The following is a 423,349-nucleotide window of genomic DNA, read 5'->3' on the forward strand; positions in this document are numbered from 1 at the left end:
AAGATGTGATGTTGAAGGAATAACACTTAATGGATAAGTTTTTTTTGAAGTAACTGTTGTCTTGATCTGAAAAGGATTAAGGCACCTATTTATTGAATTTCTTATTAAGCTAACGGGGCAGGTTTGTAGAAAAGGATAGCTGGAATTTACTTGGGGCAAAATACACCTAAATTTAATTTAAGGTGATGGTATTGTGAATATATTGCGTTGCTTTATACTTTTATTTTCATTGATTCTATTTAATGGCAATCCCGCAATAGCAGCCCCAAAACAACTCAATCTTTTAGAAAGCCAATTACTGTCTTTTATGAACGGTTTGCACGTAGGCGAACCGAACCAAGCCGTTGAATTATGGATATTAGGGGTAAATAATCGAAGCGGTGCTGTTCAATATGCGATGTTGTCCCCTTCGCTTCAAAAACAATCAAGGAGAAAATTTGAGGAAACTCGCTGGGTGACAGGTCAGTCAAGCCCTTCGGTTAGTAACTTTCGTTTTACCAAAGTAGAAAAGCTTAGCGAATCCAAAATTCGGTATACCGTTAAATACGATTTATGGGCATCATATGGAGATTTTGGTGGTGGGCAGAAGATAATAATCGTGGAAAAGAATTTGGAACCATTTAGAGAATATTGGTTTATTTCATCAATAACAACGAAATATAATCAATGGGAGGCATTTACTCCAGCCGAGACAGTTTTAAAATAGAGCATTGCAGTTAACAATCAAATAAAGGGCAAAGTTTTTGAATAAATACACTTAAACTATCGGGTGCGAATGTTTAATAAGAAATGCAAATAAAGCTTGGGGGCCATATCGGTCTCCAAGCTTCCTTATTTGGGTTAATTCACTAAACCAAACTGATTTCAAATCTAAAACCTTATAAATTACGTTTTTGCGCATCAAAACGAAACCGTATAATAAAAGCTCATTTTTACACGGATTCAATTTTGAAATTCACATGTTTTGTGAATTTGCCAGGTATAATGTCCTTATTCAATTCGTCAATTATTAATTGAATATCTTCTCGTATTCGGATTTTATAAATCCCATCTGGAGCTATGAATTGAACACCAATATCACAAATCTTGCTAACTGATTTTGTTTCAGATAATTCATCGAACATCGAACATATTTTTTTTAAAATGGCTATTATATCGCCATCAAACTCATGATAAAAAGAATATCTTCCTTCAAACTCATTTGCCCTTTCTGGATTCTCTAGATATTCCCATGGATACAAAACAAACAATTGATTAAAGGGTAGTAATTTAATTACCTCGCCAAAAAGCTCTTTGTTAAGTAGGCCAATCCTACAAAAAACCTTATCCCTTTCCTCCGACAGACCAATCCAGGACGCTGCTAACGCACTTTTATTAATTTCCTCTTCGAAACCAGGTCTGGACTCCATCGTCTCCATTATTGCTTGGGAATAAATCTCCTCGATTTGAGCAGGATTAGATATTTCTTCGGCCGCAAGGTTCTCCTTAAACGTATCAAGGAACCACCCCAACCCTACTCCTGAAGTCCAACCCATTTGGGGTAGATCCACTAGTTTTTCATTATCGTCATCATAGCCATATTCTGCATTTTTACCCCAGGAAATCCTCGTATCAGTAGCAATGATTGAAATGAATTCAGATACATAATTTATTACCACGCTCATTCCTTCACCATCCCAAGTTCATATATGTAATTATAAACTAACTATCTCTGGTTTTATTGTATGGTTGAATAAAATCCACCGAATTACCATGGTTATCCAGACAGCCAGATTAGGAAAATCAATACTCCCACTGTTTTCAATACTAAAATCCTTTATTTATCTGAAAATATGTATTTTGGTAGTATTTTAATAGGCTCATTAAGACGAGGAGGAAAATCCTTGGCTAAATATAATACAAATGAAGGGAATCCGTTAAATCCCAAAAATATACTAGAGGAAAGGGCAAGGGCCGTCTTCACAGAAGAGCAAATGTTTGTACGACGTAATGATGGTCGAACCCTTACCTTATCTGGTAGAGGGGTGAATGTCTTGAAAAGAAAAAAAACTTATGAAGAAATTGAAAGAGAAGTTCTTGAACACCAAAGAAGATTAATTGAAAAAGGCGTTTTGATGGATCCCAAATCAATTGATGTCGGCGGTTTCGTGAAATACTGCGAACACGAATATGGGATGGAAACAAATGAGTTTCATAGTTGGTATGAACAAAACGATTTTGAAGGAAATTCTGATATGAAATTTTGGTACGCTTTTACGAAAGACACTGAAGATGGAAAAATATAAATTTGAACAATTGAAAACCCTGATACCAAACGAAGTAGATTATTCCGAACTTATGTTCATTTCTGACTGTGATATTGATAATTATTTTGAAAAGTTGAAGGCAAAAGTGAACCAACAACTTGCGACATTGAATAGAAAAAAAGATATACAAATTGACAAGCACTTATGGATTTTTGAAAAAAGCTGCAATCGGAAAAGCGGTCATTTCAAAAGAAAAACACTTTGTACCCTACATTGTCTTTAATGTATTGCCGTTTGAAAGAAAGGAAGCTAGGGGTGCTTGTGTAGTGTATGTCTCGACCATTCTGAAGCTCAGTGTTGATAAGTCGACGGTTTTAATCGACCTTCTGTCTCAAAGATAGCGAACGGTAAAATAATATAAAAGTAATAGAAATTAAAAAAATATATAAATAAATATTTTACGTTTTTACAATAGTAAAGTCAATACCTTTCCAATAATTACCTGATGATAACTGCCCGAAACCCTTTTATACTGGGATATGCAAGAACAGTAAAAAAGGGGGGATGGATAATTATGAGGTTATTAAAACAAACCTACCCAAAAGATGGTGAAAGCCTATATTCCTTTCTACATCGCCTCGCGCTTACAAATTATTATCATCATTTGGGTTCCATTTTTCGAGATATTGGGTACAGCGCATACGAAAGCAGTTATTCCTATATCAAAAATAATTCGCCCTGGGGAAATTATTTAATCGAGTTTTTAAATAGTAACGGTCACAATATTGATGAATTGATTCTTAACCAATTCGATTCCCTTCTTGTTGCCAATGGTGTCGGTGGAACTGAAGAAGGCTTGCAGAGTCATCGTGTTTATAATAGGCTCTATACCAAATACTGCCCTCATTGCTTTAAGGATGACTTTTACCATAGGCTTCATTGGGAAATTACATTGCTTCCCGTATGTTCCAAGCATACCTGTTATCTTATCGAAAGATGCCCTAACTGCAAGAACAAAATCACAATGGGCCGCTTAATGACCGATAAGTGTTCTTGTGGAGAAGTGTTTTCTGAAGCAAATACGGAACAAGCACACAAAAAAGTTATGACGGTTCAAAATAAACTCCACAGTTTGATTACAGGAAAATCCCATTACATCAAAAGAAGCCTTGGAGATAAGTTGGACGTCGAAGAATTTTTTCAGTTGTTTTTCTTGTTCTGCCATTTAATCGATGGTTTGGATGCAAAACAGTTTTCACACTCGTCCGCATTCAAAGATGTTTCGAAATTTAATTTCAGCTTTAAATATAAGATAAAACGGTCAGTGAAAATGATGGCTTTCCAAACTTTTGTCGCTTACCAATTGGTGGTAAATCCTGAAAAGGAACTGGGAAAGGTATTTGAAACAATTAAGAATGTTTATGTTGAACGAACAGAACCTTACCACACCAAATATGGGTACATCAAGAAAATATTCAACCATTTAAAAGGGAAACCTTATCTTGAAATTTTCTCTAACGTAATGAATGATTCAAAAGATGTATATGTAAATCGTATAACAAGGGTTAAATTCAATAAGGAGAATAAAAGGTATATAACCATGGGTGAAGCGATTCACTTGATAAATAGCGAACACGCTACATTGTTGAACCTATGTAATAAAGGGATGATAAAATTCTCTCAAACCGAAAGACATGGCAAGCATTATACCCTAATCGAACGAAAATCAGTTATAGAATACTTGGAAATGAAGAAGAGATGTTTAACCCATTTCCAGGCAACTAAAATTCTTGGGTTAACATTTCACGCTTTAAACGCATTCATCAAAAAAGGCTCGCTGGTTCCAAAACACGGACCTGGATTTGATGGGTACGATTTGTGGTATTTTGAGAAGGATGATCTGAATCTTTTCCTGGAATCCATCACCTCTAAAGCGAGCCGTATCCCATCAAGAACAAATGAATGGATAACTCTTAAAGATGCCGTATATAAAGTTCGGTATCTGGAATTAGGCGTTACCGATTTGTTATTGAAAGTAAAAGAAGGGAACCTATCAGCAGCAATTCTCTCCAGCATAACCTCCCCAACATGCAGGGACTTGCTTATTTCCTTTAAAGATTTAAATAAACTAAGGGAAGATAATCTGAACGAACGGATCAACACACGAGGGTATAAACCCAAAGAGCTGCGAAAAGTTTTTAAAGTGGGGCAATACACAATTGAAGATTGGATCCATGATGAGATTTTAACCATTTCCCACTATGAAAAAAATGATAACGACTCCGTGACCCGCTATGTTGATAAAAACCAAATCATTCATTTGCTAAGAAAATCAAAAGGAATTTCCAAGCGTGATGCCATTAAATACTTGGAAGGATTACAGCTTTTACCTAAATAAAACAAAGAGGCTCTTACCCTAAAAAGCGGTTAAGAGTCTTTTTGTTAGTGTACTTATGCACCGTCAAGGCACAGGGTGTATCCTTCTCGCCATAGTTGCCATGCATGAGAAAAGTTTGCCATGGTATTAATTTACAAGCTAGCAAAAAAAACACGACAAAAGAAATTTTTGTCGTGTTTTTATCTAGACCGAGAACTATGTTGAAATAAGAAAATTTGATAAAAATGATGCAAATGAATTAAAACAAACAGATTATTTGAAGAATGGAATTTTTACATTAGAGTTATTGACTTAGCAGTTCGTTTATCTTATATAACAACATAGCATAGCGCTCAAAAAAACTTTCATAATAATAAAATATTCTCCATCGTTTTTCAATTACACAACTTCCTTTTTCTTGATAGGAAACATGCATATATTTTTCATCGACTAAGATAAAGATGTTCCCTGCTTCTCCATGTAATTCAATTTTAAAACCGTCACTTGATTTTTGAAAACCCTCTGATATTAGCATGTTCTCAATTGTATATCCTCCATGGCTGTCAAAATTATTAATTAGACTCATTGTGATCACCTCATTTAAGAATTTCCATTCTCAATAAAGTAAACCTTTAAAATCACGCCTAATATGTTCATATACACTTGGATTGGCACTCTTGCTGTCAGTCCATTTTGTTTTCAAGGCTCCCATTTACATGAGAGAAATTTGAATTTTAAAGCGATGAACTAATGAATAACAGCATTTTGTTTAATTTTATCTCAAAGTTCATGAACCGTGAGATAGCAAGAATTACACTTATCTCAACGACTTTGAACAAACTTCTTCCTGTCTCAAACTTGTGGAATTCTTGTCTCAACCATTCTGAAACCCGATGTTGATATATCAAGGGTTTCAACAACTATCCGTCTCAAAGATGGTGAATGATTACATCACGAGTTTGGGGTGAACTGGCTTGAGGTTGAGCAAACGCTTGTCGCCGTTACTGCCCAGCGGATTGTAGAATTAAATTGTCCTTATTGCAGTGGGGAATGTTCCCCTTTCTGCCATTCGAGCGGGGTAAGGAAAAGGGCGAGCGTCTTTGAGCTTCTTTCCGGAAAAGCCCTTGAAGCGGCCATTCTTTCCTCGAGGGGAGAAGCGGTAAAAGTGGAATACGAATACTTGGGCAAGGCGATCCGGAAGGGGATTGCACTCGGTTATATTAAAGAATCCGAATATGAAAGGCTGGTATTTTCCCATGAGGAATCGTAAATGGCCTTTAAAGGAACAGGCGGAATTCCTGAAAAAGGCGGGGGAGCTGCTCCAAAGGGGATACCACCTATCGGAAGCAATTGAATCACTGTCCTATCAGCTTCCGGGAACACGGAAGCGGGACCTGGAAGCCTGTTTAAGCCTTCTTAAAAATGGGGTCCCTTTCCACAAGGCTCTTGAAGATATGGGGTTTAACAGAGAGTTATCAGGATACGTCTTTTTCGCGGAGCAGCATGGCAACTTTGCGGACGCCGTGCTAGAAGGGAGCAAAGCCCTGCTCAATCGGGACCGGGATGCCAGGAAACTGATAAAACTAATGTATTATCCACTGCTGCTACTTGCCTTTACAAGTATTCTTCTTATTTTTGTCCAAAAGTCCCTCCTGCCCCGCTTTTCACTTTTATTTGTCTCCATGGGCCTGAAGGCCAACTTTTTCACTGTCTTTATTTCTACGATTGGACAAGCGCTCCCTATTCTCGGAGGAATTGTCTTAACGACGATATTCATTGGCGCTGGACTTTATCAATTTCGATTCAAAACCCTTCCAGTCCTAGTCCAAAGAAAGCTTCTCTTACGACTTCCATTCGCAGGAAGCGTCCTCAGAATCCTTCATACCCATTACTTTTCAATTCAATTGTGCTATTTGCTTTCAGGGGGACTTTCCGTTTTCGAAGCACTTTCTTTTTTCGTGGAAAATAAGAAACAGGAATTTTACAGTGAAGCGGCGGGGCTCATTAAAGAACAGCTTGCTAGTGGAGAAAGGCTCGAAGCGATCCTTGGTTCCATGCCTTTCTTTGAGGATGAATTACCAATGGTCGTCCGCCACGGGCAGGAAAACGGCAGGCTCGAGGAAGAATTGCGATTTTACAGCAAACATTGCCTCTCAAAACTTGAGGGGAAAGTAGAAAAAATGACCAGGACAATCCAGCCGGTTGTCTTCCTGGTAATTGCTTTGCTTGTCATTAGCATGTACATGGCAATCTTACTGCCCATGTTCCATATGCTTGACGGTATTTAAAGGAGGAGAAAAAATGAAGCGCATACTAAAAAACACTCAAGGTTTTACATTGGTTGAAATGATGGTCGTCATGCTTGTGATTACAGTTCTGCTCGTAATCACTATCCCGAATATTGCAAAGCATAATGAGAATATCAATACAAAGGGGTGCGAGGCGTATAAAAAAATGGTCGAAGCCCAAGTACAGGCTTTTGTGTTGGAAAAAGGGATGTATCCATCCTCGATCGGCGACCTGATTGCTGGCAATTACTTGCCTGAAAATGCGGGCGGCTGCCCAGGCGGTAAAACAAAGCTGACAATCGGCCCGAATGGGCAGATAATTGAAACAACGGAAGTTGCAGCAGCCAAATGATGGCGTCTGAAAAGGGTTTCAGCATGGCTGAAGCCCTAATTGTATTGGCGGGATTTCTGGCCATTTCAACAGCTAGCCTTGCTTTCACAATACCTCTTTATGAAACAGCCAAGAAGGAGGCATTCTTCAATGTTTTAAAGGCGGATCTTTACTATTCCCACCTCTATGCGATTTCACATCAGCGGGAAGTGACATTCAACATCGTACGGGATTCAAATTATTATTATTCACACGAAAGATTCGATATGCCGCTCGTCACAAATCGTAGGTACCCGAAGGAAATCAATATTACAAAAGGTTCCATGCCATTATCTTTTAAATTCCTTTTAGATGGGAATGTCAATATGTTCGGATCGTTCTTTATCTATGTTAATGAAGAGAAATACAAAATGACGATCCAAATTGGCAAGGGACGATTTTATGTTGCGGCGGAATAGTGGTTTTTTCCTTGCTGAGATGCTTTTATCTTTAACTGCCCTTGGAATAGCCGCCTTGTTCCTAATACCCTCGCTAGGTTTTCTTTGGGAAAAAGGTGAACGTATAAGCCTTGAAAAGAACGCCAGGCAGCTAATGTATTCCGAGCTGATCCGAACAGTCTCCGAAGGGTCGGGGCCGTTTTCCCGTATCGAGAAAATTGGTGTAACCAATTATACAATTTACATTAAGCAGTCTGGCAATGGGAGCAGGGAGGTTTGCGTAACTTATGAACATCCAGCCACATGGACAGGAACGGTTTGCGGATTTGTTGAATGAAAGAGGATTCAGCCTTGCAGAAATGCTCATCGCATTAGGAACTTTTTGCCTCATTGCCTATCTGCTCCTTCCTGCCGTATTGGTTATAGCAAGCAATAATAGCCATGCAGGCCATAGGCTGCAGGAAATGGAATGGGATGTTTTTTTAAATCAGGCGAAAAAGGAAGTAAGGATTTCGAGCTCTGCAGAAGTGGTTTCCGGGAGGCTGATATTGAAAAACGGGAATGATACAATTATTTATGAAAAGTATGGAAACCTGCTTAGGAGAAGGGTTAATTTTAGCGGACATGAGGTCCTAATCCAGAAGATTGCATCAGCCTCGTTTTCAAGGAATGGGCAAACCATCACCATTTTCATCAAAGATTTAAATGGTAAGGAATACAGAGGCAGAATCCAATCTTTCGTAAATTGGGAGGGTGGGTAATGCCTAAAGGCAATGGAGGATTCACCTATCCACTGACGTTGGCGGTCCTTTTGGCAATCTCTGTTACGCTCACAGCGGCATCGGAACTTTTGCTCATTCAAACAAGGATGGCAAAGGAGATTGAAACAATCCAAATCCAGGAATATTACATGATAAGCTCCTTGAAGAAAATTGAAAAATCCTTTCAGGAAGGAAGCGGAACTGCCGCAGGCGGGAGTTTTGCGTATCGAAGGGGCCTTGTTACATACACCGTTTCCACAGCATCGCCGGGTACCCTTAGGATCACAATTTCCGTTAAAGTAGACGGCGCAGTTCCTGTTGAGGGATATGGATATTATGACATTGCGCTTAAAAAGATGGTAAAATGGATGGAAAAATACTAACGGAGATGGATATGGAAACTATCATATTAATCGGATTCATGGGTTCGGGCAAAACAACAATCGGCAGGCTATTGGGGGAAAAGCTTGGCCAGAGGGTCATCGATACGGATGAGGAAATTGTCAGGCAGGAAGGGAAAAGCATAAGCGAAATATTTGCCGAATTTGGTGAAGATCGCTTCAGGGAACTGGAAACATCTGTGCTAAAAGCGCTTCCGGAACACGAGACAATAGTGGCGACAGGCGGGGGAGCCCCGCTTAAAGAAATGAATCGGCTCGTGATGAAAGAAAAAGGAATTGTCATCTTCCTCGACACCCCCTCTGAAGAAGTCCTTTTAAGGCTCAGGGACGACCACTCACGCCCTCTCCTTCAAGGCAATAAGGAAAAGGAAATCCGCGAGCGTCTAATCAGTAGGATGCCAATCTATCTGGAAACAGCGGATATCCGGATAGATACGAGCGGGAAAACGCCCGAAAAAATTACGGAAGAGCTAATCGCCAGTTTGAAAAAATGGGGGCAGGGGCATACTTGCTAACAGGGAACTGAAGGCAGGTGTGCTGATTGAAAACCAATGACTTTGTCCACTATATAGCCCAGTCGTTTGTAAAATATGCTGACCAGCCGAAAGATGAGCGGAAGAGGCTCCGCACAGCCAAAAAAGAGGCAAGGGCCTCCTTTTGGTACCGGTGGTTTGGCATTCTTCCTTATATCGTCTATCTAGGTGTGAAAAGAAAAAAACAATGAGAAACGGTAGATGCCGTTTCTCTTTGCTTTTTTGTAACTCCAGCCCCAGCGCCTAGTGCAATTCAGCCCTTGTACGATACATCAACTTCGATTCACGATTGCTCCTGCGCCTAAACTTATACGGGGAAGTCTATTGTTCAGCTAGTCGAAAACGCGCGCGCCATTAAGATATGGCATCGTCTTTTAGATAAAAAAGCCCCCCGTTGATGAGCGAAATAATCACCCTTGGTTCATACTGCTCCTGCAGGGCTTTTTTCTCAATTTGATAGCTTTCCGAATGTTCGTCTGATGAATCTTCATAAAAATGATTAAGGAGGCGCTCGTCCTTTTCCCATCTTTCTATCGCCGCTTCCGCCCAGGTGTGGTCTTCAAGCTCAATACCAGACCTTAAATAATTCTCCACCCTGATAAAGCCGCTCTTTGGCATGATTAGCGGGGAGATGGTATACGAATAATCAGGGATTTTCGGTGTTAAAGGGATGGAAAGCAGCCTATCATGAAAACCTTCAACAACTCTCCCGTTAATCAAATGGAGTCCAACAGACCTTAAAACATCCCTCTTTCGGTCGCATTTATAAGAGACTTTCACGTTCAGCACAAGCCATGGAAGAAGGGGAGTCTGCCTTCCCTCTTGATGGAGGTGGTATTGCCGGGTGAACCGCGAAAGCTTCTTTGCCGATTGAAAGATTTGGTGCAGGCGTGGAGAACCAAGATGAATATGCTCACCCTTCAAGTCGGGAGGGCATTTTTCCTGATCCGTAATAAACGTAACTGACATCGGGTTTGGGACGCCGCCTGTCTTTTCCAGGTAGTGCCAATAAAAGGGGCGGTTCATGAGTTCCTTATCAATTTCTTCTGTAAGCTGGACTGTTAGATGGCCATGGGAATGTTCGGTTACTTCACAGTCATTCGCCTGGAAATAATCCGCGAGAAACTTATGGATTTCCTGCAGCAGCATGCTGTGTTCCCTCCCTGTAACGATTCGCAAATTCAACCATCGATGCCAGGTTTTCCATTTTAATCCTCATTTCTCCCTCCGTTAAGGAATGGCCGAAAATATCGGCTAAGTGGTCCTCCATATTGCCCAGCTCCAGCTTTGCGAGAATATCGTCCAGCTCGCCAATCACCTTTTCGAACAAATGGATTTTTTCATACAAAAGCTTGAGGACGTGTTCTTCCATCGTATCCTTTACTGCAAAATTATAGATTATGACATCTTTCTCCTGCCCAAGCCGATGGACACGGCCAATTCTTTGCTCAAGCCTCATCGGATTCCATGGGAGGTCGAAATTGATAATATGGCTGCAAAACTGCAGGTTTATACCTTCGCCGCCTGCCTCGGTGGCAATTAACACTTGGGCGTGTTTTTGGAACAACTCCTTCATCCAGTCCTTTTTTCCCCTTTTAAAGCCCCCGCGGAAGGGAACCGAGCTGATGCCATGCTGCTTCAAGTACCATTGCAAGTAGAGCTGTGTAGCGCGGTATTCCGTAAATATAATTACCTTATCCCCAATCGTTTTGATTAATTCAAGGGCCTTTTCGGCTTTCGAGTTCCGGTCCACCCGGTTGACGAGACCAATCAGCTCATTTATTTTACTTTCGAATATGGCAGAAGGACCTTCTTTGCGGAGGAGCATATTTTTCAATGTGTAGTAAACCGCTTCCCTGCTGCTGCAAGCCTCGCGCTGCAAGGTAATAAAGGAGAATGCGCTTGTATGGACCCAATCCCCGGTTGAACGCAAATCCGTAATGGCATTATAAAGGCTTCGCTCCGACTCGGAAAATTCAATCGGAATGGTTTGGACATGCCGCTTTGTCCACTCGATGCCGGTATCGCCTCGCCGGTTCCGGATCATCACTTTATTAACAAGTTCCTTTAAATTCGCATCATCGGCAAGGGTACGTGAATCTTTCCTGTATTTGTCATAAAAGGATGACTCGTTTCCAAGATGCCCCGGTTTCAGAAGCGACACTAAATTGAAAATTTCCTCGATTTTGTTTTGAATCGGCGTTGCAGTCAGAAGGAGGCAGAATTTCTTTTTCAGGTTTTGGACAAATTCATAATTTTTCGTTTTGTTATTTTTCAATTTATGGGCTTCATCAATGATAACCATGTCATAGTCCTGTTTATAAACAAGATCCCGGTGAGGGGCCCTTTTGGCAGTATCGATCGATGAAACTACCACTTCGCATTGGTCCCACACGTATGCTTTTTTTTGGGTAACCGCCGGAATGTGAAATTTGGAATTTAACTCCACTGCCCATTGGGTAACGAGCGATGCCGGGACTAAAATCAGCACTTTTCTTACCAGCCCCCTAATCATATATTCTTTCAAAATTAAACCAGCCTCAATAGTTTTGCCAAGGCCGACTTCATCAGCAAGGATCGCTTTGCCATTCATATTTTCAACCACTTGCTTCGCGGCTTCGAGCTGGTGCGGGAGAGGGGTAAGCCCGGGAAGGTATTTTGGCGCCTGCAGCCCTTCAAATTCAGGAATCGCCAAATGCTGTTCAGCCGCATTAGCAAGCTTGAAAAGTTCCCAGTTCCCCCATGGGCCGTCCTGGCCGATCCTTTGCAGGAAATCGTCGTGCCAGGAAGTATCGATGTCAATTTGAACAGGCATGACGTTATGCTCCTTTCCAAAAGGTTGAGAGAATGCGCCAGAAACTGTAAACGCTTTCTTTTTTAGGGCCATCCCCGGCAAGAACCTATAAAACCGTTGCCCTTGCGACTGGTTTAATGGTAGGATGGAGGTAGTTTTAAAAGTTTCAATTATTGCAACAATCTCCGCTCTCACTTGTTTTCCGCACTGCGGGAAGGCTTTCGCCAGACCGGTACAGTAAAGGGAATGCGGTGGACCAGGCTCCGCATATTCATGCACAGCCGGGAAATCCCAATCTTGAAGTTTCGCTGAATGTTAGTATAGCCCGTTTTAAAAATATTATAATAGCGGATGATAACAAGGGGAGAGACTACGCCAGTAGCGCCGAAGGAGCAAGCAATTATGCGAATCTCTCAGGCAAAAGAACTCTTGTTGGACGCAGCTCTGGAGAGCGCTTTACATAGGATGAAGCCACCAAAGGGGAAAACCTGCCAACAGGTAAACTTTCAGGTGAAAGGACAGAGACCTCTCTAACATTTAGGGGAGGGCTCTGTCCTTTTTTGCAGGGAAAAGATTTTTCCGTCAAATATGAGGAAGTAATTGGACAAACTGGGCCAGTGGATGAGGGATTGTTTGTGGGAAAATTGAAACTTGTTGAGAAATCATCAAAGAAGGGGGATTAAAGTATGGCAGAACTCAAGCGGACGCCGCTATTCGAGGTGTACAAGGAATACGGCGGAAAAACGATTGATTTTGGCGGCTGGGAATTGCCCGTCCAATTTTCAGGTATTAAGGAAGAACATGAGGCTGTAAGGACGAAGGCTGGATTATTCGATGTTTCCCACATGGGTGAAATCGAAGTGAAAGGGCCAGACAGCCTGAAGTTTTTACAAAAAATGATGACAAATGATGTTTCTAAGGTACGGGAAGGGGCAGCTCAATATACAGCGATGTGCTACGAAAACGGTGGCACGGTTGATGATTTGCTCATTTACAAAATGGGGCAGGACCATTTCCTGCTTGTAGTCAATGCTTCCAACACGGATAAAGATTATGAATGGCTAAAGGAACATCTAGAAGGCGATGCCACAGTGGAAAACCTTTCTGATAAATACGCCCAGCTTGCCATCCAAGGCCCTCTTGCAGAGAGTGTCCTTCAAAAGCTTGCCAAGGAAGACAACCTCTCCGATATTGGTTTCTTCAAGTTTAAGGATGGAGTCGACCTGAATGGCGCGAAAGCCCTTGTCTCCAGGACAGGATACACAGGGGAGGATGGTTTCGAAATTTATTGCGACCCTGCCGATGTAGTAAACCTGTGGAATGCCATCCTCGAAGCAGGTAAGGCAGAAGGAGTGCTTCCATGCGGCCTTGGCGCCCGTGATACTCTTCGTTTTGAAGCGAACCTTGTTCTATACGGCCAGGAATTATCACCGGAAATTTCTCCTCTTGAAGCAGGAGTAGGCTTTGCCGTAAAGCTGAATAAAGAAGATAACTTTATCGGCAAGGAAGCGCTTAAGCAACAAAAAGAAAATGGCCTTCAAAGGAAGATTGCCGGAATCGAGATGATCGACAGAGGCATACCGCGCCATGGGTATCCGGTTTACTCAGGCGATGAACGGGTCGGCGAGGTTACGACCGGGACCCAATCCCCGACTTTGAAGAAGAATGTCGGCCTAGTCCTGATCAACACTGAATTTGCCGGATTGGATAACGAAGTCGAAGTTGAAATCCGCGGCAAAAAGCTGAAAGCGAAAATAGTGCCAGTACCTTTTTACAAAAGAGAAAAGAAATAATTAGGGGGGGAATCCTTATGAAACACCGCTATTTACCTATGACGGAACAAGACAAAGCGGCCATGCTTGAAGCGATTGGCGTCGATTCCGTTGATGAGCTTTTTAAAGATATACCAGAAAAGGTTCGTTTCCAGGGTGAATACAAGATTAAACCCGCAAAATCCGAAACGGAGCTAATGAAAGAGCTTGCCGAGCTTGCAGGCAAAAACGCGGACTTCAAAAGCCATGCTTCCTTCCTTGGCGCGGGGGTCTATGACCATTACATGCCTGTCATTGTCGACCATGTCATTTCCCGCTCTGAGTTTTATACGGCTTATACTCCTTACCAGCCGGAAATTTCCCAGGGGGAACTCCAGGCAATTTTTGAGTTCCAGACAATGATTTGCGAGCTAACAGGCATGGATGTAGCGAACTCGTCTATGTATGACGGAGGGACCGCCCTCGCAGAAGCGGCGATGCTTAGCGCCGGGCAGACACGCAGGAAGAAAATCCTCATATCGGAAGCTGTCCACCCGGAATCCCGCGAGGTTGTAAAAACCTACGCGAAGGGGCAATACATTGAAGTGGTGGAAATTCCGGCAAAGGACGGACTGACCGACCTGGATGCCTTGAAGGAGCTAGTGGGAGGGGATATTGCCGCTGTTATCGTCCAGTATCCAAACTTCTTCGGCAGAATTGAACAGTTGAAGGAAATTGAAGAAATCGCGCATGAGCATAAGTCAATGTTTGTTGTTTCAAGCAATCCGTTGGCATTGGGCGTGCTTACTCCTCCGGGCAAGTTCGGGGCTGATATCGTTGTGGGTGACGCGCAGCCGTTTGGGATTCCTGCCGCTTTTGGAGGCCCGCATTGTGGGTATTTTGCCGTAACTGAAAAATTGATGAGGAAGGTTCCTGGAAGGCTTGTCGGCCAGACCCATGACGAGCAAGGGCGCCGCGGCTTTGTACTGACACTCCAAGCCCGTGAGCAGCATATCCGCCGCGACAAGGCGACATCCAATATTTGCTCGAATCAGGCTTTGAACGCTCTGGCCGCTTCCGTCGCAATGACAGCCCTTGGCAAAAAAGGCGTTAGGGAAATGGCGGCTGCCAATATCCAGAAAGCGCACTATGCGAAAAAAGCATTGAAGGAAAATGGCCTTGAAATCGTCATGGATGGCCCGTCCTTCAATGAATTCGTCATTAAGCTCAATAAACCAGTTAAGGAAATCAACCAGGCCCTTCTCCAAAAAGGGATTATAGGCGGCTATGACCTTGGCCGTGATTATAAGGATTTATCAGGCCACATGCTTGTCGCTGTGACAGAGCTGAGGACCAAGGAAGAAATTGATACATTTGCTAAGGAATTGGGGGATCTGCATGCATAACCAGGACCAGCAGCTAATTTTCGAGGTAAGCAAACCAGGCCGTATCGGCTACAGCCTGCCGGAAATGGATGTTCCCGAGCTTGATTTGAACGGACTTCTCCCGGTTGGCTATGTACGCGAGGAGGAACCGAATCTTCCGGAAGTATCCGAACTCGATATTATGCGCCACTATACTGCGCTTTCGAAGCGCAACCACGGTGTGGATTCAGGCTTTTATCCGCTTGGATCATGTACAATGAAATACAATCCGAAAATTAACGAAAATGTTGCCAGGTACAGCGGTTTCGCCCATATCCATCCGCTCCAGGACGAAAGCTCCGTACAGGGCGCGCTTGGCTTGATGTATGACCTGCAGCAGCATTTAATCGAAATTACCGGAATGGACGAAGTAACACTCCAGCCGGCTGCCGGGGCTCATGGGGAGTGGACCGGATTAATGATGATCCGCGCATTCCATGAAGCCAACAATGATGTGAAGAGGACAAAGGTTATTGTCCCTGACTCCGCTCATGGCACGAATCCAGCATCGGCGACTGTGGCCGGTTTTGAAACAGTTACCGTTAAATCTGATGAAAACGGCCTCGTGGATTTGGATGATCTTCGCAGGGTTGTCGGTGAGGACACGGCCGCACTAATGCTAACCAATCCGAATACGCTTGGTCTTTTTGAGGAAAACATCCTTGAAATGGCGGAAATTGTCCATGGTGCCGGAGGAAAGCTCTATTACGATGGCGCGAACTTGAACGCCGTCATGTCAAAGGCACGTCCTGGAGATATGGGCTTTGACGTTGTCCACCTGAATCTCCATAAGACATTCACTGGCCCACACGGAGGCGGCGGCCCTGGTTCAGGCCCTGTCGGTGTCAAGGCTGATCTAATTCCGTACTTGCCAAAGCCGGTATTAACCAAACGCGACGACAAGTACGTATTCGATTATGACAGGCCGCAGTCAATCGGCCGCGTCAAGCCGTTCTATGGGAACTTTGGCATCAATGTCCGTGCGTACACATACATCCGCTCCATGGGACCGGATGGACTGAAGGCCGTAACCGAGTATGCCGTGTTGAATGCAAACTATATGATGAGAAGGCTGCAGCCGCATTTTGACCTTCCATTCGACCGCCACTGCAAGCACGAATTCGTATTGAGCGGCCGCAGGCAAAAGAAGCTGGGCGTCCGTACGCTGGATATCGCAAAGAGGCTCCTGGATTTTGGCTACCACCCGCCAACCATTTACTTCCCGCTTAATGTCGAGGAGTGCATTATGATTGAACCGACTGAAACGGAGTCGAAGGAAACCCTCGACGGATTCATTGATACAATGATCCAGATTGCAAAGGAAGCAGAGGAGAACCCTGAGATCGTCCAGGAGGCACCGCACACGACTGTAGTTGGAAGGCTGGATGAAACAACAGCTGCAAGGAAGCCGGTACTCCGCTACCGCCCTGAATAAAAGAAAAGCGGCAGGCACTAGACAAAAATCAAACAATTATTACCTTTAAAAAAGCCCGCACAGACAATTGTGCGGGCTTTTCCTATCGCATCAAGTATAAGATAGTCGTACTGTTTATTACAGTCTTTCGCCATATTACGATGTTTTCCAAGAACAAAGGGCCTCCTGCATTTCTGCAAGGGCCCCGGTCTTATTTCTTCGCTTTAATTTTTCCGGACCATTTCTTGAATCCGCCTTCAAGCTGGCTTAAATCCTTATAGCCTTTCCTATAGAGGAATTGCGCCGCACGGCCGCTGCGCATTCCGCTTTGACAATATAAATAAACAGGCAGGTCAGGACGAATTTCCTTTATGCGTGTTTTCAATTGGGATAGCGGGATATTCCTTGCGCCAAGGATATGGCCTGCATTGAATTCATTCGGCTCGCGCACATCGATTAGCTGCGCTTTCCGGTAACCAGCGCGGAACTCGTCCTCCGATAGCGTTTTGACGATTTTGCGCTGATAAAGCCACATGATGACCGAGTAAACAATGAAACCGGCAATCAATACTAGCGTAAAATAGAGTGGACTCACGTTTAAGTACCCCTTTCAAGCTTTGCTGCAACAACAAGTACTATTATATAAGCCAAAGCTTGCTACAGTAAAGGGTAATCCCCAAATTCTTTTCCCGCTGCTTTTTTTGGCAATTCATCCTGCTATGATTTTCAATATCATTCTGATAGACTAAAAATCGCGGCATTAACTAGTTAACCAGTAAAGAAGGGCTGTTATGAAGGAAAAATGGTATTTCATTGATTCAGGGGCTTGTTCTCCTTCCTTTAACATGGCACTCGATGAAGCGCTGCTGGAGTGGCATAGCAAGGGGGAATTGCCGCCTGTGATCCGTTTTTACGGTTGGAATCCTCCAACCCTCTCAATCGGCTATTTTCAAAAAGCTGAAAAGGAAATTAATTTGGATGCTGTCCGTGAACATGGACTTGGTTTTGTCAGGAGGCCAACAGGGGGCAGGGGCGTACTGCACGAAAATGAGCTTACATACAGTGTGATTGTATCGGAAGGCCATCCGAAAATGCCTGCGTCGGTTACAGAGGCGTACCGTGTCATTTCGGAAGGTATCCTGCATGGGTTCAGGAATTTGGACCTCGACGCCAATTTTTCCATCCCGAAAACGGAAGAAGAGAAGGATTCGCTCAAACAACCTAGGTCGTCCAATTGCTTCGATGCCCCAAGCTGGTATGAGCTTGTGGTAGAAGGGCGCAAGGTTGCAGGTAGCGCGCAGACAAGGCAGAAGGGGGTTATCCTCCAGCACGGTTCCATTCTGTTGGATCTTGATGAAGAGAAGCTTTTTTCACTATTCCACTACCCAAGCGAAAGGGTGAAGGACAGGATGATGGCTTCCTTCAAAAATAAAGCTGTAACGATTAATGAAGTTAGCAAAAAGCCAGTCAGCTTGGAAGAAGCGAAAGCTGCGTTCAAAAATGGATTTGAAACCGGCCTTGGGATTGAATTAGTTCCTTATCGCCTAACCGAGGCGCAGCGTTTGGAAGTAGAAAAACTTGCTTTGGACGTTTATGAGAACGATGAATGGAATTATAAAAGATAAGGAGCGGACTGCCGCTCTTTTCTTGTTATTTTGGTAAAAACTCCCTGTTCTTTATTGGGTTATTCCTGTGAAGAGCAACCTTCGAAATATGTCAAAATTAATTATCTCATGTAGAAATTCCTATTAAATCTCTCATTATCTCCGTTTTTTAATGAATTTTGATTTTGACAAAATTTTATTATTTTGCCTAATCCCCAATATATAGTAGTGATAAAAATATTTTAGGTACTATATATTGATTTTAGGGGTTTCGTTGTGATAGGTTTAGGGTATTCCAAATGAACAACTGGACATAACATAACAGCCAAGATTTCGACAAAAAGAAAAGATACTATTTGTACAAGGAGATGTGATCATGTCTGTTGCGTTGAGAAAAAAACTAAATATTGATTTTGAAAGGCTGAATGAGGATATCCGCCTATTTCCACAGGTTCACCCTGTTACGCCGGATATGCACCTTACCCATAAGGGTGTGTCCCGCCTGGTCATGCTCGACAGGTACACATTCAAGGACACCGAAAAGATTACCCTGACAAAAGGTGACTTCGTTGTTTTGACCGTGAAAGAGGACCCAAAATTCCCGGCAAGGGGACTAGGCTATATCCTGGAGATCGACTGGGAAAAGAAAACCGCCCAAGTGATGGTGGAAGAGGAGTATCGCGGGGTTCTTGACACACCTGAGGAAGTCACCACCGGCGTCATTACAAGGTCGCTCGACGTGATTGAAAAGCCTCTTGAAATCTTTTATGAGCAGATTGCTCTAAGAAACGCTACAGGCCTGGCATCAGTTGAAAAAACAGAAGAAAAAAGGCTTGAGTGGTTCAACAAGTTCTACGAAGAACTCGTGAACATGAACTTCATTCCTGCGGGTCGCGTACTTTACGGTGCAGGCGCCGGAACGGATGTAACATTCTTCAATTGTTACGTCATGCCTTTTGTCCAGGATTCGCGTGAAGGGATATCCGACCACAGGAAGCAAGTCATGGAAATCATGAGCCGCGGAGGCGGAGTCGGAACGAACGGTTCCACCCTAAGGCCACGCGCGACACTAGCCAGAGGGGTAAACGGAAAATCTTCCGGTTCTGTCTCCTGGCTCGATGACATCGCCAAGCTGACACATCTTGTTGAGCAAGGTGGGTCAAGACGTGGAGCGCAAATGATAATGTTGGCGGATTAAAAAGATGCACTAGTCCGCGTCGTTCAGAAAATGAACGGCTAGAAAACCGGGTGAATTGCGGGGAAATCCTTAGAGGCTGGCAAGCTACAACGTGACTGGAAACGGTGAGCGTGAATGCTTTAAAAATTGCCATGCATTGGACAATCCGCAGCCAAGCGCCATTGGGCATAGGTAATGGCGAAGGTCCAACGACTAGAAAGTGAGTCCCAACAATAAACTTTCATAAGCGCCCGGCCCCTAACAGGTAAAGCTGAGGGTGATGATATAGTCTAGTCCGGCTGCGAAATGCAGCGAAATATTCCGAAAGGAACGGTATGTACGTGGCATCCTGATATTATCGAATTCATCATTTCAAAGATGCAAAATCCTAGGATCCTAAGGTTCCTCATTGAAAACACAACCGATGAATGGATTCAGAAGCAGGCGAAAAACAAGCTTAAGTTCACCCCGCTCACAGAGCAGGAAAAGGCTATGTACCAAGGAATCATTAATTATAAACATATTCCAGGCTATGGTGGGTTCAGTGAAAGAATCATAGCTGAGGCGGAAGAAAAGCTTGCGGAAGGCGGCAATTACACCGTCCACAACCCTGAATTTTTAACAGGAGCAAACATTTCCGTAACCTTGACAAAGGACTTCATGGAAGCAGTCGAAAACGACGCTGAATATGAATTGCGTTTCCCAGCAGTTGAAAGTTACGACGAGGAAACGATGAAAATTTACAACGAAGAATGGCATAAAGTCGGCGATGTCCGCGAGTGGGAAAAAATGGGCTATAAAGTCCGTACTTATAAAAAGATTAAGGCAAAAGAACTTTGGAATCTGATTAACATATGTGCCACTTATTCGGCTGAGCCGGGAATCTTCTTTATCGACAATGCCAATGACATGACAAACGCCCAGGCGTATGGACAAAAGGTGGTTGCAACCAACCCGTGTGGTGAAGTAGCATAATTGCCTCACGTTAAAAACCGCGGAATTAAGCGGGAACCCTGAGATGGGAATCCGAACCGAAGGCTGTACTTAAAAGTTCAGTCAGGGGCAACGCATAGATGGTGAAACTCCAAGGAGAATATAATCCGTCCACGAGGCCGCGGCATTACACCCTCAATTAACATGATTTGGTATTGGATTTGTTGTAAAATGGTATTGGGGCGATAAGGGTGAATAGAGGGTATGCTGGTTTTTATAAGGGTCATTATTTAAGAAGTTCGTATGAATACGCATACGCAAAATACCTTGATTATCATTCAATACCATGGAGCCATGAAGACAGTACCTTTGATTTAGGGTATAAACTTTATAAGCCTGATTTCTTTATCTATGATCAGTACGGCAATCTAATTAAAATAATTGAAATAAAGTCCAGAAACAAAGAGGCGAAAATTGAAGCTAAAAGGGCATTGGATATTATCATTGAACGATACAACGTTGAATGTGAACTTATCTCTTATGAGGAATTGCTGAAACTTTATGAATCCTTACCATTTTCTTTGACTTCAACAATTACAGAATGGATAGTATCAAATAATACGACTATCCATAAGGCTGCTAATGGGAAGTTGAATGGACATTTTAATCTAAAGCATGGTAAAAATACCAAAAAGATAATAGGTGAACATACAAGAAAATTATGGGCTTCTGATAGTCCTGCGAGACGAAAAATGCTTGAAGGACTAAAGAAAAGTGGAATGAAAAAAGGATATATTAAAGTTCCTAGAGAGATAAGAATATGCACAGAATGCGTAAAAGAATTCAAAGTGTTGGTTACTTCTCCACAAAAGTTTTGTAGTCAATCATGTGCGGGAAAGGTTGCTATCAGAAATGCAACAGCCCGCTATATGGACAAGAGAAAATCCATACGTAATAGCTTAAAAGACTATATTGTAAAATGGTCCATTGACAACAAAGAAATCGTATTGGAAACCCCTTTGAATAAGATTAAACCTACGATGGAGCCTCTTGTAATTAATATCCAAAAGCAATTTGGAGTAAAGGACTTTAGAGTTATTTCAGGTGCCGTATTTGGTGAAGATCGTGGAAGAAAAGAATTAATTAGGTTTATGAAAGAGTGTGTAATGAAAAGCTATGCTGAGCTAACGGAAAATGAACCGTTAGAACCAGAGGATAAAAAGCCTCTGGGATAACAACAACTGGAACAGCCTCTCGCACCATATTCCGTCTGCAACTTGGCTGCGGTAAACCTTGCTGCGATGGCGGACAAAGAAACAAAGACAGTGAATTTTGAAAAACTGAAGAAGACTGTGGCAACCGGCGTAAGGATGCAGGACAACGTTATCGATTCGACTCCTTACTTCCTCGAAGCGAACAAGAAACAGGCTCTGGGCGAACGTCGCGTCGGGCTTGGAGTAATGGGCCTTCACGATCTATTAATATACTGTGAAACAGAGTATGGATCTGAGGAAGGAAACAAATTGGTTGATAAAGTGTTTGAAACCATCGCGGTAACCGCCTATAAGACTTCCGTCGAATTGGCGAAGGAAAAAGGAAGCTTCCCATTCCTCACAGGTGAAACAGAGGAAGAAACGAACCGCCTGAGGAAGGCGTTCACTGAAACAGGCTTTATGCAAAAAATGCCTGAAGAAGTCAGAGAAGCCATTATAGAAAATGGAATTCGAAATTCGCATTTATTGACCGTTGCACCGACGGGTAAACATATTGCCCCCTGCGATCGTAAGGCCGCAGCGTAAACTTGGCTATATGCGGGAAACTCTGGAGAATCTCTTGCTACCTAGGACTTGCCATCCTGCATTAAAGGTAAAAATGCAAGAGTGTAGGCAACTGCCTGCCAGACAATCCGCAGGGAAGTCGTGGCTGACCCCTCAACGACTACATGCCGAGCACCCAAATAATTGGTTGATGATATAGTCTGACCCATATGGCGACATATGGAGCGGGTACTAATAATCCTGCCCTCTACCAGGTAGAGAGTAACAAACGTGAGTACCGGTACAATGGTCGGAGTTTCAACTGGACTGGAGCCATACTTCTCCTTCTCATACTTCCGAAGCGGAAGGCTCGGAAAGTTCATTGAAGTAAAAGCGGATATCGTAAGCGAGTATTTGGAAAAGAATCCGGAAGCGGATCCGGAAAACCTTCCGCACTGGTTTGTAACCGCCATGGAGCTTGCACCTCAAGCCCATGCCGATGTGCAGTGCGTCATCCAGCGCTGGATTGACAGCTCCATCAGTAAAACGGTAAACGCGCCTAAGGGCTACAGCGTTGAACAGGTGGAAAAAGTGTACGAGCGCCTTTACAAAGGCGGAGCCAAGGGCGGCACGGTCTATGTTGATGGATCGCGTGATTCCCAAGTGCTTACCCTGAAGGCGGAAGAAAACACAGTTGATGATTCAGTTGAACTGAAACAAAAAAAGAAGCAGCATGTTGTCCTTGTCGACACAATTAGCGACCTTCGTTCCACTGATGTAACAATCGGCTCGGAAGTCGGCAACACATGCCCGGTTTGCCGCAAAGGGAAAGTAAAGGAAATCGGCGGCTGCAATACATGCACAAACTGCAATGCGCAGCTGAAATGCGGACTATAAATTAATAAAGAAGAGGATGGAAAAATTTTTCCGTCCTCTTTTTTTGTTTCCGCCCTTTCTTTTGCCAATACTATTTTAAATGCATTTTGCAAAAGAAAGGGGCCGTAAGATGAAGCCATTTATGCCACAATTGGTTTATATCGAGCCGCAAGCATTGGAATATCCGCTAGGCAGGGAACTAAAGGAAAAGTTTGAAAACCTGGGGGTCGAAATCCGTGAAACCACTTCCCATAACCAGGTCCGGAACATTCCGGGTGAAAATGACCTGCAAAAATACAGGAACGCAAAGTCAACATTGGTTGTCGGCGTCAGGAGAACGCTGAAATTCGACACCTCGAAACCGTCGGCCGAATACGCCATCCCCCTTGCGACCGGGTGCATGGGCCATTGCCATTACTGCTATTTGCAGACGACTCTTGGTTCAAAGCCATATATACGGACGTACGTGAACCTTGATGAAATTTTTGAGCAGGCCCAAAAATATATGGATGAGCGCGCCCCGGAAATTACCCGGTTTGAAGCGGCCTGTACATCAGATATTGTTGGGATCGACCATTTAACGCATTCTCTCAAGAAAGCAATCGAGTTTATCGGAAAGTCGGAATTTGGGCAATTGAGGTTTGTGACAAAATACCAGCATGTTGACCATTTGCTTGATGCGGAGCATAATGGCAAAACCCGCTTCCGGTTCAGCGTTAACTCCCGTTTTGTCATCAAAAATTTTGAACCGGGCACCTCCTCTTTCGATGAGAGGCTGGAAGCAGCACGGAAGGTCGCCAACGCTGGTTATCCGCTAGGATTTATCGTCGCACCGATTTACAGGCATGAAGGCTGGGAGGAAGGCTACCATGAGCTATTCGAACGGCTCAGGGCGTCGCTTGATGGGGTTTTCATTAACAAGCTTTCGTTTGAAATGATCCAACACCGGTTCACAAAGCCCGCTAAAAATGTCATCCTGAAGCGCTATCCGAAAACAAAGCTTGAGATGGATGAAGAAAAACGGAAATACAAGTGGGGACGGTACGGGATTGGCAAATACGTTTACCCTACAGAGCAAGCCGCTGAACTTGAAAGGACGATTCGCGGATATATTAATGAATATTTTCCGGAAGCGGAAGTGCAGTATTTTACCTAATTCATCGTTCTGATAAGCAAAAATGAAAATTTTCAATTTGTCCACGGTACTATATTGGAAGGAAGCCGCTTAAAGATGTAGGAGGAATACATCGACAGGAGTGGCTTCCATGCTGATTGACGGCGTTTTTTCCGGTGGCGGAATAAAGGGTTTTGCTCTGGTTGGTGCCTATGAAGCAATTGAGAGGCGAGGATTCAGGTTTTGCAGGGTGGCAGGTACGAGCGCAGGGTCAATTGTGGCGAGCCTGATTTCCGCGGGGTACACAAGCGGGGAAATGCGTGGCCTGCTTGACGAACTTGACCTTTCCGATTTATTGGATTCCAGGAAGCTGCTTATCCCGGGCCCGGTGACAAAATGGATTCTCCTTTATTGGAAATTAGGCTTATATAAGGGGGAAGCACTCGAACAGTGGTTAGCTGAGAAACTTGCGATAAAGGGGTTGCGGACATTTGCCGACCTTCCCCATCAAGCGCTGCGCGTCGTCGCTTCCGATTTAACTAACGGTAAGATGATCATCCTTCCCGATGACCTGCCGAAATACGGAATTGCTCCCGAAGCTTTTCCGGTTGCGAAAGCGGTCAGGATGAGCTGCAGCATCCCCTATTTTTTTGAACCGGTCAAGCTGGCAGGATTGGGAGGAAAAAACATTGTTGTTGACGGTGGGGTATTGAGCAATTTTCCAATGTGGCTGTTTGATACGGAAAACGTAAAAAAGGTAAGGCCGGTTCTCGGGATCCAGCTAAGCCATGAGCCTGAGAACCATCCGAAACACAAAATTAAAAATGCCATTCATCTCTTTGAGGCGCTGTTTGAAACGATGAAGGATGCCCACGATGCAAGATATATCTCAAGGAAACACGCAAAAAACATTATTTTCATTCCGACGGCTGGGGTGGCCTCCACGGAGTTTGGGCTAACAGCAGAGAAAAAAGAGAAGCTGATCAGCCATGGCCGGCTATGCGCCGAGAACTTTTTTAAAAAATGGAGCTATTAATCTCGAAAAAGAAAAACCGGATTTCCTAAAAGGAAGCCCGGTTTTTCTTTTTGCCTTTTTTTCCTTCTATTACGGTCAGGTGTGCCGCTGTTTTCTTTTTCGGCTTCCTTAATGATGCGAGTGAACCATGGACCACATTACGCCCGGCAGAGTCATTTTTATGTCCGTTCCGTTTTCTTGATTCCCTGGCAGCTTTGAGGAATTGCCGTTGCTCTTTTCTTGCGGGACCGGGGCCGGCTCCCATAAATCGGCGGAAAACTAAATATAGAATAAAGCTGATCAAAACAATGAGTGCGATTTGCCTGATAAAGCCTGCAGGGTTATCGACAAGCATACCGATCATGCCAATTGCCGCCAGAAGTATAAGCGCGCCCGCAAAAAGAACGGATTTCCGTTTTTTCAAAATAGCCACCTCCCTAAGAGCATCTTAAGCATATTCCCCCGATTTTAAACACACGCCAAAAGGAATTTAGACAATTTCTTCCGTCTCTTTTGTAACCTCACTATCCTTTTCCATTTTTAGAAGTTCGTTAAACGAGAGGATGGCAATTTCCACTTGGCTATCATCCGGTTCTTTTGTTGTCAAAAGTTGAAGCCACAGCCCTGGAAGCCCGAGCCACCTCAGTACAGGCACATCGCGAAGTTTATTCGTCAGCTGAAGGACTTCAAAAGAGATTCCTAGCACGACAGGGATGAGCGCGAGACGGTTTAAAAGGCGTACCCACAAGGGGTCAGCCGGCACCAGCAGGTAGACGAATACACCGACGATGACCGTGAATAAAATAAAGCTTGAACCACACCTGTAATGAAGGCGGGAGCTTGACTGGACGTTTTTTACCGTCAGCTCCAAGCCGCTTTCAAAGCAGTTGATTACTTTATGCTCCGCACCGTGGTATTGGAATACCCTTTTTACAAGAGGAGTAAGCGATACAGTATATATATATGCAAGAAGCAGAATCAGCTTGATAAGGCCTTCGATAAGGACCTGGGCAGGACGGTCAGGAAAAATCGGCGAAGCCAGGTGGGCCAGAAATGCAGGTATCATCGTGAATAGGAACTTCCCGAATAGGAAGGAGATTACCCCCACCGCCGCGACGCCAAGGTACATGGAAAGCTTGGAGGTTTCCTGCTTTTCAATCAATTCATCATCCTTCGGGTCTATATCATACCGTTCAGTGGAAAAATTCAAGTGCTTGGAGCCGTTTGCACTGGCCTCCACGATTGCGGCAATTCCTCGCAGAAAAGGAATTCTCTTAATAGAAGCGACAAACGGGTGTGTTTTGCGGGGCAGCCGGAAATAATCGACTGATCCATCTTTCCGCCTGACTGCCGTAACGTAGTGGTACTTTCCGCCAAACATGACCCCTTCAACGACTGCCTGGCCTCCGTATATTGGTTTATTTCCATTTGCCATTCTTACACCAACCTAATCATGAAGTTGCACACACAGCTCAGGCTGGATGTACTTCCTTTTATTTTACTAGAAAAACGCTAAAACAACTAGGTATGAGTTCCTAATCCTAATTAAAAAATGCTTATTATGAAGGAAAAGAGCATAAACGTACATACTAAGCCTGTCTGGTTAAATTTTTTAAAAAGGATTGATTTACGTGGAAAATAACAATCAAAAAGAAAATAAGGATCTTGCGGGTGATAGCGGGTTTGCCAAGCTTGTTTTGCTTACTGGATTCTGGGGAGGTTTATTCTGGAGTTTCATAGGCCAGATAGGATATTATTTCCATTTTACAAAAATTACCCCTAGGGAAATTCTCGGGCCTTGGGCGCTCGGATCCTGGAAAAACGGCTGGATTGGGACACTTATTGCAATTTTACTTATTGGGATTGTATCGATTGGCGTGGCATTTATTTATTCAGCATTGTTTAAAAAAATGGACGGGCTTGTTTCCGGTATCCTATATGGGGCAGGATTGTTCCTCCTTGTCTTTATTCTGCTGAATCCTATGTTTCCGGGCATACTGCCATTTGGGGTACTTGATAAAAATACTTTGGCGTCCTCTATTTGCCTGTTCATCCTATATGGCGTTTTTATCGGTTACTCAATTTCCTGGGATTATCACAATCGGGGGGAATCGTAATGCGCATCCCAGTAGGAGAATGGAAGGGAATATGGTAGAATGGGTTAGGAAAAATAACGCCCCCTTTTTAGGGGAAATATTGGATTTGGGGAAATTGGGATATGAAAATCTTGTTGTTGAATGGTCCGAATTTGAATATGCTTGGAAAGCGGGAACCCGGCGTATATGGCCAGGGAACTTTACGGGATGTCGAAGCCGCCGTTGCCAATCTTGCGGCCGCCCATGGTGCGGAGGTTGAGTGCAGGCAATCGAATCATGAAGGAACCCTTGTCGACTGGCTTCAGGAAGCGGATGAAGCAGGTTTTGCAGGGGTTATTTTTAATCCGGGGGCGTATACGCATTATAGCTACGCGCTTCGGGATGCGATTGCAGGAATTCGGGTACCTGTTATCGAAGTACATATATCGAATATCCATGCACGGGAAAATTTCAGGCATACTTCTGTTACGGCCGCCGTTTGCCGTGGGCAAATCAGCGGCCTTGGAACAAAGGGATATGAACTTGCATTTTTTGCCCTCATGGAAATGGAGAAGGAGAGGGAACTGTAATGTCAAAACTAGAGAAACTGAGAAATGAATTTGGCAAATTGGGAATTGACGGGATGCTGATCACGAGTGGGTTTAACCGCCGTTATATCTCCAATTTTACGGGGTCGGCCGGAGCTGTGCTGATCAGCGGTGAAAAAGCGCTCTTCATTACTGACTTTAGATATGTTGAGCAGGCAACCGAACAATGCCAGGGATATGAGGTTGTAAAGCATGGCGGCACCATGCAGGAAGAGGTAGCCGCGCAAGCAAAGCGATTGGGAATAACAAAACTTGGCTTTGAGCAAAATCATGTTACATATGCGATGTACAAGTCGTATGAGAAGGTATATGAAGGGGAACTCGTCCCAGTAGATGGTGCGATTGAAAAGTTGCGCTTGATTAAGACCGATGCAGAGATTAAGATATTAAAGGAAGCAGCGGGCATTGCAGATGCTGCGTTTACACATATTCTGGAGTTTATCCGGCCGGGCAAAACAGAACTTGAAGTTTCAAATGAGCTTGAATTCTTTATGAGGAAAGCGGGTGCCTCTTCCTCTTCATTTGATATCATTGTCGCTTCAGGCCACCGTTCGGCATTGCCGCATGGCGTCGCCAGCGATAAAGTGATTGAGGCGGGGGATTTTGTAACTCTTGATTATGGTGCCTATTATAAAGGGTATGTATCTGATATAACCAGGACGGTTTCGGTTGGTACCGCTGACCAGAAATTAAGGGATATCTATGACATCGTGCTTGAAGCCCAGCTTCGCGGCATGGCCGGCATTAAGCCTGGAATGACTGGGAAGGAAGCAGATGCGCTTACCCGAAATCTGATTTCCGAAAGGGGATACGGTGAGTATTTCGGGCATTCCACGGGCCATGGCATTGGGCTTGAAGTCCATGAAGGGCCGTCGCTGTCAAGAATTTCCGAGACTATCCTTGAACCTGGCATGGTTGTCACTGTTGAACCAGGCATTTATATTCCAGGGCTGGGCGGCGTCCGTATCGAGGATGATACTGTGATAACGCTTGACCACAATGAATCCCTTACACATTCAACGAAGGAACTGATCATTCTTTAAGGAACTAGGAGGAACACACATGATTTCAGTTAACGATTTCCGCACAGGGCTTACGATTGAAGTAGACGGCGGCATTTGGCGGGTTATGGATTTCCAACATGTTAAACCGGGAAAAGGTGCGGCTTTTGTCCGTTCCAAGCTTCGCAATCTTCGCACAGGCAACGTGAATGAAAAAACATTCCGTGCTGGAGAGAAAGTTGCGAAGGCGCAAATTGACAACCGCAAGATGCAATATCTTTATGCAAGCGGCGACCAGCACATTTTTATGGACAATGAATCCTATGAGCAAATCGAGCTGCCAGCAAACGCGATTGAATACGAATTAAAATTCCTTAGGGAAAACATGGAAGTTTTCATTATGATGTACCACGGGGAAACACTGGGTATCGAACTTCCAAATACGGTTGAACTTGAAGTAACGGAAACAGAACCAGGAATCAAAGGAGATACAGCTTCCGGTGGTTCCAAACCGGCTACATTGGAAACTGGCCTAGTAGTCCATGTGCCATTCTTCGTTAACCAAGGCGACCGACTAATCATCAATACATCTGACGGAAGCTATGTATCACGTGCTTAATTGACGTTAAATATGTTTTAAAAAGCCCGGCCCTGCATTCAAGCAGGAGCCGGGTTCTTTGTTTTCCTTCAGCGGCCTTCGGAAGCACAAACTTATGAAGATATTGTGAAGATTTCCCTTTGCAAATATGAACAATTTTCAAAAAGCGATCAAGGTAACTAGTAAGTAGTGGCAAGGGGGACTACAATGAAAGCAATTGAAGGTAATTAAGTGGGAAATACGATATTGGATTAGCTATCGGCATCCTGATCCAGTAGTACCGTGACACCTAGAATAAGGGAGGCTCCTGCCTGATGGAAAAAATGAAAGTATTAATCGTTGACGTTAATTTTATGTTCTTAAAAGGGCTTGAAACGGTTTTAAATGAGGAGCCCTCGATTGAACTGGTAGGAGAAGCGCGGACTGGATCAGAGGCTGCATCCATGGCAGGTGCCTTGAAGCCGGATATTATTTTAATGGATGTGAATATGCCCTCCGAGGACGGAATTGGGATAATGAAAAAGATTATCGAGGAAGTGCCCGAGACCAACATCCTTGTGCTTGCGGTAGACGTTCATAAAGAAGGAATGATAGAAGCACTACGTAACGGGGCAAAAGGATATTTGCTGAAAAGCCTCCTGCCAAATGAACTTCTGGCTTTCATCCAAATGGCAAGCCGGGGAGAATATGTTATTTCCGGGCCGATTGCCAAGGAGATCATCAATAATCTTGCAAAACTCGAGGACCATTTTGCTTCTCGAAATGCATTACCGAAAAGCAATTTGCTAACGAGAAGGGAAAAGGAAATCCTTTCTGAGGTTGTAAAAGGGATGACAAACCGCCAAATTGCCTGTTCCCTCTTTATTTCTGAAAACACGGTAAAGAATCATATCCGAAATATTATGGAGAAGCTCCATATGAATAGCCGCGGGCAGGTGGCAGCCTTCGCATTGCAGGAGGGCTGGCTGCAGAAGACTGTGTAGCCCGATAAGAAGTCCCGCCTAATTTAAACAACCAAAAATTGACCGAATGCAAAGAAGGGCTTTGGCCATACCTTTTACACATTAGGCCAAAGATAGGGTGCTGCCATGAAAAAGAAATTGTTAATCGGCTTCTATATATTAATCGTTATGATTGGGGTCACAGTTGTCATTGCTGCGAATGGCTTCAAAGGAAAAAATGCTGAAGCTGTCCAGGCCGGCGAAAAAGTTTATAAACTGAATTGTGCCATCTGCCATGGAGAAACAGGGAAAGGTGAAGGAGCCAAAGTGGGTACAGCAATCAACAGCCAAGTATTTTTAAGCTCCTCGAGCGATGAAGACCTTACCAATTATATCGAATATGGCAGGCCGGAAGCTGCAATGCCTGCGTATGGGCCAAGGCTGAGCAAAGAAGAGCTGAAAAATGTTGTTGCGTTTATACGGAATTGGCAAAAAGGCGAGAAGAAATTTGATGTACCTGATCCGGTCGCTGGAAATCCCGCCAATGGGGAGAAGGTTTACAGAATGTCCTGTATCCAATGCCATGGGGAAGAGGGAGCGGGAAAACAAAAAATGGGTACGGCCCTTGCAAACCCTGAATACCTAAAATACAACACCGACAAACAAATATGGATCAACACCGCCTATGGAAGGGAAAATACAAGGATGGCACCATCCCTGAAAGGGCTTGAAGGAGTACGCCAGTTAAGCAAAAAGGATATTTCCGATGTCGTTTCTTACATCCGCTCCCTTGAAAAGCAATAATTAAAAGGAACCCCCGCAGTCTGACTGCGGGGGTTCCTTTACTTTTCTATCTCTCCGGTCCAAGCATTCATTCCGCCATCCATATTTAGAACACTGAACCCCTTGGCGGCCAGCAGCTCGCTCGCCTGCTGGGAACGATTCCCGCTTCTGCAAACAATAAGATAGTCTGCATCCTTATCAAGATTTTCGGCCATACCGTCAAGAACTTGAAGGGGAATAAGCTCCGAGCCTGGAATATGGCCTCCATTGTATTCTTCCGGAGTCCGTACATCCAGGATTTTAACCTCATTTTTTTTGATCAACTCCATCGCTTCTTCAACAGAAACTGTTTCATACGTAGCCGTGCCGCATCCCGCAAGCAGCAAACAAATCAGAAGGCTAAAAATTTTCCTCATTATAAACCACCTCTTGATTAGATTATAAGTCACGAATGGAAGCGGGTACATTGGATAAACGTGAAGAAACAAGCTAGAACGCGAAGATTACCAAAATAGTCAAAAACATGATTACATGCTAAAAACAATAAGCCTTATAGTTATCATAGGAAGAAAAAAATGGAAATGTTTTAAGCGTTGATCATTGGCTGACAAGCCTCTAGGCAGACAGGGATATGTGATTGTTAAATCATTCACAAGGCTGTTCTTTTATCTATCAAAAAAGATTGTTTTCTTGCAATCATTTAACCCGTTTTTGTTGGCAAGAGAGGCATTTGTGAACAATTTATGTTGTTTTTTTGTCCAAACCGCAACGTTTTACACCCTTTAACAAAATGTTCAAGAGTGTCTCAACAATTGGGTTCTGTGGTCGATTATATTTATTCCAAAGAGGACTATAGTGAAAAATAGTACGTTCTAGTCATGTGTTTTTCACTAGCCAAGGAGGACTACCATGCTGAAAAAAATAATGGCGTTTTTACTGATTGCTTCGTCCGGTTTGTATTCGGATGCTATCGCGGCGAAGGCGGAAGGGAACTTTTTACCTGAGCAATTTCCATACAAGGAAATGCAGATCCAGGTAATGCCTGAGTTCGATTACCCGGAAAATTGGCCAAAGGAAGAAGCATCGCTTCTGGTTGGACAGTACGGAACGCTAATAAACAAAACCGGCCAGGATTTCAGCGGGAAAATTGAAGTTTCCGTTCCAGCAAACGAGAAAAACTTCGAGGTTTACCTCGTGGCCGAATTTCCAAGTGACGATAAGCCGGAAGTTCAGCGGCCATTTGAAGTGGATAAAGAAAGAGGCGTCATTTCGTTTACCCCGCAGAATCCAATAAAGAAAGATTCTCTGTATAAGTTTGTTATCGAATATTATTCCAATCCAATTGAAGTGAAGGAAAAGAAAAGCTTTACCTATGAATATACCGCGCCGGCAACTATTGAAACCCTAGATGTCATTGTATACGCCCCCTTGAAATCAACCGATATCACCCTTGAACCAAAACCTGCAAGTACGCAAAAAAGTGATTATGGAGAACAAATTGCTTTTTATCAAGTGAAGGCGGCCGGAAAAGGAAGTAAACATAAATACACTGTTTCCTACAAAAAAGACGGAAACGATTCAACCCTTTCAATGATTAATAAAAACAAAGCCCCGAATGACGAAAACCATAACGGCACCTCAGCAACAGACCAGCTCGCTGCGAACGATGGCGGAAGCGGCGGGGACAATAGCCGGCCAATCATTGGTGCTGCTGGCGGAGTCATCATCGGCGCATCCATTATCATTGCCGGGATGTTTGTCTTCTTTGGCTTAAGAAACAAACAGGAAAACAGAAAAAACCCCTCCTCGTTTAAAAAGGATAAGGGAAGAAAGGCGCCGCTGAAGCAAAAGATGAAACCGTCTAACGATGAAGAAATCAAGGAGCTTCGTAAAAAGCTATTGAATGGGAAGATTGACCAAGAATCCTACGATGAACAAGTAAAGAAATTAATTTAAGGGGGAGAAGGTAATGAAAAAAAATACAATCGTTATGCTAGGCGGATTTATCATCGCGGGGGCAATCGTCTTTCTCTTAATGGCAGCGACTCCCGGTTCGAGCGGCGTTGAGCTGACTATGAAAGATTTACTCGCAAACCAGGAAAAACATAAAGATGACTTTGTCACAGTAGAAGGATTGCTCATTGAAGAGTCAATTAAGTGGGATGCAGATAAAATCGAACTTAAATTCGATGTAAAAGATAACGATGGAAATGTCATGCATGTGGAACACAACGGTGTAAGGCCGGACAATTTTTCTGAAGGCGTCATTACAATCCTCCAGGGGGCGCCAACAGGCAACAATACGTTTGTTGCCGAAACGGTCAAAACGAGATGCCCGTCCAAGTATGAAGGCGAAGACATGGAGAACTATGACCCTGATAAGCACAAGGATAAGTTAAACAAAAAGCCTTCCAGCGATGAATAGAGGCCAAAACTAAAGAAGGTGGAGACATATGTATTTATTCGCAAATGCAACAATTTATGTTGGCCTTGCACTGGCTGTGTATGCTTTGCTTGTGACAACCTACGGAATTGCCGTTAAAAATCAAAAGCTCGTCAATAGTGGAAAAGGGGCGGTCATCGGACTATTTATCAGCACCGCCCTGGCAATGGCTTCATTATTCTATTTGCTTGCAACATCACAGTTCCAATTTGAATATGTCAACGATTATACGAGCAGCGAGCTTCCTCTAATCTATAAGCTTACAGCCCTTTGGGCGGGAAATTCCGGGTCGCTCCTATTATGGACTTTCTTCCTTACGCTTTATATTGTGATGGTTGTATTCTCGCGGAAAATGAAGGGAAACCCGATGATTCCCTATATCATGTCAATCCTGCTCGGGAACGCTGTTTTCTTCTTCCTGATTCTCGGCTTTGTCGCAAAACCTTTTGCAATTTTGCCTGATGTCCCAATTGAAGGAAAAGGCTTGAATCCGATGCTGCAAAACCCAGGGATGATCATCCATCCTGTTACGCTTTATTTGGGATATGTAGGCCTGGCGGTACCATTCGCATTCGCTATGGCAGCATTGATTCTGAAAAATATGGATGATTTCTGGATTAAGATGACAAGAAGATGGACCATTATCGCATGGCTGTTTTTGAGCCTTGGAAATATCTTCGGTGGGCAGTGGGCTTATGTAGAGTTGGGATGGGGCGGTTACTGGGCGTGGGACCCGGTTGAGAACGCATCCTTCATGCCATGGCTGACAGCAACGGCGTTCCTGCACTCCGTCATGATCCAGGAACGCAAGAACATGCTGAAGGTATGGAATATCAGCTTAATCATAATCTCTTATGCTCTTACTCTCTTTGGAACCTTCCTTGTACGAAGTGGCGTCCTTACATCCGTCCATGCGTTCGCCAATTCCAATCTCGGATTGTATTTCCTGATCTTTATGGGTGTGGCCGTCATTGGTGCGATGTATGTCCTGATGAGCCGCTACAATTTGATAAAGAGGAGCGCAGGCGAATTCAATTCATTCGTTTCAAAGGAAAGCTCATTCCTAATCAATAACCTGCTGCTTGTTGGATCCGCATTCGCAGTATTCTGGGGAACCATTTTCCCGCTCGTTTCCGAAGCGGTACGGGGAACAAAAGTAACGGTCGGAATCCCATTCTTCAATGCGGTCCAGGCACCAATCCTGTTGTCAATGATGTTTGTGATGGCTGTCTGTCCGCTCCTTGCCTGGCAGAGGTCGTCTTTGAAAAACTTGAAGAAAAACTTTTTGATTCCGGCGATTCTTGCGGTAGCCGCCATGATCCTTATGGTTGTACTCGGCATCCAAAAAGCCTGGGCCGTCATCGGATATGGGGTCATCATTCTTCTCTTGATTACACATTATCTTGAATTCTATAGAGGCGTAAAAGCGAGAAGGAAAATGACCCGCGAAAACGTGCCTGTTGCGCTTTACAGGCTTATGACCAAAAACCGGCGCCGCTATGGCGGGTACATTGTCCATCTTGGGATAGCGTTTATTGCACTGGGAATCATCGGCTCGCAAAACTATGACCATGAAACGATGAAAACAATTCCGATTGGCGGTTCAATGGAAATAGACGATTACAGGATCAATTACGACAAGCTTGATCAAAAATCAGAGGGAATCAATGATATCGTTTATGCCGACCTGACCATTTTTAAAAACGGGAAACGCCTAGGAAGCTATGAAGTAGAGAAAGTATTCTACGGAAATTGGGATCAGCCTTCTTCGGAAGTTGCCCTGATTTCTAGCGTGAAGGAAGACCTATATATCATTCTCAGCGCGTGGGAGAACGACGGAAGGGCAACCTTCATTGTAAAAGTCATCCCAATGATGACCTGGATGTGGTTTGGTTCATTCCTAATCGTAATTGGGTCGATATTCGCAGTCTGGAATGGCAGGTTCCAAGGCGTAACACCAAGGTACACCGGCACTTCCAGGGAGGTGGCTTAAATGCCAAGGAAAGTTTATACGGCAATCCTGTTGGCGTTGATTTTGGTTCAGGCAGCAGCGTTCCCTGTATTTGCGAAGGAATTTGATTACAAATCGAAAGAATTCAAGGCTGTCGCCTCGCAATTTTCCTGTACGTGCGGCTGCGGGCAGGATCATTATGAATGCGACCCGAATACGTGCAACCTGACTGTTGAATTTAAGAAAGACCTAGTTGATATGATGAACAAGGGCATGGATAAAGATGAAATCCGAGCATATTATATCGGAATTTACGGTGAGGAAATCCTGACAGCCCCAGAAAAAGAGGGGTTCAGCCTGACAGCGTGGGTCCTTCCATTTGTCGCACTTGGAGGAGCAGGGACTGCCTTGTTCTTTGTTATCCGAAAGTGGGTCAAAAGAAAAGGGCAAGCCTCCGGACAAATTGAAGAAACAACCGGGCAGGACGAAGTGGAAAGTGAAATTCTTTCTTCGATCATTGACGAGGAACGAAAAAAGTATCTTTAGGATGTGAACAGAATGGAAGACATTTCAATCATCTCAATGCTCCTGACCGCGGTGTTTGTGCTCGGCTGCCTCTATCTGGTGATCATACCGTTTTTCAAGGATGAGACATTCCTTGACCATACGAGGAAAAGCCACACCAACGGGGCAACGAAAGAAGCATTGCTTACAACATTGAATGAAATAGAGTTCGAATACAAAATGGAAAAACTGTCTGAAAGCGATTATAGACAATTAAAGAAACAGTATGAGAGCCAGGTTGCAAAGCTCATGAGGGATGAAGAAACATCCACTGAGAAGGCGATTGACAGGGATTTACTAGCTGAAGTGGAGCGGGAAATTGAAGCTTCCATTCAGCAGAAAAGTAAAAAGGGGGGAGGAAAGTGATTAAGAAAATCACGGTTTTCCTCCTCGGCCTTCTAATGCTGGCGCCAGCTGGAGCTGGCGCGGCAGCCGAACCGAAAATCACGATAGATATGCATTATCTTGTTGTGAGCCCAGCGGAAGATGGATCTACGAATATGATGAACATGGTGAATTATACCAATTTAGATTCCTCGGAATATAAGGGTGACGGCAAAAGTGAAGCTGTCCTGACGGTGACATTGCCTGAAGGAAGTACCGGCCTGAATTTTCTTGACGGAAAAATTGCCATGAAGCAGACCGGTAATGGGTTCATTACAACCGATTCAATCCCGGGAAGCCAGACGGTTGTGCTTCCCTATAGCTACCGAATGCCAGCGGGACGGGATATTAATCTCGCATTTGATTACCCGGTCCAGATGATGCAAGTGCTAGTGCCAGAAGGAATGGGGAGCATAGAATTCAAAGGCGCGGAAGCCACGAACCAGGGATTATTCAATTTTGAAGACCAGAAGTATGTAGGATACAGCGTGGAAGCAATACCTGCCAACAAGCCATTCACCATGATTTACAACAAGGACATTCAGCCAAAAGCCGGGGAAGCAAAGCAGGCGGGAGCGGAGGCAGAAAGCGGAACCGTTGTAGCAAAGCAATCGCCAGCGTTCCATAATCCGGGCCATTTGCGGATGTGGTATCAATCGCCATTAAAAAGCTTCAATCCCCATGTTTTAATGATTGTGCTCGCTGCTATCGTTATAGCGGGAATCGCCTATTTTTCCTATTTTAGCCTAAGGAATAGGGCTGAAGCGGAAAAATTGGAAAATGACGCGGATGAAAAAGCCTTTAAACTTCTTATGGCCAAGCAAAATACAATAATGGATAAAATCCTTGAGCTTGAGGAGACCTATGGGAACGGGTTGCTCACCGAAGAAGAATACAATGCCAAAATTGATGCCTATAAGCAGCATCTTGTAAAAGTGAAGCTGGGACTTAGAAGGTTCGTAGAGTAACGGCGGAGCGGGAGGGTCTCTGTATGATAGAAATAAAAAAACTGACAAAGCAGGCAGACAATAAGATGATCCTGAAAGGGATCGACCTCTCCATAAGTAAAGGGGAAACAGTCGGCATACTCGGTCCAAACGGTGCTGGAAAGAGCACACTTTTAAAAGTGCTGGCCACCCTTGTTAAACCGTCATCAGGGGAAGTGAAGGTCGGCGGACTCGACCTGATAAAGAACCAGGGGGAAATTAAGAAGCTGTTTGGGTATCTCCCCCACTCCAGTCTGCTCTATGAACACTATTCTCCCCTTGAAAACCTTGTTTTTTTCGGGAAAATCTATGGGGTGAAAAATGTGGAAGAAAAGGCTATCCAGCTCGTCAAGGAAGTTGGATTATCATTCTTCCTGAACGATCCGGTCAAGAATTTTTCTAGGGGAATGATTCAAAGAATTGCGATTGCACGCGCGATTATCCATGAACCAGACATCCTTTTGCTTGATGAGCCGCATACCGGGCTTGACCAGGGGGCGATTGGCATTCTGAACAATGTTATTGTCGAGATGAGAGAAAAAGGTGCCACCACCCTAATGGTCACCCACGATTTCAAGCAGGCGGCAGAACTTTGCGACAGGATTATCATCGTCAAAAATGGAAAAATAGCCGAGGACTTTAAGCTGCTTGATCGAAATCTCGATACGCTGAGTGAGAAATATTTGTACCAAGTGGAGGGAGTTTCATGAATATTTTCAGGCCTGCCCTCTTAATAGCAGCAAAAGAATTGAAATCGGAACTGAAAACAAAGCAAGTGCTTGCAACGATGCTTATTTTTGCAGGTCTTGTCATCCTGATATTCAGCATAGCCTTCGACCCACAAAACAATTTTACAAAAGCGGTCGTACCCGGGACCATTTGGGTCATCATCGTTTTTTCCGGAATACTTGGGTTGAACAGATCGTTCATCTCCGAACAAAGAAACGATACGATGCAGGGGCTTCTCATCGCACCGATTGAAGCATCTGGCATTTATCTTGGGAAAATGCTTGCCAATCTGACAATGATCCTGATTGTCGAACTCGTTTCACTGCCGTTTTTATTTCTTCTCTTTGATTTTAAATATATGGGAAGTTTCCCGTATTTCATTCTAGTCTTGTTTTTAGGCAGTTTTGGCTTTATCGCGATAGGGACATTTCTTGCGGCGTTGGCTGCGAATTCAAAGAGCAGCGAAATGCTTTTGCCGCTCCTCTTGTTTCCGATCACAAGCCCGATCCTGATCGGCGCGGTCCAGTCGACAAAGATTATCCTTACCAATATCGAAAAGCTGCCGACCGCCATTGCGTGGATTCAATTGATCGCAGCCTATGATGTTATATTCTTTGTCCTTTGCTTTTTGTTAATAGACTATGTGTTGGAGGTATAGGAGATGAGCGTAAATCTCGAAAAGCAGCACCCGCCGCTCACCCAATCAGGGGTGGCCCCGATTGCAAAACCGGTGATGCCAAAAATCCTGTTCGGTGCAACTGTCGTAACGGTTCTCGCTGCAATCTATCTAATATTTATGTACGCCAAAATTGAAGTCACGATGGGAGCTGTCCAAAAGATATTCTATTTCCATGTCGCATCTGCATGGACTGGGTTCCTCGCTTTTTTCGTAACGTTTATTTTCAGCATTTTATACTTGTTTAAAAGGAAACGAATTTTTGATACGTATGCATTCGTCTCAGCGGAAATCGGGGTTGTTTTTACAACAATCGTCCTGACAACTGGTCCAATCTGGGCTAAATCATCCTGGAATACTTGGTGGGCCTGGGAGCCGCGGCTAACTACGACGCTCGTTCTTTGGTTCATTTACATGGCTTACATTATGATTCATCAAATGGATGGTGTATGGGAGAAAAAAGCCCGCCTGGCTGCTGTATTCGGAATTATCGGTTTTGCGGATGTTCCGATTGTCTGGTTTGCCATCCGCTGGTGGAATTCGAAATTCCACCCAATTGTTTTCGGTGAAGGGCCTTCCCAAAAGGGCGGAGGCATTGATGATACGATGCTCGTTGCTTTGCTTGCGACCATTACTGCCCTGACCTTCTTTTACGCGTTTTTGTTGAATAAAGGTGTAACCCTCGAAAATATGAAAATAAAAGTTTCACAGTATAAAGAAAAATTAAGGGAATCTATTGAAAATTAGGAGGAAACCAAAATGGGATACATGTATGCGGCCTATTCGGTAGCTTGGATTGTGATTTTTTCGTACCTGTTGGTTTTAGGAAGACGCCAAAGCAAGCTTAAGAAGGAAATTGAGTTTTTGAAAATTCACGATAAATAGATTCTAGACCGGTGATGAAAAAGGACGGAAACCGCCGATGATTCCACCGTGGTTCTAGGGATAACAGGCAATTTGGATTTGGAGGAAATACCATGATGCAAGAAGAAATCAAGGGAAATACAGAAGAGGCCCAGCCTGTCGAGGTGAGCAGCCCGAAAAACAAAAGGATAATCAAGCTTACGGTTCTCTTGCTGGCGGTAGGGATGTTCGGCTATTTTTCCTTTACAATGGCTAATAAAGCGGACATTCCGCGCCAAGGCGATCCGGCTCCTGATTTCGAAATTGAAAACCTTGATGGGGAAATGGAAAGCCTATCCGACTATAAGGGAAAGGTTGTCGTCCTGAATTATTTTGCAACCTGGTGTGTTCCCTGCGTGGATGAAGCGCCCGAACTCGAAGCCTTTTCAAGGGAATACGGAGATCAATATAAATTGCTTATCATCGACAGGGGCGAAACCCGCGACCGTGTGAAAAAGTTTATTGAAAAGCACGATGCAAGATCATCAACCTATTTATTCGATTATAATTCAAAGGTTTCAAAAATGTATGGCGTGCTTAAGCAGCCTGAATCGTTCGTAATTGATAAAGAAGGCGTTATTCGCGAATACATTCAGGGTCCCATAAACAAAATGGAACTATATAATCTTGTCAGTAAATATGATTAAAGGATTAAGCTCTTCGGGGCTTAATCCTTTTTCTTTGTCTATGAAAGTTTAAAAAGTGGATAACTCGAAATAAGTTATTGTAATCCAGCTCCACAAGAGTAATGTTCGGAAGCATAATCTTCGCACGAAGAAAAAGCGTTAGCTTTTTCGAGGAGCGTCCTAGCCCCTCGAGGTCATAAGCCGGCTCCCTCCGGAGGGCAGGCCCGTCCTCGGAAATGCCCGCATTTCCTTCGTGCGTGGGCCAATTCAGGGATGTCATTCAGTGTCCTGCGGGCACCGTCTTATGCTTGTCGGGGCTTACCACTAAGGAAAGCTCCTGAGAATAATCATCGCAGGGACAGGCGGTTTTTGCCTGTCACGAAGGCGCTTGCGCATTTTAGGTATCAATATGATATTCGGAGATAACGGCTGCTTCAATTGTAAGTTTCCCAGGCTGGATTTGGGTGGTCGAAATGCCTTTGACCATAGGCGTATGGTATTCGGTAACGGGGCGAGGGAAGTCGTTTCCTTCTATGACCGAAACGGGAACCGGGTTTAATTTTACGCCCAGCGCCATGCCTATGGTTTTTGCCTTCTCGTAAGCGTTTTGGACCGCGAGTGTAAGAGCTTCCTTGTAATAGGCCTCCTGTTTGCTAGCTGTAAAATGGATGTCCGAAACATAATTGGCCCCATTCCTCACAGCCGTATCGATAACCGTCCCCGCCTTTTCCAAATCGGTTACCTTCACTTGAAGGAGATGGGTGATTTTATATCCGCGAAAAATTTGCATTCCCTCTTTGAAATCATACATGGATTCTATCCTGTAATCGAACGTCCGGATATTCCCTGTTGGAATTCCGAGGCCCAACAAGGCGTTCACAACCCGTGATGAGTCACGCGCATTTTGCTGTTGGCCAGCCGCTACGTCCTTTTGCTCAGTTGAAACACCGATAACAACTGTCGCGAGATCGGGCCTCGTGGTTACCATTCCCTCCCCCTTGACCCTAATTATTTTCCCGGTGGCTGCCCTTTCGGTATCAAGTGACATTTTGATTCCTCCCCTCCTTTAAAAGCTTACGGAATTTTTTGTGAAAAAATGACTTTCCAATGTACCACCATTGTATCTGAAATCAGCGAAACAAGTCATATCGGGTCTGTACAGGCATACATTTTAACAATGGTGCAAGCTTTGGGGAGGTGTATGCCAGTGGATATGATTAAGCCTTTTTTGCCGCAAGCAGTCGCGAATGCAATCGAAGGCATCCCTTCGGCGGATAAAGGGAAGGTGGAGGAAATCAGGATTAGGGTCAATAGGCCAATTGAAGTGACGGTCAGGGGTGCTCCACTGTTCCTTCCGTATAGAACCAATCAGGGGGATGCAGATCTGCTTTTACAAAAAATCAGCCAGCACTCCATTTATGCAATGGATGAAGAGCTGATGAGAGGCTACATCACAATTGCCGGCGGCCACAGGGTCGGATTGGCGGGAAAAGTTGTGCTTGAAGGAGGAAAAGTAAGGGCCATCAGGGATGTCTCGTCGTTCAATATTCGGATCGCAAGGGAAAAAGTTGGGATTGCTGATGTGTTGGTTCCCTTTTTATACAGAAACGGAAGCTGGGCCCACACGCTTATTATTGGCCCTCCCCAAACAGGAAAGACCACTCTATTGAGGGATATCGCAAGGCTCGTCTCAAGCGGAAATAGCGGTGTTGGAGTGCCTCCGCGAAAGGTTGGCATCGTTGATGAACGGTCCGAAATTGCCGGATGTGTCAACGGAGTTCCACAGCTTACTTTCGGCAACAGGGTGGATATCCTTGACGCTTGCCCGAAAGCGGAAGGGATCATGATGCTAATCAGGTCAATGAGCCCCGAGGTCATCATTGCGGATGAAATCGGCCGGAGGGAAGACTCGGAAGCAATCCAGGAGGCTGTCCACGCAGGGATAAAAATAATTACGACAGTCCACGGCCGATCGCTCGAGGAAATAAAAAACAGGCCGACACTGGATGGAATAATCGGGCCTAGCGTTTTTGAGAGATATATTGTTCTTGGCCGGATGGATGGACCGGGTACAATAAGCAAAATTCTTGATGGTTCGGGCATGCCGCTTGCCGGAAAAGTGAAGGTGATGTAAATGGTGAAACTGTTGGGAGCCCTTTTTATTTTGGCTGCAACAACTTGGACGGGCTTTGAATTCTCCCGCCACCTTAGCGAACGGCCAAAACAGCTCCGCCAGCTTAAAGCGGCGCTGCAATCGCTTGAAGCCGAAATCATGTATGGCCATACCCCTTTGCATGAGGCAGCGAGGCGGCTTTCCGCTCAGCTTCCAAAGCCTTTGTCATTTTTGTTCGAGTCATTTGGCTCAAAGCTGACACGAACGGAAACCACAGTCAAGGATGCCTGGGAATCAAGCCTTCGGGAAGTTTGGAAGATGACGGCTCTAAGGGATGGAGAGCTTGAAATCATGTTCCAATTCGGGGAAACGCTTGGAAGGCATGACCGCTTTTCCCAGCAAAAACAAATCCAGCTCACGCTTACCCATTTGGAAAGGGAAGAAACGGAAGCCCGGGATCGGCAGTCGAAGTATGAAAAAATGCTAAAAAGCCTCGGTTTCCTTTCCGGACTGCTGCTCATCATCGTATTGATTTAGGGGGGATTGGAATGGGATTGGAAGTGGATATCATTTTTAAAATCGCCGGGGTGGGCATTGTTGTTGCCTTTTTGCATACTGTCCTTGACCAGGTGGGGAAAAAGGAATATGCCCAATGGGTCACATTGTTCGGTTTCATTTATATCCTGTTCCAGGTAGCCGTCATTGTCGATGGCCTGTTTCAAAAAATCAAATCAGTCTTTTTGTTCCAATAGAGGGGAGGGGCTTTCCAATCGAAATCCTAAAAATCATCGGCATTTCGCTTACCGCCACCTTCCTGGCAATGATCCTAAAGGAGCAAAAACCGAATTTCGCGTTTCTCCTCGTCCTGTTTTCCGGATGCATGATTTTTCTTTTCCTTGTTGATAAAATCTATGAAATTATCGCAATGATTGAAAGGATAGCCTCAAACGCAAAGGTAAATCTTGTGTATGTCGAGACGATCCTGAAAATTATCGGAATTGCCTATATAGCTGAATTTGCCGCCCAGGTTACGAAGGATGCCGGGCAGGGGGCAATCGCCTCAAAAATTGAACTGGGAGGGAAGATCATCATCCTTGCGATGGCGATTCCCATTTTGACTGTCCTGATCGAAACAATTATAAAGCTAATACCAAATTAGACGAATACCCTGTATTGCCGAGGTGGAAACATGAAGCAAGTTACTTGCCAGGTTACAGTAGCGCTCCTACTCATTTTTATCTTCCTTTTGCCTGAAGCACACGCATCTCCAAATACACAATCGCCGCTTCCCGATGAGCTGACCGAGGCCCAGCTTAAATCGTTGGACATGTCGGAATTGATGTCATTTTGGGACAGCCTGTCACAAAAATATGGAGGTTTCCTGCCTGAAAGCCAGAAAGGGAGCCTTTATGATTTTTTGAAAGGGGACAAACAGTTTTCACTAAAAGAGTGGGGAAAGGGTTTTTTGAAATTTGCGTTCCATGAATTCATCGCAAATGGGAAACTCCTTGGCTCCCTTATTCTGCTGACCGTTTTCAGCATGTTTTTGCAATCCCTACAAAACTCATTCGAAAAAAGCACCATCAGCAAGGTGGCATATTCCATTGTTTTTATGGTTCTTGTCATTCTCGCCTTGAACAGTTTCCATATTGTCATTCAATTTGCCAATGAAACAATCAGGACGATGACATCTTTCATTCTGGCCCTGATTCCCCTTCTGCTTGGCCTGATTGCTTCGTCCGGGGGGGTTGTCTCGGCAGCCTTCTTCCATCCGGTCGTTCTTTTTCTAATGAATACGAGCGGGGTGCTTATTGAGCATATCGTCCTGCCGCTGTTGTTTCTATCGGTATTGCTCAGCATCGTTAGTACCATGTCCGAACAGTATAAAGTCAGCCAGCTTGCAAGTTTGTTAAGGAATTGGAGTATCGGGCTTCTCGGCATTTTTCTTACTGTCTTTCTCGGAGTGCTGTCTGTCCAGGGAGTATCGACCGCGGTTTCAGACGGTATTGCGATCAGGACCGCTAAATTTGTAACCGGAAACTTTGTGCCGGTCATTGGCAGGGCGTTTACCGATGCAGCCGACACTGTCATTGGAGCTTCCGTTCTTTTAAAAAACACAGTCGGGCTTGCCGGGGTTGCGGTCTTGCTCATTATCGCGGCATTCCCCGCGATAAAAATCCTGATGATTGCGTTCATCTATAAATTTGCCGCCGCAATCTTGCAGCCTCTCGGTGGAGGGCCGATCATTTCCTGCCTCGATACGGTCGGCAAAAGCATCATCTATGTATTTGCTTCTCTGGGGATTGTATCCCTCATGTTCTTCCTTTGCATCACCGTAATAGTGGCGGCCGGAAATATAACGATGATGATGAGATAAAGGAGGAAGAGGCGTGGGATTTTTAATAGAGTGGGTTACGAATATCATAGTATTCATTCTGCTGGCGACGGTCATTGATATGCTTTTGCCAAATTCGTCCATGCAACGATACACAAAAATGGTGACCGGCCTCCTATTAATAGCTGTCATTCTCGGACCGGTGCTGAAGGTGGTTTCAGGTGATTTTAAAGATGCAATGCTCTCGCTGCCGGGGCTGCAGGCGGCAGGTGAAGTGAAAAATAGCAAAAATTTAATAGAAATGAAGAAAAAAGAAATACAAGCGTCCCAGAGAGCATATATTTTAGAACAAATGGCTGTCCGATTAAAAAAGGACACAGAGGAGGAGTTGATGGAACGCTTTGGTTTCAGGTTTGCGGGAGTAGAGATTGATGCCATAAATAAGGACGGGCAGGAACTGACGGGGTCCATTGAAAAGGTGGCGGTAAAGCTGTCCGACTCGGAAGAAGATAGCGGTAATATCAGGGTTGTGGAGGCCGTCGTCATCAACGCATCTTCCCCGGCCAGGGATTACGGGGAAGAAGAACTGGAAAAATCGGTAGCCTCATTTTTAGCAGAGAAATGGGAAGTCCCTGAAAGTGCCATAGAGGTTGCCATTGAAGGGGGATGACGAGGGTGGTGAAAAATAAACAAAGCCCGATTGATTGGCTGAAAAGCAGGCTGTTTGACGGACAGCCTCCAGGAAAAAAAACGAAGTACCAGTATATGGCCCTGGTCCTCTGTATCGGCGCAGCCTTCATGCTGATTGGAAACTTGTTTATGCCGGGCGGCAAAGAAGATGAAGCAGTTTTGGAAGCGGCCATTGGACAAGGCGGTGGGGATGTTGCCGCTTTCGGGCAAAAAAAACAAGCAAGGAAAACATCAAACGATTACGAGCAAGCTTATGAAAGGCAGCTGAAGGAAGCCCTCGAAGACATGCTAGGGGTGGGAGAAGCCACCGTAATGGTCAACCTGGATTCCACGGAGTCGAAGGTTCTTGAAAAAAATACCGTTACAAAAAGGCAAATGACGAATGAGCGTGACCGTGATGGCGGTACAAGAGAAGTGGAGGATGCATCAGTTGACGAACAACTTGTCATCATTCGCAATGGCGATAAAGAAGAACCTATCGTCATTGAAACAAAAAAACCGGAAATACGGGGAGTGCTTGTCGTTGCCAGGGGTGCGGATAACATAGAAGTAAAAAAGCAGATCATTGAAGCGGTCACCAGGGCTCTCGGGGTACCAAGCCACAGGGTTGCGGTGATGGCAAAAAAAAATTAAGGGGGAAAAATAAGAATGCTTTTAAAAAAACAGACCGTTTGGCTTTTGACGATGCTGAGCCTCGTTATCGTTTTATCGGTTTATTATATTACTTCAGAACCGCAGGGGGAAAATAACCTCGCTGCTGTCGGTGAAAAATCAGAAGAAAGCAAGACTGCGAAAAAGCAAGAGGCATCCAAAGTAACGGATGGGAAAACAATAATAACTGAAGCTTCCGCGGATGATGGTTTTGAATCATTGCGCCTGAAGCTGACGGATCAGCGGAATGAAATGAAGGAAGAACTCGAAACGCTCGTCGGGACAACTAACCTGCCTGAAAGCAAGCGAAACGAGTATTTTGAAAAGATTGAAGAATTAAAGGAAGTAGGCATTAAGGAAGAAGTTCTTGAAACGCTCCTAAAATCAACAATGGGCTACGAGGATGCTCTCGTCATGGCGGACGGAGGAAATGTCCGGGTCACAGTGAAATCGAAAAATGGCCATACCGCAGAGGCGGCAAATGAAATCATCCAGCTAGTACGGAAAGAAATCGGTTCAATGGCTGTCCCATCCGTGGAATTCAAGCCAGCGAAATAGCATCGCCTAAAAGCCCAGTAAAATTTAGACTGAAAAATTTTAATAAAAGATATCGAGGAAAAGCCGGCTCAAAGCACGGCTTTTTCTTTATGCCTGCGTAAAAGAAGGGGGGTACGCTATGCTTTAAAAAGCACTCTGCTTTCCAAGAAAGAGGCGTAATTTTATTTTTGATGTAAAAAGGATTAAAATAAAGTGTGGGCATTGAAGCTTGATTCATTATTGAATTTTTACAAGGTGTTATCGTATAGTATTAATATCTAGTCATAATTACTAAGGAGTGCTGAAAACTGTGTTAAAAGTACAGGAAATTCGTGAAATAATTAAACTAATAGACCAATCAAGCATTGATGAATTCGTTTATGAAACAGAAGGTTCCAAAATCAAAATGAAAAAGCATGCCCAGGAAGTTTCTGTACAGCAGCAGCCTGTACAGCTAGTCCAGGCAGCTGCTCCTCTTCAGGCGGCTCCAGCCCTTCAGGCTCAAGCCCAAGCAGCCGCCCCAGCTCCACAGGCGCCTGCCCAGCCAGCTGAAACGCCGGCCGAGCGCAACGAGGAGGACCTGCACAAAATTGTCTCACCGATGGTGGGAACGTTTTATCAATCCCCATCGCCTGATGCCGATCCATACGTAAAGCCCGGTTCAAAGGTAAGCCCCGACTCAATTGTATGCATTGTCGAAGCCATGAAGCTCTTTAATGAAATTGAAGCGGAAGTGAGCGGCGAGATTGTTGAAATCCTCGTAAAAGACGGGCAGCTAGTCGAGTACGGCCAGCCGTTATTCCTAGTAAAAACGGCCGGGGAGCGATAAGCGGAATGATTAAGAAAGTATTGATAGCCAACAGGGGGGAAATCGCGGTCAGGATCGTCCGCGCATGCCGGGATATGGGCATCGAATCAGTTGCCGTATATTCCGAGGCGGACCGCGAATCCCTGCATGTACAACTTGCAGACGAAGCGTACTGCATTGGGCCTACTTCATCAAAGGAAAGTTACTTGAATTTTACGAACATCATCTCAGTCGCAAAGCTTACAGGCTGCGACGCCATCCACCCAGGCTACGGTTTTCTAGCCGAAAATGCCGCTTTCGCGGAATTGTGCCGTGAATGCAATATCATTTTTATCGGCCCGAGCCCGGAGGCAATCCACAAGATGGGTACCAAGGATGTTGCCCGCGAAACGATGCGTGAAGCCGGAGTCCCAATTGTCCCAGGTTCTGCCGGAATCATTAAGGATATAGATGATGCGATTAAAATTGCCGGGCAAATCGGTTATCCGGTCATCATCAAGGCAACAGCCGGTGGCGGCGGTAAAGGTATCCGGATCGCCCGTGATGAACAGGATCTCATTAAAGGGATCAATATCACCCAGCAGGAAGCAATGACCGCGTTTGGCAACCCAGGGGTCTATCTTGAAAAGTTTATAGAAGACTTCCGCCATGTAGAAATTCAGGTCCTCGGAGATTCACACGGGAACACAATTCACCTTGGCGAAAGGGACTGCTCTATCCAACGGCGCCTTCAAAAGCTGCTTGAAGAGACGCCTTCTCCAGCGCTTGACTCGGAAATGCGTGAGGAGATGGGAAGTGCGGCTGTTAAAGCTGCAAAAGCGGTTGATTATACAGGCGCTGGTACGGTAGAATTTATTTATGACTACCGGGATCGGAAATTTTACTTCATGGAAATGAATACGAGGATCCAAGTTGAACATCCGGTCACTGAAATGGTAACTGGAGTCGATCTCATAAAAGAGCAAATCAAGGTTGCTTCCGGTGAAAAACTGGGCATAAGCCAGGAAGATGTCACTTTTACGGGCTGGTCCATCGAATGCCGGATCAATGCCGAAAATCCTGAAAAGAATTTTATGCCTTCCGCTGGAAAAATAAAAATGTATCTTCCGCCGGGCGGTATTGGAGTAAGGGTTGATTCCGCTGCGTATCCGGGGTATACAATTCCCCCTTATTATGATTCAATGATAGCAAAAGTCATCACGTATGGAAGCACCCGCGAAGAGGCGATTGCCAGAATGAAAAGGGCTTTGTCCGAATTCGTCATCGAGGGAATCCATACTACGATTCCTTTCCATCTAAGGCTTCTTGATCACGAGAAATTCGTTGGCGGGGAATTCAATACAAAGTTCCTTGAGTTGTATGATGTGATGAAATCCTAGATCTACCTGGAGGTGTCTGGAATGTACGAAAACGGTGTTTTGGAAATGAATGAAGGAATGGGCGGCCATGGCAAGGTGGAAATCGCGCCCGAGGTAATTGAAGTAATCGCCGGAATTGCAGCATCCGAGGTTGAAGGTGTGGCCTCAATGAGAGGCAATTTTGCCACTGGGGTCGTAGAGCGCCTTGGCAAAAAGAACCATGGTAAAGGAATCAAAGTTGAATTGACGGATTCCGGAATCAAGGTTGACGTATTCTGTATGATGAAATTTGGTGTTTCAATCCCTTCAGTGGCACAAAAAGTGCAGGACAATATCCGCCAGACGCTGCTGAATATGACCGCGCTTGAAGCGGAAGAAGTCAATATCCATATAGTTGGAATCCAGTTTGAGAACCAAAAGCAGGAAATGCCGGAAATCGAACAGGAAATGTAAAAAGGCGAAAGCAGCGATATGGTTGAATGAAGCTGATTTTTACAGAGAACATATAAACGGGGGAACCGGGGCATCCTTGCCTCTGGTTCCTTTTTTTGCCCGTCCGCACTGCATACAGGATAGGATTATGCTATTATTTTCTTTGGGGGTATCCTAGTAAATTCATACGTGGGAAATGTGCGAAAATTGTCCAAAAAGACTTATTTTTCAAAAAGGAGCTAATTGTATAATGAAAAGAAGGACAGCAAGAGAAAAGGCACTGCAGGCGCTTTTTCAAATTGATGTAAGCGAAGCTGACCCGGCGTCGGCAATCGAGCATGTGCTTGAAGGGGAAGCCCCTGATCCATATCTATCCAGGCTAGTGAACGGAGCGGTGGAGCAAAGGCCGGACATCGATGAATTAATCAGCAAGAATCTCGAAAAATGGTCGATGGAAAGGCTTGCGGCGGTTGACAGAAACCTGCTTAGGCTGGGTGTGTATGAATTGAAATATTGCCATGATGAAGTGCCTGCCAATGTAGTATTGGATGAAGCTATCGAAATAGCCAAGCTTTATGGAGACGATCAATCAAGCAAATTCATTAACGGCGTCCTATCAAAGGTAAAACAGGAATTGGTTTAATTTGATGCTTGATAATCTTATCCAACACTAAGGAGGAATCGGGATGGTAGCAAAGGTCATTGACGGGAAAGTAATCGCAAAGAAAAAAAGGGAAGAAATCGCCCGCGAAGTCAAGGCTCTGAGAGAAGATAATATTATGCCTGGGCTTGCCGTAATACTTGTAGGAAACAACCATGCTTCCAGGACGTATGTCAACAATAAGGAGAAGGCGTGCAGGGAAGTTGGAATCGAATCCTTCCTGATTGCATTGCCAGAAGAAACGAGCCAGGATGAGCTGTTAAGGAAAATTGATGAGCTAAATAACCGTGAGGATGTTCATGGTATTCTCGTCCAGCTGCCTTTGCCTGCGCATATTGAAGAAAAGAAAGTCATCGAAGCCATTACTCCGGAAAAGGACGTTGACGGTTTTCATCCTTTGAATATTGGCAGGATGATGACTGGCCAGGATTCTTTTCTCCCTTGCACTCCATACGGGGTTATGGTTATGCTCGAGGAAACGGGAATAGAAATTTCCGGCAAACATGTGGTTATTGTCGGAAGGAGCAATATTGTCGGCAAGCCGGCGGGCCAGCTTTTCCTGAATGAAAATGCGACTGTTACATATTGCCATTCGAGAACAAAAGATCTTGAATACCATACGAAGCAGGCGGATATCCTTGTCGCGGCACTCGGCAAACCAAACTTTATCAGGTTAAACCACATTAAAGAAGGCGCGACCGTCATTGATGTAGGAATCAATAGGGATGAACACGAAAAGCTTTGCGGCGATGTCCATCCGGAAGTTTCCGAAAAAGCAGCCTATTTGACCCCTGTTCCGGGCGGCGTAGGCCCTATGACAATCACGATGCTTCTTTTTAATACGCTCAAGGCTGCAAGGCAGTCCAAAGCCTTTAGCAAAGCATAAATCCGTAATTTTTGACAGCCAGTTTCCAAGATGTACACCTATTCATGCATTAAATTGCCCTAGTCCATTGTAGTTGGATTTCTTACCCGTGACGGATGGGGAATCTAAACTTATAATGGAATAGGGCAGTTTTGTGTTTTATGAAAGTTTAGCTTTATTTTGCCGAGGTTGAAATAAGTTGCTAAATTTTCATAGCCTAAAGAAAGTATGGCAGGGAGTTTTATTCATGCAGGAAACCAACCGTTTTGTAACTGTTACTGCACTGACAAAATACATAAAACGTAAATTTGATGCTGACCCGCATCTTCAGGATATTTTCATCAAAGGAGAAATTTCAAACCTGAAGCAGCATTCGAGCGGACATATTTATCTCACCTTGAAGGATGAGCGTTCCCGAATTCTTGCTGTCATGTTTGCCGGAAACGCCCGGGCAATGAAATTTGTCCCTGAAAACGGAATGAAAGTCATTGTCAGGGGCGAGATTTCTGTTTATGAAGCAAGCGGGCAATACCAGGTGTATATAAAAGAAATGAAACCGGATGGCATAGGAGAGCTATTTCTTGCTTATGAGCAGCTAAAGAAGAAGCTTGAAGCCGAGGGCCTTTTCCGCCGCGACAGAAAAAAACCGCTTCCTCCATTCCCGAGGACAATCGGAATCGTTACATCGCCAACGGGCGCAGCGATCAGGGACATTATTACGACGATTAAACGGCGCTACCCGATTGGCAATATGATTGTATATCCGGCGCTCGTTCAAGGTGAAAATGCTGGGAAATCAATAGCTGGGGCAATCCGGAAGGCGAATATGGCCGGAGATATCGATGTGCTGATTGTCGGGCGTGGCGGGGGTTCGATCGAAGAACTATGGGCCTTCAATGAAGAGCAAGTAGCTAGGGCTATTTTCGATTCAGCGATTCCCGTTATTTCCGCGGTGGGCCATGAAACGGATTTTACGATTGCCGATTATGTCGCGGATATGCGCGCGCCGACTCCAACCGGGGCTGCCGAGCTAGCCGTTCCGCATATCGAGGAACTAATGGAGCGTGTCCTGCAGCGGCAGACTAGGCTGATGAGGGCTATGAAGGAGAAGTTCAGCTTCCAAAAGGGCCGGTTTGAGCGGATTCAGCGGTCTTACGCATTTCGCTATCCCCGCCGTCTCTACGAACAGAAGCTTGAACAGCTGGACAGGCTCACTGAAAACCTGTATCGTGGGGCAGGGCGGCTGGCGCTAGTTAAAAAAGAGCAATTTGGCAATATGGAAAGAAGGCTCGAAAGGAACAGTCCGGTGCAGCTCCTTGGCCAGGCGTCTGAAAGGCATGGCCGTGCAGAAAAGGAACTTATTAGAGCCATGAATCGAATTCTTCTCGGAAAAAAAGCGGTGTTCGGCCGGGCCCTCGCATCATTCGAGGCGCTAAATCCGTTAAAAATCATGGAACGGGGCTACAGCCTTGCCTATACGGAGGATAACCGGTTAATTAAAAAGGTTGGACAGGTTGACGTAAATGACAAGGTGACCATTCAGGTGACGGATGGGAGCCTTTTATGCACGATAGAGGAAAAACGGGAGGTTGAAAAAGATGGCTGAGGAAAGACAGCTGACATTTGAACAGGCGATGGACCAGCTTGAACAGATAGTGGAACGGCTTGAGGAAGGGGATGTTCCCTTGGAGGAGGCAATATCCTTTTATAAGAAAGGAATGGAGCTTTCGAAATTATGCCATGATAAGCTGAAAAACGTCGAAGAACAATTGGCCCAAATTATTACTGAAGATGGACGAAAAGAAAATTTCTCCATTGATGGGGAGGAATAAAAGTGGGAAAAGGACTTTTGGACGACGCAATATTTAAATACAGGCAGCTATTGGAAGAAGAACTCCGTTCATCAGTCCAAAGGCTGGAAGCGCCCGAATCGCTAAAGAATGCAATGCTGTATTCACTTGAAGCAGGCGGTAAAAGAATCCGGCCAATGCTTGTTTTCGCGGCAATGGATGCCTTCGGGCGTAACCCAGAGGAAGGTGTCCCAGCGGCTGCGGCAATTGAAATGGTCCATACATACTCGCTGATTCACGATGATCTCCCAAGCATGGATGATGACGACCTGAGAAGGGGAAAACCGACCAACCACAAAGTGTTTGGAGAAGCGATGGCCATCCTTGCTGGTGATGCCCTGTTGACTTACAGTTTTGAACTGCTTGGAGATATGAATGCAAGCCCTGCTACAAAACTCAGGCTTGTGTTAGGACTGGCAAAGGCAGCCGGAGCCTCTGGAATGGTTGGAGGGCAGGCCGCAGACATGGAGGGCGAGGATAAGGAACTGACCCTAGAACAACTCGAAGCCATCCATATTAATAAAACAGGCAGACTCCTAACCTTTAGTGTCCTTGCGGGGGCTATTTTGTCAGACGCGGATGAGGAAAGGCTTGAAATGCTTTCCAAGTTTGCGTTCCACCTTGGCCTGGCGTTTCAGATACGTGATGATATCCTTGACCTTGAAGGGGATGTAGGCACCATTGGAAAGCCTGTCGGAAGTGACACTGCCAACCACAAAAGCACCTATCCGAAACTCTTGACACTTGAAGGGGCAAAAAATGCTTTGGAATCCCATATCACGAAGGCAAGGGAAGAGCTGGATAAAACCGGGCTAGACACAAGGCTGCTGCTCGAAATCACGGAACTTATTGCCACACGGAACCATTAAGCCCCCCATTTGAGCACCGGACCTAAATATGGTACAATCGAGCCTAAATAGTGAACCTTCCATCAGTGGGTTGTCTTCCCCGCTAATGGTTAGGCACGTGTTCAAGTTTTAGTAAATAAACACTGACTATGTTGCCGTTATCACGACTGTGCTAGCGGCATATTTTTTACCCAGGGAGGAAATACGGCGAATTAGGGAAATAATAGGTGAAATTTCGATATTTCCTTGAGGATTCCGCCCATTCCTTTATAATAAAAGGGGTTAATGTTAGTTTGGTGAATATGCAATGAAAGCGAGTGGTCCTAATTGGATCTTACATCAATAAAAGATCCATCCTTTCTTAAAAGGATGTCGAACAAGGAACTTGAAAAGCTAAGCAAGGATATCCGCCGGTTCCTTATTGAAAAATTATCGGTTACAGGCGGCCATATCGGCCCAAATCTTGGGGTTGTGGAATTGACACTTGCCCTTCATAAAGCATTCAACAGCCCAAAGGATAAAATTATTTGGGATGTCGGGCATCAGTCCTATGTGCATAAAATTCTTACTGGAAGAGCGTGCGAATTCGATACTTTAAGGCAATTCAAAGGGCTTTGCGGCTTTCCAAAACGTTCGGAAAGCGAGCATGATGTATGGGAAACCGGGCATAGCTCGACTTCGCTGTCCGCCGCGATGGGAATGGCTATTGCAAGGGATCTGAAAAAAGAAAATAGCTTTATCCTTCCGGTCATTGGCGATGGTGCTTTGACAGGGGGAATGGCTCTTGAAGCGCTCAATCATATCGGGCATGAAAAGAAAAATATGATTGTTATTTTGAATGATAATGAAATGTCCATTGCCCCCAATGTAGGTGCCCTTCACAACGTACTTGGAAGATTGAGGACTTCCGGAAAATACAATGGGGTTAAAGACGAACTCGAGCTTCTTATCAAGAAAATCCCTGCTGTAGGCGGAGTCCTAGCCGCTACTGCGGAACGAGTAAAAGACAGCCTGAAGTACATGCTTGTTTCAGGTATGTTTTTCGAAGAAATGGGCTTTACCTACCTCGGACCGGTAGATGGCCACGATTTTGAAGACTTATTCGAAAATATTGCCTATGCGAAGAAAACGGAAGGGCCGGTTATCATCCACGTTATTACGAAAAAAGGGAAAGGCTACCACCCAGCGGAGTCGGATAAAATCGGCACATGGCACGGAACAGGGCCTTATAAAATGGATACAGGCGCTTTCGTCAAGCCGTCTTTTTCCCCTCCTTCATGGAGCGGCCTCGTCAGTGAAACGGTCCGAAAGATTGCCAGGACCGATGACCGGGTTGTCGCAATCACGCCGGCCATGCCTGTTGGATCGAAGTTAGAAGGGTTCGCAAAGGAATTTCCGGACAGGATGTTTGACGTCGGCATTGCCGAACAGCACGCGGCTACTGTCGCTGCAGGATTGGCAACGCAGAACATGAAGCCTTTCCTGGCTATCTATTCCACCTTCCTACAGAGAGCCTATGACCAAGTCGTACACGATATTTGCAGGCAAAACCTGAATGTATTCATCGGAATAGACAGAGCCGGGCTTGTCGGCGCCGATGGGGAAACACATCAGGGCGTATTCGATATCGCTTTCCTTCGCCATGTTCCGAACCTGGTGCTGATGATGCCGAAGGATGAAAATGAAGGCCAGCATATGGTTTATACGGCGTTGTCCTATGATGACGGGCCGATCGCTATGAGATTCCCGCGCGGCAATGGAATTGGGGTCCCGTTGGATGATACTTTCAAAGCTATTCCGATTGGAACGTGGGAAGTTCTCAAGGACGGCCGAGATGCCGCGATTCTTACATTTGGAACCACAATTCAAATGGCCTTGGATGCCGCGGCGGAAATGGAAAGAAGGGGTGTTTCCGTAAAGGTTGTGAATGCGAGATTCATCAAACCGCTGGATGAAGAAATGCTTGCCGGTATTCTAGAGGACGGAATGCCAATCTTAACGATTGAGGAAGCTGTCCTTCAAGGTGGTTTTGGCAGCAGCGTAATAGAATTTGCACATGACCACGGCTATTTTAAAAATGTTATTGACCGAATGGGAATTCCGGATAAGTTCATTGAGCATGGCAGCGTTGATGAGCTCCTAGACGAAATCGACTTCACCGTTGATTCGGCCATCAGCCGCTTGTCAATTCTCACCGCTAAGAAGCAGCAGAGGGCGTAAAGAATGAAAGTGAAAAAAGAACGTCTTGATGTCCTCCTAGTTGAAAGAGGGCTGGCGGAAACACGTGAAAAAGCGAAGCGGGCCATTATGGCCGGCCTCGTCTATACAAATGAGCAGAGGCTCGATAAGCCAGGTGAAAAAATCAGCACCGATTTGCCCCTGGCGGTTAAGGGCAATGTCCTTCCTTATGTCAGCAGGGGAGGGCTGAAGCTCGAAAAAGCGCTTCGTGCATTCAATGTTGATGTTTCTGGGAAAACAATGCTCGATATTGGTTCTTCTACCGGAGGCTTCACCGATTGCGCGCTCCAAAATGGCGCTAAAATGTCTTATGCGCTTGATGTGGGATATAACCAGCTCGCCTGGAAACTCCGCCAGGATGAACGGGTTGTTGTAATGGAACGGACGAATTTCCGTTATGTCACACCCGCTGACCTGCAAAAAGGAATGCCTGATTTTGCAACTATCGATGTTTCATTCATTTCCCTTTCGCTTATCCTTCCGGTATTGGCAACTTTGCTGGTGCCCAACAGCGACGTGATTGCCCTGGTTAAACCACAATTCGAGGCCGGGCGTGAACAAGTTGGGAAGAAGGGGATAGTAAGAGATGAAAAGGTGCATATCGCTGTCCTGGATAAAACAATCCGGTTCGCCCTTGATTCGGGTTTCAACGCTATTGGCCTGTCTTGGTCACCAATTACAGGCGGGGACGGAAATATCGAATTCCTTCTCCATTTAAGATGGGAAGGAGAAGGGATTGGAGGCAAAAACCTTCTGGATGTGAACCCGGAGGAAATTGTCAAGGCCGCCCACCACGACTTGAAAACAAAACACACGGAAGAAGAAGGATAGGCATATGCTTATCCTTTTCTTTTGGCTAAGGGGAAAAAATAATTAAGAACATTATTGATAACTCAAAATAAAGTTAGTGGAATACAGTATGGCAAGTTTGTGTTTTCGGTAAAGAATCATTGTACAAGAATGCGTAAATCGGCTAACATATGTGTAGAACCGACAAATTTTGATAGGCTACGAAATGTTTTAATCACCTAATGGAGTGATAATGAATGAACAAAGGCCAACGCCATATTAAAATCAGGGAAATCATTGCAAACAACGATATTGAAACGCAGGACGATCTTGTAGATGAACTAAAAAGACAGGGTTTCAACATTACCCAGGCGACAGTTTCCCGGGATATTAAGGAACTCCATCTTGTGAAGGTCCCGCTTTTGGATGGAAGGTATAAATACAGCCTTCCCGCCGACCAACGCTTCAATCCTCTGCAAAAATTGAAACGAGCCCTCATGGATGCGTTCGTAAGGATTGATGCGGCCGGCCATTTGCTCGTCATGAAAACACTTCCTGGAAATGCGATGGCAATTGGGGCTCTAATTGATAATCTCGATTGGGAAGAAATTCTCGGGACCATCTGCGGGGACGATACACTCTTGATTATCTGCAGGACTCCCGAGGATACCGGGGTTATTACCGACAGGTTCCTTGAAATGCTGTAGGTGGGGGAATGCTACTTGTTAACGGAACTATCCATAAAGAATTTCGCAATCATCGAGGCCCTTTCCGTATCTTTTTCAAAGGGCCTAACTGTTTTGACCGGGGAAACCGGTGCTGGTAAATCAATTATCATTGATGCCATTCACCTCCTTGTCGGCGGAAGGGGTTCATCCGAATTTGTACGCCACGGAGAGGAAAAGGCGGAGATTGAAGGCCTTTTCATTCTTGACGATAAAAAACATCCATGTGTCGAGAAAGCCTTGGAATATGGCATTGAAATTGAAGATTCAATGGTCGTACTGCGACGGGATATTTCCCAAAATGGGAAAAGTGTTTGCAGGGTAAACGGGAAGCTTGTAACGTTAACAGTTTTAAGGGAAATTGGCGGAACGCTCGTCGACATCCATGGACAGCACGAACATCAGGAATTGATGAATGAAACTCTCCATCTGTCACTCCTCGATCAATTCGGAAACCAAGGCATCTTTCCGGTCCTTGAGTCGTACCAGCGGGTTTATGGAAAATATGAAGAAACGCTTGGAAAGCTTCGCAAGCTAAGTGAAAATGAACAGCAAATGGCCCATAGGCTCGACCTGATTCAATTCCAGTACGAGGAAATCACCAATGCGAACCTTAAGCCGAATGAAGACGAAGAACTCGCCGAAGAAAAGCAGCGGCTCGTTAATTTCGAAAAAATATTTGACTCCGTCCAATCAGGCTATAATGCACTGAAAGGGGATTCCCGCGCACTTGACTGGGCCGGGGAAGCAATGGGGCTTCTTGAAGGAGCCGCCGCCCTTGACCCTGCCTACCAGGACACGTTTGAGGCGATCTCAAATAGCTATTATATGCTCGAAGACGCAGCTTCCACGCTTAGGAACAAGCTTGAGCTACTCGAATATGACCCGGGAAGGCTGAATGAAATCGAGGCAAGGCTGACCGAAATCAATCAATTGAAACGGAAATATGGGAAAACCATTTCGGAAATCCTTTCATATGCCGAAAAAATCAGCTCCGAAATCGATGCACTACAGAATAAAGAAACCCATATCGGGAATCTTGAAAAAGAACTTACCCAATTGAAAAAACACTTATCAAGTGAAGGCTCAAACCTGACTTCCATTAGGAAAAAATGGGCTGAAAAGCTTGAAAAGCTTATTCATAAAGAGCTGAAGGACCTTTACATGGCGAAAACCTTATTTGAAATCCGTTTTTTAAATGAACGTTCCCAATATACACGGATGGGTGCTGACAAGGTTGAATTTTTCATTTCCACAAATCCGGGCGAACCTTTAAAGCCGCTTTCCAAAGTGGCGTCTGGAGGGGAATTGTCGCGTATTATGCTCGCTTTAAAGAGCATTTTCTCCAAACACCAAGGGGTAACATCCATTATATTTGATGAAGTTGATACCGGTGTAAGCGGAAGAGTGGCCCAGTCAATTGCCGAAAAGATTTTCAGGGTTGCAACAGGTTCGCAAGTTCTCTGTATTTCACACCTTCCACAAGTAGCTGCGATGGCGGATACCCATCTTCTTATTTCAAAAGTAACAAAAGGCGGCAGGACAAAAACATCCGTCGTCCCATTAAATGAAGAGGAGAAAGTAGCGGAAATCGTCCGGATGATATCCGGGGCAGAGATAACCGACCTTACAAAGGAACATGCAAAGGAATTGCTGCTCCTCGCCTCCAAAATTAAAAACACATGAAAAGCTATCCAGTATGGGTAGCTTTTTTATTTGCCTGAGGGTTATAAATGCTACTTATCCCGGCAAAATTATAACTGTAGCCATTTTTTAAGGACAGCACCTGAAGCGAGGAGAGTGAGGTATTTGAGTAAAAGAATGCTGAGAAAAATAATCGGTGGAATTCTCCTTGTTTCAATCATCATTTTTGTTAGCTGGAAGCCATTTCAGATGTATCTTGACATTCCAAAGCAAATTACCGTATTTCAGGGCGATCAAGTTTCTTTTGGTAAGGCCTCAGCTGTTAGCGCGGCTGTAGCGGCGAACCCCGAGACAATCGTCATTAACCAATCCGAGCACCTTGTCTCCGTGTCGGCAAAGGAATCGGGAAAAAGCGAAGTAATCCTCGACCTGGCGGGAATTCCAATCAAAAAGGTCGATGTAAATGTATTGAAAGGCTTCAGGGTCTATCCCGGGGGCCAATCGATTGGGGTAAAATTAAATACCGTTGGCGTCCTAGTGGTCGGCCATCATCAGGTTGACACAGGAAATGGAAAAAAGTCCCCTGGTGAGATGTCAGGAATAAAAGTAGGGGATATCATTACAGAGATAAATGGCCAAAAAATAGAAAAAATGTCCGATGTCGCACCATTTGTCCAGGAGGCAGGCAAAACGGGCAAGCCCCTAAACGTCCTCATCTCAAGGGAAAAAGGAAGGTTCAAAGCGGAGCTCATGCCTCTTAAAGAAAAGGGGGCCTCCAACTATAAGCTTGGCCTATATATCCGGGACTCGGCCGCAGGAATTGGCACGATGACATTTTATCAGCCAGGTTCCAAAAAATACGGGGCGCTTGGGCATGTCATTTCAGATATGGATACAAAAAAGCCCATTGTCGTTGAGGATGGACAGATTGTCAGGTCGACTGTAACAAGCATTGAAAAAGGAAGTAATGGGAATCCAGGCGAAAAACTCGCCAGGTTTTCAGATGATAGGGAAATAATAGGAAATATCAACAGGAATAGCCCATTTGGGATATTCGGTAAATTAAACAGGGATATTGAAAACGGCATTTTAGATAAACCGATGCCTATCGCTTTATCCCATCAGGTAAAAGAAGGGCCGGCAAAAATCTTGACGGTCGTTGATAACGATAAAGTGGAAATGTTCAACATTGAAATTGTCAGCACAATCCCGCAGAAGTTTCCGGCGACAAAGGGAATGGTTATTAAGGTAACGGATCCAAAGCTTTTGGCAAAAACAGGAGGGATTGTCCAGGGAATGAGCGGAAGCCCTATCATTCAGTCGGGGAAGATAGTCGGAGCTGTGACTCATGTCTTTGTTAACGATCCTACATCGGGATATGGCGTCCATATTGAATGGATGCTGACGGAAGCGGGAATTGATATATATGAAAAACCTGAATTAAAAGCAAGCTGAAATATCGGCCCCCTATCGGAGGGCCTTTTTGTTTATCCAGGTATAGAACTGGATATACAAAAAAATAAAGAATTTTCGACAAAAACGAAAAGAATAACGAAAATGGTCGAAAAACGGAGAAAAATAGAGGAATTACCTTTTTTCGTGGGTTTTTTGAGAAAAATTTAATTGTTCGCAGGATTTCCTGTTGCATTGTCGAATATGTCATTTAGAATAGAAAATAGGTTATACAAAAATGAATCTTTTATGGAATCCAAGGAGGTAACTGGGAGTGAAAAAAATTAAAGTTTGTGTGGTGGATGATAATAGGGAGCTGGTAGGGCTGCTGGAGGAATACATATCTTCACAGGAAGACATGGAGGTAGCCGGCATTGCCCATAATGGCCAGGAATGCCTAGAAATGCTTGAGGAAGTGAACCCGGATGTCCTGGTTCTTGATATCATTATGCCTCATCTGGACGGTCTTGCAGTTTTAGAAAGGATGCGCGAATCGAAGAACGGCCCATTGCCGAACGTTATTATGCTGACCGCGTTTGGCCAGGAAGATGTTACGAAAAAAGCGGTTGAATTGGGAGCGTCCTATTTTATCCTTAAACCATTCGATATGGAAATGCTCGGAAACCATATTCGTACAGTCAATGGAAAAACAAGTATAACCCGAAAAGGCCACTCTACTGGATTCCGTTCCAATTCCGAGCAAAAACCGAAAAACCTTGATGCCAGCATAACATCTATCATCCATGAAATCGGGGTCCCAGCCCATATTAAAGGATATCTCTATCTTCGAGAGGCAATTTCCATGGTATACAACGATATTGAACTCCTTGGTTCCATCACGAAAGTCCTGTATCCGGATATTGCGAAAAAGTACAACACGACTGCCAGCAGAGTGGAGCGCGCCATACGCCATGCGATCGAGGTAGCATGGAGCAGGGGTAATATCGATTCTATATCATCCCTTTTCGGCTATACGGTCAGTATGTCAAAAGCAAAACCTACAAATTCCGAATTTATTGCGATGGTCGCTGACAAATTGCGCCTTGAGCATAAGGCATCCTAAGAGGCAGCCTTTTAATTAGGAATACTTTTTCATCCCCCTTCATGAAATGTGCAGGGGGATTTTTCAGCTACAAAACAGAAAGGGAGCAGCTAGCTCCCTTTCCTACTTCCTTTTGAACCTGTCCTGTACCTTGTTCCGCTTCCTGTCCCGGTAAAGGATAAACCCCGCCACGAAACCAAGGCCAAGAATAAACAAAATAAACCCGATAAGAAATTGGAGCCAAAGATACGTAAACGGTTGCTGCAACTTCCCAAATACCATATCTCTCATTAATTTTATTCCGTAGGCTGCCAAAAACCCCGGAATTAGCATTACAACGAGGGCTGCTATACGCTTCATGCCAACATTCCTTCCCCGCACTTCTATAGGATTAGTGCCTCAGCAAAATCATAGTCCAAGAACCAAATTTGTCAAGAACCATAATAAAAGCTACAATTAGTGTGAAAAAGGTTGCAGGCGTTTGTAAAAAAAGCATGAAATTATTTGCCAGGAAAGCGGAAAACCATTCATGAAGGGGTGCATGGGGTTGCCAAATGCAATGATCATCGGTGCTGGAAAGGGCGGTACCGCAATCCTGAGAATGCTGAAGGAAACAGAAGTGCTTGATGTTAAGGCTATCATCGATAGAAATGAAGACGCCCCGGGCATTGTGCTTGCGCAAGAGGCGGGGATTCCAACTGGAACGGATTGGAAGGCGTTCCTGGATGGAAATATTGATATCATTTTCGAGGTTACGGGGAACCCGGAAGTTTTTTCGGAGCTAAGGGAAGCCGCTGGGCAAAAATCGATCCTTATTCCTGGCAGTGTTGCATTTTTAATTTCAACCTTGATGGAAGAAAAAGAAGACTTGATTGAACGCCTTAAAAATGAATCGTATAAGTATGATTTGATTTTTAATTCCACGGATGATGGAATGGTCGTCATTAATAAGGACGGGATTGTAACACTTCTGAACCGGCGAGCGTCGGAAATGGTCAAATACGACCGGAAAAAAGCATTAGGGAACCATATTTGGGAAGTCATTCCTTCGAGCAGGCTCCCCATTGTGATGGAAACCCGGAGGATTGAAGCAAACCAGGAAATGGTCCTCGAAAATGGCGTGAAAATCATTACAACGAGAATTCCGATTATTGACGAAAACGGCGGGTTAATCGGCGCTTTCGCCGTGTTCAAGGATATTTCGGAAGTTGTCCGCCTGGCGGAGGAAATCACCAATTTGAAAGAAATCCAGACGATGCTTGAAGCAATCATCCAATCAAGCGATGATGCCATATCGGTTGTCGATGAAGCAGGGCGCGGAATTTTAGTTAACCCCGCATATAACCGGATCACCGGGCTTAGCAGGGAACAGGTAATTGGCCAGCCAGCAACAGCAGACATTTCCGAAGGGGAAAGCATGCACATGAAGGTTTTAAAAACCCGCAGGCCAGTTCGCGGTGTCCCTATGCGCGTCGGCCCAAACAAAAAAGAAGTCATTGTAAATGTTGCACCCATTATTGTGGAGGGAAAGCTAAAGGGAAGTGTTGGCGTTATCCATGATATGTCCGAAATTAAATCATTGAACAGGGAATTGACCAGGGCAAGGCAAATCATCCGGACACTCGAGGCCAAGTATTCCTTTGAGGATATTATCGGGCAATCCGAAGAAATGCAACTCGCTATCGAACAGGCAAAGCTTGCGGCGAAAACTCCAGCGACCGTCCTGCTAAGGGGAGAGTCTGGTACAGGCAAGGAATTATTTGCCCATGCCATCCATAATGCGAGCGACCGGCGCTTCAATAAGTTTGTACGGGTCAATTGCGCAGCATTGTCGGAGACACTTTTGGAAAGTGAACTTTTTGGCTATGAAGAAGGTGCTTTTTCCGGCGCGAAAAGAGGCGGTAAGCCGGGACTATTTGAAGAGGCAAACAACGGAAGCATTTTCCTGGATGAAATCGGGGAGCTTTCGGCGAATACACAGGCAAAGCTGTTAAGGGTCCTACAGGAAAGGGAAATCATCCGGGTCGGGGGTACTAAACCACTACCAATCAATGTGAGGATTATAGCCGCCACGAATGTAAATCTCGAGAAAGGGATTGCATCCGGGACATTCAGGGAGGACCTTTATTACAGGATTAACCGGCTGCCAATCCATATTCCGCCTTTAAGGAACCGAAAAGAAGAAATACCGATTTTGTGTGAAAGGCTAATTCAAAAAATCAACCAGGATTACGGCAGGAACGTTGAAGGGATAACTGATGCCGCCATTCTCCAGCTTCAGGAATACAGCTGGCCGGGAAATGTCCGGGAACTAGAAAATATCCTTGGCAGGGCGATTATTTTCATGGCATACAATGAAACAATCATTGACGGAAAACATCTGCCCGAACTAAAGAACAAGGAAACCGGCCGGAAGGGCCACATCGAGATGTCTGAGGAGGGCCGAGGAGAATCCTTGTCACTTGCGGAGATGCTCGATCGTTATGAAGCAGAAATTATTAGCCGGACGATGCAACGGGCAAATGGAAATAAAACAAAAGCCGCAAAAATGCTCGGGCTCTCGATTAGGAATTTGTATTATAAACTTGAGAAATATGAGCTTGAAAATAAAAGCATGCAATAATTTGCAAGATATGCACTTTTTTGCAAATGAACTTGGCTTATGAGAATTGTTTTGCGTACCGGCACTTTATTACCCGCGCTTGATTTTGAGCAAATTTAAACTGTATCCCAAGGTTTTTGTGATTCTTATATATGGAATGCTATTTTGGCACGGAACTTGCATCAAAGGATTACGGGGATGGAGTTACCCATCAAAGGGGATGATTGCACATAATGTTTCTTGAATCGTTAATCGGTAAAGCAGCGAAGAACGGCAAAAAAACAGTGGCTGTAGCAGCCGCTGGAGAATACGAAGTACTTGAAGCGATTGGCCTCGCGGTACAAAAGAATTTGGCAAATTTTCTTTTGTACGGTGACCGGGAACAGATTGAATCCATGTACGGCTCTTCACCTGATGGTTCAATGAGCATCATTCACTGCCCATACCCGAAAACAGCGGCAGAAGATGCCGTAAAGGCGGTAAGCAGCGGGCGGGCGGATGTTTTAATGAAAGGGAATGTCCAGACTTCTGTTATTCTTAAAGCAGTATTGAACAAGGATTTCGGCCTCCGGACAGGAAAGATTCTTTCGCATACGGCAGCCTTTGAAATTGAAGGATACGACAGGCTAATCTTTGTTACCGACTCGGCAATGAATATTGCACCGGATCTGGAACAAAAAGCCGACATCATAAGGAATGCCGTAGCGTTGGCGAATTCAATCGGGGTGGATAACCCGAAGGTGGCGCCCTTGTGTGCTGTTGAAACTATAAATCCTGCCATGCAGGCTACTTTGGATGCAGCCTCTTTGTCAGCAATGAATAAACGCGGGCAAATCAGCGGCTGTATCGTTGATGGGCCGCTTGCGCTTGATAACGCTGTATCAGTGCCGGCCGCGGAACACAAAGGCATTTCCGGTGCTGTAGCGGGGAAAGCGGACATCCTGCTCGTCCCATCAATCGAAACAGGAAATGTTCTATATAAGTCGCTCGTTTATTTCGCTAAGGCAAAAGTCGGTGCAGTCATCTGTGGTGCGAAGGCACCCATTATCCTGACTTCCAGGTCTGATTCTTCTGAAAGCAAGCTTTACTCACTCGCTCTCGCACTATGCTCTGTGAATGGACAAAAATGAAGATTAGGGAGGAAAAGAAAATGGAAATCTTTAAATATTTGGAGCAGTATGATTATGAACAGGTAGTTTTCTGCCAGGACAAGCAATCAGGGCTTAAGGCAATTATCGCGATCCATGATACCACTCTAGGGCCTGCACTTGGTGGAACGCGGATGTGGACATATGACTCTGAGGAAGCCGCGATTGAGGATGCACTCCGCCTTTCCCGAGGCATGACATATAAAAATGCAGCGGCCGGATTGAACCTTGGCGGCGGGAAGACCGTCATCATAGGCGATCCGCGCAAAGACAAAAATGAAGAAATGTTCCGTGCTTTCGGTAGATACATCCAAGGCTTAAATGGCCGTTACATAACCGCGGAAGATGTCGGCACGACTGTTGCCGATATGGATATAATCCATGAAGAAACTGACTATGTCACAGGAATTTCCCCGGCGTTCGGATCTTCGGGTAATCCGTCCCCGGCTACTGCTTACGGTGTATTCAGGGGAATGAAGGCTGCCGCCAAGGAAGCTTACGGCTCGGATTCTCTTGAAGGAAAAACAGTTGCCATTCAGGGAGTGGGGAACGTAGCCTACAATCTTTGCCGCCACCTACACGAAGAAGGTGCCAGGCTAATCGTAACAGATATTAATAAAGAGGCTGTTCAAAGGGCTGTAGAGGAGTTTGGGGCAAAGGCAGTGGATCCGGATGAAATATACGGCGTTGACTGTGATATCTATGCTCCATGTGCGCTTGGGGCTGTTATAAATGATGAAACAATTCCGCAATTAAAGGCAAAGGTCATTGCGGGATCAGCGAATAACCAGCTGAAGGATACACGGCATGGGGACATGATCCATGAACTTGGCATTGTTTATGCTCCGGATTATGTCATCAATGCAGGCGGCGTAATAAATGTAGCGGACGAACTGTATGGCTACAACCATGAGCGGGCTATGAAAAAAATTGAAACGATTTATTCCAACATTGAAAAAGTCATTGAAATCGCAAAGCGTGATGGCATTCCTACTTATAAGGCCGCAGACCGTATGGCGGAGGAGCGTATCGAAAGGATGCGAAATTCCAGAAGCCAATTCCTGCAAAACGGCCATCATATCCTAAGCAGGCGTTAAGCATCGGAAACTCCGGCCTTCCCACTTTGTACGGGAGGATATCCATTTCAATATGGGAGGCCGGTTCCGAATGGAAAAGTCGTGAAACGGTTTAGTGGATTAGCTGAACCGATCGGTTTCGTTCTGCCGTTATAACTCCGCGCGGGCGGAGAATGCGGCCACAGTAGAACAAGGCTTTTATCAGTGGGTAATCACCACTTATCAGCTTTCTGGAGGTCTTGAATGGTGCAAAGCAAAGACTATCGGATCCTGGTAATCAATCCGGGCTCTACATCCACGAAAATTGGCATCTTTGACAATGAGCGATCGGTATTGGAAAAGTCGATTCGCCATGATTCTGAAAAAATTACTTCCTTTGAGAGCATCATCGATCAATACGCATTCCGTAAAGAAACGATCCTGGAAACGCTTGATAATGAAGGAATCAACTTATCGAAATTAAGCGCCGTTTGCGGGCGCGGCGGATTGCTTCGCCCGATAGAAGGCGGTACATATTCGGTTAACAGCGCAATGCTGGAAGACCTGAAAAACGGCTATTCCGGCCAGCATGCCTCGAATCTTGGCGGAATCATTGCCTACGAGATAGCGGAGGGGCTGAATATACCGGCCTATATCGTCGATCCCGTCGTCGTTGATGAGCTCGAAGATATCGCCAGAGTTTCCGGGTTCTCATTAATAGAGCGAAAAAGTATTTTCCATGCTTTGAACCAAAAAGCCGTTGGCAGGAGAGTGTCTAGGGAATTGGGGAAAAGCTATTATGACCTTAATCTGATCGTTGTCCACATGGGGGGCGGCATTACGGTTGGCGTACATAAGTGCGGAAGGGTCATCGATGTGAATAACGGACTGCACGGAGATGGGCCATTCAGCCCGGAACGCGCCGGAACTGTTCCTGCCGGTGACCTTGTCAGCCTCTGTTATTCAGGGGAATACTATCGTGATGAAATTATGAAAAAACTCGTCGGCCAGGGGGGGCTCGTCGGTTACCTGGGAACCAGCGACGCCGTGCAGGTTGAGAAAATGATTGAAAAGGGAAACAGGAAAGCCAAGCTTGTCTATGAAGCGATGGCTTACCAGGTTGCCAAGGAAATTGGCTCCGCCAGTGCAGTGCTTGCAGGCAAGGTTGATGCCATCATCCTGACCGGCGGGCTCGCATATGGAAAATCATTCGTTAAATTAATAACCGAGCGTATCAACTGGATTTCGGATGTAATCGTCCATCCCGGAGAAAATGAGCTCCAGGCCCTCGCCGAAGGCGCGCTGCGCGTCCTAAAAGGAGAAGAGGAAGCCAAAATCTACCCGAACCAGGCAAAAATTCATACATCAATTATTTAACAGGGGGCAAACCAATGGCACAGGAATACGATTTGGTCATTTTAGGCGGGGGCACCGGCGGCTATGTGGCAGCTATCCGCGCATCTCAATTAGGGCTAAAAACTGCAATTGTTGAAAAAGGAAAACTTGGGGGGACGTGCCTCCATAACGGCTGCATTCCGTCCAAAGCCCTGCTCAGGAGCGCTGAGGTATATGCTACGGCTAAAAAAAGCGAGCAATTTGGCGTGTTCGCATCGGACGTGACATTTGATTTCGGCAAAGTACAGGAACGGAAGGAATCGATTGTAGCCCAGCTGCATAAAGGCGTCCAGCACCTTATGAAGCAAGGCAAAATCGATGTTTACGAAGGAATGGGCAGAATCCTCGGCCCATCCATCTTCTCGCCGATGCCGGGAACGATTTCAGTGGAAATGAACGATGGTTCGGATAATGAAATGCTCATCCCCAAAAATGTCCTGCTTGCGACAGGTTCAAGGCCCCGTTCGTTGCCTGGCCTCGATATCGACGGGCAATTCGTTCTCTCATCGGACGAAGCGCTTAAGATGGAATCCCTTCCATCTTCGATTATTATTGTTGGCGGCGGGGTTATCGGAATCGAGTGGGCTTCAATGCTTTCCGATTTCGGAGTAGAGGTGACCGTACTTGAATACGCGCCTCGCATCATTCCGACCGAAGACCATGAGGTATCAAAGGAAATGCAGCGCCTGATGAAAAAACGGGGGGTTAAAATCGTTACCGGCGCGAAGGTGCTCCCAGAAACACTATCCAAAGGCGAAGGTGTTTCGATTTCCGCGGAAGTCAAGGATACTCTAAAGGAGTACAAGGCGGATAAACTTCTTGTCTCCGTAGGACGGCAGGCGAATATCGAAGGAATCGGCCTGGAAAACACCGAGATTGAAATTGAAAAAGGCTTTATTAAGACCAATGAATTCTTCCAAACGAAGGAATCCCATATTTATGCTGTAGGGGATGTCATTGGGGGGCTTCAGCTCGCGCATGTTGCATCGCACGAAGGAATCGTCGCGGTTGAGCATATTGCGGGAAAGGATCCGCAGCCAATTGACTACACATTGGTTTCAAAATGTATATACAGCCATCCTGAAGCAGCCAGCGTCGGCTTGACCGAGGCGGAAGCGAAGGAACTCGGCCACAAAGTAAAGACTGGAAAATTTTCGTTCAGGGCGATTGGTAAGGCGCTTGTATTCGGGGAGTCGGACGGGTTCGTCAAAATCGTGGCCGATGAAGAAACAAATGACCTGCTTGGCGTCCATATGATCGGCCCGCATGTAACGGATATGATATCCGAAGCCGGGCTTGCAAAGGTACTGGATGCGACACCGTGGGAAATTGCCCATACAATCCATCCGCACCCAACATTGTCGGAGGCCATTGGGGAAGCTGCTCTGGCAGTCGATGGAAGGGCGCTCCATTCCTAAATCTCCTTATTGGAGGATGGGATCGCGTATGTCCTTCACTTACTACGAATTTTTAGGAGGTTTGAGTTAATGGCAGAAAATCGCCACCAAAAATTGGGTCTAAGCGATGAAACCATATTGGAAATGTACGAAACAATGCTTATGTCCAGGCGCCTTGACGAACGGATGTGGCTCTTAAACCGTTCGGGGAAAATACCATTTGTCATTTCGTGCCAAGGGCAGGAGGCCGCGCAGGTTGGCGCAGCCTTTGCGCTGGACAGGGATAAGGATTATGTCCTTCCTTATTACAGGGACATGGGAGTAGTCCTGACGTTTGGAATGACGCCGACGGAATTGATGCTGTCGGGATTTGCAAAAGCTGAAGACCCGAATTCCGGCGGACGCCAGATGCCGGGCCATTTCGGCCAAAAGAAAAACCGTATCGTGACCGGTTCATCCCCGGTTACCACCCAGGTACCCCATGCCGTTGGAATCGCTCTCGCCGGGAAGATGGAAAAAAAGGATTTTATCACCTTTGTCACCTTTGGAGAAGGTTCATCCAACCAGGGGGATTTCCACGAAGGGGCGAATTTCGCGGGCGTCCATAAGCTACCGGTCATTTTTATGTGTGAAAACAATAAATATGCCATCTCGGTTCCGATTGAAAAGCAGCTTGCCTGTGAAAATGTCTCCGACAGGGCGATTGGCTACGGCATGCCGGGGATTACCGTCGACGGAAACGACCCGCTCGAGGTATACAAGGTTGTAAAAGAAGCTGCCGACCGTGCCCGCCGCGGCGAAGGGCCAACCCTAGTTGAAACCATTACATACAGGCTCACGGCCCACTCATCGGATGATGATGACAGGGTTTACCGGGCTCCAGATGAAGTGGCGGAAGCGAAATCAAAGGATCCGATTATTACTTTCGGGGCCTATTTAAAAGAAACCGGCGTAATGGATGATGAACTCGAAAAGAAAATCAACGACCGGATTATGAAGCAAGTGAACGAAGCGACCGATTATGCCGAGAATGCGCCATATGCCAATCCGGAGGATGCGCTTAAATATGTCTATGCGGAAAGTCAGGGGGATGCATAAATGGCGGTAATTTCTTATATTGATGCAGTCACAATGGCGATACGTGAAGAAATGGAAAGGGATTCGAGGGTTTTCGTCCTTGGCGAGGATGTCGGACGCAAAGGCGGCGTCTTTAAGGCGACCCACGGATTGTATGAAAAGTTCGGCGAGGAGCGCGTCATTGATACTCCTTTAGCTGAATCTGCAATTGCAGGCGTAGGTATTGGCGCAGCGATGTACGGGATGCGCCCGATTGCCGAAATGCAATTCGCGGATTTCATCATGCCTGCTGTCAACCAAATTATTTCGGAGGCCGCACGAATCCGGTACCGTTCCAATAATGATTGGAGCTGCCCGATTGTAATCAGGGCGCCTTACGGGGGCGGGGTACACGGAGCATTGTATCACTCGCAGTCGGTTGAAGCTGTGTTTGCAAACCAGCCCGGACTGAAAATCGTCATGCCTTCAACTCCATATGATGTAAAAGGTTTGTTGAAGGCAGCAATCCGCGATGAGGATCCTGTTTTGTTCTTTGAACATAAACGGGCATACCGCCTCATAAAAGGCGAGGTACCAGAAGACGATTACACACTTCCAATCGGCAAAGCCGATGTAAAAAGGGAAGGGGAGGACATTACGGTCATCACATATGGCCTATGCGTCCATTTTGCACTACAGGCAGCCGAAAAGCTTGCAAAAGATGGCATCTCAGCCCATATCCTCGATTTGAGGACGGTTTATCCGCTTGATAAGGAGGCAATCATCGAAGCGGCCTCTAAAACAGGTAAAGTTCTGCTTGTAACCGAGGATAACAAGGAGGGCAGTATCATGAGTGAAGTATCGGCGATTATTGCCGAGCATTGCCTGTTCGAGCTTGATGCCCCAATCAAAAGGCTTGCCGGCCCGGATGTCCCTGCGATGCCTTATGCACCGACAATGGAGAAGTTTTTCATGATGAATCCCGAAAAAGTTGAAAAAGCCATGCGGGAGCTCGCCGAATTCTAAGGCAAGCGCCTGAATATGTTTGAAGGAGTGACCTCACTTGGCAGTTGAACAAATTAAAATGCCGCAGCTGGGAGAAAGCGTGACGGAAGGCACGATCAGCAAATGGCTAGTATCCCCTGGCGACAAAGTCAATAAATATGATCCGCTTGCAGAGGTCATGACAGATAAAGTGAATGCCGAAATCCCGTCTTCTTTTGAAGGGACAATCAAGGAACTGATTGCCGGGGAAGGTGACACCCTCGCTGTAGGGGAAGTAATCTGTACAATTGAAGTTGGGGGCGAAGATGTCGCTTCAACTAGTACGGGACCCGCTTCTGCACCGAAGGAAACCGTTGAACAAGCCGATACATCATCGGAGGCAGGAACGGGAGAACAAACCGGCAGCAAATTGCGTTATTCCCCCGCGGTCCTAAAGCTTTCGCAGGAACACGGGATTGACCTTGGCCAGGTGAAGGGATCAGGAGCCGGCGGGCGGATTACCCGAAAAGATTTGTTAAAACTGATTGAATCGGGTAACATTCCAGCTGCAGCTGAACAAAAAGCGGAACCGGTTAGCAGCCAGACGCTTGCAGCACAGGTTTCCGGGCAGGCCGTCCAGGAATCTAAGCCAGCGGCAACAGCGCCTGTAAACGTTCCTTCCATGCCTGGAGATATCGAAATACCGGTTACAGGTGTAAGGAAGGCCATTGCGGCCAATATGCTGAGAAGCAAGCATGAAGCTCCGCACGCCTGGACAATGATCGAAGTCGATGCGACCGGACTTGTTGAATATCGTAACTCCATCAAGGATGATTTTAAAAAGAAGGAAGGCTTCAACCTGACATTCTTTGCATTTTTCGTAAAAGCAGTCGCTCAGGCGCTAAAGGAATTCCCGCAAATCAATTCCATGTGGGCCGGAGATAAGATTATCCAAAAGAAGGATATCAATATTTCCATCGCGGTAGCTACGGAGGATGCTCTCTTCGTCCCTGTTATCAAGCACGCCGATGAAAAGACAATCAAAGGCATTGCCCGTGAAATTACCGAACTGGCAGCAAAAGCGCGCGCCGGAAAGCTGACAATGGATGAAATGCAGGGTGGCACTTTCACGGTCAACAACACAGGATCTTTCGGTTCCGTTCAGTCGATGGGCATCATCAATTATCCGCAGGCGGCAATCCTTCAGGTCGAATCGATTGTCAAGCGTCCTGTCGTCATGAATAACGGCATGATTGCCGTAAGGGATATGGTGAACCTGTGCATGTCGCTCGACCACCGGGTGCTGGATGGCCTTATTTGCGGCCGATTCCTGCAGCGGGTCAAGGAGATAATCGAAAACACCTCGAAATCGAATACGTCCGTGTATTAATAAAAGTTGAAAGCCCGCTTCCGGTTGGAGGCGGGCTTTCAACTCGGATCCACTGTTGGCCGACCTTTTCCATAAGCAACTTTTCATTAATGGCGGTATCGAATTTTACCAAAAAGGCAGTGCCGGTTCTGCGTTGCCTCAACTGAGCCGCTATACTACAATAAAAGCAGCGACTATTTAGAATTTTTGGAACGGCAGAGAAAGGGGGGACCGTCTCCGCGCCTGGGGACGACCGAGTATGGGGATGGACAAAATCATGGCTTATCGTTTTCCCGAAACAACAATGGATGATTGGAAAAATAAAGCCGAACAAGCTCTAAAAGGGAAATCAATTGATGCATTGAATAGCCATACATATGAATCGCTTATTTTGAAACCGCTTTACACCCGGGAGGATGGAAAAATAGCGGGTTATCCCGGCAGCCCTGATTATAGGAGGGGAATCAACCCGCTCGGATATAGGGACACGAAATGGCATATCGCCCAGCAAATTTCCTGGCAATCAGCGGATGAGTTAACAAGCAAGCTAACGGATGCTTTTGCAAAAGGGCAAACCGCGATTTCTTTTAAAATGAAGAGAGGTAACGAACGGGAATCGGCCCTTGCGGCAGCCCGTTTTTCAGCATCCTATCCGTTTGCGGTTGATGCGGGCAGTAGTCAGGCGGACTTTATCGCCGCATTGGAAGAAGCAATTGAAGACGGCGGAATAACCGGGTACATCGGTTTTGATCCACTTGCTGAAATCTCAACTAGCAACAGAGACAAACCTAAGGACCTGGGCGGCTGGGAGAAAACGATTGCCGAAACAGAAATGAAGCACCCAAATTTGAGAACGGTTCTGGTGAATGTGGGGGTCTACCATAATGCAGGTGCGAATGCGGTTCAGGAACTGGCCGCGAGTGCCGCATCAGGTGTGTTTTATATTGAACAGCTCTTGAAGGCGGGCATGGACATTGATGCCGTTTTTTCAAAGATTGTTTTTACCTTCGCAGTCGGCGCCAATTTTTTTATGGAAATTGCCAAGCTTCGGGCTGCACGAATGATATGGGATAGGATTGGGGAACTATATGGCGCTGCGGAATCCGTCCGCGCGATGGTCATTGCCGCGGAAACGTCAAGGTTTACTAAAACGCTTTACGACCCGCATGTCAACCTGCTTCGCTCTGGTAATGAGGCGTTTGCCGCGGTACTTGGAGGCGTACAGTTTGTGCACGTCGAGCCATTTGATTCGCTTGAAGGCACCACTCCTCTTTCTGAACGAGTTGCGAGGAATATCCAGCTCATTCTTCAGGAGGAAGCCCATTTGGATAAAGTGGCCGACCCGGCAGGCGGTTCCTGGTACATCGAAGAACTGACCGAGCAATTGGCTGAAAAGGCGTGGGAGCTTTTTGGAAAAATAGATGCCCTCGGAGGCATGCCTGCAGTGTTTGAATCGGGATGGCTCAAAAATGAAATTGCCGCAACGCTTGCTCAAAGGGTGGCCGATGTGAAAGCAAGAAAGCAAAGCATCGTCGGTACGAATGTTTATGCCAATCTTGCCGAAACCGCGAAGGCGATACCGGAGAATCGTGATGATCGGGACCACGGAATCCGGGGAACGCGGCTTTCAATTCCTTTTGAGGAACTGCGGCTGAAAGTGGCTGCGCTTGAAACATGTGGGGGCAAGGTTTCGATGGGCCTCATTTGCCTGGGCAGCCTGAAAGAAAGCAAAGCGCGCGCGGACTTTATGGAAGGCTTTCTGGCTCCTGGCGGCATAAGTGCGATTCGGAGCGGAATGGTCCTTTCTGTGGCGGATGCAGAAGCGTTCATAGCCGAAACAGGGCTTGCCCGTTATTGCTTCTGCTCCACGGATGAGCGGTACACGGAAATGGGGTTAGAGATTTTATCCGAATTGAAACGGCGCCATCCGGGGGTTGTGTTTTACCTGGCTGGGCAGCCAAGGCCTGAGGAAAAAAATGACTGGCTCGAAGCCGGCCTGAAGGATTTTATTCATATAAGAAGCAATTGCCATGACTTTTTGGCCAATGTAATTGCTGAAATGGAGGCGGCAGGGAATGACTAAAAAGCCTAATTTTCAAACGGTGGACCTAATCGGTGCCAGCCGCGTTTCCAGAAAAGAAGAATGGAAGGCCAAATATGAAAAGCTTGCAGGGGAACAAATCGACCGCCTTCTTTTTGAGACGAATGAAGGAATCGGCCTGAAGCCTGTTTATTCAGAAGATGATCTTGCCGGCCTTGAACACCTGGATGGGAAGCCGGGGCTGCCGCCATTCACCCGCGGGCCCTATCCGACGATGTATGTGAACAGGCCGTGGACCGTGCGCCAGTATGCTGGCTTTTCAACGGCGGAAGAAAGCAATGCCTTTTACAGAAGGAATTTGGCGATGGGGCAAAAAGGACTTTCGGTTGCCTTTGACCTCGCGACCCACCGTGGCTACGATTCCGATCATCCAAGGGTTGTCGGCGATGTCGGCAAGGCCGGGGTTGCGATTGATTCCGTGCTCGATATGAAAATCCTTTTCGATGGCATTCCGCTTGACCAAATGTCCGTCTCGATGACAATGAACGGAGCCGTGCTGCCTGTTCTAGCATTCTACATTGTAACGGCCGAGGAACAAGGGGTAAGCAGGGAGCAGCTTTCAGGCACGATCCAGAATGATATTTTAAAAGAATACATGGTCCGGAACACTTATATATATCCACCTGAGATGTCGATGAAGATTATCGCCGATATCTTTGCCTACACATCAAAGTATATGCCGAAGTTCAATTCGATTTCGATTTCCGGCTACCATATGCAGGAAGCCGGCGCTCCAGCGGATATCGAACTCGCTTATACGCTCGCCGATGGCCTGGAATACGTCAGGACCGGTTTGAAGGCCGGAATTGATATTGACTCGTTCGCTCCAAGGCTCAGCTTCTTCTGGGGAATTGGGATGAATTATTTCATGGAAGTCGCGAAGATGAGGGCAGCCCGCTTTATCTGGGCGAAAATGATGAAGGAATTCAATCCAAAGAATGAAAAATCACTGGCGCTCAGGACGCATTCGCAAACGTCCGGCTGGAGCCTGACCGAGCAGGATCCGTTCAATAATGTTATGCGAACGCTCCTAGAGGCGCATGCCGCTGCAATGGGCCATACTCAGTCGCTGCACACGAACGCCCTTGATGAAGCGATTGCTTTGCCGACAGACTTTTCGGCGCGTATTGCCCGTAATACTCAGCTTTTCCTCCAGGAGGAAACCGGGATTACAAAAGTCATTGATCCTTGGGGAGGCTCCTACTATGTCGAGGCGCTGACAGCTGAGTTAATTAAACGGGCAACCGCCCATATTGATGAGGTTGAAGCGCTCGGAGGCATGGCAAAGGCCATTGAGACCGGATTGCCGAAAATGAAAATCGAAGAGGCGGCGGCCAGAAGGCAGGCACAAATCGATTCTGGAAAAGAAATAATCGTCGGAGTCAATAAGTACAGGCTCGAGCAGGAAGAGCCGTTGGAAATACTCGACATCGACAATACTGCTGTCCGGAACAAACAGATTGAGAGATTGAATCAATTAAAGGCAGACCGGGATGCAGGGGCTGTTGAAGCCGCGCTTTCCACCCTTGAGGAAGCTGCTCGCTCTGGCGAAGGCAACCTGCTTGAATTCGCGGTTGAAGCAGCAAGGGCGAGAGCCACACTCGGCGAGATTTCTGGCGCGATTGAAAAAGCCGCTGGCCGCCATCGCGCTGTCATCCGTTCCGTAAGCGGAATTTACAGCTCGGCGTTTTCCAATGACGAGGAGATTGCCAAAGTCAAGGCAATGGCCGATGAATTTCTTGAAAACGAGGGAAGAAGGCCCAGGATTCTGATTGCAAAAATGGGCCAGGACGGCCACGACCGCGGTGCGAAAGTCATTTCGACCGCTTTCGCCGACCTTGGCTTTGACGTCGACATCGGCCCGCTGTTTCAAACCCCTGCCGAAACGGCGATACAGGCTGTTGAAAACGATGTCCATGTTGTCGGCTTCAGTTCCCTTGCTGCCGGCCATAAAACCCTTTTGCCGCAGCTAGTCGAGGAGCTCAGGAAACTCGGCCGTCCGGATATTCTCGTCGTTGTCGGAGGGGTCATCCCTGCCCAGGACTATGCGTATTTATATGACCACGGCGCAGCTGCGATTTTCGGGCCGGGCACGGTCATTCCAGTCGCCGCGCAGAAAGTGATCAAGTCGATATACGAAGCACTCGGATACGAGGAAGTAGAGCTTTGATGGTGAATGATTTTGGTAAAAAGGGCAGCGGGAAAGGCTTCCGTAAAAAAGCGGGTTCCGAGATTTCAATCGAAAGGCTGGCTGAGGGCATCCTGGCCGGGGAAAGAAGCTCCCTGGCCCGCGGCATCACGCTAGTGGAAAGCAATGCGGGACATCATTTCAATGAAGCTCAAGCGCTATTGCAAAAATTGCTCCCGCATAGCGGCAAGTCAATCAGGATTGGGATAACGGGAGTTCCCGGCGCGGGTAAAAGCACATTTATTGAAGCATTTGGTTCATTCCTTTGCGAAAAAGGCCACAAGGTTGCCGTCCTTGCCGTCGACCCAAGCTCAACGGTGAGCGGAGGCAGCATCCTTGGCGATAAAACGAGGATGGAGAACCTTTCCCGAGAGCCAAACGCATTTATTCGTCCTTCTCCCTCCGGTGGTAAGCTTGGCGGGGTGCACCGGAAAACGAGGGAATCGATGCTTTTGTGCGAGGCGGCCGGGTTTGATGTCATCCTTGTAGAAACGGTCGGGGTTGGCCAAAGTGAAACGGCGGTCAGGGGGATGGTCGACTTTTTCATCCTCCTTGTCCTGACCGGAGCGGGAGATGAGCTGCAGGGAATGAAAAAGGGAATCATGGAGCTTGCTGATGCAATTGTGGTGAACAAGGCGGACGGATTAAACGAGCCTCTCGCGGAGCAGACCCGTATCGAATACAAGCGGATTCTCCATTTCTTGCAGCAGGCAACTCCAGGCTGGGACACCCGGGCGCTTTCCTGCTCAGCCTTGACCCATAAAGGGATACCGGAAATCTGGACGGTGATCGGGGAGTTCAGGGAGGCAGCCGAACGGTCCGGCGTGTTTTTTGAAAGGCGGAGGTCGCAAATGCGCGACTGGTTCCACACCGTTATTTCTGACCAGCTCCATTATAGCTTTTATCAAAATGAAGGTGTTAGGCAGCTGTTGCCGGGGCTTGAGAACGACATCCTGGATGGGAGAAAAACCGCGGCAAGCGCCGCCGCACAGCTTTTTGAAGTGTTTTATCGGCGGGAGTAGTGGAACCTGAAAGTTTTTGTATGTATTAACTGAATTGGGAAGCGGCGCATTGTGCCCGCTTCTTTTTGTTCGGTTTTAAGAGAAATTTCTTATGTGAATGGGTTTTTGGTTAGTAGGGAAACTTTATCATTGTGCATGGATGTTTGTTGGCAGGAAAGTGTTAACAAAACGTTCACCGCAATTGGATGTTATTTTTAATAAAATTGGCTTAAGACAAAGAAAGGAAGTGGCATATGTTTTTAAAAAACAGAACGGAACCAGAAGAATTATTGATTTTGAAGCATCTAAATAAGCGGATGGAACTTACCCCAAATGACAGGAAGCGCCTTACCAATTTGCAACGGGGATTTGAAGGGGAAGTGCAGTTTGACAACCTTGCAAAAAATATCATCGAAGAACGGTATATCCTCAATGATTTGCGGCTGGAAGTAAACAATTCGGAACTACAAATTGATTCGTTTATCATTTCACAGGGCATTACGTACCTTTTGGATGTGAAAAATTTCTATGGCGACTTTTACATTGAAGGTGATCAATTATTCTCCATTAAAACCGGGGAGGAATACAAAAACCCTCTTGACCAGCTAAAAAGAAGTGCGCTGCTCCTCCGCCAACTTTTCAATTACTACAACTTCAATTTCCTCATCGAACCCTACGTCATCTTCGTTAATCCTGAATTCACCTTATACCAAGCCCCTATGGATCATCCTTTCATTCTCCCAACCCAGAATAACCGTTTTATCCGGGAACTGAACGAAACGCCATCCCGGCTCAATGAAGGCCATAAGAAACTCGCGCAAACCCTGCTATCCCTGCACCAGCCAAAAAACCGATTTCAAAAGCTGCCAGAATATAGGTATGAGCAGCTAAAGAAAGGGATGCTATGTAAAAAGTGCGGGTGCTTCTTTTCAAAAATTGACCATCGAAATTTAGTATGCGAAAATTGCGGCGAACTTGAAAAAATTGAGTCCGCAATACTGCGGAATACAGAAGAATTTAAGTTGTTGTTTCCTGAAAGGAAGGTCACGACTAGTGGTATAGAGGAGTGGTGTAGGATAGATTTATCTAATCGGACTTTTCGGAGAGTATTAAAGAAGCATTATCCTTGGATAGGGAATACCAAAGACACTTATTTTAAGCCAGGATATAATTAATCGGATAAAATCATAGAAATCATGACTTTCTCTAAGCGAACAAAGAATGGATTCGGACAAAGAAAATGAAAAAGAGCCAGTTGGTGTCCGAATTAGGAGTGGATTCGGACAGAGAAAATGAAAAAAGCCAGTTGGTGTCCGAATCAGGAGAGGATTCGGACAGAGAAGATGAAAAAGAGCCAGTTGGTGTCCGAATCAGGAGAGGATTCGGACAGAGAAAATGAAAAAAAGCCAGTTGGTGTCCGAATGAGGAAAGATTCGGATAGGTATAGTTTTTAGCAAGGTAAGTTTTGAAAGTATTTGACTAAGTCAAGTTTTTTTGTTAGCACGCCACCCCAAAAAAAAGCGGATAGCACAAACGCGCTATCCAAAAAATTAGGGAGTTTAGGGGTATGGATCTAGCTGTAGTTCTACCTTTCCCCGTGCTGGACAGAAATAAACCTGTCTGCTGCAAATTTCTATTTATTGAAAACAATTTGTTAGCCCTGTATGATAGAAATAGACAGTTATAGTAAACAGGGAGTGATTCCATTGAATATGAATTTTAATTTGTTTATGAATGATGTGGTTCGCCAGGCGCGCCAGGAAATCTCGGCTGCTGGCTATACGGAGCTGCAAACCCCGGAAGAGGTCGATGAGGCGCTTAACCGGAAAGGCACGACTCTTGTCATGATCAATTCGGTTTGCGGATGTGCGGGAGGCATCGCGAGGCCAGCTGCAGCCCATGCCATTCATTATGATAAACGCCCTGACCACCTTGTGACGGTGTTCGCCGGACAGGATAAGGAAGCGACTGAAAGGGCGAGGAACTATTTTACCGGCTATCCGCCATCCTCTCCTTCATTTGCATTGCTGAAGGACGGAAAAATTTGCTCAATGATTGAGCGCCATGATATTGAAGGGTTTGACCCAATGAATGTTGTCCATAAGCTGCAGCAAAACTTTGACAAGTATTGCGAAGAGCTGTAAGGCCGCCAGGATAGACAGTTTGCTATATTAAAAAACAAAAAAACGTCCTACTGTGCTTCGGTACAGCAGGACGTTTTATCTATAACACAACCGATTCCTCGAAACGGCCCTTATTATCCCCGACTAGAGGCGCCAAATGAACACACACCCACATGTTCGTGTGTCGTTATAATTATCATCATATGTTTATTCACCCATTCATTATACAACAAGTGCTTTCCTCGGCACTGTTTCTCGCACCCGGCCAATCACTATCCACACACCGGCCAACGCCCATAATCCACAAGATGCCACCCAATTATTCACCCCCCGAGCCTCAAAAAGCCGCTAATCCTGCCTTTTCAAAAAATGGTAATGTTATTTTTAAAAATACTATTGCATAATTATTTAAACGTGTTAAAATTCATTAATGTGAATAATTATTACTCTTTGTTTTTACTTGTAAAGAGGGATTTCTCCCGTATAAAATGGGTAGTAATAATGAAGATAAAAAATTTTCAGTAAATTAGGGAGGGCAATTTCAATGAAAAAAAGCATTCTTTTATTTTTAACAACAATCCTGTTTGCGGGCATTCTTGCAGCCTGTGGAACGAAGGAGGACGACGCGAAAACCGGGGATGGAGGAGAAGATAAGAAAACCCTTATCATGGCAACATCCGCCGACTACCCGCCGTTTGAATACATTGAAACTGACAAGAGTGATGAAATCATTGGTTTTGACGTTGACCTGGCAAAAGCTCTTGCCGGTAAACTAGGCTACGATGTTCAAGTTAAAGACATGGACTTCAACGGACTTGTGCAGGCGTTAAAATCCGGCCAGGCAGACTTTGTTCTTGCAGGTATGACCCCGACGAAAGACCGCAAGAAGAATGTTGATTTTACCGACATCTATTACACCTCTTCCCATATGATTGTTACAAAAAAGGGCAGCGGCATTAAATCGCTTGAGGACCTTGAGGGTAAGACAGTCGGTGTCCAGCTTGGATCGATACAGCAAGGAAAAGCTGAAGAAATCCAAAAAGAAGTGGACATTAAAATTGAAGACCGGAACAGGATTCCTGACCTAATCCAGGAAATCAAGTCTGGCAGGTTCGATGCTGCCATCATTGAAGACACAGTTGCGAAGGGCTTCTTCGAAAATGAAACAGACCTGGAAGGCTTCACCATTTCCGATGATCCGGAAGAAGCCGGCTCCGCAATCGCGTTCCCTAAGGACAGTGAGCTGACTGAGAAATTCAACAAAGAGCTTCAAAAAATGAAAGAAAATGGTGAACTCGATAAACTGATTGTTAAATGGTTTGGCGGGGAAGAATAAAGGGAAAGCATGTGAACGTTCAGGAGGCATGTCCTCTCTGAACGTTTTTCCAGTTAAAGCAGAGAGGAATGGTTTTTAGGATGGAATTGGATTTTGGGCAAATTGTCCCCTCTATTCCGTATATATTGGAAGGAATTCTGGTAACGCTGCGCATTGTTTTGATTGCAGGAATACTCGGATTCGCATTCGGCATTGTTTTATCACTTTTTAAAATCAGTTCAATAAAGCCGCTTGGCTGGCTGGCGGATGCCTATACTAGTGTTTTCAGGGGTACGCCGCTCGTCCTCCAGCTGATGATCATTTATTTTGGCTCCCCTCAAATCCTCGGATTTCAGATTGAGCCTTATACAGCAGCCATTGTTTCATTCGCTCTTAACTCCGCCGCGTATATTTCAGAAATCATCAGGGCCGGGATCCTTGCGGTCGACAAAGGACAGAGGGAAGCGGCACTGGCGCTTGGCGTTCCATACAGGCAAATGATGTGGGATATCATCCTGCCGCAAGCGCTGAAAAATATTCTGCCTGCCCTTATGAATGAATTCATTACCCTAACCAAGGAATCAGCGATTGTTACAACAATCGGAGTTATGGATATTATGCGCCGATCGTACCAGGTTGGGGCCCAGCATTATTCCTACTTTGAACCTCTTATCGTTGCCGGTTTAATCTATTATCTCATGGTCATCATTTTGACCTTCCTAGGCAAGCTGGTTGAAAGGAGGATGAGGCGCGGTGATTAAAGTTGAGGATTTGCGCAAAAATTTTGGAAAGCTTGAGGTTTTAAAAGGCATTACGACTTCCATTAAAGAAGGCGAGGTTGTCGCGATTATCGGGCCATCGGGTTCCGGGAAGTCGACGTTCCTGCGCTGCATGAATATGCTCGAGGTGCCTACAAGCGGACGCATCTGGATTGGTTCGAGCGAGATTACAGACAAGAAGACAAATATCAATAAAGTCCGTGAAAATGTCGGCATGGTGTTCCAGCATTTTCATTTGTTCCCACATAAGACGGTCCTGCAAAATTTAACATACGGGCCGATGAAGGTAAAAGGACTATCGAAAGCGGAAGCGGAAAAAATCGGCTATGAACTTCTTGAGCGGGTCGGCCTGTTTGAAAAAGCCGGTGAGTACCCTGGCCGCCTTTCCGGCGGGCAAAAGCAGCGGGTCGCGATTGCAAGGGCGCTTGCGATGAAACCGAATGTCATGCTGTTCGACGAACCAACATCTGCACTTGACCCTGAAATGGTTAAGGAAGTTCTTGATGTCATGAAGTCGTTGGCGCACACCGGGATGACCATGGCGATCGTCACTCACGAAATGGGCTTTGCACGTGAGGTTGCCGACCGGGTTCTGTTCCTCGATGGCGGAGTCTTGGTCGAGGATGCAGCACCAGAGCAATTCTTTTCAAACCCAAATAGTAAAAGGGCTCAGGAATTCTTGCAAAAAATGCTTTAATGAGGATATGCTAGGAAAAGATGGTCGCGATGATCATCTTTTTCATTTGCTTTTGTGGCAGGGAGGGATAAGCCTATGAACTACAGGATTGGCTACAGGACGGCCAAAACCGCTATCGGGACCGCAGCATCCATCATTATCGCACAGCAGCTGGGGGTTCAAAACTTTGCTTCCGCTGCAATCCTGACAATCCTCTGTATCAAACCTACGAAAAGAAAATCGCTTAGGGCCGCTTGGGACAGATTTCTCGCCTGTATTGTAGCAATGCCATTTTCCGCGCTTTTTTTCGAGGCGATTGCCTACCATCCACTCGTCATAGGTTTAATGCTATTTTTCTTTATTCCCACTATTGTGATGCTAAAGGCCAAGGATGGGGTTGTGACAAGTTCAGTCATCATCCTTCATATTTATTCGGCGGAGCATATTTCAAAGGATATCATTTTAAATGAGCTCATCGTGATAATGGTCGGGATAGGGGTGGCGCTCCTGATGAATTTGTATATGCCAAGCCTTGAAAAAAAGTTGTATGAATACGCTAATCAAATAGAAGACAACTTCAGGAAAATTTTTATCGAAATGGCTGAATACCTACGGACGAATGAAAGCACATGGGATGGAAAGGAAATTTCCGAAACCACGAGGCTTTTGAATGAAGCAAAGTCACTTGCTTTCCGCGATGTCGAAAACCATCTGCTCCGTGAAGAAAACCACTATTATCATTATTTTACGATGAGGGAAAAACAATTTGAAATCATCGAAAGGATATTGCCTATCTCTGCTTCGCTTACGCATTCGGTTAAACAAGGCAGGATGATGGCCGATTTTATTGAAGAGCTGTGTACGAATATCAATCCTGGCAATACGGCGTACATTTATCTTGATAAATTGAGAAAATTGAAGAAAGAGTACGAAGTGATGAAGCTTCCGGATACGAGGGAGGAATTTGTGGCTAGGGCCGCGGTTGTCCAAATGGTCAATGAGCTTGAGGATTACCTTCTTATAAAAAGCTCCTTTAGAGGGATAAAGGGGACGGAAAAGGGGAATAGAAGCGGGACGGTTGGCGCAAACTAGGGAAAAATGGCAAGGGTGGTTTGGATGGCAAATTTTCTTGCTGTGCTTTTATCTGTCCTATTTGTTTCGCCAATTTGGCCGCTTGGACCGAATCCGCTCCCGGGGGATACCTTTATTATCGTCAATAAAAAGACAAACGAAATGGCGTTTATTGACGACAACAGGGTTCAGACTGTCCTTTCGGTCGGTACAGGGAAAAGTGCCGGCCTGACTCCGGAAGGGCTGTTTACCATTACGGTCAAGGCGGAAAACCCGTATTACCGTAAGAAGGATATCCCCGGTTCAAGCCCGGCAAATCCGCTCGGTACGCGATGGATAGGCTTTGACGCGAAAGGCACGGATGGCAGGATATATGGGCTCCATGGGACAAACGATCCCTCATCAATCGGAAAGTATGTATCAGAGGGTTGCATACGGCTGCAAAATGAAGGAATTGAATCACTCTATCCCTTCATTCCGGTCGGCACAAAAATTTTAATCACAACCTCCAACCAGCCTTTTGAGGAGTTAGGAATTGAATATGGGGCCATCGAATAGGCAAAAGGGACCGTCCAATAATGGGTGGTCCCTTTCGCTTTTCAGAATAAAAAAATTTTTGCCTAGCTCCAAGCTGCCGCAGCATGCCAGCATCTGCTAATGACGGGCATTACCGCTTTTTTTATAAGAATGAAGATAATCCGATCAGGAGTGTAGATGCGAGCATCGCGAACAGCATCAGGTAGACGATTGCCTTTCTGGCCTTGCGGTTATTCATATGATTTCTCCTCCCTTAATGAGTTATGGGATACTATTATTGTAACGGGAAAAAGCGCGATGGACAACCTTGCAAATTGGGAAGGATTTATGACACTTTTAGGAGAATACAATAATTGTCGAATTTTTAGGGGAAACCGTTGGCTGTTGTAAAAGCGGACTGCCAGGTTATACAAAGGGGATGAACATATGATTAAGAAAGTGGACCACATAGGGATAGCGGTAAAATCACTTAAGGAAGCGCTTCCTTTCTATACGGATGTCCTGAAGCTCCCGCTTTTGGCGATTGAAGAAGTAGAGAGCGAGAAAGTCATTGTCGCCTTCCTAGATGCAGGAGGGACAAAGCTCGAGCTACTAGAACCTTCCTCTTCGGAAAGTGCCATTGCAAAGCATATTGAAAAAAGGGGAGAGGGCATCCACCATGTCGCTTTCGGTGTTTCCTCTATCAAAGACAGGATTAACGAAATGAAAGAAAGCGGGATCCGGATGCTCCAGGATGAACCAAAGCCGGGTGCAGGTGGGGCTCAGGTTGCTTTTATGCATCCAAAATCAACCGGCGGAGTTTTATATGAGTTTTGCGAGAAGAAAGGAATGGGGAAATAGATGGCTGATATTTTTGAAAAAATTAATGAACTTTATGATAAACGCCGTGAGATTGAAATGGGCGGCGGCGATGAAAAAATTGCCCGGCAGCATGCAAAAGGGAAGCTGACGGCGAGGGAAAGGATTGACATTCTCGTTGATGAAGGAACATTCGTTGAACTCAATCCATTCATCGAGCACAGGACGACCGATTTTGGGATGGACAGGCAGAAAGGCCCGGGTGACGGGGTTGTGACCGGCTATGGTAAAATCAACGGAAGGCCTGTTTATGTATTTTCCCAAGACTTCACTGTGTTTGGCGGCGCACTCGGCGAAATGCACGCGAAGAAAATCGCGCATGTGATGGACCTGGCAGCCAATACGGGGGCCCCGGTGATTGGGCTTAACGACTCGGGCGGAGCGAGGATTCAGGAGGGGGTTGTTTCACTCGACGGCTATGGGCATATTTTTTACCGGAATGCGATTTATTCCGGAGTAGTCCCGCAAATCTCCGTCATTATGGGCCCATGCGCGGGCGGAGCGGTCTATTCACCGGCGATTACGGACTTCGTTTTCATGGTGGAAGGAACAAGCCAAATGTTCATTACTGGCCCAAAGGTAATCGAAACCGTTACAGGCGAAAAGATTTCCCCAGAGGATTTAGGTGGGGCGAATGTACATAACTCGATATCGGGAAACGCCCATTTCATGGGGAAAACAGAAGAAGAGGTTCTCGAATCTGTAAGGAAACTATTAAGCTATCTGCCCCAGAATTCCCGGGAGAAACCTCCCCACACAGAAACAGGAGATTCAGGTGACGATTACCGACCAGACCTCGTTGACTCCATCCCGTTCGACCCGATCAGGCCGTATGATGTGCGGGTTGTTATCAATCATGTTGTTGATGAGGGCAGCTTTATGGAAATCCACCGTGATTTCGCGAAAAACATTGTCGTCGGCCTGGCTAGAATCAAAGGGGATACGGTCGGCCTTGTCTGCAATCAGCCAAAGGTTATGGCCGGCGGGCTGGATATCGACTCATCGGATAAAGCTTCCCGGTTTATACGATTCTGTGATTCCTTTAATATCCCAATTATCACGTTTGAAGACGTCACAGGCTTTTTCCCGGGAGTTAAGCAGGAGCACGGGGGAATCATCCGCCACGGGGCAAAAATTTTGTACGCCTATTCTGAAGCGACAGTTCCTAAGCTGACGGTTATTTTAAGGAAGGCATATGGGGGCGCGTATGTGGCGCTGAACAGCAAATCAATCGGCGCAGATCTCGTTTTCGCATGGCCGAATGCGGAAATCGCCGTTATGGGGCCACAGGGTGCCGCGAACATTATTTTTGCAAAAGAAATCGAAAACAGCCCGGACCCGGAAAAGGTCCGCCGGCAAAAAATTGAAGAATACCGCGATAAATTCGCAAATCCATATGTGGCGGCCGCAAGGGGAATGGTAGACGATGTCATCGACCCCAGGGAAACGAGGATCAAGCTCGTCCAGGCCCTTGAAATGCTCAAAAACAAGCAAGAAACCCGCCCTGCGAAAAAACATGGAAACATCCCGCTGTAAATCGGAATGTTGATGATGGAACACCAGGAAAGGTATACTAATATAGCGAGTACATATTTAGTTGACGGAGGTTTTATGAATGATTAACAACGAACGGTTGTTGAATGAATTTCTTGAGCTAGTCCAAATCGATTCTGAAACTAAATTCGAGGCGGATATCGCAAAGGTGCTAAAAGAGAAGTTCACCACTCTTGGATTGGATGTTTTTGAAGATGACACTACCTCCATTACCGGGCACGGGGCAGGGAACCTGATTTGCACCTTGCCGGCCACAAAAGATGGGGTGGACCCGATTTATTTTACGAGCCATATGGACACGGTTACTCCTGGAAATGGAGTAAAGCCTTCAATCAAGGATGGCTATGTTGTGACCGACGGGTCGACAATCCTTGGCGCGGATGACAAAGCAGGGCTTGCAGCCATGTTCGAATTAATTCGCGTACTTAAGGAACAATCCATTCCCCATGGCGAAATCCAGTTTATTATCACTGTTGGGGAAGAGTCAGGGCTATTGGGAGCAAAGGCGCTGGATCCTTCGAAAATAACCGCCAAATATGGCTATGCGCTTGATAGTGACGGGAAGGTTGGCAACGTGGTCGTTGCTGCCCCTACGCAGGCAAAAATCAGTGCGGTCATTTACGGTAAAACCGCGCACGCAGGGGTCGCACCTGAAAAAGGCGTATCTGCGATTACTATTGCAGCGAAGGCTATTGCAAAAATGCCGCTTGGCAGGATTGACAGTGAAACGACTGCGAATATTGGCCGGTTTGCCGGCGGCCAGGCGACGAATATTGTCGCTGACCGTGTAGATATCCTGGCGGAAGCACGATCGCTCGTAACTGAAAAAATGGAAGCCCAGGCCGCAAAAATGAAAGAAGCATTTGAAACGGTTGCTAAACAAATGGGTGGCAGGGCAGAAGTTGAAGTAAACGTCATGTATCCCGGTTTCAAGTTTGGCGCGGGGGACCATGTTGTCGAGGTAGCAAGGAAGGCGGCTGCAAAGATTGGCCGAAGCTGTGAACTCCAGCAAAGTGGAGGAGGCAGTGACGCGAACGTTATTGCCGGATTTGGAATCCCGACTGTCAACCTTGCAGTGGGCTATGAGGAAATCCATACAACAAATGAGCGGATGCCGATTGAAGAACTAGGCAAGCTTGCTGAAATGACGGTTGCAATTGTCGAAGAAGTGGCAAATCAATAATTCCCATGCAAAAAGGGGGGCCTGGCTTATATGCCGGGCTCCCCATTGTTTTATTTAGGATTTGTTTAATTGAATGTTCATTTTCGCATCCTTAAACTTTATGACGTACCTATAGCGCGCGGAGCTTACCAATTTCCCGGTTCAATGCTTTCGAGTTCCGTCGTTACACTCGTTTCGTTGCCAGAAGCGTCTTTTATATAAAAGGATTTTTTAACAATCCCCAGTCCCGGAGCCCAGCTGTTTTGGACGATGCTCCCATCCTCGCCGATTTTTTCAAGGACGATGGCCTTGGAAACTTTTCCGTATGGCACTGTGACGGTTGCATTCAATTCCTTGACGGTCCATCCATCAAATTGTTGATTGAGCCTAAGCTGCCCTGGCAAAATGAGCCTCGATTTAAAAGCCGGTTTGAACATTGCGATATCGGGTGGATTTTCGGAATAGTATTCAGGCTCTTCATATACAATCGATATTCCCTCTTTATTAACCTGATAAATCCTGAGGACACTTGTTCCTCCGTTTTCAGTTACCGATGCAATGAACACTCCTTCCTTGGAAAATACCCTTTCAACTTCTGACGCGAATTCATTTCCGGTACCTCTAAATGTTTTTATTTGATCGGGGGTGGGTAGGTAGGCGGCAGTTTGAATCGAATTTCCCGTTCCATCATCGTTTCCTTCTTTGCCGGTTCCCGAACCGGATTTGCCTCCATCTCCGGATTCCGCCCCATCCTTAATCGGAGTTTCCCCTGAACCAGGACGATCTTGTTCCTTATCGCCATCAACTGATTGATTTGTATCTTTGTCCTTTTTTGTATTGTCGCCAATCGCGCAGCCTCCCAAAAGGAAAAGCGCGGCAATTACAGCGATCCACTTTCTCATAACGATCACTTCCTTGCTGGAATATACAGCTATATTCATTTGACGTATTCTATGTTCATACGTTTCGTTTATAGTACAAAATAGGCGGCCAAAAAACAACTTCATCAGAAAATTGAGTTGGTGTCCGATGGGATGCGGCAAAGCCTTGTTTTTGTTAAACTAAAATAAGGAGGGATGGGGGTGATGGCCGTGAAGGAGATGTATCCGAAAAAAGGCAGGGTTATTTTACATGTGGATATGAACAGCTTCTATGCATCGGTGGAAGCAGCCCATGATGCATCCCTGAAGGGGAAACCCCTGGCCATCGCCGGCAATCCAGAGGAACGGCGCGGAATCATCGTAACATGCAGTTATGAAGCAAGAAAAATGGGTGTCAGGACGACGATGCCCCTATGGGAGGCGAAAAAGCTTTGCCCGCAGCTGATTGTCATGCGGCCGAACTTTGACCGTTACCGGGCAGCCTCAAAGGCGATGTTTGAGATACTTGCCCAATTTACCCAGCTAGTCGAACCGGTATCGATTGACGAAGGATATATGGATATTACAGAAAGCTATGAACTAGGGAGCCCGCTTGATATCGCGACGACAATCCAGAAGCGAATTATGGCGCAGCTCGACCTGCCTTGCAGCATTGGAATCGCCCCGAACAAATTCCTCGCTAAAACGGCTTCGGATATGAAAAAGCCGATGGGAATCACTGTGCTCCGGAAACGTGATGTCCCAACAATTCTTTGGCCAAGGCCAGTAAGCGATATGCACGGGGTGGGAGCGAAAACAGCCGAAAAGCTGAAGGGAATCGGTATCGAAACAATCGGGGCGCTCGCTTCCGCCAATGAAATTCAGCTGAAGATGCTCCTTGGGATTAACGGACAAAGGCTGAAAGACCGTGCGAATGGAATTGATTCGCGGCATGTGGACCCTGATTCCGTATCCGATTTCAAAAGCATCGGCAATTCCACGACGCTGCCGAGGGATATCGCAAACCAGCATGAGCTGTTTTCGGTGCTTGACGGGCTGGCGGATAAAGTGGCCTCGAGGCTAAAAAGAAAACAGGTTGTTGCTAACTCACTTTCCATCACAATCCGCTACAAGGACAGGAAAACCGTTAACCGAGGGAGGAAGCTTGCGAACCCAGTAGCCACAAAGGAAGAAATACTGGATTTAGCCAAACAGCTCCTTGTAACGAACTGGAACGGCGATCCCGTTAGGCTGCTGGGCATTACGGGGGCGGATTTGGCAGGAGCGGAAGAGGCTGTCAAACAGCTCGATTTATTTTCCTATGAAAAGGAAGCAAAGAAGGAACCGCTTTTTAAAACCCTTTCCGTGTTAAAAGAGAAATATGGGAAAAACATCATTTCCAATGCGGGCTCTTTGAAGGAACCTGACCCGAATAAAGGAACGGAAACAAGCTTCAACAAGGACTTTCTGCGCGGGTTTAAACCCGGAATCCAGGAAGATGAGAATAAAGTGGAATAGAAACCGTGAGCTGGTAAATCAACCATGAAAAATGCCGCCCACACCCGGGCGGCATTTATTTAAACAATGTGGGCTGGTCAATTAATGCCCTCTAATAGCAATATCCTTGCCGGTGCGGCATCGGTTCCTTGCAGCTTGAGCGGCGCGGCCACCATGAAATATTCCCCTTGGTCGACATCCTTCAGGCGGAGCCCTTCAATAATGATGATATCTTTTCCCATCAACGCTTTATGGGTTGGATGGCCTTCCTGTGCGCGTTCTATTCCAAGCGCGTCAACTCCCACGCCGGCAACCCCGATTTCTGCAAGCCGTTCGGCAGCGTCACTGGCTACAAAGATAAAGTCAAAATTGAATTCTTCATCAAAGGAGTTTTTTGTTTTGAACAGGACGAAATCTCCTTTTTCTATATTGAGCCCTTCCAGGTCCCCAGCAGTAATTCTGTCCTCCACCTGGGTCATGTCGAATACCTTGCAGCTTCTCACAAGCTCCTCAATCGAAATAGTTTCAAAGGTTTTCCCATTATTGATCATATGGAGCGGAGCATCAACATGTGTACCTGTATGCAAGTCAAGGCTAAGCCTTGATTCGGTTACATGGCCATTCGTGACTGTTTCAAGCTTCGGTTGTTTTTCAGGCTTGTTTTTATAAACCGGCATTCCTTCGAATATTGGTGCGGTAATATCATGAATTTTCATATGTTCCCCTCCGGTCCTAGCATCTTTCCACTTTTAAATCCCGTACGCGCCACCAGAAAAAGCCGTCCTTTGCTAGAAGCTCCTCTGCCGCGGCAGGTCCCCTTGTACCCGGCTCATAGTTCGGGAAGGTTTCGTCTTTCGTACTTTCCCACCTATCGGAAATCTTGTCCACAAACCTCCACGAGAGGGCAACCTCATCCCAATGCGCAAAATTTGTCGCGTCGCCACGCATGCAGTCGTACAGAAGCAATTCATATGCTTCCGGTGTGTTCATTTCATTAACCGAGTTATTGGCGTAGCTTAATTTCACTTCTGTCGCATCCATACCTTGGCCCGCCTTTTTGGCGTTCAAGTGAAGCGTGATTCCTTCTTCAGGCTGAATGTGGATGACGAGCAGGTTGGGATTCAGTGGTTTATCAGGCTGGTAATACAAGTTCATTGGAATATCTTTGAACTGAACGACGATTTTCGTCGATTTGGCACCAAGCCGTTTTCCTGTCCTGATATAGAATGGAACTCCGGCCCAGCGCTGGTTGTCGATCATAACTTTCCCCGCCACATAGGTTTCCGTATTGGAGTTCTTATCAACATTCGGTTCGTCCCTGTAGGCGGGAACTTCTTTGCCGTCAAAGATACCAGCACTGTACTGTCCGCGCACGAAATACTTGGATACTTCATCGCCTTCGATTGGACGGAGGGAGCGGAAGACCCTGATTTTTTCAGAGCGGATTTCATCTGTGGTCAGCTTGATCGGTGGCTCCATTGCCAACAGCGCCACCATCTGCAGCATATGGTTTTGGACCATATCCCTTAGCGCTCCGCTTGTTTCATAATAGCGTCCGCGCTCCTCGACACCAAGTGTCTCGCTTGATGTAATCTGAATGTTTGAGATATACCGATTGTTCCAGAGCGGCTCAAAAAGCGCGTTTGCAAAACGGATGACTTCTATATTCTGGACCATCTGCTTGCCGAGGTAATGGTCAATCCGGTAAATTTCATCCTCATTGAAGGCCGTGCGTATTTGCTCATTGAGCTCCATTGCCGACTCAAGGTCATGGCCGAATGGCTTTTCAATAACAAGCCGTTTGAAACCGGATACGTCGGTCAGGCCATCACTTTTAAGATGAAGGGCGATTGGGCCAAAAAATTCGGGCGCCATTGCCAGGTAAAAAATTCTGTTGCCGCCTAGCCCATAATGATGATCCAAATCTTCCGCCATCTGTTTCAATGTCACGTATGAAGCATGGTCTGTGACATCGTGTGAATGATAGTAGAAGTGGGAAGCGAATTGGCTGATACTTTGGCCGTTTTCACCGGCTTCAAGGACGGAATTTTTCACATTTTCCTGAAATTGCTCGATTGTAAGCGGTCTTCTGGCGACCCCAATCACTGCAAACTGTTCCGATAAATGGCCTTTTCGGAAAAGCCTGTACAAGGAAGGATACAGCTTTCGGTTGGCGAGGTCGCCCGTTCCTCCGAATATGATAATCAATGATTTTTGTTCTCCATTTTGTGACAAGGAAGATAACTCCTTTACGAAAGATGCTTAATGTCTATTCAAATACAAAAGTGTAGACGTTTTTTCAATATTTAGCAAATGATTCGCAATCCTTGTGCCTTTTGCCAGAGCGATGGAAGCCACATCGTATAAGGGGGGCATCATCTGTGAAGTATGGTATAGTAATAAAAAAACAGTCTGTAAGCCTTCACTGCGCCAACCATAGCGGTCAGGGGAAAGATTTTTTTGAAAAGAGAGAGGTTTTTACGTTGGAATTATTATTCCTTGGAACAGGGGCCGGCATTCCCGCGAAGCTTCGGAACGTGACGTCCATGGCTCTGAAACTACTTGACGAGCGGGGGAGCGTCTGGCTATTTGACTGCGGGGAGGCGACCCAGCACCAAATTCTCCATACGTCCCTAAAGCCGCGCCGAATCGAAAAGATATTCATTACCCACCTGCACGGCGACCATATTTATGGCCTTCCCGGGCTTCTATCAAGCCGCTCTTTCCAGGGAGGGGATTCAGAGGTTGAGGTGTTCGGCCCCAAAGGGATTGAACTTTATCTTAAAACAAGCCTGTCAATCAGCGGTTCGTATTTAAAATATCCCATCAAGGTCACCGAGATTGAAGAAGGGGTTGTTTTTGATGATGGACAATTCAAGGTCGAAGCTCTTCTTCTTGACCACGGCATTACCTCATACGGCTATCGGGTTACAGAAGCCGACCGGCCGGGCACATTGCTCGCGGGCAAGCTTGAAGAGGCGGGGATTCCCCCCGGCCCGATTTATAAAAAGATTAAAAGCGGTGAAAAGGTAACGTTTGAAGACGGCTCAATCCTCGATCCTTCCGATTACCTTGGCCCTCGCCAAAAAGGACGGGTTGTGGCCATCCTTGGCGATACACGCTATTGTGAAAATGCAATCCGGCTTGCAAAGGATGCCGATCTACTCGTCCATGAAGCGACTTTCGCTGCGGGCGAAGAAGCCATGGCACATGAATATTTCCATTCAACGACCGCCCAGGCTGCCGGAGTGGCAATAAAAGCCGGTGCTAAAAAGCTTTGTCTGACCCATATAAGCTCCCGCTATGACCGCCATGCCTCTAGGGAGCTTCTTGAGGAGGCGCGTGGGTTCTTCGGAGATACAGAATTGGCGGAAGACTTTAAAGAAATTGAAATCCCTTTGCATCAGCCGTAAAGTGCCTGGCCCCATTATTGGGCCGGGTTCTTTTTATAAAACCGGGCCCTATCAATCCCAGCAAAGGGTTTTATTGAAAATTGGCTATTTTTCCCTGTACGACTTCCAGGCTGTTTTCATTGCAGCATAGTTGCCTATCGCGGCATAACCGTAAAACCAGCCCATGAACAATCCGGCAAGCAGGCTGGAAGGGTGGCTGATGAGGATGGAAAACAGAATGCCGGCAATGACCGCCACTGCTGGAACGTATTCTTTTGGAATCCTAAAATACAGTTTAAGGATTTGGGTAATTATCATAATCGCCGGGACTGCGATAACCGTATCCCAAACGTTTGTATGTATGACAGGAAATTCCACGGACATTCTCCTTCCGGCAAGTTGCTCACGCTTAGTTTGCTCCTCTGGGGGACTAAACAACCAAATCCGTTTGAATTATGGATATACCTGCTTGTTTTTACGGAAAGCCATAAAAATTTACAAATGCTGCTTAACTTTTGAAAGAAAGGGGTAGAAGATAGGGAAATTACTTCTGGGAGGGACTATCGTGGAAGCGTTTATTCTCATTGGCACACTTATTTTTATTATGGGCTCACTAGTTTTACTAGTTAGCGGCATCGTCAGTTTCTTTTTTCCAAGAGTCCATTTTTTATACATATTAGGCATGAGCGGACTGGCCGGACTTATTTTTGGATTTTTCCTCGAATTGGGTGGGCTGGCGTTTCTTGTAGCGGCCTTCAATGTTTTCCTGTCAGCGATTGCCATCGGGCTGGCGAAATACGGTCTCTATTTAAAATCGAAAACCGACCTTGAAGCTGAAAGATTATTTAATTAAAGAATGGGCGCCTATCCATCACGGAAGGGCGCCCTATTTGTGCAATCTTGTTATTTCCAGCCACGTTCATACTGTTTAGGCGCTTCAATTTCGGCTCCAAGCTCTTTTGCAGCTGTTCGTGGCCAGTATGGGTCACGAAGGAACTCACGCCCGATGAGGATTAGGTCCGCGCGCTCATTTTGGAGGATTTCCTCGGCCTGTATGCCCGATGTAATCAGGCCGACCGCTCCGGTTGCAATTTCCGCCCCTTCCCGGATTGTCTCCGAGTATTTAACCTGGTACCCCGGGTAGACATTGATTCGGGCTGGAACAACAGCGCCAGAACTTACGTCAATCAAATCGACGCCCTGCTCTTTCATCCATTTCGCAAACTGGACATAATCTTCCGGAGTCAGGCCATCCTCGTGATAATCGTGGGCGGAGACCCTTACAAACAGCGGGCCGTCCCAAACCGTATTGACTGCTTCAATAATTTCACGGAGGAAGCGATAGCGGTTTTCCTTAGTGCCGCCATACTTATCTGTTCGCCTGTTCGAAAGAGGAGAAAGGAATTCATTAATCAAGTAGCCATGGGCTCCATGGAGTTCAATCACATCCAAGCCGGCTTTTTTGGAACGCTCCGCCGCTTTCCTGAAGGCCTCGATTGTTTCATCAATCTCCTGTTTGGTCATTTCTTTTGGAGTTTTCGATTTTTCATTAAATGCAAGCGCGGATGGCGCAATGATTTCACCTTCAAGGACAGCTTTCCTCCCCGCATGGGCAAGCTGGATCCCAATGGCCGAGCCGTGTTCCTTAACGAGGCCAGCGAGCTCCTTCAGGCCATCGATATGGTCATCGCTCCAAATGCCAAGGTCGTTCGGGGAAATCCTGCCCTGTGGCGTCACCGCGGTTGCTTCGACGATGATCAGGCTTGCCTGTCCGACAGCCCTGCTCGCATAGTGAGTCCGGTGCCAATTCTCGACCATGCCATCCTCATTTGGGCATGAATACATGCACATCGGCGACATCACTATCCTGTTCTTCAACGTAACCCCTTTAACGGTAAAAGGAGTAAACAACTTTGCTCCCATCAAATCCAGCCTCCTTAGTAAGACGAGTGAAGCAGGGGGACGCATCTAGTGCTTCACTTGAAATGAAGTATCCTTTAGTTGCCACATTTAGTATAGCAAAGCGTTTCCCTCTTTTTAAAATTTACGGCTTGCGCAATTCTTTCAAACTGTACTTTGTTCCTCGCCAAATAATTCCGCCGCGCCGGAAAGTCAGGTAGCTTGCCCGGATGATGCTGTAAATGAAGATGGACGCCGTCAGCGGAAAGGCAATGAACAGTACGGGAGAGAAATGGGTCATTTTTTTCAAAACAAGCAAATAAAGTGCGAAAATTGCAATGATATTTCCAATGCTTAATATAAAAATTTGCCTATCAGGGACAAATAACGTGAAAAACGGCAGCACCTGTGAGGCAAACGTTCCGAGTACCGCGAAGGCGACCATCGACAGGCGGTAATGGAGGCCTGCGAATGTGTTCTTCTCAAGGCCGGCCAGTGCCTCTCCGAGCGTTCCGTACCATTCGACCTCCATCAGGTCCAGGGCGCTGACAATCCGCTGTTTCCTTCCGGCCCGCTTCATTTTCATGCCGAGCTGAAGGTCATCGTCTGGCCTCATTTTAATCGCTTCATGGGTTCCGAACGATTCGTAACCTTCTTTCGAAACGAGATTGAAAGCGCCGATGCCGATTCCGGTTTTTGACTTCGGGTTGTTTGCCGCCCAGGGCCGTTTGTAATAGGAAAAGCCGAACAGGAAAAAGGCGACGAATGATTTCAGCCAGAAACCTTTTGCTTTCATATTCGGCGCCGCGGTCATGTGATCAAGCTTGTTCCTCTCGAAATAACCGAGTGCCTTGGCGAAAGCTTCTTCCTTGTACTCAACATCGGCGTCGGTGAATAAAATCCGGTCACCTTTAGCGGCAAGATATCCTTTATAAAGCGCATGGTTTTTTCCGAGCCAGCCTTCGGGCAAATTGGTTATATGAAGGACCCGGACCCTGGAGTCAACCGTTTTTAACTCTTCCATTGCCCCGCCGGTCCCGTCGGTCGAACGGTCATTGACAAGAATCCATTCAACATTTCTGTAAGTTTGGCGCAATTGGCTGAGGACGCTCTTCCTTATATGCGCTTCTTCATTCTTCGCTGCTACAACGACAGACAGAAGGGGACCGTCCTGAAAAGGAGGTTCTTCCTCAAGCCGGTCAAGCGTTTTAAATCCTATCACCGCATCGATTAAGAAAACAATCCAAATGAACAAACTAAGGAATAATAAAAACATCAGCATCGCATAATCTCCGTTGGGCTTTTCCTCCATTGTACCATTTTAAGGAGCGCTAGGCGGGGAGCGAATAAGGCAATGAAGCTGGGAGTATCCCACGCTTTATTGCCTTGCCTAGTACTTCATGCCATTTTCAGCTTCTCTTGCTATTCCCGTGTTTTTGCGGAAATAATGACAATATGTGCCTTAATCGGTAAACTTGAAGGAAGGGCGTCCGCCGAATTTGCGGGTCTCTATTTGAAAATAATGTTGCGAGGGAATAGACATGGCTGAATGGAATGGAACAATCGCGAAAATCACTCTGCCAACCCCGTTTGCGGTTGGGGATGTTAATGTATACGCAATAAAAGGTGACAGGCTCGCACTTGTCGACGTGGGGCCGAAAACGGATGAGGCTTGGGATTCATTGAAATTCCAGCTTTCCGAGCTCGGCCTCGCCCTGGAGGATATTGAAATGGTTGTCCTGACCCACGACCACCCCGACCATGCCGGGGTTCTTGATTATTTTCCGAAATCACTCGAGGTGTATGGGCATCCTTTAAATGAAAGATGGATTAACCGGACCGATGAATTCATGGCAATGCATGACCGCTTTTACCTAGGGCTGTTCAATGAGTTCGGAATCCCCGAAAGGTATCACAGGCTTGCTGGCCAGCTGAAGAAATCACTTAAATATTCCTGCAATCGGTCTCTTACCGGAGAACTGTTCGAAGGGGATAATCCTTCTGGATTGCCGGACTGGCAGGTTATCGAGACGCCGGGCCATGCGCAAAGCCATATCGCTCTCTACAGGGAAAAGGATGGGGTGCTTCTTGCAGGCGACCATATAATCGCCCATATTTCACCGAACCCTTTGCTTGAACCTCCGATTGCCAAAGGAATCGAGCGGCCTCGTCCGCAGCTTCAATACAACCGGTCACTCGCAAAGCTACGTGATTACCCGGTTGGGCTTGTGTATACGGGACATGGAACTAATGTTTCGAGGCTGCCTGAACTAATTGAAAGAAGGCTTACGCGCCAGCATGAAAGAGCAATGAATGTGAAGAAAATGCTTGAGGACGGGCCGAAAACGGTGTTTGATTTATGTCGGCAGCTGTTCCCTGCCGCCTTTGAGCGCGAACTGGGCCTTACCTTGTCCGAAACGGCCGGCCAGATCGATTATTTGCTATCCCTTGGTGAAATCGAGCCGGTTCAAAATGGGGAAATTAAGTATTTTAAAATCAGGTGAGGTGAACTGCCGTGGGGAGTTTGACTGGAAAGAATATCGTCATTACCGGGGCTTCGGGAGGAATTGGGGCCGAAATTGCCAGACAGGCAGCTGCCAAGGGAGCAAACCTTGCACTGCTTGCGAGAAGCGCCGACAAGCTTGAGAAGCTCAAAAGGGAACTTGAGTCCGATTATAACAGCAAAGTGCTCGTCCATAAACTTGATGTATCAAATACAGACGAAATTGAAGCGGCATTCGCTCATATTTATGAAGAAATGGGCGATGTCGATATCCTTGTCAACAATGCCGGATTTGGCATTTTCCGTATGGCACATGAAGCGGATATTGCGGAAATCAAGGCAATGTTCGATGTCAATGTCATTGGTCTTATGGCTTGCACCGGCGCCGTTCTGCCAAAGATGAGGGCTCGCCGTTCGGGTCATATCATTAATATCGCTTCGCAGGCAGGGAAAATTGCCACCCCTAAATCGAGTGTGTATTCGGCAACGAAACACGCAGTCCTTGGCTATACAAACAGCTTGAGGATGGAGCTGTCCGATTTCAATGTTTATGTCACCTCGGTCAACCCAGGGCCGATTGAAACGAATTTCTTCACTATCGCCGATGAGAGCGGATCGTATGTGAAAAATGTAAAGCGCTGGATGCTGAAACCGGAATATGTTGCCCAAAAAGTCGTTGGCAGCATGACCAAGCCTATCCGCGAAATTAATTTGCCTGGCTGGATGAACGCCGGCAGCGTCTTCTACGCGCTGTTTCCGAAGCTATTCGAACGGCTTGGAAAAAAGGCATTTAACCAAAAATAATCCATTAAAAAAGACGCTCATTCCACTCATCGGAAATGGGCGTCTTTACAATTTGTGCACAGGAGAAAAAGGCAGGCAAGGCTTACCTTTTTCTGGCTTCCACCGCTGATTCAAGCTTCCACTCAAACCATCTGCCGTGGCCGTCGGTTATGGCTGCAAGCTGATGGCGTTTTTTCCCTCCTACAAAGGAATCCAAATGAAGATTGGCATCATTCATATTGTTATAGAGATGGAAAACATCGCGGCTTTTTGCGATCTGTTCAATATTTTCAAGGAGCTGCAACTTTGTTTCAGGGGGCATTTGATTGGCCACATGCGTATGGAACACCACGATAGCGGAGTTTTCGGGAATCCTTTCAATTAGTCTTGGAAGGAGTTCTACGCCATCCCCTTCGATAAAGGTGATTTTCCCGCGATTTCTTTTCATACATCGTACCGCGCCTTCGAATAATTCCCTCCTGTCACGATGCTCCGGCCAGATGAGCGCCTTCATCCAAAGGGAATCCTCGGCCTTTGTCACATCATTTACATGCAAATCCAGCCCGTAGCGTGCGGATACAGGGGCTAGTGGCTTAGTGAAAACCGGCTGCGCTTCCCCTTTTACCGCGGCTTGGATTTTCACTTCGGAGTCTTCGCTGCCATACACAATGCCATCACCGTACGTATAGCAGTAATGATCCCAAAGCAGCTGGAATCCGGCGCTGGTACCAATTTCAATAAGAGCCAGCGGCCGGGCAGCTTGTTCGTGGATGTGATTGAATAGGGGGAAGAGGTAGGCGCAGCGCCTTACTTCGTTAGTCTGGACCAGCCTTGTTTCGAGGAGTTCGATTATTTGCCTCCGATTCTCAAGGCAAAAGTCTTTAAAATACGGAAATGACGCTTCGGCCGGCTGCGGTGTCTGTTCAATGCTCGTATAGAAGCGTCTTAACGGATGGTCCGCGCCCTTCAGCAGCAAATAATGGACGGCACCAAACATAAGATTTGGAACCGGCTGGCTTTTTTGGGCATGCGAACTTAGTTCAAGGAGTTCGGGATCGCCGGCAATTTTCTTCGAAAGATGTTCGTAAAGCGCGCTCGAGCCTTTGCATTCCTTCTCGGCAAACGCCATAAAACGGTTCGATACAAACTTAAGGTCCATTTTTTCTCCTCACTTGTCATTTTTGGAAAAATCTCCTTTAAGAGAGACAGGGATTTTCTTACTTTTTGCGAATCAATGTTATAGCTATAAATGAATTCTTTTTTTGGCCAAGGGGTTCTACGTTGGAGGTTGAGGTCCAATGATTCAGCGCTGTTCCAATTCCTTTTCGATCTCCTCATTTGAAATCTTCGGTGGTTTTTCGGGCTCAATCTTTAAATGTTTCATAATTAGATTCAGTTTGTATTTGATGGTTGATAGGCTGAATGCTACGTAAAACCATCCAAAGTCCAAGAAGGACGAACCATATCATATCCAATTCCCCTTGCCTTTTTGATTTAAGTATAGCGCTTTCAGCAGATTTATGCAGGGGAATGTTGCAAGGAGGGTTTTATATTCGCGTTTCCGAATTCCACCCAATTTTATACAATCTTAGGATTAAGCAAAAGCAAATCTTTCGCCATCTCGAGGATTTAGGCGCTGGAAATAGGTTTGCTGTCCGCATTTCAAATGAAACCTTGCCCTTTACCTGTAAAAAACACCAATCCCTCCTGAAGAGGAAACTCGGTGACAGCGATCCGAGGCTTCAGGACAACAAAATCGTCAATATTTCGATTGCCTCAAAAGCAATCGACGGGATTGTGATCGGTCCCGGAGAGACGTTCTCCTTCTGGAAGCTCGTTGGCCCCCCTTCGGCGGAAAGAGGATATATTGAGGGAATGCTTCTGTCGATGGGGGAAGTAAAGACAGGAATTGGCGGAGGCATATGCCAGCTCGCCAATCTTCTTTATTGGATGGCGCTCCACACTCCGCTTCAGGTCGTGGAAAGGCATCACCACAGCTTTGACCCGTTTCCGGATGAAGGAAGGGTCCTGCCATTCGGGAGCGGGGCGGGGGTCTTTTACAATTATGTTGATTTGCGGTTTTACAATCCTACAAGCCAGCCTTTTCAAATCAAAGTGTGGCTGACTGACAAACATCTGAAAGGTTCGATCCATACTGACCGCCAGTGGCCATTAGCTTATCACATCGAGGAGCGGGACCATAAATTTTTGCAAAGGGACGGCAGGAATTACCGGCAAAATGAAATTTGGAGAAAGACAGTCGACAAGGCGACAGGCAGTTATGTTGGAGAGGAATTGCTCATTAGAAATTTTTCCGAAGTAAAATACGAGGTGGATTCCGCACTGATTGAGATGGCGTAGCAGGTCTTCAAGGCGAGATGGTTTCGGGATTTCTGGCAACAAAGCCGAAAAATCAAAAGAGTATCGGGGGCCCGATACTCTTTTGGTTTAGCTGGACGCAAACTCGGCCTGATCAAGGAACTCGGCAACAGTTTCCCTATACTCTTCGGGCTGTTCCCGATAAGGCGAATGCGCGCTATTTTCAAAAATATGCAGCTTTGCACCCGGAACAAGGCTGCTGAAATAACTCGTGGACTCCGGAGTAGCTTCGTCAAAACGTCCGCACAGGAAAAGTGACGGAACCCTCAGTTCATGCAGCCTTGGCGTGCAGTCGAATTCTTTCAGGTTTCCTGTTACGCAAAATTCGGATGGCCCCCACATGGTGTTGTAGACTTCCAGGTTGGCAAGCTTCTTTGTGATTTCTCGTTCCTCCGGGCTGATTTCAATCCGGCAGACGAAATTTTTGGCAAACACCCGCATCGCCTGCTGGTATTCCTCTGAATCGGTTGTGCCCTCTGCCTCACAGCGGGCGATGACTGCCTGTGTTTCTTCCGGAAGCTCTTTTAAAAGGCGTTCCTGGTCTTTTGCCCAGCGGGGCGCGTCAAGGCAGGGGCTTGAGAAAATGGCGCTTTTCACACCATCCGGCTTTGTCAGCAAGTAAGCCGCGAGCAATGTCGTTCCCCATGAATGACCGAGAATATGGACTTCATCCAGCCCCAATTGTTCGCGCACCTGCCCAAGCTCTTCTACATAGCGGTCGAGGGTCCACAATGCTTTATCCGTCGGGCCCTTTGAACGCCCGGCGCCAAGCTGATCATAGTATATGACAGTCCGGCCTGTATCTTCGGCAAGCTGGTCCAGCCGCTGCAAGGCATAGCAGGAAGAACCCGGCCCTCCGTGCAAAACCAATAATGGAACGCTATTGGCAGCGCCGGTTATCCGCCGGTACCATACCTTCCCGCCCGTTACGTCTACAAAACCTTCTTTAATCTTCACAACCGTTCTCCCCCTCATTAAAACTAACTTTTGATACGCAATCCCTCAACCAGTTAAAAATTCATAGACGACATCGTTTACAATATCGCGCATATGTGCCTCCGGTTCTGCTTCTTTGAGCCTATACACCCGTTCGCAAATGTCATTTACATCTCGTTCGCCGAGCGGCTGGCTGTCATCGCCGTAATATTGCTTCAGGCAGTTTTTTATCATTTTTTTCACCAGTTTTTCGTCCATGGAAAGCACCTCAAGCCTTATTATAGCTCTTTTCCAACGCATCCTGAAATGGTAATAGACCCTTTTTTTATAAAAGCTGTCGTAAAATTTCCATTGAATGCGAACGCATATTCGCTTAAGATATGGGTATAATGATATGGAACAGATGTTCCCGTTTTGGGAAAAGAAGGAGGGAAATCCAATGGTCGATTACAGCACATTGCCTCGGCACAAAGTTCTTTGCGTCGATATGAAGAGCTTTTACGCCAGCTGCGCGGCAGTCATGGAAGGGCTTGATCCGCTTGGCTGCTATCTTGCTGTAGTCGGCGACAAAGGGCGGGAAGGAAGCGTTGTCCTCGCCGCCTCGCCGCTTTTAAAAAAAGAATTTGGCATCAAAACCGGATCGCGCAAATTTGAAATTCCACAAGATCCGAAAATCAAAATTGTCGAGCCGAAGATGGGCATGTTCCTGAGGATATCGACCGAAATCAGCCGCGTCTTCCACCGCTACGTCCCGAAGGAAGCCATCCATACATACAGTGTCGATGAAAGCTTCATCAAAGTGGATGGAGCCGAAAACCTTTGGGGAGATGCGAAAACAATCGCGAAAAAAATAAAAGATGACATTGAACGGGAATTCCAGCTTCCATGCGCAATCGGTATTGGGCCGAATATGCTTCTGTCAAAGCTGTGCCTTGACCTTGAGGCGAAGAAGCACGGAATCGCCGAATGGACGTACGAGGATGTCCAAATAAAGCTTTGGAACGTCTCGCCGCTCAGGGAAATGTGGGGAATTGGCCGGCGGGTTGAAAAAACACTGAATGGAATGGGCATTTTCACGGTCGGGCAGCTTGCCCGCTATGACCTTGAGACGCTTGAGAAGAAATTCGGCATCATGGGCAATCAGCTCTATTACCATGCGTGGGGCGTCGATTTGTCGGAAATGGGCGCGCCGATTATCGAAGGGCAGATCAGTTTTGGAAAAAGCCAAATCCTTCTTAGGGATTATAAGGACGAGGTAGAAATTAAACACGTTATCCTCGAAATGTGCGAGGAGGTGGCACGCCGGGCACGGACGCACCGGAAGGCAGGCAGGACAGTCACGCTCGGCATCGGCTACAGCCAGGATGAATTCGGGGGCGGTTTCCACCGCGCAAAGACGATTGCCGAGCCGACAAATGTGACGATGGATATTTACCAGGTCTGCCTGGAGCTGTTTCGCCGGCATTATTCGGGCAAAACCGTCCGCCAGATTTCCATTTCGCTTGGAAATATCGTCGATGACGTTGAACTGCAGATGAGCCTTTTTGACATGGGCGCGGGAAAAAGAAGGGACCTCGGCTATGTGGTCGACCGCATCCGCAGCCGCTTTGGGTCGGGGGCGCTGCTCCGGGCGGTTTCGTATACAGCGGCCGGCACCGCCAAACACCGCGCATCGCTGCTCGGCGGCCATAAAAAGTAACCGGGAAAGAGGGGAAGAAGATGATTCGCGACCGCGGCAGAATAAAATGGACATCCATGATGCTTCCCGAGCACGTGAAAATGCTCCGAGACTGGGTGAAGGAGGATTCGTACGAACAAAAAACGGAACTCGACGAGCAGCAGCTCGAATTGATGAACGAAACGCTTGCTGAAGCGATGGAATTCAACCAGGCGGTGGCGATTACCCACTACCGCCGCCACAACTATGAAATTTGCATCGGCAACATCCACTATTGGGACGAACTCGCCCACAAGCTCCACATTGTCGACTCCTCGGGCACAGCCCATATCATCCCCATCGAAAACATCGCCGACATACGGCTCGCTGACAAATAGCACAGTCGCAGGCAAAGACAAGCAGGTTCGCAATAAGAGCCTGCCTGGCTGTTGGAAATCAACCCTCATCTTCACTAACTGTTAACCAGCACATCTCTTATTATTGTAAAACCGCGGAACTCATTCTCCCACCTTTAAAAAATCTACTTGAATTCCACCAAAACTCTGTTAGGATAATTTTAACAAAAGGCAAAGGGTGGGTACTTTATGGAGATTGAAACGATTTACGGGGACTTGCCGAAACTGGAAACAGAAAGGCTCATTTTGCGGAAAGTGACGATGAATGATGCAGAGGACATGTTCGCCTACGGCTCCGATGAAGAGGTCGCAAGATACGTGACTTGGGATAAGCATAACACGATTGAAGATACCCGAACCTTCATTGATTTTGTCCTGAACAAATATGAAAGCAACCAGCTTGCCCCATGGGCGATTGAGTCCAAGGAAACGGGAAGGATGATTGGAACAATCGATTTTGTATCATGGCAGCCAAGGCACAACAGAGCGGAAATCGGGTATGTCCTTGCCAGGGGCCAGTGGGGAAAAGGAATCACAACGGAGGCCGCCACGGTGCTCATTAAATTCGGTTTTGAACATATGGACCTTGTCCGTATCCAGGCGCGATGCTTCACCGAAAACATTGGCTCAGCAAGGGTAATGGAAAAAGTGGGCATGTCATTTGAAGGGGTTAACAGGAAAGCCGCGTTCATCAAAGGAAAGCATCGAGACCTGAAGATGTATGCCATCCTAAAGGAAGACTTTGCGCATTTGCAAAAGAAGGAAATGGAAGAGGCTGTTTAGAAAGGGAAAAGACATGATCAGACCAATCGATATCACAAGTGAAAAAGAAGCGCTCGACGTATTGAAAATCCAGCTTCCGTCCTATCAGGTAGAGGCGGAACTGATTGATTTTCACGGCATCCCTGCTTTGTACGACACGGCGGAGACGCTTATGATGTCCGGTGAAACATTCTACGGTTATTATGAAAATGGCAGCCTGTGCGGGGCTATTTCGTTTAAAAGAGATAATGAAACCATTGATATCCATCGGCTGATGGTCCACCCGGCTCATTTCCGGAAAGGGATTGCCCGGCAGCTTTTGCACTGGCTGGAACAAAACAATCTGCAGGAAAAACGATTAATTGTATCAACTGGCGCCAGGAATATCCCGGCCGTTCGTTTTTATGAGAAAAGTGGGTTTCGGAAAACAGGGATAGAGTTAATCGTGGGAACCCTTGCGATTGCGCGTTTTGAAAAACTGCGAACGAAATAGATGAAAGCGGGGGATGAAGATCGGAACGGTTAACTGGATTGTTTTCCTGTTGCAGCTGTCGATGGGAGTGGCGATAGTAACCCTCTTTTACGGCATTTTAGCCAAATCAAGAATCCATCTTTTAATAAGTTTTTTCACCTCCCTGCCAATCGCCTATTACTTTTTCGGGGCGAATAACGGATGGAAATTGGTTGCGCTCGCACCTGCTGCAATCATCGTGGCAATCTTTGTTTTAGGAAGGAAGCTGAGCGGAACCGGAAGGGAAGGTTGATGGGATTAACCTATTAGGCAACCGTAATCTTCAGGAAAAAATAGCCGGAGCCCCGCTTGGAATAGTGGCGCTGCCGGCCTTTTTTGTATTAGAGGTCCAATCATGTCCAGTAGTAACCCTCAGTCAATTTCCTTTATTGTTTCCCCGTATTTAAGGACTGTGTACAGCGCTTTGCCATCACTGGGGTTGTCCTTCCCGTAATCAATAGGCAGTATAGCAAAAAAAATAAAATAGACCGAAAAGTAGACAAATTGGTAAAAGAATAAATGTTTTGGCCATATACCGAGATGAATGAGCGAATTTACAATCAAAATGGAGGTGGCATTAAAGAGGATGCCTCCCGCATAAATAAGTGCGTATTTCCAACGTGATTCATTTTTTATTTTAGTATATTGGCACGAAGCATCGACAAAGTACAGGCTGTGAACATGAAAAGTGCCGAATGAAAAGAGTTTCCGCCCCCTGCCCATAGTTAATACAGGCTTGCCCCCAAAAAGGACGACAAAAAAAGTATGTCCGGCGGCATGTACGAACGATGTTAAAGGCAAAACGATAAAGAAGGCCCAAACAAACGTAATCATATCATTCCAGGAAAACATGCAGTCACCTCAATATATAAGCTCCATTGGGCTTTTACCTCGAGGGGAATAACTCAAACTTGTCAAAAACTGCTACCGCCAAGCAAAAAACAAGGCACCCGCCGATTTATGGCAGGTGCCTTGAAGTTTTAATGGAATTAATTATTGTCCGGCTGTTTCTTCCGGTACACGCACCTGGGATTCGAACTGACCCTTATGCGTGCCATCGCAGAACGGCTTATTTGAGGACAGGCCGCAGCGGCAAAGCGAGAAGGCGGGCTTTGACGGATAGACGTTCCCCTGGCCGTCAAGAAGTTCAACATCCCCTGAAATTCTGAGCGAACCATTGTCATTTACTTTAATTTGGACTTTTGACATTAATAATCCCCCTTTGTATGTATTCACTTTGATGGTAGTTGGTAAGAAAGAAAAACGCAAATTTCAATGTGAAAAATTTCCCTTTAAAACGATTGGCCCATCAATCCCGTTTTCGGCAGTCTGACAAAGGTTTCGAGAAATTCATCGATTGCTTTTTCATATTGTTCCCGATTTTCATTGAATGACTGGGCGTGAAGCCCGCTTTCAGCCATAAACAGCATTTTTGGCCCGTTTTTTTTGTCGTACAGTGCTTCCGTCATCGACGGGAGAATGAAATCGTCTTTGGCGCTATGGATGAACAGGATTGGGTTCCTAATATTATCAATCACTGAAATCGGAGAGACCTCGCGAATTGAATAATGGTCCCGGAAACGAAGGATTAAATCCGCAAGAGGCAAAATTATTCCACCCGGCAAATTCATCTCTTCTTTCAACCGGTAGGCAAGCTGCTCCTTAAAATCCGAAAAGGGGCAATCGGCAATATAAAAATCTGCGCCATCTTCAAGCATCCCGGCATAAAGAAGCATCGTGGCGGCGCCCATCGATTCCCCGTGGATCCCAAGCAATAGCCCCGGACCAATTTCCTTTTTCAGCCAATCCACGACCGCTTTTAGGTCGAATTTTTCATAGTGGCCGTAACTGGTCGTCTTCCCGCCGGATTCCCCGTGGCGGCGATGGTCGAAAATCAGCACATTGAAGCCTCGGGATAAAAACAAATTCATATATTTAATCGAATTGAATTTGTTTTCGGTCACCCCGTGGCTGATGATTACATAACGGTTTGTCTCGTGTGGCTCGGCAAGGACGCCCTTGAGCTCGTATCCAAAGGGGGATGGAATGAGGACGTCCCTTTTTTTCAGCGCCTCATAATCCGTGTCGATGATCCTGCCGGCTTCACGTTCGCGGTTCAAGATGAATTCGTCCTCTTTTTTCTTCATATACATAAGCCGATTAGTAAAATAAATCCCGACTGCGGCAACAATCGTAAGCAGCGAGAAAAATAAGCGAAATGCTTTGCGCAAAAAAATCCCTCCGGAGAAAATTTGCTTCCTTTCATTATTTTACCATCCGAGCACCTTTAAAACATGCTGCACGAAAAAAAAGCCGCCCCGAAGGACGGATTCCGGCTATTGTTTTGAATTTTGCCTGTTGGTTGGGTGAATTTCCTTTTCCAAATCCTCGCGGGCAATCATCTGCCTTCCATCCTTTGCGGAAGGCTGGCCTTTCTGGCTGTATCCTTTGTCGCGCTTCTGGCTCATTGTGCATAACTCCCTTCAATCTCATTAGTAATAAGATGAACCCGGGGAGGATGGCTTATGCACCAGCATGCATTTTGTAGAATGTGCTCTCAATCGGCCTGCTTACGTGCGGGCGGACGATTTCAACCGCGCCCATTAGGCGATCAAGCGAAATGCCGGTTTTGATGCCCATCCGTTCAAGCATGTACACCACATCCTCAGTGGCAACGTTTCCTGTCGCCTCTGGTGCGAAAGGACAGCCGCCAAGACCGCCTGCTGAAGCATCAAAACGGTCGATCCCGGCCTGCATTGAAGCAAGGATATTGGCGAGCGCGAGTTTCCTTGTATCGTGGAAATGGGCGGTCAAAAGGACTCCGGGAAGAGCCGCTTTCAATTGTGAAAATAGGGAATAGGCCTCTGTGGGAACGGCCATTCCGATTGTATCAGCGACACTCAGTTCGTTAACGCCCGCCTCGACAAAATCGGTGCAAAGCCTTAGTGTATCCGCCTCGGAAACTCTTCCTTCATAAGGGCAATGCCAGGCTGTCGAAATGCACGCCCTTACAAAATAGCCATTTGCCTTTAAATCGGCGATAAGCGGCCGAAGTTCCTCCATGCTTTCGGCCGTTGTCTTATTGATATTCTTTTTGTTGAATGTATTGCTGACACCAACGAAGACAGCTACCGCTTTGCAGCTTGTTTCCTGGACGCGTTCAATTCCTTTTTTGTTTGGTGCGAGGACGATGGAACGCCCAGGTGCATTCGCGCAAACGCTTACAATTTCCGCCGCGTCCGCCATTTGCGGGACCCATTTTGGTGAAACGAACGAGGTTAATTCAATTTCCCTAATTCCCGCATCCCGAAGCGCGTGGATGAATTGAACCTTGGCATCCGTCGGGACAAAGCCTTTTTCGTTCTGCAGCCCGTCCCTCGGGCCAACTTCAATAATTGTTACGTTTTTAGGCAATTTAATTGCCATAAAACTCCCCCCCATTCATACTTATTGTAAGAGGAATTTTTAAAAAAATGCAAGTAGCGGATTAATTTTGACAATTTTAAAGGAATTTCGCACCTCCAACGAGAAACTATGTAAGGATAACAAAATGGAAGGGGTTATGAAATGGAACGAACGGAAGTAGTTATCGTTGCAGCCGCGAGGACGGCAATTGGAAGCTTTAATGGAACCCTAAAAGGGATTCCGGCTCCAGAGCTTGGGGCGATTGCCATTAAAGGCGCGCTCGAGCAGGCAGGGCTGAAGCCGGAGCAAGTGGATGAAGTCATCCTAGGCAATGTCCTGCAGGCGGGGCTTGGGCAAAACCCGGCGCGCCAGGCGGCCATTAAGGCTGGGATTCCTGAAAGCGCTTCCTCTATGACGATTAACAAAGTATGCGGGTCTGGGTTAAAGGCGGTCCATCTTGCCGCGCAGGCAATTATCGCTGGAGATGCTGAAATCGTCGTGGCGGGCGGAATGGAAAACATGAGCCAGGCGCCATACATTTTGAAAAATGCCAGGGACGGCTTCAAAATGGGCGACCAAAAGCTTGTTGACAGCATGATAAGCGATGGCCTCTGGTGCGCATTCAATGATTATCATATGGGGATCACAGCTGAAAACCTTTGCGACCGGTACGGCTTGAACAGGGAGGAACAGGATGCCTTTGCAGCGGCGAGCCAGGAAAAAGCGGCGCGCGCGATTGAAGAAGGAAAGTTCAAGGATGAAATTGTTCCGGTACATATTCCGCAGCGCAAAGGCGAACCGATTGTTTTTGATACGGATGAATACCCAAAAAAGGGAACGACCGCAGAAAAACTGGCCGGACTCAGGGCGGCGTTTAAGAAAGACGGCAGCGTGACAGCGGGAAATGCGTCGGGAATCAATGACGGAGCCGCGGTCGTAATCGTGATGAGCAAAGCGAAAGCGGAGGAGCTTGGCATGAAGCCTCTCGTTACGGTCAGAGGAAACGGCAGCGCCGGCGTCGATCCAAGCGTGATGGGAATCGGTCCGGTCGAGGCGGTCAGAAAGGCGCTGCGAAAAGCGGGAACTTCGATGGAAGAAATCGACCTGATTGAGGCAAATGAAGCGTTCGCGGCCCAGTCGCTCGCCGTTAGCCGGGATTTGGAATTCGATTCCGCAAAGGTCAATGTGAACGGCGGGGCGATTGCGCTAGGCCATCCGATTGGAGCGAGCGGGGCGCGGATACTGGTAACACTAATCCACGAAATGAAACGCCGAGGCGCGAAACAAGGCTTGGCGACGCTTTGTATTGGCGGCGGCCAAGGCGTTGCGACGGTTGTTGAACTCGTTTAATATTTGCCGGATGAAAGGAGAATTTTTATGAAAAGAATTTGTAATTCATTTCAGGAAGCTGTTAATGATATCCATGACGGAGCCACGCTGATGGTTGGCGGCTTTGGCCTGTGCGGGATACCCGAAAACCTGATTCTCGCACTCGTAGACAAGGGTGTAAAAGATTTAACGGTTATCTCCAACAACTGCGGAATTGACGATTGGGGCCTTGGCCTTCTTTTACAAAACAGGCAAATCAAAAAAATGGTCGGTTCCTATGTTGGTGAAAACAAGGAATTTGAGCGGCAGGTGCTGGCAGGCGAGCTGGAAGTGGAATTGCTCCCGCAGGGGTCACTTGCGGAAAAAATCCGAGCAGGGGGAGCCGGTATCCCCGCGTTTTATACGCCAGCGGGGGTCGGAACCCCGATTGCGGATGGAAAGGAAGTACGGGTTTTCAACGGCAAGGAGTATTTGCTTGAAGAAGCGCTTGTAGCCGACTTCAGCCTTGTCCGGGCATGGAAAGGCGATAAGATGGGGAACCTCGTGTACCGGAAAACAGCGCGGAACTTCAACCCAATGATTGCCGCGGCTGGAAAGGTGACAATCGCTGAAGTGGAAAACCTCGTTGAAATCGGGGAACTTGACGCAAATTCCATTCATACGCCGAGCATTTATGTCCAGGCCATTATCCAGGGTGACCAGGAAAAACGGATTGAGCGCCTGACAGTCAGGAAATAGGGGAAAGGAGAGACAGGTATGTCCAACGATAAAGCAAATGTACGTGAAAAGATTGCAATTAGGGCAGAGCGCGAGATTCAGGATGGCTACTATGTAAATCTTGGAATTGGAATGCCGACGCTTGTGGCAAACTATATTTCCGATAATAAGCAGGTCGTCCTGCAATCGGAAAACGGCTTGCTTGGGATAGGGCCGTATCCGCTTGAAGGGGAAGCGGACGCCGACTTGATTAACGCGGGTAAGGAAACGGTAACAGCAATTCCTGGCGCAGCTTATTTTGACAGCGCCGAGTCATTCGCGATGATCCGAGGTGGCCATGTCGATATCGCAATCCTTGGCGGGATGGAGGTTTCCGAGAATGGAGACCTTGCCAACTGGATGATTCCCGGTAAAATGATCAAGGGAATGGGCGGCGCGATGGACTTGGTCCACGGAGCTAGGAAAATTATCGTCATCATGGAACACACGAATAAAAAGGGCGAATCCAAAGTTCTGAAGGAATGTACTCTCCCGCTGACCGGCAAAGGAGTCGTTACTAGAATCATTACGGAACGGGCTGTCATGGACGTGACCGATTCAGGCCTGAAGCTTGTTGAAGTGGCCGAGGGCTACAGCATTGAAGATGTGGTCAATTCCACGGAAGCAAGCCTCGATACAAGCGGAGATGTCGCACTTAACGCATACTAATCATGAAAGGCGGAGGCCAAGGTGCTTCCGCCTTTTTGCGTGGAAAAAATGTTGTATAATGGGAGTATCTGCTTAGAGGAGAGATGACCAATGGCAAAGAAAAGACAGCCGCAAAAGGCGCAGCCGAAAAAAGAAGACAAACCGCTTACCCTCGGGGATATGCTCAACAAGGATTTGGTTAACCAGTTGAAAAACCGCCAGCAGGAACTGAAAGCCGAAGAGGCCCGTAAGGCGGAGGAAGAAGAAAAACGCAAGCGTGAGGAGCGCAGGCTGAAGGAGAAAAATAAAAGCTTCGAGGAGCTTTTAAATGAGAGCGGTATGAACTGGAAGGAATTCAAATAATGAAACCGCCCCGTAAAGTCCAAGTTGTACCGTACCAGGAAGACTGGCCGGAAAGATTTACAAAGGAAGAAGCTATTTTAATAGAAGCAATGGAGCCGGATCATGTGGTTTTTCATCATATCGGAAGCACCTCTGTACCAGGCTTGAGCGCGAAGCCAATTATTGATATTTTGGCGGAGGCTGATTCACTCTATCTATTCGACGAGGCTGCGGAAAAGCTTCGTTTGGCCGATTATGAATCCCGAGGGGAAAACGGCATTCCCGGCCGCCGGTATTTCATTAAGTATGATTCAAATGGTGAAAGGCTTGTCCACCTCCACGCCTTTGAAAAGAACAACCCGCACATTAAGAGGCATCTCGCTTTCCGTGATTACTTACGGGTACATCCTGTACGGGCGGCCCATTATGGGAATGTGAAGGAAACCGGAGCCAGGCTGTTCCCAAGTGACATTAGTTCTTACATCGCATATAAAGAAAAGACAGTGCTTGAACTGGAAAAGGAAGCATTGGATTGGGCCGGCATCCGGGAATAGGTGCCGGCTTTTAATTATGCTGACAGGCAATGTAACTGTTCAATGTAGCAACTTCGCAAAATGAAACTATGGAATGTTCATACAGGACATGGATTTTGTACACAAAGAAAGAGGCCTCCCTATTAAAGAAGGCCTCCCAATATTACCTATGCTCAGCATAAACATTCGCTTTTGTCAGTTCCCTAATCAGGCTGACTTCTGCACCCGAGAGCGATTCCCCGCGGACTGCACTGGCGTTTTTCCTGACCTGTTCGACGTTGCTCGCGCCGGCGACGACTGCGGCCACCGCTGGGTGCGCCAAATTATAGTGCAGTGCGGCCTCCTCAAGCGGACGGGAGGCAAGTTTTTCTTTTAACAAAGGCAAAAGCCTTTCAAGCTCATCATGGCTGTAATCAAGATAGCCTTTTCCTGAAGCCTTTTGGAGCATTCTTTCGGATAATATCCCCTTTGCAACCGGCCCTCTTGTGACTGCGCTGATTCCTTCCCTTTCAAGGACAGGCAGGATTTCTTCTTCCGGGCGCCTGTCGAGCATGCTGTATTGGACCATCACCGACACAATTCCCGACTTTGCCGCATACTCCCTGACGACATTCGGCCGAATGGAAGAGATGCCATAATAACGGATCAGGCCATCCGCTTTTAATTCCTCGAAAGCTTCAATGGTTTCATCGATTGGATCGTCAATCGTTCCACCGTGAAGCTGGTACAAATCAATATAATCGGTCCCGAGCCGCTTCAGGCTTCCTTTGACAGCTTCTTTAATATGTTTTTTGGACGGGTCCCAGCTCCAGCCGGATTTATCTTCGTTCCAGCGATTGCCCGCTTTTGTCGCGATAATTACTTTGTCCCGGCGCCCTTTCAGGCATTCACCGACGATCTTTTCGTTTTCTCCAAAGTCATACAGGTCCGCGGTATCAAAATAATTAATGCCTTCGTCCATTGCCGCATCGATAATTGAACGGGCCTTGTCCAAATCAGTGCCAAGCGACATGCAGCCGAGCCCCAGAACACTCACATTCAAATCCGAATTGCCAAGCTTTTTTTTCTTCACTGCTATCCACTCCTTGGCTCCTATTCTACCCAAAGTGCGGGACGGGCGGCAAACCGTTTGATTACCTATTCCACAACGGTCCTGGGCAGTGCCGTAAAGACCGTTTCGAGGTAAGGAGCCAATCAAAACGGTGTTTAGAAGTGCCGTCAAGACCGTTTCGAAGTAAGGAGCCAATCAAAACGGTCTTTAGTAGTGCCGTAAAGCCCGTTTCGAGGTAAGAAGCCAATCAAAACGGTCTTTAGAAGTGCCGTACAGACCGTTTCGAGGTAAGAAGCCCATCAAAACGGTCTTGAGAAGTGCCGTAAAGACCGTTTCGCGGTAAGAAGCCAATCAAAACGGTCTGTAGAAGTGCCGTAAAGACCGTTTCGCGGTAAGAAGCCAATCAAAACGGTCTGTAGAAGTGCCGTAAAGACCGTTTCGCGGTAAGAAGCCAATCAAAACGGTCTGTAGAAGTGCCGTAAAGACCGTTTCGCGGTAAGAAGCCAATCAAAACGGTCTGTAGAAGTGCCGTAAAGACCGTTTCGAGGTAAGAAGCCAATCAAAACGGTCTTTAGAAGTACGGTAAAGACCGTTTCGAGGTAAGAAGCCAATCAAAACGGTCTTTAGAAGTGCCGTAAAGACCGTTTCGAGGTAAGAAGCCAATCAAAACGGTCTTTAAAAGTACCGTCAAGACCGTTTCGAAGTAAGGTGCTAATCAAAACGGTCTTTAGAAGTGCCGCCAGGACCGCTTCCAAGTAAGATGCCCTTCAAAACGGTCCTGAGAGGTTTCGTACTCATTTCAAAAATCCCTAAAGCATCTTAATCAGCGGCGTGGCGCCTTACGCTTTTCAGCTTCCGATTTAACCAACTCCGCCACAGTCATGTACAATGTGCTGCACTCCCTTAGAATATAGCGGATTTCCGCCGCCTTTCCCGCCAGAACAAACCCTTTATCATGTATGTAAGCCTTCATGAGTGAACTCCCCCAATTAAAGTATGATAAAATGTATGAACACTAAAATTGGATTAGAACAGGAGTGGAACAGATGGACAGACTTGAGGAAAAGACAATCGGAAGCAAGGAAATTTTCAGCGGGAAGATTATTTCTTTAAGAGTCGAAGAAGTTGAGCTTCCGAACGGGAAAACGTCCAAGCGGGAAATCGTAAAGCACCCAGGCGCGGTTGCGGTTATTGCCGTTACGGATGAAAAAAAGATTGTCCTTGTTGAGCAATACCGAAAAGCGATGGAGAGGGTGATGGTCGAAATACCTGCCGGGAAACTGGAGAAAGGCGAAGATCCTTCCGAATGCGCGCGCCGTGAGCTTGAAGAAGAAACAGGATATGAATGCCGGGAAATGGAATGGCTTATTTCCTTCTATACTTCGCCAGGCTTCGCGGACGAAATCGTCCATCTTTATATCGCGAAAGGCCTTTCGAAAAAGGAGGGGGCGGCCGCACTGGACGAAGATGAATTCGTGAACGTAGAAGAAATCACCCTCGATGAAGCACTCGCTTATGTAAAAGAAAAGAAAATATATGACGCAAAGACCGCCTACGCCATCCAATACCTTCAACTGCAGGAGGCATTGAAGAAATAATGGCCCGTTACTTCGCGGATTTCCATATCCATATCGGCCGGACGAGAAGCGGCAGGCCAGTAAAGATAACGGGGGCAAAATCGCTGACCTTTTCAAATATCATCAGTCATGCCCGGAATGAAAAAGGGCTTGATATGATTGGCATAATCGACTGCCACTCCCCTGAAGTTATTTTGGAGATGGAAAGCCTGATCGAATCCGGGGAAATGGCCAAACAGGCGGGCGGGGGGCTCTTGTTCGGAGACATGGCGGTGATTCCCGGATCTGAACTGGAAATTTACGATGAACTGTGCAAAGGCCCGATCCATGTACTCTGCTTTATGCCGGGTATTGAAGAAATGAAGGAATTCTCCGCCTGGCTGTCGGAACGGATGAAAAACGTCAACTTGAGCTCGCAGCGAATTTATACATCGGGGCGCGGCCTCCAGGAAAAAGTGAAACAGCTTGGTGGACTGTTCATACCGGCCCATGTATTCACTCCCTTCAAAAGCCTTTACGGAAAAGGGGTTAGCCAATCGCTGGCTGAAGTATTTAATCCTGATATGATTGACGGCATTGAGCTGGGGCTTAGCTCGGACACAAAAATGGCGGACGGGCTCGCAGAACTGCACCGTTATCCTTTTTTAACGAACTCGGATGCTCATTCCCTCGCAAAAATTGCGCGTGAATATCAAATGATTAAAATGAATGAGCCGTCATTTATGGAGTTTTCAATGGCGTTGAGGGGAGAAGGCGGACGAAGGATATTGGCTAATTACGGGCTTGACCCGTACCTTGGAAAATACCATGGAACCGTATGCGCCGATTGCCTTTCACCTTTAGCAACAGAAGGAGAGCCATGCGGGGAATGCGGTTCGCGGAAAATAGTCAAGGGAGTGGCCGACCGGATTTCCGAGCTCTCGACTGCTCAGGATGGTCCGGAAGGTAGGCCGCCTTATGTCCATCAAGTCCCCCTTGAATTCATTCCCGGCCTTGGCCCCAAGCTGCTCCAAAAACTGCTATGGCATTTCGGCACCGAAATGGCAATCCTTCATGAAGTTCCACAGGAGGCGATGGAAAAAATCATCCCTGAAAAACTAGTGAATCTAATTATCCTTGCGCGGGAAGGGAAGCTTTCACTAAAAGCGGGTGGGGGTGGAAAATACGGGAAAGTGGAGTACTGAAGACGGTTTACCCATCTCTAATCATGTCATATCGAAAATGGACAGGCATACAATGGTATAAAACCGTCCTTCAGGGGGAAATGCCATGAAAAAACGTATGAACCATTTCGTTGAAGCAGCATATTTGGGCGAGCACTCCTCAGTATTCCTGTTTGTATCCATTCTTTTTATGATGGGGGTCATCTTCGGAGCCGTCGTCGTGAACAGCATGAGCTTCGAGCAAAAAGAAGATCTGTTCTATTATTTATCACAGTTTTTCAGTCAGATTGCCAATGGCGAAACAGCGGCTTCCGGAGAGCTATTCGTACAGAGTCTCCTTCATAACAGCAAATTTATCGCACTGATGTGGGTGCTCGGTATCTCAATCATCGGATTGCCGATCATCCTCATCCTTCTTTTTATAAAAGGAATGGTTGTCGGATTCACGGTTGGCTTCCTTGTCAGCCAAATGGGCTGGAAAGGGTTTGTCTTCGCATTTGTATCCATACTTCCGCAAAATGTGATCATCATTCCGGTCTTTATAGCAATGGCCGCTGTATCGATTGTATTTTCACTAAAGATGGTTGGTAGGCAATTTACAAAAAAGTTGAGCCAGCCAATCCTTCCTATTTTTGGGCGGTACTTTCTTCTACTAATTGGGGCGATTGTACTTTTGGCCTTGGCTTCGGGCATTGAAGCATACTTGTCGCCTGGATTTATGAAAGCAGTTGCCGGTAAATGAACTGATAATCAATCCCACCTAATAATCATTACAATTTGTTATTTATAATTATTTTAGTTTTCTTCTCGTGTCCTATCTGATATAATGGGAAAGGACAGTTGCGAGGGAGGACGAACGGATGGAAACAAGAATCGAAAGAATTAAAAAACAACTGCATTCATCAAGCTACAAGCTTACTCCTCAACGAGAAGCTACCGTTCGGGTTTTATTGGAACATGAGGAAGACCATTTGAGTGCGGAAGATGTCTATCTTCTTGTAAAGGAAAAATCTCCGGAAATTGGATTGGCAACTGTTTACCGGACTTTGGAATTGCTGACAGAATTGAAAATCGTCGATAAAATTAACTTTGGGGACGGCGTCTCCAGATATGACCTGCGCCAGGAAGGAGCCGCCCATTTCCATCACCACCTTGTCTGTATTGAATGCGGGGCGGTTGATGAAATACAGGAAGACCTTCTTGAGGATGTTGAAGAAATTGTTGAAAGGCGCTGGAATTTTAAAATAAAAGACCATAGGCTTACATTCCATGGAATTTGCCACCGATGCCAGGACAAAGAAGAAGAAGAGCCGGTAGAAGAATAAAGTGGTTCCCCGGAAAGCCGTTAAAAATAAATAATTCATAAAATAAACCCTTCTCCAATGAAGGGTTTTTTGTTTTAGCTCAGGTTAAACTTGTTTGTTAATTTCCTATTTAATCAACGTAGGAAAATCAACACTATCCCTTAAGACCGCCTTTCTTAAAAGAATAGATTTTATTGCGGCTGTTTTACAGGTATAAATTCGGCCAATTTGGGCATACCCTGTACTAAAAACCTGAAGTTTCGGAGGGAGCCTCCATGATCGTATTTTGCCGGGCCATGTACAATGCCCTGAAAGTCCTGATCCTATTCATAGCCTGCACGTTCCTCTTTTATTATGGTATGATGTGGGTACATGAGGAATATCAGAATTACCACCGGTACGATAAACCGAAGGGGGCGGCAGTCAAAGTGTCAAACTCATTGGATACAGGCAACCCTGAATGGTTGGACCGGTTGTTATTGTTCTATAAGATCGGGGAGTAATGAAGCATGTTGGAAGATCATTTGAAAGATTTTATCCATTTTCTATTGGTTGAAAAAGGGCTCTCGGAAAACACAATGATATCTTATGAGCGGGACCTTAAAACCTATTTGCGCCATTTGAAAGAGGTACAGGCTATAACCGCGATTGATGATATCCAGCGGACCCATATTTTACAGTTTATTGGAGAACTGAAAAACGAGGGGAAGTCGGCGAAAACAATCGCCAGGCATGTCGCTTCGATTCGTTCCTTCCATCAGTTTTTGCTGAGGGACAAGGCCGCGAGCCATGACCCGACCGTCCATATTGAAACCCCGAAGCTTGAAAGAAACCTTCCAAAGGTACTCAGCATGGAGGAGGTTGAAACCCTGCTTGAAGCGCCGAAAGGATCGGGCCATTTTGGGCTAAGGGACAAAGCGATGCTTGAACTCCTTTATGCGACAGGAATAAGGGTGAGCGAGCTGATTGGACTTGACTTGGACGACCTTCACTTGAACATGGGATTTGTTCGCTGCATTGGTAAAGGAAATAAGGAGCGGATCATTCCCATCGGCCGCACCGCAACAGGATCGCTTGAACGTTATTTGGAAGCCGGACGCCCTAAGTTTTTGCGCCAGAAGTCGAGGGAAGATGCCCTTTTTCTTAATCACCAGGGAAAGAGGCTAACGCGCCAGGGATTTTGGAAAATCCTTAAAAAGCTTGCTTTTGATGCGGGGATAGAAAAAGACCTTACCCCGCACACACTCCGCCATTCGTTTGCCACCCATCTTCTGGAAAATGGCGCCGACTTAAGGGCGGTACAGGAAATGTTGGGCCATTCGGATATTTCGACGACGCAAATTTATACCCACGTAACCAAAGTAAGGTTAAGGGATGTATACAGCAAATTCCATCCAAGAGCTTAATAGAGTAAGAGAGTGGAGCCGGTCAAATTTTGTCCGGTTTTTGCTTATTCTGTCATAAATAGATTGATTCTTTTTCTTGTATTTTCATAGCCATTTAGTAAAATATAGATGTCAGACTTCTGACGTTTGTGCCATGGTTAAAGGATTTATTGATAGGGTAAACTACCCCTGTCGTTGTCTCCATGAAAAAGGAGGAAATTTGGAAATGAGCAAGAAACTTAAATTTAATAGGATTTTTCTAATTGTAATGGATTCAGTCGGAATCGGCGAGGCACCCGATGCTGAAAAATTCGGCGATAAAGGGTCGGATACTTTAGGGCATATAGCCGAAGCAATGAATGGCCTGAATATGCCTAATATGGGGAATCTTGGCCTCAGCAATATCCGTGAAATTAAAGGAATTGAGAAACAGCAAAGGCCGCTCGCCTATTTTACAAAAATGCAGGAAGCGTCGAATGGAAAGGACACGATGACCGGCCATTGGGAAATCATGGGCCTCAACATCCAGACTCCGTTCCGTGTGTTCCCGGAAGGATTCCCTGATGAATTGCTGTCGGATCTTGAAGCGCAGACTGGAAGAAAAATAATCGGAAACAAGCCCGCCAGCGGAACAGCCATCCTTGACGAACTCGGGAAGGAACATATGGATACCGGCGCGCTAATCGTATACACCTCTGCGGATTCAGTATTGCAAATTGCCGCTCATGAAGAGATTGTCCCTCTTGACGAACTGTACAAAATTTGTGAAATCGCCAGGGAACTCACTCTTGATGATCCATACATGGTCGGACGCATCATCGCGCGCCCGTTCATTGGGGAACCAGGCAATTTTAAGAGGACCGCGAACCGGCATGATTATGCATTGAAGCCATTCGGGCGGACAGTCATGAACGAGCTGAAGGATTCAGGCTTTGACGTCCTTGCTATCGGGAAAATTTCCGATATATATGATGGGGAGGGCGTAACAAAATCCCTTCGCACCGTTTCAAATATGGATGGAATGGATAAGCTTGTCGACACACTGGAAATGGACTTTACAGGCCTAAGCTTTTTGAACCTTGTCGATTTTGACGCGCTCTATGGGCACCGCCGTGACCCGGAAGGCTACGGAAAGGCTCTTGAGGAATATGATGCCCGCCTGCCAGAAGTGTTTGAAAAACTGAATGAAGACGATTTGCTGATCATCACCGCGGACCACGGCAACGATCCGGTCCACCCGGGAACAGACCATACTAGGGAATATGTGCCGCTCCTCGTTTATTCAAAAAAAATGGGCGGAGGGAAAGAACTCCCGGTCAGGAAGACATTTGCCGATATTGGTGCCACGGTTGCGGAAAATTTTGGCGTGGCAATGCCTGAACATGGGGAAAGCTTCCTTAGCGAGTTGAAATAATCTTTAGGCAAAAAAATCAGGGAAAGCTTTCGGCCAGAAAGCTTCCCCTGAAATGATTGAGCTTGGCTAAATAACTTACCAGTGGGTGATATCAATGAGAATGGTAGATTTAATTGAAAAAAAGCGAGACGGACAGGAATTGTCTGCGGAAGAAATCAACTATATTATTGAAGGCTATACAAATGGTTCTATACCGGACTATCAAATGAGTGCGCTTACAATGGCGATCTATTACAAAGGGATGACGGAAAAGGAACGAGCTGATTTGACGATGGCAATGGTTGAGTCCGGTGATCAAATCGACTTGTCGGAAATTGAAGGGATTAAAGTCGATAAGCATTCAACCGGTGGTGTTGGCGATACAACGACGCTTGTTCTTGGCCCCCTTGTTGCCGCGGTTGGCGTCCCTGTCGCAAAAATGTCCGGGCGCGGCCTTGGCCATACTGGTGGAACGGTTGATAAGCTTGAATCAGTCACTGGATTCCACGTCGAAATTGAGAATTCTGAATTTATCAACCTTGTAAACAAAAATAAATTAGCCGTCATCGGCCAAAGCGGGAATTTGACCCCGGCTGACAAAAAGTTATACGCGCTCCGGGATGTAACAGCTACTGTTGATAGTATCCCCCTTATCGCGAGCTCGGTTATGAGCAAAAAAATCGCGGCAGGCGCCGATGCCATTGTCCTTGATGTAAAAACAGGCGCCGGTGCTTTTATGAAAACGCTTGAAGACTCAAGGGAGCTTGCTAAGGCAATGGTCCGCATTGGAAACAATGTCGGCCGGAAAACGATGGCCGTTATTTCCGATATGAGCCAGCCGCTAGGCTATGCGATTGGAAATGCACTTGAAGTCAAGGAAGCAATTGATACATTAAAAGGCGAAGGCCCGGAGGATTTGACGGAATTGAGCCTGACGCTTGGAAGCCATATGGTTTACCTTGCGGAAAAAGCAGACTCCCTCTCCGAAGCCCGAGAATTGCTTGAAAAAGCAATTCAAGATGGGAGCGCGCTCGAGAAAATGAAAGTATTCTTAAGCGCCCAGGGAGGAGATGCTTCCGTAGTCGATGATCCTGCCCGCCTTCCACAGGCAAGCTATATCTTTGAACTAGAGGCAAGGGAAGAGGGTTTCGTTTCGGAAATTGTTGCCGATGAAGTGGGGACTGCCGCAATGCTGCTTGGGGCTGGCCGTGCGACAAAGGAATCCGAAATCGATTTGGCTGTAGGAATCGTGTTGAAGAAAAAGATCGGCGATAAGGTCAATAAAGGGGAATCACTGGCTGCCATCCACAGCAACTTCGAAAATATTGATGATGTGAAGAATAAGCTCTACAGCAGCATTAAGCTTTCAGGCGCTGCGGTAGAGAAGCCGACCTTGATTTACGGGGAAATAACCGAATAGAAATCGTTGTTTAGAGGCGCTTTGGGTAAAACCGAAGGCGCCTCTTTTTTGTTTTCAGGAAATTATTAAATGAAACCTTTTGGATAACTTGAAATAAGTAGGGGCTATTTGTATAAAAAAACCATTTATGGAAAAGATGGAGGCTATAAAGAATGGAGGGTTATGCAAATGAAACGATTGAGTTCACTGATACTTGCTGGACTGTTAGCCATAACAGTGGTTTCGCCGGAAGCATCCGCAAAGGAAGCAAATACCGCTGATCTTGCCCGGGAGGTAAAATCGGCCATTCTGATCGAAAGGGACACAGGGACTGTCCTGTATGAAAAAAACAGCCAGGAACCCCTGCCGCCGGCCAGCATGACAAAAGTAATGACCATGCTCCTGATTATGGAAGCGCTGGATGAGGGGAAACTTAGCATAAACGAAAAAGTTCGGGCAAGTGAGTATGCCGCTTCAATGGGTGGATCCCAGATTTTCCTCGAAGCGGGAGAAGAAATGACAACCCGGGAATTGCTTAAAGGAATTGCGATCGGGTCGGGCAATGATGCGTCTGTCGCCATGGCCGAAAGGATTGCGGGTTCCGAGGAAGCATTTGTCGATAGAATGAACAAAAAAGGCAAGGAGCTTGGCCTTAAGAATACCGTTTTTAAAAATACGACCGGACTTCCTGAAGAGGGCCACGTCAGTACAGCCGCCGATATGGCAATCATGGCAAAGGAACTATTAAAATACGAGGATATTACGAAGTACACAGGCATGTATGAATCCTATCTTCGGGAAAATACAGACAAAAAATTCTGGCTTGTCAACACCAATAAGCTTGTCCGTTTTTATCCAGGAGTGGATGGGCTGAAAACTGGTTTTACGGCTGAAGCGAAATACTGCCTAACAGCTACCGCTCAAAAGAATGGAATGAGGGTCATAGCCGTCGTTTTCGGAGCTCCGACTTCAAAGGCAAGGAACGCCCAAGTTTCAAAAATGCTTGATTATGCTTTCGGCCATTATGAAACCCATCCGCTTTACCAAAGGAATGTCGCAGTTGGAGAAGCGGCCGTGAGCAAGGGCAACTTCAAAAGAATCGAAGCTGTCACAAGCGAGCCTATTTCAATCCTGACAAAAAAAGGGGAAAAAATCGATGATATAAAAAGGGTCATCAAAATTAGCAAAAACTTGAAAGCCCCTATCGAAAAAGGAGATAAAGTCGGGACAATCAGGCTGATGAAAGATGGCCGTCTGCTTCAGGAACAGGACTTGGTCGCAAGCAGGAATGTCGGTGAAGCGGGCTGGTGGACGTTGTACAAGAGGTCAATGGGCCTTTTCACGAAAGCAGGGAAATGAAACTCTGTCGAATCTCGAAACTTTTCAACTACCTTTAGCGAATTGCCACTAGTTTTGTCTTTGTAGAAGGATTTGCCATTGCGGATATCGAATTGAACTCACTGTAAGGCGCCCGTCTAGCTATGGCGGGCTTAATTGGGCCGGATACGCGGACAATTGCCGGAGAAACAAATTAGGAGGCCGAATACAGTGAGTCTTAACATCGAAATGGAAGTAATGAGCGAAGTATTATGCATCCGGTTACGCGGTGAACTTGACCACCATACCGCTGACGGGCTGCGATCCCGGGCAACGGAAGCGATTGAATCACAAGGGATCCGCCATATTGTCATGAACCTTGAAGGGCTGACATTCATGGATAGTTCCGGCCTTGGCGTAATCCTGGGACGATATAAACAGCTGAAGCAGCTCCACGGGGAACTGGTCGTATGCTCTGTCTCCCCCGCGGTTGAAAGATTGCTGGACATGTCGGGCTTATTTAAAATTATCAGGATGGAACCAACGGAAGCATATGCGCTCCAGCGATTGGGGGTTGCGTGATGCGAAACGAAATGAGCCTTCAATTCAGCGCGCTTAGCCAAAATGAGTCTTTTGCCAGGGTGACGGTAGCAGCGTTTATCGCCCAGCTCGATCCGACAATGGATCAATTGACTGAAATTAAAACGGTCGTTTCCGAAGCAGTCACGAATGCGATCATTCATGGATATGACAACGATCCGAATGGAATCGTCTATATCGATGTGGCGATTGAAGCTGAAGCGGTTGAAATCACCATTAAGGATAAAGGAAATGGGATAGCGGATATCGAAGAGGCGCGCCAGCCGCTGTTTACAACAAAGCCGGAGCTGGAACGCTCAGGCATGGGGTTCACGATAATGGAAAACTTCATGGATGAGGTTGAGATCCAGTCCGAGCGTGGAAAAGGCACGGAAATCAGGTTACGGAAGAATTTATCCCGAAGCAAGATGCTTTGCAATTAAGGAGACCGCCTATGGACGTAGAGGTCAAAAAAGATAGCAACCAGCCGTTTCTCAAAGATCATGAGGTAAAGGAGTTAATTAAAAGAAGCCACGAAGGCGATGAAAAAGCACGCGATATTATCGTCGAAAAAAACATGAGGCTTGTCTGGTCGGTTGTCCAGCGTTTTTTAAACCGGGGATATGACCCTGACGACCTTTTCCAGATTGGCTGCATTGGCCTGTTAAAATCGGTTGATAAATTCGATTTGTCGTATGACGTTAAATTCTCGATTTATGCGGTACCGATGATTATTGGCGAAATCCAAAGGTTCATCAGGGATGATGGTACAGTAAAAGTAAGCCGTTCGCTGAAAGAGACCGGAAATAAAATCCGCAGGGCCAAGGATGAATTATCCAAATCCCTTGGCCGGGTTCCAACTGTCAATGAATTATCAGTCCATCTTGGGCTTTTGCCGGAGGAAATCATCCTTGCCCAAGAAGCTTCCCGAGCTCCGGCATCGATTCATGAAACGGTTTATGAAAACGATGGCGATCCAATTACGCTCCTGGATCAGATCGATGACGGGAATGACGGGAAATGGTTTGATAAGATAGCCTTGAAGGAGGCGATTCGGGAACTTGATGAAAGGGAAAAACTGATTGTTTATTTGCGTTATTACAAGGACCAGACACAATCAGAGGTAGCCCAGCGCCTTGGAATTTCCCAGGTTCAAGTGTCCCGCCTTGAAAAGAAAATATTGCAACAGATGAAAAGCCATATGGATATTTAAATCCATATGGCTTTTCTGTTCCCTAAAGAATATTCACCTTCATTATGAGGCAATTATTGCCTATCATTAAGGCAGCCTGTTTCAACCATACTAGCAATACAAGGAAAACTATGTCTGGAAGTGAGTGTTTTGGAAAAAACAGTCTATATCCGCATGAGAAACAGAATAATTGCCAGCCAGGACCAGGAAATCATGATTGGCGATATCGCACAGGTGCTCGCCCCCGAAGGCATGGAGCGGGCGATTAAAGAATTGTCTATCCACCAAATCACGAAGAGAGACAGCAATTATGTCGTCATTGATGCCATGAAAATAATAAGGAAAATAACGGGTTTGTTTCCCGGCTCCGACATCCAGGCTATCGGGCCCGCGCAGACGTTGATCGAAGTAAATATTGAAAAAAGGCGTGTGCTCTCTTTACCTTTTTTCATCCTGATATGGCTCTTGCTGTTTTTCGGTTCGGCGATGGCGATAATGAACTTTCATGATGATGTAAGCATGAAGGACGTGCAGTCGAAGTTATACACCATTATTACCGGAGAAGTTTCTGAAACGCCACTGTTATTTCAAATCCCTTATTCCTTTGGGCTTGGGATGGGGATGGTCCTGTTTTTCAACCATATCTTCAAAAAACGGATAAATGAGGAACCCAGTCCACTGGAAGTTGAAATGTTCAATTACCAGCAGTCAATGGATAACTACGTTATGATTCACGAAAATCGGGAGAGTATGAAGCGCCTTGACGACAATTGAAGTCATTTTAACGGTATTTATTGCCGTGAGCGGCGGGCTAGCAGTGGGTTCCGGCTTTGTGGCTTTTTTGACTGTACTTGGCATTATCCCGCGTCTGGCGCAAATATCCAAGACTGCAAATAAGGCTGTCTGGTATGAGGCGGCTGTTATTACCGGTACTATGGCGGGAATTTATGGAGGCCTCAGGGACCCGGTGCTGGGAATATCCCCATTATTTCTTATTCCCATGGGCCTTGCCGGAGGACTTTTTATCGGCATGATAGCCGGGGCACTTGCGGAAGTTCTAAATGTCATTCCCATCCTTGCAAAAAGGCTGAATATTGATGGGAAAATCATTACATTGCTAATGGCTGTTGTTTTTGGAAAAATCTTTGGTTCGCTCTTTCAATGGCTCTATTTCATAAAACGCTAACCTGCAAGGAAGGAGGGCCGTTGCCGAATGCCCAGGAAGGTAATTTTGGTTACCGATGGCGATGAGTATGCGAGGAAGGCTGTCGAACATGTAGCGGCTGAAATTGGCGGCCGCTGTATATCCCTATCATCGGGAAACCCTTCTTTGCTTGGTGGGCCGGATATTGTCGGGCTCATCAAAAAGGCCGAAAAAGACCCGGTTCTTGTCATGTTTGATGATAGCGGGCTAATAGGGGAGGGACCTGGCGAGGCAGCTTTGAAATATGTTGCTTCCCACCCTGATATTGAAGTGCTGGGCATTGTTGCAGTTGCTTCAAATACACACCAGGCAGAATGGACAAGGGTCGACGTCTGCATAGATCGGTATGGGGAATTAACGCCAAACGGCGTCGATAAGTTCGGCGTTCAGGAATTGGAAACCGGAAGAATCTATGGGGACACTGTTTATTGCCTTGACAGCCTGAATGTACCCATCATTGTAGGAATCGGGGATATAGGAAAAATGGCGCGCAGGGACCACTACGCTTTGGGCGCCCCAATTACGAAAAAAGCAGTTGAAATTATTCTCGAAAGGAGCGGTTACTATGATCAGCAAGAATGAGGAGAAAAAGCTGCTTCCTAAATCCCTTACGGAAATCGAAACTTATATGAAGGAGCATGCCGGCCTGGGTAAAAGCTTTGACTTAGGCGTCCGGAAACTAAAGGTGCTCAGGAAGGACGTCAATTTTTACTACGTAAACGGCCTTTGTGATACTGCATTTATTATAGAAATTCTAGAAACCCTAAACGAACTTAATGAAAGCAAAAAAATGGTGTCGGGGATTGTGCAGCACCTTGAGCAAAATCTCGTCCATCAATCGGTTACGAGGGTCTATTCAATCGAGGATTTTGTAACAGCAGTTCTTTCTGGACTGATTGTATTCGTAATGGAAGGTGAAGGAGTTGGCCTGTCCGTCGATACGAGGAGCTACCCGGGCAGGCAGCCGCAGGAGCCAGACACTGAAAAAGTTGTCAGAGGTTCAAGGGATGGTTTTGTCGAAAATATCCTTCTGAATACCGCACTGACGAGAAGAAGAATCCGTGATGAGAGGCTCCGGTTTGAACTAATCCACGTTGGATTAAGATCCAAAACGGATATTGCGATTGGTTATATTGAAAATGTCGCCGATCCTGGCCTTGTTGAGAAAGTGAGGAAAGAGCTAAAGGCAATAGAAGTGGACGGCCTTCCAATGGCGGATAAGACCATTGAGGAATTCATCGTGAAACAGGGATTTAATCCGTATCCATTGGTAAGGTACACAGAAAGGGCGGATGTTGCATCCGTCCATTTGCTTGAGGGGCATGTACTTATTTATGTCGACACTTCTCCAAGTGTAATCATTGCCCCTGCAACCTATTTCCACCACGTACAGCACGCAGAAGAATACAGACAATCTCCTGCGGTGGGTACCTTTGTTCGCTGGACAAGGTTTTTGGGGATCCTAGCTTCCATACTGCTCCTACCGCTCTGGTATTTATTTGTCGTCGAACCGAGCCTCCTTCCTGAAAAATTAGCTTATATCGGACCAAACGACAAAAGCAGCATCCCAATCCTTATCCAGCTGCTTCTTGCAGATCTAGGAATTGAATTCCTTCGAATAGCTGCCATCCATACCCCTACCCCGTTATCTACGGCAATGGGTTTGATCGCGGCTGTTCTCATCGGGCAGATTGCGGTTGATGTCGGCCTTTTTGTACCGGAGGTAATCCTATATGTGGCAGTCTCAGGGATAGGCACATTCGCCACGCCGAGCTATGAGTTGAGTGTCGCAAATAAAATCGCCAGGTTCGCTATGCTGATCATCGTCGCGCTTTTCCATACCGCCGGATTTATCATCGGAATAACGGTTTACCTGTTGCTTTTAATCCGGATCAAATCATTCGGCATTCCTTATTTATGGCCGTTTATCCCGTTTGATCCGAAAGCCTCCATCCAAATATTGATTCGAAGGGCTGTTCCCGGATCCATCCTCCGCCCGAAAATCATGCATGCTGGGAATCGTTCCCGCCAATCCTCCAGGTAACGGAAATGCATTGCGGTTTAGGGTCAGATATGCTAAAGTAATTAATTAAAAAAGGACGGGCATATTCGTTTGTGGACAGTCCTAGCTAGTGGGCTGTCCTTTTCTTTACCTGAATGCCCGCTGCAAACACGATTTGACGCCATTTTAGCAGGGAGAGGGAAATACATGCATTTTCATGGGACAATAGGAGTAAACCAGGCGGGGAATCTGGAAATCGGCGGAGTCGACGCCATAGAATTGGCGAACCAGTATGGAACCCCGCTTTATGTATATGATGTCGCATTGATTCGGGAACGGGCCAGAGGGTTTAAACGGGAGTTTGAAAAGCAGGGTGTCAAGGCCCAAGTTGCCTATGCAAGTAAGGCATTCTCGACAATTGCTATGGTCCAGCTTGCGGCCGAAGAAGGCCTCTCACTTGATGTTGTATCGGGTGGAGAACTGTATACTGCCCAGGCAGCTGGATTTCCGGTTGAAAAGATTCATTTTCACGGCAACAACAAAAGCAGGGAAGAGTTGGAAATGGCAATCGGCCTCGGAATTGGCTGCATCGTTGTCGATAATTTCTATGAACTTTCCATGCTGCAGGATATATGCGCACAAAGGAATGCAAAAGTTAAAATCCTGCTGCGCGTTACCCCGGGGATTGAAGCGCACACACATGACTACATCCTTACGGGCCTGGAGGATTCGAAGTTTGGTTTCGACTTGAACAACGGACAGGCGGAACTTGCTTTAAAAGCTGCCTTGGAGGACTCTTGTTTTGACTTGCTTGGCGTCCATTGCCATATTGGGTCGCAAATCTTTGAAACAACAGGTTTTATTTTGGCAGCGAGAAAAATTGTTGAAAAACTTGCCGCTTGGAGAGACGCTTATTCATTTAAAACAAGGGTCCTCAATCTTGGGGGCGGTTTTGGCATCAGGTATACGGATGAGGACAGTCCACTCCCGCCATCAGCTTATGTGAGCCAAATCATCTCGGAAGTAAAACGCCTGGCAGCATCCAATTTAATGGAAATGCCTGAAATTTGGATTGAACCGGGCCGTTCTCTTGTAGGGGATGCGGGCATCACTCTTTACAGGACGGGGTCAAGTAAGGAAGTCCCCGGGGTCAGGAAATATCTCGCTGTCGACGGCGGGATGAACGATAACATTAGGCCGGCCCTCTATCAAGCGAAGTATGAGGCTGTCCTGGCCTCGAGGCCGCTGGCGGAGCCGAAAGAAACCGTATCGATCGCGGGTAAATGCTGCGAGTCAGGCGATATGCTTATTTGGGATTTGCCTCTCCCGGAATCCGGGCAGGAGGAAATTCTCGCTGTATTCTGCACAGGCGCCTACGGCTACTCAATGGCAAATAACTATAACAGAATACCGCGGCCTGCGGTTGTGTTTGTTGAAAATGGGGAAGCCTCACTTGTTGTCAAAAGGGAAACCTACGAGGACCTCCTTCAGTATGACCTGCCGTTTGTATCTTCAATAAATAAAGAAACTGCCCGTAAATAGGGCAGTTTTTTTCAATGCTCGGCCAACCAAAGCGCTTTGAAGCCTTTCAAATTAAGAGAAAATCAACGGCTATGATTCATTTAAACACATCTTTGATTCTACCTATATAGTTTTCTTTAATTATTCAAAAAAGGAGCGGATAGCATCCGCGATGCTCTTAAAAAACTTCTTCAGGCTTGACAAAATCCCTTTCCCTTCCTCAGAGTCAAGGAATTTTGAAAATTGGTCCTTCGCTTTGTTAAGCTGGTCCCCGACCTGGCCCCAGTCGATATTCAGATCTTGCAGCTTTTTAAAAAGGGCGGTCAATGACTGAAGTTCTTCATTGGTTAAATCCACTTTAAGTTCCTGGGCCTGTTGTTCAATCAACGCCTTAAGTTCCGCTTCGTTTTTGGGTTTATCTTTTGCAATTTCTTCCTTAACTTTTGCGATCAGCGCTGACGCATTTTCCTTGCCGATTGAATCACCGAGCTTAGCGGTTTCAACCATTTCTTGATTAGCCGCCTGTTTTATATCCTCCGGGATTGTTTCATCCGCGGAAATCTCATAGGCCTTTATAATACCTGTAAGGGCCGCTGTTCCGGAAACAGCAACCGGGGCGGTGATATAAATGCTGGCATCCTTTACCCCAGCTGTCATGAGGGCATTCAGGTACATTTCATCCGTTACCCACGTAATGTTTTTTGTTTTAACCGTAAGACCTGTATCCTTCTTATTCATCGTGATGGCCGAAGAGGAAATCGCCCTTGTGCCAATCATTGCCTTTGGCACGTATTTCCCTAAATATTGATGTTCTTCCTTATTTGAAACCGTAACTATCTGTACGTCCCCGGGAGCGCCCATTTCTTTTAACAGCGCATCCTTTTGCACGTCAGACAAGTTTTCTCCCAACGTCACAACCATATCTCCTTCCGCCAAATCCGCGGAAACAGACAAAGGCATTGCAAAAATGCAAACAGACGCCAGGAAACAAACAAACTTTTTCATACAGTCCTCCAAAAGATATTTATTATTTTTACTCATAACACAGGGTAATAATGGTAATTAACCAAGCCGGCAGCTTCCGGCAGGCAAGGGGTATGGATAAAATTCATATAATAGTGTAGAATGGTTGGCATTGGCATCCATTTTAATGGAGGTGGGACCAATGCCGAATAAAAACAACCTGGTGCTCCTGCTCGAGCTTTTAGCCTTCGCCATGGTCTGGGGGATCATTTACTGGGTCTTTATTGCATGACCCTTCGTAGTGAAAAAAATAATGCCTGGCCGCCAGCTTTCCTTGTCCGAGGTTGCCCCGGTCCGCGAAATTTTGTATGATTAACGATAGCGTAACTTCGGGGGACAATGAACATATACTAATCAAAAACCATCCAATCCAAATAAAATGGTTACAGGGAAGGGCCTATAACTATAATGAGGGATCAAAATGTTAATACGCTATAAAAAACAGTTTGAAAAGATAGCAATGGGTTTAATATCTTTTATGCCTGGCGAAAAAGATATTAAGAAATTGCAGCAATCAATGAAACAATACGAAACAGCTGAAGGCTGGCAGCTTTTCCTCTGGAAGGAGGAAGACATCACCGGTTTAATCGGTATTCTCCATACAAGTGATGAAACAGCCGAAATCCAGCATATTTCCGTTAACCCGTCCCATCGCTCCCAGGGCATTGGGCGTGCGATGATTGACGGGATCCGGGAAATGTTTCCGGAAAAAACAATTGAAGCGAATGAGGTAACGGCTCCATTTTTGGAGAAGTGTTCACAAAATGAAGGCGCGGGAAGTGAAGGTTAATCACTTCCTGCGTTTTGTTTTCTCAGCTCCAGCGCCTTTTGCCTTTCCAGGATGACAATGGATCGGTCACGGACCTTGTGGCGGTCAATAATGCTCTTCGGAGGCAAAACGCCTTCCTTGCACCATTCAGCCCCCTTTAAGCGGCAAGCCTCGATGCACAGCTCCTCAAGCATTGCGTCACTAATCGGAATAATGAACCCTTTGTATTCTTTTCCATCCTTTACCCTCAAAATCAGCTCATCTAATCGCCAAATTAATTTTTTTCCATCGATGCCCAGTGAGGCAAGTGCTACTTCCCTGCCGCTTAAAATGGCTCTAGCTTTTTGAAGCGTCCTCACCGCACCCGCCGTATTTCTTCTTCGATAATGGTAACAGCCTACCGCGAGCTGGATAAAGCCGACCCAAACGGAATCCTTGTTCCCTTTATCTTCCTCTTTCCAATAATCCTCTAATATTTCATGGCATTCAAAGTAGTCACGGTCGCCATGGAAATGCGACAAATAGTTGATAAATGCTTCCGGATACATGCCATTCCTCCCACAGTTTGGTTGGTCTATCCACAGTTTATCACAAAGGGACAGCAAAGAGCCCGCAAGGCAATTGCGGGCTCTTTAGCGAAAGCTTTGGCCATTGTTTAATACCAGGCGGCACCAACAATGACTAGCAGGATGAAAAGGACAACAATTAAAGCAAAACCTGCTCCAAAACCACAGCGTACTCCATCTCCCATACTATAACCTCCTATTGGTTTCGTATCTTTTCCATACATGCTATGTAGGAGCCGATAATTGTGTATGGGCGCATTACCCGTTTATTGATTATCCTGATTCGCCAAAATCTGCCTCTTCGTGCTTGTTCGTTAAATTCTTGTTGGAATAACACAATTCAATCCACTATACTAGTAATAGTTTAAACTAAATATATAGCAGAACTTTGGTGAAAATTAATGCAATATAATGTGAAGCTCGATACATTCGAGGGGCCGCTTGATTTGCTGCTCCATTTAATCAATACGCTTGAGATTGATATATACCACATCCCGGTCGCCCAAATTACAGAGCAATATCTGCTCTACATCCACACAATGAAAGAACTGAAGCTGGATCTCGCAAGTGAATACCTTGTCATGGCCGCGACGCTTTTGGCAATTAAAAGCAAGATGCTGCTTCCGAAACAGGAAGAGGAGCTGTTTGATGAGGGGCTTGAGAACGAATTTGAGGAGGATCCGCGAAACGAACTCGTCGAAAGGCTGATTGAGTATAAAAAGTTCAAGGAAGCAGCACTGGACTTAAAGGGGTACGAGGAAGAACGGAGCCTGATTTACACGAAAGCGCCGAGCGATCTTTCCGAGTTCCAAAAGGAAGCAATCACTCAGCGTGCGCTTGCTCCCTCCGTTTCTCTTTATGACATGCTCGCTGCCTTTCAGAAGCTAATGCGTAGAAAACGCCTGCAAAAACCGCTGGCAACAAAAATCGCCCGGCAGGAAATTTCGATTGAACAGAGGATGGATGAAATCCTTGTCTTGTTAAGTGGCAAGGCAGAAGCAATCGATTTTTATGATTTGTTCCCTTCTCCGCAAAAGGAGTATATTGTGGTGACATTCCTTGCGGTGCTAGAACTTATGAAAAGGAACGAAATCATCGCCGAACAGGCTGAAAACTTCGGTGGAATTCAAATCATTCCGGCACGGAAAGGAGCAGCGGCAGTTGGATATTATTAATTACCATAGCATTCTAGAGAGCCTATTATTCGCCGCGGGGGATGAAGGGCTTTCCATCAGGCAGATTGCCGAAGTCCTTGAGGTGGACGAGGGGAGAGCCGCACAAATAGTCGATGAACTGAAGGAGAACCTCGAAAACGATTCCGGCCGCGGTTTAATCGTCATTCTTTTGGCTGGCACGGTACAGCTTGGTACAAAAAAAGAAAATGCGCCTTACCTGAAAAAGCTTGTGGAAGCACCCGGATCGGCAAGCCTTTCCCAGGCAGCGTTGGAGACGCTTGCCATCATCGCCTATAAACAGCCGATCACCAGGGCGGAAATAGAAGAAATACGTGGGGTGAAAACAGAAAGGCCGCTCCACACGCTGATGTCGAAAGCTCTTATCAAGGAAGCAGGCCGGGCTGAAGGTTCCGGGCGCCCCTACCTCTATGGAACAACGAAGGAGTTTCTGGATTACTTTGGCTTGAAAAACCTCGATGAATTGCCGCCGCTTCCTGACAAAAACGAGGATGAATTCATCCAGGAAGAAGCCGACCTGTTTTTTGGAAGGTTCCAGGACCAAGAGTAAAGCAAGGAAGAGTACGAATGTTTCATTTGCTTTATGAAAAGGTGCCGAGATCGAAACCCTTAGTCCCATTATTATGCTAAAATGGAAATATGATTGAAAATAAGGAGAGGGAAGCCGCATGATTATTAAAAAAAGCGTTGGATACGAACTTGAAAAGGAACAATCAAATACATCCGAGGATTTTTTTAACAGAAGCGAACTTACATATATCGATGAAGGCAAAGAAAAAACGCTTCATGTGCTGTACCTTCGCTATTTTGATGAACTATTTGCCGAGTTCGTCCCTTTTGAACACGACCCCCTATTCAAGGCGGGCGGCAAGGATATTTTCTTTAAGGATTTGGTCGCACTTGTCTGCATGATCAAAAATCCTGGCCTACGCAATCGCAAAAGGTTATACCTTCATACCCAGAAGGAGTTTGCTTCCTATTTCAAGGGCATCGACTACTCAAAGTTACCGGGAGTTTTTGAATCAATCGAATCGAAGGGCAATTTTGACCTGAATTCCCCGCTTGAATTCGTTCTCCAGCATAATTAAAGGGTGGCGGCCATTTTTTGGGAAACTTTTAAAAAATGAAACTTTCAAGACAGAAAACAGGGGCAACCCTGTTTTTTCTATTGTCGCGGGAGACATGCTAGCTGTTCCTTCGGGCGTTAAAAAAAGATTTAGTGCCCCGATTGGTTGTCACCAGCTGTTTTACTAAAACTGCCATCCTCCTTGTGTTGTTGGTCATATTGGCCATGGTCCGGCATAAACTTGTACAAATACAAGTAGGAGTGCGAAATCGCAATGAAAATAGTGAAACGAACAGCCATCATCATTCTTCTTCTTACCCTAATATTTGGCATGCATCCGCTCCGTCCCAAAGCGGCATTTTCGGTTAGCGGACAAGCTGCTGTATTAATGGAGCAAAAAACCGGCCGTGTTTTATTCGAAAAGCAGCCACATACCCCGATGAGGATTGCAAGCATAACAAAAATCATGACTGCGATCCTGGCGATAGAATCAGGGAAAATGGACCGTTATGTGAAGGTTAGTGAGCATGCGGTAAGGACAGAGGGATCGTCGATTTATTTGAAGGCAGGGGAAAGGATCACTCTCGAAGATCTTGTGTATGGCCTCATGCTCCGGTCCGGCAATGACGCAGCCGCGGCAATTGCCGAGTTTGTCGGTGGAAGCGAGGAGGGATTTGCTTTTTTAATGAATCATAAAGCGGCGGAAATTGGTATGTACAATACTGTCTTTTCCAACCCTCATGGGCTTGACAACAGAGAAAACCATTATTCAACTGCATACGATATGGCACTTCTGACCCGGTATGCCATGAACAATGAGGTGTACAGGAAGATTTCCGGGACTAAAATCCACCGGGCGGCAAATCCTGAGGAGGTATGGGACAGGGAGTGGAGGAATAAAAACCGCCTCCTTTCGATGTACACATACTGTACCGGCGGGAAGACAGGGTATACGAAACGTGCCAAAAGGACACTTGTTACAACAGCGAAAAAAGGGAACATGGAGCTTATCGCAGTAACATTGAACGCACCAGACGACTGGAATGACCATATTGGCATGTTCGAATCCGGGTTCGCGACGTTTGATATGGCTGAGGTGCTGCCGGAAGGAAACATCCGGATGGAAAAAGAGCCGTACAAAAATGGCTCCGTTTATATTACAAATCCTGTTTTATACCCCGCCACGGGCAGGGAAATCGGCAAATTCTCAATTGAATATAAGCTGAAACAACCGAAAAGGGGCAAGTTCCCTGGTGAAGTCGTCAATGGGTGGGCCGCGGCAGGCAAAGCCACTATCTACCTGGAGGGAAGGGCGGTCAAATCTGTCCCAATCTTTTTTAAGCCCAATGAGAAAAAAAAGACCGGATATTTATTCAGCTTCAAGCGATTGATGGTAAAGGTGATAGGTTTAAAAAGCAATGGTTAATTACATTTGGGTCATCCTCACCCTTATTGGAATTGTGTTTGCCATGTTCAATGGAACGATGCATGAGGTGAACCAGGCAATATTCAAAGGGGCCAAAGATGCCGTAACCCTTTGCATCGGCCTCGTGAGTATCCTGGTCTTTTGGCTTGGAATGATGAAAATCGCTGAGGAAGCCGGTATTTTGAAGGGGCTCGCCAAACTATTCAAACCGATTATCAGGCCACTGTTCCCGGAAGTTCCGGCCAACCATCCAGCCATGGGTTATATCCTCTCCAATATCATTGCCAACATGTTTGGGCTTGGAAACGCAGCTACTCCACTTGGTTTAAAGGCGATGGAACAATTGCAAACCCTGAACAATAGAAAAGATTCTGCTAGCCGCTCGATGGTTACGTTCCTGGCGATTAATACCGCAAGCGTGACCATTTTGCCAACGACCGTAATCGCCATCCGTTTGAACTACAACTCGGCTTCCCCGGCGGAAATCGTCGTTCCTACTTTAATTACGACAATACTATCGGCGATTGCCGCTATCCTGATAGACCGGTATTTTTATTGGCGAAGAAGCCGTAAAGGGGGATAAGATGGGAGCAATTGCAAATATTTCACTCTGGTTTATCCCTTTGACTATTGCAGCCATCCTGATAATTGGAACATTAAAGCAAGTGCCAACTTATGAGAGCTTTGTGGATGGGGGAAAGGAGGGGATAAAAATCGCTGTCTCCATTATTCCTTTTCTTGTCGGAATGTTGGTTGCTGTTTCCATCTTCAGGGCTTCAGGGGCTCTCGACGCCCTGACAGGCTGGATTAGGCCATGGCTCTCGGATATGGGCCTGCCTCCTGAAATTGTCCCGCTCGCCCTTATTCGCCCCATTTCCGGCACAGCGGCGCTCGGCATGACGAGCGACCTCATTGCCACGTACGGCCCCGATTCTTTCCCGGGCCGCCTAGCCTCGATCCTTCAGGGAAGCACGGATACCACCTTTTATGTCCTTACGGTTTATTTTGGTTCGGTTGGAATCAGGAAAATGGGCGATGCACTGAAGGTCGGGCTACTTGCCGATGTGGTTGGAATTGTTGTTGCCATCTTTGTTGCCCTGCTCGTTTTTTAAAACTGTTTTGCCATAAAGCATTTGAAACCTGCCCGCCGCTAATGGCGGGTTTTTGAATTTGGTTTACTTTCCATTATTACATGGTTGGCTTTATTGCATTGAAAAAAGTTCTCATACTTTGAAATCGGGTTAAATTGTGTCATAATTCATTAGAAAACAATTTCACTATAATTAAATAGGAATTTATTGAGGTGGCATAGATGGAACGGTTGCAAAAAGTGATCGCACGGGCAGGAATTGCTTCAAGAAGGAAAGCGGAAGACTTGATCAGGCAAGGAAAAGTAAAGGTTAATGGCAAGGTCATTACGGAGCTAGGGGTAAAAGTATCTCCTTCTGACCGGGTGGAAGTGGAAGAAGTCCAGATTGAACGGGAGGAACCTGTTTATTTTCTGTTTTATAAACCGCGTGGAGTCATTTCGACGGTCAAGGATGAAAAGGGAAGGAAGGCAGTGACAGATTTCTTTCCTGATATTAAGGAAAGGATTTTTCCGGTCGGGCGGCTCGACTATGATACTTCGGGTCTCCTGCTTTTGACGAATGACGGAGATTTTGCGAATCTGCTCATGCACCCCAGGAGTGAAATTGATAAAGTGTACGTGGCAAAGATAGAAGGAATCCCTCAAAGGGAAGCCCTCAGGAAATTGGAAAGAGGGATTAAACTTGAGGATGGGAAAACCGCCCCAGCCAAAGTAAAAATGCTTTCTAGCGATAAAAAGAAACAAACCGCCATCATTGAGATTGCCATTCATGAGGGCAGGAACAGGCAGGTTAGGCGGATGTTTGAAGCAATTGGACATCCCGTTGCCAAGCTGAAGCGTGAACGCTATGGATTCCTGACGCTTGGAGGGTTGAAAGCCGGTGAAATGCGGGAATTGACGCCTCATGAGGTAAAGCAGCTCCGTGCACTTGCTATGGATGTGGGCAAAAAGAATTCATAATTCTGTCACAATTAGTAGAACGTTTTCACAGTGGCTATCTTGAAAAGTGTTATAATTTATCAGAACATCGATATTTTGGGGGAGAGAAAATGAAAAAACGGCGGTTGGCAATGAGGACAGCCATTCTGGTACTTTTAGTCGCGGCCGTAGCCTATACACTCTATGCGAATTTTACTAAAGAAGAGCGCACGAGAGCCAAAACTGGCGAAATGGCCCCGGATTTTGTCCTAACCGATTTAGAAGGCAATCAACACAGACTATCGGACTATAAAGGCAAAGGTGTGTTCCTGAATTTTTGGGGAACTTGGTGCAAGCCGTGTGAAAAAGAAATGCCATATATCAACAATCAATACAAGCAGTTTAAAGACCGAGGGGTAGAGGTGCTTGCTGTCAATATTGGCGAATCAAATCTAGCTGTTAGCAGTTTTTCTGAAAAATATGGGCTTACGTTCCCGATTCCCTTAGATAAGGACAGCCAGGTTATGAACGCTTACGGAGTCGGTCCGCTTCCGGCGACGTTCCTTGTCGATAAGGAAGGGAAGATTGTCAAATATCATACCGGCCAGCTGACAGAACATATGGTCAAGCAATATATGGAGAGCATCGAACCTTAAAGAAATTAGGGAGTTTTTAAAATGAAGGATGTCAAGTGTGAGTGCGGCCATGTGAATCCTCATGGTACAGTACTGTGCGAGGCTTGCGGAAAGGCTCTTAGTGAAGCGGCCGCTGCCGGGAAGCTTCATGACATGCGTTATGAAGGAAGCTCCCGGCGCTCGCAAACTTACAATAAAACAATCATTGATAAGGTTTGGAACTTTTTTTCTTCCGTTAAAGTAGGGGTATGGCTCATTGTCATCACCCTGGTCGCATCGGCAATCGGGACAATCCTGCCGCAAGAAATGTACATACCTCCTGTTATGCCGGCGGCGGAATATTATGCGGACCAATATGGCTGGGCAGGGAAGATTTATTATGCACTTGGCTTCCATAATATGTACAGTTCATGGTGGTACCTCATCCTGATTGCGATGATCGGCATCTCGCTAGTCATATGCAGCCTTGACAGGGTCGTTCCGCTGTACAGGGCATTGAAGGCGCAAAGGGTCATCCGTAATGACGGTTTTTTAAAAAAGCAACGTATATTCGGGATCACTGAAAATGCCGCGGATGAGACAGTTATTGAAACAGTGAAAAAAAACCTCGAATCGAAAAATTACAAGGTCAGGGAAGAGCAAGGAAACCTGCTTGCCGAAAAAGGCCGCTTTTCGAGATGGGGCCCGTATGTGAATCATGTTGGCCTGATTATTTTCCTGATTGGCGGCATGCTCCGTTTTGTCCCGGGAATGTACATCGATAAAGTCCTTTGGATTCGTGAAGGGGAGACAAAGGCAATTCCGGGTACTGAAAACGAATATTACCTACAAAATAATAAATTCATTCTTGAAGTATACGACAAGGAAAAGGATGACGAAGTTTTTAGGGAAGCACTCGAACGGGCGGGTACTGTCGCAAAGACGTACCAATCCAATGTGGTGCTGTATAAAAAATCATCCGAATCCCTGCCCGGTGAAAAGCCAAAGCTTATAAGAGTGAAAGACTATGAGATTCGGGTCAATGAGCCTTTGAAATTCGAGGGGTTTGCCCTATACCAGGTCGACTATAAGCTGGATGAATTGAATACGATGACTTTCTCCCTAACAGAAAAGGAAACAGGAAAAGATTTTGGTGATATAAAAATAGATTTGTATGAACCGAAAAACACCTTTGAGCTTGGGGAAGGATATAAAGTACGCCTTCTAGGCTATTACCCGGATTTCGAATTTGGGGAGGATGGGGAACCGGACACGAAATCAAGGATTCCGAATAATCCGGCGTTTGTCTTTAAAATGATTACACCGGATAAACCGGAGGGCGAGGTTAGTTTTGCGGCAATCAGGCAAACGATCGAGCCGGAAGGAAACAATAAGTATAAGATGCAATTCAAGGCAGTTGAAACGAAGAATGTGACTGCCCTGACAGTAAGGAAAGACAGGACTCTTTGGCTGATAGCGCTTGGGGGCCTTATTTTCATGATTGGCGTAGTCCAGGGATCCTACTGGAACCACAGGAGGATTTGGATTCAGAAAAGGAATGGCGATATTTGGGTGTCCGCCCATACAAATAAAAACTGGTATGGCCTAAAGCGTGAAATAGATATAGTCCTTGCAGACACAACAATAAAGATTCCTGAAGATCAGCTTCAGGAGGGCAAACCGGAAGGAGAGGCGGAACTTGGCGGAAATAAGCAGTAATTTGCTATTCGTAGCTTTTATTTTATACCTGATAGCCACGGTGCTGTTCGGCGGCTCGATAAAGACGGCAAAAAACAGCAAATGGGGCCTCCTTGCAATCACAACGGCGATTGCGGGGTTCCTCGCCCAGCTGGGCTATTTCATAACAAGATGGATTGCCGCGGGGCATCCGCCCCTCAGCAATCTGTTTGAATTTACGACGTTTTTTGGCATGGCTCTTGTCGGCGCTTTCATTTTAATTTATTTTATTTATAAGTCCAATTTACTTGGTCTTTTCACAATGTTTGTTGCGCTTATGGTCATTGCATACGCGAGCATGTTCCCTAGGGATATAAGCCCGCTTATCCCGGCTTTGAAAAGCTATTGGCTCCACATCCATGTGACCACAGTTGCCATAGGGGAAGCAATCCTTGCGGTAAGCTTTGCCGCCGGCCTCATTTATCTACTGAAGGCGATAGACCAGACTGTTTCGAATAAACGGACATTCTGGCTCGAATTTGTTATGTTTTCAATTGTTTGTGTAGTAGGCTTTATTGCGGTTTCAATAGGTTTTTCTTCAGCCGGCTACGAAGCGAAGTTCAACTGGGTGGATAAGTCAGGGAAACAATCTGTAGCCGAATACCACCTTCCTGCCCTTGTTGGCCCGCATGAAGGCGAACTATTGACAGAAGGTAAGTTAAAACCGATTGTAGAAATGCCTGCCATAATCAACGCGAAGAAATTAAATACGGTTATCTGGTCGTTTTTGGGAGGGGCGGTATTATACGGCGCCATTAGGCTTCTGCTTAGGAAGAGGATTTCAGCGGCACTCCAGCCGCTTGTCCGGGGCATAAACCTGGATTTGATAGACGAAATAAGCTACCGTTCAGTCCTGATCGGTTTTCCCGTGTTTACGCTCGGGGGCCTTGTTTTTGCAATGATATGGGCGCAGATTGCTTGGACAAGGTTTTGGGGATGGGATCCAAAGGAAGTATGGGCTTTGATTACGTGGCTATTTTACGCGGCTTTCCTTCATTTAAGGCTTTCCAAAGGCTGGCACGGGGAAAAATCCGCGTGGCTTGCGGTAATCGGGTTTGCCATCATCATGTTCAATCTGATCGCCGTCAACCTTGTTATTGCAGGACTCCATTCCTATGCCGGTTCATAGGCTACGAAAGCTGTAAAACCAAAAGGATATCATCTGATTTGGCCCGGGGCGCAAACCAACCTATAGAACAACAAACCCCTAGCCCTCGAAGCCATTCAAAATAAAAAGCCCCGCATGCAAATGCTGTGGCTTGTACTATTTGGCAATATTCAAACTATTTTGTAAACTATTTGCATGGGGGGATTATTTATGGAAAAAGACGTTAAAATTTTGGTTGTTGATGATGAGGAACGTATCCGCAGGCTCTTGAAGATGTATCTAGAGCGTGAAGACTTTTTAATCGATGAGGCAGAGGACGGCAATGAAGCTTTGGCAAAAGCGCTTGCCAACGATTATGATGTAATCCTGCTTGATTTGATGATGCCTGGCAAAGATGGCATCGAGGTATGCCGGGACCTCAGGGAGAAAAAATCAACGCCAGTCATTATGCTGACGGCAAAAGGAGAAGAAGTAAACCGGGTCCAGGGCTTTGAAGTCGGCACCGACGATTATATTGTAAAGCCGTTTAGCCCGCGCGAAGTAGTACTAAGGGTCAAGGCGCTTCTCCGCCGTTCTTCACAGACGAGCTATTTGGCAACAGACACGGTTACAAAGGACGTAATTGTCTTTCCGCATCTCACAATCGATAATGATGCACACCGAGTCACTGCGAATGGAAAGGAAGTCAGCCTTACCCCGAAAGAGTATGAGCTGCTCTATTTCCTGGCAAAATCCCCGGATAAGGTTTTTGATAGGGAGCAGCTTTTGAAAGAGGTTTGGCATTATGAATTTTTTGGAGACCTCCGAACAGTTGATACCCATGTTAAACGCCTGCGGGAAAAACTTAACAAAGTATCCGAGCAGGCCGCCAGAATGATCGTGACAGTTTGGGGAGTGGGGTACAAGTTCGAGGTCGTGAATGAATGATCCTTCTTAGAAGTGTAGTAGGTAAACTTTGGTTTACCATCCTTTTGCTTGTTTCCTTTGTCCTGTTTATATTGACAGTCATGCTGCTTGAGTTCTTTGAAAACTACAGCATTATGGAAACAAGAACAAAAATGAATGATACTGCCGATAAAATAGCCAATGTCCTTGTCAAGCATCGAAATGACGACATAAGCGTTGGTCTGGAAATATCCTGGGAAATTCTTGATAAAAACACAAAAGGAGTTATTATTAAAAACCAGGATGAAGTGTATTATTCACCCAATACGGATCCTGACAATAAGCTCAGCCTTTCTGATATTGTAAGTGATCCCGATTTTTCAAAGGTAATTAAGGAAGGAAAATCGGCAAGGAAGGTTTCCGCCCTTTCTGGTGCTGAAAAGGGGGATGGCGCTGACTATTCCATTATCGGAGTTCCCTTGCGGATTTCCGACAAGGAAAACGGTGCGGTTTTTATTTACCAATCCCTCGATGTTGTTAAGGAAGCAACGAGGTCAACTACAAAATTCATCCTTCTTGTCGCGGGTGTCGCAATTGTCCTTACAACAATCTTCGCCTTCTTCCTTTCAACTCGGATTACTGCTCCGCTAAGGAAGATGAGAGAAGCTGCGTTCGAGGTTGCGAGAGGAAAATTCGACACAAAAGTGCCGATATTGACAAATGATGAAATTGGGGAGCTGGCGACCGCATTCAACCAGATGGGCCGACAGCTGAAATTTAATATGAATGCCCTTAATCAGGAAAAGGAACAGCTTGCCAGCATCCTTAGATCCATGGCCGACGGTGTAATAACGTTTAATAGGGATGGGACAATCCTGATTACGAATCCACCCGCTGAACGCTTTCTTCAAAACTGGTATTACGACAAAGGGGCCGGCGCCGCAGCCGGTTCTGAAGAAATTCCTTCGAAAGTAATGGAGCTGTTCCAGCAGGCCGTTGACACGGAAGAAGAGCAGATCGGTGAATTATCAATGATGGGGAGGCATTGGGTCATCCTCGTCACCCCGCTCTACAGTTCGAAGTTTATTCGGGGTGCTGTAGCCGTGGTAAGGGATATGACCGAGGAACGGAAGCTTGATAAGCTCCGCAAGGATTTCATCGCGAATGTATCCCATGAATTACGGACGCCAATATCCATGCTGCAAGGATATAGTGAAGCGATCGTAGATGATATTGCCGGTACGGACGAAGAGAAAAAGGAAATGGCGAAGGTTATTTATGACGAATCATTGAGAATGGGAAGGCTCGTCAATGAATTGCTCGATCTCTCACGCCTTGAGGCAGGCAACATCCAACTAAATGTTGAAGAAATCGATGTCTCGTCATATATTGGAAAGATTATTCGAAAATTCCAGGGGCTTGCGAAGGAAAATGAAATTCATCTTTCCTTTGGAACGAACAATCCCGATTATTATTTTCCGATAGACGCCGACAGGATTGAGCAGGTCTTGACAAATCTGATAGATAACGCCATGCGGCATACGCCAAAGGACGGTATTGTCGATGTGGTCATCCATGGGGATGATCGTGGGCTTCAGGTTCAGGTGGCCGACTCGGGCTCGGGAATTCCCGAGGAAGACTTGCCGTTTGTTTTTGAACGATTCTATAAGGCTGACAAAGCGAGGACACGAGGACGGGCGGGAACAGGTCTGGGCCTTGCTATCGTAAAAAATATTATAGAAGCCCATAAGGGACATATTTCCGTCCAGAGCAAGGTTGGCCACGGAACGACATTTACATTCTTCATTCCTCGAAAATAAGCAGTATTGCAAGAACTTTGACGTTTAATCTTGTTACATGGGAAACAATTGGCCTGCACGCATGCCGTGCAGGCCAATTTCTTTCATTTTCACAGCTAATATCAATTGTCAACGTTTTGAATAAAATGAAATATATTTGTAATATTTCCCTTTCATTTTATTGTCAAAAAGACTATAGTTAAAGGTGTAACTTTATTTATAAATTGTCGTCTAAAACAATGAACGGGGAGGAATCGTGAATGGACTCCGTTTTTACTGAACTTTATAAAAAATACCATCAGGATGTTTTTCAGTTTCTTTTTTATATGGTACGCAGTAAAGAACAAGCAGAAGATTTGGTGCAGGAAGTGTATATCCGGGTTTTAAAATCGTATTCTCGTTTCGAGGGGAAGAGCAGTGAGAAAACATGGCTTTTCTCGATAGCCAGAAACGTCGCCATCGACCATTTTCGCAAGCAGAAAGGCTGGAAGCAAAAGCTGCTTGATAAATTCGATTGGTCAACCGCGCAAATAAAGGACCATCAGCCGTTGCCTGATGAAATTGCCATGCAAAGGGAAGAAGTCCAGGGAATGTTCAAAAGCCTGGATGTATGCACAGTCGACCAGCGGGCTGTCATCATATTGAGATACCTGCACGAATTATCGATAACGGAAACAGCCAATGCATTGGGCTGGACCGAGAGCAAGGTGAAAACAACGCAGCACCGGGCCATCAAGGTCTTGAAAGCCCAAATGGAATCGCTTTTTGAAACGGAGGGGTACTTGGATGAACAAGCGAGGGTGGAGCGATAAGCAGGTTGAAGACTGCATAAGATTTTTGCCTAAAGTAACTGACGATCGCGACCCGCGGGACATATACCAAAATGTGTCCATGAAAATAAAGCAAAAACGCAGGAAAGCGGTAATTTTGCCGGGCTTTGCGGCGGTGGCTGCCGCCTTGGTGCTATTCCTTCTTCTTTCCTCGGAAGTTTTTGATAAAAATCCAGGCAAGGAAATAGCCTTGGAAGAAAAGAGGGGACCGGATTCTGCAGAAATTGCAGGAAACAATGATCAAGCTGGCATTACAGCCAAGAAGGGGCCTGAGGCAGGCGATGTCAATCAAAACGCGGGGATTCTTGCTATGCCTGATTCAAAAGAGGCAGCTTCAGCCTTATATGATGAAGAGGTAACTGAAGACGAGGCTGCCGTAACAGTGTGGGTTCCGGAAAAGGAGGCAAACTACCTTGTTCCGGTCAGTGTCAGTGTCCCTAAGGAGAACGGAAAGAACTGGCTCGATTACTTTAAAACAGCAATGTCCGGCCTTAAAGAGTCGGAATGGGGCCTTCAGGACTACTATCCGCTCGATGCCGAGTTTTCGCTTGAAGGGGAAGATACACTCGTCGTCGATTTGCCAGCCGGACACCAGTTCGGAATGAGTACAACAACAGAAAAACTCCTTATCGATTCGTTGAACGAAAACCTAACCTCCAACAGCACGGTTACTAAGATAAAATTTATGACGAATGCAAACCCGGGTATTGAACTTCAACATATGGGACCTAAAACTATAGAACCGGTTGAAAGGAAAAGAAATAGAGCATATTTCTTCGCCCGCCAGGAGGGCCGCGAGCAGCCTTACTTGGTCCCATCGAACGAGCAATACCCTGATGTGTCAAAAGCGCTCGATGTTATGAAAACCGGCAGCGAGGACGGCGTTTTCCTTGCATCGATCCCACCTTCACTTGATATAAAGGATGTAGCGCGAAATGGGGATACGCTTTCACTGACACTTGCAGATAATGCCGTTCTTGAGAACAGCCCAGACAACCAGTATTCTTTCGAGGCCATTTTGATGGCTGCGAAGGAGTTTGGATTCAAGGAAGTAAAAATTGAGAACGCACCAATCCAGCAGCTAGGGCCATTCAATTTGGCTGCTGAAAACAAAGTGCCGATTGGCCCGAACAAAATGCATATTCAATAATTGAAAAGCCTGCCGGCCTGGCAGGCTTTTTGTTATGGGATTTAAAAAAGTTTCTGTGGTTAGTCCTTAGAAGTGTGTGAAATGGCTAGTCAATCAGTATGTGTCAACATCGTGCAATCCGCCAAAATTTTCGTTGTATATTTTTGGGAAATGTTCAACTCATGAATAACCCGTGTGCATCCTCCAAATTATAACAAATGTGCCTAAGGAGTTCTATCTTTGGAAAAAAAGGCATATTGTGGTTTGGACGCAAACGCATAAGGAGGATAACGACCATGAAGGAATATATATTCAGGTTTTTATTAGCTGGAATAATGGCGGTGTGCATTTCCCTTTTGTTCCTTGGGAGCAAGCAGGCTAATGCAGAGGAACCTGGTGCTGTTGCGAAGGAAAAGGCGGAATGGACATGGCCGGCTGAAGGGATTATTTCTGACACATTCGGAACCCGAGGCGGACGACATAAGGGAATTGATATTGCTGGAAGCAGGGGCTCGGCAGTATTCGCGGCTTTGGATGGAAAAGTAATAAAATCATATTTGTCATCTACATATGGAAATGCAATTTTGATCGAGCACCCTAATGGATATGTGACCGTTTACGCCCACCTGGACAAAAGGTTGGCAGAGGAAGGGGAGCAAGTGAGAAAGGGCCAAAAAATTGGAACAATGGGAACTACCGGCTTTTCAACAGGGGTCCACCTCCATTTTGAAATACATCGTTCGGAATGGACATTTAAGAAGGAAAATGCCATAAACCCCGTCCGCAAGCTCGGACGATTTGAGGAGGGCGACTTTATTGCGGGTGGGTTTAATAGTGGCGTAAGTGCGGAAGTTATTCAATCTAGCGAAACAAGGGTTGCCGCGCTTGAGGATAATGGGAAATCAATTCATATCGTAAAAAAAGGAGATACACTTTGGGATATTGCGATGGCTTCAGGAATTGAAGTTAATGAGCTGATGGAACTGAATAGCCTTGAGACGATAACAATTTTCCCCGGGCAAGAACTGAAGCTTGAAAAATGGCAGCCAGAGCCGTTCCCAAAAGGGAGCGCGGTGCTCAATTAAATAGCTATGTGAAAGGTTGAATGATTTGATATCTGAATAAAGGGAAAAACAGAAACTGGATGTTCACAAATTCAACACAGGTAATATTGTTTCAAAAATAGGGGGTTTTTAGTATAATATATTTGTAAACTAAATATTGTCTATCTTCGGGGCTGGGTGAAATTCCCGACCGGCGGTGATGAGCTTATGCTTTAGCCCGCGAGCCGCTTTTTTGTGGCAGGATTTGGTGAGATTCCAAAGCCGACAGTATAGTCTGGATGGGAGAAGATGGAGGTTCCGCAAGCGTTCAAAAAATGATATTTTGAACGTTTATTGAGCATGCCTCTGCAAAAGTCTCCCTCAAGCTGCCGGGCTTGGGGGTTTTCTTTGCGATGGATTGCTCATGCTGAATCTTTCTTCTTTGGTGATGGACACACAAGGAGAGAGGAAAATGAAAAAACTTACTTTGAAGGCTATGGTGGCAATCGGAATGCTAAGCAGTATATCGTATATCCTTATGCTGTTGAATTTCCCGCTGCCTCTGTTCCCTAATTTCCTGCTGATTGATTTCAGCGACATCCCGGCATTGATCGCGGCATTGGCGTTTGGGCCAGTTGCGGGAATATTGGTTGAACTGATTAAAAACTTGCTTGACTATTTCATGACAGGAAGCCAGACAGGGGTCCCTGTTGGCCACATTGCGAATTTTCTTGCTGGTACCCTTTTTATCCTGCCAACCTATTTTGTTTATAACCGAATCAAAACAAAAAAGGGTTTATCAATCGCTCTTGTTGCGGGAACTGTAACAATGGCCATTCTTATGAGCCTCCTGAATTATTACATTATCCTTCCCGCGTACACGATGTTCCTGAACGCGCCAGCGATGGCGGATTCAGAGGCACGAAAGCTCATTGTTATGGCGATATTGCCTTTTAATATCCTGAAGGGTGTCATTGTTTCATTGTTATTCGTCCCCTTGTATGTAAGGATGAATGTGTGGATCAACAGGCAGGCATCCATTTAATACAAATAACCACAATTTATTAAGGCAGCGGCGATAGCCGTTGTCTTTTTGCGTGGGAAAAATAAAAAATAAAAAATCCCCACCGGAATGGCGGGGATATGTAAATGTGAACATTATTCGAACTTTGTTGGATTACCGTCGAATGGTTCGTCTGCCACCTTGATGGAATCAGTCGGGCAGCCTTCAAAAGCGTCCATCATGTCGTCAATCAGGACATCCGGAATTTCGACGATACCTTCGTTGTCATCCAGTGTTACATACGCAATGCCCTCATCATCATAATCATAAATGTCTGGTGCCGCAGCGCCGCAGGCTCCGCAAGCGATGCAAGTTTCTTTGTCTACAATCGTATACTTTGGCATGAAAAAAACCCTCCCGTTGGTTTGAACAAATATTTACCTCATAATCTGGAAACGCATACTGCATATCTATTGTAAAAAAGAAATGGAAACTTTTCAATAGATATTACATTGATAATGTTTTTCAGTAGCGCCGGCTTTCGATAGTATTCCCTAAATTCAGCCGGTGTCCGACACACTTTCATGGTAAAATGAAGTGAACCTGCCATTGGTTGAAAATAAATAAACGGGAATAATGGTGAGTAATATGCGAGATGTCGATGAAAAGCCTGGCATTCTATATTTCGATGTGGTCATTCTATATTGCCTTTGGCAATTGAGAGGCGAACGTACGATTTATTCGATATACCATTTGCTTAAAGGTAAAAAATCCTCCCAAACTATTCAGGATGCACATTTGTTTTCCCTAACCTCATTATTCATGGCCCATGAAAACATTACAAGGGAAACTATTGAGGAATCGATTAAAACACTGAATGGCCAAGGGCTTATCCATGAAATAATTGAACAGCGTTATATCCTTACTGATAAAGGCAATGAATGCCTGGAAGCGCAACTGGCAATAAACCCGCTGCCCCAGGATTTGCAGGGGTGGAAATATCACTTGGAAGCCGGGTATTTGTGGGAAAGGCTCTCGCTCCTCGTCCAGGTGTGCTCCTATATCTCAAGGAAAGAAACACGTTATGTTCCAATCCAAAAAAAACGCCGGACCCAGCAATGGATAAAAAGCTTTTTTGGCGGTATGCCGCCTGGACAGAGAACCGAGCTTCCCGGCGTATTATTTAAAGAGCTTTCAACCGTACTCGAGGATAATCAAAATATAAATCCTGACATCCTTGTCCTAAGGCTGACAGGATTTCGATCGGCAGGCCTGACTCCGCAGCAAGCCGCAATGGAGCTAGGGTTGGACGAGTTCCGCTTTCACTTGGAATTCCTAGCCATCCTCCATTACATATGCAAAAAAGCGGGCTCGCAAACAGGTGAATTTCCTCTCCTGAACCATTTGCGGTCGGTTGAGGGAGCTGGCACATCGTTGACGCTTACATCCAGGCAAACTTTAAAGCTCTTAAATAAGGGATTGCCAATCGATTCAATTGCGGCGGCCAGGGGATTAAAGAGAAGCACGATCGAGGACCATATTGTCGAGATTGCATTGAATGTCGGCGGTTTTTCAATTGATCCATACGTAACGTTTGAAGAACAGGATAGGATTATCAACTTGGCGAAACATTCATCCACACGGCAGCTTAAGGAATTAAAGGACTTATCGGGAGGAATCTCCTATTTTAAAATACGGCTTGTATTAGCAAAGCTTGGTGAATAAAAATGATTGAACAAACCCTTTATCGTTATTTTGGATATACCTCCTTCCGTCCCGGCCAAAAGGAAGTGGTCATGTCGCTGTTGAACGGCGTTGACACACTTGCCATGCTCCCGACAGGAACCGGTAAATCACTCTGTTTCCAGCTGCCGGGCTACATCTTTGAAGGGGTAGTCGTTATCGTTTCACCGCTTCTCTCACTTATGCAGGACCAGGTCGAACAGATGATGAAAAGGGGGGAAAAGCGAGTCTTGGCGCTGAATTCCTTTCTATCACCCCTTGAAAAAAGGCAGGCCCTCGCATCGCTCCATCGCTATAAATTTATTTTTCTCTCACCGGAGATGCTTGGTTTTCCTCATATTATCGAGAGATTCAAAGAGATTCCCGTCTCCTTGCTTGCGATTGATGAAGCCCATTGCATTTCGCAATGGGGCTATGACTTCAGGCCGGACTATTTAAGGATTGGAACCTTCCGTGAAAGCATGGGCAATCCCTTGACCCTTGCCTTAACCGCGACGGCCACTCCGGAAGTAAGGGATGATATAGCCAATAAGCTGGGGATTGAACGGGGCTCTAGGATCGAAACGAGCATAGATCGGCCAAATATTTCTTTCCACATTGAAAAACTCACTAGCCCTTCTGAAAAAAACGACAGGGCCCTATACTGGGTAAAGGAATTGAAGCAGCCCGGCATCGTATACTTTTCCAGCAAAAAAGCCGCTGAACAAACCGCAGCCTATTTCAGGAATATGGGCATCGCAAAGGCGATGGCTTATCATGGCGGCATGGATATGGAACAAAGAGTCTTAATCCAGCAGCAGTTCATTAACGGACAGCTCGATGTCATTTGTGCTACGAGCGCATTCGGGATGGGAATTGACAAGGAAAATGTTCGCTATGTCATTCACTATCATATGCCAATGCAAATAGAATCCTATCTTCAGGAAATTGGCAGGGCTGGAAGGGATGGACAGCCTTCTACCGCAATCTTCCTATATTCTGAAGGCGATGAACAGCTTCAATACTATCTGGCTGAAGGCGAGCTGCCCACAAAAGGGCAATTGGATATATTCTTTTCGTCCCTTGGCGGGTCATCGCCAGAATTTAGCAGCTTAAAGGAAATGGAACAGGCTGCCTTCACAGCCGGATTATCCGATATTCAATGGCGCTGGCTTGCGGGCTTCCTTGAACAGAAGAATGAGATGCCATTCCTAAAACTTAAAGGTGAGCTGGCCGAGTATATTACAGGAAGGAATTTTGCAAAAATGGAGCATATCCGCCGTATGCGTGAATGGATTGATACGCCTGGCTGCCTTCGAAATTACTTTTTAAAATATTTTCAGGAACCTGAACTAAATCCAGGCCGGGCGAATTGCTGTGATAATTGCAGCCTGGACATGGACATATACAAAAAGGGAGAGGAAGGCATTCCTGTTCAGGGAAAAACCAAAGGCTGGAAGGAAAGGCTCTCTGAACTTTTAATTGGTGAAGCAAATGAAGGATAGACAAAGGCAGTTAATAGGGCAGTTAACCGATCGTGAATTACTTTTCCATTTATATGGGACACAATTGCTTATCCTTGCCATCTCCACTGTTCTCGGGTGGTTATTTTTTGAAAAAGGCCATATTTTGGGCTTGTTTGACTGGCATGATCCGGCCGTTTGGAAGGTTGGGATTCCTGCCGGCCTTGCTGTTGTGATGTTTGACGTTCTCTTGATGAAATTCCTTCCGGACTCGTATTTTGATGATGGCGGGTTGAATGAAAAGATTTTCAGGGGAAGAAGTATTCCTCATATTGCCATTATCGCGGCCATCGTCGCTATAAGTGAAGAAATCCTGTTCCGGGGAATCATTCAGGAAAAGACAGGACTGGTTATTGCAAGTATAATTTTTGCAATCATCCATTATCGTTACCTATTCAACTGGTTTCTGTTTATAAATATTGTGGCGCTCAGCTTTCTGATTGGGTTCCTGTACAGCTGGACCGGAAACCTGGCTGTCACAGTCGCTATGCATTTTACAATTGATTTCCTCCTGGGGATTGTGTTGAAGGTTCAGAAAGATAAGGAGGTTAACTAGTATGAAAAAGAGAGATCCATATCTTGAACAGGTTGAAAAGCACCGGCAAAAAATAGATAGGGTAAAGCCGGAAACCGGTGAGCCAGCCAAGCTGCCGCCAAGGTCAAGGGTCCATCAAAACAGGAAAAAGAAAACGAGACTCAAGCTTAAATATCCGGTTATCCGCCTGTTAGTGCTGTTTTTTGTATTGTTTCCCCTGACTGTTTTCGCTGTAATATCCAATTTGGAAGGAAACAAAACAGCGAACTCAACGGAAAACGGCGGTATTGAAACTGTAGATTTTGAAGATAACGACCAACCCGAACAGGTGGGGACACCGGCTGATGAAGGAGATAATAACAAGGAAGAAGGCATGGGTGAAAAATCCGGACAACTGGAAACTCCTAATGATGGAGAAGATAATGGGGATGGCCAGGATCGAGCGGAAAATAACGCTTCTTCCGGAGGGAATGCTTCTTCTGAAAAAACGCCTGTGCCAGGAAAGGATTCAAGTAATTCTGAAGGCCCAAGTGCGGGGGAAGGAAAGAGCCAGAAAACCGGAACTTCAGTAGGAAATGTGAAATACCATACCGTCAAGCCTGGAGAAACGTTATTCAGAATTGCTATGATGTACTACAATTCTAAGGATGGAATCGTAAAAATCAGGGAAGCAAATGGCATTGTCGGAAATGAAATCAAAGTGGGCCAATCTTTGAAAATACCGTTAAACTAAACAGCCGCCCAAGCGGCTGTTTTTTCGTCTTAAAGTTGGCAAGTCGCCACTGATAAAAGGTACCTTTAGCTCTCGGGATTCTTTCGAACGCATACTGCTTGGGACAGGCACATACATTGTAGTAGGTTCTTCCGTAACAAGAACCGAAATTGCAGTGGCCAAAACCAGGGAATGGGAGATGAAGGATGGAGAACTCAATCAAAATGCTCGACCATCGGACTGATAATGCCACAAGGCAAATGCTCGAAAATGTAGTGAAGAGGAAAAGGAAATTTGAAAAAGCGAAATCGAGGCACCACATGGCCATTTTCGCTACCATTGCAATGGCCTCAGCTTTTTTGGTTTATCTTTATACTGGGGTCATCCAGGAATATTCCTATTCGTTCTATGCAATGTTTTCCGCATTTGTCCGAAAAAGCGCCAGTGTGTACTTTCTCGTTGGGACGGTTTCACTTTACGGATTGATGATAATGTTAAAAGAACAGCGTGATAAAAAAGAAAAAGAATATCATGACCTTAGATGCGAAATTGTCGACCGAAGCAAAGACCTTTGGAAAAAGGAAGACGAATGGAAATCAAGGCATATAGTCTTTGAAATGATGAAAAGAGAGTTCGATATAAACCTGTATCATGAAAAAAAGTAGGAACAGCCGCTTGGCTGTTTTATTTTTGTCCAAAACGATCCTCTCATCACTCCCGTTCTTAATAAGGATCACCAAAAACTCACCTTGCAGTCCCAAATGGACGGCTTCACGATTAAGGAGGTAAGCTCACGACACACTCTTATCGGCAGTCTTCAAATGCATGAAACAATTTTCTGAGAATGAATTTCGGGCCGAAAAGGGTTTAAAGAAGAAGGTGTTGAAGTATATAGAGGTAAAGATAATTATTTACGGGGTGATTAGGATGTTTGTCAAAAGCATTATGATTCCAAGGTTCAAATGCCAAACGATTCAAGCCGGCAATCGTGTAAAAGACGCGCTTCAACTACTTGAGGAGCAACAAATTGATGGTTTACCCGTTTTGGATGGCGATCAATATGCCGGAATCATTACACGATACAGGATATATGAACAATTTTTTCTTTCAGGCGAGCAAAAGGACAAATTTTTGGAGGAAACTAGAATATCGGAAATCGCAACACATCAGGATGAGTTTCTTGAAGGCGGTGAGATTTTCGAACATACACTAATGAAGCTAAGGAATTTTCCGCTTTTGGCCATTGTCGACAAAGAGATGAAATTTCTTGGCGCCGTCACACGGTATGATGTTCTGGAACAATTCCAAAGCGCATTCGGGATGAATCAGCCGGGAGTCAGGATAGCCTTTACTTCAGTTGAGACAGAAGGAAGGATAGCCCGATTGGCTGAAATCGCGCATCAATTCCATGAACATATCATTTCACTGGTAACCTTTGACGAAACCGATAAATTGGTGAGAAGGATTGTCATGAAGGTTGAAAAAAAAGATAATATTGACAAGTTCATTAAAAAGTTGGAGGAACACGGTTTCAGGATTTTAAATATCCACGAAGATGCTTAGCGCTATGCAAGTTGCAGGATGGCCCCTCATACGTTGGTATGGGGGGGTTTTTCTATGATTGCTGCATTCCTACAGTTGTCTGCATCGTTTATTGGCGGGTACCTTTTCATCGAATGGGTTGAGATAGGGAGCCCGTTTTATGCGCATGTTTTCGTAATGGGCCTCATCCTAAGCCCCGTCGAATTTCTCGCGGCCGCAATTGCATTCTTTTCAGTTCTTACGGCAAATTGGTTGTTGTTAAAGCCATTCCTGACCAGAAATGGCTCGAAAAGGGATAAGAAGAAATATTCCCTTCCTGCCTTTACCGGCATACTTGGCATTTTTCTTGTTTTTGCCGTTCTGTTTGTTTTATCCCCAGTGCATACGGTAGTTCTCTTCGGCTCCAGCCTCGTTTATGGTATTATTTCAATGTACGCATAGAATTTCTGGAGGGAGCTGAAGGGAATTGGCATTATACGCGTTAGCGGCGACCGCGGCTGCAGGAGTCTTCCTCCTTCTGTATATGGCTAGCCTGGCATTCGGCAATCATGTTGCAAAACAAGAACTGAAATTTGGAGATTTTCCGAAATCGTTTGGCACATTAACAATTTTTTTCATATCAGATATCCATCGAAGGCGGATCGCGGATTCAATTGTGTCCGAGGCGAAAGGGAAGGCCGATATCGTCATTATTGGCGGGGACTTGATGGAAAAAGGCGTTCCGCTTGACCGGGTCAAATCAAACATCGAGAAGCTCCGGACCATTGGCCCTGTTTATTTTGTATGGGGCAATAATGATTATGAAAGCAACTATCGGGACCTTGATGCGATGTTGCTCGATATGAAGGTAAAAATCCTAGATAACACCGCCGTGATGTTTGAATCCTCGGAAGGTGAGAAGGTTGCGCTGCTTGGGGTGGACGACGCGGGCCTTAAAAAGGACAGGCTTGATTTCGCTTTGATGGACGCTGAACGAGGTTGTTTTACAATTCTTGCGAGCCATAACCCAAAAATTATCGATAAAATAAAGCCGGAAGATGGCATTTCATTTTTGCTTAGCGGGCATACGCATGGGGGACAAATTCGGATTTTTGGGCTCGGCCCGTATAGAAAAGGCGGAATTGATACAGTTGGTGGTGTTGTAAGGCTTATAAGCAACGGATATGGAACAACAGGCGTCCCGCTAAGGCTGGGGGTCCGTCCAGAATGCCATCTAATCACTTTAAAGCATGGCAGGAAGGAAAAGAAATCTTAAATAAGGTTTCTCAAAATTGCCGAAGAAGATTTTCGATTTGGTGTGAACGGGGGAGTATGAATTGCCAGTAAGGGATGGGAAATACAATATTAAAGCCGTTTCAAAACTTCTTGGGATTCAGCCTGGCACACTTAGAGCGTGGGAAAGGCGATATGGAATGATTTCTCCAGGAAGAAGCGCATCGGGACACCGCCTCTATTCGGAAAGCCAGGTTGAGCTTTTGCGGGAAATAAAAGCGATGATTGGCCAGGGATTTACAGTCGGCCAGGCTGTGGCTCATCTTGGGCAGCAGCCGGTAGCCCAAAGGATAGGCAAACGTCCCGGCGGCCAGTTGGAGGAATATAGAAATAATTTGTTGGACGCATTTCGTATTTTTGATGATAGGAGTGCCCACCGGACCATTGATGCCTGCTTAAGCGAATATACTTTTGAAACCTGCCTGTCCAATATCTTTCACCCACTTTTATTGGATATGGAAGGGGCTTTGCGAAAGGGAAGCCTGAACAATGCTTGCTTCCTTTTCGGAAGGGCTCTTATTCGTTCAAGGATCGAGAGAATGGCACTGGTGGCAAGCGGCAACAGGTTAATGCCGATAGTACTGCTTTTATGCGCTCCGGGTGAACAAAATGACGTGTGTTTATTGATGCTCGCCGCTTTTCTAAGGTTGAAAGGGTTTATGGTGATCTATTTGGGCCCCGGCATTGCCGAGGATGAAATCGACGGAGCGTTAACGGAAACAGACCCCCGCATTGTCGTTTTTTCCTGCGAGACAGAAAGCGGCGCCGAAAGGATCTTAGACCTGTCATATGGTTGGGAAGAATTGGTTCCTGGAATTATGATAGGGGCTATAGGGGATGGGTTCCGAAATACCGCGGACCAAAATACTGATAATTCCGTTCTTCCGCTTTATCTTGGCGAAACTCCGGGAGAATGGGAAGAATGGCTAAATGAACGGCTGGAAATGTTAAAGGGGGATATCAAAAACTGAGTGCACTACAACCCCAGTTATTGTTAATCCCCGATAAACCATTCACCAACCACCTGCGCTGACATAAACTGAAATAAGAGTTCATGGCAGGGGGCGGGAGCATGCGTCTTGAACGTTTAACATCGAATAAAATAAAGATTTTTATCACTTCGGATGACCTTTTCGAAAGAGGCTTGTCCAAGGATGATATATTGAAGGATACATTAAAATGGCGGCAGCTATTTCAGGATTTGCTTGACGAAGCCAGCCTGGAATTGGATCTTGACATCCAGGGTGCCGTCGCAGTCGAAGTATTTTCGCTCCAGGCCCAGGGTATGGTTATGATTATTACGGTTAATGGGAATGTGGAAGAAGAATATCTATATGACGGGTTTATTGAAATGCAAGTAACAGTAGAGGGATATGAGAAATTTCTGTTTGAGTTCGAAGGGATTGAAGAAGTCATTCAACTTGCAAGACGGCTTTCATTGCTATCCGCTGGAGGCGGCAGCCTGTATTCCATGAGGGGTAAATACTATTTGCTGTTTGATGTGTCCCCCAATGACGCTGAACGGCACGCTTCGATAATGGCCGAATATGGGAACGCTTCTATTCTTAGCCCTCATTTTCTTGAGGAATACGGAAACCCGATTATGAAGGAAAATGCGGTGGAAACAATTCTTAAGTATTTTCGATAGGCGGCAACCTGTTTTGGGCCGGCTATTTTTTTTGCAGTTTTGTCTTTTGGAAGTATAGGTTGAAAACACCGATCTATAAATATTCATAAATTAGTCATTTTTAAGAGATTGATATCGGCTTTTCACGGAACTATGAATCTATCCCGCGAAACTGCTGTGATTGCTTGTATCTACAGCTTTATAGCGCTTTCAATCCTCCTGTTAAACAAGGCCGAAATACCTTTTTTAGTCCTTGCAATAATTGACTAAACGTGTATACTATGTCATGAAAGCCAAGAACTTTCGAGCAGTGATATCTTAGGAGGTTTACAAATGGCAGCGGGGAATGGTAATGAAAGCATTAATCTTGAAAAGCATGATGTACTGAAATCAACGCAAACGGTAATCCACAAAGCGTTGGAAAAACTGGGTTACCCAGAAGAGGTATTCGAGCTTTTAAAAGAGCCTATCAGAATGATGACAGTTAAGATTCCGGTTCGCATGGATGATGGCTCTACTAAAATATTTACTGGATACAGGGCTCAGCATAACGACGCGGTTGGCCCTACTAAGGGAGGAATCCGTTTCCATCCGAATGTAACAGAGAAAGAAGTAAAAGCCCTTTCAATTTGGATGAGCCTTAAATGTGGAATTGTCGACCTTCCATACGGTGGGGGCAAGGGTGGAATCATCTGTGATCCCCGTGTCATGTCATTCAGGGAACTTGAAAGATTGAGCCGTGGTTATGTAAGAGCCATTAGCCAAATCGTTGGCCCAACAAAGGATATCCCTGCACCGGATGTATTTACGAACTCACAAATCATGGCTTGGATGATGGATGAATATAGCCGTATAGACGAATTCAACTCTCCGGGATTCATAACCGGGAAGCCGATTGTGCTTGGGGGCTCCCACGGACGGGAATCTGCAACAGCCAAGGGTGTAACAATCTGCATCCGCGAGGCGGCCAAAAAGAGAGGGATTGACCTTGTCGGCGCAAGGGTTGTTGTCCAGGGATTTGGAAATGCGGGAAGTTTTCTATCGAAGTTCATGCATGATGCCGGGGCAAAAATCATTGGTATCTCTGATGCTTACGGTGCCCTTTATGACCCAAATGGTCTAGATATTGATTATTTGCTTGATCGCCGCGACAGCTTTGGTACCGTTACAAAGCTTTTCAATAATACAATCACAAACAAGGAATTGCTTGAGCTTGACTGTGATATTTTGGTTCCGGCAGCAATCGAGAACCAGATTACCGACGAAAACGCTCACAATATTCGCGCAAGCATCGTGGTTGAGGCAGCAAACGGCCCAACCACCCTGGAAGCTACAGAAATCCTTACAGAGCGTGGGATTCTTCTCGTACCTGACGTCCTTGCTTCCGCTGGTGGGGTAACTGTTTCCTACTTCGAGTGGGTCCAGAATAACCAGGGTTATTACTGGTCTGAAGAAGAAATTGAAGAGAAATTGGAAAAGGTAATGGTCAAGTCGTTTGAAAACATTTATGAGACCTCCCAAAACCGCAGGGTGGACATGCGCCTAGCGGCATATATGGTCGGTGTGAGGAAAATGGCCGAAGCGAGCCGATTCAGGGGTTGGATTTAATCCCTGGCCACTGGCTGATTCCTCAACATTGAAACTTGCCTGGAAATCTCCTATCATAATATGATGGGAGATTTTTTATTTCGTGATAATTGATTGGAGTGACCACCATGAATAAAGAAGACGTAATTATCATCGGGGGAGGGCCCTGTGGTCTGGCAGCCGCAATATCGTTAAAAGAAACAGGAAAAAACCCTTTGATTATAGAAAAAGGAAATATCGTAAATTCCATTTATAACTATCCAACCCACCAAACCTTCTTCAGTACAAGCGAGAAGCTTGAAATCGGGGACGTCCCTTTCATTACAGAGAATTATAAACCGGTGCGCCTTCAGGCACTCGTGTATTACCGGGAAGTTGTTAAAAGGAAGGGGCTCAGAATCCATTCCTTCGAAAAAGTAGAAAAAATTGTTCCATCAGGGGATTACTATATTGTTGAAACAACCAAAACAACTTATGAAACACCTTATGTCATAATCGCAACAGGCTATTATGACAACCCGAATATGATTGGGATCCCGGGAGAGAATCTCCCTAAAGTATTCCATTATTTTAAAGAGGGGCATCCCTATTTTGATATGGATGTTTGTGTGATTGGAGGCAAGAACTCCAGTGTTGACGCGGCGATCGAACTAAATAAAGCCGGTGCAAGGGTTACAGTCCTGTATCGGGGGAGTTCCTATTCGCCAAGCATTAAGCCATGGATTCTCCCTGAATTCGAGTCACTTGTCCGCAATGGTTCAATCCGAATGGAATTTGACGCCTACATTAAGGAAATAACGGAGGATTCGGTCATATATGAGAAGGGGAATGATCTCCATTCAATCCGCAATGATTTTGTTTTTGCAATGACCGGCTACCGCCCGGACCATGGCTTCTTGAGAAGCATTGGAGTCGCTATCGATCCTGAAACCGGAAGGCCACATTTTAATCCAGAAACAATGGAGACAAATATTCGGGGAATATTTATTGCAGGAGTTATTGCTGCTGGAAACAATGCGAATGAAATATTCATTGAAAATGGACGGTTCCACGGCGGAGTTATTGCAGAGGAGATTTCCCGGAGAGATCAGCGTTAATGTTTTTTCTAGCATACTTTTAAAAAATTTAGAACGCAGGGTGATGGGATGAGAAAGGTAGTTTTGTTAACAACAGGTGGTACGATTGCAAGCAAACCGAATAAAACATCCGGTAAGCTAGCATCTGGGGAATTGACCGGCGAAGAACTCGTGGAAATGTGCAACCTGCCGGAAGATATTGAGGTGGTTGTGGAGTCCGTCTTCCAAAAGGCAAGCATGCATATCACCTTTAGGGACCTCGTTTATTTAAAGGATAAGATTGAGCATTACTTTAAGGATGAATCAGTTGCAGGGGTAGTCGTTACACATGGTACGGATACACTTGAAGAAACTGCTTATTTTCTTGACTTGACCGTGGACGACAGCCGCCCAGTGGTCGTGACCGGATCCCAGCGTTCCCCGGAAGATTTGGGCAGCGATGTCTTCATTAATTTACGGCATGCCATCTATTCGGCCTGCTCGCCCGATTTGTCAGATGTCGGGACAGTTGTCGTATTCAATGAAAGGATATTCGCTGCACGGTATGTGAAAAAAGAGCATGCTTCCAATATACAGGGCTTCAACTCATTCGGTTTCGGCTATTTAGGAATCATTGATAACGATGAGGTATTCATTTACCAGAAACCATTAAAAAGGGAGGTTTATAAACTATTGGATGGCATCCCCCGGATTGACATCGTTAAATGTTATATCGGCGGCGACGGCACATTTATCAAGGCTGCAAGAGAGAGCGGCGCTAAAGGGATAGTCCTTGAAGGGGTCGGAAGAGGCCAGGTAGCCCCGCTAATGATGGATGAAATTGAAAAGGCAATTGATTCCGGCATTATCGTTGTCATTACGACAAGCGCGGAAGAGGGGGCGGTTTATCCTACTTATGATTACAAGGGCAGCGCCTTTGACCTTGTTACCAAGGGGGCTATCCTTGGGAGCGACAATGATTCGAAAAAAGCGCGGATTAAACTGGCTGTAGCACTTGCCAGCGGCGAAACCAAGATTGTATTTTAGGAAAAGAGGATGGGCATTGCTAATAATTCCATTTTCTTTCCGGCTGAGCCGTGGTACCATGAAAGGAAAAGGGGAATGATCCCCGTCCATTTAGAAAAGAGGGCAGTGCATGCTGGTGATCTTTTCTGCCGGGATTGCACCCGGCCTGGCGTTGTTAAGTTACTTTTATTTAAAGGATGAAGTTGAGTCCGAACCTATACCGGTTGTTTTCAGGGCTTTCATGTTCGGGGCCCTGCTGGTTTTTCCGATTATGTTCCTGCAACATGTCCTGCAAACCGAAAATGTCCTGTCTGATGGCTGGACACAGGCTTACATTTCCGCTGGTTTATTCGAGGAGTTTTTTAAGTGGTTTATACTCTATTATGTGATATACCAGCACATCGCTTTTGATGAACCATTCGATGGAATCGTTTATGGCGCTGCTGTTTCCCTTGGATTTGCTTCCGTTGAGAATATTTTTTACCTAATTGGAAATGGGGTTGAGTATGCGATCGGCCGGGCCCTTCTTCCTGTTCCAAGCCATGCCCTTTTCGGTGTAATAATGGGCTACTATATCGGTAAAAGCAAGTTCAGTGAAAAACGAACCTCGAAGTGGATATGGTTTTCACTTTTTATCCCTGTTTTTCTGCATGGCTCGTATGATTATATCCTGATGGCCAAGGAGGATTGGCTGTATTACATCATGCCTTTTATGATTTTCTTATGGTGGCTTGGCCTCCGAAAAGTCAAAAAGGCAAGGGCTGCCAGCGCCGTGCATTTGAAAAAACAATACAATTCGGAAAAGTCTCTTCATACACCATGAAGGGGCTTTTTTATGTTTCGAAAAACAATGAGCTTGCATGATTTTTGGAGCATAGGAAATAGAATCTTTCTTCCATTTTCCAAACCTGCCCTTTTATTGAATAAAACTCCCTTTTAAACAGAAAATAGCCTTAATGGAAAATGAAAAGCATTTGGAGGTATGAATCGTGAAGATAAGAAAGTTATTCCTTGCCCGTCTGTTTATATGTACGCTTATCATTCCAGTGTTTCTATTGAATGCGGAAAAAGCGGAAGCCTTCAGCCCCCAAGTAATCCAGCATGGCGCAGTGGGCCAGGATGTAATAGAGTTGCAATCTCGGCTTAAATTTATCGGTTTTTATACGAAAGAGATTGACGGGGTCTTTGGCTGGAGCACGTATTGGGCGCTTAGGAATTTCCAATACGAATTTGGCCTTCCTGTAGATGGGCTTGCAGGGAGCGACACAAAGGCAAAACTTGTTAAGGCAACTAAGAACATGCCGCGTGGAGGGGCGAAAAAACAGGCATCGGCCAAGCCGAAAGCGGCGAATGTCCCGAATGGCTTTTCGCAAAACGACATTAAACTTATGTCCAACGCGGTCTATGGGGAAGCGAGGGGAGAGCCGTATGAAGGGCAGGTTGCTGTCGCGGCTGTCATTTTGAACAGGCTTGAAAGCTCATCGTTTCCTAACACTGTCTCGGGGGTAATCTTTGAGCCTCTCGCATTCACAGCTGTTGCTGATGGCCAAATCTGGCTTACACCCAATGAAACTGCACGAAAGGCGGTCCTTGACGCGATTAACGGCTGGGACCCAACAGGCAATGCATTGTATTATTTTAATCCTGATACTGCTACAAGCAAGTGGATCTGGTCGAGGCCGCAAATCAAGCGGATCGGAAGGCATATATTCTGTAAATAAGAGGTGAGCGGAAATGGTTAGAAACATCGTTATCGTGCTGCTGGCAATTGGCCTTGCTGGTACGGCCTACTGGGGGTATCAGGAAAGGAAGGAGAAAAACGCAGTCCTTATAAACGCTGAAAACAATTATCAGCAGGCTTTCCATGAATTATCATACAGGGTTGATTTGCTGAATGACAAGCTGGGGACCACCCTTGCGATGAATTCACGCAAATCGCTTTCCCCTTCCCTAGCCGAAGTATGGCGAATCACTTCGGAGGCAAGCCAAAATGTTGGCCAGCTTCCGCTATCGCTCATGCCATTTAACAAGACGGAGGAATTTCTCTCCAATGTCGGTGAATTCAGTTACAGGACCGCCGTGCGGGACCTAGACAAAAAACCTTTGAACGACAAGGAATACAAGGCACTCCAAACCCTTTATAAGCAATCGGCTGATATTCAGGGAGAACTAAGGGAAGTTCAGCATCTGGCACTTAAAAACAATTTACGCTGGATGGATGTTGAGCTTGCCCTTGCTTCAGGAAAAGAGAACTCAGACAATACAATCATTGACGGATTCAAGGTGGTCGAAAAAACCGTTTCCGGGTACGAAGATACTGATTTTGGCCCCGAATTTGTCAGTCTGAAAGAGAAGGACAGCAATTTCAGCAACCTTCCTGGGAAGAAAATAACAAAAGCGCAGGCAGTCGCGACAGCTCGAAAGTATATTGGGTTTGACGGAAAGGCGAAGACGAAAGTATCCGAAAATGGGAAGGGCTCTCGTTATGGTTTTTACACTGTGTCAGCCAAAAACAGCCAAACCGGAATGGAAGCAAGCATGGATATCACAAAAAAAGGAGGCTATCCGGTTTGGTTCCTGAACAACCGTCCGGTTGGCAAACAAAAGATTTCCTTGAATGAGGCCGCTAACAGAGCAGCTGAGTTTCTAAAGGAAAATAACTACCAATCACTCGTTTTGTCCGAGAGTGCGCAATACGATAACCTCGGAGTGTTTACCTTTGTAACAAAGCAGGGAAATGTAAGAATTTATCCAGAATCAATAAAAATAAAAGTTGCTCTCGATAATGGCTTGCCTGTAGGGCTTGCTGCAGACGATTATTTAAAGGCCAGGACTGTCCGGGAACTCAAAAGTCCGGCAATGGATATCAACGAAGCCAGAAAGAAAATAAACCCGAAAGTAAAAATCATGGAAGAGAGGCAGGCAATCATACTGAACGACTTTAACCGCGAAGTATTATGCTTTGAATTCCTGGGAACACTGGGTGACGATACGTACAGGGTTTTCATTAATGCCGCCACGGGAGAAGAGGAAAGGGTGGATAAGATGAAAAATGCGGAGGAAATGTTTGATGACGCAGTCTAGCTGAAATTTCGCCCGCGTATAAACCTTGTGGAATTAGGAGTGGAGTTTTATGAAGTTTGCGGAACGGATTCTTATCAAGGCAGCGGTCGCGCAGTTCATCTTTCTTTTGATTGCCCAAATCTTCATCCACCGATTTGGCATTTTGCCCGAGTTAAAAACAATCACCCAATACGAGGGAACAGGTAAAATGAACCATTCAGACATGCTTGAAGTTTTCCGTGAAAAGTAAGGGCAGGTGATTCCTGCCTTTTTCTATTGCCCGCATTATGCTGCCCGGAAAGATAGCTAACTACTATAAAGGGTTGTTCCGGGTGGTGAGGATTGCCTCGGAAAAAATATCGCATTTTAAAAGAGCATTCATTCATTATATGGTAGAATGGATTATTGAAGGCAAAAAAGGAAAACCGGGAATCGTGCACAAATGAGCTTCAGAACGGTAACAGGAGGAAACATGGATAAGAAAATTTCAATAGCGATTGACGGGCCTGCCGCTGCAGGAAAAAGTACAGTAGCGAAAATTGTTGCGGAAAAGCTCACTTATATTTATATCGACACTGGCGCTATGTACAGGGCACTTACATATAAAGCACTGAAACAGGGGGCTGATCTCGAGAAGGAAGATATCCTGCTTGGCATCCTATTGAATAGCGATATAGAACTTCTCCCATCGGATAGTGGACAACTCGTTCTTCTGGATGGAAAAGATGTTACGAGCGAAATCCGATATTCCGATGTAACCAACTCGGTTTCCATCGTAGCAATGCACCGCAAAGTTAGGGAAGAAATGGTCAGCAGGCAGCAAAAATTGGCTTCATTTGGAGGCGTCGTCATGGATGGCCGCGATATCGGTACCCATGTCCTCCCTGATGCAGAGGTTAAAGTTTTCCTGCTCGCAAGTGTGGAAGAAAGGGCTATTCGCCGCCATACTGAAAATGTTCAGAAAGGGATCGATTCCGACCTTGAAACTCTGAAAAAAGAAATTGCCAGGAGGGACAAGCTTGACTCCGAAAGGGAGGTCGCTCCTCTAGTTAAGGCTAAAGATGCGGTTGAAATCGATACGACATCCCTTTCAATTAGTGATGTTGTAGAAAGAATAATGGCGCTAGTGGAAGAGAGAGTGGGAAAAAGATGACTTTTTATTCATTTGCCAGATTCGTCGCAAACACTGCGTTAAAACCAATTTATAGGTATGAAGTGCAAGGACTCGAACACTTCCCAAAAGAAGGCGGAGTGCTGCTTTGCTCCAATCATATCAATAACCTTGATCCACCCGTTGTAGGCATCACCGCTCCACGGCCGGTCCATTTCATGGCCAAGGAAGAACTCTTTTCAGTACCAGTCCTGAAGGATATTATCAAAGCCTGCAACGCGTTTCCCGTCAAGCGGGGAATGAGCGACCGTGAGGCTCTTAGGAAGGGTCTTGGAGTTTTAAAAGCCGGAGAGGTTTTAGGATTGTTTCCTGAGGGAACAAGAAGCAGGACGGGAGAATTGGGCCAGGGTTTGGCAGGCGCGGGCTTTTTTGCGTTAAGGTCAAACGCCCATGTCGTACCATGTGCGATCATTGGTCCGTACAAAGCATTCAAAAGGCTTAAGGTTATATACGGAAAACCAATCGACATGGAACGGTTACGGGGAGAAAAAGCGTCCCCGGAAGCTGCGACTGAATTGATCATGGCGGAAATACGCAAACTTATTGAGGAACACAAAGGGGTTTCCGCTTGACAAAAAAGACCTTTTGTAAGAAGTTATTACAAAGGAATATTTTTTTGAATATTCTTGGAATCGCAGCCATTAAGATGGGCGCCGCATGCATGTGCAGCATGCGCCGCATCTATATATTTCAAAGGGCAGCCAATGGTTAAGGAGGAGTACATATGTCGGAAGATTTGAATCACATTGAAGTCGGGAATTTTGAAGTTGGAGACAGGGTGACTGGGCAAGTAACCAAAGTGGAAGAAAAACAGGTACTTGTCGATATTCAAAACAGCAAACTAGATGGAATCATTCCAATTAGCGAATTGTCGAGCATTCATATTGAGAAAGCTTCAGATGCAGTGGCGGAAGGGGATTCCCTTGAACTTGAAGTTATGAAGGTAGAGGAAGAAGCCCTGATCCTATCCAAACGCAAGGTTGACGCCGAAAAGGCATGGGATGTCCTTGAGCAAAAATTCCAGAGCGGGGAAGTCTTCGACGCTGAAGTAAAGGATGTAGTCAAGGGCGGGCTGGTTGTTGATCTCGGAGTACGCGGCTTTGTTCCTGCTTCACTGGTAGAAGCTTATTTTGTCGAGGATTTTTCAGATTATAAAGGAAAAGAACTATCCTTTAAAATAGTGGAGCTTGATAAGGAAAAGAACAGGCTGATCCTCTCGCACAGGGCGGTTGTCGAGGAAGAGAAAGGCAAAAAGAAACAGGATCTTCTTGAAACCATCCAGCCTGGGCAGGTAATCGAAGGAACAGTCCAAAGAATTACCGACTTTGGGGCATTTGTCGATATCGGCGGAATTGACGGCCTTGTTCATATTTCCCAGCTGTCCCATGAGCATGTTGAAAAACCTGGGGACGTTGTCCAGGAAGGCCAGAAGGTCCAGGTGAAGGTTCTGAATGTAGACCGTGATAATGAACGAATTTCCCTTTCCATCAAGGAAACACTCCCTGGGCCATGGGCTGATCTTTCTGAAAAGGCGGCAAAGGGCAGTGTGTTGACTGGAACCGTCCGAAGGCTTGTATCTTATGGCGCTTTCGTTGAAGTATTCCCTGGTGTGGAAGGGCTTGTCCACATTTCGCAAATCGCCCACAAGCATATCGGTACGCCACATGAGGTTCTGAAAGAAGGCCAGGAAGTCCAGGTCAAGGTGCTTGATGTGAACGAAAAAGAGCAGCGACTATCCCTAAGCATCAAGGATTTATTGGAACGGGATGCGGAAGAAAACATGGATTATGAACTTCCTGAGGAATCAAAAGGTTTCCAATTGGGAGAACTGCTTGGCGATAAACTGAAGGATTTAAAAAAATAAGTTTTAAAAAAGCTTCCGCGAAGATGCGGAAGCTTTTTCTTTGCAACTTTTCTTTATTATTTCTTTCCGTCATTCAGCTTCCTGGCTTCTTCCGGAGTCTGAAGTCCGGTAGCACCAGGGTAATGAAGCGACTGGTCGCGGTCGGATTGAACCCTTCCGCTTTCCCGCAGCTTTTTTTCCTGCCTATCTTTACCCATCACCTATCACCTCCACTATGTAAATTATTTGTTAGACAAAGAATATTAATCCTGGTATGAAAATGCATGCCCTTTACCATAATGGTAAAGATAGGAGGTAGGCATGATGGAGGGTTATTTATATTATTTGGCGGCCTGGCTGTCGTGGGTTTATTTAGTGTTCTTGGCTGGTAGCCGTCTACGGTCCATGAAGGGTTTGCAGGCAGCGATCTTGCTTTCGATCATTGCATCGCCGATTCACTTCCAAGCGGGGGATTCCAGGGTCTTTTTGGGGGGGATAAGCATTTTCCTCTACTCACTTATCCATATAGTGAGGGAAAACGGGAAAGAAAAGGCATATTTTATTGTTTGTTCTTTTACCATGTCCCTTTTATATTGTTCAATAAGCTTTTTTGAACTGTTCGATCCGGTTGTATTTATTATAAAAAAGGAATGGTTCCTTGCATCCGTTCTTGCTTTGCTTGTGCCAATCCTCTACGGGCCGCTTAAATGGAGGCTGCTCGTAGCCGTAATTGGGATGGTTCAAGGAGAAATATTATACGCTCTCGTCCTTCAGAAAAACTCTTTGCCATTTGAGGCGGGGGGATTCGCTTTTTTGGATACAATGTCGCTTGTGGCCGCTGTTACGGTTAGTTGGAGCGTGATTGAAAGATGTTCTGCATGGCTCGGATCATCGCTTAAACCAATTGAAAAAGGAAGAAAATCTTCCCGATGAATGAGGTTATCGGTTCCAAGTTCCCTATATTGGCCAGGGATGTTTTCATTGCGCTATTGCCTTATCATTGATACTATAATTAAGTTAAGCCCTTCCACATGCCAGAAGGGTTTATTTAATAGGAATAAACATACCTGGCACCAACATCAAAGGTGTACTGCCAATTTAAAATGTAAAGTTAAGGGTGAGTTGAATGGTAAAACCAACAGTTGCGATTGTCGGACGCCCAAACGTTGGCAAATCAACGATATTCAATAGGATTGTCGGAGAACGGATTTCAATTGTAGAAGACATTCCTGGAGTTACACGGGACAGAATTTACAGCTCGGCCGAATGGCTGACACATGACTTTAATATTATTGATACAGGGGGAATCGACATTGGTGATGAACCGTTCATTGAGCAAATCAGGCAGCAGGCCGAAATTGCCATTGAAGAAGCGGACGTCATCATATTTTTGGTAAATGGCCGTGAGGGGGTTACCGCGGCCGATGAAGAAGTGGCGAAAATCCTCTATAAAACTAAAAAGCCTGTTGTCTTGGCAGTAAATAAAATTGATAATCCCGAAATGCGGGCGGATATATACGATTTTTACACTCTTGGTTTCGGTGAGCCGTTCCCCATTTCAGGCGCACACGGGCTTGGGCTTGGAGACCTGCTTGATGAGGCCGCGAAGCATTTTCCGAAATCCGAAAATGATGAGTATCCGGAAGACGCCATTAAATTCAGCCTCATTGGGAGGCCGAATGTAGGAAAGTCATCCCTGGTAAACGCGCTTCTTGGTGAAGAACGGGTAATAGTCAGCGACATCGCAGGCACAACACGCGATGCGATTGATTCAGTGTATGTGCATGAAGGCCAGGAATACGTTATTATCGATACCGCCGGGATGAGGAAAAAAGGGAAAGTGTATGAGAGCACTGAAAAATATAGTGTTCTCCGGGCGTTAAGGGCTATTGAACGTTCGGATGTCGTCCTAGTCGTGTTGAACGCTGAAGAGGGAATCATCGAACAGGATAAAAAAATCGCCGGATACGCCCACGAAGCCGGAAGGGCAGTTGTCATAGTCGTAAATAAATGGGACGCAATCGAAAAAGACGAGAAGACGATGAAGGAATTTGAAGAAAAAATTCGGGAACATTTCCAATTCCTTGATTACGCGCCCATTGTGTTCCTTTCGGCCAAGACAAAAAAGCGGGTCCAAACGCTTCTCCCTGTCATCAATATGGTGAGTGAAAATCATGCGATGCGTGTACAGACAACAATCCTGAATGATATCATCATGGATGCTGTGGCGATGAATCCTACTCCAACTGATAAAGGCCGAAGGCTGAAGATTTATTATGCTACCCAGGTGGCCGTCAAGCCCCCTGCGTTTGTTGTGTTTGTAAATGATCCGGAAATGATGCATTTTTCATATGAGCGGTTCCTGGAGAACAGGATACGGGATGCATTTGGCTTTGAGGGGACCCCAATCAGGATATATGCCAGGGAAAGAAAATAAATAAAAGGTAGTGATCTGAATGGAAATTGCAGTCATGGGAGCGGGCAGCTGGGGAACAGCCCTTGCCCTTGTCCTTGCAGATAATTCCCACAAAGTGAAGCTTTGGAGCCATAATCCGCAGCAGGTTCAGGAAATTAATACGATTCGTTCCAATAAACGATACTTGCCGGGGATAACAATTCCCGAAACCATTCATGCCACCGCATCGATTGAAGAGGCTCTCGAAGGTGTGGATACAGTTATCCTTGCCGTACCTACAAAAGCGATTAGAGAGGTATCAGGGAAAATTCGGGAAACAGGGAAACAGCCTCTTACACTTGTCCATGTCAGCAAAGGCATCGAGCCTGATTCTTTGCTTCGCATATCGGAAATGATTAAGGAGGAAATTCCTCCTGAACTTCTTGCCGCCATCGTTGTCCTTTCAGGTCCTAGCCATGCGGAGGAAGTGAGCCTGCGGCACCCTACCACCGTGACCGTATCCTCGGAAAATATGGTTGAGGCAGAAAGGATACAGGACCTTTTCATTAATCAAAACTTCAGGGTATACACCAATCCCGATATTATCGGGGTGGAAATCGGGGGCGCATTGAAAAACATTATCGCCCTTGCGGCAGGCATTACGGATGGCCTTGGTTTTGGGGATAATGCGAAAGCAGCCTTGATGACAAGAGGGCTGGCAGAAATCGCAAGGCTTGGAGTGAGGATGGGAGCAAATCCATTAACTTTTTCCGGGCTTGCGGGCATTGGAGATTTAATTGTAACGTGTACAAGCGTCCATTCAAGGAACTGGAGGGCGGGAAACCTCCTTGGGAAAGGACAGACACTTGAGGAAGTCCTTGATAATATGGGAATGGTCGTCGAGGGCGTCCGTACAACGAAGGCCGCCTACCAGCTTGCCGCAAAATATGAGGTGAAAATGCCCATTACAGAGACTTTGCATAAAGTTTTATTCGAAGGCCTTCCCGCGAAAGAAGGCGCTGAATTGTTGATGGCACGGGGAAAAACGCATGAGATGGAAGATTTGACGAATATCCTGAACGAACATGGAAGCGAATCGATTTAATTCCGAAACGTGGGCGATTGGTGATGCATTTGCTTTTTTTACAGCATACAATGCAACGAATCAAACTGGTAGTGTGAGCGTGTTTGGGTATTTTAGTCACTTTCTTTGAGCAAGGAATCGCCCCCTTGCTCTTTTCTTTTTGCCTGCGGGCCCGTTCCCTTTCACCCAGTTCCGGGCTATGATATAATTACTCTCGTTAAAAGGGGGGATGTGTTTTGTCACCGGCATTAATGAAAATGTGGGTTTCTCTTGCCGCAATGGGGTTCATGTTTATTTCGATTATCACAATCTATTTAAGCAGATATAAATTAAAAGGCGGCGTTCTTCGCTTCGTTTCGGCCCTATTTGCGTATGCGTTAATGATTTTATCAGGTATTATCATATTCCTCGTAGTGGTTAGCGGACCTACTGGAGAATAGCGATTATGATTAAAGAGGGTTGGTCAAAGATGAAAATTGCCAGACTGGCTTTGCCGGCTTTAATGATCCTGCTCCTGGGTGGCTGCATGTATCCGAGCGATGAGCTTGCCAAGAACCAAATTCCTTATAAAGAACAACTTGAATCGGTCCAGGCTGCTGTTGAAAGCTTCCAAAAGGATAACGGCGGGATTCTGCCTATAAAAACAAAGGAAGCCGATACGCCGATTTATGAAAAGTATCTTATTGATTTTTCAAAAATCTCACCGCGCTATATTCAGGAACCGCCAGGGAATGCGTTTGAGAACGGCGGAATTTTCCAATATGTCCTGATCGATGTTGAAACGAAACCGACAGTAAAGCTTCTGGATTTGCGGATAGCCGACCAAATCCGGGAAATTAAGATGAGAATCAGTGCAAACCGCTATCCGCCATTCAAGGAAGCGCTCGCTAAACATGTGTATTCCCTTGATTTTAAAAAGTTGGGGTATAAAACCCCTCCTTACGTGGTGAGCCCGTTCACGCAGAATAATCTCTCGTTCGTCATTGGCCCTGAGGGCGAAATTTATGTTGACTATAGCAGTGACCTTTACAAGTTCCTGCAAAATTCTTCCCGCGATTACAAGCCTGGCGATGACATTCGTTCCGTCCTTACCGATGATTCGATGTTTGTTCCAGCCTACTCGCTTCCCTATACAATCGATGCCGAAAACGGGGAGCCTGTTTTCATGGAAAGCTAGTAAAATAGCAAAATTTCTAATTCCCGTGATTAACAGTCATAACCCTTTTCCTGTTAAATATATTTACAGGAGAAGGGTTTTTTTGTGGTTCCCATTTGCATTAATTTGCAGTGTCGCTGATAAAAACAGGGAAATTCGAGGAGGTAAAAAAATAAAAATACTAAACTAAAGCATAAAACAATAGGACAACATCATAAACATATACTGTCCAACAATACCTAAATGGATACGATTATCCCACTTATTCTAGGATCGGGAGGGGATCTCTTGGAAAGGGTAGATATTTTTAAAGATATTGCCGAGCGTACTGGCGGCGATATTTATCTCGGAGTTGTCGGGGCTGTAAGGACCGGCAAATCCACTTTTATTAAAAAGTTTATGGAACTGGTTGTCCTGCCCAATATGAGCAACGAGGCGGACAAGGCAAGGACAATGGATGAACTTCCGCAAAGCGCGGCCGGAAAAACAATCATGACCACTGAGCCGAAATTTGTCCCTAATCAGGCTGCAGCAGTGTACGTGGATGAGGGACTTGAAGTTAACATCCGGCTGGTTGACTGTGTTGGCTATACAGTCCCGGGAGCCAAGGGGTATGAGGATGAAAATGGGCCGCGGATGATTACAACCCCCTGGTATGAAGAGCCGATTCCCTTCCATGAAGCCGCTGAGATCGGTACGAGGAAGGTTATCCAGGAACACTCCACAATAGGCGTGGTTATTACCACAGATGGGACAATCGGGGAAATCCCGCGGACATCCTACCTTGATGCGGAGGAAAGGGTCATTAATGAGTTGAAGGAAGTAGGCAAGCCTTTCATCATGGTTGTGAACAGCGCCCAGCCGCATCATCCGAATACTGAAGCGCTTCGGTCCAGCCTTGCGGAGAAATACGATATACCCGTCATCGCGATGAGCGTGGAGGGAATGCGCGAGTCTGATGTACTGAATGTCCTAAGAGAAGCGCTTTATGAATTCCCGGTACTTGAGGTGAATGTGAACCTTCCAAGCTGGGTTATGGTTTTGAGGGAGAATCACTGGCTGCGCGAAAGTTATCAGGAAGCGGTCAGGGATACAGTGAAAGACATAAAGAGGCTGAGGGATGTCGACAGGGTTGTACACCAATTCAGCGACTTTGATTTTATCGAAAGGGCGGGGCTAGCGGGAATTGAGATGGGCCAGGGAGTCGCAGAAATCGACCTGTATGCGCCGGACGAACTGTATGATGAAATCCTGAAGGAAATCGTCGGCGTCGAAATCCGCGGCAAGGACCATCTTCTTGAGCTAATGCAGGATTTCGCTCATGCCAAGGCGGAGTATGACCATATTTCGGATGCGCTCAGAATGGTAAAGCAGACCGGGTATGGAATCGCCTCCCCAACTCTTTCGGACATGAGCCTTGAAGAACCCGAAATCATTCGTCAGGGCGCGCGCTTCGGCGTAAGGCTTAAAGCTGTTGCCCCTTCCATCCATATGATCAAGGTCGATGTGGAATCTGAATTCGCACCGATTATCGGGACGGAAAAACAAAGCGAAGAGCTTGTACGTTATCTGATGCAGGACTTTGAAGATGACCCGCTTTCCATTTGGAACTCCGATATTTTTGGCAGGAGCCTCAGTTCAATTGTAAGGGAAGGGATTCATGCAAAAATATCCCTTATGCCAGATAATGCAAGATATAAATTAAAAGAAACGCTAGAGAGGATCATAAACGAGGGATCCGGGGGATTGATTGCCATTATTCTGTAGTACTGGCAAACGGAAAATTCCAGGTTATCCTCCCGCCTTTATAAAAAATTGTAACGTGATAGGAGCGGCCCAATTAGGCCTCTCTTTTTTTTGATTTTTTGAAAGCATTATGTTTTAATAACAGTTCAAAAGGGAATATTCCAAGAAAATCGGACATAATTCGACATTTTTCAGCCCCAGTTATTTAAAAAGTGAAAAGATTTCCATTATTAACAGGAATATTCTTGATTAGGACATGTGATTGTGATAATCTTTTAACAGAATTAGCTTACAAAGCACAAAGCCTTTATTTCATTGGGTTTTCATTTAGTTTTTTTTATCAAAACAATTGAAATCCCACAAGGCTTGCTATATGATTAGCCTTGTCAATTAAAATACGCTTTCGCGTATAGAATTGATGAAATTTGTTTAGAAATGTAGATAAGTAATAGTATCTACTCACTGGGCAAATTATTTGGGAGGAGGTGAATGGCATGAACAAGACAGAACTTATCAATGCAGTAGCAGAGGCTAGCGAACTTTCAAGGAAGGATGCTACCAAAGCGGTTGATGCTGTTTTTGATTCCATTTTGGAAGCTCTTAAAAAAGGCGACAAAGTTTCTTTGATCGGATTCGGAAACTTCGAAGTTCGCGAACGCTCCGCTCGTAAGGGCCGCAACCCGCAAACTGGCGATGAAATCGAAATCGCTGCAAGCAAGGTACCGGCATTCAAACCGGGCAAACAACTCAAAGACGCTGTGAAATAATTACATAGAATCTGTGCTTTGGGCGCAAAAAGCCATGGAGGAATCCATGGCTTTTTCTTCTTTATATTCATGCATAGCTTTAATGGTTCAAAGCCTGGGTATATGTCCCGCAAAGCCCTGTTTGCCAAGTACGAAAAGCTGGCCCATGCGATGATAACGGCAGAATATCGCAAAAAGCATATCCTTTTGCCTGCAATAAAATGGTTATGCTAATATGGAGTAGACTTGCAAGATAACAGTAGGGGGTTAAGCAAATGGCAACCGTAAATAAAGCCCAGATAGAGGAGGCGGTCCGTTCCATCCTGGAAGCAATCGGGGAGGATCCAAACCGCGAAGGGCTATTGGATACACCAAAACGTGTAGCAAAAATGTATGAAGAGGTTTTTAGCGGGATGAACCAGAATCCCGGTGAATATTTTGAGACGATTTTCGGGGAGGACCACGAAGAGCTGGTGCTGGTAAAGGATATTCCCTTTTACTCAATGTGTGAGCATCATCTTGTCCCCTTTTTTGGAAAGGCGCATGTTGCCTACTTGCCGAGAAATGGAAGAGTTACCGGACTGAGCAAATTGGCTAGGGCAGTCGAGGCTGTTGCGAAGCGGCCTCAGCTCCAGGAGAGAATTACTTCCGAAATAGCTAACAGTATAATGGATAAGCTTCAACCGCACGGTGTAATGGTAGTCGTTGAAGCGGAGCATATGTGCATGACGATGCGCGGGGTTAAAAAACCGGGATCAAAAACAGTAACATCTGCCGTCCGCGGAATTTTTGTTGAAAATGCAATTGCGAGGTCAGAAGTTTTATCCTTTATTAATAACTGATCAGTGAACCTGCTCGTCGGAGGTGATGGAAATGGAAAAACGGGAACAGCAAACAGGGGACTTCATTGTCATAAAGGCGATTGAGGACGGCGTTAGCGTCATCGGCTTGACGAGGGGAACGGACACAAGGTTCCACCATTCGGAAAAACTGGACAAAGGTGAAGTCATGATTGCCCAATTTACGGAACACACATCGGCAATAAAGATCAGGGGCAAAGCGGCCATCCTAACAAGTGTAGGGGAAGTGGAAAGCGGACCCGGGAAATAATCTCCACCCAGAACGGCTCCATTAGGCCGTTCTCTTGTTTTTTGTGGCTTTGCCCAAGGAGACTCCTATTATTTTAGGAAACTTCCCCATTGAAAAAAGATTTGTGATATAATGATGTCTGCTATGTTTAGGACGAGAGGAGGATCTTTTCCGGTTGGATATAAATCTTCCCGCTCAAAAGTGCTGGCGCAGCTTAGGCATACCCCGGGGTGATTAATGTGCAGGAAATGAACAGCAAAATTGCAGAGATAAAGGGCAAGATTGAAAAAAAAGTCCTTCATCCCTATCTGCTAAAATACATACAAGTTCCAATTATAGATTCCGACAAGCTTTTGTTGCTTGTTTCGGCGATGGAAGGGCTGGACTTGACCGATCGCGAAAGGGAAAACTATGCCCTTACAGCCACGCTTGTACAAATCGCCCTGGACATTCACGAGCACGTAACGAATTCACAGTCCCTTGCAGGCACGAAGGAACGGCAGTTGACCGTCCTTGCGGGAGATTATTATAGTGGGCTCTATTATAAGCATTTGGCTGAATCGGATGATATCCTGATGATTCGTTCCCTTTCAAGAGGGATTAAAAAAGTAAATGAGCATAAAACCCTGCTTTACCAAAAAGAATTTAAGTCGGTCGGACTGCTTCTCGATAGCATTAAAAGCATTGAGGCATCCGTCCTCGCAAAATTTTCTGGCTTTTTCGGCAGGGATGCCTGGATTCCTTTTATGGAAAGCTTTCTTCTTATGAAAAGGCTTCTTAAGGAAAGAAATGATTTTTTGCGTGACGGGATCTCACCTTTCTTTGATGCTCTGGAAGCAGTCGTTGAAACAGTGGATTTACATGGCGGAAACCGAAATTCAGGTAACCTTGTCGAACTGCTTGACCATGAACTCGTTTCCTTGAGGATTGAACTGAAGGAAAGGATGAACGCCGTGAAAAACATCAATGAAGCAGTAAGAAGCAGGGCGGAAGAATTGCTTGGTGAAATTAAAATATTCGTGGAAGAAGGTTAAGGAGCATGGAACGTTCCAAAGAAGAACGGGTACATTCGGTCTTTGAAAGCATCTATGACAATTATGACAAAATGAATTCCGTGATCAGCTTCAAGCAGCATATTGCCTGGCGGAAGGACACAATGAAAAGAATGAATGTCCGCCCCGGCTCAAAAGCCCTTGACCTTTGCTGCGGAACGGCTGACTGGACGATTGCCCTGGCCGAATCTGTTGGGAAGGATGGAGAAGTTATCGGCCTGGATTTCAGCAAGAATATGCTCAAGATTGGCCAGCAAAAAATTGACTCCCTTAATCTCACCCAGGCTACCCTTGTACACGGAAATGCAATGGAGCTGCCATTTCCCGATAATGCCTTCGATTATGTAACGATTGGCTTTGGGCTCAGGAATGTTCCCGATTATATGCAGGTACTAAAAGAAATGCACAGGGTTGTTAAGCCGGGTGGCCTCGCAGTCTGCCTGGAAACTTCACAGCCGACGATGCCCGTGTACAGGCAGCTGTATTTCTTCTATTTCAAGTACATCATGCCGTTATTCGGGAAAATGTTCGCGAAAAGCTATAATGAATACTCCTGGCTCCAGGAATCCGCCCGTGATTTCCCGGGAGCGAAGGAGCTTGCCAGTATGTTCGAGAAGGCGGGCTTCCATAAGGTTTCGTATAAACCGTACAGCGGTGGCGCGGCTGCCGTACATTTAGGGCAAAAAAATAGATAAAAGAAGTTTTAACTAAAAAAGCAGGGTGAATGCCTTTATGAAATTAAAAATGATGACTTCATTTTTAAATTCCGATCTTACCTTAATCGAGAATACACTAGAAGAAACAATTCAGGCGGAATCCTTGCTGTTGCGGAAGGCTTCTTTGCATACCCTCCAGGCGGGCGGAAAACGGATCCGTCCTGTTTTTGTTTTGCTTGCTGCAAAATTCGGAAACTATGATATCCAGGCCATAAAGAACGTCGCGGTTTCACTCGAATTGATACACATGGCATCACTGGTCCATGATGATGTAATCGATGACGCTGAACTACGGAGAGGAAAGCCAACGATTAAATCCAAGTGGGGCAATCGGATCGCGATGTATACCGGTGATTATATTTTGGCCCTTTCCCTCGAATTAATGACTTCAATCGATAAACCAAAGGCCCATAAAATCCTCGCAAATACGATTGTCGAGGTTTGTGTGGGCGAGATCCAGCAAATCAGGGATAAATACAGGTTCGACCAAACAATGAGGGATTATTTCAGGAGAATCAAACGAAAGACGGCCCTCCTTATTGCTGTTAGCTGCCAGCTAGGGGCGATAGCCGCCGATGCGAGCGAGGAAATCAGCAGAAAGCTATACTTGTTCGGCTACTATGTGGGGATGTCCTATCAAATAATCGATGATATACTTGACTTTACCTCAACGGAAAAAGAACTTGGAAAGCCTGCGGGAAGCGACCTCCTTCAAGGGAATATTACCGCGCCTGTCCTTTATGCAATGGCCGATCCGATTGTAAAGGAAAAGATTGTAAAAATTAACGAACATACAAGCAGGGAAAGCCTCGATGAAGCAATCGTAGTGATTAAAAAATCGGGTGCGATTGAAAAGTCATTTGAATTAAGTGACCGCTATTTGGAAAAGGCGCTAGCTATCCTTGACGAGCTGCCCCAGAACCGGGCGAAAAAAACCTTGAAGGACATCACCAATTTTATTGGGAAAAGAAAATTTTGATTCGTACGAAAAATGAAGCTCGCCGCCTCTACATTCTTGCGTAATTTACTAAACAATGTTAACATTTTCGTGGAATGCCTATATAGGAAATTTCGATACATATTTTTTAGGAGTGGAAACAATGGAAAAAACGTTTTTAATGGTTAAACCGGACGGAGTACAGAGAGCTGTTGTTGGCGAAATCGTCGCCCGTTTTGAAAAGAAGGGCTTCCAGCTCGTTGGGGCTAAATTAATGAACATTCCCCGCGAATTGGCTGAGGAACATTATGGGGAGCATAAAGAACGCCCGTTTTTCGGCGAATTGGTTGACTTTATTACTTCCGGCCCGGTTTTCGCCATGGTATGGCAAGGTGAAAACGTTATTGCGACAGCCCGCCAAATGATGGGTGCCACAAATCCAAAGGATGCGGCTCCTGGAACGATCCGGGGAGATTTCGCCCTAACCGTTGGCAAGAACATCATCCATGGCTCGGACTCTCCTGCAAGCGCAGAACGTGAAATCGGCATCTTCTTCAAACAGGAAGAGCTTGTTGAATACACAAAATTAATGAATGACTGGGTATATTAATCCCAAAGGGCACTTGTCAAGACGAGTGCCCTTTTTGTATACGTTTTCTTGGAATTAGATTCCAGTTGAATGGCTAATTAAAAGTCGGAATCAGAGCATGGGAGAAAAACTACCTCGTGACAAAATGATCAATGACTTGTAACATAGCTTTAATCAAATTCTAGAAGGGGAAATCAAAACATGAGATATCTTACCGCAGGGGAATCACACGGCCCCCAGTTGACTGTAATCATCGAAGGCGTACCAGCAGGATTGCCGATACAAGCTGAACAAATTAATGAGAATCTAGCCCGCAGACAAAAAGGGTATGGCAGAGGCCGTCGGATGCAAATTGAAAAAGATGTAGTGGAAATTGTGGGGGGAGTCCGCCATGGAATGACTTTGGGTTCTCCCATCGCTCTTGTGATAAAAAATGATGACTGGAAGCACTGGACCCATATAATGGGGCCTGAAGCAATTGATGAAGAGGCGGAGGCGGAAGTAAAAAGAAGAATATCACGGCCGCGCCCCGGCCATGCCGATTTGAATGGAGCAATAAAATACGGCCACCGTGATATGAGAAACGTCCTTGAACGTTCATCTGCCAGGGAAACAGCCGCACGCGTAGCGGCTGGCGCGGTTGCGAGTGTACTGCTACAACAGGCTGGCATAGAAATTGTCTCGTATGTAACCGAAATCGGCGGCGTAAAAGCGAGGGTTCCGGAACTGTCCATGGCTGAAATGAAAGAAAAAAGCGAAGCTTCTCCAGTTCGCTGCCTTGATCCGGGCGCGGAGCAGAAGATGATGGAAGCGATTGACAATGCGAAAGAAAATGGCGATTCAATTGGCGGAATAGTTGAAGTGACAGCAACCGGGATGCCAATCGGAGTCGGGAGCTATGTCCATTATGACAGGAAGCTGGATTCACGGATAGCCGGCGCGATTGTAAGCATTAACGCTTTTAAAGGGGTAGAATTCGGGATTGGCTTTAAAGCTGCCGAAATACCAGGCTCACAAGTACATGATGAAATTATATGGGATGAAGAAACCGGCTATACCAGGAGAACGAATCGCCTTGGAGGCTTTGAAGGCGGGATGACCAATGGAATGCCGATTATTGTCAGGGGTGTCATGAAACCAATTCCGACTTTGTACAAACCGCTCCAAAGTGTGGATATTGAAACAAAAGAACCGTTTTCCGCAAGCATTGAGCGTTCCGACAGCTGTGCCGTCCCTGCAGCCGCGGTGGTGGCCGAAAGCGTTGTTGCTTGGGAAATCGCTCGTGCCCTCGTTGAACAATTTAATTCGGACCGGCTTGATGTCTTTCTTGAGGAAATCCAGAACCACCGGGATCGTGCGAGGTCATTTTGATGAAGACACTGGAAATCAGTGCAGGATTAAATAAGTATCCGGTTTTCATTGGTGAAATGGCAGTTTTGATGTTGGGGAACTATCTGGAAAAGCAGGCGGGAAGTTTCACGAAATTGCTTATCATTACAGACGAAAACGTTGCAAGAATCCATCTGCCAAATGTTTTGGACCAATTAAAAGCCTATCATCCCTCGGTGTTTACTGCACCCAGCGGGGAACAGGCAAAAACAATCGAGACGTATTACGAGGCTATGACATGTGCCCTGGAAGAAGGGCTGGACAGGAAATCGATTATTATCGCCCTTGGTGGTGGAGCAATCGGGGACTTGGCAGGTTTTGTCGCCGCGACTTTTATGAGAGGCATCCGGTTCATCCAAATTCCGACGACTGTTCTGGCGCATGACAGTTCAGTGGGAGGAAAAACAGGGATCAACCATAAGCTGGGTAAAAACATGATTGGCGCTTTTCATCAGCCTGATGCCGTGTTCTATGATTTGTCTTTTTTAAAAAGCCTTCCTCCTAATGAAGTCCGTTCAGGATTTGCCGAAGTTGTAAAGCATGGACTGATTGGGGATTCAGCACTTTACGAATGGCTAAAAACCACCATTCAAGACCTTGGAAGCATCACTACCCATCAATATGAAACGATGTTGGCGAACGGGATCCATGTAAAAGCTTCGATCGTTAACAAGGATGTTAAGGAAAACGGCATCCGTGCCTATCTCAACTTTGGGCATACATTGGGCCACGCGATTGAAGCGGAATTGGGTTATGGGAACATTACCCACGGGGAAGCGGTCATGATTGGCATGCTATTCGCACTGGAAGCAAGCAGGTCAGAGGCAGGGCTCGCCTTTGACGTGGAGGGATTCCGTGCCTGGATTGAAAAGCTAGGCTATCTGGCCTCCCTTCCACCTGGGCTTACTCGGGAAGGTTTGATTAAAAGGATGAAGCAGGATAAAAAGGCCGTTGGCGGTTCAGTAAAGTTTGTTCTTCTCAAGGAATTAGGCAACCCATCCTTGAAAGAATTAAGCGATTCACGGATTGAATCATTGTTGGATAATTTCTTCAGTTCAAAAAAATAAAAAAACACTGACTTCCCGATTTGCCTGTGTTAGAATGGAAAGAAAAACTCGCACTAACTTTAAAGCGTTAAAGCAGCGAGGTAAAAACAACAACGAGGTGTTTGAAATGCGCTGGAAGAAGCAATTATTAAACCTGACTCCATATCAGCCAGGCAAATCCATTGATTCTGTAAAAAAACAATACGGTTTAGAAACAATCGTCAAATTGGCTTCAAATGAAAATCCGTTTGGCTGTTCGGCCAAAGCAGTGGAGCGTATTCAAAGCTTCAGTGAAAGCCTTGCCCTTTATCCGGACGGGCATGCGGGAGATTTGAGGGAAGCACTTTCTGCTATGCTCGGGATTTCCCCCGACAGGCTCATTTTCGGGAATGGATCGGATGAGCTGATTCGTATTATTTCTAGAGCCTTGTTATATCCGGGAGCAAATACGGTCATGGCATCGCCAACCTTTCCCCAATACCGGCATAATGCGGTGCTAGAAGGCGCTAAAGTAAGGGAGGTTCCTCTTGTTGATGGACAGCATGATTTGCCAAAGATGCTGGACGCAGTCGATGAACATACAAATGTAATATGGATTTGCAGCCCAAATAACCCTACTGGTACCTATATTCCGAATGAAGACCTGGATTCGTTCCTGCAACAGGTACCTGAAGACATATTGGTAGTCATTGATGAGGCGTATTATGAATATGTCACAGCAACGGATTTCCATGATTCAATCTCGCTAACTGAAAAGTTTCCGAATGTTATAGCCTTGCGAACTTTTTCAAAAATTTACGGACTTGCAAGCCTGAGGGTTGGATATGGCATTGCAAATCCGTCGATTATCAAGGTTCTCGAGCCTGCAAGGGAGCCGTTCAATACCAACACCCTTGGACAGGAGGCGGCAAAGGCGGCGCTCTCAGACCAGGATTTTGTTGGGCGGTGCAAAGAGATTAATCGGAATGGCCTTGAAATGTTCTACAAGTTTTGTGAAAAGCATGGCCTTCCATACTACCCGTCCCAGGGAAATTTTATCCTGATTAATTTCCGCATGGATGCAAACCGTGTTTTCCAATCTTTACTTGAACGCGGCTTCATCGTACGCTCCGGAGCCTTGCTTGGCTTCCCGGAAAGCGTGAGGATAACAGTAGGCTCACAAAGCCAGGTAGACGCGTTGTTAAAGGAAGTTGAAGCATTCCTTGAAAAAGAATCCAGGGCGATAGTGTAAGGGAGTGCGAAAATTGAAAGGCAATGTTTTGATCATCGGATTAGGGCTCATTGGGGGTTCATTGGCACTTTGCATTAAGAAAGCGCACCCGAATGCCAAAGTATTCGGGTTTGACGTTAGGGACCGGCAAGCAGAACTTGCAAAAATGCTTGGCGCAATCGATGTCATTTCCGGAACCATTAGCGAGGGGGCAGAGGACGCGGATTTAATCATTATTTCGGCTCCTGTCAGGGAAACGGCGAAAATTATAAAGGAGCTGGAATCGTGCCCGCTAAAGGAATCGGTCATAATTTCGGATACCGGAAGTACAAAAAAGGAAATAACCCGTCTAGCGGCGTCTTTAAAACAAAAAGGTTTTACGTTTGTCGGCGGGCATCCAATGGCAGGGTCGCATAAAAGCGGAATTACGGCAGCCAAAGAAATCCTTTTCGAAAATGCTTTTTACATATTGACTCCGGAAGATTCACGTGAGAGGGAAAGTGCCGCTACGGTAATGGAATGGCTGAAAGGAACCAAAGCCAGGTTCCTGGAGCTTTCCCCTGATGACCATGATTACCTGGCGGGTGTCATAAGCCACTTTCCGCATATCATAGCGGCTTCGATAGTCCATCAGACAAAAAGCCTTACCAGGAAGAATGAATTGCTCCCAAGGCTTGCTGCTGGCGGATTCAGGGATATTACAAGGATTGCATCAAGCAGCCCGGAAATGTGGCGTGATATCCTGCTCCACAATAAAGAAGTGCTTCTCGAATTACTAGATTTATGGCGAAAGGAAATGGATCGGGTAAGCGGCCTTCTCCTTGAATCAAATGAAGAGGCGCTGGCCGCCTATTTTTCGGAAGCGAAAAAATTCCGGGACGGGCTACCTGTCAAAGAAAAGGGAGCGATTCCGGCCTTTTATGATTTGTATGTCGACATTCCGGATTATCCAGGGGTAATCTCCGAAATAACTGGCTATCTGGCGGAAGAAAAGATCAGCATTACGAATATCAGGATTATCGAAACGAGAGAAGATATAAACGGTGTCCTTGTCATTAGCTTTCAGACTGAAAAGGATAGGGAGAGGGCGGAGGAGTGCATTCAAGCATGCGCATCTTTTCCTACCTCGTATGAACTTTAAAGATAATCCTGGAGGTGTGTGAATTGAATCAAGTGAACATAATGCCTGTGAGTTCAGGCCTATCCGGCGAACTCAGGGTTCCTGGTGATAAGTCCATTTCCCATAGGGCTGTCATGTTCGGTGCGATTGCACATGGAACGACTACCGTGAGGAATTTCCTCCCGGGCGATGATTGCCTAAGTACAGTTTCCTGTTTCCAAAAACTTGGGGTAACCATTGAAACAGCCGGCACCGATGTGAAAATCTCCGGAAAAGGGCTTGAAGGTCTTCGTGAATACAATGGCCTACTGGATGTAGGCAATTCTGGTACGACTATTAGGCTAATGATGGGACTGCTTTCTGGCACTCCATTTGTTTCCAGGCTTACTGGGGATGAATCGATTGCCAAGAGGCCAATGAACCGGGTTGCGGCCCCTCTAAAGGAAATGGGCGCGACAATCGATGGCAGGGAAAACGGCAAGTTTATCCCGATTACAATCACAGGGGGCAGTCTGAAAGGAATTTCGTATTCGCTTCCTGTTGCGAGCGCTCAAGTAAAATCGGCCATCCTCCTTGCGGGACTACAGGCGGAAGGGGAGACGTCCATTACCGAAATCGCACCGACAAGGGACCATACAGAGAAGATGATCCGCCTGTTCGGAGGAAAAATTAAAACATCCGGCAAGACAGTCACGATTGAAGGCGGGCAAAAACTATACGGTACGGATGTTGAAGTTCCTGGCGACATCTCATCGGCTGCCTTTTTCCTGGCTGCCGGGTCACTTGTTCCGGGAAGTGAAATCATTCTGAAAAATGTTGGTTTGAATTGGACTCGTACAGGGATTCTTGATGTCCTTGAAAAGATGGGAGCCGACTTTTCCATTATCCGAACATCAGGCGATACGTTTGAACCATCAGGAGATATCCTTATAAAGCACTCCCGCCTAAAAGGTACAACGATTGGCGGTGACCTGATTCCAAGGCTTATCGATGAATTGCCAATCATTGCTCTTCTTGCCACACAGGCAGAAGGAGAAACAATCATCCGGGATGCGTCCGAGCTGCGGGTGAAAGAGACCGACCGGATTGAAACCGTCGCCGGCGAACTGAGAAAGCTTGGAGCGGAAATCGAGACCACTCCAGACGGGATGATCATTACCGGTGGAACGAAGCTAGGGGACGGAACCGTAACAAGCCATGGCGACCATCGGATCGGTATGATGCTCGCCGTTGCTGGACTTGTATGCAAAAGCGGGATTGAACTTCACGATACCGAAGCCATAGCCGTCTCCTACCCTGACTTCTTCATTCATCTGGACAGTTTGAAAAAATGAATCCCCCACACTTGATGGGATATTAGTTCTTGTGTCCTGAGACTTTTTGAAAGTGGCGCCAGTATCTTTATTGGCGCCTATTTTTAATATTAAATCACAGTTTTTTTAGCTATTTGCACCAGCATATTTTTTCCCATTTCGCATAGCTTGTCTTAAGACTTGCTAAAGGGTGATGGGATGCCTTACATTATTGAAAATGCCACTATTTTAAGGGAAGCTGGCCGCCTGCGCCAATCCATTCTAACGGACGGGAAAAAAGTGTCCTCTGTCCGTGGGGATTTGCCAGCATATTCGTACATGAAAATGAATGTTGAAGCGTTTTTGATGACTCCGGCATATACAGTCCTTGATGGGGGTTTATCAGACATTCCAACTGGGGGAGCAAAAGCAAATATCGAAGAAAGATATTTAAAAAATGGATGTACGACAATACTAACCTATGCGAAGGTAGACTATGAAAGGCAGATTGGCGAAAAGCTTGCAGTTGTTTCGGAAAACCTGGCGGGAATTCCGGCCGATTATGCGATAGGAATCAAAATTCCAATCGGCTTATTGTGCCCATCTGTATTGAGGGAGTGCAAAAGGAGGAAACTCCCTGCTGTTTTTGTTGAATTTTCCTCTGCCGGCCATCTTGAACAAATTCCGTGGAGCTGGATAAGGGAGGCGCTTTTTCCCTATAATTGCCCACTTATTCCGATAATACCGCTTCAGGAGGTAGGGCAGAAGAAAATACTTTTTGCAAAGTGGAAGAAGGTCATGGTCACGGAAAGGATTCCTTCACTGCATGATGAACTTGAGGAATGTGTACCAATTGGTTCCCAAGCCTTGAACCAGATGGGCATATTTCCTTGGAGATCCAGCCTGATGCACAATGCCGAGTTAAGCTATAATTTATATTGGAATCATGAAATGGACGATGCGGATGAAAAGTCATTATTCCTCTATCATGGTGATAAGCTTGCGATGACAGTCCAGAGAGGCAAAATAATCCGGATTGGGGACACAACTGATTTTTCAGAAGGAAGTGGGGAATATATTAAGGTTAAAACCCATTCCTTTTTCGCCGTAAAATAAAAGGGTTCGGAGCGAGAAAAGATGGAAAAAACGAATAAAATTATTGATTTGCTTGAAAATGGCCAACATAAGGAAGCTATCGAGGAATATAATGAAGTATTAAAAAGCGGGGTACCCGAGGAAAAATTCCTTCTGGCTGAAAGGCTTATGCAATACGGGTTCCTACAGGAGGCCATTGCCCTCTTTGAAAACCTCCTTTTGTATTACCCGGGGGAGGGGGAGATTATCGTCCTTCTCGCAGAGGCTTATGTAGATATTGGGGAGGAAGAAAAGGCAATTCTGTTGCTTGAGGAAATTGAAGCGGATGACCCTTCCTACGGGGAAGCACTTATCCTCCTTGCCGACTTATATCAGCTTCAGGGATTGTATGAAGTGAGCGAGAGAAAGCTTAGGAGCGCAAAGGAGGCATTGCCAGATGAAACGGTGGTGGACTTCGCGCTCGCAGAATTATATAGTTCCATGGGGGGAATGAAAAAAGCAATTGAATTTTATGAGAAAGTTTTAAAGTCGGAAGACGAGTTCGCAGGTGTCAGTATCCATCAAAGGCTTGCGGAATGCTTAAGTGCTTCCGGGGCTTTTGAGGACGCGATGCCGCACTATGAAAAAGCACTAGAAAACAGGGTAGAAATCAATACATTGTTCGGCTGCGCCTTCACAGCGCTCCAGGCCGGATACAACAGGACAGCTATCGAGAGATTCGAGGAATTGAAGCATCTTGATCCGGAGTATCATTCCCTTTATCTACATCTTGCCCATGCCTATGAAAGGGAAGAGATGCTGGACAATGCATTGCAGGCTGTCACCGATGGAATTAGGAAGGATGATTTCAATAAGGATCTCCACTATTTTGGTGGAAAGCTTGCTTTGAAGCTTGGGAGGCAGGAGGAGGCAGAACAACTTTTAAGAGAAGCACTAGCCCTTGATCCCGGCTTTACTGAAGCAGCCCTTATACTCAACAAGCTGTTTATACACCAGGAAAGGTATGAGGATGTTATTGACCTGATCCAGGCTGTTGATATGGAGGAACATGCTGAACCGCAATTTCATTGGGATGCCGCTGTGGCATTCGAGCATCTTGAGGAATACGGAAAGGCACGGGAAAACTATGAAGCCGCGTATCCTTATTTCAAAAATAATGAAAATTTTATGAATGATTACGGATATTTTTTAATTGAAGAAGGAAAAACCGCACTGGCTGCCGAAATTTTTAAAGAGCTATTAAGGCGGAATCCTGTAAATGCAGAATATGCCGACCTTGTTGAACGCCTGTCCCAGAATTAGTAAAGTTTAAACTCGCAGAGGAGGGAAACGATCATGGCAACCCCTGTATCTGTCAACGAGAAAAAGGACTTTATCAGATGGTTTTTGAACCATTACCAGTTAAAGAGAAGAGAATGCGTGTGGATCCTGAATTATCTAATGAGCCATGACCAGTTGATGGAGAAGGTGCATTTCGTCGAACAGGCCCAATATTGCCCGAGGGGCTTGATTATGTCCGCCCATTGCACAGACAAAGTGCCATTCCGGTTTTATAAGGAAAATATTATGACCACCGATGCGGAAAAATCTTTCCACGATATCCGGCTGAACAGGGACGAAGAAATTTATATCCAGCTGAATTTCAATGCGTCGAATAAAGTCCATCAGTATGCCGCGGTTCTTGAGGATAATCCGTATGTCCCTAGGCATTTGCAGGTCAATGAGAAGGACCGGGCCGATGCGGAGAAATTCCTCCTGCATAGCATTCAACGCTTTAACCAGGAAAAACTTCTGTTGCTGATCGACGAGGCTCTAGATAAACAGGACAAGGAAGCTTTCCTTGCCTTTACCGAGCAGTTGAATAAACTGAAAAAAGACCAGCCAAACGGAAGCCTGCTCTAAGCAGGTTTTTTCTTTATAGTAGAAAAATATGTGCAAAATTTGCCATAGCACCTTGATTTTCATGGTATGATAAGTGAAGCAAAGTTGATAAGAGTGAGGAGAAGAAGAATGAAATGGTCTACAGAGGATATAAAATCCTATTCCGAAGCAAAAGAGTATGTCGACACAGCCATTATCCCTCTAATTGGCCTTGATTTAGGAGATGGGATATCACAGTCGGCATCAATGGCGGAGTATATAGGCCTTCTCGCTGCGCAGCTGGAAAGGCAGTTTACCGGCAGGCTTTTGCTGCTGCCTCCCTTTACATACTTGAAGGATGAAGATCCAGGAGTTCTTGCCGAACGCCTGGGACGCTGGGAAGAACGGCTTGCCGAAGCAGGATTGCGCCATGTGTTTCTCCTTACATCAGACCAGTCATGGCGGGAGGTGGAAGGAAAGTTTAAAGGTTCTCTTATCTGGCTGCCGGCCCTTCCGCTGGCAACAATGGAAGATAATCAAAAGGTACTCCTGATAAACGACCAGGTGAAGCAGCTTATGCAGTTGTTTACCGCAAGATGGCGTGCGGAATAAGTCCTCTATCGGGATGCCAACTAATAAAAGTTCACAAAATAGTATAATATTGACCTTGCAATAAGATTGATATATCATGATAATGTCCTAGTTAATATATGTTAATTGTCCTATGGACTTAACTTGTGAACAGAGGGGGGAGAACCATGAGTAAGCATCGAGTTTCAAGAAGGCAGTTCCTTAGTTATACATTGACGGGAGTGGGTGGTTTTATGGCCGCCGGAATGCTGATGCCGATGGTCCGTTTTGCTATTGATCCTGTCTTAAGGGCTGACGAAGAGGGCGATTTCATTCCGACATCCCAAAAAATGGCGGACATTACAAGCGAACCTGTACGGGTTGATTTCACTTTTAAACAAAAAGATGCCTGGTATGAATCTGATGTTACGAACACTGCATGGGTGTATAAGGATGATGATGGAAAAATCGTCGCTCTTTCACCTGTATGTAAGCACCTAGGTTGTACTGTTGGCTGGAATAATAGTGAAGAGCATCCAAATGAATTCTTTTGTCCATGCCATGATGGCCGTTATTACAAGAGCGGTATAAACGTTCCAAACACTCCGCCAATGGCGCCGTTAGATGTATACCCTTACAAGGAAGTAGACGGCTATCTTTATTTAGGAAAGGCAAAGCCGAGAAAAGCGTAGAAAGGAGGCGTAATCAATGTTAAACAGAATTTACGATTGGGTGGATGAACGTTTGGATATTACGCCCCTGTGGCGCGATATCGCAGACCATGAAGTCCCCGAGCACGTTAATCCAGCCCATCATTTTTCCGCGTTTGTTTACTGTTTTGGGGGATTGACGTTCTTTGTTACAGTTATTCAAATCCTGTCCGGAATGTTCCTGACCATGTATTATGTGCCAGATATTAAGAATGCCTGGCAGTCAGTCTATTACTTGCAAAACGAGGTTGCCTTCGGGCAGATCGTTCGCGGCATGCACCACTGGGGTGCGAGCCTTGTCATAGTCATGATGTTCCTACATACGTTGCGCGTATTTTTCCAGGGCGCATACAAAAAACCGCGTGAATTGAACTGGATTGTCGGCGTGCTTATTTTCTTTGTCATGCTGGGCCTTGGCCTTACAGGCTATCTGCTTCCTTGGGATATGAAAGCACTTTTCGCGACTAAAGTAACGCTTCAAATTGTTGAAGCTACCCCGCTTATCGGGCCACAGCTAAAAGCGCTGATGGCTGGCCATCAAGAAATCGTAGGGGCACAGACAATCTCGAGGTTCTTCGCAATCCATGTATTCTTCCTGCCTGGCGCATTGCTTGGACTAATGGGAGCGCACTTCCTGATGATCCGCAAGCAGGGCATCTCGGGACCGCTATAAGTTGAAATAATCGGACCTTAAGGGACAGTTGCCCCCTAGGGCTTGCTGTCCCTTAAGAGTGGAGAAAAATTCTTAAATAGGAACTGGACTGTCTGGTTCTGCTCTATGCTACGAAAGAGGAGGGGATTGTTCGATGCATCGCGGTAAAGGTATGAAGTTCGTTGGCGATTCACGTGTCTTGGCGCCATCCGAGCGAACACCTATGATTCCTAAAGACTACTCTGAATACCCCGGAAAAACGGAAGCCTTTTGGCCGAACTTCCTTTTGAAGGAATGGCTTGTCGGAGCCGTTTTCCTGGTTGGTTTTTTATGTTTGACAGTGGCACATGAACCGCCGCTTGAAAGGATAGCCGATCCAACAGACGCGAGCTATCTCCCGTTGCCTGACTGGTATTTCCTGTTTTTGTACCAACTGCTTAAATACTCCTATGCTGCCGGACCATATACAGTCATAGGCGCAATGGTCATTCCTGGCCTAGCTTTTGGCGCCCTTTTGCTTGCGCCATTTATCGACCGCGGGCCTGAACGCAGGCCATCAAAACGCCCTGCCGCCACGGCATTCATGCTTTTGGGAATAGCCAGTATTTTTTTCCTGACCTATCAGTCTGTAGCCACCCATGACTGGGACGCAGCCAAAAGGCAGGGTGAAATTATTCAGGGGATTGACAAAGATGCTGAGGGATATAAAATCTATGAAGCCCAAGGCTGTATTAGCTGCCATGGCGGAGAGCTCCAAGGAACCGCTATGGGACCAAAGCTGATCGACGAGGAGTTCCCAGCTGACCACGTTGCGGAAGTCGCCGTAAAAGGTTTTGGCGATATGCCTGCAGGGATCTTTAAAGGGACCGATGAAGAGCTTGAAAAGCTGTCTGAATACATTTCTACGCTAAAAAGCGAGTAGAGTGAAAAGCTGGTGAAGGAATTTCGCCAGCTTTTTTCTATCATTGTTTTATGATACGATTTTTAAACATAAACTGAAAAGGCGGAAATTTTGTGATAAAGCAGTTATATCCTTTTCTTGCATACCGGCCGTTCTTATGGCTTCTGCTCATTGTCAATATTTTGGGTACTGCCTATGGATACTACTGGTATGACGGGCAACTTGAACAAACCCCATCCATCTTTCTCGCTTTTGTGCCGGATAGCCCGACGGCAAGCCTGTTTTTCGTATTTGTTCTAATTGCTTTTTTATGGGGGAAAAACTGGCCATTGGTTGAAGCTCTCGCAATTGTTACTTTAATAAAATACGGGATATGGGCTGTCGTCATGAATTTGCTCGTTTTGGCTGTAACCGGGGACTTGGGCTGGCTCGGGTGGATGCTCGTTGGCTCCCATTTTGCGATGGCGGTCCAGGGGCTTCTTTATGCTCCCTTCTACCGTATAAAGTGGTGGCATTTAGCCGCCGCCGCTGTTTGGACACTGCATAATGATGTCATCGATTATGTGTTTTTCATGATGCCGAGATACGAAGTTCTCAATTTGTATATGCAAGAGATCGGCTATTTTACATTTTGGCTGTCCATAGCATCGATTTTTATTACTTGGTATTTTTGCGTAAGGCCTGGAAGCAGACAATATGATCTTTAGGGATGCTAAATAGGTTGTAATCCATATTGTATTTCTATGCTACCATCCTGGACAAGTTCTAGACTTGTCCTTTTTTTCATACATTCTATTAGTATGAGAGGGGTGGCTATAAATGAAGCTTAAATACTTCCTATTTGTCTTGTTAATAGTATTATTTCCGGTCCAGGTTTTGGCTGACAGCCAGCCTGCGGGAATAGAACAGCTTGATACACTATCCGATGATGCCTTTCAAATGGTTAAGAACCAGCGGTACGAGGATGCCAAGAAACTGTTGAATTATTTTTCTGAACAACTTCAAAGTATGAGTCCCGGACTTATCCCTTTTTCAGCTGACGAGGCAAGGATTGTCTCCATGTCGCGCGACGAAGCGTTGGATGCAGTAGCCAGCCCTACACTGGAATACAGCGAAAAGGTGAATAAAGTGACCCGTTTCAGGCTGGTCATGGATGCTCTTGCTACTTCCCGGGACCCGCTCTGGACCGAGCTCGAAGACCAGGTCATGGGGGCTTTTTCGGGGGCAAAAAAAGCCGCGTTTGATGGGGAACCAATGGCCTTCCATGCAAACGTAAATTCCTTTTTATCCTTATATGATTTGATTTATCCAAGCATGAAAATCGATATTCAGGCGAATTCTATGAAAAAGCTTGATGCCAAAGTTGATTTCCTCTCGGCATTTAGTCCTTCCAAACCCGCGAGCGAGTCGGAAAGGGCGGAGCTTGATGAACTGGAGGCAAGCCTTCAGAACATATTTGCCGGGATTGAGGAGGATGAAGCGGACCCTTCGATTTGGTGGGTCATTATTTCGACGGGAGGCATCATTATCCTGACTTTGTCGTATGTTGGCTGGAGAAAATACAAAGCCGATAGGGAAGCTGCTCGAAAACGCTCGATTAAGCTAAAAGATTGACATTGGCTCCTTCCCCAAATAAAATTTTATACAACAAGATATTTTGGGAGGCAAATGAATGTTTATCCTTTATTTCGCATTGATTATCCTAATCCCTCTTTGGGCTCAAATGAGGGTAAAGGGAGCGTTTAAAAAATACTCGCAAGTAGCATCTTCATCAAGGAAAACGGGTGCGGAAGTAGCCAGGGAAATCCTTCAGGCAAATGGCATTTACGATGTGAGGATTGAAGAAGGCAGGGGATTTCTCAGCGACCATTATGATCCAAGGGCAAAGGCGATCCGGTTATCCCCGGATATTTATCATGGCCATTCGCTCGCTGCTACCGCAGTAGCTGCACATGAAGTTGGCCACGCTATCCAGGACCAGCAGGATTATGCTTTCCTCCGTTTCAGGCACGCGCTTGTTCCAGTCGCCAACCTGGGAAGCAATTTCTCATGGATTTTGATTTTAATTGGAATTCTGGCTCACCTGCAAGGTATGCTCCTTTTAGGAATCGCCTTCATGGCGGCAGCTGTTTTGTTCCAGGTCATTACTCTTCCTGTTGAATTCAACGCATCTTCAAGGGCGATGGACCAGGTTATTGCACTAGGAATTATTCGAAATGAAGAGGAACGGAATACGAAGAAAGTGCTTGACGCAGCGGCATTGACGTATGTGGCGGCCGCCGCGGTTGCAGTGCTCGAACTTGCTAGGTTGATCCTCATCTATACCGGAATGAATCGAGAAGAATAAGAAAAGCGGAAGCGCTAGACAAATTTTCAATATTCTTATCTTTTAAAAGAGCGGGCCAATTGGCTCCGCTCTTTTTCTTATCTCTTAAATTTCAAAAGGGTTTTTGTTCGCATCGAGTGTAAAGCCCTCGCCAAGGACGTCGTGGACAGCTGTAACAGAAACGAAGGCGTGAGGATCTACAGACGTCACAACATTCTTAAGCCTGATAATTTCGTTTTTGGGGACGACGCAGTAAAGGATTTCCCTCTCGTTTTTTGTGAAATATCCATAGCCTCTCAATACTGTAACGCCGCGGTCAAGGTCGCTCATGATTTTTTCAGCTATTTCCGTATTTTTCTCGGAAATAATCATCGCTCCCCTTGCCGAATAGGCTCCTTCAGCCATCACATCGATAACCCTTGCACCGACGAAAACCGCCACCAGTGTATACATCGCTTCCCTATAATTCAAGTAAGTCAGAAGTGAAGCAAGTATGACGAGCGCGTCAAACATGAACATTGTCCGGCCCATGCTGATGCCCCAATACTTTTGGGCGACCCGAGCAATAATATCAACTCCTCCAGAAGTACCGCCAAATCTGAAGATAATCCCGAGGCCGACTCCTAAGCAAACGCCAGCAAATAAGGCAGCGAGCAGTAGGTCGTCTTTTAGGGACATATTAAGGGGGACCTTTTGGAATATCCATAGAAACACCGAAACCCCGACAGTCCCAATGACTGTATAAAAGAAGGCTTTACGGCCGAGCAGCTTCCAACCCAGAAAAAAGAGGGGGATGTTTATCAGGAGGTTCGTATAGGCGGGATTGAATTTAAACAAGAAGTAAAGAAGGAGGGTTATCCCGGTTACTCCGCCTTCCGCGAGCTTGTTTTCAATATTGAAATTAACGATTCCAAACGACATAATGGCCGTGCCAAGCAAAATCAAAAAGATATTTTTCAGTTTAAGGCCAAATATCATGGTGTTTCCTCCCTTGCCATATTTTGCCCAATACAAAGCGGATTTAATTATAGCGGATAAAAAGGTTTCGGGCAATTGCGGGTAAAATCCTTCTTGTGCAATAATATTGTAAACGGAAAATAATTTAGCTAACATGAAAGCTATAGCCTTTGGGAAATTTCCCTAAACATAATTGACTTACATATTGGAGTGGTTTATATGGCCGAAAAGACCGTCATGCAACTGCAAAGAGAAGTGGATGAGCATATTGGCCAGTTTAAGGAAGGCTATTTCAGCCCGCTGGCCATGATGGCGCGGCTTACCGAAGAACTTGGCGAGCTGGCCCGTGAAATTAATCATTATTATGGTGAAAAACCCAAGAAAAAAACGGAAAAAGAAAAAACAGTTGAAGAAGAAATCGGCGATTTGCTGTTTGTCCTAATCTGCCTGGCCAATTCATTGAATATTGACCTTCAGGAAGCCCATGACATCGTTATGGAGAAGTTCAGGACAAGGGATAAAGACCGCTGGACAAAAAAAGAGCTTACGGATGGAGTGTAGGGGATGGAAAATATCAGGATGGTAATAGCCGGCCCGCGTGGCAGGATGGGGTCGGAAGCTGTAAAGCTAGCCGCCGAAACGAACGGGTTTGAACTTGTGGCGGTTCTTGACCGAAAGAACGATGGCAGAAAACTTGGGGAAATCGGACATTTTCCTCTTCCAGAAGTACCGGTATATTCAGATATTGAAGAATGCCTTCAATCGGTTAAGGCTGACGTCCTTGTTGACCTGACTGTGCCAGAAGCGGGAATGCACCATGCTAGGACCGCATTGGTACATAACGTTAGGCCAGTAATCGGGACAACCGGTTTTAGCACGGAAGATCTTGAGGAGCTTAAAGAACTTTCCGCTGAAAAGGGAATTGGGTGTATTATCGCCCCAAACTTTGCGATAGGGGCCATCTTGATGATGAAATTTGCCAAAATGGCCGCAAAATACTTTGAAAATGTCGAAATTATTGAAATGCACCATGACAAAAAACTAGATGCTCCTTCAGGAACTGCAATTAAAACAGCCCAACTGATTTCGGAAGAAAGGGAGGCAAGGAAACAGGGCCATCCCGATGAAAAAGAAACGTTGCCAGGAGCGAGGGGAGCGGATATCGAGGGAATGAAAATCCATTCCGTCCGCCTTCCGGGACTGATTGCCCATCAGGAAGTGCTATTTGGGTCTGATGGCCAGACACTTAAAATCCGCCACGATTCCTATACAAGGGCTTCGTTTATGTCTGGAGTAAAAACAGCGGTGGAAACGGTCATGAAAATCGACTCATTCGTATATGGACTTGAAAATATTATGGAATAGGTGAAGAGACAGTGAATATAGCATTAATCGCCCATGATAAAAAAAAGGATGACCTGGTCCAGTTTGCTGTAGCGTACAAGGAGATATTTGCGAAACATTCCTTGTTTGCTACGGGTACAACTGGGAAGCGGATAACCGAAGCTACAGGACTTGAAGTGACAAGATTTCAATCCGGTCCCCTTGGCGGCGACCAGGAAATCGGCGCAATGGTCGCAAAAAACCAACTGGATTCGATTTTCTTTTTCAGGGATCCGCTTACTGCCCAACCCCATGAACCCGATGTCAGCGCCCTGTTGCGTCTTTGCGATGTGTATTCCATTCCACTGGCTACAAATATGGGTACTGCCGAAGTCCTAATCAAAGGAATTGAGGATGGCCATTTGGAATGGAGAGCAATTGCGAAGGGGAGCAAAAATGATGGGAGTATCTAATGGGGTTGACATTCTCACATTTGGCGCCCATGCCGACGATGTTGAAATCGGGATGGGCGGTACGATTGCGAAATTTTCTGCCCGAGGGAAAAAAATAGTCATCTGTGATTTGACGCGGGCAGAATTATCTTCAAACGGAAATACAGAAACGCGGAAAAAGGAAGCTGAAGAAGCAGCAGCCTTCCTTGGCGCAGAGCGGTTGGCACTTGACCTGCCCGACAGGGGTCTGTTCATTAACCAGGAATACATAAAGAAAATTGTTACCGTAATAAGGGAATACAGGCCAAAAGTAGTTTTTGCACCATATATGGAAGATAGGCACCCGGATCACGGGAATTGCGCGCGCCTTGTCAGAGAGGCGTGTTTTTCGGCGGGAATCAGGAAATTTGAAGATGAAGAGTGTTTGCCGCCTCACAAGGCTGCTTACCTTCATTATTACATGATCAATGGATTTCATGCCCCTGATTTTCTTGTTGATATTTCAGATTTTATGGAAAAGAAAAAGGTGGCTCTGAATTCATATAAAAGCCAGTTTGTCAAAAGTTCGGATAGTTTCGACACTCCGCTTGTCAATGGATATATCGAATCCATCGAAGCGAGGGAAAGCCTTTTTGGAAAACAGGCAGGTGTCCGATTTGCAGAAGGGTTTAAAGCGGGTTCTGCCCCGCTGATTGACCTGGATTTGATTGGAGCAAATTAGCGATGGAAAAATTAAAAATAGGAATTACATGTTATCCTTCTGTCGGAGGTTCCGGGGTAATAGCAACTGAACTGGGAAAACTTCTGGCTGAAAGGGGCCATGAGATCCATTTTATCACCTCAAGCATGCCCTTCCGGCTGACCCGGATGTATCATAACATCAACTATCATCAAGTTGAGGTGAATCAATATTCGGTTTTTCAGTATCCCCCCTATGACATAGCTCTTGCCAGTAAGATGGCAGAGGTGGCAAACCAGGAAAGCCTGGATTTGCTGCATGTCCATTATGCCATCCCTCATGCCGTATGTGCTATATTGGCAAGGGAAATGAGTGGGCGTGACCTGAAAATTGTTACAACTCTTCACGGAACGGATATTACCGTACTTGGAAATGACCCTTCGCTTTCCGATGCGATTAAATTTGGGATTGAAAAGTCGGATATCGTTACAGCGGTTTCCAACTCACTTGTATCCCAGACAATGGAACTTTTAAATCCTAATAAGGAAATCGAGACTGTTTACAATTTTATTGATGAGAGGACCTATTTAAGGATCAGCGAAACGGAATTGAAGCACAAACTCGGAATCCGCAAGGAGGAAAAGGTCGTCATCCATGTTTCGAACTTCCGGGGGGTTAAAAGAGTACCCGATGTCGTCCAGGCATTTGCCCATATTGCTTCAAGAATGCCTGCCAAACTGCTGCTTGTCGGGGATGGCCCCGAAATAAGGAAAGTGTTGAAACTTGTTACAGACCTTGGCTTAAAGGAGAAAGTCCTTTTCCTTGGGAAGCAGGACAATGTGGAAGAATTATATTCAATAAGCGACCTGATGCTCCTCCTTTCCGAAAAGGAAAGTTTCGGGCTCGCAGCACTCGAGGCCATGGCATGCGGAGTACCTTGTATCGGGACAGATATTGGCGGCATTCCCGAGGTAATCACCGACGGGGAGAACGGGTATATTTGCCCGTTGGGAGATATAGAGGCCATAGCAGACAAAGCAATTTCCCTTCTTTCCGATAATGGCCTACATAGAGATTTTTCACGCCGGGCTTCGATTATAGTAAAAGAACGCTTTAATGCGGACAAGGTCGTAGGCCAGTACGAAAGGCTTTATTATAAACTCCTGGAATAGGGTGAGAGCAGTGGAGAAGCCATTCAAAGACGCGCTTCCAGTTCTGGATGCAATTCATAGAGCAGGGGAGGATGCCTATTTTGTCGGCGGATCGGTAAGGGACAGGATCATGTCAAGGCCGATTGGCGATATTGACATAGCAACCTCAGCCCGTCCTGAACAAATCAAGGAAATATTCTTAAAAACGGTCGATATTGGAATTGAGCATGGAACTATACTTGTCCTTTTTAAAGGAGGTTCATACGAGGTAACCACTTATCGGACAGAAACGGGCTATACTGATTACAGGCGACCCGATAAGGTAGAGTTTGTAACATCGCTTCATGAAGATTTAAAACGGCGTGATTTTACGATAAATGCAATGGCAATGGACAGTGCCGGGGGGCTGATTGATCCTTTTGGCGGCAAAGAGGATATAGTCAGGCGGGAAATTAGGACGGTCGGCGACCCTGCCGACCGGTTTGGCGAGGACGCCCTTAGGATGATGCGGGCCGCCCGTTTCGCAAGCCAATTGGGCTTTAAAATTGAAGAGGCCACGTTCACATCTATGAAAAAATTGGCTCCATTGCTTAGCCATATAGCGGTGGAACGGAAGAAAGCTGAATTTGAAAAACTCCTCGGCGGCAAATGGAGGAAAGAGGGCCTGTCAATCCTGATTAGATCAGGAATCGTTGAGTATTTGCCAGGATTAAGCGGAAGGGAAGCGGATTTGGAAACCTGTCTGAATCTCGATATAGAGAATCTCGATACAGATGAAATGTGGGTACTGCTCCTCTACTGCCTCGGGTTTCATAAGCAAGGTTCAGAATCATTTTTACGTTCGTGGAAAATGTCCAACAAGCAGATTGCCTTGTTAACCAGCCTGCTTCACTACATGAAAGAAAGGATGGAGGCTGATTGGGACATATCTTCGCTGTTCGAAGCGGGCAAAAAGGCAATCGCTTCTGTCGAAAGGCTTGTCGAGGCGGCTGGAGGCAACGCAAGTAATGAATCGATGGAAAAATGGCTTTCGAACTATGAGAAGCTTCCAATAAAGGACAAAAAGGAACTTGCCGTATCTGGAGGCGATCTTATCCGTTGGGAAGGAAAAAACGGCGGTCCCTGGGTGAAAGAAAAAATGGCGGCGATTGAACGGGCTGTACTTCTTGGAGCTGTCGAAAATAATCACTTAATTATAAAGGAGTGGCTCTCAAAGTGCAATCAGACATAAGGAAAAAGCTTTTGGATGCATTCGCTGAAGCAGAGGGAGGCTTTCTTTCCGGACAAGTCCTCGCAAATCTAATTGGCTGCTCCCGTACCGCTGTCTGGAAGCATATCGAAGGACTTCGGGATGATGGATTTGTAGTTGAATCCGTGAAAAGGAAAGGATACAGGCTTGCCGGAACCCCATCGGCTTTGACGGCAGATGAAATCAGGCTTGGCTTGAAAACACGGTTTATCGGGCAATCGATTCTTTACCGGGAAACGGTCGATTCAACTCAAAAGCTGGCCCTTGCACTTGCACAGCAAAAAGCACCAGAAGGGACGCTTGTCGTGGCAGACGAGCAGACCGCAGGACGAGGGAGAATGGACCGAAAATGGCATTCCCCGAAAGGGACCGGCATTTGGATGAGCCTCCTTCTCCGCCCCGAAATCCCGCCCCAACAAGCTCCCCAGCTAACACTTTTGGCAGCCGTGGCGGTTGCCAGGGCAATTGAGGAAGCCTCAGGGCTAACGCCTGAAATCAAATGGCCGAATGACCTGCTGGTAAATGGTAAAAAAATAACTGGAATCCTCACCGAGCTTCAGGCCGAATTGGACAGGATCCACTCTGTTATCATCGGGATAGGCATGAATGTTAACCAAAAGAGAGGCGATTTTCCGGAGGACCTAAATGAAATTGCAACCTCCATCCTGGAAGAGACCGGAAATGAAACTTCCAGGCCAATGGTCATCCGTGAATTTTGCGCCCAATTCGAGAAGCTTTACCTTCTATATTTGGAAAAGGGTTTTTATCCGATCAAGCTACTTTGGGAAAGCTATGCCAAAGGAATCGGCGGGAGGATAAGGGCCAGGACATACAATGGCATCCTCGAAGGCCGAGCGCTTGGGATAACCAATGATGGGGTTCTTGAGCTGGAGGATTCCACCGGCAAGGTTCATTTGATTTATTCGGCAGATATCGACTTTCCCCTTTCCTAGTTTTTTCTGTGGCGCAGGAAAGGGGTTTTTTGCTATAATTCGTTTGGGCGGTATCCTGGTGAACTGCACCTTTGCAAGGACAAATGAAAAAACGGTTTCTGCCTAGATCCGTAAAGGACCGGGACAGAGGGATTGCACATTTTTCCGAACGGATCCTCTGCCTTCAGCTGGATCTTTTTTCATGCTGCCGGCATATCCGTTAACCCTCTTCCTCAAAGAAGGAGGATAATGAATGAAAAAAACGACTGATTTTTTAAAAATGAAAGAGGCCGGGGATAAAATCGCCATGCTAACGGCATACGACTTTCCATCGGCAAAGACGGCGGAACAGGCTGGGATTGATATGATTCTGGTCGGAGATTCGTTGGGGATGGTCGTCCTCGGCTATGAAACAACGGTACCTGTCACAATCAACGATATGATTCACCACGCAAAAGCTGTCAGAAGGGGCGCTCCTGATACATTTATTGTCGTGGACATGCCCTTCATGAGCTTCCACGTATCAACCGGGGATACACTGCTTAATGCGGCAAGGATCATTCAGGAGACAGGAGCGCATGCAGTGAAGCTTGAGGGCGCTGATGAAGTCCTTGGGAAAATCAAAGCCCTGACTGCCGCTGGCGTTCCGGTTGTTGCCCACCTTGGCCTGACCCCCCAATCCGTCGGTGTGCTTGGAGGCTACAAGGTTCAGGGAAAGGACGCGGAAGCTGCGCTCAAATTGATTGAAGATGCTCGCCTTTGCGAAGAGGCGGGGGCATTTGCACTGGTGCTTGAATGCGTTCCAAAACAGCTTGCCGCCGAGGTATCCCAGAAGCTATCCATACCAGTTATCGGGATTGGGGCCGGTCCGGGCGTAGATGGCCAGGTTCTTGTATATCATGATCTTGTTGGCTATGGTTCTGGAAAGGTGCCTAAGTTCGTCAAGCAATACGGACAGGCGGGCGCGAATATTACAGAAATGATCGGCCAATATATTTCCGAGGTGAAAACAAGCCTGTTCCCTGAAAAAATCCACACATTTACGATGAAGGAAGAAGAGCTGCAAGCCCTTTATGGTGTGAAGGAATGAACGTCATTGAACAGATCGCTGAACTACGGGAAGAAATAAAAGAACATAAAAGGAATGGCCGGACGGTTGGATTCGTCCCGACAATGGGCTACCTTCATGACGGCCACCTTTCCCTTATTAAAAAGGCGAGAGCGGAAAACGATATCGTTGTTGTCAGCATTTTCGTTAATCCGCTGCAATTCGGCCCCTCGGAGGATTATGATTCCTATCCAAGGGACTTAAGACATGATACATCGCTCGCAAGGGAGGCTGGAGCGGATTATTTATTCGCTCCTTCCGTACAGGAGATGTATGCCGCTGCTCCTTCAGTATCGGCCACGGTAAAGGATCGGACCGATGTGCTATGCGGAAAGTCAAGGCCGGGTCATTTTGATGGAGTTGCCACTGTCGTGACTAAACTTTTCAACATCGTACTTCCCGAGAGAGCTTATTTTGGCCAAAAGGATGCACAACAAGTGGCTGTCGTGGATGGGCTTATAAAGGATTTCAATTTTCCGATAAAGCTTGTGCCAGTGGAAACGGTAAGAGAAGATGACGGGTTGGCAAAAAGCTCTAGGAATATCTTTTTGACCCCGGAAGAACGGCAGGAGGCCACAGCACTCTACAAAAGCCTTCAGGCAGCCCGGGAGGCGATCGGGAATGGGCAAAAGAATCCGGAAACCATTATTGAATTGATGAAAACGATTATTGATACACAGACGAGCGGGAAGATTGATTATATCGAAATCTACAGCTACCCGGAACTCAAACCGGTGGACACACTTAAGGGCCGAATCATTATCGCTCTAGCTGTCCGCTTTTCGGGTGCAAGGCTAATTGACAATATGATTTTTAATGCTTAATCCCGGAAATGCTGTTTTGCGCTATTGCCGGGATAGGAGGAGAGAAAGAGCATGTTCCGCACCATGATGAACGGTAAAATTCACCGGGCAAGGGTGACCGAAGCTAACCTGAATTATGTCGGCAGCATTACAATCGACGAAGACTTGCTTGATGCTGTCGGGATGGTAGCGAATGAAAAGGTTCAAATCGTTAACAATAACAACGGTGCAAGGCTTGAAACATATATAATCCCAGGAGAACGCGGCAGTGGTGTCGTCTGTCTGAACGGGGCTGCTGCAAGGCTAGTGCAGGAGGGTGATGTTGTCATCATCATTTCATATGTCTTGGTACCAGAAGAAAAAGTCGCTTCGCATGAGCCGAAAGTAGCGATTATGGATGAGAATAACCAAATTGTCGAGCTAATCCATACCGAACCGGCCAATACGATTATGTAGGAGAAAACTCCCTTCCTTGGGGAGTTTTCTTTTTGGGCTCCGGCGTACTTTCATTCCTTCTTTCATTTTTTTCGAATGTAGAAATATAAAGGGACAGCGTTTTTAACCAATCTTTGTCGCTCAACGGGATTTGCAACACACCTTTTCCGATACCCCTGCTTTTTATTTTTCTGTTTTTATGTTACCGTTTTGTTTGAATGAATAGTTGGGGTGTTAATGAATGGCCAAGAAATATGTTGTAGTCGACCTTGAAACGACAGGGAATTCGCCAAAAAAAGGGGACAGGATCATCCAATTTGCCGCAGTGGTTATTGAAAACGGCAAAATTGTCGAAGAGTTTTCTTCCTTCGTGAATCCATTGCAGCCCATCCCCGCCTTTATAGAAGAACTGACCGGGCTAAGGGACTCGGATGTAAAGGATGCCCCGTTGTTCCCGGAAATCGCCGGCAAGGTATCCTCCCTTCTTAAAGATGCCTATTTTGTTGCCCATAACGTCCTTTTCGATCTTGGCTTTTTACAGGAAGAGCTAATAATGGCGGGAGAAGAAGCTTTTTCGGGGCCAGTCCTTGATACAGTCGAACTGGCAAGGTTCATGGATCCGGAAGCAGACAGCTATAAATTGGCTGACCTTGCGGAAAAGGAAGGGCTTTCGCACGACCGGCCCCATCAGGCGGATAGTGATGCTTATGTAACTGCGGAGTTACTCCTTTTATATACGGACAGGATCGAGAAACTTCCTGAAAAGGTCCTTACCAAGCTCGCTTCCCTTGCTGAGGGGTTAAAAAGTGACTTGCACCTGCTCCTGAACAAAATTGCCCTTAGCAAATCAACAGATACGAATCTTCCTGAAGAGCTTGTGTCCGTAAACGGCATTGTCCTAAAGAAGCAGCATGCATCAGGGAAAACTGGTAAGGAAAATCAAAATCATTTTAACTATCCATATAGCCTTGAGGAAAAACTTGCATTAATCCAAAAACCCCGGCTTGAAAGCAGGGCTGGCCAATTTGAGATGATGGACGAGGTTTTCCACTCTTTTGAGAACGGGACCCATGCGTTAATCGAAGCAGGGACGGGGATTGGGAAGTCGCTCGGCTATCTTTTGCCGGCCGCGTATTTCGCAAAAAGGAACCTCTCTAGGGTAGTCGTTAGTACGCATACCATCCAGCTTCAGGAACAGCTTTTGGTAAAGGAAATCCCCCTGTTAGAACAAATCGTTCCTTTTCCGATTAAAACGGCTCTCCTTAAAGGAAGGAACAATTACATATCATTAAGCAAGTTTGCGAAAAGCCTTGAAGAGGAAAATGATAATTATGATACCGCCCTTGCTAAAATGCAAATCCTTGTCTGGTTAACGAGAACCGTAAACGGCGACAAGGATGAATTGAACCTATCCAGCGGTGGACGCCTCTATTGGAATACAATCAAAAATGAAAAAGATAGCTTTTCTGGAAGCAGTCCATGGGACGAATATGATTTTTATAAACGGGCTAAAAGAAATGCCGCTGACGCGGACCTTTTGATTACAAACCATGCTCTCATTTTATCCGACCTGGAAACCGATGGCGCGGTTTTACCCGAATACCGTTATGCCGTCATAGATGAAGGCCACCATTTTGAAAAAGCTGCTGGCAAACACTTTGGAGTAAGGATCGATTATTTGGGTACAAGGCTTGCAATCGGGCAGTTCGGTCTTATTGAACAGCGGCAGCTTTTCTATAAGGCCGAAAAAGTGATCAGAGATCTGCCTCTCAGGGATAAGGTGATTTCGCAGGCAAAGCTGAACGAGCTCGTTTCTGGGGCATTCGTTGAAATGGACGAATTCTTCCGGCTGGCCATAGCCTATACGGAAAAAGGCCGGAATAGAAATTCATTAAAACGATTGAAGGCAGGGATAAGTGAAACGCGGAACAAAAACGAATGGGAAGCGCTTAAACATGCTGCAGGCCGGTTTTCATTTTTCCTAAAGGATTTGCATTCTGCCGCCAATGCAATGATGGGTCTGGTGAAAGGAATAAATTCCAAAGATTCATATGGCTTAGCGAGCAGCCTTGCAGCTTTTCTTTCGGAAATAGATTTGCTTAGAAACGGCATTGGAGCTTTTTTTTCAAGCGGGGAAGGCTTTGTAAAATGGATTGAAACCGACCTCAGGGCCCCACAAAATACAACAGAGCTGATTGCGATGCCCGTTTCGGTCGCAAATGAAATTTCGGAAAACTTCTTTAAGAAGAAAAAATCGGTCGTTTTGACTTCGGCCACCTTGACTGTGAACAAATCTTTCCGTTTTTCCCTTGATGGGCTGGGAGTTGACCCTCGATACGTGAACTTGCTTTCCATCCCTTCTCCTTTTGATTACAAGGAGAATGTGAAATTATTCATAACGACCGACCTGCCTGAAATTAATTCCGTTCCCCAGGAAGAATATATCGCCGAAATTGCCGGAAGAATTGTTTCGATTTGTGATGCCGCAAAAGGAAGGCTTCTTGTACTGTTCACTTCCCATGACATGCTGAAGAAGACTTATGAACTAGTTAAGGAAAGCGGACTTCTCTCGGAATATGCCCTGATTGCGCAGGGAATTACAGGCGGAAGCAGGTCAAGGCTAACCCGAAGCTTTCAGAAGTATGAAAAGGCGGTCCTGTTCGGGACAAACAGTTTTTGGGAAGGAATCGATATTCCGGGGGAAGGGCTTTCCTGTCTCATTGTCGTCCGTTTGCCGTTCAGCCCGCCAGACGAGCCATATACGAAAGCGAAATGCGAGTTGATTGAAAGAAGAGGAGGCAGGCCCTTTTCGGAATATTCGCTTCCCGAGGCTGTCTTAAGGTTTAAACAGGGTTTTGGTAGGCTGATTAGGACAGGGACCGACAGGGGGGCAATCGTTGTTTTTGACAAACGGCTCGGAGAATCCTCCTATGGGAGAGCGTTCCTCGATTCTATCCCTTCCGTCTCAACCAGGAAGGCAGACATTGATCAAGTGGTTGAGGAGATTGAAAATTGGCTGTAAGAAGGCGGAATCAAAAATTTAGATTGAAAAGTGAATTGTTTTTTTACGAAGCAAACTATTACCTGATATAATTAGTAAATACTTATCTGGCCCCGGCCCATCGACCGGGAGATTTGATGGAGGCTGTTTTTATGGAAAGTAAAATTGAAGTTCTTTCAACTGTAAAGATCCAGAATAGCCCTGACCTGTACAAGGTCGTGGATGCGTTGAACAGATGCTTGAAGGACAGGGATCTCATGTTTGGCCTGGCACTTGACAGCAACGATCATTCAAAAGCTATTTTTACGATTTACCGGACGTAAAGGGGCGAAGAAGTGAAAAAAATTGTCCTATACGCTATTCTATTTTTAGCATTGGCCACGGGAATTGCCGGGTGGATTTATTCAAATGCAATGAGTCCGGTCAGGGCCGCGGAACAAAAGGCGGTCCAGATTGCCAGGGAAGAGGCTGGAATAATAAAAACAGACCGTTTCTATTTGTATAATTTGTATAATGACTACGAAACAGTTTACGTTGTCATGGGCACAAATAAGAAGGGCCAGGAAGTCATCGCCTGGATACCGGAAAAAGGCGGGGAGACCGTGGTCCGGAAAATTGAAGACGGTGTTACTAAGAGTCAGGCAAAGAACAAGGTCCAAAAAGAAAAAAAGCCAAAAAAAATTATATCTGTCAGGCCTGGAATGGAAAATGGCGTTCCATTTTGGGAGGTTTACTATACCTCTGAGAATGGGTTGCTAAATTACTATTATGTATATTTCGATACGGGGGATATGTACAAATTAATTAGAGATCTTTAATCAATCTGGAGGTAAAAAAATGAAAACAACATTGGCCCACAGGGTACTCGCTTTGTCCCCCTCCCCGACACTGGCTATCACTGCAAAGGCAAAGGAACTGCAAAGCCAGGGGCATGGAATCATTGGGCTTGGAGCAGGTGAACCCGACTACAATACGCCAGAACATATACTCGAGGCGGCCAAGAAATCAATGGATGAAGGGTACACTAAATATACCCCTTCCGCAGGATTGCCGGAATTAAAGAAGGTAATTTCCGAAAAATTCTCCAAAGACCAGGGAATCAATTATGCGATGAATGAAATCATTGTCGGGAATGGCGCCAAGCATATCCTATACACACTTTTTCAGGTTTTACTGGACGAAGGTGACGAGGTCATTATCCCGTCCCCATACTGGGTAAGCTACCCTGAGCAGGTGAAATTGGCCGGAGGGGTGCCGGTTAACGTTGAATGCAAGGAAGACAGCCAGTTTAAAATTACCGCCCGCCAACTTGAAAACGCCATTACCAATCGAACAAAAGCGGTCATTATCAATTCGCCTGGAAATCCGACCGGGATGGTTTATTCAAAGGACGAGCTTAATGCGCTCGGTGAAATTTGCCTCAAACACAATGTGCTTATCGTTTCTGATGAAATATACGAAAAGCTAGTCTACGGAGGGGTTAAGCATATATCGATTGCCCAGATTTCACCTCAATTAAAGGAACAAACCATTATTGTTAACGGTGTATCAAAATCGCATTCGATGACAGGATGGAGGATTGGCTATGCCGCTGGCAATAAGCAGATTATTGAAGCAATGACCAATCTGGCAAGCCATAGCACATCCAACCCTACAACAACTGCCCAGTACGCAACGATTGAAGCCTATAGGGGCACGCAGGACCCGGTGGAGGAAATGCGAAAAGCATTCGAAAGCCGGCTTGAAAAGGTATTCCCTAATCTGGTTTCCATTCCTGGCTTTAGCTGCTTGAAGCCTCAGGGCGCGTTTTATCTTTTCCCAAATGTGAAAGAAGCTGTGGAGGCATGCGGCTATAAGGATGCGGATGAATTCTCGGAAGCACTCCTAGTGGAAGCAAAAGTGGCCGTTGTTCCAGGGTCCGGATTCGGCTCTCCGGATAACATTAGGCTTTCGTATGCAACTTCTCTTGAAAATCTTGAAGAAGCCATCCGCAGGATCCATGAATTTGTCTCTGAAAAGATACGAAAATAGACCAAAGCGGGGGAACTGTTTTCCAGTTCCCTTGCTAGAGGATTTTTACAATTGTATAATAGGATGATACATAGAAATTGTCTTGCTAGTTTTGGAGGGAAAAACAGTGATTAAATCGACGATTGCAGAGGTCCACAAATATGTTGGGGAAGAAGTGAAAATTGGTGCCTGGCTTGCCAACAAACGGTCCAGCGGGAAAATTGCCTTCCTTCAGTTAAGGGATGGCACAGGGTTCATGCAGGGGGTTGTTGTCAAAAATGAGGTTCCTGAAGATGTATTCCAGGCCGCCAAAACGATTACACAAGAATCCTCCCTTTATGTGACTGGGGTAGTCCAAAAGGATGAACGTTCCCCGTTTGGCTATGAATTGAACGTTAAGGGGATTGAAGTCATTCAGCTTGCCTCTGACTACCCAATTACCCCAAAGGAGCACGGTACCGAATTCCTGATGGACAACCGCCATCTTTGGCTGCGTTCAAAGCGTCAACACGCGGTCATGAAAATCCGGAATGAACTCATCCGCTCAACGTATGAGTTTTTTAATAATCACGGGTTTGTTAAGGTGGATCCGCCAATTTTGACTGGCAGCGCGCCGGAAGGGACAACGGAGCTTTTCCATACAAAGTATTTTGAAGAAGAAGCGTTTCTTTCCCAAAGCGGCCAGCTTCACTTGGAAGCGGCAGCCATGGCGCTTGGCAAGGTATTTTCGTTCGGGCCGACATTCCGCGCGGAAAAATCAAAAACGAGAAGGCATTTAATTGAATTTTGGATGATGGAGCCGGAAATGGCATTTACGGACCATGAAGAAAGCCTGGTCGTCCAGGAAGAGTATGTAGCTTATATCGTTCAATCCGTCCTGAAAAATTGCCAGCTCGAGCTTAAAACCCTTGGCAGGGATCTATCAAAGCTTGAACAAATCAAAGCGCCGTTTCCACGGATTACGTATGATGATGCAATCAAACTGCTCCATGAAAAAGGCTTTGACGATATCCAGTGGGGGGATGACTTTGGGGCTCCTCATGAAACGGCAATTGCTGAAAGCTATGACAAACCGGTTTTCATCATTCATTACCCTACTGGACTGAAGCCATTCTACATGCAGCCTCATCCAGAACGTGATGATGTGGTTTTATGCGCCGACATGATCGCTCCTGAAGGGTATGGCGAAATCATTGGCGGCTCCGAGCGTATCCATGATTATGACCTCCTTAAAAAGAGGCTGGAAGAGCACAACCTTCCATTGGAGGCATATAATTGGTATCTGGAGCTTAGGAAATACGGATCAGTCCCACATTCCGGTTTTGGCATCGGACTTGAAAGAACAGTCGCTTGGGTCAGTGGCGTCGAACACGTCAGGGAGACCATTCCATTCCCACGACTGCTGAACAGGTTATATCCATAAAAAATTGTAAAACCCGCCAACCTATTCTTTTTGGCGGGTTTCTTATTGCCAGTAAAGGGCATACCATTTTTCATGGCTGTTTAAAGGGTAAGTACAGGTGTCCTCGATTGTGCGCGGCTACCCGGTTTCCAAAAAAAGAGTCTAGTGGAACACCTTACTTGGCAGGCTTGTTCATGTTATACTGATAGGGAGGTGTCGAAATATGAAAACGGGTATCCTTGCGTGGATGCATGAGGGGAATGTGACAATACCTTCTTTGCTTTTTTCCGAATACAGGAATTTAAAACTGACTGAATATGACCTGGCCATTGTTTTGAACATACTTGCCTTTACACAAAAAGGGAATAATTTTCCCACTCCCGAAGAGCTTTCCTCGCGGATGACAATTTCCATCAACGAGTGTACCGATTTGCTTAGGAGATTGATTCAGAGAGGCTACATAGAAATCATCGATGAATGTTCACCGGAAGGCATCCGTTCTGAAACATACTCATTGGACCCCCTTTGGGAAAAGCTTGTGGACCAATTCCTGCTGAACCAGAAAAATGAAAAGGAACAAGGCAGAAAATCCGAAGAGTCAGACTTATACACCGTTTTTGAGAAGGAATTCGGCCGGCCGCTTTCACCTTTCGAATGCGAAACGCTCGCTATGTGGGTGGATGATGACAAGCACGCTCCGCAAATTATTAAGGCGGCTTTACGGGAAGCTGTCATGTCGGGAAAACTTAATTTCCGTTATATTGACCGCATCTTGTTTGAATGGAAAAAGAACGGAATTAAAACCATCGAGCAGGCAAGATCGCAAAGCCAAAAATTCAGGCAGCGCCAGCAGGCAAGGCAGGGCTTTCCAGACCGCCAAAGCCAGCCCGCGGCAGCCGTGCCATTTTACAATTGGCTTGATCAGTAATGCCGATTTTCCAGGCGAGAGAGCATCTTCTCTCGTTTTTGCTTTGCATGCATGTATTTATCCACGAAGACCTAGAAAAGCAGGTGAACCATTTTGCTAAAAAAAGACCAAATTCGTTTTTGCCTTGATGAAATGGGCAGGATGTTCCCAGAAGCCCATTGTGAACTGAACCATTCAAACCCATTTGAACTTGTCATTGCGGTGGCCTTGTCCGCGCAATGTACCGATGTCCTCGTGAATAAAGTGACCGAATCGCTTTTTGAAAAATACAAAACGCCACAGGACTATTTGAACGTCTCTCTTGAAGAATTGCAAAATGACATCCGTTCAATCGGTTTATTCAGGAACAAGGCGAAAAATATCCAGAAGTTATGCTCAATGCTATTGGAAAGCTATAGAGGGGAGGTTCCGCGCGATAGGGATGAATTGACCAAGCTGCCAGGGGTGGGCCGGAAAACGGCCAATGTCGTCGTTTCCGTGGCTTACGGCGTTCCGGCAATCGCGGTTGATACCCATGTGGAACGGGTAAGCAAACGGCTTGGGATTTGTAGATGGAAAGACTCGGTTCTTGAAGTTGAGAAGACGCTTATGAAAAAGGTGCCGAAGGATGAATGGTCGGTCACCCACCACCGGATGATTTTTTTCGGTCGTTATCATTGCAAAGCCCAAAATCCCCAATGCCCTGAGTGCCCTTTGCTTACGTTATGCAGGGAAGGAAAAAAGCGCATGAAAGGGATAGTATAAATGAGCGGATACATTCCTTCCGATTTGGACCATCCGTTTTTTAAAGGGATAATAACGAATCCAACTCCCATTACAGCTGATGTCACCTTGTTTTCACACGAAATTTCCTATTATTCGGGAGGGGGAGGTAAGGGGCCATGGAACGAGCCGGCCCAATCCGTTCCAATGCTTTTTGCAGCGTGGGAAAGTTTGCGTGAGGAAATCTCTCTTGCATTTAAAATTAGGGATAAGGCATTAATCACATCGGCAATGAGGAAGGGAGTGGGGCTGTTCTTGCACGTTCTGTTTTGGAGCAATGGACAGCCTGTATCGCTTGCATCCATGCCAGGGAGTTGTGGCTTATCGGTAAAACCAGCGAATTGTAGGGACAGGATCCAATTTTTAATTGATCGCCCAGATTTGTTCCATTCGTTTATCCAGTTGGGTGAGCTTATGGATGAGCAATATAAGCAATTCCAGGTAAAACTCGCCAAAGTGACAAAAAATCGATAAAGAAGCGCCTGGCTCATTAGCCAGGCGCTTTCCTTTAACTTATGTTACGAATGAGAATCAGCCTCCGCCGGTACCGCCGCCAGTACCGCCGCCAGTACCGCCGCCAGTACCGCCGCCAGTACCGCCGCCAGTACCGCCGCCAGTTCCTCCACCGGTACCACCACCAGTGCCTCCACCAGTGCCTCCTCCAGTGCCTCCGCCGGTGCCTCCGCCAGTATCTCCACCGGTTCCTCCACCGGTGCCGCCGCCAGTTCCTCCACCGGTATCTCCGCCGGTACCACCGTCGTCACCACCGCCGGTATTGCCTCCATCATCACCGCCGTCGTCACCGCCGCCATCACCGCCATCATTACCGCCGTCATCTCCGTCATCGCCACCGTTGTCTTCCCCGCCGCCAGTTCCTTTTCCTTTCCCTTTCTCATTTTTCTTTTTATTTTCTTTATCATCCTTATCTTCTTTTTCATCACCGGAATTTTGGGTTCCAGGGACTTTAATCGATATGGAAGCAGGGTCACTTGTTTTTCCATCCTTTAAAGCCGATACGGAAATTGTATAGATGGCCCCTGGCTTAACATTTGTTAATTCAAACGAAGTGCCGCTTGATTGGTCAGTCAAAACAGGGTTCCCATTTTCAGAAACGTTGATTGCGAAGCTTGCGCCGCTTTCACTGTAGCTCCAATTTGCTGATATGGAATTGGTTTCGCTGTTGTATTGTGCGCTTAAGCCTTTTGGAGATTCGAGCTTGTCGAATTTTTCTGATACCTGTTTAGGCTTCTTTCCTTTTACTGCATATTCATAGAGTACATGGCTGTCCGGTGTATACTTGCTCGCAAGTTTGGCAGGGACGGACCCTTTTTCAATCCGGACTTTTTCCACACTTTTCGGCATTGTGAAATCAGCCGTTTTCTTTCCTTTAGATACTTGTTTCATTAAATTTTTATAGAGCTGCAGGGCGATTTTTTGATCTTTCCCAGGCTTAATTGGAGTGTTCCTGCTCTCGTAACCGGTCCATACTGCAATCGTATAGTCGGTCGTATAACCCGCGAACCAAGCATCGGGAACAGATTTTTCACTTATGTTCAATTTCCTTAATTCATCGTCTGTATAGTTGGTCGTACCCGTTTTCCCAGCTGCCGGAAGGCCGGGGATTTTCGCCATTGTACCGGTCCCGCCCGGCTCCAAGACACTTTTCAGCATGTCCGTAACCATGAAGGCGGTATAATCCTTCATAACGACCTTCGTTTCGGGGGCCGTATCGATTTCCGTTCCATCCCTAAATTGAATTTTTTTAACGGTATAAGGTTTGGTGTAAAATCCGTTATTCCCGAAAGCGCTGTATGCTCCAGCCAATTGCATTGGGGAAACGCCGTATTTTAATCCGCCGATCGCATACGATTCATATATTTCTTTTAACGGTATGCCAAGATCAACAGCAAATTCTTTTGCCTTTTCGGTGCCAACCTGCTGCAGCGTCTGTACAGCAATTGTATTTTTAGATTTTGCCAGCGCCTGCCTGATGGTCATCCATCCGTCATACTTGTCGTTCCAGTTTCCGAATTCCTTGCCGTCGGAAAACTTGATTTTCTTGTCTTCGAGCATATGGTACGTTCCCCATTGCTTAAATTCAATAGCCGGACCGTAATCGAGAATGGGTTTAATTGTTGACCCGGGCTGCCGTTTTATATCAGTCGCATAGTTGAATCCGCGCTGTACATCCTTATTCCTTCCGCCTCCGATTGCCCGGACCTCTCCTGTTTTTGTATCAAGCATGACAATCCCAGCTTGGAACTTTTCATCGGGAAATTGGACAATGTCGTTAGAATACATCATTTTATCAACATAGTCCTGGGCATCGCGGTCCATAGTTGTATAGATAGTCAACCCATCGGAAAAAATATCAAAATCGCCCGCCTTGTTTACCTCTTCAATGACAGCGTCAACAAAGGAATCATAGGGCTTGTTGTCCTTTTGTCTTTTTTCTTCTGGAATTAGGCTTGATTCCAAAGGAATGCTTTGAGCCTTCTTCATTTGTTCCTTTGAAATAAAACCGTGCTGGTTCATTAGGGACAGAACCGTATTCCTTCTTTTTTCCGCGCGTTCCGGGTGTTCGAAAGGGTTATAGTTGTTTGGGCTTTGCGGCATTCCCGCCAAAAGGGCAGCCTCGTGAAGTTCAAGATCTTTCAGGTCCTTACCGAAGTATTCCTTTGCAGCAGTTTTTACTCCGTGAACACCACGGGACATGTAAATCTTGTTTACATACATTTCGAAAATTTCTTGTTTTGTATACTTTTGTTCAAGTTGATAGGATAGCCAGGCTTCCTGAACCTTCCTCTTAAGTGTTTTATCGTTGGTCAATAAATAGTTTTTGACAACCTGCTGTGTGATCGTCGACGCTCCTTGAGAGCCAAATCCGTCAGTCACGTTGGCAATTACCGCTCCGCCAAGCCGAATCAGGTCAATGCCATGGTGTTGATAGAAGCGGACATCCTCTGTAGCGAGGAAAGCATCTTCGACCAGTTTCGGGATATCCTTGTAATCTACGTAATCCCGTTTAATGGAACCAACTTCCCGAATTGGTTTATTATTGATATCTAGGATTTTAGACGGAATAGGATCCTTTAATAGTTTTTTCTCCAGCTTTGGCGCCCCTTGCACAAGATAGGCGAAGGTAGCTACACCGGAAAGCATGCCAGCAATCCCGATTGCGATAAGAATCAGAAAAATTTTCTTAAATAGGCCTGGATGTTTGGAAGGCGTTTTTTTGCTTGCCTTATTTAATTGCTGCCTGCGTTCCTCCCTGGATTTATAGTTATTTGCCATAAAATTCCTTCCTTTCGTACCTAAACAAATCTAAGATGATAGATTGTAGAGATCATCCAATATTTTAAGATAATCAATACGGGGCTGGAATCCCACTTGGATTTGCCTGCCGGCCCCAGCAATCTCTTCTTTTCTAATCGACTTCCTTCCACCCTGTTCCATCCTTACCCAATAATCCAGGAGACGGGCGGCTTCGAGCAAAAATACTTCATCTGTACTGGCAAACCGGAGGATGACAAATGATATACCACCCTGGCCAAGTACTGCTTCCATATGGCGGATCTGATGTTCGTGAAAGTTTTTCAATGGAAAGGATGATGGATTCCGCGTTTCCTTTGCTTCGAAATCAATGTATTTTCCTTTATAAACGCCATTGTAATCGGTGGTTGACGCCTGTTTGAAATAGGCTTCCTTTATAACAGCGGCGCTCCTTTTTGGATAATCCACTTGGACAATCTGGATTGGAGTCGGCTTTTTATGGATTACAGCAATCCCTCTGCTCAAGTAATAAAGATTGGAATCGTTCAGGTCGTCTTCTAGGGTCATCCCCCTGTTTCCGTAGGATTCGTTTGTTTTCCTTTTAACAGCGGAAACCGAAACAGCCTTTTCGGCGATAAATTTTCTGCCGTTTGGATAATTCACCATGATAAGCACCTCACAAACTAATACCTATCATACCAAATGCGGCTGATTTTTGCTGAATAAATATGAGCAGGACGGCAAATCAATAGAATAGAGATTCGCCGCATCGACATTAGGGTACCACAAAGAAGGATGAAAAAATAATGATGCAAGATTCAGTCCTGATTGAAGAAATCAAACTCAAAACCGCAAAGTGGAATATCGATAATATCACCAGGACAAATGCCTATTTTCGGTTTTTCAAAATGCACCCGGATATTGGCTGGTCCTTTTTAGCAAGCATGGTTTCAAGAAATGGAGGGTGGAATATGTGCGACCTAGAAGGATCGATTTTCCCTCATCTGCTGAAGCCGGCTGCGAGAAAACAGTTATTTCTCACATATGAAAGGGCAAACTGGCTTATTTTCCATGATGTTTTCCCTCAACTCCTTCTCTACCACTATTCGACGAAAATGAATCGGCCCTTGTTTCACCTTTTGAAGCAATTTCGGGTATCTTCTTTTATGCAAAAGGAGTGGCCTGTCTTTTGGGAGAAACAGGATAGCGAGAGACTAACGACTGCATTGATTATCAACGAGCAAAATGTTATACAAAAGCCAATCATTGAGCATCCTTTATACAAAAACAAGGTATTTCTATCCCCCGGGTTTTTCCTGCAGGATTGGATGCATTTTAGTTGTGTCCTTTTTCCAACATGCGGTGGTGAACTTTATGGCGCAAGCGTGTCGGGTTTCAGGAAGGTTGCCAACAGGATTGAACTTGGAAAAAGGCTGGCCAAAATTTTATTTCATCCCAGGCTATTTCAGCATTTCCTCGAGTTTGCCGAGAAAACCGCGCACACTGGGTCGAGGCATGACTTTGAGCAGTACTTTAAACAAAAAGTTCAAAGGCAAACGCCATTCCTTCGGGCGACTTATCCTGTGATTGAGCATAACCGACATGAGTATTCCGATTGGAGCATAGGAAGGCTTTTCCCAACGCCCGTATTATTCCTCCCAGCGAAAGAAAAAGGAACGATCCATCTAACAGATTGGTATATCACAAAAAGGGATCAGCTTTATTTATTGGTTGCTCTTAAAAAAGCTCTTAACCTCGATTGGAAATTGTAATTTTTTAAGCAAAAAAAGCAAGGGAATCCAATCCTTGCTTTTTTTGCATAAAGGAAATTGGCAGGCTTGTTCCCCTTGGGGAAGGGGCCAAGCACGCTATTCCGCAGGCCTGTTCTCACCAATCAGCTTTTTGTCCCCATATCCAACTTTTCTTGGTTCCTGTCCCTTTTGGTTTTTCTTTTCATTACCCTTTTTTTTCATGGCTGAAACACCTCCACTACTATCATGCCCCATGCCAAAATTCCTTGCCGGGTTTCTGTCGATTTTTTCGGGAAAAGAGGGAGAAAAAAGAGGAAATTCCACTACCTTTGCCGGTTTCCTTCTAGTTTTGCCAGGTAGACAGGAAACTTGATTTCAACGAAGAATATCCTATGTATCAAATTGAAAAGGGGTGTTCGGGGTGGAGGGAATGATGGCGCAAAGGGATTTGCTGCTTCAAAAGCTTTCGGAAATCAGTAGCGGCTTGGAAAAACTCGAGGCTGCGATGGAAAGTGCATATTCGGGGGTAAAGGAAGAACTAATCGAAAAGAAAACAAGGGACTTGGAGGAACTCGATGCGGCAATGCTTCGTTTGGAACAATTGGCCGATAAGCAAAGAACCCCGGTGCTAAAACACCAAACGCTTGATTTAAGCTATTCGGGGAGATAAACTAATACTAAAATTCACAGCCATCCAGAAATGGCTGTTTTTCTTATTGGAGGAAAATATGCCTGAAACACTGGAATCCCTAACCGCAAAGTTAATTGATTATAACAGGAAAGCCAACGAGACTTTTACCAAAACAAGGGAACGGAATGCCGATGGCGACTTTTTTCAGGAAGTAAAACCTTTTGCCGATGAGGTGAAGAGGGCGAGTGACAGATGGAGGGAGGAGGCTTCCAGACAGGCTGAGTTCCTTTCAGGAGTTGGCATTACCCAGAGGCAAATTGAGATGGCTGCCGAGCATATTGAAAAGCTTTCGATTCAGGCTTTTTTTGTAAAGACCAGCCGGTATACGTTTGTCAATTCAAGCAGGACAGTCGATTTTACACTTCATGATTTAATGGAAAAATTGCGGCGCAGCCAACCCAGCGAACCCGCCGGCGGGGCGGGTGATCGCTTACGTTAAAAGTTTATCAGTGGCGCAACCGGGTACGGTTGCTCCCTCCGCTTCAAGATCGCGAATTAGCCGCCTGAATTCCATTGCAGAAATTGCGTTTTCTACATAGAGCCTCCTGGCATAGTCCCTTAAGTCATTGGCACATGCCTCATTATTGCCATGGCTTTGCATAAAAATGGCCTTCAACTTTAAAGTATCCATTCATAGCGCCCCTTTCAACTTTTTTCCATCTTACCACGGCTCGGGCTAGAATCGCTTTTTTTCAAAAATTGAAACTTCCGACAACTAACTCCACATTCCGACATCCCTAAACTGATGCACCACGTTTCGTTCGTGACATATTGTATAGTAAATAAAGTCGTGCAAGGAGAAGGAGGAAGAGATGCGTTTCAATCGGGACCATTCACGCAATTACATGCTACAAGGAATGCCACAGCCAATGATGCCCCAACATCAGCCATACGGATTTTATCCTCCGAAGCATATGGACATCGGTATGGGGCAACCGTTCTACCAGGGCGGTTTTTACACAGGAAACTCCTCCCCGTCTGGAGGTTTATATGGCCAACCTCATGGTTACTACGGGGAACAGGGCAGCCATTTCCTTTTTCAAAATCCCCTTGAAGCGGGTGGAGGTGACGTACAGGCTCCCCAAACAGGCTTTAACCCTTATTTTCCGATGAATCCGTATCCAAAAAACCATTTGCAGCCCAAGCAGCCAGGTGCGATGTCGGTCTTGAATTCATTCAAATCACAGGATGGCTCATTGGATATTACAAAAATGGTTAATACGGCCGGCCAGGCAATCAATGCAGTAAGCCAAGCAACCTCACTTCTAAAAGGCCTTGGCGGGGTTTTTAAAGCGTAAGGACGGAAAACAGCAAACCGCTGTTTTCTTTTTTTTATCTTTTCATTTAATTTCAGTTATGTTACGTTGAAATATGCCAATTGTTAAAATTGTAGGATATTTGTAACATTCTGAAAACACATACGTCCATTTTGGAGGGGGGGTTCAATATGATACGGTTTTTCCAGCAAGGGATTATCATAATCATCCTTATCCTGTTTCTCGCGGCTTTTCCTTCATTCCTGCAAATAGACTACAGTACGCAGTCACTAAAATGGAATTTTGAACAAGCTCCCGAGTTGTTTGGCTCGTTTTTCAGCCATATTTTTAGCGGTGGCCTCGGTACATATGAATTAGCGGGAAGGGAACGGCCCATATCGGAAGACATCGGAGACAATTTTATGACGAGCCTCAAAATAATCCTTGCGGGTGTTGGCATTGGAGTTGTATTCAGCCTCATTTTCGGGATCTTCATAAGCCGTTTCAGGTTGACAAGGCTAGTAAACGCCATACTCAATCTTTTTGCAGCTGTTCCTGATTTTATTCTGATCATTGTTTCACTCATTTTGGCCATTAAATTTTATAAAGCAACGGGAATCAGGATTGTATCCCTAACCCCAAACGCGAGCGCTCTAAATATTTGGTTCCCAATGCTTCTGACGTCGATTGCGCCGTCGCTCTATTTATTCAAGATAGTGGCTGTGAAATATTACCAGACGAGCGGGGAGGACTTTGTCAGAACGGCGGTTGCGAAAGGCTTGAGAGTAAATTATATTAACTTCCAGCATGTTTTCAAAAATATTGAACCTTTTATTAAAGCTGAATTAACCAAAGCGATTTCATTGGCAGTCGGAAATCTTTTTATTATCGAGTACTTAATGAATGTCCCGGGCATTACGAAATTCATTTTTCAAAACGGGGAGATACAGCCGGTTGCCATCGGACTTTTTTCAATGCTGCTTATGTCCCTGATTACATATGCCTCAATCAGGATGGCCATCTATCTATTCAAACGGGGTTTTATCTATGAATAAGCTTTTCCGGATAAATTATTCATATTATATAGGCGTTACATTCGTCGCCATCCTTCTGTTTCTAGCCGCATATGGCGGAATTCTCGCACCTTACAGCCTTTCAGAACAATTGGAAGCCAAGTATGTAGGCGGAACCATTATTGCCCCGCCAATTGAACCATTCACTATGAAAGAATACCCACTAGGAACGAACAGGTGGGGATATGACCTTTTGACCCTTATTCTTCATGGCATTCGGTATACTGTGCTGATATCACTCGCGGTTACCGTTTTAAAAATGGCGATGGGAACTCTAATTGGACTTTACGTCGGTACAATGAAACGTGTCCCCGGCTGGTTGGAGGCATTTGAAAATGCATGGAGCTATGTGCCTTTATTCATTATCCTGTATTTCTTCCTTATCCCAATTAGCTTTAACCCTGTACTTAAGCCAATCAAATTAATCGTTTATTTCATTATTGTTGCCGCGGTGATCAGTACCCCGAGCATCATTTCTTCTGTAAGGAAAAAAACTGAGGAAATCAACAAGTCCATTTTTGTCGAGGCTGCGAGCAGCCTTGGGGCAGGAAGGAACAGGATTATATGGCGGCATATTTTCCCGCAAATGAAGGAGTCGCTCACAATCATGTTCATCCTGGAAATCGTATATGTCATAACGATTATGGGACAGCTCGCCCTCGTCAATATTTTCGTAGGCGGCACGATTATGACCAGGGATCCTGTGATGTATTTTTCGATTACGAATGAACTGGCGGGATTAGTCGGCCAGGCGAGGGTGAATGTGTACGGTACCTTTCACGTCCTCCTTGTTCCATTGGCAGTCCTTTTGGCAACAACTCTTTCCTTCAGCCTGCTGGCAAATGGATTGAAAAATCGATTCCAGTCCAATTATCAGCGGATGCCATGGATAAAGACGGGGTTTGAACCGGTCCTTCAGCCTAAGCGGAAGGAATATGGGAAGGGTCTGAAATTATGGCCGCTAAAAGGAGAAAGGCTTTTTTATGCAATCCTCGCTGCCATTTTTGTTTTCTCAGGTACATTTGTATATGCGACACGGAATAACGACGTAGGCGTGAAAAATTATAGCCAGGCCAAATATGACCTCAATGTAAAAATGAACGAATTTGGAGAGTTTGACATTCAAGCAAAAGTAAACGTTAAAAACATGTCGGAGAAGGATTGGGACGAACTAGTTTTCTACTTTATCCCGAATTCGTTTGCCGAAGGACACCCATTTGAAACCATTAAAGGGCACTCCACTGTCAATTTTACTTCCGTTTTAATTGATGGCAACAAAGCTTCTTATACACTTGAAAATGATACCTTGAAAGTTCAGCTGCCTAAGAAATTGCGCAAAGGACGAAAAGCTGAAGCGGCTTTTTCCTATACCCTTGAATTGCCTGAGGAAGGAAGCAGGCTGTCAAGGGTCGGGGATCAATTTTATCTCGCCCAATGGTATCCAATGCTTGCCACTTTCCAAGACGGGCAATGGAATAAAGGTGAATTTACAAACGGGCTTGAAACATTCCATACCGGGTTTTCCGATTATACTGTTAAATATGAACTTCCAAAAGGTTATTCGTTTATTTCTTCTTCTGATGATGATCCTCTGGCCCAAACCCGGAAAGGGGAAGTCGAGGCAAAAGAAGTGAGGGACTTCTTTATTGCCATCACAAGTGACATGAAGGTTTACAACACTGAGTCAAATGGAGTTTCAATCAGGCTATTTACAAAAGAGGACCATAACCGGGATCCGAAAGAGGCGCTACAGCTTGCTAAAAACACGCTCTCTTTTTATCAGGAAAATATCGGCGAGTATCCGCATAAACAGCTAGATATTGTCCTCGATCTTGGCCAGAACATGGAATATCCGGGAATCGTTACAGTGAATCCTTACCATGATTTTGATAAATTTTTCAAAATCGCCATCGTCCACGAAATTGCCCACCAGTATTTTTATGGGGTTGTCGCGAATGACCCATTTAATGAACCATGGATTGATGAAGGGTTTACAGAGTTTGCGGCCAATATGTACTTCTACATACAGGAGGATGAACCGCTGGGAATTGCCCAAGAGCTGTCGAATAACAGAATGAGAAGCATACAGCAGGCAAATATCATACGCCAATACTCAAATACCCCGGTGGACCAAATCAAGCACACCGGCTTTGTTTACGGACAGCCTGCCATAAAGTTGTTCAAGCTAGTCGAGGATAATTATTATGTTAGGGATGACGGTGACGTGAAGAAAACCGCCATGCAATACTTATCCGACTATTATAACCACTTCAAATATAAGGAAGTCGATACGCAGGAATTCCTGAGGTTCACAATGGATTATTTTAAAGTGCCACGGGGTTACTTCAATGATTGGCTTGATACTTCAAGAGAATAATGAATAGGGTGCGGCCATTGCCGCACCCTATTTTTATCCTTCAATCCGCAGCTGTTTGCCTTTGTCAATCGGAAGGCGAATCGTCAATAAACCATTCCGAAAGGTTGCTTTTCCCTTTTGCTCGAGAACCGCTTTTGGAAAGGATATTGACCTTGAATCAAGTTTTTTCGTCACCCTCCGCCTAAAACTTCCATCAGCATCATCGGACTTGGTAAGCTCCTCGCGATTTTCCACCGCAATCACAACACGGTCCCGGAAGATGCCAATTTGTATTTGTTCCCGGGCAACCCCCGGGAGTTCAGCGGTAACGATGTATTCTTGAGCCGTTTCTTCCACATCCACATGAAAAGGGACAGCTGAAAACGGCATTTGGAAAAACTCATCAATTGACTGCAAAAAACCTTTTACAGGTGGGTAATGAAAAAAGTCATTGAATGAGCGGATAACTGTATCAAAAGGGTCGGTTGGCACCCTAGCCGGTTTTCTTTCATTGTTTTTTTTCTGTAAATCGTCTTCAGGCATATTGGTTCCCCCACTTCCACAGGTTTTCTACCACATCCTATGTACGCTCCAAGAAAGAAGTGAAACGATCGAAGGGAAGTATGAACGATTTTTGACATTCGAAAATATGTGATGTTTGTCACAGGAATCTCAGTGTGCACCGTATTATTCTAGGATAGTAGTTATCGAAGAAAGTAGGGAAACAGTATGTTTTGTTATCAATGTGAACAAACTCCGAGTGGAGGCTGCAAAGTCATCGGCGTATGCGGTAAGGACGAGACGATTGCCAGCCTTCAGGACACCATCATTTTCGCGTTAAAGGGAATCGCTGCCTATCGGACGCATGCCAACCAGCTTGGCTATACAGATCCATTCGTTGATGCAGTTACTCATGAGGCACTTTACCTGACGCTGACAAATTCAAACTTTAAAGTAGAGGAACATATTGATATGGCCATGAAAGTTGGCCGTTCCGCAGTTCGTGTAATGGAAATGCTCGATGAGGCCCATACGAAGCGCCTTGGCATTCCTGAACCAATCCGGATTAGCCAGAACAAAGTCGAGGGAAAAGCGATTGTTGTAACTGGCCACAACCTTTTTGCCCTTGAGGAACTTCTGCGCCAGACGGAAGGAAAAGGCATCAATGTTTATACCCATTCGGAAATGCTGCCAGCCCACGGATATCCTGCTTTGAAAAAATTCAGCCATTTGAAAGGCAATATCGGGAAGGCCTGGTATGACCAACGCCGACTTTTCGAAAAGTTCCCGGGTGCGATACTTGCCACTACGAACTGTGTTATGCCAATCAAAGGAAGCTATGCTGACAGGATGTTTTCGTATGAAGTGGCCGGCCTTGAAAATGTCCGGAAAATCGAAAATGACGATTTCAGTCCGCTGATTGAAAGGGCGCTGGAACTCCCGGAAGCTGCAATCGAATCGGATGAAACCCTCCTTACAGGCTTCCACCATGAAACTGTCCTTGGCCTTGCACCGGAAGTGATTGCCGCCGTTAAAGAAGGTAAAATCAAACGGTTCTTTGTAATAGCTGGATGCGATGCGCCAGGCAAAGGCGGGGAATATTACCGTGAACTTGCGACTTCATTGCCGCCGGAAACAGTAATCCTAACAACATCTTGCGGCAAGTTCCGCTTCAATGATGTGGATTATGGCGTAGTGCCTGGCACAAATATTCCACGTTATATCGACCTAGGCCAGTGCAATAATTCCGGTTCGACGGTAAAGATTGCACTCGCGCTTGCGGATGCGTTTGGATGTGAAGTAAATGAACTGCCGGTCAGCATTGTCCTTTCCTGGTTTGAACAAAAGGCGGTTGCCATTTTGCTTGGATTATTCAGCTTGGGAATCAAAGATATCCGCATCGGACCGAAACCGCCGGAATTCATTTCGCCTGGAGTTCTTGAAGTGCTTCAAAATGCATTCAATCTAAAACTGATTGGCAATGCCCAGGAAGACATGAATGAAATGCTTCAGCTATCTGAAGTGAAATAGGATAAAACGTTAAACAATTGGGCTTTTAACCCCGTATAAAAAACCGCAGGCCAATAATGCCTGCGGTTTTTGTGCTTATCAGGATTATCTTTGCGGACAACTAGTAAAACGTTCGTCTAAGCCAGATCCACAAGATTTGCCCTCTTTGAATGATTTGATTGGCGTGGTATTCGGATTTTAGCCGCTCGATCAATGCCACTTAACAAGATTTGAGTGGCATTCTTTTTGGATTTTACCGATTCTATCTCTCATGTGGATTTCCGTGGTTAATAAATTTCCTCGAGGAGGCTCTCCGGACTAAAGTGCATATTTCCCCGGCTGTCCACTTTAATCAGGTTATCCTTCTTCAGTTTTGTCAAAGTTCGGCTTACGGTTTCCCTGGTCGTGCCAATCATATTGGCCAAATCCCTGTTCGTGAATTCAGCTTTCAGAAAAATCGCGCCGTCCGGCTGTACAGTGCCATGATTTTTTCCTAGCCTGACTAGCAATTTGATGATTTGCTCGTTTGTATTGTTCAAGATTTGCTCTTCAAGCCTGTTTTGCAAATCGACTATTTTCTCTCCAAGGACCCGGAACAGTTTGATACAAAGCTCAGGGTTGTCAATAAGGACCTTTTCGAACTCTGCAATCGGGACAACAACAAGAGTCGACGGCTCGAGCACTTCCGCATAAGCAGGATAGGCTCCCTTCCGGAAAAACCCGACATGCGGGAACATATCCCCTTTTTTTTGAATGGAAACGATTTGCTCTTTGCCATTTACATCACTTTTATAAATTTTAATTTTACCATTGGAAACGAAGTAGACATTTTTCAGGGGATCGTCCTGCATGAACACATGAGTTCCCTTGCTGAATTCCCTGGAAAGGGAGATTTCGGCGATTTTATCCAATTCATGATCTTCAAGTTCCCGGAAGATAGGAAACCAAGACAAAACCTTTTTAATTGTTTCGGCTTTCAACTTCTTCACCTCAAGAATTTGCTTTCTACTTAGTATTTTACCAGATTGCAAGGAATTGGCTACTTCGAGAGAAAAAAGTCAATTTTACCTGGTTTTATTTTCCTGTTGGAATCTTCCGGGAATAGAAAGATTTTGCTTTGTAAACGAACGTCCATTCGCTAGAATAGGAATATGGGGGGGATGAACATGAACCTTAGGAAAAACCTTCAGGAAATACTCGAAAAACTTAAGCTGGACGGAGAGTATAAAGAAAATATTGTCCATTGGCACACAATAGATGAAAAACCGGCGAGGACAGTACCGCTCCCGGAAAATATAAATCAGCATTTAAAGGATGCCCTGCAGAATAGGGGTATCGGGGAGCTTTATACCCACCAACGGACGGCTTTTGAAAAAGCAAGGGCTGGCAAGAATATTGTAGCCGTCACGCCGACCGCCTCGGGAAAGACGCTTTGTTACAATTTGCCGGTACTTGACACGATTATCAACGAATCAAACACCCGTGCCCTTTATATGTTTCCAACAAAGGCGCTTGCTCAGGACCAGAAAAGCGAAATCAACGAGCTCATACAGGAAGCCGGGTTGGATATTAACAGCTATACGTATGACGGCGATACCCCGGCGAACATCAGGCAGCGGGTAAGGAAAGCGGGACATATTGTCATTACAAACCCGGACATGCTTCATAGCGCCATTTTGCCCCATCACACAAAGTGGGTTTCTTTGTTTGAGAATTTGAAGTATGTCGTCATTGATGAGCTGCATACATACAGGGGGGTGTTCGGCAGCCATGTCGCGAACGTAATACGCAGGCTGAAACGGATTTGCAATTATTACGGGAGCGACCCTGTTTTTATTTGCACGTCTGCAACGATTGCTAATCCCGTTGAGCTTGCCGAGGCCTTGACGGAAACAAAGATGGAGTTGATTGACAATAACGGGGCGCCGACAGGCCGGAAGCATTTTGTATTTTACAATCCTCCGATCGTCAATAAGCCGCTCAACATTAGAAGGAGCGCCACGCTTGAAGTGAGGAGGATAGCGGGCGAGCTTTTAAAAAATAAAATTCAAACGATTGTTTTTGCAAGGAGCAGGGTGAGGGTTGAAATTATCTTAACCTATTTACAAGAACTCGTTAAAAACCAGCTTGGGCCGAAATCAATCATGGGCTACAGGGGCGGTTATCTGCCGACCGAAAGGCGCCGTATTGAAAAAGGCCTGCGTACCGGGGAAATTTACGGTGTTGTGAGCACAAACGCCCTTGAACTTGGGGTTGATATCGGGCAGCTCCAGGTGTGCATCATGACAGGCTACCCTGGTACCATTTCAAGCGCCTGGCAGCAGGCGGGAAGGGCTGGGAGGAGGCATGGTGAATCGCTTGTTATCATGGTTGCCAGCTCCAGCCCGCTCGACCAATATGTAATCCAGCATCCTGATTATTTTTTCAACAAAAGCCCTGAAACGGCAAGGATCAATCCGGATAACCTGATCATCCTGATCGACCATCTAAAATGCGCGTCCTATGAGCTCCCTTTTAAAAAAGAAGAATCTTTTGGCAGCTTTGAAACGGAAGAACTGCTTGAATATTTAACAGAGGAACGGGTGCTTTATAAAAACGGAGACAAATGGTATTGGATGAATGATTCATTCCCGGCTCATAACATAAGCCTTAGATCCGCATCCCAGGAAAATGTCATTATCGTTGACCAATCCGATGTCGCCCATGTAAAAGTAATTGGGGAAATGGACACCTTTTCAGCCATGACACTCCTTCATGACGAAGCGATCTATTTGCACCAGGGAATCCAATATCAGGTTGAAAAGCTTGATTGGGACGAGAAAAAGGCTTTTGTAAGGGAAGTCGACGTTGATTACTTTACCGACGCCAATCTGGCCGTCCAGCTGAAGGTTTTGGAAGTGGACAGAATTTCGGAACGGAAGGGCGCAGAGGTTGGCTATGGCGATGTCAGCGTTAGGGCAATGGCGACCATTTTTAAGAAAATAAAGTTCGAAACGCATGATAACATAGGCTCCGGACCGATTTTTCTCCCTGAGGCGGAGTTGCACACAAACGCAGCCTGGATTTCCCTTCTCGAGCCGCTTGATGGGATGGGGCATGAACGGCTTGAGCAGGGCCTGGTCGGCGCCGCCCATGCGCTTTCCCATATCGCGCCTTTGTTCGTAATGGCAGATCCACAGGATATCCATGTTGTACCGCAGGTAAAGGCAGACCATAATGAAAAGCCGACGATTTTCTTTTATGACCGTTACCCTGGAGGAATCGGGCTAAGCGATAAAATTTATTCTGGAATCGGGACAGTGCTCGAAGAAGCCCGTTCACTGATCAGCAATTGCCGATGTGAAAGCGGGTGTCCGTCCTGCATAGGCATGGACACCTCGGCTATAACGGCCAAAAAGGACGCATTGAACATAATCGGTGTATATCTCGATTCGGCCAAGGAGGAACGGATTTAGGAAGATGTCACTAAAAAACAAATTGAACCGGTTGAAACCGCATCTTTCCACTGGCAATGAGCCTTTGCGGCAAATTGAAGAGCAGAAGGGGCCGGCCCATGAAGTTCCTTTTAAGGACGATTGGGCAAAGGCCGGGGTATGCACCTACCATTTTGATGGCCAGTACTGTCTAATAAAGGAGGTTGCTTATCCGCTATCACATCAGCATGGGAAATACAGATTTTCCGATTTCATCAAGGCAACGGCTATTTGGGAAAAGACAGGGATTGAACATCCTCTTTCTTCGGCCGGGCATTCCCCGGGAGAGTTGTTCTTTTTTGATACGGAAACAACAGGCCTCGGCGGCGGGACGGGCAATACAATCTTTCTGCTCGGCTATGCGTATGTCAAGGGAAATTCCCTTTTATTAAGGCAGCATATCTTGCCCAATCCCGGAGCGGAAGTACCTTTGTATCAAAGTTTTTTGGAAAACATTAATTACCGGACACTTGTTACCTATAACGGAAAATCCTTTGATTGGCCACAAGTAAAGACAAGGCACACACTTGTCAGGGACCATGTTCCGAAGCTCCCCCAATTCGGCCATTTTGATTTGTACCATGCCGCAAGGAGGCTTTGGAAACATCGTCTTGACCGAATGAAGCTTTCTGTCGTGGAAAAGGAAGTGCTGGGAGTCGAGAGGGTAGATGATATACCCGGATTTCTCGCGCCGATGATTTATTTTGATTTTGTAGAGAGCGGCCGGCTTGAAGGAATGCTCGGGATTATGAAGCATAATGAGCTAGATATTCTTTCCCTGGTTACTTTATACGCACACCTGACATTTCAGATTTGCGGGGTGGACGAAGATCGGACTAACCGGGAAGCCTTTGAGGTGGGAAAATGGTTCTCGTCGGTTGGCAACCACGGTGAAGCGGTGAAGGCTTTTACTGAACTAATTGACGGGAAAGGTGAAGAAGCGGACCGCTCAAGGCTAGCCCTCGCATATGCGCTAAAAAAGGAGCGGAATTGGGAGGGCGCGTTGGAACTGTTTAGCTCTCTGGCAAATTCGGCGGATAGAAGCCTTGCGATTGAAGGGTGCATTGAGGTGGCAAAAATACTCGAACATCGCGATAAAAATTTTGAAAAGGGCCTGGAATTTTGCAGAAAGGCCATTTCCCTTTTCGAGGTAGAAGAAATCAGGTTATCAACTGGCAAGGCCAGTATAGGGGAACTGGTTCACAGGGAAGCAAGGCTTGTTGGAAAATGTGGCTTAGGCAAAAGGAGCAGCAATGTTTAAGGGGCTGAATGAGCGGCCTCTTTTTGTTTGGGAGGAAGAAACCGCTAGGCTAAAAAAGCGTGTCATAAATATTTCGGAATTTTATTGTGAAATTCCCAATTTATTAGTTGTTTATGATGGCGAACGGCTGTAGAATTGAAATTTGGGAAGGTATTTTCGACATTAATCAACATAAATGGGGCTGGTTTCATGTATAAAGCAATCTTATGTCTATTTTTTATCGTAGTCTGCCTGACGGCGATCATTTTCACGAATATGAAGGAAAGTTTCCTGGCATTTCTCATGTAAATGGGTCAATTCCTTAGCGCGTTTTGCGCAATACTGCCATAGGCTATTAACACCTTGGAAAAGGAGTGATTGCCATGTATGGCAGGCCAGGCAACGCAAACGGGTTTTTCCCCGCTGCCCCATTGCATGTTAACCATGAATATTCTACCATAGTCATTCCCCATATCCATCCTGTCCATGGAATAACGGTGAACCATCAGCGGATTATCCATGAACATTATTTTCCGCAGCAATACAGTTCTTTGCATCTTCCGCCGGTCCACAGCTTCAGGCCAGCAAGGCGGGAAGGCGGTCCATGGAATTTTTATTAGGGGCAAGGCGAGGGGTTCATTCTTGAAAGGGCGGGAAAAACGCCCTTTTTATTGTTCTTTCCGATTATTTTATATTTATACGAGAATATACTTTACAAAAGGAGGCGGATTTTCTGTCCAAGGTAGTGGCAATCTCAGGCTATAAGCCTTTTGAACTGGGCATTTTTAAAAAGGACCACCCTTCAGCGGAATTTATCCGTGCCGCCTTTAGGAAGGAATTGCAGGGAATGGCCGAATCCGGTCTTGAATGGGTATTAATCAGCGGCCAGCTTGGCGCGGAACTTTGGGCGGCGGAGGCTGTTTTTGAGCTCCAGGAGAGGTACCCGGAACTCAAGCTTGCAGTCATCACCCCTTTCCTAAACCAGGAGGAAAAATGGAATGAAGCAAACAGGGAATGGTATGAGTCCATTCTGCTCGGGGCGGAATATGTGGATTCTGTTACAAGAAAGAACTATGAAAGCCCTGTCCAATTCAGGCTTAAAAATCAGTTTTTTATCGAAAAAAGTGATTCGCTTCTTCTATTGTACGACCCAGAAAAGGAAGGGAGCCCCAAATTCATCTACGAAATGGCCCAGCGGAAAGAGGGATATCCAATACGGCTGATTACTTTCTACGATCTGCAAGAGATTGTTGAAGAAGAACAGATGAAGCGGTACGATTTTTAAATCCTTTTGCTTTTGTTACAATGGCTGTAATTGGTCAAACACTAGAAGAATTGACAAAAGGGGATATTTTTGAAAAAATGATATGTAATGATTGGCGAAGCCTGAGGTGAATGAAATGTTATCGGATAAAATTAAACTTACGGCAAAAGATATTTTGGAACAGGAATTTAAGACTGCCATGCGCGGCTATAAGCAGGAGGACGTCGATAAATTCCTTGATTTGATTATTAAGGATTATGAAACCTTCCACCAGGAAATTGAAGAACTCCAGCAGGAAAACCTCCGCCTTAAAAAGCAGCTTGAGGAAACATCCAGAAGGGCTTCGCAGCAGCCTGTACAGCCTGCCGGCACGACCAACTTCGATATACTTAAACGTCTTTCCAACCTAGAAAAGCATGTTTTTGGAAATAAATTGTATGATTAAAGGAAGCTGCCAGCGTTTCCTCTAAAAACCATTGCTTTTCATGATGGATATTTCTATAATAGATATTGTCCATTAATCGCGTTCGGGTAATCGCTGCAGTTTCCGCTGCAGAGGAAAGTCCATGCTCGCACAGGCTGAGATGCCTGTAGTGTTCGTGCCTGGCGAAAAAATAAGCCAGGGCAGCCTGTTTGGGCTGACGGCCGGGAAAATGCCTAAGTCCATTGGATATGGCATGAATACCTGTAAAAGTGCCACAGTGACGTAGCCTTCAAAGAAATGCGAAGGGTGGAACGAGGTAAACCCCACGAGCGAGAAACCCAAATTATGGTAGGGGCGCTTTCTCCAAGGAATTCAACGAGGGAGAAGGACAGGCGAATGCCTGTAGATAGATGATTACCGCCGGAGTACGAGACCTATGTCGCTTGCAGTACAATGGTACAGAACATGGCTTACAGAACGCATTAGTGGAAATTGCCATAGAAACGAAGGCTCTCCGTAGATGGGGAGCTTTTTTTGTGGGATAATATAGTTTCGAAAATGTTTATTAATTATCACTTTAGTTAGTTTATGTTAAGGCGTCATTATCCAAGTTGGAAGTTGCTCATGTTTGGACACCGAACATAGATTTATAAAATCTTTATCGATTAACGGAATTTGAGTGACACCTTTTCGGTTTTTGGGCAAATCTTTGTCGCTCAAACTGATTTGTACGACACCTTTTAAGGATTTCGGCCAATCTTTGTCGTTCATCCGGTTTTGAGCGACACCTTTTCGACTTTTGGCCAAATCTCTGTCGCTCAAACGGATTTGTGCGACACCTTTTAAGGATTATGGCCAATCTTTGTCGTTCATCCGGTTTTGTGCGACACCTTTCCGGCTTTTGGTCAAATTTCTGTCGCTCAAACTGATTTGTACGACACATTTTCAGCTTTGGGCCAAATCTTTGTCACTCATCCTGCTATGAGCGATACCTTTTAAGAATCTATCTCGCTAAATCATGGCGACAGAGTCTAAGGTTTCCCATTTGCACACTAACAAGGGTAAATTACAGCGACAAATTCCAAAGTTGCCCATGTTCTCTCCCAAGGGAATTGCCCCAGTCCTTCTTCGGTTGAGGTGGACTTTTGAAGTTTTTTATGCAATCCTGTTAACATACTAAGCATACATACCAAGGTAAGGTGAGAAAATGGGCAAATATCAACTAATCGCAACCGCGGCAATGGGGCTGGAAGCGCTTGTTGCCAAGGAAGTTAAGGATTTAGGATATGAAGGAAGCACGGAAAATGGCAAGGTTACATTTACGGGTGATGAAGCAGCGATTGCGAGGGCCAACCTTTGGCTTAGGACAGCCGACAGGGTTAAAATAAAGGCTGGCGAATTCAAGGCGTTTACCTTCGATGAATTATTTGAAAAAACAAAAGCGCTGCCATGGGAACAATTCATTTCAGAGGATGCTGAATTTCCTGTAAGTGGGAAATCTGTAAAATCGAAGCTTTTCAGCGTGTCCGACTGCCAGGCAATTGTGAAAAAGGCAATTGTCGAAAGACTGAAAAAGGCTTATAGCAGAACGACCCGTTTTGAAGAAACAGGGCCATTGGTTAAAATTGAAATTTCACTCCTGAAAGACGTTGCAACGCTTACGATTGATACGAGCGGAGCGGGGCTCCATAAAAGGGGGTACCGCGCGGGACAGGGAGAAGCGCCGCTGAAGGAAACCCTTGCGGCATCCTTGGTTCTGCTGACGAACTGGACGGCTGATAAACCATTCATAGACCCGTTCTGCGGATCGGGAACGATTCCAATAGAGGCTGCACTGATTGGCCAAAACATTGCTCCTGGGTTTAATAGGGAATTTGTTTCCGAACAATGGGGCTGGATTCCGGAAAGGATTTGGGATGAAGCGAGGACGGAAGCCGAAGATATGGCCAATTATGATCAGCCGCTAGATATTTCGGGTTCGGATATCGACCACAGGATGATTAAGATTGCTGAGGGGAATGCTTTTGAAGCAGGGCTTGGCGAATTGATTTCATTCAAGCAAATGCAGGTTCGCGATCTGACTTCCGACAAGCAATATGGTGTTATTGTCGCAAACCCTCCTTATGGGGAGCGGCTGGGGGACAGGCCCGCGGTTGAAAAAATGTATCGTGAAATGGGCGAAGCTTTTGGCAAGCTTGAGACATGGAGCAAGTATATAATGACGGCCCATGAGGACTTTGAAAAGTTTTACGGAAAGCCGGCAACAAAAAAACGAAAGCTTTTCAATGGTTTTATTAAAACGGATTATTATCAGTATTGGGGGCCAAGGCCGCCCCGCGGCGAGTAGCGGAAATTTTATATGGATATGTGAATATTCCTGGTGACCACCGAATAGAATACAGACATCCTACATTATTCGGGAGGGAATGGAAACATGTATCAACCGCTTGACTTCGCTAAAATTGCCAAGGCGATTGAGGCTACACAGCAAATACTGAACCAGGATGCCAATTCAAAGGTGAATACAATCCTTCAACTGCAGGAAGCGGACAGGAACTGGAAGCAGGCGCTAGCGGCAAATACCGCGATAAGATAAGGCCGGGAACAGGGGAAAACCCTGGACTCCCGGCCTTCATTTTTTTATTTTATCTCCCTAACTGTTTCAATGCTTCTTCCGACATATTTTCAGGGGACCATGCCGGCTCCCAAACAAGGTGGATGACAGCCGTGTCGATTTCTTCCATCGTTTCGATTCTGTGTTTTACGCCCGAGGTGATGCTGTCATGGAGAGGGCAGCCTGGAGTCGTCAGGGTCATTGTGATTTCCGCATCCCTTTCAGAAGCCATATGAATTCCATAGATAAGGCCCAAATCCACAACATTAATGTTCAGCTCGGGATCAAGCACATGTTTAAGTTCCTCGCGAATTTTATCTGTAATTGCCATAAGAAAACACCCCTTTATTTTTTTAACACTAGAATAATTGTCACGCTCATTGCCAGAAGTGAAATTGAAACGGCTGTTTGGCCGATGTAAAAAAGGGCGGCTATTTTTGTGAGAATGGAACTAAACACAATTAGAGATCCGGCCGCCAGCATCGAAAACAAGGGCACCGCCGATTTGTCACTGACCATATCCTTTAGTGAAGGAACCGCTTTTTTTCCAATTTCACCGCTGTATTTATGTGTCCACCATAAAAAGGGCACGATTTTATACAGGTAGCCCAAAATGCTCAAAGCAATCCACAGTAAGATATAAAGATAAATAAGTGGGCCGATCAGGCTGGAAAAAGAACCTGACATCCAGGCTGCCAATGCCGCCACATGGATAGCTGCGCCAAAGGCAATTCCTAGCAGCGCGAAAATAAAAGGCTTATCAAGCTTTTTCTTAATTCTCTTGCTGATAATATGCTTTATATGCCAAGAAAAGAGGATAAATCCGGCGGCTAGGATTGCAAGGCCCGTGCCTGCCAAAAAGGCATTTTCGGCCCAAAAGGAAATTAGTAGAGCGGCGAGACCCAGTGAATATACGACATAGACGATTTTTGCCATTTTCATATCATAGCCATGAGATAGAGAAAACATTGGAACCATCTTATAGGAAAAACCGAATATCAATAAAGTAAACCAGCCTGCAGTCCCAAGTAGGAGATGGCTATTAAAAACAGCCCCGTAAATGGCTGACCCGTCACCAGTTTTAATAAACCATGCCATCAAAATGCCAAGAACAATCGTCGTCAGCAGGCAGAATAGCGCGGTGCCAACAAATAAGGTCAGGATACTGGGCTTCGCTTGTTTCCTGAGTGTCATAATCATTTGGAAAATGAACATCAGTATTCCTGCCAACGCGAGGACTCCGGGCAAAAACGCCTTGGGAGGATTTACATAAAGCATCACTGAAAAAATCCCGATTCCGAAAAAGGTGGCCGTAAATTGGATATAGCCAAATTTTTCGCTCCAAATCGGCGTTAGGAAAGCCACCGGTACAAGCTGGTACATTGCTCCCATTGCAGTCATCAGCGCCCACCCTAAGAGCAGGAGGTGGGCCGCTGACCAGACGGGCGGTATCCGGAAAATCCCATCAGAAACCAAATTTCCATTCATAAGCAAGATTGCCTGTGATAGAATCAATGCTGCCAGGCCAGACAAAATAAAAGCAAACGGCAGCCTAATGGCTGTTTCATTCCCTGTATGTTGTTGAAGCATGATGCATCCTCCTCTAGCGGAAGATTTCTATTTTAAAACTTCCGTCGTTTTGTTCTTCAGTCCGCTGGTTAAAGCCGAGTTCCTCGAGCTGTTCATAAAGGAACATTGGCCGGCGGTCGTTGATTATCGTCAATGTTTCGTTATCTTTGAGTTTTTCCAAAGCCTTCAATGTCCTCATCATCGGCTGTGGAGGCTCAAGCCCTCGGTTATCAAGAATCATTTTTGACCACCCTTTTTCGTAAAAGTGACTTTCCAGTGTTTCTTCTCAATTTCCTCTTCCTCATGCGAAAACCCTTTCGCCTTCATCACAGCAAATAACGGAACAGGCTTGAAAGGTGCATGTAGAATGAAAACATCGTTTTCCTCAAGCCCCAGAACCGCATCCATTATTTTTTGAAAAGGCTCAAGTTTATTTTTCAAATCTTCTCGTACATCAAGCTCTACAATCTTTTGGTCCATGATTATCTCTCCTTTTTAAAAAAGTTCCTGTTGGAGTGCATCCCTGTCGATTAAATAAAAGCCTTCCTCATCCTGCCGCAGCAGCTGTTTTTTCTTTAAGTGGTTCACCGTACGGGAAACGGTTTCCCTTGTCGTGCCAATCATATTGGCCAACTCCCGGTTGGTAAATTGTGTTGTCAACTGGTAAACGCCATCTTTCCCAACCCCATTGGATTTTGTCAGTCTCAGAAGGAGGAGAATGATTTGTTCATACGTATTGTGGAGGATTTGCGCTTCAAGCCGTGCCTGGAGGTCGACGATTTTTTCCCCAAGAACCTTGAACAGCTTAATGCTCAGTTCGGGATATGATAAAAGCAGCTTTTCAAATTCCTTAATCGGAACGACAATCAATTCGGCTTTTTCAACGATTTCAGCATGAGCAGGAAAATCCCCCTGCCTGAAAAAGCCCGCATGCGGAAACATTTCGCCTGGCTCTAACACGGAAATAATTTGTTCCTTGCCAGCAGAATCTGTCCGGTAAATTTTGACCTTTCCCGTATGGATAAAAAACACCCGGTCCAGAGGGTCATCCTGCATAAAGACGTATGCCTTTTTCTTGTAAAAACGGGCGATGGCGATCTTGACAACCTCTTCAAGTTCGCAGAAATTCAATTCCTTGAAAATCGGAACTGCAGCCAGCCGTTTAATAATATCGGTCCTCTTCATCGGCTTCACCTTTTACCCTATCTAATTATTGATAACCCTAGTGTAACAGGGGTCCAAAATCGGGTGTGTGATATCCATCATACATATCAAACAACATTTGAACTTTGTGTGAAAAAGCCATGCTATTACTATGGATCCTCTGAAATTTCGATTGGGCTTGGATTGTTAGCCGCCGAAGATGAAGACTAATTTTGTAAGAGTCGCGAGGAAACAGCTGAAAAAAATATATATCACTTTGTATGTGTGATGAGCCGCACAACATTGAGGGTTTTCAGAAAATATAATGGAAAAGAATTAAATAATATAACAGGAGTGAAAACAATGATTACTTATACAGCTATAGTAAATGTCCCAGATTATCCCCCGCGTGAAAAACACCCGACGATTTTCAGGACTTTTGATGAGTTAAATAATGGGGAATTCATGCAAATCGTTAATGACCATGATCCAAGGCCGCTGCTTTATCAGTTCATGATGGAGCGCCCAGAGGCTTTTGAATGGGAGTACCTTGAAGAAGGGCCGGAAACTTGGAAGGTATCTATTAAAAAGAAATAGCAGGAATTCAAACATAAAGCGCTGCGGACAACACCATCCGCAGCGTTTTTCGCTTGCGGAATTTTTGCAAAAGTATGATAAAATGGATTAATTAACTGCAAAGGGGTTTTGGTATGGACAATAAAATTTCGGAAATAGAAAAAGAATTCCTCGAATACGTAAAGAAAATGGCGGCCTACAACGAAGCGCTTGGCCTTATTTATTGGGATTTGCGGACCGGGGCTCCGAGGGAAGGGCATGTTCAGCGTGCCGAAGTAATCGGCGTGCTTCAAAGTGAAGTTTTCAAAATGTCGGTATCAGATAAGATGGCAGCATACATAGAACAACTATCCGGTGGTGAGCCCGGAGACATCACAAAAAAAGTCTTGGAAGAGTGCAAAAAGAACTTCGACCGCAACAAGAAGATACCCGAAGACCTGTTCAGGGAATATGTCGTTCTCCAGGCAAGGGCGGAATCGGTCTGGGAGGAAGCAAAGAAGGCTTCGGATTTTGAAATGTTCAGGCCCTACTTGGAAAAACTGGTCGCCATCACCAAGCAGTTTATCGAGTATTGGGGCCACGGCGGCAACCCATATAATTCGCTCCTTGACATGTATGAGCCTGGGGTTACCGTTGAGGTTCTTGACAATGTATTTGCAAGAATCCGGGATAAAATTGTCCCTTTGGTAAGCGAAATAGCCAAATCGGGCAATAAGCCCGAAACAGGGTTCCTTTTCCACTATTTCCCGAAAGAAGCGCAAAAGGATTTCAGCCTTGAAGTCCTCAAGAAAATTGGCTATAACTTCAATGCAGGCAGGCTTGATGAAACCGTACACCCTTTCGCGACAGGACTGAATCCAGGGGATGTTAGGGTAACGACAAATTATGATGAAAATGATTTCCGCACAGCGGTTTTCGGGACAATCCATGAAGCCGGCCATGCGCTGTACGAACAGAATATTTCCAAGGAACTGATCGGGACACCGCTTTGCTCTGGCACCTCCATGGGCATCCATGAATCGCAGTCGCTTTTTTACGAAAATTTTATAGGCAGGAGCCTCGGGTTTTGGAAGAGCAACTACGATTTGTTGAAAAAATATGCGGATGGGCAGTTTGACAGGGTTTCGGTGGACGATTTTTACAGAGCGGTCAATGAATCAAAGCCATCCTTTATCAGGATTGAAGCAGACGAGTTAACGTATCCCCTTCACATCATTATCCGCTATGAGATAGAAAAGGGGCTTTTCAACAATGAAATCGAAGTAAAGGATCTTCCGGAGGTCTGGAATAGAAAATACGAGGAGTATTTGGGCATCCGGCCGTGGAACGATGCGGAAGGAGTCCTTCAGGATGTCCATTGGTCAGGAGGCTCTTTCGGCTATTTCCCTTCGTATGCCCTTGGATACATGTACGCTGCACAGTTCAGGAATACGCTTAAAACAGAAATGCCGGATTTTGAAAGCATGTTGGAAAAGGGCGACTTTCTTCCGATTAAGGAGTGGTTTACAAAGCATGTCCATACCTTTGGAAAAGTGAAAAAACCGCTTGAAATCCTTCATGACGCGACAGGGGAAGGGCTGAATCCAGATTATCTGATTAAATACCTTTATGAAAAATACAGCGGTGTATATGACCTAACTATAAATGATTAGTGTTTCACTGATTGGTGGTGCCTTTTGTTGAAAAAGTACATTCCGCTTATGCTAATCGCAGCCAGCGCATCCTTGTGGGGCTGTATTGCAATTTTTGTAAGGGGGCTGGCCCAAGTTGGCTTTAGCTCGATGGAAATCGTCACAATCAGAGTCGTTATTGCGGCAATCCTATTAGCTGTGATTGGAGGCATAAAATACAGGAATGAAATGGCGATTCGGATAAAGGACAGTTGGCTGTTCATTGGGACGGGTATTTTCAGCATCGTGTTCTTTAATTGGTGCTATTTTACCGCCCTGAACTTGATGGATGTATCGCTCGCGGTTATCTTATTGTATACGTCGCCAATTTTTGTGTCGATATTATCCTATTTTGTTTTTAGGGATAAGTTCACGAAAACTAAATTTTTGGCTGTCGCGGGAACATTTGTCGGATGTGTCCTTGTTGCCGGCTTCCGAGGGGATTCTGCCACCGTTTCCGCAACCGGGCTTCTAATTGGCCTTGGGGCAGGGTTGGGCTATGCGCTTTACAGCATTTTTGGGAAAGCGGCGTTAAACAAGTATAAGCCATTTACGATTACGTTTTACACGTTTTTGACAGCCGCCTTATTCCTCCTCCCGTTAACCCGCCTTTGGGAAAAGGCTGACGTTGTCCTAACTGGAGACTCACTCCTTTATGGCGCGGGCCTAGGGATTATCCCGACAGTTTTGGCCTATTTTATGTACACGAAGGGACTTGAAAAAACAGACAGCAGCACAGCGGCGGTTATCGCGACTGTTGAACCGATCGTGGCGACAATGCTTGGGGTTTTCCTCTATGGGGAGGGGATCGGCATCCTGCAAATCATCGGTTCCGCTCTCATCCTCCTCGCCGTATCTGCAACTAATCTGAATTTTGAAAACATCCGTCCGAATAAGAAAAGGCTCCAGTCAATGTGACCGGAGCCTTTCCTGTCCTAGTTTTAAAATCTAGACTACCATTTACTCCACGTTTGCCAGCCCTTCGAACCTATTGGCGCATTCTGGATGATATCAATGAGCGGAATTGTGTAGGCGAATAGGATTAACGCCGCGGTGATGCCCAGCCACAGCTTCCAGTTTTCGAAAACTGCTGGCGCCTTTGCTTCTGCCGCTTCTGCTTCGCCGACAGGGAATTCTTCGTCCCCTTTAGGCGCGAAGAAAGCAAGGTTAATGAATATAATCAATACGAGAATGATGCCGATGAACAAAATAGAACCGCCGATTGCCTGGGCAACCTGGTAAGGGATCCATTCGGCTGCCTGGGCAGAACCGCCATATTCAGAGAAGGCAGACCGGCGAGGAGCTCCCAAAAGGCCCGCAGCGTGCATGGCGCCCGACATGAACGTCATGCCGACGGCCCAGACCCACGCCTGGATAATGGCCAATTTATTCATAGTCTTCGTCAGTTTCCTGCCTGTCAAATGCGGAACAAGCCAATATGAAATTCCAAAGAAAGTCAGGACAACCGTTGTGGCAAGCGTCAGATGGAAATGGCCTGTTACCCAGATCGTATTATGGACAACCTGATTCAATTGGTGCGACGCGTTGATGATACCGCCCGCACCGGCAGGGATGAAAGCCGCCATTCCGATGAACGGGACTGTGAATCTCGCGTCGCCCCACGGAAGTTTTTTCGCCCAGCCGAACAATCCCGTTGCACCTTTGGAACGGCCGGTTTTCTCAAATGTCGCGAACATTGAGAAAGCAGTCATCAAGGATGGGATGATGACCATGAATGTCAATACAACCTGCAAGAACTTCCAGGCAGGGTCAATTCCCGGTTCAACAAGCTGGTGATGGAAACCAACAGGAATCGAAAAGAGCAGGAATAATAGGAATGAGAGCCTAGCCAATGAATCAGAAAAGATTTTCCCACCGATGATTTTAGGGATGATTGCATACCAGCACATGTATGCGGGCAAAAGCCAGAAATACACGAGCGGATGGCCGAAATACCAGAACAATGTCCGGCTGACGAGCACATCGACCCGGTCGACGATTCCAAGCGACCATGGCAAAAGCTGCAACAGAACCGTGGCGGCGACACCCAGGGTCGCGACAATCCACATGACAGTATTTACAACGACCATAAAAGTCAAAAGAGGGCTGTTTTTTCCAGGATTCTGCCTGCGCCACTTGCCGTAAGTTCCCAGAAGAGCCCCTCCGGCTACCCAGCTTCCGACAATGACAAGCGTAAGGCCAATGTAGAAAATCGGATGGGCCATCAATGGTGCGTAAAACGTAAACAGTACGGTGGCTTCTTTTAACAGAATCATCGTTGCCGCCATTGCGGTTCCGATCGTCATGAGCCAGAAGCCGATCCAGCCTGCCTTTCGTGCCCCATTAGACATCGTGCCCGCAGTCCGGCTCACCGCCGCTGTCTGGAAACCCATGATGAAAAAAGTAGTGAGGACAAGGCCAAGCAAAACGCCGTGTACGGTCAATACTTGATAATAATCGATCCCGAATGGAAGCTGAAATTTCCCGGACCTAACCAAAACTTGCAAGAGGCCCATTAGGCCGCCAAGTGCAAGGGCTGTGAATGCGACATAAAGGTGGGCCATGGAAAGCTTTGCATCCCGCGGGTCGACTTTTGTTTGGATAGTGGAATCGTTCATTATTCAGTCACCTCGATTGTGGATTGCATTAAGTGGTGCCCTGTGCCGCAATATTCATTACAGACGACAAGGTATTCACCAGGTTTGTCGAAGGTAGTCGTGAACTCGCTTACATAGCCGGGTTCAAGCATCATGTTAATATTTGTGCCGGCAACCTGGAATCCATGGATGACATCCTTGGTTGTTGCAATTACTTTAACTTTTGCCCCAAGAGGAACTTGTACTTTCATTGGATTATAGGAAAAGGCCGAGGCAACGTAAACGAGCTGGTAATCCCATTCCTTACCTTCTACCTTAGTCAATCCCGGTTTGTCGAACGGTTCGGTCGTGTCCACTTTTTCAGGGTCAATGGTCAAGTTGCAGCTTGGCGGCTGGTTCCCCATATAGAAAGCGCTGACCCCAACAACGGATAAGAACATGACGAGAGTGGCGGTACCAAATGTAAGCCAAATTTTTTCAAACTTATGAATGTGCATGAATGCTCCCCCTTTCTATTTTTTTAAAAGCGGTCAAGGAATAAGAAGTAGACCCCTGCCCAAGTCACAATTAAAAACGCCCCTAGCAGGAAAACCGATAAAAGGGTCCCCTTCAGGACTGGTTCCGAATCCTGGACTTTGTGCTTTACTTTCTTACCTGTCTTTGCTAATTCTGTTTTTGCCATCCCCAAGCACTCTCCTCCCAAAAAGTTGAAAAATTCGATAAGTACTTACTTCATAATACAAAACTATAAAAAAAGTAAAATATGGGTTTCCGAATGTTCACAAATTATACATACCTGCTTAATCACTATGGTAATAGGAGAAAACCGTCAAAACAGTGATTTAAATCACTTTTTTAATAGGGGAATTGTGTCTAAAAATTGAACATGAAACAAAAAGGGTGAGAAAAGTTGTTGAATGTCCTCAAAGAGCGCAAAAAAACGATTTCAAGAACAAAAGAGGAAGAGAGAAAATAAACTGTAAGCAAACAAAGGAAGGACTGGGGGAAATGGAGAAATACTACTGTGAAAAATGCAGGTTGATTTATAATGAAAAAACAGCCTGCAGGATTTGCGGATCGCTTGCCTCCAATAAAATTTGGATTGAGGTCCAAAAACAGGATAAGGATTAATCTTTGGCACCGATTATTCGGTGCTTTTTCCTTTTTCATTCATTATAATGAGAGAGTCAAGCCTACCAGGAAAGCTAAGGGTGAAATAATCGAAATGATAAACAAAACTAAGGGAGGATGAGCAAGATGTATTTACCTTCGTTTCGGCTGGATGGAAAAAAAGCCATAGTGACGGGTGCGGGAAGGGGAATCGGAAGGGCGCTGGCATCTGCCCTTGCTGAAGCCGGCGCAGATGTGGCAATCCTTTCACGTACCGTTTCCGACCTTGAAGAAACAGCGGAAATCATAGATAGCCACGGCCGGAAAAGCCTGGTCATTCCCGCGGACGTGACAAGAAGGGAAGATACGCTTCGCGCGGTAACAACTGTAAAGGAAGAATGGGGATCAATCGATATTCTCATCAACAACGCGGGGATGAATATTCGCTCAAAGGCGCTTGATGTAACCGATGATGAATGGGAAACGATTATGAATACGAATCTGAAATCTGCTTTTATGATGGCCCAGGAAACCGGGAAGGTAATGAAGGATCAGGAAACAGGGGGAAGGATCATTTCTGTTTCATCCGTTGCAGGCCATGTCGCGCTCAGGACAGGAGTCGTGTACGCGGCAAGCAAGGCGGCGCTCATCCAGATGACTAAGGTCCTGGCACTTGAATGGGGAAAATACAACATCAATGTCAATGCAATCGGGCCGTGGTATTTTAAAACACCTTTAACGGAAAAACTCCTCGCAGACCCTTCCTATGTAAAGGATATACTCGATGTAACGCCATTGAAGCGGATTGGTGAACTTCCTGAATTGGCGGGTCCGGCTGTATTCCTGGCTTCTGAAGCGGGCAGCTACGTCCATGGGCAGACTTTGTTTGTCGATGGCGGAATGACGATTCAGGGATTCTAGTTTTTTTCTGGAAATGATTGGCCGATGATGGCAGCTTATGAATTTGGTATAATGGAGTAGCACAACAACCCTTCAAAACAAATTGCTCCCTCTTTTTATAAAGAGGGGGCTTTTTTTGTTTTTAACACAATTAACATGGCTCGTATACTTTCTTTCAAAATAGGGAATAGGCTAGTAGCCGTTCCGGAATAATTAACCGGATCCGGGAGAAAATACCCTTACAAGAGTTGAAGGAGAATGGACGATGCCAGCAGTCATTTCAATAGCGGAAGCGCTGCCTCCATATAAGGTCGAACAGGAACATGCAGTCGAATTTGCCAGGGAGTTGTTTTCGGAATCTTATCACGATATTGGACGGTTATTGAAGATTTTCGAGAATGGCCAAATCGAGAGCAGGAGGTTCGTAAAGGATATTGATTGGTTCAGGGAGGAACGCTCCTTCAAGGAAAAGAACGATGCCTATATTGAAGCGGCCGTGGAGCTTGGGACCAAGGCCATTGTCAATTGCCTGTCAAACAGATCATTTTTAAAAAGACAGGTTGAATGCCAGGAAATTGACGCGTTGTTCTTTGTGTCAACGACCGGGCTGGCAACACCGAGCATCGATGCAAGAATTATGAACAAGCTGCCTTTTTCGCCTTATGCCAAACGGATTCCTATTTGGGGACTCGGTTGTGCCGGGGGAGCTGCAGGTCTATCAAGGGCATACGAATACTGTCTTGCGTTCCCGGACGCAAAAGTACTTGTTCTTAGCGTTGAGATCTGTAGCCTGACGTTCCAAAAAAATGATCGTTCCAAAAGCAACCTTGTCGGGACTTCCCTATTCGCGGACGGGGTTAGCTGCGCGCTTGTTTGTGGTGATGCAGTAAACGATCTTCATGCAGTGAGGGTGCCGGAAATCACCGCGACCCAATCGACGCTCATGCCTGAATCATTGGACGTCATGGGATGGGATATTAAAAACGAAGGGCTTTATGTTATCTTCTCCCGCGATATTCCCACAATAATAGAAAGTTGGCTGCAGCCGAATGTCAGTGCCTTTTTGGAAATGGAGGGCATCGAAATCGGGGAGCTTCGGTATTTCATTGCCCATCCTGGCGGAAAGAAGGTTCTTGACGCGTATGCCAACTCCCTAGGAATCGATATACAGATGATGGAAATATCAAGGGAAGTTCTAAGCAAATTCGGGAATATGTCATCCGCGACCATTCTTTATGTTTTGAAGCGACACATGGAACTGAATCCATTGGCTGGCGAATATGGCCTCGCTGGCGCTCTCGGGCCAGGTTTCAGTTCGGAACTATTGTTAATGAGGTGGAAGGAATGAACCTCTTCACCACATTTATTGGGTTCGTCATTTTTCAGCGGATTACCGAATTGATCATTGCGCGGAAAAATGAAAGGAGAATGAAACGGGAGGGTGCGCTTGAATTCGGGCAGGCGCATTATCCGTGGATGGTCTTGATGCATACATGTTTCTTTTTGGCCCTCATTCTGGAAGTATGGGCGCTAAAAAGGGGTCCTTCCCCTTTGTGGCCGATTTTGCTCGGGATATTCATCCTCACGCAGGTTGGGCGAATTTGGGCGCTTTCCTCACTAGGAAAGTACTGGAACACAAAAATCATTGTTCTTCCAGGCGCAAATATTGTAAGAAAGGGTCCCTACAGGTTTATTAGGCATCCCAATTATGCAATTGTAACCATTGAGCTTCTTGTGATCCCTTTGCTGTTCGAAGCCTATATAACAGCTGCCGTCTTTGCTGTATTGAATGCCATTATTCTCTCCGTCCGAATTCCAGCCGAGGAAGAAGCACTAAGAAAGCTGGCTGAATACGATAAAACGAATGGACGGCCGAAACGATTTTTACCGCAAATGTTAAAGAAAATTGACAAATAGGCCTCTCGTATTGAAAATGATTATCGAACATGATACACTTTCCTTGGAAATGAAAATCATTCTCATCAGGGAAGGTGTTACATATGGCGCTCGTTTTTGTCGGAGGAACCGTTTTGGTCTATGCCGCAGTTATGAAGCATGTATTAAGCCATGTTGCCAGGCCAACTAGATAATGATAATCCTTATTTACTCTAAAACCAGGGCTTCCCTGGTTTTTTGCTGTTTATTAAGATGGAAATAGGAACTTCTTATGGGAAATGAGCGAATTTTCGTATAAAATAAAAAGGATATTATATTTTGAAGGGGATTTTCTTTTCATGGTTCAGGCAGAAATGGAACGACAATCAGGAAATAAACTAAAAGGGGTCATCACCGGGCTCTATTATTACTTTGAGAAACATGGGGATTTGGCTTCCGCCCATAAAGTGAAACAGCTTGGCTGGAAATATGCTGCAAAGGAGAAGGCAATCGCCTTTTGCGGCCACTTTTCAGCAGGTAAATCGTCATTAATAAACCGGATTGCCGGTAAAGATATCCTGCCATCAAGCCCGATTCCGACAAGCGCAAATCTTGTCAGGGTGAAATCAGGTGATGATTATGCAAAGGTTTTTTTCAAAAAGGGCATGCCGTGGCTTTATTTGTCTCCTTATAATTATGAAGTAGTGAAAAACCACTGCCTTGATGGGGATGAAATTGAGGAGATTGAAATCAGCCGAAATGATTCTGCCCTACCGGAAAGAGCGGTCATCCTCGACACCCCGGGAATTGATTCTGCAGACGATGCGCATAGGATTGCGACAGAATCTGCAATCCATCTTGCGGATCTCGTTTTTTATGTGATGGACTATAACCATGTCCAATCCGAAGTCAATTTCCTTTTTACGAAGGAACTCCAAGATGCAGGCAAGGAAGTATACCTTGTTGTCAACCAAATCGACAAACACAGGGAAGAAGAACTAACCTTTGACCGCTTTAAGGAAAGCGTTTCCACTTCATTTAAATCGTGGGGAGTGAAGCCGGCAGGCATTTTTTTCACATCCCTGAAAAAACCGTCCCTCCCGGAAAACGAGTACTTCGAATTGGAAAAATTGGTTCATACAAAACTAAGTCTTGAGGGAGAATGGCTAGAAAACTCGACGTTTGCTTCTTTGAGTAAAATTGCACAAGAATATTGGAAGAATCTTTCAACAGATCAGGAAGCCGAAAGGGCGATTCTAAATGAAATCCTTGCCGATAATCCTTATGGCGGGGATGATTCGCTGGACGAAAAAATCAATGCGATTAACGAGTCGTTATCCACGCTTGAAAATGTAGCCGACTCCGCTTCAAGGGAGCTTGATAAAAAGGCGGGCCATATTCTTAATAATGCCTATTTAATGCCATTTGAGACGAGGGAGCTTGCAAACGCGTATCTCGAATCAGAGCAGCCCGGCTTTAAGGTAGGCTTTCTATTCTCAGCGGGGAAGACACTTGCCGAAAAAAAGGTGCGAAAGGAAGCTTTTCTCGAAGCGGTAAGAGAGAAAACGAAACAGCAGGTTGACTGGCATATTCGTGAGCTGTTACTAAACGTTTTGAAGGAAAACGGAATCAGAGACCCACATCTTGAAGAGAAGGCGAGGAACTTTTCGGTTCCTGTAGCCGATGACTTAATTAAGAAACCACTGAAAAAAGGCGCTATTCTTTCAGGGGACTACCTGCTGAATTATACGGACGGGCTTGCATCTGAAATTAAGAAGGTGACAAGGGACAGAATTTCCGAATTTAAAAAGGAATACGTAAATGTCCTAAGCAGCCAGGCAGAAACGTTGGCCGCCCGTGAAAAACGCGAACTTGAAATACTTGCGGAGGCCAGAAACGCGAGGGACAGGCTGGCGCAGCTTGATGAGGAGCTTGCTGCCGCTAAAAAAGAGATAGATACAATCATTGAAAATAGTGCGGCTGCGGAAGAAAGCTTACCGGAATGGCTTTTCTCACGCCAGAATGAAAATGTAAGAATTATCCGTGAAGAAGATTATGCCAAAGCCGTTCCAGCCATAAGTGAAGTTAAGGATAATCTTCAAGAAAAAGTATCAAAACAGGAAAAACAGTTTGATAGCGGTGAAGCGATATCCTCAAGGCTTAGGGATGCAGCGGCCATTATCGAAGGGCTGCCCGGATTTGGCTATTTGGCCGGTGAGCTTTGTGAAAAAGCCAATAAGATTGAAAACAGCTCCTACACCGTTGCACTTTTTGGTGCATTCAGCGCCGGAAAATCGTCTTTTGCAAACGCGTTGATCGGAGAGCGGGTTCTGCCTGTTTCCCCGAATCCGACTACAGCAGCGATATGCAGGATCAAGCCGGTTGACAACGAACATTCGCACGGCTCTGTCGTTGTGAAAATGAAGGAACGGGACAGCCTGCTCGCGGATGTGAACAAGGCACTGAAGTTCTTTACGGGAGCAGCAGCCAGCCTTGAAGAAGCTTTGGATAAAATCAAGGAACTAGAAAACAAACCGTTCAACGGGGATACTGCCGAAAAAGCGAACCTTTCATTCCTGAACGCGTTTGAATCGGGGTATTCGGCCGCAAGGGAGAGCCTTGGAAAGACAGTTATCGCCGGGATGGCGGATTTCGTGGATTTTGTGGCTAAAGAGGACAAATCATGTTTTGCCGAGTGGATCGATCTGTATTACGATTGCCCTCTGACCCGAATGGGAATCACTCTTGTTGATACACCTGGGGCAGATTCAATTAACGCAAGGCACACAGGAGTCGCTTTCGATTATATAAAAAATGCCGACGCAATTCTATTTGTCACCTATTACAATCATGCATTTTCAAGGGCCGACCGAGAATTCCTGATCCAGCTTGGAAGGGTTAAGGAAGTATTCGAGCTTGATAAAATGTTCTTTATTGTCAATGCAATCGACCTTGCAAAAGATGAAGAAGAAAAGGAACTTGTCCTCAACTATGTGAAGGGGCAGCTTGGAACGTATGGAATCAGGAATCCGTCCATGCATCCGGTTTCATCTCTTTTGGCGCTGAAGGAAAAAACGGAACGCCACGGCCGTGATTCTTCGGGAATATCCGGCTTCGAAGAAACGTTTTTCAGCTTCATCAATGATGGCTTGGCAAGTATGGCAGTCGCTTCTGCGAAAAAGGATCTTGAGCATGCTGTCAAAAGGGTTGCTACGCTCGTGGCTTCCGCGAAGGCTGACATTTCGAACGCGAATGAAAGAAGCCGTGAGCTTAAAGAACGTAAAGCCGCTGCTATGTCGTTCATTTCCTCGCAAAAAACAGGACCGCTTGAACAAATGCTTGCCCAAGAAGTCCAGGAACTGGTTTATTATTGCAAGCAACGAGTATTCTTCAGGTTTGGGGAGTTTTTTAGGGAATCCTTCAATCCTTCATTGTTGAGTAGCGGAAGCGGAAACATGAAGAAATCACTTGATACCGCCGTTGGCGACCTTCTGGAAAGCCTTGGCCACGATTTGGCGCAAGAAATGAGGGCGACTGTGCTCCGGATTGAAAAGTACACCGCCCGGAAAGTATCCGAAAGCCGTGAAGCACTCGTGAACGACATCTCGGAAATGTGCGAAGGAATCGGTTTTTCCGGCTTCGATTATCCAAAACCCGCGGGGGTTGAATTTCCGTTTGCATTTGCGGATACAAATAGGACCAAATTTTCAAGGCAGTTGGCAATGTTTAAAAACCCGAAAGATTTCTTTGAAAAAAACGGGAAGAAAGCGATGCAGGACCAGCTCGAGGCCGCGCTTGCTATCGAGGCGGACAGCTATCTTCGCGTCCAGTCCGAAAGGCTTGAGGAATACGGCCGCTCTCTTGCCAGACAGTTTTTTGCCTTATTGGCGGCGAACCTGGAGATGCAAGTGGAAAATCACTTCACCGGCATGCTTGAAGTTTTGGACGGCGGCATCGACATGGGCCTGCTTGAGGATTCATTGTTAAAGCTTCAACGAATCAGCAATTAGTCCACTATATTGATAGGGTTTATGATATAATGGGTTGTGAAGCTTTTATTAAAAAACAATGTTAAAATCAACAGCCAAGTTTAATTGGTCGTTAATTAAACTGAACCAAAAATTCCGAGGCGCATAACAGCGCCTTTTTTAAAAGAAAAAAATTGACTAGCCAAGCGCCAAGATTACGGCGCTTGCGCTTTTCTATAGGAGGACAGGATGAATAATAAGGAATCATTAATGCTAATTGACGGGATGGCGCTTTTGTTCAGGGCTTTTTATGCAACGTCAGTGACAGGCCAGTACATGATTAACGCAAAAGGGATGCCGACAAATGCCGTCCACGGTTTTCTTAAACATATGCTCACTGCTGTTTCGGAGTTTTCACCATCCCACCTTGCCGTTTGCTGGGATATGGGAAGCAAAACATTTCGTAATGAACTGCTCGACAGCTACAAGGCGAACAGAGGGGAAGCGCCTGTCGAATTGATTCCTCAATTCGATTTGGCGAAGGAAGTGGTCAGCGCGTTTGACATACCAAACATCGGTCTTGCAGGGTATGAAGCCGATGATTGCATTGGCACGATCGCAAGGCAGGTAGGCGGTTCAATGCCCGTTTCAATCGTGACAGGCGACCGGGACATCCTCCAATTGCTTGAAGACGAAGTAACGGTAATCCTTCTGAAGAAAGGGTATGGTAATTACTTGGTCCACACTCCGGCTTCCTTTTATGACGAATGCGGACTAATTCCAAGGCAAATGATCGATTTGAAGGCGCTAATGGGCGACCCGAGCGATAATTACCCTGGGGTCAGAGGAATTGGTGAAAAAACTGCTTTGAAGCTTTTGAAGGAGCACGGCCATATTGAAGGTATTCTTGAGAACCTTGAAAAGCTGTCCAAGTCCCACAAATCGAAAATTGAACAGGATCTTGAAATGCTTCACTTATCCAGGAAGCTTGCCGAAATCAACTGCAGCGTGCCGATCGAGTGTGATTTGGAAGGCGCCGCTTTTGCACCTGACAGGGAAAAAGTTGAAACGATGCTGGCAGATACCGGATTAAGGGGAATCGCTCGAATGATTCCTTATAAACCAGAAGTTGTTTTTAATTCCTGATAATCAATAATGAAGATTGCCCGTTTCCGGTAAGGAGCGGGCATTTTTTATCCAGCCTCGCGGGCGCTTGCACTTTTCTTATTATCTCCGTGTATTGCTCTTTTTTGCTCTTTCCTCCAGCTTGCTTTTTGGGTCAGGTGTCCTTGTACCATCCTGGCCAAATCCCTGGGGGTTTACGCCTGGGGCTTTTGTCCCCCTGTTGCCATCATTTTTGCTCATTTTGTCACCTCCTGTTTTCTTAGTATCCCCGCAGGGAATAATAAAACACATGTTGTAACTTTAGTGGCGAGGTGAAGGAAATGAACAAAGGAGTAATTGTATCATTATTGAGTATTGGGCTTGCGCAAGGTTTAAAAATTCCTATCCATTATGTAAAAAAGAAGGAGTGGCGGCCAGATCTCTTTTTTCAAACGGGAGGCATGCCAAGTTCACATTCGGCGGGGGTTTCATCCCTGACCACTTTCATTGCGCTAAAAAGAGGAGTTCCGACTGTCGATTTCGCGCTTTCCCTCGTATATGGCCTAATCGTCATGTACGATGCCCAGGGAATCAGGAGGCAAACAGGGGAGCTGACGCTGAAAGTAAATTCGCTGGATGAGCTGATTGATAAAATCCATACTGAAGATTCAACGGTTGAGTTTGAGGAGAAGACGCCAAAAAAACTGAAGGAGATGCTTGGGCACAGGCCCGAAGAAGTTCTCGGAGGAGCGCTTTTGGGAATAATGGCAGGCTACATTGGACATCGTTTGACAAAAAATGATAGCAAAAAATCTGATTTTACAGTACACTAAAAACAGAATATATGTTTGTAAAATCAGGAAGGATGGGTCACAAAGGTGCAAACGGTCGACCTTTACCTGCAGGACTTGAAGGCGAGAGGCTTTCAGCTGCAGGAAGATGCCATTGGATTCATATACTTCGGCAAGCATTATACGAACGCCCCGGATGAGGTGGCGATTGCCGCAATCGAGCTGACGCTTAAAGCGCAGATCGGGTTTGAAGGAAGCTTTTATGTCTCTCTTTTGGAAACGCTTATTGCCAATAAAATCAACTCAAGGCAGGCTGCTCTAGACTTTGTGAAAGACCGGCAGCTTCTCTCCCTTTAAGCGGCAAAAAGCCGGGCTACGCGCCCGGCTTTTCAACGTTAATTTTGATTTTTGCAACCGATTTCTGGCGTGCCGGCAGTTCCGAAATAATCATTCCTGTGAAAATGAACAGGCATCCTGCCAGGGCAGAAATTGTAAGGATGTCCCCTGCCCAATAGTATCCCGCGACTGCCGCAAAAACGGGCTCCATCGCAAAAATGAGTGCGACTCTGGTGGGCGATGTATGTTTCTGGAACGCAGTCTGGATCAAAAAGGCAAGTGCGGTGGCAAAGAGAGACGTCACAACGAGCGCAAGTATTACCTCCTCTGAAAAAATAACATCAGGCTGGAATGCTTTTTGCCAGTCTTCAAAAAATAATGCTGAGATGGAAGAGAGAATTCCGACCGTTGCAATTTGGACAATCGTTAGCGGGAGGAAAGGGTAAAGGCCGCTATATTTTCCAGTAAATAATATATGGAAGGCAAAGCCGATGGCGCAAATGAAAACCAGTCCATCGCCCTTATTTAAGGGTGAAACTCCCGTCATGGTCAATAGGAACAATCCGACGGTCGCGACCAAAACGCCAATAACCGCGTTCCTTCCGGGCTGCTGCTTCATGAGCAGGAACGAGAAGAGCGGAACAAGGACCACGCTAAGTCCGGTGATAAATCCTGCTTTGGATGAAGTTGTATACAGAAGCCCAGCGGTTTGGGTTGCATATCCGACAAAAAGGAACAGTCCGAGAAAAGCTCCGGACAGAAAAAGCCGGGGCGTCAAAAGGGAAAGCTGTTTCCGTTCAAAGATTAGAAGCCAAAGGCCGAGCAGTAGGGCCGCGATCAAGAAACGGACACCATTGAATGATAATGGTTCGAGGAAGCTAATGGCGTTTTGCACCATCACAAAGGTAATCCCCCAAATGAACGTAACAAGCAGCAATACCCCGTCCGCGAGAAAGTGCCGGTTCCTATTCATTTTTCCTGATCCCCAATCTTGCTAATTCATCCGCCACCTTGTTTTCGCTCCCGGGTATCCATTTTATAAAAAACAAATCCAACTGCCTTGTAAGTTCAAGCGCCCTGTCCAGAAGAGGCGCATAGTGTTTATTTTTGGCGAATTCTTTTTCAACGGCATTGTTCACCAGTTCCGAATCGGTCCTGAAGGAAACTGTCCTGTATCCTTTTTCCAGGCAGATTTCCAGTGCCTTGATTAACGCTTGGTATTCCGCTTCGTGATTGGACATGCTGCCAAGCGGCAGGGAGTACTTTTCTGCAGAGCCATGACCTTTGATGAAAATGCCCGCGCCGCTTGGGCCCGGATTTCCCGCGCTGGCGCCATCGATGTATACTTCTATCAATATCCATTCCTCCATTATTGTGCTAAAGTGATTTTATCATAAATCGATAGGGGAAACAGATAAAATTTCAGGATCAGGATGTTTAAGAAGAAGTGAAATGTGTATCATGAAAAGAATGGTTTTTCAATATGAATGGCAAAGATATAGGATACAAAGGAAATACGGAGGGCTTTTTATGAAATACAAACTGGAGTGGGTTTTTACAATAAAGGGAGGCGGGAAGGTCCGATTTTATTCTGACTGGCTTGAAGGGGAGCTTGCCCTCGCTACCGCCGTGGAGCTTGAAAAAACAGGAAAAGCGCATGAACTGGCATTTGAAGATGAAATCGGGACAGAATGGTCAATGAAAGAAATGAGGCGGCTGCTAGAGGAGACTGAAGAGGAGCCTCATGATGTTGTCATTTATTTCGATGGCGGCTTCATGAAAGATACGAATGAGGCCGGGCTTGGCGTTGTCCTATTTTTCAAGCAGGGCAGGAAAAAATTCCGGGTGAGGGCAAATGAACGGATCGGCGAGATGGAAACGAATAACGAAGCGGAATATGCCGCCCTTTACTTCGCGGCGACTCTCCTCGAAGAATATGGTATTAAAAATATCCCATGTGAAATCCGCGGCGACTCTCAGGGGGTCCTGAAACAGCTTGAAGGCGAATGGCCATGCTACGAGGAAGTGCTGAATAGGTGGCTTGACCGGATCGAAAAGAAATTGGAAAGCAGCGGCATCAAGCCGTCCTTTAAGGTAATTTCCCGCTCGGAAAACAAAGAGGCCGACAAGCTAGCCAGCCAAGCGCTTGACGGGAAAAGAATACATGCGAAAACACAGTTGCTTTAGGAAGGAGGCTGCTGATGGAAAAGGAAGCGATTGTCAGGAAGCAGCTTCTTGAGGAAATAAATTACCTCATACAATGCTATTGCGATGGCTGCTTTTTGTACAGACAAAATGTTCTTGATTCGGGGAAGCGAAAATCCCATAAGTTTTGTATTAGCGAGTGTACGGTTGGCGGGCAGATAAGGGAGTTGGGCTGCAGGCTTCAAGGTAACCCGGTTGAAGAAAAATAAAAGGCTGGCGCAATGCCAGCCTGAAAAGTCGCTTTTTGAATAGCAATTAAAGTTTTACTACGTTAGCAGCTTGTGGCCCACGGTTTCCTTCAACGATTTCAAAAGAAACTTCCTGGCCTTCTTCAAGAGATTTAAAGCCATCGCCCTGGATTGCTGAGAAATGGACGAATACGTCTTCTCCACCTTCTACTTCGATGAATCCATAACCCTTTTCGTTGTTGAACCATTTAACTTTGCCGTTTTGCATATTACCTTTTCCTCCTAAAACCTTGCAGGCATCCTTTGATGCCCGAGTTGAATATTATCATGAAGCAGATGCGGCAGGTATTTCCTGTATTAGTCTGAACCATGATGCATTAAATATACACGAAAAACAGAGGACAGTCAAGGAATGAAAGCGCTATTAATGGCAGAAATGCCATTTTTCCAAACAGCCTGTTCATAAAGGAACGATTTATGCCATACCCTTTACTATCCAAAAAGAAAAAGGGTGAGGGCATGTACAGGCTGGAAAAAGGCAATAAGGAAATGATACTTAGGTTTTCGCGAAAGGCGGTCTGCTCGGAAGCTGATTGCGAGGAAATTTGCCGGATGCTCTTAGAAAGCACTGTGGATATAAGGAAAATCACCGGGATAGGGTGCGGTATTTTATTCCATGAACGACTCGGGGCAGTGGTCATTGAAGCAGAGCCGTTTCCATCACTTCTATTGACTGTTCGGTCCGTCATCCCGAAACATGCCTGGTTCCATGATTGAAAAATTGTTGCTTCATTAGGGTCTCTCCATTATTGCCGCTGATTGAGCAGGAGCGGGCAATAGGATAAAATGGAGGTATCTCCCGTTTTTAAGATTGGTGGTTAGAACTGTGAAGAAAGTAATTATTTCCGAAAAGCCATCCGTGGCAAAAAACATCGCGGATGCGCTTAAAATAAAAGGAAAAAAGGATGGCTATTATGAAGGTGACGGCTATATTATCACCTGGGCGTTCGGCCATCTCCTCCAGCTTTACGACGCGAAGGATTATGTTGCAAAAATGGCAAGGTGGAATATGGACAATTTTCCGTTCATTCCTGAACAATTTAAATACAAGGTGAAAAGCGACCCGAAGAACAGGGATAAAGAAGACTTTGGCGCGAAAAACCAGCTAAAGATTATCCACAGCCTAATTCGGAGAGATGATGTGGACGGAATCATTTCGGCGTGCGACTACGACCGGGAGGGCCAGCTGATTGGCGACAGCATCATTTACAACAGCAGGACAGGAAAGCAAGTTTACAGGCTGCTTTTAAATGAATGGACACCGGCAGAAGTACTAAAAGGCCTTGGCTCGCTTAGGCCGAATTCTGAACTAAGGCCTCTTCAGGATGCGGGAGTCAGCAGGCAATGGGCTGACTGGGTGATTGGAATCAACCTGACATCTGCAGCAACGCTCAAATATCAAAAAGGTTCCGGAAAAGCGCTGAATATCGGCAGGGTTTTGCTGCCTACTTTGAAAATCATTTATGACAGAGATATGGAAATCGAACGGTTTGTACCGGAAACATATTTCAAACTGACCGCGCTTTTTAAAACAGAACGAAATGAACAATACGAAGGTACCTACCAGGCAGGCGGGGAGGAGAAGTTCAAGGACCAGTCTGAACTGGAAGCGGTCCGTACTTCTCTTGTAGGCCATACGGGAATGATCGCCGATAAGAAGGTTGAGAAAAAGCGTGAGCTCCCGCCGTACCTTTTCAATCTATCAAACTTGCAAGGTTATATTACGAGCAAATATAAGGGCTGGACGTCCGATAAGGTTTTGAAGGTGGCTCAGTCGCTTTACGAAAAGAAATACATTACCTATCCTCGAACAGCAAGCTCGGTCCTTGAGGAATCCCTTGCCGGAAAAGCAGCTAAAGTATTGGATATTCTAAAAGAAAATCTGCCTTATAAGAATGAGGTCGTTTTTACTAAATCGAGGCGTGTGTTCGATTCCTCTAGAGTTGAAAGCCACAGTGCCATAATGCCGACGTACCTTATACCGAAATCACTAACATCGGATGAAGCGATTGTTTATAACGCGATCAAAAATCGCTTCATTATGCAGTTTATGCCCGCAGCAGAATACGAGGAAACGAGAATCACAACCTCGGTGCCCGGCGCTGGCTTGAAAGGAGAGTTTGTGTCCAAGGGAAGGATCGAGCTTGTGGAAGGATGGAAAAAGGTTGAGAAGATCGATTCGAAGGAAACAGTTCTGCCCAATGTCCAGTTGAATGATCAGGTACAAATCGCGGATACCGACCTTTCATCCCATGTAACGAAGCCGCCAAAGCATCATACCGAAAGAACGTTGCTAAGGGTCATGGAGACGTGCGGAAAAGGACATGAGGAGGAAGACAGTGAAGAAATGATGGAAGCCATCCTAGCAGGCTACAGCATCGGTACTCCTGCAACAAGGGCGGAAACAATCAAGAAGCTGAAGGATATCGGCTACATAGAGGCCCAAAATAAAAACCTGGTTACTACAAGCCTTGGCAGGCGCCTTGTGGAAACCTTTCCGGTTAGGGAACTATTTGACCTGGAATTCACCGGAAGGCTTGAAAAAACGCTGTCCGACATTGAAAAGAGGAAAGTGAAAAAGGAAGATTTCCTTGAAATGATTTTTGGTTTTACCTCCGAATCGGTCGAAAGGATTAAATCAGGAGATTCTGTCATCCTTCAGGAGGTAACAAGGACTAGGAAGACTGCCGAAGTGCTTGGCAAATGTCCCGAATGCGGTACAGGAAGTATCATTGAAGGGCAAAAAGGGTTTGGCTGCAGCAATTGGAAGAGCGGCTGCAAGTTCGTTGTTTGGAAGAATGATAAGTTCCTTGCAACTTTTAAAAAGAAGCCTACAGCAACGATGGTGAAAAGCCTCTTAAAAAACGGCTCAGCAAATGTGAAAGGGCTGAAAAGCAAGAAAGGTTCCAAATTCGATGCGATCCTCCGTTATGAAAAAGACGTTGAAAAGGGTTATTATTCTTGGAAAATGGAATTTGATAACAAGCCAAAACAACCAAGAAAAGCCAAATAAAATTCAAGGGGTAGGGGTTTCCTGCTCCTTTTTTGTTGTACAGGCTAAGAAAATAATAATACGGATAAAAATCACTCACTTCCGGCGTTGGATTTGTTACAATAGAGTGGCAGTTGACAAATTCAATCAGTGAATGCGGGGGATTTTTTTGGAAAAGACGAAGTACAAATCCGATATTGAAATTGCACAGGAATCAAAAATGATGCCCATTACGGAAGTTGCCGCCAAAATCGGGCTTTCAGGGGACGACCTCGAAATGTACGGAAAGTACAAGGCAAAGCTTTCCACTGACGCATTGAAAAAACTGAAAACGAAGGAAAGCGGGAAAATCATCCTTGTAACCGCTATCAATCCAACTCCAGCCGGGGAAGGGAAGTCAACAGTTACCGTCGGCCTTGGCGATGCTTTTAACCGAATTGGAAAAAAGGCGATGATTGCGATGCGCGAACCATCCCTTGGACCGACAATGGGCATCAAAGGCGGCGCGGCGGGTGGCGGCTATGCCCAAGTATTGCCTATGGAAGACATCAATCTTCATTTCACTGGGGACCTGCATGCGATTACGACAGCAAACAACGCCCTGGCGGCTTTAATAGACAACCATCTTCAACAGGGGAATGAGCTTCGGATCGACCAGAGAAGGATTGTTTGGAAACGCGCGGTTGATTTAAATGACCGTGCTTTAAGAAAGGTGATTATCGGGCTCGGTGGACCTGTGCAGGGTGTACCGCGTGAAGACGGGTTCGATATTACAGTAGCCTCTGAAATCATGGCCGTCCTTTGCCTAGCGACCGATATGGCCGACCTGAAGAGAAGGCTTTCTCGGATGGTTGTCGCGTACAATGATAAAAAAGAGCCTGTGACAGCCGGAGACCTAGGCGTTGAGGGGGCGCTAGCACTGCTTTTGAAAGATGCAATCAGGCCAAACCTTGTCCAGACAATCGAGCACACGCCTGCAATGGTCCATGGCGGCCCATTTGCCAACATCGCACACGGGTGTAACTCTGTTATTGCGACGACAGCCGCGTCAAAGCTGGCTGATTACGTTATTACAGAGGCCGGATTTGGGGCAGACCTCGGAGCGGAGAAATTCCTGCATATTAAATGCCGCAGCGCCGAAATCCGACCGGAAGCAGTTGTCATCGTGGCCACAATCCGCGCGCTTAAGATGCACGGAGGAGTACCGAAGACCGAGCTAGGAAAAGAAAACATTGCGGCGCTTACACTCGGATTCGCTAACCTGAAGAAACATATCGACACAATCAAAGAATTTGGCTTGCCGCCTGTCATCGCGATCAACCGTTTTGTGACCGATTCAGAAGAAGAAGTAAAAACATTGCTTGAATGGTGTGCGAAGGAAAACGTCCCTGCTGCTTTGACCGAAGTATGGGAAAAAGGCGGAGAGGGCGGAATCGACCTTGCCAATAAAGTTCTTAAGGCTATTGAGTCAAACGAAAACAATTTCCAGCCGCTTTACGATCTTTCCGACTCAATTGACGAGAAGGTCAGGACAATCGTCCAGAAAGTATATGGCGGAAAAGATGTCGAGTTTTCATCCAAAGCGAAAAAGCAGCTTGAAGAATTTGAAAAACTTGGCTGGTCCAACCTGCCTGTCTGCATGGCGAAAACACAGTATTCCTTGTCCGACAACCCGGCACTCATCGGAAAGCCATCCGGGTTCACGGTCACGGTCAGGGAATTTAAGCCTTCAATTGGCGCCGGTTTTATCGTAGCGCTTACGGGCGAAGTCATGACCATGCCTGGCCTTCCTAAAAAACCTGCCGCCATGAATATGGATGTTGATGATAAAGGGAATGCGGTTGGCCTATTCTAACTGTTCGATAGCTTTTGTTCCAGGGAGGCTCCTTAATCGGGCCTCCTTTTCAGTTGTCTAGAAAATGTTAAAATGGAACCTTGGGGACAACTCGAAATAAGGTATTGTAATCCAGCTCCAGCGCCTAGCCCCTCGAGGTCATAAGCCGGTTCCCTCCGGAGGGCGGGCCCGTCCTGCGGGCCCCGTCTTATGCTGGTCGGGGCTGACCAAGGCGCTTGCGCATTTTGTTCTTTGAATTCAAAATGTGGATTTCAAATGCCGGGAATGGGTAATCCTTTTGAAAAAGGGAGGTACAGAAATTGTTCGATCCAACAGCGTTTGATAATATGAAAGTAATCATCGAAGGAGCCATTTATGACCTTGATTTCGCGGGAGAAATCAAGGTAACGGACAGGAAGGATTTCATTGACCTCGCTAGGCTTTCAAGAATGTTCTCCCTTTCGTTTGAAGTCGCGGGCGCACAGGGAATTGAAGCGGAGCTAAAGCTTTCTGCCGGTCTTGAAAACCTGGCTTCCGAACTGTTGCCATCAGCCGGCCGAGGGCTTGAAGGGTGTGAATTATTCTTGTTTTTCAAGGCGAATCATAAAAACATCCCATCCTTATACAGGATGATTGATGCCTATGTAAATTCAGTTTGGGGCCTTGAACGGAAGATTTCCCAATCAGTAAGCTGGGATCCTCTTTTCGAAAAAGAAGATGTCAGGAATGAGATTACAGTTGATTTCAACAGGCTAGTAACCGAAGCCCAACTCGAAGAACTCAAGGACATCCCGGTTTACATGGTAGAAACGGCCAAAGGGTTGTATTCGATTATTTTTACAAAGGAATAACTTTTGCGGGGAGGATGGGAGTGCATGTCCATTTACGAGTTCAATGCCCGATTGATTAACGGCGAAGACATTCCGTTAAGCCGTTTTGAAGGAAAAGTCGTGCTGGTCGTCAATACCGCAAGTAAATGCGGCTTTACACCGCAATACGCCGAATTACAGGAATTGTATGAAACATACAAAGAACGTGGATTCACGGTACTAGGATTTCCGTGTAACCAGTTCATGAATCAAGAGCCGGGAAGCGAGGAGGAAATTGCGTCGTTCTGCAAACTGAATTACGGTGTGGCGTTTCCGATGTTCGCCAAGGTCGATGTTAACGGTGATGGTGCGCATCCGCTCTTTGTGTATCTTGCAAACGAGGCGCCTGGCATTATGGGAAGCAAACGAATCAAATGGAATTTTACAAAATTTCTTATCGGCAGGGACGGCAAACCTGTGAAACGATTCGCCCCTAATGACAAGCCGGGGGAACTGGCAAAAGATATTGAAAATCTCCTCTGAGGCCTATGACTTTTCTGAAAATTAATACTATAATAAGAGCAAACATAGAGTACAAAAGTTGCTTCCACAAAGAAAAGGGGGATATTATTTGAAAAAGACTGCCTGGGTTACAGACAGCACGGCTTTTCTCGATGAAGAATTAAGAAACAATCCTGATTTGTACACGATTCCGCTGTCGGTCATTCTTGATGGCGAAGAATTCAAAGACGGAATTGACCTTACAGCCGACGAGCTTTATGCGAAACTGCGCGAACTCAAGACACCGCCAAAAACTTCCCAGCCATCGGTCGGGGCTTTCAAGGAACTTTACGACAAACTGGCGGAAGATTACGACCAAATCATTGCCGTGCTCCTTTCTTCTAAGCTGAGTGGCACGGTTTCCTCTAGTGAACAAGCGGCCCAGCTGGTCGAGATACCTGTCACTACCATTGATTCGAAGATCCTTGCTTTCCCATTATCCGCCCTTCTTAAAAAAGGGATTGAGCTTGAACGTGCCGGTAAAACCGTCGAGGAAATCACGCGGGAGCTTGAGAAGCACCGCGACGAGAATGAAACGTACGTTCTGATTGGCAGCCTCGAACAGCTCCACAGGAGTGGGCGAATGAGCGGCCTCCAGTTTTTCCTCGGCAGCATGCTTAGCATCAGGCCTGTCATTTCCATTGAGAACGGCGGACTGGAAACAAAAGAGAAGGTGCGCAATACAAAAAAGGCGAAGGAAAAAATTGAAGGCTATTTGAAAGCCGCATATGAAAAGCATCAGTTTAAAGAGGTATATATTTTATATGGACTTCACGAGGACAAGGCACTTGAATGGCAAATGGAACTTGAGCCGAAGTTCCCGAACCTCGCATTCAGGCGCTGCCCATTGGGAGCCACAATAGGCGTCCATGCCGGCGAAAACACCCTCGGCATCAGCTGGTACCATAACATAGACTAAAGTGCCAATTTGGCGCTTTTTTCTTTTGCATAAATACGAACAGTGCCAGGCACCACCCGAATTTTGTCGAATGTATTTCGGCCATCTTGAAGGGATGACGAATCGTAGCCTGGATGTTAGGAAGTAAGGTTCACCCGGATGTTCTTTTCATGGTAAAATAGCAGGATGAAGGGGAGTGCGGTTGTGGAAAAAGTGATAGCTGAAATAGAACGGTATGTGAAAAAGGAAATGGGTGAGGACCCGACCGGCCATGATTGGCACCATGTGGACCGGGTCAGGAAGAACGCTCTGATAATCGCCGATGGGGAAGCGGCTGGCGATAGGAATATTATTGAAATGGCCGCGCTCCTCCACGATATACCGGATGAAAAACTGAATGATTCAGCAGAAGCTGGGCGGAGAAAGCTCGATGGCTTCCTTGAGTCGCTAGGCTTGGATGAGACGTCCAAACAGAAAATCAACGATATCGTCTATTCGATTTCTTTTAAAGGCGGAAACGGCGAAACGCTTCCGTCCATTGAAGCAAAAATTGTTCAGGACGCCGACCGCCTCGATGCGATTGGCGCCATCGGCATTGCTCGCGCTTTTGCGTTTGGCGGAAAAAAGGGCCAGCAAATCCATGCACCGAATCTTGGAATCCGGGAGAATATGACGCTTGATGAATACAGAAATGGAAAATCCTCAAGCATTAACCATTTTTACGAAAAGCTTTTAAAATTAAAAGGCTTGATGAATACAGAAACAGCTATAAAAATGGCTGAGGAACGGCAGGTTTTTATGAAGGCCTTCCTCACCCAATTTGAAAGAGAGTGGGATTGCTTGTAATGAAAATGCTGACTGTGGAAAACCTCTCGAAAACATATGGGGAAAAGAAATTATTTAACGGCATTACTTTTACAATCGGGGAAAAAGAGAAGATTGGGCTGATTGGCATAAATGGAACAGGTAAATCGTCCCTGTTGAAAATCATTGCTGGCGTGGATGATTCTGATTCCGGGGATATAACCGCGGCCAAGGACTACAGAATTGCCTATCTTGATCAGCAACCAGATCTTGACCCTGAACTGACTGTCCTCGAACAGGTATACCATGGAGATGCACCGGTTGTCAGGACAATGAGGAGTTACGAAGAATGCCTTGCCAGGCTTGAAGCTTCTCCCGAGGACGCTCGGATTCAGGAGGAGCTGTTCGCGTTACAAAAGGAAATGGATACCGTTAACGGCTGGGATGCAAGTACAACCGCGAAAACGATTTTAACAAAGCTTGGGGTTGAAGGTTTTTCGAAAAAAATTGGCGAACTGTCCGGTGGGCAAAAGAAGAGGGTCGCGCTTGCAGGGGTCCTAATCGAAGCACCGGATTTGCTGATTCTTGACGAGCCAACGAACCATCTTGATTTCAGCTCGGTCAAATGGCTTGAGGATTACTTGAAAAGCTACAATGGATCTGTCCTGCTCGTGACCCACGACAGGTATTTCCTTGACCGGGTCACAAACCGGATCATGGAACTGGACGGTGGTAATTTGTACACATACAAAGGGAATTATGCAAGCTTTCTTGAGGCAAAAGCAATCCGTGAGGAAAACGAGGCGGCAACCCTTGAGAAGAAGAAAAACCTTTTCAGGCGCGAGCTAGAATGGATTCGCAGGGGGGCGCAGGCCAGGTCAACGAAGCAAAAGGCCCGGATTGACCGGTTTGAAAAGCTTGAGGACTCAATTTCCGGCAAACGGAGCAGTGAAAAAGTCGATATTTCTTTGAGTGGAAGCCGGCTCGGGAAGCAAGTGTTCGAGCTTAAGGATGCGAGCAAATCGTTTGGCGGTACTGTTATTCTCGATCGCTTCAATTTGCTTGTAAAACCGGGTGACAGGCTTGGCATCATCGGTCGTAACGGTACCGGAAAATCAACATTATTGAACATTTTAGCTAAAAGAATCCCTCTTGACAGCGGGGAGTATGAAATGGGCCAGACGGTGAAAATCGGTTATTATACCCAGGAAAACGAAGACATGGACGAAAGCCTGAGGATGATTGAATACATCAAGGAAACGGCCCAGGTCATCGAAACGACTGATGGCAAAACGATTTCGGCTTCCCAGATGCTTGAACGGTTCTTGTTTCCCCCGGCATCGCACGGAACACCGATTCGAAAGCTTTCCGGCGGTGAAAAGCGCAGGTTGTATTTGCTGAAAATCCTGATGGATGCACCGAACGTCCTGTTGTTGGATGAACCGACAAACGATTTGGACACACAGACTCTGACAGTCCTTGAAGACTATCTGGATGATTTTCCGGGAGTCGTCATTACTGTGTCGCATGACAGGTATTTCCTTGATAAAATAGCCGAACAGCTTCTTATTTTACAAGGCGGAGGGAAAGTTGACTCCTATTACGGCAATTATTCGGAGTATCTCGAGCAGGAAACGGAAAAAGCAGAGGCTGCCGTAAAGCCTGTGGCAGAACAGCCTGTCAGGGTAAAGGAAAAGAAGAAAAAGATGACCTACCAGGAACAAAAGGAATGGGAAACGATTGACGATAAAATCGCCTCCATTGAAGCGAGGCTGGAAGAGATTGCAGCTGAAATGGCAACAACAGGCAGTAATTTCGAACTTGCGCACAATCTAATGAAGGAAGAGACGGAACTGAACGAAGAACTTGAGCGGTTGATAGAGCGCTGGTCCTATCTTTCGGAAATTGCGGAGGGGTAATTTTAATTAAGCGTAAGGCTTCCAAGCGGATGATGACAGTTTGGAGAGTGTAAGCCAGTCGAAACTGTCTTCATCGATTCCCTCGCCGTTTTGATCTAGAGCGAATGTGTGGTTTTTACTATATAAAAAGTAATTACGATAAATGAAATAGAAAAGCCATTATGTTACAGTAAAGGTGAGGTGAACATAGTGAGAATCATATCGATTGAACCGACCCCGAGTCCGAATACAATGAAGATCAATCTTGACCAGGAATTGCCGATGGGCAAGAGCCATAATTATAAAAAAGAAAATCAGGAGGGAGCCCCTCCGGTAATAAAAAAAGTGCTTGAAATTGAAGGGATTAAAGGTGTCTACCATGTCGCCGACTTCATCGCGGTTGAGCGGAACGCGAAGTACGACTGGAAGGACCTTCTCGCGAAAGTACGGGAAGCATTTGGAGAATCCGCGCAAAATGAAGGTGTTGCAAGCCCTGAAGCCTCCAATTTCGGGGAAATCCATGTGCAGGTACAAATGTTCAAGGATATTCCCCTCCAGGTAAAATTGACGGATGGGAACGAGGAAAGGCGTTTTGGCATGCCGGCCAACTTCCTCGCCGCTAGGGAAAAAGCCCAGCTTGATAGCGAAAATTACATACTGCTCCGAAAATGGCAGGATTTTGGCGTCCGCTACGGGGATTTTGATCAAATCGGCAATGAGGTTGTTGAAGAATTGACGGCCGCCTATCCCGAAACGCGGCTTGAAGAACTTGTTAAAGCAGCTCAGGCCGGCGTTTCCTCTATTCAAGCGAGGGAGCCGCGGCAGCGACATAAAATTACCGCTGCAGATCTTGAAAATCCTGACTGGAGGGTCCGTTACCAGAAGCTTGAACAAATGCCTGATCCAGAGCTGGAGGACTTGCCGCTACTTGAAAAAGCCCTCAAGGATGAGAAACCTTCAATCAGGAGGCTGGCGACTGTCTATCTTGGAATGATTGAGGATAAAGCCGTACTTCCTCTCCTTTATAGAGCATTAAAGGATAAGACGGTAACGGTTAGAAGAACCGCTGGCGACTGTTTATCCGACCTTGGCTTTGCTGAAGCTACACCCGCAATGGCAGAAGCGCTAAAAGATCCGAGCAAGCTCGTTCGCTGGCGCGCGGCGATGTTCCTTTATGAAGTCGGGGATGAATCCTCCCTCGAATCCCTTAAGGAATCATCGGACGATTCGGAATTTGAGGTTGCCATGCAGGCGAAAATGGCGATCGCAAGGATTGAAGGCGGCGAAGAAGCGAAGGGCTCTGTTTGGAAGCAAATGACCGAGGCCCGAAAAGCCAATTTGTAGCTTAAATACGCGATAAAGGAATCAAGGAAATAATGCAATAATCAATTCTCGCCTATCATGTTTTGAAAGCAAGGATTTTGGAATAGGAATAAAAATGTAGTATGCTTACGATTAGAATTAGTAATGGGAGGGATTTTATTATGTCAATGGCATATGAAGAATATATGAGGCAAATGGTCCAGCCGATGCGTGAAGAGTTGACCAATGCCGGTTTTAAAGAACTTAAGACTCCTGAAGAAGTTGAAGAGTTCATTAAGGATTCAAAAGGCACATCCCTCGTTGTCGTCAACTCCGTTTGTGGATGTGCCGCTGGACTAGCGCGCCCAGCCGTAACCCAGTCAGTTTTGAACAGCGAAAAGAAACCTGACCACCTTGTAACCGTTTTTGCCGGCCAGGATAAGGATGCAACCGCAAAGATGCGTGAATACTTTGGCGGAATCGAGCCGTCATCGCCATCAATCGCGTTGTTGAAGGACGGGGAAGTGGTTCATTTTATCCCAAGGCATGACATTGAAGGGAATACGATGGAAGGCGTTATGGAAAACCTATTGTCAGCTTTCGAAGCAAACTGCTAAAAGGATGCCCAAGGGCGTCCTTTTTTCACTGAGGAACATTTTAAAAATTTCCCAAAGTAGAGGCTACTTTTTTCCACAAAGAAAGGAATTCACATATGTTTGTAACAACTGCCGGCAGGGTGACTGGAACAATGATAAGCAGCGCAAGGTCTGTCGCCGAAGATCTCTCCATTCCGTATATCCCTCGTAAAAAGAAGTCCATAACCCAATTGCAAAAAGAAAAGGGCAGTGGCTGCATTGTAGCAGGGAATGAGAGCATCAAACTTTTTGCGTATGGCGAAGAAGAGCCTTTCTTTTTCCATCCTTCGTCCGCGATGTTCAGGGTGAAGCGGCTGATTGATGGCGGACACGACCCATTGATCGAGGCGGCTGCCTTGCAGGAAGGGAATTCTTTCCTTGACTGCACGCTCGGCCTGGCATCGGACTCCATTGTAGCCAGCCTTGTTGTTGGGGAGAGCGGCATGGTGACGGGGACAGAAGGGAATAAATATCTCGGGTATATTGTAAAAAAAGGCCTGCACACTTGGCATTCCGATGTAGATGAGTTGAATGCCGCCATGAAAAGGGTTCAGGTTGTCCAAAGCGAGGCACTTTCTTATTTAAAAACACAGCCGGATCAATCTGTTGATTGCGTCTATTTCGACCCGATGTTTGAAGTAAGCATCGACGAATCGGTAGGAATCAAGGCGCTCCGCCATTTCGCGCTGCATGGGGGGATTGGCGGCGAGGAAATCAAGGAAGCACTAAGGGTTGCGAGGAAAAGGGTTGTTTTAAAAGATCATTACCTAAGCCCAAGATTTGAAGAATTCGGCTTTACTGCAATCAGGAGAAAAACCGCTAAGTTCCATTTTGGCTATATTGAGAAAAACTGAAAGCCGGCCAGGGAGCCGGCTTTCAATTTTTTAATCCGCGATTGCCAAGTAAACGAAATATCCGAGCATGAGCAGGCAGCCAGCTCCAACTACCCATTCCATCCCATCACATCCCTATTTTTAATTTTCCATACTATATTCTATTTTTCCCAATAAAAAACTTTAAAACCAGGTTAGCCATTCATCACCAAAAAAGAGTATAATAGATTTAACATAAATAAAACGTTTTCGAAAGGGGGTTGGGAATATGAATAAATGGCTTAGGAAGTCGTTCGTCGTCATGGTTTCCTTGCTGACGTTCGGCCTTATTACGCCAACCCAGCCTGGTGTATTGGACCGCGTCAAGGCCGACAACGAAGCTTCAGAACGGGAGCAGGCCAAGACAGAACCGATTCTTGCGGAGAGCGTACAATCCGAAGAAGTCGCGGAGAGGGACCAATTTATAGAGAACATGGTCAAGCTTGCCGAAGAACGTTCCTATGAAAAATTCGGTTCGAAAATAAAGCCTATCATTGAAAATGAATTCAGGGAAATCATCCTTCCTAATATCGAAAAAGCGATTGCCGAAACGGCGACCCAATTCCCGGATGAAGACCTAGCCAGCCTGGCAATCTCAGAGCAGCCGGGGGCCGGACACTCCGAAAAGATTTTTAACATTAAAAACAGCCAGACCGGAAAGGACGTCATCCGCTTCCATGTCAGACGGGACAACCCGCCTCAGTCAGGCTACTGGTTCAACTTTCATTACCATATCTTCAATGACAACTTCCAAGAGCACCATAACCTTGGCAGCATTTACTGGGACAAAAACACCCCTCCGAAATGGATGGCATAGTTTATACTAACGATATGTTGGAAAGCCTGGCGGAATGCCGGGCTTTTTTGCTTTTATAAAAATTATCGTCGGTTAAAAATTAATTTTTCTGCGATTATGATTAAACTTGGATAATAGCAGACTATTAAAGACCGCTTCAACGTAAAATTAATTGGAATATCAACTCTTTACGGATAAAACAGAAAAAACTCCGGGAATCGCTAGCAGAGTGCTAGCAAAGTTTTCATTTATTATAAATTGACAAAGGATAAAAAGCGCGAGTAAAAGTACTTGGTAAATTTCAATAACGAAGAATTCGCGATAGAAAGTCCCAGGAAAATCTGTTCAGGCAGCTTAAGCAACATCTAACCCCCTTGAAATTACCAATAAAACCCACCTGCGACCTTTCCCTAGCCATGCTATAATTCTGATAGATTACCAGAATCCAATGCGGGGAAGATGCTCTTTTGAAAAAATTGTTGTATGCAACGTTATCGTTTTTCTTTTTCCTGTCATTCCTTACAACGTCAAAGGCAGCGCCGGATGGTGTTGCATTAAAAGATTTACAGAATAATCAGCGTCTAATGGAGCTCATAAAAGGCGAGGATGCGAACCGCCTGGTAGGGGAGATAATCCTTTTTCCAAGGGAGCCTTTTAATTTAGAACAGTCTGCTGAAATTATTAACACGATCACCAGCCTGCCCGAGTCGCTTTTGAAAAAAATACATCAGGCTGGTATTGTTATCAGGCTTTTTAACGGGAAGCTGACCGACAATCCGAGTGCCCAGCACCTAAAGGGAGTTATTCCGAGAGGTTACACAAACGAAATGACATGGGATGATGTTCCGGGAATAGGCGGGTCGAAGGTCGTCCTCGTCAAAATCGGCGCGAGCAGCAGGGGGAACGGCCATGGTTCAATCAATCTTGAACTCCATGAGCTGGCTCATTCCGTAGACAAACTTGTATTTCATAATCTATCAAAACGTGAACCTTTCAAGTCGGTTTGGGAAAAGGAGAGAGCCAGCCTTTTTCCGGGAAGGGACTATTTCCTCACATACTCCGAAGAATACTTTGCCGAAGCTTTTGCATTATACTACTACAGCGATGATACAAACTTCCTATTGAAAGATAAAGCTCCATTAACATACGATATAATAAAAGGCCTGGATTGATGATTCCAGGCCTTTTCTGTTACAATCTATGAAAGATGGAGGGGTTCTGATGAAACAATATTTGGAGCTATGCCGCCATGTCCTTGAAAATGGCACTGAAAAAGGCGACAGGACCGGGACAGGCACGATTAGCACATTTGGATATCAAATGAGATTTGATTTGAGTGAAGGGTTTCCACTTATCACTACGAAAAAGCTGCATTTAAGATCGATTATCCATGAGCTGCTTTGGTTTTTAAACGGGGATACGAATGTACGTTACCTGCAGGAAAATGGCGTCAGGATTTGGAACGAGTGGGCGGATGAGAATGGCGAACTCGGGCCAGTTTACGGAAAGCAATGGCGTTCATGGCAAGGAGCGGATGGAAAGGTTGTTGACCAAATAACCGAGCTGATTGATCAAATCAAAACGAACCCGGATTCTAGGCGGCTTATAGTGAATGCCTGGAATGTTGCCGAGATTGACAAGATGGCGCTCGCACCGTGCCACTGCATGTTCCAATTTTATGTTGCGGACGGCAAATTGTCGTGCCAGCTGTACCAGCGTTCCGCGGATCTGTTCCTTGGCGTCCCGTTCAACATAGCCTCTTACGCGCTTTTGACACTAATGATTGCCCAGGTTTGCGATTTGGAGCCGGGTGAATTCGTCCATACATTCGGGGATGTACATATTTACAAAAATCATATCCAACAGGTTAAGGAGCAGCTTGGCCGGGAGCCGAGGAAGCTTCCGAAAATGGCTATCAATCCAGAAGCGAAAGACATTTTTTCGTTTAAATTTGAGGATTTCGTCCTCGAAGGATACGACCCGCATCCTCACATTAAAGGGGTTGTGAGCGTATGATTTCATTTATTTGGGCGATGGACAAAAACAGAGTGATTGGCAACGAAAATAAGCTCCCATGGCACCTGCCGGAGGATTTGAAGTTTTTCAAAAGGTCGACAATGGGCCATCCGATTGCGATGGGCAGGAAAACGTTTGAATCAATTGGCCGGCCTTTACCGGGAAGAGAAAATATCATTATCACAAGAAACCCTGACTTCTCCGCGGATGGCTGTACCGTCATGGATTCGATAGATGAGTTTGTCGGCTATAGCAAAAAAAAGGATGAAGAATGCTTTGTCATTGGCGGGGCGGAAATTTTCAAGGAAATGTTTCCATTCGCAGACAAGCTTTACATAACACTTATTCATGATGAATTTCCTGGCGACACCTTTTTTCCGGAATTTAGCCTTGATGAGTGGGAATTGCTTTCTTTTGAAAAAGGCCTAAAGGATGAGAAAAATCCTTATGATTACGAATTTCGGATTTATGCAAGGAAAGGACAATAGCGCTTTAATACTCTATTTGAGAAGCCAAATAAGTGAAAAACATCAGCCAACAGAGCTGATGTTTTTCGTTCTTTACCCTAGATAGCCGGCCTGTTCGTATTCCGTAAGCTTTCCCATCATGCTTCGAAAATCCTCTGGCTTAAGGAATTCCTCTTCCTGAAGGTGCGCCCTGATCCACCTGATCAGTTCAAAAGGGGTGTTGAAATAGACCCCGCTTGTGTCACTCTTCCGGACCATGTACCGCCCATTGTCATCGTCGATCGTCACTTCAACTGGCAGGACGCATTCATAGCTATCAAGCGAAAATTCCATGCTGTACACTCCCTTCCTTTAGGATTAATTTGGCGCATGGTTTTAATTAGTATATGTAAAAGCGGTCAATGAAATTAAACAAGAATCGTGAATATCCAAAAATTTTCTAAAAATTATTATCCGGGTAATTCGATTGACTATCTTACCGGATATTGTTAAATTGGAACATGCAGGGCAAGGCCTAAAATATTGACGGGTTTACTTTCCCATTTGTGAATTTCTAATGAATTTTAACCGAAAAAGGCCCATAACCTTTAATTAAGTACTATAATCATAGTAGATTTATTTTATTGAAAGGAATGTTTCCTACATGTTAAACAATATTGGAGTTCCTGGTTTAATCCTTATCCTTGTCCTAGCATTAATCATCTTTGGCCCTAAAAAACTTCCGGAAATAGGCCGTGCATTCGGCCAGACGCTACGTGAATTCAAAAAGTCGACCCGCGAATTGACAAGCGATGTCATGGACGAATTTGAAGAAGAGAAGAAAAAAGCTACAAAATAAAGCGGATGTGGTACTTATACTGAATCATCCGACCAATTATAGCAAGACAATCGAGGGTTCACGGCCTTGCTCCTGAAATGCTGAGCAACGGGAGGAACCCTTTTCTAATAGTGGATTGCGCCTGCCCATGATAATGCAGGCCCTATGTTGTTCACAACTTAGGACAGGGAGAATCATATGGAAGATAAAGAATTAAATGTAGTTGACCATCTTGATGAACTGAGAAAAAGGATTATCATTTCGGCTGTCGCATTTGTGGCCTTTTTTATTGTAGGCTTTGTGTATGTGGAGGACATTTATAATTGGTTTGTCCGCGACCTTGACGTAAAGCTGATCGTCCTTGGCCCTAGTGACATCGTCTGGATTTATTTTACCCTTGCATCTTTAATCGCGATTGCCGGGACGATTCCTGTCCTTGCCACGCAGATATGGCTTTTTGTAAAACCAGCCCTAAAGCCGGTCGAAAGAAAAATTTCACTTTCCTATATTCCGGCATTATTCTTCCTTTTCATTGCCGGTCTTGCTTTCGGCTATTTCGTCATTTTTCCGAATGTACTTTCCTTTCTCGTGGAACTCAGCGGGGACATGCTTGTCACGAACTTTACAGCAGAGAAGTACTTCCGATTTGTCCTGAACATGACGCTCCCATTCGGAGTCTTGTTTGAACTTCCGGCGGTCGTTATGTTCCTGACATCACTAGGCATTTTGAATCCTTATGTATTAACAAAAATTCGCAAGTATGCGTATTTCATCCTGATCATCATCGCGATTATCATTACGCCGCCGGATCCTGTTTCGGATTTCCTTGTTATCATTCCGTTGCTTTTGTTATACGAAATCTCGGTCAACCTTTCAAAATTCGTATACAAAAAGAGGCTCAAGAGAATGGAACAGGAAGAAGCGGAATTTGCTTCTGAATAAGTTTTACCCCGGGCAACCTCCCCGGGGTTTTTTATTGCAAAAAATTAACCCCCGAATGCGGCAAGCATCGGGGGTTTCACTCTTTACTATTATAATTTATGCTCTTCCTCATTGATCAATAGGCTCTCCCTCCTCTAGATTTGGTGCTTCACAAATTTCCTGAACTCTACGAAGTCCTCCTTTCTCATTCTTTCTTTTAGAGCAGTTAACACCATATCCGCCCATTCATTATCCAGATCAATTTCCTCTTTTTCGACAGAATGTTCTTTTGTAAGTAATCCTTCAACAGAAGTTCCAAGTGTATTTGCTCTTCGCTTAGGACCTTAAGCGAGGGGTTGTTATGCAACCCCCTTTCAATCTGGCTTAAATTTGACTTGGATTCTAAGGTGCTTTGCCAGCTTACAAATGGAATACCCCTTTTGAATCCTAAGTTCCTTAATTCTTATCCAATCATTCTGATCGGTCATCTTTTATGTACCGACTATAAATCCCTTATACAGAACGATAGATTCACTATAAAATACAAAATATTGAGATAAATGAAGAAAAACAAAGGAAACTAGCAATTTTTGTTCGTTTTATAGAATAATTGAAGAATTTTAGAGTTTTGTTTGTTCGCTAACTTGGACTATACTCAACCTATGGGTTCTATTTAGAGAACATTATTCCGCAAATCACATTTGATGATTGAGGTGAGAAAGATTCGATATTCAAGAGTTGCTAAATTTAAAAAGAGGTCAGGAATTCTTTCAATAGGAATATTTAACTTAATGATATGGTATATCTTTATTTTCACCAGTATTAACCTAGTATCTGAAACCAATGCAAGTTTAAATGACATTGAGGAAGTAACTGGCTCTCTCACGGTTAATATTCCTCATTCTACTGAAGAAGATTGGGATAAAAGCTCACTAAATTTTGATGGGGCAACTACTACAGGTACTTGTGGAAAGATATCTACTACAATAAATACCAATGATAATCCAATGCTCTTTTCAATTTGGGTGTTTGATGTTTATAAAATGAAAAGTGGAAATACCCCTGACGGAGAGTCTTTAGATTCAGGAACAGTCCCGTTTATGAAAGCAAATAGCAGCACTATTATATCCTCTGAGAATATTGTAGAAAATGGAATTTATAAATTTAGAATAAGAAGACCTTTAGGACACCCAGGTAAGAGTGATCCGGATGGCTACTCCTACTTTTGGAGTGATCCTATTGAAGTTAATGATTGCAAAACTACGAATCAAACAATTGAAACATTTAATGATGATAGAGGGAACCAAGTCGTACCTTCCACCCAAGAAGATAGTGATACCGAGACAAACTCCCTAATACCAACACCAAATACAGAAATAAAAAAGGATGAAGATGATGAATAAAGGATTAAAAATTATCGGAAACATTTTATACTCCATCGTTTTTCTCGTCTTGGCGCTAATGATAATTATGGTGCTTTCATCTAGATTAACAGGCGGTGAACCGCAGTTATTTGGTTATCAGTTTAAAACTGTTTTATCTGGATCAATGGAGCCTGCATTTAAGACAGGATCTCTAATAGTTGTAAAAAAAATAAATAAAAATGAAAAACTCGTTAGGGGGGACGTAATAACTTTCATTGTTAATGAAACCAGTGTCGTAACTCATAGGATTAATGATGTCCTAATTAAGGGGAACACTGTGTTTTATCAAACCAAAGGGGATAATAACAAGCAAGTAGATATGGATCTCGTGCCCAGAGAAAACGTAGTAGCAAAATACTCTTCGATTACGATTCCCTATGTAGGTTACTTTTTGAAGAGTGCTAGTTCAAAAATGGGTACTGCACTTCTGATGATTATACCTGGGATTCTCCTATTACTTTATTCTGCGTGGACTGTACGCCTTGCTATAAAAGAGATTGAAGTGAAAATGAAGGAAAAAACTATAACTTGATATACGTGCATTACTAGGAAGGTAGGATCCTGCTAAGGGTTTACATATTAATACCCAATTGGGTGAGAATAATAAGGAGGAATAATAATGAGTATTAAAAAGAAGATGAGCATGGGTATCATGGCCGGCGCACTAGGTATTTCCCTAATTGGTGGGGGAACATGGGCTGCATTCAACGATGTAGAAGAAATTAGTAATTCATTTGCCAGCGGAACTCTGGACTTAACAACTAATGTTACTACCCTATTTGATATTAGCAACCTAAAGCCTGGTGATTCATTTTCTAGGGATTTAGTATTAGGGAATAAAGGTTCGTTAGCGATCAATGATATTTTGATGACAACAACCGTTGATGGCTGGGAAGATAAGACAGATTCAAGATTAGCTGGCGGTGGTGTCAATACTCTGGATGAATTTTTAAGTCAATTTGAAGTAATAATTAAACGTGATAGTACAGAGATTTTTAAAGGAACTCTTAAAGGGCTAAAAGACCAGCCGGCTAATAAAGAAGTTTCTGGAACAGATGAGAAAACGGCAGCTTTAGCTCCAAATGCAACTTCTACCTATAACTTTTATGTGAAATTTATAGATGATCAGACTTATGAAAGCAATAGCAGATTCCTAGTGCAAAATAAATACCAGGGCGAGGGAGCCACGGTTAAGTTAATGTTTGAAGCTACTCAAATGAAAGGCGAAATAAGAAGTAACAACTAACATTCCTTTATTTTAAAAAGTGCTTGAGGAGGATAAAATAATGAGTTTTAAAAAACGCTTAACTTTAGGGGCTTTATCTGCCACACTTGGTCTTTCCTTACTTGTTGGCGGTACTTGGGCAGCTTTTAACGATATCGAAAATCTAAATGGAAAGGTAGCAGCAGGAACTTTTAGTTTAAATCTCCAAGACGCAGCTGATAAAGGTCCAAAGAGTTTTACAATCTCTAATTTAAAGCCTGGGGATAAAATGACTCGTACAATTAAGTTAGTGAACGACGGGACTATAGCTATTAAGGATGTACTACTTTCCATTGAAAATGTAAATTTCATCGACTACGTTCCAACCGAAGGACAAGCTGGATTTGGGGATACGGATGTTTATGGTGAGAACAATGTTTTACAATATTTAGATCAATTTAAAGTAACAGTAGTAAATGTTGGGGCAGAAGGAGGTTCAGGCTGGCCAATTGATATTATTGGAAAAGACGGGGAAGAGGGTCCTGCAATTACATTAAAGGATCTTTACGTTCAAACAGCTAAAACGAAGCCAGCAGATGCCAGTAATGGAGATATTACTAGTGCAGAGAATAAATTCAAAAACACTCAATTTGTAAGAGAAGGCTATTTTATTGACGGTCGCCTAAATGTAGCTCCACTTGCAAAAGATTATAAGACCAAAGAAGAGAAAGATAAGTATGCTGGGGTTCCGGCAACAGCACCTGGTAATTGGCATGAGGTTCAAATAACTATAGAGTTCAAAGATGAAGATAAAAAGGATTCTAGGGGTGTATACGAACAAAATAAATTCCAAGGTGATAAAGCTGATGTGAAGTTCACATTTGAAGCAAGGCAGTGGGATGGTCAGGTAGTAACTGAAGATGGTCCTGTAGAATCGAATAAAAAACCGAATAACGGCAAAGGGTTTTAATAATAGATAAAAATAGAAGGTGAGACCATCCTCGCCTTCTATTAAATAATAAGGGGCAAGAATATGAAAACTACAAAACTTTATTTAATAGTTGTTTGTATATTTTTTATAGTTTTCAATAATGCCATTAAAGTTTTTGCAGTGGATACCCCAAAAGAAATAGATATTTCTTTAAGCGCAAGTAAAGTATTTTTTAACACTGCAAATCTTAAACCGGGTGACATTGTTGTTGAAAATTTAAGGATTTCCAATAACGGGAAACAAAATTTCAATTATCTTTTTTCAAATAAATTTTTAACAGGTTCTGAAAAGCTTTACAATGAATTGAAACTTAAGATAATTGGTAATAACAACGAGTTATACAATGGTAAGCTTAAGGATTTTGAAAAATTGGACCCTAGATTTTTAACATCCGGAAGTTCTGAACAATTGGTATTTTATGTTGAAATCCCCTATGAACTCGGTAACGAATTTCAAGGACTCGGCTGCGAATTCCAATTTAAATTTTTCGTTGAAGGTTCATTAAATGGGACGATTCCCCCTGGTTGGGTACCGGAAGCAGATCCACCTAAACAAGACCCGCCAAAGCAAGATCCACCTAAACAGGACCCTCCAAAACAAGAACCACCTTCAACTCAACCGCCGGGTGATAAAGAACCTGATGCCGGTAAAGGTCCTGGAGATGGGGACGACGAGGAGAATGGTGAAAATCCAGGGGATCCGGGGAGTGAGGATGGTGATGAACCCTCAACAGTAGAATTGCCGGATAATGAAGGACCAGGCGGTGACAACGGAACTCCAGTGATTGAAATCCCAGAAGAAACTGTGCCAATTGGCCCAGGTGATCCAGATGATCAAGGTGATCCGCTGCCTTATACCGCTACCTCAATGTACAATTTGATTATTATAGGTGTCGGGCTTATTGGATCAGGTTTAGGTCTCCAATTTTATTTCCAAAGACGAAAAAAATTAACCAAAGATGTTTAATGAGGCCTTGATTTGGATAAAGGGTAAAATCAAGGTCTGTTTTTATATGAAAATGAATATCCTTGGCAGTAAAAGCCGTTAAGATTTTATTGAGGAGTAAGGGAGAGTTGGGGGATGTACAAAAAAGTATGCACAGAATGCAGCAAGCCATCATATAGCAGCTGTGAGACAGGGACGTGGCTTTGTCCTGTGTGCGGCACGGATATTACGAGGGTGAATTTGCAGGCGCCGGAAACGAGGAGTATGCCGGGCAGGCTTGAATATATGGCTGCAGGTTTTCAAAAAGAGACAAGCCTTTCCACAGAGCGGGAGTTAGTGTAACAATTTGCTTCGAGGGCACAAAATATTTTAGGAAATCTGAGCATAATCAGACACATTTCGAGCGTAAAGTAAGGTATAATATAATCAAACGGGAGAAAAAGAGGATTGATATTTTGTTATTGAAAAGCCTGGAGTTCAAAAATGCTGTTGGACAGAAGGTTAAAATTGTGGAGATTCCTGTATTGGAGGAAGGTAACCCTTATAGTTTAATGATCCGATTCCGTTTGCAAACATTCATAACTTCGCTTTATCGTGAAAAGCAACCTAGAAAGTGTTATTCCTTTAGGGATTATTTGAAACGCGCCATGAGATGGCCTGATTATGAGCAGCTTTTCAATTCTGTTGAACTAAAGAACAACGCATAATGGCTTGGGACCGGGATTTCCGGTCCCTTTTTATTTCTCCATCTCGGGAGAACAGGTATAATAGGAACTAAGTGCAGAAGCAGGGAAGTGAAACAGTTGGCTAAAATAAAAATTGTAACTGATTCAACAATGGATTTACCCAAGGAGACGGTATCTCGTTATGGGATTGAGGTGGTCCCGCTTGCGATAACAGTCGGGGCGGAGACCTATCTTGATGGAGTCGATATCGATCCAGAAGCTTTTTTGGAGAAAATGAAGAATACGCCAGAGCTGCCAAAGAGCTCACAACCTTCAGCAGGATCATTCCTCGAAGTTTATGACCGGCTTGGCGGGGAAGGGTACGAAATCCTTTCTATACATATGACCGGGAAAATGAGCGGGACTGTACGGTCCGCGGAAAGCGCGGCTTCGATGTCGGAAGCGAAGGTCACTGTTATCGATTCGCAATTTATTTCGAAAGCGCTCGGCTTTCAAGTAAAGGAAGCTGCGGAAATGGCGTCAGAAGGAAAAACAATGGATGAAATCCTTGCGAGGCTAGAAGCAATCAGGGAAAATACAAAGCTGTATATCATGGTAGATACGCTTGAGAACCTTGTAAAGGGTGGAAGGATTGGAAAAGGGAAAGCATTCCTTGGTTCACTCCTGAACATAAAGCCGATTGCTTCGCTCGAAGGAGCCGAGTACACGCCAGTCGCAAAAGTAAGAAGCCATGCGCAAGTCGTGAAATATCTAGCAAAACAATTTGCCGAGGATGTAAAAGGGAAAACTGTCAAAGGTGTCGGCATCGCTCATGCTGGCGCGGCAGGGCTTGCTGAAAAGATAATAGAAAATATTCACGAGCTTACCGGCTACGAAGGTGTAGAGACGGATTATACGAATTCAACGGTAAGCACGCATACAGGGCCGGGTGCGATTGCGCTTATGTATTATGTTGAATAATAGCGTTCTAGAATAATTGGACAACCCAGTTAGTTAGGGGTCGGCCATTTTTGCCGGTTCCATTTTTATGAATATTTTTCATTGATAGTGTTGCGGTTGTTTTTTTAAGAAAGGCAAGCAAATACCTTCCCAACTTCATCACTTGTTTGTTAAACTGTTCACGAATACATCGAAAAGTGATGGTGAAATCATTGAAAGCAAGAATTATTTTTCTAAGCATCGCCATTGCTGCATTGCTGTTGACAGCCTGTGGCAAAAAAGAACTAGAAAACGCCCAGAATTGGCCGCTCGAGGATTTTACCTATACAACCCAGGGTGGAAAACAGCTCGGACTTGAAGACCTGAAGGGGAAAGTCTGGATGGCCAACTTTATTTTTACCGAATGTGACACGGTCTGCCCGCCGATGACGGCGAATATGGTGGAGATACAGGAAAAGGCGGAACAAGAGGGAATTGAGAATATCCACTTTGTGTCTTTCAGTGTCGACCCGGAAATTGATACGCCAGAAGTACTGAAGGAATACGGTGAACAGTTCGAAGTTGATTATAAAAATTGGGACTTCCTGACAGGCTATGGCCAGGAAGAGATTGAACAATATGCCCTAAAAAACTTCAAAACGATTGTTAAAAAGCCGAGGGAAGGGGATCAGGTTATCCATGGGACAACCTTCTACCTTGTTGGCAAAGACGGCCTTGTGAAAAAGTATTATTCCGGGGTCAGCGATGTTCCATATGACCAAATTATTGAAGATATTAAAATTTTACAATAAGCCCACTTAGGGCTTTTTTCTTTCCTTGTGAATGGGGCATTTATGCAAAGGTGTATTATAATTGAGTTGATTGGGGGAGGGAGCACCATGTGGAGGCGGTTTACTGCACTATTCCTGGCTGTTTTGCTACTTGTTTCCTGCCAGCAGGAAAATGCTGCAGGCAGCCATCCTGTTAAAAAAATGAAGATTGAAACAAATCGGTCCATTCCGGATGATTTCGTCCCCCGTGTACTTTCAATCGCGGCAATAGGCGACTCGCTGACCGAGGGGGTTGGCGACAGTACCCGAACAGGGGGATACCTCCCTTATTTAAAGGCGCTTCTTGAAAAAGAAAAAGGCATAAAAGAAGCGCGTTTCGAAAATTTCGGAATCAAGGGAACGAGGAGCGAACAGCTTCTTAATCGCCTCAGCCAAAAAAAAGTAATGGCTGGAATCAAGGAAGCCGATATGGTTGTTATCACGATTGGAGGCAACGATGTCATGAAGGTTGCCCGGAATAATATTTTGAATTTGCAGATTGAAAGTTTTGAAAAAGAGGAGCGTCCATATCTTAAGCGCCTTGACCAAATCATTCAAAAAGTTAGGTCGTTCAACCAGGATGCGATGATCGTCCTTATAGGCATTTATAATCCGTTCATGCAGTGGTTTCCGGACGTGAAAGAACTTGACCAAATCGTTTCGGACTGGAACGAGGGCGGGAAAGCACTTTTGGAGCGCTATCCAGATACGTATTTTGTTGAAATCAGTGATTTGTTTGGTACAGGAGAAGAGAACCTGCTGTTTGATGACCAGTTTCATCCGAACGATAAAGGGTATCAATTAATTGCGGAACGAGTTTATGAAACGCTGGAAGACGACGCGTTGCCGGCTTTTGCCAGAAAGTCTGCCAACGCGGGCGATAAGGGAGAATTTTGATGAGGAATAAGTGGAAAACAGCTTTTTTAATTTTATTGGGACTTGTATTGGCAGCAATTGTGACGATGTTCATTCTTGCAATGGTTCCGCTAGATGGACTAAAAAAGGAACAGGCTGAGGTAATGGATGGCGAAGCGGTTAGCTTCCTCATCAGGACGAATAGGGATGATGTCAACAAGCTGATCAACCATTACCTGGAGAAAGAAGTGGCCGATACCCCGGTCAACTACGAGGTACGTGTGAACGATGAGGTTGAGCTCTATGGCACTGTGCCATTTTTCAGCCAGGAGTTGAACATGAAGTTGACATTCGTGCCGGAAGCCTTGGAAAATGGCGATTTGCTCCTGAAGCAGAAGTCCATTTCTGTCGGCCAATTGCGCCTTCCGGTTCCATATGTTCTTGATTTTATCAGGAAAAGCTACAAACTTCCAAAAGGCGTCGCAATCTGGCCCAATGAACGCCAGGTAGTAGTCCATATGCAGCAATTGAAGCTAAAGAGCGATGTGAAACTTAAGGCGAATTCATTTGACCTGGAAAAGGATGATATTTCGTTCACGCTGCTTGTCCCGGTAAAATAGTGGGTGCCCCGTTAACAAGGGGCACTCACTTTTCTTTTAGGAATACCGCTTCCTTTCCGATGAAGCAGACGAGGTAGGCTGTATCCCGTTCGAAGTGGGCATCCCGCATAGAGATTAGGATTTCTTTAGTGCCCGCTGCCCTCGCTTCCAGGTTCACTGAAAACGGCGTGAGCGCCAGGCTGTCCGTCACGTTAAGATAGGACAGGGTTGGGAAAACGACATCTCCCTTATTGACCGACACATCCAATTTTCCAAGAAGGGGATCGAGATGGATGAATCTCGCGGCCGCTTCACCATGCGGAATTCGTGCTCCGCTCGGGCAGATGAAAACGTCAACCTCATCGATTGTACCGGTAATTGCGATAAAGCATTCCTTGTCTTGTTCAGCAATCAGCTCATTTGTGGCGACCCAAACGCCATTGGAAAAAACGTCAATTTGGCAACTGCCTTCTGGGAGGGCAAAGGGGAGGCTCTTTTTTTTAAAAGACAGGTCTTTTACAAGCCTAAGGCCATTTATTAACACATCAATTAGTCCGATTGAAGGGTTAGCGTGAAACGCTGAGCCTACACTTCTTCCAATCGGCTCCTGTTTCGTGAAATTCCAAATTGCTTTGTTTGATTCCCGCATTTCTTTCCACCCCCTTTTTAGCTTTTCGACTAAAACTATGGATGGAGGAAGGTAAATATGCAGAAACAGGAAACAATTTTGTTTACTTTTTAAAAAGAATTGAATATACTAAAACCATCTTATGAAAAGGCGGGTGAAGTGTAATGAGAAAAATGAGCATTGTATCCATTGTTGTCGACTCTTGCACAGCCCGTACGGTTATTTAGGCAAAGGGACAAGTCTGTCCAATTCCCCTAAGAGCAAACCGCGGCTGTGTATGCCTGCGGTTTATTTATTTTTAGGGGGAAACATAGTGAATTTATTTATGATTGGTTTAAAAGAGGATATGAAAACGGAATTGGCCAATTTTCCAAAGAAGGAATGCATCCTAGGAAGAGTGGCTCTCGAACATAAGCGGATGTACAGGGTGTGGACGGAAGAAGGCGAACTCCTTTGCGAAGTTTCAGGGAAGTTTTCGTTTGAGTCTGCCTCAAGGGAGGATTTTCCCGCTGTAGGCGACTGGGTCATCCTTTCATCTAGGAAAGAAGAGGGCACAGGGACAATCCATGCCATCCTGCCAAGGTTCAGTAAATTTTCGAGGAAGGCGGCCGGCAATACAGCCGAAGAACAAATCGTCGCTGCTAATGTTGATACCGTTTTTCTTGTAAACAGCCTGAATGATGATTTGAATGTAAGGCGGATCGAACGCTATTTGCTTCTAGCTTGGGAAAGCGGGGCGAATCCTGTGATTGTCCTAACCAAAACGGACCTTTGCGAAAACGTGGCATCAAAGGTCGCAGAGGTCGAAGCTGTCGCGCTAGGGGTCCCAATTATCCCGGTCAGCGCCGAATTGAACGAAGGCCTCGACAAGCTGAAACCATACCTTGAAGAAGGGAAAACGGTAGCCTTGCTCGGTTCGTCGGGGGTCGGAAAATCTACTTTGACCAATAGCCTGCTCGGCGAAAAAAAGCAAGCGGTCAAAGAAATCAGGGAAGACGATGACAAAGGACGCCATACGACAACCCACCGCGAACTTGTTCTTTTACCAGGAGGCGCGGTCCTAATTGATACTCCGGGGATGAGGGAGCTGCAATTGTGGGAGAGCCAGGAAGGACTGGCCGGTGCGTTTTCGGATATTGAAGAATTGGGCGGCTCGTGCAGGTTCAGGGATTGCCGCCATACGGATGAACCTGGCTGCGCTGTACGGGAAGCAATTCGGAGCGGCATTCTTACGGAAGAAAGGCTGTCGAGCTACAACAAGCTTCAAAAAGAACTAGCCTTTATTGAGCGGAAGGCGGATAAACGCGCGCAGATTGAGGAAAAGAAACGCTGGAAGGCGATCAATAAGCAAATCAAGACGAAGAAGAAGTAGGGAAAGAGGCCTTTGCGCGGGCCTCTTTCTCTTTTTTATATAAAAAACGCCGGTGAAAAGGCAATCAGTTCTTCTTTTCATGTACAGACTGTCGGAAACCCCTCTACACAGCAGGTTTTTAGAAAAAAAGAACTACAACTTTATATTCATTTTGGTATAATATTACTGAAAATTGTTAATTCAGGAAATTTTTGTCGAATGGGGGAGAATAGTTGAGAAAAGTATCAGGTTTCCTTTTATCTATGCTTCTTGTGATTGGTTTTTTTCCAGCCGAAAAAATACAGGCGGAGGAAGGTAGCTCGTGCAGCCAATACAAAGGAGTAAGCAAGATTATGTGGGAAGGAATGGAACTAAAGCCCAATCAAATCGGACTGTTACTCGTAAAAAAGGAAACTCCGCTGTTCAAGCCGAACGGAACTGTTTCAAGAACGTTAAAGGCCGGAGAAACTTATCGAATTTACACTTTTAAATCCAACACTTTGGGTGTTGGCGGTGGATATTACATTACTCGTGACGCAAGAGTGGATTATAAAACACCGAGCAAGGCGAAATTAATGGCCGTTAAATGTATCCAAAATGCAGTATTACATACGGTTAGCATGGATCGGGTAACCAAATTAATAGTAGAAAAAGAAAGTCAAAGGTCCGAGAAAGAGTTGCTGTCAAGACTTGAAAAAGCATTGCAAAAAGTAACAGCCGCAGACTATACGAATTCGGTTGAGGCACACACAGAAGTGACTGTTGCACTCTTTGCAATTGACCGGCAAATAGACTACAGTGGCTGGAAAAATGTAAGTGGGCTATATAATACCCTGGAAGGTTATAAGAATGCGTTCGATGGGCGAATCCGCATACCTTCTAATGTGTATAATTATGATCCTATTCAAATATACGGCAATATGGAATTTGCGTCAGGCGTATTTAACAGAGTATATGGCAAAGTAAAGGGATTAAAAAACTCTTCCTCGATTAAAGCACAAAATCCAATAACAGAGGAGGTCATTGCGCAATTTGGCCGCCATGGCTACAATAGCATGAACCAAAAGGAATATGACCAAGTAATGAAAATCGTTACTCAATCCCTGAAAGGCTATAAAGAAGCAAAAGATGTATATAAGGCTGAATACCACCAGTACTATTTAGACTATATTAATGGAGCCCGTTGGGACGGGAACAACGATAATCAAAGTGATCGGAACATGATCCTGCGCATGGCGGAAGGCTCGTTAGGAGAACTAGTAAGAGCGGGATTAAGTAAAACCGAGATCGAAAAGATTTTTAGGACAAGCATCGTTGCCAATAATTTAATTAGTACCATTCCGTATCAAAGTTCCGGAGGCTACAGTTACTCTTATGATGGTTCCACCGTTTCTGTCAAAAAGAATGACCCTAAATATGAAATATCCGTTTCAGCCTATGATGCCCTTATAAGAGGGATTTTGGGGAAGTGCGCCAAACAGATGGTAAAATCGGCTGTTTTTGATGCGATGGGTTTCAATACGATGATTGTTAAGTCAAAATATACGGAATCCGACTTAATGATATTTCAAGCTGGCGGAAAATGGTGGTATATGGACAATTGGGACTATATGTATGAAGAATTTTCGGAACATATGAAAACCATCTACCATTCAAAAATTCCGCCTACAAATGGAAAAGGCGCGCCTGTGAAATAAATAAGAAAAGAAAGTCGATCTTTTGGGCAGGAAAACTTAGTAAAAGAAAATAGGAGCAGGCTGGATGAGGTGACTCACCATAGGATAAGAGCCCATCATTCGGGAAACCGAAGTTGGGCTTTATGCATGCTTTCTACCAAGTAGTCTAAAGTCGCCAAGCCTCTCTGCTTTATCTCCGCTGCCTGTTATAAAATTATTCACCCCATTTTATAAAGAATTCACCCTATATTCCGAAAGATTCACCCCATTTTAGGAGACATTCGCCTTTATCTAAATTTTCTAAAATTTATTGGTGGTTAAAATTTCCTCACAAAGGATGCCAACCCCTGTAATAAAACCAAAAGGCTACTTGTTTTGTTTCCTGGAGTTACTTGGGTATAATCATCCTTAGTTAAGCCCTTAAAAAACAGGGAATAGAATAAGGGCAGACTACATTCGAAAGGATGATTATAATGTTCAAAAAATTATTCGGTAAAAAAGAAGAAACAAAGGAAGTCGTTTTGGTTGCGCCGTTAACGGGGATGGCTACTGTATTGGACAATGTTGATGACCCTGTTTTTTCACAAAAAATGATGGGTGACGGCCTTGCAGTTGAGCCAACCGAAGGAGTTGTCGTCTCTCCTGTGGAAGGAGAAATCATTCAGGTTTTCCCGACGAAGCATGCTGTTGGCATTAAAGCGGCGAACGGGGCGGAAATTCTTTTGCATATAGGCCTTGAGACAGTTTCAATGAAAGGGGAAGGCTTTACGGCGCATGTCCGTGAAGGAGACAAGGTAAGTGCCGGTGACAAGCTTGTAACGTTTGATATGGCAATTGTAACAGAGAAAGCGAAAAGCACGGTCACCCCTTTGGTTATCACGAACAGTGATTCAATGGAAATCGAAATTCTTGCTTCTGGCAGAGTGGAAAGAGGGACAACTCCTTTTATCAAAATAACTGCAAAATAAGAAAACCGCAAGAGCCCGTTTAGCTCCGTATGGACTGGAGGGAAGCAACTGCTTTGAGTTACTTCCCTGCAGCTTTGCGACGAGCTGAAGACAACTTCTTCGAATTTACTGTGGCGCTGGAGCTAGACAAAAAACCGCCTTGAGCGGTTTTTAATTTTTGGCGGCTTCAGCATGTGAGCCCTTGTTGGCCATGCCGCCGGACAGGATGAATTTCATCGCTTCCTCCGGTTTTACTTCAATGATTTCAACTTGCTCCTTTGGAATCAAGAATGTGAAGCCGGCCACCTGGAAGGTCTGTGGGACGTACACGGCAACATGGTCTCCAAGCGGGCTATAGAAGCTCTCCAGGTTTTCGGATGTGATAAAACCAAGGGACTTCATTTCTGTGCCCGGAATTGTTACAAGTGCAACCTTTGAAAAAGACTTCTTTTCGCCCAGGAACGATTGGACCGTGTCCTTGATAACAGAATAAAGCGTTTTGACTACTGGAATCCGTTCAAGGAGCCGGTCAATCAAACGAATGAGCTTTCCGGCAACATACCTTGTCGACAGGAATCCAAGAAACGTAATGAGTACTACTGTCAGCAAAAGTCCTATCCCAGGAATATAATCGTTTTTCATATACGGCCTCAGGAAATTCCCGAGGAGGCTGTCCAGGAATACGAATGTCTTGTAAATTACGTAGACAACAATAATGATGGGGACTATCGTGATAATTCCATTTATAAAATTCTTCAGCAATGTCTTCATGCTTTTCTCCGGCGTTTTTTCCTCTATTATAGCCCTGGAAACGCCGGATTGAAACTATGGTGTGTCTTTTTCAGCAATGATGGCCTTGATATGGACAGATGGCTTAGCCGTCTGGCTGCCGTTGTTGGATATTTTGCCAGTATGGATAAAACGGATTTGGTGAGGACCTTTTCCGAGCGATCCAGCCAAATAAATATTCCTTTCCCTCTTGAACGGCCACCAGGTTGAAACAGTCCCGAATGATTTTCCATCAATGAAGACTTCCACTTCACCGCCGTGAGGGCTTCGCTCTACTTTATAGCCGACCATTTCCCCACTGAATTCAAATTCGATTAAACTCCCTTTTTCCTGGCTGATAAATCCAGACCCGCGTTTTACAAAACCTGATTTTTTTACAGGCTCCCAAATATTCATGTAGTTCTTTGACAAGCCGGTATGGAGTGGTGCGGGGAGCGGTAGGGCCCCTTTTTCAGATTTGATGGAGGTTTTAATGGATTTTGCTAGTTCACGGGAATATAGTTCATAACCTAATTTGTTCGGATGGACAAGGTCACGGGTGAGCTTTCTGGCATCCAATCCCGACTTCCTAAAGGGCACCCGCATATCAAGATTCATGGCACCGTACTGCGCAGATATCGTGCTAATTGTTTGAGCGAATTCATCATTCGTAAGGGAGCTCTCTGTAAAAGTAATGATATCCGCATAAGGGTAATCGGTTTTGACCTTTCTTAAAAGCTGTTCATAAAAAAAGGAGAATTGCAGGGCATCCATGTATTTACGGTCATTTTCGCCGAAAACTATGAACACTAGGGCAACAGGGGTTGCCGGTTTTTCCCTTTCGTATTTAATAATTCCTTCAAATGAAGTGGCGCCGCTTTGGACGATTGAATGCCGAACGCCGGCAGAACCATAATCCCTTTTGATTTGCTTTTCAAAAAGGGCGAACCATGTTTCGTCCCGATTGCTCACGCCAGAGCCCCGCCCAATGCTGTCGCCAATGATCATGTAGCTGAAATCGCTGCCGTTGGCGATTTTTTTGTAAAAGCCGACAGTGCTGGCGGGAGCTTCCTTTGCCGAAGTAAACGGGTTGAAAATCCCCCAAAAAATAAAAAGGAGCACTGCCGGAATAATGAGCATCCTTATCGATGTTTTTTTCATGGTTTCACCCTCATTATCCTGTAATCATACTGTCATTTTAACTTAATCTAATTGAAATAAAATCAGTGTATATACCTATTTTTCAAGTAATTTGCAAGAAAAAAGGATGCGGCGAGGAAAATCAGCAGTAATCATACCGATATTTGGGCGAATGCCTATACCGGGTGGGCGCATCATTCATACATTGTTGTGAGAAAGAAAATACGGGGGAATGCTCATGTATGGATATGGAGGGTATTGTGGATATGCCCAACCTATTGGCGCCAGTTGCGCGCCTGTGGGAGGATTTTTTGGAAATAGCTTTATCTTGATTGTTGTCTTGTTCATCCTGCTTATCATCATCGGCACCAGCTGCTGGTTAGCCTAGCCGAAAACACCTCTTTCACATGAAGGGGGTGTTTTTTTTTTTTTTTGTAAAAAACTTTTCGTGTCGATGGGAAATGCTTAAGTAAAATAATGAGTTTTATCTAAACTGCAATCATTCAGTCGGAAGACAAAAATCAAGCGTAAACCCGCTTAGCCCTAAAGAAAGTATTTGACCATTGCCCACGTTTTGGTATGATAATGTTATTTTAGCAAGGGGGTAAGGGGATGCTTTCAAAAAGGCTGTCACCGGGGGATCAAATACGGATTATCGCCCCGGCAAGAAGCATGGATTTAATAAAGGAAGAACAGGTGAAACTTGCGGTCGAAAGGCTGGAAGGGCTTGGATTCCAAGTAACATTCGGAAAGAATGTCCATGGCCATGATGAATTTTTCAGTTCATCGATCGAGCAGCGGATCGAAGACTTGCATGACGCTTTTGCTGATCCTTCTGTCGCTGGTATTCTCACCGTCATAGGGGGATATAATTCAAATCAGCTTCTCAAGTATATTGATTGGGACTTAATAAAAGAAAATCCTAAATTCTTTTGCGGGTATAGTGATATAACCGCTTTGAGCCTGGCCATTTATAAGAAAACCGGTCTGATTACTTATTCTGGCCCGTATTTCTCCAGCTTTGGGGTAAAGCATGGCCTTGAATATACATTGTCTTCCTTTCTTGATGCAGCGACTAACGATGCACCATATGAAATTGAGCCGTCCGACGTATGGAGCGATGATCCATGGTACCGTGACCAGGAAAACAGGACATTTATCAAGCAGAATGGCTTCCTTCAAATCCAGGAAGGAAGCGCGCAAGGGACATTGATAGGGGGAAACCTTTGTACGATGAACCTTCTGCAGGGGACTGAATTCATGCCGCCGCTTGCCGACTCAATCCTTTTCATTGAGGATGACTTGGAATCCCATGCCCTTACGTTTGACCGAGATTTGCAGTCGCTCCTTCACCAGCCAGGAGCGGAAGGGATTAAAGGGATATTAATCGGGCGTTTCCAGAAGGATTCTCATATAACCGAGGAGGCTATGATCAGAATCATTCAATCCAAAAAGGAATTAAAAGGAATCCCTGTTATCGGAAATGTAAACTTTGGCCATACCCAACCGATTGCAACGATCCCGGTTGGGGCATTTGCGAGCATTTCCGCCAGTAGGGACGGTATAAAAATTGAAATTGACCAATCTTTTAAAAACCAATAGCCAGGAGGTGCCCAATGCGGAAATCTTTCTATCACTTTTTAATGAAATACAGGCATCCCAAACCGAAGGACGAAATCAGCAAGTTCGCCAATTCCGCCTACGTGGACCACAGCTTCCCAAAACATTCGGAAGACTACGGTGAGTTAAGCGCCTATCTGGAGCTAAATGGCAGTTACCTGGAAACGATGGCCGTTTTTGATGAGGCCTGGCAGGAATATGTGGCAACGGAACAAAAATAAAACGAATCCGCTCTCCAAAATTTGGAGGGCGTTTTTATTTTGCCCACCGTGTGCGCTTAAACATCATGCGCATATACTATTGTAATTATTCGGCGACCGGATTGGGAGGTGAAGGCGATGGAGAAGAGGAAAACTCCGAAGTATAAACTAGGCGATACTGTCGTTATCATTATGTATGGAACTGTTGGAAAAGTTACCGATATCAAGTTGGTTGACAGCCATTTTATGTATGAGGTCAACAACAGTGAAGGCCTCTATAAGGAAACCTCGCTCCAGCTGCTGTCGGAATATGATGGCATCCCGGTTGAGGAGGAGCATTTGGGTATAGAATACAAGTTTTTCTTCGGCGACTTAGTCCAGGTAAAAGGATATGGAAATGACCTTTTCAAGGTCGTAGGCGTACGGACAGAAATTTGGCGGTATAAAGAGGATGCGTGGGAGGACGTTATTTACGAGCTTGCCAGGGTGAAAGACGGTGAATGGCTCGAGGCTGGAGAAGAAGAACTAACTTTGCTTGCGGATGCTGAACACGCCGATACGTTCATTAGCAAGCTTGGTTTTTTATCGATTGTCGGCAAACAGGAAAAGTCCCGAAAAAACAAACCTACCGAAGGACACGGCAAGAAATCCGAAGCGGAGGAACTTAAAAGGAAAAAGGAACGAAAGCAGTATATTGACCGTCTTCTCGACATTTATAACGATTACCGGATTTTGAATCAGCTTTTCGGTGATAACGAGTACTCCCAGGTAATGGAAGTTATTTTAAAAAAGCTGCAAGACCTCCATAAAAATGACGGAAAAAAACACGTTTAGTTGTGTTTGCCCGCACCCCTTCAACAACTACTCCGCGCATTCCCGCGCAACTTCCTAAGTATGGCCTTTATTTCAGCTGCAAGCATGAAAAGCTATTATGATTCATACATTTTGTAAAAAGGAGGCGGTACGAATGAAAGAAGTAGAAGTGATTATCGATACGGAAGAAATAGCTGAATTTTTCTTTCAGGAGCTTATTAGGCGGGGCTTCGTACCAACTGAAGCCGAATTGGAAGAACTGGCGGATATTACATTTGAATACCTCCTTGAAAAGTCGATTATTGATGAAGAAAAATAGTAGTATGCATCATACGGCCTGCCGGCAAAAGGGCCGTATTTTTATGCGGATTTTTTTTGAAAAAGAACGAAACCTTTTTTTGCTTGGGTGCGTAAATAATCTATCAAAACCGGGGAGGAAAAACGATGCTGAAAAAGATCCTAAAGCTGCTATTAGGCTATAAAAAACAAAAAAAATACATGAGTTCAAGCGATGCCTGGAAATACATGAAACACAAAAAGCATTCGCACTATGGCCATTCCCATTATAAGAAAAAATTTAAAGGCAAGGGCTTTTCAAGCTTTTTTAGCAGCTGACGAAGCCGGTAAGGAGATGCTTCCTTTTGTTTAAAAGCTTCATGCTAGCAATTTCCGAAACCATTGAAAAGCCTTTCCCAAAAGGCATGGGTATCGATGGAAGATACAGGATCGAAAAACTTCTTGGTTCCGGGGGCTTTGGCCATTCCTATCTTGCTTTTGACATGGCTGAAGGGCGTCTGGTAGTAGTAAAAACACTTCGTCTCCATAAAAGGCTGTCTTTTGCGGGCAGGAAAAGTTTCCGTATTGAGCAGGTTATGATGCAACAAACAAGCCATCTGGGCCTGCCCGCTTATTACCGGAATGGCACTCATGAGGGAATCCCTTTTTTCGCAATGGAGTATAAATACGGTAAAACGGTTGAACAGCTTATTTTCCAGGAAGGGGACTCCTACACTGAAACAGAAGCTTTCGGAGTTGCCATGAAACTCCTTTCGATAGTGGAATATTTGCATTCCGGCAATATCATCCACAGGGATATCAGGATTCCGAATATTCTTTTACACGGCGAAGAAGTTTACTTGATTGACCTCGGGCTCGCCCGAAAAGCCGAAAAAAGAACTGGTAAGTTTCCTAAATCAAGCAAGTTGTTGAGAAAAGCGAAGAATCGCCAATCTGATTTCTACGGATTGGGCCATTTCCTGCTGTTTTTGCTCTACTCATCCTACACCCCAAAAGAAGGGCAGCCGGAAAGAAGCTGGGAGGAAGAGCTGCACATTTCGCAGGAAGCAAAAACGATTCTAAGAAGGCTTTTGCTCATTGACAGCGAATATAATGATTGCGGTGAGATCAGAAGAGATATTGAAAAATTACTTTGTAAAGGGGCAAAACGGAATGTCATTCTTTAATAAGGTACTGGCAAGCGTGGGGATAGGCGGTACAAAGGTGGATACGAAGCTTGAACGGGATACACTTGTCCCTGGCGAAACGGTAAGGGGGATCGTTGAAATAACCGGAGGCAGCACTGAACAAACGATTGATTCCATCTACTTGTCGCTTAATACTGTATATTTGAAGGAATCTAATGACAAGAAATACAGCGTTACCACGGCTATTGACCGTTTCAAAATTTCGGATCCGTTTTTAATCAAGCCAAATGAGAAAAAGGAAATTCCATTTTCATTCAGGCTTCCACTTGATACACCGGTAACAATTGGACGGACAAAGGTTTGGCTATCAACCGGACTAGATATTAAAAACGCGGTTGACCCGACGGATACGGATTATGTAAGGGTGCTGCCGAACAAGGGAATGTCCGCCATTCTTTCAGCTGTCGAGGATCTGGGTTTCCGGCTAAGGGAAGCAGATTGCGAACAAGCTTCGTACCGGCTGAAGCGCCGTCTCCCATTCGTGCAGGAGTTTGAATACGTACCTGTTTCCGGCAGATTCCGTGGCCGTCTCGATGAACTTGAAGTAGTCATGTTTCCGGGTGAGGGCGGAGAAATTGAAGTGCTTATGCAGGTCGACAGGCGTGCCCGTGGCCTTGGCGGATTTCTTTCCGAGGCGCTTTCCATGGATGAATCGAATGTCAGGTTATTGGTAACCCAATCGGATTTACCGGCTGTCCGGGACAAAATCATGGCGGTTATTGAACGTTATTCTTAATAGGAAAATGACGGAGCAGCGGGGGCTGCTCCGTTTTCTATGTGTTCTTGCGTTTTTTCGCGGAATACTCTTTGGCATGTGCTTCGTGCTCCGCGATAATTTGTTCAGGCGGTATATGATTGTTTTTTTTCGGTGCGTTAATCCGGTTGCGATGCTTCTTTCCCATGTTTACCCCTCCTGGACATTGGGTTTCAGAAGAATGCCCGATTGTTCTCTGCAGCCGGGCCTTTTAATACTATCCCTCAATTTTTTAAGTCCATTCCTATCCTAACGTTTTAACATTCACCATGATTATGGTATGATGGGTGCTGAGGTTAGACATCTAACATTTGGTTTAGGAGGATATGTATGAGCATTCATATTGGTGCGAAAGAAAATGAAATAGCCGAAACGGTTTTATTGCCTGGAGACCCGCTCCGCGCAAAATATATTGCCGAAACATTTCTTGAAGATGCAAAATGCTATAATGAAGTTCGAAATATGTTTGGGTACACTGGAACGTATAAAGGGAAGAGGATTTCTGTCCAGGGAACTGGTATGGGCATACCTTCCATTTCCATTTACGCAAATGAGCTGATTGAGAGCTACAATGTTAAAACGTTAATTAGGGTGGGTACGTGTGGCGCCATCCAAAAGGATGTAAAAGTACGCGATGTGATCCTGGCAATGACATCTTCTACAGATTCTCAAATCAACAGGCTTACCTTTGGCGGCATTGACTATGCACCTGCCGCGAACTTTGAATTGCTAAAAAATGCCTATGATGCCGGAGTCCAAAAGGGCTTGAATTTAAAGGTGGGAAATGTATTCACCGCGGACTTGTTCTACAATGACAACGCCGACCATGAAAAGCTTGCCCAATACCAAATCCTGGCGCTGGAAATGGAAACAACCGCTTTGTATACCCTTGCTGCAAAATACGGCAGGAAGGCACTTTCCATCCTGACTGTAAGCGACCATATCCTTACAGGAGAAGTGACAACTGCTGAAGAACGGCAGCTAACGTTCAACGACATGATTGAAGTTGCATTGGAAGCCGCGATTAAAGAATAATCCTGCACGAGGAAACAAAGGCTCTTCCATTTGGGAAGGGCCGTTATTTTTTATGAGAGGAAGGGTTACTGTAGAAGGATTGTGCCTGCATCCATCATTCATGTTTCCCGTTAAAACGATATCCATATTGTTCCTTGCCCGTGAACTGAAAATTTGTCCACCTTTCCTTGCCCTTGGCTAAAAGGAGCCTTATACTACTAATCAGGAACAAAATATTCTAAAAGTCGACATTGGGTGGTAAAAATGAAAAGGACTTTGCTGATAATCAGCAGCTGTATACTTCTTTCGGGATGCAGCGAAATGGATGCTCTCGTAAAAAAAATTCCTATTCTAAAAGATAAAATCAACTCGGAAAGCCGTCCTCAGCAACAGGACAATCAAGCGACAGGCACCAAAGACCCGGGAGAACCGGCATCCCAAACAAACGATGGCCCAGTGCTTGAAGCCGCCTATTTTAATGAGATCGCCGTTGAAGGCGGCAGGAAGGAAATCCAGAATCCGGACAATTTCCTTGTCCTCGTAAATAAAGAGTTTTCCTTACCCGTGGAGTATCGGCCCGATGATATGGTTAAACCTGATATCCCGTTTTCCTTTGGCGAACAGGACCTTGAGAAAAGCCTGATCAGGGAGGAAGCAGCACGCGCAATAGAAGCGATGTTCAGGCAGGCGAAAGAAGAAAATATTGAAATTTATGCAGTCTCGGGTTTCCGGTCCTACGATAGGCAAAATGATTTGTTCGATGCCGAAGTGAGAAAGGTCGGGGTGGACAGTGCGACGCAAGCCGTTGCCCTTCCAGGCCAAAGTGAACACCAGACCGGGCTTACGATGGACATAGCGGCTAAATCGACCGACCTTAACTTGACCGAGGAATTCGGAGAAACGATAGAAGGAAAATGGCTGGCCGCGAATGCTCATAAATTTGGTTTTATCCTGCGTTATCCTAAAGGGAAAGAGTCAATAACGCAGTATCAATACGAACCATGGCATTTCCGGTATGTTGGAGTTGAAGCAGCCACAACCATGTATGAAAATAACTGGACACTTGAGGAATTTTTCCAGCAAGTGAAGAAAATTTAATGGGCCCCTTATTTGGGGTTCTTCTTTTTGTTAGGAATTTATAAAATTTAACCTTGTGGACACCCCGAAACAAGCTATTGTAATCCAGCCCCACAAGAGTAAGCTTCGGAAGCATAATCCTCGCACGAAGAAAAAGCGATAGCTTTTTCGAGGAGCGTCCTAGCCCCTCGAGGTCATAAGCCGTGTCCAGCTTCAGCGGCTAGGGGCTCGGAGCGCTTGCACATTTTGTTCAAGAATAATTTTTTGTCCATTATGGAGAAAAAATGGTATTCTAGATGATAAGGCTAGTATAATTTTTACGGAAAATGGAAGTGGTGAAGGCTGTGGACGAACAGAATCAACTGCAGGAACAGGAGCAGAACGCCGGACAGCGGGATAAATCGGCGGTGATCCGGATGAAGAGGCCAGTTTTTATTTTGCTTCTGGTACTCGTTGTCGTTTTGGCATCAGGAATTACAGCTTTTGCGCTATCGTTCGGGAAGGAAACCCACCCCATCATAATCGGTGGAAATTCCGAACGGGAGGAATTTGCGAAGCTTTATCGTGCCTATGATACCTTGAAGAAAGGCTATTATGAGGATATTGATGAGGATAAAGTCATCAGCGGGGCAATCAACGGAATGGTTCAGGCATTGGATGATCCGTACTCCACTTATATGGATGAAAAGGACGCGAAGGAATTCCAGCACAGTGTGTCATCTTCATTTGAGGGGATTGGAGCAGAAATCCAGGAAAAAGACGGGTATATTATGATTGTTTCCCCATTAAAGGGCTCACCCGCCGAAAAAGCAGGCCTTAAACCTAAGGATATTGTCCTTATGGTTGACGGAAAAAGCATCCAGGGGATGTCGTCAACCCAGGCGGTCATGCTGATTAGGGGTGAAAAGGGTACAAAGGTAGAACTGACAATCCAAAGGCCAGGCGTTGAAGGGACAATTAAAGTTCCAATCATCAGGGATGAAATTCCAATTGAAACCGTCCATGGAGAAATGGTTGCCGATGGGATTGCCAAAGTCCAGATTACAACATTTTCGACCAATACATCCAAAGAGCTTGTTGATACACTGAACAGACTGCAGAAAGAAGGAATGAAAGGCCTTGTTCTTGACCTGCGGCAAAATCCAGGCGGGCTATTGGAACAGGCGGTTGCCATATCCAGTATGTTCGTTCCTGAAGGGAAGCTGTTATTTAAGGTTGAAGAACGAAACGGAATGGTCAAGGAATACAAATCGAAAAACGAAGGAAATCCTGATTTTCCATTGGTTGTCCTGATTGACAGCGGAAGCGCCAGCGCGTCAGAAATTCTTGCGGGAGCTGTAAAGGAATCTGCCGGTGTGCCACTCGTTGGCGAAAAAACATTTGGAAAAGGAACTGTACAGACAGTCCAGGATTTTCCGGACGGTTCAAATGTCAAATTTACGACAGCGAAGTGGCTGACACCAAACGGAAACTGGATTCATAAAAAAGGAATTGAGCCGGATTACAAGGTAGCTGTACCTGACTATTATAATCTGCCTTATCTCGATCCTAAACTCGAGTTGAAACTCGGAAGTTCTTCAAATGATGTAAAGACCGCTCAGCAAATGCTATCCGTGCTGGGATTTGATCCAGGCAGGAAGGATGGCTTTTACGACGAAAAAACAGAAAATGCCGTAAAAGCTCTCCAGAAGGCAAATAAGCTTCCGGAAAACGGAATCGTTACGGGCAGAACAACAGAAAAAATCATTGAGCTTCTTCAGGAGAAAATCGTCAAGGATGACCCTCAGCTGAAGAAAGCAATTGAAGTTGTAAAAAAAGAAATCAAATAATGAATGGACCCGGCTCTGCCGGGTTTTCCTTTTGTAAAAGGCGCCTAAAGCCTAAAGGTTTGTAAGTGCCAATGAAATGCTATAGAATGTGTGCTTAGATAGTTCCTCATCTGGCAAGAGGGGAAACTGCCGGCCTATAAGCGGTACAGGCGAACCAAGAGTTCAAAAACGGGGTAAGAATTGTTGAAGCAAATCATCCATTTTGATGAGCAGCTCAAGGAAGAAATTTTGAAGCTGGAGGATGCGTGCGTAAACATATGCCATTCGCTTCAGGAGAAATACCAGCCGGAATTTGAGATACACGGCCAAAGATTGGTCCTCGAACTGATCCGGTCCAAAAAAGGAAAAAAGCAGCCTAAAGGGTTTTGCTTTGAGGATGATTATGAATCGTTCATTGAAATTGGGATAGAGCAAGAGGATGACTATTTTCCGAATGGATATTTCCCTATATGGAAATGCAAAGAAGAATGGTTCCAGAAAACAGGGTTTTTGACCGAAAAGGATGATGCGCAAATCGGCGCCATTCTGGAAGAGATGGTCAAAGAAATGCTTGAAGAGATGAGTGTATGAAGGGGAATAGTATGAAGAGGACAGAGGTTTATATCCTTGCAGGCTTCCTGGGAAGCGGAAAGACGACACTTTTAAAAAGGCTTCTGGAGAATGAGCGGGACAGTGGCAGGAAAGTGGCTGTCATGATGAATGAACTCGGTAATGTTTCGATTGATTCCGATGAAGTAGGGGACGATGTTGCCTTAAAGGAATTATTGGGCGGATGTATTTGTTGCACGATGAGCGGACAGGTGGAGGCCCAGCTTCAAGGTTTGCTTCAAATGGAAAAGCCGGATGCAATTTATATTGAAGCGACCGGCGCCGCACATCCTGTCGAAGTACTCGATTCGGTCCTATCACCGCTTTTCGCCAACGTGCTCCATGTAAAGGGCATTATTTCCACTGTAGACGGGAGAAGGTGGCTTGATAAGGGAGCGATGGGGCCGCAATTGCAGCAGTTGTTGATTGAACAAGTTCGGCATGCTGATTACTTAATTGTAAACAAAGCTGGCGACTTGTCCGACAGGGAGCAGGCAGATGTTTCGATTAGCCTTCAAGGATTGAATCCACATGCGAAATGTGTACTGACTAATTTTTCAAAAGTCCCACTTCGGGATTTGCGCGGCCTGTCGCACGCGGGGGAGAAAGAAAACTCACATGTCACGCGTTTGCAAACGAAGGACCTTGGGCTTTCTTCTTTTGTCCATACGTTCAAGAACCCCGTCAAAAGGGAACGTTTCGACGAGTTCCTAAGGGGAATGCCAGATACGGTTTACCGTATAAAAGGTTATGTTAAATTTGAAGGCTCGTCCTACCCTGATTTGTTTCAATTTTCATATGGTATGCCATCTTATATAAAAGAAGATATGAATATGCCGCTAAACATTGTTATGATTGGCGAAAATATTGATTGGGCAAAAATTTCCGGGGAGCTTCGAAGCCTGGAAGCAGGTTTTGCTTCTTTTGAAAAGGGTATTGAACTGTAACCTTAACAAGAAGGAGTGGTCGGTTCAATGCCTTGGTCTAAAGATGATTATCCGGCCTCAATGAAGAATCTTGACCCGGAAGTCAGGGAAAAAGCAATTGAAATAGCAAATGCCCTTCTCGAAGATGGTAATGATGAAGGGAAAGCAATCGCAATCGGAATCGATAAGGCAAGGGAATATATCCACAACCATGGAAAAGAATAATGAGGGTCTCCATTTTTTTGATGGAGGCTTTTTCATTGTATGAATTATCAACCCATGAGGGAAACTTTCCTTACATGCAACATGAGGAAAGGGTGGATTAATTGGGGAACAAGAAAATACCGGTTTTAATTTTGGCTTTATCGCTTCTTTTCCTGTCCACCTTTCCGGCATTCGCCAAACAACAAGACGCAAAGATGGCTCCCTGGCAAGAAGCTGACAAGCTTTTCCCGAAGTATGCAATCTTCACTGTTGTTGATGTTGAAACAGGCAAGAAGTTCCGTGTCCAAAGACGAGCTGGAAGCAAGCATGCCGATGTTCAGCCCCTGACGCCAAAGGATACAGCGATTATGAAAAAAGTATATAACGGGGAATGGAGCTGGAAAAGAAGAGCGATTTATGCGATTCACGGCAAACAAAAGATAGCGGCTTCGATGAACGGGATGCCTCATGGGGCCGGAGCGCTCAAAAACAATTTTCCAGGCCATTTCTGCATCCATTTTTATAAAAGTACGACGCATAGAAGAAAGGAAATGGACCTCTCACATATGATGATGGTCCATAAAGCCGCTGGGAGCCTGGGTGCACTGCTTGCTACGGCCAATCCTTACGAAACTGTACGTTATTATGTTGCTGGCTTCAAAGAGCAGGATCGCCGGATTGTGGGCATGTTGTCTACGAAAAACATGAACTGGGAAAAGATTGTTCTGAATGTTGAAGGCGTAAAAATTATTCGGCTTCCCATGCTGCCGCCGGAAGATTTGGAAGAAGACTTGATTGCGGTTGTGCCGGTGGAAATTGAATGGCATTTAAAAGGAATGGGAAGACATGTGGCAAAGGTAGAGATTAACTGTTTTCGACCTTCCCCTTTTTCCCCGTGGAAGATTGATTCAATGCAATTTTTGAAAGAAAATGGTTTACTGGAAAATGATCAATTAGATTAGGTGGTTTAAGGGCCCGGTAAAGAATTGCTGGGCCCTTGAAAGTTGTTTTCTAAACAGGCAGCTGCCCGAATTTAATGAAGGTTTTTTCATCCTCTATTAGACCGCAAACGCCGCACTGGATACGGTAATTCGGGCCTGTATACGGAATATGGAATGGTTCCTGGCCGCCTTTTTCGTACTCGCTCGTGATTTCACCGGTTAATGGATCCATTTTCACAGAATGGGCCACCTGTTCAATGATATTAAAACGAATCCTATTTGTTTTGCAATTTGGACATCGGTATGGATGCACCACAGAAACCTCCTTGTGAAGTTGTTCTCCTATTTTTTGCAAAGAATTCGCTTAATATGTACAATTCTAGTGGAAAAGGTTTGATGCTGGGAGTTGAATGATACGATGGAAGAAAGGGATTTTGCCAGACTGCTTGGCGAATATCGTAAAATCTGGAATAACCGGCTTCTTGAAAAAGAAGGGGAAAGCAATGAAGCAATCCTGAAAGAAGCGATTGCAAGGGAACTAAGGGATGAAAATTCCCATCCAAGGGTAAGAAAGCCGATCCACTCGAAATATTACAGCGCCGTAAAAAGGATTCTGGAAACGGACCTTTCAAATGAAGCAAAACTGGAACTCATTGAACTGCATACAGTTTTAGTGGAAAAAATGTCTTGAGAAGATGCAAAAACCGTACATCGGAAAAAGGTGTACGGAATGTCTGCCTAAATAAGCTTAAATAAAATTGATTTCCGACAGCTGGACATCGATTGCCCGAATAAGCCTGATTTCAAGTATGCCATCCTGCACACTTGCTGTGGCTCCTTTTTTCTTGACTACGGCAGGGAGGTCAAAGGCCAGCTTTTCTCCCTGTACAGGGAAATTTTCTATAAATAGTTGGTTCGATGTATGGTAAAGGCGAATATTTTCCTGCGTGTCTTCTGAAATCTGTAGCCTTGCATAAACATAATCGTGGGTTAAAAAAATGGAAGCCTGGCTTTTCGCTGGATCGGCCGTAGCCTGAGATTGTCCGGCAGGTGCTTCACCGGAAAAATGAAACGCATTTTCTGTCCCTTTGGGCAAATAAGCTTCAATTGCCTCCCGTACATATTTTTCTATGGAGTCAGGTTTCATGCCCTTCATCATAGTCGACATCTCTTTATTGAATGGAAACGAGCTCCATGGGAACATGCAAACCATCCTTTCTTGCTAAACGGGCTTAGCGGATGCATCTCTGCACTAACATAATATGAAAAAAACGCCCAAAGGTTCAAAATGCTTTACTTTCCTACGGGCGCTTCATAATGGAAATTAAGAGATAAGAGGGGAGGGATTCGGATGGTAAAAAGGACTGTTTTCATTACCGGGGCTGCTTCCGGCATAGGAAAAATGACTGCCATCCATCTCGCGGAAAAAGGCTATGATTTGGTCATTAATTACCGGTCAAGCCAAAGGAAGGCTGAGGCACTTGCGGATTATATAACCGATACCTTCAAAACAACATGTGTACTCGCACAGGGAGACGTTTCAGTCAGGGAAGAGTGTGAAAATGCCGTTTCCAAGGCTCTTGCCCATGTTCCTTCAATTGATATTTTCATCCATAATGCCGGTCCTTACATACATGACAGAAAAAGCCTGACCGATTATTCATTCGATGAATGGAATTCAATTGTTTCAGGTAACCTTTCGTCAGCATTTTACTTATCGAAACTTCTACTCCCGCAAATGAGGGGAAAGGGATGGGGAAGAATCATCACTTTAGGGTTTGACCGGGTTGAAACAGCTCCTGGATGGATATACCGTTCTGCGTTCGCCGCCGCGAAAACCGGCCTTGCATCCCTGACTAGGACGATCGCGCTGGAAGAAGCTGAAAACGGAATTACGGCCAATATGGTGTGCCCAGGGGATATCGTCAATGGGTGGAAGGAAAAAGACGTTGGGGACGCCATTGTTAATGATGCTGAAAATGCTCCGGTTGGGAGGCCAGGCACTGGCGGCGATATCGCAAGGATGATTGCATTCCTCGCCGATGAAAAATCCGATTTTATCACCGGCAGTATTATTCCTGTAACAGGCGGATTGGACGTACTTGGGAAGATTTATAGGCAATGATTCTTGGTTTTACGATAATATTATTATGTAAACATTAATTAAAAAACCAAACCGCCTTGGAACGGCGGTTTGGTTTTTTTCATTTGGCTTATATAACGATCAGGTAGGAAAAGAACCCACTGATGGAAATGTTCTTTTAGGCTTCGAGAAGCTTGCTTTCCTCCTGGGAAGCAGCATTGTTTCGAAGTAAATGGAAAGTGTACTGGTCTTTTGGGACTTCATATAAATCGAAAATATTCCCTTCGGAATTCACTTCGCGGTACAAGGCAGGCCTTGTTTCGTTCGCTTTAACCGAATAGGGGAGTTTTTCAGCGGCTTTAATGGACCTGACATTCGCTTTTCTGATCCTCATAAAGACCGTTTCAATCCCGAGCTCATAGAAAACTTCCTGAAAAAAGGCATCCTTTGCAAGAGAGTTGTAGCCAAGTCCATGAAAAGGCTTGCCGAGCCACGTTCCTAGAAACCCGGCGTTTGATTCGATATCGAACAGGGAAATCGTACCGATTGGTGTTCCCCATTCATCGAGAATCGTACGGGAAATAATCTCACCGCGCTCTTCCGCTTCTATCGTTTGCTTTGTTAAAAAGAGGAATTCTTCATAGGAGCTCGCTTTATGGCGTACATATGGAAATACATCTGGATGGGTAATAAGGTCGTATAGTGCGTGGCAATCGTGGAGATCGCGTTTTTTCAACATAGGAAAGCCCTCCAATCAGGGCAGACGGGTCCCATGGATCGGAACCTCCACCCTCGAAATTTTTTTAAGTTGCGAAAAAAATTTCGGGGTGGGAATCGAACCCACTAGGACCAGTTTGACTGGTGGCGCACCATTTGCCTTCCCAATGCACAATATTATGATGTTGGCTGCCATGATGACAGGGAATTTCAGTTTAACATAGGTAAAAGAGTTTTTACTAGAGTATAATACACAAAAATAACTAAAAAAGAAATAGGTTTTTTGGCGGAAAAATTAGTTGTTTTACGATAAATTTCTACATTATTTTTGAAAAACAAATGTTCCGTCTATCATTGTCCATAGCGGTTTGGATAGAAAATGGAAGGGATGGAAGTTCCAAAGCACTAGATCGGCATCCTTCCCTTCCTCTATACTTCCAATCCGATGGTCGACTCCGAGGTTTCTGGCAGGGAGGATGGTTATACCTTCCAGTGCCTTTTGTTCGGAAAGGCCCTCCCTTACAGCAATGGCGGCGCAAACATTCAAATATTGAATGGGAGTGTATGGATGATCTGTCGTAATGGAAACCTCTATCCCGTGCTTTGAAAGTTCCTGATACGTTGTCCAGCTTTTGTTTTTTAATTCAACCTTCGAGCGCCTTGTTAAAGTAGGTCCTACTGAAACCTTCAGACCCAAACCAGTGAGTTCGTTTGCAATCAGGTGGCCTTCCGTGCAATGCTCAATCCGGACCTCGAGGGCAAATTCATCCGCGAAACGCAAAGCCGCCATAATATCATCGGCGCGGTGGGCATGAACGCGGATTGGAATCTCTCTATTTAAAGCTTTTCGCAAAGGGAGGGTGCGCAAGTCGTCTGTATCTGTTCCGGCGGCGTGATTGAATGCTTCCCGCAGCATCCCCATAATTCCCATACGGGTAAGGGAATGGTTCTTCCCGTTGCTGTGGACGCGTTTCGGATTTTCTCCCAGTGCTATTTTAAGCCCGGCGGTCTGTTTTATAATCATATCGATTACATTTGTGCCGGCCGTTTTAATGACCGAGGTCGTCCCCCCGATTACATTCGCGCTGCCCGGCATAATATGGACGGCGGTAATGCCGGCTTCCCTGGCATCCTTGAAAGAGGAATCAAGAGGATATACCCCGTCCATCGCACGAATGTGGGGGGTAATCGGTTCAATCGTATCGTTCGCATCATTACCCGCCCAGCCTGTCCCTTCATCATAGAGGCCCAGATGGGTATGGACATCGATAAATCCTGGCAGTAGAAACAAGTTGTTGCATTCGATTTGCCTTGTTTCCGGGTCCGCTTGCAGATTTCTGCCGACTTTTTTTATTTTTCCGTCCTCAACCAGGACATCGCCATGTGCGAACGGTTGTTGAGTTACCGGAATGACCATCGCATTTTTTAGTAAAATTTTCTCCATTTTCCTACCTCGTTGTCCATATTTAAAAAGGTTGGCCCTCAATTTACTCTTGCCTTCCCGTTAAACAATCTCTTCATAAACCAGTATATGCCAGATCCCCTTCTTGATTTCTTTTAGAGGAATCACTTAATGGGCTTTAAACGCAAGGTGAGTGTTGCGGAATGATTTGGACAGGCTGGCAATAGAATAATAGAAAAAAGTGTATGAGGGCTACAATGAAAATTACGGACTATTACTTCCAAACTTCGAAGGCATCCTTAAATTCCAGCATATTGTTTCTTTTTCCGGCAATCCTCCTAATCGCTTACAATATCCTTTTTATGAACAACAAACAGGCCATGCTGCTTATCCTCCCGTTCATTATTGGAAGCATCGTTTACTTTAACGTCCATTTGGTGAACCATAAGAGAGCCGTTGGTTCCACACACGATTTTGGAGCGTGCCAGGAGCATATATTGAAGGTAAATCATATTCTTGTATTTTACGAAGCGAAATTAAAGCCTGGACTGTTCCTTTTTTCCGCTTATGGCATAAAAATTGCAGAACTGCGGAGGATTTCGCCGGGCATCTTTTTCTTTCGGCAAAAATTCGAATTAACGGATGGGCAGTCCGGCCTAATCGCAAGGTATATCCTCACTCAAAAAGGTATCGTTGTTTATGATTCGATGGGCCTATCTTTAGGCGGCTTGTGTAAAAGCCGTGAAGGCTGGACGTTCACTGCGGGAGGGACTGCCATCGCGTCAATTGATTCATCAAGGTTTTTCATGGATTTGAAAATTGTTGGAGAAAAATTCGGGCAGGCGGGCAGGCTGAGAAGGGGCATGATGCCGATGGGGTGGACGGCTTTCTCCGCTGATCCTAATGCTCCGGTTTTCACGCTTGACCCCCGGCTGGCAGACGAGGATAGGCTTCTCTTCTTGGCTGTATTGATAAAGGAATTTTTTGTTGAACGCTAATATTGTAATTTTTTTGCTACTGTGCGATTCTTTAACTGACGAAAGATCCGGGAGGTAGCACATTTGGAATTTGAATTTATTAAAGTACATGGTTCAGGGAACGATTTTTTGCTTATTGATGAACTTTCCGGAAAGGAATTGTTTGCGGAGGAGGAAAGGGCGAAAATGGCCCGCCTTCTATGTGACAGGGATAATGGGCCAGGCGCTGACGGAATCCTGTTCATCCTTAGAAGCGAACATGCCGATGCGGTTATGAGGGTATTCAACGCGGATGGGTCGGAAGCGTCCATGTGCGGCAATGGCCTACGCTGCGCGGGTAGATATGTTTGTGAAAAGCTTGAAAAAGATAGCGCCGTAGTTGAAACAATGAAGGCAGACCTCCTTGTTCAAAAATATCCGGACATTAACGAAGGGATTAAGACGTACAATGTGGAAATTTCCCCCGTTTTATTCAATCTTGGGGATTTGCCGCTGAATTTGCCGTACGAAACGCTAATGAATGGGAAAATTCCCGAGTTGTCTGATAATCTTCTATTTACAGCTGTCGCTGTCCCCAATCCGCATTTAATCGCCATTGTGGGGGAGAACGAAATACAAGGAACCCTACAAAAGGAGTTAAGCGAGAAAGTAAACAAGCCAAACAATCTTTTCCCGGACGGTGTGAATGTAAGTTTCGTAAAGCCTTTGGCGGACGGCCATATTTATGTAAGGACGTTTGAACGCGGCGTTGGCTTTACTAACGCGTGCGGGACCGCTATGTCTGCTTCGTCACTTGTAACCTGCCTTAATGGATTAAATGAAGTCAATCAGCCTATCACTGTTTACAATGATGGCGGAATGGTTCAGTGCATCGTCAGGAACCTGGATGGAAGGTATAAAATTGAACTGATTGGCAATGCAACATTCCTTTACATGGCAACGGGGAAAGTCGATTTTTCCCTGGGAACCACCGAGTTTACCAAGGTCCGTGATTTCGGTGAACAAGAACTGTATGCCAGCCTTCAGGAAAAGGCAAAGGAATTCATTGCTGCGCATAAATAAGGATAGGCTTGCTTGCGTTTTTAGGAAGATGGATTGATGGCCCAGTTGGGGAACATATCGGCGGTTTTCTGCATGAGCGTTAGTTGAGTGATTTTCAATTTGGCCTGATATTCCTGATCTGTTGGATGAAGGAAACTATATTAACCAAGGGAGCCAGACGTGGTGCTCCGTTTAGTGAGAACGAATAATATTTTCGTTCTACCACGGTCATTTAGGCTGTGGTATTTTCGTTTCTTAAGGTTGCAAAATTTGGTGCGTGACAATCAAATAGCTTAAATCTAGTTTGGTTGTCAGATAAACCTCGTCATTATGACAACCACGAGCCGAAATCGCGTTTGGTTGTTAGATACCTCCCTGTTTAAGTCAGAGAAAGGACGGAAAACCTAATTACTTTTTACTTAACCCTACGCTGTCTGACAGTATATTCCGCCCCGGTAACCGCAAAGCGTTACCGGGGTTATTTTTTGTTCCCCCCTGATTTTAAAAACTCAAGGACAGGGCCAAATGCCTGTTTTTCGCCGGCTTTGAAATAGTCCTTGAATGGGTCGCCGGAGTTTCTGTACCGTTGGAGAACACTCGGCAAATTGAAGTCCTTCGGGTCAAGACCTTCCTCAATTTCCTCCCAAAATAACGGAGCCGCCACTCCCGCTTGCTTGTTCCCCCTTGGTGAATAAGGGGCAATAATTGTTTTTCCCGGTGCATGCTGGACATAATCAACATAGAGCCGGCCACCGCGGTTTTTTTTCAGCCGTTCTATTGTAAAAAGCCCTGGCTCCTTTGATACAAGATAATTGGCGATGAATTCCGTGAACAGGCGTGTATCATCAAAAGTGTATGTACCAGAAGGCAAAGGGAGGTACACCTGAAGGCCTTTGTTGCCGCTTGTTTTTACAAACCCGATAAGCCCAAGCCCGTCAATGACCTCTTTGATATAAACTGCGGCCTTTACTGCAAGGATAAAGTCAGCAGGCGATGGAGGATCTAGGTCCAGGACAATTTCAGCCGCTTTCCCCGACTCTATCGTATGAAAGGGAATATGATACTCAATTGCAAGCTGGTTTCCCAGCCAGACAAGTGTTTTCAAGTCATTGCATACTATATAGTTAATTCCTTCGTCCAGATGAGTTTCTATAAAGTCCGGTGCGTAATCCGGGCAGTTTTTCTGATAAAAGGCTTCACCAAACATACCATGTGGATACCGGATGACTGTCAATGACCGTTTTTGCAAAAAAGGCAGCATGGATGGCGCCACTTCCATTAGATAATGGACAAGATCGATTTTCCGGATGGAAGGGCTTTCCCATACTGGTTTATCAGGGTGGGTCAACTCAATGTCTCCGGTGACATTTTTTTGGTTGAACAGGAAATTATCAAACGTACAGTCTTCTGGCTTTAAATCGAACCTGAAGCGGCTGAAGTGCGGTTCTCGCAGCTCATTATCATAAAGTTCAAGGTATTTCACCTCAAAGCAGATGGCGGGCTCCACATAAATAAACCTGCTATCCTCGGACTTACTATTTTGTTTAATAACCGTAAACAATGCCTGCTTTTCCTCTGGCTTAAGGCCAAAAAGGATATGGCCTATCTGAAACACTTCCCCATCCTTATAAACCCCACAGTAATAATAACCATTTGACTTTTCATACGCAGTAATAAAGCAATCAACCAGTTTCCAATTTTTATATTTAACCCATTTTGTGGACCGTTTACCTTCCTCCCATTGGCTTTCGGGGGCTTTGGCCACGATTCCCTCACCGTCATGAAGGACTACTTCTTCCCACAGCTCGGTGAAATTGGTATGCGGGGGAACCAGCTGTAAAAGCTCATCGCCAGTCGTTTTTGGTTCCATGGCCATGCCTGTTTTTGAAAATAAAGAGGCAAGCCGGCGCTTCCTCTCATGATAGGGCTGCGAATGTATATTCTCTCCACGTTCAATAAGCAGGTCAAAGGCCATGAGCCGGGCTGGCTGTTTTTCGGCGGCTTCGGCAATCCTTTTTACGGCTTTCATCCGCCCCCTTTTCTGGATTGCAGAAAAATTTGCTTTATACTCATTTTCAAGAATGACAAGCTCGCAATCGAGCCGCAGAGGAAGGAAGAGCCGGAAATGATCAAGGCTCGCTTTAAGAAAATCCTCAATTTCCGGGAATAATGGCAAAAGAGGCTTATCGTTGCGGCTCATTAGCTTTGGGCCATCCTTGTCCCAGTCAAGAATGGCCCGGAATCCATCGTATTTTACCTCGTACGACCAACCAGGAAATTCAGGCGGCTCGAATTGTAAAACTGGCAGCATCGGCTTCATTTGCGTTCATCCCCATCCTTTTTCGTTAGTGTATGGAATATCCTTTGCGGCTATCATGTTTCCAAATCTTTTATTGATTGGGGCGGAAAAATTTACACAAACTAACCTAAAAAAGAATGGAGAATGAACGATGCATACAATCTGGAAAGGCAGCATCAGTTTCGGGCTTGTCAACATTCCCATCAAGCTCCACGCGGCAACGGAGGACAAGGACGTGAAACTAAGGACCTTGCATAAGGAGTGCAATTCGCCTATCAAATACGAAAAAGTGTGCCCGGTGTGCGACAGGGAAGTAAAAAGTGAGGAAATTGTCCGGGCATATGAGTATACAAAGGGCAAGTTTGTGGTATTGGATAACGAGGATCTTGAAAAGTTGAAAAGGGAAAATGAAGAAAAAGCGGTAGAAATTATCGATTTTGTCAAGATGGAAGAAATTGATCCCATCTATTACGACCGGAGTTATTTCATGTCGCCGCATGAAGGGGGAAGCAAGGCGTATTCCTTGTTAAGAAGGGCACTTCAGGACTCAGGAAAGGTTGGCATTGCAAAAATCGCAATCCGCTCCAAGGAGCAATTGGCCGTCCTCCGGGTTTATGAAAATACGCTTGTGATGGAAACAATCCATTACCCAGATGAAGTCCGAAAGGCAAACGATGTACCGAATGTCCCTGAAGCGGATAAGGTTACAGATAAGGAATTGGCAACCGCCATATTGCTAATCGACCAGTTGACGACAGATTTCGTACCGGAAAAGTATACCGATGATTACCGGACCGCGTTGCTTGAATTGATAGAAGCAAAACGGGCGGGCAGGGAAGTCGTCGCCCCGGCGGCAAAAGAGGCGCCATCCAATGTTACAGATTTAATGGCGGCGTTACAGGCTTCAATCGATCGGACGAAACCGAAAACAAAGGCCGGGACACGCAAAAAAACCGGATCACGTGCAAAAAAGCAGGCGTAAACCTAAAGGCTGATTCTTTTCGGGTCGGCCTTCCGGTCAATGTTAATAAAGGTGGCTTTAATGGTAAACACGTGAATTTACTATCCTCCGGTTGTACATTATTTTTCCCTTTATTTGAAAAAAGAAGGGTGAGGGAGAAAGATGAAAATTGTCGTCCTGTCAGATACCCACATTCCCAAAAAGGCAAAAGCTTTGCCAGACGCTATTATCCCTGATTTGGAATCTGCTGATTTGATTCTCCATGCAGGGGATTGGCAGGTTCCTGAAGTTTATTCGATGCTGTCGGCTTTTTCGAAAGTTGATGGCGTCCATGGGAATGTGGATGGTCAAGACGTAATAAGCCTTTTTCCGGATAAAAAAATCATTCAGGCTGGAAAATTCACAATTGGTCTTGTCCATGGCCACGGGACCGGAAAAACGACCGAAAAGCGTGCGATCGAAGCCTTCATTGGCGAAAAGGTCGATTGCATCATTTTTGGGCATTCCCACATTCCTGTGCACAAAGTTACAGAGGGAATCCTCCTTTTTAATCCTGGTTCCGCTACCGACAAACGGAGGCAAAAACAATTTTCGTACGGCATTCTTGAGGTGGGCGAGAAACTGTCAGCAAAGCATGTCTATTTTGGGGGTTAATCAAAGCTCAACCATTCATTAGACCAAACCCCGAAAATGAGGTATACTTATACTAGTTACAAACTTTAAATGATTCACTTCACCGCATGTAAAGAGTGGCTTGCAAGTCCTTTTTGCATCGGTGATTTTTAGTTCAGGGACATCCGGACGGGTCAGATTGAAGCCCTGAATCGGGTTGGAGCATGGCCGAGGGAATAAAAAACATGGAGGTGCCTGGAATGGCGTTTGGGCGAAGGAATACGGAAGAAGTAGTTATGGAAGAGACGGATATATGGGAATGCACGGCGGAAGGATGCAAGGCGTGGATAAGGGACAATTTTAAGAGCGAGGAAGTGCCCGAATGCCCTATTTGCAGCAGCGCGATGCATAAGACAACCAGGGAGCTCCAGGTTGTAGCGAATACAAGCAAGCGATACATTTAACGGCAAGGATGGGGACGCGTGGAGATTATCCGGGTGAACAAAAGCAATATCGGTGCGTTCATCGATTATTGCATTGCAAATAGGAAAAATCTAGACGACACATTCCTTGTTGATGAGGAACTGGAAAAAATGAAGCCTGATGATGAAGACCCTTCGTTCATTGCTCTAGAAGGAGGGAACGTCATCGGCGCGGTTTCTATGAAACTGGATCCTTATCTTCTGAGGGGAAACCGTGCTAGATTCCGGATTTTCCATTGCAATCCAGCAACACCGGTCGTTTATAAACGCCTCTTTTCAGTGATTCGGCCGGAGATGGACAAAGTGGAAAAAGTATTCCTGTTCCTCCCTGAAACGGCATTGGAAGCAAGGGAACAAATCGCTGGACTGGGCTTTTCCATTGAAAGGTATGCATATCTTTTAACCAGAAAAGATCTGCCTGTTGGTGAAGTTTCACTTCCAGAAGGCTATTCGTTTAAGGAGTTCGTGCCAGGCCGTGACGAAAAGGATTACTGCCGTATTCGGAATATAGCCTTTTCAGGGCTGGCGGGATCGGAAACTCCACTAACAGAAGAGGAAGCAGGAAAAATCGCCGCCCGGAATGACTACCTGACGGGAGGGATTTTGTTCCTGTGCAAGGAGGGCAGTCCTGTTGGCCTCGTACGTGTCGCAAGGGAATACTATAATGGGATCCATTATGCTTTGATCGGACCGATTGCGCTGCTACCGTCCTATCAAAAAAAAGGGCTCGGACGCACGTTGCTTAGGGCCGGGCTACAGGTTGGAAGAAAATTTGGCCTTGGCAAAGCAATCCTGAGCGTAAACGCTGAAAACGAGCAAGCTGTCCATCTTTATACAAGCGAAGGCTTCGAAACGGATGAATGCTTTATCTCCTATCAATATAAAATTTAAAAAGGTATCCTTTGGCCGCCAGCCGGGATACCTTTTTCTTTACTCAAAATGTTCAATACAGTACTTTAGGACCATTTCCTCTTCGTCTTCTTCCAGAGCAAAATCAAAAACTTTTCCAGAACTTTTCTCGAAAAAGTTGTACTGGGCTATTTTGTGTTCGTTGCCTTCAACTGAAAAAATAACCTTAAGGCCCGTTCCCAATTCTGAATACAATTCATCATCTTCATCAACAGCTATATCAAGCAGAAATTCATAGCGCTCTCCTGCCAATAAACCAAACGGATCTTCAAGAAATTCTACTGTGTGGCCTGTAATTTCCATCGTGATTTTTCCTCCTAATAACATCTGACAGGTACTTTACCTTCATTTAAAATACCATAAACGTATTTTTTTTAAAAGGAGAGAGAGGGGAGGGCATAGCAAACCATTTCCGAACAATATGTGAATAATTGAACAAAATGTCTTACGGGGAGGATAAAATTGCTAAAATAAAGTTGGATAGAAGGATATGTATAGTTGCGGTAAGGAAAAGCAACGAATGAAATTTACGTTTAACTTTATGTGATTTTTTTCACAAACTTAGAGGTGAAATGAATGTTGACTCAGCTGGATATACCACAAATGGTTACGTTAATGAAAGCGAGGGGCAATATCTATCATTTTTTGCTCAGAGTGTTCCATTCGCCGCTTGATCAAGTATGGTTAGATGCTTTTCGGGAACATGGAGATGTTGCGGGCCTTGGGGAACTTGGTTTGGGCGGTGTAGAGCTGAAGGACTTTTTTAAAGGTGACCCTTGCTTAAAAAGGGAAACAGTGGAGTATTCGAGGCTATTTATTGGGCCCGGGACATTGCCCGCGCCTCCGTGGGAATCCTTTTATCGAAGCAGGGAGCAAATGCTTTTTGATGATGTAATGTATGAGGTCAGGGAGCAATTCCATAATGAAGGCCTTCGATTTGTAAAAGAAAACAATGAGCCCGATGACCACCTAACCATCGAACTGGAATTCATGCTTCATCTCATTTTGAAAGGAATACATGCAAAAGAAGAACACGAGCTTTTCAATATTCTTAAGAAACAGCGCGCCTTTCTGAATGAGCACCTTGGACGGTGGATAGGCGATTTTGGAAAAAGGTTGGCTCAAAGCACAACCAGTAATCTATACAGAGGTGCCGCATTATTGGCAAATGATTTTATTGCAGATGATATAGATTTTCTTAATGAACTAGTGGAGGGATGGCCCCATGGCGAGTAAGGAAATGGAAAAAGGGCTTCTGGAAAAACAAATGAAACGGCGTACCTTTTTAAAATGGTCAGGAGGAATTGGAATCCCTCTTGTGCTCGGCGGATTTGGGGCAAATCAACTGGTCGGCAGGAAAGAGCCGGAAAATGCCATAAAAGCAGAAACCCCGGAAAAAATCATTTCAACTTGCAGCATCAACAATTGCGGCGGCCGCTGCGTCATTAAAGCGCATGTCAAGGAAGGCCAGGTCGTCCGAATCAGTACGGACACAAATGAGGACGATATTCTTTCTCCGCAAATGCGGGCCTGCATACGCGGGCGGGGCTATAAAAAAATGCTTTACCATCCCGACCGGCTTAAGTATCCAATGAAACGCGTTGGTAAACGGGGTGAAGGAAAATTCGAGCGGATCACCTGGGCCGAAGCCGTTGAAACGATCGCGAACGAGATGAAGAGGGTCGGCGAAACCTACGGACCGGAATCAAGATATGTGAATTATGCTTCCGGGCAGTCATGGGGCTTGTTCGGGGGAGAGTATATGGCTAGGAAGCTGCTTGCGATGACTGGCGGTTACCTTGATTTCAGGAACGATTATAGTTCAGGTGCTGGGAATGTCGCGACACCATATACGTATGGGACAAATAACTCGGGATCAAGTTTCGATTCATTCCTCCATTCAAAGTATATTATTCTATGGGGACATAACCCCTCCGAAAATATTTTCTCAACTCCGTATACAACCTATTTGCGAGAAGCGAAAAAGAACGGAGCGAAAATTATTGTCATTGACCCGCGTTATACGGATACAGCCGTCGCATTCGCTGACGAATGGATCCCAATTTTGCCAACGACAGACAATGCAATGATGGATGCGATGGCGTATGTGATGATTACCGAAAACCTTTATGACAAAGAATTTGTCGATAAATACTGCATCGGTTTTGATGAAGCGCACATGCCGGAAGGGGTACCAAAGGAAGAAAACCTACGGAACTACCTGCTTGGAAAAACGGACGGCATTTCGAAAACACCTGAATGGGCAGAACAGATTTGCAAGGTTCCTGCTTCTAAGATAAGGGAAATCGCGCGGGACTATGCCACCATCAAACCAGCCGCGTTACTTCAGGGCTGGGGGCCACAGCGCCATGCGTATGGGGAACAAATTATGCGCGGAGGCGCGCAGCTCGCCTGCCTGACCGGAAATGTCGGCAAGCTAGGAGGATGGGCCGCGGGAACAGGCTACTGGTCCAGGTCGGGCATCGCCTATCCGATTACATTCGAGAATCCGGTGAAAGCGACAATCCCTTGCTTTCTCTGGGCCGATGCGGTTGAACGAGGGACGGAACTTACCTCTGAAGATGGCCTCCAGGGAACGGACAAACTAAAGAGCAATATTAAACTGATTTTCAATATTGGCGGAAATATGCTCGTCAACCAGCACTCCGATATTAATAAAACGACAAAGCTGCTTGAGGATGAAAGCAAGGTCGAATTCATTGTGGTTGGCGATCTTTTTATGACACCAAGCGCAAAATATGCAGACATCCTTTTGCCAGGGACATCCTTTTTTGAACGGTGGGATATTGGGGTGCCATGGTGCTTTGGGGATTATGTCATATTAGGTGAAAAAGCAATCGATCCTCTGTATGAATGCCGGAATGAGTATGATGTGTTTGCCGATATTGCCGAACATTTCGGTTTGAGGGAGGCCTTTACCGAAGGAAAAACGATGCTTGACTGGGTTAAGGTGAGCGTGGAACGGACAAGGGCCGAGATCGACCCGGGATTCCCAACTTTCGAAGAGTTCAGGAAAAAGAGCATCCACCATTTTACGTTTGACGAGCCGCTGATTGGTTTTAAAAAACAGATTGATGACCCGGAAAACAATCCATTTGAGACGCCGTCAGGGAAAATCGAGCTGTTTTCCAAGGCGCTGTGGGATATGAACAAGCATGATGTCATACCGCCTTTCGCGAAGTATGTGCCGGCTTGGGAAGGGCCGGCCGATCCGCTGAAGGAAACATATCCGTTGCAGTTGATTAGCTGGCATTATAAAAGGCGCTGCCATTCAACCCATGACAACCATCCGTGGCTTGAAGAAGCTTTTCCCCAGGAAATGTGGCTGAACCCAGTAGATGCGGGGGCAAGGGGATTAAAGGATGGTGACCGGGCTAGGGTATTCAATGCCAGGGGAGCTTTAATCATCCTAGTAAAAGTAACAAGCCGCATCATGCCGGGGGTCGCCGCGATTCCACAGGGTGCCTGGTATACGCCGGATAAGGATGGAATCGACCAAAGGGGCTCCATAAACGTGCTCACCGCCCAAAGGCCGACTCCTCTAGCAAAATCAAACCCGCAGCAAACGAATCTCGTCGAGGTAAAGAAAGCATAGAGGGGGAGTGGCCCGCGATGGCACAAATGGGTTTTTATATCAATCAAAGCCTATGCTCGGGATGTAAAGCATGCACGGTAGCCTGCAAGGACAAAAAGGATTTAGAGGTGGGATTGAACTTCCGTCGGGTATACGCCCATGAAGAAGGGGCATACATCCAAAAGGGAGCCGCTATCGTACAACAAATAAAAGCTTTTTACTTTTCGATTTCCTGCAACCACTGTACGAAGCCGGCGTGTGTACCAATTTGCCCGACTGGAGCAATTGTCAAGAGGAAGGAAGACGGGATTACTGTCATCGATCAGGATAAATGCGCCGGAACCAAATTTTGCGTATCCGCCTGCCCGTATGGTGCTCCCCAATACAACGAAAAAACATTTAAAACGAACAAATGCGATTTTTGCCTCGATCTTCAGGCGAAAGGCGAGGATCCGGTTTGCGTCTCGACCTGCATCATGAGGGCGATTGAATGCGGGCCAATTGAGGAACTCCGTAAAAAATATGGAACCGTAGATGAAGTAATAGGAATGCCAAGCGCAGCAATCACCAATCCTAATCTGGTGATTACCCCACATAGGGATGCAGTGAAAAATTAGTATAGATTAACAAAAAACGCGTGGCTGCCCTATGCGTTTTTTGTTTTTCTGGACCCCGTCATTTTTTTAAATATGTTATTCCTGGCCATTGGGCATGTGCGCATTCAATAGGCGGGGTTCCAACGGCTCGCTCGTTGAATAAATAGTTGCTCGGTCGGCATAATTATGGCACGGTTTAGCAAAATTGATTGGTTTTTCGGCATTAATACCGGAATTCTCTGGAGAAATACATTTGCTATAAAAAAGAGCGCGAAACCTTTTCGGTTTCTGCGCCCAGTCCAAGGAATATGCGGATGAGAGGACTTGAACCTCCACGGGGTTGCCCCCACTAGAACCTGAATCTAGCGCGTCTGCCGATTCCGCCACACCCGCGAAACAAATTACTTTTATACTATATCATATTTTTTTATATGCCGCACGATATTTTTCCTGCCAAAATGAAAGGGCAGCCTTTAATCAGGCTGCCCTAGCCGCCAGCGGGTTCTTCCTTTCTCCCAGGGCGGATCTTTAGCAAGGCGACCAGTGCGGATAAAACACAGGCGCCGCTTAGAAGGACGAAGATCCAAATATCCGATTTTTTCAAAAGAAGGGCAACTAGAGGCGGCCCGGCTGCTACCCCGATAAATCGCATCGAACTGTAAATCGAGGTAATAGTGCCTCGTTCCTCTTTTTCGATTCCCTCGGTAATGAGCGCATCAAGGGACGGAAGGCAAACGCCGATTCCGACACCGCAAATCGTAAACATTGTAAGGAGAAACCATAGCTTGACTGAAAAATAAAGGACCGCTATCGAGGCCCCCGCCATTAATATTCCCGCGAGGATTAGCCATTTCATTAACACTTTATTCTTTTTAATCACTTTGCCGGTGATGTAGGAGGACAGGCAAAGCGCCCCTAGCGGCAAAGCAAGGAAAAGCCCCTTTTTAAGGTCCTTAATCCCAAGCTCTTTTTCAAAAATCTCTGATAAATAAAACAAGATTCCGAAGAGGACAAACATCAAAATGCCACCGATGAAAAAAATGGCATTTAGCCAGCGGCCTTTCTTTGTAAATGTATCTTTTACATTTGCAAAAAAGGTTTTAAACGGAATTGGCTTTTCCTCGCGTTTGGGGCATTTTACAAGAAAAGCCATCATTAAAATCGATATAGCGCAAAAGACCGGAATTAAAAAGAATGGTAAAAACCAGACAATTCCCGCGAGGAACGCACCCAGGACTGGGCTCAGAACTTTTCCGAACGTATTTGATGTTTCAATAACGCCGAGGGTACTGCTTACATCATGATCGCGCTTGAACATATCACCAACAAGCGGAAGGACAATGGGAGCAGCGCCTGCAGCTCCTACCCCTTGCAACGCCCTGCCCACAAGAATTATCCAGTAAGCATCTTCCACTTTCCATGAAGCCCATGCAGAAATGGCTCCGCCGAGGGCAGTAATGATTAAGCTCGGTATAATGACTTTTTTTCGGCCGATATGGTCTGAAAGATACCCTGCAACCGGTATTAAAAAGATCGCTACGATTGAATAAACCGTAATAATCATGCTTGTCTGGAAAGACGTGATTGACAATTCCTTTTCCATTGCGGGAAGGACGGGGATGAGCATGGAATTTCCAAGTGTCATCACAAGAGGAATGGACGAAAGGGACAAGATCGCCCACTTCTGCTTTGCCACTTCCCCTGACTTGCCCGGTTTATCGGTACTTGTTTGCTGGCATAGCTTTTCGCTGTAATCCATGATAAGCTGAACCGCCTTTGCGTCATAATAGCCTTAAAATAGTCTCCTTCAGCCAAACTTCAGGAAACGGACAGAGGAACTCGTTGTACCTTTACTATTTACCAATTGCCGTTATTGTAGTAAAAAGAATATATCCTTTTATTTGAAAAGTAGGCGAACAAATTGAACAAACCAAAAATTATTCAATTAGCAGTCGGAATACCGAAAAGCTTTGAAAGAAATGGTAAGGAATACGTATCGGCAATCGGAAAAGAATCGGTTAGGGAAGCATTTCTCTCCAGGGATGGGCTGGCAGGGGACGGGATAGCCAATCCGGAATTCCATGGAGGGCCGGACAGGGCATTATGCCTTTACCCTTATGAGCATTACCCGAAATGGGAGGAAGAGTTTGGAGTTAAGCTCCTACCACCTGTTTTTGGAGAAAATATTACTGCGTTAGGGATGCCGGAATCAGAGGTTTATATTGGGGACATTTATAAAATAGGGGAAGCGACAGTTCAAATTTCACAAGGAAGGGTGCCATGTTCAACCATTTCAAAATTTAATTCAATCGACCCTTTTTTAAAAAGGGTTTACGAAACTTGTTTAACAGGCTACTTCTTCAGGGTTATTGAAGAAGGGAAAATGACACAGGATTCGGAAATTGTCCTTTTGGAGCGAAATACACAGGAAATTACCGTCTTTTCCGCTGCAATGGCGATCCTCCATAAGAAAGGGGACACGGACTTTTATGATAAATTGGCGGCGTTTCCTAAGCTTGCGAATGAATGGCGGAACAAGGCAGGCAAAATTCTAGAGGAAAAATTGGCGAAAGAATAATGGTCTTTTTTGTTGACATTCTGAAAATTCGTGATTATCATAATAAACAATACATTAAAGCATTGACGAAGAGTAGTAGCTTAGGCTGAAACTTAAGAGAGCTGATGGGTGGTGCGAATCAGCGTGGATGCGTAGGTGAATGGACTTCCGAGCTTCCTGACCGAACCTTTTATAAGGTGTAGGCTCAGGCGAATTGCCTAATCGTTACAATAGGCGCGTATTAGCCAATCTGGCTTGATACGGTCAAAGTGGGCTGTTTATACAGCCAATGAAGGTGGCACCACGGGTCTCCCGTCCTTTTTTGGACAGGGGCCCTTTTTGTTTTTCAGGAAAGTTGAAACGATGTTAAGAATAATCATCAAAACTACAAGGATCAATTTAAATTGAATAGAGCAAATCGTTGAGCAAGGGGAGTAGGCTTTCATTGCCTGTCACAGAGAACCGGGAAGGGTGCGAACCGGTACAGGGAGAAAGTTGAATGGGCTTGCGAGAGGCTGCCTGAATGACAGTAGGGCTGCACGGAATCCGCCGTTAAAAGGATAGGGTATCGGATAATTTCCTGTACCTGAAAGAGGGGATGCCAGTTTTGGTATTCCAATTGAGGTGGCACCGCGGTCGCAGAATCGTCCTCTATACACATTATTTCTATGTGTATAGGGGACTTTTTTATTTTTTTTAAAAATTTGATAAGGAAGGAGTGACGGCGATGGTAGAGGCAACCCGGACTGCTGTAAAGGTCCAGTTCATTGAAATGCAGGGAGACACCCTGACACCGGTATCCATTTTTCAAAAACTGCAAGGAACCAAAAAGTTCCTCCTGGAGAGTTCGTTAAATAATTGGGATGTCGGCCGCTATTCCTTCATTGGTGCCCGTCCCGCTTTCGAATTGGTTTCTGAGGGAACTAAAAACCGATTGATAATAGCCGGGGAGGAGGAAATGGCAATTGAAGGGAATCCGCTCAAGATTGTAGAAAATCTGCTGCCACCGATTGAAGCCGATGTGCCATTCCCTTTCTTCGGGGGAGCGGCGGGGTATGCGGGCTACGATGTGATTAGGCTGTACGAGGATATCGGCCAAGTACCTGAAGGAAGCCTTGGAATGCCGGATTGCCATTTTATGTTCTTTGAAGAAGCCATTGTTTATGACCATCTCGAACAAAAGGTGTACATAGCGGGAGTGCCGCTCCTCGCCACGACTTCAGATGAGAGCCTGGCTGCAAGGCTTGAAAAGAGGCGGATTGAACTGGCCAACCCGCTTTCTGAAGTTGCTCCTGCGCCATTTACACTCGGAACTTTCACTGGGGAGATATCAAAGCAGACATTCATGGATAAGGTTAAGGCTGTCAAACGGCATATTGAAGAGGGAGATATTTTCCAGGCTGTCCTTTCTCAGAGGCTTAGCTCCAAGTTCAGCGGCGATTCTTTTTCCTGCTACCGTAGGCTTAGGACGCACAATCCTTCGCCGTACATGTTTTATTTCGATTTCGGGGCATACAGCGTAATGGGTGTTTCCCCGGAGAGCCTAGTAAAAATACGCGGAAGGACAGTTTACTCTAATCCAATTGCAGGCACTAGGCCAAGGGGGAAAAGCCTGGAGGAGGATTTGGCCCTTTCTGACGAGTTGAAGCATGACGAGAAGGAGCTTGCTGAACATCGGATGCTGGTCGATCTGGGGAGAAATGATTTGGGGCGGATTTGTGAATTTGGAACTGTTCAGGTCAGCAAATACCTTCAAATTGAGAAATACCGCCATGTGATGCATCTCGTTTCCGAATTGGAGGGAAAGCTCAGGCGCGAATTCTCACCCCTTGACGCATTGGCAGCGTGCCTCCCGGCAGGAACGGTTTCGGGAGCACCGAAAATTAGGGCGATGCAGATAATCAATGAGCTTGAAGGGATGAAACGAGGCCTCTATTCAGGAGCCATAGGCTACCTGTCTGCTGGAGGGCAAATGGATTTTGCTCTTGCAATCCGAACAATGATCATTAAGGATGGCCAAGCTTTTATCCAGGCGGGTGCCGGAATCGTCCATGATTCGATACCGGAGCTTGAATACGAGGAAACAATCTACAAACTGAAAGCTTTTTTAGGAGGGTTGGTATGATCCTGCTTATCGATAATTATGATTCTTTTACCTTTAATCTTTATCAGTATTTAGGCGAGCTTGGGGAAACCATCCTGGTCTCGAGAAATGACAAAATTACCATTCAGGACATTCGGAAAGTAAACCCATCGGCAATCGTCCTCTCCCCAGGGCCAGGGAAGCCGGAAGGTTCGGGGGTTTGTATGGAAATCGTGCATGAACTCCATAGGAGTATTCCCATCCTTGGCATCTGTCTCGGACATCAGGTAATCGTAAAAGCGTTTGGAGGGACCGTTAGAAAATCACTGTCAATCCGGCACGGAAAGATTTCTCAGGTTACTCATAACGGCGGTGGACTTTTTATGAACCTGCCAGGAAAGATTGACGTGATGCGCTATCATTCACTTGCAGCAGAGAAAAATGCTATTCCACAGCACTTGGTACTTGATGCGGTTGCAGATGATGACGGAGAGGTCATGGCGGTCCATCACAGGGACTTTCCGGTATATGGAATCCAGTTTCATCCAGAGTCAATCGGGACTTCGTCCGGCAAACAAATTATTGAAAATTTCCTAAACAGGATTGAAAGGAAGGATAGAGATGAAAGAATACTTGCTCCAACTGTCTGAAAGGATTTCCCTAACCGAAGAGGAAATGAAGGATGCAATAGGTAAGATGCTGAATGAGGAAGCAGAGGAAACAGAAATCGCCGCCTTCCTGATGGCTTTGAAAATGAAAGGTGAAGAACCGGAAGAACTGGCAGGCATGGCGAAAGCGTTAAAAGAAAACGCGTTCGGATTTGGGAAAAAGCTGCGCAATGCTATGGATAACTGTGGGACCGGCGGAGATGGCGCTTCCACATTCAATGTGAGTACTACCTCTGCCTTTGTAATCGCGGGTGCGGGTGTCAAGGTAGCTAAGCACGGAAACAGAAGCGTCTCCAGTAAAACCGGGAGCGCAGATGTTCTGGAGCATCTAGGCATTCACCTAGATATTCCTGTCGCAGCTTCAGAGGAAATTCTTAACGGGCTGGGAATCTCCTTCCTATTTGCGCCGCATGTCCATCCGAAATTGAAAAAAATCATGGCTGTTCGAAAGCAACTGAAGATTCCAACAGCATTCAACCTGATTGGCCCCCTGTCAAATCCAATCGATTTGGAATACCAGCTTGTAGGGGTCTATAAACCGGAGTTCATACCTTTATTCGCAAAAACGCTTAAAGTTCTCGGCCGAAAGCGGGCAATTGTCATCAACGGGAAAGGTTCGTTGGATGAGGCTTCCCTTGAAGGAGAAAACAATCTAGCAATTATCGAGGATGGAGAAATCAAATATTTCAAGTTTACCCCCGAAGAAGTCGGGCTAAAGCAGATCAACAATTCCGAAATAAAAGGAGGTTCCGCAGGGGAAAACGCAAAAATCCTTTTGGACGTATTGCTTGGAAAAAAAGGGCCGTTCAGGGAGACAGTGCTTCTGAACGCAGGCCTGGGTATTTATGCGGCAATGCGTTCCGAAAGCCTCATCGAAGGAATTGACATGGCTAGGAAAAGTATTGATTCGGGAGCAGCCTACAAAAAACTTGAAGGATTAAGGGACTTTTCCACCAAGATGCAAAAGGAGGCAATTTAAGTGGAGACGATTTTACATAAAATTCTAGTGGAAAAAGAAAAGGAAGTTGCCCTTTTAAAGGAAAAGGGTGTGAACCTTTACGAGAGCCTGCCGAAAAGAAAGACATTCATCCAAAAGCTGAAGCAGGACAAGAACATTGCCATTATTGCCGAATATAAACGGGCATCCCCATCGAGAGGATTGATCAACGGCAATATAGGGCCGGGTGAGCAGGCGAAGATGTATGAACTGGCCGGGGCCACGGCAATCTCTGTCCTAACCGACCAGAAATTTTTTAATGGATCATTCGATGACCTCAAGGAGGTGCGGAGCGCGGTGGATTTGCCTCTCCTTTGCAAGGATTTCATCATTGATGAATTGCAAATCGACCATGCCTATCAGGCTGGAGCCGATATCATCCTTTTAATCGTGGCGGCACTCACGGAAACCAGATTACAGTCTCTTAAAACTTATGCCGAATCGCTTGGGCTTGAGGTTCTAGTAGAGATCCATAATGAAGAGGAGCTGGCGATAGCGGAGCAAGCCGGGGCAAAATTAATCGGCATCAATAACCGTGATTTAAGGACTTTCGAAGTTTCATTGAATACAACCACAGAATTGGGGCCAAGGGTTCTCGCTTCCGGGGCCTGCCTGATCAGTGAGAGCGGCATGAAAACGGCAGCGGATGCTCGGCTGGCAGCGAGTGCTGGGGCACAAGGTCTACTAATTGGCCAGACACTGATGGAGAGCGGAAACCTTGAGGAAGGACTTCGGGAATTCATCGTACCAAAGATGGAGGTGGCACGGCGATGAAGGTAAAAATATGTGGAATCATGGATGCCGGGACTGCTTTAAAAGCAGTTGAGTTTGGAGCAGACGCTCTCGGTTTTGTCTTCGCGGACAGCAGAAGGAAGGTCTCGCCTGAGCTTGTAAGGGAAATTAATGCTCAATTGCCTCCGGAAATTCACAAGGTCGGCGTTTTTGTTAACGAATCAAAACACAAAGTTGAAGACATCGCGGACTACTGCGGCCTCACCCATATCCAGCTCCATGGGGAGGAATCGCCAAGTTTTTGCAAAGGCTTCTCCCTTCCAGTCATAAAGGGATTCAACATTGGCTGCCATTCTGACCTTGAACTGGTTAACAAATATGCATGCGAGGGCTTTTTGCTTGACAGCCCAAAAGGGGTTTACAGAGGAGGAACAGGGAAAGCATTTGACTGGTCGATCCTTCAAGATGCAGATCTGGACGGCAAAAGAATCATTCTTGCCGGTGGGTTGAATAGTGAAAATGTAACTGCAGCCATACGTATAGCAAATCCATATATGGTGGATGTCAGCAGTGGGGTTGAAACAGACGGTAAAAAGGATTTGAAAAAAATCAAAGATTTCATTCTTGCTGCAAAAGGGGAGGAACCGCTTGATGAGAACGTATACGATGCCTGACGAGAGGGGCCATTTCGGAACATTTGGGGGCAAATACGTTCCGGAAACATTGATGCAGGCCATTCTGCAAATGGAAGAAGCATACAAAGAGGCGAAAAACGATCCGTTATTTCAACTCGAGCTGGACAGGCTTTTAAAGGAGTATGTCGGACGGGAAACCCCGCTATATTTTGCCGAAAATCTGACAAGCCATGCGGGTGGTGCAAAAATTTATTTGAAGCGGGAGGATTTGAACCATACCGGCGCCCATAAAATCAACAATACGATTGGGCAGGCGCTGCTGGCGCTCAGGATGGGAAAACGGAAAATTGTTGCCGAAACTGGTGCCGGCCAGCATGGGGTTGCGACCGCCACAGTATGTGCCCTCCTGAATTTGGAATGCATCGTTTTCATGGGGGCGGAGGACGTAAAAAGGCAAGCATTGAACGTTTTCAGGATGGAGCTTTTGGGGGCAAAAGTTGTGAGTGTTCATTCGGGAAGCTCTACTTTGAAAGACGCAGTGAATGAGGCTCTGCGGTATTGGGTTGCCAACGTAGATGATACACACTATTTGCTGGGTTCGGTTATGGGCCCGCATCCATTTCCGATGGTTGTCCGTGACTTCCAAAGTGTGATTGGCAGGGAAACGAAGAGGCAATTTGCCGATAAAGAAGGTGGCCTCCCCGATGCCGTTGTGGCCTGCATAGGCGGCGGGAGCAATGCAATGGGAATGTTTTATGATTTTATCGATAATCTTGAAGTCAAACTTTTCGGTGTTGAAGCTGCTGGAAGCGGAATCGGCACTCCATACCACGCCGCTTCATTAACAAAAGGAAAACCAGGAGTCCTCCATGGCGCTTTCATGTATCTTCTCCAGGACAGGGACGGCCAAATTCAGGATGCGCATTCAATATCGGCCGGACTTGATTATCCGGGCGTAGGCCCGGAGCACAGCTTCCTAAAGGATAGCGGAAGGGTCGAATATGATTCGATTACGGACGAAGAGGCGCTGTCCGCATTTAAGCTGCTGGCTGTCAAGGAGGGAATCATACCGGCCCTTGAAAGCGCGCATGCCGTTGCTTTTGCGATAAAGCTTGCCGCAAAAATGAATCCTGAGGAATCGGTCGTTGTCTGCTTGTCCGGTAGAGGGGATAAGGATGTCGAAACAGTAAAATCGAAAATGAAAGGAGAGGAGGCACATGAGTAGAATGACTGAATGCTTTAAGCGATTAAAAGACGGGAACGAAAAGGCTTTTGTACCGTATATTATGGCGGGTGATGGCGGGATCAATTGCCTGGAGGAAAGGCTTGTCCTGCTCGAAAGGCTGGGCGCAACGGCCATCGAAGTCGGCATTCCATTTTCCGATCCAGTAGCGGACGGCCCGGTTATCCAGGAGGCGGGGGTAAGGTCGCTTGCGAGCGGAACGACACTAAAGGGAACCATTGAACATTTAGCAGGCGCACGGGCTTCGATTTCAATTCCAATTATTGTCATGACGTATTTAAACCCTATCCTTGCTTATGGAATTGACGAATTTTGCAGGGACAGTAAAACAGCCGGGATTGATGGCGTTATCGTTCCGGACCTCCCCTTAGAGGAAGAAGAACTGATTGAGCCATCCCTGACAAATACGGGAATCGAATTAATCCGGCTTGTTACGCTGACAACACCGATTGATAGAATAAGAGCTATTTCTGAAAAAGGAAACGGATTCATATATGCTGTCACAGTAAAAGGGGTAACAGGCGGGAGAGGCAGCTTCGAGGAAGGGCTTCCAACTTTTCTCGCCGAGGTAAAAAGCGCTAGCCGGCTTCCCGTTTACGCTGGATTTGGTGTTACTAGCGGGGAACAGGCGAGGAAACTTGCAAACTACTGTGATGGAGTCATTGCCGGAAGCAAGATTGTCCAGCTTCTTCATGAGGGAAAATTGGCTGAGTTGGAGGAGTTAGTATCCTGTTTTAAAAAAGAAAAAATGTCTGCCTTTTGAGGGATTTACCGTGTAGTAACCGTAAGAAAAACCACATCGTCACCGGTGTGGTTTTTCGGCTGTTGCGCAAATTGTAAGGTTGGGGTGAATTTTTTTATAGGATATGCTGATGTTTTGCAGTCCCGCCGATTTCATATCACTCTCAAGCTGCTTTCCCAAATCCCTCGCTGTATTGTCAGTGTCGCCTTCCTCCCTGGGCTGAACGGTAATGGCCACCCTGCCTCCGGGTTTGAGGGAAGAGGCAATCTTGCTTAGTGTTTTCCGTCGATTTTTCCAAAGCGGATAATTGTTAACTGAGAAAATCCGGTCATATTTTTCTTTTGGAAATTCGAAGCTTGAAATTTCGTCCCGCCACAGCCTTAATTTTCCTGCTTTTATTAAATGGTGATGTTTCTTTTCCGTTTCTTGTTTCATTTTCAGTGAAAGGTCAATTCCTTCAATCAAGCATTCCGGAAAACGTTCGCCGATGGCTCTGATTGCGTATCCAGGGCCAAAACCAATTTCAAGAACCCGTTGCCCATTTAAAAGGGAGAGCTGGTTGATTGTCCATTCATTGATTTTCTTATTTTCAAAATACATGATTTTACCGGCAATTTTCCCTAGAAGCCCTCGTGGCAACCTGAATTGCTTTGCTAAATTTTTCACCGTCCATGCCCCCTTTAAGGCCTTTTACCCTAAAACAAGAAAATCAATTCAAAACGGACCGATCAAAAAGTGCGAATTGTTACAGATGATTGACAGAATATTTACTATACTGAAAGAAGGTTGGCACGAAATTGATAAGAAGGATGAAAGGGTGGGTTTTCATGCGGCTGTATGAAGGAATTATAAAAATTCTTGATGAAAAAGGGCCGCTGCCGCTTTCCGCACTCTGCAATGAAGCAAATACGCTATTTGAAATTGGTGGTTTCACCCCCGACCCGTCAGACATCTACAATGTTCTTAATAGAAAAAAAGAGTTGTTCTTGCTTCAGGGCGGCATGGTTTCAATCCAGCCAGGCAAACAGCCTCTATATTTGACCGTTTTTGCAGAGCTTCCCAGTACAGTGGGATATCAGTTAAGGGTTGATTTTACAAAAGGATATTTCACGTTGATTGAATGGAGGGACAAGGAATGTCCGCGTTTCCCTGGTTTTCCAGAACCAAGAAACCCTGGGGATATCGGTATTTTCAAAACGCAGGTTTACAAGTCGGCAATTTGGGACTGGGATAAAAACTATTTTCCCGAAGAGGGTATTATCCTCGATGGTTTTAGCTGGTCCGTTAAGCTTAAAACGATGACCACTGTTTATGAAAAGAGCGGCACGAATAAATTTCCAGTTCAGTGGAAAATTCTTAGCAGGGGAATCCGCGAGCTGACAGGCTATCCTTTTGGGTAGCCTTTTTCTTTGAGGATGTTTTGAAGGGTGAGGAGAACCAAATACGTTTAGCCCGGCCTTTTGGATATTACATTGGGGGATCTCTTATACGACTGAAAAATAGGAGCGCCAAAACAATAAAGATCATTTGCAAAGACAAGGGCATTTGCAATTACGTCTGAATCCTTTAAAATAAGAAAATAAGTATAAAACACAGAGGTGCCAATCCAATTTTGAGAGAAATTACGATAGAAGAATTATCTACTGCAAAAAATCCAGTTGTGATCGATGTCCGTTCACCAATAGAATTTAAAGAAGGGGCCATTCCCGGAGCTTTGAACGTACCATTGTTCACGGATGAAGAGAGAGCCAAGATCGGGACACTTTACAAAAAAGAAGGATCCGACGCTGCCAAGTGGCTCGCGATGGAGATTGTATCGCCCAAAATCCCAAATTTGCTTCGGACAATCCGTGAATACGCCGGCCCAACCGGTATGCCTGTTGTCCAATGCTGGCGCGGAGGCATGCGCAGCAAGGCGGTTACGTCCTTCCTGGAATTTTCCGGCATAACGGCGAGAAGGCTCCAGGGGGGCTATAAGGCATATAGGCAATACATTTTGAAAAGAATTCCCGAGCTGCTCCCTGATAAGTCAGTTGTCATCCACGGTATGACAGGCACCGGCAAGACCGAAGTGCTGCATATCCTCGCGCGAAAAGGCTATCCAGTTGTCGACCTTGAATACATGGCCTGCCACAGGGGATCAATATTCGGCGCCATCGGACTTGGGGAAGGGAATACCCAAAAAATGTTTGATGCGCTATTATATGAGAGGCTTGCCGAATTGAATAAACCTCCTTATTCAATCATGGAGGCAGAAAGCAAACGGATTGGGCGGATTGTCCAGCCTAATGAATTGATGGATGTAAAAACGAACGGAATCCACATCCAAATCCATTTGCCGATTGAAGTCCGGATCAGCCATATCGAACAGGAATACATTACTCCTTACAAGGACGAGCCATGGTATTATGAAAAAGTAAAAGAAGCATTGATTCGCATCATGAAACGCATCAAGTCCCAGGAAGCGAAGGCAATGCTTGAAGAGTGCATTGCAGGAAAGGATTATTCCGGGATGATCAGAATCTTGCTAGAATCGTACTATGATCCGATGTATGAGCATAAACAGCTTGAATACTTTGGTGAATTCAAGGACATACACGCAGAAACCTTCGAGGAAGCCGCGGCAAAAATCGAAGAATATTTAAAGGAATTGTCATTAGGTCCGGTAACATCGGTTCAATTCTAATGGTATAAAGCATCCTTAATTAAGGGATGCTTTTTTGTTGCCCGAATAAGCAAAAGGTGTAAACTGATTCTATTTCCTTGAAATTTAAACAGCCGCCGGCATGGAGCCGGCGGCTGAGTTCACTTGGCGTTGTTAAGGTTTCATTACTTTACTTCTTGAAAGGCCTGAGCCCCCTGCGCTGAATTTCATCTTTCAGGATTTTAATCCATTCTTTCTCCGTTCCAGACTTCATTGCATCACGATACGAAACGACAAGCTGCTCATTGCTCATAATCTTCATTGGTTTGTAATGCCCTCCTTGGAAACGTAGATTGAATATTCAGTTTCTAACATTGTAAAGCTTTAACCTGAATTTGGGAAGGCTTTTTTGAAAAATAATTAAAAACAGTACAAAAGGACGAGCAATCCAACTTAATTACTAAAAGGTTGCTAACTTTTCTTATTCAAAGAATTTTCAGAGAGGTTTTGGACAAATCTTTCCCGTGGTAAAGAAGAATGCCACCCTTTAAGAAAGAGGTAGAGAGAGATGAAAAATGACAACGGGTTTTATAGGCTCAACTACGGTAAAGGCCATTATACAAATTTGCAATTTATCCGAAAAGACCACATTTGCGATACTTCCTATATGACGTTCAAGGATACACTTAGCGGGGATATTTTCACGTTTGAGACAGATAAGATTAGGGAGCTTCGATTTACACGGGTACTGGATATTCCGATGGCAACGTATACAGCCCCCCTTGCGGATACCGCCTCGCATTCATTATACTGATGTCAGATACTTTTTAAGGGGGCACTATGAAATGCTGCATTTGAATTGGCAGGAAAAAGGAACAGTGAAAAAAGTAAAATGCATTCACGCCAACGCGAAAAAATACATCGTAAACAATGTTCTTACACCCGGTAATGTCTATGACGTTAAAAATGAAACAGATGAATTTTACTTCGTTGTTGACAACACCGGTAAAGTTGGCGGATATTACAAGGAATATTTCCAGGAAAGCTAAATGGGCTGCCGGTGAACCCGGCGGCTTTTTGCATTTGCGTTTCTTAAGGGGGGGACGGTTGTGATGCTTATTGACGTGCCAATTATAGGGAAACATGTAATTCTGGAAGCGATGGAAGCCACCCATTCTGATGAGTTGTGGGAGGCTGGCAAATCAACGGAGATATGGCAGTTCATTGCGACGAAAATTTTGTCGAAAGGCGAAATGGAGCAGGCTGTCAAAACTGCTTTGGAGGAAAAAAACAGGGGGATCCAGTTTCCTTTTATCATACGGAGAAAATCGGATGGGAAGATAATAGGGAGCACACGATACCTCGATATATCCCCACAAAACAATAGCCTTGAGATCGGCTGGACATGGCTGAATCCATCCGCATGGAAGACAGCCGTAAATACAGAGTGCAAATATCTTCTGTTAAAAACAGCGTTCGAGGGACTAGGAATCAATAGGGTACAGCTTAAAACGGACAGTAGGAATATTGTCTCACAAAAAGCAATTGAGCGGATTGGCGCGGTGATGGAAGGTGTCCTCAGACAGGAAAGGAAGCTACAGGACGGGTTTATCAGGGATACGGTTGTCTATAGCATTCTTGCTTCCGAGTGGCCAACGGTAAAAGAGGGACTGCTGAAAAAGTTGAACAAGAGTGGAGAATTTTAAAACTTAATTTAACAGTGAAAGAAAGTGGATAATTCATGGCATATGTCTTTGTCGGAATAGGTGGAGCTATCGGCAGCATCCTCCGATTTTTCCTTACATACCTTCATTCGTCGGGTTCGGCCATGCCCTATGGGACTTTGTTCGTCAACCTAACAGGTTCTTTCGTGCTTGGCTGGTTCGCAGCAAGGTTCACCTCTTTTAAAAGGCTGCACCCGCTTCTTTCAACCGCTTTTTCAACGGGGCTTATCGGCTCCTACACAACTTTTTCAACCTTTTGCCTGGAGATTGTTAACCTCGCGGATGCAGGGCAATATTTTTATTCGTTTGCCTATTTAGCCGTCAGCCTGGCTGGCGGAATATTCCTCTCTTGGCTTGGATATAGGGTGGGTTTCGTAAAAAAGGGGGACATGCAAAGATGAAGCTGCTATTGATTGCTGCCGGAGGTTTTTTCGGGGCTGTCTGCCGGCTTTTCCTTGCACGCCGGTTGAATACAGGGATAGGGATTCCTTACGGGACGATGATTGCGAATTTTATCGGTAGTCTGATGCTCGGGTTCTTAGCGGGTAAGGCTGCGAGCGGAAACGTGTACGCCTTATTCGGAATCGGCTTTACCGGTGCACTTACCACTTTCTCCACATTCATGTTTGAATTAGTGAAGGCCCCTGCGGTAACCTCCCGGCTAAAGTATCTTGCCGTCAGCCTGGCTGGCGGTATTATATTGGTTTATATAGGCCTCCTGCTTGGCGGACTGTTTTAAAGAAGTGCTGGATTCCAGCGCTTCTTTTTTATAAAAGAAAATGAAACCAATTCCTGGCTCAGTCGTCTTAGGTGTAAGCGGAAACGGGGTGATAGCGGGTTGAACAGATTGAATCGCAATATAAATCGAGATGATAAAGAGGCGTGGTTTGAGGAGATCATGGACCAATATGGCGACCGGTTGACCAAGCTTTCCTATAACTATACAAAAGATTGGAATCTGGCGGAGGATATAGTTCAGGAAGTGTTTATTACTTGCTATAAGGAATATGAAAACTTAGATGGAATCGTATCGTTTCAAGCTTGGATATTTAGGATCACCATTAACAGGTGCAAGGATTTACTAAAAAGTTCTTTTTTTAAAAGGGTATTTATCAATTCGAGCTTTCTTACTATGTCAAAAACGACGGAACCATCACCGGAAATGACCGCCCTAAAGAAAAGTGAAGAAGTGCTTTTGTCCGAATGTGTTTTGGCGCTGCCCGTAAAATACAGGGAAGTTATAACACTCTATTATTATGAGGAATTATCGATACAGGAAATAAGCGAGATTTTGAAGATGAATGGCAACACGATAAAAACAAGGCTGAATCGAGCAAGGCAGAAATTAAAAGCGCTGATGGAAAGGAGGAGGTAAAATGGAGAAGGAACTTAGAAACTTGCGGAAAGCGATGAACTCCACCACCCACAAAGGGATGCACTTCACGGAAATACAGAAGGAGAAAATCAGGAACTCGCTTCGCCAGGAATTAAAAAATGCCAAACATAAACCTTTGCTCCGCCCTTACCTAATCACCGCTTTGGCAACGGCCCTGTTTATCCTGCTTTTCTATCAGGATATCAATACATCCTTTTTTCGCGGTCCAAATCAAAGGGCGGAGGAAACTATTCGGGATGATCGGACAAAGCCGGAAATCGATATGGTAGAGGCAGGGAGCAATACATTCGTCATTGAGTATGGTTCCGACAATATGGACAGGGGAAACCATGATTTTCAATCAATTGATGGACTGCGGAAAACGGTTATAGAACGAACAAAGGAATTTCAAAGAGGAACGATTGTCTATTATAAGTATCCAGGTGACAATGTTTCCTTTAACCCCCCAGACTATTACATGGGAAGGGTAGTTGGGCTTCCTGGTGAGACAGTTGAAATCATTGACGGCCAGGTGTATATAAACAACAAGAAGTTAGAGGCCTTTTATGCAAAAAAAAGAAGGGCAGGCCTTGACATGAAAGCCTATCTTGCGAAGAAACTTCCGCATTCTTATATTACCGAAGAAGACTTTAAAGAGGACAAGGGGCCCATTAGAGTGCCTGAATCAGCAGTCTTTGTTCTGAGCGATGACTGGTTTAGAGGAACTGACAGCAGATATATTGGCCCCTTGGACATTTCGGCTGTTGAAGGCAAGGTGCTGGGCTATTTAAAAGAAGACAAAAACAAGGTGCGGAAACCCGATAAATTAAGCCACAGCCAAATCATCGAAATAGTTGAGTCGACTAATCCGTATGCACTAAAGCCGGCCATGACTGCCGAAGAAAGATACCAACTAAGGCAGCAAATATACAAAAACCTTACCCAGGAGGAAATCGCAGTTCTAAATGAACAGATTGGTACTTCTTCACTATTGTTAACAGGAATTGTCGCGGATGATTTATATAAAAATCTTATAAACCAAAAGGAAAAGAAATGGACTGTGTTGGAGGTTTCGAATTGCTACCATGTTCCCGAAAAATTGGCCAATGCCGCGAAACTTATTGATTATCCGCCCCTGCTGGAGGATCTAAATACTGTTATGAAACTTTGCAAAGAAGGCGTGGCCGAGAGAAACGTCCTGAAACTTATCGATGCCAAGCGGATTATACAGGATGTAGCCAACCATTTAATTGAAGTTCCGTATACAGGGCCGGGTGAAGATGAAGTTGATTATGGTGATAAACACGACCAATACTTTAAAGCCTCAAAAACATTGGAAGGAAGCTATAGTTTGATAAGTGAATAAACGGTCATACCTACTCACGTCTCGATGAATTGCATAAGTAAAAAGGCTTCCAAAATTCCTTTTTTGCTTGGGAAAGCTTCGTTTTAATTTTAAAAACGAGGCTTTTTTAATTTTAATTAAACTTTTCCTAACGATATACTTAATTTTTGGAAAATTTTCGAACGTGAATGTTTCATAAGAAAAAATTCTTGCAAAATAACAATTTCTTCGTTAATATAATCAACATAACTTTATCTCGCTAAAGAATTAGAGAATTAGAGAACTAAAGAAACGAGGAGGAAACATCATGAAAAACCTAATCAAGTTCGTACTTATCCTTGCGGTAGCACTAATGGCAACCGCATGCGGGGCAAAGCCGGAGCTTCCGGAGGCGACTGGCAATGCTGCGGAAAAATCGTCATCGAATGGGAACACGTTGGAAGAAATAAAGAAGAAGGGCGAGATTACCATCGCGGTTGACGATACGTTCCCGCCGATGAATTATAGGAACGACAAAAATGAATTAGTTGGTTTTGATATTGACCTCGCAAAGGCGGTTTCCGAGGAGCTTGGAGTCAAGGCTAATTTTATCCCTACCGCATGGGATGGAATCCTGCCTGGCCTTGACGCAAACCGCTATGACATCATCATGTCCTCAATGGGCATTACCGAAGAGCGAAAACAAAAAGTTGATTTTGTCGAATACTTGCGATCGGGCCAGATTCTTGCTGTTCAAAGCGGCAACCCGCTCAATATTACCAAAAAGGAAGATTTGTCAGGAAAAATAGTAGGGGTCCAGATGGGTTCGACTAGTGAAAGCGCGGCGAGAGAGATTAATGGCGTAAAAGAATTGAAGGCTTATAACGGCTACACGGATGTCTTTAATGACCTTGCCCTGGGACGCCTTGAGGGAGTCATCGTCGCGGAAGCAGTCGGCAGATATTATAAAACATTGAAACCGGAAGTTTTTGATGTTGCAGGCGAACCATTTTTGAAGATGCCAGTCGGAATTGCTGTCCGAAAAAACGATGATTCACTCGAAAAAGCATTAAATGATGCTGTCCAAAAATTAAAAGAGAATGGGACCTTCTCAAAAATCAGCAAAAAATGGTTTGGGGAGGATGTAACAAAGTAGTAGACACTTAAGCTACCCAGAAGAGTGACAACAAAGTTACAAAACCAGGTTAGTTGTCGCTGAAAGCCTGATGAGAGAGTAAGGAGAGAAAACAATGGATTTTATCACATTTGCGCTTACGTATCTCCCCTATTTGCTAAAAGGGGCCCTCGTGACCATTGAAATTGCGGTTATCGGGATTGCGGCCGGCAGTATAATCGGCTTGTTTCTTGGGCTTGGAAGGGTATCAAAAGTTAAAATTTTTTCAAAAATCAGCGGGTTATATATTTGGGCAGTCCGTGGAACCCCGCTATTACTGCAATTATTCGTTATCCACTTCGCCATTCCGTCAATGTTCAGCGCGCTGACGATGCCGCCATTTGTCTCAGCCTGCATTGCTTTGTCGCTGAACGCGGGTGCCTATATCGCTGAAATTGCAAGAGGTGCCATCCAGTCAATTGACAAAGGGCAAATGGAAGCTGCAAAGTCCCTTGGCCTGAGTAACCGTCAGGCAATGCGGTATGTCATCATTCCGCAAGCTTTCCGCCGTATGCTTCCGCCGCTTGGGAATGAGTTCATCGCCCTCATCAAGGAGTCATCCCTTGTTTCAACGATTGCGCTTTATGATTTGCTTCGTACCGGACAGCAAATCATCAGCAGCACCTACCGTTATATGGAGATTTTTATCATGGTTGGGGCAATCTATTTATTGCTTACAACCCTCATGACAGCCGTGGTAGGAAAAATTGAACGGCGGGTAAGCGTTTATGAATGATAGAAGGTATAAATAGTGGTCCCCAAGTGTAAGTAGCACAAAATGCCAATTGCCAAACTGGCATGAAATAGGTTAGTTTTAAAAGATAATGGGTTTTTGCTATGCAAGCCCTCCGGGTGAACTCCTTTTTAAAGGGTTATTGAGTTCCCACGTTAATTCTTTGGGAGGAAAATTTGATGGTAGCTGTGAACGAGGAATTGGCTTCAGTAATTAAAGAAAAAGTTGAACTATTATACCCAAGGCTGGTTGAAATGAGAAGGCAGCTCCATATGTATCCTGAACTGAGCAACCAGGAATACAAAACGACAAGCCAGATTAACGATTGGCTTAATGAATATGGAATAAAGAAAATCCCTTTAAGACTTCCAACCGGCACGGCCGCGGAAATTAAAGGGAAGGAATCTGGAGAGACGGTTGCCATCCGGGCGGATATCGATGCTCTGCCAATCCAGGAAGAGTCCGATCTTCCGTTTCGTTCGAAAATAGACGGAATAAGCCATATGTGCGGCCATGATGTCCATACTGTCATTGCCTTGGGTGCTGCCATTATTCTTCAGGAATTGGCCGGCGAGCTTCCCGGAAATGTCAGAATCCTGTTCCAGCCGGCTGAGGAGGCTGAAGGCGGCGCGGAAGGCATGATTCAGGAAGGCTTGCTTCAAGGGGTCAAGTCAATCATTGGCCTCCATAACAGCCCAGAATTGCCGACTGGTACCGTAGGGGTGAAAGACGGATTTTTAATGGCTAGTGTAGACGATTTTTGGATTACCATTAAGGGTAAAGGCGGCCACGCCGCCCTTCCGGAAAAAACGATTGACCCGATTGTAATCGGAAGCGCAATTGTCGGGCAGCTGCAGACAATCGTGAGCAGGACAATTTCTGCAAAGGAATCCGCGGTTGTGACTATTGGTTCATTTCAGGCGGGTGCGACAAACAATGTCATTCCGGATACTGCGACTCTAAAAGGGACCGTTCGGACATCGAATGAGCAGGTAAGGAGAAAGATAGCCGAAGCTTTCAAACAGGTTGTGTCCAACACAGCCGCTGCACTTGGCGGGGAAGCGGAAATTGATTATCAATTCCTTTTACCGGCTGTATTCAATGACACCGAGGTCACCAGGATTGTCCGTGAAGTTTCGGTAGAAATTGTCAGCAAGGAGAAGACGGTTGTAGCCGTGCCGACGATGGGCGGAGAGGACTTTTCATTTTACCAGCAGGAGGTTCCAGGCTGCTATGTATGGCTTGGGTCCGGTAATGAAGAAAAAGGAATTAAAGAATTTTGGCACCACCCGAAATTCATGGTTGATGAGGATGCTATGAAGATTGGCGTTCAATTGATGGTCCAATCAGCAATCCGCCTGCTGGAAAACTAAAAAAACCTTCCCGGAATTCAACGCCGGGAAGGTTTTTACTTATTTTTGGAGTGAAATCTTCGCCTCTGCTTTAGGAGCTTGATAAAGGCGTCTGCTAATCAGTGTTTGAACTATGAGAAACATGCCTCCGACTGCCCAGTAGAGCGGAAGTGCGGCTGGTGCCTTTAGGGAAAACATGATGATCATGATTGGTGAAAGAAGTCCCATGAACTTCATTTGTTCCTGCTGCTGCGCGGGCATGCTTGATTGGGATACTTTGAATTGCAGGTAATAGATGAGCCCCGCAATCAAGGTTATTCCAATATCCGGGCTTCCCAGGCTGAACCAAAGGAAGCTATGGGAAGCAATTTCCTCCGAATTACGGATCGCATAGTAAAAGCCTGTAAGGATAGGCATTTGGATTAGGATTGGCAGGCACCCCATATTCAAAGGATTGACGCCATGCTTTTGGTACAGCGTGAAAGTTTGGCTCTGCAATTCCTTTTGCTTCGCAGGATCCTTTTCGGCCTTGATTTTCTTTTGCAATTCATCAAGTTCCGGCTTGAGGCTGTCCATTTTCCCTTTCATCGCCATTTGGTTTTTATACTGTCGGAGCATGAGCGGCAAAAGCGCGAGCCTGATGATAAAGGTAATCAGGATAATCGCAAGGCCATAATTTCCGCCGAACAGTTCACCGAAGTAATGGATGGCCGATCCGAATGGATGGACGAAAAAGGTTGTGAAAAAGCCCGTATCCCCATTTGAAGCTGATGAGCAGCCAGTCATGGCTATAACTGCAATTAAAAGAAGAGTTGACAATAAAAGACTGTTTTTCCGTTTCATATTTCCTCCTGGTGAGTTAATTTGGGTTAACTGGCAGGAAGGAAATGTGGTTCTTCCGAGTCGTCGTTTGAACCATATTTAATACGTATATATTTTCCTATCCAAATGAGGATGGAATTAACGTGCTGTCTTAAGTTGTTATCCTGGATGGCTGAAAGGTTCAGCGAGGATAAGTCTGATTCCTGTTTTTCAATCTCCGCGAAGGATATTTCCGTTCCTATATCAATTAGGAGCTTTAGGGCAATCCCAAGATAGATACCGGTATATAGCGTGGTCCAGGCATTTAGGTCATACAGTTCGGCAAGCAAGTCTATCATGGAATCACCTCCTTCTTGCAGATAAAAAAAGTATAGACCACATCAGGAAAACAAGCAATGTGAATGACTGGGAAAAATTGTAGAACAAGATGTCTATTTAGGCAAAAAAGAAGCCGTAAATCAGCTTCTTTTTTTTAAGCGCTATGTTTCATATTGTTTTCAAAAGGCAAAAGCAGGTTAGCGGATACAAGCCGTTTCCTGACACCGACTCCGATAGATGCCGCAAGCACTCCTTTAATGATACCAACCGGAATGAATGGATAAAAACCGAATTTTAGCGCATCGGTCCATTCAAGGCCGGCGAATATTTTCATCCATACAGTTCCGAAAGCTAGCGTAACAATCATCCCAAGTATGTTCGCAATTATAGCGTTTTTAACGGTGAAAGATGTCTTTTCCATATACCAGCCTATTAGGAAGGCAGTAGGAATAAAGCCTACGAGGTAGCCGCCGGTTGTTCCGAATAAAACAGAAATACCCGATTTCATTTGAGCAAATACAGGTACGCCAACCGCGCCCAAAGCTAGGTAGACAAAAATCGACATCGTCCCAAAACGAGAGCCCAGGATTGTTGCGGCAAGTCCGATAGCCAGAGTTTGGCCTGTAATTGGCACGAGCGGCAAAGGAATCGTCATCTGTGCCAGCACTCCGGTAATTGCGGCGAATAAAGCTGCGAGGATCATCCTTCTTAATCGTAATTGGTCATTAGTCATTGTTACTCTCCCCTGTCTTTTGTGTTAACCAACTATATGTATAGGTTGACACTTAACACTTTATTACGGGAAGAGGGGTATTGTCAATCTGAAAGTTCACCAATATGTCACAATATCAAGCAACCCAATAAAGATCAGGAAAATACCAGCCGTTTTTTGGACAATCGCACCGATTTTTCGGCTCTTTCGTAAAAGAGCTCCATCCATTCCAAAGAACCAGACAATCATCAAAAAGACAATTAGCGGAAGGGAGGTCCCGACCGCGAAAATCGATGGTAGGATTACCCCATATGAGGTGCTTAGGACAATTGGCATTAATGTGACAAAAAACAGGATGAACATCGTCGGGCAAAAGGAAATTGAAAACGCGGCCCCCATCAGGAATGAACTCCACTTTCCATCAGAGCGGATGGAAGGGACAAATGAAAATAATTTATCAAGGAACCCCAATTTCAACACACCTGCCAAAAACAGGCCGAGGAGGATAATGAAGGGACCAATTACTTTCCTCGATGCGGCGAAAAAGGTTATTAGTGTATCCTGGAATTCCCGGCCAATCGCCCAGATGGACAACCCAAGCAAAGAGAATACAAAAATTTTCCCGAGTATAAAAAATACAGCGTTCGCAGCCTGCCCGGGTGCCTGCATGCTATTATTCCCATAAAAAGTGATGGCACTGATATTCCCTGTCAGCTGGCATGGCGCCAAAGCTCCGACAATTCCAAGCAGAAAGGCCGCAAGCACTGGAATTTGGCCGGATGGGTCTAGCATCGATAAAAAAGGCGTGCTCAAGAAGTTGCTGATGTCGGTAAGGACTTGATACATAAAGCATATCCCCTAACTAGTATACTTCTTAAAAAATAGCATTAATATTTCGAGAAACTATGCAGGACATGTTGGAAATTACTAATCGATGGTAAAATCCAAAAAGAAAATGCTGCCGGCTGACAGCATTTTTCGATTATGAAAGGGCGGGGGACTGCCATGATTCTGTAATAAGCTCATAGGCTTCCAGTACTTTTTCTTCACTTGGCGGTTGAACATCCTTGAGCGGGTATTCATGGCCAAGCGCTTCCCATTTGTACACGCCAAGTTTATGGTATGGCAGTATTTCAACTTTATGGACATTCCCAAGCGTACCTATGAAATCTCCCAATCTGCCAAGATCGTCGAGCCCATCCGTCACGCCCGGAACGAGGACATGCCGTACCCAAACGGGAATATTTTTGTCGGACAAGTATTTTGCAAACTCGAGAATATGGTCATTCGCCATTCCCGTAAGATTGATATGTTTTTTCCGGTCAATATGCTTCAGGTCAAGTAGAACAAGGTCGGTATATTCCATCAGTTCGTCCAGCTGGTCGAGGAAATGCCTAGAGCTGGAAAAACATCCGCCTGATGAGTCAATGGTTGTATGGATTCCCGCTTTTTTGCATTCCTTGAACAGCTCAATCAGGAAAGGGACTTGGAGGAGGGGTTCACCGCCGCTTACCGTTATTCCGCCGCCTGACGCTTCAATGAAAGGGAGATAGGAACGGAGATCATCCATAATTTCAGAAACAGACATATGCCTGCCGGTCCCTATTTCCCATGTATCGGCATTGTGGCAAAACTGGCAGCGAAGGAGGCATCCCTGGGTAAAAATTACGTAGCGGATTCCCGGCCCATCGACCGTTCCGAATGTTTCGATTGAATGAATATTTCCGTTCATTATTATTTCTCCTTTCAACTAAAGGGGGCAGGCCGTGGTCTAGCCAGCCCCTTTATGCCTTAAAGGGATTCATGGAATGTCCGGTTGATGACATCCATCTGCTGTTCCCTAGTAAGTTTAATAAAGTTAACCGCATAACCGGATACCCGGATTGTCAGCTGAGGATAGAGTTCAGGATGTTCCATCGCATCCATCAGTGTTTCCCGGTTAAAGACGTTGACATTGAGATGGTGGCCTTCCTTGATTGCATATCCGTCAAGAATCGATACAAGATTGTTGATCCGGCTATCGTCTTCCCTACCCAAAGCCTTAGGCACGATCGAGAACGTATTTGAGATTCCGTCAAGAGAATATTCATATGGAAGCTTTGCGACGGAAGAAAGGGAAGCTAGCGTTCCTTTTGTATCGCGGCCGTGCATTGGGTTTGCGCCAGGTGCGAATGGTTCGCCCGCGCGGCGACCGTCAGGAGTATTCCCTGTTTTCTTACCATAAACGACGTTGGATGTGATTGTCAGCACCGACATCGTTGTCATGGAATTTCTGTATGTTTCATGCTTCCTGAGCTTGTTCATAAAGGTTTTTACAATATCCACGGCAATGCTGTCGACACGGTCATCGTTGTTTCCGTATTTAGGGTAATCACCATTCACCTCAAAATCGACAGCGAGGCCATTTTCATCACGGATAACTTTCACTTCGCCGTACTTAATTGCACTCAGCGAGTCTGCGACAACACTTAGACCCGCAATCCCAGTTGCCATCGTCCGGAGGATTTCTGAATCGTGAAGCGCCATTTCGATCCGCTCATAGCTGTATTTATCGTGCATGTAATGGATGACATTCAGGGTATTGATGTAAAGTCCCGCCAGCCATTCCATCATGTTATCGAACTTCTTCATTACTTCTTCGTAATCGAGGACATCGGAAGTTATTGACGCAAATTCCGGGCCTGCCTGGATTTTCAGTTTTTCGTCCACGCCGCCGTTAATCGCGTAAAGGAGCGCTTTTGCTAGGTTGGCGCGTGCTCCGAAAAATTGCATCTGCTTTCCAATGGCCATCGCGGATACGCAGCAGGCGATACCGTAATCATCGCCCCATTCAGGACGCATAATATCGTCATTTTCATATTGAATCGAGCTTGTTTGGATGGACATCTTGGCGCAATATTTTTTAAAATTTGCCGGCAGCTGAGTGGACCACAGAACTGTAAGGTTTGGCTCGGGAGCTGGTCCAAGATTATCCAAAGTATGCAGGAAGCGGAACGAGCTCTTCGTAACAAGAGGGCGTCCATCCAAGGCGATGCCGCCAATTGATTCGGTTACCCATGTAGGGTCGCCACTGAACAATTCATTATAATCAGGTGTGCGCGCGAATTTTACAAGGCGCAGCTTCATGACAAAATGGTCGACAAGTTCCTGTGCTTCCGTTTCGGTAAGCGTGCCGTTTTTCAGGTCGCGCTCAATATAAATATCCAGGAAGGTTGATACTCGGCCAAGGCTCATCGCCGCTCCGTTTTGTTCTTTTATCGCCGCCAGGTAGCCAAAGTACAGCCATTGGAAAGCTTCGGCGGCATTGGATGCAGGGGATGAAATGTCATAGCCATAGCTTTTTGCTAGTTCTTTCAATTCATCAAGCGCCCGGATTTGCTCGGAAAGCTCCTCACGGTGGCGGATTGTTTGTTCGCTCATTACACTGCTTGTTGATTTTAAATCTTTCTTCTTCTCCTCAATGAGGAAGTCGACTCCATAAAGCGAAACCCTGCGATAGTCGCCGATAATCCGTCCGCGCCCATAGGCATCCGGAAGACCGGTGATAACGCCGACTTTACGGGCCAGCATCATTTCATCCGTGTATGCGTCAAACACTCCTTGGTTGTGCGTTTTGCGGAAGTCGGTGAAGATCCGTTCAATTTCCTCATTCAGTTTGTAGCCATATGCTTCACACGCTGCTTTCGCCATGCGGATTCCGCCAAATGGCTGCATAGAACGGTTAAACGGTTTGTCGGTCTGGAAGCCGACTACCTTTTCTAGGTCTTCGTTCAAATACCCGGGACCATGAGATGTGATGGTCGAGACGGTTTCGGTATCCATGTCCAGGACGCCGCCTTTTTCACGTTCCTGAGCAGTAAGCTCCATTACCTGCGCCCACAGTACATCTGTTGCTTCAGTTGCTCCCGCTAGAAAAGAATCATCGCCTTCGTAAAGATTAAAGTTGTTCAGGATAAAGTCCCTTACATTTACCTCTTTTGCCCATTTGCCAGTCTTGAATCCTTTCCATTGTTCGGCAGGGGCATGATTAACGATCGTGCTTTGAGCCATTGTGGTTCACCTCTTAATATATTTTCAAAACTATATAACAGTTTTATTGATATCATCTTACCTCGAGTATAACAGATGTCATGTGAGGAAAATCACCCTAATTTGGCTTTAATTGTTACTATATTGTGAAACTTAGATTTTACAAGGGTTGAGGCGACATGTTGTTTTTTAAATTGTCAAAAAACAATAAACTGTATCAGTCCTGTTTTGTAAAAACGCTAAACTGTTATACAAGAGAAAACCTTTAAAATCAATATTATTACCGTTCCAGTAGTGAAAACACACTGTTCAAAAATGGCAAACAAAAAAGCTGCACGCATTCTGCGTACAGCTATTGAGCTTCTAATCAACAACAATATAGGCAATCATAGGCCCATTGTGTTCCTTATCGGGGTGGACGTGACAAATTAGTCTGTATGTGCCTTCTTTATCAAAAGAAAGGTCCACCCCTGTTTCCTCACCCTTTTTAACTGTCCCCTTAATCGAAGTGTTTTCAATGCTGAACGGATGCTCTTTTCCATTCACCCCGTAAATGATTAAGCGTACTTTTTCTCCTTTTTCCATAAAGATTGTGCCGGGATCCCATCTGTAGGCCTCGATTTTTTTCCCGTTAGGGAGAGTTGCCATAAACTCGCCGGTAACCATGTGAATTTCCCTAGGGGGACTGCCTGCAGTTTCATTAAACACAACTGTTTCGCCTGCTTTTAAAATCCACCAGCCGACAGTTAAAACAATTCCAATTGCTGCCGCAAGAATGAGGATCGCTGTTCCTTTTCGAATCGTTAAAAATTGCATGAAATTCCCTCCCAAACTTTGTCCTATTTCTAATTTATGCTGAATAGGCAGGTAAACTTGTCTATTTTTTCTGAAACTTCCTTTATAATAAAAAGGGGAATGGTTAGTGGCCTCTAGAAACGCATCTCAGCTTAACCCCCAATACAAGGAATGAAGTTCAGCCATTCGGGAGGAGGAAGCGAAAAAATGAAAGCGCAAACAAAAGACAAGGTCGTAAGGTACAGAGGTTCCGAACTGAATACAAAAGGGTGGATCCAGGAAGCCGCCCTCAGGATGTTGATGAACAATCTGGATGAGGAAGTAGCCGAAAATCCCGATGAGTTGGTTGTGTACGGCGGGATTGGCAAGGCAGCAAGGAATTGGGATTGCTTTGATGCAATCGTTGCAACTTTGAAACAGCTCGAAAGCGATGAAACGCTGCTGATCCAGTCGGGAAAGCCTGTCGCAGTTTTTAAATCCCACACAGACGCTCCAAGGGTCCTTATTGCTAATTCGAATCTAGTTCCTGCCTGGGCGAATTGGGACACATTCCATGAACTTGATAAAAAGGGCCTCATGATGTACGGCCAAATGACCGCGGGCAGCTGGATATACATAGGAAGCCAGGGGATTGTCCAAGGAACGTACGAGACATTCGCCGAGCTTGCCAGGCAACACTTTTCGGGTAGCCTGAAACATACGATTACATTAACCGCTGGACTGGGCGGTATGGGCGGCGCTCAGCCATTGGCGGTTACGTTAAACGGCGGGGTTTGTTTGGCAATTGATACCGATATCCACCATATTCAGCGCAGGATTGAAACAAGGTACTTGGACGTTGTCGCCAATTCGCTTGAAGACGCGCTTTCAAAGGCGAAGGAAGCGAAACATCAGGGGCAGGCGCTTTCAATCGGCCTGGAAGGGAATGCGGCAGAACTTTTACCAAAAATGCTTGAATTAGGCTTTATTCCTGATGTCCTCACCGACCAAACATCCGCGCATGATCCTCTCAATGGCTATATACCGGTGGGGTATTCGCTGGAAGAAGCAGCTGAATTCCGGGAAAACGACCCGGATGGATATGTGAAAAAGTCATGTGAGAGCATGGCTACTCATGTAAGGGCAATGCTTGAGATGCAGAAAAAGGGCGCGATAACCTTTGATTACGGAAACAACATCAGGCAGGTCGCAAAAGATGCGGGGGTCGATAATGCATTTGATTTTCCGGGATTTGTGCCGGCGTATATCCGTCCGCTGTTTTGCGAGGGAAAGGGTCCGTTCCGTTGGGTAGCACTTTCCGGTGATCCAGAGGATATTTACAAAACAGATGAGGTTATCCTCCGTGAATTTGCGGATAACGAGCACTTGTGCAACTGGATCCGGATGGCCAGGGAGAAAATCCAGTTTCAGGGCCTTCCGTCGAGGATTTGCTGGCTCGGTTACGGGGAGAGGGCGCGCTTTGGAAAAATCATTAATGATATGGTCGCGAACGGTGAGCTGAAAGCACCAATCGTCATCGGAAGGGATCATCTTGATTCCGGATCCGTGGCATCCCCGAACAGGGAAACGGAAGGGATGGCGGATGGAAGCGATGCGGTTGCGGATTGGCCGATTTTGAACGCGATGATCAACGCGGTTGGCGGTGCGAGCTGGGTATCGGTCCATCACGGAGGCGGCGTCGGCATGGGCTACTCCTTGCATGCCGGAATGGTAATCGTAGCGGATGGAACGAAAGAAGCCGAGCGGAGGCTCGAACGCGTTCTGACGACCGACCCTGGAATGGGCATTGTACGACATGTCGACGCGGGGTACGATCTGGCGGTTGAAGCGGCGAAGAACAATGGGCTTAACATCCCAATGATTGACTAGCCCCTTGCAGATTGTAGGGCAACTAGGAGGAAAAGGGGAAATGCGTGTATGTCGAAAACAATACTTATAAAAAACGCCTCACAGGTGATAACTGTGAAAGGCTATTCTGAGAAACCCGCCACCCGCGGCGAGATGGCCAATCTCTCGATTATTGAAAACGGGGCGGTTCTCCTAACGGACGGAAAAATCGCGGCGGTTGGCACGTATGAGGAAGTGAAAGGGAAGGCTGGCGGCCAGTTGGATGGGGCTGACATTATCGATGCGTCCGGGAAGATTGTCCTTCCCGGCCTCGTCGACCCGCATACCCATCTAGTCCATGCGGGAAGCAGGGAAGATGAATTCGGGATGCGCTTAAAGGGCGCGACTTATATGGAAATCATGGAAAGCGGCGGCGGAATCCATGCGACAACTTCAAGGACGAGGGCCGCTTCCGAGGAAGAGCTTTTCAGCGAAGGGATGAAAAAGCTTGATTCCTTCCTTTTGCACGGTGTGACGACGGTTGAGGCGAAAAGCGGCTATAGACTTGATTGGGAAACGGAATACAAGCAGCTCCTTGTTGCGAAACAATTAAATGAAGCCCATGTAGTGGATGTTGTTAACACATTCATGGGCGCCCATGCCATACCCGCCGAATATAAGGCCGATCCAGACCGGTTTATCGATTTAATCATTGAAGAAATGCTTCCAAAAGTCGCGGCGGAAGGGCTTGCGGAATTCAATGATGTCTTTTGTGAGCGTGGTGTTTTTACCCCTGAACAGTCAAGGCGGCTCCTTGAAGCCGGAAAGAAATTCGGCCTGACTCCGAAAATTCATGCCGACGAAATTGAGCCCTACGAGGGGGCGGAACTTGCTGCCGAAGTTGGCGCGATTTCCGCGGACCATTTACTCAAGGCTTCGCAAACAGGAATCGACAGGATGGCGGAAGAAGGCGTAATTGGCGTCCTTTTGCCAGGTACAGCGTTTTTCCTAATGGCTGAAAGTGCAAATGGCAGGAAAATGATTGATTCAGGTGTCGCAGTTGCTTTGTCAACTGATTTTAATCCAGGCTCATCGCCAACAGTCTCGATGCCGCTCATCATGAATCTGGCTTGCCTGAGGATGGGTATGTCACCTGAGGAAGTTATCACAGCCGCGACGATTAACGCAGCCCATGCGATTGGCAGGGCAGGCAGGGTAGGTAGCATTGAAGAAGGAAAACAGGCGGATATCCTGATTGCGAATGTCCCGAACTATAAAAGGCTTCAATACAACTATGGGATAAATCATACGGATACCGTCATAAAAAATGGGGAAATTGTTGTAAAGGGTGGAGTAGTGTGCTGAGAGATTTTTTGGAACCCGCCCAGTTAGCGTGGCGGAAGGATGAGCAGGCAAAAGACCCAAAGGTAAAGGACTGGATTTCCCAGGCGAGTGCGGATTACGCTTTTAATGAAAGCGATTGGGATATTGCCGTGATTGGGGTTCCGCTTTCCCGTTCGTCAATTTCGGTTTCAGGTGCATCAGAATTCCCTGAAGCCTTCCGGCGGGCATGGGGCGGATTTTCAACTTACAATCTTGATTATGGGACAGAGCTGGCTGGGATGAAGGTTCTTGATGTCGGCAATGTGAAAATGCATTTTACCGATATTGCAAAATCGCATGATAACATTACCCAGGCGATGAAGTCACTGCGGGAAGAACTTCCGAATTCTTTTCCGGTATCCATTGGCGGTGACCATTCTGTCACGGCCAGGCTCATATCCGGCTTGAAAGCCGCCCAGCCCCATAAAGAAATAGGCGTTCTGCAATTCGATACCCACCTTGATTTAAGGGATCTTGCTGACCACGGTCTGACGAATGGGACCCCAATCCGCTTTTTAATTGAAAACGGAGTAATTAAGGGGAATAACGTTTTTAATATCGGTCTGCACGGGTTCTTTAACGGCCAGACTCTTTTGACCTATGCAAAAGAACACGGAGTCAACTGCATTACGTTGCGTGAGGCTCGGAGGAAAGGGATGGCGGAAACAGTGAAGAAAGCGGTTGCCGAACTTTCATCGAGGGTGGATTGCATTTATATAACTGTCGACATGGATGTCCTTGACATTGCTTTCGCACAGGGAGTCCCCGCCTCGACTCCGGGTGGGATGGCTTCGCATGAATTATTCGAGGCTGTTTATGAAGCGGGCCTTTCACAGAAGGTTGCGGCCCTGGACATTGTCTGCCTCGATCCAACGAAGGATACGCCAGCGCAGGCAACGGTGAAAACAGGCGTTTATACTTTCCTGACATTTTTGACGGGACTCAGGAATCGGGGGAGCTGACGTCTGAATACGGAACGAGGAAAAGAACGCCCTCAGTGGAAATGACGGCGTACCGGATATTTTTGGCTTCCAAGCCTTTTGCGAATAGATAACCTTCAAACCAGGAGATGAATTGGCCATGATACGTCCGGTACAGGCAGGCTCCATCACGAATCATTTCGGCCGGCAACTGAACGCCTTTCAGAATGTATTCCGGAATTGGGTATGCGTCGCTCCCCTTATCGAGGGGGGCTTTTTTTTCGATTGAAAGAATCCCGTTCGGCTCGAGTATGGCTTTTTTGACTTCAGAAACCGCAAAGATGCCATTCTCCCTCAATTGCTGGTATAACCCCTCTTTTGCCAGTTTTACGCTTGCCAGGTTCCTCTCATTGATTTTTCCATCCTGAATCAGGATGGAGGAGGGGCCGGAAAGAATTTTATAGAAAAATGGGGACCGATACGACCCAATAGCTGCGAGATAATACAGGATAACAAGTGTACCGAATGAGCAAAGCATCGGGAAAAATTTCAAGTTTACATTGAAGCCCATATTCGACACAAGCGATCCGGCGGTAATGGCCATCGCCATATTAAAATGGTTCTTGTGCGCGTTGATTTGCCTGCCGTACAAGGCGAGGATGAAGAGCAATAAGATAAATGAAACAGCCGTTCTCAAGATGGATGAAGCAATCTCTTCCACAAAAGCACTTCCCAACAAATTGTTTAGATGGCGGGTGTAGTTTTCCATATCCGGAAGGAATTATACAGACTCTATTTGCTTTTTAAAAAGGAAGAAAGATAGAGCATGATAAATGAAATGATGATCAGCAATGCAACCAGTAACCATGCTTCATCTGTCCTGCCGGATTCCATGGCCATATAAATCGAAATGGGGGCCGTCTGTGTTTTCCCGGGGATATTTCCGGCAAACATAAGGGTAGCACCGAACTCCCCAAGCGCCCGGGCAAAACTTAAAATCCCACCGGTGATTAGGGCTTTTGCGGAAAGGGGCAGGGTAATATGTATAAACGTCCTCCATTTTCCCGCCCCATCCATTTTGGCGGCTTCTTCAATTTCCGGATTGATGGATTCAAAGCCTGCTTTTGCCGACTGGTACATTAATGGAAATGCGACAACGGTCGAAGCAAGCGCCGCCGCCCATGGTGTAAACATGATGGGATGACCGAAAATCCCTTCAATCAAAGAGCCGATAGGGCCATGCTTTCCAAAAAGGACAATAAGCAAAAACCCGACAACGGTCGGGGGAAGGACGACGGGGAGCAAGAAAAACGTTTCCACGGCAGTTTGCCCGCGGAATCTTTTGCCAGCCATTATCCTCGCAAGTAAAACCCCGAGCGGAAAAGCTAGGCCAAGGGCGATGGAGGCTGTTTGAATTGAGAGAATAATAGAATTAACCAAATCTGTTCCATCCAGTCACATATGTAGTACCGCCTTAAGGGCGACTTGTCTTCCCATATCCCGGACCGGTATGGAAAGACAGTCTTAATTTAACAAAGAAAAGCGGTCCTGTCACTTAAAACTAATCTGGTTAACCGATCCTGTTTTCAACAAGGTTGCAAACTTCTTCCGCCGAAAGGCCGTTCGCCTCGATAACAGGAGCCTGTGTCACCGTATCTTGCATCCCCATCATGTTAGAGTCAAGGCCGGTAATTACACAGCACGCACAGTCAGCGGCATCCGACTCCTGCTTCAGTTCTACCACGTCATGTCCCCGTTCCCTCAAGGCTTGCTGCACATTGCTAAGGGACTGTTCCACACCTATTTTTGCCATAAATCCACACCTCCTTCGCCCATATCTTTCCCCTTTTTGAATAAATGATGCGGCAGGGCTCACCCTAAAGGTTGGGAGGTGTAATGAAATGGGAAAACGAAAGCAGGACCCGTCCACAATAGGCCTGAATTCATCCGAGGTGGAAGGGCAGGGAACCACGGGCAGGGAAACCGGAAACAAGAAAGCCCCCTCGTCCAGGAATAAGCAGAAGCGGTCATAATCTTTTTGTTGAGGCGGAACTCTTTTGGATAGGGTTCTGTCTTTTTAATTTAAGGGGGTCTTGCAAAGTCTGGCGGGAAGATTGTTTGGTGAATTTTTCAGAAAAGAAAACCTGTATACATTATGTTTAGGTTGATAAATAACCCTTGTTTTTTTCTGAAAATTGAGAAAAAGGCGAATGAGTAAAATAATGGGGCGAATAATTCGAAAAATGGGGTGAAAGAAATGAAAATCGGGGCGAATATAAAAATTTCTGGTATTTTACGAACTGACTTTAATAAAAAACAGCCTCCTTTTTACATTTAATGTTAAAACCTTGTCTATTTTTCAACATTCTTCAATATATGAAGGAGAACAATCCCCATTTAGAGAAGAAATAAAGCGAAAAAGAATGAAAGGAGTTGTTTTTTTGCTAATAAAAGCCCGCGGGGTTCCAATTTGGATCCAATGCCTCGAAGCGCTCCTCCGATTGCTGCCCCAAAACCACCGCCTCGTTCCTGAAATCCACCGAAACTTGAAAAACCGCAGAAAAGGATACAATGGCGAAAAAAGTTCCGATTACTATGCGAGCCTACTCGACCAAAAGGAATTTCTAATTCTTCATGATTTAACCCTTTTCCACAAAAAACTCCATTTTCAAATCGATACCCTCATTCTAACTACAAGATTCTTCCTCATTATTGAAATTAAAAGCCTTGAAGGGGAACTGTTTTTCAACCATATGACCTGCCAGCTAACCGTTTCTCGCCATGAAACCGTTACTGGAACAGATAATCCGCTCATTCAGGCCTTAAATCACTGCACACAACTCAGAGGCTGGCTAGAAACCCATAAACTAAAACAGATGCCCATCGAACACCTCGCCATCATCAGTAACTCCCGGTCTGTCATCAGGTGCAGCAACTATGAAACAGCGAGGCATGTCGGCACGGACAAAAGCCTTCCGTTAAAAGTTATGGAGCTATCCAAGCGCTATAAAGAAGAGTTGTTCACTGATAAAGAACTTAAAAAGATTGCCAAAGCCTTTAAAAAAGCACATTCACCTCAGCCAATTAATATTATGGGTTTTTATAAACTTAAGCGCGAAGAACTACTAAAATATATCGCTTGCCCAAATTGCGGCTGCAGGCCAATGGTCAGAGTGAGGGGGTTATGGCACTGCGAAAAGTGTTTTGCATATTCAAAAGATGCCCATGTAGAAGTTATTACTGATCATTTACTTGTTAAAGGGAACCGGATAACAAACAAGGAATGCCGTGACTTACTGGGAATAAGTTCAGTTAAACTGGCGAATAAACTGCTAACCGGCATGAATCTGCACAAAGAGGGGAACACACGGAATCGTTCATATTCACTAAAATTGCCATCACACCTCAAATAAAAAAACAGGAGCAAATTGCCCCTGTTTTAAAAGTTTAGTACATTTTCGCGACCTGTTCCTGAATGTCTTTGTTTTCAAGGTATTCGTCGTAGCTCATTTGCTTATCAACCAGGCCGGATGGCGTCAATTCAAAGATGCGGTTCGCAATCGTCTGGATGAATTGGTGGTCATGAGAAGCAAATAGGACAGAGCCCTTAAAGTTGATCAAACCGTTGTTCAATGCCGTGATGGATTCGAGGTCAAGGTGGTTTGTGGGTTCGTCAAGTAGGAGCACGTTCGCGCCTGAAAGCATCATTTTCGATAGCATACAGCGTACCTTTTCGCCACCGGAAAGGACACTAGCTTTTTTGAGTACTTCTTCACCCGAGAAGAGCATCCTTCCAAGGAAACCGCGTAGGAAGCTTTCGCTGTCATCCTTCGGCGAGAATTGGCGCAGCCAGTCAACAAGAGTTAGGTCGCTGTTTTCAAAGTAGGCTGAATTATCCTTCGGGAAATAGGCTTGCGATGTGGTGATTCCCCATTTGAAAGTCCCTGCATCCGGTTCCAGTTCTCCCATTAGGATTTTGAAAAGGGTCGTCTTTGCCAATTCGTTTGTGCCTACAAGCGCGATTTTGTCATCCTTGTTCATGACAAAGCTGATATTATCAAGAACTTTTACGCCATCAACCGTCTTTGTCAATCCTTCAACACGAAGCAAGTCATTACCGATTTCCCTTTCAGGTGTGAAACCGACGTACGGATATCTCCGGGATGAAGGTTTGATGTCATCAAGCGAAATTTTATCAAGCAATTTTTTTCGGGAAGTCGCCTGCTTCGATTTAGAAGCGTTTGCGCTAAAGCGCGCAATGAAGGCTTGTAATTCTTTGATTTTTTCTTCTTTCTTTTTGTTTTGATCCTGTGCCATCCTTAATGCAAGCTGGCTGGATTCATACCAGAAATCGTAGTTCCCGACATAGATTTGGATTTTGCCGAAATCCAGGTCAGCGATATGGGTACATACCTTATTCAGGAAATGCCTGTCGTGGGATACGACGATGACGGTGTTTTCAAAGTTGATCAGGAATTCCTCTAGCCATTGAATCGCCTTGATGTCCAGGTGGTTTGTCGGCTCATCGAGAAGAAGGACGTCAGGCTGTCCGAACAATGCTTGAGCAAGGAGGACCTTCACTTTTTCTGAACCAGAAAGTTCCGCCATTTTTTTATCATGAAGGGATTCATCAATGCCAAGGCCTTTTAGGAGAATCGCAGCTTCGGATTCAGCCTCCCATCCGTTCAGTTCAGCAAATTCGCCTTCAAGCTCGGCTGCACGCATCCCGTCTTCGTCAGTGAAATCTTCTTTCATATAAATAGCGTCTTTTTCCTGCATGACTTCGTAAAGGCGGGTATGGCCCATAATAACCGTCTTCAGCACTTCGTGTTCCTCGTATTCAAAATGGTTCTGCTTTAAAACGGCCATCCTTTCGCCAGGGCCAAGGTGGACGCTGCCTGTTTGGGACTCAATTTCACCTGAAAGAATCTTAAGGAAAGTCGATTTACCCGCCCCATTGGCGCCAATCAACCCATAGCAGTTCCCGGGCGTGAATTTTATGTTAACATCTTCGAATAATTTTCTATCTCCGTACCGTAAGCTTACATTACTGACTGTTATCATAGCATCCTCCAAATAGACATAATCTACAGAATTATACCATGATTATCAGGAGCGCGCTAACACTTTCAAATGGCATTAGTTTGGAAACGGGTGTTTTTCGGTTTGATGCAGGGGGTATAAGGAATCGAGTACTCGTACTATTGCGGAAAATTTTTCTTAGAATTTTTTGAGATTTTCACACTTTATTCATAATTTTAGTGTAAAATTGACTTATGGAAATGCCGGGAAGAGAAGGTGAACCGTATGGCTAAGCAAAAAATTACCGAATTGGTCAAAAAGTTGAGAAAATCGGGGATTAAAGCAAGCATTACAAAACCGAAAGCTGATTATCTATCAAACCTGCAGCATTTGAACAAAACTCCTTCTTCGGTCAACTAATTTAAAAGATACGTCAAAAGCGGGTACCCTTGGGTGTAAGGGTGCCCGCTTTTCATTTGAATTTAATTTAATTCATCCATAATCGTGTTCAAGACATCATTACGGTTAAATTCTTTCCCCATGGGGAATTTTTCGATGAATTTGTTGTTTTCATCCACTAAATACGTAAATGTCGTATGGATGAAAAACCCGTTGCCCGGATCCTTGTATTGAAATTGGAACGGTTCGGCCGCTTTTCTGATTTGTTCGTGGCTATTTTTTAAATTGTTTTTGTCGCCGGTCAGGAAAATCCAATTTCCGTCATTTTTTATTTCGAACGTGTCCATATACTTGGTCATTACCTCAGGAGTATCTCGGTAAGGATCGATTGTAATGGTGATGAATTCAACCTTGTCGCCAAAAACGCCCTTTTCTTCCAAGTCTTTTTTCAAAGCGGCCATTTTCTGCGTTGTAGTAGGGCAGACATCCGGACAGTGAGTATAGATAAATTCTATCAGCTTAATTTTAGTTTTATCCTCGCCGAAACGGTAAGCTTTGTTTTCATGGGTAACCAATTCGACATCATCCGGAATTTTTGCCATGGCATCCCTGACTTTAAAGAAACCGATGCCACCGACAATCCCCAATGCTATCGCAATTGCGCAAACAATAATCATTTTTTTCATGAGAAAAATTCCCTCCCTTTACCAAAGATAAAGGAGTTTCCCCTAAATGCATATGGATAATTTGTGAACAAGCATTTTTTCTGAAAATTTCTTAATTAGTCAACGTTGCAATACTCGATCGGGCAGTTGTCGCAATGGTTTTCCTTTTTCAAATAGCAGATGTCGTGGATTACAATCTTCCTTTTCCGGATGCTGATAATTCCCATCTTCTTTAAATCGGAAAGCATTCGGCTCACGATTTCCCTTGCCGTTCCGCAAAAATTGGCCAAATCCTGGGTGGTTAACGGCACATCGATTGTGATGCCTTCCTCGCCAACTGCCCCATAACTGTTCGATAGCCTGATCAGGGTGGAATAGAGGGCGCCTTTTTTGCCATAAAGGACAAGATCCTTGAACTTTGTCATCGTTTTGCGCATATGGTCGTTCATCCATTTTAAAAACTCCAGGGCAAGTTTGCTGTTTTTAAAAAAAGCCCGCTCAAGGTCGCAAATGTTCAAGGCGGCAATCCTTGAGTCCTCGATAACCCTCGCGCTGAATATGTATTTTGGGTCAATGGTGAAGAGGGTAAGTTCTCCAACAATATCATTTGTCCCGGAAAGCCTAAGAAGCAGTTCTTGTCCGGATGGATGGATTTTTAAGATTTGGACCTTTCCTGAAAGAATTACGTATACCTCATTTGCTTCCTGGCCTTCCCTGAATAAATAGGTGCCTTTTGGGCAATCGAAAGTTCTGTTCGCCGATTTAAGAAGTTCATTAAATTCATGAGAAAGAGAGAGCTTGCCATTTTCATTCACTGTTCTCACCCATTTCGAAAAAATGGCGTTCCTTTTTTTCATTTTATCTCATCAATACATCACAACAACCGAAGCTTTTTTACAAAAATAAGAACGATTGAGTGGTGTATTAATAATAAGGAGAGATTGGCGCATACTAATGGGCGGAACTCTTCACAGGAAGGACATTCGTTTAGGAGGAGGGAATTACATGTTTTTTGGGAAACGGCTCTCGAATGAAAAGGAAGAAGAACAATTGGTCAGCACTGAAATATACTCATGCAGCGATGACAGCTGCATTGGCTGGATGAGGAAGAATTTTGTTTCTGATGATTTGCTATGCCCAATGTGCGGTAGCTCAATGGACGCGGGGCAAAGGGATTTGCCAAAAATGTAAAAAGAGCTGATTCCAGCTCTCTTTAAAGGTTTTCATTCTGCTGCCTGATTTCATCCCCTGTCAATAGTGCGTTCGCCTCTTCAATTTGCTTGTGCTCGTCGACTGAGTCACCCGGGATGCTTTCGGGATTTGGGAAGGTGTCACCTGTTTCAACTGTGAACGACGGTTTTTTTATTGCGGGGGTCGTGTACTTTGTGTTTTTCTCCATTTTGTTCAGCTCCTTGGAGATAAGCATATGCGGAGGGAGCATTTTTTATTCCCAAGTCATGAATGGCTTGTTTTGGCGTGTGGGTGATAGGCTTTCCTTTGTTGGTATCCCTCAAAAGTACCAAGTTCAATATTCAAGAGCATTTCCATTTCCTCAAGATTGGTCCGTCTTACCGGCGGGTCGGCTGGATTCCACTTAACCGTATAAATAAAATAGTACTCCTTTATTTGCCTGAAAATGACAGGTGAGAAGGGAAACTGATCGAACAATGCTTTTATATTGTATTTCTTAGTATAAGCCCAGCTAACGAGCCTCATAAAAAAATCTCCCTTTAAGATGGTGTTAGTATTATTTAAACATCAAAAGGGATTTTTAAACAATGTTAAATGGCCGGTTCCGCATTTTTCTGCAGAGCCGGCCATTTTTAATTGCCCTTGATTCTATACCTCCGCTAATGGAAGGTCCACCTTAATCCTTCTGTTTTGTACGGCAGGAATCACATTCACAGAGATAGGATTCGGCTTGCTCCTGGATTGTGCACCCGCACATTGCGCATTCCTTCTGCGGAAGATTGCGGAAAAACTCGATTGGATTGACCAGCATTGTATGAACTCTCCTTTTATATGACAGATTGAGGATTTATTCCCTTTTATAATACAGTTTAATCATATTTTTTTATTTGGTGACACTTTTTTTAATACCAAGAGGTTGGGAAAACGGAAAAATAAACTTTTTCCATATAAAATTCACTACGAATATAGGAAAAAATAGAGGTATTTGGTAAGATTCAATCGGATGCTTTATTAAATTATCCTTTTGTACTTCCTTAAATGTGAACTTTCTATTACAATTGTATTATAAATGTCAAAAACACTGGGGTTGGTACTTGACAATGGAAAATTTGGCGTTCAGTCCTGTTTTGCTCATCTTCGCAATCGCCTTAACGATGATGGCTTCCTATACAGCATTGGATATGTTTACTCTTATACATTCATCAAAAAAAAATAAAGGTTTTTTATTTATTGGCGGAACTTTTACGATGGGAATCGGAATTTGGGTGATGAATTTCCTTGGACTTTTATCGGAGGACATGAATAGATTTGCAACTTACCAGATTCCGCTAACCCTGCTCTCAATCATCCTCGGCATTTCGCTAACTGGTATGGCGTTTGTTTCATTAACGGTCAACAAAGTTAAATTAAGCAGCATCATATTTGGCAGCCTATTTTTGACGATGGCGGTTTTTTCAATCCACATCATTGGCATGTATTCGATGAAAATCAGCATCGGCTTTAATCCAGTCATTTTTATCGTTTCCGGTTTATTGATTTTTTGCTCTTTTTTATTTTCACTCTGGATGCTGTTTTATTCGAAAAATTTCAATAGGGGAAGTTCGTCCTGGCTGAAACCAGTAAGTGCCGGGATCATTACCGCCGCTGTTGCCCAAGGCCATTTCCTGTTAAAACGGGCATCAAGCATTGGTGAAGCACCTGTGGCCCAAAAAACGCTAATCCCGGATGACTCATTCATTTTTTACCTTGTCCTTTTTGTATCCTTTTTGATTTTTGGCGGATTGATTATTTCAAGTACCCTAATAAGCAAAAAGCTTGCGGCAGCTGACAGCCATTTGAAGGATATACTGGCCGCGCTCGATGCATCGGCGATTGTCGGCATTACCGATAATGACGGAAACTTAATTGATGTTAATGACAAATTTCTTGAAATTACGAAATATAATAAAGAAGAAATTATTGGGAATAACCATCGCTTGATGAATTCAGGCTACCATTCCAAGGAATTTTTCAAGAATCTTTGGGACACTGTCCAGGCAGGGGAAATTTGGCACGGAGAGATATGCAATAAAGCAAAAGACGGTTCCCTTTATTGGGTTGATACGACGATTGTCCCTTTTCTAGATTCAAAGGGAAAACCTTATCAATACGTCTCGATTCGCTCGGATATCACCGACCGAAAGAAGGCGGAAGAGGAGCTTTTGGAACGGCATAAAGAAATCAGTGATATTACGTTTGCGCTTAACCAATCATCAATTGTGGCAATCACCGATTCACGAGGCATGATTATGAGTGTGAACGACAAATTCTGTGAAATCTCCAAGTACAGCCGTGAAGAGCTGATTGGCCAAGATCACCGGATATTGAACTCCGGAACACATCCAAAGGAATTTTTTATGGATTTGTGGAGGACAATCGGCAGCGGAAAGGTTTGGAAAGGGGAAATCTGCAACAGGGCAAAAGACGGGAAGCTTTATTGGGTCGACACGACCATCGTTCCATTCCTGAACAAAAAGGGAAAGCCGTATCAATATATTGCAATCCGGTCGGACATCACGAATAGAAAGACCGCCGAGCAGAATCTGAAAAACTCCCTTAAGGAAATCAGCGATTATAAATTCGCTCTCGACGAGTCATCTATCGTAGCGATTACGGATGCTCGAGGAAAAATTATCAGCGTGAATGATAATTTCTGTGTAATTTCCAAATATTCGAGGGAGGAACTGATTGGGCAGGACCACAATCTACTAAACTCTGGTCTCCATCCAAAAGAGTTTTTCAAAGACCTATGGCGGACAATCGGACATGGAAATGTTTGGAAGGGCGAAATCAGAAACCGGGCCAAAGACGGTTCTTTCTATTGGGTAGACACCACGATTGTACCGTTCCTCGACGAGAAAGGTAGACCTTATCAATATGTGGCAATCCGCAATGATATTACCGAACGGAAGAAGACAGAGGATATGCTGCACAGGCAGGATAAGCTTGCCGCTGTTGGCCAGCTTGCAGCAGGCGTAGCCCACGAAATCAGGAATCCGCTTACCTCGATGAGGGGATACGCAGAATTCCTGCAGTTGGATGAACGAGACCCTGAAAGGCTGGAATTTTTAAATATCATCTTAGATGAAATTGAACGGGTGAATGGGATTGTCGAAGACTTTATGGTGCTCGCAAAACCGAAGGCAGTAGAGCTGGAAGAGAAAAACGTTGTTCCGGTCATAAGAACTGTCCTTTCGCTACTTGAATTTGAAGCGCGTAAAAAGAACGTCAAGCTATATTTCGACAATTCGCATGAGATTATCCAGATCGAATGTGATGAAAATAGGCTGAAACAAGTATTCCTTAATTTTGTTAAAAATGGAATTGAGGCAATGCCGAATGGCGGGGAACTCCATGTAAAAACGAGCATCCAGGATAATCAGGTGCAAATCGCCATCCAGGATACGGGAGTAGGTATCCCTGAAGAGAAACTCAAAAAACTGGGCGAACCATTCTACACAACAAAGAAAAACGGAAACGGGCTTGGCCTCATGGTCAGCTTCAAGATAATTGAAAGCCACAACGGGAAGGTATTTGTGGAAAGCGAGCCTAATAAAGGGACAACGTTCAATATTGTCCTTCCAGCAAAAACTGCGTAATTTTTCTTAGGGGAATGGCTAGGCCATCCCCTTTCTCTTAAAACAATTTTGAAACCGCTTTCATATCTTTTTGGTATTTTTCATAAAGATGACAAAATATCCCCATCAATTTCGCCCAAGCGGCAAGAGAAATGAATTAATATGTTTATATAAGGTTCTATGTTAAAAATGGAGGGGTCTGAATGGGAATCCAAAACCTTGTAAAAACCGTCTGTGGATATTGCGGTACTGGCTGCGGCCTCGTAGTCGAAGTTCAAGATAATAGGATTGTAAAAATTCGCGGCGACAAGGACGCGCCAGTCAATAAAGGGCAAACATGCGTTAAGGGATCGTTTGCCTATGAATATGTACATGCGCCAAATCGACTGAGTTCACCGCTTATAAGAAAAGGCGGGCAGTTGGTCAAGGCAACCTGGGATGAGGCATTAGGCTTTATCGCTAATAAGCTTGGCTCCATTAAGGCGGAGTGGGGGCCTGAATCCATTTCCATGTTTGCATGCGCGAGGACAACGAATGAATCGAACTATATCACGCAGAAGTTCATGAGGACCGTAATAGGCAGCAACAATATTGATGGCTGTAACCGAACCTGACACGCTCCGAGTGTTGCCGGTCTGGCAACTGTATTTGGAAGCGGTTTCCCAACAAACACCCTGGAAGATTTCGAAAAAGCCGAGGTTTTATTGCTAATGGGCTCGAACACGAGCGAGGCTCATCCTATCATTGCGAACCGGATTAAAAAGGCTGTAAAATCCGGCTTGAAAATGATTGTCATTGATCCACGCAAAATCGATATGGTGAAATCTGCCCACCGCCATCTGCAAATCAATGTTGGCTCGGACATCGCACTAATCAATGCCTTTCTTCATGTCATTCTTAAGGAAGGGCTCTATAGTAACGATTTTATCGGAAGGCATACGGAAGATTTTGAAGTATTGCAAAAAAGGGTTGAAATGTATACGCCTGAGTATTCCGCTTCCATCACAGGTGTTCCCGCAGAGGATATCGTCGCGACGGCGCGGGAATATGCAACGGCTAACGGGGCAATGATCGCCTATACGCTTGGGATTACGGAACATCATTGCGGAGTGAACAATGTGTTTGATATTGCGAACCTTGCCCTTTTGACAGGGAATATCGGCAAGGAAGGAAGCGGCATCATGCCATTGCGCGGCCAAAACAATGTCCAGGGAGCAGGTGACATGGGCTGCCTGCCAAATCAGCTGCCAGGAGCCATGAGCCTCGTGAATGCCGCATATAGGGAAAGGTATGAAAACGAGTGGGGAGTCAAGCTGAATCCACAGGCTGGCGACACCCAAACAAGGACATTCGACCGGATTGAGGACGGCGGAATTAAAGCCCTCTATGTTATTGGAGAGAACCCGCTTCTTGCGGATGTCCATATGAACCATACACGTAAGCTTTTGGAAAAGTTGGATTTGCTCATTGTCCAGGATATTTTCTTGACTGAAACAGCCGAACTCGCGGATGTTGTCCTGCCAGCCCGTTCATGGGGTGAGGTGGATGGGACTTTTACAAATACCGACAGGAGAATTCAACGGACCCGGAAGGCCGTAGACGGTCATCCAGATACGAAGGAAGATTGGGAAATTCTTTGTGAACTATCCACGATGATGGGTTACCCAATGAGTTACAATTCAAGCGAAGAGATTTGGAATGAGGTCCGGAAGCTCTCCTGGGAAATGTATGGCGGCATCTCCTATGAAAGGCTTGAAAAGGAGTATTCAATCCATTACCCATGCCCAGATGAGAACCATCCGGGAACATTCGTCATGCATGAGCGGTTCCATGCTGATTCAGAGCCTGAAAGGAAGGCTCCGTTCGTACCCGTCGATTATACCGAACCACTTGAGCTTCCGGATGAGGAGTATCCATTTACCCTCACGACTGGCAGGCGGTATGAATCGTACAATACACATACCCAAACGCGTTACTATGCTGCCGGAGTAAAAATTAAACAGACCGAAGAGACAATCGATATCCATCCAGAAGATGCCGCGAAGCTTAGAATCGCCGATGGAGATGTCGTCCGCGTTTCTTCCCGGCGCGGTGAATTGACCGTCAAGTCAAAAGTAACCGAGCAGGTTGTACCAGGCCTTGTGTTCATGAGTTTCCATTGGCATGAAACGCCAACGAACATCTTGACCTTGAACGAGTATGACCCGATTTCAGGAACAGCTGAATACAAAGCCTGTGCTGTTGCAATTCAGCCAGTGTAGGAGAAAGGGAGCAGAGTAATCTGCCCCCTTTTTGGTTCCTGAAAACGTAAAAAGAAAAATATCCGGTTCTCTTGTTTTAAAATTTTTTCCTCTACTCTATTACATTGAAAAATTACTACTACCCGCCCTCAGAATTTAGCGCTTTCAACTAAATCCTTCCGTCAACTTCCATAGTTGGTATACTCATCCAATAAATATGTTGTTTTCAGAAAATTCCTTCAATTAGTCACCTTAACGTAAACTTTTAGTCATTCTTGTTACTAAAATATCATCAGCCTGTTCTTGGGATTTCGTTTTTTCATGATAACATGAACATTGTGAGTTTGATATAACAACTAGGAGGTACAGGGAATTGAAGAAAACGTTAGGGAGCTTTATGATCGCGGCAGCAATTTCCGGTACATTTGCAGCCAGCACACAGGCGGAAGAAATTGTTGTCAAAAAAGGAGATACGCTTTGGGGGCTTGCTGAAGTACATAATACAAGCATCGAAAACATTAAAGCGTGGAACGGGCTGGAGGCTGAAACCATTTATGCCGGAGAAACGCTGAATATTTTTCCAAAACGTATATACGAGGTTAAAAACGGCGATACATTATGGGGAATTGCTTCATCCCACAATGTTGCCCTTCAAGACATTATTAATTGGAACGACCTGAAAGGCGATTTAATCCATCCGGGGATGCAGCTTGCCATCGAAGAGTCTCGTACTGCATCAGCTGCGCCTAAACAAGTACAACAGCCAGCCGCTGTAAAAAAGGCAGCTCCGGCTCCGGCAGCCCAACCTGTTTCTGCTGCGGCTGCGGATAAAAAGGAAACTCGTACAGCCGCGCCACAAACGAGTGGCCAGGAACTTGTCGTAACAGCGACAGCCTATACGGCGTCCTGCAATGGGTGCAGCGGTATAACTGCTACTGGGATAGACCTTATCAGTAATCCTGGGGCAAAGGTGATATCTGTTGACCCTTCGGTTATTCCACTCGGCTCCAAAGTATATGTTGAAGGATACGGCTATGCTGTAGCGGGTGATACAGGCGGAGCAATTAAAGGAAATAAAATTGATGTTTTCATTCCATCCCGCGATGCAGCTTTGAAGTGGGGCGTCAAGAGTGTTAAAGTCAAAATACTTGATTAAATAATGAAACCGCCGAGATGGCGGTTTTTTGTTTTAATATCAAAAAGCCAGGCAGTATTTGCCCGGCTTTTTGCAATGTTCGCCTGATTAAGAAGCCTGTTTTAAAGCAAGAACAGCGCTCTTTCTCTGATAGTAGAACCAGTTCAGTGCGAAAGAGATAACGTAGAAAGCAATAAAGAAGTAAAACGCTGTTACTGGTGTACCGGTCGTGTTCACGGACCAGCCGAACAGTTTTGGAATAAAGAATGAGCCGTATGCAGCAAATGCAGCGGTGAAACCAAGAACCGGAGCTGCTTCCTTCGGGACGAAAATACCAGGGATCATTTGGAAAGTCGAGCCCGATCCGATTCCGGATGCTACGAACAGTACCAGGAATGAAGCAAGGAAACCTGTAAATTGTTTTTGGCCGAGGAAGAAAATTACTCCTCCAGCGCCAATTGCCTGCACGATTAAGACATAGGCTGTGACTTTCGCGCCGCCAAGTTTATCAGCAATCCAACCTCCGACCGGCCTTGCGGAAGCTGCAAGAAGGGCGCCAAGGAAAGCGAGTGATACATGCTCTGGGAACTGTGATCTCAAAAGGAGCGGAAATGCCGCCGAATAGCCGATAAATGAACCGAACGTAGCAATATAAAGAATTGTCATAATCCATGTATGCTTTCTTTTTACAATTACAAACTGATCGGAAACCGATTGTTTCGCAGCCGGAAGGTTATCCATTCCGAAATAAGCGGCGATTGTCAAGATTGCAATTGGGATGACCCAGATGAATGCAGCATTTTGCAGGTAAACCTGGGAGCCATCCGGCAAAGATTGCGGGCCGCCAATCATTGCAAATGTACCAGAGGCAATGACGAGTGGGGTCATAAACTGGACGACGGAAACCCCCATGTTGCCAAGCCCGCCGTTAATGCCGAGTGCTGTTCCTTTTTCTCTTTTAGGAAAGAAGAAGGAGATGTTTGCGGTTGAGGATGAGAAGTTACCGCCGCCAAGTCCGCATAGGGCGGCCAATAAAAGCATGATGCCAAACGGCGTATCCGGGTTTTGTACGGCGAACCCGATTCCGATAGCTGGAATTGCAAGGACTGCGGTTGAAATGACCGTCCAATTCCTGCCCCCGAATTTACCGACAGCGAACGTATAAACAAAGCGCAGTGTGGCACCTACCAGCCCGGGTATTGCGGCCAGCGTGAACAATTGTTCTTCAGTGAATTGAAAGCCGATATCATTAAGCCGCACCGCTACCACCGACCAGATTTGCCAGACAATAAATGCGAGCATGAGGGATGGTACCGAAATCCACAAATTCCTCCTCGCATGTTTCTTGCCTTCCTTTTTCCAAAAATCCTCGTTTTCAGGATTCCAATTCGTTATTCTTGCCATGAGAAAGTCCCCCTTTGGTAAAATCCAATTAACACTATGTTGGTACTGTCAATGTTAATGATAAGGTGATGTTACCATCAGAAATGTGATTTTTGTCACTCTGCTTTTGAAGGAATTGTGAAAACGGGGCTGTGTTCATAAAGTTGTAAAATCTTCGGCCTTGGGGCGGGATTTTGTTTTTAAACGGTCTGGTCCGGGTAAACTAGATTTAAACAGACAGAAAGGAAGATTGCTATGATATGGACAATCATCGGATTATTAGTCCTTTTCTGGATCATCGGATTGGTATTCGAAGTTGCCGGAGGACTAATTCATTTACTTCTTGTCGCGGCAGTCATTGTCTTTTTGTTCAACCTCTTTAAAAATAAAGCGACGCGCTAGACCCAAGCAAGATGCCGCATCCGGCTGGATGCGGCATCTTGCTTTTACTTCCTTAGCCTCTGAAAAAAATGGAGGGATTAAACGAAGTGGGAAATTGAATACTAAGTGGGTGGAAAATCTTTATATTTTGGTTGAAATTTTTATTTGCAGTTTTCACGCCAGGATTTATGATTAGAAAGAAATGCAGTGTGGTAAATCACTATCTATATACGAGATAATATTTACTTTAGAAGAAGGCGGATTATATGACTTTCAGAAATATTTCGTTGGATCCCCCGAAGGTTCTCGTCCTTGGTTTTATCCTAATCATCCTTATCGGTACAACTTTGCTTACGATTCGAGCAGCAACTTCCGACCATAAGGGCCTCTCTTTCGTTAACGCGCTGTTCACTGCCACATCCGCGACATGTGTAACCGGACTTGTAGTAGTCGATACGGGTACAGCCTTTACAATATTCGGGCAGGTTGTCATCCTTTTATTGATTCAGATTGGCGGATTGGGATTTATGACGTTTGCGACACTTTTCGCCTTCATTCTTGGAAAAAGAATATCACTGAAAGAAAGGATTCTCCTTCAAGAGTCGTTGAACAACATTTCGATGGAAGGAATCGTCCGCCTTGCGAGGAGAATTCTCATTTTCACCGCTTTTTTTGAATCAATTGGTGCGCTTATTTTATCGGTCAGGTTTTCGTTTGATATGCCGGTCGGGACGGCGATTTATTATGGGATTTTCCACTCGGTTTCAAACTTCAACAATGCCGGATTTGATTTGATGGGGGAATTCCGGAGCCTGACCGGATATGTAAATGATCCCTTTGTTGTTTTGACAATCTGTACACTGATCGTTACAGGCGGCATCGGATTTATCGTCATAAACGAGTTATATGAGTATCGCCAAACGAAACGGTTCTCCCTCCATACTAAAATCGTTCTGGCTACCACGGCATGTCTGGTTGCCGCGGGAACACTTTTCATATTTTTGCTGGAATTTTCAAATGGGAAAACGCTGGGACCGCTTTCCTTTGGGGGAAAATTCCTTGCCGCGCTATTCCAGTCGGTTACAGCCAGGACGGCGGGAGCGAATACGATCAACATTGGAGATATGACGCATTCCGGCCTTTTCCTGATCATTATTCTTATGTTTATCGGGGCTTCGCCGGGGTCAGCAGGGGGAGGAATTAAAACGACGACATTCACCACACTTCTTGGTGCGGTGTGGTCACAAATCCGTGGAAAGGAAGATGTCGTTTTATTTCGAAGAAGAATTGGATATGACACCATCTACAAAGCTTTGACTGTTACATTGAGTGCACTTATCCTAATTATTGCAATTACGATGATGTTGACGATAACAGAAGAAGGCCAGGATTTTTTAATGATATTATTCGAATCCACTTCTGCCTTCGCGACGGTCGGGCTTTCCATGGGATTGACACCGGAGCTGTCACCGGCAGGCAAGCTATTGATTACATTCATGATGCTTGCCGGAAGGGTCGGGCCATTGACTGTGGCGTTTGCCATTACTTTGCGGAGAAAACAGGATCCTTTCCGTTATCCTAAAGGGAAAATAATCATAGGCTAGGAATTTTTTGAGGAGTGCATACAGATGGTTAAACAATATGCAGTAATTGGTTTGGGAAGATTCGGGATCAGCCTTGCTGGAAGTTTATTTGAGGCCGGCCAGGAGGTACTTGGCGTGGATATAAACGAAGAACGGGTGGAAGAAGCGCATCCGGCTGTCACCCACGCAGTCATCGCCGATTCCACAGATCCTGAAGCACTGAAATCAATCGGGATCAGAAATTTTGATACCGTTATAGTGGCTATTGGAAATGACATACAGGCAAGCATTCTTACCGTCCTGCTTTTAAAAGAACTGGGCGTGAAGAAAGTCATCGCCAAGGCCATCAACAAACTCCAGGGGCAGGTCCTGGACAAAGTTGGGGCTGACTGGGTTATATTCCCTGAGCGTGACATGGGCGAAAGGGTTGCCCATATGCTGCTGTCTCCAAATGTCCTTAATTTCATTGAATTGTCGAAGGAGTACAGTGTGGAAGAAATCAAGGTTCCATCATCCATGACGAACCAATCGTTAAGGGATTTGGATTTGCGTGCGAGGTACAACCTAAGTGTTATTGCCATCAGGCATGGAAAGGATATCGATATATCCCCATCACCTGATGAAATTATTGAGGAAGGCGATGTGCTTGTCGTGATTGGCGGAAACCGCGAACTGGAGCGGTTTGCCAATCTTCAGTAAAATAGGTTTTAGCGGATGCAACAGGGCATCCGCTCTTTTTTTCCCAAAATCAGGATGGATGGGGTAAAATAAGGTATAGACAGAAAATGAACATAAAGGGGATTTAACATGTGATTGATCTAAGAAGCGACACTGTTACAAAACCGACCGAGGAAATGAGGAAGGCGGCTTACCTGGCTGAAGTGGGCGATGATGTATACGGGGAAGATCCTACTGTACGGGAGCTTGAAGAAACGGCAGCCCGAATATTGGGAAAAGAGGATTGGCCAAGGCCTTGTCCGTTTCGTAACCAACTATGGGGTAAGCGAGCAGGATATCCGTACAGCAATTTCAGCGATAAAAAGACTTTCATAAAATAGAAAAAAGATTGGGGAGAAAGTTAGTTTGATTATCAATACAAGGTCAAGTGATGAGCGAAAAGTTACTATGGTTGCCATAACAATTATCCTTTACATTAGCAGTTTTTTTGTCCCTTTCGTTGTCGTTGCGTCAATACATAGCATGTATTTCTTCAAGCGTGAATATTGGTTCTTTGAGACCCCGCCAAGTGCATACATCGGTTTCATGGCGGCAATGCTTCTTTCCGCTGTACTGTTCACCTTTTATTTGTTGGCTGCGTGGAAATGGGGGAGCAGAAAACTGGGGATTGCCCTGCTTGCAAGCCAACTCTTTACCATACCCGTCTATATTGGCTCGGTCGACAATTATTACTTTGCCACGGAAGAAGGGATATTTTTCAATAAGTTGGTTGGATGGGGCGTGAAAAAATACGCCTGGACGGATATGGAGCGAGTAAAAATCGTATACCGCCATTCAAACGGCTCTGTCCGACTCGATCAATACAAGTTTACCGATAAGGATGGTGAAGAACTATCGTTACCTTATACGCCAGACATGGCCGAAAGCCAATGGAGGATAGATGGGGTGATAAAGCATTTTAATCTAGTGGTTACGGATAATTATGATGATCCGATAATGGATTAAAAATAAGAGGAATCCTATTTAATGGGAATTCCTCTTTTGTGTTCAAAATCAGCCCTCCATTAAAATGGGCCGAAGCGCGTTTGATTGGCTTATAAATATAAATGCGTCATACCTCATGGAAATTGAAGAAGGCACATAGTTTCCGAATTTTTCGAAACGGGGATCGTAAACAACGCCAATCGCCCTATGGCCAATTTCTTTCCGGAACTCCTTTTTGTTTTCATCCGTAAAAATAAGCAACTTGTCCTCATCCCCCGACTGGAACAATTCATCCTCCCAGCTGAAGGCTTGGGCAGGGGGCACTTCCATTACTTTCAGGGGAGCTCCCCATTGGTCAGCCGCAATAACAGTCCCCCGATGGGTGCCGAATCCGCAAATGAAAACATCTTTTGTTCCATTCTGTTCCCTTACAATTTGGCCGACATTAACCATGCCCACCCTTTGCATATCCGTAGCCCGGGCGTCACCGACATGCGTATTGTGCTCCCACACGATGGCTTTTGCGTCTTTGCCATGGAAGTTCATTATTGAATTCAGGGTTTCAACCATATGGGCATCACGTGTATTCCAGGACCCCGCGTCACTCAAAACCATTAACCTGTAGTATTGCTCGGCATTTCGGGCGACTAGAGCATTGATCTCAAGGCTAAGAGCTTTTTCAGGTTCCAGTTTATCCTGGCGGACGCTTTTCCTTATCGATGCCAGAAGTTCAGCCACTTCATTCCTGCACCCGTCAGATAAATAGCCTGCGGACATCACATAGGTTTCATTGCTGCGGTTAAAAGGCTCGAAGCAGGAAAATGCATCGATTGCAGCCTGCAAGTCAGGGGAGTTTATCTTTTTTAGGTAATTGACGATTTCATCCATTGATTCCCAGAGGCTATAGACATCAAGGCCGTAAAATCCAACTTTTTTGTCATTCGGTAGAGTCTTGTTATACTCCTTTAACCAGCCAACAAACTCAGCGATTTCCTGATTTGCCCACATCCAGGTGGGCCACCGGTGAAAAACCTTCAGGACTTCTTCAGGGCTTCTATTGTCTTCATCATCTTTAATATATGAATTGATGGCCTGGCATGCAGGCCAGTCTCCCTCAACCGCTATGAATTTGTATCCGTGTTCGGATATTAATTTTTTTGAAAGTTCCGCACGCACCGAGTAGAATTCGGAGGTTCCATGGGAAGCCTCTCCTAAAAGAACAAACCTGGCCTTTGCAGCTAGTTCAGCCACTTCAATAAGGCCATCTTGTCCTCCTATTGGCCTTGACCATTTTGTAATCGATTCTTTGAGTTCATTTCCCATATTAAAACCTCCTTTGCGGATAGGAGCGAAAACGTTGTTGTAATCACAAGGATATTGTCAATTCATGCAGAAACAACCATTCGTATAGTAGCGTCTTTTGTCAGTCTTTGCGCTTGCCTGGGAAATAAAGATTTCCCGCTTGTATACTAAATTAATTGTTCATACACCTTATTAAGCTGTCCCGCGCGTTCTTCATCTTTCTCGTCTAAGGCATAGTCAATTTCTTCGGGAAGGATCGAATTTAGAAACTGAATTCCGCCTTCATCCAGGTCCTCTGCGAATTGCTCAGCCGTTTGGTACTCGTTTTTCAAGAGATCAAAAAGCCTTTTGCCTTCGGAATGGCCTTCAGTATAATTCGAGAGAATTTCCCTTAGATAAGCAAGAGATTGGTCCATTTGTGACATATTCATTCCTCCTAATGATTAGTGTTCCTTTTATTCGAGCAGGGATAAAATAGGCTTTACGGCAGCAGCCAATGAGGGAGCGCTAGCATCTGCTTTTGTGATACCGGTTCCGATAAAAACCGTTTTGCACCCGGCTGCTTTGCCGGCTTCGATATCCCTTTCATGGTCTCCCACCATCACTGATTCCGTTAGGTTGATTTCATGCTTTTCGGCCAATGCGGCGAGCATACCCGGTTCAGGCTTCCGGCAGCGGCAGCCTGCATCTGGTTTATGTGGGCAATAGGCGATATCGATGACCTTGCCGCCTTTTTCCTTGATCATCGAGGTTAGCCGTTTATGAACTTTCTCCAGTCTCTCTTCCGTCATAAATCCAAGCCCGATACCACCCTGATTTGTAACAATGAACACGGGGTAGCCTGCCTCGGTAAGTTCGGCAACCGCTTCCGCCGCGCCGTCCAATAAAAATAGCTGGCGTGGATGATTGACAAATTTTACACGCTTCGTTAAAACTTCATTTAAAACTCCATCTCTGTCTAAAAAAACCGCTTTTTTCATTTTCAAAAAGCCCCTTTTTAAAAGTAGCCATTGTTTCTTTACCTTTATTGTTCCTTTTCGGTTTGGCGGTTAAACCGGGAATCATAACCCAATATATTATTGGCATTTCGGTATTCCGTCAAAAAGTGGAATATTTGTCCTCCAATTAGGGAAATTAGAGGGATAGGAAACGACAACAAAGTGGGAAGGGGTGAGGCAATGCCTTCACCAGTAGTCCGTTCTTTGCCCAACTGGTTTACGATTGCAAATTTGCTTTGCGGGGTTTTCTCAATCATTTTGAATATGAACGGCCTTATTTTGCTATCGGCGCTCCTTATCTTTGCCTCCGCGCTCATGGATCTATTAGATGGAAGGATTGCTAGAAGGCTTAACGTAAATAGTGAAGTTGGAGTCGAGCTTGATTCCCTGGCGGATATTGTCAGTTTTGGGGTAGCGCCGGCATTGCTTGTGTATACTCTCGCTCCGGATTCAATGCTTACATCCTTTGCATTCACCTTCTATGCGGCGATGGGGGCTCTCCGCCTGGCACGATTCAGCGCAAGCCCTACAGTCGGGTATTTTATGGGAATACCAATCCCGCTTGCCGGAATGGTGATTGCGGGGATGGCCCTTTTTGATTACAGCAATGCTTATATAACAATTATCCTTGCCATCCTGATGGTCAGCCCAATCCGCATTAAAAAATTTTAAACGAGGCAATCCATATTGGGTTGCCTCTTCGCTTCCTCTCTCGATGCTTGTACTACTTTTCAGGGGAAACGAATAAAATGGAACATAGATGCCTTCCGGGCAAAGCAGGGATGGGGTATATGGGCAGATTTCTAAGAAAAAGTGCTATAGTAACGGCGGGCGGGCTTATTCAGGGCCTTGGCATGGGCCTTTTTTTGTTTCCGCATAGCATCCCTTCCGGGGGAGCGGGGGGCCTTGCCGTGCTCCTTCACCATTTTTTTCGCCTTGATATGGGGTTTGCCCTTTGGGTGGTTAATTTCTCCATGCTTGTCATTGCAATTAAATTCCTTGGCAATAGATGTACTGTATGGACAATGTTTGCCATAACTGTGACTTCGATGTCGATTTATTTTTCACAGAGGGGCATTACAATCCCTTACAGGAATGTTTGGGTTGATTTGGTGACAGGGTCCCTGTTCCTTGGCGCCGGGGTAGGGCTTCTCTTGAGGCAGGGAGTTTCGAATGGGGGAGTCGGAGTTTTGGCTCTCATCATATCATCCATGCGGGGGACACTTCCCGGCCGGCCCCTTTTCTGGATTAATGGCTGTATTTTTCTCTTGACCGCGTCAATTATAAAATGGGAAATCATCATACAGGCGCTTCTCAGCCAATGGATTTCAACAAAAATTGTCGATGTTGTTTTTAGAATCCGCCTGTATGATGCTTATTCTTTTGCCTTCCGAAAAAAGTAATGAGTGGGCTAAATGTAATTGTAACGGAACGCATATTTTGTTTTATCCTTTTTATCACCCTTGTTGGGGACATGGATTAAGGTAAGGGCAAGGATTCCTGCAATCAAGGTCAGAGCAGCGATGGTTAGGAACATCCCTGATCTCGTCCATTCCATCAACCTTGTAAATATAGGAGGGCCTATAGCGACACCAATGAACCGGACTGAACCATATAGAGAAGTAACAAATCCACGCCTTTCTTTTCCTACCGATCCTGTAATGAGGCTGTTCAGACATGGAAGGACAAGGCCGGTCCCAATACTGCTGAGGACCAGAACGAATAAAAATGGCACGAGTTTTTCAAAGAAAACAAGTAGTGCATACGATACTGTCATCAATCCGAGCCCGATAACAATCAAACGCTTCATTGCCGCAGTATTTTTCCCAATCCTGCTGCCGGTTAAGTAGGAGGTCCCGCCCATCACAAGCAGGGGAATCGCCAAAATCAATCCTTTTTTGACCCCGTCGATGCCGTATTGTTTTTCGAGGACATCCGATAGATAAAAAAGGATCCCGAATAGGGTGAATAGGCAGACTGATCCGGCGAAATAAGCTGTTAATAGCCAGCGTCCTTCAAACTTGAAAACGCTGGCCAACCCCCTCATGTATTTGCCGAAGGGCGGAGGCGCCTGACGATGGCTTTTTTCTTTTATAAAAAACAATGTAAGCGTAATGGATATTAAACAGATTGCCGGGAAAGCAAAAAAAACTGCAAACCAGGCGAGAAGGCCAAAGAGCGCCCCGAGAATAGGCGAGAGGACTTTTCCAAGTCCATTCGACGCTTCCACAATCCCCAGAACCCTACTTTGCTCTCCCCCCTTAAACAGATCCCCCGTCAAAGCCATTGCAATAGGAGCAGTTCCTGCCGCGCCAATTCCCTGCATAGTCCGCCCGGCTAGTATCCACCAATAGGCGCTCGGTAGACTGGTTGCCGCAAAACCCGCCAATAGCCCTCCGGCTCCGTAAAGAATCAATGCGGGAAGGATGACGACTTTTCTTGAAAACCTGTCCGATAAATAGCCAAGGACTGGGATGAAGATTGCGGCAGCAATTGAAAAAACCGTAATGGTCATGCTTGTCTGAAGGGGAGTCAGTCCAAGTTCTTCTTTCATTTGTGGGAGGATCGGGATGAGCATTGAATTTCCCAGTGTCATTATTAATGGAATTGAGCCTATTGCCGCGACTGTCATGCCGTTATTCTTACTTCCCACCGGGATACACATCCTTTTGTTTTCAATGAATTTACTTCAAATTTAACGGGGGCAGAACAAGCCATCCCTTTTCCTTGATTATTGCTGCGAGTTTATCCGCGTATTCTGTTTTTTGTGTAAGGAAATCGCTGAACATCTCGCGAATATCCGCCCTTAGGGAAAGCCCCATAATATAGCTTGCCAGAACATTCGAACCCGTGATGTCTTTTGTTAAGAGTGCAGCAATTTCAGGATCATTGAACCTTGCACCGGCGGGAATGTCTTCAGTTGCTACATTCGGCCTGTCCGGAGGCGCGGGGGGAAGGCGGATGCCATTTTCTTTTAATACTCCCTCGACCTGCTGTTCCTCCTGTTTAACACAATTCTCCATGAAATCCTCAATGAAGACTTTAAGGTCGTGATCGCCCGAATGATTCGAAAAAACCTGCAAAGCGACAAGATATGCTTTTGTGCCCAACAAATGTGACCACAAATGAAAAACTTCCCCCGCGTGTAAAGGTTCATCCTGGGGGTTTCCACTCATAATTCCCATGGCTATCACTCCATTCTCTGCATGCTTGTGATTAGTATTTGATCTAAAAATGAAAATATAACATGAAATTTTTTGCCATGTTTAACAAAAACAATATGCAAGCAGAAATAAAGACGGCTGCAAGCTGCAGCCGTCTATTTTGTGCAAGCGTCCTTATTGTTTCACTCCATAGAGAATGCAGGCAACGCCCGCGAAAACCCATACCATTTTAACTAATGAAACCTTTTCTACTATTCCAATTAAGCCAATAGTAGTTGTTGACAACAGAATAAGCGGCCCGATTAATGCAAGGGAGCTGTTGATCAGCAATGCTTTTTCTACAGCATTGAACTTAATCATCAGGAGGGCTGCGAATATTTCTATTCCACCCGAGACGATCCGTAATAACGACATGGCCAGAACCGTTTTTTCAATAACCGTAAACATAAAGCCCTCCATCTTGGACGATGTTCTTTTTCAATATATGCCCTCGCAATAGGGATTAGTCCAATCCAGCTGGTTGGGAACAAATTTTAGTGGACAGGAACGCTTCCTCTTAATTTTCATAGTTTAAAACAGGTAGACATATGCCCAAATTCTTTGAAAGGGAAGGAAACCATATGAGATTTTTTCGAGCAAAAGGGACACTGTATTGGCTACTCGCATTTTTTGCAACTTTCACTTTTCTCTCGGGATGTTCGGAGACAAAAAAAACAGATGAGAGGGCCGGCACAGAAGAGAAAACAGTTAAAACCATTAGGATTGGATATCAAAAGAACGGCCCTCTTGTCATATTGAAATCGCTTGGCACACTTGAAAAATCACTTGAAAAACAAGGCGTTTCCGTAGAATGGAAGGAATTTCAGGCCGGGCCCGCCCTTGTCGAAGCACTGAATGCCGGAACGATTGACTTTGGAAGGACAGGGGATTCACCACCGATTTTTGCCCAGGCTGCAGGTGCTCCTTTTGTCTATATCGCGGCTGGGAAACCAAAGTTCAATGGTAGCGCAATATTGGTCAAGGATGATTCACCTATCAAATCGGTAAAGGATTTAAAAGGAAAAACGGTGGGGTTCGCAAAAGGGTCGAGCTCTCATTATTTGCTTATTAAAGGCTTGGAAAAAGCAGGGCTTTCCTATACAGATATCAAGCCCGCATTCCTAGCTCCAGGTGATGGCAGGGTGGCGTTTGAAAAAGGGAATATTGACGCATGGGTTGTCTGGGATCCCTTTACGTCAGCTGCGGAAATCGGTTCTGGCGCCAGGATGCTTGTAAACGGTGAAGGGCTGACAACGGATAGAGACTTTTTCCTGGCAAGCACCACTTTTGCAAAGGAACATGCAAAAATTATTGACCTTATTCTGGATGAGGTGAAACATTCATTGGAATGGGCGAATTCCCATCACGATGAACTTGTTGAAATGCTAGCCCCAATTTTAAAAATAGATGAACCATCGTTGGAGGTTGCTGTAAAACGGAGAGTGTATGGAGTGGATGAAATTAATGGGGAAATCATCCAGGAACAGCAGGAAATCGCCGATACATTCTTTAAGCTTGGAATTATCCCTAAAGAAATAAAGGTTACGGATGCCATGAATAAGTAAATAGGGGAGGCATTTTGTTTGAAAGCATTTTTGAAACGTATGATGCCGTCAGCCATTCCCTGGGCCTTTCCAATGTTCATACTTGCTTTCTGGCAGGTTTTTTCCTCCCTGGGATTGATCCCGGCAAGAATTCTCCCGGCCCCTACCGAAGTATTAAAAGCGGCGTTTGCATTGCTTAAATCTGGTGAGCTTGCAGGGCACATCTGGGTAAGCCTTGGAAGGGCAGTAATCGGGTTTATCATTGGCGGGACAATCGGCTTTTTGCTCGGACTATTCAATGGGATATTTAAATTTTCCGAATTGCTGTTGGATACCTCGGTCCAAATGCTAAGAACAATCCCTCATCTGGCACTAATTCCGCTTGTGATTCTCTGGTTCGGGATCGATGAAACGTCCAAGATTTTTCTTGTGGCGCTTGGAGTTCTTTTCCCTATCTACATCAACACATTTCACGGGATTAAGTCTGTTGATAAAGGTCTGGTTGAAATGGGAAGGGCTTATGGCTTAAAGGGAACAAAGCTGTTTTTTACGGTTATTTTTCCAGGCGCGCTCTCATCAATTCTTGTGGGTGTCCGTTTTTCACTTGGCGTTATGTGGCTGACGCTAATCGTTGCGGAAACAATTTCCGCCCAATCAGGCATCGGGTACATGGCGATGAATGCCCGGGAATTTTTCCAAATGGATGTTATTGTTTTAAGCATTCTCCTTTACGCGCTATTTGGCAAGCTATCCGATATTATCGCAAGGGCTATGGAAGGCAAATGGCTGCGATGGAACACATAAAAGGGAGGAAACTGAAGTGAAGCAGGGGGAAGCGCCTTATTTAGTGCTGAAAAGTGTTAAAAAACAATACGGAACCAGGATTGTGCTTGATGGAATCGATTTATCGGTCGCTCCCGGCGAATTTATTTCCATTGTCGGTAAAAGCGGTTGCGGGAAGAGCACGCTTTTGCGCTTAATCGCCGGACTTGAGGGACATGACATGGGAAGTATTTATATTAAGGGAAAAGAACTGAAAGGATTAAATCCGGATGCCAGGATTATGTTCCAGGATGGACGGCTTCTTCCTTGGAAAAGTGTCCTAAAAAACATCGGGATAGGGCTAACTGGGCACTGGCAGGATAGAGCGCTGCATGCTCTTCGGAATGTGGGACTTGAGGACCGGAGCAAAGACTGGCCGTCAAAGCTTTCGGGTGGACAAAAACAGCGTGTGGCTCTCGCAAGGGCCCTTGTCCATGAACCAGACATTTTGCTCCTCGATGAACCGCTTGGAGCGCTTGATGCCTTGACCCGGATTGAAATGCAAGATTTGATTGAAAGGATCTGGAGGGAAAAAGGGTTTACTGCCATCCTCGTTACACATGATGTGGAAGAAGCGGTGGCCATTGCCGATAGAGTCATCCTCATTGAAGCAGGGAAAATTGTCATGAACCGGACCATTGACCTTCCTCGCCCCAGGCAACGCGCTCAACGTGCTTTTCACAATCACGTGGATGAAATACTAGAACGCATTCTTGGCCCAAATGGCGAAAATGGATTGAAATTGGTCGGTAAATAAAGTGGCATACTTGTGATGCTGCTTTATTTTTTTTGGAGGAAAGGATAAGAACAATTATTTATTTACTTTTCGGGTTGACACGTTATAATGAAGGGGATATAGCATAGGGCAACAGACTGATAACATTTTGCTAGCAGCTAATAGCATATTGATAGGGGGTGGGGTTTTAGTGGAGGATCAGCGTATTCAGCTGAATGTAAGGATTACAAAAGACGTATATGAAAAGTTGGATGAAATCGTGGCGTACTATCAGGAAAACACAAAGGTTGGAAGAATTTACAAAGGCGATGTGTTGATGGACATCATAGAAAAATCATACGAAGTTATGGAAAAACAGAAAAACAGGCAACGTTAAAAATCGGTCTTAAATAAGGTTTCTCGGTTTGGGGAAATAAATTTGCCTCAACCCCATTCAGGCAAATTTCCCCTATCGAATACAAACTTTAGCAATTCAGCTTTCCGGAACTGCCCGTTACTTCGTATCACCAGCCTTAGTTGGAAGATACACCTTTTTTTATAAAAACACCGGGAAGCATGCCCGAACATTTCCATTTTGAAATTATCCGAGCCGATTGCGGCTCTTTTTCTTTTGGCCAAGACAAATATTCCATTACTGGGTGAATTGGAACAGTATTCGCGTTCCTCGAAAACAGAATACTAATAACGGAATCCTTTCGCGGGATCCAATTTAATGGAAGAAGGTGCTTGCACATGAATATGCAAATGGTTACTTCCATTTTACGGGGACTAACAAACCAGAGGCAGAGCAAAAGAATGTTTTGGGCTTCCCTTATTGGCCTTGGAGTAAGTGCTACGGCAATAGGGCTTAGAAAGACCCGCTACCGTAATGTCCTTCCAAAGATTCAACAGGCTGCAGAACGGTTTATGGCCCCTATGCCAGGCAACACCGCCTTGGCTGAATTCTCGAATGAATTTTTTCCGGATAAGGTGACGGGGAAACAGGGCAGCAACAAATCGAATCAGTAATTTCTGAAAAGCCGCTTAAGCGGCTTTTTTGGCATCCACAGATTACCAAAAACTAAAGAAGAACAGCTCAACCCAAATTACCGCTCCCGAACAGCGGTGGCCAGTCGGTCCTTCGGGATTTAAACGAAAACTTAACGCCCAAACGACAGTGCTCAGTGGGTCTTTCGGGCGTTAAACGACCACTTAATGCCCGAATAGCGATGGGCAACCGATCCTTCGAGTACTTGTTTTATGGGTAACTTAACTTTAAATGGAGAATCCGCTTTTTGAATTTATTATTTGTTTTAGAGATATACCACTTCTTATAATGTAAGCATGTACCAATAAGCTTTTTCCCGGGGTAAACCGTATTTTACAAAAAGCAATCGTTGCACCATCCCGCGTCGGTAGGATTTTATGGATAATTGATTTAAAATGAAAAGCGATAGAATTTGCACGCTAAGGTCCGCGTGAATAAAGGAAGGTGATTGGTCTATGTTGCGCGACCATCTTAAGGAAAATCTCGATATCCTGTTTGTCGGCTTTAATCCCAGCCTGGTGTCAGGGGAAACAGGGCACCATTTTGCGAACCCGAACAACAGGTTTTGGAAAATCCTTTACAGGGCGTCAATCACACCACGGCTTTACAAACCTGAGGAGGACTGGCTCCTTCCAGAAATCGGCCTGGGACTTACGAATATTGTCGAGCGTCCGACGCGTGCTGCGGATGAAATTACAAAGGAAGAATACAGTCAGGGTAGAGTGGCGCTAAACGAAAAAATCAAGGCCTACAGGCCGCTGATAGTCTGCTATGTTGGAAAAGGAGTGTATCAACAGTTTAGCCGAAAGAAAGAAATTCCTTGGGGGATGCAGCCCGAGCCAGTGGTTACCGGCACCACAGACTTTGTCGCCCCTTCTTCAAGCGGGCTTGTCAGGATGCGGATGGAAGAAATTGTGGAAATTTATAAGGAACTGCCAGACCTTGTTTCCCGGCTAAGAGAAAAGTAAAAAGGCGCCTCCCTAAGGATGCGCCCGCCTCTTCCGTCCGAACTGGTTAAGTGTCCCGCAACAAGCGATTGTCGGAAGAGGCAATGCAATTGTATCATGGGACGAGCGATTTTTTCAAACAGTCACTTCAACAGTTAAATACTTCATTCCGCCAATAAGAAATGATATGATAGATGTTATCTGATGTGAAGGAGATGTAATCATGGGAAAAAAAGGCGTTATCACAATGCAAAATGGTGAAAAAATTGAATTTGAATTATATCCGGAAGAAGCACCAGGAACAGTCGAAAACTTTGAAACCTTGGCCAACAAAGGATTTTACAATGGATTGACTTTCCACAGGGTGATTCCTGGTTTCGTAAGCCAGGGTGGGTGCCCTCATGGAACAGGAACGGGCGGCCCAGGGTACACAATTAAATGTGAAACAGAAGGAAATCCGCATAAGCATGTAGCTGGCGCGCTTTCAATGGCTCACGCAGGTAGAGATACAGGCGGAAGCCAGTTCTTTATTGTTCACGACCCGCAGCCTCACTTGGATGGGGTTCACACAGTATTCGGGAAAGTCACATCTGGCCTGGAAACTGCAAGGTCGATGAGAAATGGCGATGTAATGGAAAAAGTTGAAGTTTTCGAAGACTAACAGCGGTGCCAAAAGGGCCTTCCGGTTTATCGCCGGATAGGCCTTTCTTTTTTGTTTAAGGGGGAGAATGACAATGAAGCTTGTATCCTGGAATGTAAATGGAATCCGGGCATGCGTAAACAAAGGGTTTCTCGATTATTTCCATGAAGTGGACGCCGATATTTTCTGCCTTCAGGAAACAAAGTGCCAGGACGGCCAAATCGTACTTCAATTGGAGGGCTACCATCAATACTGGAACTATGCAGAGAAAAAAGGCTATTCAGGAACAGCGGTTTTTACAAAAAGACAGCCACTGTCCGTCCGTTATGGCGTAGGCTCATCCGATAGTGAACCCGAAGGTAGGATAATCACGCTTGAATATGAAGATTTTTACCTCGTAAACGTGTACACCCCTAATTCCCAGCGTGACCTTGCTCGCCTTGGTTACAGGCTGGAGTGGGAAGATTCAATCAAAAGCCATTTGCTCAATTTGGAAGCGGAAAAGCCGGTTATCCTTTGCGGGGATTTGAACGTCGCCCATTCATGGATCGACTTGAAAAACCCGAAGTCGAATGTTGGCAACTCTGGCTTCACTGACGAGGAAAGGGCGAAAATGTCGGATTTGCTCGATGCCGGTTTTATCGACAGTTACCGGTATTTTTATCCTGACCGGGAAGGGGCCTACACGTGGTGGTCTTATATGAGCAAAGTACGGGAGCGAAATATTGGCTGGCGGATCGATTATTTCATTGTTTCAAAAAAGCTTAAGGGCAGGCTGAAAGGCGCCCATATTGATTGCTATATCATGGGCAGCGACCATTGCCCCGTAATTTTAGAATTAAAATAGGGCGGGAACCAGAGATTTGGGTTCCTGCCCTTTTTGTATCTGGCCTATATCTGTTAAATTTTTTGTGGTTAATTCCTGCACACGTCGTTTTTGCAATTTTTTCAGCTAGGCGGGTAATGTACTACAAACCTTTTTTGAATGGTGGGACGGCAAGATGAATATTGTATGGTACAGGCGCGACCTGAGGGTGAACGACCATCTGCCGCTTTCTACGGCTGCCAAATACGGTGAGGTGCTTCCTTTGTATATTATTGAGCCTTCACTTTGGCAAGGGGGCATTTATTCTGCCCGGCATTACGCCTTTGTTTTCGAAAGCCTGGAGGAATTATCCGTACGGCTTGCCGAAATGGGCGGTTGCCTTTTTGTAACAATTGGCGAGGCGGAAAATGTGTTCAGGAAATTGGAGGAGGCGTACGGCACAATCAGGGTCTTTTTTCATAAAGAAAAGGAGCTGTCGGAATCTAATCGATATCACTGTCTAGAAAAAATCGGGGTTCCGTTCGAAGAGGCACCTTCCCTCAACGGTGAAACAGCAACAATAAAATCAAAAATGAAATGGATAAGAATATTGGAGGGAGAGGGTGAACTGGCCCCGCCTAAATTGAAGCTTCCCGAACGACTGCCCGATTGGCTATCTGAGCCACTCGGAAAATTCCGAAACTATCACGTTCGCGGAGCCTCGATTCCATTAGGCCAGCCAGGGGGAGAGCGGAACGCGGAGGAAACACTTCAATCGTTTTTCAAGGGAAGGTACATGATGTATGAAGGGAAAGAGGAAGGTCTTTTAAAGGCGTCGAATTATTCCAGTAGGTTGTCTCCTTACCTGGCCTGGGGGAATATTTCATTCAAAACAGTCGTCAAAAAATCCTTGGATGAATTAAAGGAAGCTAAAACGGAAAATGCGCGTAAAGCGATAAATTCCTTTTTGGATCGGCTTTATAGCCGGTTTCTTGCATACGGTACCAGCTCTCCTCAAAAATACCGACAATTAGCGATTGACCCAAAAACGTGGAATCCAGATGTACAGGAACGTATCCAGACAGGAAGAACCGGTATTCCGATCATTGATGCTTCTGTTGTTTCATTAAGGAAGAACGGCTGGCTTCCATACAACCTGAGGGCTGTTTTAGCCACCTTTTTATGCAATGGGCTGCAGTTGGATAAACATCTTGTAAAGGAGTTTCTTGGCAGCCTTCTCCAGGATTATGATCCGTGCATCCTTGACCGTGAATTGGAATTATGCACATCTTTATCCGGAAAGCGAATATCAGTTTACTATCATCCTGTAAGGGCAGGAAAGAAGCTCGATAGCGATGGAGCCTTTATCAAGAGGTACATCCCTGAATTAGCGAGCCTACCGGCAGAGTACGTCCATGAGCCGTGGCGTTATCCGGGTTTTTACACGCTTGGGTATCCGGTTCCGATGAAAGATCCAGATAGCATATTCAAGACTATCAAGCTATCTGCCGCTTCAACGGAAAACAAGCCAAATAAGTATCCCCAATCCTCCCCGGAGATTGGAGAGCAGTTAAGTATGGATTTATTCGAAAATTAGTATAACTAATTTGCGGTGTGTTAAATGGTTAATAAAATTTATAAAATTATTTTATTTAAAAGTTTCCAATATAACTTTAATGTAATATACTAATTAAGAATAATGGTAACACATTTAAAATAGTAAGCTTAATAACTTGTAAATGGTATGACAGAATGGGGGTGTCCTAAATTAAACTGTCCAAACGGCAGGAGGAAATAATTGAAATCATTAAGGCTTCCGGGCCGATAACAGGTAAACAAATCGCTGAAAAGCTTTCACTTTCAAGGGCGGCGCTCAGGCCAGACTTAGCCATTCTTACAATGGCAGGAACCATAGACGCCAGGCCTAGAGTTGGATATTACCTTAGTATGAACGCCTCTCCACCACCATTTGTACGTGGTACGGTGCAAAAGCCTGTTTCAGAATACAAAGCCCATCCGATTGTAGTCCAAGCATCGGCTTCGGTTTACGATGCGATCGTCCAGCTGTTTTTGGAGGATGTCGGTACACTGTATGTGGTGGATGAAAGCGGCCATTTGGCTGGGGTCATTTCCAGGAAAGATTTGCTCCGCGCCTCTATAGGGACGAGGAGTCCCGAGGAAATACCGGTTAGCATAATCATGACTAGGATGCCGAATATCGTCATGATCGGCCAGGATGAGACGCTTCTTGAGGCTGCTAGGAAAATGATGGAATTCCAAATTGATTCTCTTCCGGTAGTAAAAGAAGTTGATAAAACCACCCATACATATTCGGTCGTCGGAAGAATCACCAAAACCACTATTGTAAAGGCATACCTTGAGATTGCGGGGCTGTGACCTTCGTAAGGAGTGAAAAAGGCAATTGGCGGAAAAAGAAATTGTTTACGTTTTATCTGATTCGGTCGGGGAAACTGCTGAAATGGTTGTAAAGGCCGTCGCGTCCCAATTCAATGGAGGGTATGTCGATATACGAAGAAACTCATATGTCGAAGATACCGAAGATTTAGAGGATGCATTATTGCTTGCCAAGAAGGAGATGTCGCTGATTGCCTACACTCTAGTTGTACCCTCCCTTAAGGAATACCTTGACAGAAGGGCAGCGGAGGAAGGCATTACGGCTATAGACTTGTTGAACCCGCTCATGTCGGCGTTTGTTAAAAGGTTCAACAAAGAGCCACAGCATCGGCCGGGACTGATGAGAAAGCTTGATGAAGAGTATTTCAGAAAAGTCGAAGCGATAGAATTTGCGGTCAAGTATGACGACGGCCGCGACTCCAGGGGAATCGCCAAAGCTGATATCGTTTTGATTGGTGTTTCCCGTACTTCTAAGACACCTCTATCCATGTATCTGGCTCATCAGCGATACAAGGTGGCAAACGTACCGCTTGTTCCGGAAGTCGCGCCACCAGATGAGATTTTTTCGCTTCAGAGGGGCAAATGTGTCGGCCTTATCATTACACCTGACAAACTAAATGCTATAAGGAAGGAACGGTTAAAAGCGCTTGGCCTTACTTCCCAGGCTAATTACGCGAGTTTTGAGCGGATATTGGAAGAGCTCGATTACGCGGAAAAAATTATGAAGCGTGTAGGCTGCCCAGTGATTAACGTATCAAATAAGGCTGTAGAAGAAACAGCCAGCCTCATTGTGGATGTTCTTAAATTGGAAAGGAGCTCACAGCGATGAAAAAATTTGTTTACTTATTTAATGAGGGCAATAGCGAAATGAAAGATTTGCTTGGCGGCAAGGGGGCCAACCTTGCTGAGATGACGAGGATTGGGCTGCCTGTTCCTTTTGGTTTTACTATATCAACTGAAGCATGCAATGCCTATTACGAATCAGGGGAAACGATTCCACACGAAGTAACAGACCAGGTTTTACAAGCGCTTGGAAAACTGGAAGAAAGGATGGGCAAAAAACTTGGCGATCCGTCCAATCCATTGCTCGTATCTGTCCGTTCCGGTTCCAAATTCTCAATGCCAGGTATGATGGATACAATCCTGAACCTTGGCCTGAATGATGAAACGGCTGAAGGCCTGGCCGTACTGACAGACAATCCCCGTTTCGTCTATGATTCATACAGAAGATTCATCCAAATGTTCAGTGATGTCGTCCTAGATGTCGATATGTTCTTTTTCGAACAATTTCTCGAGGAAGTACGCGAAAGCAAGGGTTATTCTTCCGACCCTGAGTTGAAGGCCGAGGATTGGGCGGAAGTGATTAAGGGATACAAGAAAATTGTTGAGAAACATACTCGGAAACCGTTTCCTCAGGATCCGAAAGAGCAGCTGTTCCTTTCCATCAATGCGGTATTCAATTCCTGGAACAACCAGCGCGCAATTGTCTACAGGCGCTTGAACAAAATCCCTGACCATCTTGGAACTGCCGTAAATATACAAAGCATGGTTTTCGGGAATATGGGAAATGACTCCGGTACAGGCGTCGCCTTCACCCGCAACCCTTCCACAGGCGAAACGATTCTTTACGGGGAATATTTGATGAATGCACAAGGTGAAGATGTTGTCGCCGGAATCCGTACCCCAAGGCCGATTTCCGAACTTAAAGAGGAAATGCCTGAAGTTTACAGGCAGTTTGCCGAAACATGCAAAAAGCTCGAGATGCATTACCTGGACATGCAGGATATCGAATTCACCATAGAAAAGGGGAACTTATATATCCTCCAAACCCGTACAGGTAAAAGAACAGCGCAGGCGGCCATCCGGATTGCGGTTGAAATGGTTGAAGAAGGGCTGATTTCAAAGGAGGAAGCACTGCTTCGTGTCGATCCTGATCAGCTTAACCAGCTTCTTCACCGCCGGATTGATGATAAATTCGAAAGGGTCAAGATTGCAAAGGGTCTTCCAGCATCTCCAGGCGCCGCGTCAGGTATCGTCGTTTTTGAAGCCGATGAGGCCGAAAGCCTTACAAAAGAAGGGAAAAAAGTTATCCTTGTCCGGCCGGAAACGACTCCGGATGATATTCATGGTATCATCTCCGCTCAAGCCGTTGTAACGAGCAGGGGCGGGATGACAAGCCACGCCGCTGTTGTTGCAAGGGGAATGGGAAAAGCATGCGTTTGCGGTTGTGAAGTATTGAAAATCGACTTAAAGAATAGGTTATTTTCAGTTGGTGAAACGGTCGTAAATTATGGGGATATCATTACGATTGATGGGGGTACCGGAGAAATCATGCTTGGTGAAATCCCGATGATTGAGCCTGAGCTGTCTGATGAATTTAAACTCCTGCTTTCGTGGGCTGATGAAACCCGCGCCATCTCCGTTAGGGCAAATGCTGATAATCCTGAAGATGCCCGAAAGGCGTTGGAGTTTGGCGCAGAGGGAATCGGCCTTGTCAGGACAGAGCATATGTTCATGGATGCAGCGAGGGTGCCGATTGTACAGGAAATGATTTTGTCCGAAAGTTTTGAAGAGCGGAGTGCCGCACTCGAAAAACTTCTCCCGATGCAACAGGGCGATTTTGAAGGTATCTTCGAGGTCATGAAGGGACTTCCGGTTACAATCCGCCTACTTGATCCGCCGCTTCATGAGTTCATGCCGGATAAAGAGGAATTGCTGGTCGACATTACAAAATTGCAAATCCTTCAGCCTGATTCCCCAGAACTTAAGAAAAAGGAACACCTTCTAAGGAAGGTCCGCCAGCTTGAAGAATTTAACCCCATGCTTGGACATAGGGGATGTAGGCTTGGTATGATCAATCCTGAAATCTACATGATGCAGGCCAAAGCCATTTTCTATGCAGCCGCGGCTGTGGCAGAAAAAGGAATAACTGTCAAACCTGAAATTATGATCCCGCTTGTTGGCCATGTCCACGAGCTTAGGGAAATGCGTCAGCTTGTAATTGAAGCTGCTTCACAAATAAAAGAGGAATCTGGCAGGGATATTGAATATACTGTTGGTACGATGATAGAAATACCGAGGGCTGCCCTTACGGCTGATGAAATCGCTTCTGAAGCTGATTTCTTCTCGTTCGGGACAAACGACTTGACCCAGACAACGTTTGGATACAGCCGGGATGACGCAGAGGGGAAATTCCTGCAAACGTATATCGAAAGGAAAGTATTGCCGGAGAATCCTTTTGCTGTCCTCGACCAAAATGGGGTTGGGAAGCTAGTCGAAATGGCCGTAAAGCTTGGCCGGACAACCAAGCCGTCCCTTAAAACAGGCATCTGCGGAGAGCATGGGGGAGAAAAGAGCTCAATCGACTTTTGTTTCAGGAAAGGGCTGGACTATGTCAGCTGTTCTCCATTCCGGGTGCCATTGGCGCGGCTTGCAGCTGCCCAGGCTACAATTCGGCACGGAAAGCCAACGGAAACAGCGGTCATGAACATGTAAAAAAACCAGTCTCCACAAACGCTTGATATTTCGTAAAAAATAGTTTATGATTTTCCTATCTTATAGGATAAGCATAAAGGGGAGTAGCTTTTACAGCAAAGTCGTCAATTCGGGGCACTGCCTCCGGCTTTGTTGGCAGCAGCCATGTTGTTAGCAAGACCTTTACCTGTCAAGGGTAAGGGTCTTTTCTGTCCAAAAAAGGGCCCTTGCCAGTTGGCGGGGGCTCTCTCTTGTATAGGCGCCCATTCTGCCGCTTCTGAAGAACCGAAGGCGGCTGTGATTGGCAGACTAAAACAAACCCGCTGCTGGAGTCAACTAAGGAGGAAACTAGAAATGGAATTTTTTTCGATGGAATTTTTAACGGCATTGATGGCGATTGTCATGATCGACTTGGTGCTAGCAGGCGACAACGCGATCGTAATTGGCCTTGCCGCAAGGAACCTGCCAAAAAATCAGCAAAAAAAGGTCATCCTGTGGGGAACCGCAGGGGCCATTATCATTCGCGCGCTGGCAACTATCATTGTCGTACAGCTTTTAAAAATCCCCGGCCTTTTGTTGGTCGGAGGAGTTCTGCTCATTTGGATCGCAATCAAGCTATTGGTTGAGGAAAAAGGGCATGATGTTAAAGCGGGAGGCAGCTTTTGGGCCGCCATCAGAACCATTATCATTGCCGACGCTCTAATGGGACTGGACAATGTCCTTGCGGTCGCTGGAGCCGCACATGGAAGCTTTGTGCTTGTCATCCTTGGCCTGCTCATTTCGGTACCAATCGTTGTATGGGGAAGCACGCTCATATTGAAATGGGTCGACAGGTTCCCGATCATCATTACAATTGGCGCCGCCGTACTTGGCTGGACGGCTTCAAAAATGATTGTGAGCGAACCGTTTTTGATGGAATATTTTGCGAATCCTTTCGTGAAATATGGGTTTGAGCTTCTCATTGTAGCCGCTGTCGTTTTAATCGGCAGGGCCATCAAGAATAAACAGCATAAGGCGAGTGGGACTGCTTAAAGCTATGCATATTGGGGAACCAATCTTTATGATTGGTTCCTTTTTCTATAGTACTATCTGAATAGGGAATGATAAAAGTGAGAATCAGTGAAAAGGAGTAGTATGATGGATGAAATAAAAGCCGCGCACTCCGGAGCGGTAAAAAATACGAAGCGCAAAATTATTGAAGATATTTCGAAGTATATGGAGTCTAAGGAACCGATGCCTGCCTTGGAGCACTATTTGGTTGACAGGAATCAGTATATTGAACAGCTATGGCTAAATGTCTGGCTAAACAAGGTAACAAATGGCGTATCGAAAGTGGGGAAAAAGGAATTTCTTGAAAGCAAAGGGATTGAGACGAAGGGTGTTGACCGGAAACTGATTAACCACGTGTTCAGGAATGAAATGAGGGAGTTTTCTCCTTTCAGACCTGCAGAATGGCTACACGCGGAAATGGAAGCGCAACCCGGGATGTGGGAGAATTTATACACCGAGGCTAGGGAGCGTTTCAGGAAACAAGAGGAAGCGGCGAGAAAAATGGAGGAACGTGCGGTCCTTCTTCAAACAATGAGCGAGTCTGCAGAGCGAGTCCTCTTAGATAGCGAATCGCTCTTGTACCTTTATACAAGATATGAAATTGCCCGAAAACTCCAAGCTGACATTAACTCCGGAACCCGTTATAAAAAAATCGATACACTCGCGCTGGAAGAAAAGCTGATAAGCCAGGGGTGTTTCAGTCCGGCAGACTACCGGAGGGCGGGTGATTTTTTTGAAGAGCTGACAGGGGATATACATAAAACGTTCTACCGGGGCAGGATGTTTTTTGAATATGAAACGTATTACTTTAAATACGAACGCGCCATTACCGGCATTGTCCTCAGGAATGCTTCCCGGCTTATTTCGGAAAAATTGCCGGAGGGAGATTTTAAAGAGTATTTGTCCCATGAACCGGAGGAAGGCGATGAAAACAATCTTGCCGTTCTTGTTTCAGAAATGGCAGAGGAACTCGCGGATGATTTCCTTGAACGGATTTCAGGAGAATATATCGAGGATTTGTTAAGGCTCGAGGCTGTTCCATTTGACGCTGAAACACATAAGGCTATTTACGAATCCGATATGGCCATGGCGGAAAAACGGCTCGCCTGGGAAATAGCGGAAGCGGAACAGAAGGCGGCTGAAGAACAGCGAATGATTGACGAAGTATTCGGAAGCGAATACAGGCCCTCCACTGAGAGGAATGTTAAATACGTCCTTCATATCGGTGAAACGAATACCGGTAAAACACATCATGCACTTGAAGCCTTGAAAAGCGCGGAAAGCGGAATTTATCTTGCCCCGCTCAGGCTTTTGGCCCTAGAGGTCTACGACAGGCTCAATGCCGACGGAGTCCCGTGCTCGCTTAAAACCGGAGAGGAAGAAAAAGAGGAGCCAGGCGCGGCACATATTTCCTGCACGGTCGAAATGTTCCATGAGAAGGACTATTATGAAGTCGCTGTCATTGATGAGGCGCAAATGGTCGCGGATAAGGACCGCGGTTTTTCCTGGTACAAAGCGATTACCAAGGCGAATGCGAAAGAGGTCCATATTATTGGTAGCTTCAATATTAAAAATATGGTCATAAAACTTCTCGGCAACGCGGAATACGAGTTAAAGGAATATAGGAGGGACGTGCCGCTGCATGTGGAAGATCAGGAATTTTCATTGAAAAACGCCAGGAAAGGCGACGCGCTAGTATGCTTTTCAAGGAAACAGGTCCTGGCTACCGCAGCAATCCTACAGGGAAACGGCCATAAAGTCAGCATGATTTACGGCAGCATGCCTCCGGAAACAAGAAAAAAGCAAATGCAGCTTTTTATTTCGGGCCAGACTGGGATTGTTGTTTCAACAGATGCGATTGGAATGGGGTTAAACCTTCCGATTAGAAGAATTGTGTTTCTCGAAAATGAAAAGTTTGATGGAACCTCGAGGCGGAGGCTGAGTTCTCAGGAAGTGAAGCAAATCGCGGGAAGAGCCGGGCGAAAGGGAATTTACAATATTGGACGGGTAGCCTTTGTATCGGATGTACAGAGAATGAAACGACTCCTTGAGGGAGAAGACCAGCAGGTAAAGGTTTTTGCAATCGCCCCTACAAGTGCGGTTTTTGAGCGCTTCCAGAAATACAGCCGAAGCCTTGGCGCCTTTTTCGAGCTTTGGGAAAAATTCGAGAGCCCGCCAGGAACAAAAAAGGCCGAACTCGCGGAAGAGAGGAGCAGGTATGAACTAATCGAGGGCACAATGATTGAACAGCGATTTCCAATGATGGAGCTGTACGGGTTCCTGCATCTGCCATTTTCGGCAAAAGAACCGCAACTGACAGAGCAGTGGCTGGAGACTATGGCCGCTATTGCCGATGGGAGGGAGCTTCCGGAGCCGGCAATAAAAAAACGGAGCCTTGAAGAAATGGAATTAACCTACAAGGCGATCGGCCTCCATCTTCTGTTCCTGTATAAGCTTGGAAAGAGGACGGAAGCGATTTATTGGGAACGGGTCCGTGAACAGGTTAGTGATAGTGTCCATGAGGAATTAAAAGATGTCACAAAAAGCCAAGGGAAAAAGTGCCGTAATTGTGGGAAAAGTTTACCCCTTGATTTTGCTTACCCTATTTGCGATCAATGCCATTCCGGCCAAAATAAGAGAAAAAACCATTCAAGGCGGGGCTGGAGGCAAAAGAGAAAATTTTGACATACTTGGACAAAACAGCGAACTTATGTTCGTAAAAAGTAGGAAGATATGATATAATTAAACCAATCGGCGGTTCTTTAAGGGTGGGCATGAACACTCCCCGTGAAAGGGGGTGATGCCTGATGACAGTTTTCCAGGGCTTGATGCTCGCGATTTCGTTTGCCAGCCTTATTGTAGCCGTACTGTCGGTAAACCAAAAAAAATAACCCACCCTTGAGCCGGCAAGCATAATGGGCGGGTTTTCGCTTTATTCCTGATTCCACTACCGGGAACCGTCGATGAAGGGCCGGTGCATGCTGCAACATGCGCTGGCTTTTTTGAAATATTTCACTTAGTTCATTATACCCGAAAAAAGGGAAAAAGAAAATAGCGGAGCCTTTTTTGGGCTTATTTAGGCAGGTTTTACTTACAATTCTCCTTTAACCTTTTGGATAATTCCTAAAAAGGCTCCCATTTTATCTTGCGTGCCTCATTGTATCTTTTCTCCACTTCAGGCCAATTTACTACGTTCCACCAATTTTCAACATATTTTCCACGATTGTTTTCATATTGGAGGTAGTAGGCATGTTCCCAAACGTCTAACGGAAGGAGCGGGATGACGTCCCACTGGCTAAGGTTTTGATGTTTTTCAGCCTGGAGGATTTCCAGCCTCCGCGCCCTTGGCGACCAAACGAGGATGGCCCAGCCTGATCCTTCAACCCTTTTTGCAGCTTCTGAAAAGTGTGTTTTGAACTTGTCAAACGACCCGAAGGTTTTTTCAATGCTTGCCAGCAGGTTCCTTTCCGGCCCGCCTCCCCCATGGGGGCTCATTGCCTCCCAAAAAAGCGTATGCAAATAATGGCCCGCTCCATGGAATGCTGCTTCCCTTTCCCAGTGCTTTAGTAAATCATAACGGTTTTCCTGCCTGGCTTGTTCCATTTCCTTCTCGGCTTTGTTTAATCCATCAACATATGATTGATGATGCTGGGAATGATGGAGCATCATAATTCTCCTGCTGATATAGGGCTCGAGGGCCTCATAACCATAGGGCAGGCGGGGAAGGGTGTGCTTGCCAGCTGGAACGGAGACATCTGGAGCGGTTGGTCTGTATTGTTTGCCCTCGTTTAGTTCTTGCCACTGCCAGTAAAGCTCCCATGCTGATTTTTCCAGCTCGATGGCATCATTCCATTCAATTCCATCTTTCCTCATGCTTGTTACCTTTGATGAAAATAAATAAACCTCATGTCTGAAATTTTCTATCGATTTGTTTCCTGGAAAAATAGATAGAGTCTTTTCTGCCTCTTTATCAAGCAGCCCAATCCAATCTATCAGGTCGTGCAAAAACGTTCCTGTTGCCTTTAATCCATTCAAGAAAGTCCCCTCCCCCAATTCGTTTTCCTTCCAATTAGTATATTGTTCGGTTAATAATGTTATGAGAAGTTTCTGAAAACAGAATTTTGGGTTTTGTCTATTTGTTTTTGTGGAAATATACTAGGTCTCTCCTTATTACTGCTTGTACATACTTTTCCCAATCATTAATAATAAGCCCATAAATTGAAGGTTTTCCCAAGGCTGGCGTCGAAACCAGATTATAGCAGGTTTATGCAAATAACTTTTTGGAAACTAGAATATTACTGAAGACAGGCAGGTGAACAGGATGGTCAATCATCCAACTGAGTTTCAGCTTCATTTGTTTCATGAGGGGGCGCTCTATAAAAGCCATGAGTTATTCGGTGCCCATGTCATAAACGATGGCGGGAAGACATATACCCGTTTCTGTGTCTGGGCTCCACATGCCGCTGAAGTAAGGCTCGCGGGCGAGTTCAATGGCTGGGACGGGGAAGGCTATACCTTCGAGAAAGTGAACAGGGAAGGTGTTTGGGTATTTTTTGCGGACCATGACATGACTGGTTCATTGTACAAATACGAAATACTCACCGCATCAGGGGAAAAAAAGCTGAAGGCCGATCCATTTGCTTTTTTCTCGGAGGTCAGGCCGAATACAGCTTCCATTGTACAACCGCTGGATGGTTACCAATGGAATGATCGGGCGTGGATGAGAAAACGGGCAAGAAAAGTTCCCATTGAGGAGCCCACAGCCATTTACGAGGTCCATCTTGGTTCTTGGAAAAAGGCGGAAGATGGGTCGTTCCTTACCTACAGGGAAGCGGCCGATAAACTCGTACCGTATGTGCTCGAGCACGGGTATACCCATATTGAACTCCTTCCATTGACCGAACATCCGCTTGATGCATCATGGGGATACCAGACGACAGGTTACTTTTCGGTAACAAGCAGATATGGGACGCCACATGATTTTATGTACTTTGTTGATCAATGCCACCAGAACGGAATAGGCGTCATCATTGACTGGGTTCCAGGCCACTTTTGCAAGGATGCCCATGGGCTATATTGTTTTGATGGCGGGTATGCCTTTGAATACAAAACGGAAAATGACAGGGAAAACACTGTCTGGGGAACCGCCAATTTTGACCTCGGGAAAACCGAGGTAAACAGCTTTCTTGTGTCAAGCGCGCTTTTCTGGCTGGAAACGTACCATATTGACGGTTTCAGGGTTGATGCAGTCGCGAATATCATCTACTGGCCAAATTCCGAGAAAGTGGTTAATCCAAATGGAGTTGCCTTCCTGAAGAAGCTGAATTCAGCGGTAACGGCATTTTGTCCGGACATCCTCATGATAGCTGAAGACTCCACGGATTGGCCGAATGTGACGAAGCAGCCATCTGATGGGGGACTTGGATTTACATACAAGTGGAATATGGGCTGGATGAACGATATCCTGAAATATATGGAAACAGACCCCAATCAGAGGCGGCACCACCATAATAAAGTAACATTTTCGCTCATGTATGCTTTTTCGGAGAATTTTGTGCTCCCGTTTTCACATGATGAAGTTGTCCATGGTAAAAAGTCACTTCTAGATAAGATGCCGGGAGATTATTGGCAAAAGTTTGCCCAGCTAAGGCTCCTCCTTGGTTACCAGGCCTGCCACCCCGGCAAAAAGCTGACGTTTATGGGAACAGAGCTTGGCCAGTTTTCCGAGTGGAAGGACAAAGAAGAGGTTGACTGGCATCTCAATGAGTATGAGATGCATGCCAAGCTAAATCTGTTTGTAAAGGAATTGAACAAGCTTTATAAAAGATCTAAACCTCTTTATCAACTGGATTCGTCCCCAGAGGGTTTTGAATGGATTGACCCGAACAACAATCACCAATCCGTGTTTTCTTTTGTCCGGAGAGGGTTCAAAGAAGAAGATTTCCTGGTCATTGTTTGCAATTTCACGTGGCAGGCCTATAGTGGCTACCGGATTGGAGTCCCGGCGCCTGGACGGTACAGGGAAATCCTTAACAGCGACACGAGGGAATTCGGCGGATCTGGTGTAATAAACAAAAAGGTCATCTCAGCTGAAAAAGAAGGATTTCATGGGAAGCCTTTTTCCATCAAGATTAATATTCCGCCATACGGCATTTCAATTTTAAGGCCTGTGAAAAATAGAAAGGGGATAAATGCCAATGCAAAAGAAGAAGATGGTAGCCATGCTTCTGGCGGGAGGCCAGGGGAGCAGGCTAAATTCATTGACAAAAGAACTGGCTAAGCCGGGGGTGCCTTTCGGCGGCAAATACAGGATTATTGATTTCCCCTTGAGCAACTGCACGAACTCTGGCGTATATACTGTCGGGGTGCTTACACAGTACCAGCCGCTTGTCCTGAACAGCTATATTGGGATAGGGAGTGCATGGGACCTCGACCGGATGGACGGAGGGGTAACTGTGCTTCCGCCTTATAGCGTATCGTCCGAAGTGAAGTGGTATGACGGGACGGCGAGCGCTATTTTTCAAAACCTGCCTTATTTAAGGCAATATGATCCTGAATATGTACTTATTTTATCCGGTGACCATATTTATAAAATGAATTATGAAACGATGCTGGATCATCACATCGAAAATGAAGCTGATGTGACGATTTCCGTTATCGAAGTCCCTTGGGAGGAAGCGGGGCGGTTCGGCATTATGAATACGGATGAAAATCTGAGAATCATAGAGTTCGATGAAAAACCGAAAAATCCAAAAAGCAATCTCGCTTCAATGGGAATTTATATTTTTAATTGGAAGCTTCTTGAGGACTGCCTGATCCGGGACGATGAAAACCCCGACTCGACGCACGATTTCGGAAAGGACATCATACCGCTCCTATTAAATGAAAACAGGAAACTCGTTGCCTACCCGTTCAAGGGCTACTGGAAGGATGTAGGTACGGTCCAAAGCCTGTGGGAAGCGAACATGGATTTGCTGGACGATAATTCGGAACTTGATCTATTCGACCAGTCCTGGAGGATTTATTCCGTTAACCCGAACCACCCCCCGCAATATGTTTGCCCCGACGCCACGCTCAAAGAGTCGCTTGTGAATGAGGGCTGCGTCATTGAAGGAAACGTCGAGAGGACCGTGGTATTCCAAGGGGTTTCGATTAAAAAAGGAGCGTCCATCAAGGAGTCTGTTATTATGCCCGACGCGGTCATCGGCAAGGATTGCATAATCGAAAAAGCCATTGTTTCGCCTGGTATAACAGTCCCTGATGGGGGTGTCATAAAAGGCGACGGTGAGGTCGTACTAGTATCCGAGGATACGATTGATCAGCTTTTGTCCAAATAATCCTATTGGGAGGGGCAACAATTGAAAAAAGATATACTGGGTATCATTGATGCTACAACATTCCATAAAGACCTCGATGAATTGACCATCCACCGATCGGTTGCGGCTATTCCGTTTGGAGGGAGATACCGCCTTATTGATTTCATCCTCTCGAATATGGTGAATTCCGGCATCCAGAGCGTTGGCATATTTTCAAAGTACCAATATCGTTCTTTAATGGACCACTTGGGATCGGGCAGGAACTGGGATTTAAACAGGAAAAGGGACGGCCTGTTCTTTTTTCCGTCCACGAGCCTTGACAAGCCGGTCACCGGCATTGGTCCCCTCTACGACTTCGCGGAAAACATCGATTTTTTTACACGGAGCCGGCAGCCCTATGCGTTAATCGCAAATGCTTACACAGTATTTAACATTGATTTTTCCCCAATCCTTGATGAGCATATTTCGTCTGAGAGGGATATTACGGAAGTCCTGAAAGATGGGGCCTCACTTGGAATCTACTTGATGAAAAAAGAACTCCTCCTTGAAATAATTGAAAAGCGGATGGAAACGGGCTATTTGACTATCCGCGACGCCTTAACGGATTTAAATAGTCCTTATTCAGTCCATTACCACAATTTTGAAGGATTTGCTATACAGGTAAATTCAATTGCGAACTATGCAAAAGCAAGCAGGCTCCTCCTCAATCCGGACATTTGGACCAGGCTTTTCACGAAGGAAAGGCCTATCCTCACTAAAGTCAAGGATGAGCCCCCGGCACGCTATTCTTCCACCTCAACCGTCCGCAACTCAATGATTGCGAATGGCTGCAAAATTCAGGGAGTTGTTGAAAATAGCATTATTGCCCGCGGGGTGACAATTGGAAAAGGTGCGATTGTTAAAAACTGCATCATCATGCAAAAGTCGAGGATTGGTGAAGATTGCGTTCTTGATCATGTCATCTTGGACAAGGATGTGACAATTGAAAACGGAACCGAATTAGTTGCATCAGAAGACAGCCCGGCCGTCATTCGGAAGGGCAGGACCCAGGGAGCGTGGAAAAACTCGTGAAAATTCTTTTTGCAGTATCGGAATGCGTCCCATTTGTAAAGTCCGGGGGTCTCGCGGATGTAGCGGGAGCCCTGCCAAAGGAATTAAAGAAACTTGGCTTTGATGTTAGGGTTATCCTTCCCAAATACGCTTTAATCCGGGACGAATATAAACGAAAAATGAAGAAGACAGCCGAATTTACCGTTCAGCTTGGCTGGCGCAACCAATATTGTGGCATTGAAGAACTTGAGCATGATGGGATTATCCATTATTTTATCGATAATCAATATTATTTTTTCAGAAGCCAAATGTATGGGGATTACGATGATGGTGAAAAATTCTCCTTCTTTAATAGGGCTGTGCTTGAAAGCATCGGCCATATCGGGTTTTTCCCCGACATTATCCATTCACATGACTGGCATTCAGGGATGATTCCCTTCCTATTGCGGGAACAGTATCGCCATCGGGAAGGATTTGAAGGGATCAGGTCGATTTTTACGATACACAATCTCCAATTCCAGGGAGTATTCCCAAAGGAGGTAATGAATGACCTCCTGGGGCTCGATGACCGGTATTTCAACCCGGGACAGCTAGAATATTACGGAAATATCAACTTTATGAAGGCGGGCCTTGTTGCTTCGGATAAAATTACAACGGTTAGCCCTACATACCGGGAGGAAATTAAAACCGCCTATTTCGGAGAGGGACTTGATGGCGTCTTACGGATGAGAAGCGCGGACCTTGAGGGAATTGTGAACGGAATTGACTATGAACTGTACAATCCGGAAAACGACCCATTTCTATCCGCTCCATTTTCGATGGAGAATAGAGAGCCCCGCAGTGAAAACAAGAAGGCTATACAGGACCAATTCGGACTCCCCGAAGAGAGCAATGTGCCCTTGATTGCGATGGTTACCCGGCTTACGAAGCAAAAAGGGCTGGAACTCGTCCGGGGTGTATTCCACGAAATAATGGCTACTGGGGCCCAGTTGATCGTTCTTGGGACGGGTGACAGGGAATTCGAATACTTTTTCAGCCAAATGAGCAGCCAGTATCCGAGCCAGTGCAAGGTTTTCATAGGCTTTGATGAGGGGATTGCCCACAGGATTTATGCGGGAGCGGACTTGTTCCTGATGCCTTCGAAATTCGAGCCGTGTGGCCTGAGCCAGCTGATTGCGATGCGCTATGGAGCCGTGCCGATTGTCAGGGAAACTGGCGGATTGAACGATACAGTCAAGTCGTATAATCGAGAGAACGGTGAAGGCAATGGTTTTACCTTCACAAATTTCAATGCGCATGACATGCTTTATACCATTGAAAGGGCTTTGGCCTTTTACAAGCAGCAGGATGTATGGAACTTTCTCACTCGCAAGGTTATGGAGCTGGATTTCAGCTGGACCCGGTCCGCGCAAATGTATCAGCAGCTTTATGAGGAGCTTAAAAGATAGGGGGTTATCCAAATGTTTTCCAGTGTACCCGAGTTCAAGGCCGCTTTCGTCCAAAAGCTAGAAATGGCCTATGGCACGACTTTTGAAGAAAGTACAAGGCGGGAGCAGTTCCAGACGCTCGGCACGATGATCAGGGAGCAAGTAAGCACGAATTGGATCAAGACAAACGAAATGTACCGTATTTCGGGAAAAAAACAGGTTTATTATCTTTCAATTGAATTCCTGCTCGGAAGGCTTCTCCGCCATAATCTGATGAATCTTGGAATTGAGGAGATTGTCAGCAAGGGGCTTAAGGAATTGGGGATTGAACTTGACGGCCTTGAAGAATTCGAAGCAGATGCCGGACTGGGCAACGGAGGACTTGGGCGGCTTGCCGCCTGTTTCCTTGATTCGCTCGCATCGCTTAGCCTGCCTGGCCATGGATGCGGTATCCGCTACAAGCATGGCCTGTTTGAGCAGGCAATCGTAGACGGTTATCAGGTTGAACTGCCGGAACAATGGCTGAAGCACGGCCATGTTTGGGAAGTTCGCAAGGGCGATGAAGCAGAGGAAATTCCTTTCTGGGGACATGTCGAAAGCTCCATGGAAAACGGGCGCATAGTGTTCCGCCACATCAATCCGGAAATTGTCACGGCAGTCCCTTATGACATGCCGGTCGTCGGCTACAATACGAAAACAGTGAATACGCTGCGGCTATGGAGCGCGGAACCTTCCAAGTTCACGGCCAATACGGATATCCTTAAATACAAAAAGGAAACGGAAGCAATCTGCGAGTTCCTTTATCCGGACGATACGCATGATGAAGGGAAAATTCTTAGGCTGAAACAGCAATACCTTCTTGTCGCCGCTTCCTTGAGGGCAATCATTAAATCGTTCAAGAAGAAAAACAAAAGCATTTTTGAGCTACATGAGCACACGAGCATCCATATTAACGATACCCACCCTGCGCTAGCAGTACCTGAACTGATGCGGATCCTCATGGATGACGAAGGGCTAGGCTGGGATGAAGCGTGGCATATAACCGTCAATACGCTTTCCTATACGAACCATACGACACTATCGGAAGCGCTTGAAAGGTGGCCGGAAAGGATCTTCAGGCCTCTTCTGCCAAGGATATACATGATTGTTGAGGAAATCAATGAACGGTTTTGCAGGCTGCTGTGGGACCGGCATCCCGGCAGCTGGGACTTGATTGAAAACATGGCAATTGTGGCACATGGCGAGGTTAGGATGGCTCCGCTAGCAATCGTCGGCTCCCATAGCATAAATGGCGTTGCCAGGCTCCATACCGATATACTGAAGGAACGGGAAATGAACAATTTTTACAAAGTTTTCCCTGACCGTTTTAATAACAAAACAAATGGGATTACCCACCGGCGCTGGCTGATGAAAGCCAATCCTAGGCTTGCAGAATTGATTACCGATACAATCGGCCCTGGCTGGATCAGGGATACAATAAGGCTTGAGGAACTGCTTCAGTTCCGGGAAAACGAGGCCTTTCTGAAAAAAATTGATTCAATTAAACTGGCAAACAAGGAACGGCTCGCATCGCGCATCCATGAAAAAACGGGCATAACCGTCAATCCGAACTCGATTTTCGATGTGCAGGTTAAAAGGTTGCACGCCTATAAAAGGCAGCTGTTGAATGTCCTTCACATCATGTATTTGTACAATCGGATAAAAGAGTACCCGAATTATGAAATGCACCCAAGGACATTCATTTTTGGGGCAAAGGCTTCACCGGGTTATTATTTTGCGAAAAAAGTAATTAAATTGATTAATTCAGTCGCCGAGAAAGTGAACAACGACCCAGTAGTGAACGACAGGATCAAAGTCGTCTTCCTTGAAAATTACCGTGTGTCGCTCGGAGAGGAAATCTTCCCAGCAGCCGACGTGAGCGAGCAGATTTCTACTGCGAGCAAGGAAGCTTCCGGGACCGGGAATATGAAGTTCATGATGAATGGGGCACTGACGGTCGGGACGCTTGACGGCGCGAATGTCGAGATAACGGAGCTTGTCGGCCGGGAAAATATATTCCTGTTTGGGCTTAGCGCCGATGAGGTCCTTGAATTCCAGCGGAACGGGGGTTACCATGCCCAGGAGTATTACCATTATGACCGGCGGATCCGTACGGTAGTGGACCAGCTTGTCAACGGATTTTTCCCTGATACGGGTAATGAGTTTTCCGAAATTTACGACTCGCTTCTTTCCTATAATGACCAATATTTTGTTTTTCGCGATTTCTCCTCCTATGCCGACATCCAGGAACAGGTTGGAAGGAGTTACGGCGACAGGACTGGCTGGCTGAAAAAGAGCCTCGTCAACATCGCAATGTCCGGCTATTTTTCAAGTGACCGGACGATACAGGAATATGCCAATGATATTTGGCATACCGAACCGGTCATCATTAAGTAGGTCCTGCACAGGGGATGCCCACCAAGGGCTTCCCCTTGCTTTTTCCTGGAGTCATCTAAACCGGGGGAAGTGGTTATCGTTAAATGTACTATTATTAAAAAAGGTCTCGTTTTTATTTTGGTTTTTGGAATACTCTATGTGGTTTTCCTCCATGCGAAAATTCACCAGCATGCCAAGGATAAGCCTGCTCCAGGCGCGGACTATGTAATTATCCTTGGCGCGAGGGTGAAAGGGGAAACTCCTTCTCTAGCGCTTCAGGCAAGGATTGATGCTGCGGCAAGCTATTTGCTCGATAATCCCGAAACCATCGCCATAGCATCTGGCGGGATGGGGCCAGGGGAAGATATTTCGGAAGCGGAGGCAATTAAGCGGGAACTGGTCTGGCATGGCATCTCCGAAACAAGGATTATCATGGAAGACCAATCAACATCTACATATGAAAATATCAAATTTTCAAAAGCGCTTCTGCCTGAAGGGTTGCGTAAAGGGCTAGTCGTAACGAATACCTTCCACATGTACAGGGCAAAAATGATTGCCAGCGACAACGGCCTTGATCTTGGCGGACTTCCCGCGAAAACTCCAGCCCAGGCTGTAGTGAAATCGTATGGAAGGGAGTACCTTGCCATCACAAAATACTATCTCACCTCCGCTTTATAGGCGGGAAAAATGGGTAAAGGAATAATGGGACAAGGTTCCCGTTTCCAACGATCCGGCCAAGGAGGTGGATACGATGAGGATGAAGGTTTTTTCGCTCTTTTGCTTACTTGCCGTTATTTTAGCGGGCTGTTCATCGGGAGGAGATGGACAGGGTGCTCGGGAATATACGGGTGAAGCTTCGGAGTATATGGAAAAGGTTGCGGATTTTGCCCGTGACATTCCGGAAAAAGCTGAAAAAGCGGTAAATGATGAACAGGCAAAGCAGGAATTGAAGGGCAGCCTTGAAGAGATGAAGCAGGAAATAAATGAATTCGGAAAGGTCCAGGCGCCTGAAATCGCCGGCGATTTTCATAGAGAAATAGTTGATAACAGCAAACTGCTCGAAGAAAAAATAGATGTTTACCTTGAACGCATCGATAAAGGCGATTTCAATAAGGATTTTCTTGAAAAAGAGGACTTCTCCAAAGTAACGGATGAAATCAAGGCGTCATTCGAAAAGCTGAAGGACCTTATAGAAAAAGACAAATAGAAGTTTGGAGGGCAGCCGGTGGTATAAACCGGTTGCTTTTTTATGTTTACAAAGATTATGGTCAAATTTTTTGAAAATTGGTTGAATTCGAGAGTAAAAACATGCAATTTTGCGGTCTTTATTCCAAAATAGAAGATGAGAAAGAAAAGATTGGAGTGGAGATAATGAAAGCACTAGTTCATGCGGGAAAAACCGGAATGGAAGGCTTGGCGTACCAGGATTTTGAGAAACCTGAGCCCGGAGCCGGAGAGGTCAGGGTCAAAATAAAAATAGCCGGGCTAAACCACAGGGAGCTGATTATCCTTGAACGCCACAAGGAAACGGAGCCGCCGCTTGTCATGGGATCGGATGGAGCGGGAGTTATCGACGCGGTCGGGGAAGGCGTAGCTGGAGTTAAGGTTGGGGATGAAGTCATCATCAATCCGGGGGTCGGCTGGAAAGAAAAAAGCGACGCACCACCTCCAGGGTTTGATATACTTGGACATCCTCTCCAAGGGACATTCGGTGAATACATAGTCATTCCGGCGGAGAACGCATTGCCGAAACCTTCATTTTTAACATGGGAGGAAGCTGGCGTTTTAGGAGTTGCCGGCCTTACTGCCTACCGCGTCTTGTTTACAAGGGCGAAGGTAAGTGAAGGGATGAAGGTTCTCATCCCGGGAATCGGCGGCGGGGTGGCGACGCTGATGCTCCAAATGGCAAAAGCCGCCGGGGCCACTGTTTATGTTACGTCTCGTTCAGAGGAGAAATGCAAAAGCGCGCTGGAATTAGGCGCGGACAAAGCGTTTAACAGTGAGGGTGATTGGGCGGAAGAGCTAAGCGGGGAAAAGATGGATGTCGTCATAGAATCGGTTGGGGCGGCAACGTTCAATAAATCGCTTAGCCAGCTCCGGACAGGCGGAACGATTGTAACGTTCGGCGCGTCCGCAGGGGATGTGGTTGATTTTAATTTACGTTCATTCTTTTACGGCCAGTATAATCTGCTTGGTTCTACCCTTGGGAGCGGCGAGGAGCTAGGGGAAATGCTCCAGTTTATCGAAAAGCATGGAGTCAGGCCGGTCATTGACCGTATGTTCGCGCTTGAAGAGTACAAAGAAGCGTTTGACAGGCTAGAAAAGGCGGAACAGCTGGGGAAAATCGGGTTTTATTTGGGATAATGTTGCAGTATGGGAAGCTCTTCTCGGGGAAGGGCTTCTTTATTTGATTAGCCAGTTGTTTTTACGTTTATTCTAGCTGTTTTCTGTCTATTTTAGTTCTTATTTCTTCATTCTCTTTATCTAAATAGTGCAAAAAATAATCCTTCGCTTTATGCCTCTCCGAATGCATGTTTCGCCCCTTTTTTGGCAGACTATGGGAAAGGCCTCATGCCAGGCTTTATACAGGAAAGAGGGGTAAAATATGTACTTTTACAGGGAAGATTTGATTAATATCATCACGCCCGATAAGCCGGACCCGGTTGCGGCGAAAGCGATGCAGGAAATTCTGGGCGGGCACTTTGGCGAAATGCGCACGATGATGCAGTTCTTTTTCCAAAGTTCAAATTTTCGGGGAACGGATAAGAAATACAGGGATTTGCTCCGTGGAATTTTCCTTGAGGAATTAAGCCATGTTGAGCTTGTGCAGACAACCATCAATCAGCTGTTGAATGAATCCGGAGAGCCGGGGGTTGGCTCGGACAGCTCAAGCGGAGCACCTCTCGGCGGCCCAGTCAACCACGCGAACCCGCATCATTACATTATCGGAGCACAGGCATCGCTACCTGAGGATGCCGCCGGAAATCCGTGGAACGGGTCATGGGTGTACAGCCATGGAAATCTGATCGGTGACTTACTAGATAACCTAACGCTTGAATCAACCGGTGTTTTACAAAAATCAAGAATATACGAAATGAGCTCCAACAAAACGTTCCGGGAAACGCTCGCTTTCCTGATTGTCAGAGACAACGCGCACCAAAATGCGTTTGCAAAAGCCCTTGAAACGCTGGGAGTGGATTGGGGAAAATTGCTCCCGGTTCCGAACTATGACATTAACAAATATCCTGAATGCCGGAAGTATGTGGATATGGGCTTTCATAATGCCCAATTCAACTTCAGGCTTGATGATACGCTTATAGGTGAAATTTTCAGCGGCAAGTCGCCGAGCAGGAACGGCGGCGAACTTAAAGTAGTCCAGCCGCCGCAAGGGTTTCCGGTGCCCGTTTTGCCGGAGCTTCCAAACGAACATGCTCCCGGAATCAGCGATTTGAACCGATAACCAGATAAATCCCGCGGAATCCCGCGGGATTTTTTTGTTTTGGCGACTATCAAATTTTTTAAAGAGTATGAGAAACCTGCTACTATGAAGTTAACAGTTAACCATGAAGGGAGCGCGCTCTAATGGAACTTTTGGGTACTGCATTACGAAGGCTGAAAAGAATTATGTTTATACAAAGACCTTGGGAATGAGGCTTGTTAAAAAGACGGTAAACGGTGGAACGAGAAGAATAATAGAGGAGAGTCGGGCAAATGAACGGTAGTATAGTTGGAGGAAAATCAATTGATGAGTGGAAAAAGGATATTCCCGTTCTTGGCAGGGTGGCCAAAGCCGAGGAGGTTTTCTGGGCAAATCCGCGATATTTACATAGTGGCGGGGGCCCGTTTGGAATGGAAGAAAAAATACAAGCGGCTTCATACCGGCTGGCTCGATTCGCATCCTTCATAAAAAATGTTTACCCTGAAACAATGGAAGCGGACGGAATCATCGAATCACCGCTTTTGGAAATCAACAAGTTCAAGGAAATGATTGGTGAATGGCATGGAAGGGAAATTGATGGCAGGTTATTTTTGAAATGCGATAATGAACTGCCGATTTCCGGGTCGATAAAAGCCCGCGGGGGAATTTATGAAGTATTGAAGCATGCGGAAGACCTGGCAATACAACACAATTTAATTAAACCTGGTAAAGATTATTCGATTTTTGGGAGCGGGGCATTCCGGGACTTATTCTCAAATTATTCAATCGCTGTGGGCTCTACAGGGAATCTCGGCCTAAGCATCGGCCTGATTGGCGCTAAGCTGGGCTTTAAAGTAACGGTGCATATGTCCGCTGAGGCGAAAGAATGGAAGAAAAATAAGCTCCGCTCGCTAGGAGTGAATGTGGTCGAGTATGCATCGGACTATTCCGCTGCTGTTGAACAGGGAAGGAAGCAAGCCGAAAGCGATCCAACCTGTTATTTTATTGATGATGAAAATTCGGTGAACCTGTTTCTCGGGTATGCCGTCGCTGCCGAAAGAGTGAAAAGGCAGCTTGATGAAAAAGGTGTATTGGTTGACAGCAATCACCCGCTGTTCGTTTACCTGCCCTGTGGAGTTGGCGGAGGCCCTGGCGGAATCGCCTATGGCCTTAAAGCAATTTTCAAAAACAATGTCCATTGTTTTTTTGCGGAGCCGGTCCAATCCCCGTGCATGCTCCTAAGCCTTGCCACAGGGTTGCATGATGAAGTTAGCGTGAACGATTTTGGCTTGAGGAACATAACCGTGGCGGATGGCCTTGCAGTTGGGAGATCATCCGGATTTGTAAGCAGGACGATTGAATCTCTTTTGGCAGGGCTCTATACGGTCAGAGATGAGGAACTTTTCAGGATGATGAAAGGTATGTGGCACTCAGAAGGAATTTTCCTTGAGCCTTCAGCCACCGTCGGGGCGCTTGGACCTGTGAAGCTGCATCAAACGGCTGAGGGCGAGGAGTTTTTACAAAGCAATGGCCTTCTGGGAAAAATGAAGGACGCTACACATATCGCCTGGGCGACTGGCGGCAGCATGGTTCCCGAACAAGAAAGAAAAGCCTATTTACAAAAAATATAAAGCATACTCCACTGTTTTTCCCATACTTTTTCTTTAGGGACACCTAACGAAAAGGGGGAAATGTTTTGCGCTACCAATCTGCCAGAATGGACCAGATTCCTCCCTACATGTTCGCGGAACTTGGGAAGAAGAAGGCGGCCATGATCAAGTCGGGAATCGATGTGATAGACCTAGGGATCGGAGACCCGGACTTGCCGACGCCGGCTCACATTGTTGACAAGCTTGTTGAAGAAGCGAGGAAGCCTGAAAATTTGAGGTACCCTCAGTTTTCGGGCCATCCGGTGTTCAGGAAGGCTGTTGCAGAATTTTACAAGCGGGAATATGGCATCGAACTGGACCCTGAGACCGAGGTACTTGCATTAATCGGGTCGAAGGAAGGGCTTTCCCATCTCGTTCCTGTGATGATCGACCCGGGGGAAATCGTGCTCGTTCCAGATCCGTGCTACCCGCCTTACCGGATGGCGGCCCTGCTTGCAGGCGGTAAGTACCATGACATGCCGATGGTGAAAGAAAACGGTTTTTTGCCCGATTTTGAAGAGATTCCGGAAAATGTATTGGAAAAGGCCCGGCTAATGTTTTTGAATTATCCCGGCAATCCGACGGCGGCGGTCGTGGACGGCCCCTTTTTTCAAAACGCGGTCGATTTCGCAAAAGATAAGGGCATCATCATCGCCCATGATTCGGCTTACAATAAAGTGGCCTTCAGCGGCTATAAACCCCCGAGCATTCTTGAGGCACGGGGAGCGAAGGATGTCGCGGTCGAATTTGGTTCTCTTTCGAAAACGTACTGCATGACCGGATGGCGTATTGGATACGTTGTTGGGAACAGGGATGTTATCAAGGCGTTGGCCGTTTTTAAAAGCAATACCGACACAGGTGTTTTTACTCCAATCCAATTGGCGGGAGCACATGCGATTTTGTCGGACCAAACTTGTGTGGACACGCATAATGATATATATTTTGCGAGAATGAAAGGGATGATCGAAGCCCTTCAGGAAATCGGCATAGAGGTCGAACCACCTAAAGCGTCATTTTTTATATGGGCGCCTGTTCCGGCAGGTTATTCATCAACGGGGTTCGCGGAAGCTGTCCTTGAGCAAGCCGGGGTCATCGTGACTCCTGGAAGCGCATTCGGGCCATCGGGGGAAGGCTATTTCCGGATATCCCTATCTGTTCCAAACGCCAGGCTGGATGAAGCAATTGGCCGGATAAAAAGGAAAATTAAGATCTAAATGACGGAGGTTCGGAGAATGGTACGTTACGAGAATTATATAAACGGTGAATGGGTGCAACCTTTGTCAGGCAGCTACACAAAAAATGTGAACCCTGCGACGGGGGAGGTTTTGGGGGAGGTCGCCAAATCCGGGCCAGAAGATGTGGACCGTGCGGTGGCCGCGGCAAAACGGGCGCAAAAGGAGTGGAGGCTCGTTCCTGCTCCTGAGAGGGCTGAAATTTTATATGAGGTTGCAAGGATTTTAAAAGAAAAAAAGGAGTATTTGGCGGAAATTTTAACAAGCGAAATGGGAAAAGTGATTGCCGAAGCGAGGGGGGAGGTCCAGGAAGCGATTGACATGGCCTATTATATGGCTGGCGAGGGGCGGCGCTTGTTTGGCGATACGGTTCCGTCAGAGCTCCGGAACAAGTTCGCGATGAGTGTCCGTGTACCGGTCGGAATTGCCGGGCTCATTACCCCCTGGAATTTCCCGATCGCCATCGCATCTTGGAAGTCGCTTCCCGCGCTAGTTTCCGGCAATGCGGTTGTCTGGAAGCCAGCGACTGAAACTCCGTTCATGGCTGCGGAGTTCGCGAAGATTTATGACGAGGCGGGACTGCCGAAAGGATTGCTGAATGTCGTATTCGGGAACGGGTCGGTTGTCGGGAATGCACTGGTAGAACACCCGGACGTCGATATTATTTCTTTTACAGGCTCCAACGAAGTCGGCAAGGCGATCAACGGCCGCGCAGGCAGCCTTTTGAAGCGGACATCGCTTGAAATGGGCGGGAAAAACGCAGTGACTGTGCTTGAGGACGCTGACATTGATCTCGCGGTTGACGGGATTGTATGGAGCGCATTCGGCACTGCTGGCCAGCGCTGCACCGCCTGCAGCCGGATCATCGTCCATGAATCGGTTAAAGAAGAGCTTGAGAGTAAGCTGCTTGCAAGGATAAGAGCGCTAAAAGTTGGAAACGGGCTTGATGAGACGGTCGACGTAGGGCCGGTTATCAATAGGGCTTCGCTCGAACGGATTCACAGCTACGTGCAAAAAGGGGTCGAAGAGGGTGCCAAACTCCTTTGCGGCGGTGAAATACTTTCTGAAGGTGATTTAGCCGAAGGGCATTACTACGCACCGACCTTGTTTACGAATGTCAGTCCGGGAATGGTGATCGCCCGGGAAGAAATTTTCGGGCCTGTCACTTCCATCATCCCGGTTCGGAGCCTGGAAGAAGCAATTGAAGTGAATAACAGTGTTGAATTCGGCTTGTCCAGTTCCATTTTTACAAAGGATGTCAATAAGGTCTTTACCGCAATGCGTGACTTTGATACGGGGATTGTCTACGTGAACGCCGGAACGACAGGTGCGGAAATCCATCTTCCATTCGGCGGTACGAAAGGAACGGGCAATGGGCATCGTGATTCAGGGGTAGCTGCGCTTGACGTGTATACCGAGTGGAAGTCTGTCTATGTTGATTTTAGCGGGACTCTGCAGCGGGCGCAGATTGATAACAAATAAGCTTTGAAGCTCACAGTGATGTGGGCTTTTTTTAATACAGAAGGTGTGTGGAATTGTAGCGAAAATTTGACAGTTTTCGATAACCGGGAAAAAGTGGGGGATAAATCGGAAAAAGTGGGCGATAAATTGAAAAAATTTTCGATATCATTCTGAAAATCTTCGAAATAATCCCTCGCTGTTAAAAGACGAACAAAATTTTCAGCGGACCTCTTCAATGCAGGAGAATTTTCAGCTGTTTGCTACTTAACCCCATCCATCAATCATACATTTAATTAGGCAAGGCAGTTTGATAGTGCAAGGGGGAGTCGCATGCAGGAAATAAAACTGGACTACGACACGGTTATTATCGGCGGAGGATTTTCCGGATTGACTGCGGCAAGAGAACTGCGGCTGCTGGGGTATAAAGTACTCGTTTTGGAAGCGCGTGACAGGCTTGGAGGAAGAACCTGGGTGGACAGGCGCCTAGATTCCGACCTGGAAATGGGCGGAACATATGTACATTGGCACCAGCCACATGTGTGGGCGGAAATAACAAGGTACGGCTTAGAGATAGTTCCAGGTCCAAAGCCAAAAAAAGTGTATTGGGTTTCCGGCGGCAATGCACGCTGTTCAACTGTTGAAGAATACAGGAACAAAATCAGGGATACGGCGGGAAAGTTGATGAGCGAGAGCCTTAAATACCTGCCTCTGCCGTATCAGCCGCTTCATTCGCCGCTGATCAAGGAGATTGACGGAATTTCCGCGGAACAGTTTTTGCAAGACTACGGGCTGACGGAAGAGGAATACGATATCCTTCATGGCTGGGTGGCATCCGACTTTTGCGGTCCTCCAGGTGAAGGGGCGGCAAGCCAGATTTTCCGTTGGTGGGTCTTTTCACAGGGAAATTGGGGAACGCATAGCGAAATGATTTCTACCTATAAGCTAAAGGACGGAACGAAAGCGCTCATTGAAGCGATTGCAGCAGATTCCAATGCCGAAATTAAGCTTTCAGCTCCAGCGGTGAAAATAGAGCATGAAGAAGCCGGTGCAACAGTGACGGCAGCTGATGGCACAGAGTTTAGATGCCGGGCAGTTATTGTTACCGTACCGATGACCGTCCTGAAAGAAATTGAATTTTCACCAAAGCTTTCCGACTTGAAAATGAGTGCTTCACAAGAAGGCCAGACATCGAGAGGCATAAAGGTGTGGGCAAAGCTGGAAGGGCGCCTTGAACCATTCGATGCTGTAGCTCCAGGAAATTATCCGCTGAATTCCGTGCACCTGGACAGATATGTTGAAGATAACAGCATTATCGTAGGATTTGGTCCTCGGGCCGACTGGCTTGACCCAAATGACCCGAATAGTGTTGAAAAAGCGCTCAGGAATTGGCTGCCCGATGTGAAGGTCCTTGAATGCACCGGCCATGATTGGGTCAATGACGATTTTTCAAAAGAAGCATGGCCAATGCTTAAGCCGAACCAGCTATTAAAGTATTTCGAAGATTGGAACACGCCCGAGAACAGCATTTTCCTTGCCGGCACGACATTTGCAAAAGGCTGGGCAAGCTTTATGGACGGGGCGATCGAGTCGGGGATGACCGCTGCGAGAAAAGTGGATACATTCCTTTGCGGGCAAGAACAAAAGTAAAAAAATGAATAGAAGCGCCCTCAAGGCGGGGGCGTTTTTTCGCCACGAAAGGAGGCGTACATTTGGAAATATCGGTGTATTCGGAAAAATTGCTGTCTCCCGAAGAAGCGGTTGGCCTATTGCGGGATGGCGACTCGGTAATGGTTGGCGGATTCGGTTTGTGCGGCACGCCTTTTACGTTGATTGACGCACTCATCGAGCAGCCTTCAATAAGAAATCTGACAATTATCAGCAACAATCTGGGTGAACCCGGAAAAGGTTTGGGGCTTCTACTCCATTCCGGCCAAATCAAAAAGGCAATCGGTTCCTACTTCACGTCGAACCGTGATGCCGTAAAGGCGTGGAAAAGCGGGGACCTTGAAATTGAACTTTATCCGCAAGGAACCTTTGTCGAAGCAATCCGTGCGGGAGGAGCGGGGATTGCCGCCTTTTTTGTAAAAACCGGCGTCGGCACGGAGCTTGCAAGAGGCCGGGAAGAACGGATTTTTAACGGAGAAAGAAATATTCTTGTTGAAGCGATCCGGGCAAAAGCGGCACTGATTAAAGCCGCTAAGGCGGATGCGCTCGGGAATCTCATCTATACAAAATCAGCCCGAAACTTCAATCCGGCCATGGCCACTGCCGCGGATGTGGTCATTGCCGAAGTGGATGAAATTGTCCCAATCGGCTCGCTCGATCCTGAACAAATCGTCACCCCGCACAATTTTGTCGACTATGTTGTCGTAAGCCGCTATTGGAAGGAAGGTGGCGTGTATGTCAAAAAAGCTTGATGCCAGAAGGCGGATTGCCCAGCGGATCGCACAGGAGCTAAAACCGGGTATGGTGGTCAACCTTGGCGTTGGCATTCCGACACTTATCCCTGAGTTCCTTGAACAGGGAAATGGCGTTTTCCTTCATTCGGAAAACGGCATGCTCGGTATGGGACCCCCTCCTCCATCAGACGAGCTGGACATGGATTGCATCAGCGCAAGCAAACATCCTGTAACACTTGAACCAGGAGCAGCCATTTTTTCAAGCAGCGACTCGTTCGGGATGATCCGCGGCGGCCATATTGATGTCGTCGTCCTTGGCGCACTCCAGGTAAGTGAAAAAGGGGAAATCGCCAACTGGGCGGTGCCTGGCACGGACATCCTTGGAGTCGGCGGGGCAATGGACCTTGTCCCCGGGGCAAAAAAAATAATCGCTGCACTGACACATACGTCAAAGGATGGCTCGGCGAAGCTTGTCAGGGAATTGACTTACCCGACGACCGGTATCCAGTGCGCGAAGATAATTGTGACTGAGCTTGCGGTTTTTTCGATAAATGGCGGGACCATGGTCCTTGAGGAGCTAGTGGAAGGGATGGGGATTGAAGAACTCAAGGCTATTACCGATGCAAGCTTTACCGTTTCACCGGCGCTGAAATATTGGCAGGTTGGCAATTAAAAGGGGGAAAAGGGATGGATTTTTCTTTTTCAGAAGACATTGAACTGCTCCGAACGGCAGTCCGTGAATTTGTGGAGCAGGAAGTCGAAAAAGTAGCGATGGAAATAGAAGAAAACGATGAAATACCTGAAAAAATAGTCCGGATGTCAATGGAAATGGGTCTATTCGGCCTGGGGATACCAGAGGAATACGGAGGGCTGGGCCTTGATATGGTCGGAAAATGCGCCATTTATGAGGAACTCGGCAAGACCCATAACGGTTTTACGACTTTGATTGGGGCCCATACCGGAATTGGATCGGTCGGAATTGTCGAGTTGGGGACAGACGTACAAAAGAATAAATACTTGCCAAAAATGGCAAGCGGCGAGTGGATTGGCGCTTTTGCACTTACAGAACCAAGCGCCGGCTCCAATGCGACCGCACTAAAAACGAAGGCTGTCAGAAAAGGCGACCGTTATATTCTGAATGGTTCCAAGCATTATATTACAAATGCCGTCCGCGGGCAGGTGTTCACGGTTATGGCGGTTACAGACCCAGGCAAGGGCCCGAAAGGAATAACTTCGTTCATAGTCGAGAAAACATTCCCAGGCTTTGTGCTAGGGAACGTGGAACGAAAAATGGGGCTCCGCGGTTCACATTCCGCCGAACTGTTTTTTGAAGATATGGAGGTCCCGGTGGAAAATGTTCTTGGAGAGGAAAATAAGGGGTATGTGAACGCCCTGAAAATACTCGCGAATGGCCGCTCGGGGCTGGCGGCAAGGAATCTTGGCTCATGTGAAAAACTTCTCGAGATGAGCCTTGATTACGCAATGAAGAGGGAGCAGTTCGGAAAGCCAATCTTTGAACAGCAGGCCATCCAGCATATGCTCGCCGAAATGGCAGCCGAAATCGAAGTGCTTCGCTCAATCACCTACCGGGTCGCCTGGATGAGCGACCGAAAAATGCGGGTTGTGAAAGAAGCAGCCATCGCGAAGCTGTACGGATCCGAAGTGTATAATCGGGTTGCCGACCTTGCCGTACAGATTCACGGAGGCATTGGCTATATGAGGGATTATCCGATTGAGCGATTTTACAGGGATGCGCGAATAACGAAAATTTATGAAGGTACAAGCCAGATACAGAAAAATATTATCGCGGCAGAGCTGAAAAGGGGCTTGAAGTAATGGCTGAAAGGAAACAGGCTGTCATTGTTGATGGGGTCCGTACGGCCATTGGGCGAATGGGAGGCACTTTGAAGGATGTAGAGGCTGACCACTTATCCGAGGCTGTTATCCGTGAACTTCTTGCAAGGACAGGCGTGGGCGGGAGTATCATTGACGAAGTTATATGGGGCCATGCGAAGCAAAGCTCCGACACTCCAAACATTGCAAGGCTGGCTTTGTTAAAAGCGGGACTGCCGGTTGAAGTGCCGGGATACACTGTACATCGCCAATGCGCGTCGGGGTTGCAGGCAATCGTTAATGCAGCTCAGCAAATCACCTGCGGAGACAGCAACATCCTTGTGGCCGGCGGGGCGGAAAGCATGAGCACGGCTCCCTATTATTTGAGAAATGCGCGATATGGTTATGGGGCGGGAAACGGCGAACTCCTCGACCCGAATACGGAAAGCCAGCCAAGGGCACAGCCAATCGAGATGTATGGGCACCTGACAATGGGAATGACAGCGGAGAATCTTGCTGAAAAGTACAGGATATCCAGGGAGGAGCAGGACGCATTCGCGCTTGCCAGCCAGGAAAAAGCTGCAGCGACGATTGCGGCGGGCAAATACTCGGGTGAAATCATACCATTAAAGGTGCCATCCAGGAAAGGTGATATTTTTTTCGAAAAAGACGAGCATCCAAGGGCGACTTCCCTCGAAAAATTAGGACAGCTAAAGCCGGTGTTTAAAGTTGGCGGGACTGTGACGGCGGGAAATGCGAGCGGAAGGAATGACGGTGCAGCCGCCTTGCTCGTAATGGAGGAAAGAGCCGCGGCCAACGCAGGCCTGAAGCCCCGCGCAAAAATCATTGGCTATGCATCCGCGGGCGTTTCGCCGGAGATTATGGGGATTGGCCCTGTACCTGCTACAATAAAAGCATTGAAACAGGCTGGACTTCGGCTGGATGAAATTGATTTAATAGAATTAAATGAAGCTTTTGCCGCCCAGGCGCTGGCCGTAATGAAAGAGCTTGGATTGGATTCCGCACGAGTGAATGTCAATGGCGGGGCAATCGCGCTTGGCCATCCTATCGGGGCGACGGGCGCGATTTTGATGGTCAAACTAGTACACGAGCTTGATCGGAGAGGCAAAAGGTATGGTCTTGTAACTCTTTGCATCGGCGGTGGCCAGGGGCTGACCATGATTGTTGAAAATTTACGAATATGATAAATGAGGGACTATTGAATGAAGAAGCCGAAAATTTTACAAATCCTGTCCATGTATCACCCTGAAGGCGAAAAAATACTTCTCGAAGGTGCCGAGGTGATCAGGACAGACAACATTGAAACGAAACACCTTTGCCAATTGGCCGCTAATGTCGACGGTATTGTACTGCGTGCCCCCGCGAGGATTACGAGGGATATCATTGACGCTGCACCTAATCTTAAGGCGATCTCTGGGGCAGGCGTCGGCCTGGATAATATTGATGTGGTACATGCAACATCGAGAGGGATTCCAGTCCTCCATGCGCCGTCCGTCAACGCTGTTTCAACAGCGGAGCATGCCGTCATGATGGTCATGGCGATTGGGAAAAACCTGATTCCGTTCCACAATGAAATGAGCCAGGGAAATTACGCATCGAGGACTCGTATTAAAACGTATGAACTACAAGGCAAAAAAGCTGGAATCATAGGTTTTGGCAGCATTGCAAAAGAAACCGCCAAACGCCTGAAACTCGGGTTGGGCATGGACGTTACCGCATGGGTCCGTAAATACGATGAGAAAAAGCACGGTGCGGCACGGGAGTGGGGAATTACAATCACAGAGGATCTGGAGTCTATTTTCTCCGAATCAGACTTTATTTCGCTTCATATCCCTTTAACCGGACAGACTCGAGGACTCGTGGGAAGGCAACTTCTTGATTTAATGAAGCCAACGTCTTTCCTTATCAATACGGCAAGGGGAGGGATTGTCGACCAGGGCGCTCTGTATGAGGTTTTAAAGGACAAAAAAATCGCAGGAGCAGCTCTTGATGTGTTTGACCCTGAGCCGCCCGAACCAGGTGATCCGATTTTGTCACTTCCAAATATTATCGTAACCCCTCATGTTGGCGGAACAACGGTTGAATGTAACTATATTATGTCAACTACTGTTGCGGAAAATATCCTCAAGGCAGTGAAAGGTGAAAGACCCGATTATTGTGGGAACCCCGAAGTATTCAATCAAAATTAGGGGGAATGAAATGACAAGGCATTATTCAATTGCGCTTATTCCTGGTGACGGAATCGGAGTAGACGTCATCGGTGAAGGAAGAAAAGTACTGGAGGCGCTTTGCCAGCTTGATGGCGGACTAAAATTCGACTATCAGGAATTTGATTGGAGTTGTGAATATTACCTGAAAAACGGCGTGATGATGCCGGAAAATGGGCTTGAACAGCTGAAGGGATATGATTCAATCTACCTTGGCGCAGTCGGTTATCCAGGCGTTCCGGACCATGTTTCCCTTTGGGGGCTGCTATTGCCGATCCGGCGCCAATTCCAGCAGTATATCAACCTTCGCCCTGTTAAGCTGTTAAGGGGATTAAAGTCTCCACTGGCTGGAAAAGGCCTGCGTGACCTGGATTTTATCGTAATCAGGGAAAACAATGAAGGTGAATATTCCAGCATCGGCGGGCGGATGTATGAAGGCACCACGATGGACATGGCCATTCAAAGCGCCGTTTTTACAAGGCTTGGAGTCGAACGGGTATTACGCTATGCCTTTTCTCTGGCAAGCAGGCAGGGAAAAAGTAAGAGGCTTACAGCGGCAACGAAATCAAACGGCATTAACCATACAATGCCGTTCTGGGATGAATATGTTAGGAAAATAAACAGAGAGTATCCTGATGTCAAAACGGAAATTATCCATATTGACGCCCTCGCCGCATTTTTCGTAACAAAACCGGAATCATACGACGTAGTCGTTGCCTCGAATCTGTTTGGTGATATCCTTACAGACCTGGGAGCAGCGATTGTCGGCGGACTAGGCATTGCGCCTTCCGCTAACATCAATCCTGAAAAGGATTTCCCGTCCATGTTCGAACCTGTCCATGGATCTGCACCGGATATTGCCGGAAAGGGGATTGCTAATCCGACTGCCGCCATCTGGTGCGCCGGCATGATGCTGGAACATCTTGGTGAATCCGAACTGGCGAAGATCCTAATGGAATCGCTCCAGCTAGTTCTAGAGGAAGGCACAGTTTTGACTCCGGACCTGGGCGGGGCTGCATCTACCTGGCAATTTGGAGATGAAGTTTGCCGGAAAATTATCGGGAAAGGGTAAAATTTTCCGCTGATGCCGCTTTACTTTGCTGTTTTCCATATGATAGTATTTCAATGAAAACCAATATAGCCTTTTAAGGGAGTATGTTTTATGTCGGGAGCCGTTCTTAACTAATCCAATAAATTGGATACACTCATTCTGGCCAATGTTTTCCTTCAAAATGACTGTTTTGTGGAAAGCTTATTTAGGCGTGGCCTGGAATGAAAGTTAAGAACAATGGCCATACAAGCATACAATCCTTTAACCTTTGTAGCTGTGTACCTTTGTGCACAGCTATTTATTTTGGTTAGGCAAAGCAATGCTCTTTTTTACTCTACAATAAACTGCCGATCAGGGTTTTATTGAGAGTTATAAGGGCTTTTTGCCAAAAGGAATAAGGAAGCGGAACATATCTGCTTCTTTGCGGAGCCGCGTTGACATTGTTCAGCGCGGCTATTTTTATTTTTGGAGGGAAAAAAATTGAACAATCACACATTTACTACATTGGACTTTTTTAAAATCAAGGAAGCTCTTTCCGCCCACGCTTTGACCGGTGCGGGAAAAGCGTGGATTGCCAGCCTGATTCCGTCAACTAACCTTAAACAAATAAGGGCGCTACTTGACGAACTAGCCGAAGCGGAGCAAATCATGGCGATCAGCACAAGTGTTCCAGTGCATGGCCTCGAGGGTATCGACTCCTTGCTGGAAGGGCTGAATAAAGGAGTCGCACTTAGGCCGGACCAATTCAGCAGGCTTTATGATTTCCTTGATTGCTGTGGGAAAATGAAGCGATTTATGAAGGATAAGGAATATGTGGCTCCAAGGGTATCCGGCTATATTTATTCAATTGATGAGATGCCCGTACTCGCCGAAGAAATCATCCGCTGCATCCGGCATGGCGGTGTGGATGACTATGCGAGCAAAGAGCTCTTAAAAATCCGGAAGCAACTCACAATCCAGGAGGAACGGCTCAAGGAAAAAGCGCAGCAAATGGTCCGTTCGAATAAATACAAAGCGTATTTGCAGGATCATATCATCAGCCAGCGAGAGGGGCGTTATGTCATTTCGGTAAAAAAGGAATACAGGGCAAAGGTTAAAGGGGCGGTGCTTGATACATCTGCTTCCGGGTCGACACTGTTCATCGAACCAGAGGAAATTGCCACTTTTTCCGAACAGCTATTGTGGCTGAAGTCCGACGAGGAAGCAGAAATCCAGAAAATCCTTTCCTATTTGACCGGGCTTGTGGAAGCAAATGAACAGAAAATCCGCTTAGCGGTGGAAACGATGGTCCATTATGATTTCTTGTTCGCAAAGGCGAAATACGCACGTGCAATTAACGGCAAAAAGGTTTTGGTCAATGAATCGCATGTTATTAACCTTAAAGGCGCCAAGCATCCGCTGCTAGGCAGCAAGGCTGTCCCGCTCACGTTAGCGCTTGGCAGTCCGGAAAACGCGCTCGTGATTACCGGGCCGAATACCGGAGGGAAAACAGTCTCGATCAAAACAGTTGGCCTATTAACGTTGATGGTGCAATCTGGTCTCTTCATTCCGGTTTCAGAGGGAAGTGAGATTGCTGTCTATCAGAAAATCCTCGTTGATATCGGCGATGGTCAAAGTATTTTGGATAACTTGAGCACATTCAGTTCAAGAATTGTAAACATTATTGAAATCCTGAAGGAAACAAATGACCGTACCCTCGTCCTTCTTGACGAACTTGGATCCGGAACGGACCCGGGAGAAGGGATGGGGCTTGCGGCCGCTATCCTTGAGCAGCTATACGCAAAAGGCGCTACTTTGCTGGCGACGACGCATTACAGCGAAATAAAGGATTTTGCCAATCAGCACGACGGATTTATCAACGGGTCAATGGAATTTGACCTTGATACGCTTCAGCCAACATACAGGCTGACCATCGGAAAGGGCGGCAAGAGCCAGGCGTTTGCGATAGCGCTGAAGCTTGGCATGCATCCTGAACTTATCAAGAGGGCGCACCGGATCACCTACAGGGAAGAAAAGGATTATTCCGATTTAGTAACAGATAATCGGCGCTTAATCGAAATGGAACGGCAAATTATCGTCAACCGGCACCAACAAAGGGTAAAAAATGAAATGAATGGCGCAGCGAAGGAAGTTGCTTCTTTTAACATGGGGGACAATGTCGTTATTTCTCCCGGGAACGAATACGGGATTATTTATAAAGGCCCTGATGAGCTGGGGAATTACATCGTCCAGGTAAAAGGGGAAAAGAAGAAATACAATCATAAGTGCCTGGAACTAAAAATTGCGGCTAGCGAACTGTATCCACCGGATTATGATTTTGACATAGTGTTCAAATCGAAGGAATATAGGAAAACGGATAAAATTCTTTCGAAAAGGCACGAATCAGGCATTACCATCGAATACGAAGAATAAACGGGAAAAGGCATGCCGGGTTCATGGGCATGCCTGATTTATAAGACAATTTTAGAAGCATTTTTCTAAAAAGCCTGGCGGGAATTGAACCTGCTAGATGCACATCAGCCTGGCAATCCAGGCCGCGGCCGCTCTGCCGTTGAGCTACAGGCTTTCCGCTCTAGTTTGTCCAATCCTTCTACAGTTATTCGGCATTCCCTTTTTTCTTCCGTCTGCGGATTTCTTCGGATACAATGAAAGCAAGATCGTCGTTGCCAAAAAGGGATAAAGCGCCAAGAACGGTATTGTCCGGCACTTCTCCGGCTTCCCCTTTTGGAACAGTGAGCTCTATGGCTTCCCTAAGAGCATGGTTTCCTTTCTGTCCCGGATAGGCACTCAAATACAGTTCTTCCGGATCTAACCCATTATTGACGCACCATTGGGCAAAAATAAGGATCATCATCTTTTCATCAGCCTGATAGTTCTGGATGATCTGTTCTTGAAGGTCTTTTTTATCCATAACGAGTCTCCCAATAACAGTTTTTTTTTAAGTATAAACAATTGCCGGGCGGAGAAAAAGTTTTTCATCCCGTGCAGGGAAAACACACGAAGTGTCGAATTGTCCATGTAAGGAGTGAAGCCATTTGGATACAGTGATTCTAGTGACCTATAAAATTCCGGGAATGCCGATGCCGATCAAGATTGCTTCAACCATTGAACCGAATAAAGAACAAATTTTTAATAAATTGACAGAGCTCGTTAAAGAGAATAACATGGAAGGCGATATTCAATTCAGGAAACTCCTTGTAGAAAAGGAAAATTCCATGTACATATTCGAACTTGACGGTAAAAGGTGTATGGTGCTGGTAGAAAAACTGGCGAAAATAAAGGAATTTGATTCATGATTGAATGTTTGTAGGCATTAATTTGTTCTCCAAAGGGAAAACAATGAAAGAAAGCATTCTTTTAAAGCGAGGGGAAGCATGATGGAAAAAATTGAAGTTGGCGAAATCTTTACAATAAGCGATGAAAATAATGAGGAAGCGCAGGTTGAGGTACTGGCCATAATGGAAGTTGACGGTACCCCGTATGCGGCTGTTAGCTTCCTTGAGGACCTGCAGGAAGAGACGGATGATGACATCGATATATTTTTCCTGAAAGTCGATGAGGAAGGCGACCTGGACGCCATCCAGTCAGACGAGGAGTTCGACAAAGTCGCGCGGGCGTTCGAGGAATTGATGGACCAGGAAGAATTGGAAGACTGATAAACGGAAGGGGCGGCTTTGGCTGCCCCTTCTGTTTATTCTCCATTGGCGGTTCCCCTAGCATCTGAGAAGAAGATGCTCTTCATTTCGTCCCCGATAGCCCTTGCAAGACTTGTATCACCTTTGCTGTCATGGCCTGCCTCCCAAAGCATCAATCCTCCAAAACCATTTGCCATTGCCAACCTCGTTTTTTTCTTAGCCGTTTCGACCCCATTATAGTAATAAACGGTTCCATTCATTGCGATAGAGTCTTCCTTGGCGTAAGACGGGAATTTTTCGACGATTGCCGCATAGGACACTTGTTTTGCTTCCTGATTTTCAGGCTGCCCGTAGAGCGGCAAACCTAGAACAAGCTTTTCCCTGGGTATGCCAAGTTGATCAAACATGCTGGACCAATAAAGGACGATGTTTTCTGTGAAACTATAGGGAGCAAGGTTTTCGGCATGGTAGCCACCGTCCCACTGGCCGTCATATGCCATGATGTTCACATGGTCTGGAGCCTTGAAGATACCGGGCTTATAAATAACCGATTCAACTGCTTCGCCGGTAACCGCGTTTATTTTTGAATGGACTGCAATGGACAGTTCCTTTTTAACAGGCCTGAGCTTTTCGCTTAGCTCTTTCGCAAGAAGTTCCAGATTGGCAGCATCCCTTTCTGTCCGGGGATGTTCAAAATCGAGGTCAATGCCATCCAGATTTTCAGTTTCCACGATGCGGATTAAATTATTGACTAGGTTTTTGCGTGCTTCCGGATTGCTGATCGCCGCAGAGAAATATGGATAAGACTGGCCGCCCTTTATATGGTACCAACCACCAACCGAGAGGATCGACTTAGTCCCTTCACGATGGGCAAGGGATACTGTTTTTCTGAGATTTTCCCGTGCCATGCCGCCGTTGAACAAAACAGAGCCATCCGCTGTAGGATGTGCGAATGAAAAAAGTATATGGGTAAACGCGGAAAAATCAATTTCCTCGGGATTTCGGAAATCCTGTACGTAACCTATTACTACCTTAGAAGACCCAGATTGAACTGTATCAGTACGTTCATCTTCCATACGATCGGAACTTGAAGAAGGCTTATATGCTTCTTTTCCGAGATTTCCAGAATAATAGATTCCCGAAATAAATCCGCCCGCAAAGAAAGCAAGCAGCATGATACCCAGAATGATTTTCTTTCGAGAAAGCATGTTAAACCACCTTTTAAACGTTGCTGTTTAAAAGTGTAACAGAAATTAGGCGGGAAGAGGGTGGCAATTAAAGGGAAGCCGAGCATGAGCGCAAAAGTACAAGCCGGAATTGGCCGGCACTTTTTTTCTGATGTGAATTATTATCGGCAAGCAATACCCAGTTTTGTGGATAAGGCTAGCCGAGAATCCAATAGCTGACACCCCGCGGGTTGTATTCTTTAATCATAATTGAAAAATGGCGCGGATAATATTGACAGGGAATAAAGGGAAGAATATTCCGTGGGGGATGCAACAAGGTGATGGACTATCTACGTTTCACTGAACGAAAGGAGAGACATCGTATGGAAAAAGAAGCGAAAGACGTGAATGAACATCGAGATAATGATGATAAAAAGACTACATATGGACTTAAAAAGGATGAAAGCCTCCTGTCTGTAAAATTTGCTCCTCCTGAAAATCCGGATTTAAGAGAATAATGTAATGCCATAACGAAAATCAATCCCTTTACTGGATGGAATGTGAAAAGCCCGGCGGATGCGGGCTTTTTTCTGTATATTACAGGTTTGGGTCTGATTCAGCTTTTCAACTAGGATCGACTTCATCATATGAAGCGATTGTTACTGGAGTGGCATTCCCTTTCCGCCGGTCTTCTTCTGTTGCGGACTGGCTTAGCTTTGCATCGGTATCAAGCCCTGGAGCAATTGTCGGCGCCTGTTTGGTATCTTTCTTTTCGTTCATATTGACACTCCTTAATTGAATGGACTTATTGATCGTTAGTATTTGCATTATGGAAATTATTACACGGCCATCTTTGAATTGTCTTAATAGAAATCTGGAAATTGACACAACCTAACCACAATGGGCTTTAAGTGGAGGTGAAGGAATTGAAAACGAAGGATGATTTTATAAAAGGAGCAAAAATAACTTCCGATAGCCATGTTTTCGGTCCCCCGAATGGCGGAAGCGAAAATCATCATTCCCCCCAGACTGTTAAAAAGGGGACTAAAGGCGATTCGAATAACCGTAATCAGTAATGGAGTTTGGAGGGAAAACGATGAAAAAAGAACAATCGGGCGGGAAAGGGCCCGCCCAGCAAATAGAGAACAGCCCCACAGGTTATGGATTTGTTCCAGCCCATCCGAAAAAACAAGAAAGCGGCGGCAAACCCAAATCGAAAAATCAATAATTTCAGTTCATGGATGGAGTGGATGATGAAGTGGGTGCGATAGATAAGTTTGGTTACCGATTTGAACCCGAATTCAGTGTCATAAGCCAAAACGGGGCCATCCATGTTTACAAAAATGGTGAATTTGTTGAAGAGATCAAATTCACTTTTAGCGGGAAGTTCCCGGTTTTGGATGAGATTGAGCAAATCGTTGACGAGTATTGCCATAACAAAGGGATTTAATAAGGACCATTAACTAGCGGGAAATTCGCCCAATAATCCGGCCAATCGGCCTTTTTTTCGTTACTTTAATCCTGGACACCGCCAGGTATTTCGCTGTAAGAAACAGCCGTAAGCGATGCATTAAGAATCAAGGAGGTTGCCATGACAGTTTATGTTTATCAAACCTTTGAAATCAAGCAGGAGAAGTTTATGGAGGCATTTTCAAATCTTGAGAAAATCGTAAGCTATCGGAACGACCATTACAGCCACAAAGTCGAACTATTATCACCTATCGCGGGCCCTGACTATTCCTATGTGCTCCTTTCAGAATACGAAGGCCTGGGGGAAATGGAGCTCCAAAACAGGAAAATGTTCGACGATGACGAGTATAAGAAAATATTCACGCCTTTTTTTCTTGAATATGTCGTCCAGGGAAGCATGACGACCGCCATGTACCGGACAGTTGAACGAAATGCGGGAAAACCTGTTGAGGATGAAGAGAAGGAACAAGAATAATCCTATCCCATTTAGTGCTTGTCGTATACGATTAAAAATCTTCTACTTTTGAGAAATGACCGTAAGGAGGCATTCCATGGACTTTTTTTTCCCTTCGGCCAAGTCTGGGCATAAAGGGGGCGGCAAAGGCAAGGGAAGCCTAAAATGGTGGCAGTTGTCGTTAATCGGTATCGGGTGTACGATTGGCACCGGTTTCTTTCTGGGATCTGCCATAGGAATTAAAACGACTGGTCCATCACTTGTATTTTCTTTTTTATTGGCAGCTTTTGGGACATACACAGTTTACAATTTGTTGGCGAAAATGACCGCGGAAGATCCCCAGGACGGTTCGTTCTGTTATTATGCAGGGAAGGCTTATGGCCAGTGGGCGGGCTTTAGCTGCGGTTGGAATTATTGGTCGTCTAATATCCTTATTATGGGCAGCCAATTGACAGCATTGTCAATCCTGTCGAGGTTTTGGTTTCCTAATATTCCTCTTTGGCTTTTTGCCGCGGGGTATGCTGTCTTATCAATCCTGGTTGTCATTACGGGCAACAAGGGTTTCGATAAGGTAGAAAATTTGCTTGCCGTTATCAAGACGTCGGCAATCATCATGTTCATCATTTTGGCAGTACTTGCCCTAACAGGCTTACTTCATGGGGATGTAAAGCATCCCGGTATTCCGGATTCGATGGGCGGTTTTTTTCCAAATGGGCTTATGGGCTTCTGGGCATCGCTCATTTACGCCTACTACGCCTATGGAGGGATTGAAGTAATCGGTTTAATGGCGACAAGGCTTAAAAAGAAGGAAGATGCCCCAAAAGCCGGAATCATTATGCTGATCGTCCTTGTGGCCATTTACTTCCTGGCAATCGGCTTCGCGGTCATCATGGCTAATTATAACGAATTTAACGACAAAGAAAGCCCATTTGTCACGGCCATGGAACATTACAATCTTTCTTTTTTTCCCCATGTATTCAATGCCGCCATCATCATGGCGGGTTTTTCGACAATGACAGCCTCGTTGTTCGGGGTTACTACCTTGCTGGTAACTTTATCAAAAAGCAAGGATGCGCCAGCTATTTTTGCGAAAAAAATAAAATGGAAACATGTTCCTCTGCCATCGCTCGGGTTAGCGGCGGTAGGTTTGTTAGCTTCAATCATTACGGCATTGCTGCTTCCAGGCAAAATTTACGAATATATCACAACAGCAGCGGGTATTCTCATTTTGTTTAATTGGGGATTTATTATCCTTTCCGGCCTCCGTATCCTAGAAACAGGAAAAGGGGGGAAGGTCCTTGCCTTCATGGGCCTACTGCTGTTGCTTGCGGCGGCAAGCGGTACACTTGCGGAAAGCGAAATCCGATATGGCTTTTTTGTGAGCATCGGGTTTGTGCTGATCATAGGAATCGCGACGCTGATCATGCACTTTAAGGTTTGGAAAAAGCAAAAGCCGGCATAAAGAATCAGGCTCCTTTTTAGGGGCTTTTTCTTATGGCCAATTTTTGCATGAAGGTGTGAATCGAACGAGAATGGGTAGATTATATGTACAGAAGTCATCATGTCATTATGAGCGGGGAGGAAATCAATTGACTATAGACACCAGGTTCCCATTTTACGATCATGTTCTTGGCCTGTTAACTCCTTTTTTGCCGATGATTGTCAATGATATGTCCGGGCAGATTATTGAATTGGATGCTGATGATTCGGAAGATGATGAGGTTTTTGCAGAAACCGTTTATAAAACCGAGATGGACGGGGAGTATGAAGATGATGAGGATCCTGACTACCTGAACATCGCGATTTCTTTTGAAAGGGGCATCTTTCCTGATTCAAGTGTGGATGATTCTTTCGATAATTTACAGAAATGCGATTATGAAGTGATTATCAAGCCCTTTTTTACAATAAAACCTTACATCTTATTTGGCCTCCATAATAACAAGACGAAGCAATTCTTTGCAGAGGTCAGTGAATTTGATGAATTCCACCCCATTGAAGTTCTTGAGCGGTTTGCGATGCTTATCCACGCTTTGTTCAAGGATGAAACGCTTTACAATAAAATTTTTATTATGACGAACATGGCCCATTTGTCGATTCGGGAACTGATTGCTTTTGACGAGCCTACGTATATCAAAGGGAAAAGCGGGGACATCCAATACGTTTCAAGCCCATACTTTGAACTCGATAATCCATCGATCCATGAATTCCTCATCAAACAGAAGCATTACAATTAAACAGGGAGCTGCGTTTGCAGCTCCCTTGCTGTGTTCATTTCAGCCATTCGGTATGGAAAATGCCTTCTTTATCGACCCTTTGGTACGTATGCGCGCCGAAATAGTCACGTTGCGCCTGAAGAAGGTTTGCTGGCAGCGTTTCGCTTCTGTAGCTATCGTAATAGGCAATGGCCGCCGAAAAACAAGGGACCGGAATTCCGTTTTGGACAGCGGTTCCGACAATCTCCCTTAGCGCATCCTGGTAGACTTCGGCGATTTCCTTGAAGTACGGATCCAGCAAAAGGTTTTTCAAGCCAGGCTCTCGGTCATATGCTTCCTTGATTTTTTGCAAAAATTGCGCGCGGATGATGCAGCCGCCGCGGAAAATCATCGCGATGTCACCGTAGCGTAAATCCCAGCCGTATTCTTCGGATGCCGCCCTCAATTGTGCGAATCCTTGGGCATATGAACAAATTTTGCTCATATACAAGGCTTTGCGGACAGATTCGATGAATGATTTGCGGTCTCCAGTAAAGGTTTTGCCGGATGGGCCACGGAGGATTTTGCTTGCTTCAACGCGTTCTTCCTTCATAGCCGAAATGAAACGTGCGAATACCGATTCGGTGATGATTGGAAGCGGGACACCAAGATCGAGCGCGCTTTGGCTTGTCCATTTTCCGGTGCCTTTTTGGCCGGCCGTATCAAGAATGACATCAACGAGCGGCCTGCCGGTTTCCTCATCGGTCTTTTTGAAAATATCAGCTGTGATTTCAATAAGATAGCTGTCGAGTTCGCCTTTGTTCCATTCGGCGAATACTTCGTGCAGTTCTTGGGCTGTTAATCCAAGAATATTTTTAAGAAGGAAGTAGGCTTCCGAGATAAGCTGCATGTCCCCATATTCAATTCCATTATGGACCATTTTTACATAATGGCCGGCACCGTCCGGACCGATATAGGTGGTGCATGGCTCTCCATTCACCTTGGCGGAAATATCCTTGAAGATCGGAGCGACCAGGTCATAGGCTTCCTTTTGTCCGCCCGGCATGATGGAAGGGCCTTTTAGTGCGCCTTCTTCGCCGCCTGAAACGCCTGTTCCGATAAAGTGAAAGCCTGCTTCGCTTAACTCTTTGTTGCGGCGCTGGGTATCGGCAAAGAAAGTGTTTCCGCCGTCAATGAGGATATCGCCTTTATCGAGGAGTGGTTTCAATTGCTCAATGGTCGCGTCTGTTGGCTTGCCCGCTTTGACCATCAGCATGATTTTACGCGGTTTTTCAAGTGAATCAACAAATTCTTCAAGGGAATAGGCAGGGAAGATGTTTTTGCCTTCGGATTCCGTCGCCATTTCGTCCGTTCTTTCCGGTGATCGGTTGTAAACCGCGACACTGTAGCCTTTGCTTTCCATGTTCCAGGCAAGGTTCTTACCCATGACTGCGAGGCCGATGACGCCGATATGGTGTTTTGGCATAATTGTATTTCGTCCTTTCCTGCTATATATTTTAGGGAATATATTACGTAGTATACCAAAAGTTAACTTCAGTTACCCGTCATAAGGTCTTAAGGCAATGAATAGGAAATTCTATGTCTTTACATAATTAGGTTTTTTAAAGGGGATTGGAGTTGGCAAAGTTTTCCTCGCTGTTGTATAATAGAATTAGAACAAGTGTTCTGTGAGAGGGGGGAGGGTCAATTGCCAAGAAAGAAGGGAATTACGGATGAATCTATTATCAAAATGTATACAGATGGAGTCTCCTATAAGGAAATGAGCGACATAAGCGGGCTTTCAGCAAGAGCCATCTTAAATGTCATTACTAAAAATGGCTTCAAGGCGACAAGAACGGGCCCACCGAGGAAACATAAAGTTAACGAAGCTTTTTTTGATCATTGGAGCAATGAAATGGCATGGGTGTTAGGGCTGATTGTTACTGATGGGAACATATGTCCAACTAACCAATCTTTTTCAGTGAGCCAAAAGGATCCACAACTTTTGGAGAAAATAGCAAATCTGATGGAATTTACCGGCAAAGCGGCAAAACGTGCACATGCAGATTTATATACATTGACAGTTTGCTCAAAGGCTTTAAAGGATGACTTATGTAAACTGGGAGTAACAAAAAGGAAATCGTTAACCGTTAATTTTCCTAATTGTCCAGAAGAATATTTGCCATCCTTTGTACGGGGTGTTATTGATGGGGATGGATATGTAGATAATGAGGGATACACGGTTACAGTAACCAGCGGCAGTTATTGTTTCGCGCAGGGTTTATTGTCCGTATACCAAAAGTGGACTCTGCGATCAAAAATTCGTGAAGAAAAAACTAAGAGTTTGAATTCAATATACAGAGTTGTTGTATCTGGCAGAGAAAGTGTAAAGAAACTCGCCGATATTATATATAGGGACGCTGGATCAAACTGCGTATTGGAGAAAAATGAAAAAAAGTTACAAATTATGAATACAGATAGTCTGCCCATATCTAAACGAGTTAAGTTCAGAACAACTGTCAGTTCAGGTATTTTGGCAAAACTGAGTGAAATCGCGAAACAAAACAATACATATACAAATTATTTACTTGAAAGCGGAATGAACATTTTAATGGATGCAAAAGAACTTAATCTTAAAAAGAATAAACGGTCCGACCGGGTTCACTATAAATCTACTTTTGACGGTGAACTGCTAGGCCGGGCAAGAGTTTTTGCCCAAACATATGGAATTCATATTAGTGACTTAATTGAATATGCTGCAGAGTTTATTGATGTTACTGTAGCTGTAAGGGAAGGGAGAAGCCATAGGATTCAATCATAGGAGGATTGGATTCTATTATTTTTAATTTTTCTCAGTTAACATAATATATATCATAAGGACAAAATTCGACAAGTTGTGAGAGGTTTACATAAATTTCGTCGAAATTTCGGGAGTTTTGTAAAAAAGCGATATTTATTCGTTCATTTAAATATTTTAATACTGATATTCAAAATTTACTCCACATATATAAAGATTGCCATAATAAAATATTTCCATTCAGAAAGAGGAGGGAGGAATTATAACGGGTTCCGTTCCCTATCGCAAACATACGAAAATGTATAGGAAAATGAGTGGCAAATTGTATGCTAATTTGTCACTCATTTTTTACTGATACAATGCGATTTAAGCGGAAAATACAATGAAATTTGTATGCGAAAATTACCCCATTTTGTAACGGTACACTGGCTGTTGTACCCCTGCAATTTAACATACAATTTGATATACAAATTGCCATACAAAAAATATAAATAAACTGGGAACTTGGGCAAACTAGATGGGTATTTATGTTAATATGTAATAAAGATTGTGAACAGTTCTACTTAAGCTAAACCAGCTAATAGTTTGTCAACATTTTTCATTTAAATAGTTTTTTATCGTGTGATATCCTAAAAATAAGCATGCCAAATAACCTTCCGTGATAGCTCTTTTGGAAGGTTTTAAGCTATTTAGCTAGCTTTTCATTTTAGGCTATATCTTGGAAAGTTGAATTGCTTTTTAAGAGTGCATAAATCCAATGCAAAAGTTTATTGGCACAAGCGACTATGGCTACTTTGTATGGTTTTCCTTCGCCACGTTTCTTATCGTAAAACTCCCGCAACTTCTTGTTGCGTGGAATGATCTCAGGTGTCGTTTTCTTTTTGCGTGAATCACGGATTGCACACCGGACAGCCATATATAACGCGTGCCTAAGCCTGCTTGATCCTCTTTTTGTTATCCGGTTGACTGTTCCTTTGAACCTGCCGGATTCAAAAATGCTGGGGTCTAACCCGGCAAATGCCACAAGCTTTTTAGGGTGGTTAAACCGTTCAATCTCTCCGATTTCAGAAATGATCGTTGCCGCGATCTTTTCTCCGATACCCGGGATGGATTGGATGATTTGATATTCTTCCATTTCTTTTGCCAAGGCATCTATCTCTGCTTCCAACTTCGATAGGTGCCTTTGGTATTCCAGAAGCATCATTATATTCAATTCAAGACTTGTGATATGGCTTCGATACAATATTTCCTTGAAAGGATTCCTGGAGGCTGCCTCGATAAGCTTTTTTGCCTGAGTGCGTGCCCACTTACTTGAACGGCTTTTACAAAGCTCATCAATCCGGTTGGCCAGGCTATCTTCTTCAACTTCCAATACCTCTTTGGATGTAGGGAAGTCCAATAAGGTTAAAAGTGAGACAACTGAATATAAATCTCCAAAAACACCTTCGTATTCAGGGAATACCTGATCAAGCACTGCTTGAAATTGGAGCTTTGTCTGTACATACATACCCGTCATGCTTTCGTGCTGCCTCGTAAGGTTGCGAAGGTTCAGAAGCTGAATTCCACGTTTTTTATAAGGCTCCAGCTCCTCTTTATAATAGAGCTCACACAGATGCCTGGCATCGATGATGTCCGTTTTTACCTTCCGCAAGGAAGAGCTTTTTGCCCGATAAGAGACGAGTGGGTTAACAATAATAAGCAAGTAACCCCTTTCCTCAAAATACTGGACGACAGGCGTATGATAATGGCCCGTGGATTCCAAAACAATTGGTGGTTTAATCCCGGTAAGGTCTTCTATTTCTCTAATAAACTCGCTTAACGTTCCCAGACCTTCTAGAGTATGGGGTGCTTTAAAGCTTGTATTATAAGGTCTTTTTTTATCCAAGAAAGCCTGTACCTGGCTTTCGCCTTTGGCCACATCCAGTCCTACAACAGGATTCATTCTTTTATCTCCTCCCAAAAATCATAAATTTGCCGGCAGTCCCTAGTCCTTCTTGCAGTTTCATAGCTTCGCTTGTTATACGAGATCATTGTCCCAACCAGCCAAATCATGTTTAAGCAAGTAGGGGGTGAACAGTTTAGTTGACGGGATCCTCCTCCCACGGGCAGTTACGTTCTACCCCGGCTACCGTAATGATAAAACCATATAAAAAATGGTCAACCAGAAATATCTGGCTGACCTTATAATACGAACGGGCAGTTTAGTTGAACAATCGTCGTTAGCTTTTTTTCGATTGTTATAAGTGTTCGCTCTCAAATTAGCCTTTGGAGTACCCGCAGGTATAAAAGTATATATAAAAACAGTAAAAATAACAGTGCGTATCGTATGTCGATTCGCACTGTTATTTTGATAATTTCTTATCTAAAGGGGAGATTGTTAATCATTAGAATCTTTTAATAAAGAAGTAGGAAACCAAATTTATGAAGATGAAACATCGCCACCAAAAATTAACGGAACTAATTGTAGTTACATAGCAGCTCCAAAAACATTTGTTTTACGATAGAAAAAGCTAATCAATGACTTTTTGACATATTGCTTCATCCACTGATATATCGGGAGCATCAATACCAGCATTAATTGCAAGAATATGAACAACCCTAAAAGCTTCTTCAGCCTTTTGAAGGACCACTTTCCAATCCATACAAAATAGTTAGAAATGTTCACAATCTATAACTTAAAAAATATGTGTAAAACATGTTTGACATTCAATCCGAATAGTTATAAAATAATGTCAAATAAGTTTGACATTATGGACTGGGTGGTGACTTATGGAGAATCTGATAAAGGAGCTAAGAAAAGCCAAAAAAATATCGCAGGAAGAACTAGCGACCATTTGTGACGTTTCTAGACAAACGATTAATGCAATTGAGAATAACAAGTATGACCCCAGTTTATCTTTAGCTTTTTTGTTAGCGGATTCATTAGAGGTTACAGTAGATGAACTATTTATTCATAAGAGAGAAGGGAGGAAGTAAAACATGAATTTTTTAAAAAATGGTGGAATTGCTTTACTTGTTTTATATTTAATTGTTACGTTTTTTGCGGTTAGCTCTATTTATAAAGACCTAGTTCAAAATAATTCACAACTTTCGGTAGGACATGTCATTATTGCAGTTACGATATTTTTAGGTTGGGTTCGATTTGTTACTTGGGGTACAGATTTAAAAGTTCAAAAGGATGAATTAGGAAAACAAATCAAATACAAAAGCTCAAAAATTAGCTATGATATTATGACTTTTGTTTTGCTAGCACTATATTTAATAGATTTAAATTATTATCAAAAAGACGACGGGTTCGGAAATGTTTTTTTACTAATAGCCCTAGGTATATCGGTCCTTCTGAATCCAATGGTCCAATTCATTTTAGCGCTACGATATAAATAATAATTTGGTTTTACAAAGATATTTTGTTTTGAAGATGTTGTGAATGAGGAATTCGTAGCAATAGAAAAATTCTAACAACAAAAAATGTTTTTGTTGAATTCCTTATTTAGCAAACGGGGCGGGATAGTTGAACATTAAATTGTCTTATTTTTGTCTTATTTGAACAAGCGAAACAGACTGGTTCGGAGATGAAGATTGGCTGTTGTAAATAATTTTAAATGAAGATGCTAAACCTAAATGTAAAAATAATTGGAGTGAGCATCTTGAAGAAAATTATTGTTCTCTTTACAATTTTATTAATTTTCTCCACAGATAACTTGGTTTATGCTAAACCCCCAGAGCCAAAGGAAATTAAACCGTATGCAGAAGACTGGTACGTTACACCAGAAGATGTTATCCGAGATATTATATTTCCAGCTATTGATAAAAGGGTAATAAAAGAATATGGAGGAACAGAAGCTTCTGGTTTTGGCTGGCAGCAACAAAGGATTGTTAATATTGTTTATAACAACAATCATTCTTATGACATTTCCTTAAGAATTCAGGTTCCTGATAGTAACAATAAACCATTTGAATATACAGAAGACCTGGTTAAAGTAAGAGTTTCTCCATCTTGTGATAGTCCTAAAATTGGATGTAGTCACGGCTTTAAGGTAGAAGTGTTAGATTACCAACATAAGTAACAGGAATAGGTGTTACCTTTAATTTGTAACACATTATTTGAATGACCTTGTTCAACTAACAGCGACGTTCACAGCGTCGCTTCTTTCGTTAGAAATATTTTTGATAAAATTCCTGCCTTAGCCTTCCGCTTAGCTGGGCATATATTCTAGTGGTCTCACTCTTCTCGTGACCCAAAAGACTTTGTATGACTTCAACAGGGGCTCCGTTATTCAACAAATGGGTTGCATAGCTGTGTCTGAGTTGATGAGGATAAATTTCCTTATTTATGGCCGCACGAGCTGAGATTCTTTTTATGACATATCTCATTTGGGCAATACTCATCCTATGTGGCAGCCGCTCTGTTACAAATATAGCAGGATCTGTATCCTGGCGACCATCGATATATCGCTTAAGCCAGATTTCGGCTCTAATATTAAAATATACCTCTCGTTCTTTATCCCCTTTTCCCCTAACAATTGCAGATCGATTGGACCAATTA

459 protein-coding genes, 2 tRNA genes, 1 other RNA gene, 7 pseudogenes, 3 riboswitches and 2 other annotated features are annotated in these 423,349 nt (G+C 45.4%); of the genes and pseudogenes, 372 read left to right on the top strand and 97 right to left on the bottom strand.

The window, feature by feature from the left end; translation table 11 throughout:
- Nucleotides 1–193 precede the first annotated feature (193 nt).
- Nucleotides 194–706 carry a hypothetical protein gene (locus RB160_RS07390; protein ID WP_316569611.1) on the top strand — a complete coding sequence of 171 codons (513 nt, stop codon included), beginning with the start codon at nucleotides 194–196 and terminating at the stop codon, nucleotides 704–706.
- A 226-nt stretch (nucleotides 707–932) separates the two neighbouring features.
- Here the strand turns inward: RB160_RS07390 and RB160_RS07395 are convergent, their stop codons facing one another.
- A complete protein-coding gene (locus RB160_RS07395) occupies nucleotides 933–1,664 on the bottom strand; it encodes a hypothetical protein (RefSeq protein ID WP_316569612.1) in 732 nt (243 codons plus the stop codon).
- A 219-nt stretch (nucleotides 1,665–1,883) separates the two neighbouring features.
- Between RB160_RS07395 and RB160_RS07400 the strand changes: the two genes are divergently transcribed.
- The 3 genes from RB160_RS07400 (at nucleotide 1,884) to RB160_RS07410 (ending at nucleotide 4,644) form a co-directional block, all read left to right on the top strand.
- On the top strand, nucleotides 1,884–2,285 hold the full coding sequence (locus RB160_RS07400; RefSeq protein WP_316569613.1) for a hypothetical protein: 402 nt from the start codon (nucleotides 1,884–1,886) through the stop codon (nucleotides 2,283–2,285).
- 152 nt (nucleotides 2,286–2,437) lie between these two features.
- Nucleotides 2,438–2,647, top strand: a complete 210-nt coding sequence (locus RB160_RS07405; protein WP_316569614.1) for a hypothetical protein — start codon at nucleotides 2,438–2,440, stop codon at nucleotides 2,645–2,647.
- A 173-nt stretch (nucleotides 2,648–2,820) separates the two neighbouring features.
- Entirely contained in the window at nucleotides 2,821–4,644 is a 1,824-nt protein-coding gene (locus RB160_RS07410; RefSeq protein WP_316569615.1) for a TniQ family protein, read from the top strand.
- A 283-nt stretch (nucleotides 4,645–4,927) separates the two neighbouring features.
- Here the strand turns inward: RB160_RS07410 and RB160_RS07415 are convergent, their stop codons facing one another.
- Nucleotides 4,928–5,209 carry a hypothetical protein gene (locus tag RB160_RS07415; protein ID WP_316569616.1) on the bottom strand — a complete coding sequence of 94 codons (282 nt, stop codon included), beginning with the start codon at nucleotides 5,207–5,209 and terminating at the stop codon, nucleotides 4,928–4,930.
- A gap of 378 nt (nucleotides 5,210–5,587) precedes the next feature.
- On the opposite strand from RB160_RS07415, the gene RB160_RS07420 reads away from it, so the two are divergent.
- From RB160_RS07420 to RB160_RS07460, 9 genes are read left to right on the top strand one after another with little or no spacing between them, the layout of a single operon-like run.
- Nucleotides 5,588–5,893 (top strand): hypothetical protein, encoded by a 306-nt coding sequence (locus tag RB160_RS07420; RefSeq protein ID WP_316569617.1) that lies wholly within the window; start codon nucleotides 5,588–5,590, stop codon nucleotides 5,891–5,893.
- On the top strand, nucleotides 5,880–6,911 hold the full coding sequence (gene comGB, locus RB160_RS07425) for a competence type IV pilus assembly protein ComGB (protein ID WP_316569618.1): 1,032 nt from the start codon (nucleotides 5,880–5,882) through the stop codon (nucleotides 6,909–6,911). The genes RB160_RS07420 and comGB overlap by 14 nt, the downstream gene beginning before the upstream one ends.
- A gap of 13 nt (nucleotides 6,912–6,924) precedes the next feature.
- A complete protein-coding gene (gene comGC / locus RB160_RS07430) occupies nucleotides 6,925–7,263 on the top strand; it encodes a competence type IV pilus major pilin ComGC (protein ID WP_316569619.1) in 339 nt (112 codons plus the stop codon).
- The gene (gene comGD / locus RB160_RS07435; protein WP_316569620.1) at nucleotides 7,260–7,700 is read left to right on the top strand and encodes a competence type IV pilus minor pilin ComGD; all 441 of its coding nucleotides are present in this window, start codon (nucleotides 7,260–7,262) and stop codon (nucleotides 7,698–7,700) included. The genes comGC and comGD overlap by 4 nt, the downstream gene beginning before the upstream one ends.
- Nucleotides 7,684–8,016 carry a type II secretion system protein gene (locus RB160_RS07440; RefSeq protein ID WP_316569621.1) on the top strand — a complete coding sequence of 111 codons (333 nt, stop codon included), beginning with the start codon at nucleotides 7,684–7,686 and terminating at the stop codon, nucleotides 8,014–8,016. The genes comGD and RB160_RS07440 overlap by 17 nt, the downstream gene beginning before the upstream one ends.
- Complete coding sequence (gene comGF / locus RB160_RS07445; protein ID WP_316569622.1) at nucleotides 7,967–8,440, top strand: competence type IV pilus minor pilin ComGF; 474 nt, start codon at nucleotides 7,967–7,969, stop codon at nucleotides 8,438–8,440. The genes RB160_RS07440 and comGF overlap by 50 nt, the downstream gene beginning before the upstream one ends.
- A complete protein-coding gene (gene comGG / locus RB160_RS07450; protein ID WP_316569623.1) occupies nucleotides 8,440–8,823 on the top strand; it encodes a competence type IV pilus minor pilin ComGG in 384 nt (127 codons plus the stop codon). The genes comGF and comGG overlap by 1 nt, the downstream gene beginning before the upstream one ends.
- Before the next feature lie 11 nt (nucleotides 8,824–8,834).
- Nucleotides 8,835–9,356, top strand: a complete 522-nt coding sequence (locus RB160_RS07455; RefSeq protein WP_316569624.1) for a shikimate kinase — start codon at nucleotides 8,835–8,837, stop codon at nucleotides 9,354–9,356.
- A 26-nt stretch (nucleotides 9,357–9,382) separates the two neighbouring features.
- Complete coding sequence (locus RB160_RS07460; RefSeq protein ID WP_316569625.1) at nucleotides 9,383–9,565, top strand: YqzE family protein; 183 nt, start codon at nucleotides 9,383–9,385, stop codon at nucleotides 9,563–9,565.
- A 163-nt stretch (nucleotides 9,566–9,728) separates the two neighbouring features.
- Here the strand turns inward: RB160_RS07460 and RB160_RS07465 are convergent, their stop codons facing one another.
- Nucleotides 9,729–10,523, bottom strand: coding sequence for a YqhG family protein (locus RB160_RS07465; protein WP_316569626.1), 795 nt, complete (start codon nucleotides 10,521–10,523; stop codon nucleotides 9,729–9,731).
- On the bottom strand, nucleotides 10,501–12,189 hold the full coding sequence (locus RB160_RS07470; RefSeq protein ID WP_316569627.1) for a DEAD/DEAH box helicase: 1,689 nt from the start codon (nucleotides 12,187–12,189) through the stop codon (nucleotides 10,501–10,503). Before RB160_RS07470 ends, RB160_RS07465 begins: the two co-directional genes overlap by 23 nt.
- 330 nt (nucleotides 12,190–12,519) lie before the next feature.
- A riboswitch (glycine riboswitch) is annotated at nucleotides 12,520–12,607 on the top strand.
- 3 nt (nucleotides 12,608–12,610) lie between these two features.
- Nucleotides 12,611–12,692, top strand: a riboswitch (glycine riboswitch).
- 162 nt (nucleotides 12,693–12,854) lie between these two features.
- Between RB160_RS07470 and gcvT the strand changes: the two genes are divergently transcribed.
- The 3 genes from gcvT to gcvPB are packed head-to-tail and all read left to right on the top strand — an operon-like array spanning nucleotide 12,855 to nucleotide 16,778.
- A complete protein-coding gene (gcvT, locus tag RB160_RS07475; RefSeq protein WP_316569628.1) occupies nucleotides 12,855–13,961 on the top strand; it encodes a glycine cleavage system aminomethyltransferase GcvT in 1,107 nt (368 codons plus the stop codon).
- 17 nt (nucleotides 13,962–13,978) lie between these two features.
- Nucleotides 13,979–15,325, top strand: coding sequence for an aminomethyl-transferring glycine dehydrogenase subunit GcvPA (gene gcvPA, locus RB160_RS07480; protein ID WP_316569629.1), 1,347 nt, complete (start codon nucleotides 13,979–13,981; stop codon nucleotides 15,323–15,325).
- Nucleotides 15,318–16,778, top strand: coding sequence for an aminomethyl-transferring glycine dehydrogenase subunit GcvPB (gene gcvPB, locus RB160_RS07485; protein ID WP_316569630.1), 1,461 nt, complete (start codon nucleotides 15,318–15,320; stop codon nucleotides 16,776–16,778). Before gcvPA ends, gcvPB begins: the two co-directional genes overlap by 8 nt.
- A gap of 190 nt (nucleotides 16,779–16,968) precedes the next feature.
- Here gcvPB and RB160_RS07490 read toward each other — a convergent pair whose 3' ends face one another.
- Complete coding sequence (locus RB160_RS07490) at nucleotides 16,969–17,352, bottom strand: rhodanese-like domain-containing protein (RefSeq protein ID WP_316569631.1); 384 nt, start codon at nucleotides 17,350–17,352, stop codon at nucleotides 16,969–16,971.
- Nucleotides 17,353–17,548: 196 nt separating this feature from the next.
- Between RB160_RS07490 and RB160_RS07495 the strand changes: the two genes are divergently transcribed.
- From RB160_RS07495 to RB160_RS07530, 8 genes and pseudogenes are all read left to right on the top strand, one after another.
- Complete coding sequence (locus RB160_RS07495; protein WP_316569632.1) at nucleotides 17,549–18,382, top strand: lipoate--protein ligase family protein; 834 nt, start codon at nucleotides 17,549–17,551, stop codon at nucleotides 18,380–18,382.
- 355 nt (nucleotides 18,383–18,737) lie between these two features.
- Nucleotides 18,738–19,556, top strand: a pseudogene (locus RB160_RS07500) (ribonucleotide reductase N-terminal alpha domain-containing protein); the annotation flags it as partial.
- Nucleotides 19,557–19,880: 324 nt separating this feature from the next.
- A pseudogene (locus RB160_RS07505) lies at nucleotides 19,881–20,504 on the top strand (vitamin B12-dependent ribonucleotide reductase); the annotation flags it as partial.
- A gap of 218 nt (nucleotides 20,505–20,722) precedes the next feature.
- Nucleotides 20,723–21,706, top strand: coding sequence for a PDDEXK family nuclease (locus RB160_RS07510; RefSeq protein WP_316569633.1), 984 nt, complete (start codon nucleotides 20,723–20,725; stop codon nucleotides 21,704–21,706).
- Nucleotides 21,707–21,715: 9 nt separating this feature from the next.
- A pseudogene (locus RB160_RS07515) lies at nucleotides 21,716–22,231 on the top strand (vitamin B12-dependent ribonucleotide reductase); the annotation flags it as partial.
- Nucleotides 22,232–22,522: 291 nt separating this feature from the next.
- Nucleotides 22,523–23,125: pseudogene (locus tag RB160_RS07520) on the top strand (vitamin B12-dependent ribonucleotide reductase); the annotation flags it as partial.
- A gap of 109 nt (nucleotides 23,126–23,234) precedes the next feature.
- Nucleotides 23,235–24,260, top strand: coding sequence for a spore photoproduct lyase (gene splB, locus RB160_RS07525; protein WP_316569634.1), 1,026 nt, complete (start codon nucleotides 23,235–23,237; stop codon nucleotides 24,258–24,260).
- Nucleotides 24,261–24,369: 109 nt separating this feature from the next.
- Nucleotides 24,370–25,254, top strand: a complete 885-nt coding sequence (locus RB160_RS07530; protein WP_316569635.1) for a patatin-like phospholipase family protein — start codon at nucleotides 24,370–24,372, stop codon at nucleotides 25,252–25,254.
- Nucleotides 25,255–25,279: 25 nt separating this feature from the next.
- On the opposite strand, the gene RB160_RS07535 is transcribed toward RB160_RS07530, so the two are convergent.
- Nucleotides 25,280–25,666 carry an SA1362 family protein gene (locus RB160_RS07535; RefSeq protein WP_396954681.1) on the bottom strand — a complete coding sequence of 129 codons (387 nt, stop codon included), beginning with the start codon at nucleotides 25,664–25,666 and terminating at the stop codon, nucleotides 25,280–25,282.
- 57 nt (nucleotides 25,667–25,723) lie between these two features.
- Nucleotides 25,724–26,668: a DUF1385 domain-containing protein gene (locus RB160_RS07540; protein WP_316569637.1), complete on the bottom strand. Its 945-nt coding sequence runs from the start codon at nucleotides 26,666–26,668 to the stop codon at nucleotides 25,724–25,726.
- A 196-nt stretch (nucleotides 26,669–26,864) separates the two neighbouring features.
- Here RB160_RS07540 and RB160_RS07545 point away from each other — a divergent pair, with 196 nt between their 5' ends.
- From RB160_RS07545 to RB160_RS07570, 6 genes are all read left to right on the top strand, one after another.
- Nucleotides 26,865–27,350, top strand: coding sequence for a YqhR family membrane protein (locus RB160_RS07545; RefSeq protein WP_316569638.1), 486 nt, complete (start codon nucleotides 26,865–26,867; stop codon nucleotides 27,348–27,350).
- 101 nt (nucleotides 27,351–27,451) lie between these two features.
- The gene (gene aroQ / locus RB160_RS07550; RefSeq protein WP_316569639.1) at nucleotides 27,452–27,898 is read left to right on the top strand and encodes a type II 3-dehydroquinate dehydratase; all 447 of its coding nucleotides are present in this window, start codon (nucleotides 27,452–27,454) and stop codon (nucleotides 27,896–27,898) included.
- Nucleotides 27,898–28,959 carry a M24 family metallopeptidase gene (locus RB160_RS07555; protein WP_316569640.1) on the top strand — a complete coding sequence of 354 codons (1,062 nt, stop codon included), beginning with the start codon at nucleotides 27,898–27,900 and terminating at the stop codon, nucleotides 28,957–28,959. The genes aroQ and RB160_RS07555 overlap by 1 nt, the downstream gene beginning before the upstream one ends.
- A gap of 19 nt (nucleotides 28,960–28,978) precedes the next feature.
- Nucleotides 28,979–29,536, top strand: coding sequence for an elongation factor P (efp, locus tag RB160_RS07560; RefSeq protein WP_316569641.1), 558 nt, complete (start codon nucleotides 28,979–28,981; stop codon nucleotides 29,534–29,536).
- Between the two features lie 293 nt (nucleotides 29,537–29,829).
- The gene (locus RB160_RS07565) at nucleotides 29,830–30,498 is read left to right on the top strand and encodes a LuxR C-terminal-related transcriptional regulator (protein WP_316569642.1); all 669 of its coding nucleotides are present in this window, start codon (nucleotides 29,830–29,832) and stop codon (nucleotides 30,496–30,498) included.
- A gap of 105 nt (nucleotides 30,499–30,603) precedes the next feature.
- A complete protein-coding gene (locus RB160_RS07570; RefSeq protein WP_316569643.1) occupies nucleotides 30,604–31,260 on the top strand; it encodes a c-type cytochrome in 657 nt (218 codons plus the stop codon).
- A 38-nt stretch (nucleotides 31,261–31,298) separates the two neighbouring features.
- Here RB160_RS07570 and RB160_RS07575 read toward each other — a convergent pair whose 3' ends face one another.
- Nucleotides 31,299–31,655, bottom strand: coding sequence for a rhodanese-like domain-containing protein (locus RB160_RS07575; RefSeq protein WP_316569644.1), 357 nt, complete (start codon nucleotides 31,653–31,655; stop codon nucleotides 31,299–31,301).
- A 493-nt stretch (nucleotides 31,656–32,148) separates the two neighbouring features.
- Between RB160_RS07575 and RB160_RS07580 the strand changes: the two genes are divergently transcribed.
- The 11 genes from RB160_RS07580 (at nucleotide 32,149) to RB160_RS07630 (ending at nucleotide 40,522) form a co-directional block, all read left to right on the top strand.
- Nucleotides 32,149–33,195, top strand: coding sequence for a hypothetical protein (locus tag RB160_RS07580; RefSeq protein WP_316569645.1), 1,047 nt, complete (start codon nucleotides 32,149–32,151; stop codon nucleotides 33,193–33,195).
- A 13-nt stretch (nucleotides 33,196–33,208) separates the two neighbouring features.
- Nucleotides 33,209–33,664, top strand: a complete 456-nt coding sequence (locus RB160_RS07585) for a cytochrome c maturation protein CcmE (RefSeq protein ID WP_316569646.1) — start codon at nucleotides 33,209–33,211, stop codon at nucleotides 33,662–33,664.
- A 28-nt stretch (nucleotides 33,665–33,692) separates the two neighbouring features.
- Nucleotides 33,693–35,675 (top strand): heme lyase CcmF/NrfE family subunit, encoded by a 1,983-nt coding sequence (locus RB160_RS07590; protein WP_316569647.1) that lies wholly within the window; start codon nucleotides 33,693–33,695, stop codon nucleotides 35,673–35,675.
- Nucleotides 35,676–36,179, top strand: coding sequence for a cytochrome c-type biogenesis protein (locus RB160_RS07595; protein WP_316569648.1), 504 nt, complete (start codon nucleotides 35,676–35,678; stop codon nucleotides 36,177–36,179).
- Between the two features lie 12 nt (nucleotides 36,180–36,191).
- Nucleotides 36,192–36,563 (top strand): hypothetical protein, encoded by a 372-nt coding sequence (locus tag RB160_RS07600; protein WP_316569649.1) that lies wholly within the window; start codon nucleotides 36,192–36,194, stop codon nucleotides 36,561–36,563.
- On the top strand, nucleotides 36,560–37,549 hold the full coding sequence (locus tag RB160_RS07605) for a hypothetical protein (RefSeq protein WP_316569650.1): 990 nt from the start codon (nucleotides 36,560–36,562) through the stop codon (nucleotides 37,547–37,549). The genes RB160_RS07600 and RB160_RS07605 overlap by 4 nt, the downstream gene beginning before the upstream one ends.
- Nucleotides 37,550–37,572: 23 nt before the next feature.
- Nucleotides 37,573–38,277: an ABC transporter ATP-binding protein gene (locus RB160_RS07610; protein ID WP_316569651.1), complete on the top strand. Its 705-nt coding sequence runs from the start codon at nucleotides 37,573–37,575 to the stop codon at nucleotides 38,275–38,277.
- Nucleotides 38,274–38,954, top strand: a complete 681-nt coding sequence (locus RB160_RS07615) for a heme exporter protein CcmB (RefSeq protein WP_316569652.1) — start codon at nucleotides 38,274–38,276, stop codon at nucleotides 38,952–38,954. Before RB160_RS07610 ends, RB160_RS07615 begins: the two co-directional genes overlap by 4 nt.
- A gap of 3 nt (nucleotides 38,955–38,957) precedes the next feature.
- Nucleotides 38,958–39,719, top strand: a complete 762-nt coding sequence (locus tag RB160_RS07620; RefSeq protein ID WP_316569653.1) for a cytochrome c biogenesis protein — start codon at nucleotides 38,958–38,960, stop codon at nucleotides 39,717–39,719.
- Between the two features lie 12 nt (nucleotides 39,720–39,731).
- Nucleotides 39,732–39,857 (top strand): CcmD family protein, encoded by a 126-nt coding sequence (locus RB160_RS07625; RefSeq protein ID WP_316569654.1) that lies wholly within the window; start codon nucleotides 39,732–39,734, stop codon nucleotides 39,855–39,857.
- Nucleotides 39,858–39,949: 92 nt separating this feature from the next.
- Complete coding sequence (locus tag RB160_RS07630) at nucleotides 39,950–40,522, top strand: TlpA family protein disulfide reductase (protein WP_316569655.1); 573 nt, start codon at nucleotides 39,950–39,952, stop codon at nucleotides 40,520–40,522.
- Nucleotides 40,523–40,898: 376 nt separating this feature from the next.
- Here the strand turns inward: RB160_RS07630 and RB160_RS07635 are convergent, their stop codons facing one another.
- Nucleotides 40,899–41,549, bottom strand: coding sequence for an SIMPL domain-containing protein (locus tag RB160_RS07635; RefSeq protein ID WP_316569656.1), 651 nt, complete (start codon nucleotides 41,547–41,549; stop codon nucleotides 40,899–40,901).
- Nucleotides 41,550–41,708: 159 nt separating this feature from the next.
- Between RB160_RS07635 and spoIIIAA the strand changes: the two genes are divergently transcribed.
- From spoIIIAA to spo0A, 22 genes are all read left to right on the top strand, one after another.
- Nucleotides 41,709–42,635 carry a stage III sporulation protein AA gene (gene spoIIIAA / locus RB160_RS07640; RefSeq protein ID WP_316569657.1) on the top strand — a complete coding sequence of 309 codons (927 nt, stop codon included), beginning with the start codon at nucleotides 41,709–41,711 and terminating at the stop codon, nucleotides 42,633–42,635.
- The gene (spoIIIAB, locus tag RB160_RS07645; RefSeq protein ID WP_316569658.1) at nucleotides 42,636–43,151 is read left to right on the top strand and encodes a stage III sporulation protein SpoIIIAB; all 516 of its coding nucleotides are present in this window, start codon (nucleotides 42,636–42,638) and stop codon (nucleotides 43,149–43,151) included.
- A gap of 11 nt (nucleotides 43,152–43,162) precedes the next feature.
- Nucleotides 43,163–43,366, top strand: coding sequence for a stage III sporulation protein AC (gene spoIIIAC, locus RB160_RS07650; protein ID WP_053367087.1), 204 nt, complete (start codon nucleotides 43,163–43,165; stop codon nucleotides 43,364–43,366).
- Nucleotides 43,367–43,383: 17 nt separating this feature from the next.
- Nucleotides 43,384–43,773, top strand: a complete 390-nt coding sequence (gene spoIIIAD / locus RB160_RS07655) for a stage III sporulation protein AD (RefSeq protein ID WP_396954694.1) — start codon at nucleotides 43,384–43,386, stop codon at nucleotides 43,771–43,773.
- A gap of 30 nt (nucleotides 43,774–43,803) precedes the next feature.
- A complete protein-coding gene (gene spoIIIAE / locus RB160_RS07660) occupies nucleotides 43,804–44,991 on the top strand; it encodes a stage III sporulation protein AE (RefSeq protein WP_316569659.1) in 1,188 nt (395 codons plus the stop codon).
- Nucleotides 44,992–45,004: 13 nt separating this feature from the next.
- Nucleotides 45,005–45,619, top strand: a complete 615-nt coding sequence (gene spoIIIAF, locus RB160_RS07665) for a stage III sporulation protein AF (RefSeq protein WP_316569660.1) — start codon at nucleotides 45,005–45,007, stop codon at nucleotides 45,617–45,619.
- Entirely contained in the window at nucleotides 45,616–46,272 is a 657-nt protein-coding gene (spoIIIAG, locus tag RB160_RS07670; RefSeq protein ID WP_396954682.1) for a stage III sporulation protein AG, read from the top strand. The genes spoIIIAF and spoIIIAG overlap by 4 nt, the downstream gene beginning before the upstream one ends.
- A gap of 15 nt (nucleotides 46,273–46,287) precedes the next feature.
- Complete coding sequence (locus tag RB160_RS07675; RefSeq protein WP_316569662.1) at nucleotides 46,288–46,848, top strand: SpoIIIAH-like family protein; 561 nt, start codon at nucleotides 46,288–46,290, stop codon at nucleotides 46,846–46,848.
- A gap of 289 nt (nucleotides 46,849–47,137) precedes the next feature.
- Nucleotides 47,138–47,656 (top strand): acetyl-CoA carboxylase biotin carboxyl carrier protein, encoded by a 519-nt coding sequence (accB, locus tag RB160_RS07680; RefSeq protein WP_316569663.1) that lies wholly within the window; start codon nucleotides 47,138–47,140, stop codon nucleotides 47,654–47,656.
- 5 nt (nucleotides 47,657–47,661) lie between these two features.
- Complete coding sequence (gene accC, locus RB160_RS07685) at nucleotides 47,662–49,014, top strand: acetyl-CoA carboxylase biotin carboxylase subunit (RefSeq protein WP_316569664.1); 1,353 nt, start codon at nucleotides 47,662–47,664, stop codon at nucleotides 49,012–49,014.
- A 21-nt stretch (nucleotides 49,015–49,035) separates the two neighbouring features.
- Complete coding sequence (locus RB160_RS07690) at nucleotides 49,036–49,446, top strand: Asp23/Gls24 family envelope stress response protein (RefSeq protein WP_316569665.1); 411 nt, start codon at nucleotides 49,036–49,038, stop codon at nucleotides 49,444–49,446.
- 229 nt (nucleotides 49,447–49,675) lie between these two features.
- Nucleotides 49,676–50,068, top strand: coding sequence for a transcription antitermination factor NusB (nusB, locus tag RB160_RS07695; protein ID WP_316569666.1), 393 nt, complete (start codon nucleotides 49,676–49,678; stop codon nucleotides 50,066–50,068).
- Nucleotides 50,069–50,111: 43 nt separating this feature from the next.
- Nucleotides 50,112–50,972 carry a bifunctional methylenetetrahydrofolate dehydrogenase/methenyltetrahydrofolate cyclohydrolase FolD gene (folD, locus tag RB160_RS07700; protein WP_316569667.1) on the top strand — a complete coding sequence of 287 codons (861 nt, stop codon included), beginning with the start codon at nucleotides 50,112–50,114 and terminating at the stop codon, nucleotides 50,970–50,972.
- A 226-nt stretch (nucleotides 50,973–51,198) separates the two neighbouring features.
- Nucleotides 51,199–52,557, top strand: a complete 1,359-nt coding sequence (xseA, locus tag RB160_RS07705) for an exodeoxyribonuclease VII large subunit (protein ID WP_316569668.1) — start codon at nucleotides 51,199–51,201, stop codon at nucleotides 52,555–52,557.
- Complete coding sequence (locus tag RB160_RS07710) at nucleotides 52,550–52,783, top strand: exodeoxyribonuclease VII small subunit (protein ID WP_316569669.1); 234 nt, start codon at nucleotides 52,550–52,552, stop codon at nucleotides 52,781–52,783. The genes xseA and RB160_RS07710 overlap by 8 nt, the downstream gene beginning before the upstream one ends.
- Before the next feature lie 2 nt (nucleotides 52,784–52,785).
- Nucleotides 52,786–53,670, top strand: a complete 885-nt coding sequence (locus RB160_RS07715; RefSeq protein ID WP_316569670.1) for a polyprenyl synthetase family protein — start codon at nucleotides 52,786–52,788, stop codon at nucleotides 53,668–53,670.
- 306 nt (nucleotides 53,671–53,976) lie between these two features.
- A complete protein-coding gene (gene dxs / locus RB160_RS07720) occupies nucleotides 53,977–55,869 on the top strand; it encodes a 1-deoxy-D-xylulose-5-phosphate synthase (protein WP_316569671.1) in 1,893 nt (630 codons plus the stop codon).
- A gap of 3 nt (nucleotides 55,870–55,872) precedes the next feature.
- Nucleotides 55,873–56,718 carry a TlyA family RNA methyltransferase gene (locus RB160_RS07725; protein WP_316569672.1) on the top strand — a complete coding sequence of 282 codons (846 nt, stop codon included), beginning with the start codon at nucleotides 55,873–55,875 and terminating at the stop codon, nucleotides 56,716–56,718.
- A gap of 215 nt (nucleotides 56,719–56,933) precedes the next feature.
- A complete protein-coding gene (ahrC, locus tag RB160_RS07730) occupies nucleotides 56,934–57,383 on the top strand; it encodes a transcriptional regulator AhrC/ArgR (RefSeq protein ID WP_316569673.1) in 450 nt (149 codons plus the stop codon).
- Nucleotides 57,384–57,398: 15 nt separating this feature from the next.
- A complete protein-coding gene (gene recN / locus RB160_RS07735; protein WP_316569674.1) occupies nucleotides 57,399–59,087 on the top strand; it encodes a DNA repair protein RecN in 1,689 nt (562 codons plus the stop codon).
- 135 nt (nucleotides 59,088–59,222) lie between these two features.
- Nucleotides 59,223–60,500 carry a SpoIVB peptidase gene (gene spoIVB / locus RB160_RS07740; protein WP_396954695.1) on the top strand — a complete coding sequence of 426 codons (1,278 nt, stop codon included), beginning with the start codon at nucleotides 59,223–59,225 and terminating at the stop codon, nucleotides 60,498–60,500.
- Nucleotides 60,501–60,771: 271 nt separating this feature from the next.
- Nucleotides 60,772–61,560 (top strand): sporulation transcription factor Spo0A, encoded by a 789-nt coding sequence (spo0A, locus tag RB160_RS07745; RefSeq protein WP_316569676.1) that lies wholly within the window; start codon nucleotides 60,772–60,774, stop codon nucleotides 61,558–61,560.
- A gap of 102 nt (nucleotides 61,561–61,662) precedes the next feature.
- Here spo0A and RB160_RS07750 read toward each other — a convergent pair whose 3' ends face one another.
- Entirely contained in the window at nucleotides 61,663–61,899 is a 237-nt protein-coding gene (locus RB160_RS07750) for a DUF2627 domain-containing protein (protein ID WP_316569677.1), read from the bottom strand.
- A gap of 181 nt (nucleotides 61,900–62,080) precedes the next feature.
- Between RB160_RS07750 and RB160_RS07755 the strand changes: the two genes are divergently transcribed.
- The 19 genes and pseudogenes from RB160_RS07755 to RB160_RS07840 all read left to right on the top strand — a co-directional run bounded on the left by RB160_RS07755 (nucleotide 62,081) and on the right by RB160_RS07840 (nucleotide 84,357).
- Entirely contained in the window at nucleotides 62,081–64,162 is a 2,082-nt protein-coding gene (locus tag RB160_RS07755; RefSeq protein ID WP_396954683.1) for a sigma 54-interacting transcriptional regulator, read from the top strand.
- Nucleotides 64,163–64,374: 212 nt separating this feature from the next.
- On the top strand, nucleotides 64,375–65,271 hold the full coding sequence (gene yqiS, locus RB160_RS07760) for a phosphate butyryltransferase (RefSeq protein WP_316569679.1): 897 nt from the start codon (nucleotides 64,375–64,377) through the stop codon (nucleotides 65,269–65,271).
- Between the two features lie 20 nt (nucleotides 65,272–65,291).
- Nucleotides 65,292–66,386, top strand: a complete 1,095-nt coding sequence (bcd, locus tag RB160_RS07765) for a branched-chain amino acid dehydrogenase (protein ID WP_316569680.1) — start codon at nucleotides 65,292–65,294, stop codon at nucleotides 66,384–66,386.
- Between the two features lie 222 nt (nucleotides 66,387–66,608).
- The gene (gene buk, locus RB160_RS07770; protein WP_396954684.1) at nucleotides 66,609–67,721 is read left to right on the top strand and encodes a butyrate kinase; all 1,113 of its coding nucleotides are present in this window, start codon (nucleotides 66,609–66,611) and stop codon (nucleotides 67,719–67,721) included.
- A gap of 14 nt (nucleotides 67,722–67,735) precedes the next feature.
- Complete coding sequence (lpdA, locus tag RB160_RS07775) at nucleotides 67,736–69,157, top strand: dihydrolipoyl dehydrogenase (RefSeq protein ID WP_316569681.1); 1,422 nt, start codon at nucleotides 67,736–67,738, stop codon at nucleotides 69,155–69,157.
- A gap of 69 nt (nucleotides 69,158–69,226) precedes the next feature.
- Nucleotides 69,227–70,234 carry a thiamine pyrophosphate-dependent dehydrogenase E1 component subunit alpha gene (locus RB160_RS07780; protein ID WP_316569682.1) on the top strand — a complete coding sequence of 336 codons (1,008 nt, stop codon included), beginning with the start codon at nucleotides 69,227–69,229 and terminating at the stop codon, nucleotides 70,232–70,234.
- On the top strand, nucleotides 70,235–71,218 hold the full coding sequence (locus RB160_RS07785; protein WP_316569683.1) for an alpha-ketoacid dehydrogenase subunit beta: 984 nt from the start codon (nucleotides 70,235–70,237) through the stop codon (nucleotides 71,216–71,218).
- A 37-nt stretch (nucleotides 71,219–71,255) separates the two neighbouring features.
- Nucleotides 71,256–71,745 (top strand): annotated as a pseudogene (locus tag RB160_RS24010) (biotin/lipoyl-containing protein); the annotation flags it as partial.
- Entirely contained in the window at nucleotides 71,721–72,566 is an 846-nt protein-coding gene (locus RB160_RS24015; protein WP_396954696.1) for a dihydrolipoamide acetyltransferase family protein, read from the top strand. The pseudogene RB160_RS24010 and the gene RB160_RS24015, both read left to right, overlap by 25 nt.
- A gap of 238 nt (nucleotides 72,567–72,804) precedes the next feature.
- On the top strand, nucleotides 72,805–74,628 hold the full coding sequence (locus RB160_RS07795) for a methylmalonyl-CoA mutase family protein (protein WP_316569685.1): 1,824 nt from the start codon (nucleotides 72,805–72,807) through the stop codon (nucleotides 74,626–74,628).
- Complete coding sequence (gene scpA, locus RB160_RS07800; protein WP_316569686.1) at nucleotides 74,621–76,816, top strand: methylmalonyl-CoA mutase; 2,196 nt, start codon at nucleotides 74,621–74,623, stop codon at nucleotides 76,814–76,816. Before RB160_RS07795 ends, scpA begins: the two co-directional genes overlap by 8 nt.
- Nucleotides 76,816–77,856 carry a methylmalonyl Co-A mutase-associated GTPase MeaB gene (gene meaB, locus RB160_RS07805; protein WP_316570035.1) on the top strand — a complete coding sequence of 347 codons (1,041 nt, stop codon included), beginning with the start codon at nucleotides 76,816–76,818 and terminating at the stop codon, nucleotides 77,854–77,856. Before scpA ends, meaB begins: the two co-directional genes overlap by 1 nt.
- Nucleotides 77,857–78,089: 233 nt before the next feature.
- Nucleotides 78,090–79,010, top strand: coding sequence for a nuclease-related domain-containing protein (locus tag RB160_RS07810; RefSeq protein WP_316569687.1), 921 nt, complete (start codon nucleotides 78,090–78,092; stop codon nucleotides 79,008–79,010).
- A 531-nt stretch (nucleotides 79,011–79,541) separates the two neighbouring features.
- Entirely contained in the window at nucleotides 79,542–79,979 is a 438-nt protein-coding gene (locus RB160_RS07815) for a BrxA/BrxB family bacilliredoxin (RefSeq protein ID WP_316569688.1), read from the top strand.
- 523 nt (nucleotides 79,980–80,502) lie between these two features.
- Entirely contained in the window at nucleotides 80,503–81,294 is a 792-nt protein-coding gene (locus RB160_RS07820; protein ID WP_316569689.1) for a transporter substrate-binding domain-containing protein, read from the top strand.
- 80 nt (nucleotides 81,295–81,374) lie between these two features.
- Nucleotides 81,375–82,034 carry an amino acid ABC transporter permease gene (locus RB160_RS07825; RefSeq protein ID WP_316570036.1) on the top strand — a complete coding sequence of 220 codons (660 nt, stop codon included), beginning with the start codon at nucleotides 81,375–81,377 and terminating at the stop codon, nucleotides 82,032–82,034.
- The gene (locus RB160_RS07830) at nucleotides 82,027–82,749 is read left to right on the top strand and encodes an amino acid ABC transporter ATP-binding protein (RefSeq protein ID WP_316569690.1); all 723 of its coding nucleotides are present in this window, start codon (nucleotides 82,027–82,029) and stop codon (nucleotides 82,747–82,749) included. The genes RB160_RS07825 and RB160_RS07830 overlap by 8 nt, the downstream gene beginning before the upstream one ends.
- Before the next feature lie 75 nt (nucleotides 82,750–82,824).
- Nucleotides 82,825–83,820 carry an aromatic acid exporter family protein gene (locus RB160_RS07835; protein ID WP_316569691.1) on the top strand — a complete coding sequence of 332 codons (996 nt, stop codon included), beginning with the start codon at nucleotides 82,825–82,827 and terminating at the stop codon, nucleotides 83,818–83,820.
- 24 nt (nucleotides 83,821–83,844) lie between these two features.
- Complete coding sequence (locus RB160_RS07840) at nucleotides 83,845–84,357, top strand: L,D-transpeptidase (RefSeq protein ID WP_316569692.1); 513 nt, start codon at nucleotides 83,845–83,847, stop codon at nucleotides 84,355–84,357.
- Between the two features lie 121 nt (nucleotides 84,358–84,478).
- Here the strand turns inward: RB160_RS07840 and prli42 are convergent, their stop codons facing one another.
- Nucleotides 84,479–84,574 carry a stressosome-associated protein Prli42 gene (gene prli42, locus RB160_RS07845; protein WP_316569693.1) on the bottom strand — a complete coding sequence of 32 codons (96 nt, stop codon included), beginning with the start codon at nucleotides 84,572–84,574 and terminating at the stop codon, nucleotides 84,479–84,481.
- A gap of 188 nt (nucleotides 84,575–84,762) precedes the next feature.
- Here prli42 and mce point away from each other — a divergent pair, with 188 nt between their 5' ends.
- The 3 genes from mce (at nucleotide 84,763) to RB160_RS07860 (ending at nucleotide 87,931) form a co-directional block, all read left to right on the top strand.
- The gene (mce, locus tag RB160_RS07850; protein ID WP_316569694.1) at nucleotides 84,763–85,176 is read left to right on the top strand and encodes a methylmalonyl-CoA epimerase; all 414 of its coding nucleotides are present in this window, start codon (nucleotides 84,763–84,765) and stop codon (nucleotides 85,174–85,176) included.
- Entirely contained in the window at nucleotides 85,177–86,730 is a 1,554-nt protein-coding gene (locus RB160_RS07855; RefSeq protein WP_316569695.1) for an acyl-CoA carboxylase subunit beta, read from the top strand.
- 79 nt (nucleotides 86,731–86,809) lie between these two features.
- Nucleotides 86,810–87,931, top strand: a complete 1,122-nt coding sequence (locus RB160_RS07860) for a M20/M25/M40 family metallo-hydrolase (protein WP_316569696.1) — start codon at nucleotides 86,810–86,812, stop codon at nucleotides 87,929–87,931.
- 125 nt (nucleotides 87,932–88,056) lie between these two features.
- On the opposite strand, the gene RB160_RS07865 is transcribed toward RB160_RS07860, so the two are convergent.
- Nucleotides 88,057–88,812 (bottom strand): hypothetical protein, encoded by a 756-nt coding sequence (locus tag RB160_RS07865; protein ID WP_316569697.1) that lies wholly within the window; start codon nucleotides 88,810–88,812, stop codon nucleotides 88,057–88,059.
- Between the two features lie 189 nt (nucleotides 88,813–89,001).
- On the opposite strand from RB160_RS07865, the gene RB160_RS07870 reads away from it, so the two are divergent.
- The gene (locus tag RB160_RS07870; RefSeq protein ID WP_316570037.1) at nucleotides 89,002–90,288 is read left to right on the top strand and encodes a DNA polymerase IV; all 1,287 of its coding nucleotides are present in this window, start codon (nucleotides 89,002–89,004) and stop codon (nucleotides 90,286–90,288) included.
- A 77-nt stretch (nucleotides 90,289–90,365) separates the two neighbouring features.
- Here RB160_RS07870 and RB160_RS07875 read toward each other — a convergent pair whose 3' ends face one another.
- The gene (locus RB160_RS07875) at nucleotides 90,366–90,983 is read right to left on the bottom strand and encodes a cyclase family protein (RefSeq protein ID WP_316569698.1); all 618 of its coding nucleotides are present in this window, start codon (nucleotides 90,981–90,983) and stop codon (nucleotides 90,366–90,368) included.
- 16 nt (nucleotides 90,984–90,999) lie between these two features.
- Nucleotides 91,000–92,502, bottom strand: coding sequence for a glucose-6-phosphate dehydrogenase (zwf, locus tag RB160_RS07880; RefSeq protein WP_316569699.1), 1,503 nt, complete (start codon nucleotides 92,500–92,502; stop codon nucleotides 91,000–91,002).
- Nucleotides 92,503–92,750: 248 nt separating this feature from the next.
- On the opposite strand from zwf, the gene rnz reads away from it, so the two are divergent.
- The gene (gene rnz, locus RB160_RS07885) at nucleotides 92,751–93,680 is read left to right on the top strand and encodes a ribonuclease Z (RefSeq protein WP_316570038.1); all 930 of its coding nucleotides are present in this window, start codon (nucleotides 92,751–92,753) and stop codon (nucleotides 93,678–93,680) included.
- Between the two features lie 84 nt (nucleotides 93,681–93,764).
- Here the strand turns inward: rnz and RB160_RS07890 are convergent, their stop codons facing one another.
- Nucleotides 93,765–94,037, bottom strand: coding sequence for a hypothetical protein (locus RB160_RS07890; protein WP_316570039.1), 273 nt, complete (start codon nucleotides 94,035–94,037; stop codon nucleotides 93,765–93,767).
- Between the two features lie 187 nt (nucleotides 94,038–94,224).
- Here RB160_RS07890 and RB160_RS07895 point away from each other — a divergent pair, with 187 nt between their 5' ends.
- A complete protein-coding gene (locus RB160_RS07895; protein ID WP_316569700.1) occupies nucleotides 94,225–94,512 on the top strand; it encodes a hypothetical protein in 288 nt (95 codons plus the stop codon).
- A gap of 50 nt (nucleotides 94,513–94,562) precedes the next feature.
- Here the strand turns inward: RB160_RS07895 and namA are convergent, their stop codons facing one another.
- Both namA and RB160_RS07905 read right to left on the bottom strand, forming a co-directional pair.
- The gene (gene namA / locus RB160_RS07900; protein WP_316569701.1) at nucleotides 94,563–95,582 is read right to left on the bottom strand and encodes an NADPH dehydrogenase NamA; all 1,020 of its coding nucleotides are present in this window, start codon (nucleotides 95,580–95,582) and stop codon (nucleotides 94,563–94,565) included.
- A gap of 121 nt (nucleotides 95,583–95,703) precedes the next feature.
- Nucleotides 95,704–96,840 carry a glycosyltransferase family 2 protein gene (locus RB160_RS07905; protein WP_316569702.1) on the bottom strand — a complete coding sequence of 379 codons (1,137 nt, stop codon included), beginning with the start codon at nucleotides 96,838–96,840 and terminating at the stop codon, nucleotides 95,704–95,706.
- 259 nt (nucleotides 96,841–97,099) lie between these two features.
- On the opposite strand from RB160_RS07905, the gene RB160_RS07910 reads away from it, so the two are divergent.
- A complete protein-coding gene (locus tag RB160_RS07910; RefSeq protein WP_316569703.1) occupies nucleotides 97,100–98,062 on the top strand; it encodes an MBL fold metallo-hydrolase in 963 nt (320 codons plus the stop codon).
- 11 nt (nucleotides 98,063–98,073) lie between these two features.
- Nucleotides 98,074–98,865 (top strand): SDR family NAD(P)-dependent oxidoreductase, encoded by a 792-nt coding sequence (locus RB160_RS07915; protein WP_316569704.1) that lies wholly within the window; start codon nucleotides 98,074–98,076, stop codon nucleotides 98,863–98,865.
- A gap of 82 nt (nucleotides 98,866–98,947) precedes the next feature.
- Here the strand turns inward: RB160_RS07915 and RB160_RS07920 are convergent, their stop codons facing one another.
- Nucleotides 98,948–100,003 (bottom strand): DUF2332 domain-containing protein, encoded by a 1,056-nt coding sequence (locus tag RB160_RS07920; protein ID WP_316569705.1) that lies wholly within the window; start codon nucleotides 100,001–100,003, stop codon nucleotides 98,948–98,950.
- Between the two features lie 371 nt (nucleotides 100,004–100,374).
- Here RB160_RS07920 and RB160_RS07925 point away from each other — a divergent pair, with 371 nt between their 5' ends.
- On the top strand, nucleotides 100,375–101,205 hold the full coding sequence (locus RB160_RS07925) for a VanW family protein (RefSeq protein WP_316569706.1): 831 nt from the start codon (nucleotides 100,375–100,377) through the stop codon (nucleotides 101,203–101,205).
- Between the two features lie 87 nt (nucleotides 101,206–101,292).
- On the opposite strand, the gene RB160_RS07930 is transcribed toward RB160_RS07925, so the two are convergent.
- Together RB160_RS07930 and RB160_RS07935 are read right to left on the bottom strand one after the other, a co-directional pair.
- Nucleotides 101,293–102,180, bottom strand: a complete 888-nt coding sequence (locus tag RB160_RS07930; RefSeq protein ID WP_316569707.1) for a proline iminopeptidase-family hydrolase — start codon at nucleotides 102,178–102,180, stop codon at nucleotides 101,293–101,295.
- Nucleotides 102,181–102,225: 45 nt separating this feature from the next.
- The gene (locus tag RB160_RS07935) at nucleotides 102,226–102,417 is read right to left on the bottom strand and encodes a YqzH family protein (protein ID WP_316569708.1); all 192 of its coding nucleotides are present in this window, start codon (nucleotides 102,415–102,417) and stop codon (nucleotides 102,226–102,228) included.
- A 181-nt stretch (nucleotides 102,418–102,598) separates the two neighbouring features.
- Here RB160_RS07935 and RB160_RS07940 point away from each other — a divergent pair, with 181 nt between their 5' ends.
- From RB160_RS07940 to RB160_RS07960, 5 genes are all read left to right on the top strand, one after another.
- The gene (locus RB160_RS07940; protein WP_316569709.1) at nucleotides 102,599–103,858 is read left to right on the top strand and encodes a Y-family DNA polymerase; all 1,260 of its coding nucleotides are present in this window, start codon (nucleotides 102,599–102,601) and stop codon (nucleotides 103,856–103,858) included.
- A gap of 20 nt (nucleotides 103,859–103,878) precedes the next feature.
- Complete coding sequence (locus RB160_RS07945; RefSeq protein ID WP_316569710.1) at nucleotides 103,879–104,214, top strand: YolD-like family protein; 336 nt, start codon at nucleotides 103,879–103,881, stop codon at nucleotides 104,212–104,214.
- Nucleotides 104,215–104,421: 207 nt separating this feature from the next.
- Nucleotides 104,422–105,015: a GNAT family N-acetyltransferase gene (locus tag RB160_RS07950; RefSeq protein WP_316569711.1), complete on the top strand. Its 594-nt coding sequence runs from the start codon at nucleotides 104,422–104,424 to the stop codon at nucleotides 105,013–105,015.
- 13 nt (nucleotides 105,016–105,028) lie between these two features.
- Complete coding sequence (locus RB160_RS07955; RefSeq protein ID WP_316569712.1) at nucleotides 105,029–105,487, top strand: GNAT family N-acetyltransferase; 459 nt, start codon at nucleotides 105,029–105,031, stop codon at nucleotides 105,485–105,487.
- 13 nt (nucleotides 105,488–105,500) lie between these two features.
- Nucleotides 105,501–105,758, top strand: coding sequence for a hypothetical protein (locus tag RB160_RS07960; RefSeq protein WP_316569713.1), 258 nt, complete (start codon nucleotides 105,501–105,503; stop codon nucleotides 105,756–105,758).
- A gap of 119 nt (nucleotides 105,759–105,877) precedes the next feature.
- Here the strand turns inward: RB160_RS07960 and RB160_RS07965 are convergent, their stop codons facing one another.
- The 5 genes from RB160_RS07965 to RB160_RS07985 all read right to left on the bottom strand — a co-directional run bounded on the left by RB160_RS07965 (nucleotide 105,878) and on the right by RB160_RS07985 (nucleotide 108,931).
- Nucleotides 105,878–106,357 carry a hypothetical protein gene (locus RB160_RS07965; RefSeq protein ID WP_316569714.1) on the bottom strand — a complete coding sequence of 160 codons (480 nt, stop codon included), beginning with the start codon at nucleotides 106,355–106,357 and terminating at the stop codon, nucleotides 105,878–105,880.
- 141 nt (nucleotides 106,358–106,498) lie between these two features.
- Complete coding sequence (locus RB160_RS07970) at nucleotides 106,499–106,714, bottom strand: CDGSH iron-sulfur domain-containing protein (RefSeq protein WP_316569715.1); 216 nt, start codon at nucleotides 106,712–106,714, stop codon at nucleotides 106,499–106,501.
- Between the two features lie 83 nt (nucleotides 106,715–106,797).
- Nucleotides 106,798–107,736 carry an alpha/beta hydrolase gene (locus tag RB160_RS07975; protein WP_316569716.1) on the bottom strand — a complete coding sequence of 313 codons (939 nt, stop codon included), beginning with the start codon at nucleotides 107,734–107,736 and terminating at the stop codon, nucleotides 106,798–106,800.
- Between the two features lie 105 nt (nucleotides 107,737–107,841).
- Nucleotides 107,842–107,973, bottom strand: coding sequence for a hypothetical protein (locus RB160_RS07980; RefSeq protein ID WP_269432234.1), 132 nt, complete (start codon nucleotides 107,971–107,973; stop codon nucleotides 107,842–107,844).
- Nucleotides 107,974–108,028: 55 nt separating this feature from the next.
- On the bottom strand, nucleotides 108,029–108,931 hold the full coding sequence (locus tag RB160_RS07985; RefSeq protein ID WP_316569717.1) for a hydroxymethylglutaryl-CoA lyase: 903 nt from the start codon (nucleotides 108,929–108,931) through the stop codon (nucleotides 108,029–108,031).
- A 141-nt stretch (nucleotides 108,932–109,072) separates the two neighbouring features.
- On the opposite strand from RB160_RS07985, the gene RB160_RS07990 reads away from it, so the two are divergent.
- The 5 genes from RB160_RS07990 to RB160_RS08010 all read left to right on the top strand — a co-directional run bounded on the left by RB160_RS07990 (nucleotide 109,073) and on the right by RB160_RS08010 (nucleotide 112,539).
- Nucleotides 109,073–110,260 carry an acetyl-CoA C-acetyltransferase gene (locus RB160_RS07990; protein WP_316569718.1) on the top strand — a complete coding sequence of 396 codons (1,188 nt, stop codon included), beginning with the start codon at nucleotides 109,073–109,075 and terminating at the stop codon, nucleotides 110,258–110,260.
- A 27-nt stretch (nucleotides 110,261–110,287) separates the two neighbouring features.
- Nucleotides 110,288–110,977 (top strand): CoA transferase subunit A, encoded by a 690-nt coding sequence (locus tag RB160_RS07995; RefSeq protein WP_316569719.1) that lies wholly within the window; start codon nucleotides 110,288–110,290, stop codon nucleotides 110,975–110,977.
- 18 nt (nucleotides 110,978–110,995) lie between these two features.
- The gene (locus tag RB160_RS08000) at nucleotides 110,996–111,664 is read left to right on the top strand and encodes a CoA transferase subunit B (RefSeq protein ID WP_316569720.1); all 669 of its coding nucleotides are present in this window, start codon (nucleotides 110,996–110,998) and stop codon (nucleotides 111,662–111,664) included.
- 90 nt (nucleotides 111,665–111,754) lie between these two features.
- Nucleotides 111,755–112,006, top strand: coding sequence for a YqkE family protein (locus RB160_RS08005; RefSeq protein ID WP_316569721.1), 252 nt, complete (start codon nucleotides 111,755–111,757; stop codon nucleotides 112,004–112,006).
- Complete coding sequence (locus tag RB160_RS08010; protein ID WP_316569722.1) at nucleotides 112,006–112,539, top strand: GrpB family protein; 534 nt, start codon at nucleotides 112,006–112,008, stop codon at nucleotides 112,537–112,539. The genes RB160_RS08005 and RB160_RS08010 overlap by 1 nt, the downstream gene beginning before the upstream one ends.
- Nucleotides 112,540–112,681: 142 nt before the next feature.
- On the opposite strand, the gene RB160_RS08015 is transcribed toward RB160_RS08010, so the two are convergent.
- Together RB160_RS08015 and mciZ are read right to left on the bottom strand one after the other, a co-directional pair.
- Nucleotides 112,682–113,590: an aldo/keto reductase gene (locus RB160_RS08015; protein ID WP_316569723.1), complete on the bottom strand. Its 909-nt coding sequence runs from the start codon at nucleotides 113,588–113,590 to the stop codon at nucleotides 112,682–112,684.
- Between the two features lie 802 nt (nucleotides 113,591–114,392).
- A complete protein-coding gene (mciZ, locus tag RB160_RS08020; RefSeq protein WP_316569724.1) occupies nucleotides 114,393–114,542 on the bottom strand; it encodes a Z-ring formation inhibitor MciZ in 150 nt (49 codons plus the stop codon).
- Nucleotides 114,543–114,615: 73 nt separating this feature from the next.
- Here mciZ and RB160_RS08025 point away from each other — a divergent pair, with 73 nt between their 5' ends.
- The 17 genes from RB160_RS08025 to lysA all read left to right on the top strand — a co-directional run bounded on the left by RB160_RS08025 (nucleotide 114,616) and on the right by lysA (nucleotide 129,626).
- Nucleotides 114,616–115,167, top strand: a complete 552-nt coding sequence (locus RB160_RS08025; RefSeq protein WP_316569725.1) for an NUDIX hydrolase — start codon at nucleotides 114,616–114,618, stop codon at nucleotides 115,165–115,167.
- A complete protein-coding gene (locus tag RB160_RS08030; protein ID WP_316569726.1) occupies nucleotides 115,167–116,330 on the top strand; it encodes an endonuclease Q family protein in 1,164 nt (387 codons plus the stop codon). Before RB160_RS08025 ends, RB160_RS08030 begins: the two co-directional genes overlap by 1 nt.
- 85 nt (nucleotides 116,331–116,415) lie before the next feature.
- On the top strand, nucleotides 116,416–117,051 hold the full coding sequence (gene spoIIM / locus RB160_RS08035) for a stage II sporulation protein M (protein ID WP_316569727.1): 636 nt from the start codon (nucleotides 116,416–116,418) through the stop codon (nucleotides 117,049–117,051).
- 118 nt (nucleotides 117,052–117,169) lie between these two features.
- On the top strand, nucleotides 117,170–117,634 hold the full coding sequence (gene fur / locus RB160_RS08040; RefSeq protein ID WP_316569728.1) for a ferric iron uptake transcriptional regulator: 465 nt from the start codon (nucleotides 117,170–117,172) through the stop codon (nucleotides 117,632–117,634).
- Nucleotides 117,635–117,888: 254 nt separating this feature from the next.
- Complete coding sequence (locus tag RB160_RS08045; protein ID WP_316569729.1) at nucleotides 117,889–118,116, top strand: YqzK family protein; 228 nt, start codon at nucleotides 117,889–117,891, stop codon at nucleotides 118,114–118,116.
- A 9-nt stretch (nucleotides 118,117–118,125) separates the two neighbouring features.
- Nucleotides 118,126–119,019: a site-specific tyrosine recombinase XerD gene (xerD, locus tag RB160_RS08050; protein WP_316570040.1), complete on the top strand. Its 894-nt coding sequence runs from the start codon at nucleotides 118,126–118,128 to the stop codon at nucleotides 119,017–119,019.
- Between the two features lie 205 nt (nucleotides 119,020–119,224).
- Entirely contained in the window at nucleotides 119,225–120,412 is a 1,188-nt protein-coding gene (deoB, locus tag RB160_RS08055; protein WP_316569730.1) for a phosphopentomutase, read from the top strand.
- 94 nt (nucleotides 120,413–120,506) lie between these two features.
- Nucleotides 120,507–121,811, top strand: a complete 1,305-nt coding sequence (locus RB160_RS08060; protein ID WP_316569731.1) for a pyrimidine-nucleoside phosphorylase — start codon at nucleotides 120,507–120,509, stop codon at nucleotides 121,809–121,811.
- 168 nt (nucleotides 121,812–121,979) lie between these two features.
- Entirely contained in the window at nucleotides 121,980–123,149 is a 1,170-nt protein-coding gene (locus RB160_RS08065) for a D-alanyl-D-alanine carboxypeptidase family protein (RefSeq protein ID WP_316569732.1), read from the top strand.
- A gap of 189 nt (nucleotides 123,150–123,338) precedes the next feature.
- Entirely contained in the window at nucleotides 123,339–123,689 is a 351-nt protein-coding gene (gene spoIIAA / locus RB160_RS08070; protein WP_316569733.1) for an anti-sigma F factor antagonist, read from the top strand.
- Complete coding sequence (gene spoIIAB, locus RB160_RS08075) at nucleotides 123,689–124,129, top strand: anti-sigma F factor (protein WP_316569734.1); 441 nt, start codon at nucleotides 123,689–123,691, stop codon at nucleotides 124,127–124,129. The genes spoIIAA and spoIIAB overlap by 1 nt, the downstream gene beginning before the upstream one ends.
- Nucleotides 124,130–124,140: 11 nt before the next feature.
- Entirely contained in the window at nucleotides 124,141–124,899 is a 759-nt protein-coding gene (gene sigF, locus RB160_RS08080; protein ID WP_316569735.1) for an RNA polymerase sporulation sigma factor SigF, read from the top strand.
- Nucleotides 124,900–125,019: 120 nt separating this feature from the next.
- Entirely contained in the window at nucleotides 125,020–125,652 is a 633-nt protein-coding gene (locus tag RB160_RS08085; RefSeq protein ID WP_316569736.1) for a stage V sporulation protein AA, read from the top strand.
- The gene (locus RB160_RS08090; protein WP_316569737.1) at nucleotides 125,639–126,064 is read left to right on the top strand and encodes a stage V sporulation protein AB; all 426 of its coding nucleotides are present in this window, start codon (nucleotides 125,639–125,641) and stop codon (nucleotides 126,062–126,064) included. The genes RB160_RS08085 and RB160_RS08090 overlap by 14 nt, the downstream gene beginning before the upstream one ends.
- 27 nt (nucleotides 126,065–126,091) lie before the next feature.
- Nucleotides 126,092–126,664, top strand: a complete 573-nt coding sequence (gene spoVAEA / locus RB160_RS08095; RefSeq protein ID WP_316569738.1) for a stage V sporulation protein SpoVABEA — start codon at nucleotides 126,092–126,094, stop codon at nucleotides 126,662–126,664.
- The gene (locus RB160_RS08100; RefSeq protein WP_316569739.1) at nucleotides 126,648–128,126 is read left to right on the top strand and encodes a spore germination protein; all 1,479 of its coding nucleotides are present in this window, start codon (nucleotides 126,648–126,650) and stop codon (nucleotides 128,124–128,126) included. The genes spoVAEA and RB160_RS08100 overlap by 17 nt, the downstream gene beginning before the upstream one ends.
- A 165-nt stretch (nucleotides 128,127–128,291) precedes the next feature.
- Nucleotides 128,292–129,626, top strand: a complete 1,335-nt coding sequence (gene lysA, locus RB160_RS08105) for a diaminopimelate decarboxylase (RefSeq protein WP_316569740.1) — start codon at nucleotides 128,292–128,294, stop codon at nucleotides 129,624–129,626.
- A gap of 120 nt (nucleotides 129,627–129,746) precedes the next feature.
- Here lysA and RB160_RS08110 read toward each other — a convergent pair whose 3' ends face one another.
- On the bottom strand, nucleotides 129,747–130,610 hold the full coding sequence (locus RB160_RS08110) for a DUF1002 domain-containing protein (RefSeq protein ID WP_316569741.1): 864 nt from the start codon (nucleotides 130,608–130,610) through the stop codon (nucleotides 129,747–129,749).
- Between the two features lie 439 nt (nucleotides 130,611–131,049).
- On the opposite strand from RB160_RS08110, the gene RB160_RS08115 reads away from it, so the two are divergent.
- Nucleotides 131,050–131,418 (top strand): GNAT family N-acetyltransferase, encoded by a 369-nt coding sequence (locus RB160_RS08115; protein ID WP_316569742.1) that lies wholly within the window; start codon nucleotides 131,050–131,052, stop codon nucleotides 131,416–131,418.
- Here the strand turns inward: RB160_RS08115 and RB160_RS08120 are convergent.
- Nucleotides 131,415–131,945: a DUF309 domain-containing protein gene (locus RB160_RS08120; RefSeq protein WP_316569743.1), complete on the bottom strand. Its 531-nt coding sequence runs from the start codon at nucleotides 131,943–131,945 to the stop codon at nucleotides 131,415–131,417. The two genes, RB160_RS08115 and RB160_RS08120, sit on opposite strands and share 4 nt — an antisense overlap.
- Nucleotides 131,946–132,052: 107 nt before the next feature.
- Nucleotides 132,053–132,148, bottom strand: coding sequence for a YjcZ family sporulation protein (locus RB160_RS08125; RefSeq protein WP_082306903.1), 96 nt, complete (start codon nucleotides 132,146–132,148; stop codon nucleotides 132,053–132,055).
- 216 nt (nucleotides 132,149–132,364) lie between these two features.
- Between RB160_RS08125 and RB160_RS08130 the strand changes: the two genes are divergently transcribed.
- The 16 genes from RB160_RS08130 to RB160_RS08205 all read left to right on the top strand — a co-directional run bounded on the left by RB160_RS08130 (nucleotide 132,365) and on the right by RB160_RS08205 (nucleotide 147,846).
- Nucleotides 132,365–133,138, top strand: coding sequence for a segregation/condensation protein A (locus RB160_RS08130; RefSeq protein ID WP_316569744.1), 774 nt, complete (start codon nucleotides 132,365–132,367; stop codon nucleotides 133,136–133,138).
- The gene (gene scpB, locus RB160_RS08135) at nucleotides 133,125–133,706 is read left to right on the top strand and encodes an SMC-Scp complex subunit ScpB (protein WP_316569745.1); all 582 of its coding nucleotides are present in this window, start codon (nucleotides 133,125–133,127) and stop codon (nucleotides 133,704–133,706) included. Before RB160_RS08130 ends, scpB begins: the two co-directional genes overlap by 14 nt.
- Before the next feature lie 118 nt (nucleotides 133,707–133,824).
- Entirely contained in the window at nucleotides 133,825–134,244 is a 420-nt protein-coding gene (locus RB160_RS08140) for a hypothetical protein (protein ID WP_316569746.1), read from the top strand.
- A 252-nt stretch (nucleotides 134,245–134,496) separates the two neighbouring features.
- Nucleotides 134,497–135,648 carry a D-alanyl-D-alanine carboxypeptidase family protein gene (locus RB160_RS08145; protein WP_316569747.1) on the top strand — a complete coding sequence of 384 codons (1,152 nt, stop codon included), beginning with the start codon at nucleotides 134,497–134,499 and terminating at the stop codon, nucleotides 135,646–135,648.
- Complete coding sequence (locus RB160_RS08150) at nucleotides 135,641–136,231, top strand: nucleoside recognition domain-containing protein (protein ID WP_316569748.1); 591 nt, start codon at nucleotides 135,641–135,643, stop codon at nucleotides 136,229–136,231. Before RB160_RS08145 ends, RB160_RS08150 begins: the two co-directional genes overlap by 8 nt.
- A gap of 1 nt (nucleotide 136,232) precedes the next feature.
- Nucleotides 136,233–136,760, top strand: a complete 528-nt coding sequence (locus RB160_RS08155; protein ID WP_316569749.1) for a spore maturation protein — start codon at nucleotides 136,233–136,235, stop codon at nucleotides 136,758–136,760.
- Nucleotides 136,761–136,960: 200 nt separating this feature from the next.
- Nucleotides 136,961–137,698, top strand: a complete 738-nt coding sequence (rluB, locus tag RB160_RS08160; RefSeq protein ID WP_316569750.1) for a 23S rRNA pseudouridine(2605) synthase RluB — start codon at nucleotides 136,961–136,963, stop codon at nucleotides 137,696–137,698.
- An 89-nt stretch (nucleotides 137,699–137,787) separates the two neighbouring features.
- Entirely contained in the window at nucleotides 137,788–138,312 is a 525-nt protein-coding gene (resA, locus tag RB160_RS08165) for a thiol-disulfide oxidoreductase ResA (protein WP_316569751.1), read from the top strand.
- Nucleotides 138,313–138,333: 21 nt separating this feature from the next.
- A complete protein-coding gene (gene resB / locus RB160_RS08170; protein ID WP_316569752.1) occupies nucleotides 138,334–139,989 on the top strand; it encodes a cytochrome c biogenesis protein ResB in 1,656 nt (551 codons plus the stop codon).
- Nucleotides 139,970–141,136, top strand: a complete 1,167-nt coding sequence (gene ccsB / locus RB160_RS08175; RefSeq protein ID WP_316569753.1) for a c-type cytochrome biogenesis protein CcsB — start codon at nucleotides 139,970–139,972, stop codon at nucleotides 141,134–141,136. The genes resB and ccsB overlap by 20 nt, the downstream gene beginning before the upstream one ends.
- Nucleotides 141,137–141,325: 189 nt before the next feature.
- Nucleotides 141,326–142,042: a response regulator transcription factor gene (locus RB160_RS08180; protein ID WP_316569754.1), complete on the top strand. Its 717-nt coding sequence runs from the start codon at nucleotides 141,326–141,328 to the stop codon at nucleotides 142,040–142,042.
- A complete protein-coding gene (locus tag RB160_RS08185; protein ID WP_316569755.1) occupies nucleotides 142,039–143,820 on the top strand; it encodes an ATP-binding protein in 1,782 nt (593 codons plus the stop codon). Before RB160_RS08180 ends, RB160_RS08185 begins: the two co-directional genes overlap by 4 nt.
- Nucleotides 143,821–144,059: 239 nt before the next feature.
- On the top strand, nucleotides 144,060–144,611 hold the full coding sequence (gene sigX / locus RB160_RS08190) for an RNA polymerase sigma factor SigX (protein ID WP_316569756.1): 552 nt from the start codon (nucleotides 144,060–144,062) through the stop codon (nucleotides 144,609–144,611).
- Nucleotides 144,586–145,779: a hypothetical protein gene (locus RB160_RS08195; RefSeq protein ID WP_316569757.1), complete on the top strand. Its 1,194-nt coding sequence runs from the start codon at nucleotides 144,586–144,588 to the stop codon at nucleotides 145,777–145,779. Before sigX ends, RB160_RS08195 begins: the two co-directional genes overlap by 26 nt.
- A gap of 275 nt (nucleotides 145,780–146,054) precedes the next feature.
- Entirely contained in the window at nucleotides 146,055–146,843 is a 789-nt protein-coding gene (locus tag RB160_RS08200; protein WP_316569758.1) for a peptidoglycan DD-metalloendopeptidase family protein, read from the top strand.
- 138 nt (nucleotides 146,844–146,981) lie between these two features.
- Nucleotides 146,982–147,116: riboswitch (FMN riboswitch) on the top strand.
- Between the two features lie 157 nt (nucleotides 147,117–147,273).
- A complete protein-coding gene (locus RB160_RS08205) occupies nucleotides 147,274–147,846 on the top strand; it encodes an ECF transporter S component (protein WP_316569759.1) in 573 nt (190 codons plus the stop codon).
- 113 nt (nucleotides 147,847–147,959) lie between these two features.
- Here the strand turns inward: RB160_RS08205 and RB160_RS08210 are convergent, their stop codons facing one another.
- A complete protein-coding gene (locus tag RB160_RS08210) occupies nucleotides 147,960–148,208 on the bottom strand; it encodes a ferredoxin (protein WP_053366992.1) in 249 nt (82 codons plus the stop codon).
- Between the two features lie 244 nt (nucleotides 148,209–148,452).
- Between RB160_RS08210 and RB160_RS08215 the strand changes: the two genes are divergently transcribed.
- From RB160_RS08215 to rpsA, 20 genes are all read left to right on the top strand, one after another.
- Nucleotides 148,453–149,529, top strand: coding sequence for a YpbB family protein (locus tag RB160_RS08215; RefSeq protein ID WP_316569760.1), 1,077 nt, complete (start codon nucleotides 148,453–148,455; stop codon nucleotides 149,527–149,529).
- A gap of 2 nt (nucleotides 149,530–149,531) precedes the next feature.
- Nucleotides 149,532–151,031 (top strand): RecQ family ATP-dependent DNA helicase, encoded by a 1,500-nt coding sequence (locus RB160_RS08220; protein WP_316569761.1) that lies wholly within the window; start codon nucleotides 149,532–149,534, stop codon nucleotides 151,029–151,031.
- Complete coding sequence (locus RB160_RS08225; protein WP_316569762.1) at nucleotides 151,021–151,605, top strand: CPBP family intramembrane glutamic endopeptidase; 585 nt, start codon at nucleotides 151,021–151,023, stop codon at nucleotides 151,603–151,605. The genes RB160_RS08220 and RB160_RS08225 overlap by 11 nt, the downstream gene beginning before the upstream one ends.
- 1 nt (nucleotide 151,606) lies before the next feature.
- Nucleotides 151,607–152,317, top strand: coding sequence for a LysM peptidoglycan-binding domain-containing protein (locus RB160_RS08230; RefSeq protein ID WP_316569763.1), 711 nt, complete (start codon nucleotides 151,607–151,609; stop codon nucleotides 152,315–152,317).
- Between the two features lie 185 nt (nucleotides 152,318–152,502).
- Nucleotides 152,503–152,961, top strand: coding sequence for a YpbF family protein (locus RB160_RS08235; protein WP_316569764.1), 459 nt, complete (start codon nucleotides 152,503–152,505; stop codon nucleotides 152,959–152,961).
- Nucleotides 152,962–153,223: 262 nt separating this feature from the next.
- On the top strand, nucleotides 153,224–153,859 hold the full coding sequence (locus tag RB160_RS08240; RefSeq protein ID WP_316569765.1) for a CBS domain-containing protein: 636 nt from the start codon (nucleotides 153,224–153,226) through the stop codon (nucleotides 153,857–153,859).
- 54 nt (nucleotides 153,860–153,913) lie between these two features.
- Nucleotides 153,914–154,279: a hypothetical protein gene (locus RB160_RS08245; RefSeq protein ID WP_316569766.1), complete on the top strand. Its 366-nt coding sequence runs from the start codon at nucleotides 153,914–153,916 to the stop codon at nucleotides 154,277–154,279.
- A gap of 82 nt (nucleotides 154,280–154,361) precedes the next feature.
- A complete protein-coding gene (locus RB160_RS08250; protein ID WP_316570041.1) occupies nucleotides 154,362–155,093 on the top strand; it encodes a metallophosphoesterase in 732 nt (243 codons plus the stop codon).
- Between the two features lie 61 nt (nucleotides 155,094–155,154).
- Nucleotides 155,155–156,081, top strand: coding sequence for a MerR family transcriptional regulator (locus RB160_RS08255; RefSeq protein WP_316569767.1), 927 nt, complete (start codon nucleotides 155,155–155,157; stop codon nucleotides 156,079–156,081).
- A gap of 101 nt (nucleotides 156,082–156,182) precedes the next feature.
- Nucleotides 156,183–156,758: an adaptor protein MecA gene (locus RB160_RS08260; RefSeq protein ID WP_316569768.1), complete on the top strand. Its 576-nt coding sequence runs from the start codon at nucleotides 156,183–156,185 to the stop codon at nucleotides 156,756–156,758.
- Nucleotides 156,759–157,070: 312 nt separating this feature from the next.
- Nucleotides 157,071–158,345, top strand: a complete 1,275-nt coding sequence (locus tag RB160_RS08265) for a Glu/Leu/Phe/Val family dehydrogenase (RefSeq protein ID WP_316569769.1) — start codon at nucleotides 157,071–157,073, stop codon at nucleotides 158,343–158,345.
- Between the two features lie 107 nt (nucleotides 158,346–158,452).
- Nucleotides 158,453–159,421: a YpdA family putative bacillithiol disulfide reductase gene (locus tag RB160_RS08270; protein ID WP_316569770.1), complete on the top strand. Its 969-nt coding sequence runs from the start codon at nucleotides 158,453–158,455 to the stop codon at nucleotides 159,419–159,421.
- Between the two features lie 48 nt (nucleotides 159,422–159,469).
- Nucleotides 159,470–160,426, top strand: coding sequence for an asparaginase (locus tag RB160_RS08275; RefSeq protein ID WP_316569771.1), 957 nt, complete (start codon nucleotides 159,470–159,472; stop codon nucleotides 160,424–160,426).
- A 109-nt stretch (nucleotides 160,427–160,535) separates the two neighbouring features.
- Nucleotides 160,536–161,228 (top strand): glutamic-type intramembrane protease PrsW, encoded by a 693-nt coding sequence (gene prsW / locus RB160_RS08280; RefSeq protein ID WP_316569772.1) that lies wholly within the window; start codon nucleotides 160,536–160,538, stop codon nucleotides 161,226–161,228.
- A 196-nt stretch (nucleotides 161,229–161,424) separates the two neighbouring features.
- The gene (sleB, locus tag RB160_RS08285) at nucleotides 161,425–162,126 is read left to right on the top strand and encodes a spore cortex-lytic enzyme (protein ID WP_316570042.1); all 702 of its coding nucleotides are present in this window, start codon (nucleotides 161,425–161,427) and stop codon (nucleotides 162,124–162,126) included.
- A gap of 13 nt (nucleotides 162,127–162,139) precedes the next feature.
- Nucleotides 162,140–163,489 (top strand): germination protein YpeB, encoded by a 1,350-nt coding sequence (gene ypeB, locus RB160_RS08290; RefSeq protein ID WP_316569773.1) that lies wholly within the window; start codon nucleotides 162,140–162,142, stop codon nucleotides 163,487–163,489.
- A gap of 49 nt (nucleotides 163,490–163,538) precedes the next feature.
- A complete protein-coding gene (locus RB160_RS08295) occupies nucleotides 163,539–163,718 on the top strand; it encodes a YpfB family protein (RefSeq protein WP_316569774.1) in 180 nt (59 codons plus the stop codon).
- A 222-nt stretch (nucleotides 163,719–163,940) separates the two neighbouring features.
- Nucleotides 163,941–164,621, top strand: coding sequence for a (d)CMP kinase (gene cmk, locus RB160_RS08300; RefSeq protein ID WP_316569775.1), 681 nt, complete (start codon nucleotides 163,941–163,943; stop codon nucleotides 164,619–164,621).
- Nucleotides 164,618–165,211 (top strand): lysophospholipid acyltransferase family protein, encoded by a 594-nt coding sequence (locus tag RB160_RS08305; protein WP_316569776.1) that lies wholly within the window; start codon nucleotides 164,618–164,620, stop codon nucleotides 165,209–165,211. Before cmk ends, RB160_RS08305 begins: the two co-directional genes overlap by 4 nt.
- Nucleotides 165,212–165,363: 152 nt before the next feature.
- Nucleotides 165,364–166,503, top strand: coding sequence for a 30S ribosomal protein S1 (rpsA, locus tag RB160_RS08310; protein WP_316569777.1), 1,140 nt, complete (start codon nucleotides 165,364–165,366; stop codon nucleotides 166,501–166,503).
- A gap of 56 nt (nucleotides 166,504–166,559) precedes the next feature.
- Here the strand turns inward: rpsA and RB160_RS08315 are convergent, their stop codons facing one another.
- Nucleotides 166,560–166,700: a YpzI family protein gene (locus RB160_RS08315; protein ID WP_316569778.1), complete on the bottom strand. Its 141-nt coding sequence runs from the start codon at nucleotides 166,698–166,700 to the stop codon at nucleotides 166,560–166,562.
- Between the two features lie 103 nt (nucleotides 166,701–166,803).
- Here RB160_RS08315 and RB160_RS08320 point away from each other — a divergent pair, with 103 nt between their 5' ends.
- The 28 genes from RB160_RS08320 (at nucleotide 166,804) to RB160_RS08455 (ending at nucleotide 192,184) form a co-directional block, all read left to right on the top strand.
- Nucleotides 166,804–167,415, top strand: coding sequence for a YphA family membrane protein (locus RB160_RS08320; RefSeq protein ID WP_316569779.1), 612 nt, complete (start codon nucleotides 166,804–166,806; stop codon nucleotides 167,413–167,415).
- Nucleotides 167,416–167,608: 193 nt separating this feature from the next.
- Nucleotides 167,609–168,919, top strand: a complete 1,311-nt coding sequence (gene der, locus RB160_RS08325) for a ribosome biogenesis GTPase Der (protein WP_316569780.1) — start codon at nucleotides 167,609–167,611, stop codon at nucleotides 168,917–168,919.
- Nucleotides 168,920–168,938: 19 nt separating this feature from the next.
- Nucleotides 168,939–169,982 (top strand): NAD(P)H-dependent glycerol-3-phosphate dehydrogenase, encoded by a 1,044-nt coding sequence (locus RB160_RS08330; RefSeq protein WP_316569781.1) that lies wholly within the window; start codon nucleotides 168,939–168,941, stop codon nucleotides 169,980–169,982.
- Nucleotides 169,983–170,197: 215 nt separating this feature from the next.
- Nucleotides 170,198–170,401: a DUF2768 domain-containing protein gene (locus RB160_RS08335; RefSeq protein WP_316569782.1), complete on the top strand. Its 204-nt coding sequence runs from the start codon at nucleotides 170,198–170,200 to the stop codon at nucleotides 170,399–170,401.
- 5 nt (nucleotides 170,402–170,406) lie between these two features.
- On the top strand, nucleotides 170,407–171,138 hold the full coding sequence (locus tag RB160_RS08340) for a hypothetical protein (protein ID WP_316569783.1): 732 nt from the start codon (nucleotides 170,407–170,409) through the stop codon (nucleotides 171,136–171,138).
- A 267-nt stretch (nucleotides 171,139–171,405) separates the two neighbouring features.
- Nucleotides 171,406–172,884, top strand: a complete 1,479-nt coding sequence (spoIVA, locus tag RB160_RS08345; RefSeq protein ID WP_053366965.1) for a stage IV sporulation protein A — start codon at nucleotides 171,406–171,408, stop codon at nucleotides 172,882–172,884.
- Nucleotides 172,885–173,357: 473 nt separating this feature from the next.
- Nucleotides 173,358–173,630 carry an HU family DNA-binding protein gene (locus RB160_RS08350; protein WP_316569784.1) on the top strand — a complete coding sequence of 91 codons (273 nt, stop codon included), beginning with the start codon at nucleotides 173,358–173,360 and terminating at the stop codon, nucleotides 173,628–173,630.
- Between the two features lie 254 nt (nucleotides 173,631–173,884).
- The gene (gene folE / locus RB160_RS08355) at nucleotides 173,885–174,451 is read left to right on the top strand and encodes a GTP cyclohydrolase I FolE (protein WP_316569785.1); all 567 of its coding nucleotides are present in this window, start codon (nucleotides 173,885–173,887) and stop codon (nucleotides 174,449–174,451) included.
- Between the two features lie 31 nt (nucleotides 174,452–174,482).
- Nucleotides 174,483–174,719 carry a trp RNA-binding attenuation protein MtrB gene (gene mtrB, locus RB160_RS08360; RefSeq protein ID WP_316569786.1) on the top strand — a complete coding sequence of 79 codons (237 nt, stop codon included), beginning with the start codon at nucleotides 174,483–174,485 and terminating at the stop codon, nucleotides 174,717–174,719.
- A 227-nt stretch (nucleotides 174,720–174,946) separates the two neighbouring features.
- The gene (locus tag RB160_RS08365; RefSeq protein ID WP_316570043.1) at nucleotides 174,947–175,732 is read left to right on the top strand and encodes a heptaprenyl diphosphate synthase component 1; all 786 of its coding nucleotides are present in this window, start codon (nucleotides 174,947–174,949) and stop codon (nucleotides 175,730–175,732) included.
- 5 nt (nucleotides 175,733–175,737) lie between these two features.
- Nucleotides 175,738–176,445, top strand: coding sequence for a demethylmenaquinone methyltransferase (locus tag RB160_RS08370; RefSeq protein WP_316569787.1), 708 nt, complete (start codon nucleotides 175,738–175,740; stop codon nucleotides 176,443–176,445).
- A gap of 37 nt (nucleotides 176,446–176,482) precedes the next feature.
- Nucleotides 176,483–177,445: a heptaprenyl diphosphate synthase component II gene (gene hepT / locus RB160_RS08375; protein ID WP_316569788.1), complete on the top strand. Its 963-nt coding sequence runs from the start codon at nucleotides 176,483–176,485 to the stop codon at nucleotides 177,443–177,445.
- Nucleotides 177,446–177,566: 121 nt separating this feature from the next.
- A complete protein-coding gene (gene ndk, locus RB160_RS08380; protein WP_316569789.1) occupies nucleotides 177,567–178,013 on the top strand; it encodes a nucleoside-diphosphate kinase in 447 nt (148 codons plus the stop codon).
- A 180-nt stretch (nucleotides 178,014–178,193) separates the two neighbouring features.
- Entirely contained in the window at nucleotides 178,194–179,363 is a 1,170-nt protein-coding gene (gene aroC / locus RB160_RS08385) for a chorismate synthase (RefSeq protein ID WP_316569790.1), read from the top strand.
- A complete protein-coding gene (aroB, locus tag RB160_RS08390; protein ID WP_316569791.1) occupies nucleotides 179,363–180,448 on the top strand; it encodes a 3-dehydroquinate synthase in 1,086 nt (361 codons plus the stop codon). Before aroC ends, aroB begins: the two co-directional genes overlap by 1 nt.
- A 106-nt stretch (nucleotides 180,449–180,554) precedes the next feature.
- On the top strand, nucleotides 180,555–181,658 hold the full coding sequence (hisC, locus tag RB160_RS08395) for a histidinol-phosphate transaminase (RefSeq protein ID WP_316569792.1): 1,104 nt from the start codon (nucleotides 180,555–180,557) through the stop codon (nucleotides 181,656–181,658).
- Between the two features lie 13 nt (nucleotides 181,659–181,671).
- Nucleotides 181,672–182,778 (top strand): prephenate dehydrogenase, encoded by a 1,107-nt coding sequence (locus RB160_RS08400; RefSeq protein ID WP_316569793.1) that lies wholly within the window; start codon nucleotides 181,672–181,674, stop codon nucleotides 182,776–182,778.
- A gap of 41 nt (nucleotides 182,779–182,819) precedes the next feature.
- Nucleotides 182,820–184,091, top strand: coding sequence for a 3-phosphoshikimate 1-carboxyvinyltransferase (gene aroA / locus RB160_RS08405; RefSeq protein WP_316570044.1), 1,272 nt, complete (start codon nucleotides 182,820–182,822; stop codon nucleotides 184,089–184,091).
- 177 nt (nucleotides 184,092–184,268) lie between these two features.
- Nucleotides 184,269–185,165 carry a hypothetical protein gene (locus RB160_RS08410; RefSeq protein ID WP_316569794.1) on the top strand — a complete coding sequence of 299 codons (897 nt, stop codon included), beginning with the start codon at nucleotides 184,269–184,271 and terminating at the stop codon, nucleotides 185,163–185,165.
- Between the two features lie 21 nt (nucleotides 185,166–185,186).
- On the top strand, nucleotides 185,187–186,446 hold the full coding sequence (locus RB160_RS08415; RefSeq protein WP_316569795.1) for a tetratricopeptide repeat protein: 1,260 nt from the start codon (nucleotides 185,187–185,189) through the stop codon (nucleotides 186,444–186,446).
- Between the two features lie 33 nt (nucleotides 186,447–186,479).
- Nucleotides 186,480–187,046: a ReoY family proteolytic degradation factor gene (locus tag RB160_RS08420; protein WP_053366951.1), complete on the top strand. Its 567-nt coding sequence runs from the start codon at nucleotides 186,480–186,482 to the stop codon at nucleotides 187,044–187,046.
- Nucleotides 187,047–187,154: 108 nt separating this feature from the next.
- Nucleotides 187,155–187,616: a YpiF family protein gene (locus RB160_RS08425; protein WP_316569796.1), complete on the top strand. Its 462-nt coding sequence runs from the start codon at nucleotides 187,155–187,157 to the stop codon at nucleotides 187,614–187,616.
- 146 nt (nucleotides 187,617–187,762) lie between these two features.
- A complete protein-coding gene (locus RB160_RS08430; RefSeq protein WP_316569797.1) occupies nucleotides 187,763–188,266 on the top strand; it encodes a Rieske (2Fe-2S) protein in 504 nt (167 codons plus the stop codon).
- A 16-nt stretch (nucleotides 188,267–188,282) separates the two neighbouring features.
- Nucleotides 188,283–188,957, top strand: a complete 675-nt coding sequence (gene qcrB, locus RB160_RS08435; RefSeq protein ID WP_316569798.1) for a menaquinol-cytochrome c reductase cytochrome b subunit — start codon at nucleotides 188,283–188,285, stop codon at nucleotides 188,955–188,957.
- A gap of 133 nt (nucleotides 188,958–189,090) precedes the next feature.
- Entirely contained in the window at nucleotides 189,091–189,858 is a 768-nt protein-coding gene (locus RB160_RS08440; protein ID WP_316569799.1) for a menaquinol-cytochrome c reductase cytochrome b/c subunit, read from the top strand.
- A 95-nt stretch (nucleotides 189,859–189,953) separates the two neighbouring features.
- The gene (gene lhaT / locus RB160_RS08445) at nucleotides 189,954–190,544 is read left to right on the top strand and encodes a lipoprotein heptaprenylglyceryl N-acetyltransferase LhaT (protein WP_316570045.1); all 591 of its coding nucleotides are present in this window, start codon (nucleotides 189,954–189,956) and stop codon (nucleotides 190,542–190,544) included.
- 112 nt (nucleotides 190,545–190,656) lie between these two features.
- Nucleotides 190,657–191,451: a sporulation protein YpjB gene (ypjB, locus tag RB160_RS08450; protein ID WP_316569800.1), complete on the top strand. Its 795-nt coding sequence runs from the start codon at nucleotides 190,657–190,659 to the stop codon at nucleotides 191,449–191,451.
- Between the two features lie 58 nt (nucleotides 191,452–191,509).
- Nucleotides 191,510–192,184, top strand: coding sequence for a zinc metallopeptidase (locus RB160_RS08455; protein WP_316569801.1), 675 nt, complete (start codon nucleotides 191,510–191,512; stop codon nucleotides 192,182–192,184).
- 84 nt (nucleotides 192,185–192,268) lie between these two features.
- On the opposite strand, the gene RB160_RS08460 is transcribed toward RB160_RS08455, so the two are convergent.
- On the bottom strand, nucleotides 192,269–193,141 hold the full coding sequence (locus tag RB160_RS08460) for a YitT family protein (RefSeq protein WP_316569802.1): 873 nt from the start codon (nucleotides 193,139–193,141) through the stop codon (nucleotides 192,269–192,271).
- A gap of 198 nt (nucleotides 193,142–193,339) precedes the next feature.
- On the opposite strand from RB160_RS08460, the gene RB160_RS08465 reads away from it, so the two are divergent.
- From RB160_RS08465 to RB160_RS08550, 18 genes are all read left to right on the top strand, one after another.
- On the top strand, nucleotides 193,340–193,681 hold the full coding sequence (locus tag RB160_RS08465) for a nucleotide pyrophosphohydrolase (RefSeq protein WP_316569803.1): 342 nt from the start codon (nucleotides 193,340–193,342) through the stop codon (nucleotides 193,679–193,681).
- A gap of 3 nt (nucleotides 193,682–193,684) precedes the next feature.
- Nucleotides 193,685–194,485 (top strand): 4-hydroxy-tetrahydrodipicolinate reductase, encoded by an 801-nt coding sequence (gene dapB, locus RB160_RS08470; RefSeq protein ID WP_316569804.1) that lies wholly within the window; start codon nucleotides 193,685–193,687, stop codon nucleotides 194,483–194,485.
- An 11-nt stretch (nucleotides 194,486–194,496) separates the two neighbouring features.
- A complete protein-coding gene (gene mgsA / locus RB160_RS08475) occupies nucleotides 194,497–194,916 on the top strand; it encodes a methylglyoxal synthase (RefSeq protein ID WP_316569805.1) in 420 nt (139 codons plus the stop codon).
- A complete protein-coding gene (gene bshB1, locus RB160_RS08480) occupies nucleotides 194,903–195,616 on the top strand; it encodes a bacillithiol biosynthesis deacetylase BshB1 (RefSeq protein WP_316570046.1) in 714 nt (237 codons plus the stop codon). Before mgsA ends, bshB1 begins: the two co-directional genes overlap by 14 nt.
- Before the next feature lie 2 nt (nucleotides 195,617–195,618).
- Nucleotides 195,619–196,746: an N-acetyl-alpha-D-glucosaminyl L-malate synthase BshA gene (bshA, locus tag RB160_RS08485; RefSeq protein ID WP_316569806.1), complete on the top strand. Its 1,128-nt coding sequence runs from the start codon at nucleotides 195,619–195,621 to the stop codon at nucleotides 196,744–196,746.
- 10 nt (nucleotides 196,747–196,756) lie between these two features.
- The gene (locus RB160_RS08490) at nucleotides 196,757–197,956 is read left to right on the top strand and encodes a CCA tRNA nucleotidyltransferase (RefSeq protein ID WP_316569807.1); all 1,200 of its coding nucleotides are present in this window, start codon (nucleotides 196,757–196,759) and stop codon (nucleotides 197,954–197,956) included.
- On the top strand, nucleotides 197,929–198,927 hold the full coding sequence (locus RB160_RS08495; protein ID WP_316569808.1) for a biotin--[acetyl-CoA-carboxylase] ligase: 999 nt from the start codon (nucleotides 197,929–197,931) through the stop codon (nucleotides 198,925–198,927). Before RB160_RS08490 ends, RB160_RS08495 begins: the two co-directional genes overlap by 28 nt.
- Nucleotides 198,928–199,159: 232 nt before the next feature.
- Nucleotides 199,160–199,996, top strand: coding sequence for a 3-methyl-2-oxobutanoate hydroxymethyltransferase (panB, locus tag RB160_RS08500; protein WP_316569809.1), 837 nt, complete (start codon nucleotides 199,160–199,162; stop codon nucleotides 199,994–199,996).
- Nucleotides 199,993–200,838, top strand: a complete 846-nt coding sequence (panC, locus tag RB160_RS08505) for a pantoate--beta-alanine ligase (RefSeq protein WP_316569810.1) — start codon at nucleotides 199,993–199,995, stop codon at nucleotides 200,836–200,838. The genes panB and panC overlap by 4 nt, the downstream gene beginning before the upstream one ends.
- Before the next feature lie 51 nt (nucleotides 200,839–200,889).
- A complete protein-coding gene (panD, locus tag RB160_RS08510) occupies nucleotides 200,890–201,273 on the top strand; it encodes an aspartate 1-decarboxylase (RefSeq protein ID WP_316569811.1) in 384 nt (127 codons plus the stop codon).
- Nucleotides 201,274–201,493: 220 nt separating this feature from the next.
- Nucleotides 201,494–204,274: an ATP-dependent DNA helicase DinG gene (gene dinG, locus RB160_RS08515; protein WP_316569812.1), complete on the top strand. Its 2,781-nt coding sequence runs from the start codon at nucleotides 201,494–201,496 to the stop codon at nucleotides 204,272–204,274.
- A 131-nt stretch (nucleotides 204,275–204,405) separates the two neighbouring features.
- Nucleotides 204,406–204,576, top strand: coding sequence for a YpmA family protein (locus tag RB160_RS08520; protein WP_115452367.1), 171 nt, complete (start codon nucleotides 204,406–204,408; stop codon nucleotides 204,574–204,576).
- 12 nt (nucleotides 204,577–204,588) lie between these two features.
- On the top strand, nucleotides 204,589–205,071 hold the full coding sequence (locus tag RB160_RS08525; RefSeq protein ID WP_316569813.1) for a cell wall elongation regulator TseB-like domain-containing protein: 483 nt from the start codon (nucleotides 204,589–204,591) through the stop codon (nucleotides 205,069–205,071).
- A gap of 19 nt (nucleotides 205,072–205,090) precedes the next feature.
- Nucleotides 205,091–206,284: a pyridoxal phosphate-dependent aminotransferase gene (locus RB160_RS08530; protein WP_316569814.1), complete on the top strand. Its 1,194-nt coding sequence runs from the start codon at nucleotides 205,091–205,093 to the stop codon at nucleotides 206,282–206,284.
- A gap of 109 nt (nucleotides 206,285–206,393) precedes the next feature.
- A complete protein-coding gene (gene asnS / locus RB160_RS08535; RefSeq protein ID WP_316570047.1) occupies nucleotides 206,394–207,686 on the top strand; it encodes an asparagine--tRNA ligase in 1,293 nt (430 codons plus the stop codon).
- Nucleotides 207,687–207,888: 202 nt separating this feature from the next.
- Nucleotides 207,889–208,593 (top strand): DnaD domain-containing protein, encoded by a 705-nt coding sequence (locus RB160_RS08540; RefSeq protein WP_316569815.1) that lies wholly within the window; start codon nucleotides 207,889–207,891, stop codon nucleotides 208,591–208,593.
- 93 nt (nucleotides 208,594–208,686) lie between these two features.
- Nucleotides 208,687–209,337, top strand: coding sequence for an endonuclease III (gene nth, locus RB160_RS08545; RefSeq protein WP_316569816.1), 651 nt, complete (start codon nucleotides 208,687–208,689; stop codon nucleotides 209,335–209,337).
- Nucleotides 209,338–209,829 carry a YpoC family protein gene (locus RB160_RS08550; protein WP_316569817.1) on the top strand — a complete coding sequence of 164 codons (492 nt, stop codon included), beginning with the start codon at nucleotides 209,338–209,340 and terminating at the stop codon, nucleotides 209,827–209,829. It abuts the gene before it with no gap.
- Nucleotides 209,830–209,886: 57 nt separating this feature from the next.
- Here the strand turns inward: RB160_RS08550 and RB160_RS08555 are convergent, their stop codons facing one another.
- Together RB160_RS08555 and recU are read right to left on the bottom strand one after the other, a co-directional pair.
- Complete coding sequence (locus RB160_RS08555; protein ID WP_316569818.1) at nucleotides 209,887–212,649, bottom strand: PBP1A family penicillin-binding protein; 2,763 nt, start codon at nucleotides 212,647–212,649, stop codon at nucleotides 209,887–209,889.
- Between the two features lie 30 nt (nucleotides 212,650–212,679).
- Nucleotides 212,680–213,294, bottom strand: coding sequence for a Holliday junction resolvase RecU (recU, locus tag RB160_RS08560; RefSeq protein ID WP_316569819.1), 615 nt, complete (start codon nucleotides 213,292–213,294; stop codon nucleotides 212,680–212,682).
- Nucleotides 213,295–213,434: 140 nt separating this feature from the next.
- Between recU and RB160_RS08565 the strand changes: the two genes are divergently transcribed.
- The 3 genes from RB160_RS08565 (at nucleotide 213,435) to RB160_RS08575 (ending at nucleotide 215,509) form a co-directional block, all read left to right on the top strand.
- The gene (locus RB160_RS08565; protein WP_316569820.1) at nucleotides 213,435–214,400 is read left to right on the top strand and encodes a DUF2515 domain-containing protein; all 966 of its coding nucleotides are present in this window, start codon (nucleotides 213,435–213,437) and stop codon (nucleotides 214,398–214,400) included.
- 409 nt (nucleotides 214,401–214,809) lie between these two features.
- Nucleotides 214,810–215,049, top strand: a complete 240-nt coding sequence (locus RB160_RS08570) for a hypothetical protein (RefSeq protein ID WP_316569821.1) — start codon at nucleotides 214,810–214,812, stop codon at nucleotides 215,047–215,049.
- 58 nt (nucleotides 215,050–215,107) lie between these two features.
- Complete coding sequence (locus tag RB160_RS08575; protein ID WP_316569822.1) at nucleotides 215,108–215,509, top strand: DUF1798 family protein; 402 nt, start codon at nucleotides 215,108–215,110, stop codon at nucleotides 215,507–215,509.
- Here RB160_RS08575 and yppF read toward each other — a convergent pair.
- Nucleotides 215,501–215,701 (bottom strand): YppF family protein, encoded by a 201-nt coding sequence (yppF, locus tag RB160_RS08580; protein ID WP_316569823.1) that lies wholly within the window; start codon nucleotides 215,699–215,701, stop codon nucleotides 215,501–215,503. The two genes, RB160_RS08575 and yppF, sit on opposite strands and share 9 nt — an antisense overlap.
- Before the next feature lie 181 nt (nucleotides 215,702–215,882).
- On the opposite strand from yppF, the gene RB160_RS08585 reads away from it, so the two are divergent.
- From RB160_RS08585 to RB160_RS08595, 3 genes are all read left to right on the top strand, one after another.
- The gene (locus RB160_RS08585) at nucleotides 215,883–216,368 is read left to right on the top strand and encodes a YppG family protein (protein ID WP_316569824.1); all 486 of its coding nucleotides are present in this window, start codon (nucleotides 215,883–215,885) and stop codon (nucleotides 216,366–216,368) included.
- Nucleotides 216,369–216,517: 149 nt separating this feature from the next.
- Nucleotides 216,518–217,381, top strand: coding sequence for an ABC transporter permease subunit (locus RB160_RS08590; protein ID WP_316569825.1), 864 nt, complete (start codon nucleotides 216,518–216,520; stop codon nucleotides 217,379–217,381).
- Entirely contained in the window at nucleotides 217,374–219,776 is a 2,403-nt protein-coding gene (locus tag RB160_RS08595; RefSeq protein WP_316569826.1) for an ABC transporter permease subunit, read from the top strand. The genes RB160_RS08590 and RB160_RS08595 overlap by 8 nt, the downstream gene beginning before the upstream one ends.
- Before the next feature lie 33 nt (nucleotides 219,777–219,809).
- Here the strand turns inward: RB160_RS08595 and RB160_RS08600 are convergent, their stop codons facing one another.
- Nucleotides 219,810–220,298, bottom strand: coding sequence for an Hsp20/alpha crystallin family protein (locus RB160_RS08600; protein ID WP_316569827.1), 489 nt, complete (start codon nucleotides 220,296–220,298; stop codon nucleotides 219,810–219,812).
- A 186-nt stretch (nucleotides 220,299–220,484) separates the two neighbouring features.
- On the opposite strand from RB160_RS08600, the gene hcp reads away from it, so the two are divergent.
- Nucleotides 220,485–221,786, top strand: a complete 1,302-nt coding sequence (hcp, locus tag RB160_RS08605) for a hydroxylamine reductase (RefSeq protein WP_316569828.1) — start codon at nucleotides 220,485–220,487, stop codon at nucleotides 221,784–221,786.
- 266 nt (nucleotides 221,787–222,052) lie between these two features.
- Here hcp and RB160_RS08610 read toward each other — a convergent pair whose 3' ends face one another.
- On the bottom strand, nucleotides 222,053–222,745 hold the full coding sequence (locus RB160_RS08610) for a Crp/Fnr family transcriptional regulator (protein ID WP_316569829.1): 693 nt from the start codon (nucleotides 222,743–222,745) through the stop codon (nucleotides 222,053–222,055).
- Nucleotides 222,746–222,931: 186 nt separating this feature from the next.
- Between RB160_RS08610 and RB160_RS08615 the strand changes: the two genes are divergently transcribed.
- The 6 genes from RB160_RS08615 to rnpB all read left to right on the top strand — a co-directional run bounded on the left by RB160_RS08615 (nucleotide 222,932) and on the right by rnpB (nucleotide 228,644).
- Nucleotides 222,932–225,220 carry a DEAD/DEAH box helicase gene (locus RB160_RS08615; protein WP_316569830.1) on the top strand — a complete coding sequence of 763 codons (2,289 nt, stop codon included), beginning with the start codon at nucleotides 222,932–222,934 and terminating at the stop codon, nucleotides 225,218–225,220.
- A gap of 4 nt (nucleotides 225,221–225,224) precedes the next feature.
- Nucleotides 225,225–226,499 carry a ribonuclease H-like domain-containing protein gene (locus RB160_RS08620; RefSeq protein ID WP_316569831.1) on the top strand — a complete coding sequence of 425 codons (1,275 nt, stop codon included), beginning with the start codon at nucleotides 225,225–225,227 and terminating at the stop codon, nucleotides 226,497–226,499.
- 362 nt (nucleotides 226,500–226,861) lie between these two features.
- Nucleotides 226,862–227,098 (top strand): CotD family spore coat protein, encoded by a 237-nt coding sequence (locus tag RB160_RS08625; RefSeq protein ID WP_316569832.1) that lies wholly within the window; start codon nucleotides 226,862–226,864, stop codon nucleotides 227,096–227,098.
- Between the two features lie 113 nt (nucleotides 227,099–227,211).
- Complete coding sequence (locus RB160_RS08630) at nucleotides 227,212–227,763, top strand: SLOG family protein (protein ID WP_316570048.1); 552 nt, start codon at nucleotides 227,212–227,214, stop codon at nucleotides 227,761–227,763.
- A gap of 115 nt (nucleotides 227,764–227,878) precedes the next feature.
- Nucleotides 227,879–228,187, top strand: coding sequence for a cell division regulator GpsB (gpsB, locus tag RB160_RS08635; protein WP_316569833.1), 309 nt, complete (start codon nucleotides 227,879–227,881; stop codon nucleotides 228,185–228,187).
- 78 nt (nucleotides 228,188–228,265) lie between these two features.
- Nucleotides 228,266–228,644, top strand: an RNA gene (rnpB, locus tag RB160_RS08640) — RNase P RNA component class B.
- Nucleotides 228,645–228,757: 113 nt separating this feature from the next.
- Here the strand turns inward: rnpB and RB160_RS08645 are convergent.
- Nucleotides 228,758–228,988 (bottom strand): hypothetical protein, encoded by a 231-nt coding sequence (locus RB160_RS08645; protein ID WP_316569834.1) that lies wholly within the window; start codon nucleotides 228,986–228,988, stop codon nucleotides 228,758–228,760.
- A gap of 385 nt (nucleotides 228,989–229,373) precedes the next feature.
- On the opposite strand from RB160_RS08645, the gene RB160_RS08650 reads away from it, so the two are divergent.
- A complete protein-coding gene (locus tag RB160_RS08650) occupies nucleotides 229,374–230,513 on the top strand; it encodes a THUMP domain-containing class I SAM-dependent RNA methyltransferase (RefSeq protein WP_316569835.1) in 1,140 nt (379 codons plus the stop codon).
- A gap of 87 nt (nucleotides 230,514–230,600) precedes the next feature.
- Nucleotides 230,601–230,762 carry a hypothetical protein gene (locus tag RB160_RS08655; RefSeq protein ID WP_316569836.1) on the top strand — a complete coding sequence of 54 codons (162 nt, stop codon included), beginning with the start codon at nucleotides 230,601–230,603 and terminating at the stop codon, nucleotides 230,760–230,762.
- 49 nt (nucleotides 230,763–230,811) lie between these two features.
- On the opposite strand, the gene RB160_RS08660 is transcribed toward RB160_RS08655, so the two are convergent.
- Genes RB160_RS08660 through RB160_RS08680 form a run of 5 tightly spaced genes read right to left on the bottom strand, consistent with a single transcriptional unit; the run spans nucleotide 230,812 to nucleotide 233,534 of the window.
- Entirely contained in the window at nucleotides 230,812–231,111 is a 300-nt protein-coding gene (locus tag RB160_RS08660; RefSeq protein WP_316569837.1) for a metal-sulfur cluster assembly factor, read from the bottom strand.
- 14 nt (nucleotides 231,112–231,125) lie between these two features.
- Nucleotides 231,126–232,370 carry a hypothetical protein gene (locus RB160_RS08665; RefSeq protein WP_316569838.1) on the bottom strand — a complete coding sequence of 415 codons (1,245 nt, stop codon included), beginning with the start codon at nucleotides 232,368–232,370 and terminating at the stop codon, nucleotides 231,126–231,128.
- A gap of 13 nt (nucleotides 232,371–232,383) precedes the next feature.
- Nucleotides 232,384–232,590 (bottom strand): DUF2249 domain-containing protein, encoded by a 207-nt coding sequence (locus tag RB160_RS08670; protein ID WP_316569839.1) that lies wholly within the window; start codon nucleotides 232,588–232,590, stop codon nucleotides 232,384–232,386.
- Complete coding sequence (locus RB160_RS08675; RefSeq protein ID WP_316569840.1) at nucleotides 232,587–232,829, bottom strand: DUF2249 domain-containing protein; 243 nt, start codon at nucleotides 232,827–232,829, stop codon at nucleotides 232,587–232,589. The genes RB160_RS08670 and RB160_RS08675 overlap by 4 nt, the downstream gene beginning before the upstream one ends.
- 15 nt (nucleotides 232,830–232,844) lie before the next feature.
- Entirely contained in the window at nucleotides 232,845–233,534 is a 690-nt protein-coding gene (locus RB160_RS08680) for a Crp/Fnr family transcriptional regulator (protein ID WP_316569841.1), read from the bottom strand.
- 321 nt (nucleotides 233,535–233,855) lie between these two features.
- On the opposite strand from RB160_RS08680, the gene RB160_RS08685 reads away from it, so the two are divergent.
- The 3 genes from RB160_RS08685 to RB160_RS08695 all read left to right on the top strand — a co-directional run bounded on the left by RB160_RS08685 (nucleotide 233,856) and on the right by RB160_RS08695 (nucleotide 236,656).
- The gene (locus tag RB160_RS08685) at nucleotides 233,856–234,089 is read left to right on the top strand and encodes a DUF2249 domain-containing protein (protein ID WP_316569842.1); all 234 of its coding nucleotides are present in this window, start codon (nucleotides 233,856–233,858) and stop codon (nucleotides 234,087–234,089) included.
- Nucleotides 234,090–234,202: 113 nt separating this feature from the next.
- Entirely contained in the window at nucleotides 234,203–235,720 is a 1,518-nt protein-coding gene (locus RB160_RS08690; protein ID WP_316569843.1) for a carboxypeptidase M32, read from the top strand.
- Nucleotides 235,721–235,747: 27 nt separating this feature from the next.
- Nucleotides 235,748–236,656, top strand: coding sequence for a DMT family transporter (locus RB160_RS08695; protein ID WP_316569844.1), 909 nt, complete (start codon nucleotides 235,748–235,750; stop codon nucleotides 236,654–236,656).
- A 35-nt stretch (nucleotides 236,657–236,691) separates the two neighbouring features.
- Here RB160_RS08695 and RB160_RS08700 read toward each other — a convergent pair whose 3' ends face one another.
- The 3 genes from RB160_RS08700 to RB160_RS08710 are packed head-to-tail and all read right to left on the bottom strand — an operon-like array spanning nucleotide 236,692 to nucleotide 239,017.
- Nucleotides 236,692–238,356 carry a b(o/a)3-type cytochrome-c oxidase subunit 1 gene (locus tag RB160_RS08700; RefSeq protein ID WP_316569845.1) on the bottom strand — a complete coding sequence of 555 codons (1,665 nt, stop codon included), beginning with the start codon at nucleotides 238,354–238,356 and terminating at the stop codon, nucleotides 236,692–236,694.
- Nucleotides 238,356–238,832 (bottom strand): cytochrome c oxidase subunit II, encoded by a 477-nt coding sequence (locus RB160_RS08705; protein WP_316569846.1) that lies wholly within the window; start codon nucleotides 238,830–238,832, stop codon nucleotides 238,356–238,358. The genes RB160_RS08700 and RB160_RS08705 overlap by 1 nt, the downstream gene beginning before the upstream one ends.
- Before the next feature lie 23 nt (nucleotides 238,833–238,855).
- On the bottom strand, nucleotides 238,856–239,017 hold the full coding sequence (locus RB160_RS08710) for a cytochrome c oxidase subunit 2A (protein WP_316569847.1): 162 nt from the start codon (nucleotides 239,015–239,017) through the stop codon (nucleotides 238,856–238,858).
- Between the two features lie 218 nt (nucleotides 239,018–239,235).
- Here RB160_RS08710 and RB160_RS08715 point away from each other — a divergent pair, with 218 nt between their 5' ends.
- From RB160_RS08715 to RB160_RS08740, 6 genes are all read left to right on the top strand, one after another.
- Entirely contained in the window at nucleotides 239,236–239,466 is a 231-nt protein-coding gene (locus RB160_RS08715) for a hypothetical protein (protein ID WP_316569848.1), read from the top strand.
- A 126-nt stretch (nucleotides 239,467–239,592) separates the two neighbouring features.
- Nucleotides 239,593–240,366, top strand: coding sequence for an SDR family NAD(P)-dependent oxidoreductase (locus RB160_RS08720; RefSeq protein ID WP_316569849.1), 774 nt, complete (start codon nucleotides 239,593–239,595; stop codon nucleotides 240,364–240,366).
- Between the two features lie 244 nt (nucleotides 240,367–240,610).
- On the top strand, nucleotides 240,611–241,693 hold the full coding sequence (locus tag RB160_RS08725; protein WP_316569850.1) for a type III polyketide synthase: 1,083 nt from the start codon (nucleotides 240,611–240,613) through the stop codon (nucleotides 241,691–241,693).
- A complete protein-coding gene (locus RB160_RS08730) occupies nucleotides 241,690–242,262 on the top strand; it encodes an isoprenylcysteine carboxyl methyltransferase family protein (protein WP_316569851.1) in 573 nt (190 codons plus the stop codon). The genes RB160_RS08725 and RB160_RS08730 overlap by 4 nt, the downstream gene beginning before the upstream one ends.
- Nucleotides 242,263–242,579: 317 nt before the next feature.
- The gene (locus RB160_RS08735) at nucleotides 242,580–246,230 is read left to right on the top strand and encodes a dynamin family protein (RefSeq protein WP_316569852.1); all 3,651 of its coding nucleotides are present in this window, start codon (nucleotides 242,580–242,582) and stop codon (nucleotides 246,228–246,230) included.
- Nucleotides 246,231–246,437: 207 nt separating this feature from the next.
- A complete protein-coding gene (locus tag RB160_RS08740) occupies nucleotides 246,438–247,334 on the top strand; it encodes a 5'-3' exonuclease (protein WP_316569853.1) in 897 nt (298 codons plus the stop codon).
- Nucleotides 247,335–247,415: 81 nt separating this feature from the next.
- Here RB160_RS08740 and sspL read toward each other — a convergent pair whose 3' ends face one another.
- On the bottom strand, nucleotides 247,416–247,553 hold the full coding sequence (gene sspL, locus RB160_RS08745) for a small, acid-soluble spore protein L (protein ID WP_053366896.1): 138 nt from the start codon (nucleotides 247,551–247,553) through the stop codon (nucleotides 247,416–247,418).
- An 80-nt stretch (nucleotides 247,554–247,633) separates the two neighbouring features.
- Here sspL and RB160_RS08750 point away from each other — a divergent pair, with 80 nt between their 5' ends.
- Both RB160_RS08750 and RB160_RS08755 read left to right on the top strand, forming a co-directional pair.
- Nucleotides 247,634–248,125: a divergent PAP2 family protein gene (locus tag RB160_RS08750; RefSeq protein WP_316569854.1), complete on the top strand. Its 492-nt coding sequence runs from the start codon at nucleotides 247,634–247,636 to the stop codon at nucleotides 248,123–248,125.
- Nucleotides 248,126–248,170: 45 nt separating this feature from the next.
- Nucleotides 248,171–248,440 (top strand): DUF6123 family protein, encoded by a 270-nt coding sequence (locus tag RB160_RS08755; RefSeq protein WP_316569855.1) that lies wholly within the window; start codon nucleotides 248,171–248,173, stop codon nucleotides 248,438–248,440.
- Nucleotides 248,441–248,456: 16 nt separating this feature from the next.
- Here RB160_RS08755 and RB160_RS08760 read toward each other — a convergent pair whose 3' ends face one another.
- Nucleotides 248,457–249,392, bottom strand: coding sequence for a DMT family transporter (locus RB160_RS08760; RefSeq protein WP_316569856.1), 936 nt, complete (start codon nucleotides 249,390–249,392; stop codon nucleotides 248,457–248,459).
- Nucleotides 249,385–249,774: a reverse transcriptase-like protein gene (locus tag RB160_RS08765; protein ID WP_316569857.1), complete on the bottom strand. Its 390-nt coding sequence runs from the start codon at nucleotides 249,772–249,774 to the stop codon at nucleotides 249,385–249,387. Before RB160_RS08765 ends, RB160_RS08760 begins: the two co-directional genes overlap by 8 nt.
- A 175-nt stretch (nucleotides 249,775–249,949) precedes the next feature.
- On the opposite strand from RB160_RS08765, the gene RB160_RS08770 reads away from it, so the two are divergent.
- Together RB160_RS08770 and RB160_RS08775 are read left to right on the top strand one after the other, a co-directional pair.
- Nucleotides 249,950–250,606, top strand: coding sequence for a reverse transcriptase-like protein (locus RB160_RS08770; RefSeq protein ID WP_316569858.1), 657 nt, complete (start codon nucleotides 249,950–249,952; stop codon nucleotides 250,604–250,606).
- Between the two features lie 14 nt (nucleotides 250,607–250,620).
- Nucleotides 250,621–250,833, top strand: coding sequence for a zinc-finger domain-containing protein (locus RB160_RS08775; RefSeq protein ID WP_316569859.1), 213 nt, complete (start codon nucleotides 250,621–250,623; stop codon nucleotides 250,831–250,833).
- 46 nt (nucleotides 250,834–250,879) lie between these two features.
- Here RB160_RS08775 and cspD read toward each other — a convergent pair whose 3' ends face one another.
- A complete protein-coding gene (gene cspD / locus RB160_RS08780; protein WP_043933662.1) occupies nucleotides 250,880–251,080 on the bottom strand; it encodes a cold-shock protein CspD in 201 nt (66 codons plus the stop codon).
- Between the two features lie 209 nt (nucleotides 251,081–251,289).
- Between cspD and RB160_RS08785 the strand changes: the two genes are divergently transcribed.
- The 15 genes from RB160_RS08785 (at nucleotide 251,290) to RB160_RS08855 (ending at nucleotide 266,777) form a co-directional block, all read left to right on the top strand.
- Nucleotides 251,290–251,589 carry a hypothetical protein gene (locus tag RB160_RS08785; RefSeq protein ID WP_316569860.1) on the top strand — a complete coding sequence of 100 codons (300 nt, stop codon included), beginning with the start codon at nucleotides 251,290–251,292 and terminating at the stop codon, nucleotides 251,587–251,589.
- Nucleotides 251,590–251,698: 109 nt separating this feature from the next.
- Entirely contained in the window at nucleotides 251,699–253,885 is a 2,187-nt protein-coding gene (locus RB160_RS08790) for a type IA DNA topoisomerase (RefSeq protein WP_316569861.1), read from the top strand.
- Between the two features lie 148 nt (nucleotides 253,886–254,033).
- Nucleotides 254,034–255,719 carry a formate--tetrahydrofolate ligase gene (locus RB160_RS08795; protein ID WP_396954688.1) on the top strand — a complete coding sequence of 562 codons (1,686 nt, stop codon included), beginning with the start codon at nucleotides 254,034–254,036 and terminating at the stop codon, nucleotides 255,717–255,719.
- A gap of 299 nt (nucleotides 255,720–256,018) precedes the next feature.
- A complete protein-coding gene (locus RB160_RS08800; protein WP_316569863.1) occupies nucleotides 256,019–256,549 on the top strand; it encodes a hypothetical protein in 531 nt (176 codons plus the stop codon).
- A 24-nt stretch (nucleotides 256,550–256,573) separates the two neighbouring features.
- Nucleotides 256,574–257,050 (top strand): glutathione peroxidase, encoded by a 477-nt coding sequence (locus tag RB160_RS08805; protein WP_316569864.1) that lies wholly within the window; start codon nucleotides 256,574–256,576, stop codon nucleotides 257,048–257,050.
- A gap of 88 nt (nucleotides 257,051–257,138) precedes the next feature.
- Nucleotides 257,139–257,987, top strand: a complete 849-nt coding sequence (locus RB160_RS08810) for a DegV family protein (RefSeq protein ID WP_316569865.1) — start codon at nucleotides 257,139–257,141, stop codon at nucleotides 257,985–257,987.
- Nucleotides 257,988–258,152: 165 nt separating this feature from the next.
- A complete protein-coding gene (locus RB160_RS08815; RefSeq protein WP_316569866.1) occupies nucleotides 258,153–258,812 on the top strand; it encodes an HD domain-containing protein in 660 nt (219 codons plus the stop codon).
- Nucleotides 258,812–260,689, top strand: coding sequence for an ABC-F family ATP-binding cassette domain-containing protein (locus RB160_RS08820; protein WP_316569867.1), 1,878 nt, complete (start codon nucleotides 258,812–258,814; stop codon nucleotides 260,687–260,689). Before RB160_RS08815 ends, RB160_RS08820 begins: the two co-directional genes overlap by 1 nt.
- A gap of 189 nt (nucleotides 260,690–260,878) precedes the next feature.
- Nucleotides 260,879–262,012: a conserved virulence factor C family protein gene (locus RB160_RS08825; RefSeq protein ID WP_316569868.1), complete on the top strand. Its 1,134-nt coding sequence runs from the start codon at nucleotides 260,879–260,881 to the stop codon at nucleotides 262,010–262,012.
- A gap of 140 nt (nucleotides 262,013–262,152) precedes the next feature.
- Nucleotides 262,153–262,587, top strand: coding sequence for a BrxA/BrxB family bacilliredoxin (locus RB160_RS08830; RefSeq protein WP_316569869.1), 435 nt, complete (start codon nucleotides 262,153–262,155; stop codon nucleotides 262,585–262,587).
- Between the two features lie 95 nt (nucleotides 262,588–262,682).
- Nucleotides 262,683–263,459: a class I SAM-dependent methyltransferase gene (locus RB160_RS08835; RefSeq protein WP_316569870.1), complete on the top strand. Its 777-nt coding sequence runs from the start codon at nucleotides 262,683–262,685 to the stop codon at nucleotides 263,457–263,459.
- A gap of 247 nt (nucleotides 263,460–263,706) precedes the next feature.
- The gene (locus tag RB160_RS08840) at nucleotides 263,707–264,294 is read left to right on the top strand and encodes a YpjP family protein (RefSeq protein WP_316569871.1); all 588 of its coding nucleotides are present in this window, start codon (nucleotides 263,707–263,709) and stop codon (nucleotides 264,292–264,294) included.
- A gap of 446 nt (nucleotides 264,295–264,740) precedes the next feature.
- Nucleotides 264,741–265,445, top strand: a complete 705-nt coding sequence (locus tag RB160_RS08845) for an anthrax toxin lethal factor-related metalloendopeptidase (RefSeq protein WP_316569872.1) — start codon at nucleotides 264,741–264,743, stop codon at nucleotides 265,443–265,445.
- Between the two features lie 49 nt (nucleotides 265,446–265,494).
- Entirely contained in the window at nucleotides 265,495–266,289 is a 795-nt protein-coding gene (locus RB160_RS08850) for a thymidylate synthase (RefSeq protein WP_316569873.1), read from the top strand.
- Complete coding sequence (locus RB160_RS08855; RefSeq protein ID WP_316569874.1) at nucleotides 266,286–266,777, top strand: dihydrofolate reductase; 492 nt, start codon at nucleotides 266,286–266,288, stop codon at nucleotides 266,775–266,777. The genes RB160_RS08850 and RB160_RS08855 overlap by 4 nt, the downstream gene beginning before the upstream one ends.
- 72 nt (nucleotides 266,778–266,849) lie before the next feature.
- Here the strand turns inward: RB160_RS08855 and RB160_RS08860 are convergent, their stop codons facing one another.
- Nucleotides 266,850–267,089: a hypothetical protein gene (locus RB160_RS08860; protein WP_316569875.1), complete on the bottom strand. Its 240-nt coding sequence runs from the start codon at nucleotides 267,087–267,089 to the stop codon at nucleotides 266,850–266,852.
- A 310-nt stretch (nucleotides 267,090–267,399) separates the two neighbouring features.
- Here RB160_RS08860 and RB160_RS08865 point away from each other — a divergent pair, with 310 nt between their 5' ends.
- The 13 genes from RB160_RS08865 (at nucleotide 267,400) to RB160_RS08925 (ending at nucleotide 276,967) form a co-directional block, all read left to right on the top strand.
- Nucleotides 267,400–267,594, top strand: a complete 195-nt coding sequence (locus RB160_RS08865; protein ID WP_316569876.1) for a twin-arginine translocase TatA/TatE family subunit — start codon at nucleotides 267,400–267,402, stop codon at nucleotides 267,592–267,594.
- Between the two features lie 177 nt (nucleotides 267,595–267,771).
- The gene (gene tatC, locus RB160_RS08870; RefSeq protein ID WP_316569877.1) at nucleotides 267,772–268,515 is read left to right on the top strand and encodes a twin-arginine translocase subunit TatC; all 744 of its coding nucleotides are present in this window, start codon (nucleotides 267,772–267,774) and stop codon (nucleotides 268,513–268,515) included.
- Nucleotides 268,516–269,207: 692 nt separating this feature from the next.
- Nucleotides 269,208–269,897 carry an amyloid fiber anchoring/assembly protein TapA gene (tapA, locus tag RB160_RS08875; RefSeq protein ID WP_316569878.1) on the top strand — a complete coding sequence of 230 codons (690 nt, stop codon included), beginning with the start codon at nucleotides 269,208–269,210 and terminating at the stop codon, nucleotides 269,895–269,897.
- Nucleotides 269,890–270,450, top strand: a complete 561-nt coding sequence (sipW, locus tag RB160_RS08880; RefSeq protein ID WP_316569879.1) for a signal peptidase I SipW — start codon at nucleotides 269,890–269,892, stop codon at nucleotides 270,448–270,450. Before tapA ends, sipW begins: the two co-directional genes overlap by 8 nt.
- An 87-nt stretch (nucleotides 270,451–270,537) precedes the next feature.
- Entirely contained in the window at nucleotides 270,538–271,164 is a 627-nt protein-coding gene (locus RB160_RS08885) for a TasA family protein (RefSeq protein WP_316569880.1), read from the top strand.
- 40 nt (nucleotides 271,165–271,204) lie between these two features.
- Nucleotides 271,205–272,092: a TasA family protein gene (locus RB160_RS08890; RefSeq protein ID WP_316569881.1), complete on the top strand. Its 888-nt coding sequence runs from the start codon at nucleotides 271,205–271,207 to the stop codon at nucleotides 272,090–272,092.
- A gap of 63 nt (nucleotides 272,093–272,155) precedes the next feature.
- Entirely contained in the window at nucleotides 272,156–273,079 is a 924-nt protein-coding gene (locus RB160_RS08895) for a hypothetical protein (RefSeq protein ID WP_316569882.1), read from the top strand.
- Nucleotides 273,080–273,193: 114 nt separating this feature from the next.
- Nucleotides 273,194–273,400 carry a hypothetical protein gene (locus tag RB160_RS08900; RefSeq protein ID WP_316569883.1) on the top strand — a complete coding sequence of 69 codons (207 nt, stop codon included), beginning with the start codon at nucleotides 273,194–273,196 and terminating at the stop codon, nucleotides 273,398–273,400.
- A 113-nt stretch (nucleotides 273,401–273,513) separates the two neighbouring features.
- A complete protein-coding gene (locus RB160_RS08905) occupies nucleotides 273,514–273,765 on the top strand; it encodes a DUF2535 family protein (protein WP_316569884.1) in 252 nt (83 codons plus the stop codon).
- Nucleotides 273,766–273,861: 96 nt separating this feature from the next.
- The gene (locus tag RB160_RS08910) at nucleotides 273,862–274,704 is read left to right on the top strand and encodes a DegV family protein (protein WP_316569885.1); all 843 of its coding nucleotides are present in this window, start codon (nucleotides 273,862–273,864) and stop codon (nucleotides 274,702–274,704) included.
- Nucleotides 274,705–274,895: 191 nt separating this feature from the next.
- Nucleotides 274,896–275,474, top strand: coding sequence for an SCO family protein (locus RB160_RS08915; RefSeq protein ID WP_316569886.1), 579 nt, complete (start codon nucleotides 274,896–274,898; stop codon nucleotides 275,472–275,474).
- Between the two features lie 87 nt (nucleotides 275,475–275,561).
- Nucleotides 275,562–276,389, top strand: a complete 828-nt coding sequence (locus RB160_RS08920; protein ID WP_316569887.1) for an SGNH/GDSL hydrolase family protein — start codon at nucleotides 275,562–275,564, stop codon at nucleotides 276,387–276,389.
- Nucleotides 276,389–276,967: a YpmS family protein gene (locus tag RB160_RS08925; RefSeq protein WP_316569888.1), complete on the top strand. Its 579-nt coding sequence runs from the start codon at nucleotides 276,389–276,391 to the stop codon at nucleotides 276,965–276,967. The genes RB160_RS08920 and RB160_RS08925 overlap by 1 nt, the downstream gene beginning before the upstream one ends.
- 25 nt (nucleotides 276,968–276,992) lie before the next feature.
- Here the strand turns inward: RB160_RS08925 and RB160_RS08930 are convergent, their stop codons facing one another.
- Nucleotides 276,993–277,595, bottom strand: a complete 603-nt coding sequence (locus RB160_RS08930) for a DUF4397 domain-containing protein (protein ID WP_316569889.1) — start codon at nucleotides 277,593–277,595, stop codon at nucleotides 276,993–276,995.
- A gap of 292 nt (nucleotides 277,596–277,887) precedes the next feature.
- Here RB160_RS08930 and rsgA point away from each other — a divergent pair, with 292 nt between their 5' ends.
- The 3 genes from rsgA to RB160_RS08945 all read left to right on the top strand — a co-directional run bounded on the left by rsgA (nucleotide 277,888) and on the right by RB160_RS08945 (nucleotide 281,569).
- Entirely contained in the window at nucleotides 277,888–278,946 is a 1,059-nt protein-coding gene (gene rsgA, locus RB160_RS08935; protein WP_396954690.1) for a ribosome small subunit-dependent GTPase A, read from the top strand.
- 212 nt (nucleotides 278,947–279,158) lie between these two features.
- Nucleotides 279,159–280,622, top strand: a complete 1,464-nt coding sequence (locus RB160_RS08940) for a hypothetical protein (RefSeq protein WP_316569890.1) — start codon at nucleotides 279,159–279,161, stop codon at nucleotides 280,620–280,622.
- A gap of 452 nt (nucleotides 280,623–281,074) precedes the next feature.
- Entirely contained in the window at nucleotides 281,075–281,569 is a 495-nt protein-coding gene (locus RB160_RS08945) for a PTS sugar transporter subunit IIA (protein WP_316569891.1), read from the top strand.
- A 150-nt stretch (nucleotides 281,570–281,719) separates the two neighbouring features.
- Here the strand turns inward: RB160_RS08945 and RB160_RS08950 are convergent, their stop codons facing one another.
- Nucleotides 281,720–282,319, bottom strand: a complete 600-nt coding sequence (locus tag RB160_RS08950) for a DUF502 domain-containing protein (RefSeq protein ID WP_316569892.1) — start codon at nucleotides 282,317–282,319, stop codon at nucleotides 281,720–281,722.
- 54 nt (nucleotides 282,320–282,373) lie between these two features.
- Nucleotides 282,374–283,477 carry an SGNH/GDSL hydrolase family protein gene (locus RB160_RS08955; RefSeq protein WP_316569893.1) on the bottom strand — a complete coding sequence of 368 codons (1,104 nt, stop codon included), beginning with the start codon at nucleotides 283,475–283,477 and terminating at the stop codon, nucleotides 282,374–282,376.
- 217 nt (nucleotides 283,478–283,694) lie between these two features.
- Here RB160_RS08955 and RB160_RS08960 point away from each other — a divergent pair, with 217 nt between their 5' ends.
- The 8 genes from RB160_RS08960 (at nucleotide 283,695) to RB160_RS08995 (ending at nucleotide 288,309) form a co-directional block, all read left to right on the top strand.
- Nucleotides 283,695–283,844, top strand: coding sequence for a YjcZ family sporulation protein (locus RB160_RS08960; protein WP_316569894.1), 150 nt, complete (start codon nucleotides 283,695–283,697; stop codon nucleotides 283,842–283,844).
- Between the two features lie 224 nt (nucleotides 283,845–284,068).
- The gene (locus tag RB160_RS08965; RefSeq protein ID WP_316569895.1) at nucleotides 284,069–285,058 is read left to right on the top strand and encodes a S66 family peptidase; all 990 of its coding nucleotides are present in this window, start codon (nucleotides 284,069–284,071) and stop codon (nucleotides 285,056–285,058) included.
- A 14-nt stretch (nucleotides 285,059–285,072) separates the two neighbouring features.
- Entirely contained in the window at nucleotides 285,073–285,297 is a 225-nt protein-coding gene (locus RB160_RS08970; protein WP_316569896.1) for a YozE family protein, read from the top strand.
- 117 nt (nucleotides 285,298–285,414) lie between these two features.
- Entirely contained in the window at nucleotides 285,415–286,110 is a 696-nt protein-coding gene (locus tag RB160_RS08975; protein ID WP_316569897.1) for a hypothetical protein, read from the top strand.
- Nucleotides 286,111–286,243: 133 nt separating this feature from the next.
- Complete coding sequence (locus tag RB160_RS08980) at nucleotides 286,244–286,408, top strand: YozD family protein (RefSeq protein WP_316569898.1); 165 nt, start codon at nucleotides 286,244–286,246, stop codon at nucleotides 286,406–286,408.
- 125 nt (nucleotides 286,409–286,533) lie between these two features.
- Complete coding sequence (locus RB160_RS08985) at nucleotides 286,534–286,704, top strand: hypothetical protein (RefSeq protein WP_316569899.1); 171 nt, start codon at nucleotides 286,534–286,536, stop codon at nucleotides 286,702–286,704.
- 26 nt (nucleotides 286,705–286,730) lie between these two features.
- The gene (locus RB160_RS08990; RefSeq protein ID WP_316569900.1) at nucleotides 286,731–287,552 is read left to right on the top strand and encodes a serine/threonine-protein kinase; all 822 of its coding nucleotides are present in this window, start codon (nucleotides 286,731–286,733) and stop codon (nucleotides 287,550–287,552) included.
- A complete protein-coding gene (locus RB160_RS08995) occupies nucleotides 287,539–288,309 on the top strand; it encodes a sporulation protein (protein ID WP_316569901.1) in 771 nt (256 codons plus the stop codon). Before RB160_RS08990 ends, RB160_RS08995 begins: the two co-directional genes overlap by 14 nt.
- A 37-nt stretch (nucleotides 288,310–288,346) precedes the next feature.
- Here RB160_RS08995 and RB160_RS09000 read toward each other — a convergent pair whose 3' ends face one another.
- A complete protein-coding gene (locus RB160_RS09000; protein WP_316569902.1) occupies nucleotides 288,347–288,475 on the bottom strand; it encodes a hypothetical protein in 129 nt (42 codons plus the stop codon).
- Nucleotides 288,476–288,657: 182 nt separating this feature from the next.
- Here RB160_RS09000 and deoD point away from each other — a divergent pair, with 182 nt between their 5' ends.
- From deoD to RB160_RS09035, 7 genes are all read left to right on the top strand, one after another.
- Complete coding sequence (gene deoD / locus RB160_RS09005; RefSeq protein WP_316569903.1) at nucleotides 288,658–289,362, top strand: purine-nucleoside phosphorylase; 705 nt, start codon at nucleotides 288,658–288,660, stop codon at nucleotides 289,360–289,362.
- A 243-nt stretch (nucleotides 289,363–289,605) separates the two neighbouring features.
- Complete coding sequence (locus RB160_RS09010) at nucleotides 289,606–290,439, top strand: M15 family metallopeptidase (protein WP_316569904.1); 834 nt, start codon at nucleotides 289,606–289,608, stop codon at nucleotides 290,437–290,439.
- Between the two features lie 305 nt (nucleotides 290,440–290,744).
- Complete coding sequence (locus RB160_RS09015; RefSeq protein WP_316569905.1) at nucleotides 290,745–292,247, top strand: lmo1851 family serine protease; 1,503 nt, start codon at nucleotides 290,745–290,747, stop codon at nucleotides 292,245–292,247.
- Nucleotides 292,248–292,430: 183 nt separating this feature from the next.
- A complete protein-coding gene (locus tag RB160_RS09020) occupies nucleotides 292,431–292,817 on the top strand; it encodes a hypothetical protein (RefSeq protein ID WP_316569906.1) in 387 nt (128 codons plus the stop codon).
- 11 nt (nucleotides 292,818–292,828) lie between these two features.
- Entirely contained in the window at nucleotides 292,829–293,782 is a 954-nt protein-coding gene (locus RB160_RS09025; protein ID WP_316569907.1) for a CobW family GTP-binding protein, read from the top strand.
- Between the two features lie 27 nt (nucleotides 293,783–293,809).
- On the top strand, nucleotides 293,810–293,986 hold the full coding sequence (locus RB160_RS09030) for a DUF2188 domain-containing protein (RefSeq protein ID WP_316569908.1): 177 nt from the start codon (nucleotides 293,810–293,812) through the stop codon (nucleotides 293,984–293,986).
- Between the two features lie 101 nt (nucleotides 293,987–294,087).
- Complete coding sequence (locus tag RB160_RS09035; protein ID WP_316569909.1) at nucleotides 294,088–294,927, top strand: hypothetical protein; 840 nt, start codon at nucleotides 294,088–294,090, stop codon at nucleotides 294,925–294,927.
- A gap of 49 nt (nucleotides 294,928–294,976) precedes the next feature.
- Here the strand turns inward: RB160_RS09035 and RB160_RS09040 are convergent, their stop codons facing one another.
- Nucleotides 294,977–295,222: a DNA alkylation repair protein gene (locus RB160_RS09040; RefSeq protein ID WP_316569910.1), complete on the bottom strand. Its 246-nt coding sequence runs from the start codon at nucleotides 295,220–295,222 to the stop codon at nucleotides 294,977–294,979.
- Nucleotides 295,223–295,324: 102 nt separating this feature from the next.
- On the opposite strand from RB160_RS09040, the gene RB160_RS09045 reads away from it, so the two are divergent.
- On the top strand, nucleotides 295,325–295,597 hold the full coding sequence (locus RB160_RS09045; RefSeq protein WP_316569911.1) for a hypothetical protein: 273 nt from the start codon (nucleotides 295,325–295,327) through the stop codon (nucleotides 295,595–295,597).
- A 57-nt stretch (nucleotides 295,598–295,654) separates the two neighbouring features.
- Here RB160_RS09045 and RB160_RS09050 read toward each other — a convergent pair whose 3' ends face one another.
- Nucleotides 295,655–296,110 carry an Hsp20/alpha crystallin family protein gene (locus RB160_RS09050; RefSeq protein ID WP_316569912.1) on the bottom strand — a complete coding sequence of 152 codons (456 nt, stop codon included), beginning with the start codon at nucleotides 296,108–296,110 and terminating at the stop codon, nucleotides 295,655–295,657.
- A 147-nt stretch (nucleotides 296,111–296,257) separates the two neighbouring features.
- Between RB160_RS09050 and RB160_RS09055 the strand changes: the two genes are divergently transcribed.
- Nucleotides 296,258–297,031: an SDR family oxidoreductase gene (locus RB160_RS09055; RefSeq protein WP_316569913.1), complete on the top strand. Its 774-nt coding sequence runs from the start codon at nucleotides 296,258–296,260 to the stop codon at nucleotides 297,029–297,031.
- A gap of 136 nt (nucleotides 297,032–297,167) precedes the next feature.
- Here RB160_RS09055 and RB160_RS09060 read toward each other — a convergent pair whose 3' ends face one another.
- Both RB160_RS09060 and RB160_RS09065 read right to left on the bottom strand, forming a co-directional pair.
- Complete coding sequence (locus RB160_RS09060; RefSeq protein ID WP_316569914.1) at nucleotides 297,168–297,728, bottom strand: GNAT family N-acetyltransferase; 561 nt, start codon at nucleotides 297,726–297,728, stop codon at nucleotides 297,168–297,170.
- A gap of 300 nt (nucleotides 297,729–298,028) precedes the next feature.
- Complete coding sequence (locus tag RB160_RS09065) at nucleotides 298,029–299,150, bottom strand: amidohydrolase (protein ID WP_316569915.1); 1,122 nt, start codon at nucleotides 299,148–299,150, stop codon at nucleotides 298,029–298,031.
- A gap of 215 nt (nucleotides 299,151–299,365) precedes the next feature.
- On the opposite strand from RB160_RS09065, the gene RB160_RS09070 reads away from it, so the two are divergent.
- Nucleotides 299,366–300,106, top strand: coding sequence for a hypothetical protein (locus tag RB160_RS09070; protein WP_316569916.1), 741 nt, complete (start codon nucleotides 299,366–299,368; stop codon nucleotides 300,104–300,106).
- A 63-nt stretch (nucleotides 300,107–300,169) separates the two neighbouring features.
- Nucleotides 300,170–301,147 (top strand): diaminopimelate epimerase, encoded by a 978-nt coding sequence (dapF, locus tag RB160_RS09075; RefSeq protein ID WP_316569917.1) that lies wholly within the window; start codon nucleotides 300,170–300,172, stop codon nucleotides 301,145–301,147.
- Between the two features lie 457 nt (nucleotides 301,148–301,604).
- Here the strand turns inward: dapF and RB160_RS09080 are convergent, their stop codons facing one another.
- Complete coding sequence (locus RB160_RS09080; RefSeq protein WP_316569918.1) at nucleotides 301,605–303,446, bottom strand: DNA ligase D; 1,842 nt, start codon at nucleotides 303,444–303,446, stop codon at nucleotides 301,605–301,607.
- Between the two features lie 130 nt (nucleotides 303,447–303,576).
- Here RB160_RS09080 and ku point away from each other — a divergent pair, with 130 nt between their 5' ends.
- The 4 genes from ku (at nucleotide 303,577) to RB160_RS09100 (ending at nucleotide 306,371) form a co-directional block, all read left to right on the top strand.
- The gene (gene ku, locus RB160_RS09085) at nucleotides 303,577–304,407 is read left to right on the top strand and encodes a non-homologous end joining protein Ku (RefSeq protein WP_316569919.1); all 831 of its coding nucleotides are present in this window, start codon (nucleotides 303,577–303,579) and stop codon (nucleotides 304,405–304,407) included.
- 141 nt (nucleotides 304,408–304,548) lie between these two features.
- Nucleotides 304,549–305,040, top strand: a complete 492-nt coding sequence (locus tag RB160_RS09090) for a metallophosphoesterase family protein (RefSeq protein ID WP_316569920.1) — start codon at nucleotides 304,549–304,551, stop codon at nucleotides 305,038–305,040.
- Between the two features lie 218 nt (nucleotides 305,041–305,258).
- Nucleotides 305,259–305,462, top strand: a complete 204-nt coding sequence (locus RB160_RS09095; protein ID WP_316569921.1) for a cold-shock protein — start codon at nucleotides 305,259–305,261, stop codon at nucleotides 305,460–305,462.
- 18 nt (nucleotides 305,463–305,480) lie between these two features.
- Nucleotides 305,481–306,371, top strand: coding sequence for a GNAT family N-acetyltransferase (locus tag RB160_RS09100; RefSeq protein ID WP_316569922.1), 891 nt, complete (start codon nucleotides 305,481–305,483; stop codon nucleotides 306,369–306,371).
- Between the two features lie 39 nt (nucleotides 306,372–306,410).
- Here the strand turns inward: RB160_RS09100 and RB160_RS09105 are convergent, their stop codons facing one another.
- The gene (locus RB160_RS09105) at nucleotides 306,411–306,692 is read right to left on the bottom strand and encodes a DUF6509 family protein (RefSeq protein WP_316569923.1); all 282 of its coding nucleotides are present in this window, start codon (nucleotides 306,690–306,692) and stop codon (nucleotides 306,411–306,413) included.
- A 273-nt stretch (nucleotides 306,693–306,965) separates the two neighbouring features.
- Between RB160_RS09105 and RB160_RS09110 the strand changes: the two genes are divergently transcribed.
- From RB160_RS09110 to RB160_RS09120, 3 genes are read left to right on the top strand one after another with little or no spacing between them, the layout of a single operon-like run.
- A complete protein-coding gene (locus tag RB160_RS09110; RefSeq protein ID WP_316569924.1) occupies nucleotides 306,966–307,625 on the top strand; it encodes a TorD/DmsD family molecular chaperone in 660 nt (219 codons plus the stop codon).
- Nucleotides 307,615–310,005, top strand: a complete 2,391-nt coding sequence (locus tag RB160_RS09115) for a DMSO/selenate family reductase complex A subunit (RefSeq protein ID WP_316569925.1) — start codon at nucleotides 307,615–307,617, stop codon at nucleotides 310,003–310,005. The genes RB160_RS09110 and RB160_RS09115 overlap by 11 nt, the downstream gene beginning before the upstream one ends.
- A gap of 17 nt (nucleotides 310,006–310,022) precedes the next feature.
- Nucleotides 310,023–310,601 carry a DMSO/selenate family reductase complex B subunit gene (locus RB160_RS09120; protein WP_316569926.1) on the top strand — a complete coding sequence of 193 codons (579 nt, stop codon included), beginning with the start codon at nucleotides 310,023–310,025 and terminating at the stop codon, nucleotides 310,599–310,601.
- Nucleotides 310,602–310,889: 288 nt separating this feature from the next.
- On the opposite strand, the gene RB160_RS09125 is transcribed toward RB160_RS09120, so the two are convergent.
- Both RB160_RS09125 and bcbE read right to left on the bottom strand, forming a co-directional pair.
- Nucleotides 310,890–310,973: transfer RNA gene (locus tag RB160_RS09125), tRNA-Leu, on the bottom strand.
- A 94-nt stretch (nucleotides 310,974–311,067) separates the two neighbouring features.
- Entirely contained in the window at nucleotides 311,068–312,339 is a 1,272-nt protein-coding gene (gene bcbE, locus RB160_RS09130) for a bacillibactin exporter BcbE (RefSeq protein ID WP_316569927.1), read from the bottom strand.
- A 162-nt stretch (nucleotides 312,340–312,501) separates the two neighbouring features.
- Between bcbE and RB160_RS09135 the strand changes: the two genes are divergently transcribed.
- From RB160_RS09135 to trpA, 8 genes are all read left to right on the top strand, one after another.
- Entirely contained in the window at nucleotides 312,502–313,158 is a 657-nt protein-coding gene (locus RB160_RS09135) for an MOSC domain-containing protein (protein ID WP_316569928.1), read from the top strand.
- 53 nt (nucleotides 313,159–313,211) lie between these two features.
- Nucleotides 313,212–313,460: a binding site (T-box leader), on the top strand.
- An 89-nt stretch (nucleotides 313,461–313,549) separates the two neighbouring features.
- Nucleotides 313,550–313,792 (top strand) — a binding site (T-box leader).
- Between the two features lie 72 nt (nucleotides 313,793–313,864).
- Nucleotides 313,865–315,262 carry an anthranilate synthase component I gene (trpE, locus tag RB160_RS09140; protein WP_316569929.1) on the top strand — a complete coding sequence of 466 codons (1,398 nt, stop codon included), beginning with the start codon at nucleotides 313,865–313,867 and terminating at the stop codon, nucleotides 315,260–315,262.
- Nucleotides 315,259–315,870, top strand: coding sequence for an anthranilate synthase component II (locus RB160_RS09145; protein WP_316569930.1), 612 nt, complete (start codon nucleotides 315,259–315,261; stop codon nucleotides 315,868–315,870). The genes trpE and RB160_RS09145 overlap by 4 nt, the downstream gene beginning before the upstream one ends.
- Nucleotides 315,842–316,867 (top strand): anthranilate phosphoribosyltransferase, encoded by a 1,026-nt coding sequence (gene trpD, locus RB160_RS09150; RefSeq protein WP_316569931.1) that lies wholly within the window; start codon nucleotides 315,842–315,844, stop codon nucleotides 316,865–316,867. The genes RB160_RS09145 and trpD overlap by 29 nt, the downstream gene beginning before the upstream one ends.
- Nucleotides 316,868–317,659 carry an indole-3-glycerol phosphate synthase TrpC gene (gene trpC, locus RB160_RS09155; protein ID WP_316569932.1) on the top strand — a complete coding sequence of 264 codons (792 nt, stop codon included), beginning with the start codon at nucleotides 316,868–316,870 and terminating at the stop codon, nucleotides 317,657–317,659.
- On the top strand, nucleotides 317,656–318,291 hold the full coding sequence (locus RB160_RS09160) for a phosphoribosylanthranilate isomerase (RefSeq protein ID WP_316569933.1): 636 nt from the start codon (nucleotides 317,656–317,658) through the stop codon (nucleotides 318,289–318,291). Before trpC ends, RB160_RS09160 begins: the two co-directional genes overlap by 4 nt.
- The gene (trpB, locus tag RB160_RS09165) at nucleotides 318,269–319,477 is read left to right on the top strand and encodes a tryptophan synthase subunit beta (RefSeq protein WP_316569934.1); all 1,209 of its coding nucleotides are present in this window, start codon (nucleotides 318,269–318,271) and stop codon (nucleotides 319,475–319,477) included. The genes RB160_RS09160 and trpB overlap by 23 nt, the downstream gene beginning before the upstream one ends.
- Entirely contained in the window at nucleotides 319,470–320,258 is a 789-nt protein-coding gene (trpA, locus tag RB160_RS09170) for a tryptophan synthase subunit alpha (protein ID WP_316569935.1), read from the top strand. The genes trpB and trpA overlap by 8 nt, the downstream gene beginning before the upstream one ends.
- Before the next feature lie 39 nt (nucleotides 320,259–320,297).
- Here trpA and RB160_RS09175 read toward each other — a convergent pair whose 3' ends face one another.
- Nucleotides 320,298–320,903 carry a class I SAM-dependent methyltransferase gene (locus RB160_RS09175; RefSeq protein ID WP_316569936.1) on the bottom strand — a complete coding sequence of 202 codons (606 nt, stop codon included), beginning with the start codon at nucleotides 320,901–320,903 and terminating at the stop codon, nucleotides 320,298–320,300.
- A gap of 161 nt (nucleotides 320,904–321,064) precedes the next feature.
- Here RB160_RS09175 and RB160_RS09180 point away from each other — a divergent pair, with 161 nt between their 5' ends.
- Nucleotides 321,065–321,637: a hypothetical protein gene (locus tag RB160_RS09180; protein WP_316569937.1), complete on the top strand. Its 573-nt coding sequence runs from the start codon at nucleotides 321,065–321,067 to the stop codon at nucleotides 321,635–321,637.
- 212 nt (nucleotides 321,638–321,849) lie between these two features.
- Nucleotides 321,850–322,923 carry a tRNA 2-selenouridine(34) synthase MnmH gene (gene mnmH, locus RB160_RS09185; RefSeq protein ID WP_316569938.1) on the top strand — a complete coding sequence of 358 codons (1,074 nt, stop codon included), beginning with the start codon at nucleotides 321,850–321,852 and terminating at the stop codon, nucleotides 322,921–322,923.
- A gap of 148 nt (nucleotides 322,924–323,071) precedes the next feature.
- On the opposite strand, the gene sda is transcribed toward mnmH, so the two are convergent.
- Entirely contained in the window at nucleotides 323,072–323,203 is a 132-nt protein-coding gene (gene sda / locus RB160_RS09190; RefSeq protein ID WP_048825127.1) for a sporulation histidine kinase inhibitor Sda, read from the bottom strand.
- Between the two features lie 246 nt (nucleotides 323,204–323,449).
- On the opposite strand from sda, the gene RB160_RS09195 reads away from it, so the two are divergent.
- The 10 genes from RB160_RS09195 (at nucleotide 323,450) to RB160_RS09240 (ending at nucleotide 330,584) form a co-directional block, all read left to right on the top strand.
- The gene (locus RB160_RS09195; RefSeq protein WP_316569939.1) at nucleotides 323,450–323,695 is read left to right on the top strand and encodes a hypothetical protein; all 246 of its coding nucleotides are present in this window, start codon (nucleotides 323,450–323,452) and stop codon (nucleotides 323,693–323,695) included.
- Nucleotides 323,696–323,726: 31 nt separating this feature from the next.
- On the top strand, nucleotides 323,727–323,930 hold the full coding sequence (locus RB160_RS09200; protein ID WP_316569940.1) for a DUF6501 family protein: 204 nt from the start codon (nucleotides 323,727–323,729) through the stop codon (nucleotides 323,928–323,930).
- A 63-nt stretch (nucleotides 323,931–323,993) separates the two neighbouring features.
- A complete protein-coding gene (locus tag RB160_RS09205) occupies nucleotides 323,994–324,587 on the top strand; it encodes a GNAT family N-acetyltransferase (protein ID WP_316570050.1) in 594 nt (197 codons plus the stop codon).
- Nucleotides 324,588–324,622: 35 nt separating this feature from the next.
- The gene (crcB, locus tag RB160_RS09210; RefSeq protein WP_316569941.1) at nucleotides 324,623–325,006 is read left to right on the top strand and encodes a fluoride efflux transporter CrcB; all 384 of its coding nucleotides are present in this window, start codon (nucleotides 324,623–324,625) and stop codon (nucleotides 325,004–325,006) included.
- Complete coding sequence (locus RB160_RS09215; RefSeq protein WP_316569942.1) at nucleotides 325,003–325,344, top strand: fluoride efflux transporter FluC; 342 nt, start codon at nucleotides 325,003–325,005, stop codon at nucleotides 325,342–325,344. Before crcB ends, RB160_RS09215 begins: the two co-directional genes overlap by 4 nt.
- Before the next feature lie 99 nt (nucleotides 325,345–325,443).
- The gene (locus RB160_RS09220; protein WP_316569943.1) at nucleotides 325,444–325,980 is read left to right on the top strand and encodes a sigma-70 family RNA polymerase sigma factor; all 537 of its coding nucleotides are present in this window, start codon (nucleotides 325,444–325,446) and stop codon (nucleotides 325,978–325,980) included.
- A 1-nt stretch (nucleotide 325,981) separates the two neighbouring features.
- On the top strand, nucleotides 325,982–327,346 hold the full coding sequence (gene lepB, locus RB160_RS09225; protein WP_316569944.1) for a signal peptidase I: 1,365 nt from the start codon (nucleotides 325,982–325,984) through the stop codon (nucleotides 327,344–327,346).
- 286 nt (nucleotides 327,347–327,632) lie between these two features.
- On the top strand, nucleotides 327,633–328,460 hold the full coding sequence (locus tag RB160_RS09230) for a transporter substrate-binding domain-containing protein (protein ID WP_316569945.1): 828 nt from the start codon (nucleotides 327,633–327,635) through the stop codon (nucleotides 328,458–328,460).
- 94 nt (nucleotides 328,461–328,554) lie between these two features.
- Complete coding sequence (locus RB160_RS09235) at nucleotides 328,555–329,214, top strand: amino acid ABC transporter permease (RefSeq protein ID WP_316569946.1); 660 nt, start codon at nucleotides 328,555–328,557, stop codon at nucleotides 329,212–329,214.
- Between the two features lie 176 nt (nucleotides 329,215–329,390).
- Nucleotides 329,391–330,584 (top strand): M20 metallopeptidase family protein, encoded by a 1,194-nt coding sequence (locus RB160_RS09240; protein WP_316569947.1) that lies wholly within the window; start codon nucleotides 329,391–329,393, stop codon nucleotides 330,582–330,584.
- A 39-nt stretch (nucleotides 330,585–330,623) separates the two neighbouring features.
- Here the strand turns inward: RB160_RS09240 and yidC are convergent, their stop codons facing one another.
- The 7 genes from yidC to RB160_RS09275 form a co-directional block, all read right to left on the bottom strand.
- Complete coding sequence (gene yidC, locus RB160_RS09245) at nucleotides 330,624–331,406, bottom strand: membrane protein insertase YidC (RefSeq protein ID WP_316569948.1); 783 nt, start codon at nucleotides 331,404–331,406, stop codon at nucleotides 330,624–330,626.
- A 26-nt stretch (nucleotides 331,407–331,432) separates the two neighbouring features.
- The gene (locus tag RB160_RS09250; RefSeq protein ID WP_316569949.1) at nucleotides 331,433–331,723 is read right to left on the bottom strand and encodes a hypothetical protein; all 291 of its coding nucleotides are present in this window, start codon (nucleotides 331,721–331,723) and stop codon (nucleotides 331,433–331,435) included.
- Between the two features lie 134 nt (nucleotides 331,724–331,857).
- Complete coding sequence (locus tag RB160_RS09255) at nucleotides 331,858–332,436, bottom strand: biotin transporter BioY (RefSeq protein ID WP_316569950.1); 579 nt, start codon at nucleotides 332,434–332,436, stop codon at nucleotides 331,858–331,860.
- Nucleotides 332,437–332,532: 96 nt separating this feature from the next.
- Nucleotides 332,533–333,261 carry an urease accessory protein UreH domain-containing protein gene (locus RB160_RS09260; RefSeq protein WP_316569951.1) on the bottom strand — a complete coding sequence of 243 codons (729 nt, stop codon included), beginning with the start codon at nucleotides 333,259–333,261 and terminating at the stop codon, nucleotides 332,533–332,535.
- A 136-nt stretch (nucleotides 333,262–333,397) separates the two neighbouring features.
- Complete coding sequence (gene pflA, locus RB160_RS09265; RefSeq protein WP_316569952.1) at nucleotides 333,398–334,147, bottom strand: pyruvate formate-lyase-activating protein; 750 nt, start codon at nucleotides 334,145–334,147, stop codon at nucleotides 333,398–333,400.
- A gap of 59 nt (nucleotides 334,148–334,206) precedes the next feature.
- A complete protein-coding gene (gene pflB / locus RB160_RS09270; RefSeq protein WP_316569953.1) occupies nucleotides 334,207–336,465 on the bottom strand; it encodes a formate C-acetyltransferase in 2,259 nt (752 codons plus the stop codon).
- 342 nt (nucleotides 336,466–336,807) lie between these two features.
- On the bottom strand, nucleotides 336,808–337,260 hold the full coding sequence (locus RB160_RS09275) for a cupredoxin domain-containing protein (protein WP_316569954.1): 453 nt from the start codon (nucleotides 337,258–337,260) through the stop codon (nucleotides 336,808–336,810).
- 186 nt (nucleotides 337,261–337,446) lie between these two features.
- Here RB160_RS09275 and hutU point away from each other — a divergent pair, with 186 nt between their 5' ends.
- The 3 genes from hutU to RB160_RS09290 are packed head-to-tail and all read left to right on the top strand — an operon-like array spanning nucleotide 337,447 to nucleotide 341,411.
- Nucleotides 337,447–339,108 carry a urocanate hydratase gene (gene hutU / locus RB160_RS09280; protein ID WP_316569955.1) on the top strand — a complete coding sequence of 554 codons (1,662 nt, stop codon included), beginning with the start codon at nucleotides 337,447–337,449 and terminating at the stop codon, nucleotides 339,106–339,108.
- 48 nt (nucleotides 339,109–339,156) lie between these two features.
- Complete coding sequence (hutI, locus tag RB160_RS09285; RefSeq protein ID WP_316569956.1) at nucleotides 339,157–340,431, top strand: imidazolonepropionase; 1,275 nt, start codon at nucleotides 339,157–339,159, stop codon at nucleotides 340,429–340,431.
- Nucleotides 340,425–341,411 carry an agmatinase family protein gene (locus RB160_RS09290; RefSeq protein ID WP_316569957.1) on the top strand — a complete coding sequence of 329 codons (987 nt, stop codon included), beginning with the start codon at nucleotides 340,425–340,427 and terminating at the stop codon, nucleotides 341,409–341,411. The genes hutI and RB160_RS09290 overlap by 7 nt, the downstream gene beginning before the upstream one ends.
- Here RB160_RS09290 and RB160_RS09295 read toward each other — a convergent pair.
- The 3 genes from RB160_RS09295 to RB160_RS09305 form a co-directional block, all read right to left on the bottom strand.
- Nucleotides 341,392–342,090 (bottom strand): DUF421 domain-containing protein, encoded by a 699-nt coding sequence (locus RB160_RS09295; protein ID WP_316569958.1) that lies wholly within the window; start codon nucleotides 342,088–342,090, stop codon nucleotides 341,392–341,394. The genes RB160_RS09290 and RB160_RS09295 overlap by 20 nt on opposite strands.
- Nucleotides 342,091–342,161: 71 nt before the next feature.
- Nucleotides 342,162–342,809: a molybdate ABC transporter permease subunit gene (gene modB, locus RB160_RS09300; RefSeq protein ID WP_316569959.1), complete on the bottom strand. Its 648-nt coding sequence runs from the start codon at nucleotides 342,807–342,809 to the stop codon at nucleotides 342,162–342,164.
- 130 nt (nucleotides 342,810–342,939) lie between these two features.
- Complete coding sequence (locus RB160_RS09305; protein WP_316569960.1) at nucleotides 342,940–343,182, bottom strand: YkuS family protein; 243 nt, start codon at nucleotides 343,180–343,182, stop codon at nucleotides 342,940–342,942.
- Between the two features lie 88 nt (nucleotides 343,183–343,270).
- On the opposite strand from RB160_RS09305, the gene RB160_RS09310 reads away from it, so the two are divergent.
- Both RB160_RS09310 and RB160_RS09315 read left to right on the top strand, forming a co-directional pair.
- Complete coding sequence (locus RB160_RS09310) at nucleotides 343,271–343,402, top strand: YuzL family protein (protein ID WP_316569961.1); 132 nt, start codon at nucleotides 343,271–343,273, stop codon at nucleotides 343,400–343,402.
- 408 nt (nucleotides 343,403–343,810) lie between these two features.
- Nucleotides 343,811–344,782 carry a nuclease-related domain-containing protein gene (locus RB160_RS09315; protein ID WP_316569962.1) on the top strand — a complete coding sequence of 324 codons (972 nt, stop codon included), beginning with the start codon at nucleotides 343,811–343,813 and terminating at the stop codon, nucleotides 344,780–344,782.
- A 34-nt stretch (nucleotides 344,783–344,816) separates the two neighbouring features.
- On the opposite strand, the gene RB160_RS09320 is transcribed toward RB160_RS09315, so the two are convergent.
- Nucleotides 344,817–346,433, bottom strand: a complete 1,617-nt coding sequence (locus RB160_RS09320; RefSeq protein ID WP_316569963.1) for an ABC-F family ATP-binding cassette domain-containing protein — start codon at nucleotides 346,431–346,433, stop codon at nucleotides 344,817–344,819.
- 243 nt (nucleotides 346,434–346,676) lie between these two features.
- On the opposite strand from RB160_RS09320, the gene RB160_RS09325 reads away from it, so the two are divergent.
- The gene (locus RB160_RS09325) at nucleotides 346,677–346,811 is read left to right on the top strand and encodes a hypothetical protein (RefSeq protein WP_281272308.1); all 135 of its coding nucleotides are present in this window, start codon (nucleotides 346,677–346,679) and stop codon (nucleotides 346,809–346,811) included.
- A 62-nt stretch (nucleotides 346,812–346,873) separates the two neighbouring features.
- Here RB160_RS09325 and RB160_RS09330 read toward each other — a convergent pair whose 3' ends face one another.
- Both RB160_RS09330 and RB160_RS09335 read right to left on the bottom strand, forming a co-directional pair.
- The gene (locus RB160_RS09330; RefSeq protein WP_316569964.1) at nucleotides 346,874–347,476 is read right to left on the bottom strand and encodes an SCO family protein; all 603 of its coding nucleotides are present in this window, start codon (nucleotides 347,474–347,476) and stop codon (nucleotides 346,874–346,876) included.
- 95 nt (nucleotides 347,477–347,571) lie between these two features.
- A complete protein-coding gene (locus tag RB160_RS09335) occupies nucleotides 347,572–348,312 on the bottom strand; it encodes a Crp/Fnr family transcriptional regulator (RefSeq protein WP_316569965.1) in 741 nt (246 codons plus the stop codon).
- Nucleotides 348,313–348,460: 148 nt separating this feature from the next.
- Here RB160_RS09335 and RB160_RS09340 point away from each other — a divergent pair, with 148 nt between their 5' ends.
- Entirely contained in the window at nucleotides 348,461–348,646 is a 186-nt protein-coding gene (locus RB160_RS09340) for a cold-inducible protein YdjO-related protein (RefSeq protein ID WP_316569966.1), read from the top strand.
- A 22-nt stretch (nucleotides 348,647–348,668) separates the two neighbouring features.
- On the opposite strand, the gene RB160_RS09345 is transcribed toward RB160_RS09340, so the two are convergent.
- The 3 genes from RB160_RS09345 to yhfH form a co-directional block, all read right to left on the bottom strand.
- Nucleotides 348,669–348,854 carry a hypothetical protein gene (locus tag RB160_RS09345; RefSeq protein ID WP_316569967.1) on the bottom strand — a complete coding sequence of 62 codons (186 nt, stop codon included), beginning with the start codon at nucleotides 348,852–348,854 and terminating at the stop codon, nucleotides 348,669–348,671.
- 56 nt (nucleotides 348,855–348,910) lie between these two features.
- Nucleotides 348,911–349,171, bottom strand: coding sequence for a hypothetical protein (locus tag RB160_RS09350; protein ID WP_316569968.1), 261 nt, complete (start codon nucleotides 349,169–349,171; stop codon nucleotides 348,911–348,913).
- A 151-nt stretch (nucleotides 349,172–349,322) separates the two neighbouring features.
- Complete coding sequence (yhfH, locus tag RB160_RS09355; RefSeq protein ID WP_316569969.1) at nucleotides 349,323–349,457, bottom strand: protein YhfH; 135 nt, start codon at nucleotides 349,455–349,457, stop codon at nucleotides 349,323–349,325.
- Between the two features lie 289 nt (nucleotides 349,458–349,746).
- On the opposite strand from yhfH, the gene RB160_RS09360 reads away from it, so the two are divergent.
- The 4 genes and pseudogenes from RB160_RS09360 (at nucleotide 349,747) to RB160_RS09375 (ending at nucleotide 355,659) form a co-directional block, all read left to right on the top strand.
- The gene (locus RB160_RS09360; RefSeq protein ID WP_316570051.1) at nucleotides 349,747–352,284 is read left to right on the top strand and encodes a PAS domain S-box protein; all 2,538 of its coding nucleotides are present in this window, start codon (nucleotides 349,747–349,749) and stop codon (nucleotides 352,282–352,284) included.
- Between the two features lie 182 nt (nucleotides 352,285–352,466).
- Nucleotides 352,467–352,625: pseudogene (locus RB160_RS24020) on the top strand (hypothetical protein); the annotation flags it as partial.
- 24 nt (nucleotides 352,626–352,649) lie between these two features.
- Nucleotides 352,650–354,524, top strand: coding sequence for a formate dehydrogenase subunit alpha (gene fdhF / locus RB160_RS24025; RefSeq protein WP_396954697.1), 1,875 nt, complete (start codon nucleotides 352,650–352,652; stop codon nucleotides 354,522–354,524).
- A gap of 352 nt (nucleotides 354,525–354,876) precedes the next feature.
- Nucleotides 354,877–355,659, top strand: a complete 783-nt coding sequence (locus tag RB160_RS09375) for a 3D domain-containing protein (protein ID WP_316569970.1) — start codon at nucleotides 354,877–354,879, stop codon at nucleotides 355,657–355,659.
- A gap of 87 nt (nucleotides 355,660–355,746) precedes the next feature.
- Here RB160_RS09375 and RB160_RS09380 read toward each other — a convergent pair whose 3' ends face one another.
- Nucleotides 355,747–357,042 carry a NarK family nitrate/nitrite MFS transporter gene (locus RB160_RS09380; RefSeq protein WP_316569971.1) on the bottom strand — a complete coding sequence of 432 codons (1,296 nt, stop codon included), beginning with the start codon at nucleotides 357,040–357,042 and terminating at the stop codon, nucleotides 355,747–355,749.
- A 234-nt stretch (nucleotides 357,043–357,276) separates the two neighbouring features.
- Here RB160_RS09380 and RB160_RS09385 point away from each other — a divergent pair, with 234 nt between their 5' ends.
- The 5 genes and pseudogenes from RB160_RS09385 to RB160_RS09405 all read left to right on the top strand — a co-directional run bounded on the left by RB160_RS09385 (nucleotide 357,277) and on the right by RB160_RS09405 (nucleotide 360,668).
- Nucleotides 357,277–357,423, top strand: coding sequence for a lmo0937 family membrane protein (locus tag RB160_RS09385; protein WP_316569972.1), 147 nt, complete (start codon nucleotides 357,277–357,279; stop codon nucleotides 357,421–357,423).
- Nucleotides 357,424–357,668: 245 nt separating this feature from the next.
- Entirely contained in the window at nucleotides 357,669–359,006 is a 1,338-nt protein-coding gene (locus RB160_RS09390; protein ID WP_316569973.1) for a TrkH family potassium uptake protein, read from the top strand.
- Between the two features lie 24 nt (nucleotides 359,007–359,030).
- Complete coding sequence (locus tag RB160_RS09395; protein WP_316569974.1) at nucleotides 359,031–359,684, top strand: potassium channel family protein; 654 nt, start codon at nucleotides 359,031–359,033, stop codon at nucleotides 359,682–359,684.
- Between the two features lie 110 nt (nucleotides 359,685–359,794).
- Nucleotides 359,795–359,944: pseudogene (locus RB160_RS09400) on the top strand (beta-eliminating lyase-related protein); the annotation flags it as partial.
- A gap of 124 nt (nucleotides 359,945–360,068) precedes the next feature.
- A complete protein-coding gene (locus tag RB160_RS09405) occupies nucleotides 360,069–360,668 on the top strand; it encodes a hypothetical protein (RefSeq protein WP_316569975.1) in 600 nt (199 codons plus the stop codon).
- A 48-nt stretch (nucleotides 360,669–360,716) separates the two neighbouring features.
- On the opposite strand, the gene RB160_RS09410 is transcribed toward RB160_RS09405, so the two are convergent.
- From RB160_RS09410 to RB160_RS09420, 3 genes are all read right to left on the bottom strand, one after another.
- Nucleotides 360,717–361,970, bottom strand: a complete 1,254-nt coding sequence (locus RB160_RS09410; RefSeq protein ID WP_316569976.1) for an erythromycin esterase family protein — start codon at nucleotides 361,968–361,970, stop codon at nucleotides 360,717–360,719.
- Between the two features lie 146 nt (nucleotides 361,971–362,116).
- Complete coding sequence (locus RB160_RS09415) at nucleotides 362,117–362,374, bottom strand: sporulation protein (protein ID WP_316569977.1); 258 nt, start codon at nucleotides 362,372–362,374, stop codon at nucleotides 362,117–362,119.
- 30 nt (nucleotides 362,375–362,404) lie between these two features.
- Nucleotides 362,405–362,935, bottom strand: a complete 531-nt coding sequence (locus RB160_RS09420) for a D-glycero-alpha-D-manno-heptose-1,7-bisphosphate 7-phosphatase (RefSeq protein WP_316569978.1) — start codon at nucleotides 362,933–362,935, stop codon at nucleotides 362,405–362,407.
- A 192-nt stretch (nucleotides 362,936–363,127) separates the two neighbouring features.
- Between RB160_RS09420 and pssA the strand changes: the two genes are divergently transcribed.
- Both pssA and RB160_RS09430 read left to right on the top strand, forming a co-directional pair.
- Nucleotides 363,128–363,619 carry a CDP-diacylglycerol--serine O-phosphatidyltransferase gene (gene pssA / locus RB160_RS09425; protein WP_316569979.1) on the top strand — a complete coding sequence of 164 codons (492 nt, stop codon included), beginning with the start codon at nucleotides 363,128–363,130 and terminating at the stop codon, nucleotides 363,617–363,619.
- Nucleotides 363,620–363,696: 77 nt separating this feature from the next.
- Nucleotides 363,697–364,350: a YitT family protein gene (locus RB160_RS09430; protein WP_316569980.1), complete on the top strand. Its 654-nt coding sequence runs from the start codon at nucleotides 363,697–363,699 to the stop codon at nucleotides 364,348–364,350.
- Nucleotides 364,351–364,358: 8 nt separating this feature from the next.
- Here RB160_RS09430 and RB160_RS09435 read toward each other — a convergent pair whose 3' ends face one another.
- From RB160_RS09435 to RB160_RS09445, 3 genes are all read right to left on the bottom strand, one after another.
- The gene (locus RB160_RS09435; RefSeq protein WP_396954692.1) at nucleotides 364,359–365,612 is read right to left on the bottom strand and encodes an MFS transporter; all 1,254 of its coding nucleotides are present in this window, start codon (nucleotides 365,610–365,612) and stop codon (nucleotides 364,359–364,361) included.
- A 19-nt stretch (nucleotides 365,613–365,631) separates the two neighbouring features.
- On the bottom strand, nucleotides 365,632–366,132 hold the full coding sequence (locus RB160_RS09440) for a DUF3231 family protein (protein ID WP_316569981.1): 501 nt from the start codon (nucleotides 366,130–366,132) through the stop codon (nucleotides 365,632–365,634).
- Nucleotides 366,133–366,285: 153 nt separating this feature from the next.
- Nucleotides 366,286–366,558 (bottom strand): YqhV family protein, encoded by a 273-nt coding sequence (locus RB160_RS09445; protein WP_316569982.1) that lies wholly within the window; start codon nucleotides 366,556–366,558, stop codon nucleotides 366,286–366,288.
- A gap of 173 nt (nucleotides 366,559–366,731) precedes the next feature.
- Between RB160_RS09445 and RB160_RS09450 the strand changes: the two genes are divergently transcribed.
- The 15 genes from RB160_RS09450 to RB160_RS24030 all read left to right on the top strand — a co-directional run bounded on the left by RB160_RS09450 (nucleotide 366,732) and on the right by RB160_RS24030 (nucleotide 382,501).
- A complete protein-coding gene (locus RB160_RS09450) occupies nucleotides 366,732–367,715 on the top strand; it encodes a sulfonate ABC transporter substrate-binding protein (RefSeq protein ID WP_316569983.1) in 984 nt (327 codons plus the stop codon).
- A gap of 18 nt (nucleotides 367,716–367,733) precedes the next feature.
- Entirely contained in the window at nucleotides 367,734–368,498 is a 765-nt protein-coding gene (gene ssuC / locus RB160_RS09455; protein ID WP_396954693.1) for an aliphatic sulfonate ABC transporter permease SsuC, read from the top strand.
- Nucleotides 368,499–368,514: 16 nt separating this feature from the next.
- Entirely contained in the window at nucleotides 368,515–369,273 is a 759-nt protein-coding gene (locus RB160_RS09460) for an ATP-binding cassette domain-containing protein (protein WP_316569984.1), read from the top strand.
- A gap of 169 nt (nucleotides 369,274–369,442) precedes the next feature.
- Nucleotides 369,443–369,628 carry a hypothetical protein gene (locus RB160_RS09465; protein WP_316569985.1) on the top strand — a complete coding sequence of 62 codons (186 nt, stop codon included), beginning with the start codon at nucleotides 369,443–369,445 and terminating at the stop codon, nucleotides 369,626–369,628.
- Between the two features lie 356 nt (nucleotides 369,629–369,984).
- Nucleotides 369,985–370,260, top strand: a complete 276-nt coding sequence (locus RB160_RS09470; protein ID WP_316569986.1) for a hypothetical protein — start codon at nucleotides 369,985–369,987, stop codon at nucleotides 370,258–370,260.
- Nucleotides 370,261–370,734: 474 nt separating this feature from the next.
- Nucleotides 370,735–371,247 carry a G/U mismatch-specific DNA glycosylase gene (gene mug, locus RB160_RS09475; protein WP_316569987.1) on the top strand — a complete coding sequence of 171 codons (513 nt, stop codon included), beginning with the start codon at nucleotides 370,735–370,737 and terminating at the stop codon, nucleotides 371,245–371,247.
- A gap of 202 nt (nucleotides 371,248–371,449) precedes the next feature.
- Complete coding sequence (locus RB160_RS09480; protein WP_316569988.1) at nucleotides 371,450–371,887, top strand: peptidylprolyl isomerase; 438 nt, start codon at nucleotides 371,450–371,452, stop codon at nucleotides 371,885–371,887.
- A gap of 73 nt (nucleotides 371,888–371,960) precedes the next feature.
- A complete protein-coding gene (locus RB160_RS09485) occupies nucleotides 371,961–372,713 on the top strand; it encodes an exodeoxyribonuclease III (RefSeq protein WP_316569989.1) in 753 nt (250 codons plus the stop codon).
- A 154-nt stretch (nucleotides 372,714–372,867) separates the two neighbouring features.
- Entirely contained in the window at nucleotides 372,868–374,268 is a 1,401-nt protein-coding gene (locus RB160_RS09490) for an FAD-binding domain-containing protein (protein WP_316569990.1), read from the top strand.
- A gap of 176 nt (nucleotides 374,269–374,444) precedes the next feature.
- Complete coding sequence (gene ccpN, locus RB160_RS09495) at nucleotides 374,445–375,068, top strand: transcriptional regulator CcpN (protein ID WP_396954698.1); 624 nt, start codon at nucleotides 374,445–374,447, stop codon at nucleotides 375,066–375,068.
- A 25-nt stretch (nucleotides 375,069–375,093) separates the two neighbouring features.
- A complete protein-coding gene (locus tag RB160_RS09500) occupies nucleotides 375,094–375,915 on the top strand; it encodes a pyruvate, water dikinase regulatory protein (protein WP_316569991.1) in 822 nt (273 codons plus the stop codon).
- Entirely contained in the window at nucleotides 375,912–378,581 is a 2,670-nt protein-coding gene (gene ppdK / locus RB160_RS09505; RefSeq protein ID WP_316569992.1) for a pyruvate, phosphate dikinase, read from the top strand. Before RB160_RS09500 ends, ppdK begins: the two co-directional genes overlap by 4 nt.
- 333 nt (nucleotides 378,582–378,914) lie before the next feature.
- Nucleotides 378,915–379,592 (top strand): TerC family protein, encoded by a 678-nt coding sequence (locus tag RB160_RS09510; RefSeq protein ID WP_316569993.1) that lies wholly within the window; start codon nucleotides 378,915–378,917, stop codon nucleotides 379,590–379,592.
- 105 nt (nucleotides 379,593–379,697) lie between these two features.
- Nucleotides 379,698–382,295, top strand: a complete 2,598-nt coding sequence (locus tag RB160_RS09515; protein ID WP_316569994.1) for a helicase-related protein — start codon at nucleotides 379,698–379,700, stop codon at nucleotides 382,293–382,295.
- 122 nt (nucleotides 382,296–382,417) lie between these two features.
- Nucleotides 382,418–382,501 carry a putative holin-like toxin gene (locus tag RB160_RS24030; protein WP_222928849.1) on the top strand — a complete coding sequence of 28 codons (84 nt, stop codon included), beginning with the start codon at nucleotides 382,418–382,420 and terminating at the stop codon, nucleotides 382,499–382,501.
- A gap of 232 nt (nucleotides 382,502–382,733) precedes the next feature.
- Here RB160_RS24030 and RB160_RS09520 read toward each other — a convergent pair whose 3' ends face one another.
- Nucleotides 382,734–383,645 (bottom strand): superoxide dismutase, encoded by a 912-nt coding sequence (locus RB160_RS09520; protein ID WP_316569995.1) that lies wholly within the window; start codon nucleotides 383,643–383,645, stop codon nucleotides 382,734–382,736.
- A 286-nt stretch (nucleotides 383,646–383,931) separates the two neighbouring features.
- Here RB160_RS09520 and glgB point away from each other — a divergent pair, with 286 nt between their 5' ends.
- The 20 genes from glgB to RB160_RS09620 all read left to right on the top strand — a co-directional run bounded on the left by glgB (nucleotide 383,932) and on the right by RB160_RS09620 (nucleotide 409,501).
- Nucleotides 383,932–385,890 carry a 1,4-alpha-glucan branching protein GlgB gene (gene glgB, locus RB160_RS09525; protein WP_316569996.1) on the top strand — a complete coding sequence of 653 codons (1,959 nt, stop codon included), beginning with the start codon at nucleotides 383,932–383,934 and terminating at the stop codon, nucleotides 385,888–385,890.
- Nucleotides 385,808–386,947, top strand: coding sequence for a glucose-1-phosphate adenylyltransferase (locus RB160_RS09530; protein ID WP_316569997.1), 1,140 nt, complete (start codon nucleotides 385,808–385,810; stop codon nucleotides 386,945–386,947). The genes glgB and RB160_RS09530 overlap by 83 nt, the downstream gene beginning before the upstream one ends.
- 21 nt (nucleotides 386,948–386,968) lie before the next feature.
- Nucleotides 386,969–387,997 (top strand): GlgC family sugar phosphate nucleotidyltransferase, encoded by a 1,029-nt coding sequence (locus RB160_RS09535; RefSeq protein WP_316569998.1) that lies wholly within the window; start codon nucleotides 386,969–386,971, stop codon nucleotides 387,995–387,997.
- Nucleotides 387,994–389,424, top strand: coding sequence for a glycogen synthase GlgA (gene glgA, locus RB160_RS09540; protein WP_316569999.1), 1,431 nt, complete (start codon nucleotides 387,994–387,996; stop codon nucleotides 389,422–389,424). The genes RB160_RS09535 and glgA overlap by 4 nt, the downstream gene beginning before the upstream one ends.
- A 12-nt stretch (nucleotides 389,425–389,436) precedes the next feature.
- Nucleotides 389,437–391,839, top strand: coding sequence for a glycogen/starch/alpha-glucan phosphorylase (locus RB160_RS09545; protein WP_316570000.1), 2,403 nt, complete (start codon nucleotides 389,437–389,439; stop codon nucleotides 391,837–391,839).
- 75 nt (nucleotides 391,840–391,914) lie between these two features.
- Nucleotides 391,915–392,496, top strand: a complete 582-nt coding sequence (locus tag RB160_RS09550) for a YdcF family protein (RefSeq protein ID WP_316570056.1) — start codon at nucleotides 391,915–391,917, stop codon at nucleotides 392,494–392,496.
- 73 nt (nucleotides 392,497–392,569) lie between these two features.
- A complete protein-coding gene (locus tag RB160_RS09555; RefSeq protein ID WP_316570001.1) occupies nucleotides 392,570–393,025 on the top strand; it encodes a DUF6376 family protein in 456 nt (151 codons plus the stop codon).
- A gap of 164 nt (nucleotides 393,026–393,189) precedes the next feature.
- Complete coding sequence (locus RB160_RS09560; RefSeq protein ID WP_316570002.1) at nucleotides 393,190–394,182, top strand: zinc-binding dehydrogenase; 993 nt, start codon at nucleotides 393,190–393,192, stop codon at nucleotides 394,180–394,182.
- A 241-nt stretch (nucleotides 394,183–394,423) separates the two neighbouring features.
- On the top strand, nucleotides 394,424–395,278 hold the full coding sequence (locus RB160_RS09565) for a manganese catalase family protein (protein ID WP_316570003.1): 855 nt from the start codon (nucleotides 394,424–394,426) through the stop codon (nucleotides 395,276–395,278).
- A gap of 251 nt (nucleotides 395,279–395,529) precedes the next feature.
- On the top strand, nucleotides 395,530–396,867 hold the full coding sequence (locus RB160_RS09570) for a D-serine ammonia-lyase (RefSeq protein WP_316570004.1): 1,338 nt from the start codon (nucleotides 395,530–395,532) through the stop codon (nucleotides 396,865–396,867).
- A 65-nt stretch (nucleotides 396,868–396,932) separates the two neighbouring features.
- Nucleotides 396,933–398,099 carry an LL-diaminopimelate aminotransferase gene (locus RB160_RS09575; protein ID WP_316570005.1) on the top strand — a complete coding sequence of 389 codons (1,167 nt, stop codon included), beginning with the start codon at nucleotides 396,933–396,935 and terminating at the stop codon, nucleotides 398,097–398,099.
- Nucleotides 398,100–398,117: 18 nt separating this feature from the next.
- Nucleotides 398,118–399,599: an aldehyde dehydrogenase family protein gene (locus RB160_RS09580; RefSeq protein WP_316570006.1), complete on the top strand. Its 1,482-nt coding sequence runs from the start codon at nucleotides 398,118–398,120 to the stop codon at nucleotides 399,597–399,599.
- A gap of 309 nt (nucleotides 399,600–399,908) precedes the next feature.
- A complete protein-coding gene (locus tag RB160_RS09585) occupies nucleotides 399,909–401,225 on the top strand; it encodes a flavin monoamine oxidase family protein (protein WP_316570007.1) in 1,317 nt (438 codons plus the stop codon).
- A gap of 62 nt (nucleotides 401,226–401,287) precedes the next feature.
- A complete protein-coding gene (locus RB160_RS09590) occupies nucleotides 401,288–401,995 on the top strand; it encodes a CoA transferase subunit A (protein WP_316570008.1) in 708 nt (235 codons plus the stop codon).
- The gene (locus RB160_RS09595; RefSeq protein ID WP_316570009.1) at nucleotides 401,979–402,650 is read left to right on the top strand and encodes a 3-oxoacid CoA-transferase subunit B; all 672 of its coding nucleotides are present in this window, start codon (nucleotides 401,979–401,981) and stop codon (nucleotides 402,648–402,650) included. The genes RB160_RS09590 and RB160_RS09595 overlap by 17 nt, the downstream gene beginning before the upstream one ends.
- Before the next feature lie 14 nt (nucleotides 402,651–402,664).
- The gene (locus tag RB160_RS09600; RefSeq protein WP_316570010.1) at nucleotides 402,665–403,813 is read left to right on the top strand and encodes an acyl-CoA dehydrogenase family protein; all 1,149 of its coding nucleotides are present in this window, start codon (nucleotides 402,665–402,667) and stop codon (nucleotides 403,811–403,813) included.
- A complete protein-coding gene (locus tag RB160_RS09605; protein ID WP_316570011.1) occupies nucleotides 403,813–405,015 on the top strand; it encodes a thiolase family protein in 1,203 nt (400 codons plus the stop codon). Before RB160_RS09600 ends, RB160_RS09605 begins: the two co-directional genes overlap by 1 nt.
- 18 nt (nucleotides 405,016–405,033) lie before the next feature.
- Nucleotides 405,034–406,020, top strand: coding sequence for a hydroxyacid dehydrogenase (locus tag RB160_RS09610; RefSeq protein WP_316570012.1), 987 nt, complete (start codon nucleotides 405,034–405,036; stop codon nucleotides 406,018–406,020).
- A gap of 10 nt (nucleotides 406,021–406,030) precedes the next feature.
- Complete coding sequence (locus tag RB160_RS09615; RefSeq protein ID WP_316570013.1) at nucleotides 406,031–407,110, top strand: tartrate dehydrogenase; 1,080 nt, start codon at nucleotides 406,031–406,033, stop codon at nucleotides 407,108–407,110.
- 459 nt (nucleotides 407,111–407,569) lie between these two features.
- A complete protein-coding gene (locus RB160_RS09620) occupies nucleotides 407,570–409,501 on the top strand; it encodes an endonuclease MutS2 (protein ID WP_316570014.1) in 1,932 nt (643 codons plus the stop codon).
- 69 nt (nucleotides 409,502–409,570) lie between these two features.
- Here the strand turns inward: RB160_RS09620 and RB160_RS09625 are convergent.
- Both RB160_RS09625 and RB160_RS09630 read right to left on the bottom strand, forming a co-directional pair.
- Nucleotides 409,571–409,655: transfer RNA gene (locus RB160_RS09625), tRNA-Ser, on the bottom strand.
- Between the two features lie 30 nt (nucleotides 409,656–409,685).
- The gene (locus RB160_RS09630; protein ID WP_316570015.1) at nucleotides 409,686–410,000 is read right to left on the bottom strand and encodes a hypothetical protein; all 315 of its coding nucleotides are present in this window, start codon (nucleotides 409,998–410,000) and stop codon (nucleotides 409,686–409,688) included.
- 124 nt (nucleotides 410,001–410,124) lie between these two features.
- Here RB160_RS09630 and RB160_RS09635 point away from each other — a divergent pair, with 124 nt between their 5' ends.
- Both RB160_RS09635 and RB160_RS09640 read left to right on the top strand, forming a co-directional pair.
- Entirely contained in the window at nucleotides 410,125–410,385 is a 261-nt protein-coding gene (locus RB160_RS09635) for a hypothetical protein (protein WP_316570016.1), read from the top strand.
- A gap of 81 nt (nucleotides 410,386–410,466) precedes the next feature.
- Nucleotides 410,467–410,745, top strand: a complete 279-nt coding sequence (locus RB160_RS09640; protein ID WP_316570017.1) for a DUF1292 domain-containing protein — start codon at nucleotides 410,467–410,469, stop codon at nucleotides 410,743–410,745.
- A gap of 35 nt (nucleotides 410,746–410,780) precedes the next feature.
- Here the strand turns inward: RB160_RS09640 and RB160_RS09645 are convergent, their stop codons facing one another.
- Nucleotides 410,781–411,932 (bottom strand): glycoside hydrolase family 18 protein, encoded by a 1,152-nt coding sequence (locus RB160_RS09645; RefSeq protein ID WP_316570018.1) that lies wholly within the window; start codon nucleotides 411,930–411,932, stop codon nucleotides 410,781–410,783.
- Between the two features lie 341 nt (nucleotides 411,933–412,273).
- Here RB160_RS09645 and RB160_RS09650 point away from each other — a divergent pair, with 341 nt between their 5' ends.
- A complete protein-coding gene (locus RB160_RS09650; protein WP_316570019.1) occupies nucleotides 412,274–412,408 on the top strand; it encodes a hypothetical protein in 135 nt (44 codons plus the stop codon).
- A gap of 106 nt (nucleotides 412,409–412,514) precedes the next feature.
- Here the strand turns inward: RB160_RS09650 and RB160_RS09655 are convergent, their stop codons facing one another.
- Entirely contained in the window at nucleotides 412,515–412,670 is a 156-nt protein-coding gene (locus RB160_RS09655) for a hypothetical protein (protein WP_316570020.1), read from the bottom strand.
- A 146-nt stretch (nucleotides 412,671–412,816) separates the two neighbouring features.
- Between RB160_RS09655 and RB160_RS09660 the strand changes: the two genes are divergently transcribed.
- The 6 genes from RB160_RS09660 to RB160_RS09685 all read left to right on the top strand — a co-directional run bounded on the left by RB160_RS09660 (nucleotide 412,817) and on the right by RB160_RS09685 (nucleotide 416,048).
- Nucleotides 412,817–412,966 (top strand): hypothetical protein, encoded by a 150-nt coding sequence (locus RB160_RS09660; protein ID WP_316570021.1) that lies wholly within the window; start codon nucleotides 412,817–412,819, stop codon nucleotides 412,964–412,966.
- 20 nt (nucleotides 412,967–412,986) lie between these two features.
- The gene (locus tag RB160_RS09665; protein WP_316570022.1) at nucleotides 412,987–413,118 is read left to right on the top strand and encodes a hypothetical protein; all 132 of its coding nucleotides are present in this window, start codon (nucleotides 412,987–412,989) and stop codon (nucleotides 413,116–413,118) included.
- 30 nt (nucleotides 413,119–413,148) lie between these two features.
- Nucleotides 413,149–413,340 carry a YbxH family protein gene (locus RB160_RS09670; protein ID WP_316570023.1) on the top strand — a complete coding sequence of 64 codons (192 nt, stop codon included), beginning with the start codon at nucleotides 413,149–413,151 and terminating at the stop codon, nucleotides 413,338–413,340.
- 141 nt (nucleotides 413,341–413,481) lie between these two features.
- The gene (locus tag RB160_RS09675) at nucleotides 413,482–413,835 is read left to right on the top strand and encodes a hypothetical protein (RefSeq protein ID WP_316570024.1); all 354 of its coding nucleotides are present in this window, start codon (nucleotides 413,482–413,484) and stop codon (nucleotides 413,833–413,835) included.
- Nucleotides 413,836–413,911: 76 nt separating this feature from the next.
- Nucleotides 413,912–415,276 carry an amino acid permease gene (locus RB160_RS09680; RefSeq protein ID WP_316570025.1) on the top strand — a complete coding sequence of 455 codons (1,365 nt, stop codon included), beginning with the start codon at nucleotides 413,912–413,914 and terminating at the stop codon, nucleotides 415,274–415,276.
- A gap of 127 nt (nucleotides 415,277–415,403) precedes the next feature.
- A complete protein-coding gene (locus tag RB160_RS09685; protein WP_316570026.1) occupies nucleotides 415,404–416,048 on the top strand; it encodes a hypothetical protein in 645 nt (214 codons plus the stop codon).
- Nucleotides 416,049–416,082: 34 nt separating this feature from the next.
- Here RB160_RS09685 and gndA read toward each other — a convergent pair whose 3' ends face one another.
- Nucleotides 416,083–417,492, bottom strand: coding sequence for an NADP-dependent phosphogluconate dehydrogenase (gndA, locus tag RB160_RS09690; RefSeq protein WP_316570027.1), 1,410 nt, complete (start codon nucleotides 417,490–417,492; stop codon nucleotides 416,083–416,085).
- A gap of 222 nt (nucleotides 417,493–417,714) precedes the next feature.
- Between gndA and RB160_RS09695 the strand changes: the two genes are divergently transcribed.
- Nucleotides 417,715–418,827, top strand: a complete 1,113-nt coding sequence (locus RB160_RS09695; protein WP_316570028.1) for an LAGLIDADG family homing endonuclease — start codon at nucleotides 417,715–417,717, stop codon at nucleotides 418,825–418,827.
- A gap of 682 nt (nucleotides 418,828–419,509) precedes the next feature.
- Here RB160_RS09695 and RB160_RS09700 read toward each other — a convergent pair.
- A complete protein-coding gene (locus tag RB160_RS09700) occupies nucleotides 419,510–420,745 on the bottom strand; it encodes an IS110 family RNA-guided transposase (protein ID WP_316570029.1) in 1,236 nt (411 codons plus the stop codon).
- A gap of 827 nt (nucleotides 420,746–421,572) precedes the next feature.
- Here RB160_RS09700 and RB160_RS09705 point away from each other — a divergent pair.
- From RB160_RS09705 to RB160_RS09715, 3 genes are all read left to right on the top strand, one after another.
- On the top strand, nucleotides 421,573–421,779 hold the full coding sequence (locus RB160_RS09705) for a helix-turn-helix transcriptional regulator (protein WP_316570030.1): 207 nt from the start codon (nucleotides 421,573–421,575) through the stop codon (nucleotides 421,777–421,779).
- A gap of 3 nt (nucleotides 421,780–421,782) precedes the next feature.
- Nucleotides 421,783–422,187, top strand: a complete 405-nt coding sequence (locus RB160_RS09710) for a hypothetical protein (RefSeq protein WP_316570031.1) — start codon at nucleotides 421,783–421,785, stop codon at nucleotides 422,185–422,187.
- Between the two features lie 254 nt (nucleotides 422,188–422,441).
- Nucleotides 422,442–422,870 carry a hypothetical protein gene (locus RB160_RS09715; RefSeq protein WP_316570057.1) on the top strand — a complete coding sequence of 143 codons (429 nt, stop codon included), beginning with the start codon at nucleotides 422,442–422,444 and terminating at the stop codon, nucleotides 422,868–422,870.
- A gap of 88 nt (nucleotides 422,871–422,958) precedes the next feature.
- Here RB160_RS09715 and RB160_RS09720 read toward each other — a convergent pair.
- A partial coding sequence (locus RB160_RS09720) for a tyrosine-type recombinase/integrase (protein ID WP_316570032.1) occupies nucleotides 422,959–423,349 on the bottom strand: 391 nt, incomplete at its 5' end.

This window comes from Neobacillus sp. YIM B06451 (assembly GCF_032667185.1).
Lineage (GTDB): Bacteria > Bacillota > Bacilli > Bacillales > Cytobacillaceae > Bacillus_D.

Excerpts from the sequence above, each read along its gene's own strand:
- RB160_RS07395 (WP_316569612.1), bottom strand. The coding sequence starts at position 1,664 with ATGAGCGTGGTAATAAATTATGTATCTGAATTCATTTCAATCATTGCT.
- RB160_RS07410 (WP_316569615.1), top strand. The coding sequence starts at position 2,821 with ATGAGGTTATTAAAACAAACCTACCCAAAAGATGGTGAAAGCCTATAT.
- RB160_RS07415 (WP_316569616.1), bottom strand. The coding sequence starts at position 5,209 with ATGAGTCTAATTAATAATTTTGACAGCCATGGAGGATATACAATTGAG.
- comGB (WP_316569618.1), top strand. The coding sequence starts at position 5,880 with ATGAGGAATCGTAAATGGCCTTTAAAGGAACAGGCGGAATTCCTGAAA.
- comGC (WP_316569619.1), top strand. The coding sequence starts at position 6,925 with ATGAAGCGCATACTAAAAAACACTCAAGGTTTTACATTGGTTGAAATG.
- comGD (WP_316569620.1), top strand. The coding sequence starts at position 7,260 with ATGATGGCGTCTGAAAAGGGTTTCAGCATGGCTGAAGCCCTAATTGTA.
- RB160_RS07440 (WP_316569621.1), top strand. The coding sequence starts at position 7,684 with ATGTTGCGGCGGAATAGTGGTTTTTTCCTTGCTGAGATGCTTTTATCT.
- comGF (WP_316569622.1), top strand. The coding sequence starts at position 7,967 with ATGAACATCCAGCCACATGGACAGGAACGGTTTGCGGATTTGTTGAAT.
- comGG (WP_316569623.1), top strand. The coding sequence starts at position 8,440 with ATGCCTAAAGGCAATGGAGGATTCACCTATCCACTGACGTTGGCGGTC.
- RB160_RS07455 (WP_316569624.1), top strand. The coding sequence starts at position 8,835 with ATGGAAACTATCATATTAATCGGATTCATGGGTTCGGGCAAAACAACA.
- RB160_RS07465 (WP_316569626.1), bottom strand. The coding sequence starts at position 10,523 with ATGCTGCTGCAGGAAATCCATAAGTTTCTCGCGGATTATTTCCAGGCG.
- RB160_RS07470 (WP_316569627.1), bottom strand. The coding sequence starts at position 12,189 with ATGCCTGTTCAAATTGACATCGATACTTCCTGGCACGACGATTTCCTG.
- gcvT (WP_316569628.1), top strand. The coding sequence starts at position 12,855 with ATGGCAGAACTCAAGCGGACGCCGCTATTCGAGGTGTACAAGGAATAC.
- gcvPA (WP_316569629.1), top strand. The coding sequence starts at position 13,979 with ATGAAACACCGCTATTTACCTATGACGGAACAAGACAAAGCGGCCATG.
- gcvPB (WP_316569630.1), top strand. The coding sequence starts at position 15,318 with ATGCATAACCAGGACCAGCAGCTAATTTTCGAGGTAAGCAAACCAGGC.
- RB160_RS07495 (WP_316569632.1), top strand. The coding sequence starts at position 17,549 with ATGAAGGAAAAATGGTATTTCATTGATTCAGGGGCTTGTTCTCCTTCC.
- splB (WP_316569634.1), top strand. The coding sequence starts at position 23,235 with ATGAAGCCATTTATGCCACAATTGGTTTATATCGAGCCGCAAGCATTG.
- RB160_RS07530 (WP_316569635.1), top strand. The coding sequence starts at position 24,370 with ATGCTGATTGACGGCGTTTTTTCCGGTGGCGGAATAAAGGGTTTTGCT.
- RB160_RS07540 (WP_316569637.1), bottom strand. The coding sequence starts at position 26,668 with ATGGCAAATGGAAATAAACCAATATACGGAGGCCAGGCAGTCGTTGAA.
- aroQ (WP_316569639.1), top strand. The coding sequence starts at position 27,452 with ATGAAAATCTTGTTGTTGAATGGTCCGAATTTGAATATGCTTGGAAAG.
- RB160_RS07555 (WP_316569640.1), top strand. The coding sequence starts at position 27,898 with ATGTCAAAACTAGAGAAACTGAGAAATGAATTTGGCAAATTGGGAATT.
- efp (WP_316569641.1), top strand. The coding sequence starts at position 28,979 with ATGATTTCAGTTAACGATTTCCGCACAGGGCTTACGATTGAAGTAGAC.
- RB160_RS07565 (WP_316569642.1), top strand. The coding sequence starts at position 29,830 with ATGGAAAAAATGAAAGTATTAATCGTTGACGTTAATTTTATGTTCTTA.
- RB160_RS07570 (WP_316569643.1), top strand. The coding sequence starts at position 30,604 with ATGAAAAAGAAATTGTTAATCGGCTTCTATATATTAATCGTTATGATT.
- RB160_RS07575 (WP_316569644.1), bottom strand. The coding sequence starts at position 31,655 with ATGAGGAAAATTTTTAGCCTTCTGATTTGTTTGCTGCTTGCGGGATGC.
- RB160_RS07580 (WP_316569645.1), top strand. The coding sequence starts at position 32,149 with ATGCTGAAAAAAATAATGGCGTTTTTACTGATTGCTTCGTCCGGTTTG.
- RB160_RS07585 (WP_316569646.1), top strand. The coding sequence starts at position 33,209 with ATGAAAAAAAATACAATCGTTATGCTAGGCGGATTTATCATCGCGGGG.
- RB160_RS07590 (WP_316569647.1), top strand. The coding sequence starts at position 33,693 with ATGTATTTATTCGCAAATGCAACAATTTATGTTGGCCTTGCACTGGCT.
- RB160_RS07595 (WP_316569648.1), top strand. The coding sequence starts at position 35,676 with ATGCCAAGGAAAGTTTATACGGCAATCCTGTTGGCGTTGATTTTGGTT.
- RB160_RS07600 (WP_316569649.1), top strand. The coding sequence starts at position 36,192 with ATGGAAGACATTTCAATCATCTCAATGCTCCTGACCGCGGTGTTTGTG.
- RB160_RS07610 (WP_316569651.1), top strand. The coding sequence starts at position 37,573 with ATGATAGAAATAAAAAAACTGACAAAGCAGGCAGACAATAAGATGATC.
- RB160_RS07615 (WP_316569652.1), top strand. The coding sequence starts at position 38,274 with ATGAATATTTTCAGGCCTGCCCTCTTAATAGCAGCAAAAGAATTGAAA.
- RB160_RS07620 (WP_316569653.1), top strand. The coding sequence starts at position 38,958 with ATGAGCGTAAATCTCGAAAAGCAGCACCCGCCGCTCACCCAATCAGGG.
- RB160_RS07625 (WP_316569654.1), top strand. The coding sequence starts at position 39,732 with ATGGGATACATGTATGCGGCCTATTCGGTAGCTTGGATTGTGATTTTT.
- RB160_RS07630 (WP_316569655.1), top strand. The coding sequence starts at position 39,950 with ATGATGCAAGAAGAAATCAAGGGAAATACAGAAGAGGCCCAGCCTGTC.
- RB160_RS07635 (WP_316569656.1), bottom strand. The coding sequence starts at position 41,549 with ATGTCACTTGATACCGAAAGGGCAGCCACCGGGAAAATAATTAGGGTC.
- spoIIIAB (WP_316569658.1), top strand. The coding sequence starts at position 42,636 with ATGGTGAAACTGTTGGGAGCCCTTTTTATTTTGGCTGCAACAACTTGG.
- spoIIIAC (WP_053367087.1), top strand. The coding sequence starts at position 43,163 with ATGGGATTGGAAGTGGATATCATTTTTAAAATCGCCGGGGTGGGCATT.
- spoIIIAE (WP_316569659.1), top strand. The coding sequence starts at position 43,804 with ATGAAGCAAGTTACTTGCCAGGTTACAGTAGCGCTCCTACTCATTTTT.
- spoIIIAG (WP_396954682.1), top strand. The coding sequence starts at position 45,616 with ATGACGAGGGTGGTGAAAAATAAACAAAGCCCGATTGATTGGCTGAAA.
- RB160_RS07675 (WP_316569662.1), top strand. The coding sequence starts at position 46,288 with ATGCTTTTAAAAAAACAGACCGTTTGGCTTTTGACGATGCTGAGCCTC.
- accC (WP_316569664.1), top strand. The coding sequence starts at position 47,662 with ATGATTAAGAAAGTATTGATAGCCAACAGGGGGGAAATCGCGGTCAGG.
- RB160_RS07690 (WP_316569665.1), top strand. The coding sequence starts at position 49,036 with ATGTACGAAAACGGTGTTTTGGAAATGAATGAAGGAATGGGCGGCCAT.
- nusB (WP_316569666.1), top strand. The coding sequence starts at position 49,676 with ATGAAAAGAAGGACAGCAAGAGAAAAGGCACTGCAGGCGCTTTTTCAA.
- folD (WP_316569667.1), top strand. The coding sequence starts at position 50,112 with ATGGTAGCAAAGGTCATTGACGGGAAAGTAATCGCAAAGAAAAAAAGG.
- xseA (WP_316569668.1), top strand. The coding sequence starts at position 51,199 with ATGCAGGAAACCAACCGTTTTGTAACTGTTACTGCACTGACAAAATAC.
- RB160_RS07710 (WP_316569669.1), top strand. The coding sequence starts at position 52,550 with ATGGCTGAGGAAAGACAGCTGACATTTGAACAGGCGATGGACCAGCTT.
- RB160_RS07725 (WP_316569672.1), top strand. The coding sequence starts at position 55,873 with ATGAAAGTGAAAAAAGAACGTCTTGATGTCCTCCTAGTTGAAAGAGGG.
- ahrC (WP_316569673.1), top strand. The coding sequence starts at position 56,934 with ATGAACAAAGGCCAACGCCATATTAAAATCAGGGAAATCATTGCAAAC.
- spoIVB (WP_396954695.1), top strand. The coding sequence starts at position 59,223 with ATGCTGAGAAAAATAATCGGTGGAATTCTCCTTGTTTCAATCATCATT.
- RB160_RS07750 (WP_316569677.1), bottom strand. The coding sequence starts at position 61,899 with ATGAAGCGTATAGCAGCCCTCGTTGTAATGCTAATTCCGGGGTTTTTG.
- RB160_RS07755 (WP_396954683.1), top strand. The coding sequence starts at position 62,081 with ATGGGGTTGCCAAATGCAATGATCATCGGTGCTGGAAAGGGCGGTACC.
- yqiS (WP_316569679.1), top strand. The coding sequence starts at position 64,375 with ATGTTTCTTGAATCGTTAATCGGTAAAGCAGCGAAGAACGGCAAAAAA.
- bcd (WP_316569680.1), top strand. The coding sequence starts at position 65,292 with ATGGAAATCTTTAAATATTTGGAGCAGTATGATTATGAACAGGTAGTT.
- buk (WP_396954684.1), top strand. The coding sequence starts at position 66,609 with ATGGTGCAAAGCAAAGACTATCGGATCCTGGTAATCAATCCGGGCTCT.
- lpdA (WP_316569681.1), top strand. The coding sequence starts at position 67,736 with ATGGCACAGGAATACGATTTGGTCATTTTAGGCGGGGGCACCGGCGGC.
- RB160_RS07780 (WP_316569682.1), top strand. The coding sequence starts at position 69,227 with ATGGCAGAAAATCGCCACCAAAAATTGGGTCTAAGCGATGAAACCATA.
- RB160_RS07785 (WP_316569683.1), top strand. The coding sequence starts at position 70,235 with ATGGCGGTAATTTCTTATATTGATGCAGTCACAATGGCGATACGTGAA.
- RB160_RS07795 (WP_316569685.1), top strand. The coding sequence starts at position 72,805 with ATGGGGATGGACAAAATCATGGCTTATCGTTTTCCCGAAACAACAATG.
- scpA (WP_316569686.1), top strand. The coding sequence starts at position 74,621 with ATGACTAAAAAGCCTAATTTTCAAACGGTGGACCTAATCGGTGCCAGC.
- meaB (WP_316570035.1), top strand. The coding sequence starts at position 76,816 with ATGGTGAATGATTTTGGTAAAAAGGGCAGCGGGAAAGGCTTCCGTAAA.
- RB160_RS07810 (WP_316569687.1), top strand. The coding sequence starts at position 78,090 with ATGTTTTTAAAAAACAGAACGGAACCAGAAGAATTATTGATTTTGAAG.
- RB160_RS07820 (WP_316569689.1), top strand. The coding sequence starts at position 80,503 with ATGAAAAAAAGCATTCTTTTATTTTTAACAACAATCCTGTTTGCGGGC.
- RB160_RS07825 (WP_316570036.1), top strand. The coding sequence starts at position 81,375 with ATGGAATTGGATTTTGGGCAAATTGTCCCCTCTATTCCGTATATATTG.
- RB160_RS07835 (WP_316569691.1), top strand. The coding sequence starts at position 82,825 with ATGAACTACAGGATTGGCTACAGGACGGCCAAAACCGCTATCGGGACC.
- RB160_RS07840 (WP_316569692.1), top strand. The coding sequence starts at position 83,845 with ATGGCAAATTTTCTTGCTGTGCTTTTATCTGTCCTATTTGTTTCGCCA.
- prli42 (WP_316569693.1), bottom strand. The coding sequence starts at position 84,574 with ATGAATAACCGCAAGGCCAGAAAGGCAATCGTCTACCTGATGCTGTTC.
- mce (WP_316569694.1), top strand. The coding sequence starts at position 84,763 with ATGATTAAGAAAGTGGACCACATAGGGATAGCGGTAAAATCACTTAAG.
- RB160_RS07855 (WP_316569695.1), top strand. The coding sequence starts at position 85,177 with ATGGCTGATATTTTTGAAAAAATTAATGAACTTTATGATAAACGCCGT.
- RB160_RS07860 (WP_316569696.1), top strand. The coding sequence starts at position 86,810 with ATGATTAACAACGAACGGTTGTTGAATGAATTTCTTGAGCTAGTCCAA.
- RB160_RS07865 (WP_316569697.1), bottom strand. The coding sequence starts at position 88,812 with ATGAGAAAGTGGATCGCTGTAATTGCCGCGCTTTTCCTTTTGGGAGGC.
- RB160_RS07875 (WP_316569698.1), bottom strand. The coding sequence starts at position 90,983 with ATGAAAATTCATGATATTACCGCACCAATATTCGAAGGAATGCCGGTT.
- namA (WP_316569701.1), bottom strand. The coding sequence starts at position 95,582 with ATGGGAGCAAAGTTGTTTACTCCTTTTACCGTTAAAGGGGTTACGTTG.
- RB160_RS07905 (WP_316569702.1), bottom strand. The coding sequence starts at position 96,840 with ATGCTGATGTTTTTATTATTCCTTAGTTTGTTCATTTGGATTGTTTTC.
- RB160_RS07910 (WP_316569703.1), top strand. The coding sequence starts at position 97,100 with ATGGCTGAATGGAATGGAACAATCGCGAAAATCACTCTGCCAACCCCG.
- RB160_RS07920 (WP_316569705.1), bottom strand. The coding sequence starts at position 100,003 with ATGGACCTTAAGTTTGTATCGAACCGTTTTATGGCGTTTGCCGAGAAG.
- RB160_RS07925 (WP_316569706.1), top strand. The coding sequence starts at position 100,375 with ATGTTGCAAGGAGGGTTTTATATTCGCGTTTCCGAATTCCACCCAATT.
- RB160_RS07935 (WP_316569708.1), bottom strand. The coding sequence starts at position 102,417 with ATGGACGAAAAACTGGTGAAAAAAATGATAAAAAACTGCCTGAAGCAA.
- RB160_RS07940 (WP_316569709.1), top strand. The coding sequence starts at position 102,599 with ATGGTCGATTACAGCACATTGCCTCGGCACAAAGTTCTTTGCGTCGAT.
- RB160_RS07945 (WP_316569710.1), top strand. The coding sequence starts at position 103,879 with ATGATTCGCGACCGCGGCAGAATAAAATGGACATCCATGATGCTTCCC.
- RB160_RS07950 (WP_316569711.1), top strand. The coding sequence starts at position 104,422 with ATGGAGATTGAAACGATTTACGGGGACTTGCCGAAACTGGAAACAGAA.
- RB160_RS07955 (WP_316569712.1), top strand. The coding sequence starts at position 105,029 with ATGATCAGACCAATCGATATCACAAGTGAAAAAGAAGCGCTCGACGTA.
- RB160_RS07960 (WP_316569713.1), top strand. The coding sequence starts at position 105,501 with ATGAAGATCGGAACGGTTAACTGGATTGTTTTCCTGTTGCAGCTGTCG.
- RB160_RS07965 (WP_316569714.1), bottom strand. The coding sequence starts at position 106,357 with ATGTTTTCCTGGAATGATATGATTACGTTTGTTTGGGCCTTCTTTATC.
- RB160_RS07970 (WP_316569715.1), bottom strand. The coding sequence starts at position 106,714 with ATGTCAAAAGTCCAAATTAAAGTAAATGACAATGGTTCGCTCAGAATT.
- RB160_RS07980 (WP_269432234.1), bottom strand. The coding sequence starts at position 107,973 with ATGAGCCAGAAGCGCGACAAAGGATACAGCCAGAAAGGCCAGCCTTCC.
- RB160_RS07985 (WP_316569717.1), bottom strand. The coding sequence starts at position 108,931 with ATGGCAATTAAATTGCCTAAAAACGTAACAATTATTGAAGTTGGCCCG.
- RB160_RS07990 (WP_316569718.1), top strand. The coding sequence starts at position 109,073 with ATGGAACGAACGGAAGTAGTTATCGTTGCAGCCGCGAGGACGGCAATT.
- RB160_RS07995 (WP_316569719.1), top strand. The coding sequence starts at position 110,288 with ATGAAAAGAATTTGTAATTCATTTCAGGAAGCTGTTAATGATATCCAT.
- RB160_RS08000 (WP_316569720.1), top strand. The coding sequence starts at position 110,996 with ATGTCCAACGATAAAGCAAATGTACGTGAAAAGATTGCAATTAGGGCA.
- RB160_RS08005 (WP_316569721.1), top strand. The coding sequence starts at position 111,755 with ATGGCAAAGAAAAGACAGCCGCAAAAGGCGCAGCCGAAAAAAGAAGAC.
- RB160_RS08010 (WP_316569722.1), top strand. The coding sequence starts at position 112,006 with ATGAAACCGCCCCGTAAAGTCCAAGTTGTACCGTACCAGGAAGACTGG.
- mciZ (WP_316569724.1), bottom strand. The coding sequence starts at position 114,542 with ATGAAGGCTTACATACATGATAAAGGGTTTGTTCTGGCGGGAAAGGCG.
- RB160_RS08025 (WP_316569725.1), top strand. The coding sequence starts at position 114,616 with ATGGACAGACTTGAGGAAAAGACAATCGGAAGCAAGGAAATTTTCAGC.
- RB160_RS08030 (WP_316569726.1), top strand. The coding sequence starts at position 115,167 with ATGGCCCGTTACTTCGCGGATTTCCATATCCATATCGGCCGGACGAGA.
- spoIIM (WP_316569727.1), top strand. The coding sequence starts at position 116,416 with ATGAAAAAACGTATGAACCATTTCGTTGAAGCAGCATATTTGGGCGAG.
- fur (WP_316569728.1), top strand. The coding sequence starts at position 117,170 with ATGGAAACAAGAATCGAAAGAATTAAAAAACAACTGCATTCATCAAGC.
- RB160_RS08045 (WP_316569729.1), top strand. The coding sequence starts at position 117,889 with ATGATCGTATTTTGCCGGGCCATGTACAATGCCCTGAAAGTCCTGATC.
- deoB (WP_316569730.1), top strand. The coding sequence starts at position 119,225 with ATGAGCAAGAAACTTAAATTTAATAGGATTTTTCTAATTGTAATGGAT.
- RB160_RS08060 (WP_316569731.1), top strand. The coding sequence starts at position 120,507 with ATGAGAATGGTAGATTTAATTGAAAAAAAGCGAGACGGACAGGAATTG.
- RB160_RS08065 (WP_316569732.1), top strand. The coding sequence starts at position 121,980 with ATGAAACGATTGAGTTCACTGATACTTGCTGGACTGTTAGCCATAACA.
- spoIIAB (WP_316569734.1), top strand. The coding sequence starts at position 123,689 with ATGCGAAACGAAATGAGCCTTCAATTCAGCGCGCTTAGCCAAAATGAG.
- sigF (WP_316569735.1), top strand. The coding sequence starts at position 124,141 with ATGGACGTAGAGGTCAAAAAAGATAGCAACCAGCCGTTTCTCAAAGAT.
- spoVAEA (WP_316569738.1), top strand. The coding sequence starts at position 126,092 with ATGCCCAGGAAGGTAATTTTGGTTACCGATGGCGATGAGTATGCGAGG.
- RB160_RS08100 (WP_316569739.1), top strand. The coding sequence starts at position 126,648 with ATGATCAGCAAGAATGAGGAGAAAAAGCTGCTTCCTAAATCCCTTACG.
- lysA (WP_316569740.1), top strand. The coding sequence starts at position 128,292 with ATGCATTTTCATGGGACAATAGGAGTAAACCAGGCGGGGAATCTGGAA.
- RB160_RS08110 (WP_316569741.1), bottom strand. The coding sequence starts at position 130,610 with ATGAAAAAGTTTGTTTGTTTCCTGGCGTCTGTTTGCATTTTTGCAATG.
- RB160_RS08115 (WP_316569742.1), top strand. The coding sequence starts at position 131,050 with ATGTTAATACGCTATAAAAAACAGTTTGAAAAGATAGCAATGGGTTTA.
- RB160_RS08120 (WP_316569743.1), bottom strand. The coding sequence starts at position 131,945 with ATGTATCCGGAAGCATTTATCAACTATTTGTCGCATTTCCATGGCGAC.
- RB160_RS08125 (WP_082306903.1), bottom strand. The coding sequence starts at position 132,148 with ATGGGAGATGGAGTACGCTGTGGTTTTGGAGCAGGTTTTGCTTTAATT.
- RB160_RS08130 (WP_316569744.1), top strand. The coding sequence starts at position 132,365 with ATGCAATATAATGTGAAGCTCGATACATTCGAGGGGCCGCTTGATTTG.
- RB160_RS08140 (WP_316569746.1), top strand. The coding sequence starts at position 133,825 with ATGATTATTAAAAAAAGCGTTGGATACGAACTTGAAAAGGAACAATCA.
- RB160_RS08145 (WP_316569747.1), top strand. The coding sequence starts at position 134,497 with ATGAAAATAGTGAAACGAACAGCCATCATCATTCTTCTTCTTACCCTA.
- RB160_RS08150 (WP_316569748.1), top strand. The coding sequence starts at position 135,641 with ATGGTTAATTACATTTGGGTCATCCTCACCCTTATTGGAATTGTGTTT.
- RB160_RS08155 (WP_316569749.1), top strand. The coding sequence starts at position 136,233 with ATGGGAGCAATTGCAAATATTTCACTCTGGTTTATCCCTTTGACTATT.
- rluB (WP_316569750.1), top strand. The coding sequence starts at position 136,961 with ATGGAACGGTTGCAAAAAGTGATCGCACGGGCAGGAATTGCTTCAAGA.
- resA (WP_316569751.1), top strand. The coding sequence starts at position 137,788 with ATGAAAAAACGGCGGTTGGCAATGAGGACAGCCATTCTGGTACTTTTA.
- resB (WP_316569752.1), top strand. The coding sequence starts at position 138,334 with ATGAAGGATGTCAAGTGTGAGTGCGGCCATGTGAATCCTCATGGTACA.
- RB160_RS08180 (WP_316569754.1), top strand. The coding sequence starts at position 141,326 with ATGGAAAAAGACGTTAAAATTTTGGTTGTTGATGATGAGGAACGTATC.
- RB160_RS08185 (WP_316569755.1), top strand. The coding sequence starts at position 142,039 with ATGATCCTTCTTAGAAGTGTAGTAGGTAAACTTTGGTTTACCATCCTT.
- sigX (WP_316569756.1), top strand. The coding sequence starts at position 144,060 with ATGGACTCCGTTTTTACTGAACTTTATAAAAAATACCATCAGGATGTT.
- RB160_RS08195 (WP_316569757.1), top strand. The coding sequence starts at position 144,586 with ATGAACAAGCGAGGGTGGAGCGATAAGCAGGTTGAAGACTGCATAAGA.
- RB160_RS08200 (WP_316569758.1), top strand. The coding sequence starts at position 146,055 with ATGAAGGAATATATATTCAGGTTTTTATTAGCTGGAATAATGGCGGTG.
- RB160_RS08205 (WP_316569759.1), top strand. The coding sequence starts at position 147,274 with ATGAAAAAACTTACTTTGAAGGCTATGGTGGCAATCGGAATGCTAAGC.
- RB160_RS08210 (WP_053366992.1), bottom strand. The coding sequence starts at position 148,208 with ATGCCAAAGTATACGATTGTAGACAAAGAAACTTGCATCGCTTGCGGA.
- RB160_RS08215 (WP_316569760.1), top strand. The coding sequence starts at position 148,453 with ATGCGAGATGTCGATGAAAAGCCTGGCATTCTATATTTCGATGTGGTC.
- RB160_RS08220 (WP_316569761.1), top strand. The coding sequence starts at position 149,532 with ATGATTGAACAAACCCTTTATCGTTATTTTGGATATACCTCCTTCCGT.
- RB160_RS08225 (WP_316569762.1), top strand. The coding sequence starts at position 151,021 with ATGAAGGATAGACAAAGGCAGTTAATAGGGCAGTTAACCGATCGTGAA.
- RB160_RS08230 (WP_316569763.1), top strand. The coding sequence starts at position 151,607 with ATGAAAAAGAGAGATCCATATCTTGAACAGGTTGAAAAGCACCGGCAA.
- RB160_RS08235 (WP_316569764.1), top strand. The coding sequence starts at position 152,503 with ATGGAGAACTCAATCAAAATGCTCGACCATCGGACTGATAATGCCACA.
- RB160_RS08240 (WP_316569765.1), top strand. The coding sequence starts at position 153,224 with ATGTTTGTCAAAAGCATTATGATTCCAAGGTTCAAATGCCAAACGATT.
- RB160_RS08245 (WP_316569766.1), top strand. The coding sequence starts at position 153,914 with ATGATTGCTGCATTCCTACAGTTGTCTGCATCGTTTATTGGCGGGTAC.
- RB160_RS08250 (WP_316570041.1), top strand. The coding sequence starts at position 154,362 with ATGGCTAGCCTGGCATTCGGCAATCATGTTGCAAAACAAGAACTGAAA.
- RB160_RS08260 (WP_316569768.1), top strand. The coding sequence starts at position 156,183 with ATGCGTCTTGAACGTTTAACATCGAATAAAATAAAGATTTTTATCACT.
- RB160_RS08265 (WP_316569769.1), top strand. The coding sequence starts at position 157,071 with ATGGCAGCGGGGAATGGTAATGAAAGCATTAATCTTGAAAAGCATGAT.
- RB160_RS08270 (WP_316569770.1), top strand. The coding sequence starts at position 158,453 with ATGAATAAAGAAGACGTAATTATCATCGGGGGAGGGCCCTGTGGTCTG.
- RB160_RS08275 (WP_316569771.1), top strand. The coding sequence starts at position 159,470 with ATGAGAAAGGTAGTTTTGTTAACAACAGGTGGTACGATTGCAAGCAAA.
- prsW (WP_316569772.1), top strand. The coding sequence starts at position 160,536 with ATGCTGGTGATCTTTTCTGCCGGGATTGCACCCGGCCTGGCGTTGTTA.
- ypeB (WP_316569773.1), top strand. The coding sequence starts at position 162,140 with ATGGTTAGAAACATCGTTATCGTGCTGCTGGCAATTGGCCTTGCTGGT.
- RB160_RS08295 (WP_316569774.1), top strand. The coding sequence starts at position 163,539 with ATGAAGTTTGCGGAACGGATTCTTATCAAGGCAGCGGTCGCGCAGTTC.
- cmk (WP_316569775.1), top strand. The coding sequence starts at position 163,941 with ATGGATAAGAAAATTTCAATAGCGATTGACGGGCCTGCCGCTGCAGGA.
- RB160_RS08305 (WP_316569776.1), top strand. The coding sequence starts at position 164,618 with ATGACTTTTTATTCATTTGCCAGATTCGTCGCAAACACTGCGTTAAAA.
- rpsA (WP_316569777.1), top strand. The coding sequence starts at position 165,364 with ATGTCGGAAGATTTGAATCACATTGAAGTCGGGAATTTTGAAGTTGGA.
- RB160_RS08315 (WP_316569778.1), bottom strand. The coding sequence starts at position 166,700 with ATGGGTAAAGATAGGCAGGAAAAAAAGCTGCGGGAAAGCGGAAGGGTT.
- RB160_RS08320 (WP_316569779.1), top strand. The coding sequence starts at position 166,804 with ATGATGGAGGGTTATTTATATTATTTGGCGGCCTGGCTGTCGTGGGTT.
- der (WP_316569780.1), top strand. The coding sequence starts at position 167,609 with ATGGTAAAACCAACAGTTGCGATTGTCGGACGCCCAAACGTTGGCAAA.
- RB160_RS08330 (WP_316569781.1), top strand. The coding sequence starts at position 168,939 with ATGGAAATTGCAGTCATGGGAGCGGGCAGCTGGGGAACAGCCCTTGCC.
- RB160_RS08340 (WP_316569783.1), top strand. The coding sequence starts at position 170,407 with ATGATTAAAGAGGGTTGGTCAAAGATGAAAATTGCCAGACTGGCTTTG.
- RB160_RS08350 (WP_316569784.1), top strand. The coding sequence starts at position 173,358 with ATGAACAAGACAGAACTTATCAATGCAGTAGCAGAGGCTAGCGAACTT.
- folE (WP_316569785.1), top strand. The coding sequence starts at position 173,885 with ATGGCAACCGTAAATAAAGCCCAGATAGAGGAGGCGGTCCGTTCCATC.
- mtrB (WP_316569786.1), top strand. The coding sequence starts at position 174,483 with ATGGAAAAACGGGAACAGCAAACAGGGGACTTCATTGTCATAAAGGCG.
- RB160_RS08365 (WP_316570043.1), top strand. The coding sequence starts at position 174,947 with ATGAACAGCAAAATTGCAGAGATAAAGGGCAAGATTGAAAAAAAAGTC.
- RB160_RS08370 (WP_316569787.1), top strand. The coding sequence starts at position 175,738 with ATGGAACGTTCCAAAGAAGAACGGGTACATTCGGTCTTTGAAAGCATC.
- hepT (WP_316569788.1), top strand. The coding sequence starts at position 176,483 with ATGAAATTAAAAATGATGACTTCATTTTTAAATTCCGATCTTACCTTA.
- ndk (WP_316569789.1), top strand. The coding sequence starts at position 177,567 with ATGGAAAAAACGTTTTTAATGGTTAAACCGGACGGAGTACAGAGAGCT.
- aroC (WP_316569790.1), top strand. The coding sequence starts at position 178,194 with ATGAGATATCTTACCGCAGGGGAATCACACGGCCCCCAGTTGACTGTA.
- aroB (WP_316569791.1), top strand. The coding sequence starts at position 179,363 with ATGAAGACACTGGAAATCAGTGCAGGATTAAATAAGTATCCGGTTTTC.
- hisC (WP_316569792.1), top strand. The coding sequence starts at position 180,555 with ATGCGCTGGAAGAAGCAATTATTAAACCTGACTCCATATCAGCCAGGC.
- aroA (WP_316570044.1), top strand. The coding sequence starts at position 182,820 with ATGCCTGTGAGTTCAGGCCTATCCGGCGAACTCAGGGTTCCTGGTGAT.
- RB160_RS08410 (WP_316569794.1), top strand. The coding sequence starts at position 184,269 with ATGCCTTACATTATTGAAAATGCCACTATTTTAAGGGAAGCTGGCCGC.
- RB160_RS08415 (WP_316569795.1), top strand. The coding sequence starts at position 185,187 with ATGGAAAAAACGAATAAAATTATTGATTTGCTTGAAAATGGCCAACAT.
- RB160_RS08420 (WP_053366951.1), top strand. The coding sequence starts at position 186,480 with ATGGCAACCCCTGTATCTGTCAACGAGAAAAAGGACTTTATCAGATGG.
- RB160_RS08425 (WP_316569796.1), top strand. The coding sequence starts at position 187,155 with ATGAAATGGTCTACAGAGGATATAAAATCCTATTCCGAAGCAAAAGAG.
- RB160_RS08430 (WP_316569797.1), top strand. The coding sequence starts at position 187,763 with ATGAGTAAGCATCGAGTTTCAAGAAGGCAGTTCCTTAGTTATACATTG.
- qcrB (WP_316569798.1), top strand. The coding sequence starts at position 188,283 with ATGTTAAACAGAATTTACGATTGGGTGGATGAACGTTTGGATATTACG.
- RB160_RS08440 (WP_316569799.1), top strand. The coding sequence starts at position 189,091 with ATGCATCGCGGTAAAGGTATGAAGTTCGTTGGCGATTCACGTGTCTTG.
- ypjB (WP_316569800.1), top strand. The coding sequence starts at position 190,657 with ATGAAGCTTAAATACTTCCTATTTGTCTTGTTAATAGTATTATTTCCG.
- RB160_RS08455 (WP_316569801.1), top strand. The coding sequence starts at position 191,510 with ATGTTTATCCTTTATTTCGCATTGATTATCCTAATCCCTCTTTGGGCT.
- RB160_RS08460 (WP_316569802.1), bottom strand. The coding sequence starts at position 193,141 with ATGATATTTGGCCTTAAACTGAAAAATATCTTTTTGATTTTGCTTGGC.
- RB160_RS08465 (WP_316569803.1), top strand. The coding sequence starts at position 193,340 with ATGGCCGAAAAGACCGTCATGCAACTGCAAAGAGAAGTGGATGAGCAT.
- dapB (WP_316569804.1), top strand. The coding sequence starts at position 193,685 with ATGGAAAATATCAGGATGGTAATAGCCGGCCCGCGTGGCAGGATGGGG.
- bshB1 (WP_316570046.1), top strand. The coding sequence starts at position 194,903 with ATGGGAGTATCTAATGGGGTTGACATTCTCACATTTGGCGCCCATGCC.
- bshA (WP_316569806.1), top strand. The coding sequence starts at position 195,619 with ATGGAAAAATTAAAAATAGGAATTACATGTTATCCTTCTGTCGGAGGT.
- panB (WP_316569809.1), top strand. The coding sequence starts at position 199,160 with ATGAAAAAAACGACTGATTTTTTAAAAATGAAAGAGGCCGGGGATAAA.
- panC (WP_316569810.1), top strand. The coding sequence starts at position 199,993 with ATGAACGTCATTGAACAGATCGCTGAACTACGGGAAGAAATAAAAGAA.
- panD (WP_316569811.1), top strand. The coding sequence starts at position 200,890 with ATGTTCCGCACCATGATGAACGGTAAAATTCACCGGGCAAGGGTGACC.
- dinG (WP_316569812.1), top strand. The coding sequence starts at position 201,494 with ATGGCCAAGAAATATGTTGTAGTCGACCTTGAAACGACAGGGAATTCG.
- RB160_RS08520 (WP_115452367.1), top strand. The coding sequence starts at position 204,406 with ATGGAAAGTAAAATTGAAGTTCTTTCAACTGTAAAGATCCAGAATAGC.
- RB160_RS08530 (WP_316569814.1), top strand. The coding sequence starts at position 205,091 with ATGAAAACAACATTGGCCCACAGGGTACTCGCTTTGTCCCCCTCCCCG.
- RB160_RS08540 (WP_316569815.1), top strand. The coding sequence starts at position 207,889 with ATGAAAACGGGTATCCTTGCGTGGATGCATGAGGGGAATGTGACAATA.
- RB160_RS08550 (WP_316569817.1), top strand. The coding sequence starts at position 209,338 with ATGAGCGGATACATTCCTTCCGATTTGGACCATCCGTTTTTTAAAGGG.
- RB160_RS08555 (WP_316569818.1), bottom strand. The coding sequence starts at position 212,649 with ATGGCAAATAACTATAAATCCAGGGAGGAACGCAGGCAGCAATTAAAT.
- recU (WP_316569819.1), bottom strand. The coding sequence starts at position 213,294 with ATGGTGAATTATCCAAACGGCAGAAAATTTATCGCCGAAAAGGCTGTT.
- RB160_RS08565 (WP_316569820.1), top strand. The coding sequence starts at position 213,435 with ATGATGCAAGATTCAGTCCTGATTGAAGAAATCAAACTCAAAACCGCA.
- RB160_RS08570 (WP_316569821.1), top strand. The coding sequence starts at position 214,810 with ATGATGGCGCAAAGGGATTTGCTGCTTCAAAAGCTTTCGGAAATCAGT.
- RB160_RS08575 (WP_316569822.1), top strand. The coding sequence starts at position 215,108 with ATGCCTGAAACACTGGAATCCCTAACCGCAAAGTTAATTGATTATAAC.
- yppF (WP_316569823.1), bottom strand. The coding sequence starts at position 215,701 with ATGGATACTTTAAAGTTGAAGGCCATTTTTATGCAAAGCCATGGCAAT.
- RB160_RS08585 (WP_316569824.1), top strand. The coding sequence starts at position 215,883 with ATGCGTTTCAATCGGGACCATTCACGCAATTACATGCTACAAGGAATG.
- RB160_RS08590 (WP_316569825.1), top strand. The coding sequence starts at position 216,518 with ATGATACGGTTTTTCCAGCAAGGGATTATCATAATCATCCTTATCCTG.
- RB160_RS08595 (WP_316569826.1), top strand. The coding sequence starts at position 217,374 with ATGAATAAGCTTTTCCGGATAAATTATTCATATTATATAGGCGTTACA.
- RB160_RS08600 (WP_316569827.1), bottom strand. The coding sequence starts at position 220,298 with ATGCCTGAAGACGATTTACAGAAAAAAAACAATGAAAGAAAACCGGCT.
- hcp (WP_316569828.1), top strand. The coding sequence starts at position 220,485 with ATGTTTTGTTATCAATGTGAACAAACTCCGAGTGGAGGCTGCAAAGTC.
- RB160_RS08615 (WP_316569830.1), top strand. The coding sequence starts at position 222,932 with ATGAACCTTAGGAAAAACCTTCAGGAAATACTCGAAAAACTTAAGCTG.
- RB160_RS08620 (WP_316569831.1), top strand. The coding sequence starts at position 225,225 with ATGTCACTAAAAAACAAATTGAACCGGTTGAAACCGCATCTTTCCACT.
- RB160_RS08625 (WP_316569832.1), top strand. The coding sequence starts at position 226,862 with ATGTATGGCAGGCCAGGCAACGCAAACGGGTTTTTCCCCGCTGCCCCA.
- gpsB (WP_316569833.1), top strand. The coding sequence starts at position 227,879 with ATGTTATCGGATAAAATTAAACTTACGGCAAAAGATATTTTGGAACAG.
- RB160_RS08650 (WP_316569835.1), top strand. The coding sequence starts at position 229,374 with ATGGGCAAATATCAACTAATCGCAACCGCGGCAATGGGGCTGGAAGCG.
- RB160_RS08655 (WP_316569836.1), top strand. The coding sequence starts at position 230,601 with ATGTATCAACCGCTTGACTTCGCTAAAATTGCCAAGGCGATTGAGGCT.
- RB160_RS08660 (WP_316569837.1), bottom strand. The coding sequence starts at position 231,111 with ATGGCAATTACAGATAAAATTCGCGAGGAACTTAAACATGTGCTTGAT.
- RB160_RS08665 (WP_316569838.1), bottom strand. The coding sequence starts at position 232,370 with ATGCTTCAACAACATACAGGGAATGAAACAGCCATTAGGCTGCCGTTT.
- RB160_RS08670 (WP_316569839.1), bottom strand. The coding sequence starts at position 232,590 with ATGATTCTTGATAACCGAGGGCTTGAGCCTCCACAGCCGATGATGAGG.
- RB160_RS08675 (WP_316569840.1), bottom strand. The coding sequence starts at position 232,829 with ATGGACCAAAAGATTGTAGAGCTTGATGTACGAGAAGATTTGAAAAAT.
- RB160_RS08680 (WP_316569841.1), bottom strand. The coding sequence starts at position 233,534 with ATGAAGAGGACCGATATTATTAAACGGCTGGCTGCAGTTCCGATTTTC.
- RB160_RS08685 (WP_316569842.1), top strand. The coding sequence starts at position 233,856 with ATGATTACTTATACAGCTATAGTAAATGTCCCAGATTATCCCCCGCGT.
- RB160_RS08690 (WP_316569843.1), top strand. The coding sequence starts at position 234,203 with ATGGACAATAAAATTTCGGAAATAGAAAAAGAATTCCTCGAATACGTA.
- RB160_RS08700 (WP_316569845.1), bottom strand. The coding sequence starts at position 238,356 with ATGAACGATTCCACTATCCAAACAAAAGTCGACCCGCGGGATGCAAAG.
- RB160_RS08705 (WP_316569846.1), bottom strand. The coding sequence starts at position 238,832 with ATGCACATTCATAAGTTTGAAAAAATTTGGCTTACATTTGGTACCGCC.
- RB160_RS08710 (WP_316569847.1), bottom strand. The coding sequence starts at position 239,017 with ATGGCAAAAACAGAATTAGCAAAGACAGGTAAGAAAGTAAAGCACAAA.
- RB160_RS08720 (WP_316569849.1), top strand. The coding sequence starts at position 239,593 with ATGTATTTACCTTCGTTTCGGCTGGATGGAAAAAAAGCCATAGTGACG.
- RB160_RS08725 (WP_316569850.1), top strand. The coding sequence starts at position 240,611 with ATGCCAGCAGTCATTTCAATAGCGGAAGCGCTGCCTCCATATAAGGTC.
- RB160_RS08730 (WP_316569851.1), top strand. The coding sequence starts at position 241,690 with ATGAACCTCTTCACCACATTTATTGGGTTCGTCATTTTTCAGCGGATT.
- RB160_RS08735 (WP_316569852.1), top strand. The coding sequence starts at position 242,580 with ATGGTTCAGGCAGAAATGGAACGACAATCAGGAAATAAACTAAAAGGG.
- RB160_RS08740 (WP_316569853.1), top strand. The coding sequence starts at position 246,438 with ATGAATAATAAGGAATCATTAATGCTAATTGACGGGATGGCGCTTTTG.
- sspL (WP_053366896.1), bottom strand. The coding sequence starts at position 247,553 with ATGAGCAAAAATGATGGCAACAGGGGGACAAAAGCCCCAGGCGTAAAC.
- RB160_RS08750 (WP_316569854.1), top strand. The coding sequence starts at position 247,634 with ATGAACAAAGGAGTAATTGTATCATTATTGAGTATTGGGCTTGCGCAA.
- RB160_RS08760 (WP_316569856.1), bottom strand. The coding sequence starts at position 249,392 with ATGAATAGGAACCGGCACTTTCTCGCGGACGGGGTATTGCTGCTTGTT.
- RB160_RS08770 (WP_316569858.1), top strand. The coding sequence starts at position 249,950 with ATGAAATACAAACTGGAGTGGGTTTTTACAATAAAGGGAGGCGGGAAG.
- RB160_RS08775 (WP_316569859.1), top strand. The coding sequence starts at position 250,621 with ATGGAAAAGGAAGCGATTGTCAGGAAGCAGCTTCTTGAGGAAATAAAT.
- cspD (WP_043933662.1), bottom strand. The coding sequence starts at position 251,080 with ATGCAAAACGGCAAAGTTAAATGGTTCAACAACGAAAAGGGTTATGGA.
- RB160_RS08785 (WP_316569860.1), top strand. The coding sequence starts at position 251,290 with ATGCCATACCCTTTACTATCCAAAAAGAAAAAGGGTGAGGGCATGTAC.
- RB160_RS08805 (WP_316569864.1), top strand. The coding sequence starts at position 256,574 with ATGTCCATTTACGAGTTCAATGCCCGATTGATTAACGGCGAAGACATT.
- RB160_RS08815 (WP_316569866.1), top strand. The coding sequence starts at position 258,153 with ATGAAGGGGAGTGCGGTTGTGGAAAAAGTGATAGCTGAAATAGAACGG.
- RB160_RS08820 (WP_316569867.1), top strand. The coding sequence starts at position 258,812 with ATGAAAATGCTGACTGTGGAAAACCTCTCGAAAACATATGGGGAAAAG.
- RB160_RS08830 (WP_316569869.1), top strand. The coding sequence starts at position 262,153 with ATGTCAATGGCATATGAAGAATATATGAGGCAAATGGTCCAGCCGATG.
- RB160_RS08835 (WP_316569870.1), top strand. The coding sequence starts at position 262,683 with ATGTTTGTAACAACTGCCGGCAGGGTGACTGGAACAATGATAAGCAGC.
- RB160_RS08840 (WP_316569871.1), top strand. The coding sequence starts at position 263,707 with ATGAATAAATGGCTTAGGAAGTCGTTCGTCGTCATGGTTTCCTTGCTG.
- RB160_RS08850 (WP_316569873.1), top strand. The coding sequence starts at position 265,495 with ATGAAACAATATTTGGAGCTATGCCGCCATGTCCTTGAAAATGGCACT.
- RB160_RS08855 (WP_316569874.1), top strand. The coding sequence starts at position 266,286 with ATGATTTCATTTATTTGGGCGATGGACAAAAACAGAGTGATTGGCAAC.
- RB160_RS08860 (WP_316569875.1), bottom strand. The coding sequence starts at position 267,089 with ATGGAATTTTCGCTTGATAGCTATGAATGCGTCCTGCCAGTTGAAGTG.
- RB160_RS08865 (WP_316569876.1), top strand. The coding sequence starts at position 267,400 with ATGTTAAACAATATTGGAGTTCCTGGTTTAATCCTTATCCTTGTCCTA.
- tatC (WP_316569877.1), top strand. The coding sequence starts at position 267,772 with ATGGAAGATAAAGAATTAAATGTAGTTGACCATCTTGATGAACTGAGA.
- sipW (WP_316569879.1), top strand. The coding sequence starts at position 269,890 with ATGAATAAAGGATTAAAAATTATCGGAAACATTTTATACTCCATCGTT.
- RB160_RS08885 (WP_316569880.1), top strand. The coding sequence starts at position 270,538 with ATGAGTATTAAAAAGAAGATGAGCATGGGTATCATGGCCGGCGCACTA.
- RB160_RS08890 (WP_316569881.1), top strand. The coding sequence starts at position 271,205 with ATGAGTTTTAAAAAACGCTTAACTTTAGGGGCTTTATCTGCCACACTT.
- RB160_RS08895 (WP_316569882.1), top strand. The coding sequence starts at position 272,156 with ATGAAAACTACAAAACTTTATTTAATAGTTGTTTGTATATTTTTTATA.
- RB160_RS08900 (WP_316569883.1), top strand. The coding sequence starts at position 273,194 with ATGTACAAAAAAGTATGCACAGAATGCAGCAAGCCATCATATAGCAGC.
- RB160_RS08920 (WP_316569887.1), top strand. The coding sequence starts at position 275,562 with ATGTGGAGGCGGTTTACTGCACTATTCCTGGCTGTTTTGCTACTTGTT.
- RB160_RS08925 (WP_316569888.1), top strand. The coding sequence starts at position 276,389 with ATGAGGAATAAGTGGAAAACAGCTTTTTTAATTTTATTGGGACTTGTA.
- RB160_RS08930 (WP_316569889.1), bottom strand. The coding sequence starts at position 277,595 with ATGCGGGAATCAAACAAAGCAATTTGGAATTTCACGAAACAGGAGCCG.
- RB160_RS08945 (WP_316569891.1), top strand. The coding sequence starts at position 281,075 with ATGTTCAAAAAATTATTCGGTAAAAAAGAAGAAACAAAGGAAGTCGTT.
- RB160_RS08950 (WP_316569892.1), bottom strand. The coding sequence starts at position 282,319 with ATGAAGACATTGCTGAAGAATTTTATAAATGGAATTATCACGATAGTC.
- RB160_RS08955 (WP_316569893.1), bottom strand. The coding sequence starts at position 283,477 with ATGAAAAAAACATCGATAAGGATGCTCATTATTCCGGCAGTGCTCCTT.
- RB160_RS08960 (WP_316569894.1), top strand. The coding sequence starts at position 283,695 with ATGTATGGATATGGAGGGTATTGTGGATATGCCCAACCTATTGGCGCC.
- RB160_RS08965 (WP_316569895.1), top strand. The coding sequence starts at position 284,069 with ATGCTTTCAAAAAGGCTGTCACCGGGGGATCAAATACGGATTATCGCC.
- RB160_RS08970 (WP_316569896.1), top strand. The coding sequence starts at position 285,073 with ATGCGGAAATCTTTCTATCACTTTTTAATGAAATACAGGCATCCCAAA.
- RB160_RS08975 (WP_316569897.1), top strand. The coding sequence starts at position 285,415 with ATGGAGAAGAGGAAAACTCCGAAGTATAAACTAGGCGATACTGTCGTT.
- RB160_RS08980 (WP_316569898.1), top strand. The coding sequence starts at position 286,244 with ATGAAAGAAGTAGAAGTGATTATCGATACGGAAGAAATAGCTGAATTT.
- RB160_RS08985 (WP_316569899.1), top strand. The coding sequence starts at position 286,534 with ATGCTGAAAAAGATCCTAAAGCTGCTATTAGGCTATAAAAAACAAAAA.
- RB160_RS08995 (WP_316569901.1), top strand. The coding sequence starts at position 287,539 with ATGTCATTCTTTAATAAGGTACTGGCAAGCGTGGGGATAGGCGGTACA.
- RB160_RS09000 (WP_316569902.1), bottom strand. The coding sequence starts at position 288,475 with ATGGGAAAGAAGCATCGCAACCGGATTAACGCACCGAAAAAAAACAAT.
- deoD (WP_316569903.1), top strand. The coding sequence starts at position 288,658 with ATGAGCATTCATATTGGTGCGAAAGAAAATGAAATAGCCGAAACGGTT.
- RB160_RS09010 (WP_316569904.1), top strand. The coding sequence starts at position 289,606 with ATGAAAAGGACTTTGCTGATAATCAGCAGCTGTATACTTCTTTCGGGA.
- RB160_RS09015 (WP_316569905.1), top strand. The coding sequence starts at position 290,745 with ATGGAAGTGGTGAAGGCTGTGGACGAACAGAATCAACTGCAGGAACAG.
- RB160_RS09025 (WP_316569907.1), top strand. The coding sequence starts at position 292,829 with ATGAAGAGGACAGAGGTTTATATCCTTGCAGGCTTCCTGGGAAGCGGA.
- RB160_RS09030 (WP_316569908.1), top strand. The coding sequence starts at position 293,810 with ATGCCTTGGTCTAAAGATGATTATCCGGCCTCAATGAAGAATCTTGAC.
- RB160_RS09045 (WP_316569911.1), top strand. The coding sequence starts at position 295,325 with ATGGAAGAAAGGGATTTTGCCAGACTGCTTGGCGAATATCGTAAAATC.
- RB160_RS09050 (WP_316569912.1), bottom strand. The coding sequence starts at position 296,110 with ATGTTCCCATGGAGCTCGTTTCCATTCAATAAAGAGATGTCGACTATG.
- RB160_RS09055 (WP_316569913.1), top strand. The coding sequence starts at position 296,258 with ATGGTAAAAAGGACTGTTTTCATTACCGGGGCTGCTTCCGGCATAGGA.
- RB160_RS09060 (WP_316569914.1), bottom strand. The coding sequence starts at position 297,728 with ATGTTGAAAAAACGCGATCTCCACGATTGCCACGCACTATACGACCTT.
- RB160_RS09065 (WP_316569915.1), bottom strand. The coding sequence starts at position 299,150 with ATGGAGAAAATTTTACTAAAAAATGCGATGGTCATTCCGGTAACTCAA.
- RB160_RS09070 (WP_316569916.1), top strand. The coding sequence starts at position 299,366 with ATGAAAATTACGGACTATTACTTCCAAACTTCGAAGGCATCCTTAAAT.
- RB160_RS09080 (WP_316569918.1), bottom strand. The coding sequence starts at position 303,446 with ATGAAGCCGATGCTGCCAGTTTTACAATTCGAGCCGCCTGAATTTCCT.
- ku (WP_316569919.1), top strand. The coding sequence starts at position 303,577 with ATGCATACAATCTGGAAAGGCAGCATCAGTTTCGGGCTTGTCAACATT.
- RB160_RS09090 (WP_316569920.1), top strand. The coding sequence starts at position 304,549 with ATGAAAATTGTCGTCCTGTCAGATACCCACATTCCCAAAAAGGCAAAA.
- RB160_RS09095 (WP_316569921.1), top strand. The coding sequence starts at position 305,259 with ATGGCGTTTGGGCGAAGGAATACGGAAGAAGTAGTTATGGAAGAGACG.
- RB160_RS09105 (WP_316569923.1), bottom strand. The coding sequence starts at position 306,692 with ATGGAAATTACAGGCCACACAGTAGAATTTCTTGAAGATCCGTTTGGT.
- RB160_RS09110 (WP_316569924.1), top strand. The coding sequence starts at position 306,966 with ATGTTGACTCAGCTGGATATACCACAAATGGTTACGTTAATGAAAGCG.
- RB160_RS09115 (WP_316569925.1), top strand. The coding sequence starts at position 307,615 with ATGGCGAGTAAGGAAATGGAAAAAGGGCTTCTGGAAAAACAAATGAAA.
- RB160_RS09120 (WP_316569926.1), top strand. The coding sequence starts at position 310,023 with ATGGCACAAATGGGTTTTTATATCAATCAAAGCCTATGCTCGGGATGT.
- bcbE (WP_316569927.1), bottom strand. The coding sequence starts at position 312,339 with ATGGATTACAGCGAAAAGCTATGCCAGCAAACAAGTACCGATAAACCG.
- trpE (WP_316569929.1), top strand. The coding sequence starts at position 313,865 with ATGGTAGAGGCAACCCGGACTGCTGTAAAGGTCCAGTTCATTGAAATG.
- RB160_RS09145 (WP_316569930.1), top strand. The coding sequence starts at position 315,259 with ATGATCCTGCTTATCGATAATTATGATTCTTTTACCTTTAATCTTTAT.
- trpD (WP_316569931.1), top strand. The coding sequence starts at position 315,842 with ATGAAAGAATACTTGCTCCAACTGTCTGAAAGGATTTCCCTAACCGAA.
- RB160_RS09160 (WP_316569933.1), top strand. The coding sequence starts at position 317,656 with ATGAAGGTAAAAATATGTGGAATCATGGATGCCGGGACTGCTTTAAAA.
- trpB (WP_316569934.1), top strand. The coding sequence starts at position 318,269 with ATGAGAACGTATACGATGCCTGACGAGAGGGGCCATTTCGGAACATTT.
- trpA (WP_316569935.1), top strand. The coding sequence starts at position 319,470 with ATGAGTAGAATGACTGAATGCTTTAAGCGATTAAAAGACGGGAACGAA.
- RB160_RS09180 (WP_316569937.1), top strand. The coding sequence starts at position 321,065 with ATGCGGCTGTATGAAGGAATTATAAAAATTCTTGATGAAAAAGGGCCG.
- sda (WP_048825127.1), bottom strand. The coding sequence starts at position 323,203 with ATGAAGATTATGAGCAATGAGCAGCTTGTCGTTTCGTATCGTGATGCA.
- RB160_RS09195 (WP_316569939.1), top strand. The coding sequence starts at position 323,450 with ATGAAAAATGACAACGGGTTTTATAGGCTCAACTACGGTAAAGGCCAT.
- RB160_RS09200 (WP_316569940.1), top strand. The coding sequence starts at position 323,727 with ATGCTGCATTTGAATTGGCAGGAAAAAGGAACAGTGAAAAAAGTAAAA.
- RB160_RS09205 (WP_316570050.1), top strand. The coding sequence starts at position 323,994 with ATGCTTATTGACGTGCCAATTATAGGGAAACATGTAATTCTGGAAGCG.
- crcB (WP_316569941.1), top strand. The coding sequence starts at position 324,623 with ATGGCATATGTCTTTGTCGGAATAGGTGGAGCTATCGGCAGCATCCTC.
- RB160_RS09215 (WP_316569942.1), top strand. The coding sequence starts at position 325,003 with ATGAAGCTGCTATTGATTGCTGCCGGAGGTTTTTTCGGGGCTGTCTGC.
- lepB (WP_316569944.1), top strand. The coding sequence starts at position 325,982 with ATGGAGAAGGAACTTAGAAACTTGCGGAAAGCGATGAACTCCACCACC.
- RB160_RS09230 (WP_316569945.1), top strand. The coding sequence starts at position 327,633 with ATGAAAAACCTAATCAAGTTCGTACTTATCCTTGCGGTAGCACTAATG.
- RB160_RS09235 (WP_316569946.1), top strand. The coding sequence starts at position 328,555 with ATGGATTTTATCACATTTGCGCTTACGTATCTCCCCTATTTGCTAAAA.
- RB160_RS09240 (WP_316569947.1), top strand. The coding sequence starts at position 329,391 with ATGGTAGCTGTGAACGAGGAATTGGCTTCAGTAATTAAAGAAAAAGTT.
- yidC (WP_316569948.1), bottom strand. The coding sequence starts at position 331,406 with ATGAAACGGAAAAACAGTCTTTTATTGTCAACTCTTCTTTTAATTGCA.
- RB160_RS09250 (WP_316569949.1), bottom strand. The coding sequence starts at position 331,723 with ATGATAGACTTGCTTGCCGAACTGTATGACCTAAATGCCTGGACCACG.
- RB160_RS09255 (WP_316569950.1), bottom strand. The coding sequence starts at position 332,436 with ATGACTAATGACCAATTACGATTAAGAAGGATGATCCTCGCAGCTTTA.
- RB160_RS09260 (WP_316569951.1), bottom strand. The coding sequence starts at position 333,261 with ATGTATCAAGTCCTTACCGACATCAGCAACTTCTTGAGCACGCCTTTT.
- pflA (WP_316569952.1), bottom strand. The coding sequence starts at position 334,147 with ATGAACGGAAATATTCATTCAATCGAAACATTCGGAACGGTCGATGGG.
- pflB (WP_316569953.1), bottom strand. The coding sequence starts at position 336,465 with ATGGCTCAAAGCACGATCGTTAATCATGCCCCTGCCGAACAATGGAAA.
- RB160_RS09275 (WP_316569954.1), bottom strand. The coding sequence starts at position 337,260 with ATGCAATTTTTAACGATTCGAAAAGGAACAGCGATCCTCATTCTTGCG.
- hutU (WP_316569955.1), top strand. The coding sequence starts at position 337,447 with ATGAAAGCGCAAACAAAAGACAAGGTCGTAAGGTACAGAGGTTCCGAA.
- hutI (WP_316569956.1), top strand. The coding sequence starts at position 339,157 with ATGTCGAAAACAATACTTATAAAAAACGCCTCACAGGTGATAACTGTG.
- RB160_RS09305 (WP_316569960.1), bottom strand. The coding sequence starts at position 343,182 with ATGGCAAAAATAGGTGTGGAACAGTCCCTTAGCAATGTGCAGCAAGCC.
- RB160_RS09310 (WP_316569961.1), top strand. The coding sequence starts at position 343,271 with ATGGGAAAACGAAAGCAGGACCCGTCCACAATAGGCCTGAATTCATCC.
- RB160_RS09320 (WP_316569963.1), bottom strand. The coding sequence starts at position 346,433 with ATGATAACAGTCAGTAATGTAAGCTTACGGTACGGAGATAGAAAATTA.
- RB160_RS09325 (WP_281272308.1), top strand. The coding sequence starts at position 346,677 with ATGGCTAAGCAAAAAATTACCGAATTGGTCAAAAAGTTGAGAAAATCG.
- RB160_RS09330 (WP_316569964.1), bottom strand. The coding sequence starts at position 347,476 with ATGAAAAAAATGATTATTGTTTGCGCAATTGCGATAGCATTGGGGATT.
- RB160_RS09335 (WP_316569965.1), bottom strand. The coding sequence starts at position 348,312 with ATGAAAAAAAGGAACGCCATTTTTTCGAAATGGGTGAGAACAGTGAAT.
- RB160_RS09340 (WP_316569966.1), top strand. The coding sequence starts at position 348,461 with ATGTTTTTTGGGAAACGGCTCTCGAATGAAAAGGAAGAAGAACAATTG.
- RB160_RS09345 (WP_316569967.1), bottom strand. The coding sequence starts at position 348,854 with ATGGAGAAAAACACAAAGTACACGACCCCCGCAATAAAAAAACCGTCG.
- RB160_RS09350 (WP_316569968.1), bottom strand. The coding sequence starts at position 349,171 with ATGAGGCTCGTTAGCTGGGCTTATACTAAGAAATACAATATAAAAGCA.
- yhfH (WP_316569969.1), bottom strand. The coding sequence starts at position 349,457 with ATGCTGGTCAATCCAATCGAGTTTTTCCGCAATCTTCCGCAGAAGGAA.
- RB160_RS09360 (WP_316570051.1), top strand. The coding sequence starts at position 349,747 with ATGGAAAATTTGGCGTTCAGTCCTGTTTTGCTCATCTTCGCAATCGCC.
- RB160_RS09380 (WP_316569971.1), bottom strand. The coding sequence starts at position 357,042 with ATGGCAAGAATAACGAATTGGAATCCTGAAAACGAGGATTTTTGGAAA.
- RB160_RS09385 (WP_316569972.1), top strand. The coding sequence starts at position 357,277 with ATGATATGGACAATCATCGGATTATTAGTCCTTTTCTGGATCATCGGA.
- RB160_RS09390 (WP_316569973.1), top strand. The coding sequence starts at position 357,669 with ATGACTTTCAGAAATATTTCGTTGGATCCCCCGAAGGTTCTCGTCCTT.
- RB160_RS09395 (WP_316569974.1), top strand. The coding sequence starts at position 359,031 with ATGGTTAAACAATATGCAGTAATTGGTTTGGGAAGATTCGGGATCAGC.
- RB160_RS09410 (WP_316569976.1), bottom strand. The coding sequence starts at position 361,970 with ATGGGAAATGAACTCAAAGAATCGATTACAAAATGGTCAAGGCCAATA.
- RB160_RS09415 (WP_316569977.1), bottom strand. The coding sequence starts at position 362,374 with ATGTCACAAATGGACCAATCTCTTGCTTATCTAAGGGAAATTCTCTCG.
- pssA (WP_316569979.1), top strand. The coding sequence starts at position 363,128 with ATGCCTTCACCAGTAGTCCGTTCTTTGCCCAACTGGTTTACGATTGCA.
- RB160_RS09430 (WP_316569980.1), top strand. The coding sequence starts at position 363,697 with ATGGAACATAGATGCCTTCCGGGCAAAGCAGGGATGGGGTATATGGGC.
- RB160_RS09435 (WP_396954692.1), bottom strand. The coding sequence starts at position 365,612 with ATGTGTATCCCGGTGGGAAGTAAGAATAACGGCATGACAGTCGCGGCA.
- RB160_RS09440 (WP_316569981.1), bottom strand. The coding sequence starts at position 366,132 with ATGGGAATTATGAGTGGAAACCCCCAGGATGAACCTTTACACGCGGGG.
- RB160_RS09445 (WP_316569982.1), bottom strand. The coding sequence starts at position 366,558 with ATGTTTACGGTTATTGAAAAAACGGTTCTGGCCATGTCGTTATTACGG.
- RB160_RS09450 (WP_316569983.1), top strand. The coding sequence starts at position 366,732 with ATGAGATTTTTTCGAGCAAAAGGGACACTGTATTGGCTACTCGCATTT.
- RB160_RS09470 (WP_316569986.1), top strand. The coding sequence starts at position 369,985 with ATGAATATGCAAATGGTTACTTCCATTTTACGGGGACTAACAAACCAG.
- mug (WP_316569987.1), top strand. The coding sequence starts at position 370,735 with ATGTTGCGCGACCATCTTAAGGAAAATCTCGATATCCTGTTTGTCGGC.
- RB160_RS09480 (WP_316569988.1), top strand. The coding sequence starts at position 371,450 with ATGGGAAAAAAAGGCGTTATCACAATGCAAAATGGTGAAAAAATTGAA.
- RB160_RS09485 (WP_316569989.1), top strand. The coding sequence starts at position 371,961 with ATGAAGCTTGTATCCTGGAATGTAAATGGAATCCGGGCATGCGTAAAC.
- RB160_RS09490 (WP_316569990.1), top strand. The coding sequence starts at position 372,868 with ATGAATATTGTATGGTACAGGCGCGACCTGAGGGTGAACGACCATCTG.
- ppdK (WP_316569992.1), top strand. The coding sequence starts at position 375,912 with ATGAAAAAATTTGTTTACTTATTTAATGAGGGCAATAGCGAAATGAAA.
- RB160_RS09510 (WP_316569993.1), top strand. The coding sequence starts at position 378,915 with ATGGAATTTTTTTCGATGGAATTTTTAACGGCATTGATGGCGATTGTC.
- RB160_RS09515 (WP_316569994.1), top strand. The coding sequence starts at position 379,698 with ATGGATGAAATAAAAGCCGCGCACTCCGGAGCGGTAAAAAATACGAAG.
- RB160_RS24030 (WP_222928849.1), top strand. The coding sequence starts at position 382,418 with ATGACAGTTTTCCAGGGCTTGATGCTCGCGATTTCGTTTGCCAGCCTT.
- glgB (WP_316569996.1), top strand. The coding sequence starts at position 383,932 with ATGGTCAATCATCCAACTGAGTTTCAGCTTCATTTGTTTCATGAGGGG.
- RB160_RS09530 (WP_316569997.1), top strand. The coding sequence starts at position 385,808 with ATGCAAAAGAAGAAGATGGTAGCCATGCTTCTGGCGGGAGGCCAGGGG.
- RB160_RS09545 (WP_316570000.1), top strand. The coding sequence starts at position 389,437 with ATGTTTTCCAGTGTACCCGAGTTCAAGGCCGCTTTCGTCCAAAAGCTA.
- RB160_RS09555 (WP_316570001.1), top strand. The coding sequence starts at position 392,570 with ATGAGGATGAAGGTTTTTTCGCTCTTTTGCTTACTTGCCGTTATTTTA.
- RB160_RS09560 (WP_316570002.1), top strand. The coding sequence starts at position 393,190 with ATGAAAGCACTAGTTCATGCGGGAAAAACCGGAATGGAAGGCTTGGCG.
- RB160_RS09565 (WP_316570003.1), top strand. The coding sequence starts at position 394,424 with ATGTACTTTTACAGGGAAGATTTGATTAATATCATCACGCCCGATAAG.
- RB160_RS09570 (WP_316570004.1), top strand. The coding sequence starts at position 395,530 with ATGAACGGTAGTATAGTTGGAGGAAAATCAATTGATGAGTGGAAAAAG.
- RB160_RS09580 (WP_316570006.1), top strand. The coding sequence starts at position 398,118 with ATGGTACGTTACGAGAATTATATAAACGGTGAATGGGTGCAACCTTTG.
- RB160_RS09585 (WP_316570007.1), top strand. The coding sequence starts at position 399,909 with ATGCAGGAAATAAAACTGGACTACGACACGGTTATTATCGGCGGAGGA.
- RB160_RS09595 (WP_316570009.1), top strand. The coding sequence starts at position 401,979 with ATGTCAAAAAAGCTTGATGCCAGAAGGCGGATTGCCCAGCGGATCGCA.
- RB160_RS09600 (WP_316570010.1), top strand. The coding sequence starts at position 402,665 with ATGGATTTTTCTTTTTCAGAAGACATTGAACTGCTCCGAACGGCAGTC.
- RB160_RS09605 (WP_316570011.1), top strand. The coding sequence starts at position 403,813 with ATGGCTGAAAGGAAACAGGCTGTCATTGTTGATGGGGTCCGTACGGCC.
- RB160_RS09610 (WP_316570012.1), top strand. The coding sequence starts at position 405,034 with ATGAAGAAGCCGAAAATTTTACAAATCCTGTCCATGTATCACCCTGAA.
- RB160_RS09615 (WP_316570013.1), top strand. The coding sequence starts at position 406,031 with ATGACAAGGCATTATTCAATTGCGCTTATTCCTGGTGACGGAATCGGA.
- RB160_RS09630 (WP_316570015.1), bottom strand. The coding sequence starts at position 410,000 with ATGGATAAAAAAGACCTTCAAGAACAGATCATCCAGAACTATCAGGCT.
- RB160_RS09640 (WP_316570017.1), top strand. The coding sequence starts at position 410,467 with ATGGAAAAAATTGAAGTTGGCGAAATCTTTACAATAAGCGATGAAAAT.
- RB160_RS09645 (WP_316570018.1), bottom strand. The coding sequence starts at position 411,932 with ATGCTTTCTCGAAAGAAAATCATTCTGGGTATCATGCTGCTTGCTTTC.
- RB160_RS09650 (WP_316570019.1), top strand. The coding sequence starts at position 412,274 with ATGGAAAAAGAAGCGAAAGACGTGAATGAACATCGAGATAATGATGAT.
- RB160_RS09655 (WP_316570020.1), bottom strand. The coding sequence starts at position 412,670 with ATGAACGAAAAGAAAGATACCAAACAGGCGCCGACAATTGCTCCAGGG.
- RB160_RS09665 (WP_316570022.1), top strand. The coding sequence starts at position 412,987 with ATGAAAAAAGAACAATCGGGCGGGAAAGGGCCCGCCCAGCAAATAGAG.
- RB160_RS09675 (WP_316570024.1), top strand. The coding sequence starts at position 413,482 with ATGACAGTTTATGTTTATCAAACCTTTGAAATCAAGCAGGAGAAGTTT.
- RB160_RS09680 (WP_316570025.1), top strand. The coding sequence starts at position 413,912 with ATGGACTTTTTTTTCCCTTCGGCCAAGTCTGGGCATAAAGGGGGCGGC.
- gndA (WP_316570027.1), bottom strand. The coding sequence starts at position 417,492 with ATGCCAAAACACCATATCGGCGTCATCGGCCTCGCAGTCATGGGTAAG.
- RB160_RS09700 (WP_316570029.1), bottom strand. The coding sequence starts at position 420,745 with ATGAATCCTGTTGTAGGACTGGATGTGGCCAAAGGCGAAAGCCAGGTA.
- RB160_RS09705 (WP_316570030.1), top strand. The coding sequence starts at position 421,573 with ATGGAGAATCTGATAAAGGAGCTAAGAAAAGCCAAAAAAATATCGCAG.
- RB160_RS09710 (WP_316570031.1), top strand. The coding sequence starts at position 421,783 with ATGAATTTTTTAAAAAATGGTGGAATTGCTTTACTTGTTTTATATTTA.